This is a genomic window from Ochrobactrum vermis (assembly GCF_002975205.1).
Classification (GTDB): domain Bacteria; phylum Pseudomonadota; class Alphaproteobacteria; order Rhizobiales; family Rhizobiaceae; genus Brucella; species Brucella vermis.
The window spans coordinates 459,717-914,276 of record NZ_PCOC01000001.1; the positions used below are offsets into that span (position 1 = coordinate 459,717).

Here is a 454,560-nt window from a genome sequence, read left to right on the forward strand (position 1 = left end):
CTGCCGCTCGACTTGCAGGGAACCGCTTTTCAGCAACGCGTCTGGCAGGCATTGCGTGAAATTCCGGTCGGAAAAACAGTAAGTTACACTGAAATTGCCGAACGCATCGGTGCGCCGAAATCGGTTCGGGCGGTGGCACAGGCCTGCGCGGCCAACAAGATTGCTGTCGCGGTTCCGTGTCACCGGGTGGTGCGCAACGACGGCGGCATCTCCGGCTATCGCTGGGGCGTCGAGCGCAAGCGCGATCTCCTGAAGCGGGAGAGCCAGGCATGAACGGAAATGAACCCTTGCAGGCGGAAAATGTCGCCGCTTACGACTGGCAGAAAATTGGCGCCGAGCTGGACGAGTTCGGCGCCGCAACTCTCAAAAACATAATTTCGCCACAGGATTGCCGCGAATTGGTCGCCGGTTACTACAATTTGGCCGCATTTCGAACCGTTATTTCGATGCGAAAACACGGTTTTGGGCGCGGAGAATACAAATATTACGCAAATCCCATTCCTGCCTTAATTTGGAATCTGCGCCAGAAGCTCTATCCGCAGCTTGCGCCCATCGCCAATCGCTGGAGTGAGAGGCTGGGTTCGGATGTCCGTTTTCCGCCGACCCACGACGACTTTCTGGACCGGTGCCACGCAGCAGGGCAGACCCGCCCGACACCGCTCATCCTGCAATATGTCGAGGGCGACTATAATTGCCTGCATCAGGATATTTACGGCGATATCGCTTTTCCCTTGCAGGTTGCGATCTTGCTTTCCGAGCCGGAGAGGGATTTTACGGGTGGGGAATTCGTTTTGACCGAACAGCGTCCGCGCATGCAAAGCCGGGCGGAAGTCGTGCCGCTCCGGCAGGGCGATGGTGTGGTTTTCGCGGTCAATGATCGCCCGATGCAGGGCTCACGCGGCGATTATCGCGTCAAAATGCGGCACGGTGTCAGCCGTATCCGTTCCGGCCAGCGGCATACGCTGGGCATAATCTTTCACGATTCCAGATAGAGGTTGAAACCGACGTTTCGATGGCCTTTGATCGCGGCAAAATGATCGAAGGAGTCGAATATGAGCGTGACCATCTACGGTATCAAGAACTGCGACACGATGAAGAAGGCGCGCACCTGGCTTGAAGACCATGGCATCGACTACGCATTTCACGATTACAAGAAGGAAGGGCTCGACGGCGAAACGTTGGACCGCTTCCTGAAAGATATTGCGTGGGAACAATTGCTCAACCGGGCAGGAACCACGTTTCGCAAACTGCCGGAGGAGGAACGCCAGAATGTAGATGCCTCCAAGGCACGAGCGCTGATGCTGGCACAGCCTTCGATGGTCAAGCGTCCGGTTCTCGACAAGGGCGGAAAACTGACGGTCGGTTTCAAGCCGGACCAGTACGAAAACTTCTTCAAGCCTTGAGGCCGAAGAGCGCTGCCATAGATAGCTGCCGATAGGCTGATGGAGGGATCGATGCGGCAGCGCGCGAATAAGGTCGTTCAGCAATGGTCTGCGAGCTGGCGCGATTCCCTGATCGCGTCCTTTGCAGGCGGTGTCGCATGGCTGATCTGCCAACTGGCTCTAGGGCAGCCGAAACCCGTTTTTGCCATGGTCACGGCTGTGATTTGTCTGGCGCCGAACCTGCCCAACCATGGCAAGCAGGCGATAGGGGTGATGGTCGGCGTCACGACCGGTGTTCTGGTTGGGGAACTTTCGCTGCTCTTGCCGGAAACTGTTCCGGTCTTCCACACAAGCATCGTGACCTTCGTTGCCATGGTTCTGGCGACGTCTTTCGGCATGGCTCCGGCCATTGCCATTCAGTCGGGCGTCTCGGCAATTCTGGTTCTCGCCATGGGGCCTCAGGTTGCAGGTGTGACGCGCTTGATCGATGTGCTGGTCGGTGCCGGTGTGGGCTTGCTGTTCAGCCAGATATTGATGACGCCCAGCCCCGTACTTCTGATCGACAAGGCCGTTCGCGGCTTGCTGGACCGTCTTGCGAACGGGCTCAAACAATCGGCTGTAGCACTTGAAAAGCAGGACCTCGCAAGGGCCCAGAGTGCGATCAATCAGTTCACTTCCGCCCACCGGGCGGTGATCGCATTGGGCGACGGCATCGCATTGGCGCGCAGCAATGCGCGCTGGTCGCTGCGTGGGCGGCTGGTGGCGCGTGAGGTTACGGAAATGGCGGGCCGGTACGACCGGCGCGGCATCCGTCTTTACGCATCGGCGCTTCTGTTCGGGGAAGCACTTGGCAATGCGCTGCGAAAGAAGGAGGCGCCGCCGCCGCCCTGGCTGATGGAAGCCTTGCAGGTGGTCATTGCCAATTGCGAGCTTGAGGAAGGGCAGGAGCCAAGCCGGATTCCTCCCATGCCAAAGGACATTCCGTTCGGCTGGCGCGATTGCGCACACCGGCTGGCATCGGTTCAGGACACGCTTCTGCACTTCCTGCATTCCGATATTCCGGACAGTCTTCCCGTACCCAAACGGCAGCAAAAGCAGGACGAAGCCCCAGCTTGAAGATTTTCAGAGAAGCGACCGCACATGATGCGCCAGCTCATCCGCCGCCTGCCGGGCGAGCCTGGGGCGGTTCTGCCAATCGTCAAACGCCGCGCCGCGATAGGCTGCCTGCCCAAGTGCAAGGGCAGAAGCGGTTTCGGACGAAACAAGCGGCAATGCCCATTCGGCGGCTGCATCTTTCGGGGTAAATTTCCCGGTTTCGAGTGTGTACCACATGCGCGCAAGCGTCAGCAGCACATTGCGCTCGTCACCTGGAAGATTGCCAAGCAGGCCGGACAACGCATCGGCAATGGCCCTGCGAACATCTTCACGTGGCACTTCCGGCAGAATATGTTCCCGTGCCGGGCCGACGAGGCTTACTGCTTCCTGACCGGCTTGCGCGAGCACCAGTGTGTATTCTGGATCAGCGTGCGGTTGAGGCACGGTTCCCGCCTCGAATTCGTCGCGCAGCCATTCTCCATAGATGAATGCACAACGCGCAGGATAGCTGAGAGCGGCGAGATCCTGCTGCAAAAAGATCATCACCTCCAGACATCTGGGTGTTCCGGGACTGGCCGGATGCCGACCCGATATCTGCATGAGCCGGTCGACGAGATGCGCGCTGGTTTCCAGTGTGAGAGGCTGGTCGCTGACCGCCAGCAGATCGACATCGCTATTGGGCCGAAGACCGCCATTCACGGCAGAGCCGTGCAGATACACAGCCTGCAAGGATCGTCCCAGACACTCCCGCAGAACGGTTAGAGCTCTTGCTGCTTCGTCTGGGATTTTTGTGTGATTTCCGTCCATAATTCGTAGATACTGTGCTCGGCGGACATATACAATAAAGGCGGAACGTAGAGAGTGTTTTCCCTTTTTTCACGCCGTCGAGATTTCCCGTCTTTCCTGAATATGGTCGATCAAGCCCCATTCGAGACCTGCTTCCGCCGTCATGAAATTATCGCGGTCGAGCGCACGCTCCACCTCTTCATAAGTGCGCCCACAATGTTCGGCATAAAGACGCGTCATCAGCCGCTTGGTTCGTTGTGCTTCCTCGGCATGGATAAAGATGTCTGATGCCTGCCCCTGAAAACCACCGGAGGGCTGGTGGACAAGAAGGTTTGCGTTGGGAAGTGCAGCGCGGTGACCGGGCTCACCGGCCATCAGCAGGAAGGAGCCCATCGAGCGGGCCGTGCCCATGCAAAGCGTGTGCACCGGCGCACGGACATAGCGCATCGTGTCATAGATCGCGAGGCCGCTGGTCACAACGCCGCCCGGCGAATTGATATAGAGGTTGATCGGCTGTTTGGAATTTTCCGCTTCCAGAAACAGCAATTGCGCGCAGATAAGTGCGGACACGGTGTCGTTCACTTCGCCATTGAGAAAGATGATCCGTTCGCGCAGCAGGCGCGAATAGATATCGAACGACCTTTCGCCACGACTGGACTGTTCCACGACCATAGGGACGAGTTGCATCGTTTCGCGCATCGGCGAACTCCTCTCTTCCAGAAATTGGGGGACTAGAGCATTTCCAGCAAAAGTGCGAAGCGGTTTTGCGTAGGATAATGCGTAAAAACAAAGAGATAGAGCGGTTCCAACGCTCTGGTTTAACTGGAACCGCTCTAGGCGGCGCGCATCAGCGGTGCCCTGTTGCTGTTTGCGGCAACCGCTGCGGCACGTTTCAGGCGCGTGTCGTTCAGCTCATGGATGACGCGCAGATAGGTGCCGCCGGAAATGCCCGGTACAATGCGGAACGTGACCAAGCTTTCCAGAAAGGGCGGTTCGCTTTCCCGTATCCGGTAGCTTATTTCCTCGCCGGGCTTGCAGGATGCGGGCTCCGGCTCCGCCAACGCCTCGGACGGAAGCCAGTTTTCGCGAAACTCCGGAATGCTGATCGCCCGCCACACTTTCTGCGGCGCGGCATCCAGCTCATATTCCAGCTCAATGCCCTTTTCGCGTGGTTCTTCCTGCCGGTCGGTCATTGGTCCATATCCTTCAGCAAGGTTTTGAGAGCGTCGATACGTTCCGGCCAGTAGGCACGATATTTCGCAAGCCAGTTGGCGATGAGTGTCAGCCCGTTCGGATCGACTTCGTAATTGACGAAGCGTCCCTCACGTTCCTCACGCACCAGCCCTGCACCGCGCAACACCGCGAGATGCTGCGACATGGCGGGCTGGCTGATCTCCATGCCTTCGCGCAGCGCACTGGCATTCATGCTGCCCGATGCCAGCTTCTCGAAAATCATCCGGCGGGTCGGGTCGGCAAGCGCCCGAAATATATCGTTCTCGTTCATGCAATCACATAAGCACGCACTTATGTGATTCGCAAGGCCTTATTTGAATACGGCCGTTATCATTGGTCAGACGAATGAAACCGCATGGTGAAGACATTCCCGCCGATGCCCTCTGCCAGCGCGGGAGCAAGCTTCAGTGGCGTGCATTTTTCGATCGCCTCGATTGCACCATTCAGGAATGCCTTTTTGGCCGCGTCATCACCCTGAACATTGATTGCACTGGCACGCGGCGGTCCCATCAGGCTTCCGTCACGCTTGAAGCTGAAGCTGAGGGTAACGGCGGAATTCTTGCTGCCTGAAGGTGGCGACCAGCAGGCGTTCAACGCACTTCCGACCTCGTCCATCGTCTTCAATTCCTGCGCCTGAGCGGCCCCTGTGGCGGTGATCATAACGGTGGTCAACAGACAAACGGATAGTCCCGATCTATTCATCCCGATCCTCCATCAATAGAGTGTAGTCAATCTATTGTAGGTCTGCTTCGCCAGAGTTCAAACCCAACTCTGTGGTTATGGCCTTAAGGTGAGCAACGTTTCAGCCTCAATAGGTGTGATCGATCCGATCAGAAAAATTCAATTGTCCCTGGATGATTGAGGTATATTTTCCCGCCAATGACCGAGACCTCCCTGGAAATGACCAAGCCTGTATCTTCACAACACCGCACTGCGGTCCGTTATGCTTTCGGCGGTTTTCTGGCCATGGCCGCCGCCATGGGGATAGGTCGTTTCATTTATACGCCGATCCTGCCGGGGATGATGGCCGATGTCGGCTTCACTGCCGCCGACGCAGGTTTCATCGCATCGGCAAACTATATCGGCTATCTGCTGGGGGCGATTGTTGCAGGTTATGGATGGTCTGCGGGTATCGAGCGGGCAAGCGTGATTGCGGGCCTGATCGTCAGTGGATTGCTCTGCGCTGCCATGGCGCTTTTCGATGGTGTCTGGCTGTTTTCCATTATCCGCTTTGCCGCTGGTTTCATCAGTGCAGTGACGATGATCCTTTGCACGGCAATCGTGCTGAGCCATGTCACAGCGGCGGAAAGAGCGGGGCTTGGAGCCCTGCATTTCGGCGGTGTCGGTAGCGGCATTGCACTTTCTGCCGTTCTGGTGGCACTGATCCGCTTTGCCGGGCTCGGCTGGCGCGCCGACTGGGTCGGGGCTGCGGTTCTGACCATCGTTATGGTTATCCTGGTTGCGACTTTCGTCAGGGAAGGGCCGGTCGGCGGAAATAGCGGCACGCGCGAACCGCCGCTCCCCAAGAGCTTTGCCTTCAACGCGCTGGCTCTGGCCTATGGCATTTTCGGCTTTGGCTATGTGATCACGGCCACTTTCCTCGTTGCAATTGTACGCGCGACCGACGGCGGCCCGCTGATGGAAGCGGCTGTGTGGGTGGTGACCGGCCTGACGGCAGCGCCCTCGATCTGGCTGTGGGCCCCGGCTGCAAAGAAGTTCGGCCTCTTCAACGCATTTGCCCTGACGGCCATTCTCGAAGCCGTCGGCGTTGCCGCAAGTGTGGTTCTGGCGCCGCCGCTCGGTCCCCTGGTGGGCGGTGTGCTTCTGGGCAGCACCTTCATGGCATTGACGGCTTTCGGATTGCAGATCGCCCGCACACTTGCCCCGGCGTCCCCGAAACGCGCCTTGGCGAGGATGACGGTCTGCTTCAGCATCGGCCAGATCGTCGGCCCGCTGGTTGCAGGCTTCATGGCGCAGCGCTCCGGCTCGTTCACTTCGGCAAGTCTGGCCGCAGCGCTCTCGCTGGTCGTCGTCGCGGTACTAGGCATCGTGGCAGGGCGCGCCGCCAGAACAGACGCCAAGGCACATGTCTGAAACCTTACAGGAATTTAACTGGTAAAGGCACAGGGACAGGCTTCATATGAGGGAAATTCCTCACGAAGTTGGACTGAAATTCAGTGTTTGTGTCGTTCTTTCCTCGCCCTAAATTGTTCTTCTGGTCCGCGCTCGTCTGGAGCCTGCTTGCCATCGCCGGCTGGTATCAGGGAGGGGAAGAACTGGGCGCTACATTCGGCCTGCCGCCTTTGGCACACGATGCCGCGCCGATTATCGGTGCGAGCCTTTTCTGGTCGGCGCCGTTTCTCTGGTTCTACATATATTTCGCGGTCATGACATTCGCCTTCTATCTGTTCTGGGCGTGGTTTTCCCCGCACCCATGGCAGCGCTGGTCCATACTCGGATCGGCTTTGATCCTGTTCACCACCTATTTCGGCGTGCAGGTCAGCGTTGCGGTCAACGCCTGGTATGGACCGTTCTACGATCTGGTTCAAAAGGCGCTTACATCGCCCGGAGCGGTCAGCGCTACTGATTTCTACTGGGGCATGGTCACCTTTGCCGAGATCGCCTTTATCGGCGTGACGATTGGGGTTTTGAGCCTGTTTTTCGTCAGCCACTATATCTTCCGCTGGCGTTCGGCGATGAATGAATACTACGTCAGCCATTGGCCCAAACTGCGTTCCATCGAAGGTGCAGCCCAGCGCGTGCAGGAAGACACGATGCGCTTTTCCACGACGCTGGAACAGCTTGGTGTCAGCCTTGTGAAATCCGTGATGACGCTGATCGCTTTTCTGCCGGTCCTTTTCAGCTTTTCGGAAAAGGTCAGTGAGCTGCCGGTGGTTGGTATGATGCCGCATGCGCTGGTCGTGGCGGCAATTTTCTGGGCCGCGTTCGGCACCGGATTTCTGGCGCTGGTGGGTATCAAGCTGCCGGGACTGGAGTTCAATAATCAGCGCGTCGAAGCGGCCTATCGTAAAGAACTGGTCTATGGCGAGGATCATGCAGATCGCGCGGAACCAATCACGCTGGGCGAGCTGTTTCGCAATGTCCGGCACAATTATTTCCGGCTCTATTTCCACTATGTCTATTTCAACGTCGCCCGTATTTTCTACATTCAGGCCGACAATATTTTCCCGACCCTGATCCTTATCCCGTCGATCGTGGCAGGCAAGCTGACGCTTGGCCTGATGAACCAAATCACGAATGTCTTTTCGCAGGTGCAGGGATCGTTCCAGTATCTCGTCAATTCATGGACGACGATCATCGAATTGCTGTCGATCTACAAACGTCTGAGGGCATTCGAGGCGGTCATCCGCGACGAGCCGCTGCCATCGCTGGAAAGCGCAAATTTCGGGACAACACCTTCGGCATAAGGGGCGGTCAGGACCGGTTCTGGTCTGTATGGACAGCGTGCTTGTCGAGGCTGTCCAGATAGTTGCTGTAGGTGGTGCATTTGACGTCGGGCTTGGTGCAGACTTCCGTCACGAGCCGTTCCATGGCGCGCCAATAGGCACCGTCATTCATCAGCACAAAATGGAAGCCCAACTGAAGCGGAAGACGCTCGCCCACATATTGCTTGTCGAACGCTGCCCGGAAAGCCTTGTAGGCCCGATCTTCGAACGCTGCCGATTGCTGCGGCGCTTCCTTGCCCTTGGAGTGGCGGACATAGAGATTGTAGTCCATCGCCACAATGGGGCGCTGGGATGGTCCTTCCGGCACAAGCGGTAATCCGAATGAAGCAAACTGGCCGGAAAGGATAGGCTCTTCAGGACCGCGCGTGATGGATGACGCCTGATAGCGAAAACCGTTTTTCTTGAGCGCATCCTGCACCGGCTTCGATGCGGCGAGATAAGGCGCGCGGAAACCGTCGATACCCTTCAACGCAAGATCGCGCCAGCCTTCCGGCTCACCGTCGATGCCATTATTCCTGTAGGCATCAGCGGCAATGCGGCGAAACTCCTTGATTTCCTCGTCCCAGTCGGCGGCAGACCAGTCGGTGCCGTCAAAATGGCCGCAACCATGGCTGGCGATCTCGTTTCCTTCCAGATGCGCTTGCCAGATATTGTCGAGGCGGGTGACGACTTCGTTATGGCTCAGCGCAAAGCCGACATTGGACGAACCGGCCCGCTTGCGGGGCGGCTGGTAATCGCGCCGGTCCTGCTTGGTCATCAGGAAGACGCAGGAAAGAAAATAGGTGAAATGGGCGTTGTTCTTTTTTGCCAGTTCGCGGGAGCGGGTCCACAACGCATTGTCATGTGCGCCATCGAAGGAAACCAGCACATATTGCGGCTTTGCAGACACCGGTTCCGCCTGCGCGGTGCAGGTGGCCAGAACGAAAGCGGACAGAAGAAGAGGGCGGGGGGACAGAATGCGCATGGACCACTAAACGAGGCGGGGGAGGAAACAGTTCCAGGAACTTGTTAGCTATTCCTTGAATATGGTCTCATGAATACGGCTATTGTCGGACAGAAGTGCACTTTGTGACACGTGTTTCGGCTTATTTCGCAGACGGGTCTTACATATGGCGCGAAATGCGACTAAAAGCGCCAGAATGAACAAGTACAAACACGTACGAACATCAATTTGGCTTTAGCGGCAGGTCCATGGCAGACGACAGTTTCATTCGCGAGGTAAACGAGGAAATCCGTTCGGAACGGGCAAAGCAGATCTGGCGGAATTTCGGTCCGGCATTGATCGGCGCCGCTGTGGCCGTTGTTCTGGGAACGGCTGGCTGGGTCGGTTACCAACACTGGGTCGACAGCAAGGCTTCCGCTTCCGGTGACAAGTTCCTTGCCGCACTGGATCTGGCCTCGGAAGGCAAGAACGACGAAGCGCTGACCGCGCTCGACGATCTGGAAAAGACCGGCTACGGCTCCTATCCGGTGCTGGCGCGTCTTCGCGCCGCATCGGTCATTGCTGACAAGGGCGATGCCGCCGGTGCTGTGAAGGCCTTCGATGAAGTCGCCGCCGATAACGCCGTGCCTGCGCCGCTTCGCGATGTGGCTCGCCTGCGTGCCGGCTATCTGCTGGTTGACAGCGGTTCCTATGACGATGTCGCCAAGCGTGTCGAAACGCTTTCCGCAGATGGCAATCCGATGCGTTCAAGCGCACGCGAAGCGTTGGGTCTGGCTGCCTGGAAGGCTGAACGTTTCGATGATGCGGTCAAACTGTTCCAGCAGATCGCCAACGACAATCTGGCTCCGGCCAACATTCGCCAGCGCTCCAATACGATGCTTGATCTGATGCGCAGCGCAGGCGTCAAAGTGCCTGACGCGCAAAACACATAATACAACAAGCGCATCCCGAAAAGTGCGAAGCGGTTTTCGGACAAGATGCGCGGGCAAACAAGGCGCATCCCGAAAAGTGCGAAGCGGTTTTCGGATAAGATGCGCGGGAAAATAAATAGATAGATCGGTTCCGTTAAAATCGGAACCGATCTGGTTTCTGGAGTTATCTTCTCCCATGGGTTTCACAGTCGCCATCGTCGGGCGTCCCAATGTCGGCAAGTCCACGCTGTTCAATCGCCTCGTCGGCCGCAAGCTGGCGCTGGTCGATGACCTGCCGGGCGTCACGCGCGACCGGCGTATCCACGATGCCAAGCTTTACGATCTGAAGTTTCAGGTCATCGACACGGCAGGTCTCGAAGAAGCTGCCAATGACAGCCTGGAAGCGCGCATGCGCGCCCAGACCGAGGCCGCCATTCAGGAAGCCGACGTGATTTTGTTCGTCGTCGATGCCAAGAACGGCCTGACACCGACCGACAGCACCTTTGCTGAAGTGGTGCGACGTTCCGGCAAGCCGGTGGTGCTGGTCGCCAACAAGGCGGAAGCGCGCGGCGCGCAATCAGGCATGTACGACGCTTTCCAGCTTGGCCTCGGCGAACCGTGTCCGATCTCTGCCGAACACGGTCAGGGCATGCCCGATCTGCGCGACGCGATTGTCGAGCTTCTGGGCGAAGAGCGTGCCTTTGCCGACGAGAAGGAAGAGGAAGTTGTAGACGAGGTTTTCACGCCGAAGGCAGTTGGAGAACTCATCGGCGACGACATCGAAGACCCGGATGAGGAAATCATCCCGGCCTATGATGCGACCAAACCGCTGCGCATCGCCATTGTCGGACGCCCGAATGCGGGCAAGTCGACGATGATCAATACGATGCTCGGCGAAGACCGCCTGTTGACCGGGCCGGAAGCGGGCATCACGCGTGACTCGATTTCGGTCGATTGGGAATGGCAAGGTCGCAAGATCAAGCTGTTCGACACGGCAGGTCTGCGCCGCAAGTCGCGCGTGCAGGAAAAGCTCGAAAAGCTTTCGGTTGCCGACGGTCTGCGCGCGATCCGTTTTGCGGAAGTCGTGATCATCGTGCTCGACGCGACGATCCCGTTTGAAAAGCAGGATCTGCAGATCGCCGATCTCATCATCCGTGAAGGCCGGGCACCGATCATCGCATTCAACAAATGGGATCTGATCGAGGATCGCCAGATGGTTCTGGCCGATCTTTACGAGAAGACGGCTCGCCTGCTGCCGCAGGTGCGCGGGCTTCGCGCCGTGCCGATTTCCGGCGAGCGCGGGCAGGGTATCGACAAGCTCATGGAGAATGTCGTCAAGACCCACGAAATCTGGAACCGCCGCGTTTCGACCGGACGTCTCAATCGCTGGCTGGGAGGCGTTATCGCGCATCAGCCGCCACCGGCAGTCTCGGGTCGCCGCCTGAAGGTGAAATATATGACGCAGGTGAAGACCCGCCCGCCGGGCTTCGTCGTTTCCTGCTCGCGTCCCGATGCGATGCCGCAATCCTATGTGCGCTACCTCATCAACGGTCTGCGAGAGACCTTCGATATGCCGGGCGTGCCGATAAGGCTTTCATTGCGCACCTCGGACAATCCGTTCGCAGGCCGCGCGAAGAAAAAGAAATAAGCTGACACAAAGAAAAAGCCCGGAGCGATCCGGGCTTTTTGCTTTCGATTTTCACGAGACGCCGCCGGCGGCCTCGGCGATCAATGCGGCAACCTCGTCGGGTTTTGACGCAAGCGAGGCATGGCTCGCATCCAGTGTGATGGTCTTGCGCGGTTTCATGCGCTCAGCCATCCTTTTCTGGTTTTCCGGGGCGATCATGTGGTCCTGAGTTGATAGCTGATACCAGGTTGGCTTCTTCTTCCAGGCTGGCGCTGTGATCGTGTCGCCGAATGTATTGGCGATGGGGGCTTTCTGCGTGATTGCCATGACCAGAGCTTCATCGGCGCTTAGATCCTGGCAGAAACTTTCGTGAAACTTGTCGTATTTGATCCAGAGATAGCCGTCGCTGTCAGGGGCCAGGTTGGCAATTGCCGCAGGCGGATGTTCCTGGCTGATGCCGCCGGGGCTTTCGCCCGCATCCGGTGCAAAGGCCGCGATGTAAACCAGACCCACCACATTGGGCAGATCGCCTGCCTGCGTAATGACCGCGCCGCCATAGGAATGACCGACCAGAAGGACAGGACCATCCTGTTGTGCCGTCATCTTGCGCAAGCGCTCCGCATCGTCGGCGAGCGAAGTCAACGGCATTTCGACAGCTCTTATCTTGTCATAACCCATCTGGGAAAGTGCGAGGATGACTTTGCTCCAGTGCGCCGCTCCTCCCCAAAAACCATGCGCGAGTACGATAGTCGGTTTTGTGCTCATGAGACGGTTTCCTATTTGACGTTGATGCCAAGGCAGGCACTCGAGAAATAGGGCATCAGTTTCTCATGAGAATAAGCCGTCACTAATATATTTGGAGGCAGGGATTGCATACTTCCGGCGTACTGCCGGAAGTCATGTTTGGGCTGGAGTGCATCCCGAAAAGTGTGAAACGCCTGCGCAGGGAAATCAGTCCGCTGGACTGATTTCTGATCTTGCTTAGATCAGATCGACACGCGCTCTAGCCTTTCGGCAGCACAAATTCGACGCGCCGGTTTTGCGTCCGCCCATCGGGATTGTCCTTGCCCTCGATTTCATTGGGCGCGACAGGTTCGCTCTCGCCATGCCCCTCTGGCTTCAGTCGTTCCGATTGCACGCCATTGCTGACGAGAAATCTGGCGACCGCATCGGCGCGGCTTTTCGACAGTTTATCGTTGTAGCTGTCTGACCCTTTGGAATCGGTGTGGCCGACAACACGGACGGCAGAGTCCGGCATGCTGTCGAGTATACTGGCAATGTCAGTCAGCGTAGACTTGGCCTTGCCGGTCAATTTGGCGCTGTCGAAGCCGAACAGAATATCGCTCGTCACGGAAAGGACGATGCTGTCATCGGTTTCCCGCATTGTGATGTTGCCGCTTTTCTCGACAATCTGTTGTGCTGCCCCTGACAGGCCGCGTGCCTTGCCATCTGTACTGCCCGATGCGGATACAAGGTCACGAATCTCGGGCACGAGATCACGGATATAGGCGCTGTTGTCAGTGCCTGTGTTCTGCGCGATCGCGATGGATGGCAGGCAAAGCGCGGCAAGGCTGATTGCGATGCTGCCTATGAACTGATTGGTCATGGACAGCCCCTATTCGGCGGGAACGGCGAATGGTCCGAGCGGCTCGACCCCTTTTATATAGAGCGTCACCTTCTGGCCTTTCGGTGGCGCGGGAAAGACGCCATGCCAGACGCCGACGACATGGCCCGTGCCGAAAAGGGAAACTGCTGCCGGAGCGAGCGGCTTGCCTTCCGAATCTTTCAGCAGAAGATATTTTTTGTCGCCTGCCAGAAGATAGTAATCATTCTCGTAATCTTTGTCCGACAGCGCTGTGTAAAGCGTTGTCGAAACGCTCCCACCTTCCCTGGCATTGATGAAACGGACCTTGACCGTCAGCTTGTCGCCGTCTGCCACGACACCGCTGACCTCTGCGGTCGCCTGACCGCTGCTGTGATAGCCGGTTGCTATCGGCTGGCCGGTTGTCTCCTGAGCATTTGCAGCATAGGGAAGCGCGCTGGCTGAAAGTAAGACAGCGGCAAGAACCGTACGTGAGAGAAACGCCATGAGTATCGCTTTCATTTGTTGGATGACCTTGAGCATAGCGAAGCCAGATGGAAAACATCGGGCAATACGTGAAGGCGGTGAGAACAAATAAGCGGAGCAGTTCAGCGGATGTGAGCATAAGACGAACCACTCCAGGTGCGGCGCAGAAACCTAACAGGCCCAAAACAGAATTCATGTAAACTTTAAAGACCCTCATTAACATTTGCGCGACCGGAGATTTTTCTCATCAGAACAGCGCTGGTCGTGATCGTGATCGCGACCAGCACTTAATTTCGCACTTTCGGGTTGAGCTCTCCTCTCGCGACTGGTAAGTCGCCTGCCTTCCGCGAATTGTCTCGAAATCCCGCAAAAAGGTGCAACCATGACGAAGGCTGGCCAGAGCCGTTTTGACGGCGTGACATTGGGCATCGATTTTGGCACGACCAATACGGTAATTTCTGTCGCAGCGCCTGACGGCACGACAGCGGTTCTGAGCGTGCCGAAGGACGGGGTCGACATTACGGGTTACCGTTCGATCCTTTGCTTCTGGCAGGATCGCCAAACCGGCGAGCGCACCGTTGAAAGCGGGCCTTGGGCGATGGATGTATTCGTCAACGCGCCGCATTCGACCCGCATGCTGCAATCGTTCAAGACATTCGCGGCATCGAAATCCTTCACCGACACACCGGTTTTCGGCAAGCGGTTCAAGTTCGAGGACATTCTGAAGACATTCCTCGAAACGGTTGCCGCACGGCTGGGCGACCGCCTGCCGCCAAAGGGCAACCGTGTGGTTATCGGCAGGCCGGTGATTTTTGCAGGCGCATCACCGGACGAGGCGCTGGCCATGCAGCGCTATGAAAAGGCGTTCCGGGCGTTCGGCTTCACCGATATTCACTATGTCTATGAGCCTGTTGCTGCCGCTTATTTCTATGCACAGGAACTGAAGGCAGCATCGACCGTTCTGGTGGCTGACTTCGGCGGCGGTACGAGCGACTTTTCCATCGTGCGATTCGAAGTGGACAAGAATGGTCTCAGCTTCATGCCACTCAGCCAGACGGGACTTGGCATCGCAGGTGATACATTCGACTATCGCATCATCGATAATGCCGTGTCGCCGCTGCTCGGGAAGGGTACGGAATACCAGTCCTTCGGCAAGCGGCTGACCATTCCGAACCATTATTATGCAAACTTTGCGCGCTGGAACACATTGTTCCTGATGAACTCTCCGGCGACTATTCGCGATCTGGACGAACTGGCCCGGCAAGCGGTCGATCCGAAGCCGCTCGAACATTTCATCAATCTGATCGAGAACGACTATGGCTACGAAATTTATCGCGCTGTGTCGGACCTGAAGGTGCGTCTTTCTTCGCAACGCATATGCGAACTACACTTCAAGGCGGACGATTTTGAAATCCGCTCTGATGTCACACGCAATGATTTCGAAAACTGGATTTTTGACGATGTGCGCCAGATCGAACAATCGGTGCAGCAGGCCGTGGACAGAGCGGGCCTTGAAACTTCGGCTATCGACCGCGTTTTCCTGACCGGCGGCACGTCTTTCGTGCCCGTCATCCGCACCGTGTTCGAGAATCGCTTCCCCGATGCCGCGGTAACAAGCTCGAACCAGTTCGATTCCATTGCCAATGGCCTCGCATTGATCGGGCAGAGCGCTGATATCGAACGCTGGGCAGTAAAATGGTAAGCATTGCCTGAGTAGGTTTCCGTTCAAAGAAATGGAGATCATTGTGTCAGACAATACCGTCCAAGCCTTCTCTGAGCGCCTGCGGCAAAGCACCGAACCATTTTGGTCGCAGGCCGTTGACCATCGCCTCGTTGGCGAAATCTATACGGGCACTGTCGCACCCGATGTCATGACGCGCTATCTGGTGCAGGACCATCGGTTTATCGACTGCTTTTTGTCACTGCTGGGTGGAACGCTCGTCAATTGCGACAGGATGGAAGCCAAGCTGACATTGGGCCGGTTCATCGGCATGATCAGCAGCGACGAGAATTCCTATTTCGAGCGCGCCTTTGCAAAGCTTGCAGTCGCTGACACCGAGCGTTTCGATACGCCCGATGCGGCGCCGACCGCCGCATTCAAGGAACTGATGCTGGAGGCTGCGCGATCCGGCTCCTATGCGGCCTGCCTGTCGGTGCTGACGGTTGCCGAATGGCTTTATCTCGACTGGGCGGAAAAAGCGCCGAAGCCATTGCCCGACGATTTCATTTTCGCGGAATGGATCGTGCTGCACGACAATCCATATTTCGTGGAGTTCGTGGGTTTCCTGCGCTCGGAGCTCGACCGGGTTGGCCCGGCAGCGGCAGAACAATGCCAGCAGTTCTTCCGGCGAGCGGTCGAACTGGAAAAGGCATTCTTCGATGCCGCCTATGAGGGCCATAGCTGATCAGTTGGGGCTGATCAGTTGGCGCTGATCAGTTACTGGCGGAGGGGAAGGGACAGTTGCTGTCGCCTTCCTCGCATTTGAGATATTTCCTGAGATCGGTGACGCGCTCCGTCGTCAGGTCGGACAGGCAGATCGAATAGGCCATGCCGGAAATGCTGCCGCCACCAACTGTCTGCATATCGCATTCGGCATTGCGGAAGGCGATCCAGGCTCGTTGCGACTGAACCAGTTTTTTCTTCAGGTCCGCATCGTCGGCGCGGTTCTGCAAGGTCTTGAAGATCTTGTTCAGTTCGGCATCCGATTTCTTGTAGGCCTTGCCATAACACTCATTGAGTGCGGCTTGCGAACTGGCGTTCTGGCAGTCATCGGCCTGAGCCGTGGCAATGACTGCAAACGAACTGAAAGCCAGCCCGATAATCCCGATCTTCAAACCCCGCATAAACTTCCTCCCCGTAGCTTCAATGAACGGTATCTTCATCGCAAATAGAACGGTTGTCACTAAAGAAAAGATGGCAGCTAATTCTCGAAGCGGCTCGACCCATCGCGGTCGCGCTCATAGCCTTTCATGTATGGGAAAGGCGGCAGCCAGGATTCGCGACGGATCGTCCAGAGTTCATAGGTCGGCCTGAACTGGTCCGGCGCATCAAGCGAACCGAGATTGACCTCGACTTCATCCGCACTGCGCCCGAAAACCGGAGAGCCACAACGCGGACAGAAAAACCGTCCCGCATAGTCGCGGGTTTCCCCCTCGACCGTAACCGCAGCTTCAGGAAATATCGCCGAGGCATGAAACAGGGCTCCGTGGTGCTTGCGACAGTCGAGGCAATGGCAGACGCCGACCCGATAGGGTTGTCCCGACGCTTCAAAGCGGACATTGCCGCACAGGCATCCACCCGTGAATTTTTCCATGAGGCACCTCCTTCGCCGCAGCTGTTCGACACTTGTAAAGGCAAAACGCTTAAACCCTGCATTAACCATATTCGTTCATGGTTAACGCGCTGCTGATAATGACTGTATTAGCCGGAGCTGCAAGCGTGTCCTCCACCCATTGGACAAGGTTAATATTCCGTTATCACCGGCGTCAGTTAAGTCAGTGTGAGTGGAGTGTGCGGTGCGTCTTGTATCTTTACGAGCGCTGTTTGGTCGAAGGAAGGCCGTTGCCGAGCCGGTGTGGCATTACCCTGTCACGGGCTATTGCCCGGAAGAGGGGCGCTATTACGCCGTAAGGGCAAAGCCACGCCAGACAGTTCATAAACCGCATCGTCTGGTGCCGCTGGTTCTGGCGGCGGTGACCTATCTTTTCAACCCCAATGCGATTGCCTTTCAGGATATGGCGAGCCTCGTGCCGTCTGCCGATCTTGGCGCGCATCGCTGGACCGCCTTTGTCGCCAAGGCACCGGTCGGCTCGGTGCATCAGGCCGAAATGCCGTTCGTGGATGCAACGACTGTAACCGGCAGCATCGCCACCAACGGCATCGAAGTGCCGGGTATCGGACGGGTTGCGCTCTCTGGCGGACGAAAGTCGGCAAAGCTCGGCCCGGACGATCCGAACCCGGACGAAAACCGGATCAATCGTGCCGACAAGACCGGCCGTCTGGTCTCGGTGAAACCCAAGGCACCTGCCAAGGCTTTTACCGCCGGCAGCATGTTCGACAAGATCAGCATGATCACGCGTCCGCCGGAAAAGACGGACGCGAAAATGGCTTTCTCCAGCAAGCTGGAGGGCAAGGAAGTCGCCATCACAATGGCATTCCATGCGGTCATGCCACCGAAAATACGCTCTGAAATGCCGACCCAGCTTGCCAAGCTCATTACCAATGACCAGCCGGATGCGCTGGCCCTTGGTTATGCGCCTGCGACGCCGGACTATGGCAAGACATCGCCGTTCGAAAGCATCTTGAAGCCTCAGCCGGACGAAGGCCGCTTCGTGCCCCCCATCGGTGAAAAGGATCATGAATGGGCAGCAACACCTCTGCCGCCTTCTGCTTTCAGCAAGAGCGAACAGAAGTGCCTTGCGGAGGCCGTCTATTATGAAGCGCGCGGCGAAACGGTGAAGGGGCAGGTTGCCGTCGCTCAGGTTGTCCTCAACCGTGTGCGCAACCCGGCCTATCCGGGTTCGATCTGCGGCGTGGTCTACCAGAATCGCGACTGGCTCAATGCCTGCCAGTTTTCCTTTGCCTGTGACGGCCAGAAGCACCGCGTTACTGAAATGCCGCAATGGCGTATGGCCCAACAGGTGGCAAAGACCGTATCTGCCGGTCAGATCTGGCTGCCGGAAGTGGGCTCCGCCACCCACTATCACGCGACCTATGTTCGCCCGTTCTGGGCGCCGACCATGAAAAAGGTCACGAAAATCGGCCTCCATATTTTCTATCGTACCTATGGCGGCGGGTGGAGCTGATCCATCCAGTCTCCCGGCATAACCGGATCGGGCTGACTTCAGGTCACATTTTTGTTAGCGGACTAAAAGGTCGAACAGGCGCATAAGGCCGACTTTCGTATCGAGCCGAATATGGCGCGACCATCCAAAATCGATTCCGTTTTTTTAGCCAATAATGTGACCAATCTGATCCTTTGGTCGGAAAATGAGTCGCACTAGTATCTAAGTGATTGATATTGCTTGCTAAAAAACCTTTTGGAGCAATGCCTGCACCGCCTTGACTAGCGGGCGGCGTGTCAATATGTTGCGCGCAACTTGGAAATGGGATTGAAATCCTCGTATTTCTTGAAAAAGGAGCTGCCAATGGCGCGCGGGACTGAACCCGGAAAGCCATCCGGTGCGATCAAGAATGCGAAGAACGAACCCGGTTCCGGGGAGCTGGATCAGCGTTTGAACCGCCTGGAGGCCGAACTGGCCAAGAAGGGTGTGCTCAAACAACCGGCTTCCGAAGAGGAGCGATCGGCGACTGCAAGCTCGGTCGCGCAGGCCATGAAGATTTCCAGCGAGTTTATCGCAGGGGTTCTGGTCGGTGCGCTGATTGGCTGGTTCATTGATCGTGTCGCTGGTACATCGCCCTGGGGATTGATCGTATTTCTCCTCCTTGGCTTTGGTGCTGGCGTCCTCAACGTGCTTCGTTCCGCTGGATATGTTGCCGAACAGGGCAACATTAAATCTAGCGCGGAAAAGAACGACAAGAAATAGGACTTGACGGGCTTCCCGGTAAAGTTCGTTCAAGTGTAAGTGAACAAGTGGGCCGTCAGGCCCAGGAGTGAACAAGCGGGCCGTCAGGCCCGAGACTGAAACGCCTTCGGGCAGGCCAAATTGCCTTCGGGCAGGGAAGACAGACGAGGTTAAGGTGGCGAACGATCCGATCCATCAGTTCCAGGTTTCCCGGTGGATTCCCATCGATGTAGGCGGCGTTGACCTGTCGTTCACGAATGTTTCGGCCTTTATGGTCGCAACTGTCGTGGTCGCTTCGGGCTTTCTCTACCTGACGTCTTCGGGCCGCGGCCTGATCCCGACCCGTTTGCAGTCGGTTTCGGAAATGGCTTACGAGTTCGTGGCCACCAGCCTGAGAGATTCGGCAGGGTCGAAGGGCATGAAGTTCTTCCCCTTCGTCTTCTCGCTCTTCATGTTCGTGCTGGTCGCGAATTTCCTCGGTCTCTTTCCGTATTTCTATACGGTTACCAGCCAGATCATCGTAACCTTTGCACTCGCCGTTCTGGTCATCGGCACGGTCATCATCTACGGTTTCTTCAAGCACGGTTTCGGCTTCCTCAAGCTCTTCGTGCCGAGCGGCGTTCCGGGCATCATCGTGCCGCTGGTTGTAGCCATTGAAATCATCTCCTTCCTGTCGCGTCCGATCAGCCTCTCGGTTCGTCTCTTTGCGAACATGCTTGCTGGTCACATCACGCTCAAGGTTTTTGCGGGCTTCGTCGTTTCGCTGGCCGCGCTCGGCCCGATCGGCATCGGCGGCGCTATCCTGCCGCTGTTCATGACGGTCGCGATCACCGCACTCGAATTCCTCGTAGCCTTCCTGCAGGCCTACGTGTTTACCGTTCTCACCTGCATGTACATCAACGACGCTGTACATCCGGGACACTGAGTTCAAACCGGCGGGCGACCGCCAGAACTGAAATCCGCACTTATTTCAATCCAGAAGGAGCTCAACATGGAAGCGGAAGCAGCAAAGTACATCGGCGCCGGTCTCGCCTGTTTCGGTATGGCCGGTACGGCTCTCGGCCTCGGCAACATCTTCGGCCAATACCTCTCCGGCGCTCTGCGCAACCCGTCCGCTGCTGACAGCCAGTTCGGCCGTCTGGTGTTCGGTTTCGCCGTTACGGAAGCTCTGGGCATCTTCTCGCTGCTCATCGCGCTTCTGCTCCTCTTCGCCGTCTAATCAACGGTCGCAAGAAACGGGCTGGCCGCGAAGCAGCTTTGAGGACATCAACCGCAAGGTTGGTTCCATAAAGAAATGCAGACGCGGCTGGCCTTTGCATATGAGGTCTGAGTAAGGCATGATCCTTTTCCATCTGGATCAGATCGTGCTGGATTAAAGGGGAAATCTGGATGTTCGTGTCCACGGCGTTTGCCCAAACCGCCACCGAATCGCAACCGGCACCTGCTGCTGGCGAGCACGGCGCAGCCGATGCTGTGCACACCGAGACCGGGGTCGCCAACGATGCCGGACACGGCAGCGGCGTATTCCCGCCGTTTGATTCCACCCATTATGCATCGCAGATCCTCTGGCTCGCGATCACCTTCGGGCTTTTCTATCTGTTCATGTCGCGCGTGGTTCTGCCGCGCATCGGCGGCGTGATCGAAACCCGTCGTGACCGTATCGCTCAGGATCTCGAGCAGGCAGCCCGCCTCAAGCAGGATGCTGACAACGCTATTGCTGCCTATGAGCAGGAATTGACCCAGGCCCGCACCAAGGCTGCTTCGATCGCCGAAGCTGCGCGTGAAAAGGGCAAGGGCGAAGCCGACGCAGAACGCGCTTCCGCTGAAGCCGTACTGGAAGGCAAGCTCAAGGAAGCCGAAGAACGCATCGCCGCGATCAAGGCCAAGGCCATGAACGACGTCGGCAACATTGCCGAGGAAACTACGGCAGAGATCGTCGAACAGCTTCTGGGCGCCAAGGCTGACAAGGCTTCGGTAACAGCAGCCGTCAAGGCCGCTAACGCCTGAGGAGAGGACAATGGACGCTACATTCTGGGCACTGGTTGGCCTCATCATCTTTCTGGCAATCCTGGCCTATCTGAAGGTTCCGGCCATGGTCGGTCGTTCGCTCGATGAGCGCGCTGACCGTATCAAGAACGAACTGGAAGAAGCCCGCACGCTTCGCGAAGAGGCCCAGCAGCTGCTGGCCGAATACCATCGCAAGCGCAAGGAAGCCGAAAAGGAAGCAAGCGACATCGTTGCTTCCGCCGAGCGCGAAGCCAAGGCTCTTCTCGAAGACGCCAAGCGCGCAACGGAAGAATATGTTGTACGCCGCAACAAGCTTGCCGAGCAGAAGATAGCAACGGCTGAAGTTGACGCCATCAACGCAGTTCGTGCTTCGGCAGTCGATCTTGCAGTCGCTGCAGCCGGCAAGATCGTTGCCGACAAGGTCGACGCGAAGGTCGCAGGCAACCTGTTCAAGGATGCTCTGTCGCAGGTCAAGTCGAACCTGAACTGATTTCGACTCACAAAAGTTCTAACGAAAACGCCGCCTCGAAAGGGCGGCGTTTTTGTTTTTGGAGTTGCAGAATTGACTTCGATGATGATCTGATCAGCGGCACGGTTCCGTTCCACTCAGCTTGTGAAACAGCGGTCGGTATTGCTCCAGTGCCAGCTCATCCAATGTGTAGGCTTCCTGTGGTGTGAACCATCTGAGTTCCGTGTGCTCATGGTCGCGAATCGTGGGGCGCCCGCCCCAGGCGGTGACGGTATAGAGGTGGAATGATGCTGCCGGACTTGCCACTTCTATCGTCGCGAGAAATGAAAACGCGCGAAGCGCTAATCCGAGTTCTTCCTGGATTTCCCTTTCCAAGGCGTATTCAAAGCTTTCTCCCGCTTCCACGTGGCCGCCCGGAAAACTCCATCGGTTTGGATAGGCCCGCCGATCCGGGCTGCGACGTCCGAGAAGGATACCTTGAGGGCCGACGAGAACTCCATTGACGATATCCGGCATGATAGATGCTCCGATGCGAGATCAATCCTCGAGGTTTGCCAGCCGCGCAAGCGGCAATTCTCCCTGTGACTTGACCGTCTGGATGGCAAAGTTGCTTCGAATGTCGATCACGCCGGGAAGCCGTAACAGCGTGCCGGATAGAAAGCGCTCATAGGCAGCGAGATCAGCCACGACCACCTGCAACAGGAAATCGGATTCCCCCGATACAAGGTGGCAGGAGAAAACCTCCGGCAGGTTCTGCACGGAGGTACGAAAAGCAGTTGCCGTTTCCTCGTGATGGCGCTCCACCCGGATACCGACAAAGACCGTCAATCCAAGCCCGACCGCATTGCGATCCAGCGCTGCGTGATAGCCTTGAATGACGCCGGCCGTCTCGAGTATTTTGACGCGCCGCAGGCACGGAGAGGGCGATAAGCCGATTTTCTCCGCTAGCTGGACGTTGGAGAGCCGGGCATCTTCCTGAAGCGCCACGAGTATTCTGCGGTCGATGGCATCAAGTTTAAGTTTTGGCATGGTCTGATAGTCCAGGTTGGAATAATGGCAGATTATACCAAAATTACTTAGCAGTGCGCCATAAATCGCAAGGAAATGCGCATCCATCACCGGATAGTTTCGGATATTCTGCTGCTTCGCGGCGTTCTTTTATCGGACGTTTCGCGCAGCGGTCAGGCAGGTATCATTTTTGTGGGCGATATCGATGGGCGAGATGTGGTTATACGCAGGCGCATTGGCTGCTGCATTTCTTATTCCGGGACCAGACATGCTTCTGCTTCTCCAGACCGGCGCGGCACAGGGCCGGGCGCATGCGCTTGCGGCAGCCGCGGGCCTTGCAATCGCACGCGCATGTCATGTTGCTCTTGCCGCTTTTGGTCTGGCTGCGCTTCTGCACGCCTTTCCCATGGCTTTCCATTTCGTCCGGATCGTAAGCGCCTGCTATCTGGTTTGGCTTGCCATTGGCATTCTGCGCCACCCTTTGCCGACTGTGGATGCGGTTGGAGGCGTGCGCGAACGCCGTTCCTATCTGGCTTCGGCCCGCAAGGGTCTCCTCACCAATCTGCTCAACCCGAAAGCGCTGCTTTTCTGTTCGGTCCTGCTGCCGCAGTTCGTCCACCCGGAGAATGGCAGCATTACGCTCCAGTTCGCGTTGCTGGGAGCTATCATGACAGTGGTGGGATTGTCGTTCGACGCGATTTACGCTTTCACGGGGTCGTCGCTTGGCAACCTGTTCAAACGGTATCCCGCAATACAGACGGTCCAGCGCTGGGGTTTTGCGGCGCTGCTTTTCGGCTTCGCTGCCAAGCTGGCGACTGTGTGAAGTTTAAGCGCTGTAGCGGCCTTTGATGGGCGCGAAAGTGTAGCGGTGGATGCCGGGAACGGGGCCAGCCGTTTCGATGGCAGTGCGATGCTTGACGGTCGCGTAACCCGCATGGATTTCCAGCCCGTAGGGTGGATGGGCTGCACCGGCGCGTATCATCATGCGGTCACGTGTTACCTTGGCGACGATGGAGGCAGCGGCAATTGAAATGGATCGTTGATCGCCTTTGACGAGCGCCGAGCCAGGGCAGAGCAGTCCCGGTGGAACATCGCGCCCGTCGATCAGCGCATGGCAGGGCTGCAAGGTCAGGCCGACAGAAGCACGACGCATGGCTTCGAGTGCTGCCTTCCTGATATCGCTTCCATCAATGCTGCGTGCACTGAGGCTTGCAACCGAAACGGTGATGGCTTTTGCCAGAATGGTTTCGTAGAGCGCTTCCCGTTTTGCAGCCGTAAGTCGCTTGGAATCGTCCAGACCGTCCGGAAGATTATCGATGTCCAGCACGACCGCAGCGGCAACCACGGGACCGGCCAAGGGTCCGCGTCCGGCTTCATCGATGCCGGCAATATGTTTCAGTCCGCGCGAAAGCAGCTTTTTCTCTTCAGAAAAGTCAGGCGCGAGGGGGATATCAAAGAGGAGCGGAGAATCAGAAGTCGAGCGTTTCATTTGGCGGCAATGCTCGCATTGCTTCCGATTCTCCGCAAGGGCCCTGCTCGAGGATGGTGGCGTGAAAGCAGGTAGCCCTTCCGTCTGATCAAAAGGCAGACGGAAACTCAATCAACCATGGCAATATATGGACCGGCAGACATGCAGACGATCATTGGTGGGCGGCCCAGACCTGTTTCCAGCTTAAGGAAATGCGCTCTAGAACAGGGAAAGCTGTTTGCCTCCCTTTTCGACCGGTTCGAACAGGTCGGTGCGCAACTGAAGGCGGCGCGCATTGAAGCCGAGCTTGCGTGCGGTAATTTCGAAACGACGTCCGATCTGCCATGCGTAGGGGCCTGTGCCGCGCATGCGCTTGCCCCATTCGGCATCATAATCCTTGCCGTCGCGCATGGAGCGTACCAGTGACATGACATGGCGATAGCGATCCGGATAATTGCGCAGCAGCCAATCCTTGAACAAAGGCGCGACCTCAAGCGGCAGGCGCAGCAGAACATAACCTGCCTCACGCGCACCTTGCGCATAGGCTGCGTCCAGAATGCGTTCGATCTCATGATCGTTGATGCCCGGAATGACCGGGCCCATCATGACGGATGCCGGAATGCCCGCATCGGTCAGCTTGCGGATGGCCTGCAGCCGCAGCGTCGGCGTCGAGGCACGCGGTTCCATCGTACGGGACAGATTGGCATCGAGCGTCGTGACCGACAATGCGACCTTGGCCAGTCCTTTTTCGGCCATGCGGCTTAAAATATCGATGTCGCGCACGACCAGGGCAGACTTCGTCACGATGCCGACTGGATGATTGGCAGCCTCCAGCACTTCGAGAATTTCGCGCATGATGCGCCATTTCTTCTCGACCGGCTGATAGGGATCGGTATTGGTGCCGATGGCGATGGTTTTCGGCTGATAATTGGACTTGGCCAGTTCGCGTTCCAGAAGGCGCGCGGCGTCGGGCTTCGCAAACAGGCGGGATTCAAAGTCCAGACCGGCTGAAAGCCCCATGTAACTATGGGTCGGCCGCGCAAAACAATAGATGCAGCCATGTTCGCAACCGCGATAGGGATTGATCGAGCGATCGAAGTTGATGTCGGGCGAGTCATTGCGGGTGATGATCGTTCGCGGCTTTTCGATCTGCACATCGGTCTTGAATGGCGGCAGTTCTTCAAGCGTGGTCCAGCCGTCATCGAAGTCATGGCGTGTCGCGGGCTCGAAACGCCCGGTTGGATTGATGCCCGCGCCGCGTCCGCGCCGCCGGGCGTGGTCGATGCGCAAGCCAGCCTCGCCAATCATCGCATTGGCGTGATCCGCGCGCCCGCTACCGAAGGCAGCCCTGTCGGCCTGCTTGATGATATCTGCCTGCTGGATCACTTCCATCTTCGTCTCCCTGAGTGGAAACATCTGGCGTTGTACAGTCACGACGAAAGCAAACCGGACACCCTTTCGGGGCTGGAAACTGTTCTGTTGCGCGTGCCGTGCAGCCATGCGACTCTGTTCTGATGAATCTATTCCTATCGCAAGAAATAGAACAAATCAAGAACATATATGCGATAGCTTCCCGTTCACACGTTCTTGATATATGAAGCGCGCATGTTGTCTGTCGTCATCGAAACCCTGAATTCAGAAAGAGCGCTGGCCCATACGCTTTCGGCACTAGTGCCGGCTGTCGTGGAGGGTTTGCTGCGCCGTGTCACGGTCGTCGACAGAGGATCGTCGGATGAAACCGCTCTCGTTGCGCTGGGCGCGGGCTGCGCCTTTTATGCCGAAATGGATATTGAAACCGCGCTCGATGAAATTCGCACGCCGTGGGTTCTGCTTTTAAAGCCGGGAGCGATCCCGCAGGAAGGATGGGAGGAGATCCTCCGCCGCCACATGGAAAACGATGGCGACGCCGCGCGTTTTTCACTGCCGGAAGACAGTGGCTTCGGGACGGTCCGCAAAATCTTCGGTCACAAGGCGACACTGGATGCTGGTCTTCTGGTTCGCCTGGACGTGGTAAAGCCGCTGCTGCTCGATGGCGTTGCGTTTGATCAGCTTCCGCAGCGCTTGCGACCAACTCGCCTTAAACACCTCATTCTGCCGCCTAACGAAGACTGACCAAAACAAAAAGGCGAAGCTGGAAGCTTCGCCTTTTTTGTCAGGCATACTGACTCAAATAGTCCTGGCCAGATTAGTTCTGGTAAGAGGAAGGCGAAGCATCACCAAAGCGATGAGCCGAACCATCTTGATAGACCGGAGCCTTGTTGATCGAAGCCGGAGCCGTGTAGTCAAGCTTCTGGCTCTGGGTTGCAACCGGCGTACGGTCGTTTGCATAGAGATCGGCAGGTTCGCCGACATGTGGGTTTTCAGCGAAAGCGGCACCGGCGCTAAGGGCAACGGCAACAGCAGCAAGAGCAAACTTTTTCATTTTCGTAATCCTTCTGGAGCATTTTGCAGTCAAATGGGAGCATTTGACGTCGCACAAATGCAGTGAAACAAATCGCCCCTTCGGATGGCATAGAAGCCTTTCCGGGCTCCCGGTTGGCAACCGTGCCATCCATCGGGGAGATAACTGGGGAAGCTGAATGACTGGAAGGATATCCAGCTTTGAAATTCATCGTGGCGTCATCGGCTGGGAGGCTTTGATGACGCCCTGCACTTAAGCCTTGAGGAAAGGCTTAGTTCTGGTAGCTCGAAGGCGATGCGTCACCGAAACGATGAGCCGAACCGTCCTGGAATGAGGACTGGCCGATCGAAGCGGGAGCGGTGTAGTCGACCTTCTGGGAAGCAACCGGCGTGCGGTCGTTTGCATAAAGATCGGCAGGTTCGCCAACGCGCGGGTTTTCAGCAAAGGCAGCACCGGCGCTAAGAGCGAGGGCAGCGGCAGCAAGAACAATCTTTTTCATTTTCCTATCTCCTTGGAAAGTGGAGCGGCGTTTTGTTCGTCGTTCCGATACTACTGAAATGGGTGACAGTGGAGAAAAGTTCCAGTCACGAAAATGTTTTCTTAATCACACATTCTTGCCCGTAATGTTTTGAGAAACGATTATGACCGTTAAAAAAAGAAAATAATAACAATAGTTTGATTGATATGCCAGCAATTACATGACTGTTACAAAGCCATCTTTGTTCGAAATGCGCGAACAGTCTGTCCCAATATATTGTCCAATGAGAGTGAACAATTGGGCAACTTTTCGGGTTTTCGGAAGGGAGGCTGTTCAGAATTTATTCTTGGGACGAAACCGTGTGGGTTGCGATTGTGAACCAGTCCGGTCTTTTGGCGGAAACAATTGCCGCGGCCCGCTCTGTAGCGGCCGTGTCTTCGAAGATCGCATAACAGGTTGCGCCTGAGCCCGACATCTGTGCGTAGAGCGAACCGCACGCACGAAGCAGATCGAGTTTATCGCCGATCCGGGGTGCGAGTTTCAGCGCAGGAGGCAGAAGATCGTTGCGGGTTGTCTGTAGATAAGCACATAGCTGGCCGATATCAGCGTGGGAAGCGAGCCTCAAGGCCGGATGATTGCGTTTGTCTAGCGCGCGGAAAACATCAGGTGTTGCCACAGCGGTTCCGTCATTGACGAGCAACATGGGCAAGGCTGGAAATCCGGTAACGGGGGTCAGGTTTTCACCGATGCCACGGGCTGCAAGAGGCGTACCCTTCGATGCGCCGTGCAGACACATCGGCAGGTCGGCACCAAGACCAAGGCCGATCATAGCGAGTTGCTCAAAACCGAGATCAAGTCGCCACAACGCATCAAGCGCCAGCAGCGTCGCGGCCGCATCGCTCGATCCACCGCCTATGCCGGACGCGATGGGAAGGTTCTTTTCCAGATGGATGGCGACAGGCGGCAGAGCCCTTTGCGCATGACCGCGCAAGGCATTGCGTGCCTTGAGAACCAGATTGCTGCCATCGAACGGGATGCCGGCTGCGAAAAGACCGCTGACCGTGAAGCTATCCTTTTCGGCAAACTGGATACGGATGACGTCGCCATAGCGCGCAAAGACCACCAGCATTTCGAGCAGATGATAGCCGTCGTCGCGACGCCCGGTCACATGGAGCGCGAGATTGATCTTGGCCGGAGCTACACGCGTCACGCCACACGCAAACCCGGCATTCGCGGGTGTTTCGGCTGTCGGGAAATCGGTCATTTCTGGTTGCGAATCGGCTTTGGAGGAAACATGGCGCTCCGGCTGCCGTCGGGCGCGCTCCGGTATCGGCTAAAAACTCTCTTCAGCGAAAGGTCAGTCTTTCTTGACGTGATATTCGCCCGTTTTTGGGTCCTGTACCAACGTTCCATGGGCCCTGTTCTGTGTTTCCTTTTCCGCCTGACGCACACGCTGGGACACGCGTGAAGCTTCACGCTTGAACGAGCGGTAGCCGTACCATGCGGCGGCGATGATCAGCAGCAGAAAAATGAGCTGGGGCATGGCCTCAAGTCCTTAAGGGTCGCACTTCGGATTGCCTGGTCGCAAAGGCCGAAATGCCGGATGTTCATGAAGGGGCAGGAAGCGGCCCGCCCCACTTTCGGATACCATATCACGGCAAAACGAAGGAATTCAAAATATTGGTTCGAGAATCGACGGCGATTTTCGGTTATGTTTTGATTTTAAAGACCATAACGACCCCAAAGCGCCTTTTCTTCGGCGACCGAAAGCAGCCCGTCGCCAAGATGTGCGGCAATGGAAGCCGGTTCAAGATTGCTCAATGCCATATTCATGGCCATATCCACGCCGGGCATCTTGCGTCCCAGAAGGCCGCGCTTTTGTTCGACCAGCTTGAGCTTGACCTTGTCGCCATAGGTCTTGCGCAGGACGCCGCGCATGTCGCCAAGCCCGTCAATCAAACCAAGCTGCTGCGCCTTGATGCCGGTCCAGAACAACCCCGTAAACAGGTCTTTGTCTTCTGCAAGCTTGCTGCCGCGCCGTTCCTTCACCATGTCGATGAAGGTTTCATGGATTTCAAGCTGCAGCGATTTCAGCCGCTCGATATCGGCCTTCTTTTCGGGCTGGAACGGATCGAGTGTCACCTTGTTGGAACCCGCCGTATAAACGCGGCGCTCGACACCGATCTTCTTCAAAAGCTCGGGGAAACCGAAGGACGCCGACACCACGCCAATAGAACCGACGATGGATGACGGATCAGCGATGATCTCATCCCCGGCAAGTGCAATCATATAGCCGCCTGAGGCAGCGACATCTTCAACGAAGATAAAAACCTTCTTTTGATGTTCGGCGGCAAGATCGCGGATGCGCCGGTAGATCAGTCGGGACTGTACAGGCGAACCACCGGGCGAGTTGAGTGAAATGGCGACGGCCGGCGCTTCCTTGTCGGTGAATGCCTTTTCAAGAATAGCCGCAGTCGACGCTAATGAGAGCATCGGACGGAACGCAGATCCGCCAGACATGATGGCGCCATGCAGTCGCACGACAGGTATCTCGATGGAAACCGGACGGAAGCGGCGCGGAACGAGGCGCGTCAATAAACCGGGCAAAGTAAACTCCTGCTTACAGAAATAATTTCAGCCAAATGTAGGAAGCAATATGGCAAACACAAAGAAAACTGCCCGGAATTTTGTTTTTCGGGCAGTGGTATCGTTTCTGTCAGGTGGTTTTCGGCTTCGTGACCAACCGCAGCAGAATATAGCCGCAAATGGCCGACAAGCCCGACCCGGCCAGCACGCCAATCTTTGTTTCCGCCTGCATGAGTTCGGACGGGAAGGAGAGGAGGCCAATGAAGATGCTCATCGTAAAGCCGATTCCGCACAGGATCGCCACGCCGTAGAGCTGGATCCATGTCGCGCCAAGCGGCTTTTGCGCCATCCCCGTCTTGATCGCGAGCCAGGCCGCGCCGAAAACGCCGAGCTGCTTGCCGATGAAGAGGCCAAGCATGATGCCAAGCGTGAGCGTGTCCCGCATCACCGAGGCGTCAAGACCGGCAAACGATATGCCCGCATTGGCGAAGCCGAAAACCGGCACGATGATGAACGCAACAGGCTTTGCCAGCGCGTGTTCCAGCACATGCAGCGGTGAAGTCATGTCGTCGGGCTTGCCGGGGGCGGCCTTCAGCGGAATCATCAGTGCGGTCACCACGCCCGCAACCGTTGCATGAACGCCGGAATTCAGCACGAAGAACCAGAGCGCTGCACCGCCGATCAGATAGGGCAGGAGCTTCATCACGCCCATGCGGTTCATGGTGAACAGAGCAAGAGCGGCGACAACAGCCCCGCCGAGATAGGGCATAGAGATTTCGGCCGTATAGAAAATCGCAATGATAACCACGGCCGCGAGATCGTCGAGAATTGCGAGCGTCGCCAGAAACACCTTGAGGCTCGAGGGTACCCGCGAACCCAGCAGCGACAGCACGCCGAGCGCAAAAGCGATGTCTGTTGCAGATGGCACAGCCCAACCCCGCACTTTGGCGGGGTCATGCCAATTGAACGCTGTGAAGATGAGGGCTGGCAGGATGACGCCGCCCGCAGCGGCGATGCCGGGCAGCATGCGGTTTGGCCAGCTTGCCAGTTGTCCGTCGAGAAATTCGCGTTTGATTTCCAGCCCCACGAGCAGAAAGAACACTGCCATCAAGGCGTCGTTGATCCAGTGGGAAAGGCTGAGGGGGCCGATATAAATGTGAAGTGCTTCGAAATAGGCGTGCGAGAATGGAGAATTCGCCACAATCAGAGCAAGCGCCGCCGCCGCCATGAGGCTGATGCCACCGGCAGATTCGCTATCCAGAAAGCGCCGCATGATCGATACGGGGCGGCTTTTGTTCGTGCTGTGGTTCATTGGTTCCCGTTGCCTGTTCTTGCCGGTTTATTGTTTGCGCTTTTTCGGAAAAGGGCGGCGGGGAGCCGCAGAACGAAAATTGCGACTTTAGGAATATTGGCTCGAATATGAGGTTTCAATCAAAATTACCTGTTCTGATCGAAATCGATACGCTCGCACTGTCGGAACTTCTGAAATGCTGCTGTGTTATCCGATCCGGGAGGAGACGCCGATGGTGCTCACAGCTATTTTTGCCCAGCTCAATTGTTCCGACCTCAAACGCAGCACGGAATGGTTTGCCACAATTTTTGATCGTGGGCCTGATGCGCGACCGATGCAGGGCCTGGCGGAATGGCATCACGGGTCAAGCGCAGGCTTCCAGCTTTACCAGAACCCGGCTGACGCGGGACACGGCACGCTGACACTCATCGTCCGCGACGTGAGGGCTGAACATGCACGTCTATCGTTCGACGGGATTCGCCCAGGAAATGTCGAGACAGCCGACTATACGACGATTCTGAGATTGCACGACCCGGACCGCAATCTCGTCGTGCTGGCGCAGCCTAAATATTAGAGCATGTCTCCCGAAAGTGGGAACCGGTTTCGGGATAAAGACATGCATGAGAACAAAGAAATAGAGCATTTCCAATGCTTCAGGAAAAACAGGAAATACTCTAAAGGAGGGCGTCGAGCCCGTTATTGATGCCATCGGCGCGGGGTGTGAAACCATGTCCCTCGCTGCCGTGAAGTACGAGCGCCGGCATCAAGGACAGGCCAGCACGGCTCCCGCTTGTCCCTGTCACGACGATACGGATCGCCGACGCATCGGGGCGCGGCTGGACGGGAATGATCTTCAGGCCGCCAAACCGTCCTGAAAGTGCCTCCAGGATGGAGGAAATGGAGCCGGGCCGGGCAATAATGGCAATACCGCCGCCGGGTTTCACAACAGCTGCCGCAGTGCGCACCCATTGTTCGAACATGCCTTCTGGCATGACATGCGCTTCGGCCTTCAACGGATCGGGGGTGCTGCGATCGCGTGCTTCGTTGAAGGGCGGGTTCATGATGGCGAAATCGAAGCTGTTATCGACAAGTCCCGCGGCGATGCGTGCCTTGCCTCTCAGTGCGACGTCGGCCTCGATGACGTCGATCCGTCCTGCCAGCGCTAAATTGAGCGGATGCGCAATGCTTCTGCGGGCAAAATTGGCCATGAAACCGGAACGTTCGAACAGGGTGATGCTGGCGCCAGGGCAGCGAGAGGCAACGGCAAGCCCGGCAGCGCCTGCTCCGCTGCCAAGATCGGCAACGCGTCCGGCAAAACCGTTTGGAACGGCACTTGCCAGAATCATCGCATCCACACCGGAACGATGGCCTTTCAATGCGGGCTGGATGAGATGAAACGCTCCGCGATGAAACACATCCAGTGTTTCTCCCGCTTCCTCTCTGGTTTCAAAGCTTGCTTCCGAATTCATTGATCGCGCAGTTCGTGTTCAATCTCGGCATCGACCAGAATCTGCCGTGCTTCTTCAAGCTGCTCTTCGCTGACCAGAAGGCGACGTGGCAGCACGCCCAAAGAGCCTTCGATGATGCTCATATTGGTGTCGGCAATGAAATAAACGATCCCGGCCTCTTTCATCAAGGCCTCGGCAAAGGACAGCAGAACGGAATCATTCGTACGGATAAGTTCGATCATTTGGACAGTTTGTAGCGAATGCACCGCATTGACAACAGCTTCCTTCAATGGTGAACAGGCGTCGAACGTTTACGCTTCGAGGACGCTTTGGGGGCAGTTGCGACTTGAGCAATCCGGTCCGTTTCAATAATGTGGCCGGGCAGCTAGGAGAAATGGCATTGGGTGTGGTTCTGAATCTGGACGGTAACAAAAAGCAGGAAGGATCGGTTCAGCCGCTTGTCGATCTGACAAAGGCCGATATGGCGCGGGTGAACGAAATGATCCTGTCGCGTGCCGGGTCCGATGTCGAAATGATACCGGAAGTCGCCAATCATCTGATTTCCTCCGGCGGCAAGCGCCTGCGCCCGATGATGACGCTCGCAGCCGCTCGCATGTTCGGCTACGAAGGCGACGGCCATGTGCGTCTCGCGACCGCCGTGGAATTCATGCACACGGCAACGCTCTTGCATGACGATGTGGTCGATGAAAGCGATCTGCGCCGCGGAAAAAGCACGGCGCGCATGATCTGGGGCAACCAGGCCAGCGTTCTTGTCGGCGATTTCCTTCTCGGGCAGGCCTTCAAAATGATGGTCGATGTCGGTTCGCTCGATGCGCTCGACGTTTTGGCCACCTCGGCTTCTGTCATCGCTGAAGGCGAAGTGATGCAGCTCGCCGCCGCCAAGAACATGGAAACCACCGAAGACGAATATCTGGCGGTCATCAAGGCCAAGACGGCTGCGCTGTTCTCTGCTGCGGCCGAAGTCGGCCCGATCATCGCCGGTGTGCAGCGCTCGGACCGCGCGGCGCTTCGCGATTACGGCCTCAATCTGGGTCTCGCTTTCCAGCTTGTCGATGACGCGCTTGATTATGGCGGCTCGGCTGCCGATCTCGGCAAGAACACAGGTGACGATTTCCGTGAAGGCAAGATCACGTTGCCGGTGATTTTGAGCTATCGCCGCGGCACCGACGATGAACGCGCTTTCTGGAAGCACGCGATCGAAGACGGTGCGAGCGACGACGCCTCGCTTGAAAAAGCCATCGGGCTGATGACGAAGCACGGCGCGATTGCCGACACGGTGCAGCGCGCGCGGCATTTCGGCGAAATTGCCCGCGATGCACTGGCGCCTTTGAAAGCAACGCCTCAGAAGGACGCGCTGATCGAAGTCATCGATTTCTGCATCAGCCGCGTGAACTGACCGGCAGTCGTTGTAAAAGGCGGGTGCTGCAAACCCCGGCCAGCATTTTTGCTGGCAACAATACTCAGGAAAAGCGTCCTATCACGGATGCTTTTCTTGCCCCGCCATCCCAAAAAGGCCATGCTTGGGGTGCCTTTTCCGGCAAAGAGACAGCGTGCCCGGCTTTTGAGCCGCCTGGAGTTTGCTTGCCGGTGTCTGTCACAGGGATTTGAGAAGAGGATAGGGCTTTATGCGGCAAGGATCGAAATATCGCCCGCTTTATGGTTTGCTGCTCTCGCTTCTGGCGGGACTCGCGGTCCCCGCAAGCGGTGCTTTCGCCAAAGCGACTACCGATCCTGCATCGCCTCCTGTCCGCGCCGGTTCGTTTGCCGGGGCCTATCTTGCCGGACGTACTGCCGAATCTGACAATAATCTCGCCACCGCTGTCGATTTCTATCGTCAGGCCATGGCGTTCGATCCGGGCAATGCGCAGATCAAGCAGGATTTGCTGCTGGTTTTGCTGACGGAAGGCCGTTTCAAGGACGCGCTGCCGCTGGCGGAAGAACTGAAGAACCTCCCGGACATCGAGCGTTTTTCGCGCGTGGCGCTGGCCATCGACGCCATCAATCGCAAACAGTATCGCAAAGTCGGGCCGCTTCTGATGCTGTCGCTGCAATCCGATATGGATCGCCTTGCGACCGGCTTCATGAATGCATGGGTGAAGGTCGGGCAGGGCAACCCCAAACAGGCGCTTGCCGATATCCAGAAAATGCAAGGGCCGGAATGGTACGGTTTGTTCCGCACCTATAATTCCGCACTGATAGCCGATCTCGCCGGCCAGAAGCAGGAAGCACGTGATTTCTATCAGCAGGCTATCGATGACCGGCCCGGCGGAAGTGCTGCGCCCGACACTTATGAACGCATCGTGATGGCCTATGCCTCCTTCAAGCTTCGTCAGGGCGACAAGGAAGGCGCGATCAAGACGCTCAGAGATGCCGAGGAGCTTCTGAACGGTCGCATGACGATCACGGAAATGCGCGAAAAGATCGAGGCTGGCGAGAAATATGGCCGCTTGATCAAGACAGCACAGGAAGGTACCGCCGAAGCGCTCTATACGCTTGGCACGGCGATCAACCGCAGCGGCGCGGAAGCTTTTGCGAAGCTTTATCTGCAGATGTCGCTGCCGTTGCGTCCGGATAATGATGCAACGCTTTATCAGCTGGGCGATATTTCCGCCAAATTGCGCCAGCCGGAAAAGGCCATCGACTATTATGGCCGCGTGCCGGAGAAATCGCCTTATCGCCGCGATGCAGAAATGCAGCGCGCGCTCAATCTGGCGGAAAACGATCAGTCGGCGGAAGCCGTCAAGCAGCTAAAGATTCTGCTCGGCCGCGACAAGACCGATATGCGCACCTATCTTGCGCTCGGTGGTGTCTATGCGCAGGACAAGAATTTCGCCGATGCGGCGAAGATCTATGATGCTGCGGTGGAACAGATCAAGACGCCGGAACGCAAGGACTGGCCGGTCTTCTATCAGCGCGGCATTGCGTATGAACGCCTGAAGGAGTGGGACAAGGCCGAGCCCAATTTCCGCAAGGCGCTTGAGCTTTACCCGGACCAGCCGCAGGTGCTGAATTATCTGGGTTATTCCTGGGTCGATCGGGGTCAAAATCTCGATGAAGCGCTGGGCATGATCAAGAAGGCGGTCGAGCTGCGCCCGCAGGACGGCTATATCGTCGACTCACTTGGCTGGGCGTACTACATGCTTGGGCGCTACCCGGAAGCGGTGGTCGAACTGGAAAAGGCGGTCAAACTTCGTCCGGAAGACCCGACGATCAACGATCACATGGGCGATGCCTATTGGCGTGTCGGGCGTCTTCTGGAAGCGACATTCCAGTGGAACCATGCGATTGCAGGCAAGCCCGAGCCGGAAGATCTGGTCAAGATCGAGGAAAAGCTGAAGAAGGGTCTGCCGGACATTCCGGGACAGTCTTCCGTCGATGCCGCAAAACCTGTCGAGAAAAAGCCGGATGAGCCGAAGCCGGAAGCCCCCGCGCCATCGGTTACTCCTGCCGCACCTTCCGATAAGGTTCCTGAAAAGCCGGCAACGGATTAAGGACGAGGCTTCCTCACACGCCTCAGTACCCATGCCCTCATCCTGAGCTTGTCGAAGGGTCGAGGGCAGGGTGCTTTTGTTCCCGAGATGGTTTCTCTTTTCCCGCGCTGAAATAATAGCGGCACAGTGCGCGCTTGACCCTGCCGTGCTGACAAATTAGACCGGGCCATCATTTTAATTACGAGGCCCGACCCCGTGTCCAGTACGTTGCCAGCACATATGCATCCCACCCGTTCCTTTCAGGGTTTGATCCTGACGCTCCATAACTATTGGGCGGAGCACGGTTGCGCCATTTTGCAGCCATATGACATGGAAGTGGGGGCGGGTACGTTCCATCCGGCAACGACGTTGCGCTCGCTGGGGCCAAAGCCTTGGAAAGCCGCTTATGTGCAGCCGTCGCGTCGTCCGAAGGATGGGCGCTATGGTGAAAATCCAAACCGGCTGCAGCATTATTACCAGTATCAGGTCATCATCAAGCCATCGCCGCCGAACCTTCAGGATCTTTATCTCGGTTCGCTGCGCGCCATCGGTCTGGATACGACGCTGCACGACGTGCGCTTCGTGGAAGACGATTGGGAAAGCCCGACGCTGGGCGCATGGGGCCTTGGTTGGGAATGCTGGTGCGACGGTATGGAAGTGTCGCAGTTCACCTATTTCCAGCAGGTCTGCGGCATCGAATGCTCGCCGGTCGCCGGTGAATTGACCTACGGTCTCGAGCGCCTCGCCATGTATGTGCAGGGCGTGGACAATGTCTACGACCTCAACTTCAATGGTCTCGAAGGCGACGAGAAGGTCACCTATGGCGACGTGTTCCTGCAGGCCGAGCAGGAATATTCCCGCTACAATTTCGAAATGGCGAATACCGAGGCCCTGCATCAGCATTTCATCGATGCCGAGCGTGAATGCGAGGCTATTCTGAAGGCTGGAGCACCTGGTCCAGACGCCAATCATAAGATGCATAAGAGCGTCTTCCCGGCTTATGACCAATGCATCAAGGCATCGCACGTCTTCAACTTGATGGATGCGCGCGGCGTGATCTCGGTTACTGAACGTCAGAGCTACATTCTGCGCGTGCGCAACCTTGCGCGTCAGTGCGGCGAGGCATTCCTTTTGACGGATGCCGGTGGTTTCAATTTCAAGCGTGAGGGCGAGTAATGCCTGACCTACTTCTTGAGCTTTTTTCGGAAGAGATTCCCGCCCGCATGCAGCGCAAGGCTGCCGGCGATCTGAAAAAGATGATCACCGATGGTCTGGTGGAAGCCGGTTTAACTTACGAAGCTGCGACCGCTTACTGGACGCCGCGTCGTCTGACGCTCGACATTCGCGGCCTCACTGTGCGCTCCAAGGACGTGCACGAAGACATCAAGGGCCCGTCTGTCGCCGCACCGGAACAGGCCATTCAGGGCTTTCTGCGTAAGGCCGGTCTCACCGATGTTGCGCAGGCGCATGTGCATTCCGATCCGAAGAAGGGCGATTTCTATGTCGCCCATCTGACGAAGCCCGGCCGTGCGGCGGAAGAGATCGTCGCCGAGCTGGTGCCGCAGACGATCCGCAACTTCCCATGGCCGAAATCCATGCGCTGGGGCGCGGCTTCTGCCAAGCCGGGTTCGCTTCGCTGGGTGCGTCCACTTCAGTCGATCCTCTGCACCTTCGGTCCCGAAACCGAAGAAACCGTGGTCATCGATTTCGATGTCGACGGGATCAAGTCCGGCAATATTACCTATGGCCATCGTTTCCTGAGCGACGGTCAGGCAATCAAGGTGCGCCGCTTCGAGGATTATGTCGAAAAGCTCGAAAAGGCTTTCGTGGTTCTCGACGCTGAACGCCGCAAGGAAATGATTTCGCAGGACGCACATAATCTTGCTTTTGCGTCGGGCCTCGAACTGGTCGAGGACGAAGGGCTTCTGGAAGAAGTGTCGGGTCTCGTCGAATGGCCGGTCGTGCTGATGGGTGAATTCGAGGAAGAGTTTCTGGCGATCCCGCCGGAAGTCATTCGCCTCACCATCCGCGCCAACCAGAAATGCTTCGTCACCCGCAAGCAGGGCGAGACTGAAGCACTATCCAACCGGTTCATTCTTGTATCGAACATTGCAGCCCGCGATGGCGGCACGGAAATCGCCTATGGTAACGGCAAGGTCGTGCGCGCACGCCTGTCGGATGCGCTCTATTTCTGGCACACCGATCAACATGATCTTCCCGACCTCGACAAGCTCAATGCCTCGGCGCAAAAATTCGGCCTTGATCTGAAGAAGCCGCTCGATCAGCGCATGGCGCGTCTGGACAGCCTGAATGTGACCTTCCATGCCAAGCTTGGCACGCAAGGGCAGCGCGTTGAGCGTATTCGCGAACTGGCTGCACAGATCGCACCGCTGGTCGGCGCGGATCCGAAGCTTGCAGCGCGCGCGGCTGTTCTGGCCAAGGCCGATCTGACCACAGAAGTTGTGGGTGAATTCCCCGAGCTTCAGGGCGCAATGGGCCGCAAATATGCACTTCTTCAGGGCGAAGACCAGGCTGTTGCTGTGGCTCTTGAGGAACATTACAAGCCGCAAGGCCCGTCCGATGTGGTGCCAAAAAACCCAGTTTCTGTTGCTGTGGCGCTGGCGGACAAGCTCGACACGCTGGTCGGATTCTGGGCAATCGACGAAAAGCCGACCGGCTCGAAAGACCCGTTCGCACTGCGTCGCGCTGCACTCGGCGTGATCCGTTTGCTGCTGTCGCAGGAGTGGAAGTTCCCGCTTCTGCCGCTCTTCCGTTCGGCGTTCGCGGCGCTGAAAGAAGGTCAGGTCCAGCGCAAGCTGCACGAATTCGAAGCCAAGCTCGCTGCTGAAAATTCAGGCGATGTCGATGGCGAACAGGATGTCGACATCGCATTGGCCAGTTATGAAAAGCAGGCTCGCGCCGAGGCGGAAGCATCGTCCGAGCTGGTGCTAGCCGATCTTCTGTCCTTCCTTCATGACCGTTTCAAGGTGCATCTGAAGGAAGAAGGCGCACGCTACGATGCCATTGACGCTGTGCTGACGCCGGACGCCGACAATCTGCTGCTGGTCGCGCGCCGTCTGGAAGCGCTGATCGTCTTCATCAATGAGGAAGATGGCAAGAACCTTCTGGCTGGCACCAAGCGCGCCGCCAACATTCTCGCTGCCGAAGAGAAGAAGGGCACCAAAGTCGCTGAAAGCGTGAGCGCTTCCCTTCTTCGTGAAGCGGAAGAAAAAGCGCTGTTCGAAGCGGTTACCCTGGCATCGCGAGATGCTGAGGCTGCGATTGCCCGTGAAGATTTCAACGGTGCAATGCTGGCACTCGCCAAGCTGCGCGGTCCGGTCGATACGTTCTTCGAAAAGGTGCTGGTGAACGACGAGGACGAAAATGTCCGCGCCAACCGTCTGGCATTGCTCGACCTGATCCGCACGGCCACCGGCAAGGTTGCGGATTTCTCCAAGATTGCTGGATGACTATAGGCCACACGATAAAAATATGGCGCCTTCGGGCGCCATTTTTGTTTATTTCAGGCTTGGTCTAAGTTCGAGAGAACTAAGATCGATTTCGTCTGATGCCCCGGCCCAGGGGTCGCCAACGACCCGCACTGGATTGGCGGGGTCGAAATTCTCAACCGGCGTAGCGGCGGGTTCGAGCAGATCATCCGGAACCGGCTGGCCCTGCATACGCGCCATATAAGCACGGGCACGCTTGCGGCGGGCCTCGATGTCCTTCTGTGCGTCCGTTTCGGCTGCCTGCTTTCGCGCGCAAGGACCGCAGACTGGGAGGCCGTTGGCGCCGATCTTGTCATAGCCAATATAATCTATGGAACCGACCTGATAGGTCGATGGCGCGCGCTCACCCCCGTTTGCGGAAGCAATTGCGGGCAGTCCGATAGCCGTCAGCGAAATAGCGATAAATCGCGATAACATTATTCACCTCACGCATGAATAATATCATTATGCCTTGAAAAACCTAACAAAACGCAATTTTTCATGCGCAATCATGATCGTATTGCCGTGATTGTGTCGGGATAGGGGCGGAGCTTGCTTGCACATCGCTTGCACGTCACTTGCACCGGGGCTTGAGCTTGTGTAGGCAGAACGGGCTTAACTTGGGACGCCCGAGAGGCGGAAAACCAGTGTCCGATATAGTCAAATTCGATGATGAGGCAGTCCAGCGCGCGGTGGAAGTGCTGCGGCGCGGCGGTCTCGTCGCCATTCCGACCGAAACTGTCTATGGCCTTGCCGCCGACGCTTCCAACGGCGAAGGGGTGGCCGGTATTTTCGCGGCCAAGGGGCGTCCGCAGTTTAATCCGCTGATCGCGCATGTGAGCGGCATCGCCATGGCCGAACGCTATGTCACTTTCGACGCTTTTTCGCGCAAGCTTGCCGAAATGTTCTGGCCCGGCCCGCTGACGATCGTGCTGCCGCTGAAAGACCATCAGGATACTGACAGTTCCAGTTATCGGCCTATTCATCCGCTTGTGACGGCGGGGCTTGAAACCCTTGCCATCCGTATGCCGCTCGGCCGCGTGCGCGATATCATCACGGAACTCGACAGTCCGGTGGCAGCGCCGAGCGCCAACACGTCGGGCCGCATCAGCCCGACAAGCGCTCATGCCGTTGCAGAGGATCTTGGCGACAAGCTTGATCTGATCCTCGATGCCGGTCCTTGCGGCGTTGGTGTTGAATCCACCATCGTCAAGGTTGACGGCGATAAAGTGCATCTGCTCCGTCCGGGCGGGCTGGCTGCGGAAGAAATCGAGGCCGTCATCGGCGAAAAACTTGTGCGAGCCGACCATAATTCTGCAATTCAGGCACCGGGCATGATGGCATCGCATTATGCGCCTGATGCGGCGATGCGGCTCAACGTGGGTTCGGTGCAGCCGGGCGAGGCCCTGCTTGCCTTTGGCCCGCAGCGCGTGGCTGGTGCAGACAGTGCCAGTACGATTATGAATCTGAGCGTCAATGGCAACTTGCGCGAGGCAGCGGCCAATCTGTTCGATTTCATGCGCAGGCTCGATGCGACGGGCGCTACGACCATCGCCGTCGAACCCATTCCTTTCGAGGGCCTTGGTGAGGCCATCAATGACCGTCTTAAACGCGCGGCTGCCCCGCGTTAATCCTCCCCTGAATTCAAGAGACAGATTATGCTGGATACCGCTCTGATCGAACGTTTCTCCGCCATCGTGGGTGAAAAAAATGCGCTGACCGCGCCGGAAGATCTCGCCGCTTATCTCATCGAGCAGCGCGATCTCTATCACGGACGCACGCCGCTTGTTCTTCGTCCAGGTTCGACGGAAGAAGTCGCAGCCATCATGAAGCTTGCCAGCGAGACGAAAACGCCTGTGGTACCGCAAGGCGGCAATACCGGTCTCGTCGGCGGGCAGCAGCCCGATGAAAGCGGCGCGGCCATCATTCTGTCGATGGGCCGTATGAACCGCATCCGTAATCTCGATACGGTCGGCAATCTGGTAACGCTTGAAGCAGGTGTGATCCTGAAGAACCTTCAGGAAGCTGCTGAAAAAGCGGGACGCCTGTTTCCGCTTTCGCTGGGTGCAGAGGGGTCCTGCCAGATCGGAGGCAATCTTGGTTCCAACGCTGGTGGCACGGCAGTGCTTGCCTATGGCAATATGCGCGAGCTTTGCCTTGGCCTTGAAGTCGTGCTGCCAACGGGCGAGATTCTCAACGATCTGCGCTATGTGAAGAAGGACAATACCGGTTACGACCTGAAAGACCTTTTTGTCGGATCGGAAGGCACGCTTGGAATCATCACGGCAGCGGTGCTGAAAATCTTTCCGCAGCCGAAGGGCAAGGGCGTGGCCTATGCGGGCCTGCGCAATCCGGAAGACGTGCTGCGCCTGTTCCAGCTTGCAACGGAACATGCAGGCCCGTCGCTGACCGGCTTCGAGTTGATGCCGCGCGTCGGGGTGGAATTCACCGTGCGTCACGTCGATGGGGTGCGCGACCCGTTGGAAAGCCCGCATGACTGGTATGTGCTGATCGATATTTCGTCGTCCCGTTCGGAGGAGGACGCACGCACGACGCTGGAAATGATCCTCACCGAAGCCTTTGAGAACGACATCATTCAGGATGCGGCCATCGCCGAAAGCGTGGCGCAGGCACAGTCCTTCTGGAAAATGCGCGAGGAAATGTCCTGGGCGCAGAAGCCTGAAGGCGGCTCGATCAAGCACGATATTTCTGTGCCGGTTGCTTCCATCCCCGCCTTCATCCATGAAGCCAATGCCGCGACGCTTGAAATGATCCCCGGCGCGCGTGTCGTCTGCTTCGGCCATATCGGCGACGGCAACCTGCATTACAACGTTTCACAGCCGGTCGGCGCCGACAAGGAAACCTTCCTTGCAGGTTGGCACGAACTGAATCACCGTATTCACACAATCGTCGCGAGCTATACGGGTTCGATCTCGGCGGAACACGGCATCGGTCAGCTCAAGCGCGAAGAACTGGCCTTCTTCAAGCAGGATGTCGCGCTCGATCTGATGCGTCGCATCAAATCGGCTTTCGATCCGGCGGGCATCATGAACCCCGACAAGGTTCTGTAAAAATAGCGCTATTCCAGGAAGCAAGACGGGCGGTATTAACCGCCCGTTTGTTTTAGTAAACGCTTCTTCAGAAGAATTTCCGAATTCTTACACCTGGTTGCAATCTGCTAACCAAAGGAAAAGGCAGGAAAAAGTTAACCCAACTCATTAAGCCCATCGGTAATAAACGGCGCCTATTCTCCATCTCAACGAAGAGCAAAAAGCTCGACAAAGGGAAGTCGGAATAACCGGCTCTCAAAAATAAAAAAACAGAGAGACAGAGGCGTCGAAAATGATGAGCAAGGGACTGAAGCCCGATTGGGCAGGACGGGAATTGCGGCTCGATCCGTTTCATTTTCCGCAGGTTGTAAGCTACGCGACCCACGACGGGAGCACCGACGTTACCTTTACCATCAACGAGCGCGGTGCAGTGATCCGGCAGGTTTTGCCTTCAAGCGGCCTGCCTATGTCCATCGCCCTCCCGGCCAACGCATTTGTGGGCGTTGCCGCCCGCGCGGTGGAAGATGAGCTCGGCGAAATCACGGTGACGCTGGAGCTGATGCATGAAGATCCGCAGCTTTCCGTTCCTTTGCTTGTCGCACATGATCTGACTGACGTTGCTGCCGACTGGCGCGCATGGGCCGCAAGCTTCAATCTGCCGATGATGCTGGTTGAGGAAGACGGTGTTGCCCGCCCGCTTTATGAAAGCACAGGCGCGGTCCGCACCAGCCAGCCGCAGGCTCGTCGTCAGGGACAGGAGCCGCGCCGTCGCCGTCCGCGTTTTCTCGCTCGCCGCAAGACCGGTACGCTTGGCGTCCGTCTGGTGATCTCGGGCAAGGAAATCATCGCAAGGAACTGATTTTAAGAATTGAAAAGGCCACTCTGTTAGAGTGGCCCGTTACAAGATTTGGCTGACCTCCAAAAAGCCCCCGAATGTTCACAACATTCGGGTTTATTTTTTTCGGCTGAGAAATGCCATGACAGCCTCGCGGGCTTCATCCGAGGTGAGCCGTTCAGCAAAATGTTTGGCCTCACGCGCAATGCGTTCGGAAACTTTTTCAGCTGGCATGCGCATCAGCGCGCGAGCGATCTGCATCGCCTGCGGAGGCTTTGAGGCAATCTCTTCTGCCGCCTTCATCACTTCCGTTTCCAGCGTATCCTCGGCAACGATCTGATAGACGATCCCGGCTTCCTGCGCGGCTTCAGCGGTAAATCCATGACCGAGCGCCAGCAGGGCAAATGCCTTCTGATGCCCCATCAGTGGCGGCGCCAGCAGGCTGGAAGCTGCTTCCGGCACAAGGCCGAGATCGACGAACGGCGTGCGGAACAGGGCGCGCGACGTTGCAAATGTCAGATCGCAATGCAGGTGGATGGTCGTGCCGATACCGATGGCAAGGCCGTCGACGCCGGAAACGATTGGCTTCTTCGCGCTGGATAGAGCGAACAGAAAATCCAGGGTGTCGTTGCCGAGATCGCCGCCCGATGCCGCGACCATGAAATCCTGCATGTCGTTGCCGGATGAGAATGCACCCGGACTCCCAAGAAACACATGCACACGCACCGCCTCATCGGCATCGCCGTCCGCAAGCGCCTTTGCCATGGTGGCATACATGGCGCGGGTGATGGCGTTCTTCTTGTCTGCACGGTTGAAGCGGATGATCTGGATCGCGCCGTTGCGCTCGATCAGGACATGTTCGCTCATGCTCACGCCTCCAGCGCGGATTTGGCGGCGGCAAGGCTGGCAGCGCCGGTGACGACGGTGTCCTTCAGGGACGATACTTCGGCAAGCATGTTTTCTGCGAAGAAGCGGCTCAGCACCGCGCGTCCGCTATCATCGCCTGCAAGCGCTGCACGCGCGAGATAAGCGCCGCCGGAAACAAGCGACAAAAGCCGCTGATAGGGCGTGGCTCCGGCAAGTGCGGCTTCAAGCTGCCCTTCTGCGACCGCCTTTTGCAGCCAGTCCGTGGCTTCGCGGGCCTCGTTGATGGCCTTGGAAAGGCGCACGCCGGTTTCGCCAAGTTCCGGACGATTGGATGCTGTAGCCTTGTCGGCATCGCCTTCGAGTTCTGCGAGGAGGCCCCTGATATGTTCGCCATTACCGAGCGGCAGCTTGCGCGCCACAAGGTCGATGGCCTGAATGCCATTGGTGCCTTCATAGATCGGGGTGATGCGGGCATCGCGCAGCAATTGCGCAGCACCTGTCTCTTCGATGAAGCCCATGCCGCCGTGAATCTGGATACCGAGCGAAGCGACATCCACACCTGCATCGGTTGCAAAGCTCTTGGCAAGCGGGGTCAGCAGACCGGCACGATCCGACCAGAACTGCTGGTCTGCGCCGTCTGTCGCATGGCTCATGTCGATGGCATGAGCACAGGAATAGGTGATCGACCGGGCAACCTGTGTCAGCGACTTCATGGTCAGCAACATGCGCTGCACATCGGGATGTTCAATGATCGGGCTCATGCCGTCTTTCGGGGCAGCGCCGATGGCGCGGCCCTGCTTGCGTTCCTTGGCATAGGCAAGGGCCTGCTGATAGGCGGCTTCGGCGACGCCGACGCCCTGAATGCCGACCAGAAGACGAGCATTGTTCATCATGGTGAACATGCAGGCCAGACCGCGATTTTCCTCGCCGATAAGGTAGCCGACAGCGCCCTGTTCCTCACCCTTCACGAAACCATCGCCATAAATCATGGTGCAGGTTGGCGAGGCGTGGATGCCCATCTTGTGTTCGAGGCCGGAGCAGAACAAATCGTTCCTGCGGCCAAGCGAGCCGTCATCGTTGACGAGGAACTTCGGCACGAGGAAAAGCGAAATGCCCTTTGTTCCGGCCGGGGCATCGGGCAGGCGCGCCAGCACCAGATGCACGATATTGTCGGTCAGGTCATGCTCGCCATAGGTGATGAAAATCTTCTGGCCGAAGATGCGGTAGCTGCCGTCATCGGCGCGTTCCGCACGCGTGCGAAGTACACCGAGATCGGAGCCGGCGTGTGGTTCGGTCAGGTTCATCGTGCCCATCCACTCGCCGCTGATGAGCTTTTCGAGATAGATGTCCTTCAGTTCCTTGGAGGCGTGCTTTTCGACCGCTTCGACGGCACCCATGGTCAGCGTCGGGGCGATGGCAAAGGCCAGCGTGCCGGAGTTCCACATTTCGCTCACTGCCACCGACATCATCGTGGGCAGGCCCTGGCCGCCATATTCCGGCGTGCCGGTCAGCGAGTTCCAGCCACCTTCGATCCAGTCGCGGTAAAGCTCTTTCCAGCCCGGCGCGGTTGTGACGACGCCGTCCTTGACGGTGGCGCCATGCTTGTCGCCGGTGACGCGCAGAGGTTCGATCCGCTCGGAGGCAAACTTGCCGGCTTCTTCCAGAATGGCAGCGGCAAGATCGGCGGAAAATTCAGGGAAGCGGTGGTCATCAAGGGCTTTTTCCAGCCCCGCAACCTTCATCAGCGTATGGGAAATTTCAGAAACCGGCGCGCGATACATCTTTCCTCCAAATATGGTTGGTTGGCCCCTCCTCAGAAGCCCATCCTGCATCGGCGCTAATCGCATTCCGGCAGGCGCCAAACGGCTATCCGACATAAGAGCTATCGGCTTATTACGTAAACGTCAACGTTTCGATGCACATCATCGTGATGGATGGCGTACGACCATGCACGGGCGACGGCCATTCATCTCAACACCGACAGGTATATTGAATGGGGAGAATTATTTCTCGGCTGTTGGAGCGCATCCCGAAGAGTGTGAAACGCCTAGGCGGGGAAATCAGTCCACCGGACTGATTTCTGATCCTGCTTCGATCAGATCGAAACGCGCTCTAAGCCCGACTGGCCAGATCAGGATTGCTTCTCACGCTCCACGGCGCGCCAGCCGATATCGGAGCGGTAGAAGCCTTCCGGCCAGTCGATGAGCTTCACGGCTTCATAAGCGCGGGCCTGTGCTTCGGCGACTGTATCGGCAATGGCGGTGATGTTGAGCACGCGGCCTCCGCTGGCAACGATGTTGCCATCCTTCTCCGCCGTTCCCGCGTGGAAAAGCTTGACGCCGTCGATCCCTTCGAGCTTGTCGAGATCGCGGATGACGCTGCCCTTCTTCACATTGGACGGATAGCCTTCCGCAGCCATCACCACCGTCAGCGCGGGCTGGTCTTTCCAGTCGAGCGAAACCTGATCCAGCTTGCCATCCACGGCGGCATTGATGAGCGCGAGCAGGTCGCTATCGAGGCGCATCATCAGCACCTGGCATTCCGGGTCACCGAAACGGGTGTTGTATTCGATGAGCTTCGGGCCGTCCTTGCCGATCATCAGGCCGAGGAACAGGATGCCGGAGAATGGCGCACCGATTTCAGCCATGCCGCGCATGGTGGGTTCGATCAGTTCGCGCATGGTGCGTTCGACGATTTCCGGCGTCATGACGGGAGCCGGAGCATAGGCACCCATGCCGCCGGTATTCGGCCCGGTATCGCCGTCGCCGACACGCTTGTGGTCCTGCGCTGAACCGAGCGACAAGGCTGTCTTGCCATCGCAGATGCAGAAGAAGCTTGCTTCTTCGCCGTCCAGGAACTCTTCGACCACCACTTCGGCACCAGCGGAACCGAATGCGCCTTCGAAACAGGCATCCACGGCGTCGAGCGCTTCATCGAGCGTCATCGCAACAACTACGCCCTTGCCTGCAGCAAGCCCGTCGGCCTTGACGACGATGGGCGCGCCTTGCTGGCGGATATAGGCCTTGGCCTTAGGCGCATTGTTGAAGCGGCCGTAAGCACCGGTCGGAATATCGAAGCGTGCACAGAGATCCTTCGTGAAGCCCTTCGATCCCTCAAGCTGTGCGGCAGCCTTGGAGGGGCCGAACACACGGATACCCTCGGCGCGCATTTCGTCTGAGAGGCCAGCCACGAGCGGCGCTTCGGGCCCGACCACGACGAGATCGATCTTCTTGTCCTTGGCGAAGGCGATCAGCGCCTGATGGTCGTCGACACCGATGTCGACGAGTTCCGCGACCGTTGCAATGCCCGGATTGCCGGGCGCGCAATAGAGTTTCGTCAATGACGGAGAAGCGGACAGTTTCCAGGCAAGAGCATGTTCACGACCGCCAGAACCGATTAAAAGAACTCTCATTGCTTGCTCCGTCTTCGTCGGGGTTATAGTGATGGCTGCATATATCAAGGATTTCGCCATGTCACAGCCCGAACTACACGGATCGATTCAGTCACGCAATGCGCAAGGGCGCGTAAAGGACGCTCCGTCGGGCCATTGGGTCTATAAGTTGTTGCCGCATTGGCTCTGGCCCTATGCGCAGCTTGCGCGCTGGGATCGTCCGATCGGCTGGCAGCTCCTGCTCTGGCCGTGCTGGTGGTCGGCAGCACTCGTGGCGGGTGCAGGTGCCAAACCGGGAGACGGCGCCTGGGCTGTCATGCCTTCGATCTGGCATCTCGCTTTGTTTCTGGTCGGCGCCATTGCCATGCGCGGTGCCGGTTGCACCTATAACGATCTTGTCGATCAGGATATTGACGACAAGGTGGATCGCACGCGTTCAAGGCCGCTACCGTCGGGGCAGGTGACGCGCGGTCAGGCCAAGCTGTTTCTGGTCGTGCAGGCGCTGGTCGGTCTGGTGGTCGTGCTGCAGTTCAACTGGTTTTCCATCAGCCTTGGCATTTTCTCGCTTCTGATCGTCGCCGCGTATCCTTTCATGAAGCGCATTACCAACTGGCCGCAATTCGTGCTTGGTCTTGCTTTCTCATGGGGAGCACTCATGGGCTGGGCTGCCGTGGAAGGCTCGCTCAGTCTCGCGCCGGTGCTTCTCTATATTGGTGCGATCCTGTGGGTGATCGGCTATGACACGATCTATGCGCATCAGGACAAGGAAGACGATGCGCTGGTGGGCGTGCGCTCAACCGCGCGACTGTTCGGCAAACACACCAAGACGGCGTTGATGGTCCTCTATGGCGGCGCTATCGGCTTCTTCGCGGGGGCCTTCGCCGTGGCACAGGTGCCGATGCCGGCACTTGCCGGATTGCTCGCTGCGGGCGTGCATCTCTACCGACAGATCATCGTGCTCGATATCGACGATCCCGACCAGTGCCTGAAACTGTTCAAATCCAACAACATTGTGGGCTGGCTGATTTTCCTCGGGCTCGTTCTCGGAAGCCTCTGGGTAGCGGTCAAGCCGCTGGTGTAAACAACAAGGCCACCGGAAACGGTGGCCTTGTTGTTAGCGGGTTACGGATAGAGCCGTTCCTTGTTCCAGTCGCCGTCGGGTGCCGGGCGTGTAAACAGTACCCTGTCATGCAGGCGGAAGGCCCTGTCGTGCCAGAATTCAATCGAGACCGGGCGAATGCGGAAGCCCGACCAGTAGGACGGGCGTGGAATATCGCCGATGGCATATTTCGCTGTATACTCTGCAACAGCCTTTTCCAGCGCGAAACGGCTTTCCAGCGGGCGTGACTGCTTGGATGCCCAGGCACCGATGCGGCTGCCGCGCGGGCGAGAAGCGTAATAGGCGTCGGCTTCAGCGTCGCTGACTTTCTCCACCGGTCCACGCACGCGCACCTGACGGCGCAGCGTCTTCCAATGGAAGCACATCGCAGCCTTTTCCGCCGACAGGATTTCTTTGCCCTTGGCGCTTTCATAATTGGTGTAGAAAACGAACCCCTGTTCGTCGAAATCTTTTAGCAGCACCATGCGCACATTGGGCAGGCCATCGGGATCGACGGTTGCCAGTGCGACCGCGTTGGGATCGTTCGGTTCGCTTTCTTTGGCATCGACCAGCCAGTCGGCAAAGAGTTTGAACGGCTGGGCGGATTCGGTGAAGTCGTCGCTTGCGTTTGTCATCTTGGATATTTCAACAGCCTGTCGGAAAATCGCGGTTCATCCCAAAAGGGAATCCCCGCCAAAGAAACCCCAATGGAGCGTGGCGAGAGGGAGCTTCTTCGATAACCGGCATTTTGTCCACGACTTTACCGGGATGCGTCGTCGCAGGAGCCGACCCACCTTTACTTAGCGGGCAACTTCTTGTAGGGCGCCGATCAAGGTAGGGGCCATGCCAAAACTCGATTTCCTGACACTTTATATTGTAATCTTCTTAAATTCGCTGACGGTTTGCATAATCTGGACCGCCGTCGCCCTATCTTATCGTAAATTCCGGCCTGCGAGGATCTGGCTTCTCTCGACCGCGCTCATGCTGGTCGGAGGCTTCGTTCTGTCGCTGCAAGGCAATGAAGGCGCGTTCTGGCCCGCGGTCATCGGTAATACGATCATCATCTATGGCTTCTGCCTTGCCTTGGTCGGCACGCGTTATTTTTACGGCGAAAAAGGCGGCTGGCGGATGGCGATGGGAATATCGCTCGCCAGTTTCGCGGTCATGGCGGCGTTTTATGCGAGCTGGCAGGGACGCAACATTGCCTATGCAGTGGGGCAGTCGGTGCCCATGGCGATGACGGTCTTCTATCTGTTCCGTCAAAAGAGTATCGGTCTTGGTGGCCAGATCGCGATCATGGCGTTCGTGCTCGGTATTATCGGGCACGCCATCGAGACGTCGCTGAACATCGCCGCATGGGTGGGGGAGTTCGACCAGTCGCTCTATTTTACCATCGAAAGTTATGCGCTTGTCTGTGTGATTTATAGCGGTGTGATATGGAATTTCGGTTTTGTCGTCATGGCAATGAACCGCCTGCATCGCGATATGGCAAAGGTAGCTGAAACGGACGAGTTGACCGGACTTCCGAACCGCCGCCATTTCATGAAAAGGCTGACGAGGGCCGAACTTGCATTCAGCGATGACGGTATGTCCTATGTCCTGATGCTGATTGATATCGATAATTTCAAGCAATGGAACGACACATACGGCCATGCGCTCGGCGATCAGGCGCTTGCGCATTTTGCCGATGTCGCAGCTGACATACTTGATCGACGTGGTGTGCTGGCACGCCTTGGGGGCGACGAATTTTCTGTTCTGCTTCCCAAGATGCACGAGCGGGAAGCGACAGAGATCGCGCGCGAAATCGTTACGGCAATCAACGACGCACCGCTTGTATTCAATGGCCGGAAGCTCGCAATGACCGTCAGCATAGGCATAGCAGGCGAGGAGACTGGCAGCGAGACGAGTGACCTCGACGTTTTTGCCCGGGCCGATCTCGCGCTCTACAAGGTAAAGCAGGCAGGCCGAAACGGCTATGCAACCCGCACAGCAACAGTGAATGCACCCCTTTCGATTTCTCGCGAAAGACGGTCAGCGGTCACAGAAAACCGGGAACATCCTTTGACGGCTGAATAAAGTAGGGAGTTGGGCGTTGTGCTCTGATTCCGATTTGTTTACCTTTCCGGCACACTGCTTGTTAACTCAAGTTCATCCATAATCCCTGCATCTTTAGCGTGTAAAATTAAGGGAATAGTGTTGGCTGTCGAGACGGTTCGCCACAAAAACAATGTCTGGAGCCCAAGCTGTGGCGCAAACGTCCTGCGCAAGGCTGTGATTGGCATCTGCGTCTTCTCGCTTGCCGGTTGCGCCATGGGTGGTGTGAGTATCGAAAAGGCTGTTCCCGATTCTTCCACGATCACCGGATCAGTAACGCAGCCGCAGCCGGTGGAAACCGATACAGGCAAGCTTTCCGACCAATCCGCCATAAAGAACGTTGTTTCTGCGCTCAATTTCATGGAATGGGGCAAAAAGCCTGTACCATGGGCCAACCCCGAAACGGGCAGCCAGGGCACGATCACGACGATTGCCGAGAACAGCAAGAACAATCAGCTTTGCCGCGAGTTCGAAACCTCGCGTGAAGCCTTTGACGGTGTTTCCATTTATCGCGGCGAAACCTGCATGCAGCGTGGCGGTCAATGGACAGTGACGTCTTTCGCTCCCATCTGAGTGTCTGATCCGAAAGGCGCTCTGACGGTAAAAAGCCGAAAATTAACCTGTTGAAATCATTAAATTTATTTTTGGGCCGGTCTCCTATGCTTTCTTGCTATGGACTAGTTGCGATTGTGCATGCCCTGAAATGAGCTTCTTGTTGAGTAGTTCAACAGGAGGCTACGATGAAGAAGTTCCCAAGGGTTTTTGTAATACTGCTATCGTTGCTGAGTGCGACGGGGGCGTATGCCGCATCTGGTACACCCGTCCGTCCGGCACTGAACCCGGTAACGCTGCAGGGATACTTAAAAACTCCAGTGGCGATGAGCAGGCCGGTGCAATCGGGTATGTGTGCTTATGAGAGCGGGGTTGACTGCGAACGACATTGTGACCAGGGCCTATGTGTGAAGTGCCGTGATGGCGGCTATGCATGCATTAAAATGGACCCGCCGCCCACGCATTGAGTATGCATATGAAGCACCGCTAAGCGGTGTTTGCCGAACACATTTCAGGAATAATCCCTATCAAGAATTGCTCCGGAAGCCCGATATGGCTGCGTCCCGCATATGCCGGGGACGCAGCCATGCCGGTGGCAGAAGGCAGAAAATCAGCCTATTGAAAACGCTCGCTTCATTCTCGAACAGGCTTTTACCGCAAATGGCGGTTTTGCGCGCTACCGGTGCTCAAAGCCACCAATTTCGCTGTCGCCTGTCACTTTTCGGTTCAGACACTGAAAAGAAAAGCTTGGCCTGACTGGAACTTTTCCGGCCAGATGCGCATATTATGGGCAACGAATCCTACGTATCTCACAGTATTTTCCTGAAAGAGGAACTATATGCGCGATCCCTATAGCGTGCTGGGCGTCGCCAAAACGGCGAAGCCCGAGGAAATAAAATCGGCTTTTCGCAAACTGGCCAAAAAGCACCATCCGGATCAGAACCAGGACGATCCGAAGGCGCAGGAGCGCTTCGCCGAACTGAACCAGGCCTATGAAATTCTGGGCGACAAGGACAAGCGGGGTCAATTCGACCGTGGCGAGATCGATGCCGATGGCAAGCCTGCCTTTCAGGGTTTCACCGGCGGACAAGGTTTTGGCGGCGCTCACGGTGACCCGTTTGCTGGTTTCCGACAGGGCGGCGGCAACGGCCATTTCGAATTTCGTTCCGGCCCTGGTGGCTCTCAGCAAGGCGGCTTCGGCGGAGCAGAAGATATTCTGAACGATCTTTTCGGCGGTGCTTTTGGTGGAGGCGCCCGCGCTGGCGGTGCGCGCCAGCGTGGCCCGGCCAAGGGAGCCGACCTTTCGGCTTCAATCGACATTACGCTGGAACAGGCGGCTGGTGCGGACAAGGTCGAGGCGATCTTCCCGAATGGCAAGCACCTGAAGATCAAACTGCCTAAATTTGTCGAAGATGGGCAGACCATTCGCCTGAAAGGGCAGGGCGAACCGTCGATGGGCGGGACGGCTGGTGATGCGCTGGTCACGATTCACTTCAAGGCGCATCCGCGGTTTCGACTGGAAGGACGTGATGTTCATATAGACCTGCCGGTCGAACTTGCCGATGCCGTTCTTGGCGGCAAGCAAGAAGTCGAAACGCTCGATGGACGGATTGCAGTGAAAATACCGGCCTGGTCGAGTTCCGATCGCATGCTGCGCCTGAAAGAAAAAGGCCTTCCGCTGAAGGCTGGCGGACGCGGCGATCTGTACGTGCATGTGCGGATCATGCTGCCGGATGGCGGCGACAAGGAACTGGAAGAATTCCTGCAAAAGCGCAAAGTCGCTTAACTTCACATTCAATCGGTTGAAGCCGGGTGTTGTCTCTTTGCGGCAGTAAAGTGACAATGCCCGGCTTTTTCACCGCAATTGCTTGAAGCAGAGCCGAGCCTGTGCGATAGGGCAAGAAGTTAATTGTTTTCAATGAGGACCCCTAATGACCGCACAGTCAGGTTTGTTGCAGGGCAAGCGTGGATTGATTCTGGGCGTCGCCAACAACCGCTCCATTGCATGGGGTATTGCCAAGGCCGCTCGCGATGCAGGCGCAGAGCTCGCATTCACCTATCAGGGCGATGCATTGAAGAAGCGGGTCGAGCCGCTGGCTGAAGAACTTGGCGCATTCGTTGCCGGACATTGCGATGTGGCTGATGCTGCCAGCATCGATGCTGTTTTCGAAACGCTTGAAAAGAAGTGGGGCAAGCTCGACTTCGTCGTGCACGCCATCGGCTTTTCCGACAAGGACGAGCTGACGGGCCGTTATGTCGACACGTCGGAAGCCAATTTCACCAACACGATGTTGATCTCGGTCTATTCGCTGACGGCGATTTCGCGTCGCGCAGAAAAGCTGATGGCCGATGGCGGTTCAATCCTGACGCTGACCTATTACGGCGCCGAGAAGGTCATGCCGAACTATAACGTCATGGGCGTGGCCAAGGCTGCTCTCGAAGCAAGCGTGAAATATCTGGCTGTCGACCTCGGCCCGCAGAATATTCGCGTCAATGCGATTTCGGCAGGCCCGATCAAGACGCTTGCCGCTTCGGGAATCGGCGACTTCCGTTACATCCTCAAGTGGAACGAGTACAACGCGCCGCTGCGCCGTACCGTGACCATCGAGGAAGTGGGCGACGTCGGCCTCTATTTCCTTTCCGATCTGTCCCGTTCGGTGACCGGCGAAGTCCATCACGCGGATAGCGGCTATCATGTCATCGGCATGAAGGCGGTTGACGCTCCGGATATTTCGGTCGTGAAAGACTGAAGAAGCGAATACAAAATCCCGAAAAGTTGACCGGCTTTTCGGGATTTTTCTTTGTCCTTTCCTGTGCGGAAAGTTATCCAGACATTGATTGACGGCAGATAGAGGTAGGGCTGTGGCTCGGGAAATCATCTACTTTTCGCGTCACGGCGAGACGGACTGGAATGTTTCGCAGCGCATCCAGGGACAGCTCGATATCGATATCAATGCTCGTGGGCGCACCCAGGCAGACCGTAACGGCGATATGCTGAAGTTGCTGATCGGCAATGGTGCAGGCTTTGATTTTGTTGCAAGCCCTTTGCGCCGCACACGCGAGACGATGGAGCGCATCCGCTTGCGCATGGGGCTGGACCCCTATGATTACCGCACCGATCCGCAGCTGATGGAAGTCAATTTCGGCGACTGGCAAGGCTTCATGATGGAAGATATTGCCAAGGAGCGGGAGGATCTTCTTGAAGCACGCGCCCGCGATAAATGGAATTTCGTTCCGCCGGGCACAACCGCTGAAAGCTATATGGGCCTGTCACGCCGTATCGGACGCTGGGTGGAAGCTGTGGAATGGCCGACTGTCTGCGTGACGCATGGGGGCTGCATCCGCACCCTGTTTTACCTCTACGGCGAGATGGACGGTCACGCCGCCGCCAATCTTTCGATTCCGCAGGACAAAATACTGAAGTTCGAAAACGGCAAGCTTGAGTGGGTTTGATTCCGCAAATCGGTCTATAGTGACCACGAACTAGATTCTGCCAGCGATGGAGGCGTCATGCCCTTCGAACGTTTCGCGGTTATATCGGATATTCACGGCAACAGCGATGCGCTGGCGGCTGTGCTGGCTGACATCGATGCGTTGCAAATCCAGACGATTATCAATCTCGGCGATCATTTGAGCGGGCCTATGGCAGCGCGTGAGACAGCAGACATGCTGATGGCACGTGAAATGATCTGCATTCGCGGCAATCATGACCGCTGGCTTGTCGAAAAGCCAGTCGGAGATATGGGGCCGTCGGATCGGGTCGCGCGCGAACAGCTTGATGACCGACACATCGAATGGCTGCGTGCGATGCCTGCATCGCGTACTCTGGACGACGGACGGATATTCATCTGCCACGGCACCCCGTCGAGTGATACGACCTACTGGATCGAAAGAGTTGCCGCGAGTGGCGACGTGGTTCTGCGGTCTCGGGACGAGATCGAGGCTGAAGCCGAAGATATTGCGGCGTCTCTTATCCTCTGCGGCCATACGCACACACCGCGGATCGTTCGTCTTGGCGATGGGCGGCTGCTGGTTAATCCGGGAAGCGTGGGTTGCCCCGGTTACGACGACGATCACCCGGTTCCGCATATTGTCCAGACCGGCAATCCCAATGCATCTTATGCCATCATTGAACAGACCGGAATGGGCTGGCAGGTGGCGATGCGCAATATTCCCTATGATACCGCGCGGATGGTCCGGATGGCGGAAAGCTACGGTCGTGCGGATTGGGCGCGTGTTGTCAGAAGCGGCTGGTTGCAGCCCACATGAAAAGAGCGGCCTATGTGCCGCTCATTCCTTTATCGCGACAAGGCTTCGGGCTTATGGAGCTTCTTGAATATCGGTGATGAAGCGCGTGCTGTCGACCATATCGTAGATGATGAGGACCTTCATGCCCTTGTTGATCGCGCCGTAATCGAACTCGCCGGGAAGCTTGTATGTCTGGCCGTCATCCAGTGTTATGGTTTCGCTGTCCTTGTTGATACCGGTGATCTTGCCTTCGGCATCGTCTGCCATCGCTACAGTCGAGAAAAGCGACGCCACGATGAGAATTAGTCCGACCAGATAATGCATGACTTCCGTTCCTTTGGTTGTGCCTCGGGTTTGGGTTGTCGCCTGACCGATTCGACACGATTGTCGCGATTTGAGCATGTCGCGGAAAAGTGGAAACCGGTTTTCCGATAATGACATGCAGAATATTTCGTTCAAAGCGCAACGCGCTTTGGTAGTTTCAGCGCCAAGCGCCGCATACCCACAATGTAGCGTGCTGAATGTGTCAAAAAAAATGCCGGAAATCGATCTTCAGAAGGAAATTTTACGTCACCGGGGAGCTTGATTTGACCGGCGTCAAAAAGCTCAATAAAACCGGCCCGTAAAGTAGCTGCTCTTTCCTTGACCTGCTCCGGACAAGGACAATTTATTCAGGCGTCGCGCATGTCTCACAATAGTTTCGGTCATCTGTTCCGCGTAACCACCTGGGGCGAAAGCCACGGTCTGGCGCTCGGTTGCGTTGTTGACGGTTGCCCCCCCGGCATCACGTTCACCGAAGCCGAAATTCAGGCCTATCTCGACAAGCGCAAGCCCGGCCAGTCCAAATATACGACACAGCGCCGCGAGCCGGACCAGGTTCGCGTGCTTTCTGGCGTTCTTCTCGGTGACGACGGCGTGACGATGACGACGACCGGCACGCCGATCTCGATGATGATCGAGAACACCGATCAGCGCTCGAAGGATTATGGCGAGATTGCCCGCCAGTATCGTCCGGGCCATGCCGATTATACCTATGACGTCAAATACGGCATTCGTGATTATCGTGGTGGTGGACGTTCGTCGGCGCGCGAAACGGCAGCGCGGGTAGCAGCAGGCGCCATTGCGCGCAAGATCGTGCCGGGGCTGGAAGTCAAGGGCGCACTGGTCGCCATGGGCGTGCACGGTATCGACCGCCGCCGCTGGAACTGGTCCGAAGTGGACAACAATCCTTTCTTCTCACCCGATGCTGGTTCGGTTGAGCTTTTCGCTGACTATCTGGATGGCATTCGCAAGAGTGGATCGTCGGTCGGTGCGGTCATCGAGATCGTGGCCGAGGGTGTGCCTGCAGGTATCGGAGCGCCGATCTACGGCAAGCTCGATCAGGACATCGCCAGCCTGCTGATGTCGATCAACGCCGTAAAGGGTGTGGAAATCGGCAACGGTTTCGAGGCTGCGCGCCTGACAGGCGAGGAGAACGCCGACGAAATGCGGATGGGTAATGACGGCAAGCCGCTGTTCCTGTCCAACCATGCAGGCGGCATTCTGGGTGGCATTGCGACTGGTGCGCCGGTGGTGGCCCGTTTTGCGGTCAAGCCGACCTCTTCGATTCTGACGCCGCGCCGCTCCATCGACAAGGACGGCAAGGAAGTGGATGTGATGACCAAGGGCCGTCACGATCCATGTGTGGGTATTCGCGCCGTGCCGATCGGTGAAGCGATGGTTGCCTGCGCGATTGCTGATCATTATCTGCGTCACCGCGGTCAAACAGGCCGCGTCTGAATATTTTCCGGCCAGACTGGCCATATCTGACCGACGATTGGGCCCGTTGGTTCCTGACATATAGAGGTCGAAATGAGCTATAATCAGAAACAGGTCGTGGATGCGCTTCGCGCTTTCGAACGCGGCGAGATCGTTGTGGTCATGGATGATGACGGGCGCGAGAATGAAGGCGACCTGATCGTTGCTGCCGTGCATTGCACGCCGGAAAAGATGGCCTTCATCGTACGCCATACGTCCGGTATCGTCTGCACCCCGATGACGCGCGATGAAGCCAAGCGCCTCAACCTAGCGCCCATGGTTGCCGACAACGAGTCCGCCCACACCACGGCATTCACCGTAACGGTTGACTATCGCCATGGCACAACGACCGGCATTTCGGCAGAAGATCGCACGCTGACCGTGCGCAATCTGGCCAATCCCAATGCCGGTGCCTCGGATTTCGTACGCCCCGGCCATATTTTCCCGCTGGTCGCCCGCGAGGGCGGCGTATTGATGCGTTCCGGCCATACCGAAGCTGCTGTCGATCTCTGCAAGCTCGCGAACCTGCCGCCCATCGGCGTCATCTGCGAGCTGGTCAATGATGACGGTTCCGTCATGCGCGGTCCGGATGTGAAGGCCTTTGCCGAAAAGCACACGCTGCACCGGGTCACGGTTGCCGACCTCATCGCCTATCGCCAGCGCAAGGAAACTCTGGTCAAGCGTATCGGCGATGCACCGGTAAACACCTGCGCGGGCACAGCCCATGCCTATACCTACGAACTGCCATGGGAGCCGATGCAGCACGTGGCCGTGGTGTTCGGGGATATTCGTGACGGCGAGGAAGTGCCGGTTCGCCTGCATCGCGAAGATGTGCTGAATGATGTCTTCGGCAAAGGTGGCAGCAATCTCGATGCCATCATGGAAAAGATGGGCAAGGAAGGCCGTGGGGTTCTGGTTTATCTGCGCGAAGGCTCTGTCGGCGTGCGCGCGGATCACCACGACACTCGTGCTCGCGATGTGATCCAGAGCGACCATGAAAGCCATGCTGAAGCGGTTGCCCGCGAGGAAGAATGGCGTCAGATCGGCCTCGGTGCCCAGATATTGAAGGATCTCGGCATCACGTCGATTGTGCTTCTGGCATCGCGTGAGCGTCACTATGTCGGCCTGGAAGGCTTCGGCATCCGCATCGCCCGCACTGAAATCATCTAGAGCGTGTTTCGATCTGATTGAATCAGATCGGCGCTCTAACTGTTTGTTTTAGCGCGCATCTTGTTCCGAAAACCGTTTCACACTTTTCGGGATGCGCTCTAACTTCGTTTCAGACAAAGCCTGCACATGGCCGTCATGGTCATGTGCCGGTGGATTGAATTTGATGTTTGATATCCGTCCGATATAAATCTCGTTTCAAACGTCAAATTCGAAGAATCCACTAGATCCATAGAGTTAATAGTGGTCTTTTTGATTTCGACATTTGCTTAGCGGATTATATCCAAGGGATGCAAATGTCAGAATCAGACCACTAGTGAGATGCTATAGTGAACGAATGACAACACGGCTTTACTGGCATCCGATCTATCTTGAACACCTGACCCCGCCCGGTCATCCCGAGCGTCCGGATCGTATTCGGGCGTTGATGAGTGAACTGGAAGGCCCCGACTTCTATCGGCTCGATCGTGTGGAAGCACCACGTGCCGACGAGGCGGCAGTTCTTCTTGCCCATTCTGAGAAACATCTAGAGACGGTGAGAGCTGGAATACCGGAGCCAGCTTCGGACGAGGAAGCTCCGCCGCCTGTGGTCAAGCTTGACGGCGATACATATGTCAGTCCTAAAAGCATGGATGCTGCACTGACGGCCATCGGTGCTGCGACGGCAGCGGTTGACGATGTATTTTCCGGAGCCGCAAATAATGTGTTCGTGGCAGCCCGTCCACCCGGTCATCACGCTGAACGCTCAACCGCGATGGGCTTCTGCCTGTTCAACAATATTGCAATTGCCGCCCGCCATGCGCAGCGCCATCATGGCGCAGAACGCGTTGCAATCGTGGATTGGGACGTTCATCACGGAAACGGGACGCAGGATATTTTCAAGGACGATCCAAGCGTTCTGTTCTGTTCGACGCATCAATTTCCCTTATATCCCGGCACGGGAGCGAAGGATGAAACCGGCGTCGGCAACATTTTCAATGCGCCGCTTTCCCCCGATACGGGAAGTCGTGAATTCCGCGAGGCATTTAATAGTCGTGTATTGCCGGCTTTGGACAATTTCCGGCCAGATTTGATCCTTATTTCGGCGGGCTTCGATGCTCATTTTCGCGATCCGCTGGCCGAGCTCAATCTTGACGAAGCGGATTTTGACTGGGCGACGGGCAAACTCATGGAGCGGGCAGAAAGGTTCTGCGATCACCGGCTAGTGAGTGTGCTTGAAGGTGGATATGATCTAGAGGGCTTGTCGCAGTCCGCGTCTACGCATATTACGCGGCTGTTGAAAGGATGAATCATGGTGACCGAACCGTCCAACCCCGATATTGCAGTGATGAGCTTCGAGGATGCGCTGAAGCAGCTCGAGAAGATCGTCGACGATCTGGAGCGGGGCGACGTACCGCTGGAGGAATCCATCCGCATCTATGAGCGCGGCGAAGCCTTGAAGAAGCATTGCGACACGCTTCTGAAATCTGCTGAGGACAAGGTCGAGAAAATCCGTATCGGTCGCGATGGCCAGCCGGTCGGTACCGAACCGCTTGATCCAGAGTAATTCTGGCCAGAATCATTCTGGTTAGAATAGTGTTTTGAGCTGGGTGAGATAGGGTGTCAGAACCCCGCTCAGCAGGTAAGGGCCAAGTCCCCAGACCAGCGTCCATCCCGCAGCGCCAACCATGTTGGCTGCCAGAAAATGCAGCGGGTTCATTTTCATTGAACCCGCAACGACACCGTTGAGCTGCCGCAGAAGCACGACGAAGCGCGCCGTCGCCACGACATAAATTCCCTTTGTATCGAAAAGTTTCTCGAACTGGTCCAGCCGTTCCGGCGTGAGTTTCACGAGGTGTCCGTATCGCAGGATCAGTCGACGGCCACCAAAACGACCGATCAGATATCCCGTGCAATCGCCAAGCACCGCGCCAACAAAGACCGCCAGAAGCACGGCTTCGATGTTCAGCGTTCCATGCAGGGCAAGCAAGGAGCTTGCTATGAGGGCGCTTTCGCCCGGTAACGGTGCGCCGAAAGACTCAAAATACACGATGAAGAAAAGCGCCAGCGCGCCATAGGCGGCGATATAGGGTTCAAGAAAACTCATCGAATGGCGGTCTTTCGACAACAGAATTAAAAAGGCTCCGGACCAGCCGGAGCCTGAATTTCATGATATGATATCAGCCGATGGAACGCTTGCCGGTAATGGCGTGGTAGACCCACAACACGATTATTGAGCCGACGATCGCGATAACAAGGCTGATCGGATCGAATGCGCCAGTGACGCCGCGTCCAAAAAGCTGAGACGAGATAACGCCGCCGACGATGGCGCCGACAATGCCGAGAGCAATATCCAGAAACATGCCCTGGCCACTTTTATTGACAATCTTGCTGCCGATGAAGCCGGCAATCAAGCCTAGTATTATCCAGCTTATAACAGACATCTAATATCTCCCGATGCGTAAATACACTTTTGCATCACGCACTTAGGAAATTTTCACACTGCTACAAAATTTGCAAGGTATAATGCTTGTCAAATTGGGAAACCTATTTAACTTTAACTTACCGGATGCACAGTTGGCATCGGATAACAGGGAGTATCGTGTGATGGGAAGTTATGACGACAACTCGGGCAATTCGCCGATTCCCGGCGGCAGCCTCGCGAAACCGGTTCTGATTGCGCTCGGCGCCCTGCTGATCGGCAAGATGTTGAAGGGTGGCAGCGATGATGCGGCAGCCACGCAGGCGCAGCCTGTGCCAGTGCCGGATCAGTCGCAGGCAGGCGGAGGCCTGCTCGGCGGTATCCTTGGCGGGCTCGGTGGTCTGCTCGGCGGCGCGGCTGCTGGAAATGCCTCTGCGGCTCCCTCCGCTCCGGGCTCTCTTGGCGGAGGACTTGGTGGTCTCCTTGATCAACTGAAACAGGCTGGCCTTGGCGACAAGGTGGATTCCTGGGTCGGTCAGGGCTCCAACCATTCAATCGAGCCGGGTCAGCTCGGCGATGCGATCGGCCAGAAAACGCTGAGTGAGGTCGCTCAGCATGCCGGTATCGACCAGCAGGAGCTTCTGGATCAGCTATCCCAGGTTCTGCCAGGATTGGTGGACAAGCTGACAGCGAACGGACAAGTACCGGACGCCAGCTCGCTTTCGAAGCTGTTGCAGGGACGCTGACGGGATTTACATCGTGATCGAACCGCACCGCTTGTCGGTGCGGTTTTGTTTTGGCGCTACTTTCGATAAAGTGAAGCCATCGCTTATTTAAGCACCGCAGATCAACGGCTGGAGTTGCATTTCATGAGTTTCTTTCCATGTCCTGATCCGGTTCTTGGTGACAAGACCTCGGTTGATAGCATCGAAACGCTAGTCATTCCGCGTACAAGCGACATTGGCGGGCTGGAAGTGCGGCGGGCCTTGCCGACAGTGCGTCGCCGTCTGGTGGGGCCGTTCATCTTCTTCGATCGCATGGGACCGGCTGTTCTGCGGGATGGTGATGCACTGGATGTGCGTCCGCATCCGCATATCGGTCTTTCCACGGTGACCTATCTGTTCGACGGGCATATCCGCCACAGAGACAGTCTTGGCACCGAAATGGTTATCCGTCCGGGTGACGTGAACCTGATGACCGCAGGCCGGGGCATTGTGCATTCCGAACGATCTCCGGAAGAGGAACGCAACGGGCCATTATCGATTTCCGGTATCCAGACCTGGCTCGCACTGCCCGATGCGCTGGAAGAAATCAGCCCTGAGTTTTTTCACACCAATGCGCCGGACCTGCCGGTGATGGAGGATCGTGACTTTTCCGGTCGGCTGATCATGGGTTCCATGCTTGGGGTGAAATCTCCCGTGATTCAGCACGCCGATACGCTCTATGCGGATATTCGCATAGAGCCGAATGGGCGCTTTCCAATCGCGCCCGTGGCCGAAGAACGCGCTATTTATACACTGCAGGGCAATGTCGGCATTGGCGGCGAAGTGTTTCCGCCGGATCGGTTGCTGGCTTTTCGTCCCGGTGACGATATTATCGTGCAGGCCGGGCCGGAAGGCGCACATATCATGCTTTTTGGCGGCGCGGCACTTGGTTCGAAGCGCTATGTATGGTGGAATTTTGTATCCTCTTCACGCGAGAGGATAGAGCAGGCCAAGGAGGAATGGCGCAGCGGGCGTTTCGATATCGTGCCCGGTGACGAGAAGGACTTCATACCTTTGCCCGAATGAAGATAACGGGCTGGGCCATAGGACACGATGTCCCGCCCTGCTTGATCCCGTCGCGTTGCTGCTATACCGACAACAAAGCCTAACCAGAAACAGGTTGTTTTAATGTCCCGACCTATGACCCCATTGCTTGACAAGGCGCCGACCCCGGAAGCCCTGCGTGCATTGCCGGAATCCGACTTGCCGCAGCTCGCGCAGGAATTGCGTGCAGAGCTGATTGACGTGGTTTCGACCACCGGTGGGCATCTGGGAGCGGGACTGGGTGTGGTGGAGCTGACAGTGGCATTGCACCACGTCTTCGACACACCGCATGACCGCATCATCTGGGACGTTGGCCATCAGGCCTATCCGCACAAGATTCTGACCGGACGTCGCGACCGTATCCGCACATTGCGCCAGACCGGCGGTCTTTCCGGTTTCACCAAGCGCAATGAAAGTGAATACGATCCCTTTGGCGCGGCGCATTCATCGACATCGATTTCCGCCGGCCTCGGCATGGCAGTCGCCTCCGACCTTTCGGGTGAGAAGCGCAATGTGATTGCAGTTATCGGCGATGGTTCGATGTCGGCAGGCATGGCCTATGAGGCGATGAACAATGCCGGGGCGCTCGATGCCCGCCTTGTTGTCATCCTGAACGATAACGACATGTCGATAGCGCCGCCGACCGGCGCCATGAGTGCCTATCTGGCACGTCTCGTCTCCGGCAAGACCTATCGCAGCGTCCGCGAAGCTGCGAAACAGGTCGCCAAGAAACTGCCGAAATTCCTGCAGGACAAGGCCCGCAAATCGGAAGAATATGCGCGCGCCTTCTTCACCGGCGGCACCCTGTTCGAGGAGTTGGGCTTCTATTATGTCGGTCCCATCGACGGTCATAATCTGGACCATCTGCTGCCGATCCTGAAAAATGTGCGCGATACGCAGGAAGGCCCGGTGCTCATTCATGTGGTGACGCAGAAGGGCAAGGGCTATGCGCCTGCGGAAGCTGCTGCCGATAAGTATCACGGCGTCAACAAATTCGACGTCATTACCGGCAAGCAGTCGAAGCCGCCTGCAAATGCGCCGAGCTACACCAAGATTTTCGGCACCAGCCTGATCGAGGAAGCCCGCCATGACGACAAGATCGTGGCGATCACCGCTGCCATGCCGTCGGGTACGGGACTTGACCTCTTTGGCGAAGTGTTTCCGCAACGTACATTCGATGTCGGTATTGCCGAACAACACGCGGTGACTTTCGCTGCCGGTCTTGCGAGCGAGGGCTTCAAGCCTTTCTGCGCCATTTATTCGACCTTTCTGCAGCGTGGTTACGATCAGGTCGTGCATGACGTATCGATACAGAATCTGCCGGTGCGCTTTCCCATCGATCGCGCCGGACTCGTTGGAGCCGATGGCCCGACCCATGCAGGTTCGTTCGACACAGGCTTTCTCGCCGCTCTCCCCGGTTTCGTGGTGATGGCTGCTTCGGATGAGGCTGAGCTGCGCCATATGGTGCGCACCGCCGCTGAATATGATGAAGGCCCGATTTCTTTCCGCTATCCGCGTGGTGACGGTGTCGGTGTGGACCTGCCGGAACGCGGTCAATTGCTCGAAATCGGCAAGGGCCGCATCGTGCGCGAGGGAACGAAGGTCGCTCTGCTGTCCTTCGGGACGCGCTTGCAGGAATGCCTTGCTGCTGCCGATGAACTGGGAGCTGCCGGTCTTTCGGCCACAGTTGCCGATGCGCGCTTTGCCAAGCCGCTCGATCACGATCTGATCCGCCGTCTGGCACGCGAGCATGAGGTGCTGGTGATGGTGGAAGAGGGCGCTGTCGGCGGATTTGCTTCCCATGTGCTGCAATTCCTCGCCACTGACGGCCTTCTCGATCGTGGTCTCAAGGTGCGGGCTTTGACGTTACCAGATACCTATCAGGATCACGGCAAGCCGGATGCCATGTATGCCGAGGCCGGTCTCGACCGGACAGGTATTGTGCACGCGGTGTTTGCAGCTCTTGGCCGCGAGGCGGTTGCTGCGCCATTTAGCGCCTGACCGATGGGTGGGGAAACGAGCGACAAGAACCTGCGGCTCGATCAGCTGCTGGTGGAGCTTGGGCTGTTTGCAACGCGTTCGCGGGCGCGCGATGCGATCCAGCGTGATACGGTCAAGGTTGACGGCAAGCCTGTCACCAAGCCGGGCCAGACGGTTCAGCGCACGGCGAAGATCGCCGTGGACGATCCGGCAAGCACCTATGTTTCCCGTGCTGCCCTGAAGCTTATCGCGGCGCTCGACGATTTCGAACTCGATGTGAAAGGGCGCACGGCGCTCGACATCGGCGCTTCGACTGGCGGTTTTACGCAAGTTCTGCTGGAGCGTGGCGCGAACCACGTTCTTGCCATTGATGTCGGCCACGACCAGTTGCACGAAACCCTGCGCAACGATCCTCGCGTCACGAATAAGGAAGGGATCAACGCCCGTGCGCTGGAACTTATCCATCTGGATGGACGCGAAATCGATTGCGTGGTTTCGGATGTGAGTTTCATTTCTCTGAAACTCGCATTGCCTCCGGCATTGGCCTTTGCGCAAAAAGGTGCTATCTGCGCGCTTCTCGTAAAACCGCAATTTGAAGCGGGTCGCGAGGCTATCGGCAAGGGCGGCATTTTGCGCGATCCGAAAGATGGCGAACGCATAGCAGAAGAACTGAGATCATGGCTTGAGACGCAAGCTGGCTGGCGCGCGCTCGGCCTTTGCCCGTCGCCCATCGAAGGTGGCGATGGCAATCGTGAATATCTCCTGGCAGGAAAGAAAGATCGATGACAACGCAGGCAATGGGGCAAATAACAATCCGCTCGATTGGTGCGGGTGGCGATGGCATCGCCAACCTTCCTGACGGCCAGATCTATGTGCCTTTTACGCTGCCGGGCGAAGTGGCCAATATTGCGCGCGACAAGAACCGCGCGACGGTCATGGCGCTCCTCGAAACATCGCCCGAGCGTCAGGCCCCTGCCTGCCAGCATTTTGAGGATTGCGGCGGCTGCGCGCTGCAACATTGGCAGGATGAACCCTATCGTCTGTGGAAGCGCGAACTGGTTGTCTCTGCTCTGAAGGGCAGGGGGATCGACACGGAGGTGGCTCCGCTGGTGGCTTGCCAGCCGCGCACACGCCGTCGCGCTGTTTTTGCGGCACGCAAGACGGAGAAGGGCGTGTTGCTTGGCTTCAACCGTCACCTCAGCCATGAAATCATCGATATCGTCGAATGCGCGGTAACCGTTCCCGAGATCATCGCGCGACTTGATGATCTGCGTGAAGTAGGAGCTTTGGTTGCGCCTGGTTCCAAGCCGTTCAAGCTGGCTGTGACACTAACGGAATCCGGTCTCGATCTCGCGGCCAGCGGCTGCGGCAAGCTGAGCGATGATCAACGGCGCGCGCTGACCGCGCTTGTGATGAAAAAGGGTTTGGCGCGCCTTTCGCATGAAGGCGAAATCATTGTTGAGCCGAAAAAGCCGCTCATCCATTTCGGCAAGGTTCCGGTTCCGGTTCCGCCCGGCTGCTTCTTGCAGGCAACGGCCGATGCCGAAGAAGCAATGGTGCGGCTGGTGCTGGATCATGTCGGCAAGGCCAAGCGTGTCGCGGACCTGTTCTGCGGTGTCGGCACATTTGCGCTGCGGATTGCGGAAAAGAGCGCGGTCCATGCCGTTGAAAACGACGCGCTGGCCCTTGCGGCTCTCGATCGTGGCGTGCGCCATGTGCAGGGCTTGAAGCCCGTTTCGGTCGAACGCCGCGACCTGTTCCGCCGACCACTGATGCCGAAGGAGCTGCTGCCTTATAACGCTGTGGTTTTCGATCCGCCGCGTGCAGGTGCAGAAGAGCAGGCGCTTGAACTGGCAAAATCCAAGGTGGAGAAGGTTGTCGCAGTTTCGTGCAATCCGGTGACCTTGGTCCGCGATCTGGCCATTCTGGTGAAGGGCGGCTATCGCGTCACGCGCGTGACGCCGATTGACCAGTTCCTCTGGTCGCCACATGTCGAAGCCGTGGCGACGCTGGTGAAGAAGTAAGCGTTAAGCCAACGCCCAATCCACCGCCGCTTCTGCATGCAGCCGCGTCGTGTCGAATACCGGCACTGGGCTGTCCTGCTGACCAATGAGCAGCATGATTTCGGTGCAGCCGAGAATGATGGCTTCGGCCCCACGCTCAACCAGACGATTGATGACAGCGCGGTATTTTTCGCGTGACGCATCGCGCACTTCGCCTACCACCAACTCGCGATAGATGATTTCATGAACAGTTTTGCGGTCGGCATCATCGGGCGTCAAAATCTCAAGCCCGTGTTCGGTGGCGAGGCGGCCTTTGTAGAAATCCTGCTCCATCGTGAAGGCGGTGCCGAGAAGCCCGATTTTTGACAAACCTGCGGCCCTGATCTTTTCCGCTGTCGGGTCCGCAATGTGCACAAGCGGGACCGAAGTGGCGCGTTCAATATCCGCGGCCATTTTATGCATGGTGTTGGTGCAGATCAGGATGAAGTCCGCGCCACCTCTTTCAAGGTTTTGTGCGGCCTCGACCATCAGCTTGGTCAGCTCGTCCCATTTGCCTTCATGCTGAAGCTGCTCGATTTCACCAAAATCCATCGACCACATCAGGCTCTTGGCCGAATGCGTGCCGCCGAGCCGTGTGCGGATTTCCTGATTGATGATGCGATAATATTCCTGCGAGCTTTCCCAGCTCATCCCGCCTATCAGCCCGATTGTCTTCATCAATCCCTCCCGGATATAATTAAGGGCGGATTGCTCCGCCCTTGTCATTCGGTCATATATGTCATTCGGTCATGTATTTGGCGAAAGCCGTAATCACATCTTTTCGATGATCTTCTGGTCGCCTTCATGTGCCTTGCCATTGGCGGCGATGATGGCGGGAACGATGTCTTCAGCCTTGTCGATCACCAATGGCTTCATCTGATGGGCGGTGTGGATAAAACCTTCCGCCGTCATGTGCTCGAGAAGCGCGAGCATCGGCTGCCAGAAATTGTTGATATTTGCGAATACCATCGGCTTGCGATGCTTGCCGAGCTGCGCCCAGGTCATCATTTCCACGATTTCCTCAACCGTGCCGATCCCGCCGGGAAGCGTAACGAATGCATCCGATTTCTGGAACATGAGGTGCTTGCGCTCATGCATATCGCCGACGACGATGAGTTCGGTCAGTTGCTCGGCCTTTTCAAGGCTTGCTTCCTTGTCGAGCAGGAAGGTCGGGATGATGCCGGTGACTTCGCCGCCGGCTTCCATCACGCCTTGCGCAACCGCGCCCATGATGCCGCGTGTGCCACCGCCATAGACAAGGCGCAGACCGTGTTCGGCAATGGACCGGCCAAGCGTAACGCCTGCCTCACGATAGATGGGATTCAGGCCCGTGGACGAGCCGCAATAAACGCAGATGGATCGAATCTCAGACATGATTTTCTTGTGCGCTTTTGACCTTTCAGCGTCAAGCGTCCGCGCTTTCATTTTGCGGTGAAGATCGTGGTCAACGAGACCGTGCAGGCAGCGCTCGGGTTGGAAATTCCCGACGATTGTTATATCTCAATCGGTATGTACTCCAGATTGAGAAGTGGATTGGATATGAAGAACTGGGTTGTGTTGCTCGGGCTCACCTTTGCCGCATCATCCGCATCGGCTGGCGAAATAAATATCAAACTGCTGGACGATACTGAAGTAACGACCAATGCCGTTCTGTATCAGTGCGGTGAAAAAAACGTTTCTGTAACCTACTACAATGCCGGGGATATTTCGCTTGCCGAGCTGGAGCTCGAAGACGAAACCGTCGTTGCATCCAACGTCATTTCAGGGTCTGGCGCCAAATATGCCGGCGGCGTCTATATCTGGTGGACCAAGGGCGATACGGCCGATCTTTATAACCTTATGGACGATCCGGACCAATCAAAGCCGACAAACTGTGTAGAACAGTAACCTTGCTAATAAAAAGCCTCGTACCTTTTGCTGTTTCGGTGCAGATTTCTTGTGGGGGGAAGCCAAAAGCTATAAACCCGCTATTATAGTCTCTGGCGTGGATTTCGAAACGAAATGCAAAAGAACAGTTTAGGATTGCTCGGTATCGGGCTCGTCGCAATCGTTGCCGGGCTCGGCCTATATTGGAATGCAACACGATCCCGCGTTGAGGCACCGCAATCCGATGTCGCCGCGCCAGCGTCGAACAATGCACAAACGCCATCTGAAACCACAGCGCCGGAGGCGACCAAGCCTGCGGGCGAAACTGCGGCGAGCGATGCGAAGCCACAGGATACTCAATCCGTAGAGCCGGCCAAGCAGACTGACGCTGCTCCCGCAGAGCAGGCCAGCAAGACACCGGTTTTCGATCTTCTTCGCGTTGAGCCGGACGGTTCGGTCGTGATTGCGGGCAAGGCGCTTCCCAATGCCGATATCGAAGTCGTGGCGGGCGCAACCGTTGTCGGCAAGGCCAAGGCGGGAGCCAATGGCGATTTCGCCATTGTTCTGGACGAGCCGTTGAAGGCGGGTGATCATCAGCTCGTCTTGCGTTCGACCGGCGCGGACAACAATGTTGCCACTTCCGCACAGACCGCCATCGTGTCGGTGCCTGAGACCAAGTCCGGGCAGGTTCTGGCGCTGGTCGAGGAGCCAGGGCAGGCGAGCCGCCTGATCACCAAGCCGGAAACGGAACCGAAGCCGCAGGAAAATACGGAGGCTACCTCCGAAGCTGAGGCGAAGGCCGACAAGCCGGATGCCAAGCCTGCACAGGATTTGCCGATTGCAATCGAAGCGGTGGAGATTGAAGGCCAGTCCGTCTTCGTGGCGGGTAAAGCCAAAGGCGGCAATCGCGTGATCGTTCACGCCAACGATACATTGCTCGGTGCAAGCCTCATTTCGCCAGATGGCCGTTTCCTTGTGCAGAGCAAGCAGCCGCTGAGCGTCGGTGATTATATCATTCGTGCCGATCTGCTCGACAATGCCAATCAGGTTTTGGCGACAGCCCGCGTCCCGTTCCGTCGCGAAGCTGGCGAGAATATTTCAGCCATTGCCCCCGACACGGACGGTCAGACGGCAGCTCCGTCGGAAGCAAATGGGGGTGAAGCCGCTTCATCTGCAGCCCCGCTGCAGAAAGTGGAAGGTTCTGTCATCATTCGGCGCGGGGACAATCTCTGGACGATATCCAAGCGCACCTATGGCAAAGGCACGCGATACACGACGATCTATCTCGCCAATCGCGAACAGATCCGTAATCCCGATCTGATCTGGCCGGGCCAAGTCTTCAATATGCCGAAGGAACCTATGGGTGAAGACGAGGTGAAGCGCCAGTTGGAAGATCGCAACAACTGACGGAACTTTTTTAAAACTGAACCCCGCGCTCCCGTCATGGTGGCGCGTTTCAGCAATAAGTGTCAGTCACGATAGTTGTTTCTGTTCTGGCGGTCGTTTCCGAAATAAACACCTCCAAATCTTGAACTTCAGAGCATAATCGTATATCGTCGATTTACGATGAAGATAGTTCAGGACAAAACGTCGACCGAAACTGCGCCAGATCTCGCGCAGCTCGGCATTGACGACGAGGCGGCAGCGCGCATTTGCGCCGCGCTTGGTCATCCTGTCCGCATCCGTATCATTCGCCAGTTGATGATGGAGGAGGCCTGTTGCTGCAAGGATATTGTCGGCAAGCTCGACCTTGCTCAATCGACGGTTTCTCAACACCTCAAAGTCCTCGTGCAGGCTGGTCTTATCGATTATCGGCCTGATCGCCAGTCCTCGCGTTACAGCGTCAACTGGCCACAACTCAATGCTGTTCGCACGCATTTTGCTTCCTTCAAAAGCAGATGTTGCGGCTAGAGCATCTCCAGAAAAAGTCCGAAATGGCTTTCGGAAAAGATGTATCAATACAAACAGATAAAGCGGTAACGGAGTTTCATCTCGTACGAAATCGCTTGAGCCCACCGACTTGAAAGAACGCACCATGAGTTCCCCCAAAACGGTTTCCGCCGACTCCGGCGAGACGTTCAAGACACTGCGAAATCTCTGGCCCTATATGTGGCCGTCCGACAGGCCCGACCTGCGTATGCGCGTGGTCTGGGCCACGTTCTATCTGGTGATTTCCAAGATCGTACTCATCCTCGTGCCCTATTTCTTCAAATGGGTGACGAACGCCTTGACCGGTCAGTTGAACCCGCCGGATTATATCCCGCTGTTTCTAGTTGGCGCCGTGATGCTGGTTCTGGCTTATAACGGTGCCAAGATCGTGCAGGCGGGTCTCAACCAGCTTCGCGACGCATTGTTTGCGAGCGTCGGCCAGTATGCGGTGCGTCAGTTGGCCTACAGGACCTTCGTGCACATGCACCAGCTTTCGCTGAGGTTCCATCTTGAACGGCGGACAGGCGGGCTTTCGCGGGTCATCGAGCGTGGCACCAAGGGCATCGAAACGATTGTCCGTTTCACGATCCTCAACACGCTGCCGACCATTCTTGAATTTGCGCTGACGGCGGTGATCTTCGCCTTCGCCTACGGCATCTCCTATCTTCTCGTGGTTGCTGCAACGGTCTGCCTCTATACCTGGTTCACGATCAAGGCGAGCGACTGGCGCATCAATATTCGCCGCGAAATGAACGACTCCGATACGGATGCCAACACCAAGGCAATCGACTCGCTGCTCAATTTCGAAACGGTCAAATATTTCGGCAACGAGAATATGGAAGCCAAGCGTTTCGATGCTTCGATGGCGCGTTATGAAAAAGCGGCAACCCAGACATGGACGTCACTTGGCTGGCTGAACTTCGGTCAGGCCGTGATTTTTGGTGTCGGCATGGCAGCGGTCATGGTCATGTCAGCGCTGGAAGTGCAGGCGGGAACACAGTCCATCGGCGATTTCGTTTTCATCAATGCCATGCTGATGCAGCTATCCATTCCGCTCAATTTCATCGGTTTCATCTACCGCGAAATCCGTCAGGGACTGACCGATATCGAACAGATGTTCGATCTCCTTGATGTGAAGCAGGAAGTCATCGACAAAGCCAATGCGCCAGCGTTGAAAATCGATCACGGCGCAATCCGTTTCGATGACGTGCATTTCGCCTATGATGCGAACCGCCCGATCCTCAAAGGCATCAGTTTCGAAGTTCCGGCAGGAAAGACTGTAGCAATCGTCGGGCCGTCGGGAGCAGGTAAATCCACGATCTCGCGCCTCCTGTTCCGCTTCTATGATGTGCAGTCCGGATCGGTTTCCATCGACGGGCAGGATGTCCGCGACGTTACGCAGGAAAGCTTGCGCAAGGTTATCGGCATGGTGCCGCAGGACACGGTGTTGTTCAACGATACGATAGCCTATAACATTCGTTATGGTCGTCCCGATGCCACGACCGAAGAGGTGGAAAAGGCGGCGGAACTGGCGCAGATTTCGGGCTTCATCAAGCACCTGCCGGAAGGTTATCAAGCCATGGTCGGCGAACGCGGCCTCAAGCTTTCGGGCGGTGAGAAACAGCGTGTCGCCATTGCGCGCACGATCCTGAAAGCGCCTCCAATCCTGATTCTTGATGAGGCGACCTCCGCACTCGATACGGCCACCGAACAGGAAATTCAGTCAGCACTCGACATCGTCAGCCGTGGCCGGACCACGCTCGTCATCGCACACCGCCTCTCGACCGTGATCGGTGCGGATGAAATCATCGTCCTGAAAGATGGTTTGATTGCCGAGCGAGGCACGCATCGCATGCTTCTCAAGCATAAGGGGCTTTATGCGTCCATGTGGGCTCGCCAGCGCGAGGCGGACGAGGCGGAAGAACGCCTGCGTCAGGTCCGGGAAAGCGACGAAATGGGCATCATCACACGCGGTGTTCCGGCGGCGGAATAGCCTGTTTATTGGCGGCTAGTTATATTAGGGCACGATCACGTGCCCTAACAGCCGTGAATAATTTGCGAAATGGATTTCGATTCTGAACAGGATGAGGTAAATAACGGCCAAACTCAAAGGAAGAGCGATGAGCCTTACTGACACCATCCGCAACACTTTCGTACCGATCCATCGGGAAGGCTATCCGTTTATTGCGGGCTTTTTCGTGGTTTCACTTATTCTGGGCTGGCTTTGGGATCCGTTGTTCTGGATCGGCTTGGTGCTGACCGTCTGGTGCATCTATTTCTATCGCGATCCCGAACGCGTCACGCCAATGGACGATGATCTGGTCATCAGTCCCGCTGACGGCAAGGTTTCTTTCGTTGGCCCGGCTGTGCCGCCTGCCGAGCTGGATCTGGGTGCCGAACCGCGCATGCGCGTATCGGTTTTCATGAATGTGTTCTCGGTTCACATCAACCGTTCTCCGGTGCGTGGCAAGATAGAGAAGGTCGTGCATCGTCCGGGCAAGTTCCTCAATGCGGAACTGGACAAGGCCAGCACGGAAAACGAACGCAACAGCGTTTTGATTGAAAGCCCGCATGGCAAGATCGGCGTTGTTCAGATCGCTGGTCTGGTCGCGCGGCGCATCGTCTGCTGGTCCAATGAGGATGATGATCTGTCCGTGGGCGAGCGGTTCGGCCTGATCCGCTTTGGATCGCGGGTCGATGTCTACCTTCCGGCAGATGCGACCGTCCGTGTCGCCATTGGCCAAACGGCAATCGCCGGTGAAACCGTGCTGGCCGATTACGGCAGCGTGCGCGGCGAGCCTGTGGTGCGGATCGGCTGAGCCGATGGAAACGCCTTTTCCGCCTTTTGAGCCCAATGGCCGCGTGGATTCATCGCGCGGCCCGAAGCTGTCGCAGATACCGCTGCGTATCGTTATTCCCAATGTCATAACGGTTCTCGCCATCTGTGCCGGTCTTACCGGCATCCGTCTAGCCTTCGAGAACCGTTTCGAACTTGCCGTCGTCATGGTGCTTGTCGCCGCCTTTCTGGACGGCATCGACGGGCGCGTCGCGCGCATGATGAAGGGATCGTCAAAATTCGGCGCGCAAATGGACTCGCTCGCCGATATCGTCAATTTCGGCGTGGCGCCTGCGTTGGTGCTCTATGCCTTCATGCTCGATCAGGCGCGCTCGTTCGGCTGGATCGCGGCACTCCTTTATGCCATTGCCTGCTGCCTGCGGCTGGCGCGTTTCAATGTCATGCTGGAAGACCCGAACCGCCCGGCATGGCAAAGCAACTACTTCATCGGTGTGCCTGCACCGGCAGGCGCCATGCTTGTCTTGTTGCCGGTCTATCTTGGTTTTCTCGGGTTGACGCCAACGCGGGGGCTCGCTTTCGGCGTGGCGATCTATACCGTAGCAATAGCATTCCTGCTCGTAAGCCGTTTGCCAGTCTATAATGGCAAATCCGCAGGAAGCCTTGTCCGGCGTGATATCGTCATGCCGCTCATCCTGTTCGTGGTCGTTTATGTCGCGTTCCTGATGAGCTATACCTGGCAAACCCTTAGCCTCACCGCGCTTGCCTATCTTGCTTTTCTTCCATTCAGCCTGGCGGCCTGGAACAGGCGCGAAGCTGCCGACCGAAGGGCAGAGGAAGAAGCCAGCTCCGAAGAGGATAAGCCTTCAGAGGAAAACTGAGGGCAACGCCTGCTTGATGAAACTGACGCGCTCCTCGACCGATGATTTCGGCAGGAGCGCGATTTCATATCCAAGCTGCCTATAGGTTTTTTCCATCGCGTCGAAAGTGCGTATGGCTTCCTCGAAATCCTGCTTCCGCTCAGCATCCTGACCGAAGATTTCAGCCCATGGTGGGGTCAGGAAAACTGTTCTGTTATACCGAAACTGTCGTGCGGCCTCCTCCATGTGCCGTGGAATGGGCAGGTTGCACAGTGTCAGATAGCCGATCACGTCGGGAACACCGCGATCAAAGAAGACGGTACCGCGCTGTTGTTCTGCCATCGCGTGCGAGCGCATTTCCCAGCAAAGCATCAACTCCGCAAAAAGAGCGCGATCACCCCAGGGCAAGGCATTGCCGCTTATGGCAACCTGATCCTGTATGATGGCGCGCCCCGCTTCAACGGTACGCGAAAAACCATCCTTTTCAAGCGCATCGATCAGTGTGCTTTTACCCGATCCGGGCCCGCCGCTGATGATGATGAAACGCCGATGATCTTGGGTCATAGGTCCTCCAATAGCAAAGGGAATACGCGCCAAGCCAGTCAGCGCGTGATGAGGAGTTTTGAAAGAGGGAGAAAAACCCGCTGAAATAAGAGCCGTCAGGCGGCTGGGCGGGAAGGATCAGACAATAAATAGAACCGGCCTTGCGTATAGGCAAGGCCGGAAGAAAGAAATCAGCTCGGCTGATGATAATCGAGGAAGCGATCCTGACGCACGTCGAACAGCTTGCCCGTGACGTCAAGCGCAGGATCGGCGAGCTTGACGATCTTTTCTGCGACCGACTGCGGTGTCGGCAACGTCTCTGGATCTTCGCCCGGCATTGCCTGCGCGCGCATAGCCGTGCGGGTAGCGCCCGGATTGACCGAGTTGATCTTGAGGTTCATCTGCTTGGTTTCTTCAGCCCAGCTGCGTGCCATGACTTCGACAGCGGCCTTTGAGGCGGCGTAGGGGCCCCAGAAAGCCCGGCAGGTATGCGCCACACCGGAAGAGAGCATAATGGCACGCCCGGCGTCAGAAGCGCGCAGCAGCGGGTCCGTTGACCGGATGAGACGCCACACGCTGGTAACATTGACGTTCATGACTTTCTCGAAGGTCTTGGCCTCGACATGGCCGATCGGCGAGATCGTGCCGAGAACGCCCGCATTGGCCACCAGTATATCGAGTTTGCCCCAGCGCTCATGAATGGAGCCGCCGAGGCGATCGATCGCTTCCATGTCGGTAATATCGAGAGGCACAAGCGTCGCATTGCCTCCGAGTTTGCGGATATCGTCGTCCAGCTCTTCAAGCCCGCCGACTGTGCGAGCAACCGCGATGACATGTGCGCCGCGTTTTGCCAGTTCAAGTGAAAGAAAATAGCCAATACCGCGCGATGCGCCTGTCACCAGTGCGATGCGGCCCGTAAGGTCGATGCTCATCTAGTCCCCATATTTTGTGCAAACACAAGAAACAGGCGGCCTATTGGGCCGCCTGCGTGAAGAATTGGGCGATCAGCCGTTGCTGGCGAGCAGCGACAGCGTGTGCACGTTGCTCTCGCCTTCCTGATCGAGGAGGCGGGTCGGATATTCGCCCGTGAAATAGTGATCGGTGAAAGCGGGCGCTTTCGGATCACGTGGCTTTCCACCGACAGCCTTGTAGAGCCCGTCAATGGAAAGGAACGCCAGGGAATCCGCGCCGATATAACGGCACATGGATTCCAGGTCTTTGTGCTGGTTGGCCAGCAGCTTATCGGCATGGGGGGTGTCGATACCGTAGAAATCCGGATGGTAAATCATTGGACTTGCCACGCGGATATGCACTTCCTTTGCGCCTGCGTCGCGGATCATCTGGACGATCTTGACGGAGGTGGTGCCGCGCACGATGGAATCATCCACCAGCACGACGCGCTTGCCTTCGATCATGGCGCGGTTGGCAGAATGCTTCAACTTGACGCCAAGTGCGCGAATTTGCTGTGTCGGCTCGATAAAGGTGCGGCCCACATAGTGGTTGCGGATGATGCCATATTCGAACGGAATGCCGCTTGCCTGCGCAAAGCCGAGGGCAGCGGGCGTGCCGCCATCGGGCACCGGTACAACCACATCGGCTTCAATGCCGGCTTCCTTGGCGAGCTCCATGCCCATATTCTTGCGCGCGACATAGACGCTGCGACCGCCGACGACAGAGTCGGGACGGGCGAAATAGACATATTCGAACAGGCAGAGGCGTTCCGGCTGCGGGTTTTCAGCCTTGATGGATTCGGTAGTGATGGAGCCGTCCTTCTGGATCTCGCAGATGACCACTTCGCCGTTTTCGACGTCACGAATATATTTCGCGCCGATAATGTCGAGGGCGCAGGTCTCCGAGCAGAAGATAGGCTTGCCGTCGAGCTCGCCCATGACGAGCGGCCGGATGCCGATCGGATCACGCGCGGCGATCAGCTTGGTGCGGGTCAAAGCCAGCATGGCGTAGCCGCCCTCGACCTGCCGGATGGCATCGACGAAACGGTCGGACGAGGAAGAATGGCGTGAACGGGCAATCATGTGCAGCACGACTTCCGTGTCGGATGTCGCTTGGAAAATCGCGCCGGAGGCAATCAGTTGCTTGCGCAGTGTGATGCCGTTGGTGAAATTGCCGTTATGGGCAATTGCGATGCCGCCGACTTCCAGTTCCGCGAACAATGGCTGCACATTGCGCAGGATCGTCTCGCCGGTGGTGGAGTAGCGCACATGGCCGATAGCACGGTCGCCCGGCAGGCGATTGAGCGTCGCCGCATCGGTGAAATGATCGCCGACGAGACCCATATGGCGCTCGGAATGAAAGCGGCGATTGTGATAGGAAACGATACCGGCGGCTTCCTGCCCGCGATGCTGAAGAGCATGCAAGCCCAATGCTGTCAGTGCGGCTGCGTCTTCATGGCCAAGTATGCCAAAGACACCGCACTCTTCATGCAGGGTGTCTTCATCCAGCATGAAGGAGGCATTTTCAGAAGAATGGCTGGTCATTGCCGCAAGACCTTTCGATTGCAGAGGCAACTAAAGCGCCTCTCTATCATAAGATGGCTTTTGGTTAAAAGCGAAGAGTTCACCGCTGCGTCGATATAGTCTCATCGATGGCAGTATCGCACGATACCAGCGAATAATCCCGCAAATTCCCGCCTGAAATATGTTCGCGGAACCAAAATGACAATGTCTGAACGTCAATTTGATTGCTCAGTACTATTCGGCTTCCGCCTCCAGAATCGGAAAAGCCGCCAGCGGGGCTGACGGCTTTTCGACATTTCACAACTGGTTACTGCTGTGCAGGCGCGTCGTCTGGGACAGGTGCCTCTTCCTGCTCACCAGAAGCCGGAGCATTCTGGTGTGGCTTGAACTTGTCGATCATCTGGTCGGGGTTGGCCGGCAGAAGATCGATCAGTTGCTGGCCGAAAGAATCGAGCATTGGTTTAGATTTCGCGTTGGTCACCCAGGCTGGCTGGTTCGTCGGAACGAGCCAGTTGAAGAACAGCATGGCAACGACCACCAGAAGCACACCACGCACACCGCCGAACAGAAAGCCGAGCGTGCGGTCGAGCGCCCCGATGCGGCTATCGATGATGAAGTCTGCGATCTTCATGGTGATCAGCGAGACGACGATCAGCACCACAAGAAAGACCGCGCCAGCGGCGGCGATTTTCGCGATGGTTTCGTTATTGATATAGGGCTGCACGAAAGGCAGAACCGGCTGGTAAAAAAGATAAGCTGCAGCGGCCGCTGCCGCCCAGGATACCAGCGACAACACTTCGCGGGAAAAACCGCGCACCATCGCCAGAACAGCTGAAACCAGCGTTATCCCGAGTAGAATTCCATCAAGCATGGTTATCGGCATTCTGGCCTGTCCTCAATTATTTTGCGCAATCGTTTCAGTGCGCAGGGCAGTCAAAGATGCTGGAGCTTATCACCGGAAGGTTGACAGATTCTTCCAGTCGCAAGTTTCCAGATTTATTGCTTCTTTCCGGTGCCTGAAGCCGCGATGCGTGCCACAAGATCGGGCAAAGCCGAAGTTTCCATCAGGCGGAAGCTGCGATCTTTCCAAAGTTCGCCGCTGCCGCCGGGTACTTCTGCCTGCCGGAAACCGAGCTTCTCGGCTTCCTTGAGCCTCTGTACTGCATGCGTTACCGCACGAACAGCACCGGAAAGGCTGATCTCGCCGAAATAAACACAATCTGGCGGAAGGGCAATACCGGCCATGGACGAAACCAGTGCAGCAGCCACTGCTATGTCGGCGGCAGGCTCGCTGATACGATAGCCTCCTGCGACGTTCAGATAGACATCATGCTGGCCGAAACGAACCCCGCAATGCGATTCCAGCACAGCGAGAATCATAGCGAGACGACCGCCGTCCCAGCCTACAACGGCACGGCGCGGTGTGCCGAGCGAGGAGGGAGCGACAAGCGCCTGAATTTCTACCAGAACGGGGCGCGTCCCCTCCATGCCAGCGAAGACCGCCGCACCTGGAGCTTTGGCATTGCGCTCTCCCAGGAATAGCTCGGACGGGTTGGACACTTCCCGTAAGCCGCCATCGGACATCTCGAAGACGCCGATTTCGTCGGTGGGGCCGAAACGATTCTTCACCGTACGCAGGATGCGATAATGATGCCCGCCTTCACCTTCGAAATAGAGAACGCCGTCAACCATATGCTCGACCACGCGGGGACCGGCAATCTGGCCGTCCTTGGTGACATGGCCGACGAGCACCACAGCAGCGCCGGTCTGCTTGGCGTAACGGATCATTGCCTGCGCAGACGAGCGGACCTGCGTGACCGTGCCGGGCGCGGAATCCGCCATATCGGTCCAGAGCGTCTGGATCGAATCGATGATGACCAGATCAGGCCGTTTGGTGTCCGAAATCGTGGCGATGATGTCTTCGACATTGGTTTCGGCGGCAAGTTCCACCGCCGATGTGGCGACGCCGAGACGCTGCGCGCGCAGGCGGATCTGCGCGACCGCTTCTTCGCCCGAAACATAAACGATGCGATGGCCGCGATTGGCAAGGGCTGCTGCTGCCTGTGTGAGGAGCGTCGATTTGCCGATACCGGGATCGCCGCCGATCAGCAGCGCCGAACCGCGCACGAAACCACCTCCGGTCACGCGGTCGAGTTCGCTGATGCCGGAAATGATGCGCGGCGCGTCTTCGATGTCGCCGGAAAGCGAGGTCAGTGCCACGGCGCGGCCTTTGCGCTTGGACAACATGGCGCCCGGACCGGATCCGATACCGCTATTTGTGCCTTCCTCGACGAGCGTGTTCCACTCGCCGCAGGAATCGCATTTGCCCGCCCAGCGCGTATGCACTGTGCCGCAATTCTGGCAGATGAACTGAATGCGCGCCTTGGCCATCAGAGGCACGCCTTTTTCAAAGAAATACTATTCATACTGCTCCGGCACATAGGAACCCTCGGCCAGATCTGCAAATCGCGTGAATTCGGACTGGAAGGCGAGCTTGACCGTTCCGGTCGGTCCGTGACGCTGTTTGGCGACAATAACGTCGGCTGTGCCTTTTACTTTTTCAAAGTGCTGCTTCCACTCTTCATATTTCGGATCGAACTCATCACGCGGCTCAAGATTCTTGACGTAATATTCCTCGCGGAACACGAACAGCACCACGTCAGCGTCCTGCTCGATGGAGCCCGATTCACGAAGATCGGAGAGCTGCGGGCGCTTGTCTTCACGGCTTTCTACCTGACGCGAGAGCTGTGAGAGCGCGATGATCGGAACGTTCAGTTCCTTGCCGAGCGCCTTGAGGCCGGTGGTGATTTCAGTGATTTCCTGCACACGGTTCTGCGCCGAGGCCTTCGACGAACCGGTCATCAACTGAATATAGTCGATCACCAGAACATCAAGGCCGCGCTGGCGCTTCAGGCGACGGGCGCGCGCAGCAAGCTGGGCAATCGAGATACCACCGGTCTGATCGATATAGAGCGGAATCTTCTGCATGACCTGCGAGCAAGCAACCAATTTCTCGAAATCCGTTTCGGTAATGTCACCGCGACGGATTTTTGAGGAAGAAACTTCCGTCTGCTCGGAAATGATACGCGTCGCAAGCTGCTCTGCCGACATTTCGAGCGAGAAGAAACCGACGACGCCACCATTGATGGCTTTCATTGTGCCATCGGCCTGTTGTTCGCCTTCATAGGCATTGGCAATGTTGAAAGCGATATTGGTGGCAAGTGAGGTCTTGCCCATACCCGGACGACCGGCAAGGACGATAAGGTCGGAAGGCTGCAGGCCGCCCATCTTGCCATCCAGCATGTGGATGCCAGTGGAAACACCCGACAGATGACCGTCACGCATGAAGGCGGCATTGGCCATATCCACCGCAGTGGTGACGGCATCCTTGAACGCTTGAAAGCCACCGTCATAACGACCGGTTTCAGCAAGTTCGAACAGGCGGCGTTCGGCGTCTTCGATCTGCTCCTGTGGCGCATTGTCGACCGGCGCGTCATAGGCAACGTTCACCATGTCTTCGCCAATGCCGATCAGGGCGCGGCGTGTCGCCAGATCGTAAATGGCGCGGCCGTAATCCTCGGCATTGATGATGGTGACGGCTTCGGTCGCAAGACGGGTCACGTATTGAAAGATCGTGAGATCGCCCACCTTGCCTTCCGTCGGCAGGAAGGTCTTCATCGTCACGGGATTGGCCATCTTGCCCACGCGGATAAGATCGGTCGTGATCTCATAGATGCGACGATGCAGTGGCTCAAAGAAATGGGTTGGCTTAAGGAAGTCCGATACCCGGTAGAAGGCATCGTTGTTGATCAGAATAGCACCGAGCAGCGCCTGTTCCGCTTCAATATTATGGGGTGCTTCCCGATAGCGCGCATCCTTTTGGTCCCGCGCATCGTCGAGTTTGCGTACCGCCGCTTCCGCCATGATTCTCAATCCTGTCCCTGATGCAACCAGCTAGCCCTCAAGCGATGCCAAACGCAACGCGGCTTTGGACGATTCCTGCTGGAAGGGAAAACCTATACCATGATTCACACTGATCCACAGATCAGGCATCTCTTTTATGCACTTCCTATTGACGGAGATTGCGGGGAACTACCGGTAACACTAATCTTCTCTCATTCATCTGGAGTTCGATGATCTGCGCGGGCATTCGACGCAAAGACCGGCTCTCTTTCACGAGGAATATTCATGCGACACCGCACCATTGCAGCCTGGCTTCTGACGGCGCTGGCACTCCTTTCTTCACCAGTCGCTTCATCGGCAGCTTCAGAACCGATCAAGGTAAAAGTGTTTATCGCCGCCATGTTCGAGATCGGTCAGAACAGCGGTGATCGCGCCGGAGAGTTTCAACGGTGGTATGAGCATTACTGGAAGGATGCCAAGCCGATCGAAGTGAAAGGCGCTCTGAAGCCCGTTTATTGTAACGACGATGGTGTATGTGGCTCTGTTCTCGGCATGGGCAAGGTGAATTCTTCGGCCAGCATGCAAGCAATCATGCTCGACCCGGCTTTTGATTTTTCCAAAACCTATTACATCCTGTCCGGCGTGGCCGGAACGCCGCCTTCACGCGGTACAATCGGCGATGTGAGCTGGGCAACGTGGCTTGTCGATTACGATCTCGGTCATCGCTGGGCACCGGAAGAAGGCAAGCTGGGTGAGCCGGTTTTCATGCCGCGAAAGGGCTACGAGGACTACCGCGTTTTCAAGCTCAATCCTGAACTGGTCGCGGCAGCGGTTCGCTTGGGCTCCAATGTCGAGCTTCGCGATTCACCCAAGGCACAGGCTTATCGCATGCGCTATCCCGACAAGGCCGCGCAGGCAAAGCCGGCCTTGAAGACGGGCACGCATATGACCGGAGATACATTCTTCCACGGTCCCGGACTGTCAAAAGAGGCACAGTATATCGCCAAGCTCTATGGTGCCGATGACTATCTCGCCACCGAGATGGAAGCTGCAGCACTCGCACTCGTTATCAAACGGCAGCACGGTACAGACCGTATCCTCAGCCTGCGCGGCTCGGTGAATTTCGATCAGGGAAATCCGAAAGAAACCACGCTGCAGCATCTGGATCCGGCACCGGGCGAAACGGCTGGCGGGTTTGCCGAAACAGTCGAGAACATTTACCTCGTCGGCGCTCCGGTCGTGAACGACATCGTCACCCATTGGGACAAGTGGGAATCTGGCGTGCCAAAGTCGGAATAAGATAAGAAAAAGCGGGCTGCTCCATCGGAACAGCCCGCCCTGATTTCAAGCAGAGCGGCTCTGGCTTCAGGCATTCATGCTTTTCTTGACAGCGCGAGCTTCGCTATTGGCGCCTTTGGGTGCGCTGTCGAGCCGCTTCAGGCGCTTTTCCTCAGCTTCGATATAGTTACGCGTCAGCGGAACGGCTTCCTGCCTGTGCGCAATCTGGATGTGGAACACCATCATGTTCTGCCAGCGGAAGGCGCTTTCGGAAGCCGCAAGATAGAACTCCCACATGCGGCAGAAGCGTTCGTCATAAAGCGCCTTGGCCCGTTCGCGATTGGCCATGAATGCCTCACGCCAAGCTTTGAGCGTTTCCGCATAATGAAGCCGCAGGATTTCAACGTCGGTGACATAAAGCCCCGCCTTTTCTATATGCGGCAGCACTTCCGACAGGGCGGGGATATAACCGCCCGGGAAGATATATTTGCGGATGAACGGATTGGTCGCGCCTGGCCCGTCAGCCCTGCCGATGGCATGCAGCAGGAACACGCCATCCGGCTTCATCAGCCGCGCCACATGCTGGAAATATTCCGCAAAATGGCTGACACCGACATGTTCGAACATGCCGACCGAAACCAGCCGGTCGAACTTGTCATCGATATTGCGATAGTCGGTCAGCTCGAACTTGGCTCGATCCGAAAGCCCTTCGTCCGCCGCGCGCTGGTTGGCAATGCCGTGCTGTTCTTCCGATAGGGTCACGCCGGTCACATTGGCCTTGAGATGGCGAGCCAGATAAAGGCCCATACCGCCCCAGCCGCAGCCGATATCGAGCACCTTGTCGCCTTCCTTCACCAGCAATTTCGCGGCGATATGGCGCTTTTTGGCGAGCTGCGCTTCGGCAAGCGTCGCATTTGGCGGATCGAAATAGGCGCAGGAATACTGCTTGTCCGGATCGAGAAACAGGTCGTAAAGCTCGCCGGAAAGGTCATAGTGACTTTTGATATTGTCGGACGAGCGCGCAATCGTGTTCATCTGCTGGAAGCGGCGGAACAGAATACGCAGCTTGGCCAGTGCCTTCATCCACGGCTCTATCGCCACGGTCGGCCCGGTATTTTCGAATACGATCTGAAGCAGCGTGTAAATATCGCCGTTCAGAAAATCGATCTCGCCGTCCATGAAACATTCGGCGAGTTTCAATTCTGGGTCGAGCGCTACGGCGCGCTCGGCGTGCTTTGTCTTGAAGTGTATATGAACCGGCACCCCGGTCCTGTCGCCATACTGCGAACGCGCACCACTAGAATCGGTGACCGTCAGATCGCCGGTTTTAATCATATGCGAAAGAACAGTACGCATCATTCCATACATCGGCCCCATCTCCTCTTCAGGATTGAAGCAGGCGCACGTCCATGCGTTTGCATGGCAGGCGGCAGTGCATAAGTATCAGAGCCGCTCTGTCATCAGATTTTCAGGCAATATCCCTTTGGTCAATCAGCCTCGGAGTAATGCCCAAGCAACGCAGACGTTTCCGTCAGCACCCTCTGCAATCCAATACTAATATGCAGAATAGGGAGTTTTACCGATCTGAAAAGAGAAAATGCCCGACGGAGGCCGCCGGGCACGATCATTTAAAGTTTACCACCATTGGAATGCCTACTGACAAAGCGGGCTTCCACAGGGATAAAAGGCGGCTAATTAAGCCTGATCTTCAGCTTCTTCATCTTCGTCGAAAACTTCTTCCGACAGAGGCTGTTCTTCGATGCCATAGATGGCTTCGATCGTGGTCAGGTCTTCGCCCTTTGCCTGACGTTCGGCTTCTTCGGTCGAACGAGCGATGTTGACCGAAACCTGAACCTGAACTTCCGGATGCAGCGAAATCGAGACTTCGTGCAGGCCGATCGTCTTGATCGGATGGTTCAGTTCAACCTGGTTGCGGTGCAGGGTGAAGCCGTTCGCCGTGATGATGTCGGCGATGTCACGGGTCGAAACGGAGCCGTAGAGCTGACCGGTTTCACCAGCCGAACGCACAACGATGAACGATTCGCCGTTGAGCTTGGTTGCAACTGCTTCAGCTTCGTTCTTGCGTTCCAGGTTCTGAGCTTCGAGCTGAGCGCGCTGGCCTTCGAACTTCTTCTTGTTGGCTTCGTTGGCACGAAGAGCCTTGCCCTGCGGAAGCAGGAAGTTACGGGCATAGCCGTCCTTAACCTTGACGGTTTCGCCCATCTGGCCGAGGCGGCCAATGCGTTCCAGAAGAATGACGTCCATTGGAGTTTCCTTTCGAGTTTCTGATTCGGTTACTGACTGTCAGTGCCCGGCATTTTCGAGACCGGCGCGCCGCGCGAAGTGTCGAAAAGTCCGAGAACCATGAAGATGAAAAGCAGGAATGCGAAGAGTATGATCGCAAAGTAGGCCAGCCACAGTGCCACCGGGCGCCACACCTTGCCGCGTGTGCGAAAATGCATGATGGCAAGGCCTGACATCATGAAGCCCGCGCTGAGCGCACCGGCCACGACAGTTGCGATCAATCCGGCGCCGCCGGGAAGAAATGCAACCGCGAGAGCGACCGCGAAGACGAGCAGAGCCGGACGCGGCATGCGCAGCGTTGCTGGCCAGTCGTCACGTGGACGGCGCAGGCGACCCGACATCGAGATCAAACGCTGCGCCAGATAAAGATTGCCAACGAGAATCGCAAGGCAGGTTGCCGGCTGGATCGCAGGCAAGGCGACCATTAGCAGCGACGTTACATTGTTGCGAATATCATCGCTGGCCGTAAACTGAGGATCAGCTTCGGCAACCCGGTCGATAAGCGTATTCGCGAGTTCGCGCGCCATGTCCGGGCCAAAGCCCAGGATTGCGCCGATGACGATGAAGCTGAGCGCCACCATCAGGGCAAGCCGGAACACGATATCCGACAGCGGATACCAGACCAGAACATCCTTCGGTCCGCCGAGTTCTTCGGCAGGCCGTGCAAGGCCGCAAAGATAGGCACCTGTCGCTGCAGGAACGAAGCTGGTCAATGCCATCAACAGAGCGGCCATCGGAACCGCGACAACGCCAACGGCAACCGTGGCTGTGGCGGCGGCAACGATACCGGCGCTCGAACCCCAGCCAAGGGCGACAACGAAGATGGGAAGCGGCGTCAGAAAATAGAGAACCATGGCCATAGCCGCCATAGCGCCGCCCTGGGCGATGACGCCGGACGACATCAGGGCCGAGGCAAGCCCCGCCAATATGCCGATACCGATAATGGTTCCGTTGAACTTCATGAGTTTCGCTGTCCTGCTCCGGCTATTCCGGTTTTGCAGTTAGAGACGGCTACAAAGCATGTCCAACAAAAGTGGAAACCGGTTCTGTGTCCGGACATGCCCAAGAATGTGCCACATCTCAACTTGGGTTTTCAGTACGCTCCGTCGCGCCCATCGCAATGGAGGAAAGGGGTTCGGGAGGCAATCTCTCACGAGAACGCCTCCCGAAAAATCGTATCTTACTTCACTACGTAAGGCAGCAGGCCGAGGAAACGGGCGCGCTTGATCGCCTTGGCGAGTTCGCGCTGCTTCTTCTGGCTGACAGCCGTAATACGGGAAGGAACGATCTTGCCGCGTTCGGAAATGTAACGCTGCAGAAGCTTGATGTCCTTGTAGTCGATCTTCGGTGCGTTCGCGCCGGAGAACGGGCACGTCTTGCGACGGCGATGGAAAGGACGACGGGTCGGGATCTGATTGATATCAACCATGATTATGCTCCTTCACCAGCTTCGTTGTCGCGCGGGCGACGTGGGCCGCGATCACCACGGTCACCGCGATCACCACGGTCGAAACCGCCTTCACGACGGCGCGGACGATCGTCACCATCGCGATCGCGACGGTCGTCACGGCGGGTGAGCATAGCCGACTGGCCTTCTTCGTGTTCTTCAACGCGAACGGTGAGGAAGCGAAGAACATCTTCGTTGATGCGCATCTGGCGTTCCATTTCGGCAACGGCGGCAGCCGGAGCGTCAATGTTTACGAGCGTGTAATACGCCTTGCGATTCTTCTTGATGCGGTAGGTGAGGGGACGCAGACCCCAGTTTTCGACCTTACCGACCTTGCCGCCATTAGCTTCGAGGACACCCTTGTACTGTTCGACGAGAGCGTCGACCTGCTGCTGGGAAATGTCCTGGCGGGCAAGAAGCACATGTTCATAAAGAGCCATTGGCTTTGCCTTTCTTCGTTTTATCATGCCGACATCAACGGCTAAGCCTCTGCGACTTCTCTTTTGCCGGAAAACCGGTGAAGAAAGGACGCGTACTTGAGACGGTCGAGAGCGGAGACACGGGAGGCAGAAGCACTTGTGACTTCCAACGTATTTCCAACTAAATAAATAGTCATGGATACGGCCCTCCGTTCAGCCCCCAGCTGATGCCGAGCAATGAACGGGCGGCTATTACGTGTTTTTCCCCTTGTTTGCAAGCGCGATATCCCCAAGAAACCGACAAATGCTTGACTTTTCGCTCAAGGCTAAGGCACATCGCGCCAAATTATGCATTAATTGCAAAGCATGTCGCTGGTACACATACGAGTTTCGGCGCGATAATATGTATTAAACCAGAATGAGGCATCAATGGCGGTAGCATTTACCTTTCCCGGACAGGGCAGCCAGGCGGTAGGCATGGGCAAGGCCCTGGCCGAACAGTTCGCGGAAGCGCGCGCCGTCTTCGACGAAGTGGACGCGGCACTTGGTGAAAAGCTGTCCGCCACCATGTTCGAAGGCCCGGAAGACGTACTGACGCTCACTGCCAATGCCCAGCCCGCGCTGATGGCCGTGTCGATGGCAGTCCTGCGCGTCATGGAAGCGCGCGGTTTCTCGCTGAAGGAAAAGGTTTCCTACGTGGCCGGTCATTCGCTGGGCGAATATTCCGCACTTTGCGCTGCGGGTACCTTCTCGCTTGCCGATACGGCGCGTCTCCTGCGTATTCGCGGCAATGCGATGCAGAAGGCGGTTCCGGTTGGCGAAGGCGCGATGGCTGCGATCATCGGCCTGGAGCACGGCGATGTGGAAGCGATCTGCGCCGAAGCCAAGGCTTCCGGCTCCGTTCAGATCGCCAATGATAATGGCGGCGGCCAGCTCGTCATTTCTGGTTCCAAGGCTGCAGTGGAGCTAGCAGCTTCGCTTGCTTCGGAAAAGGGCGCCAAACGCGCCATCATGCTGCCGGTTTCCGCGCCCTTCCATTCGACCCTGATGGCACCAGCTGCTGAAGCGATGCGTGAAGCGCTGGCCAGTGTCGAAAAGCACAATCCGGTTGTGCCGCTCATTGCCAATGTGCGTGCAGCGCCGGTGACCGACGCCAATGAAATCGCCGATCTGCTGGTCGAGCAGGTGACGGGTCAGGTGCGCTGGCGCGAAACCGTGGAATGGTTTGCCGCCAATGGCGTGACCTCGCTTTATGAAGTAGGTTCGGGCAAGGTTCTGACCGGTCTGGCGCGCCGCATCTCCAAGGATGTGTCCGGCGCTGCCGTTGGTTCGGCTGAAGAAATCGAAGCAGCGCTTGCAGCGCTGGTATAAAAGCTCATTAGCTACAAAGGATCCGATATGTTTGATCTGACTGGCCGCAAGGCTCTCGTAACCGGTGCGACCGGCGGTCTAGGTGAAGCGATTGCTCGCGCTCTCCATGCACAGGGCGCCATTGTCGGCCTGCACGGCACGCGCGAAGAAAAGCTGAAGGAACTGGCTGCCGAACTCGGTGATCGTACTTTCATCTTCCCGGCCAACCTGTCGGACCGCGAAGCCGTCAAGGCGCTCGGCCAGAAGGCGGAAGAGGAAATGGGCGGCGTTGACATTCTGGTCAATAATGCCGGTATTACCCGCGACGGCCTGTTCGTACGCATGAGCGATGAAGACTGGGATGCCGTTTTGAACGTCAACCTGACGTCCGTTTTCAACCTGACGCGTGAATTGACCCATCCGATGATGCGTCGCCGCAACGGCCGTATCATCAACATCACGTCCATCGTCGGCGTCACCGGCAACCCCGGTCAGGCGAATTACTGCGCGTCGAAGGCTGGCCTCATTGGCTTTTCCAAGTCGCTGGCGCAGGAAATCGCCAGCCGCAGCGTGACGGTCAACTGCATCGCTCCAGGCTTCATCGAATCGGCCATGACCGACAAGCTGAATGACAAGCAGAAGGAAGCGATCATGAGCAATATCCCCATGAGGCGCATGGGCATTGGTGCGGATATTGCTGCGGCTGTGGTCTATCTCGCCAGCGATCAGGCAGGCTACGTGACGGGCCAGACCCTGCACGTGAACGGCGGCATGGCTATGATCTAACCCTCCTTCTTCCCCGAATTATGGTATAAAATGCCTTAATACCGGGCTTGGAGAAGGAAAAGGCGCTTTGCCTTGCTCAAGAAGCATGGTAATGCGCCCATCGAGAATTGCTGCATTCTGAGTAGAAGTGCCGCGATCCTGTTCCGAAAGGAATATCCACAGGATGACTGTCCGAGCGGCTTCGCTCGAAACTTGGCAGACATCTTATAACTTGATTACAATCCTGCATGCCGCTAACCAAGGCAGAGCAACAAACACACAGGTCGAGGTTCCGACATGAGCGATACCGCAGAGCGCGTCAAGAAAATCGTTGTTGAACATCTGGGCGTAGATGCCGACAAGGTCACGGAAGGCGCAAGCTTCATCGATGACCTCGGCGCAGACAGCCTCGACACGGTCGAGCTGGTCATGGCGTTCGAAGAAGAATTCGGCGTTGAAATTCCTGACGACGCTGCCGAAACGATCCTTACGGTCGGCGACGCTGTGAAGTTCATCGACAAGGCTTCTGCCTAATCTGAACTTGGGCATTGGGCTGGGGTTCTCGCGAATCCCGGCCCTGCTTGTCTTTAATCGTCTCTTTCTCTTTCAAGGGAGGGGCGAGTTCGCAAGAAGGTTGCTCAGCAGCCTGATTGTGAATCTGTTTAAGCGCGGATCGAAGATCCCGTTTGATATGGCAGGCTCCGGTTTTAACAATTGGGGCACCATCCCTCTAAAGTCAGGCCCGGACATATGTTCTGCCGGTTAAAGCCTGCGGGACGGTGTTCGTGACATAACAGAGTTTTAAGGGGTGGATATGAGGCGTGTCGTCATCACCGGTCTTGGTCTGGTGTCGCCGCTTGCGAGCGGTGTCGAAGAGACCTGGAAGCGTCTTATTGCCGGTGAAAGCGGTGCTCGCCGCGTCACGGAATTTGAAGTCGATGATCTGGCTTGCCAGATCGCTTGCCGCATCCCCCTTGGTGATGGCACCAATGGCACCTTCAATCCCGACCTCCATATGGAGCCCAAGGAACAGCGCAAGGTTGATCCTTTCATCGTTTATGCCGTCGGCGCTGCCGATCAGGCGCTGGACGATGCCGACTGGCATCCCGAAAGCGACGAAGATCAGGTGCGCACCGGCGTTCTGATCGGTTCCGGTATTGGCGGTATCGAGGGTATTGTCGAGGCAGGCTACACGCTGCGCGATAAGGGGCCACGCCGTATCTCGCCGTTCTTTATTCCCGGCCGTCTGATCAATCTGGCTTCCGGCCATGTTTCCATCAAGCACAAGCTGCGCGGCCCGAACCATTCGGTCGTCACAGCATGCGCAACCGGCACTCATGCCATTGGCGACGCTGCCCGTCTGATCGCTTTCGGCGATGCCGATGTGATGGTTGCCGGTGGAACGGAATCGCCGGTCAGCCGCATTTCGCTGGCTGGTTTTGCCGCCTGCAAGGCGCTGTCCACTAAGCGTAACAATGACCCAACCGCAGCCTCCCGTCCTTATGACGAAGACCGTGACGGCTTCGTGATGGGTGAAGGTGCTGGCGTTGTGGTTCTGGAAGAACTGGAACACGCCGTGGCACGCGGCGCGAAGATCTACGCGGAAGTCATCGGCTACGGTCTTTCGGGCGACGCGTATCATATCACGGCTCCGACCGAGAGCGGCGAAGGTGCGGAGCGCTGCATGGTTGCGGCTCTCAAGCGCGCTGAAATCACGCCTGACCAGATCGACTACATCAATGCGCATGGCACTTCGACCATGGCCGACACCATCGAGCTCGGCGCTGTCGAGCGCGTGGTTGGCGATGCGGCTTCGAAGATTTCCATGTCCTCGACCAAGTCGTCCATAGGCCATCTTCTGGGTGCCGCCGGTGCTGCCGAAGCGATTTTCTCGACGCTGGCGATCCGCGACAATGTTGCGCCTGCAACGCTCAATCTCGACAACCCGGCTGTCACGACCAAGATCGATCTGGTGCCGCACAAGGCACGTGAACGCAAGATCGACATTGCTCTGTCGAACTCCTTCGGATTTGGTGGAACCAATGCTTCGCTGGTCCTGCGCCGATACTCCTGATCTGTATCGTCGAAAATGGAATATCGAATCTAAAAAACGCGGGGATTTCTCCGCGTTTTTGCCAAAATATAACCCGATGCGATGTTTAAAATCGTGAACAGCGGTTAGTGTGGTTACGACTCCGAAGAGTTTTATTCGCTCTGACGAAGAACAGATGCAAAAGCCGTTCCAGGCGGGCATTCGGCACAATGTGTCGGGACGTTCGCCAAAATAGACAGATAGAGCCTTTCTGATAGTTTTGTTTAGCTATCGAAATGCTCTGGACCGAGGTGATTGAGTGAGTTCAGAGGCGCCATCCGGAACACCCCCTGCAGACGAGCAGCCCAAGGGCGTAGCGCAGGAAACGAACGCGACTTCCAAGCCGTTCGTGCCGAAATCCGCGTCTGAAGCCCTGCGCCCGGAGCCGGGAACGCCGCCGCCGCGCAAGCGCTCGCGCCATGCACGCAGCCAGGTCGTCGTTTTCATGAACTTCATGCTGTCGCTGGTCGTGCTGGTTCTGCTCGGTGCGTCCGCCTTGTTCTATTTCGGCAAGATGCAGTTCGACGCGCAAGGTCCGCTCACTGCTGAAACGACATTTCTCGTCAAACGCGGTGCCGGGATCGCCGAAGTCTCCAACAGTCTTGAAAACCGTGAGATTGTCAGCGATGCGCGCATCTTCCGCTATGGTATGCGGACGCTCGGACACGAAAATGATCTGAAGGCGGGCGAATATGCCATTCCTGCCGGCGCTACGATGCGCGATGTGATGAATATTCTCATCAGCGGCAAGTCCATCATGTATCCGCTGACCATTCCGGAAGGCCTCACGGTCAAGCAGATTTTTGACCGTATCTCGACTGATCCAACTCTGGTTGGCGATATGCCGAAGGATATGCCGCCGGAAGGTGCGCTCTTCACCGATACGCTGAATTTCACGCGCGGCACGACGCGGGCGGAAATCATCGACCGAATGATTACTTCCCAGAAAAAGCTCGTGGATGATGCTTGGGCGAAACGCGGTCCAGACCTGCCGATCAAGGACAAGAACGAGTTCGTGACGCTGGCTTCCATTGTGGAAAAGGAAACGGGAATCGCATCTGAGCGCCCGCATGTCGCTTCGGTCTTCGTCAATCGTTTGAAGAAGGGCATGCGCATTCAGTCCGATCCGACCATTATTTATGGCCTGTTCGGTGGTGCCGGCAAACCTTCTGACCGCCCCATCTTCAAGTCGGACATCGAAAAGCCAACCCCTTACAACACCTATGTGATCAACGGTTTGCCGCCGACGCCGATTGCCAATCCGGGCAAGGCAGCACTCGAAGCTGTCGCCAATCCGCTGGATACGGAAGATCTTTACTTCGTTGCCGACGGTACGGGCGGTCACGTATTCTCGAAGACACTGCAGGAACACAACGCCAATGTCCGCAAGTGGCGTTCTGTGGAACAGCAGAAGAATATAGAGCAGCAGAACAATAGCGGCAGCAATGCAAATCAGAGTTCGGGCCAGAGTTCCGGACAGTAGCACACCGCACGACTTGGTGGGCTTGAGAACGTGTAACCGAAGCCGGTAGTACTCCCGGCTTCGGCTTGGTTTTTTAGAGTGAGTTCGCACCTTCGCGGGCACGAGTTGAGGGGATGGAACGCATGGCGCTCCAAAGCATGACCGGATTTGCACGCCATGCCGTGCAACATGCCATGGAAGGCGGAGAAGCGCGCATCGTCTGGGAAGTGCGTTCCGTCAATGGCAAGGGACTCGACCTTCGGCTGCGTCTGCCGCAAGGGCTTGAAGCGGCCGAACATCCGGTCCGTTCGATGCTCGCGCGTCATTTTTCGCGCGGTAATTTTCAGGCAAGTCTCAACGTCGAGCGCAGCGAAGCTCAGGCCGGTTTCAGCGTCAATCAGGCAATGCTTGCCGAGATCCTCAAGCTAGGTGCGGATTTGCAGGCGAAACACGGACTGGCACCGGCGAGCGTAGACGGCATCCTTTCGCTGCGCGGTATCATTGATCAAGCGCAAATGGTTGATGACGAAGATGAACGCGGTGGGTTGGAAGTTGCCATCGTCTCCGGCTTTGAGGACACCCTCAAGGCAATCGCCGATGCGCGCAGGCAGGAGGGCAAGGCCCTTTTCACCATTCTTTCCGCCCATGTCGACAGTATCGAACGCTTGACCGAGAACGCCCGCCGCGACCCGTCGCGCGGCACTGACGCGATCAAATCCCGTCTTTCCGGACAAGTGGCCCTGTTGATGGATTCTGCACGCGAACTCGACGAAGCACGGCTCTATCAGGAAGCGGCATTTCTTGCGACCAAGGCTGATATTCAGGAGGAACTTGACCGGCTGGACACCCATGTGGGATCCGCCCGCAAGCTTCTGACCGAAGGCGGTCCTGTCGGGCGCAAGCTCGATTTTCTTTCACAGGAATTTAATCGTGAGGCTAATACACTGTGTTCTAAATCGAATGCAGCGTCTGTCACAGCCATCGGTTTGGAACTGAAGGCGGTCGTGGATCAGTTTCGCGAACAAGTACAAAATCTGGAGTAACAGGTATCATGGCCATCTCTTCGGTTGAAAATGGCGTCGCACGCAGAGGCTTGATGGTAGTGATTTCGTCACCATCCGGGGCCGGTAAATCCACGATTGCCCGGCTGTTGCTGGAAGACAAGAAGATGAACCTCTCGCTGTCGATCAGCGTGACGACGCGCCAGCGCCGCCCGAGCGAGATCGAAGGGGTCCATTACCATTTCAAGACGATCCGGGAATTCGAACGTCTGCGTGACAATGACGAGCTGATCGAATGGGCCGAGGTTCACGGCAATTTCTATGGCACGCTGCGCGAAACGGCTGAAATCGCTCTGGCCGACGGTCAGGACATGCTGTTTGATATCGACTGGCAGGGCGCGGACCAGCTACAGGCAAAAATGCCAGCCGACGTGGTGTCAATTTTCATTCTGCCGCCCACCATGCGAGAGTTGCAACAGCGCTTGAATCGTCGTGCGGAAGATACGGCTGATGTCATCGAGACCCGCCTGCAGAACGCTCGTTTTGAAATCCAGAAATGGGTGAAATACGACTATATCGTCATCAATGAGGATCTCGACCGTTCCTTTACGGCGATCAAGTCGATCATCGAGGCGGAGCGTCTTCGTCGTGACCGCCGTCCGGGCCTGTTCGATTTCGTGACCGGTTTGCTGGAAGAAGATCCAGCGATATAAGTTTTGGAAAGTTGCCTTAACCGTGTCGTTTGCAGGTTCAAAAACCAAGCATTGGTCTAACGTGGAGCTTCTTCACGAGACGGTAAAAAACCCGAATATTCACGTGCGCGGCAGGTGTAGCTATTACAGCAATGCATGGACGGGCTCGTTCGAAGAGAGTGTTGTTCGTTATCTTTATGGCGACGAATACAGTCTGAAGGCCTGGGAGTCCCAGTGGCCTGTCGATCAGCTTTATGTGGGCGATTACGTCTGTATCGGCGCAGAGGCTGTCATCCTGATGGGCGGTAACCATACGCATCGTACGGACTGGTTCAGTCTCTACCCATTTCCCGATGTTATTCTCGATGCCTACAAGGGAAAGGGTGATACGATTATCGGTGATGGGGCGTGGCTTGGAATGCGCGCCATGATTATGCCTGGGATTACTGTTGGAGAAGGCGCAATTATTGCGTCGGGCGCCATCGTTACAAAGGATGTTCCAGCTTACACCATTGTGGCTGGCAACCCTGCAGCCCCAGTTCGATCCCGTTTTCCAGCGACGACTGTCGATACTCTTCTGGGGCTGGGAATCTACAAGTGGGACGAACGTAAATTTGACGCCATGAGAGCGTATCTTTGCGCAGATGATATCAATGCGCTTGTTGCAGCTTCTGCTCACTATGACAAAAATACTGGAACGGCAGAATAATTCCGTTCACGCCAGTCTGATTGTCAGGCGATCTGTGTCGGCTACCAGTTGCCGAAAGGCATCGAGAAACGGCTTTCCGCCGCGTGTTTTCAGGTTGACCAGAGCTTCAACGTTCTTGAACACCAGCTCGCATTCGCCGGGCCAGCCGGGGCCCCGCCATTGTACGGCATCCCAGAACGAGTCGAGTGTGTAACCGAAAGATTCCGGGTCCTCGGCTGGGACGGCTGAAAGGTAACGTCGCCAGAGTTCATCGGGGCCTTTTATGCCGACGCAATCGATTTCGTAGATGGGGACCATGTCAGCCTAGCAGGATCAGCAGGCCGTCCACCATGCCGAGGACAAGAATGAGCGCACCCATTGTGATGGCTGTCACGACCAGCATACGCTTTTGCCGGTCACGCTTTTCCGTTTGCTTGCCCGTCCAGTCATAAGGCGATTCAGGCATTCCTCTCTCCAGATCGGCGCGGCATTGAAAATTGCCGTGCAGCATCGCTATCCTCGTAGCCTGCACTTTACCGTTAGAATCTGCAAGTTAGATGATACTGATAGAAATGCATCCGCCTAAACCACGTTGAGGATGGCAGACTTTTATATAGCCGTGCCACCCACAGTTACCTGGTCCATGCGCAGATGCGGCTGGCCGACGCCGACGGGAACCCATTGGCCACCCTTGCCGCAATTGCCGCTGCCTGTATCGAGCTTCATGTCGTTGCCGATCATCGAAATCCGCTGCATGGCATCCGGACCGTTGCCGATCAGCATTGCGCCCTTGATCGGCGCGCCGATCTTGCCATCCTCGATCATGTAGGCTTCCGTGCAACCGAACACGAATTTGCCGGAGGTGATATCCACCTGACCGCCACCGAATGAAACAGCATAGATGCCCTTCTTCATGGAGGAGATGATCTCTTCCGGCGACTTGTCGCCTGACAGCATGTAGGTGTTGGTCATGCGTGGCATCGGCGCGTGGGCGTAGGATTCGCGGCGGCCGTTGCCGGTGGCTTCCATGCCCATCAGACGCGCATTCTGGCGGTCCTGCATATAATTGACCAGTTTGCCGTCTTCGATCAGCACCGTCCGATTGGTTGGCGTGCCTTCGTCGTCAATCGTGAGTGAACCACGCCGTTCGGCAATCGTGCCGTCGTCCACGACCGTTACGCCCTTGGAGGCAACCTGCTGGCCGAGCAGTCCTGCAAAAGCAGAGGTTTTTTTGCGGTTGAAGTCGCCTTCCAGCCCATGCCCGACCGCTTCATGCAGCATCACGCCCGGCCAGCCATTGGCCAGAACAATGTCGAATGTGCCTGCCGGGGCAGGTATGGCTTCCAGATTGACAAGTGCTTGCCGCAGCGCTTCGTCGGCCGCGTGCTGCCAGCTTTCGACGGTGATGAATTCGCCAAAGCCCTTGCGACCGCCAACCGTATGCGAGCCCGATTCCTGACGGTCGCCATCGCCAGCCACCACCGAAACGCTCAACCGCACCATAGGTCGTATATCGCGCACGAAGTGACCGTCGGCGCGCAGAATTTCGACCTGCTGCCATGAGCCTGCAAGTGAAACGGAAACCTGACGGACCTTCGGATCTTTGGCGCGCAGATAACCGTCGATCTGCTGCAAAAGCTGTACTTTCGCATCGAAGCTCGGCGAGCCGATGGGGTTTTCATCCGTGTAAAGGTGACGGTTCGTGCCCGCAGGTGCTGCCGAATAGTTTCCGCCATAACCTTTCAACGTCGCCGATACGGCATCAGAAGCGCGCTTCAGTGCGGCTAGCGAAAGATCGCCAGCATGGGCATAGCCGATGGCTTCACCCGCAACCGATCGCAGGCCGAATCCCTGGTCCTGATTGAAGGAGCCGGTCTTGAGACGGCCATTGTCGAAAACAAGCGCCTCCGCCTCGCGGTATTCCACAAAGAGCTCACCGTCGTCGCTGCCCTTCAGGCTTTGGGCGACCAAGCGCTCGATATCGTCGCGGCTGACGTCGAAACTGTCGATCAGGCTTTTCATAAAAATAAATCCTGCAGCATGTGTTTGCTGCAGGATGTAAGCCTTAAATCGGTTGAGAACAACCGGTCATCGCAGTTGTGATCAAGGGAGGGCGTCGAAGCCTTCACCAAACCCCTTGAGATCCACCGGAATGCCGACGCCTTCTTCCGGCGTCTGGAAGACGATGAAGGTGGCGGCCTTGCCGGAGCGCAGCGTCTTGAGAAGATCGTCCTCAAGGATCACCTCGGCGTAGCAGCCGTCTTCGAAGCAGCGGACGAAATAGGCGCGACCGATATCCTTGCCATCGACGTTGAGGCCGAGACCGTTGGGCAACAGAACGCCGAGCGGAGCCAGAACACGAAGAATGCGGGCTTTATTGTCCGCAGTCTTGAGAACCACGACCGAAAGGCCCAGTTCAGGGCGCTTTGCGGCGACCACGTTCTGGATCAGTGCACACTGCTCCGTCTTGGCGCCGGCAGGCGTGTCACAAAGAACGGACCATGCGCCATGCTGCGACTTGAGCTTGCCGCTCTGCTGCGGGCTGGTCGGGGCCGCCTGCGACTGGGCCGCAGGGGCTTCTTGTGGGGTTTGTAACTGCGCCGGGGTGTCCTGGGCAACCGAAGGAAGCGTTGCAACGGCGAGCGCCATGCCGGCCCCTGTTGCAAGGGTTGCGAGGCGCTGGCTGATCGTGCGGCGGGCGAGCATGCGAAAAGTCATGAAATCTCCAGATCGAATCACCGGGACGTTAACGCGCTGCATTGGCCATGAAAAGCGCCGTGACAGGCGTTTATCAGTCCTGGCCATCATAGCAACGGTGATACCGTCTGTTGCGTCGATTGTCACGCGGCACGTTAAAAGAAACGTCTTGTCAAATCATGGCTTCATTATGGGTTTCGTGCGGTTTTCCCAAGTTTTCATGGTGAAAATGAACTGCTCTGCTGCATTGAAAAAACTCGGGCATTCGCTCTTTGGCATGTGGGCTGCGCGCAAAAATGCCGCACAGGAACATATTCGCCTTCCTTGCGGTGTGCGCTAAGGTGTGGTTTGAACGCCGACGGGGGATGCGGCCGTCTTTAGCGTCCGGCGTCCAGCTCGAAAGGGCGAAAAGGGAGAGAGTTCTGGTGGATAAGATTGTTGCCACAACGAGGGGCGCCTTCGGCGGCGCTCTTGCAGTGCTGTGGACGACTGGTGCGGCTTTTGCGGACCAGCCCCGTCCCTGGGAATGGAGATTTCAGGACGCAGCGACTGGGATTGCCGAACAGATTCATTGGTTTGAGCGTTATACGCTCTGGTTCATTATTCCAATTACCCTGCTGGTTCTGTTTTTGTTGATCTGGGTAGCGCTACGCTTTCGCGCAAGTGCAAACCCTGAGCCATCCAAGACCAGCCACAATACCGCTATTGAAGTGATCTGGACCATCGGGCCCGTGATCATTCTTCTGTTCCTGGCGGTTCCGTCGTTCCAGCTTCTGACGGCGCAATATTCGCCTGAAGATCCGACACTGACGGTCAAGGCAACGGGCTACCAGTGGTATTGGGGTTACGAATATCAGGTCGATAATCCGGTCAGCTTCGATGCCCTTCTTCTGAAGGATGCGGATCGCGCTGCTGCTGGAAAAGAGGATCGTGCGCGTTATCCGCGTCTTCTCGCCGTCGACAATGAAGTCGTGGTTCCAATCGGTGAAACGGTTCGTCTCCTTGTTACCGCTGCCGATGTGATCCATTCGTGGACGATCCCGGCTTTCGGTGTGAAGATGGACGCTGTTCCGGGCCGTATCAACGAAGCCTGGTTCAAAGCAGACAAAGAAGGCCTCTACTACGGTCAGTGCTCGGAGCTTTGCGGCAAGGATCATGGCTTCATGCCGATCGCAGTGCGCGTTGTCTCGAAAGAGCAGTATCAGACCTGGCTCGCTGCTGCGGGATCGGATCTGAACGGCGCGAACAAGGCGCTTCAGGCCGCTGTTGAAGGTGGCGCAAACGATAAAGTGGCTGCGGCGGGTCTCTGATCCCGAACGCCAAACTGTTGAAAAACGGGAGCGAATTCCATGGCTGGCACAGCAGCTCACGAGCATGGTGCCCACGACGACCACAAGCCGCACGGCTGGGTTCGTTGGGTATACTCGACCAATCATAAAGACATCGGTACTCTGTACCTGATTTTTGCAATCATCGCCGGTATTATCGGCGGCGCTCTGTCCATCGCGATGCGTGCTGAGCTTCAGGAGCCGGGCATCCAGATCTTCCATGGTCTGGCGTCCATGGTTTACGGCGTCGAGGGCGATGCCGCGCTTGATGCGGGCAAGCAGATGTTCAACGTGTTCACCTCGGCGCATGCCTTGGTCATGATCTTCTTCATGGTCATGCCTGCGCTGATTGGTGGTTTCGCCAACTGGATGGTGCCGCTGATGATCGGCGCGCCGGACATGGCGTTCCCGCGCATGAACAACATTTCGTTCTGGCTTCTGCCGCCTGCGCTGCTGCTGCTGATGATCTCGCTGTTCATGCCTTCGGCACCTGGCGGCTGGGGCCCCGGTGGTGGCTGGACGTTGTATCCGCCGCTTTCGACCTCGGGTCAGCCCGGACCGGCTGTGGATTTCGCTATTCTTGCAATCCACATCTCGGGTGCCTCGTCGATCCTCGGCGCGATCAACTTCATCACCACGATCCTCAACATGCGCGCACCGGGCATGACGCTGCACAAGATGCCGCTTTTCGCCTGGGCTGTTCTCGTGACGGCGTTCCTGCTTCTGCTTTCGCTGCCGGTTCTGGCAGGCGGCATCACCATGCTGCTGACTGATCGCAACTTCGGAACGACCTTCTTCACGCCGGACGGCGGCGGTGACCCGATCCTCTACCAGCATCTGTTTTGGTTCTTCGGTCATCCTGAAGTGTACATTCTGATCCTGCCGGGCTTCGGCATTGTCAGCCACATCATTTCGACCTTCTCGCGCAAGCCAATCTTTGGTTACCTCGGCATGGCTTACGCCATGGTCGCCATCGGCGTCGTCGGTTTCGTCGTCTGGGCCCACCACATGTATACGGTCGGCCTGTCACTCGACACGCAGCGCTATTTCGTTTTCGCAACGATGGTCATCGCGGTTCCGACGGGCATCAAGATCTTCTCGTGGATTGCGACTATGTGGGGCGGTTCTCTGACCTTCCGCGCGCCGATGCTGTGGGCAATCGGTTTCATCTTCCTGTTCACGGTCGGCGGTGTGACAGGCGTTCAGCTCGCCAATGCCGGTCTCGACCGCGCGCTGCACGATACTTATTACGTCGTAGCACACTTCCACTACGTGCTGTCGCTGGGTGCGGTGTTTGCGATCTTTGCGGGCTGGTACTACTGGTTCCCGAAGATGAGCGGCTACATGTATAACGAGTTCACTGCGAAGCTGCACTTCTGGGTTACCTTCATCGGCGTGAATCTGGTGTTCTTCCCGCAGCACTTCCTTGGTCTTGCAGGCATGCCGCGCCGCTACATCGACTATCCGGACGCCTATGCGGGCTGGAACATGGTGTCGTCCTACGGCTCCTACATTTCGGGCTTCGCCGTCCTGATCTTCCTCTACAATGTCTTCGAGGCATTCGCGAAGAAGCGTGAAGCTGGTGCAAACCCATGGGGCGAAGGCGCAACCACGCTGGAATGGCAGCTTTCGTCGCCGCCTCCGTTCCACCAGTGGGAACAGCTGCCGCGCATCAAGTAATTGTGCGATGGGCGGAGTCCGGAAAAGACTTCGCCCTTCTTTACAATATGTGCTATGGCGGGCGGCATTCTGTTCCGCCCGTCGCCGGTAGACGAAAAGTCGGCCACTAAGCACGGCACTTTCCGGCGGGAACAGAACGGTTTCCGGGAGGACATGGTTGTGATGGTGCCGATCCGTGCTGTAGGGGCGCGGTGTTCGGACCGGTGAATTTGAGGTTTTTGAAGTTAAAATGTCTCTGGTGGAAAAAAACGCAGGTACCGACGACGCGCTCGTTCTCTCTGAAGCGACTGCGCGGGATTACCTTGTTCTTTTGAAGCCTCGGGTGATGTCCCTTGTGGTCTTCACCGGGCTGGTCGGTCTCGTGGTCGCCCCGGGACATATGAATCCTGTACTCGCTGCTATCAGCATCTTGTGCATCGCGGTCGGCGCCGGTGCGTCCGGCGCGTTGAACATGTGGTACGATGCCGATATCGATGCGGTGATGAAGCGTACGCGCAACCGGCCCATCCCGGCCGGTGTGATCGCTCCCAATCAGGTTCTGGCTTTCGGCCTGACCCTGTCGGCTTTCTCGGTCGTCACTCTCGGCTTGATGGTCAATTGGCTGTCGGCGGCACTGCTCGCCTTTACGATTTTCTTTTATGCCGTGGTCTATACGATGTGGCTGAAGCGCTCGACGCCGCAGAACATCGTCATCGGCGGTGCGGCAGGCGCATTTCCTCCAATGATCGGCTGGGCGGCTGCAACAGGCGAGATCACCTGGGACAGCGTCGTTTTGTTCATGATTATCTTCTTGTGGACACCACCGCATTTCTGGGCACTGTCGCTTTTTTCAGCCAATGACTATGAAGCGGCACGTATTCCGATGATGCCAAACGTCAAGGGTGAACTTTCGACCCGACGTCAGGCGCTCTTTTATTCGATCATTATGGCCCCGGTTGGCGTTCTGCCCTGGGTACTTGGCTTCGCTGGCCCTGTCTACGGCGCGATTTCGACGCTGCTTGGATTGGCTTTCGTTTATTACGCCTGGCGTCTCTGGGCAGCCGGATCGCAGCCAGCAATGCTGGCGGCAGCGCGCAAGCTGTTTCGCTTCTCGCTGCTCTATTTGTCAGGACTGTTTGCGGTGCTGCTTGTCGAGGCACTGGTAATGAAGGCGTTCGCCGCCTTTGGAGTGTTCTAATGGATAAAACCGTACAGAAGCCGATGGACAGCGAATTGGAGCTGATCGTTCCTACGGAACAGCAAAAGAAAGCCCAGCGCAATCGTTCCTGGGGGCTGGCAATCGCGCTGGCGCTGTTCGTGCTGCTTGTCTACGTCGGCACGATTGCGAAACTGGGAACCAACATTCTAGTGAGGCCGCTCTAAAGCATGTCTCCTAAAAGTGGGAACCGGTTTCCGGACGAAGACATGCATGAAAGCAAAGGTTTAAAGTGCGTCATATGAACATGACGAAACGCGACACGCTTTAAACTTCATCTGGGAGGAGAAAAATGGCGGATCAACAGGAAAAAGATCAAAAGCTGAGGAAGCAACAACGTTCCAATGCAACGATTGCTGTTGCTTGCCTGTCTTTCTTTGTCTGCATGATCGGCGCCGCCTATGCCTCCGTGCCGCTTTATCGCATTTTCTGTCAGGTGACGGGTTATGGCGGCACGACACAGCGTGTCGAACAATACTCCGATACCATTCTCGACAAGACGATCAAGGTACGTTTTGACGCGAACACAGCCAATGGACTGCCATGGGATTTCAAACCCGTGCAGCGTGAGGTGACGGTTCGCATCGGCGAAACGACGATGATCAAGTATGAAGCGCGTAACCTGTTTGATGAGCCGACCTATGGCCGCGCAAGCTTCAACGTCGCGCCGGGCCGGGCAGGGGCTTATTTCAACAAAGTCGAATGCTTCTGCTTCACGGATACGACCCTGAAGCCGGGCGAAGATATGGAAATGCCGGTGGTGTTCTTTGTTGACCCGGAGATCGTTAATGATCCCGATCTGAAGGACGTCAAGACGATCACGCTGTCCTATACGTTCTTTCCGATTGAAAAGCCGAAGCCGGTAGCAAACGCCAAGGCTGAAACGCCAAACAACGGGAGCTGATGCCTAGCGGCGCATCCCGAAAAGTGTGAAACGGTTTTCGGACAAGATGCGTGCAAAACAAAAAGAGAGCATTTCCAATGGTTCAGGAGAACATGAAATGCTCCAGCGGCGCATAATGCCGCAAAGACAAAACAATGAAGCGGTTTTATCCTCGCAGGAGATACCGCTTGTTACAGACAGACTTGCTTGGAACCCCGGATGGGGTTTAAGCAGGTAGGTACGAGAGAGGAACCCCTAAGGGGATTTACGGGGAGAGACATGGCCGACGTTCATCAGAAAAATCACGACTATCATATCATCGCGCCCAGTCCTTGGCCGTTCCTGAGCTCGATGGGTGCATTCGTGCTTGCCGTCGGCGGTATTGCCTGGATGCGTTACATCAATGCCGGTGAGCTGCCGTTCTTCGGCCTCAACGTGGTAACGCCCTGGATTTTCTTCATCGGCCTCGCGATCGTGCTCTACTGCATGTATGGCTGGTGGTCCGATACGATCAAGGAAGGACATGAGGGGCACCATACCCGTGTTGTGTCGCTGCATCTGCGCTACGGCATGATCATGTTCATTGCCTCGGAAGTCATGTTCTTCGTGGCCTGGTTCTGGGCGTTTTTCGACGCAAGCTTGTTTCCGAACGAAGTGCATCAGGTAGCACGTGCAGCTTTCACGGGTGGCGTGTGGCCTCCGAAAGGCATCGAGGTTCTCGATCCTCTCCACCTGCCGCTCTACAACACCGTGATCCTGCTTTTGTCGGGCACGACGCTGACATGGTCGCATCATGCGCTGCTGCACAATGACCGCAAGGGCATGATCACTGGTCTGGCGATCACCGTGGTGCTGGGTGTCCTGTTCTCATTTGTGCAGGCCTACGAGTACATCCACGCACCGTTTGCGTTCAAGGACTCGATCTACGGCGCGACCTTCTTCATGGCGACCGGTTTCCACGGTTTCCACGTTATCATCGGTACAATCTTCCTTCTGGTCTGCCTCATCCGCGCCATCGGGGGTGACTTCACGCCAAAGCAGCATTTCGGTTTCGAAGCCGCTGCCTGGTATTGGCACTTCGTTGACGTGGTCTGGCTGTTCCTGTTCTTCGCCATCTACGTATGGGGTGGCTGGGGCGCGCCGATGCACGGCGGTTGATCGCTGGAGCATTTCCAGCAAAAGTGTGAAACGGTTTTGCGTTCGGAAATGCGGTGATGACAAGCGGAGAGCGGTTTCGGCGGTTCCGTCAAAACAGGAACCGCTCTAGCGGTCACAAGTTTCGAGGCGGCCTTGGCAACATGGCCGCCTTTTGTTTGTGAAGAAACTACAGTGTCGTGCTTTGTGTATCCGAAAGGACGCGCAGCGCTCGAGTAGAAGGGAAGCGCAATGCCGGATCACAATATTTATCCTCCCGTCGATCCTATAAAGAGTGGCATTGCCGGACATTGTCCGCGCTGCGGCGAAGGAAAGCTGTTCGACGGTTTCCTGAAAGTGGCTCCGCGCTGCACTGCTTGCGGACTGGATTACTCTTTTGCCGATTCCGGCGACGGCCCGGCGGCATTTGTTATTCTCATCATCGGTTTTATCGTCGTCGGTCTTGCACTCTGGATGGAAGTGAATGTCGGACCGCCGCTTTGGGTGCATTTTATCCTGTGGGTGCCGCTCGCCATCATCCTCAGCCTCGTGGCCATGCGATGGGCGAAGGGCATCCTCATAAATATGCAGTATCGCAACAAGGCAGCCCCCGGCCGTATAGATAGCCGACAGGATGATGGCAAATGACGACAGTACAGCAGTCGCAGCGCTTTCCCTGGGGTGTAGTGATCGCATCCGCCATCGCGCTTGTCATTTTACTGGCGCTCGGCACCTGGCAGGTGGAACGTTTGCAGTGGAAGGAAGCGCTGATTGCATCGACCGGGCAGCGCATCCATGAGCCGCCTTTGCCGCTGTCCGAAATGGAAAAGATTTACAAGCAGGAAGGGTCCGTCGAATATCGTCCGGTGACGGTCTCGGGCACTTTCATGCACCAGGGTGAACGGCATTTTCTGGCCACGCATAACGGAGTGGCAGGTTATTATGTCTATACGCCCCTGATGCTGGAGGATGGGCGCTTCGTGCTCGTCAATCGCGGCTTTGTTCCTTACGAAAAGAAAGATCCGGCAACGCGCTCTGAAGGCCAGGTTGACGGTCCGGTAAGTGTGACCGGCCTGGCGCGCGATCCGCTTTCGGCGAAGCCCGGCTACTTCCTCCCCGACAATGACATCGCCAAGAATGTCTTCTACTGGAAGGACTGGACGGCGATGGCGGAAAGCGCTGATCTGCCAAATCTGGATGAGGTCGTGCCGTTCTTCATTGATGCCGACAGCAAGCCTAATCCGGGTGGTCTGCCCGCCGGCGGCGTGACGATCATCGACTTTCCCAATAACCATCTGCAATATGCCGCCACATGGTATGGCCTGGCTCTGGCTTTGATAGGGGTTGTCGGGACGTGGTTGTGGCGTTATCGAAAGGGTTGAGGGGTTGACAACGGCCTCGTTGCAGCCCAACTCCGAGACTAAGTTTCAAGTCACGCCGAACTTTGCGAGCACACTTCATGACTGATCAGCGACCACCACTGGAAATCCGCCTTTGCGGCCCGCGCGGCTTTTGTGCCGGGGTGGACCGGGCGATCCAGATCGTTGTGCTGGCGCTGAAGAAATACGGCGCGCCGGTCTATGTTCGCCATGAGATCGTTCACAACCGTTATGTGGTCGAGGGGTTGCAGTCACGTGGTGCGATCTTTGTCGAGGAACTGGACGAGATCCCTGCGGAACACCGCGAGCAGCCGGTGGTATTTTCCGCTCATGGCGTGCCGAAGTCGGTGCCTGCCGACGCGCAAGCCAAGAACCTGTTTTATCTCGATGCAACCTGCCCGCTGGTTTCCAAAGTGCACAAACAGGCCATGCGCCATCAGCGTCTTGGGCGCCATGTTATTCTGATCGGCCATTCCGGGCATCCGGAAGTGATCGGTACCATGGGCCAGTTGCCGGACGGTGCAGTGACGCTGATCGAGACGGTTGAGGATGCGCGCAACTGCCATTTCGATGATGAGAACAATCTCGGCTTTGTGACGCAGACGACGCTTTCGGTGGATGACACGGCAGGCATTATCGAGGAACTACAGGCACGCTTTCCGAACCTTTCAGCTCCGGCAGCGGAATCGATCTGCTATGCCACCACCAACCGGCAGGACGCCGTGCGTTCCGCCGCCCCGGGATGCGATCTGTTTCTGATCGTAGGTGCACCGAATTCCTCCAACTCCAAGCGTCTGGTTGAAGTTGCGGAGAAGGCAGGTGCACGGATGTCGATGCTGGTACAACGCGCTGCCGATATCGAATGGGATCGGATTGGCGATATATCGGTTGTTGGCCTGTCGGCAGGTGCTTCGGCTCCTGAAATCATCGTCGATGAAATCATCGATGCCTTCAAGGAACGCTTCAACGTTAAGATCGAATTGGCCGAAACCACTGTCGAAACCGAGAACTTCCTTGTGAATCGCGAGATTCGCGATGTGGAACTGACGGTGCAAGACATGGCATTCGTCAACGGAGAACACCGGGTGGTCGGTATTCCAAAACTGATGCAGGGGAAATAAGCGGCATGGCCGTCTATACGGATATCAATGAAATCGAACTTGGCGCTTTCCTGCAGCAATACGATATCGGCACACTGACCTCTTACAAAGGCATTGCGGAAGGGGTGGAGAACTCCAACTATCTTCTGCACACCACTTCGGGCTCGTTCATCCTGACGCTTTACGAAAAGCGCACCAATCGGGAAGATCTACCGTTTTTTCTCGGCCTGATGCAGCATCTGGCAAGCCGCGGCCTCGAATGCCCGCAGCCAGTGGTCCGTCGTGACGGTACGACAATCGGCGAACTTGCCGGACGACCTGCGGCAATCGTCACCTTCCTGGAAGGTATGTGGATGCGCCGCCCGACTGTCGAGCACTGTGAAGCGGTCGGGGAGGGATTGGCCCATATGCATCTGGCAGGCGCTGATTTTTCGCTGCGCCGCCGCAACGGTTTGACGCTTTCCGACTGGCGCCCTTTGTGGAACCTGTCGCGTGAACGCGCGGATACGGTGGAACCCGGTCTCGTTGGCGAGGCGGAAGCCGATCTCGCTTTTCTGGAAAAGAACTGGCCCTCCGACCTGCCGCAGGGTGTGATCCATGCGGATCTTTTCCCGGACAATGTTTTCTTCCTTAACGACAAGCTTTCGGGCTTCATCGATTTCTACTTCGCCTGCACGGACATTCTGGCTTACGATGTTGCCGTCTGTCTCAACGCATGGTGCTTTGAAAAGGACTTTTCCTATAACCGCACCAAGGGAGCAGCGTTTCTGCGCGGCTATACGTCCATTCGCCCGCTTTCTGCGGCGGAAGCTAATGCCCTGCCGGTTCTGGCGCGGGGGGCTGCCATTCGTTTCATGCTGACCCGCCTTTACGACTGGCTGAATGTTCCGGAAGGCAGTTTCGTGGTCAAGAAAGATCCCATGGAGTATGTGCGCAAGATGCGCTTTCATCGCCAGATCGAAACCGCCGCCGAATATGGTCTTGAGCAGCAGGGAGCAGCTGCGTGAAGCAGATAGAGGCTTTTACGGATGGCGCCTGCTCGGGTAATCCCGGTCCTGGCGGCTGGGGCGCAATCTTGCGCTGGAACGGCAATGTCAAGGAACTGAAGGGTGGGGAAGCCGACACGACCAACAACCGCATGGAGTTGATGGCAGCTATTTCGGCACTTTCGGCATTGAAGGAACCGTGCCAAGTCGATCTCTATACGGATTCAGTCTATGTGCGCGACGGCATCTCCAGTTGGATCGAAGGCTGGAAACGTAATGGCTGGAAGACGGCTGCCAAGAAACCCGTCAAGAATGCCGAATTGTGGCAGGCGCTCGACGAAGCGCGCAAGCCGCATAAGGTTAACTGGCACTGGATCAAGGGCCATGCAGGGCATCCGGAAAACGAACGCGCTGACGAACTTGCCCGGGAAGGCATGGAGCCATTCAAGTATGGCGGCCATAAATCATTGAAAGTGCAATGATAGTTACAGACGAAAAGGGCGGTTTTCACCGCCCTTTAATGCGTCTGATTAAAGCTGTTCGAGAATGGCCGAAGCAGCCGACGTGACTGCCTGTCCGGCCTGTTCTTCGATGTTGAGCGTCTTGACGATACCGTCTTCCACGATTGCCGAATAACGCTTGGAGCGAATACCAAGGCCGCCGGCGGTTGCGTCGAGTTCAAGGCCCGCAGCTTTCGTGAACGCTGCCGAACCATCGGCCAGATAGAGAATCTTGCCTTCTCCGCCCGTGCTCTGCGCCCATGCACCCATGACGAAAGCGTCGTTCACCGCAACAACGGCGATCTGATCGACGCCCTTGGCGAGGATCGCATCGCGGTTTTCGAGATAGCCTGGCAGGTGATTGAGGCTGCAGGTCGGCGTGAAAGCACCCGGAACGGCAAAGAGAACGACTTTCTTGCCCTTGAAGATTTCGTCGGTCGTCGTCTCATTCACACCATCTGCGGTCTTTACCTTGAAAGTCGCTGCAGGCAGCTTGTCGCCAACTTTGATCGTCATTTAATTTCTCCTCGGGGCAGGGACCGTCTGTTCCACTGTCTATTGTCAAATTCTAATCCGCGCCGCAAAGCGCGGGCGGCACAGTTAAACCGATAACAGGTCGCCGGACAATTTCAACATACAGATAAGAGCATCAGGCGTTGGGAGGGAAAGTCTAGTCCAATGTCACCTGACCGGAGACAGCTTTCCCAGCCTGCACAATGGTATAGTCGATAACGGCTTTGTCTGCCTTCCCACGCAGTTTGGCAGCAAAGCGGTGGCCTGATTGCCTATCCTGAACTGCAACAGCGTCCGAAAGCCCGATATTGTCGCTGGCAATGAACAGCTCTGCAGGGGCCGCAGGATCGGGGACGGTGAGATCGAAGACGGCCTTGTCTCCTTCCCGCTTCACCTCGGTTACACCAAATGCTGGATTTGCCGGTGTTGGGAGCCGGTCGAAAGCAGTCTCAATGATCGTGCGGCTGGCGATGGCTTGCGGTGAAGCTTGCTGTTCTTCTTCATTGAGCGGAAAGTCGAATGTCGCCTGCACCGGAACGCAGATTTTCTCGCAGACCCCAAGGAAAACATGGCCCTTCAGTCGGGTGTCGGCGGAGGTCAGGTGAAAGACTATCGGCAGCGAAACGGGGTGCTTATATCCAATGCCACCTTCATCGTCTCCACCAAACCGGACAGGCGCAGGAAAATCAATCCGCGCTTTCGCATCACCCTCGATACTGATCTGAGGCGGGACGCCCGCGTCGCCCGGATTGCGCCAATAGGTCTTCCAGCCGGGTTGCAGCTCGATCTGCAAGACACCGCGCCGTTCATGTCTGGCCGCATTGTCAGCGCCGCTGTCTTCAATAATGACGCGAACGCGCCCGCCGGGCGTCTCGGTCCAGTCGGAAGTGGACGCCATGGCTGGAAATGCCAGCGAGGCCAACAGAAATGGTGCGAGGGCAAGCGTTCGGATGTTCATGGACGAAAGATGGAATGAAAAGATGGTCGCTTCAAGTCCAATTGTGGCGAGCTTGCAGCCTTCGCTGTTTGCTTGTGCAGTGATAACGCGATCAGGCCATTGTTATTTTGCGAAGTCTTGCTACCTTCATATTCATGACCATTCTCAAGACGCCGAACAAGGAGCAGGGTTTTCTGAACGGGCAGTTCCTGCTTGCCATGCCCGGAATGAGCGACGAGCGTTTTGCCCGGTCGGTGGTCTATATCTGCGCGCATTCCGATGAAGGTGCGATGGGGTTCATCATCAATCAGCTTCAGCCTGTGGAGTTTCCCGATCTTCTGCGTCAGATTGGGGTTATTGACGAGGATGAGCTGATTATTCTGCCAGAGCGGGCGCAGCATATGATGGTGCGCAATGGCGGACCGGTTGACCGCACACGTGGCTTCGTTCTGCATTCCGACGACTATATGGTCGATTCCACCATGCCGGTTTCTGAAGATGTCTGCCTCACGGCAACCGTCGATATACTGCGTGCCATTTACGGGGGCAGGGGACCATCACAAGCCCTGATGGCGCTTGGCTATTCCGGCTGGGCGCCGGGTCAGATCGAAGTAGAACTTGCCGAGAATGGCTGGCTAACCTGCGATGCGCCGCTCGACATGCTGTTCGATAGCGATATCGAGGGCAAGTATTCGCGCTTGATGCTCCATATGGGCATCGATATGTCCCGGCTTGTTTCCGACGCGGGACATGCGTAAGGAAGGGCTAAGCTAGATAATTTTGCTTTAGCTTATCCGTTTGTTCCCTATTCGCTTAATGACCTAATCACGCTGCTGCCGCATCCAGCTGTTCGCGGATCATGCGAGTTGCCTCGTCTCGGCTCGTCGGCTGGCCGAACATAAAGCTCTGCACGTACTCACAACCCATCTGGCGAAGCTGAAGCGCATCGCTTTCGCTCTCTACACCTTCAGTCACGACAGCGAGGCCGAGATCATGTGCCATGCTCACAATCGAGCGGAGCAGGGTAGCTTTCTGAGGCTGGTCACCTTTCACGAAGGAACGATCGATCTTGATGATATCGAACGGGAAACGCGTGAGATAAGCCAGTGAGGAGTAGCCTGTCCCGAAATCGTCGAGCGACAGACCTATGCCCATGGCTTTAAGCCGAGCTAGGACATGCGTGGACTGCTCCGGATTTTCCATGAGGACAGATTCGGTCAGTTCAAGCTTGAGGCTACCCGGATTGAGATGAATGCGGGAAAGCACCGAACGGACATCGTTGATGAGATCCTGACGGATCAGTTGCGTGGATGAGAGATTGACTGAAACGAAGAGGTCGAGCTTCGGGAATTGTTCCTGCCACGCAAAAAGGTCTTCGGCAGCCCGTTGCATCGCAAACAGGCCAAGCTGGATGATAAGCCCGGAATTTTCGGCAATCGGAATGAATTCCGATGGCGAAATGGCGCCGCGTCGAGGATGTTCCCAGCGCATGAGGGCTTCGAAACCGGCAATCGTACCTTCATCAAGCTTGACGATGGGCTGATAGACGAGACTGATCTCGTCGCGTTCAAGCGCCCGACGCAGATCGGATTCAAGCTGGAGCTTGTCGCTGCCGATGGCTCTGAATGCGGGACGGAACGGCTCGATGCGGTCACCGCCGAAACGCTTTGCCTGATACATGGCAAGTTCCGCGTCCTTCACGAAATCTTCGGCGGACGTTGCCGTCTTCGTCCAGGTAATCAGGCCAACTGAGGAGGTCAGAACGATTTCGCGTTTTGCATAGGCGATTGGCGCACGCACGGCCTGACGCAGAGCTTCGGCAAAGGAGGCGATGCGGCCCGGATCGCTTTCAGAGGCAAGCAGCAAACCGAACTGGTCCGAGGACAGGCGCGAGAGCGTATCCTGAGGCTTCATGAGGCGCGCCAGACGGCGCGAAACGGTCAGAAGGATCGTGTCGCCTGCCGACATGCCGAGGCTGTCGTTGACCTGTTTGAAGCGATCTATATCGATGATGAATATTGTCGGGTGCAGATTGCTTTCGCCGCGCGCCATATTCATGACATTGCTGAGACGGTCGAGGAACAGTTCGCGGTTCGGAAGACCGGTCAGGTTGTCGTGCACGGCATCGTGCAGCAGGCGTTCTTCTGCCTTTTTTTGCTCCGTCACATTGACGAGCGTGCCGACGCAGCGCACGACTTCGCCATCGGAGCCGATGACCGGGCGTGCCCGAAGCGCATACCAGTGATAGTGGCCATCATTGGCACGCAGCCGGAAAATCTGACCGATGCGTCCGCGCCGGTTCTCCAGAATGGCATCAAGTGTGGACCGAAACCGGTCTCGATCGTCAGCGTGCATGACGGGAAGCCAGTTACGTACCGGACCTTGCAGGCTGTTGGCGGTATTGCCGAGATAATTGGCGATGTCGGGCGTCGTCACCACGCGATCACGCGGCACATCCCAATCCCATACGATGTCACCTGCGCCGATGACCGCAAGCGCCTGACGTTCCATGTCGGACAGAAGGCCCTGTTGCAGCGCCCCGCCGGCGAAGGCGTGCTGCATGACGGTAAAACCGATCAGAAGGACAATCAGGACAAGACCGCCGCCAAGGGCGGGCTGCACAATATCATTATCGAGCCTGCCCGAAACCGTCATCCAGGCACCCAGCAACCATATGAGGGTCAGGAGCCAGGCCGGTATCAGCATGACGGCGCGATCATATCCCTTGACCGCCAGATAACCGATGATGGCAACACCGGACAGCACGGTAAGCGCAAGCGAAATGCGGGCAATACCGGAAGCCACGGGTGGATCGAAGACGGCGACGCCCGCAAGTGCCAGCAGGCCCAGCACCCAGGTCACGGCGCCATAGCTGAAATGATCGTGCCAGCGGTTGAGATTGAGATAGGTGAACAGGAAAATCACAAGTGAGGCGGCAAGCGCCACTTCGGTGCCAGCCCGCCAGATCTGCTCATTGCCCGGCGTTATCTCCATCAGTTTGTTCCAGAAGCCGAAATCGACGCAGATATAGGCCAGAACGGCCCATGCAAGCGCTGCGGTGGCTGGAAACAGGGAAGTGCCCTTAACGACGAAAAGGATGGTCAAAAACAGAGCTAGCAGGCCGGAAATGCCAAGCAGGATACCGCGATAGAGCGTGTAGGAATTGACCGCATCCTTGTAGGCTTCGGGCTCCCACAGATAAAGCTGGGGCAGGTTGTGCGAAGAGAGTTCAGCCACGAAGGTGACGACGCTGCCGGGATTGAGCGTGATGCGGAAAACGTCTGCGTCGGCACTTGGCTGGCGGTCGAGCGCGAAGCCCTCGCTCGGCGTGATCGATGCAATACGCGGAGATCCAAGGTCGGGCCAGATGACGCCGGAGTCGACGAGACGGAAATGCGGAGCCACAATCAGGCGGTCGATCTGTTCGTCGGTAGGGTTTGCAATCGAGAAAGCGGCCCAGTCGCCCGAAGCCTTGCTGTTCTGATCGGCTTGCACTTCGATACGACGGACAATGCCATCGGGGCCCGGTGCGGTCGATACCTGCACGCTTTCGCCCTTGTTGCGCAGAAGTTCGACAGCGCGGGACAGGTCAAGGGCAGTATCTTCCTTGGAAATCTTGATCGGTTCGATGGCCGATGCCTGGACGACCGAAACGGTCAGAAAGACCACAAGCGCGAGAAACCGAGCACCAGCAACAAACCACTTGTCCGCAAAACCCGTCACGAGCGTCCAACCTTGCCATTGATCATGCGGCTATCCGTCATACGTTTGTCGCTTTCTAAAAGGGCAAAAAGCAGGTGGTCCTGCCAGAAACCGTTTATCTTGAGATAGGAACGCAGCAGTCCTTCTCTCTCAAATCCGGCTTTTTCGAGAAGCCGTATCGAACGCACATTATGAGGGATACAGGCTGCTTCAATCCGGTGCAACCGCAGTTGGTCGAATGCGAAGGGGATAACCAGCGACAGCGCTTCTGTCATATAGCCGTTGCCGGCATAGGGCGCGCCACTCCAGTAGCCGATCATACCGTTCTGGCCGACGCCGCGCCGGATATTACCGAGCGTGATGCCACCGACAAGCTTGTTATCACTGTTGCGGAACACAAAAAATGGATATCCGGTCCCGGCGGATATTTCGTCCTGAAAACGACGTATCCGGTGGCGGAAGGAACTCTTGGTGAGGTCGTCGTCGGGCCAGGTCGGCTCCCACGGCGCAAGAAAGGCGCGACTTTGTTCCCGCAGTCTGGCCCAGCTTGCAAAATCACTCATCATCGGCTCGCGCAGAGAGATGCGCTGCCCACGCAGGACGGTCGGGTTGTTTCTACGGAAGGGCAGGCCGATCATGACGGGATAAGGCAATAAGGCAGTAAGGCAGTAAGGCAATAGGAAAGGGTGAACGCATTCGCTGAGCTCAACATATTGCCCTACTCCCCTAATGCCCTACAGCCTTAAATTATACAGCGATTTTCCTCGCATGCGCGCTGGTCGAAAGAGCATCCGACAGTCCGTCGAAGCTCATCAGGCGCCCAATCGGGCCGACACCGGCAATAGTGGGCTTGCTGTCAAGGAACAAGCGCCCGGCCAGATCGGTCAGCCGTTCGGGTGTAATCAGTGAGAGGCGGTCCATCAGCTCACTGTTTTCGACAGTGCGACCATAAAGCAGGAACTGACGTGCCATCTGTCCAGCCCGGCTCGCGGCGCTTTCCTGCGACATAAGAAGGCTTGCGCGATATTGCGCGCGGGCACGATCCACTTCTTCCAGACTGATGGAATCGGCCACCTTGTGCAGTTCATCGATCAGGACAGGGACGAGTTCGACAAGTTCGTCGCGACCTGTTGCGGCATGAATGCCGAACAAACCGGTGTCCGAAAAGCCCCAATGGAAAGCATAGACGGAATAGCAGAGGCCGCGCTTCTCGCGTACTTCCTGGAAGAGACGCGAGGACATGCCGCCGCCCAGCACCATGGACAGGAGCTGCGAGGCATAAAAGTCACGCACATGGTAGGCGCGACCCTCAAAGCCGATCAGAACCTGCGCATCCATAAGGTCGCGATTTTCACGGAAATCACCACCGACATAGTGGGCAAGGTCAAGTGTCGGTGCCGTATTGTGGGCGCGGAAACCGCCGAGACGTTTTTCAACTTCCTTGACGAAGGCATCGTGATCCACGCCGCCTGCAGCCGTCACGACCATGCGGTCGGCGCTGTACTGCTCATCCATGTACTGGCGCAGATCGGCAGAGGTGAAGGACATGACAGTGTCAGGCTCGCCAAGAATGGCACGCCCGATCGGCTGGTGACGATAGGCTGTTTCGGTGAAACGGTCGAAAACAATATCGTCGGGCGTGTCATGCGCTGCGCCGATCTCCTGCATGATGACCTGTTTCTCGCGTTCCAGTTCAGCTTCATCAAACTTGGACGCCGTCAGGATGTCGGAGAGAATGTCGATGGCCAGTGGCACGTCATTGCGCAGGACACGCGCATAGTAGGATGTGGTCTCGACGCTGGTGGCTGCGTTGATTTCGCCGCCGACATCTTCGATATCCGATGCAATTTGCCACGCAGTGCGGTTTTCGGTTCCCTTGAATGCCATGTGCTCAAGAAGATGAGCAATGCCATGCCTGTCGGCAGCTTCGTTTCGCGCTCCCGCCTTGACCCAGATTCCAAGCGCCACGCTTTCCACGTGGGACATCGTATCGGTGGCTATCGTCAATCCGTTGGAAAGACGCGTTACTTCAACACCCATAAGCAAACTGCTCCCTGCATTCCCGCTCTGGTTCTCGTCTCGGAGCCGGTCTTTTTAAGCCCTCGAATGGCGGCGAACGTATTCTTCCACGATTTTCAGGTCGTTGTGAAGAACTGTGAAGCTTTCTTTTCGTTGCATCAAGTCCGAAAGCCATGCCGGAAGTTCCGGTTCGACGCCGCTGGCAGCCTTTACGGCATCGGGAAATTTGGCCGGATGTGCTGTCGCAAGAACAACCATTGGTGAGGCTTCGGACACATTTTCGCGAGCGACCTTCACGCCGATCGCCGAATGCGGATCAAGCAGATAACCGTCCGCTTCAAGCACGGATTTGATCGTTGTCGCGGTTTCGTCGACATTCGAGCGGCCGGCAGAGAATTCATTGCGGATTGCCGAAAGCGGCTGTTCAGCGATCGAGAAGCCGCCCGACTGCTTCAGGCTGGCCATCAAGCCGCGCAACGCTGCCGCGTCACGCTCATGCGCTTCGAACAGGAGCCGCTCGAAGTTCGAGGAAATCTGAATATCCATCGACGGCGAGGTCGTTTGTGCGACACCACGCATTTCATACGCGCCGCTTTCGAGCGTGCGCGAGAGGATGTCGTTGTCGTTGGTGGCAATAATCAAACGATCGATAGGCAGTCCCATGCGCTTGGCCACATAGCCGGCGAAAATATCGCCGAAATTGCCAGTTGGCACGGTGAAGGATACAGCGCGATCCGGCGCGCCAAGGCTCAGTGCCGCAGTAAAGTAATAGACGACCTGTGGCATGATGCGTGCCCAGTTGATCGAGTTCACACCCGAAAGCGACAGTGCATCGCGGAACTCAAGGTCGTTGAACATGCCTTTTACAAGGTTCTGACAATCATCGAAGTTACCTTCGATGGAAAGGGCATGAACGTTGGTGAAACCAGACGATGTCATCTGGCGCTGCTGCACCGGCGACACGCGGCCGTTGGGGAACAGGATGAAAATATCGGTGTTGTCGCGGCCGCCGAAAGCTTCAATCGCCGCGCCGCCCGTATCGCCTGATGTGGCGCCGACGATGGTGGCACGTTCGCCGCGCTGTGCCAGAACATAGTCCATCATGCGGGCGAGAAGCTGCATGGCGACGTCTTTGAAGGCTAGCGTCGGACCGTGGAAAAGCTCAAGCACGAATTCATTTGCACCGGTCTGGACCAGCGGGCAAACCGCGTCATGGCGGAAAGTCCCATAGGCTTCATGCACCATGCGGCGGAAATCCGAATGGGGAATTTCGCCATCGACAAATGGAGTGAGCACGGCCAGCGCGATATCCACATAGGATTTTCCGCGCAGGTCGCGGATCTGTTCTGGCGAAAACTGGGGATAATTCTGTGGCAGATAGAGACCGCCATCCCGGGCGAGACCGGCGAGCAATGCATCGCTGAACCCTAGGACCGGCGCTTCCCCACGCGTGCTTACATATTTCATTTCTTGGGCCTTCATTTCAGATCGGCGCGGTTTTGAGCCGCGTAATGCAATAGAGCGTCCCTAAAAAAGCCGCAAGGTTTTAAAGCATGTTGACGTGGATGGGGGTTGCTCTCCGGAGCAAAAAACGGGAAAACGTCAACGCGCTACACACATGCGTGATGTAGAAGACAGGTCGATTAGTGCAGGGAAGCCCGGTTTATGCAGACAGCACCACAGAATCGTTCACCGTTGTTTCCAGTCTTTGCAACGGTTTTGCTCGCAGCTCTTGCAGGCTGTACAACCAGTGGCACTGATAAGGCCACCGACGGAGCCCCAGGTTCCTCGCTGACCACGCCCGCCGCTACCGGCGATCAGCGCGTCAAGGAATCCGAACTGCGCGCCTTCTGCCCTTCGGTTACGCTGCGTGATGGCACGGCCTTTTTCAATACGTATGAAAAAGGCGGCGATAAGGACCCTGCGCGTGTGATCTACCAAGCAGCTCTGACCGATACGACCCGCGCCTGCCAATATGGCGCCGGAACCATGACAATCGATGTTGCTGCTGCCGGTAAGGTTGTTCCCGGCCCAAAGTACAAAAGCGGCACAATCACCATGCCGATCCGTGTGGCTGTTCGTCAGGGCGATCAGGTCATCTATTCAAAGCTGCATAAGCAGGCGGTTACGATAGCCAACGCAGACACCGCAACGCAGTTCGTCTTCAATGACAAGGCGATCACGGTGCCGATGGCGGACAAGAGCAATATGCAGATTTTCGTTGGTTTCGACGAAGGTCCGTACGACACGAAGTAGAGACTTGCCGTCAGGCGTCTGTTGATAAAATTGTTCTGTTGAGTGATGCGCGAAGATATCTTTCGCGCATCATTTGATTTAGAGAGAGCTAAATATAAAATATTCTCATTTTAGGGATAATATTACCCATAAAAATGATATTGTGAATTATTGTATAGCAGATCGAATTTATTTATAATTTTTCATTTTAATTCGGCATTAATGACAGTTTCAATAGTAATCATGCAGATTTTTGTTTTGTGCTATGATTTTTGTGTGTTGAGGTTTTATCGCGTCATGATCGGACCGAAGCAATAGTTGGTGCGATTAATCCATGCGCATACTGTAGTATATTTAAGGGCAAGGTTCATATGCGATTTGATCGCAGTAGATTTCTGAATCCTGTCCCACTCATTTTGCTTTTTATGCTGTTCCTTGGTGCAGCATTCGGGCAGTGGGTAGGCAACAGGTTTCGAATTGTCGATGAAGAACGGCACATGAATATTTACATGGCCGCTTTGCTTGCTCATGCCAATCGTCTCGCCGTCTCGGCCCACGAAACCGTCGAAGCAGCCAACCGTTCGCCCTTTAAAATGTGTTCTCCGGAAGAAATGACCTATCTGCGCAAGCTGGTCTTTTCCGCATATCATATCAAGGATATAGGCCGGTTTCGCGGAGATCGCCTGATCTGCTCGACGCTTCTGAGCGATATTCCCGAGCAGCCAAGCCGCTCGCCTGCCGACGTTCATCTGAGCGATGGCACCTACGTTTATGGTGACAGGTTACTGATTACGCCGGGTAGTCATGGCTCTGTCATTGGCAAAGACGGGTCTAATGTTATTTTGAGCCCGGTCGCCTTCGATCTGCTCCACACGCCGCAGTTCCGTTTTTCTATCTATATGCGCGATGCAGATCAGAAGCATTTCGCACGCCTATATGCTTATCCGTCAGAGAATTCGCCCAACCCGAATTTCAGCGAGCTCGGACGGAAGTACGATGTGCTGAGCAGCGCCATCAGAGAATATCGTTGCGACGACAACACCGGCATCTGCATTGCTCTCGAGGCACGACTGGACAATTCCAGCGCTTCCGCCCGATGGAAGTCCTTTATTGCAATCAGTCTCGGTCTGCTCGCCGGTGCAGCGCTTGGTCTGAGCTGGTTCGCCTATCGCAACCGCGAGCGTCCTTTGGCTTCCATGCTCAATAAGGCGCTGAACGCCGGACAGCTTGAGGTCGTCTATCAGCCGGTGGTCAACGTGGCGGATGCCAAAATTACCGGCTTTGAGGCACTGTTGCGCTGGCAGCTACAAACCGGGGACCTGATCCCGCCGGATGTCTTTATCGCCGAAGCAGAAGAAAAGGGTATGGCAGGCCGAGTAACAGCCTATGTTGTCGATCAGGTTATCGATGAATTGGGAGATTTGTTGCGTCGCAACCGGAACATTCAGATCAATATCAATATAACTGCAAGTGATGTTCAGGCACCCGCTTTTCAAAACAGCATCCAGACGAAACTGCTCAATGCAGGCATTGATCCCCGTCAGATCGGTCTTGAGCTGACGGAACGCACGGCAGTGGATTTCTCGACGGCGTCGGAAGGCATCAGACAACTTCGTGAACAAGGGCATAAGGTCTATATTGACGATTTTGGAACCGGATATTCGAGTCTTGCTTATCTTGGCGAGTTGCAGATCGATGCCATCAAGATCGACAAGGCTTTCACACGGACCGTTTGTACCGATGGCGAGACAGTATCAATTGTGCCGCAGATCGTCTCCATGGCTCGACAGCACAATCTCGGCATTGTCATCGAAGGGATCGAGACAGAAGCGCAGGCTGATTATTTCCGCAAGATGAAAACACCGATGACCGCGCAGGGCTGGTTTTATGGTAAGCCTCTTCATGCCAAGGATGCCATGGCGCTGGTGACAGCCACGTCGCCCAAGGCCAGGCAAAAGCGTGTCAAAACAGTCTCGGGAAATGTCTGATAGGCTGGTTCTGTGGATAAATGCAGATCGATAAAATTCGAATTAAATGCAACTGCCAGCGTGAAATGAATGGCAACAGATTTACGCTAATGTGTTCTCATGAAACAGAAATATGAACGCATTCTTGAACCGACGGACACCTGGGCGATCTTCGATACGTCCACTGGCGAGCCCGTCATCATGGGAACTCGCCTGCTGATCGGCCTCTCGGAAGGCGAAGCTGAAGAGCTCCTGGCAGTTCTCAACGCTCCGCCCAAGGGGCGCAACAAGCAGTCCGCCGCCTGACAAAAGCCAGGCGTCGGATAATTTTACTCAGGCATCGGTCCAGATGGACAGGGCCTCGATAACGCTCGGCAGGTCCTTGTGGCGATGGATGACGGTTTCCGCACCGGCATCGGTCAGCTTGTCGGCATGCCCCGGATAGGTGTGGGCACCACCCGTAAAGCCTATTACGCGCATGCCAGCGGCGCGTGCGCCCTGAATGCCATGCGCGGAATCTTCAATCACGATGACGTCTTTCGGGTCAACCCCGAAGTGCTTGGCCGCATAAAGGAACACATCCGGCGCTGGCTTGGTCTTTTTGGTGCCGACTTCCTTCGCCGAAAAGATATTTGGTGCAAACAGCTCGTAAAGGCCGACACGCTTCAGCATGCTTTCCAAACGCTGACCGGTCGAGTTGGAGCAGATGCACTTCGGCAGCTTCAACGCTGAGACCACTTCCACGATATCTTCAATTGCCTGAACTTCGTTCGCGAGCCTCTCGTCCAGAAGCTTTTCGGACTTATCGAGAAGCGATGCTGAAAGCGGAATCCCGGCTTCGCGCTCTACCGTCAGAAGAATATCCTGCCACGTCAGACCGGCGAAACGTTCAGCCATTTCATCAGCGGCGATCTGATAACCGGCTTCGGTGAGAAGAGCGGATTCGACTTCCGCCGCGATGATTTCGGAATCCACCAAAACGCCATCGCAATCGAAAATGATGAGGGACGGTGCCGCCATGATCATAGCCTTTTTATTGGGAGGGGTGGGCACCGGCAGCAGCCGGAAATACCGTGGTTGAGCTACACCTTTATGGTGAAGCCGTCAAATCGGGGTTGGTTCGAATTCAGACTTCACCGGAAACCTCGCGCCGACGCCGGTCCAGTTCTTCGCTGTAGCGACGCAGGGTGTGTGCTTCACTCAGGAGCCCAAGCACCTTGCGTTCCTGTGCATTGTTCACCACGGCCAGAGCTTCGCTTTCCGCCCGGTCGAAACGGGCAACAGCTTCCTTGGCGTTCATCTGGGGCAACAGGAATTCATCCTGATACTTGAGAAGCTCGCTGATGCTGTGTTCGCCGTCAGATGTATCGAAACTGTCGGCATAAACTTCTGGCACCGGGATCATGCCGACATAGCGTCCATCGGCATCCACCGCGATCACACGCTGGGTCGATCCGAGCGGGAAGTCGTGCCGGAACGTTTCGATGTCGGTATCGATTGCCACCGTCCGTACATCGTGACGCATCATCCGGGTGACGGTCAGGTTACGTATCCATCCGATATCGTGGGCGGACCGGATGGCCTCGCCACGCAAATGGAAGCGCCATGTCGCGAAGGAGTAACCAAAGGTCTTCCGGACCATCAAAGACGACGAAACGACTGCGCCCAGCACGAGCATTGAAATCGGAAAGTCGCCGGTGAGCTCCAGTGCGAGGAATGTCATGGTCATCGGGCCGCCGACAACTGCAACGGCGAGTGAACTCATACCGATGACGGCATAAACTTCAGGCGCAAGTGCCAGACCTGCGGGCAGGACCGCCCCGGCCACTGCTGCAAAGAGCTTGCCCGTCAGTGCACCGAGAAACAGCGATGCGAAGAACAGGCCACCGCGAAAACCCGCCCCGATGGAAACAGCAGAGGCGAGCGATTTGGTGAGTATCAAGAGCAGCAGTACCGGAATGGTAATGTTCGCATTCAGATCGAGATGCAGCGCTCCATGACCTGACGCCAGAACCTGTGGTGAGAAGAAAGCGATCATGCCTACAATGGCACCGCCGATTGCCGGTGCCATAACATTGGGCACCAGGCTGCTCCGGGCGGCCTTTTCAACAAATGTCACGCCGCGCATGATGAGAATGGCGATACCTGCTGAAAAGAAACCGAGAACGAGCGCGGGAACATAATCGCGTGGTGTGATGTCGTTGATCTGACCGATGTCGATGATGAAAGGCGCGCCGCCGATTGCCTGCGTCACCAGTGCGCCGACTATCGCCGCCACGACGACGGGCGCCAGCGTGGCAATCGAATAGACGCCGATGATGAGTTCGAATGCGTAAAATGCTCCGGTGAGGGGCGCATTGAAGGCGCTGGCGATAGCTGCTGCAGCACCGCAGCCGACCAGTGTTCGCAGATCCGCGCGACGAAGTTTGAGCGCCCGACCGATGCGAGATGCGAAACCGCTCGCAAGCTGCGTATAAGCAGCTTCCAGCCCGACTGATGCGCCGAAACCGTTGGAAATCAGGTTCTGGCCAACAAGGATAAAGCTGTCCGTGAGCGAGAGACGTCCGCCATGAAGTGCATTGGCTTCGATAGGGTCGACGATGGGGCGTTTGCGCCAGCGAGCGAGAACCCAGATCACGATCCCCATCAATATGCCGCCCGCAAGCGGCGCAATATAGGCGCTCGGTTGTAACGATGCAGCTGAACTCAATTTTTCGCCGGGCTCCAGGGCGAATATTGCCTGATGCATCCACTGTGAAATGCCGCCTACGGCAGCGACCATCAATCCCGAAATGATGCCGATAAGGGCACCAGCTATAACGAGACCTATTTCACTACCTCGAACCAGCGCCCGCATGCGAAAGGGTACGAAAAGAACCCGTAAATACCGGTTATGTCGCAGTTCAGCGATATTCATCATAAAATACACCGGGCAAGCGTGCGGCTCACCTGCCCGCCACGCAAATTCAGAAGTTGAGAGCCAATTATAGGCAAAAAGGAATAACCAAGCCTTATCAATGGCAAAACGTTAAAACCAGCATTGCATAGCGATCACGGCGTTAAGATGACAGGCGGCAAAATGTCGAACTTCGATTGACCACGAAAAGCCCGGAACTGCGGACTTTCGCTCTCGGTTAAGAAAAGATTTACGATTTCAATCACTTGGCGTTAACTGCATATTTACCCTACCCGGTAACCATAAGGACAAGTTTTTTGCGTCCACAGGTAATCGAGTATCCCATGTCTCTTGTACGTCTTGCACATGAGTTGCCCATCGAGGCTCCACGTACCGCCTGGCTTGACTCCATCATCAAAGGTGATTGCGTCGCAGCTCTGGAGCGCCTGCCGGATCATTCCGTGGATGTCATCTTCGCCGATCCTCCCTATAATCTCCAGCTTGGTGGCGATCTGCATCGTCCCGACCAGTCGATGGTCAGCGCGGTTGACGATCATTGGGACCAGTTCGAAAGCTTTCAGGCTTATGATGCGTTCACACGTGCCTGGCTCATGGCCTGCCGTCGTGTTCTGAAGCCGAACGGCACCATCTGGGTTATCGGTTCCTATCACAATATTTTCCGGGTCGGCTCGCAGTTGCAGGATCTCGGTTTCTGGCTCCTGAACGACGTCATCTGGCGCAAGACAAACCCGATGCCGAATTTTCGCGGTCGTCGCTTCCAGAATGCCCATGAAACCTTGATCTGGGCTTCGCGTGATCAGAAGAGCAAAGGCTACACCTTCAATTATGAAGCGATGAAAGCTGCCAATGATGACGTGCAGATGCGCTCGGACTGGCTGTTCCCGATCTGCACAGGTTCCGAACGCCTGAAAGACGAGAACGGCGACAAGGTTCATCCGACGCAGAAGCCGGAAGCACTTCTGGCCCGTATCATGATGGCTTCGAGCAAGCCGGGCGATGTAATTCTCGATCCGTTTTTTGGGTCCGGCACGACAGGCGCAGTGGCCAAGCGTCTCGGACGCCATTTTGTCGGCATCGAGCGCGAACAGAGCTATATCGATGCGGCAACGGCACGTATCGAAGCTGTCGAGCCGCTCGGCAAGGCCGAACTGACGGTGATGACCGGCAAGCGGGCTGAACCTCGTGTGGCATTCACCAGCGTCCTCGAAGCAGGCCTTCTTCGCCCCGGCACGGTACTTTCCGATGAACGTCGCCGTTTTGCTGCCATTGTTCGGGCCGATGGTACACTTGCTGCCAACGGCGAAGCGGGTTCGATCCATCGTATGGGTGCAAAGGTTCAGGGCTTTGATGCCTGCAATGGATGGACTTTCTGGCACTACGAGGAAAACGGCGCGCTGAAGCCAATTGATGCCTTGCGTAAGGTTATTCGCGACCAGATGGCAGTGGCTGGCGCGTAGAGCGTATCCCGAAAAGTGCGAAGCGGTTTTCGGAAAAAGATGCGCGAATGATTAGTTATCGGACGGCCTCCAGCATAGTCTGATAGTGAGGCGCTCGAAGCATCGGCTTCGGGCGCCTTCGCTATTCTAGGCTTAGAAGGTGAGGCCCAAAGCTTTCAAATCAGCGCTTAGCTTGTCCGCATCCGTAAAATGCACCGCCTGCCAGCCTGCGTGTCTGGCACCGTCGACATTGTGCATAGTATCATCGATGAAAAGCGTGGCTGCCGGATCGAGATCGAACGATGCAACGTGATGATCGTAGATTTCGCGGTCGGGTTTCAGCATGTGGATGTCGCCCGATACAGTGACGCCTCGGCTTTCGGTCAGAAATGGAAAGCGTGCTTGCGCTTCGCGGAAAGTGTCTGAAGCGAAATTTGTCAGCATGGTAACATCGTTGCCATGGCCGATCAGGCCGCGCAGAACTTCGACGCTGTCCTCATAAGCGTGTGGCACCATGCGGTTCCAGTTCTGCCGGAAAGCACGGATGTGATCGCTTCTTTCGGGATATGTATCGATCAGAAGCGCTTCTGCCTCCTGCCAGGTGCGCCCGCGATCCTGTTCGATATTCCATGAGCTGGTGCAGATATTTTCCAGAAACCAACGTCGTTCCGAAGCATCGGGAATGACATCGAGATAGGCAAGTTCAGGATCGTAATGGATTAGAACTCTGCCGATATCGAAGACGACGTGCTTGACGGGACTGCTCAACGGTTTCTCCTCCCCGGTTTGAAAGCGTCTGGTATGGCGGCGGTGATCGCCTTTTTCATGACGGTCGGCAGTGCCTCGTCCGAAAGCTCGTCCGGTTGAGACCACCAGCCATCTTTGGCCGAGGCCTTGCTCACATTCTCGGAGTGATACACCGAAAGCCGCAGTTCGAAATGCGTGAAAACATGTTTAATCGAACCGGACGCAATCCATTGCGATTGGAACGGTGCCGCATTGACAGTCGCGTCTCCGTCGATGCGTGCGGTCCAGTGGCTGCCCGGAACCTCGGTCATACCGGCGAGCAGGCCTTCGCCTTTCCGCTTGCGCAGCAGGATCGAACCATCCCCGGCAATGGCGATGAACGCGGCTCCGGTACGAACGGGTTTTTCGGCTTTGGGCGCTTTGACTGGGAATTCCTCGGGGTCGCGCGCCTTGAGAGCCATGCAGTCGTCATTGAGCGGACAGATCGCACAGGCTGGCCGTCTCGGCGTGCATATGGTTGCCCCCAGATCCATCATGGCCTGCGCGAAATCTCCCGGCCTGTCGACTGGCGTCAATTGCCCCATGCGTGCGCGGATTTCCGTTTTCGCTGCGGGTAGGGGAGTGTCGATTGTATAAAGCCGTGAAATCACACGTTCCACGTTACCGTCAACGACGGCGGCTGCTTCGCCAAATGCAATCGCCGCGATTGCTGCAGAAGTATAATCCCCGATGCCGGGTAGTTCCTTCAATGCGATGGCATCGCCGGGGAACTTACCCTCATGCTGTTGAGCCACTGCGTCAGCGCATTTTTTTAAGTTACGCGCGCGTGAATAATAGCCGAGCCCGGCCCAGGCGCGCAGGATATCGTCTTCACTGGCTTCTGCCATGGCCTGAACGGTGGGCCAGCGCTCGACAAATTTTGTAAAGTAGGACTTTACCGCCTCTACTGTTGTCTGCTGAAGCATGATCTCTGAGAGCCAGACGCGATAGGGATCTGGCCTGATGCCGGATGCCTGCTCGGTCGGGCTCACGCGCCAAGGCAAAATGCGATGGTGACGGTCATACCAGTGCAGGAGCGTCGTACTCTGATCGGAAGCGACAGAATTCAACATGTGTATCGCATCAGGTAACAGTTGGGCCGCATTCTGATTAATGCCTTATTTTTACAATTGATAGAAACAATGCTGTGCATAATAGAGGCTAGCGCATAGAAGTTTGTCTGTGAGTCTCCCGACTATGCTCCATTGCTCGCGACGGAAAGAGAATAAGTGGATCATTCAGTACCTGTCTATGTCATCAATCTTGCGCGGTCGAAAGACCGCTGGGACAGGTTGAGGTCGAATGCGAATGCGCTTTCAGTCGATCTCCGGCGCGTAGAGGCCATCGAAGGAAAGCTGCTATCTCCAGCAGAACTGACGAATTTCGATGATGCCGGGTTTCGTCGTTGTCACGGCAAGGTCGCGCTGCCGGCAGAGATTGGCTGTTACTTCAGCCATATACGTGCATTGGAAACTATAGCCGATGCACCGGAGCCTTTCGCAGTCATTGTCGAAGATGATGTCGTGTTGTCACAGGCATTCAATGCTTCCGTGAATCAGATGACACACATTCTTGGTTGGGATGTCATCAAGCTCGTCAATCACCGCCTGTCGGCGTTCCGGCCATTCATGCAGGTGAACGATGAAATTGCTGTAGGTCGGAGTTTACATGGACCGATGGGAAGTGCTGCTGCTTACCTGGTGACCAAACAGGCTGCGAGAAAACTCAGCAATTCTATCCGCACAATGCGTTTGCCGTATGATGTTGAGCTCGAACGCGGTTGGTCGGGAGGACATGAGATATTCACGACGAATGCGCCCCTGGTCTCCTTCTCCGTCACGGAATCGACAATTGCTCAGGGACGTTCGGCCTATGCCAAGACGCGTTTGCCGATATACAAAAGGATTAGCACGCTTGTCTTTCGAGCGACTGACTATGTCCGGCGAATCGCTTACGCTTTCAGTAGGAAAGGGCTAAAAGAGGCAAAGGATTGAGTTATTTTAAGAAATCTTTTCTCCTGCGGCGCAGGATAGATTCCTGGGTGCTTGGAATCGCGTCGGCATCAATGCCCATTCGCATCGGTCTTGGGCCGCTCATACTTTTCATATTCTCATGTATCGGTATTTACCTGGCCTGCGGCCGTCACGCGACCACGCGTATGTTCGCCAAGAAATTCTATCTTTTCATAGTTTTATATGCCGTATGGTCGCTGGGACTGATCCTGTTTCGTGGAGAGCCGTTCCAGGATAACCGGCAGATTGGTTATACGCTGCTCCTTACCGTGTTTGCTTTTGCCGGTTCGGGAATGGTGCTCGTTCGCGATCCGTTGCGGGCCTATGTTCTTGGCGCGCGCGCCGGAACTGTGCTTGCCGTCATCGCTGCAATCTATCTTGCTGTGATCGACGGCGGGCGGGTTGGTATCGGCGGCAATCAGGCAGTTTTTGCATTCGTTGCCGGGGTAGCGGCTATTTCTGCGGCAATTCCGCTGCGCACAGGCTCGCGTTATCTGCCGAACGGCCCGCACTGGCTCGTTCTGGGGTTCGCTGCGGTTTTGACGTCTGAAACACGCGCGGTCATCGTGGTGCTACCGATCTTTGCAGCGGTCGAAATACTTATCTTCCTGAAGCGTTTCAGCATGAAGCAGCAGGGAGCAGCCTATGCTATATTGTTCGCAGCAATCGCGGCTCTTGTCGTTGTCGGACCCGTCGGAAGTATTATTTCCAAGCGCTTTTCTGGAATGGTCGAATATTACGATACTGGACGCGCCGCCGACTGGGAGGATAAGGTTTCGGCTGATATCCGCGAGATTATGTGGAAAAGCGCATCTCGTGTCATTGAAGCTCACCCATTCACAGGAGTTGGCTCCTATTCGAAGATGGATTTCGTAAAGGCCGAGGCTGGCGACAAGGCTACGATGCTCGACGGCTTCCGTCATGTTCACAACACGGTTCTTGACGAGTTGCTGAACGACGGCGTTATCGGTCTCATCTTCATGGCTGCCGCCTTTATTTCCATCTTCGTCTATTTGTGGCGGACTGCCGATAGCTGGGCGATGCGGCGAGCGCTGATCTATTTCGCCGTTGTGTGTGGCAGTTACGGCATGCTGCACAATCCGCTACTGCACGAGGTCACTATATCCTCGACTATGTTCTTCCTTGCAGCGTTGAACGCGGCAGCATCACGGCGATTGATGGCGGCACGTCGTGCAGGTCTCACCTCATATATTTTTGGAAAGAAAACAGCTGCATGAAAGCGATTGTAACGGGGGCTGCCGGATTTATAGGGTTTCATACCGCCCTGCGTCTGCTGGATGAGGGCTGGCAGGTCATCGGCATCGATAATGTGAACGACTATTATCCGGTCACACTGAAGGAAGCTCGCCTCTCGAAACTTCACATGCGGGATGGGTTTCGGTTTGCAAAGGCGGATATTTCCGACGCAGAAGCGTTCAATGCGGCGATCGGCTCCGACCGAGACGCCGACATCATTGTGCATCTCGCAGCACAGGCAGGCGTTCGTTATTCCATTGAGAACCCCTCAGCCTATATTTCTGCCAATGTTCAGGGACAGATCACGGTCTTTGAAACTGCACTGAGGCTGGAGAAGCGGCCGCCTGTCGTCTATGCGAGCTCGTCGTCGGTCTATGGTGCGAATGAAAAGGTTCCGTTCTCCGAAAGCGACCCTGTCGATCACCCGGTCTCGATTTATGCCGCGACAAAGCGCTCCGGCGAATTGCTGGCTTACTCATACCGCCACGTGCACAAACTGCATTCCACAGGTTTGCGCTTTTTCACGGTCTATGGCCCCTTTGGACGCCCTGACATGGCGCCGTGGCTGTTTACCTCGGCTATCCTCAAAGGCGAACCGATCCGCGTGTTCAACAATGGCGAGATGCAGCGCGATTTCACGTTTGTGGAAGATATCGTCAGCGGTGTAGTCGGTGCGGCAAGACGTGTGCTCGAGACGCCGGAAGATACGGCGCCTGTCTACAATCTTGGCAACAACCGACCGGTCATGCTCAACGATTTCATCGCGGCAATCGAAAAAGCTACGGGCAGGGAAGCGATCCGCAAGCTGGAACCGATGCCGGCTGCCGATGTGCCGCGCACCTATGCCGATATCGCGCTTGCCGCCCGTGACCTTGGATTTAGCCCGAAAACCACGCTCGATCAGGGGATTCCTTTGTTTGTGGAATGGTTTCGCGGCTATAATGGAGCGCGATGAGCGAACCAACGTCCAGACGCGGTTTCAGGCCGCTGGCAGATATGGCTTCGGGTCTGGTGGACCCGATGCTGCAAAAGCGTGCCGGCATCAATCTCGCCTTGCTCCAGTCATGGGAAGATATTGTCGGTCCCGCCATCGGCGCAACCTCGCGCCCTTTACGCATCATCTGGCCGCGTCGTCTGCATGAAGACGATCCGTTTTCTCCGGCAACGCTGATTATCGCCTGCGAAGGGTTTGCAGCCTTGCAGGTCCAGCACGAAACGGGTGAAATCATCAGCCGCATAAACGGATTTCTGGGGTTCTCGGCGGTTGGGCGTATCCGCATCGAGCAGAAGCCGCCGGTCATCCTGGCCAAGCGCCGCGTAAAGCGGCTGGTGCCGCTCGGGCCCGCCGAAGAACGTCGTATCGACAAGGCTACGGACGGAATTGAAGACGATGCGCTTCGTGCAGCTCTGGCGCGTCTCGGCAAGAACATTCTCGCCGAGAAGCGGATGACTGGTCGGAAAGGCGGCAAGGATAGCTGAATTGGGGCTGCCGCCATAAATTTGATGCAAGCTTTCAGCATTTTGTGTTCAGCCCCTTCATTTATTGTCGCAAATTTGAAGACAAAAAATGCAAGGTGCTGACTTTCATGTGAACGCTGCGGGTCTAGCGAAGTGCGATCTGCCGCTTTAGATTGTATGTCGAAGTCAACTATTGAAACAGGACTGGATGATTCGGATGCCTGCAGCGTTTAATCGCAGACACGTTATTTCTCTTGCCGGAGCGGCCGCTGCCGGGCTGGCTTTTGCCGGTGGTGCAAATGCACAGCAGCGTAGTCCGGAAGGCACTGTCGATGCGGCCAAGCTCGCCGAAGCCGGCAAGCTCAAGGATATGGTCTTTGGCAAGGCAGATGCGCCGGTCACCATCGTCGAGTATGCATCGCTGACCTGCCCGCATTGCGCTGATTTCACGATCAACACGTTCCCGAAAATCAAAGAAAAATATATCGATACGGGTAAAGCGCGGCTCATCTTCCGTGAATTTCCGTTCGATCCGCGCGCGACGGCTGCTTTCATGCTGGCGCGCTGTGCCCCGGAAGACCGTTACTTCCCGATGATCGACGTGTTCTTCAAGCAGCAGCAGCAATGGGCTACCGCAGAAGATGGCGAAGCAGCGCTCCTGCAAATTGCGAAACTTGCCGGTTTTACACAGGAGTCCTTCAAGGCTTGCTTGACGAACCAGCAAGTTCTCGATGATGTGAGAGCAACGATGGAGCGTGGATCGAAGGATTTCGGTGTGAGTGCAACGCCGACTTTCTTCATTAACGGACAAAAGTACGCTGGAGCGCTTTCGGTTGACGAAATGTCGGCAATCATCGACAAGCTTCTCTAATCCGGTTTTCAGATCGAAATGCGGGCGCTCCTCTGCGCCCGCTTTTTGCGTCTCTAAGACAGTCGCAGGAGGAGTTCGCTGATGCGCTTCTCCAAGCTGCGCCTTGTCGGTTTCAAATCTTTCGTCGAGCCCATGGAGTTCGTTATCGAAGGCGGGCTGACCGGCGTCGTCGGCCCTAATGGCTGCGGCAAATCCAATCTGGTCGAAGCGTTGCGCTGGGTGATGGGTGAGAACTCATACAAGAACATGCGCGCTTCCGGCATGGACGATGTGATCTTCTCCGGCTCAGCCACGCGACCCGCGCGCAATACGGCGGAAGTAACGCTCTTTCTCGACAATTCGGATCGTACCGCACCCGCCGCTTACAATGATGCGGATGAATTGCAGGTTTCGCGCCGCATCGAACGCGAATCCGGATCTGTCTACCGCATCAATGGCAAGGAAGCACGAGCCAAGGATGTGCAGCTTCTCTTCGCTGACCAATCCACCGGCGCGCGTTCGCCGTCTATGGTCGGCCAGGGACGTATTGGCGAGCTCATTCAGGCGAAACCGCAGGCACGCCGAGCGCTTTTGGAAGAAGCGGCTGGCATTTCCGGCCTGCATACGCGCCGCCATGAAGCCGAATTGCGCCTGCGTGCCGCCGAGACCAATCTCGAGCGTCTGGACGATGTGGTGGGCGAACTGGGCAGCCAGATCGAAAGCTTGAAGCGTCAGGCACGTCAGGCGAACCGCTTCAAAGCGCTTTCCGCAGATATTCGCCGTGCCGAAGCCGCACTTCTGCACCTGCGCTGGTCGCAGGCAAAGATGCAGGAAGGTGAGGCGCAAAGCGCTTTGGCACAGGCCACATCCGCCGTCGGCGATATGGCGCAGGCGCAGATGAATGCCGCAAAGGTGCAGGCGGTCGGTGCGCACAAACTGCCCGAACTGCGTGAGGCTGAAGCGAAAGCCGCAGCCGCATTGCAGCGCCTTTCCATAGCCAGGACCCAGCTTGACGAGGAAGGCGAACGTCTTCGCACCCGCCGGGCAGAGCTGATGAAGAGGCTCGAGCAACTTTCCGCCGACATCGCGCGCGAAGAAGAAATGATGCGTGAAAATGCCGATATTCTGGCGCGGCTCGATGACGAGGAACAGGAGTTGATCGCTTCTGCCGAGGAGTCTGGCGAACGTGATCAGGAGCTGCATGCGCTGTTCGAGGAAGCGGAAGTTCGCCTGCAGGATAGCGAGAACGCCCTGTCACGGGTGACGGCGGAACGTGCTGAAGCTGCCGCAGAACGTGCGCAGATCGAGCGGGCATTGAAGGAAACACGTGATCGTCGTGACCGTCTGGCTGTCCAGATGGAAACGATCGAGCGCGATATTGCTTCTGTTGCAGAGCAGATCGGTGGCCTTTTCGATCCGGCGGAAAAGCGTATCGTCGTTGACCGCTGTGCAGAGGCACTCGCGTCTGCGGAAGAAATGGTTGCCAGCGCGGAAGAGCGTGTTGCAAGCGCGCGCGAAGCGGAAGCGGCAAGCCGTCAGCCCTTGAGCGAAGCGCGCACTGAACTGAACCGTATCGAAACGGAAGCGCATACATTGGCGCGCATTTTGAATGCTGGCGAAACGGGGCAGTTCCCGCCGGTGGTGGAAGAACTGCGTGTCGAGAAGGGCTATGAAGTGGCACTCGGTGCTGCGCTCGGTGAAGATCTCGATGCGGCCAGCGATGAACACGCGCCGGTCTATTGGGCTTACAACCCCGCTGCCAATGCTGATCCCGCGCTGCCTGACGGCGTGACGCCTTTGGATCGACTGGTGGAGGGGCCGCAGCAATTGCGTCGCAGGCTCGCACAGGTCGGCGTCGTTTCTGATGGTGACGGCAAGCGCCTGCAGGCCCTGTTGCGGCCCGGTCAGCGGCTGGTCAGCAAGGCCGGTGCACTCTGGCGCTGGGATGGTTATACGGCGAGTGCCGATGCGCCGACCCCGGCGGCCCAGCGACTGGCACAAAAAAACCGGCTGGCGGAACTCGAACAGGAAGCAATTGCCGCGCGCAAGCGTGCCGAGCAGGCCGAGCAGGATGTGCAGCGCACGGAAACGAACGTTCGCGAGGCTGTCGAGCAGGAACGTATTGCCCGCGATCAATGGCGCGCCAACCAGCGCAAGCTCGATGAAGCGCGCGAAGCTCTGGCTGCTGCCGAACGCGCAGCAGGTCAGCTTGCGACACGCCGCGCTGGTCTTGAAGACAGCAAGGTGCATCTTGAGGAAAATCTCGAAGAGGCCCAGATTCGTGTAACGGAAGCCGAAGACCGGCTTGATGAAATGCCGGATATTGATGCGATTGGCGAACGCCTTGCCGCATTGAATAGCGAAGTCATGTCGGATCGCACAGCCCTGGCAGAAGCGCGGGCCGCCTATGAAGGGCTGCGGCGCGAGGCCGATGCACGCAAGCGACGACTGGAAATGATTGCGCTGGAGCGCCGAAACTGGAAATCCCGCGTTGAAAATGCTGGCCGCCACATTGATGCATTGAATGATCGTCGTGCGGAGACGGCTGACGAAGCCGAGGCGCTCGCAGAAGCCCCCGATGAGATCGAGAGCCGCCGCCGGGCACTTTTGAACGAGCTTTCACAGGCCGATGCCCTGCGCAAGCAGGCAGGAGACGTTCTGGCCGAGGCCGAAGCAGCGCAGGCGGAATTCGACAAGGCGGCAACCCTTGCCATCCAGCAACTGGCGGCAAGCCGTGAACAGAGGGCGCGTGCCGAAGAACGCCTCGCGGCGGCGGAAGAGCGGCGCAAGGATGCCGAAGCCCGAATCGCTGAAGCGCTGAACTGCCCGCCCCACGAGGCTATTCGCCAGGCCGGATTGAGACCGGATGAGGCCTTGCCTGATCCCGATCATCTGGAGCGTCAGCTTGAGCGGTTGAAGATAGAGCGCGAGCGGCTTGGCGCGGTTAATCTACGCGCCGATGAAGAACAGCAGGAATTGTCCGGACGTCTTGATACCATCGTTTCCGAGCGCGAAGACGTGATCGAGGCGATCAAGAAATTGCGCCAGGCAATCCAGAGCCTCAATCGTGAGGGGCGCGAGCGTCTGCTGGCTGCGTTCGACGTGGTGAATGTGCAGTTCCAGCGCCTGTTCACGCATCTCTTCGGCGGCGGTACGGCTGAACTGCAGCTGATCGAAAGCGACGATCCGTTGGAAGCCGGCCTGGAAATTCTCGCCCGTCCGCCCGGCAAGAAGCCGCAAACCATGACGCTGCTTTCGGGCGGTGAGCAGGCGCTGACGGCCATGGCGCTCATTTTCGCGGTGTTCCTCACCAATCCGGCACCAATCTGCGTGCTCGACGAAGTGGATGCGCCGCTCGATGACCATAATGTCGAGCGCTATTGCAACCTGATGGACGAAATGGCGGCTTCAACCGAAACGCGCTTCGTGGTTATCACACATAACCCAATCACAATGGCGCGCATGAACCGTCTGTTCGGCGTGACCATGGGCGAGCAAGGCGTTAGTCAGCTTGTTTCCGTGGACTTGCAGACTGCAGAACAGTTGCGCGAAGCGAGCTAAAAAACACAATTTGTGCGGAGGGGCGGCATGAGCGGTGATCACGACCACGGAGACGTCAGCGACACGCCGCTTCCAAGGCTATGGATTGCCTTCTCTCTGACCAGCCTTTTCATGATCGTCGAGATCATTGGCAGTTTCATCACCGGCAGTCTGGCGCTGTTATCCGATGCCATGCACATGGCGACGGACAGTTTTGCGCTTCTCCTTGCCTTGATCGCCATCTATCTAGGGCGTCGGCCCGCCGATATCCTTCGCACTTACGGCTATGCCCGTTTCGAAATCCTTGCAGCGACGGTGAATGCACTTCTGCTGCTGGGTGTGGCTTTCTATATCCTCTATGAAGCCTATGAACGTCTTTCGCGTCCTGCTGATGTACAGTCGGTCGGCATGATGGTCGTTGCCGCCCTTGGTCTGGTCATCAACCTGATATCGATGCGGGTCTTGATGGGGCACAAGGATGAAAGCCTCAACGTCAAGGGTGCTTATCTCGAGGTCTGGGCGGATATGCTGGGCTCTGTTGGCGTGATCGTCGGCGCTGTGATCATTTATCTGACCGGATGGGAGTGGGTGGATTCACTGATCGCCATCGGTATCGGCTTCATGGTCTTTCCGCGCACATGGGTTCTGCTCAAGGAATGCATCAATATTCTGCTGGAAGGTGTCCCCGCGGGACTCGACCTCAATGATTTGCAGAAAGCTGTGCTGGCTGTACCGGGAGTTGCGGCGCTCCACGACCTCCACGTCTGGTCGCTCACCAAGAACCAGAAATCCCTGACCGCTCATATTGTGCTGGCTGATGGGGCAAGGGGCGAAACCGTGCGCCGCGCGGTGGAGCAGGTCTTGCAGGAGAAATACGATCTCCACCACACCACCTTGCAGATGGAAGTCGTAGATCGCGCTTCTGCCGAACACATTCACTGAAACTCGATATTCGCCGCCGCAAACGAGATTTACCGGTCGCTCCACATGGCAAGTTCGTTCCCGGCCGGGTCGGTGAAATGAAAACGCCGCCCGCCAGGGAACGAGAAGATGGGTTTCACGATGGTGCCGCCCGCATCGGTAACGGACTCCAGCGCGCTTTCCAGCTTTGCAGCATAGAGTACGGGCAGAGGCTTTCCGGTCGCCTGTCCATCGGCATCAAATCCGCCGTCCAATCCTTCGGAAAAGGCTGAATAGGTTGGGCCGTAATCGGTGAAAGACCAACCGAAGGCTCGCGCATAGAAACTCTTCGTGGCATCAAGCGATCCGTGTCCCGCTGGCATTTCCAGATAGTCGAGCTTGCCTGTGATACGCATGGCATAAATCCTTGATGTTCATTATTTGTTCTAATATTGACCGAAGGTTGCGGCTTTTGTCAAGGCAAAGGAACAAGGCTACCTTGCTCGTACCGTTAATCCAGTATTTTTAACACCGTTTCGTCGCCGTCGCGCAAGCGCTAATGATCGTTGATATTGCCTATGGTCTCGCCAGTTTTATCAGCTTCGAAGAAACATCTGATTGGCCGTCGATAGCTTCGCGCGAACCACAATTGCTACTCGAAATTGAGTTTTCCGTGAGCGGTGTTGTATAGGGATATGTTTGTCTTCCGCACGATGAAACTGTCGTAGAGTTCGTTAATTTCGTCTTTCAAGGAATGCCACGATGATATCTGCGAAAGGTGCTCTCCACTTGCCTGCTCATACATGGAGACGTTGCTCGGTTGAAGTTAACTGTATTAATATAGCCATGTTTGTGCGTTCCACCGATTTGTGAATCCATTAATTGACGCCCAGTGATGACGATATCACCAGCAAAAAAGCTGCAGCGGCTCAAATTTGACTATATCAATTATTTATAGTTTAATCCAGTCGACATTGGTGGCGTTTCTCGTAAGGGGCTGCCTTCGGACGTTTGTCCGAGTGGAGCGTACTCGCTGGCATTGCCAAATGGACGGGAGAACATTGTGGCAATCATGTTCATCAGAGCGCAGCTGATCAGCAGGGGAGCGGGGCGCAATGTCGTCTCGGCCGCCTCTTATCGTCATCGCGCCCGGATGAGAGACGAACAGACCGGAACCTTGTTTAACTATCGCGGCGGCGACGATGATTTGGTCCATGAAGAACTGGCGTTGCCGGAAGATATTCCATCGTGGCTGAGGTCAGCAATCGAAGGCAAGACTGTCGCTGAGGCAAGTGAGGCGCTCTGGAATGCAGTCGATGCTTTTGAGACACGTGTGGACGCACAACTTGCCCGTGAGTTGATTATTGCTCTGCCGGAGGAACTGACGCGGGCGGAGAATATCGCTTTGGTTCAGGAGTTCGTCCGAGACAATCTGACTTCGAATGGCATGATCGCCGACTGGGTTTATCACGACAAGGACGGCAATCCGCATATCCATCTGATGACGGCATTGAGGTCGCTGACTGAAGAAGGGTTTGGTCCCAAATATGTGCCGGTTCGCCGACCCGACGGGAAACCACTACGTGATGTAAAATCAAATCGCCATAACGGGGATATTGTTTATACGTGTTGGGCTGGTGACAAGAAGACGATGAAGGCGTGGAAGGTCGCCTGGGCGCAAACGGCAAGCCGGTATCTGGCGCTGGCTGGCCATGACATCCGTCTGGATGGGCGCTCTTACGCCGAACAAGGTCTTGACGGGATTGCCCAGAGGCATCTGGGACCCGGAAAGTCGGCGATGATGCGCAAGGGCGTCGAAATGTATTTCGCTCCTGCCGATCTGGCACGTCGGCGGAAAATGACCGCCCGGCTGCTTGCAGATCCGGGACCTCTCCTCAGGCTGCTTGGCAACGAGCGCTCGACCTTTGATGAGAAGGATATCGCAAGGATCATTCACCGCTATGTCGATGATCCGTCCGACTTCTCCAATATCCGCGCACGGCTGATGGCATCGAACGATCTGGTCCTGCTGAAGCCGCAGCAGGTCGGGCGACTGACTGGCCAGGCAACCGAACCTGCAATCTTCACCACCCGCCAGATCCTGCGCACCGAATATGACATGGTTTGCTCAGCCGATGTTTTATCGAAGAAGAAGGGGTTCGGAATTGTCGAAGCAAAACGGCTGGCTGCCGTGCGGTGCGTCGAAACGGGCGATCCACAAAAACCGTTCAAGCTTGATCCCGGGCAGATCGAAGCCATTCGCCATGTTACTGGCGACAGCGGTATCGCTGCCGTCATCGGGCTTGCCGGTGCAGGCAAGTCGACATTGCTTGCAGCTGCACGCCTTGCCTGGGAAAGTGGCCATCATCGCGTCTTTGGCGCTGCACTGTCCGGTAAAGCGGCTGAAGGACTGGAGGAGAGTTCCGGTATCAGATCGCGCACGCTTGCCGCGTGGGAACATGCCTGGGGAAACGGGCGCGATCAGCTAAAACGCGGTGACATCTTCGTTGTCGATGAGGCCGGCATGGTCTCCTCATTGCAGATGGCGCATGTGCTGAAGGCAGCAGAAAAGGCGGGCTCAAAGGTTGTTCTGGTCGGCGATGCAATGCAGCTGCAGCCAATTCAGGCGGGTGCGGCTTTCCGGGCAATATCGGAACGGATCGGTTCAGCCGAGCTTGCTGGTGTGCGCCGGCAAAGGGAACAATGGGCGTGCGATGCCTCAAAACTCTTCGCTCGTGGCAAGGTCGAGGAGGGACTGGATATCTATGCCAGGCATGGGCACCTGATCGAGGCGGAAACCCGCGACGGGCTTATCGACCGGCTGGTCAGCGACTGGACAGAGGCGCGCAAGAAAGCAATCGCACAGGCACCGGCAGGGCGAGGGGGGCGGCCAGAGGCGGGGATTGGAGAGAAAGGCCGTGGTGGCGGGCATCGAGGTGCCGAGCTACGGGGTGATGCGTTGCTGGTATTGGCGCACACAAACAAGGACGTCCGCAAGCTGAATGAAGCCTTGCGCCAGGTGATGATGGAGGATGGAGCGCTCACAGCTGCGCGCAGCTTCCGCACCGAGCGAGGTATGCGGGAGTTCGCTGCAGGCGACCGGATCATCTTCCTGGAAAATGCCCGCTTCCTTGAATCACGTGCAACAGGGTCTGGCCCGCAATATGTCAGGAATGGCATGCTTGGCACGGTGGTATCCACTGGCCATGCACTGCGTCGTCCGCTTCTGTCTGTCCGGCTCGACAGTGGCAGCGAGATTGTTCTCAGTGAAGACAGTTATCGTCATATCGATCATGGCTATGCCGTAACGATCCACAAGTCGCAGGGCGCGACCGTCGATCGCACGTTCGTGCTTGCCACCGGCATGATGGATCAGCATCTGACCTATGTGTCGATGACCCGTCATCGCGATCGGGCTGATCTTTATGCGGCACGCGAGGATTTCTGGGACAAGCCGGAATGGGGGGAGAAACTCCGTATTGACCATGCGACCGGTATGACCGGTGAACTGGTCGCAACCGGCCAGGCAAGGTTCGGGGCGCAGGATGAAGATGTTGCCAAAAGCCCCTATGTCGATGTGAAGACAGATAACGGTACGGTCCATCGCCTTTGGGGTGTCAGTCTGCCCATGGCACTATCCAGGGCTGGAGCCTCCAGAGGGGATACGGTCACGCTTCGCAAGGATGGCGTCGAGACTGTGTCAGTAAAGGTTGCAGTCCCTGATGCGCAAGGCGGCGAAAGGCACCTTGAGGAACGCGCGGTCGACCGCAATGTCTGGACGGCGAAACTGGTTGAAACTGCCGATGTGCGCGGGGAGCGGATTGCAAGCGCAAGCCATCGGCCGGCATTGTTTCGGCAACTGGCCGACCGCCTTGCTCGTTCAGGCGCCAAAACCACTACGCTCGATTTTAGGAGCGAGGCTGGCTATCAGGCCCATGTTGATGACTTTGCCCGCAGGCGTGGTATCGACACACTTGCCGAAGTTGCAGCCGGCATCGAGGCAGGGGCAACCCGCCAACTGGCGTGGTTTGCGCAAAAGCGCCACCAGGTTGCAAAACTGTGGGAGCGGGCAGGCGTGGCGCTCGGCTTGGCAATCGATCGGGAACGCAACACGTCCTATCATGAGGAGCGGTCCGAAAGCTTCGCCATGCAAAATACAGGCGTTTCAACACCTGCAATTCAACGTTCTCTCAGTTCCCCCAAAATCCGCCTGCCGGACAATGGCGATGAGGGCCAGGAAGCTCGCACAGTACCGCCGACGCTTGCTGCCGTGACAAAGTTCAAGACATCGGTGGAGGTTGAAGCGCGCGGGAGGGCAGTTGCCGCAATCCATTATCGTCATAACCGATCGGCACTTGCTGAAACAGCATCTCGTATCTGGCGCGATCCCGCCGGTGCTGTCGACATGATCGAGGCCCTGATCGAGAAAGGCATTGCAGGCGAGCGGATCGCGGCAGCCATTGCCAATGACCCGGCTGCCTATGGTGCCCTACGCGGTTCCGGCCGTATCGTGGATAAATTGCTTGCCACCGGTCGTGAACGAAAAACCGCACTTCAAGCCGTATCGGAGGCGGGAACCTGTGTCCGCTTACTGGGATCCTCGTGGACGAGGGCACTTGATGTGGAGACCAGAACAATCCGCGAGGAGCGCGAGCGTATGGCGGTTACCGTTCCTGGATTGTCATCAATGGCAGACGTCGCGCTGCGGAGGATAACAGAGGCGATGAAGAAGAAGGGTGCCAGGCTCGAGGACGTAACGGGTTCGCTTCAACCTCATATACTTCAGGAATTTGCGACGGTGAGTAAGGCGCTCGATCTCAGATTCGGGCGCAATGCCATCCTGCGTGGCGAAAAGGCCGTCATCAATCGCCTGTCGTCAGCACAGCGACCAGCCTTCGAAGCGCTGCAGGGCAAGTTGAGGATTGTTCAGCATACAGTTCGCCACCAAGAAAGCCAACGTGTCATGACCGAGCGCAGGCAGCGGAGTTTAAATCGAGGGCGCGAGATTTCTACTTAGAGCGGGTAACAAGAAACATTGCGTTTATGTCATTGAGTGAGTTCGTGGCTAAAATTATTCAAACCCAGCCATGTTGTTTGGAATAGCGAACCTTCATTTCCAAATTGTGCACCAGTCGATAGGTAATCCCCCCGTTTTTAACGGGGCTCGTCAGTAGAATTCACGCGGCCATTTTCAGTTTCTGTGCGGGCGTTACGCCGCCGATGCCCATATTGGGACGTTCGTTGTTGTAGGTCCATAGCCACTGCGTGGCAAATTCCTGCGCCTCCTCAATGCTTTCGATGATGTATTGGTCGAGCCAATCATTCCGAACGGTGCGATTGTAGCGCTCGACATACGCATTTTGTTGTGGCTTGCCGGGTTGGATATGGCTCAAGGCGATGCCTTGGTTGGCAGCCCACTCCATCAGTTTGCCACTGACGTATTCCGGCCCATTATCAACACGAATTGCGAATGGTTTGCCGCGCCATTCGATGATCTGGTTGAGGCTGCGGATGACGTGTTCGGCAGGCAGCGAGAAGTCTACCTCAATGCCCAAACCTTCGCGGTTGAAGTCATCCAGGACGTTCAGCAGTCGGAATTGCCTTCCATCCTCCAGCCGGTCGGCCATGAAATCCATGGACCAGACCATGTTCGGCGCATCTGGCACTGTCAGAGCATCGGGCTTGTCCCGCTTCAACCGCTTGCGTGGCTTGATCCCGAGGTTCAATTCAAGCTCACGATAGATGCGGTAAACGCGTTTATGGTTCCAGTGATGCCCCTGGACATTGCGCAGATAAAGGAAACACAGACCGAAGCCCCAGGTCTTCTTTGCCCGCGTCAGTCCGATCAGGAGATCGGCAATCTGCTCGTTCTCGCCGTTCAGCCTGGCGCTGTAACGATAACATGTCTCGCTGACCTCGAAGGTGCGGCAGGCAAGCGCAACGCTCACCCCTCGCAACACCACTGCTTTCCCAGCCATCTCCCGGCGTTGAGATGGCCGCGTCACTTTTTTCCAAGAGCCTCTTTGAGCAGTTCCGCCTGCATGCTCATCTCCGCATACATCTTCTTCAGGCGACGGTTCTCGTCTTCCAGAGCCTTCATCTGGCTGATCATCTAGGCATCCATGCCGCCGTATTTGGATCGCCATTTGTAGAACGACGCAGTGCTCATTCCATGTGCCCGGCATAACTCGGGTACAGGAACGCCGCCTTCCGCCTGGCGAAGGATGGCAAGGATTTGCGGTTCGCTGAATCTGCTCGTCTTCATCAAAATCTCCTCGATCATATAGCCCGAGAAAATTCTACTTTTGAAGTCCGTTATTCGGCGGGGGATTACCGATACGCTAAGGCGAAAACCATCAGTATAGGATATCGCTTTGCAGTTCTCCGCCTTCTCCAGAGTGGATCCCAAAAAATATGAGACTTCTTATAGAAAAAATATAATCAGAAAGAGATGCAGTATTAATCAAAGATAAATCCAAAAAAGAAATGATCTTCTTAGGAAAGTATATGGAAATACATGAACTCCTTATTCTTATTTTAAGGTTTCTTCAGACGAATGCCGACTCCTTTTCCGTCATTTGCTTCGATGAATTCGATGCCTGCTGTTTCAAATATTCCACGAATTTTTTCTAACGTAGAAGAACGCAATTCCTCTCCATTCTCAAAACGGGATACTGTTTGCGTAGAAATATGCGCGGTGTGAGCTAACTCTCTCACGCCCCATCCTAACGCTGTACGCGCAAGTCTACATTGCAAAGGAGTCATACGACAACATTGTAGTGATTTCGTTTGCGCAATTGCCCTAACTCCTATAATCTAAACTATCGACGGCTGAGCAATGTGTAGGGCACATCACTCAGCCTAACCACAACCAAGCTGATTGGAGCTCGGATCATGGCTGATTCCGACGATACCACAAATTTGCCAGAAATAACCCGAAGGAAACTTCTCTCGGTCGCAGGAGGGCTTTTGACTGCAGCATCAAAAGAGAAAGCGCGAGTATCGGATACAGTAGTTAGTTATTTTAGCCGAGAGGGCAAAGGGGATTCTGCTGTTAATGTTTGGAATAGATGGCACGCGATTCATGTGCATCGACAAGGATTGTGTCGTCGACAACAAGAACTAGAGAGGACGTTGCTTCGTGTAGTTGGCTTTCCGCTGGTGGAATTGCAAGTTCCAGGGCGTGATAAGTTAGTTTGCGTTCACACGTCCCGAGAGATCAATATTGTTCTTTCCGGAGCAGAAATGACTTCTGCGAGGAGGAGAGCCCAAATTGAGTTGGCGGCGCGTCAGAAAGCATGGAATGATTATAGCGAGCAACTCGGCTACAAGCAGGCATTCGAGGCAGATCTCGATTTGCAAGAGGTTGAGTTAGCGATAGCAGGTGAACTTCTGGCGACACCGGCGCAATCCATTGCCGGAGTGATTGCCAAATTGCATTGTTTGATTGAGATGGAAGACGCTGAGCTCGTTCAAGACGATAACCCTTCCTTTCCAATACAGATGATTCTGACGGATCTTGTCAAAATCGATGGGAAAAGGTTTTTGTGCTCGGCTTGAATAGCGTGCTCGTTATCGCGCGAGAGGCACTGGTGAGGCTTTAACTCAATGCAATTCTTTGAGAAGCCAAGCTTAATATAGTGAATGAGTGGAAATGCTTGCGTCAACATGCTGTTTCCGAATAGGATTCTCCATGAGGTAGATACGCAGCTGCCTTGGAGCGTCGAAACTCCTGCAACAGGTTGGTGCTGGCTGTTACAGCATCACTCTCCTTGACCTTTGGTCGGGGAGCCTGTGGCGTATGCAACAGGTTCAACGAACTAAAGGCTACAGGGCCGTGTTGCACGGTTTCGAACTCCCCGATCACCAAGGGGTCAATGAGCACAAAAGGCGGGGGCGCACCGCAATCGCTCTTTAGGAAACCAATATTAATTTCGGCTTTGGTAACCTGTTGTCTCGACCCCTCCATTTTTCGCAAGGGGATTCTCATGTCAGGAAATCAAAACGCGGTCAGTTATTGTTTCTACACCTATGTCTATGGCGACGATTTGTCGGTTTCCAGTCAACGATTCTACGAAACACAGACTTTAGCTCGCGAGGACGTTATCGCCTTTCGCAAGAAGCTGGTCCGCGAGCCAGGTAGGGTAGAACCTTTGCGAGACGTTCAAATCGTCAAGATTGAAACGGTTCCGGTTACGTCTCAAGCGCTGGTCGATCACTTTAATAATCTTAATGGGAAGCTGGATAGCCTCATCCGTTCACGAAGTGTGGTCGAACGAATAAACGAACCGCAGGTGGCAACAAGCCAATCCGACCCCTTATCATAATCCGCTTGTTTAACTGAGAGTCGTGTGCGGCATCTAAGGACTTGGACAATCGGCTTGCTCTAAAATCAATTATCTTCGGAAGATTTGTTCCACTCTTCGACCGGCCTGGTCTTTAATCGATTCTATTGTCGCGGCTTGTCTTTTTTGGTTGGCAGCAGCCTTGCTGATCGCATAAGCAACGGAAAGCAGGTTCTGGGAGTACTTGCAATTGTTGCAAGCCTTTCATGAACCGGTCCTGCATCAAGGGAGGCCATAATGGCGAAGTGGGTGTACACGTTCGGCGACGGCAAGGCAGAAGGTGCGGCAAGCGACCGCAATCTTCTCGGCGGCAAGGGAGCGAATCTGGCTGAGATGAGTAGCCTCGGCCTTCCAGTGCCTCCAGGCTTTACCATCAACACCGAAGTCTGCACCTATTATTACGATCATGACAGGTCCTATCCCTCCGAGCTGAATGAACAAGTTCAGGGAGCTTTGGTCCATATCGCGAAAGTTACGGGGCGCAATTTTGGCGACGCCGAAAAGCCACTTCTGGTGTCGGTGCGTTCAGGTGCCCGGGCTTCCATGCCGGGCATGATGGATACGGTGCTCAATCTCGGTCTCAACGACGAGACCGTACTGGCGATAGCTCGCGAAGCCGGTGATGAGCGTTTTGCCTATGACAGTTACCGCCGCTTCATCCAGATGTATTCGGATGTCGTGCTGGGTGTCGATCATGGCTTCTTCGAAGAAATTCTCGAGGACATGAAGGCCGATCTTGGCGTCGAGGTCGATACGGCACTGACTGCTGAAGACTGGAAGGACGTCATCGGCTCTTACAAGGCGAAGGTAGAAGAAGAACTCGGCCATCCTTTCCCGCAAGATCCGCGCGAACAGCTCTGGGGCGCTATCGGCGCCGTCTTCTCAAGCTGGATGAATGCGCGCGCTATTACCTATCGTCGCTTGCACAATATTCCGGCAGCCTGGGGCACTGCGGTCAATGTGCAGGCCATGGTATTCGGCAATATGGGCGAAACCTCTGCGACGGGTGTTGCGTTCACACGCAATCCTTCGACGGGCGAGAAGAAACTATACGGCGAGTTCCTCGTCAATGCGCAGGGCGAAGACGTGGTGGCGGGCATTCGCACGCCGCAGAACATTACCGAAGAAGCGCGCATCGCAGCCGGTTCCGACAAGCCGTCGCTGGAAAAGGTGATGCCGGAAGCATTCGCCGAATTTCTCAAGGTCGCCGATCGGCTGGAGCAGCACTATCGCGACATGCAGGACCTCGAATTCACCATCGAGCGCGGCAAGCTGTGGATGCTTCAGACCCGCTCGGGCAAGCGTACCGCAAAGGCCGCATTGAAGATGGCCGTTGAAATGGCAGACGAAGGTCTGATTTCCGAGCAAGAAGCGGTTCTGCGCGTCGATCCGGCCGGACTTGACCAGCTTCTGCATCCGACCATTGATCCGCGCGCTGAGCGTCAGGTTATCGGTCAGGGACTGCCCGCATCGCCGGGTGCTGCGACAGGCGAAATAGTTTTTTCTTCGGAAGATGCCGAACAGGCCAAGTCGGAAGGCCGCAAGGTCATTCTGGTTCGTATCGAGACCAGCCCGGAAGATATTCACGGCATGCACGCGGCGGAAGGCATTCTGACGACGCGCGGCGGCATGACCAGCCACGCGGCCGTTGTCGCCCGCGGCATGGGCAAGCCATGTGTGTCGGGCGCGGGGTCGCTTCGCGTGGATTATCGCAATGGTGTCATGCTTGCGGCAGGCCAGCCCTTCAAGAAGGGTGATGTCGTCACCGTCGACGGTGGTACAGGGCAAGTTCTGAAAGGTGCTGTGGCCATGCTGCAGCCCGAGCTTTCCGGTGATTTTGGCAAGCTGATGGAATGGGCCGACCGCACCCGCCGGATGAAGGTTCGCGCCAACGCCGAAACACCTGCGGATGCCCGTACAGCACGCTCATTCGGTGCGGAAGGCATTGGTCTTTGCCGCACCGAACACATGTTCTTTGAGGGAGGCCGCATCGTCGCGATGCGTGAGATGATCCTTTCCGACAATGAAGAAGGCCGTCGCACGGCTCTGGCAAAACTTCTGCCGATGCAGCGTTCGGATTTTGTCGAGCTTTTCGAGATCATGAAGGGGCTACCGGTCACAATCCGTCTGCTTGATCCGCCATTGCATGAGTTTCTGCCGCATACGGACGAGGAAGTCGCAGAGGTTGCCCGGTCGATGGGCGTCGATGCGGCAAAGCTGCGCGAACGCGCCGATGCCTTGCATGAATTCAACCCGATGCTGGGTCATCGTGGTTGCCGTCTGGCTGTGTCCTATCCGGAAATCGCAGAAATGCAGGCGCGCGCGATTTTCGAAGCTGCCGTCGAAGCGGGCAAGAAAACCGGCGAACATGTGGTGCCGGAAGTGATGGTGCCGCTGGTCGGTCTGAAAGCCGAACTCGATTTCGTCAAGGCGCGCATTGATACCATCGCCAAGCAAGTCATGGGCGAGGCTGGTATCAAGATCGATTACATGGTCGGCACGATGATCGAGCTGCCGCGCGCTGCCCTGCGCGCCGCTGAAATCGCTGAAACGGCCGAGTTCTTCTCGTTCGGCACCAACGATCTCACCCAGACCACCTTCGGCATCTCACGCGATGATGCCTCGTCGTTCCTGACCTCTTATCAGCAACGTGGCGTGATCGAGCAGGACCCGTTTGTTTCGCTCGATCTCGAAGGCGTCGGTGAACTGGTGGAAATCGCCGCCGAGCGCGGGCGGAAAACCCGCGAAAAACTGAAGCTCGGTATTTGCGGCGAGCATGGCGGTGATCCGGCTTCGATCGCGTTTTGCGAAAAGACCGGCCTCGACTATGTCTCCTGTTCGCCTTTCCGCGTACCGATTGCCCGTCTTGCCGCAGCGCAGTCGGCGGTACGCAAGGTTTGACAGCACGCCACAATTTGGCTTAGCTACCGGAGTAATTTCCCGGTAGGTAAGCCATTTTTAGAAGATATTGTCATGCTTCGTTGTATCGCTGCGGCAGGTGCCGCCTTTTTCGTAATGACCGGTATTGCCAGCGCCTATGATATCTCGCCGCAGGAGCAGGCGGAGAACAAGACCAAGCATGACACGATCGGTATAGTTGAGCCGCAATTGCATATCGCACGCGGTGGTGCTGCATCTCCGCAGGTGGCGTTGACGCTTGATGCCTGCATGGGCAAGACCGATCACCGTATTCTGGACATGCTGGTTCAGAACCGCATTCCGGCGACAATCTTCGTGACGGGGCGATGGATAAAACAGAACCCGGCTGCCATGGCGGTTCTGAAGGCCAATTCCGATCTGTTCGATATCGAGAACCACGGCGCGATGCATGTTCCGGCCATTACCAATGAGCCGAGAATGTACGGCCTCAAAACAGCAGGCTCGCTTGAAGCCGTGCATCAAGAAATCGATGGCGGTGCGACAGCGATCACGGATGCTGGCATGTCCAGACCGGTCTGGTATCGCGATGCGACGGCTCGCTATTCGACCGACGCCATCAAGCTGGCGACGGGCATGGGCTACAAGATTGGCGGGTATTCATTGAATGGTGATCAAGGAGCATCGCTGCTGGCTCCGACCGTCGAGCGCCGCATTGTCGCCGCGCGTGACGGCGACGTCATCATTTCGCATATCAACCAGCCGACGCGCTCGGCGGGCGAAGGTGTGGCCAAAGGTGTTCTGGCTCTGAAAGCGAAGGGAATGAAATTCGTGCGTCTCAAGGATGTCGAGACGACGATGACGCTCAATCCGGTCGCACCGCACAATCTTCATGCGGGCGTTCCAAAGCCCGCAGCGCCGAAATAGATCGCAACAGTTCAGGAGTTGTTGGCTTTTTCCTTCGGGGACAGGCTCTTCATAACGGCGGCGTAGTTGCGGCCAAGACTTTCGAAAACGGCGTTTTCACCTGTCGGCGGTTCGATGGACAAGGTTGTGCCGTCGTTGCGTAGTGTCACGAAGATGACCTGATCGTCCGGTTGTCCGGCAATGGCGATTGCACCGATGCGTTGTGCTGCGCTGGTGTCGAGAGCTGGCATATTGAAAAGAACTTCACCGCCGACCCGTTCGGCAGCCTTGGCAAGTGCGGAATCGAAACCTTCGACCAGCACGTCGATAGCTCCCAGCGCGAACTCCAGTTCGACCGCCTCAAGCGTCATCGTGTCGTCTACGGTTGTGCCGTCCGATGACGGGTTGCCATTTTGAAGGGCGCGATCCATTCCGTCCTCTCCGACGATTGCATTAAAAGCCCCCATATACGCAATCATGCCTTCTGTTAGCGGTTGCTGCAATGTCTTTTTATTTGATTTACCTAGCTTTTTCTCACGTATTCTTAAAGCTGGTGATCTTTGCAGGCTAAGGACGCATCCCGAAAAGTGTGAAACGGTTTTCGGATCAGATGCGTGTTGAACAAACAACTGGAGCGCCGGTCTGATACAATCAGATCGAATTGCGCTCCGCGAGGGTGCTGCCCCTAATGCGATTTGCCCGATCTATCAAGCACGCTAAACGTGCATTAGCCTATGCTTTCATAGATAGCTAAACATTGATCCCGATAGGTTTTGATCGCGGTCAATGCTCTTTCCTCGCGAATCTTCGACCCTTTGCTCATCACGAAGGAATTGGTGTCGGAGGGCACATGAAACTGATCTGGAAAGCGGCGGTCGGCGGCGCAGGTGCGTTAGCCGCAGCTTGGCTCTTTGCACTTTCAACACCCCATTGGCTGACAGCCAGACAAGAAAGCGCCGTTGACGTCACCGACAAGGTTTTGATCGAAAAGGGCGAATATATTGCCCATGCGGGCGATTGTGCTGCGTGCCATACGGCGCCGGGGGGCAAGGCGTTTGCGGGTGGGCTCGGTATGCAAACGCCGCTCGGCACGATTTATTCCACGAACATCACGCCGGATAACGCAACCGGTATCGGTGGCTACAGCTACGCCGATTTCGAGCGCGCGGTGCGTCAGGGCGTACGCCAGGATAATGTTCATCTTTATCCGGCAATGCCGTTTGTCTCTTATACGGTTGTGAATGATGACGACATGAAGGCGCTTTACGCGTTCTTCATGTCGAAGGTGGAGCCTGTCGAGCAAGAAAACCAGCCCAGCACCTTGCCGTGGCCGACCAATATGCGCTGGCCGCTCGCATACTGGCAGCTCTTTTTCGGAAATTCTCGTCCGTTCGAGATTGCAGCCGATACCGATCCGGTGATTGCGCGGGGTGCGTATCTGGTCGAGGGGCTCGGCCATTGCGGCGCGTGCCACACACCACGCGGTCTCGCCTATGAAGAAAAAGCGGTGAAGAACGATCCAAAAGGCAAGTTCCTGTCGGGGTCGGTTCTGGAGGGCTGGTATGCGAAGAATTTGCGCGATCAGGATACCGGCCTTTCAACATGGGTCGAAGATGAGATCGTCACCTTCCTCAAGACCGGGCGCACCGATCGCACAGCAGCATTCGGTTCGATGGCCGATGTCGTGCAGCACTCGACCCAGTATCTTGCGGAAGACGATCTGCGTGCAATTGCCCGTTACCTGAAGTCGCTGCCACCGAGCGAAGGACGCGAACGCGAATGGCAGCCGAAGGAAGACGTGACGACGGCGGCACTCAAGGCGGGAGATTTCAGCGCGCCGGGTGCTCTGTCCTATGTCGAGCAATGTTCGGTCTGCCATCGCATGGACGGCAAGGGTGCGTCACGCATCTATCCGGCGCTTGCCGGCAACTCGATTGTCTTTGCCGACGATCCGAGCTCGCTTATCCAGGTCACGCTGACCGGGGGCAGGACGCCTGATACACCAGCGGACAAGATGGCTTTCACCATGCCGGGCTTCGCCAATCTTCCGAACTGGCAGGTCGCCGAAATCCTCAACTTCATTCGCAACGGTTGGGGTAACCACGGCGCTGCCATAACGGAACAGGATATTGCGCGCATGCGGCGTGAAATTGCTCACAAGCCCGTCCACTACGTTCCGGAGAACAAGCAATGAAAACCAGTACGATTATCGTTCTAGGTGCCGGTTTTGCCGTGGCGGTAACGGGCGGCGCTTTCCTGTTCAATCATCTGCGACCCTCGATGGATGCTCCGGCTCCCAAGGCTTATGCGGTTCTGGACAAGGACAAGAATCAGGTCGGAACCTATGTCATCCCGCCGGACCGTGACATTCTCAAACAGCCGAACGCGCCCGAGATCATGCATGGCAAACGGCTGCTCAACGAAACCGCGCGACTTCTGCCCGACAATGTCGGCAATGGCCTGAATTGCAATTCCTGCCACATGGGGCAGGGCAAGATCGACAATGTTGCTTCTTATATCAACAGCAGCAACTTCTATCCCGCCGTCATGCCCCGCGCGGGCAAGGAAGTCGATCTGGTCATGCGCATCAATGGCTGTTTCCAGCGTTCGATGAACGGCAAGCCTTTGCCGCCTGATGGAGCCGACATGAGGGCGATGGTCGCCTATATGGACTGGCTGCGGCAAGATGTGAAAAAGGGCACGAAAGTGGCGATCCGCAATGCCGGGCCCATCGACGAAAGCCTGCTTCCCGATCCGGTCAACGGTGCGAAGATCTATGCTGCCCAATGTTCGACCTGCCATGGCGCTGATGGCGAAGGTATGAAGGATCAGGCTGGCGATTACATCTTCCCGCCGCTCTGGGGTGATGAAAGCTTCAACATCGGCGCCGGGCTGGCACGCACTTACAAGGCGGCGCAGTTCGTCAAATATGCGATGCCACCTGCCCAAAACTACAATCTGCCTGTAGGGCAGGGCGATGTTCTGACAGATCAGGAGGCCATCGACGTGTCTGAATATTTCACTCATATGCCGCGTCCTGATTTCGCAGGCAAGGTGAAGGACTGGCCGAACACGAAGAAGCCGAAAGACGCGCGTTATTGAACCGTATCGCTGAGAAAAATCACCCTGCCGTGCGTAAGACAGGCGGGGTGATCAATTTCTTTGCTGAGGTTTTGCCGTGTGAAATTCTCTCTGCTATTCATACTGCTTGAAAACAGAGAGATAGAGCGTTTCCAATGATTCAGTATAAGCTGGAAATGCTCTCGGAGACTGCATGAGAAAACTTCGCTACCAGCGGCGTCAGTCGCGCTCTGCGGTCTGGGCACTTCGCCTTGGCATTTTTGCGCTCGTGCTGCTTGCCTTGGCATTTCTTCTGCATCGCTTCTGGACGCTGGAGACGCCGGACCTTGTGCTGGTTGCCGGATTGAGCACCGGTCTTGCCGCTTTGGCTCTTCTTTGCGCTGCAAAGGGTTTCCGCAATCTCTGGGTCAATGGCGACAAGGGCGGCGGGCGCTCCTTCTGGGGCGGCATATTCGCCTTTGCCGTATTGCTTCCGGTCGGGCTGGTAACGACGCTGTGGTATCTCTCTCCCCCGCTTTACGACCTCTCCACGGATTTCGAGACGCCGCCGCAATTCCCATCCAATATGCCGCCACGCCTGCAATGGATGAATCCGCTGACAGTGGCCGTGAGTGGCGATGCGCTGACCCAGTTGACCGCCTATCCCGACGTAGTCGGACGCCGCTACGAAGCCGCGCCTGATCGCGTTGCGCAAGGCGTCGAGACGGTTCTCAAGACATTCGGATGGCAGGAGATTGCGCGCAATACTCCTTCGCCGGAGCAGAATGCAACGCGGTTTGCTGTGACGGCGCATAGTTTCATTCTGGGTCTGAAAAGCGATATCGTCATCCGTCTGCTCGACGAAGGCGAAACCACCTATGTCGATGTGCGTTCGCTGTCACGCTATGGCAAGCGCGACATGGGGCAGAATGCAGGCTTCATCACCGATTTTCTGGGAACGCTGGAAGGCGAGGTCAACAAGGCTCCGGCTGACGTGGAATAATCAGCCGGGAAGATAGATACTATCGAGCGATGGATGGCGGTTGGTCTTAACCTCTCCACGCCCGACCAGATCTTCCAGATGTGCCAGGACCGACAAGGCTGCAGCGCCATGCAATCGCGGATCGGTCTCGCGATAGATCACTTTCACCATGTCGCTGATTGTCCGGTCGCCCTGCAGAACGCGTTCGAAAATGGCGCGTTCGCGCATCTTGCGATGCGCACGCAGGCCGCGAACGAAAGCGGCTGGTTTGGTGACTGCGCCGCCATGCCCCGGCAGATAGACTTTGTCATCACGTGCCAGCAGTTTTTCTAGCGAGGCCATGTAGTCGTTCATCGAGCCATCGGGCGGTGCAACGATGGATGTCGCCCAGGCCATGACATGATCGGCGGAAAAAAGAACGCCCGTTCCCTTCAGGCCGAACGCCATATGATTTGCGGCATGCCCCGGCGTATGCAAGCCCTCCAATGCCCAGCCGTCGCCTTCGATTGCGCTTCCGTCGGCCAGCACGATATCCGGAGCGAAATCCGTATCGGCGCTCGCTTCGAGCATGTTCACTTCGCCGGCATAATAGGGGCGGGCGGGGCGATGCGGCCCTTCGGCAACAGTGCGCGCCCCCAGTTCCTCCTTCAGGCGCTGCGCCAAGGGTGAATGATCGCGATGGGTGTGGCTGACGAAGATGTGGCTGACCGGCCGGCCGGCAATGGCGGCGATCAGGGTGTTGTAATGCGCTTCATCTTCCGGACCTGGATCGATGATCGCCAGCGTATCCGTGCCGATAATATAGCTGTTGGTGCCGTGAAAGGTGAAAGCGCTCGGATTGTTGGCAGTGAGGCGTAAAATGCCCTTACTCAGTTCAACCGACTTCCCATATTCGGGCGTGAAACTGCTGTCGAAAACAAGCGCCATTGAAGCGGCTTCCATTCTTCTTTGGTTTGATTGATGAAACGGCATAGGCCTTATATAGTTGGGTTGCAAACGTGAACAGTGATGCGCACCGACAATCATGCGCCGCATGTTCGGTCCGGAAATGACATTTCGCCATTCGGTGCTGATGTACCGCGTTCAAGAAGTGGAGTTCGATATGCCCCATAGAGCAAAGTCTCGCGTTGCCGCCGCCTCTCTCGCTGCAGAATATCTGCCAACCAGACAACTGGCCCGTGCTTTCTGGTTTGTCGGCCTTGCGCTGATCGGAACGGCCGTTCTTGCCATCTCTGCCAAGATCAAGGTTGATCTGGTCTACGTCAATGTGACGATGCAGACCTTCGCTCTCTTTGCAATTTCTGCACTTTACGGTTCGCGGCTTGCTGTGGCGACCGTCGCTCTTTATCTGCTTGAAGGTGCGCTTGGCATGCCTGTCTTCACCGGGACGCCGGAGAAAGGCATCGGTCTTGCCTATATGGTCGGCCCGACGGGCGGCTACCTTCTCTCCTATCTTGCTGCGGCCTGGATCGTCGGACGCGCTGCCGACAAGGGGCTGGCGCGCAAACCTTTCGCTCTCGGTGGTGCAATGTTGCTCGCAGAAGCCGTCATTCTTGTGATGGGGGCAGGCTGGATGGCCTATCTCTTCGGTCTGGAAAAAGCCATTGCCTTCGGCTTCGGCGCCTTTATCGTCGGCGATCTTGTGAAACTCGCTCTTGCCGCCTGCGGTGTGCCAGCCGTTATGTCGCTTCTGAAACGCTAAGTTTTTTGTCAGCTCTGCACGTTCAAAGCCGGGCCTTCTGCCCGGCTCAGACCGCTGACAAACCCCGTCATTTTTTTGGCGGGGTTTTATTTTGTGTTGATCTGCGAGATGGATCGGCTGTTTTAACCAGGCCGTTGAGATGCCCCTTTTCTCATGTGGGGCTTGGCTGGCTGGCCTTGGTGAGGGCGATTGCGATCTTCTTGATGTTCTGGGCGGCTGCGGCCAGCAGGCACTGGCATTGGACGCGCACGAGACTTCGGAAGCGGGCATAGCGGTGGCCGTGCAGTTGCTTGGCATCGGCGAAGGAACGTTCGACGGTCTCCTTGCGGCGCTTGTAGATCGCTTTGCCCCAGGTGGTGAGGCGATGGCTATCGGTGCGCTGGCGGGCATCGGCCCAGACATGACGGGTGATGGTGCGCACCGCCTTGCTGTTGGATGTGCACGACGCCAGAAGCGGGCAGCCGCCACAGATGGCGGGGTCGGATGTATAGTGCCTGTAGCCGTTGCGGTCGGTGGTGGCGTAGGTGAGAAGCTGGCCTTGCGGGCAACGATAGCCGTCCTGTTCGGTGTCATGGACGAACTTCGACTTACGCATCATGCCGGCTCTGGGTGGGGTCGGATTGCGGTAGCCGGTAACACCGAGAATGTCCCTGTTCTCCAGGCCTTTGGCGATGCCGGCCGTCGCATAGCCGGCATCCAGCCCGACAGCACCGACGTCGAAGCCGAACCGCTCACGCTGGCGGTCCAGCCGGTCGAGATAGACGATACTGTCATGCACGTTGGCCGGCGTCGCATGGGTGTCGGTGATGATCGCAAGTCGGCCATCCACCGTGCGGTGATCCAGATAGAAGAAGCCCTTCGGCTTGCCGTCGCGCACCATGTAGCCGCTGTCGGGATCGGTTCGGCTGACCTTGGTCTGCTTGACCTCGGCTTCGCGCTCCTTTTCCTTCAATGGCTTCTGGCCGTGCAACACCCGCTCGGCCTCGATCGCCCGGTCGAGATCGGCCCAGTAGTCGGAGCGCGACTTGGCCACCATCTCGAGATCGTATTTGCCCTTGTTGGCATTGGCTTTCAGATGCGTCGAGTCGGTATAGAGAACCGTACCGTCGACCAGACCGTGATCTATAGCCTGCTCGACGATATGGTCAAAAATGTCCTGGGCGACCGAAGTGTCGTTGAAGCGCCGGCGGCGGTTCTGGGAAAGCGTCGAGGCATCGAACACGCCATCGGTCAACTTCATCCTCAGAAACCAGCGATAGGCGACATTGACCTCGATCTCGCGCACCAACTGACGTTCCGAGCGGATGCCGAACAGGTAACCGATGAACAGCGCCTTGAACATCAAGGTCGGGTCGAGCGGCGGACGACCGTTGTCGGCGCAATAAAGCCCCGCAACCCGATCATGGATAAAGGAAAAGTCTATCACCGCATCGATCTTGCGAAGCAGATGATCCTTGGGCACCAGGCTGTCGAGCGTTACCATCTCGAGAGCCGTCTGTTCGGGAGCAGGTTTCTTCAACATGACCCAGTGAATCACAAACCCCTGGTCAGAGCCAGGGGTTTGTCAGCAGTCTGAGCCGGGCCTTCTGCCCGGCTTTTCTTGTTTCAGTTGAAACTGCTTCGCGATTGACAGACGCCCCATCGTTGAGCTTTGTCGCTATAAGAAATCTGTTTTTACGGGGAGGATGATTTGCACGTCGAAACTCTGGTGGTCGAACCGCTGACGAAAGAGGCTTTTGCGCCATTTGGCGATGTCATCGAGACAGAAGGGGCCGAGCTGCGCCTGATCAACAATGGCACCACGGAGCGGTATCACGACCTCGCCCGTGTTGAAGCTGCCGGTGCCGATGCAAAGGTTCTCGTCAATATTTTCCGAGGCCAGTCGTTCGAAGCGCCAATCGATATCGTCATGATGGAACGCCATCCTTTCGGCTCGCAGGCATTCATTCCGCTGAACGGCAGGCCGTTTCTTGTGGTGGTCGCCGAAGATGCCGGCGGCAAGCCCGCCCATCTGCGTGTTTTCCTTGCGCGCGGCGATCAGGGCGTCAACTATTTGCGCAATGCGTGGCACCATCCGCTCTTGGCGTTGGAGCAGAAGTCCGATTTTCTGGTTGTCGACAGAGCTGGCAAGGAAGACAATCTGGAAGAGTTTTTCTTCGCCGATACCGTCTATCGCATCGAAATGACGAAAGCCGTCTGAGCTTCATCTGAGGGATATCATGGGAAAACTTTCCACACATGTTCTCGACACCGCACATGGCAGCCCCGCCGCAGCGATGCGCATCGAACTCTATCGTATTGGCGCAAATGGCACATCCGAACTCATCAAGCGTACGGTAACCAATCTCGACGGACGGACAGACGCGCCTCTGCTTTCCGGCGATGAATTGCGAACTGGCACTTATGAATTGCAGTTTCATGTTGCAGAATATTTTGACGGACGCGGCGCAGAACAGGCCAACCCGCCTTTCCTTGACCTCATCCCGATCCGCTTCGCAATCGCCGCTTCTGACGGCAATTACCATGTGCCGTTGCTTGTCAGCCCATGGTCCTATTCAACCTATCGCGGAAGCTGATCCGGACTTATCCTCTTTACGAGCAGACCAATTAGACTCCTCGCAACATCTATTGCGAGGAGTTGTTCATGGACCAAACCCCAAATCTGAAATTGCCCTATATCCTGCCCAGTGAGGCTCAGAAGCATGTCACTCACAATGAGGCATTGCGGCTGCTTGATGCTGTTGTGCATCTGAGCGTCAAATCACGGACCCAAACCGAAGCGCCCGAAACTCCTGGCAGCGGGTATCGTTATATTGTGGCTGCACCGGCTACGGGAACGTGGGTCGGAAAAGAGGGCGCGATTGCCTCTTTCATCGATGGTGGTTGGCTGTTTGCGACGCCCGGGATCGGCTGGCAGGCCTATGTTGAAAACGAAGCACAATTGCTTGTTTTCGATGGCACACTTTGGAAGGGCGCATCATCAGTGCCAGAAAGCCTGTCATTGTCCATGTTGGGTGTGCATGCGACTGCCGATGCGGTCAACCGGTTCGTTGTTTCGTCGGATGCCAGCCTGTTCAACAATGCCGGTGCAGGACATCAGGTGAAGTTGAACAAGCAGATGGTTACGGATACGGCAAGCCTCCTGTATCAGACGAACTGGACCGGCTTTGCTGAAATGGGGCTGAATGGCAGCAATGACTTCAGCGTCAAGGTGAGTAGTGACACGGGACAATGGCGAGAGGCGATCAGGGTCGATCACGCGACCGGCAATGTTGCAGTGGGTTCGATCTGGCCACAGACCCGGCTTCACGTCGACGGCCCAATCCGTCCCGCGTCCTATGCCGTTGCGTCGCTACCTTCTGCCGGAAGCCATGGTGCGGGTGCAATGGTTTTCCTCACCAGTGCTCCGTCCGGTGCGGAGATGCTCTATTCGGATGGCACGAACTGGCGAAGCATTCGCAGCGGCGCCATAATTGCCTAAAGCATAATCCGACCGGAGTGAAACGCGGATCGATAAGATTATGCGTTGGACAGAAAAGCCTAGAACGCTGATCTGACTCAATCAGATCGAAACGTGCTCTGAGGAAAAGTGCGACGGATTGGTTCGCACAGTTGCCAAGATACTGTTTATGGGCCGTAATTTCGCCAAAAGGCGTTTGTTAAGCCCCTGCAACGGCAATTGATATAGTCCTGCCGTAGGACTCATGTTAACGGTGGCGAGAAATTAGAATGCTTCGCAGCTATAACGCACCGAAAGCCGCGAAGGGATTGACTAAGCTTTAGTCCACAATATTAGTATAAATAGCCTTATGGCGCTGGAATCGTTCCGGTATTTCTCTCTAAAGGAGAGCGGGATAACACGCGTATGAGTTTGAAATATCCATGGCAGAGATTGGCGCTTTTGCCCCGCGCCAGCAAACAGATCATTCTGATGCTGAGCGACTGTGTATTGCTTTTGCTGTCTGCCTATCTGGCATTTGTCATACGTCTCGGTTTCGTTTTTGTGCCGAACGAAGGACAAACGTTCCTGATTTTCATTGCGCCTGTACTAGCAATCCCGGTTTTTGTCCGTTTCGGACTTTACCGCGCCATCATCCGTTATCTCGCAGAACGCGCGATTTGGCCGATTTTTCAGGCCACTGCGATCGGTGCGCTGTTCTGGGTCGCGCTCGTATTCCTGATGGAACTTTATGGCAGCACAGGTCTGCCGCGTTCTGTCCCCTTGCTCTACTGGCTTTTGAGTACGGTTTTCATCTCCGCCAGCCGTTTCGGTGCGAAATGGCTTCTGCGTAGTTCCGAGTCAGACAAGCGTTATACGAGTTCCGCATTGATCATCGGTGTCGGCGAACCTGCCCGCCAGCTGGCAACGGCGCTTCGCAGCCATAGCGACACATTGGTCGTTGGTTTTGTCGATCCTGATGGCGAGCTCAACGGTATGGATATTATCGGGTTGCGAGTCTACGGGGTGGAAGACATTCCCGCCCTGATCGACAATTACGGCATCAAGCAGGTCGTCGTGTCGGAGCCGGCACTGGAACAGAAACAGCGTCAGGATTTCGCGCGTCTTCTGGGGCGTCTTCCGGTCAGTACGCGTATTCTTCCACCGATCGCCGATCTGACGGCAGGCAAATATCTGGTCAGTTCGCTGCGCAATGTCGAGATTGACGATCTGCTCGGCCGTTCGCCTGTGCCGCCGGATGCCGCCCTCCTGCGAGAAGTGGTCGAGGGCCGGTGTATCATGGTGACGGGAGCCGGAGGCTCGATCGGCAGTCAACTCTGCCGCACTATTTCGCAATGGAACCCGGCCTGCGTGGTCTTGTTCGAATCCAGTGAATTCGCGCTTTACAACATAGACCGGCAGTTAAGGCAGATAGCCAGTTGCGAAATCGTGCCTATCCTGGGTTCAGTCCGTGACCGGGCCTGTGTCGAGAAAGCCATTCGTGATTATAATGTCGACACGGTCTATCATTGCGCAGCCTATAAACACGTGCCTCTCGTAGAGAAGAACCCGCTGATCGGCATCTTCAACAATGTTTTCGGTACATTGGAAGTGGCGCAGGCTGCTCTCAACACCGACGTTGAACGGATGGTGCTCATCTCGTCCGACAAAGCCGTGCGGCCCACGAATGTGATGGGTGCAACCAAGCGCTGGGCCGAACTGGTCGTTTATTATTGCGGTAAGCTCGCCGAACAATCCGGGAAAAAGAAGGCATTTTATTCCGTGCGTTTCGGCAATGTGCTTGGCTCGAACGGCTCGGTGGTTCCGCTTTTCCGCGAACAGATTGCCGATGGCGGCCCTATTACGCTGACGCATGATGATATGACCCGCTACTTCATGTCGATCAAGGAAGCAGCCGAGCTTATCGTACAGTCAGGCGGCATCGCTGAATCCGGCGACACGGTCCTGCTGGAGATGGGCGAGCCGGTGAAGATCCGCGATCTGGCCGAGAATATGATCCTGTTGGCAGGTCTGACCGTCCGGAGTGAGGAGAACCCGCACGGTGATATCGCCATTGAAGTGACAGGTATCCGTGAAGGCGAGAAGATGTATGAAGAACTCTTCTATGATCCTTCACAGGCAAAGCCGACACGACACCCGAAGATCATGCGCGCCCCGCAGGGCAAGAAGGCTGCGGTAGACGTTCCAGCCAGTCTCACGGCTCTTCGTATGGCCATGGAAAGCGGTGACGTCGATGCTGTCCGCAAGATTCTGTTCGACGTTATAGCTTCCTGAAGCGCCCGCGAAAATCCAGCAGCAAAACCAGAGTCGCGACAACTGCCACGAGCAGAAAAGCGACCTGTGTGATTGTGTGGTCCAGAGCGAGTAACGCCGTGGCACAGGCAATGAGAATCAGATTCAGGAGCGCCACGTGGCCGACGACCTTCGGCACGCTCCAGCCGGAGCGCTTCGCCGCCTGATAGGCGTGTTTCGAATGCGCCTTCAGGATATTCTCGCCCTGGCTCAAACGCATCACGATGGTCGTGCCTGCATCGAGAATGTAATAGAGCGGCAGGATCAGCGCGACGGCGATGTGTGTTTCCCGCGCGAGCAGGATCAGCGCCGTGCCTGTGATCAAACCAAGCGGCAAACTTCCTGAATCGCCTAGAAAGACTGTTGCCGGTGGACGATTGAAGAGGGCAAAGCCAAGAATCCCGCCGGCTGCGATGATACCGATACCGCCGCTTTCCAGCCCGGCCAAACCAAGCACGGCCAGAATGCCAATGCCAGCCAGTGGAAGCCCTATGCCTGCCGCGGTCATAAGATCAAGACCATCCATGAAATTGGTGACGTTGATCGCTACCACCAGTGCCAGGACAATCAGCGTTGCTTCAAGCCAGTGGGGCAGGAGCTCCGGTAAAAGCCGGAATTCCGGTCCCAGACCATAAACAACCAGCCCAGCAGCCAGGAATTGCGATCCCAATCTGACAAGTGCCGAAAGCTCATAGCGGTCGTCTAGCCCGCCCACGATCCAGAGCAGCAGCGAGGCCGCGGAAAGGCAAAGAGCCAGATGTGCATTGACCTCCAGATCCGGGGCAAAGATCAGCAGTGTTGCGATGATAGAAGGAACGAGCGCCAGCCCGCCGATTTGCCGTGCTATTGTCGTATGGTTGGACCGCGAACTCATCCGCGCCGCGAGAAAGTGCGCGGGCAATAGCCGGTTCAGCAGATAGAGACCGATGCCGCACAAGGTGGCGCTGACGAGAAACGAAATCAACAAAAACAGCATAGTGAATACCGAAAAAACACTCGTCTATAGGAAGTAGCAGCTTTGAAGCCGGACGCAAATCGGCGCTTTCGTTTTGAGGATCTGGCAGCAGCAATATGCGGTTGAAAACATTCTTCACAGGACCTGTAAGCTTGTGCGGGATTTCGCCATTAGGCGATTGCGCTTGGGTTTCGAAGCGGCTATAAGGCCGCGCAACCGATTGCTTCGGTATGATTTGTTGGGGCGTAGCCAAGCGGTAAGGCACCGGTTTTTGGTACCGGCATTCCCTGGTTCGAATCCAGGCGCCCCAGCCACAGATAGTGCTTAAACATAAAGCCGGTCGGGTTTTCCAAGTATCTCTCCACTTGGCATGTCTAAATCTTCTCACATTTACCCGCTATTCGCACCGCCGTGGTAGACGATACGGTCCAATCTGCATTCAAGCAGGCTGGTAGTTAGAAATGCTAATATTAGTTGACCTGCTCCGACTTAAAATGGTCGAGTTTGGATGTTGGTCTTGCAGCAGGTTTTCCCGAGTTGAGAGGGAAAATTTGCTGTGAAGAGGAGACGGTATTCGACGGGAGCTGCTTGCTGTGCCGCTTTAACAGATGGAGAATGGGTGTCATTTATTGCTGTCGAAAAGCAACATTTGCAAATCAAAGAAACTGCGGAGGGGTGACCAAGGCGTCTTTGCGATGAAAAGTTAAATTCCATTAAGGCGCGACAAGCAAGGGTGTTCCCGCCACCGAGAGATTTTCATCGCACACCTAATCATTCGGTGTTAAGCCCTCGAGGGCCTAAAATGCACTGCAGTTGCGAATAAGACGGTGTTGACTCTCGACCTGTATTTCTTCAAGTACGCTACACACTATAGGCGTAATTTTCCCCAAAGCGGCCGCCGCGATGAAGAGAAGATTGGCTAGGATAGGATTATGAGTACCAAACTTTTAAATGTCGACGGTTTTGGCGCTGTGGCTACCGCTGAACCGACAAAAGGTGTTGCGGTTGCTGTCCGCGATATCGGGGAAGCCTTTTCGAAGTACCGCCTTGCACTGATCTTTGGGTGGCAGGATGTCGCGCAGCGTTATCGCCGTTCGCGTGTTGGGGCTTTTTGGCTCACTCTCAATATGGCCGTGTTCATCGGTGCGCTTGGTTTGATTTTCGGTACGCTTTTCCAAACGGATATGCGAGATTTTCTCCCCCACTTGTGTGCAGGCATTATTATGTGGGGGTTCATTTCTACTTCGTTATCCGATGGATGTACTGCGTTCAGTTCTTCTGATGGCATCATCCTTCAGGTAAAAATGCCACTGTTTACACATATAATGCGAGCATTGTGGAGAAATATAATAATATTTTTGCACAATATTGTTATATTCCCTATTTTAATACTCATTCTTGGTAGGGGGGTGAATTACAATATTTTATTGGCTGTACCTGGGTTCATTTTAGTTAGCATTAATTTGGCTTGGATGATGCTGATACTTGCTGTTTTGTGTGCGAGGTTCCGTGATATGACGCAGGTTGTGGCAAATGTTCTGCAAATATTGCTATATGCAACGCCTATAATGTGGATGGTCAAAACGCTACCTGACCATGTTTCACAAGCTTTGGTTTACTGGAATCCATTTTATCATTTTATTCAGCTTGTACGGGCGCCATTATTCGGAGAATCTCCGACTTGGGTGAGCTGGTGCGCTGTTGCCGGGATTGCAATCGTCGGTTGGGCGGTGGCAATCGCATTCTTTGGAAAATACCGTTCTCGTGTAGCATACTGGCTGTAAGCAATGAGTCATATTCAACTGAAAAACGTAAGTGTAGAGTTTCCGATCTATAACTCTTCCAGCCGATCCCTGAAGAATCGCGTTCTGAATATTGCCACTGGAGGCAAAATCGAACGACGTACGGATAGTCTGGTCGTTATACGTGGGCTCACTGATGTGTCTTTGGTTTTGCGCGAAGGGGATCGGGTCGGGCTGATAGGGCATAATGGTTCTGGCAAAACCACAATGTTACGAGTTTTTTCAGGTATATACATTCCCACTCAGGGCGAGGCTGTGGTAAGCGGGGACTGTGTTTCTTTAATCAATATCAATCTGGGTATTGATCCAGACGCGACTGGACGTGAAAATATACGATTACGTTCTGCGATAATGGGGATGGATCCAAAGGAGACTGCAGCCAAGCTTGAAGAAATAGCCGAGTTTTCAGGGCTGGGCGACTTCTTGGATATGCCTTTCAGAACCTATTCTTCTGGTATGCAATTGAGGTTGGCGTTTGCAACATCAACTTCGGTAAGGCCAGAAATTCTCATCATGGACGAATGGTTGTCGACCGGCGATGAAGACTTTAAAGAGCGCGCCAATCAACGCATGCGTGAATTGGTGGACTCTACGAAAATCCTCATACTGGCCTCTCATTCGAGAGAACTTCTGGAGAAGAATTGCAATAGAATCATCTGGTTGGAGCACGGTCGCGTGAAAATGGATGGCGATATTGATGAGGTGCTTTCCTCCTATTTCGGTTGATTTCGAGATAGGTGAATATCGTTCTTGGTCAAGATAATAACGGGCTTCTGGCACGAATAGAGAAAGTATCGTGATCGGATTTACGGTAAGAGAGGTGAGCAAACAGCTTGATTTCTGTTTGTCAGATTTTACTTGATGCGATGATGATCCAACTGGAGTTAGAATAAATGAAGCGGATCGGAATAGCATTCTTCTATGATGAATTTGGTATTGTTGATCAATACATGATTCATCTGTTGAAGTCTTTTAAGCCATTTCTAGAGCGTTTAGTTTTTGTTTCCAATGGCCCTCTCTCAAAAGATTCGGAACAGGTTGTTTCAAAAATTGTCGATAATTTGATTATTCGCGAGAATAAGGGGTTCGATGTCTGGGCTTATAAGGAAGGTTTGGATTCGATTGGCTTTGACAAGCTAACTGATTTTGACGAGCTACTGCTTTTTAATCATACGTTTTATGGGCCGATTTTTCCGTTATCTGAAATGTTTGATGCGATGGCGGAAAAAACTGTGGACTTTTGGGGGGTATCAACCCACGCAAAAATGAAGCCCAACCCGTTTACGCACCAAGGTGTTTTACCAGAGCATATTAACTCTCATTTTATTGCTGTTCGGCAACCCATGCTTTCATCGGCTTCTTTCAAATCCTATTGGGAAACGATGCCGGAGATCAATACCTATGTTGACTCCGTGCTCAAGCATGAATCCCGCTTTACCAAGCACTTTAATGATTTGGGGTATGAGTATGATGCCTATGTTACTCCCAAGGATTATGGTTCAAGGTACCCAGTCTTTATCGATATTGCAGAGACTATTAAGAATAGGTCGCCAATTCTTAAACGGCGCTCCCTATTCCACACCCATTTGTTTCACGATCTGAACGGCATTGATGTTCCCAGAGCACTACGGCTGATCGAAGAAAATAGCGAATATGATGTCAATCTGATTTGGCAAAACGCTGCCCGGACTTCCAAGCTGCGAGAATTGGGAACGAATGCAGCTCTACTGAGAATCATCGGGAATAAACCAGTAGATGTTGATGGGATAGATCAGACGATAGCGGTCTGTGCACATATCTATTATGTAGATTTATTGGACGAAATCCTTTCTTATAGCGATAACATCCCATGCAATTATGATTTCATCTGCACAACGGATTCTGTTGAAAAGAAGAATGAGATTGAAGCGATTTTGGCTTCTAACAAGAAAATTGACAACTATGACGTGCGGATCGTTGAGCAGAATCGTGGACGTGACATGTCCGCGCTTTTCATAACGTTCAGAGACGTATTCTTGAGTGATAAGTATGATGTGGTCTGTAGGTTGCATACCAAAAAGTCGCCTCAGGTAGAGCAAGCACAGAGCCTCGTTTTCAAACGGCATCTCTTGGATAATCTCCTTTATAGTAAGGAATATGTCTCTGGTGTGCTCAAATTGTTTAGGGAAACTGAGACAGTAGGCTTGGCATACCCGCCTGCAATCCATACAGGATACGCCACATTGGGGCACGGTTGGTGGGCAAACAGACCTCAGGTAAAAGAAATCCATGAGCGCCTCAAGTTGAAAACGCCGCTGGATGACCATACGCCCGTCGCACCATACGGTACGATGTTTTGGTTCCGTCCTATCGCGCTGAGAAAACTTTTTGAGTATGATTGGAAATGGTCTGATTTCAATAAGGAGCCAGATCATGTCGATGGTGGTTTGGCCCATGGTCTCGAAAGGGTCATATCCTATGTTGCCGGGGATAGTGGCTACATAACTATGCAGATTATGAACCCAGATAGCGCCGCCTATAACTATACGTCACTAGAGTATAAGTATCAGACTATCATGGCAAAGCTGCCTGCGGGAAGTGTCGCACACGTGGCCTCACTTATTGAAGATTCCAATATATCAAGTACTGTACGGCAGTCTTTCAAGCGGTTAGTTCTTTCAATCAAAAGATCATTGCTATTTCGGTCGCCTACATTATTTAGAGTATTGAGGCCGTTTTATCGGTTGGTTCGCTGGGGCACGTTTCCTTTCCGTAAAAAATGATAGTTTTGGAGATGAATTGATACCGCAACAATAAGCAAGGACTTTACATGAAAATTCTGGTCACAGGAGCGAACGGCTATATTGGTCGCTATGTTGTGAGTTCATTGATCAGCAGAGGCCACCAAGTGGTTGTCGCTGTCAGAGGTGAAATGAATCCTGCAGTTCAGTGTGAAGTCTTCGTAGGCAACATACTGGAATCCGAATCTGATATATTTGATAAGACGGGGCGTCCGGATGTACTCGTGCACATGGCCTGGGAAGACGGCTTTGTTCACAGAAGTGAAAGTCATCTATCCAACGTCCAAAAGCATGTAAGGTTTTTAGAGAATATGCTCAAAGGAGGTTTGCAGCAGGTCGTTACTGCTGGGACTTCGCATGAGATAGGTTATCATATCGGCCCGGTAGATGATGAGACTCCGACCCGTCCGATGCACCCTTATGGTATTGCAAAAAACTATCTTCGCGAAGTGCAGACATACCTCTGTCAGTCTTATGGCGCGGTCAGTCAATGGGCGAGGTGTTATTACATTTGGGGTGATGATGCCAAAAACAATTCCATCTTCACGAAGATGCTGGAAGCTGAAGCCGAAGGAAAGAAGACGTTTCCGCTAAACCACGGGGAACTGCTTTACGATTTTGTACATGTAAAAACACTCGGGAATATGATAGCCGAAATTTCACTTCAGAAGGAAGTAACCGGTATCATTAACTGTTCTTCAGGCGATCCCATATCTTTAAAGACAATGGTTTTGCGGTTTATTGAGATGAATAACCTTAAAATTTCCCCGGTATGGGGCGAGTTTCCCATACGATCCTATGATTCTAGGGCGATATGGGGAGATAGTACCAAGATCAAACAGATCATGGAGAGTGCACTTACGGACCGGAACTGAGAGCCTGGAGCGGATTGTAATCGTGAGGCGGAAGTGGCTCAGTTTGTCTGAACAGATTCGGGCGTTCTGCTAGGTGGATTTTCGCCTCGATTATGCTGCCACCATCATAGGTGCCAGCGCGTTGAAGTAAGCCTGGCTCAGCGTTTGCGGGTGACCTGACACCTAACTTCCCTCCAGATTTCGGGAGAGTCTTGGTTTTTGATCTGGCCTCATGCGGCCAGTTTTCCGTAGCCATTTTCACTGCGAGCTCGCCGGGGTGATATTGCCTAGCGGTGGGTGGGTCTGTTCCTGTTGTAATCCTCCTTTCACGCGGTAATGGCTGCGCAGGCTTGAGCAAGCGACGAGACAGCGCCTGGTTGAGGCACTCGTCACGGAAGCTGCCGTTAAAGCTTTCGACAAAGTCGTTTTGCATCGTATCCGCTGCGAACACCCCACACGGATTTAGCTTGACGCTTGACGAGACGCCTTTGGGGGATCTCTGTCCTACGAGATGTCGTTTGCTGGAGCGCCGGGATTGAAGCGCATTGGTTTGCAGTGCGCGTAGATGGTTTCGACGGCGGTTGGGATGGCCCGCCATGCATCTTTAAGGATGGCCTCGGGCGGTTTCGGGTACACCGCTGAGACCATTTCGAGCAGATCTGGCTCCGTGGCTTGCATCAATATGGCCATGATGGGTTCGCCAGTCTGTTTCTCGGCCATGAGGGGCGCCCAAGCTGCCAGGTTCAGTTTGATGGCGCCATAGAACCCATCGGCCCAATCGCCAGGCAGGACTTCCTCATCATCCGTGCGCATGAACATCGGAGCATATCGGCCGGGCGCCGTCAGTTGGTGAGCGATGAGGTTGTAGAGAGCTGGCTCGGGAAATTTGAACAGGGGGGATAAGTGGAATTTCTGCCTGACTTCGGCTTAGATGCCGTGAACAGGAGATACCATGACGAGACGACCGCGCCGGAACCATAGCCCGGCTTTCAAGGCAAAAGTGGCGCTCGCCGCCATTCGAGGCGAGCAGACGCTGGTGGAACTGTCCCAACAGTTTGACGTGCACGCCAACCAGATCAAGCAATGGAAAGACCAGCTCCTTGAGGGGGCGACAGGCGTTTTCGGCGATGAAGCGAAGGCGGAACCGACGGGTCCAACCGTCGATGTCAAAACGCTGCACGCCAAGATCGGGGAGCTGACGCTGGAGAATGATTTTTTAGCCGGAGCGCTCGGCAAGGCGGGATTGCTGAGCGGAAAGAAATGATCGACCGCGAGCACAAGCTGTCCGTCGTGCGTCAGGCGAAGCTTCTCGGCTTCAGCCGTGGCAGTGTCTATTATTCGCCGCGTCCGGTGTCTGACGGCGATCTGGCTCTGATGCGCCGGATCGACGAGTTGCATCTCGAATACCCGTTTGCCGGAAGCCGGATGTTGCAAGGGCTCTTGAGGGGAGAAGGGTTACAAACCGGTCGACTGCACGTCGCCACGCTGATGAAGAAGATGGGCATCGAGGCGATCTACCGTCGCCCGAACACGTCGAAACCGGCACCTGGGCACAAAATCTATCCCTACCTCCTGCGCAAGCTGGCGGTTACCAGACCCAATCAGGTTTGGGCGATGGACCTGACCTATGTTCCGATGGCTCGCGGATTTGTCTATCTCTGCGCCGTTGTGGACTGGTTCAGCCGGAAGGTTCTGTCGTGGCGACTGTCGATCACGATGGAGGCAGCCTTCTGCATCGAAGCAGTCGAGGAAGCGCTGGCCCGTTATGGCAGACCCGACATATTCAATACCGATCAGGGCTCGCAGTTCACCTCGATGGACTTCACGACGGTGCTGAAGAAGGCGGAAATCGCCATCTCGATGGATGGCAAGGGTGCGTGGCGAGACAACGTCTTCGTCGAGCGGCTCTGGCGTTCGATCAAATACGAGGAAGTCTACCTCCACGCCTATAAAACAGTGTCCGAGGCCCGCGCTGGCATCGGCCGCTATCTGACCTTTTACAATAGCCGACGCCCACATTCATCCCTTGACCGGCAGACACCGGATCAGGCCTACTTCAACGCGCTGGCACCAATGATGGTGGCGGCATAATCGAGGCGGAAATCCACTTAGCGAAACGCCCGAAACTGTTCAGACAAACCGAGCCACCTCTTCATGAATCATCTTGCCGCAGGCGCTATCACCCCGTCAGCAAAGGGCGTCTTGTCCTGTTCGGGCGGATCTTTTTCCAGTCCATTCCGGCCAACAAAGCCATGAGCTGAGAATGGTCCAGACGTATCCTCGCAACTGACAGGCCCGGCCAGCAAAAGCCACGGTCCTCAAGCGTTTTCGAATAAAGGCAAACGCCGCTTCCATCCCACCACACAATCCGGACCCGGTCGGCACGTTTTGACCGGAAGACATAAAGCGCGCCATTGAAAGGGTCGAGACCGCCATCACGGACAACTGCCATCAGGGAAGCGGCTCCCTTGCGGAAGTCGACGGGCTGACAGGACACATAAACAACCACACCGCTGGAAATCATGCCTTGCGAGCCGCCCTCAGAACCTTCACCAGGTGATCCGGATCGAAGGCTGAACCGACGCGAACTACCATATCGGCGACAACAATATCGATCGAAGCGCTACACGTCGTTTCAACACGTGCAAATCTGGCCGGACTGGCCGTTCCCGCTGTTACTGGTGAAACAACACCAGACGCAAGCGCCTTACGACGCCATCCATAAAGCTGCGAGGGATCCAGACCTTCAGACCGTGCAACCGCCGAGACGTTGGCCCCGGGCTGCAACGACGCAGCCACAATCCGCGCCTTCTCGTCATCCGACCAGTCACGCGGCCGCCGTCGGCTTCGCACGGGTTCCGCCGTCAAAACCTCGAATGTCCGGGCCTGATTCACAGTGTCGCTCATAGGATTCTCCGCATGATTCATGCAGAAAATCGCCCATCACACCGACGAAAGATACGTGGGGTAGCCTACCCGCTTACGGTCGATCATCAAGCGGATACGGTGATAGCCGAAGCGACGACGCTCCGACCCCACCGTCTTCTTCGCCCCCCCAAATGGCCGCATCGCCAGAGCGCACGCTACGATATCGCGTGCTCGACCGATCCACCGATAAAACCTCGCACGCTCGACGCTGGCTCACCCCGTGCTTGCGCGCAGATGTGAACCACCGCATCCCACTTAACATCGGGCGTCCCTTTTTTTGAAGCTATATCCTTCAGGATCGCATTGTCCGGTATGGCTTCGTCTAAGAGCTTCTTCAGCTTGGCGTTCTCGTCCTCAAGCGCCTTCAGCTTGCGCGCATCGGACACGGCCATGCCCCCATACTTCGTTTTGTTGTATTTGTAGAAGGTTGCATCCGAGATGCCGTGCTTACGGTATACATCGACTGTCTTCGCGCCTGCCTCATGCCCCTTCAATAGCCCGTTGATCTGTTATTCCATGAACCGTGAACGCTTCATTCGTCCGTATCCTGATGTTAACAGACTCTACCGCAATCTGGAGGAAGTTCAGGGTTCAGGTCACGGCGACGCTTGCACTCGCATTTTGCTGGGGAAATTACAACTCAGTGCATACTGAAAATTTAGGCTCTATTCCGAACTACTTTACTCCAGTGCCAGTTACATCACGTGATTTCTTCACTTTCGGAATCTTTACGATAGTAACCTTAGATTTTAGACGTCCAGTACGAAACTGGATCGACCTCTTAATGGCTCCAAAAAGCATAGTAATACTTTTTCTTATACTAATATTAGTGTATTCGTATCGATCCAACGGGTGGTTATTCAACTTCCAATACCTTAGCACTTCCGCCAAATAGTATGTATAATGGTCTGGAGTGAGAGATACTATTTTCTGGTATTTGTATTCGAGATATCCGTAGTTCTTGGCGGCTTGGGAGGGTGTCATGACGTGGTGAACGGTATAAGCAGCATCCATCGCTACATAACCAATTAGCCGCTCTAGAGCGTGCGCCAGCCCGCCATCAACATGATTTGGCTCTTCATTAAAATCAGACCACTGCCATTCATAGTTGAAGAGCTTTCGGAGCGCTGCAGGGCGGAACCAAAACATCGTACCGTAAGGCGCGACAGGAGTCTCTTCATCAATCTTGACGCGAATCCCCATTTCTTCGCATAAGCCCTGTACTTTATTTTTATTCTTGAACCAAGCTTTTCCAAGTGTTGGGTAAGAAAAATGAATAACAGGCGGGAAAGCTAATCCAAGATGCTTGTTTTCTTGAAAATGGTGAATAATGCTCTCAGCGTAATATGATGACCCAACAAGGTTTTCTACAAGATGACGTTTAAATACCGAACTGTGCTCTGCAGCAACTTGTGGAGATTTCTTTGTATGTAAGCGTAAAACCAGATCGTATCGATCATCAAGAAATAAATCGCGACAGGTAATGAACAGAGAGGACATATCTCTCCCACGATTCTGCTCAACAACACGTACAATGATGTTCCCTAGCGACGTTCGTTCAGAAGCAATACGTTCGATCTGTTGTTTCTTGTCATTGCTGTCCGTAGTGGCGATGAAATCGTAACGAAATGGCAAATTATCGGCTGCATCTAATAACTCATTTGTCATCTCCACGTAATAAATGTGAGCGCATAGAGCTATTTTGATCTGTTCAGGAGCCGGTCGCCCAGCTACTGGATAGTCGGGTAAAATTTTTGTCAACCCAGCGTTAGTATTTAGGATACGCGGTTCTGCCCCGCGAACGATATTCTTCCAAATAAGACTGACATCATAATCAGTATTATTTTCAATAAACTTAATTGCGTTAGGTACATCAACTGCATGATGATCCAGAAATAATGGATCATGAAAGAACAGTCTCCGCTTGAGAATTGGGCTTCTGTTCTCCAGTGACTTAGTTATATTGAGAAATACTGGGTAAGGAGTATCATAATTGCGGAGATCAACATAAGTGCTCCACTTATATCCATACTTGGAAAAATACGCGGTGAAACGAGATTCGTGTTTGAGTACGGACTCATCGTACGTATCAATTCTACCCATCGTTTCCCAGTATTCGCGGAAAATCTGCGATCCCAAAAGGGGTTGTCGTACTGCAATAAAATGGGAGTTAATGTGCTCCGGCAATACTCCCGATCCGGTAAAAGGATTTGGATCAAGCTTTCCATGAGATGAAATGCCCCAAAAATCATCGGGGCGCCGTTCCATCTCTCCGAACATTTCAGAGAATGGGAAAATAGGGCCGTAGAAGGTATGATTATATAGGAGGACTTCATCATATTCTTTGAGCCTGTCGTAACCAATATGCTCAAGTCCGGCCTTGTAGGCCCATACGTCAAAGCCCTCATTCTTGCGAAGGATTACCTCTTCGCTGACTTCCTTCAAGGCAAGCTCAGAGTCCTTGGAAAGAGGGCCATTTGAAACAAAAATGGTATGATCCACGAACGGCTTCAGATGCCGCATTAGATAGATCATGTAATCGTCAACAATATGATTTTCATCATAGAAAAACGCGATCGCAAGCCGCTTAGTCATTATCGCCCAATACCCTATATGCCCGACAGTACGATATTACGCTTATAATGGCAGCATTTTATATGCAATCTGTTCTTCGACTGCGTTCGAGATAATGCCGACCTCAACTGATGAAAATAAACCCGCCCGAAGAAGGTTTCGCGGGCAGGGGTGAGTTTGCTCAAAGTGAGGATAAGGGCTCTAACTGCCGTCCCCCGATCCTTTCAGTATACTTCTCACAACAGATTGAAGGGATGACTCCCAATGCGGCATAGTCCAGCCAAATACAGAAGTAAATTTTTCAGTGTCTAGTCGCGAGTTAGCTGGACGTTTTGCCTTCGTTGGGTACTCATTTGATGTAATTGGAACGACTTTTGCCGACGGGCCATTGTATTTTTGGCTTTCTGAAAAAATTTTGTTTGCAAAACTGCTCCAGTTCGTGCCGTTCGTACCGACTAAATGAAAAATACCATAACTGGAAAAGCCTGCGCGAGAACAGATAGAATTCACGACACGCAGCGCTCCGTCAGCTAGGTCAAAAGCACTACTTGGATTCACCCATTGATCTGATACAACAGAAACCTGGTCCTTCGTTTCGGCAATATTCAGCATAGTTTTTACGAAATTTGTTCCATATGGACTATAAACTGAAGAAGTTCTAAGAATTACATGCATGTTATTTTCGGATGCAACTCGAAGTTCGCCCTCAAGCTTTGTTTTTCCATATACATTACGAGGATTTGTTGCATCCTCTTCCGTATAAGAGCGCTCTAAAGCTCCATCGAATACATAATCCGTTGACCAGTGAATAATTGGCGCACCACAGGCAGCAGCAGCGCGAGAAACCGCTTCTGCTCCAATGGCATTCACCCGGTAAGCGATATCGCTCTCAACTTCTGCGTTATCTACCGCTGTATAGGCTGCTGCTGAAATCACAACGTCAGGGTTTATCCGAGAAATGGTTCTCATAACTGTATCGGGTTGCGCTAGATCCAAATCCGGTCGCCCCAGTGCAATCAACTCTATATCCGATCGCGTTGCAGCACTCCTCGTGAGGCTGCGCGCAATCTGCCCTTCTCGTCCTGTAACTAGGACCTTCATACAGCACTCTTATTCATTGTCACGGCGCCGTCTCCCAGCCGTTCGCCCGCATATGTGTCACTGCGGATCGGCTCCCACCACCAGCCATTATCAAGGTACCATTGAATAGTTTTCTCAAGACCCGTCTCAAAAGTTTCTTGCGGTTTCCAGCCCAAGTCACGCTCGATCTTCGAGGCGTCAATCGCGTAGCGACGATCATGACCAGGACGATCTGTCACGAAGGTGATCAGGTCGGCATAGCTTTTGCCGTTTGCACGAGGTCGTTTCTTATCAAGAATGGCGCAGATCGTTTCCACCACATTCAAATTGGTGCGTTCAGCACGCCCGCCAATATTATAGCTTTCACCCAGTTTGCCCGTGGTTGCGACCAGCGCCAGTGCACGCGCATGATCCTCGACATAAAGCCAGTCACGTACATTCGCTCCTGCCCCATATATCGGCAACGGCTTTTCATCCAGCGCGTTAAGAATAACAAGCGGTATCAGCTTTTCAGGGAAGTGGAACGGCCCATAGTTGTTCGAGCAGTTTGAGAGAACCACCGGCAATCCATAGGTCTCGTGCCAGGCACGCACCAGATGATCGGACGCTGCCTTCGAAGCCGAATATGGGGACGACGGCTGATATGATGTTTCCTCGGTAAAGATGCCGCTATCGAAAGGCAGGTCGCCAAACACTTCATCGGTCGAAATATGGTGAAAGCGGAAGGCTGATTTACGCGGCTCCGGCAGCTCACGCCAATAAGCGAGTGCCGCATTAAGCAGACGGAAAGTTCCAACGATATTCGTCTCAATGAAAGCCCCCGGACCATCGATTGAGCGGTCGACGTGGCTTTCCGCAGCCAAATGCATGACTACGTCGATTTCGTTAGCGCGCAAGGCTTCAAGAACGCCTGTGTCATCGCAAATATCAGCCTGAAGGAAGCTGTAATTCGGATGGTTTTCGATTTGGCGCAATGAGGCCAAATTGCCGGCATAGGTCAGCTTGTCGAAATTGACGACGTTGTTTTCGGGAGTAGCTGCCAGATAACGACAGACAGCGGAACCGATAAAGCCAGCCCCACCTGTAACCAGAATGTTCACTTACTTTTTCCCTTCACTCAAAAACGTCTGCGTCAGCAAAATTCGATGCTTTGCGGTCTTTTTCGGACAATTGCAATTCAGACTCAAAAACTGGCCATTTGATACCGATAGCTGGATCGTCAAATCGAATAGATCTGTCATGCTCTGGCGAGTAATAATCAGTCACCTTGTAGATAACCTCGGTGCCTTCAGTTAGTGTCACGAAGCCGTGCGCAAAGCCTTTTGGCACTAGAATCTGATTCCACTTTTCTGCGGAAACCTCAAGAGACACCCATTTACCAAAAGTGGGAGAGCTTTTTCTGATATCAACAGCAACATCAATAATTGCGCCTCTGATTACGCGCACAAGCTTATCCTGCGCACGAGGTGCTGTCTGATAATGAAGCCCGCGCAAAACGCCCTTTGCAGCGGAATAAGACTGGTTATCCTGCACGAATTGCAGGTTAATTCCTGCATCTTCCAAGGCAGCGGAGTTATACGTTTCGGAGAAGAAGCCTCTATCATCGCTGAACTTACGCGGGATGATTTCAAATACTCCATCAAGGCCTAACGAACGCACTTCCATTTATTTATTCCCTATCTCTTCGACCCGCCGACGTAAGTAAGCTGCATATTCTGTCTTGCCGAGCTTTGCAGCCCTTTCAAGAACTGCATCACCAGTAATCCAGCCCTTTTCCAAGCCGATTTCCTCCGGGCATGCAATCTTTATTCCCTGTCGCTTTTCAATTGTTCGAACAAAAGACGACGCTTCGTGAAGGCTATCGTGCGTCCCAGTATCCAGCCATGCATAGCCACGACCTAATTGACGAACACTAAGCTGACCGCGTTCAAGATAGATATTGTTGACCGTGGTAATTTCCAGTTCACCCCGTTCAGACGGCTTTATCGAAGATGCGATATCGACGACATCATTGTCATAAAAATAGAGGCCTGTAACTGCCCAGTTTGATTTGGCTATTTTGGGCTTTTCCTCAATGGAAATTGCCATACCTGTCTTTTTATCAAATTCGACGACGCCATACCGCTCTGGATCATCGACATGATATGCAAAAACCGTACCGCCCTTTTGCATCTGAGACGTAAGCTGACAAAGCCGAGGCAGTCCATCACCAAAGTAAATATTGTCACCCAGAATCATCGCAACGCTGTCCGTGCCGATGAAATCACGACCGATGATGAATGCTTCAGCCAGACCATTGGGATGAGGTTGCTCAGCATAAGAGAGGTTTAGGCCGTACTCCGTACCATCTCCAAGCAGTTTTTGGAAAAGCGGCAAGTCATGAGGTGTTGATATCAACAAAATATCTTGAATTCCCGCCAGCATCAACACACTCAGCGGATAATAGATCATGGGTTTATCATAGATAGGAAGTATTTGCTTTGAAACAGCAATCGTAAGTGGATAGAGACGCGTGCCACTACCACCAGCGAGAATGATTCCCTTCATCGGAGCTCCTTAAAAGCACTATGTCCATCTGCTGACCTGCTTTAACATTATGGCCAGCTTTTGGCGACCATTCCGCCAGGAAAACTTGCGGCAATCATTATTTTCGAATAGGCCCTAGCCAATCTCACGAAAAGCGGCGCGAAGTCGCCGCGAATGGACTGTTCATTATGCCGTACCCCAACGATGAAAGATCGATGGCCTCCTCGCCTCATCAGGTCAGCGGTGTAATTGTCACGTATCGCGCTGATTTAGTTATCCTTGAGGAGCTTATCGAAGCCGTACGGCCTCAATTGAATCATCTTATCGTGGTCAATAACGGTAACGAGAGTGAGTTAGCTACATGGCTTTCCACCCTAGGAAAAAATATTCAGTATATATCGCTCGGTGAAAACCTTGGCATTGCGAAAGCCCAAAATGTGGGAATCGCACAAGCAAAGGCTTTTGGCGCTCAGTATGTCCTTATTCTAGACCAAGACAGTATTCCGAAACCTGATATGGTCGAGAAGCTAAAAAGCGCTATTGAAGAGAAACGTGCGACCGGGATTGCTGTCGCTTGCGCCGGACCGCGCTATGACGACCCCCGACAGCAGAACCCGGTACCGTTTATTCGAATCAAAAACTACAGATTGCAGAGGCAGTCTTGCTCTGCTGCAAACCAAGTGGTCGAGGTAGACTACCTCATTTCCTCGGGGTGCCTGATACCAATGGATACAATCGACCAGGTAGGGCCAATGCAGGAAGAACTGTTCATTGACTATGTGGATATCGAATGGGGGCTCCGGGCGCAGCAGAAAGGCTTTCAGTCCTTTGGAGTATGCGCGGCGCTTATGAAGCACCAGCTGGGGGATGCTCCCCTAAAGTTCCTCGGGCGCAATATCCCAGTACATAGTCCATTACGACACTACTATCATTTCAGGAACGCCATCTGGTTATACAAACAAGGCTGGCTGCGTACCGAATGGAAGATAGTCGATGCCTATCGGTTGTTGAGGAAGTTTATCTTTTACAGCCTGATAACCCGGCCAAGACTAAAACATCTGCAAATGATGTCACTTGGTATAAGCCACGGTCTTCGCAATCGTATGGGACGACTTGATTAGCTCTAGTTATAGAAAATATTTGGACGGCTATGAAGAAAATCCTTACAGTCTGTATTGTAATTTATAATCCGGATAAGGAGGAACTGTATAAAACATTGTCCAGCCTTCAAGAAGCTGCGCATAACGTTGATCAAGATGTATCTCTCAATATTTTAATTGTAGATAATTCCTCCGCAGCATCTATAGACGTCAACTTCCATCCGATAATTGCTGATCTTTCTACGAAAATTATACACGGACAAGGTAATGTTGGCTTTGCGCGAGCCAATAATTCTACTTTAGCAGAAGGTGTCGGTGACTTTCATTTGGTTCTCAATCCCGACGTCGAGATGCATCCACTTGCTTTAAAAGCTGCCATCGGCTTTATGCATGCACATTCAGAATGCGGGCTCCTCACTCCATCCGCAACTTATCCTGACGGAAAAAAACAATATTTATGCAAACAGTACCCTAGCGTTTTTGACCTTTTTCTCAGAGGTTTTGCACCCCGTTTTATGCGCAATCTGTTTCAGAACCGGCTTGCTCATTATGAAATGCGCGACGAAACAAACCATACTACCTATTGGGATCCCCCTATCGTAAGTGGTTGCTTCATGTTTTTCCGTGGCGAGACGTTTCGCGCATTAAAAGGCTTCGATGAGCGGTATATGCTCTATTTCGAAGATTTCGACATTTCGATACGCACACGACAAGAATCGCGAATAGCATACGTCCCAGCTGTTGAAATCGTTCATAGCGGCGGAAATGCTGCACAGAAGGGCTGGTGGCATATTAAACAATTCGGACGATCGGCAGTGTTGTTTTTCCTATCTCATGGTGTGAAGTTTTTTTAAAGCTGCGTATCCTTCATTGAAATACAGTATGTCGTAAGCCATAAGAAAAAGGGATCAGATAGCAGATGGATATATTGTGGTCCCTCAAGCGTGCTGCATTTATAACTGCGAAACGTGCCGTTAAGCTTGCTTATCACGACACCAAGGTCGCCGCAGCCTATCTAACGCGCCATTCGCTTCGAAAGCTATCCATTCTTTCCAAACATGCAGGCGCTCAAAACCACGAGAACGGTGCCTACGCAATTTTCCTGATATGGCAGCCCGATCATTTTCCCTGGTATATTGAAAATGCGCTCGATGCATTGAACGCGGCTGCCATAAATCCTGTTATTGTCGTGAATCATGACTTGGCAGACGAGCGACTTGCCTATCTCAAAGAACGGTCCCATCTCGTACTAATTCGTGACAATACAGGCTTGGATATCGGTGGATACAGAGATGCGACTTTGTATCTTGCCAGTACCATGAAAGAGCCTCCGTCACGTGTAATATATATGAATGATAGCGTTTATTATTTTAAAGAAAATCTGGAGAGAGTCTTCGAAAGACTAGCTAGATCACAAGCAGATATCTGTGGAACATTTGAGAATTGGGAACACAAATACCACATTCAGTCTTTCTGCTTCTCGGTGAGTGGCGCTCTATTCAAAAACGACGCATTTCAACGCTTCTGGCAGGACTACATTCCCGTGAATTCGCGCCTCTGGGCGATCCAGCAGGGTGAAATCGGGTTGTCACAAGTTATGGTCCCCTTGTCTAAGCAGATAGAAATCATCTTTCAGCCCAAAGATCTTATTGCGCCAGTATCAAACATTGGAAAAGACCAAATTAATGAGCTGAATAATCTCTTGCCCCAGAGAATTCGTTTCAATGAATCGGATTTGCAAACCATTCCTCTGCAAGAGATTCCTCAAGCGATCACAAAAAAAGTCACCTTGAGATCTCAAGTCCATACAGGAGCATTTCTGTACCGGAGATTCTTAGGGTGCCCTATCATGAAGCGAGACCTTGTCTACCGGCTGCAATTTTCAATTGAGGAAATTGAGAACAATCTCCGCGATACTGGCGATGAAGGACATCTGGAGGACATTGTTTCGGAATTGAAAAAAAAGGGAACCCCGCAACGCCTGTCTTTAATCAAACAGATTCGTGTTGCGGTCGGAATTCTTTGAGCTGCGGGTAATGCAGCAGCTTATTGCCATGTCTCAGGAAGAGAAACAGGTCGACCAAGGCGGGACGTACTCCCCTGGTTCTGGGACGTCGCGTCGCCGTTTTGAACTGACAGAACAAGACTGGTCGATTATTTCACCTCTATTGCCGTGAAAACCAGGTGGTGTTCTCCGGGGTGATGATCGCATGGTTCTCAATGGTATTCTGTGGCGCTTCCGCTTTGGCTCGTTGTGGTCCGAAATCTCTCAACGCTATGGTGTTGCAACGACCTGCTACAGCCGGTTTGTTCGCGGGTGTCGGTTCTGCGATCGGCTGCTGGAAGCCTCATCTCAGGCTTATGACGGAGACATCGTAGTGACCGACAGCACCTGTGGCTGTCTCGCAAGCAAAATCCACGTAATTGTTGACTCTGAAAGCCGTCCGATCATTCTTAGCCTGACGGGCGGACAAGTTGCTAACTACTCTCAGGCCGAGGATCTCAAGGATGCTTCAAGGAAGGTAGCACACTGCTTGCGGACAAAGCTTACAATACCGATGGTATCAGGAAGAAAGCCAAAAAGCGGCAGGCATGGGCAGCTATTCCGCCCAACTCAACTGAAAAGTTGTGTTCTCGTTCTCGCCGTGGGTCTATAACCAAAGAAACTTTATCGAGCGCTTCTTTCACAGCATCAAACAGTCCCGTGGCATCGCCACCAGTCATGATAAGAATCCTGCGAACGTCCTCGCAGCAATCAAACTGATCGCTGTCCGTAGTTGGTGCAACTGCTTATAAATCTACACCCTGAGACAGATGTGCTCCACAGCGAACGCTGACATTCATACCAAGCCTATGTCCGAATCCAGACGAACAGAGCCGCGGCCCAACTCTTGCCAGACGCGGACTGTGCAGCGCTTACCCTATCAAGTAGCGACACACAATCAAGTTGCTGGTGTTATAGTTATAGGTTTTTTGATGGGCCCTTTTGCTAAGCGGACAACAAAAGGCTGCTTATTGAAGAAATTTTCTATGTAATGGTAGCTGATGAAGCCCACAGCAATGGCAATTATAACAAATGACAGTGCCAAAACCTCAAGTGGAACATGGTTTACAATCCCCGTACTGACATACCACGATGCCATTACTGCAAAAAGGAGTTGATGCCACAGATACAGTGAGTACGAAGAGTCTCCCAGAGCAATCCAAGCGGGCGAAAATGTCCACATTTTGCGCTGCTCGACCGCCATAAAACCGTATACGATAAATCCACTTGGAAGGCCGAAGCACAGTACGCGCCACATAGCGGGCAGATCCCACCAGCCTCCGCTTTTACGGAATATCACTGCGCCTAGAAGGAGCCCACAGAAGCCAATTGCCAACGAAGATACGGCGAATTCAGAATAATTACGCATTGCCAATCGAGCAACGATAATACCGAACGCAAACTCCAGGACCATCGGCGTCATCCAAACTGAGAATGTCGCCGTGTAGCCCCAATAAGCAGCAAACCATGCACCTAAAATTGCTGCGAGCCATGCCCCCAGAACCAGTAGTATCTTTCGAGGGAACAGAAGGATGGCGAGCGCGCAAATCGCATAGAAGTACATTTCAAACTGAAGCGTCCATGCCGCTTGAATGCGATTGTTGGGCTGATCAATGAGCAACATCAATTTCCACCAGGGCTTTTGTGCCATCCAGTCAGGGGCAAGTTCAACCTTGGTCATCAACAGTGTAGCCACGCCGAACGCTACCCAATAAACTGGATAGATTCGGAATATTCGTTTGATTGAGAATTCTCTGAAGGAAGAAAATCTCCCATTTTTTTGGGCTTTTTTACCCAGCCGGTCGGCAGAGAGATAAACAACGAAGCCAGAAATTACGAAGAAAAGGTCCACGCCAGCGGGCCCAATCGAGTCTACGTACGGAACAATCCAATGCATTCGCAATGGCTCTAAAGGCCAAAACATATGGGCAACGACAACCATCAATGCCGCAATTGCGCGAAGTCCTTGAATGTTTTTGTAAATCATAAGACTCAACCTCAAAATTTGAGGATAATTACCAAGAGTATTGGCCTGACGCAATTAATACCGTTGCTGCTCGGTTGCACTCAAGCGGAATCGCCCGAAATTGTTGAGGGACCCGCATTGCCGCTGCGAACAAAAATTTGTCGTCGGCAGGCGCGTCGATCCGATCTTTGACCGGGTGCGAATTTAGCGCAAACTTATGATTTAGTTGGCAACTGTGAAATATCACTCATTGACAACGATGAGAATTTCACTGGGACATCGACGCTGTGTCAAACTTGTCAGCAATTGTTAACGCAGACTGCGTTAAGGATTTGAAATTGCCTGCGTATAAGGATTATCACCAGCAATAAGGTGCATATGATTGCACCATTGTGGGGATGATACTTCTCAGACTCACGTTATAAGATGACAAAACTTTTAAGCGGGGGGCGCTTGCGGGCGCGATCTCTTCGACATTGGAAAAGATCTGGCGGAAAGCATGAGCGGCACATCCCTTAAATTTGGCACCAGCGGTCTCAGGGGATTAGCGGATGAACTGAATGGTTTACCCGCTTATGCCTATTCTCTTGCTTTCATCGGAATGCTGTTTGAAGCCGGAAAGCTGCGGCGAGGCGACAAGGCGTTTGTCGGTCGTGATCTGCGCCCGTCCAGCCCGAGCATTGCAGCGCTGTGCATGGCAGCGATCGAGGATGCAGGATTTCAGCCGGTGGATTGCGGCGTATTGCCGACCCCGGCATTGAGCCATTATGCGATCTCACAGCGGGCACCGAGCATCATGGTCACCGGAAGCCATATTCCCGATGATCGCAATGGGCTCAAATTCTATCGGCGCGATGGAGAGATCGATAAGAACGACGAGATTGCCATCAGTACCGTCTATGCCACTCTGCCTGGAAATCTTGCCTTTCGTCATTTGCATGATGCACCCCATAGTAGCGCTGCTATCGACAGCTATGTGAAGCGCTATGTCGGATTTCTGGGGCCTGAAAGCCTTAAAGGTCTGCGTGTCGGCATCTATCAGCACTCGTCAGTAGCGCGTGATCTCATCGTCCGCATTTTAACGGAGCTCGGAGCGGACGCAGTACCGCTGGGGCGGTCCGATGTGTTCGTACCCGTCGACACGGAAGCCCTGCGCTCCGAGGACGTCGAGCTTCTCAGTCATTGGGCGAAGGAAAGTCACTTCGACGCCATTGTTTCTACCGATGGAGATGCCGACCGCCCGCTGATCGCGGATGAGAAGGGGTACTTCATACGTGGCGATCTTGTGGGCGCGGTTACCGCGACCTGGCTTGGCGTCAAGACGATAGTGACGCCGGTTACGTCCAATTCCGCTCTTGAAGAGCATTTCGACCGCGTCATCAGAACCCGTGTGGGCTCCCCCTATGTCATCGAGGGCATGGCGCAGGCTATCGCGGGCGGCACATCGGCGGTTATCGGCTTTGAGGCCAATGGCGGCGTGTTGCTCGGCACGGATATCAGCCGGGATGAACGTGTACTGACCGCGCTGTCGACCCGTGATGCGTTGCTGCCAATTCTCGGCAGCCTCGGTTCCATCAAGGAACTCGGCAAGCCGCTGTCTGAAATCGCGCTAGGCTTCCATTTCCGTTTTGCGCTCAGCGACAGGCTTCAGAATATCCCGCAGGACAAAAGCCTTGCGTTCTTGTCCCTGCTCAAAAATGAGATGACACGAAACGAACTGTTTCAGATGGATGATCCGGTTATCCGCTCCGAAATGATTGACGGTGTGAAACTCTTCTTCCATTCAGGCAATGCAATCCATTATCGCGCTTCCGGTAACGCACCGGAGCTGCGATGCTATGTGGAGGCTTCAGACCAGAGCCAGTCAGAAACGCTTCTGGAAACGGGACTTTCTATCGCCCGCAACGCAACGAAGGACAACTGAGCAATGAGCTTTATTCCTGTCATTATCAGCGGCGGCTCTGGTTCCAGATTGTGGCCGCTTTCGCGCGATGCGCACCCGAAGCCGTTCATCGAACTGCCCGACGGCAGCACCCTGATCGGCAAGACCTATAAGCGCGCTGCCCAACTGGACGGCGCGGATCACATCCTCACCGTGACCAATCGCGATTTCCTTTTCCTGACGCTTGACGCCTATGCGGATGCAAAAGCGCCGAAAATCGATAACGCGTTTCTGCTGGAGCCTGTCGGGCGAGATACGGCACCGGCAGTTGCCGTCGCCGCGCTGCATGCCGCCGCGACTTACGGTCAAGACGCAACATTGCTTGTCATGCCCGCCGACCATCTGATCGAGGACGAAGCTGCATTTGCCGAGGCTGTGTCGAAGGCCCGTCAGCTCGCTGAAACAGGCCGTATTGTCACCTTCGGTATTGTTCCGGATCGTCCGGAAACCGGCTTTGGTTATATCGAGGCCGAAGGCACAGACGTGCTGCGTTTCGTCGAAAAGCCCGATGCCGAGACCGCGCAGGGCTATGTTGAAAGCGGTCGATATTTCTGGAATTCCGGCATGTTCTGTTTCACCGCCGGAACCATGCTTGCAGCGATGCAGCAATTTGCACCGGACATTTTCAACGCCGTGCAGGCTTCGCTCGAACATGCCCGGCGTGGCGTCAACGGCGAGACCAAGACCGTTGAAATCGCAAAGGACGATTTTGCGACCGCTCCTGCGATTTCCATCGATTACGCGATTATGGAAAAGGCAGATAATATCGCCTGCATTCCGGTGTCATGCGGCTGGTCTGATATTGGCTCCTGGGCGGCTATGGCCGATCTCATTGTGCCGGATGATGACGGCAACCGTCTGCGTGGCGAAACGGTCATCGAGGATACGACCGACAGCTTTGTCTTGTCCGAAACCCGTCTCGTCAGCCTTGTTGGCGTTCACGATCTGCTTGTCGTGGACACGCCTGATGCGCTGCTTGTCGCTCATCGCGATAAGGCGCAGGAAGTGCGCAATGTTTTCAATAAACTACGGGCAAGCGGCCATGAAGCGGCCAAGCTTCACCGCACGGCCCATCGTCCATGGGGCACCTATACAGTTCTGGAAGAAGGGGACGGCTTCAAGATCAAACGGATCGAAGTGAAGCCGGGAAGGCGCTTGAGCCTGCAGGCGCATCACCATCGTTCTGAACATTGGATCGTTGTATCCGGAACCGCGAAGGTCACCAATGGGGATCGCGAGATTCTGCTTACGACCAACCAGTCGACCTATATTCCCTGCGGCTTCCGGCATCGGCTGGAAAACCCAGGCATTCTGCCACTAGTGCTCATCGAGGTGCAAAGTGGTGAATATCTGGGAGAAGACGATATAGTACGTTTCGACGACGTCTATGGACGCACATAAGGCAGTCTAAGCAGAGCCTAACTAAGGGCGCATACAAGGAAATTGGCGCGGACTGCATTTGTGAAGGAACCATTCGTCAGCACGAATGTTTGCCTTAACATGCCCAGCAAGGAACAAGATCCGGCTACCGATCTGATCGGTATGCCGATAATCGATTTTCATAAACACGCGCTTTTCTTGGATGTGGACGGAACTCTACTCGATATCGCCGCTAATCCTGACGACGTTATCGTTCCTGACGATCTGCAGAAATTGCTTTCGGTGCTTTCCGAAAGGCTGTCCGGTGCGATGGCATTGGTCACCGGAAGGGCAATTGCGTTTATCGAGGAGCGCTTTCCCGATTATCATGGCCCGATAGCTGCGCTGCATGGTGCCGAATTCCGGCATGCATCTGGGCTGGTTGAATTGTATGAGCCAGACGAACATTTTCTGATCGCCAAGGATTTTCTGCGACAGGCGGCACTTCGTGTCAGCGGCTTCCTCGCCGAGGACAAGGGGAGTGCAGTCGCGCTGCATTATCGCGCCGCGCCTGAGAAAGCGGATTTGGCATATGACCTCGTCGGTAAGGCCGTGAAGTTGGCCGGGCCGGATTGGATCGTGCAGTCTGGCAAAATGGTGTTTGAGTTGCGCCCGGCGAATAGCGACAAGGGCTTGGCTCTACGTCGCCTCATGGGCGAAAAGCCGTTTGCGGGTAGGGCGCCGGTCGCATTTGGCGATGACTTGACAGATTTATCCATGCTCGACGCGGCGGATGATCTCGGCGGTACGACCGCTGTGATCGGTCACGCAATCGACCGTCCAGGTGCTGCGAGGTTCGCAAATCCTGATGAGCTTCGCCTCTGGTTACTCCATCTTTCTGGCGTGACGGGCAACCAAAAATAATGAAAGGACTTGATGTATGGGACGGCTGATCGTGGTCTCCAATCGTGTTCCCTTACCCGACGAACAGGGCAAGGCACCTGCAGGCGGGTTGGCAGTCGCGCTGCACGCCGCACTCAGTGAACGCGGTGGCATATGGCTCGGTTGGTCCGGCAAGACGCTCCCTAATCGTCAGGCGCAGGAGTTGGCGATCCGCGATGCGGGGCCTATTCGCTATGCGCTGCTGGATCTCCACAAGAAGGATATCGATGAATATTATGCAGGCTTTGCCAATCGTATGCTCTGGCCGCTCTGTCATTATCGCCTTGATCTGATCGATTATACGCGCAAGGACATGGCCGGATATTTCCGGGTCAACCGCCTGTTTGCAAAACATCTTCTGCCTATGATCGAACCGGATGATGTGATCTGGATCCACGACTATCATCTCATCCCGCTGGCAGCGGAACTGCGCAATCTTGGTGTTACCAACCGCATTGGCTTCTTCCTGCACATTCCCTGGCCGCCCGCCGATATCCTGTTCACGCTGCCCGTGCATGAAACCATCATGCGCGGCCTGGCCTCCTATGATGTCGTTGGTTTTCAGACCGAGAACGACGTTGACAACTTTATAGGTTGCCTGCGACGTGAGAAAATAGGCAGGCGACTGGATGACGTTGGGCTGTTTGAAGCCTTCGGACATCGGTTTCGCGCCAAGCGTTTCGGTATAGGCATCGAAACAGCCATGTTCGCTAAAATGGCCGATAAAGCGCAACGCCATTCGACAGTAAAGCGCATGCGTGAAAGCATGCTAGATCGCGATCTTATCATCGGCGTCGACCGGCTCGATTATTCCAAGGGTATCACAAATCGCATGGAAGCTTTTGAGCATTTCCTGAAGGTCGACCCTGGGAATCGCGGTAAGGTCACCTTTCTGCAGGTCACCCCAAAGTCCCGCTCCGAAGTGCCTGAGTACAAGGATATGCAACGCGCAGTAGCCGAACTCGCCGGTCGGGTGAACGGGGCGAACGCTACCGTCGACTGGACGCCAATACGTTACATCAACCGTTCTTTGAATCGTGATGTGCTGGCGGGGCTTTATCGGCTCGCCAATGTCGGATTGGTTACGCCGCTACGTGATGGCATGAACCTTGTTGCCAAGGAATACGTTGCCGCGCAAGACCCTAAAAATCCCGGCGCGCTGGTGTTGTCCCGTTTTGCGGGCGCAGCACAGGAACTTGATGGTGCGCTTCTGGTTAATCCCTACGATACGGAGGCGATGGCTTATGCCATGGCTCGGGCCCTTGCCATGCCTCTTGAGGAACGCAAAGAACGTTATGAAAATATGATGGATTTTCTGACCACCAATGATGTCAATCGTTGGTGCGATGATTTTCTGAAACAACTTTCACCTAGCTGATCATTGGTTCATGGTTTGACAATGCCACGTTTGGCAGCTTCTTTCGAAAGATGCACCGCATAATCAAAGTTAGCCCTATTTGTTAACAGCGATTGGGCGCCCGTTTCACGGGCTTCCCTAGGTGCCATGCCAAAGCGAACCTTGAATGCCTTGGTAAACTGAGCGCCATCATGAAAGCCACAGCGATAGGCAATTTCCTTGAACGATACGTGTCGGCCACGCTCATCAACGAGAATGCGATAGGCGTGATCGAGCCGCTTATCACGGATAATTTTGGCAATGCCGCCGTCCGTGTCGAATGCCCGATAAAGCCGCGAGCGCGAGACGCGGAGATTCTCGACGATTAGGTGGGGTCCGAGCAACGGATTTGACAGATTGTCATCGATATAGGCAAGGATGCGCTTGCGCATAGGCAGATTAATCGGGAGGTTCTCGATCACGCCGCCTTCCGTGCCATTAATGCCCGCGCCGAGCAGTGTAAGCATCGCATCCTGCGCCGATTGCGCTTCGATCCTGTCAAGTTCGCCGCTCAACGACTGAAGACTGTGGAGATAGTTGAAAAGCAGGCGGGTCATAGGGGCGCCCGCTTGCATAACAAGGCCGTGCAGGTTGCGCCAGCCTACAATCTTTTCCAGCTCATCGCGCGGAATTATTACTGTGATACGTGAGCCGCCGGATGCCCGGCTCTCGACCGTCTTAGCCAGATCGATGATAACTATATCACCCTGTTTCGCTACGACATCAACGCCGTTGAAATCACCACGCAAGTCGCCACCAGTTATGAGCTGCAAAACATAATGGCTAAGGCCACCTTGGGCGATAAGTTTGGGAGCGCGTTTGTAGCTCTGCGTGTTGAAGGTAGTCGCTCCGATCTGGAGAGAGCCAAGAGAACGTGCAACAATCGACCCAGAGAACTGATAATTCCTGTCTTCGTCCGTAATTTCGTACATGGGCTTGAGAACAGCGCGCCAAAACTCGTTGCGAAGCTTATCTTCAACCATGTCGGTGCAAATTGAAGTCTCGATATCCATCGCAAACCGTCAAGTCCCCTAAAGCCGGGGTTCTTGATACCTGAGCGAGTTGCGCGCGACAAACAAATAATCATTTAGAGTTTTATTATATAATTTCTCGCTGTTGAGGCTATTATTTGTAAAGTTTAGCTTTGAGTAGAGATAGATTTAGATGCTGAGAGTGAGAGTTCATCTATTTTTTTGTATATTAGTATAACGTAATATAATGATAGAATAAGCGTAAGTTGGAGGCTTGTATCGAGAGGCATCAGAAATATGATGATCTCATCACCGCCAGATAATGGTGAATCCGCTGAACTTATTCGGCCCTGGATTTGCCTGGTGGTCGGATGAGGATGCTCCTAAGCTTAAATGTCAGAGTCAAATTTCTGGCCGTTCGCGGAAGTTTGAACACTTCGCTCAATGCATGCTGTTGAACGCTTCGACAAATCTTCTATCTTTCATTGTGGGTCGAAGAAATCCAAATGACCTTGTCGGCACGCATAGAGCAGGGACGTGCAAGACGAGCCACCACCGTCACAAGCCGAACACTTTCGGGCTCAGGCGATGCGATTTGAAAAGAGTTCCGATATGAGGCTGTTTTACGCTGTTTTGGCGCTTGCCGTGCTTAGCTATGCGAATGTTGCGCCCGCAGCGGGGCTGAACGGCAATCTCGGGACGGAGTGTCGGCGCATCCCCATTCAGGGAACGGGTGCTTCGGATACCGTGACAAGACCATCCTGGGCAATGCCACTATGGAATTCACCGTCAGTTCCCGCCAGCCAGCGGTCGCAACGAGCTATCGTCTATCCGCAGGCAGTGCCGTCGCCGCAGCTTTACCGCTATGACTGCACGCCGACGCCCGCAGAACCAAATGCGGTTCCACGGGCTGATTTCAGCGGTCAGTAGGGGCTGTCGACCTTGCCCATTTCGACATAAACGGTCTTGATCTGGCTGTAATGGGCCAGAGCAGCAATACCGTTCTCGCGCCCGATTCCCGATTGCTTGTAGCCACCGAAAGGCACTTCCACCGGCGTCAGATTGTAGGCATTGATCCAGCACGTGCCGGCCTTGATCTGGCCGATGACGCGATGACCGCGTGCGATGTCAGCGGTGAAGACGCCTGCCGCAAGGCCGAACTCGGTATCGTTGGCGCGTGCGATCACTTCGTCCTCGTCGGAGAATTCCAGAACGCTCATCACCGGCCCGAAGATTTCCTCGCGAGCGATGGTCATGTCGTCGGTCACATCCGTGAAGACAGTTGGCTCGATGAAGTACCCCTTATCGAAACCCTGCAGTTTCGGCACGCCACCGCCGCAAGCGAGGGTCGCGCCTTCTTTCTTGCCCTTTTCGATATAGGACAGAACCTTGTCACGCTGAGCACCGTTGACGAGCGGACCCATCTGGGTTGCTTCATCCAGCGGATCGCCGATGCGGATTTTGCGCGTGCGTTCGACCAGCCGCTCGACAAAGCGCTCGCGCAGTTTCTTATGAACGAATACGCGGGTGCCGTTCGAACAGACCTGCCCGGTCGAATAGAAATTGCCGAGCATCGCGCCGCCGATAGCGCTTTCAAGGTCGGCATCGTCAAACACGATGATCGGTGACTTGCCACCAAGTTCCATCGTTACATGCTTCAGATGTTCGCCCGCCTGCGCCATGATGCGCTTGCCGGTCGGCACCGAGCCAGTGAGGGACACCTTGGCTGTCAGGCGATGATTGACGAGCGCCGCACCGACATCGCCAAAGCCCTGCACGACATTGAAGAGACCATCAGGGAGGCCGGCTTCCTTATAGGCTTCCGCCAATGCAAGCGCTGAAAGCGGTGTGTTTTCTGACGGCTTGAAGATGAAGGCGTTGCCCATGGCGAGCGCAGGTGCCGATTTCCATGCGGCGATCTGGATCGGATAGTTCCACGCGCCGATGCCGACGCAGATGCCGAGCGCCTCGCGGCGCGTGTAGGCGAACGAGCCGCCAAGCTCCACAAACTCGCCATTGAAACCGGAAATGATGCCGCCGAAAAACTCCAGCGCATCGGCTGCCGAAGCGGCATCCGCCACCAGCGTTTCCTGAAGCGCCTTGCCGGTATCGAGCGTTTCGAGCTTCGAAAGCTTCTTGTTCTTCTCGCGCAGGATTTCCGCGGTGCGGCGCAGGATGCGCCCGCGTTCAACGGGTTTTAGCGCTGCCCATTCGCCTTGCGCCTTCAGCGCAGCCGCGTAAGCCGCTTCAATCACGCTCGGCGTGGCGGAATAGAGCTTGGCAATTTCTTCGCCGGTCGCCGGATAGATGACCGGCAAAGGTTTGCCTGCCTTGTCTTCAACGAATGCGCCGCCAATGAAGTGCGAGGCTTTGGGTTGTGCTTTCATTGTGTGTTCCTTCGAAACTAGGGCAGTAAGGCAATAGGGCAGTAAGGCAGTGTGTTTTAAGAGCAGGGAACACGACGTAACATAGTGCCCTATTGCCTTACTGCCCTGGACTGCCTTAGCGGTCTGAAACTTGCCAGCGTGGATTGATCCACGGCTCCTGATTGGAGCGCGCCAGCGGCGTGCGGCCGAGAATATGATCGGAAGCCTTTTCGCCGACCATGATCGACGGGCCGTTGAGATTGCCGTTGGTGATGCGCGGGAAGATGGATGAATCTGCAACGCGCAAGGCTTCGACACCGATCACCCGGCATTCAGCATCGACCACTGCCATCGGGTCGTCAACCGCACCCATTTTGCAGGTGCCGCATGGATGGAAGGCGCTTTCGACATGCTCACGGATGAAATTGTCGATTTCATCGTCGCTCTGAACATGCGCGCCAGGCTGGATTTCCGCGCCGCGATAGGCCTCGAATGCTTTCTGCCCGAAGATTTCACGGGTCAGCCGCACACAATGGCGGAAGTCGGTCCAGTCATCTTCATGCGACATGTAATTGAACTTGATGACAGGTTTTTCGCGCGGATTGGCCGAACGAAGCGTCACACTGCCACGCGACTTCGACCGCATCGGCCCGACATGGGCCTGAAAGCCGTGCGATTCTGCTGCCGCCTTGCCATCATAGCGGATGGCGACCGGCAGGAAGTGATACTGGATATCCGGATATTCCACGCCAGCCTTGGAGCGCACGAAAGCAGCGGATTCAAAATGATTGGTCGCGCCGTCACCGGTCTTGAAGAACAGCCATTCCGCACCGATCTTCGCTTTCGAAAACAGGTTCAGCTTGGAGTAGAGCGTGATCGGCTGTGTGCATTCCTGCTGGATATAGACTTCCAGATGGTCCTGCAGGTTTTGCCCGACGCCGGGGCGGTCGGCCACCACTTCGATGCCGTGTTCCTTAAGCTGTGCAGCGGGGCCGATGCCGGAGAGCATCAGGAGCTTCGGTGAGTTGATCGACGAAGCGGCAATGATGACCTCGCGCCGTGCGCGGATGGTCGTGAAGGTGCGGCCCGCCTCGATTTCCACGCCGACGGCACGTTTGCCTTCCAGCACGATTTTACGTGCCAAGCCCTTGACCAGCTTGACGTTCGGACGCTTGAGGGCCGGTTTCAGATAGGCATTGGCGGCAGACCAGCGACGACCGTTATGGATCGTCTGCTCCATCGGGCCGAAACCTTCCTGCTTCTCGCCATTATAATCCTCGGTCACTTCAAAGCCCGCTTCATGGCCAGCCTCGACAAAGGCATGGAACAGCGGATTGTCGCGCTTGCCGCGTTGAATATAAAGCGGGCCGCTGGTGCCGCGCCAGCCTTCCTGGCCACCGCTCGAATTTTCCATGCGCTTGAAATAGGGGAGCACATCGGCATAGGCCCAGCCGCGTGCGCCGCTTTCCGACCAGTGATCATAGTCGCGGGCATGGCCACGCACATAGACCATGCCGTTGATCGAGGACGAACCACCAAGCACCTTGCCGCGCGGCGTCACAAGGCTGCGCCCGCCTATATGCTGTTCCGGTTCGGTGGAAAAACCCCAGTCATAGGTTTCCATGTTCATGGGGAAGGAGAGGGCGGCTGGCATCTGGATCAAAGGGCCGACGTCGGGAACGCCATATTCAATGACGATCACTGAATAACGGCCGTCTTCCGACAGGCGATAGGCCATGGCCGATCCGGCGGAGCCGGAGCCGATGATGACGAAATCCGCTTCCATACTCATTTCTCCCCCGATAGATGCCCGGAATGCTGCCCTGAAAGTTGAATGCCGATGTAATCCTCCACCAGCGCAATGGCCGAAGCTGCATCCGGCGCATCGGCACCGAGCGCGTGACGGATATAGAGACCATCGATCATGGCACCGGCACCCTCGGCGATGCGGCTGGCCCGCTCGCGCGTGGTCAGGTGCTCAAGCGCAAAAAGGAGGTTCGACTGCAGGCGACGCGCATAGATGCGCAGGAGCCGGCGGGTATCTTCCGACTGCTGTGCATGCACGTAGAAGGTGAGCCAGGCGGCAATGGTTTCCGGTGCGAACTGCGATGCGGAAAAATTGACGGCAATGATAGCGGCGATGCGCTCGCGCGGCGTCTCAACCTGTTTGATTGCCGTATTCAGATCGTTGCCCAACTCACGCAGCAGATGACGCATCGTAGCGAGGATAAGCTTGTCCTTGCCGCCGAAATAATGATGCGCGAGCGCAGGCGAAACGCCCGCCTCATGCGCGATTTGCGCAACGGTCACGTCCAGCGAACCACGCTGGCCGATGGTGCGAATGGCGGCGTCGATAAGCTCGCGCCGCCGCAAGGGTTCCATCCCGATCTTGGGCATTGTCCTGGTCCGTTCTCAGGCTAATCTTGATCCAGTTTATCGTTGATTGACTCATCAATCAATAAAAACCCGATATGAAAATCATGCGCTTACGCATTGCAAGGACTGTCGGGGGAAGTAACGGACAGGCTTGCCGGGGAGGCGCGAACTGCTTACATTCATTTGATGAGCAGAGCTTTCACCAAAGAACAGGATGATGCACCGACCGATCTCGGTGAGCGCCCGGTCAGTCCGCATCGCAATCTCGTCACGCCGAGCGGCTTGAAGATGATCGAGGATGAAATCGCAAGGCTGCAGCGTGAACTGGCAGACGCCAATGTTGCTGGCGAGCGTTCGGCAATTGCGCGCATTTCGCGCGATCTGCGCTACTGGGTGGCGCGGCGCGAAAATGTCGAGCTTTCCGTTCCGGATCCCGACAGTGATGTCGTGCGTTTCGGCATGACGGTGGAACTGGAAAATCTGGACGACGGCAAGGTCCGCCGCTGGACGATCGTTGGCGAGGACGAAGCCAATCCGTCAGACGGCAAGATTTCCCACGTGGCGCCGGTTGCCATCCTGCTGTTCGGCAAGCCGGTCGGCGATGTCGTGAAGATCAATAATGTCGACTGGGAAATCGTGTCGCTGAAGGTTGTTTAGTCGTCAACCATAACGACGGTGTGATCGCGGAAGAACGTCGCGGCACCGGTTTCGTCTATATCGCTCGTCGAAACCATAAGGACGAGCTGGATAACGTCTTCCTGTTCGGCTTCGAGGCTGTAGCCGTTGAAATATAGAAACAAGTCGGCTGCAGCCAATCCTGTTCTCTTGTTGCCGTCTATGAAAGGATGGTTCTTCAGCACTCCGAACAGATAGGCCGCCGCCAAGTCGAAAATATCCGGATCGCCATAGGCTTTCTTTTGAAGCGGGCGCGCAAGTGCTGAATCAAGCAAACCGGAATCGCGAATGCCCGCTGCACCGCCGTGCAGACGCAACTGCTCCTGATGCAGCGCCTCTATGAAGGCCCGCGAATGAAAGTCGATCATTGAGCGAGTACGCGATAAGCGGTTTCGTACTTTTTCATCCGCTCGCGGGCAATCTTCATTTTCTTCTCGAAGATTTCCGGATCTTCTGTGCTCCTGGTCAGTCTCAGCCCATCCTTGTCTGCGGTCAGGACCAGAGTGTCGCCAGTTTGCACGTTCAACTGCTCCAGCATTTCCTTGGGGATGATCACACCGTCGGAATTGCCGATCTTGCGCAGGATAACGTTCATGGCTTCTCTCCTATGTTATAACGCATGATATAACATAGGGCGCCCATGTTGTCACTCCAAGCTACAGCCAGCCCTTGCGACGGAAATAATAGAGCGGCAGCAGGGCAGAGGCGACCATCAGGCCCAGCGCCATCGGATAGCCCCAGGGCGAGTTCAGTTCGGGCATGAAGGAAAAATTCATGCCGTAAATGGAAGCCACCAATGTCGGGGGCATGAAGCCGACCGCCGCCACGGAAAATATCTTGATGATGGCGTTCTGTTCGACCGAGATCAGGCCGACGATCGTATCGAGCAGGAACGTGACCTTGTTGGACAGAAAGTCCACATAGGCGGTCAGCGATTGTGTGTCGCGCTCCAGCGATTTGACCCAGCTACGTGTCTCTTTCTTGCCGGATGCCGGATTATTGATGGCCGACAGATAGACCAGCATGCGGCTGATGCCCGCCAGGCTTTCCCGCATACGCGAAAGAAACGTTCCCTGGCCGCCGATCTGGGTCAGGATATGGCGGAAATCCTCTGTCGTCATCGGGCGCGCTTTCGGCTGGCGACGATAGATGGAATGCGAAGCCGCATCGATCTTGCCCGCCACACCTTCCAGAATATCGGCAAGCCGGTTCGTCGTGGCTTCGGTAATGCCGAGCATAATCGACAGGCCCGAGCATTTGGCTGAAATCAATCCGTTGCCCGGTTTGGTGGAGCGCAGGATATAGGTGCTGAATGACTTCGGATTGGCATAGCGCACAGTTATCAGCCGTGAGCCGTGCAGGATGAAGGTGACCGGCGCCAGCTCGCGATGGTCGAGATCGACCGCATGCAGGATCGGGACCGTGAGATATTGCGCGCCGGTTTCCATATAGAAGCGGCTCGATTCCTCGATTTCCGTCATGTCCTCGCGTGTCGGAATCGAAATACCCGTCCACGCCTCGACGATGTTGTCCTCATTGACGCCGGGTGCAAACAGATCGATCCAGATGACATTCCCAGGCAGCGGACTGCCCGGCTCGACTTCGACTTGTTCGAGATGGTCTCCGGAAAGGCTGTAAAGTGTAATCATACGGGCACCTGAAGTCTGGCTCGAAATCTCGAACGGCTGAGTTATGGGCACTGTGCGCGAAAATTGTTAACGGAATGCGGCAGTGGTTTCCAGTGTGGCGAATCCGAAACTGGCGTCACTTTGGAGCGAGGTTACGACCAAATTTCGGATCCACCACACTATCCCGCAATCAGCTTTCTTCATAACGGTTGACAGCTTCATTACACAGGTCTAATTCATCAAGTCATCCGATGACTTTGGTGAGACAATGAAGGCAATATCCCGCAAGACTTTGGCGGATGCAGCCACGCAGTCCTTGCGTACGGAAATCATGTCCGGGCGCTGGGCAATTGGTGATCAGCTTCCGAATGAAGCCGCACTTTCCGCAACACTTGATGTCAGCCGCGGCACGGTGCGCGAGGCCGTGCGTGCGCTGGTGGCACAGGGAATGCTCGAAACCCGGCAGGGCTCGGGGACCTACGTTCGTTCGACGGCCGACACTGCGCGCAGCCTCGACCGTATCCGCCATACCAGCCTGCGGGATCGTTTCGAAACGCGAGCTGTTCTGGAGACCGAAGCCGCGCGTCTGGCTGCCCAGCGCATCACGCCGAGGATGATTGCGCATCTGGAGAAAATGCTGGTGCAGCGCGGTAATCGCGACGAACTCGACCGCGCAACTTTCGTTGCCCGCGACTTTGCTTTTCATGAAGCCATCGTCGCGGCATCGGGTAACAGCGCACTGATCGAGGTCTATGCTTTTTTCTCAGCCTCCATTCGCGAATCCATAGAAGCCACGCTCGATGGCGAATTGCCCGAGCCGGGCCATGAAGCACATGGTCAGATCGTCGACGCCATCGCCTCGGGCGATCCCGACAAGGCCGGAGCAACGGTTCGCCGTTTTATGGCGCCCCTGATTGAAGAACTTGAAAGGTTGCTGGCGTCATGAGCCACACGAACACAGCCCTGTCGGATACGGCAGAAAACGAGGCGATAGTGCAGCCTGAAGCGCTGGTCGATGCAGAGGCCGACAGCGTTCCACAGCCACCGGCCCGGCAGCCGCCGAGCAAGGCGCTGCGCATTCTGTTGGGCGTGAGCCTCGTGCTGATCGCGGCCAATCTGCGACCGGTATTCTCCAGCGTTTCCGTGCTGTTGCCGGAAATTATCGACGCCACTGGCATGTCATCTGTTGCAGCCGGTGTGTTGACCACCTTGCCGGTGGTCTGCCTCGGCATTTTTGCGCCTTTCGCTCCGCGTCTGGCCCAGCGTTTCGGTGCGGAGCGCGTTCTGCTTTTTGTCCTGGCACTTCTGACCGTCGGGACGGCTATTCGCGGCTTCGGTTCGTTCTATTCGCTTTATATCGGCGCAGCGCTGGCCGGTGCGGCCATTGCGACGGGCAATGTGTTGCTTCCGGGGGTCGTGAAGCGTGACTTTCCGAAAACCGCTGCCATCATGACCGGTCTTTATACGATGGCGCTGTGCGGCGGTGCTGCATCTGCGGCCGGTTTCACCATTCCGATCAAAGGGATGCTTGGAGGTTCGTGGAACCTTGCTCTGGCTTTCTGGGCTGTTCCGGCGGCAATCGTTCTGCTGCTGTGGTTGCCGCAGGCCATGCGTGCGAAACACAATGTCGCGCATTCAGGTTTCAAGGTAATCGGCCTGTGGAAGGATCGGCTTGCCTGGCAGGTGACGCTGTTCATGGGGCTGCAATCCTCCACCGCCTATATCGTCTTCGGATGGCTGGCGCCGATCCTGCGCGAGCAGGGCCTGAGCCCGGCAGCTGCAGGCGGTCTGGTTTCCTTTTCGATCATGATGCAGGTCATCACCTGTCTCGCGGTGCCTTCCATTGCCATTCGCCAGAAGAACCAGAGCCTGCTCAATGTTATTCTCTGTGCCTGTGCGGCCCTGCCGCTGATCGGATTTCTTTACCTGCCGCAATGGACCTACTGGGTGCTGGCGATCTTTCAGGGTATCGGGCAGGGCGGGCTCATTGCCGCTGCCATGATGGTGATCGTGCTGCGCGCACCGGATTCGCACACAGCCGCCCATCTCTCCGGCATGGCGCAGTGCGTCGGCTATACGCTGGCCGCGATCGGGCCGCTTATCGTCGGACTGATCCATAGCGCAACGGGCAGTTTTACGGCCAGTGGCGCATTCTTTGCCCTGCTGGGGCTGGGCGCTGCGATCGCCGGATGGGGTGCCGGACGGGCGCGACACGTCGGCGTGCAGGTCGTAAAAGAATAGCCATAAACAGAAAGCCCCGGCAAAACCGGGGCTTTCTTTTCAGATGATGCGAAAGGCATCAGGCCTTTTCGTACAGCTCTTCGACGAATTCCCAATTGATGAGACTATCGACGAAAGCTTCCAGATATTTCGGACGCAGATTGCGATAATCGACATAGTAGGAGTGTTCCCACACGTCGACGCCGAGAATCGGCGTTGCGCCATGAACAAGCGGGTTTTCGCCGTTCGGGGTCTTGGAGATTTCAAGCTTGCCGTTCTTGACCGACAGCCAGGCCCAGCCCGAACCGAACTGGCCAACACCGGCAGCGATGAAATCTTCACGGAACTTGTCGTAGCCGCCAAGATCGGTCTCGATAGCCTTTTCAAGCTTGCCCGGCAGCTTTTTGCCGCCGCCGCCCTTCTTCATCCACTTCCAGAACAGGATGTGGTTGTAGTGCTGGCCGGCATTGTTGAAGAGGCCCTGGTTCTTGCCGTAGCTTTCCTTGACGATCTCTTCCAGGCTCTTGCCTTCGAGGCCGGAGCCTTCGAGCAGCTTGTTGCCGTTGGTGACATAGGCCTGATGGTGCTTGTCGTGATGAAGTTCAAGCGTCTCGCGCGACATGAAAGGCGCAAGTGCTTCATAGTCATACGGCAGGGCGGGCAGTTCGAAAGCCATTGGAAACTCTCCTCTTTTCATTCAGCTTACATGGGCAGCTTGCGGCGGGCCGAGCAGATGCATGCCCCAAAACTTGCGTGCGCAATCTACATAGGCCGCAATGGCGCAGGCGGCAATGGTGCCAGCGGGCAATTCAGCTTCAAGACAATGAATTATTATTGAAATCACAGTAGGATGACGCGATTCTAGATTTTATGCTTCGCGATGCGTGGCGGACCCTCACAGGAGGAAACGGTGTCCCACAGTTCTTATGTCTTCGACGCCTATGGTACATTGTTCGATGTCCATTCGGCGGTACGACGACATGCAGACAAAGCCGGGCCGGACGGGCGGGCATTTTCCGAACTGTGGCGGGCAAAACAGCTCGAATATTCCTGGGTGCTGAGCCTTATGGGCGCTTACAGCGATTTCTGGAAACTCACCGAGGATTCGCTTGATTTCGCATTCGCACGCTACCCTTCCGTCGATCCAGCGCTACGCAATGAACTCCTCGATGCTTATTGGAAGCTCGATTGCTATCCGGAAGTGCCGGCCGCCCTCAAAAGCCTGAAGGAAAAGGGTGCACGGCTCGCAATCCTCTCCAACGGATCGCCGGCAATGCTGGAATCTGCTGTCCGTTCCGCAGCGCTCGACGTCCTGCTGGATGATGTGATTTCGGTCGATGAAGTCAGGAAATACAAGACCGCCCCGGCTGTCTATGAACTCATCACCCTGCAATGGCGGCTTTATCCATCGGCAATCTCGTTCCAATCGTCGAATCGCTGGGATGTGGCAGGCGCGGTGCGGTTCGGCATGCGCGGGGTCTGGATCAACAGGTCCAACCAGCCCGACGAGTACAAGCAGTTTGCTCCGGCGCTTATTTTGCCAAGCCTTCAATTGCTGGACTGAGTTCTCACTAAAAGTTGAACTGTTCGGGTTTATTGAAAGCAGGCACTGGCACCCAAAATTGTGTCGCCGCTGCAACACGAGCCACGCTGGTGGGCTTTTGCCACGTTTAGGCCGCATTGCGAACGGGCGTACGCCACATTCTTCGGGCGTTTTCCGTGCAACCAATCACCGGAAACAGCCGTTTAAGGACGTTTCGATGGCTCGCCGCGTATCTGCCACAATTGGCCGGGTCGCAATTCGTTAACCCTGAATGTGTATCTGTAACCCCTCCCGTCACCAAACTGGTTTTCATATGCAAACGACCCTTACCCGCCGTTCCTTTCTGACGGCAATGACAGCAACAGCGGCCGCCGGCCTGGCCGGTTGCGCTCAGTTGGGGCAGAATGTTCCAATCATTGATGTGGATCAGTCGGGCAACCCGATCAACCGCACCCCACAGGCCAATGTCGACTCTTCCTATGGCGGCTGGGCACAGATGTATGCCTCCGTCGAAGATGGCGGCTTCCAGCTTCCGGCAATCCCGATCCAGAAGATGGACAAGCGCTACCTGCGCCAGGTGGTGCAGGACCCGACCGGCGAACTGCCGGGCACGCTGGTCATCGATACGGCCAACCGCTTCTGTTATCTGGTCCTCGAAAACGGTCAGGCAATGCGCTACGGCGTCGGCATCGGTCGCGAAGGTTTCGCATGGTCGGGCCGTGCTGTGATCCAGTACAAGCGCCAGTGGCCGCGCTGGACCCCGCCGGACGAAATGGTCGCCCGTCAGCCGGAACTGGTGCAGTACAGCGCCAAGAACGGCGGCATGGCTCCGGGCCTCAAGAACCCGCTCGGCGCCCGCGCGCTCTATATTTTCCAGGACGGCAAGGACACGCTATACCGCCTGCACGGCAACCCGGAATGGTGGTCGATCGGCAAGGCAGTCTCTTCGGGCTGCGTGCGCTTCCTGAACCAGGACATCATCGATCTCTACGATCGCGTACCGGCGAAATCGCCGATTCTCGTGATGTAACAAAGCGTGCCGAAATGGCAGATTGCAAAAAACCCGGACAGTTTCTGTCCGGGTTTTTTATTGCAGGCTTTTGAGTATCGTATGATTAGCATGCTACTGTTTTAGCTTGCTGCTGTTGGAGAAATGAACTACCCGAACTGATCTTCATCCGGCTTGTGTTCATCATGTCATTCGCGTCTGTTTCCCGCCCGGTTCTTGTTCCACCTGCCATTATCGAGCCTGCCGCATTCATCGCGAATTCCAGATTTCATGATTGTCTGACGGATACGGCGGCAGAACTGCTGGCCATTACGGCCCGATTGCCCCGTGAAGTGCGTTTTATGTCGGACATGCAGAAGTGGCTCTTGAGCCACGCGACGCTGGCGCTCCACTTCGAGCATCTGACCAGCGCGAGCTGCCCGCCCATTTCTCCGACGAGCCTGCTGAAGTTTCTGCATGGTACGCCGATCGCCAGCAGGAATACGACGGCCGCTTTCCTTCAGGAGACCCTTCACTACAAGCTTGTCGAGCCAATTCCGGCGCAGGACCGCAGGCGTCGCCTGTTTCGGGCGCGACCGGAAACCGAAGAATTGATCCGGCTCTGGCAGATAACCCATCTTGTCCCGCTCGACGGGGTGGACGGTGGCAATCGCGTTGAACTGATGCGGACCTCTCCGGATTTGCTGCGCTATGCGCAGCCGCTGATGACGCGCGAACTGCTGCATCGCGGCGAGTGGTGCCGACCCGTTGCCAGTATCGCCAATTTCACCCATGCGGAATCCGGTGACAATGTTCTGCACGATATTGCGTCCCGTGCGCCATGGGTGTTTTCCGGCGACAAAGTCTGGATCGGCAAGGTGACGTCCAACAGCATCTCGGCGCGCTACCGGATGTCGCAAAGCAATACGGCACGCCTGCTGGTCAGGGCCCGCGACAGCGGTCTGATAGGGTGGGAGCGACCCGGAAATCGCGGCGACTGCTGGATTTCAGCGACACTTGTGCAGGATTATCGCTGCTGGCAAGCCCTCAAATTCTCGGCAATTACAAAAGCGATGCACCGTGCGGCACTGCATTGGAACGGTAATTTCAGGGACTGACCTGCGGAGCCGCAGGTAATCCGGGCGGCAGATAGTTATGCTCTGCCGCCGCTTCCAATTATTCTTCGATGGTGTAGGTGCTCATTTCGCACAGGTTCTGCGTATCCGTCGTCGTATCGAGATCGTCGCTGTCCTGGAACTCGAAGCGCATGTCGTAGTTGCAGACCCGACGGCCATCGGCGATCGTGATCTTGATGGTTTCGCCGGGATTGAGCACTTGATCGCCGAAGACATCGCCTTCCCAGTCGTTGACCCCAACAGGCGATGTGTAGAAATGGGTCAGTGTAGAATTGGTGCCGTTCTTCAGATTGAAGACCAGATCATCGGCTTTGGAAGCAGACACAAACGTGATCAGCACAGCCGAGGCAATGCCGATAATATTTAGCAATTTCATGATGTTATCCCCCGTAACCCCGATATTGGGCGGATGGAACTTAAGCAGAAAAAGATACGTCGTAAAGCCGGATAAATGTTGGCTGATAACCCTTTATTGGGTGGATTATGGAGATCTGGCACATACTTGCCGCCGCCACAAAAATACGTCACTTTCCGCCTGGACGTATCGTTGCAACAAAGGGAAGGCATGCATGTCTGAGGAAAAGACCGTCAAGGAAGCTGTGAAAGGCCCTGCATCCTATTTCCCGTCCATCGAGAAGAAATATGGGCAGCCCGTCCAGCATTGGCTTTCGCTGATCGAGCAGCGAAAGGGCGAAAAGCACATGGAAATCGTCAACTGGTTGAAGGCCGAATTCGAAATGGGGCATGGTCACGCCAATGCCCTTGTGGCCTATGCCCTCGCCAAACCGGCGAAGGCGTGACACTTAGAGCGGCTTCACGTCTCCGTTTTAACTGAAACGTTCCAACCGCGATCCTGATTTCTATCGCTTGAAACCGCCGAGTATGCCGCGCACGAGCGCTCGGCCGAGTGAACTGCCGACCGAGCGAACGACAGACTTCATCGCGGTTTCCGCCACGGTCTGGCGACCTGAGCGGCGACCAGTGCCAAACGCGGTGCCGACGAGATCGCCAAGCAGGCCGCCGCCACCTTCTTCCTCTTCCTTGGTCTTTTGCTGGGCTGCTGCAGCATTCTGTGCCTTGCGGGCCAGCATTTCGAAAGCGGAATCGCGATCCACCTCCTGATCGTATTGTCCCGCTACCGGGCTTGCGGCGATGATCTTCGCGCGCTCCTCCGGCGTCAGCGGGCCGATGCGCGACGATGGCGGACGCATGAGCGTGCGCTGCACGATGGATGGCACACCCTTGGCCTGAAGCGTGGAAACCAGCGCTTCACCGGTGGCGAGATTGGTGATCGCCTGAAACGTGTTGAAATCCGGATTCGGGCGGAATGTATCGGCTGCAGTCTTAACGGCATTGGTTTCGCGCGGCGTATAGGCGCGCAAGGCATGCTGCACGCGGTTGCCGAGCTGCGCCAGAACCGTTTCCGGTACGTCGAGCGGGTTCTGCGTCACGAAATAGACGCCGACACCCTTGGATCGGATCAGGCGCACGACCTGCTCGACACGGTCGATCAACGCCTTTGGGGCCTCGTCGAAGAGAAGGTGGGCTTCGTCGAAGAAGAAGACGAGCCTTGGCTTGTCGGGATCGCCGATTTCCGGCAGTTCCTCGAAAAGTTCCGACATCAGCCAGAGGAGGAAAGTGGAATAGAGCCGCGGGCTCATCATCAGCTTGTCGGCGGCAAGCACGCTCACCACGCCGCGTCCGTCGGTTGTGGTGCGCATCAGATCGGCAATTTTAAGCGCCGGTTCTCCGAAAAAATTCGAGCCGCCCTGCTGGTCGAGAACCAGAAGCGAACGCTGGATCGCGCCAACCGAAGTTTTGTTCACATTGCCATATTTGCCCGAAAGCTCAGCGGAACGTTCCGCCATTTCGGCGAGGATGGCCTGCAAGTCCTTCAGGTCCAGAAGCAGCAAGCCTTCTTCATCCGCCAGACGGAAGGCGATGTTCAGCACGCCTTCCTGCGCGTCGGTCAGGCTCATCAGGCGCGACAGGAGCAGCGGCCCCATTTCGGATATGGTTGCGCGGACAGGATGCCCCTGTTCCCCGAAGATATCCCAGAAAATCACGGGCGCGGCACGCATCTCGTACGGATCGAGCTTCACTTCCGCCGCGCGCTTGAGAAGGCCGTCATTTTGAACGCCGATTGCGCCGATGCCGGAAAGGTCGCCCTTGATGTCGGCACAGAAAACCGGAACGCCAGCCGCCGAAAAACTTTCGGCCAGAACCTGCAGCGTGACGGTTTTACCCGTGCCGGTCGCGCCGGTGACGAGGCCGTGCCGGTTGCCGTATTTCAGCGCTAGATATTCCGGCTGCTGGTAGGAGTCGTCAGGCTTGCGGCTCGCGCCAAGAAAAATAGCGTCTTCGGCAGTCATCAGGCAGCTTGCTCCCTCAGTTCAACTATCCTTACGATATAGAGCATTTTGCAGCCAAATGGAAACATTTGGCTTCGTATAAATGTGCCAAAACAAATGTTTAGAGCATCGACCTAATTAAGGTAGATCGAAACGAACGCGAAACGCCGCGCATCGTCGCGACAAGGAAATGTCCGGGCGAGGTGGATGCCGAAACCGACAAATCCAAACTCAACGCGCAGAATAGCCGTTCTGCTGCGCCGGAACGGCTTTCAGATAGGCAGCAATGGCATTGCGGTCAGCCTCGGTGAGATGGGCCATGTTCGCCACCACATCGGTCATCGATCCGCCGAGCGAATCGAAATCCGGGGTAAAGCCGCTTTGCAGCGCATAGGCGATATCTTTCTCGCTCCAGCTGCCGATGCCCGCTTCATCCGGTGTGATGTTCGGCACAACGCCTCTTTTCCCGTCGCTGCCGGTCTCCGGTGACAATGCACCGGCGAGCCATTTGCCAGTCTCCAGCCCGCCAATTGCATTGCGTGGCGTGTGGCATTCGCCGCAATGGCCAAGCGCTTGTGTCAGATATTGGCCGCGTTTTACCTGATCGGAGGCATTTGCGATTTCCGCTGGCGGCTCATCGGAAAGATAAAGCTGTTTCCACAGGCCGAGCCCGCGCCGGACGTTGAACGGAAAGGAGAGCTTGTGCGGTGCTGCGACATTATCGGATGGTGGCAGCGTTTTCATATAGGCGAAAAGATCGGCCACATCCTGCGGCTGCATCTTGCTATAGGACGTGTAGGGGAAGGATGGATAAAGATGCTCATCCTGCTTGCCGACGCCCTTCAGCATAGCATTGGCGAAATCCTGAATGGTCCAGGTGCCGATTCCTTGTTCGGACGGTGAAATATTGGGCGCAACGAACGTTCCGAAATCCGAAACAAGCTCATGCCCGCCCGACAGAACCTTGCGCGCATCACCCGATGCGCCCGGTGCGGCATGGCAGGAAGCGCAGCCGCCCGCCCAGAAAACCTGTTCTCCCTTGACGGGATCGCCGGGCTTCATCGCGTCCAGCACCGTAGCGTCGACTTTTTCAGGCGTGGTTAGAATCCAGAAGGCCGCAGCTCCCAGAACGACCACGGCGCCTGCGACATATGCCAGTTTTCGGACCATTGCATTCGTTCCCGTGTGACGGTTCCGGCGTGGGTCGCCGGACCGCTCTCGTGACTGTCATTCAGTATAACAGTTACATCTGTGCGAAGCTGCTGGAACCGCTCCGCACATCTTTTCCGAAAACCGTTTCACACTTTTCGGGATACGCTGTAGCACACCGAATGTTTCCGTCCGGTGCACTCCATGTCAACTGTGAAGATTAGTTCTTCTTGATGCGATAGGCCTGATGGCAGGAACCGCAATTGGCGGCGACCTGCTGGAAGGCTGGCTTCAGCGCATCGAGATCCTGCGGTTTGGCGGCCAGTCCAGCAGCGGCATCCGTCCGGAATTTTTCGACGTGCTTGACGAAGTCGTCCTTGTTTTCCCAGATTTTCGGCGAAGCTTCGGTGTCGCCCTGATCAGAACCGGCTGGGAACAGTGTGTCGACGTCCAGCTTCTTGGCATCCGCATCGATCTTTTCCAGCGCGGCAAGTGCCGTGGCAGCGTCGAACGGCTTTTCGCCTTTGACCATGGGCGCAATCGACCCGACCGAACGACCAAGGTCCTTCATGATTGCCTGACGGTCTGCGGTGACATCAGCCTGGGCAACGCCGGCGATCATGACAGCTACAGAGCTGACAGTCAGGAAAAACAAACGCATGCGATCCTCCGCATTTGAAAATTGAACAAACTTCGTCCCTTGGTTCAAATATCCGATACAATCCGGGACATTGCAATCATCGCACCGGTTTAATCCCCAATGCAGCAAGTATCATTTTGAATTTATAGAGATTATTACACAGGGTTCACGTTATCGTGAAAAACATGACTATAACACTATTGTTTTAATACTGATCTCTACCAGTTGTTCGCGAAGGGCGAGTTCTGTGATGGAAGATCAAAACAAAAAAGCCCCGGAAATGAACTGACCCCCGAAAGTTGGACACCCAACTTCGGGGGTTTTGCATGTCGAAATACAGCAGCACGTTCAAGCAGGAGATCGTCGCGTACTACGGCGACGGCGGGCACAGCTACCGAGAGGTAGGTCTTCGTTTCGGGCTCGACTATTCCATGGTCCGCCGGTGGGTCGCCAGTCACGCGGCACATGGCGTGGCTGGCTTATCTCGCAAGCACAGCCATTATGATGCACAGTTCAGGCTGTCGGTCCTTGAGCGGATGTGGAAGGATGGATTGTCCCGTCGGCAGGTGGCTGCGCTTTTTAATATTCGCAGCGCAGCTTGCGTGTCAGTCTGGGAGGATCGATATGAGCGCGGCGGCCTTGAGGCCTTGGCTCCGCGCCGAAAAGGGAGGCCGCGATCTATGCCGAAGCCACCTGTCGCCGCACCGCCGAGCCTGGTTGCCGACGGGGATGGATTGCCAAGTGATGAAGCCAGGACCCGCGAGGAATTGCTGGCAGAACTGGCCTATCTGCGCATGGAGAACGACTATCTAAAAAAACTGGAGGCCTTAACGCAGGCGCGTCAAACGCCGAACGGGCGCAAGCCGTCCAGGCGTTAAGGCCGCTCCATCCGCTTGAAGGGCTGCTTGCGCTTTCGGGTCTGGCGCGCAGCACGTTCTATTATCAGCTCAAGGTGCTGTCGTCAGGCGACCGGCATGAGGCCTTGAAATCGACGATCCGCTCCATCTTCGATGAGCACAAGGGCCGCTACGGCTATCGCCGGGTGACGGCGGCGATCCGTGGGCGTGGGGACGCAGTCAATCACAAGACCGTCCAGCGGCTGATGGTCGAGATGGGGCTGAAGTCTCTGGTTCGACCCAAGAAGTACCGTTCCTACAAGGGTGGGGCTGGCCGTGTGGCACCCGATCTACTGCAACGTCAGTTCTCGGCCAGACGGATGCATCAGAAGTGGGTCACAGATGTCACCGAGTTCAATGTCGCCGGGGAGAAGCTGTTCCTGTCACCCATCATGGACCTTCACAACGGCGAGATCATCGCCTTCGAGACAGCCAGACGACCCGTCTTCAAGCTGGTCAAGGACATGCTCGGCAGGGCATTGAGCCTGCTCGATGACGAGAACAGGCCAATCCTGCATTCCGATCAGGGTTGGCAGTATCAGACGCCAGAATGGCGCCGGATGCTCGAAAGCAGCAATATCGCAGCAAGCATGTCACGCAAGGGAAACTGCCTCGACAATGCCGCCATGGAAAGCTTCTTCGCGACGCTCAAGTCCGAGTTCTTCTATCCCAACCGCTTCGACAGCATTGACAGTCTGCGCGATGGCGTTGAGGACTACATTCACTACTACAACAACGATCGCATTCGCATGAAACTAAAAGGGCTGAGCCCTGTGCAATACAGGACCCAGCCCTTAAATAATCCCAGCCTATGAACCGTCCAACTTTATGGGGTCAGTCCAAAACCGGGGCCTTTTCGAGCATGTAAAGTTTGATCAGACGAACTGGCCGAGGCCCGGAATTGCACCGATAACGGCGTCAACCGGTTCGTCACCGGCCTTCTCCTTGGCAAAGCGGATGGTTTCCTTGGCAACGCCGGAAATTTCACCCATGCCCAGGCCTGCGCCCATGAGCTGAGAGCCAAGACCCATCACGCCGCCCATCAGGCCGGAGAGAAACCCGCCGCCCTTGACCTGGGCAATTGCTTCCTGAGCGCCAGGAAACGCAGCCAGAAGCTTCTGGACCTCTGCTTCCGGACCTTCCTTCTGCAGGAAGGCGAGGATCATGCCGACTGCCTTTTCTGCCGTTGCCGCATCGATGCCAACTTTGGAGGTGATGCGCGCGATCAGTTCTTCCATGGAGACTCTCCCAAAAATCTTACGTTTACGTAATATGCATTCTCGCCTTCGCTTTGCAAGCCGCCATGAGCGAAAATATGAGGGTCAATATTCATTAGTTGGTGAATATGACGATTTGATCGGTGGTCGCGATCCTCGCTACGCCGTTCGAATTTCCTGCAGTTCCAGCTCCTCGATCATGACCTGTCGCATGACGAATTTCTGGATCTTGCCGGTCACAGTCATCGGAAACTGATCCACGAAGCGTATGTGGGCGGGAACCTTGTAATGTGCGATCCGCTGTCGGCAGTATTCGGCCAGTTCTTCCTCGGTTAGATGGCCTTCCTTGTGCAGCTTCACCCATGCGCAGATGATTTCGCCAAACTTCCGGTCGGGAATGCCGAATATCTGGACATCGCTGATCGCGGGGTGGGTGAAGAGGAATTCCTCGATCTCGCGTGGATAGATGTTCTCGCCGCCGCGAATGATAAGATCCTTGATGCGCCCGACAATGTTGCAATAGCCTTCTTCGTCGATCGTCGCGAGGTCGCCGGTGTGCATCCAGCCCGCATCGTCGATAGCGCCTGCCGAGCTTTCCGCATCGTTCCAGTAACCGCGCATAACGCTGTAGCCGCGCGTGAGCAATTCGCCCTTTTCGCCGCGCGGAACCACCTTGCCATCCGCATCGATGATCTTCACCTCCAGATGCGGGTGAATACGTCCGACCGTTGAGACACGCCGCTCCATTGGATCGGTCGTCGAACTCTGGAAACTCACCGGGCTTGTCTCGGTCATGCCGTAGGCGATGGTGATTTCGCTCTGGTGCATCTCGCTCACGACACGTCGCATCACTTCGATGGGGCAGGGCGATCCGGCCATGATGCCGGTGCGCAGGCTGGTGAGATCAAAACGGCTGAACTCCGGATGATCCAGCATCGCAATGAACATTGTCGGCACGCCATGCAGGCCGGTGCATTGCTCTTCCTCGACAGTTTGAAGCGTCAGGAGAGGGTCGAAACTGTCGTTCGGGATCACCATGCAGGAGCCGTGGGTGAAGCAGGCAAGGTTGCCGAGCACCATGCCGAAGCAATGGTAGAACGGCACCGGAATGCAGAGCCGGTCCTGTTCGGAAAGCTGCATCGCCTCGCCAACGAAAAAGCCGTTATTGAGAATGTTGTGGTGGGAGAGCGTTGCGCCCTTCGGGCTTCCTGTCGTGCCGCTGGTGAACTGGATATTGATGGGATCGTCGAATTGCAGTTCGTCGGCAAGAAGCGCCAGTTCCTCGCGCGTGACGTCATCGCCGGATTGGGCGACATCGTCAAAATTTAGCATGCCCGCGGTCTGTTCCGCACCGAGCCGGATCACTGACCGCAGAGTGGGAAGCCGCTCGGACATCAAATGGCCGGGCCGGGCTTCGTCGAGCTCAGGCACGATGCCGCGCAGAATATCGATATAATTGCTGGTCTTCAGCGACGGTGCGAGTATAAGCGCCGCGCATTCGACTTTTGCCAGCACATATTCCAGCTCATGCGCGCGATAGGCCGGGTTGATGTTGACGAGGATCAGTCCCGCTTTTGCGCTGGCGAACTGGGTGAGAATCCATTCGAGATTGTTCGGCGACCATATGCCGAGACGCTCGCCGGGGCGTAGCCCGATGGCAAGAAAGCCTTCGGCAAGTTCGTCAGTCCGTTGTCTGAGTTCAAAATAAGTCAGCCGGACATTCTGGTGCCGGACGATGACGGCAGGTCGCTCGGGATATTTTTCAGCGATCTGGTCGAGATGCCGACCGATCGTATTGCCGATGAGAAGCTTGTCGCTCGCACCATGAACATAGCTGGCCCGCTGCTGCATTTCCGATCCTCCCAAACCGAAGACGATGCCCGAAGGCGATGCATCAAGTGGTGGGAGGATGCCATTCGCAGCGCTGTGTGAAAACCGCAGTTTTTACAATTCGGATTCAGCGCTTGGTGCAACGCACCAGAGTAGCGGCCCCGGCATTGGTATATTTGCTCTGCATCGTATAGAGCCACCCCTTGCATTCAGACATGCTGCCGAAGCACCGGACACGGTCGATCGCGACCAGCCCGTCGCCGCCTGTAATGAAGGGCGAGTCGTCAACGCCGCTGAACTGGCCGACGATGGTGCCGCTGCCTTTTCTCGGCACATTGCAGCGCTGGCCTGCATATTCGCTGACATCCTTGCGCACCTGTGCCTCAGCGGACATGGGCAGCACGACAAAGCCTGAAACCGCGAGCGATGCGGAAGTGAGGAAAACGGCAATGACCTGACGCAGCATCGGTCTCTCCTTAAAAAGAATAGCTGTTGAACAATACTATAAGATTATAAGCGAAATAGCGCACTTTCTCCAATGGAGAAGCATCGCACCTTAAAATCTGGATGCGATGCTTAATGTCGAGGATCAGAGCGTGCCGCCCGCCTTGCCTGTCACCTTGAGTGCGAAGGCATAGGTGTAGGCGACTTCTTCCAGCCGCGAGAAGCGACCCGACGCCCCGGCATGGCCCGCATCCATATTGATACGGAACAGCACCGGATGGTTGTTGGTCTTCAGTTCACGCAGTCTGGCGACCCATTTGGCGGGCTCCCAGTAAGTAACGCGCGGATCTGTTAGACCTGCCACGGCCAATATGGCCGGATAGGCCTGACGGCTGACATTGTCGTAGGGCGAATAGCCTGCGATGGTCCGGTATTCCGCTTCCGATGTGATCGGATTGCCCCATTCGGGCCATTCCGGCGGGGTCAGCGGCAGCGTGTCGTCCAGCATCGTGTTCAGCACATCGACGAACGGCACTTCGGCTATGATGCCGCCGAACGCGTCGGGCGCCATATTGGCAATCGCGCCCATCAGCATGCCGCCTGCCGAACCGCCATGGGCAACGATGCGGTCATGACTGGTGAAGCCTTCTGCAACAAGGTGTTTTGCGGCGGCAATGAAGTCGGTGAAGGTGTTCACCTTCTTGCCGCGCTTGCCGTTTTCGTACCAGGCGAAACCCTTGTCCTTGCCGCCGCGAATATGGGCAATGGCATAGACGAAGCCCCGATCCACCAGCGACAGCCGCGACGTGCTGAAGCTTGCGGGAATGGTGATGCCGTAGGAACCGTAACCATAGAGCAGGCAGGGTGCCGAGCCGTCGAGCTTCGTATTCTTGTGATAGAGCAGGGATACCGGCACCAGCTCGCCATCCGATGCCTTTGCGAAGACACGACGCGTAACATAGTCCTGGGCGTTGTGGCCGGAAGGAACTTCCTGCGTTTTCAAGAGCTTCCGCTCCCGCGTCCGCATATTGTAGTCGAAGAGCTGTTCCGGCGTCGTCATGGATGAATAGGAAAAGCGGATCACATCCGTATCATATTCGGCGCTGCCATGAAGGCCGAGTGAATGGGCTTCCTCATCGAAGGCGATGGCGTGTTGCTCGCCGGTTTCACGGTCACGGATCACGATGCGGGGCAGGCCATTGTCGCGCTCCATCCAGACAAGATGATGCTTGTAGGCGGAGTGCGACAGGATCAGCCGTCCCGGCTTTTCCGCCACGACCTCTACCCAGTTTTCAGGCTGAGGCGCTGCAGCCGGTGCCTGGCAGATCTTGAAATCCTTGGCTCCGTCCGCATTGGTCAGGATGTAGAACACGTCACCGCCCGGCGCGATGTCATATTCCGTGCCGGTCTTGCGTTCCATGATGAGCTGCGGCTTTGCCGCCGGGTCATTGGCGGGCAGGAGCCAGCATTCCGACGTCTCATGGTCGTGAATGTCGATGAAGATATAATCGTCCAGCGCCGATCCGCCGACGCCGAGAAAGAAGCCTGGGTCTTTCTCTTCATAGATCAGCCGGTCGCTCGACTGATCCGTGCCGACCCTGTGATAGAAAACCTTGGACGGTCGATGATTTTCGTCGAGCCGCGTATAGAAGAAGCCCTTGCTCTCGGCATCCCACGCGCCACCGCCATTCGTATCGGTGACGATGTCTTCGAGATCCTTCATCGAAGAAAGATCACGGACTTTTAGCTTGTAGAATTCTGAACCCTTGTCGTCATATCCCCAGATCAAAAGCTTGTGATCCGGCGCATGATCAGCCGAGGCAAGGCGGAAATAGGCCTTGTCCTTGCCTTCGACATCGCCGTCGAGGAGGATCGTCTCGGTTCCGCCGTCACGCGGGGTTCGAATGAAATAGGGCTGTTCGCCGCCGGTCCGGTAGGAAACGCCATAGGCGAAAGGGCCATCCTTGGACGGAACGGACGAGTCGTCTTCCTTGATGCGTGCACGCATTTCAGCAAATAGCGTTTTCTGCAGCGCTTCCGTGTCGTTCATCAGGGCTGCCTGATAGGCATTCTCTGCTTCCAGATGCGAACGAATTTCGGGGGCCAGAACCGACGGATCCTTGAATACTTCCTGCCAGTTATCTGCGCGCAACCAAGCATAATCGTCGGTGCGTGTGATCCCGTGGCGGGTGTCATTTACCGGATGTTTGGCTGCATGCGGCGGTTGAAGTTGGGAGGAGCTTTGAGACATCCACAATTCCAATGAAAACTGTTTCGATTTGCTGCAAGGCCGGTAAGCCCTGCCTTCAGGCGGGTGATACTGGTGTTTATATAGTTGGCCGAAAAGGCGAAAGCGAGTTGATTCCGTTGAAATATATTTGAGCAATGCCTTTTTGAGGCCCGATTCTGCGGCCAAAAGCTACGTAGCGGAAACGCGTTAGTCTTGAGCTTCGTACAAGAAAACTTGAGGGAGAAAACTATTGCTAAGACTGGCTGAGCAAATTAAAGGAAGCACGGTCGTGAACTGTGGCTTCATCCGTATCCCTCAATAAATGACAGGGTCGGCAACGCGAACACATCGCACTTCAAAGTTTCCCTGTCTTCGTAAGGTTGAGTCCGGTTTTTTCTATTTGCCGATTCAAGAATAAAGATGTGTTGTTAATGTAATGTGGTTTGACAATTCTATTGCAAATGACATTATCAACTGATATTCGCAGTCGCGAACGGATGGGGCAGAGTTTTGGAATACGTAACGACGATGGCAGGCGGGGATCTCCAGTCGTCGATTACGCAACAATAAGAAGTCAAAAGGAAATCTAATGGAAAATCTGGACACGCACGACGAGAGCACAGAACTGCTTCTGAGCCTTACTGCAGATGTTGTAGCTGCATATGTCGGCAATAATTCGATTCGCGCTGGCGAACTGCCGCTGCTGATCGCCGAAGTACATGCTGCTTTCAAGCGCCACGTCGAACGCGAAGAAGCGCCTGTCGTCGTTGAGAAGCCGAAGCCTGCCGTCAATCCGAAGAAGTCGGTTCATGACGACTACATCATCTGCCTCGAAGACGGCAAGAAGTTCAAGTCGCTCAAGCGTCACCTGATGACCCATTACAACATGACGCCTGAACAGTACCGCGAAAAGTGGGATCTCGACCCGAACTATCCGATGGTCGCTCCCAACTACGCTGCTGCTCGTTCGCGTCTGGCGAAGAAGATGGGCCTGGGCCGCAAGCCTAAGGACGCTTAATCGCTTCGACTTTCGAGCGGGCTGCGCTTTGCCGCATCTGTTCTTGTGAATGTTATGAAAATGGCCGGTATTGTTGAGCTCACGCTTTTCAATACCGGCCATTTTGTTGTTGGTCTTCTGAGAGTTTTCGGAAGCTCATGCAATATTCATCCGATCCGGTCGAATGCCTGCTTCAGCGCAATATGCCGGTTCAGATCATAACTCCAATGCCCGCACACGCCTTTCTGCCGCTCTCTTTCCATAAGGCGCGTCAGGCGCCGCTTGGTTCGTTCCTTCTCCTCTTGCGGTGCTTTCAGAACTTCATCCAGATCGATGCCCGCAATGATCTGCAAGGCAATACGCTGCATGGCCGTCAGTTGATTCTGCTTCTGTCGGGCAAAAAATAGTGCGCGGGCCTGTTTAAGATCTGCTTCCATGGCGAAAATCCCTCATTTCTCGATATCAACGAGCATGAGCGACGGTGGAAGACGTTGGATAATATTCCTAGATTTTGCCGGATTTTTCTGTAAAATGGCCATGGATCACATTTGATCGACGCAGGTTAATGCTGCGATGGCAAGGCTTTAGCCTATGTTAGAACTGCCGAAACTAATCAAAGACGGCAATTCATTCTACGAAACTTATCCACACTTGCATTTTCCTCCGTATAAGAAGATATTCCTATTCTGGCGAGGAAAGATGAATGTCTTTGGAACTATCGGATGTCATTCATACACGGGCGGAAGCTTTCGAAGCGTTGAAGTTGCTTGCGGCGCGGCATGGGCGAAGCCTTAGTCTCGAAAGAGTGGAGGGCGTCGCCGACCGTTCGCGGCAGCAGCAGAATATGGTGCTGTGCGATGCCCTTATCGACCTGCTCGTGGCAATGTTCGGTGTTTCCGGCACTGAACTGCGGTCTCCGTTGCGGTGCAGACGGGAGGTCGCGCGCGTGCGGCAGATCGGCATGTATGTCGCGCATACGGCTTTCGGCATGGCGATGCGTGAAGTGGCCGCTGGATTTGCGCGGGACCGGACAACAGTGATGCACGCCTGCCATCTGGTGGAAGACATGCGTGACGATACCGAATTCGATGCAATCGTCTCGACCTTCGAACGGATTGCGCAAAGTGCTTTCACGGACTGGAGGATGGCGGCATGACCAAGCAGTTGTCAGTATCCGAAGCGAGGATCATGTGCTTTCTGAAAAACGGCGTCTGCGAGGTTCAGGATTCGGTTCGCGCTACGCATGTGTTGCTCGCGACGGATCAGGGGACCATTGCCGCTTCCCGTTCCGAACTGGACGTCATGCAGAAGAAGGGGTTGCTGCGCTGGGACGAAGAGCGTCTTGTTGCATCGCCGCATTGCGCAAAGCGGTTGAAGGAAGACAACAAGCCGTTGCCCCGTCCGGCGGAAAATGCGCAGACCATCGAATATCTGCAAGGTGAAAAGGTCGAGATCAACCCGGAGGAATCACCGCTTGCCATGCTCTACAGGCGCAGGAATGCGAACGGCTCTACCTTCATCTCGGAAAGTGAGTTTCTTGCCGGTGAGAGGCTGCGTGCCGATTTCACACGCGGATCGCTGATGCCGTCTGTGACAATGCGCTGGGATACCGGTGTCGGAGGCGGGCGCAGCGGGCCGGGCGGCATGGCCGAACTGACCGATATTGCGCTTGCCAGCCGCATTCGTGTCGAGCGGGCGCTGGAAGCGGTCGGGCCGGAACTGAACGGCGTTCTGGTCGATGTCTGCTGCTTCCTGAAAGGTCTTGAAACCGTGGAGCGCGAGCGGCAATGGCCCGTGCGTTCGGCCAAGATGCTGCTCAAGGTCGGTCTGGCCGCTCTGCACAGGCACTATAATCCTCAACTTGAAAAGGAACGGGGCAGAGGTGTCGTCCTGCATTGGGGAGCCGATGGCTATCGACCGCAGATGCGACCACAGAATATGTGAAGCCTCTCCTTCATTGACAGCTATCGGAGGCAGGTCTATCGCCTCTGTCTCAAAGGGACTCTGTACCCGTTGGGGAAGTGGGGAGAAATCATATGAATTCGGTACGGGATCGGCTGGAAAATATCCTGTCGCGCCTGGAAGCGCGGGCCGGGAGCGAGCGCGTTTTCAGCAAGGTCTATGCACAACAGGCGCGCGCCGAGGCGGATGCCGCCGATGCGCGTCTTCATGACGGGCGGGCGCTCGGACCGCTCGACGGGCGTATTGTTTCGATCAAGGACCTTTTCGACGTTGCCGGAGAACCGACGCTTGCCGGTTCAGTTGTTCGCCGCACCGCTACCCCTGCGGCACAGGACGCCACGATTGTCCGGCGTCTGCGCGATGCGGGGGCGGTCATCGTTGGCAAGACCCACATGACGGAATTTGCTTTCACGCCGGTCGGTCTCAATCCGCATTATGGCGAGCCCGGCAATGCGGTCGATCCCACGCGCATTCCGGGCGGATCGTCGTCAGGTGCCGCCGTCTCGGCAGCGGAAGGTACAAGCGAAATCGCCATCGGCTCGGATACTGGCGGATCGGTGCGTATCCCGGCGGCGCTCAATGGTATCGTCGGTTTCAAGCCGACGGCACGGCGCGTACCGCTCGACGGTGCGTTTCCGCTGGCACCGTCGCTCGATTCCGTCGGTCCGCTGACCAAAACGGTGGCCGATGCGATCATGACCGATGCGATCATGGCAGGTGAAGCGCCGGTCCTGCCCGATGCCCTGCCGCTCCAGGGTCTGCGTGTCGCCCTGCCGAAAGGCTATCTTCTGGCCGATATGGAGCCGGATGTTGCAAGGCACTTCGAGGCGTCGGTCGCGCTTCTCGAAAAGACTGGGGCGATCATTGCCGACCTGGAGGTCGACGACCTGATCCAGCGTCTGCGCGAGGCAACGCGTGTCGGTTCCATCGCCGGGATAGAGGCGAGCCATGTTCATGCATCGACCTGGCTCGGCGATCCCGATGCCAATGTCGATATCCGCGTGAAGCGTCCGCTGTCCGTCCGCATCAAGGTTCCGATGGAAACCTATCGTGGAATCATGGAAACGCGCACCGCACTTGTTCGGGAGATGGACGGGCGTTTGAGCGGGTTCGACATGTTTGTAACGCCGACTACGCCGATTGTTGCGCCGACGATTGCGTCGGTCAGCAATGATGAAGCTGAATATGACCGTGTGGAAGGGTTGCTCCTGCGTGATACGCAGGTTGGAAACCAGTTCGACCTGTGTAGCATCAGCGTGCCTATGCCGGGCATGACGCTGCCGACCGGCTTCATGCTCAGCGCACGTGGCGGCACCGACAACAGGCTGCTCGCCGCAGCCTTGTCGGTCGAGAAACTCTTAGGCTGATTCTTTCGCGAGCTCCGCTTCACGGCGAATGCGTGCCACCATGGCGCGCAGGCCGTTGGAGCGCTGCGGCGTCAGATGTTCATCAAGGCCGAGCTTTTTCAGAATGGCTTCCGGGTCCACGGCAAGAATTTCCGAAGCCTTGTGGCCCGAATAAAGCGCCAGCACGATGGCCACCAGACCGCGCACGATATGCGCATCGGAATCGCCCAGAAACTCGATGACCGGATCATTGCCACCTTGCGGAAGCGTCTTCAGCCATACCTGGCTGACACAGCCCTTGACCTTGTGCGCTGCGTCGCGTGCATCGTCTGGATAAGGCGGCAGTTCCTTGCCGAGATCGATAACATAGCGATAGCGGTCTTCCCAATCGTCGAGAAATTCGAAATCGGACATGATGCTATCGATGGTCGTGGTCATGATACTCGCCTGAAAGAAGATTATTGCCGCTTATATAGTCATGAAACGCCACAAGGTCACGGAAAACTCGAGCGCATCCCGAAAAGTGTGAAACGGTTTTTGGATAGGACGCGCCACAAACAAACGCGCTCTAGCGCGCAATTGAGCCAGTCGAGCGGCGATCCAGCGCGCGCAAGGCTTCTTCACGCGATGTCGGGACGGGAATGCCGGTTGCGGTCTGTGCAGGTTCTGCTACTGGCGGCTCAGCTTTTACAGGTGGTTGCGGCTTGGTGCCGAACCGGTCGCTCAGATATTCGAGCGCTGCGCGGCTACCTTCCAGGAGGCCGCTTCCGGCGCTGGAAACAAGCGATGTTCCGTTCTGGCAGAAAGACGGATTGTCGATGCACAGCTTGCCCAGTTCCACGGCGGTTTTGCCATTGGCAAGAAGCTGGTCGATTGAATCCGGTTCCCGCTTGGTCTCGGCAACGGCTGGTTTCTCCTGCGGCTTGTTTTGCTCATCCGCAGCGAAGAAGCGCGGCATTACGATGAATGCCAACGACAACCAGAATGCGGATTTGAGGAGAAAACGGATCATTGCCTTCTTGCTGTTACGAGCGCTCGGTTTGCTCCAATGTCGGATGAATTCGAAAAGATTCCGTAACTGATCGGCTTATTAGAGCGCATCCCGAAAAGTGTGAAACGGTTTTCGGACAAGATGCGCGTCATGGTAAAGCATTTGAACGTCAAAATTGTGCCATGGCGGCGGTTTCATCCACCTGATTGCTACCCTCTGTTTACCATAGGCAAAAAAGCAGACCCGGCGCGTCACTTATCCGCTTCGGGCGGTCCCGTTTTATCGTTTCTTTAAAGCCTCGGCTGCAATCTGTTGCTGGCTGGAAGAGTGTCGTCACGGCGAACGGTTTTCCGGTTTCGATCATGCAAGAGTATTGAGTGAGTACGGCACGTTGAACGCCATTCTTTTGAAAACAGCCGAAATCGCCCGCACCAGCGTGCAGGCGATCAGCCGTTTTTACGAACGTTTCTGCCGCCGCTGGGTAGCCAATCCTGATGCGGCCTCCATACGTATCATCGGTTCGGTCGTCACCGTGCCGGTCCTGCTTTGCGCCGCCTTGCTCGCTTCCGGCGTAACGCCGGGCTTGACGGAATTTGCGATTCTCAGCGTCAGCTTTGCAGGCGTTGCCATGATCCTTTGCGCATTGTCGCTGATGGGCGTCGCTGCGCCTGTTCTGGCTGGCCTGAACTTCGCTGCCTACGGCGCGGGTCTTGCTGCCATTGGCGCCTTTTCGCACGGCAATGCGGTTCTGTGGCTGATGGCAGCCGGTCTGCCGCTTGAGGCCTGGTTTGCAACCCGCAAGCCGGTTGCCGCAGCAGCAGGTGCTGCAGTTGCAGCCGTGATTCTCGGTTACTTTGCGACGGCAAGCGGTGGTGCCATTTCCGGCGGCAGCTATGTGTCCGTCGCCGTTCTCGTACTTTACGCGGCAAGCCTCGTTGCGCGTGGTTTTGCCAGCGCCGCCAAGCCCGCGCAGATCAGGGTCAGTGCGCCGCAAGTGGCAGTTGCTGCCGGCGACGTGCAGTTCGGTCTTGATTCGGATGGCGTGGTGTCTTCGGTCGATACGAACTCTGCAAAGCTACTGGGCGTACAGCCGAAAATGCTGGAAGGCACAGCTCTTATCGACCGCATTCATGTAGCTGACCGTGTGCAGTATCTTTCGCTTCTGGCCGATCTTCGTACGGGCACTGCTTCGCGCAAGATCGACGTGCGCCTGCGTTCCATCGAAGATGGCGATACGCACTTCCGCATCTATCGTCTTGAGGGGGCTGCAAGCGCTCACGCCATCACGCTGATCGGCCGCTCACTCGAAGGCGAGCAGAAACTTCTGGACGAGATTGCAACGCTGAAAGCGGAGCTGGAATCGGAACGCATCGGCAAGGGCCGTCTGCTCGCAGCAGTCAGCCATGAGCTGCGCACGCCGCTCAATTCGATCATCGGCTTCTCCGACATGCTGTCGCACGAAATGGGCGGCAAGCTGGCCAATGAGAAGCAGCGCGAATATGCGGGACTCATTCATCAATCCGGCCACTATCTGCTGGAACTTGTGAATGCGGTTCTCGATAATTCGCGCCTGGAAACCGGCAATTACAGCATTGATCCGCAGAACTTCGCTTTCCGCGAGGCGGCTGAATTGTGCACTGCTGTCATGCTGCCGCAGGCTGAGAAAAAAGGCGTGGCCTTCTGCCATCGCGTCGGCACCGGCATTGGCGAACTGGTCGCCGACCGCCGCGCCGTCCAGCAGATCCTGCTCAACCTGGCCGGAAATGCGGTGAAATTCACACAAGGCGGCGGCTGCGTCACCATCGATGCGACCCGCGTGATGGCGAACGGTCGCCCGATGCTGGAAATCAGCGTGTCGGACACGGGCATCGGCATCGAGCCGGAAGATATGCAGCGCATCGGCACGCCGTTCGTGCGCGCCGACAACAACTATACGCGCGCGCAAGAGGGAAGCGGCCTTGGACTTTCAGTGGTCAAGGGGCTGGTGGAACTGCATCAGGGGAGCATGCAACTCAAGAGTTGTCCTGGCGAAGGCACGATCGTCACGATCCGCCTTCCGGTGGCAGGTCCGCAATTTGTCACGGGAGAAGACGAGTATCAGGAACTTGGCACGGTGATCGATATTCACCGTCACCAGGGGGAAAGGCGTAATGACTGGCAGAACGACGAAATCCGGGAGCAGAAAAATGCGCAAACCCGCAAAACGGCGTAGTCTCGGATCGCGGCTCCTCCGCTCCTTCTTTACATCGGCTTCGGTGCTGGCGCTTGCTGCCGGAGATTTCATCGTGCGCAACCCCGTCCTGACCGGCGGGGCAACAGCGTTTCTGGTGGTGATGAGTTTCGTTTCGGCCAATGCGCTCTGGTATCAGCCGGAGGCGCACAATGCCGTGTTCTTCCGTACCCGGCCGGATTTCGTATTCAAGCCGACGCCGCGCGCAGTCCTGCCGGGGACTGCGGCAGCAACCGACAGCGTGCCGAAACCGTCCGAGACTGCTTCTGCCGAACCCGCAAACAATGAGGCGACCCAGACGCTGGAGGCGGCGAGCCTGTCCGCGGACCGGCTGAACATGAGTGCGTCGGTCGATGACATGCTGCCAGCGCTTGCGCCCAATGCCGATCTGGAAATAGCGCGCCTGCAGCAGCGGCTTTCGACGCTCGGAATTTACAAGGGGCCTGTGGATGGTTTCACCGGGCCGCAGACCCGCGAAGCGGTGGAACGCTGGCGCGCCTTGCAGCAAAAGCTCGGCGTGCAGGAGGCAAACATCCCCGCACAATTGCAGGCCGAAGCACAGACCAGTACCCCGGCTCAGGATGACGTTGCGAAAGTGATTGAGGTCGCGGTTCCAACGCCAAGGCCGCAGCCCGCTGTTTTGAAGACGGAAACGGGTTCCAAGCCGAAGCCTGATCTGGCCTCTTATGAAAAACCGGCGTCGAAAAAGCAGATAGCGGCAACGCCTGCCGTGCATTCGACGAAAGTGACATCGCAGGACATCATCCGCGTGCAGGCCGGGCTGAAGGCATTCGGCAATGACACCGTGCCGGTGAATGGACAGTCGGGCAAGACGACACAGGAAGCGGTGCGTGAATTCCAGAAACTGTTCAGCATACCGGTGACTGGCGAAATCGACGCGACACTTATCGCGAAGATGCGCGAGATCGGCCTGATAAGCTGATGGGCTCCCGATGCGCCTGACATCCGATTTCTGGGTTTCGGCCTTGATCCGCAAGGTACAGGGCGCGGGCGGCTTTGCCTATCTCGCCCGCCGCGGTTCGCCGGAGGCGGGCGCCATCTTCATCAAGGTAAGCTCGCGCTTCGGCACCTGCGATCTGTATTCGCCTGCACCGCAGACCTCCTATGAAGAGGATAATGATGGGGAGCGCATGTTTCTGGGCATTCTTCACGACGCCGATGAGATAGCGGCAAGCGACCGCATGGCGCGCGAAACCCGCTTCGACCCCGATCTCTGGCTGGTCGAGCTTGAGGATATAGCCGATGCGTCGGAACTGTTCTCGATTTCACAGGATGGAGAGGCGTTCTAAAACGCTGGTCAGTGCAGCCTATTTCACGGACCGCTGTAGCGACGGCTGATCGGAATTGGCAGCATCTACAAGCGGGGTGTCGTCCTCGGATTCGGCCATTTCGCGGAGTTTGCCGCGCAGCATGGCCGACATGTCCTCAGCCTTCCAGCGCCGCACAAGCGCCATCGCTTTTTCGCGGTCGATGGAGCGATAGATATGGACAAACTCACGCAGGCTGTCGCGATTGGCGTCGATCGGTCCCAGAATGGCTGTCATGACGAGATAGCATTCCGCAGCCGACATTCCGAGCGCCTTCAGCGCAATCGGCAAATGTGAATCTGGCCATTGGCCGATGATCGCGTCAGACCGTTCGAAGGACAGGTCCAGAGAGTCGGCAAGTGCATTGCGGAAAAACTGGCTGTCGATCAGAAGCGCAGTATCAATGAGATGTTGCGAGCCGGTTATCGCGCCTGCTTCGAAAAAAGGTTGCTGGAGCGCACGAGCCAGACGCTCGGAACTGCCTTCCTTCATCAGCGGCGTTCGGGCTGCGGAAAGATCAGGCACATCCGGTCTTTCGAGCGGTTCGGCCTCGATATTGGCGAGGTTTTCCTGAAGCGCCAGCGTGCGATCGATGACCGGATCGGCGAAACTGCTCAGAACGCCCTGCAGAAGAATGTCACCGGACTGGCGCCGCGCAATGGCGCGTGCATGGGCAAGACCGCTCTTGCCGATGATCTCGATCAGGTCGGAAGGGCGCAGAAGGGGAGAGCGCAGTAAAATAGGCGCGGAGATTTCGACGGGTTCGCTGGCGAGCGCCAGAATGAGGCGGCGCGGTGCGTCCTCCAACTGTGCCAGCGCGTTGGCTGCGTGTCGCTTCCCACGGGTGGAAGCGCATTGCAGAAGCGGCATGGCCAGATCTTCGAGCTGCTGCATATCCTGCCGTCCGGGGCGCGTGATACCCGCGAACGCCGAAATCGCGGCCGCCAGAAGGTCGTCCGCCTTGCTGCTCCCCGCTTTTGAATTCGACGGGCTCCGGTGGCCTGAAATATCCTCCAGGGCGCGGAACTGATCATTTGTCACGCAGAATACTCCGGTAGGCACACAACTCACCCGCCCCAAATTGCAGATCACGCATCCGGCAGCAGCCGGTGGCTACGGAAATGCACCCCGCATGGGTCGGTATTCCGGATAGTAGCGTTGAAGCCTTAGCAACTCATTAACCGTGCCATAAAGACACAGCATTTGGTTAGGGTAATGCCTGAATCAAAAAGTCGTCAGGCCGCATCGAAAATGGTGGGTTTCGAGAACCAGAGCGCAATGTACTTAAGGGTACATGAGCACCGGAAGCGCAGAAAGCTGCCATTTGCAGCAAGGCATGGCGGCTTTTGGGGCAGGCAGTCAGAGCCCTTCGAAGGGCGCGCATTGTGCGTCGTTGAAGAAGCGCCGCACCTCCGTGTTCCAGGTCACATCAGGCACGAAGACGCGCAGCACGGCGGCACCTTCGCCAATATTCTGCTCGATCAGGATTGAACGGGCGTCAGCCTGCATTCCATCCGAGCGCAGGCTTGCCATGCCGATGGGGTCGGCAACGATCAGGTCGAGCTTGCGTTCATTGGAAACATTATCGTTCAGGCTATAGAGATTATCCCCGTTGGGCGCATAGATCGAGAGCGACCAATAGGGCACATTCGCCTCGGTCGTGATGTGCACCGGACCGTCGGCGAGATCGAAGCGGCAGGTGGCTTCCTGCACCAGCGGGTCGCTGTCGCTGACCGGACCGGTCTTGTCGTCCAGCCGGTGGAAGACGTATGGCTCGCTTCCGGCTTCGATCCGCGACCATGCGTTCTTGTCGGAATAGAAGGGGACCAGAAAGAGAACCGCGATATGGACAATCGCAGCACCCACGAGGCCGAGGAGAACGAGGTGAAAAATTCTAGCCACGGCACGCCCCCCGATCTGCTCCCGCTATACGGACGAGACCTGGCATCACCAGGTCGGAGAGCCCGGAGGACGATGCAGCAGGCGTGTCATAGAGCGTCATAACGAGAACGAAATCGCCGCTCCCTTCGACAGGAAGCCAGTTGCCGGGCGCTGCATCGGGACCAATTGTGATCGTGACGCTGCCATCATCGTCATAGAGCATTTCGCGGGAATGTAATGCCTCCTGCAATCCATCGCGTGGCTTGATCGGTTCGAGATCGGGTGTTGCAGGGTAGACCGTCCAGAAGCGAGCGGGCGGGGTCATGCCGCTCAGGCGATAGGTGCAGCCGCGCTGAAGCGTGCGTCCGCTATTGTCGCTGCGCGCATAAAACGGCAACCCTTCAGCCGTTCCAAGCGCCAGATAGGCTTTGCGGGCTGCGCGGGCCTTGGAATAGGGGTCGGCATCGGGCGTGCCCGCTGCCGGATAGGCACCCCAGACCCCGACACGGAGTTCACCGAAACCCTCAAAACGGTCGAGAACCTTGTCGACGCTCCAGATGCCGCCGCCCAGCGCCAGCACAAGCACAATTGCCGTGTTGAATATCGTCTTGAACATCGCCCCTCAGAGTACCGATATTTTTGTGCGCTCGGCGATCTTAGGCATAGGCGGTGCCTCAAGGAAGCGGTCATGCAGTTCCTTGATAACTTTTGTCGACATGGGCGAGAGTACGCGCGGCGGTGCGGCCATGGTTTCTTCCGGCTTGGCATTTGCCACTTGCGGCTCGCTCTTCTTGGGCGGGGCCGGGAATGGCGGCGTCACGCCCGGTATAGGCTTCAGTTCGATGTTCTGATGCGCATAGGCCATCATACGCTGCCAGGCCATGGCAGGCAGAACACCGCCCGTCATTTCCTTCATCGGGGTGAAGTTGTCGTTACCGAACCAGACCGCTGCCGTGAAATTGCCGGTGAAACCGACGAACCATGCATCGCGATAATTCTGCGTCGTGCCGGTCTTGCCGCCCACCCGCGTCATCGGCAATGCCGCCCGGCGTCCGGTGCCGCGTTCGGGCACCTGCACCAGCATGGAATTCATTTCGAGTGCAGCCTTTTCCGACAGCGCCCTGTGCGGCTTCGGTGCATTGCGGCCGAAATCCCACAATACCTTGCCTTCCGACGAAACGAGCTGCGTAAAGCCGTGCCGGTTTCCGGCCATACCGGCATTCGGAAACACATTGAAGCCGGTGGCCTGATCCATCACAGTCATTTCCGACGTGCCGAGCACCATGGTCTTGTGCGACGAGATCGGTGATTCCACGCCCATCGCCTTGGTCAGGGCAACAATGGGGGCGGTCGTCAGATAATCGCGCGCCAGCCGCACCGGCACACTATTCAACGAGCGGACAAGTGCCGTCGTCAGATCCACACGGCCCGCAAAACTGCGGCCATAGTTGCGCGGCGACCAGTTGCCCCAGCTGATCGGGGCATCCGAAACGATGGTGGTGGGCGTCAGGCCCTTTTCCATTGCCGCCGCATAGACATAGGGCTTGAAGGATGAACCAGCCTGCCGCAGCGCCTTGGTGGCGCGATTGAACTGGCTTTCGCCATAGTCCCGCCCACCAACCAGTGCGCGAACGGACCCGTCATTGGCGATAATGACGGTTGCCGCTTCCGCAACATTATAGTCCTTGCCGAACTGGCGCAGATGATATTCGAGCGATTCCTCCGCTGCCTTCTGAAGGTTGCGATCGAGTGTCGTGCGCACGATCAATGTGTGCTGCGGAATGTGGGTGGCGACTTTCTTCACTTCTTCGAAAGCCCAGTCGAGGAAGTAGTCGGGACTTTCGTTCTTGGCACGGTCGATGATGCTGGCTGGATGACGACGCGCAACGGCCACTTGTCCGTCGCTCAGAAAACCGCTTTCAACCATGTTGGACAGCACGACATTGGCGCGCGCACGCGCTGCGGGCAGATTGACATGTGGCGCGAACTTGGCAGGTGCCTTGAACAGGCCGGCCAGCATCGCGGCTTCAGCCAGTGAAACATCCTTCACGCTCTTGCCGAAATAGAATTCTGAAGCGGCTGCGATACCGAAGGTTCCGCCGCCCATATAGGCACGGTCGAGGTAAAGCTGCAGGATTTCCTTCTTGCTGAGATTGCTTTCCAGCCAAAGCGCGAGGAAGGCTTCCTTGATCTTGCGCTCGATGGTGCGCTCATTGGAAAGAAAAAGGTTCTTGGCAAGCTGCTGGGTGATGGTCGAGCCGCCCTGAACGACGCCATTGGCGCGCATGTTCTGGCTGAGGGCGCGGGTCAGGCCCCAGAAGTCGATGCCGTAATGGTCGAAAAAGCGCCGGTCCTCGGTGCCGAGTACAGCCTTGATGACATGATCCGGCAATTCATCGATTGGCACTGCCTGACGATGCAGAATACCACGCTGGCCGATTTCATTGCCGTAGCGATCAAGGAAGGTGACGGCATAGTCGTCCTGCGCGCGCCAGTCCTTCTCGGTTTCCTCGAATGCGGGCATGGCCAGAACCAGCATCAGGACCGCACCGCCGACGCCAAGCGTAAAACCTTCGTCGAGAATTTCGACCACGAAACGCCGGAAACCGCGCACCCGAAACCGCCGCGAGAAAATGGTGATGTTTTCCCACCACTCACCGAGATTGTAGCGCAGGCTATAGAGGGTGGAGTCGATCCACGCGTCGAGTCCGATCAGGCGCGAAACCCTGAATGGTTTGCGCTTCTCGCTTCTGGGATCTTTTTCTGCCGTCTTACGCATAACACTGACTTCGGCACGTTTGGTTTCGTAGAAAGGCGGAACTTACCCAATCATCATAGCAGATAAATAAGACACAGCTCATGTGAAATGGTTAAACCGCTAGCGGCTTTTTGACGGCAGGAAAATAGTCTCTTATAGGAAAATAATCCTTGATTGCGTAACGGCGATTTGTTAGGTTTTAGATACAGTCGGAAAACTGTGACTGTCGCTAGTTCTGCTAGACACCTCTGGCCGCTACCGATGCGCCAAATTTGGAAGGCCGCAGCTGCCTTCAGTATGTGAAAATTGCGGATAAACACTTAAAATTGTGAAATGCTGGTGTGCAGGCGCGCGCGTATTTCTCTGGTTGATCAGCTGTAGGCTGTAATCGGCATGGACAACGCGCACATATCGACGCTGTCTGTTTCGGTCAGCCAATATCTCTAGCGTCCCAGTCTCAACAAACTCGCCTCTGTCATCAGTTGCCACGTGCTAACGGCCTGCCTACCTGGCTGAGCCAACGTCTAACTTGATTAAAGCGATCCCTTCCGATGCACCATTTCTCATCGGTGTAAGGATGATGTGATTGGTTGTTAACTGATTAAGAAAGGATATCGTTATGGCAAACCTGGATGCGTTGCTCATATCTGATGTGATGTGGGTATACTTGGCCAAGGTTGCAGGAGCGATGGCCGGTTCTGCCGTGTCGCTTGCCTATATGCTGCGGCATGGAAAGCGTGATGCGGCAATCCGTTTTGGTGTCGGCGTTATTTGCGGCGTCGTTTTCGGCGGGGCTACAGCCATCAAGATTTCGGATACTCTCGCTCTAGAAGGACTGCTTGGCGCTACCGAGCTGCTGCTCATAGGATCATTCGCTGCAGGTTTTTCTGCGTGGTCGGCCCTTGGTATCTGCAAGCGTTATTTGGATGGGTTAAAAAAGGCTAGCACACTTGAAATTCCGCCTGACGAGCGCCGTAACGATGAAAAGGCCGAAGTTCGGCGAGTAAGGGAGGTTTGACCTTTCTGTTTAGAAGAATCTATGGATTATCCCGTGAATCAGTCAGGGGCATAACGTACAGACGGGTAGTATAACGCAGTATTATGATTTATTTTTAGACAGTTGTAGGAACTTCGACATTGAGAAGAGACGGGGGAGGCGGCGTCGAAACTCTGGGCGTCTAGACGTGTGTAATTTTATCACTCATTATCGCCTTTAGGTGGATCGTTGCCAGTTTGGAGGTAAAGTTCAGTCCATGACGACGGCAATTGACCTGAATGATAGGTAGCTTTCGGTCTTCGTTTGATGCGATAACCTGTTTACACCCGTGGGCGTTTCGTTGTGACAATCTAATGATTGATCAGGTGAATCAACGAATGTAATGCTGCAACTGGCGACCGCAATTGCCGGAATTGTTACGATAATCGGGCCTATCGGGGCAACTTCACGCATTTCATAATTTTACAAAGCGTGATAGTCAGAGGCTGAATTTTCCTTTGGGCCCGGAAGACGAATGGTTGTTCATGCATCGTTCAGCTCTCGGGCGCTATATAAGGCAGCATGATGAAACAAAATTCTGCACTCAAAGTTTTCGCGCTTCTCGCGGTTAGTATTGGCTTGCTGCCGGTCGATGCCGGTGCTCTGCCGATGACTGCGCCGCAGAAGTCCAATCTCATCGTTGCTACCGCCGGAGATTGTGCGGCAGTCGGCGAACAGGTGGCCGCCCAGCAGGGTGGCCAGCTTGCCAAGGCAACCGCCACGACTCAGAACGGCCGCCCCATGTGCGTGGTCGTCGTGCTTGTGCCGGGCCGCGATGGCGAGCGTCCGCGCCGCGTTGAAGTGGCTGTTCCCGCTCAATAACAACGGCTTTTGCCGCCGTTCTGTGTAAATTGAGGGAGAATGTCCGCTTGCGTATCCTGATCGTTGAAGACGACAAGGACCTGAACCGGCAGCTTTCCGAAGCAATGGTCGCTGCCGGTTACGTGGTTGATCGCGCCTATGATGGCGAAGAAGGGCATTATCTCGGCGATACCGAGCCTTATGATGCCGTGGTGCTCGACATCGGCCTGCCGCGCATGGATGGCATCAGTGTCGTGGAGCGCTGGCGGCGCAGCGGGCGCACCATGCCCGTTCTCATGCTTACCGCCCGTGACCGTTGGAGCGACAAGGTCGCCGGTATTGACGCCGGTGCCGACGACTATGTGGCCAAGCCTTTCCATATCGAGGAAGTGCTGGCGCGGCTGCGCGCGCTGATCCGCCGTGCCGCAGGGCATGCTTCGTCGGAACTTGTCTGTGGGCCGCTCTATCTCGATACGAAAACGTCGAAAGCGAGTGTCGACGGCGTCGCGCTCAAGCTCACCTCACATGAATATCGGCTTCTGTCCTATCTGATGCATCATATGGACGAGGTGGTCTCGCGTACCGAACTGGTCGAGCATCTTTATGATCAGGATTTCGACCGCGATTCCAACACGATTGAAGTGTTTGTCGGTCGTCTGCGCAAGAAGATGGGTGTCGACCTGATCGAGACGGTGCGCGGCATGGGCTATCGCATCCGCTCGGAAGGGGAGGTCGAGGGCGAGACGAAAGGCAACGACAACTGAAGAAGCTTCTTCGCGTCTTTCCCCCTCTTCGTTCGCTCGCAGTCCGCGTTGTCACCCTTTCGACGATCTGGGTTATCGTTGCGCTTGTGGTGGTGGCCACTTTCATCGGGTCGCTTTATGGCGATGCTGCACGCAGCAATTTCGAACGTCTGCTAACCGCCCACCTGTTCAGCCTTGTCGGTGCCGTCAGCACGTCGGGCGAAGGCTCGTTGCAGGGGCGCCCGGAACTGGGCGAGTTGCGCTATTCCAGCCCGCTCTCCGGCTGGTATTGGTCCGTCGATCCCGTCACGCCAAACCTGACCGGAAAGTTGCAGTCGCCTTCGCTGCTTGGGCGCATCGTGCCGGAAATGCCGATCACGCAGGCACCCTTCGACAGCTCCTTCATGCGCAGCTACGCCTTGCCCGGCCTTAACGGCGAGGAGCTTTTCATCGTAGAAACCGAAGTGGTTCTGGATAATGCCAACCGTATCGCGCGCTTTCGCGTCATGGGCAATCTCAGCGAGGTTCTGAAGGAGATATCCGATTTCAGAACCAGTCTCGCAACTTATCTGGCGATCTTCGGTATCGGGAGTATTCTCATCAATGCGGCCGTAATCCTGTTCGGCTTGCGCCCACTCGATAAGGTGCGTCAGGCGCTGGCCGATATTCGGGAGGGGCGTTCGTCAAAGCTCGACGCCTCGCTGCCTGTGGAAATTGCGCCGCTCGCCACCGAAATGAATGCGCTGATCGAGAACAATCGCCGCATCGTCGAGCGTTCGCGAACACAGGTTGGCAATCTCGCACATTCTCTCAAAACCCCGCTTTCCGTGCTGGTCAACGAGGCACGGAGTATGGGCGGTGAACACGGACGCATCGTTCAGGAACAGAGCGCGGCGATGCAGGTTCAGATCCAACATTATCTGCAACGCGCGCGCATTGCAGCACAACGGGACAGTGTGGTCTTCCGCACACCCGTGGCACCGGTTCTCGAACGTATGCAGCGGGTGACTGCGAAACTCAATCCAGCTTTCAGCGTTACCTTCAGGAATGACCTGCCCAGCGCGGTTTTTGCCGGGGAACGGGAGGATATGGAAGAAATCGTCGGCAATCTCCTTGAAAATGCGGCTAAATGGGGCCGTAAACGTATCAATATCAGCCTTGCCCCTATTTCTGGGGAGCAACGACAATTTGAAGTCCTGATAGAAGACGACGGGCCTGGTCTGGCATCGGACAAGATCGAGGCTGCGCTGAAGCGCGGCAGCCGTGTCGATGAAACGAAACCGGGAACGGGGCTTGGGCTGGCGATCGTGCAGGACACTGTTCGCGAATATGGCGGCAGCCTGCATCTTGGCAAGAGTTCGTTCGGTGGTCTGGGTGTCCGGGTCGCGTTGCCGTTGACGCAAGATTGACGGTTGTTTTTGGCTGAAAGCGGACTAGAAGATTAAATTGAAAAGTCGCATGTCGATATAGTGTGCATGCTAATTATTTATGAAGGCCGGTTGTTATGATGATGGTATCCAGGTTTTCTCACCCAGTTTCAGTTGCTTCGATGATGTTTGCGATGGCGCTTGCATTGTCGGCTTGTGGCACGACCGGTAAGGGCACCGGTCTTGGTTCGCTGGGCGGCGGTTCTACGGCGCAGAAGCCCGAAACCAGCCTGTTGACGTCGCTCGGCAACGGTCTTCTCGGAAGCTCTGCAAATCAGCTGAATGCAGCCGATCGAAAGAAGGCGCTGGAGGCGGAATATCGCGCGCTCGAATATTCACCGGCAGGCAAGGCCGTATCCTGGAACGGCAGCGGATCGAATTCCGGCGATGTGACCGCGGCGCAGCCTTATCAGGTCGGGTCACAGAATTGCCGCCAGTATTCGCACAGCTTCAATATTGGCGGATCGCAGCAGACGTCCCGCGGGACGGCATGTCGCAATCCGGACGGTAGCTGGACACCGCTGACCTGAATTCCTCAATCCTGCCTTTGCGGCGAATTGCCCTAGGCGCTCACTTACTGAAGGTAGTGGTTGGTTTTTCCCTTGGCTGCGCTTAAGTCGTAGCCATGGGATTCTGGCTTATTGCAGCATTACTGACATTGGCAGCCACTCTGGCTGTTTTGTTGCCTCTCACGCGGCGCAAGCAGGCATTCTTGCCCGCTGAAAAGAACGATCTCGAGGTCTATCGGGATCAGTTGCGCGAGGTCGAGGCCGACGCTGCGCGCGGCATGATCGACCCGCAGAGCGCCGAACAGGCGCGCATCGAAATATCGCGTCGCATTTTGAACGCTGAAAAGACCGGCAAGAAAGCAGCCGAGGCTGCAGGCAAGGCCGTACCGGGCCGGTTACTGGCTTTCGTGGCCGTGCTCGCCGTACCGCTGATCGCCTGGGGCGTCTATCCGCTTTTCGGTAAGCCGGACATGCCGTCCATGCCGCTCGCCGAACGGCTTTCGGCCAATGCGGATCGTGGTTCGGTCGATGAGCTGGTGGCGCGCGCCGAAGCGCATCTTGCGCAGAATCCCGGCGATGTGCGCGGATGGGATGTCCTGGCGCCGATCTACCTGCGGCTGGGGCGTGCCGCTGATGCCGTCAATGCCTATCGCAGTTCCATTCGCATCGCCGGGGAGAATTTCCCGCGCGTTCTCGGGTTGGGTGAAGCACTGGCAACCGCTTCGGGCGGTACTGTGACTGCCGAGGCCGAAGGCTTTTTCAAGAAAGCCGCCGAACTCGAACCACATGATGTTCGTCCGCAATTCTATCTTGCACAGGGCGAGATGCAGGACGGTCGCATGGATATGGCCGCCAATCGCCTGCAGGCGTTTCTCGATAAAGCACCCGCGGATGCACCTTGGCGCGGTCAGATCGAGCAGGCTATCGCCCGGCTTCGCGATCCCGCTACCGGCGGCGAACAGCAGCCGAAGGGTCCGACGGCGGACGACGTCGATGCGGCTTCGTCGCTCAGCCCGGAAGACCGGCAGGCGATGATCGACGGCATGGTTCAACGTCTTGATGAAAGTCTTCGCCAGAATAGCGGGGATGTCGAAGGCTGGAAGCGCCTCGTGCGCTCCTATATGATCCTCAACCGCCGCGATGCAGCGCTGGACGCTCTCAATCGCGGAATGACAGCCCTTCAGGGCGAAAGCCGGTCGAACCTTCAAAGTTTCGCAGCCGGTCTTGGACTGGAGACAGGGAACGCACAAAGATGAGCGCGACCGCAGACGACAATGCACGCGGCATGAAACCGACCGGCAATTTTGCCCGTACCGTCAGCCAGAGAAAACGGAAGCGCCTGATCCTGATCGGCGGCGCGCTGGTGGTTCTGGCGGTGGCGGTCGGGTTGATGCTGATGGCTTTCAGCCAGGATATTCGTTTCTTCCGCACGCCTGCTGATCTGACGGAGCAGGATATGGCCTCCGGCTCACGGTTCCGTCTCGGCGGTCTTGTCGAGGAAGGTTCTGTCAGTCGCGCGGGCAGCGAACTGCTTTTCACGGTGACCGATACGATCAAGACCGTGAAAGTCGTGTTCGAAGGTATTCCGCCTGACCTCTTCCGTGAAGGGCAAGGTGTTGTGGCCGAAGGACGCTTCGGAGACGATGGAGTGTTCCGCGCCGACAATGTGCTGGCGAAGCACGACGAGAATTACGTTCCAAAGGATCTTGCCGACAGCCTGAAGGAAAAGGGCGTCTGGGAAGGCAAATAAAGATTAAGGCACTTCATATGCTGGCGATGTCCGGCTGGTGCTTGATGGAGACTGCAGATGAGTGTCGAGATCGGCCATTTCGCTCTGGTTCTGGCACTGGCCCTGTCGATTGTCCAATCGATCGTGCCGGTGGTCGGCGCGCATCGCCGGGATACGCAGCTCATGTCGGTTGCGGCGCCAACAGCAATTGCTGTCTTCGCGCTGATCTGCCTTGCATCGGCAGTCCTTATTCATGCCTATGTCGTGTCGGATTTCTCGGTTCTGAATGTGGTCGAGAACTCGCATTCGCAAAAGCCGCTTCTCTACAAGATCACGGGCGTCTGGGGTAATCACGAAGGCTCAATGCTTCTATGGGTGTTCATTCTCACCTTCTTCAGTGCGCTGGTAGCTGCCTTTTCCGGCAATCTGCCTGAAACACTGCGCGCCAATGTCCTTGCCGTTCAGGGCTGGATCAGCGTCGCATTTCTGGCGTTCATCGTGTTCACATCGAACCCGTTTACCCGCATTTTCCCGGCTCCGATGGAGGGTGGCGACCTCAACCCGATCCTTCAGGATATCGGCCTCGCGATCCACCCGCCGCTGCTCTATCTCGGCTATGTCGGCTTTTCGGTGTGCTTCTCCTTTGCCGTGGCGGCGCTTATCGAAGGGCGTCTCGATGCTGCGTGGGCGCGCTGGGTACGTCCGTGGGCACTGGTCGCCTGGATGTTCCTGACCGGTGGCATCGCGATGGGGTCCTACTGGGCTTATTACGAGCTTGGCTGGGGTGGCTGGTGGTTCTGGGACCCGGTTGAAAACGCATCGTTCATGCCTTGGCTGGTAGGCACCGCATTGCTCCATTCTGCACTGGTGATGGAAAAGCGCTCGGCCCTGAAAATTTGGACCGTGCTGCTCGCGATACTCACTTTTTCGCTGTCACTGCTCGGCACCTTTCTTGTTCGTTCCGGCGTTCTCACCTCTGTTCACAGCTTCGCCACCGATCCGGGGCGCGGCCTTTTCATTCTGGCGATCCTCGCAATCTTCATCGGCGGATCGCTGTCGCTTTTTGCACTGCGGGTACAGAGCCTGACGGCAGGTGGTATCTTCCATCCGATTTCACGCGAAGGCGCGCTCGTCTTCAACAATCTGTTCCTGACGACTGCTGCCGCGACCGTGCTGATCGGTACGCTTTATCCGCTGTTGCTGGAAGTGATGACTGGCGACAAGATTTCCGTCGGTGCACCGTTCTTCAACATGACCTTCGGCCCTTTGATGATTCCGCTTCTTTTTGCGGTTCCTTTCGGTCCCTTGCTTGCCTGGAAACGCGGTGATCTTTACGGCGTGTCGCAACGGCTGATGACGGCCTTCGCGCTCTCGCTTCTGGCCGCAGCAATCGTTTTGTGGAGCACATCGGCTAAATCGGTTCTGGCAGCCTGCGGAATAGGGCTTGCCGCATGGCTGATTTTCGGCAGTCTGACCGATCTCGTTCTCAAGGCTGGTATCGGCAAGGTTTCAGCAGCCAAGGCATTTGCGCGTTTCAGGGGTTTGCCGCGTTCGGTTTTCGGCACGGCTCTTGCCCATATCGGGCTCGGTGTAACACTGCTTGGCATTGTGAGCGTGACCACCTTCGGCACGGAGAATGTGCTGATCATGCGTCCGGGCGACACCGCCAAGGTACAGGATTACACGCTGCGCTTTGAGGGCCTTCGTCCGTTGACCGGCTCGAACTTCACCGAAAATCGCGGCACCTTTACCTTGCTCGATTCCAGTTCGCGCAGTCTTGGACAAATCGAACCGTCCAAGCGGTTCTTCCCGGCGCGCCAGATGCCGACGACTGAATCAGGCATCAAAACGCTGTGGTTCAGTCAGGTCTATGTCGCCCTTGGCGATGAACCGGGCGACGGGTCGGCCGTGGTGCGTATCTGGTGGAAGCCTGATGTGACGCTCATCTGGTATGGTGCCCTTGTCATGATGATAGGCGCACTGTTTTCTCTGGCGGATCGCCGCCTGCGGGTTGGCGCGCCTTCGCGCAGTCGCAAGTCCACGTCGAAAGAAGCGGAGGCCACAGCATGAAGAAGCGGTCGGCATTTGCCGCACTTCTGCTTGGCGCTGCTCTGGCTGTTCAAGGGACGGCGGCGCTCGCGGTCAATCCGGATGAGGTCTTGCCGGATCCAGCGCTTGAAAAGCGCGCCCGTACAATTTCCGGCGAACTGCGCTGCATGGTCTGTCAGAACGAATCCATCGACGATTCCAATGCCGAACTTGCCCGTGATCTTCGCATTCTCGTGCGTGACCGGCTGAAAGACGGCGATAGTGACGAACAGGTGATGGACTTCATCGTCGATCGCTACGGCGAATTCGTACTTTTGAAGCCGCGTCTCAATGCGCGCACCGTTCTTCTATGGGGCTTCCCCGTTGTTGTGCTTATGATCGGTGCAGTGGCGCTGGTCTTTGCCTTTCGCGGACGCAGGCAGGCAGGCGAGACACCTAAGCCGCTTACGGAGAGCGAAAAGACGGAACTCTCGCGTCTTCTGGACGGCAAATAACCTTCCGTCGCCCGCGATTGTTATTCGCAACCTTACGAAACTTTCATGTTGTGGAAACGGAGCGGTAAGGTAGCCCTAGCTATCTTACGCTCTATAAAGGTTTCACAGGGTTGCGTTTCCGAAAGATCGGGGCGCGGCCGGATTACTGCTCGTAAGGAGAAATAAATGTCCAGAGCCAGGATTTCCAACTATCGCAAAGGCGTTGCCGCGATTGCGCTATCGGCTGTTCTCGCCGGTGGTTTTGTCGCTACCGGTCCGCTCGGCGCGCTCAATGACGCCCGCGCCGATGCCGTGCAGGTCACTCCGCCGTTGCAAGCGGTCGGTTTTGCCGAGCTGGTTGAGAAAGTTCGTCCGGCTGTCGTCAGCGTCCGCGTGAAGAAGGACGTGCAGGAAGCTGCGGACCGCGGCGGCCAGTTCTCGAGCCCTCCCGGCTTTGACCAGCTTCCGGACGATCATCCGCTGAAGCGTTTCTTCCGCGATTTTGGAATGGACCCGCGTGGCGATGCACGCCCTGATGCCCGCCCTGATCGCCGTGGCCCCGGCAAGCGTGGTCCGCGTCCGGGACATGAACGGCCTGTCGCCCAAGGGTCTGGCTTCTTCATCTCCGAGGATGGCTATGTGGTGACCAACAACCACGTCGTTTCCGATGGCGATGCCTACAGCGTTGTGATGGACGACGGTACCGAGCTTGACGCCAAGCTGATCGGCACCGACCCGCGCACCGATCTGGCTGTGCTGAAGGTTAATGATCCGAAGAAGAAGTTTACCTACGTCTCGTTCGGCGATGACAACAAGATTCGCGTCGGTGACTGGGTCGTGGCTGTCGGCAATCCGTTCGGCCTCGGCGGTACGGTGACGTCGGGTATCGTTTCGGCCCGTGGCCGTGATATCGGCGCTGGCCCATACGATGATTTCATCCAGATTGACGCCGCTGTTAACAAGGGCAACTCCGGTGGTCCGGCCTTCAACATGTCCGGCCAGGTCATCGGTATCAACACCGCCATCTTCTCGCCTTCGGGCGGTAGCGTCGGTATTGCCTTCGCAATTCCGGCCTCGACCGCGAAGCAGGTCGTTGAGCAGCTCATCAAGAAGGGCTCTGTGGAACGCGGCTGGATCGGCGTCCAGATTCAGCCGGTGACGAAGGATATTGCTTCGTCACTTGGTCTTGCCGAGGAAAAGGGCGCACTCGTCGCCTCGCCGCAGAAGGATGGTCCGGCTGCCAAGGCCGGTATCCAGGCCGGCGATGTGATTACCGCTGTCAACGGTGAAACCGTGCAGGATCCACGCGATCTGGCACGCAAGGTTGCTGGCATCGTTCCAGGCGATAAGGCGGCAGTGACCGTCTGGCGCAAGAACAAGGCCGAGGAAATCAACATCACCATCGAAGCGATGCCTGGTGATCTTGGCAAGGCGGCCAGCCCGTCGGGCGACAATGGCGGCGGCGATCAGGGCGAGACACTCGACTCCTACGGTCTGACCGTAACGCCATCCGAAGATGGTAATGGTGTGGTGGTCACAGATGTCGATCCTGACAGCGATGCCTCCGACCGCGGTGTTCGTTCCGGCGATATTATCATGAGCGTTAACAACCAGACGGTGAAGAGCGCACAGGATATCAACAACGCCATCAGCGAAGCCGCCAAGTCGGGTCGCAAGGCAGTGCTGCTGCAATTGCAGAGCAACGATCAGAGCCGCTTTGTGGCCCTGCCGATCGATCAGGGATGATGGCCGGCAGCCCGTGACGGCTTTGAGCAATCCGATGCCAGGCGGCTCTCCGCCTGGCATCGCCTTATCATCAAACGGTATTATAGTAGCGCCATGAAGATTCTCGTTATTGAAGATGACCGCGAAGCGGCCCGCTATCTGGAGAAGGCCTTCACGGAGGCCGGACACTCTGCTGATATCGCCGGTGACGGCGAGACCGGCTATACGCTGGCCGAGAATGGAAGCTACGATGTCCTCGTAGTCGACCGTATGCTGCCGAAGCGCGATGGCTTGTCTGTCGTGGCCGGTTTGCGCGCCAAGGGTATGGAAACCCCAGTCCTGATCCTTTCCGCGCTCGGCGAAGTGGATGACCGCGTCACCGGCTTGCGTGCCGGTGGTGACGACTACCTGACCAAACCCTATGCCTTCTCTGAGCTACTGGCCCGCGTCGAGGTCCTGCAGCGTCGTTCCAGCCCGCGTGAGGCGGATACGATCTACCGCGTCGGTGATCTGGAGCTTGACCGGCTTGCGCATACGGCGCGCCGTCAGAATGTGGACATCACGCTCCAGCCCCGCGAATTTCGCCTTCTCGAATATCTGATGCGTCATGCCGGACAGGTCGTCACGCGCACCATGCTGCTTGAAAACGTTTGGGATTATCACTTCGATCCCCAGACGAATGTCATCGACGTGCATATCTCGCGTCTACGTTCGAAGATCGAGAAGGGCTTTGATGTCCCGCTGCTTCATACGGTGCGCGGCGCTGGTTACATGCTGAAGGCCGGGCGAACCAAACAATCGGCAACCGCCAAGGTAGATTGATGAGCCGCTTTTCAGCGCTCATGCGCACCACTGCCGTTCGACTGTCAACGCTGTACCTGCTGCTGTTCATCGTCGGCGCTGTAGCGCTGGTCTTCTACATGACCAATTTGTCGGCCTCCATGCTGGCCGCGCAGACCCAGCAGTCGCTAGGCGAGGAAATCGGCAGCATCGGCAAAAGCTATGCAAGAGGCGGCATTCCGCAGCTCGTGCGTACAATCGACTATCGTTCACGCCAGCCCGGTGCCTATCTCTATCTGGTAGCCGATCCGACCGGCCGCATCCTTGCGGGCAATGTGGAAAGTGTCGAACCCGGTGTTCTGGATACCGACGGTGTCATCGAGCGCGGTTTCAAATATAGGCGCTATGGCGAGCAAGGCACCGAGACGGAGCATCGCGCTATTGCGGTTGTGATCGCATTGCCGAACGGTATGCGGCTTCTGGTCGGCCGCGATCTAGGTGAACCTGAACAATTCCGGGACGTCGTTCGCCGGTCGCTGATGCTGGCCCTCGGCATCATGGGCGTTGGAGCGTTGCTGATCTGGCTCTTTGTCGGTCGCCGCGCGCTGAAGCGTATTGATGAGGTTTCACGGGCGTCGCAGCGTATCATGGACGGCGATCTGACTGGAAGGCTTCCGGTCAACGGCTCCGGTGATGAGTTCGACCGCCTGTCGGCCAATCTCAACGTCATGTTGGGTAAAATTCTGGAACTGAACGAGGGACTGAAACAGGTTTCCGATAATATCGCGCATGACCTCAAAACACCGCTGACGCGTCTGCGCAACCGTGCGGAAGAGGCTCTGTCCGGTAAGAAGGCCGCGCCTGAATATCGTGAGGCGATGGAAGACATTATCGGCGAGTCGGATCAATTGATCCGGACCTTCAACGCAATCCTCATGATCTCACGCCTTGAGGCAGGCTATTCATCCGAGAATCTGGAAGACATGCCGGTGGCGCCTATTCTTCGGGATGTCGCTGAAATGTATGAACCCGTTGCCGAAGATGCGGGCGTGAGCCTGTCGCTTGGCGATCTGGACGAGGTGGCCCTTCACATCAATCGCGAACTGGTCGGGCAGACGATCTCCAATCTCGTCGACAATGCAGTTAAGTATGCGGGCAAACATGCGGGTGGCGAAGAGCGAACGGCGATAGTCAGCCTGTCGATGGAGCGAGACCCGAACTGGGTTCGTATTATCGTGACCGATAACGGCCCCGGTATTCCCGAAGAGAAACGTGAACAGGCGACAGAACGTTTTGTCCGCCTTGAAGAAAGCCGAACGCAGCCCGGTTCGGGGCTCGGTTTAAGTCTTGCCAAGGCTGTGATGAAATTGCACGGTGGCGCACTTCGTCTTGAAGGCAATAGTCCAGGCCTGCGCGCCGTGCTGGAGTTTCCGTTGCCATCGGATAAGGTTGAATAAAAAACTGATGTAAGAGGGGATCATGGCGGCAGAAAACACAAAAGCACTATTCTTCGAGAGAGAGATTCGTGCTTTGACGCCACTCGATCCCTCAAAAGCGGAATCCTTCCTTTCTGATCTTGTTGCACGCGCTAGAGAAGACGAGCTTCCGGGCGTTGCCGCATTGTTGCAAAAGGCGGAAGCCGTACGTTTTTTCTCCGCTGTTCTCGATCTTTCACCGTTCCTTCGCGAAGCGATGACCCGTCATCCGCGTATTCTTGATCGCATCGTATCGAAAGCGCCGGAGGTGGCACTTCAGGGTATTTTGTCGGAAATATCGGCTGATGCTTCCGGCGAGGGCGTGACGGAAGCTTCACTCATGACCAGCCTGCGCGTTCAGAAACGCGAGGCACATGTGCTGATTGCACTTTGCGATCTCGCGGGCATTTTCGATACAGAAGCAACCACAGGCTGGCTCACCGATCTGGCCGAGGCGTGCACGGGCACTGCCGTCCGGTTTCTGCTGCTGGATGCTGACAATGCGGGCAAGATCAAACTTCCGGACCGGAATCATCCCGACATGGGCAGTGGCTGGATTGTTCTCGGCATGGGCAAGTTCGGTGCACGGGAACTCAACTATTCGTCCGACATCGATCTCATTGTCTTCATCGACGAAACCAGACCGGCCATCGGCGATCCGTATGAATGCGTCGAAACTTTTTCGCGGCTGACGCGTCGCCTTGTTCGTATTTTGCAGGACCGCACAGGCGATGGTTATGTCTTTCGCGTCGATATTCGCCTTCGACCGGATCCTGGTTCCACGCCGCTGGCCATTCCTGTTGGTGCGGCACTCCATTATTACGAAGGGCGCGGGCAGAACTGGGAGCGCGCAGCTATGATCAAAGCGCGGCCGGTCGCCGGGGATCGCGAGTCCGGAAAGCAGGTTCTGGCAGAACTCTCCCCCTATGTCTGGCGCAAATATCTCGACTACGCAGCCATCGCCGACGTGCACTCGATCAAGCGTCAGATTCACGCCCATAAGGGCCATGGTGATATTGCCGTGCGCGGGCACAATGTGAAACTTGGGCGAGGCGGTATCCGCGAAATCGAATTTTTCGTCCAGACGCAGCAGCTCATTGCTGGCGGGCGTTTTCCCGAATTGCGCGGTAACCAGACGGTGCCGATGCTTGCGCGACTGGCGGAACGTGGCTGGATCACCGATAAGGCACGCGATGCTTTGGCGAAGGAATACTATTTCCTGCGCGATGTCGAACATCGCATCCAGATGATTGCCGACGAGCAGACACATATCCTGCCAGAAGATGACGACGGCTTTGCCCGTGTCTCCCATATGATGGACTATGCCGATCCGGCGGTCTTCTCCGATATTTTTCTCGATGCGCTCAAGGTCGTGGAAAAACACTATGCGGCGTTGTTCGAGCAGGCTCCCGAACTTGGAAGCTCATCCGGAAATCTGGTCTTTACCGGCGATGTGGATGATCCGGGTACGCTGGAGACGCTCGCCGCCATGGGTTATGAGCGTCCGAGCGATATATGCCGGGTGATCCGCACATGGCACTTCGGACGTTATCGCGCCACACAATCTGCCGAAGCACGTGAACGTTTGACCGAGCTTACGCCAGCTCTGCTTAAGGCCTTTGCCGAAACCAAGCGTGCGGATGAAGCGCTCTTGCGTTTCGACGGCTTTTTGAAAGGCCTGCCTGCGGGCATCCAGCTTTTCAGCCTGCTGCAATCCAATCCCCGCCTTCTGAACCTCCTCGTGATGATTATGAGCGCTGCACCACGGCTAGCCGAAATCATCACGCGTAACCCGCATGTGTTCGACGGTCTGCTTGATCCGGCGATTTTCTCCGAAATGCCGACGCGCAGCTATCTCGAAGAACGTCTTCGTGTGTTCCTCGGGCCTGCGACCGATTATGAGGAAGTGCTGGACCGGCTACGGATCTTCGCTGCCGAGCATCGCTTCCTGATCGGCATTCGCCTGCTGACGAGTGCAATTGACGGAGTGCGCGCTGGTCGTGCTTTCTCCGATCTTGCCGAACTGATGATCGGCAAGGCATTCGAGGTCGTGGAAGCGGAACTGGAACGACGCCATGGCAAGGTGAAGGGTGCCAGGGTTGCTCTTCTTGCCATGGGCAAGCTTGGTAGCCACGAACTCACCGCGGGTTCCGATGTGGATCTGATCCTGCTTTACGATCACGACAAGGAAACGGACGAATCCGACGGTGAAAAGTCGCTGGCTCCCTCGCAATATTATATCCGCCTTACCCAGCGGCTCATTGCAGCACTTTCGGCGCCAACGGCGGAGGGGGTGCTCTATGAAGTCGATATGCGGTTGCGCCCCTCCGGCAACAAGGGACCGGTCGCGACCCATATCGAATCCTTCGGCAAATATCAGCGCAGCGAAGCCTGGACGTGGGAACATATGGCCCTGACCCGCGCGCGCCCGATCCACGGCGACGAGGCCTTTATGGATCACATCAGAAGCGTGATTGACGAGGTTCTGTCTACACCCCGAGATGTGAAGAAGATCGCTAAGGATGTGCGCGAAATGCGCGACCTGATCTACCAGGAAAAACCGCCCGCCGATGATTGGGATTTCAAGCTCAAGCCCGGCGGCATCGTCGATCTAGAATTCATTGCACAGTTTGCAGTGCTGGCAAACAAGTTCGACCGGAAGCCGCGGCCTCTGGGGACCGAGGAAATCCTGTCTGCCCTCGACCCATCCTTTGCCGATCCGGCGCTCGCCGATAATCTTGTCGGCGCACACCGTCTTTATACCAATTTGAGCCAGACGATCCGTTTATGCCTTGGAGGCGATGCCCGCCGCGATGAATTCATTCCGGGCATGATCGACTTGTTGTGCCGTGCAGCGGACATGCCGGATATCAAGCGCGTGGAGCATCATCTGGCAGAGGTCGCCGTCGAAGTACGGTCGAGCTTCGAGACGCTCTTGGATATTTAGGGCATTTCCAGCAAAAGTGCGAAGCGGTTTTGCGCGGGATAATGCGACGGAACAAACCCTTAGAACGGTTCCAGCGACTCCGTTTTAACTGGAACCGCTCTGATCAGGCGGCGTGGGTTTCTGCACTAGTTCCCGCATGACCGCGCTTGCGATCAGGGATGCAGACCGAAACCACCGTACCAACGCCTTCGGTAGAGCGTATACGAAGCCAGCCGCCATGAAGCTCAGCCAGTGAACGGGTGATGGCAAGCCCAAGGCCGGAGCCGGTATGGGTCTTGGTGAACTGGTTTTCCACCTGCTCGAAGGGCTGGCCGATTTTCTTGATTGCCGATTTCGGGATGCCGACACCGGTATCCTGAATGGTCATGAAGAGAGCCGAGCCGGTCTTGCGCGCACGTACCGTAATCTGTCCACCGTAGGATGCGAACTTCACGGCGTTTGAAAGAAGGTTGATCAGCACCTGCTTGATCGCGCGCCGGTCAGCATAAAGCTGCATCGCATCTTCGATACGCGTATTGACTGCTATATTCTTCTCATCCGCCTGCAGCGAGATCATGCGCACTGTTTCGTTGATGAGCGGGCAGAGATCAATCTCCTCGCGGTCCAGCGAGAAATGCCCGGCTTCGATCTTTGACATGTCGAGAATGTCGTTGATGACGTTGAGCAGGAAGTTACCGCTGGTATGGATGTCGTTAATATATTCCTCATAGCGGTCGGAGCCGAGCGGGCCGAACGTGCCTGCCTGTATCATTTCCGAGAAGCCGATGATCGCATTGAGCGGTGTGCGGAGCTCATGGGACATATTGGCGAGAAATTCCGATTTGGCGCGATTTGCTGCCTCGGCGCGTTCCTTTTCTTGGCCGTACTTGCGGGCAAGCTCGGAAAGCTCGCGCACGCGATCCCGCTCGCCCTTTCGTGCAATGGACAGGTCGTGGATGGTCGCCATCAGGCGGCGTTCACTATCGACCAAACGTTCCTGATGCAGCTTGAGCTGAGTAATGTCCGTCCCGATTGAAACGAGACCGCCGTCCTGGGTGCGACGTTCGTTGACCTGAAGCCAGCGTCCGTCGCTCAACTGGCGCTCGAAAGTTTGGCCACCGGCGCGATTGTGTTCATTAGCCATACGGCGTTCGAAAGTGAAGGGGCGTGTATGAGCGTCGACTTCATTGCGCGGTACACCGGGCTTCAGCGTCCAGACCGGAAGGCCTGCATATTCGCTGAACTTGGAATTCGCCATGACGAGGCGATTATTAGAATCCCATAAGATGAAGGCTTCCGAAATATTCTCGATGGCTTCACGGATACGCATGTCGGCTTCTGCTGTCTGCTGCGCGAAACGGTGCTGTTCACTGACGTCGAAGGCAATGCCGACCAGATGGAGATCGCCTTCGCTGGCGATTTCGGCGCGAACACGCATCCAGACCCACGAACCATCGGCATGACGCATGCGGAAAACGCGGTCGACATGCGAAATATCACCTGAAGCGGCCTGTTCGGCGATGGAATAGAGATCGCCATCTTCCGTATTGATGATCGCGGCCACATCGCCGAACGGCAGCACTGCATCCTGCGCTTCGTAGCCCAGCATTTCATACATGGAGCGCGACCAGTAGATACGGCCGCGTGCCATGTCCCAATCCCACAGGCCACAGCGACCACGACCCAGCGCCATATCGATACGGCGCTGGATCTGGCCGGAAAGATCGTCGGCTTCGCGAGCCCGCGCCGCCTGGCTGAAATAGGCATAGAGAATGGCAAACATCACGCCGGTGGTACCGGCAAAGAGCGTCACGTTGAGCGACACCGCCCGGCGCCATTCTGCAAAGATGGTGCTTTCCGGTTCGATCGCGATAACGGAATAGGGCAGGGTCATCGGTTTCGACAAGGCGCCGAAAGCCGGTTCACCCTCCAGCATGACTTTCAGTACGCCTGCGCGTTCGGCAAACAGGAATAGCGGCTGCGCTTCTGCAAGGATCGTACCGACCGGCTTGCCAGACAGATCGGATATCGGACCTGATATCGCCACTACGGAGGATTGAGGATCTATGACGGCGAGCGTCATGCCGGGCGAGGACAGCCCGCGAGAGCGAAATTCCGCCATCGTGTCCTGAATGTCCTTGGCGGCAATCTGTGCCCCGGCGTCGGTGCCGTTGGCAACACGTTCGATCATCTGTGCAAGATTGGCGGTCGCAGCCGACAGAAATGCCTTATGCTGCTGTTCGATATCTTCGCGCCACGCCAGCATCGAAAAAACGCGCGCCACGCCGAGAATAATCAGGAAAATGATGATGAGTGCCGGAACCAAGCGTCGCAGGATAGGCTCGATTGAGACGAACTTTCCATAGGCCGGACCTGCAAGAAGACTGACATGGCCCGAGAGCTTGCCTTTCCTTCTCTTCCGACCGGATTCGCAATGCGTCCCCGCCGGCGCGCCATACGCGTCGGTGCTCGCCATATAATGGTCCCTCGTGAATTCCCTGCGAGTGAAGTGATTCGGAATACGCCACCTCCGAATGTCATCAATGAATCAAAAGTGATTCGCGCTGTCCAGCGAATTCGTTAACGAGGTGTAAAAATCAGGATTTTTATCAGCCAATTTATTCATGAATCTCAATCCCTTAAGTGGAATCAGTATTGCATTTGGTTCGGCTAAAGGCATGAAAAGACTCATGAAAGCTGACTGCCACCGCCTTCGTGTTCATCCGCACGAAAAGGCGCGTTCCGATTGCTGGTTAAGCAACCGGAACGGACGAATCATCACGACGATGAGAATAGGTCGCGAATCAGGCGAGAGTGCGGTCCACGATGTCGCGCAGATCGGTAGACAGTTTACCTGCAGCGGAAATACGTGCCAGAGCCTTCCTTGCATGCTCGCGACGGGTATCTTCTAGCGAACGCCAGGAGCGAAGCGCCGTTAGTAGCCGCGCCGCGAGCTGTGGGTTCTCTGTATCTATGGACAGGATCGTATCTGCAAAGAACTCATAGGCCTCGCCATCCTTGCGGTTGAAACCGGTCGGATTTGATGCGGAGAACGAACCAATCACCGAGCGGACGCGATTCGGATTATCGAGCGAAAAGAGGGCGTGTTTCGTGAGATCACGCACAGCTTGCAAGGCTTCATTACCGGGGCGGCTCGCCTGCACACTGAACCACTTGTCCATCACAAGACCATCCTTGCCGAACTGGCGCTCGAAACTTGCCAGTGCGTCCTTTGCCTCGTCTGTATCGCCAAAGCGGTGCACCAGCACAGCAAGGGCTGCAAAGCGGTCTGTCATATTGTCTGCGACGGCGAACTGAGTGGCAGCGCGTTGCTGGCTTTTCTCGTGGCAGCTCAGATAGTCGAGCAGCACATTCCGCAAGGCCCGTTTGCCCGCTGCACCTGCATCTGGCGAGAAAGCGCCATCCTGTTTCAGAGCATCGTAGAGCTTGGCGAAATTGCCGGCATAACGGGCGGCAATGACGTCGACGAAGTGATTTCGGCTGGCGAAGATCGCATCTGGATCGACATTGCTGCCCATTTCACGTGCGATGTCGCTTTCGCTTGGCAAGGTCAGGCAGAGCGCGCGGAAGGCCGGATCAAGCGTTTCGTCGGAAGCCACGTTCCCTGCAAGTTCAATGATCGTGTCGTCAATCACCGGTGGGTGACCGCCACGAACACGTTTGGCGCCGTCAAGCAGAGCCTGACTGAAAATTCCGGTCAATGCTTGCCAGCGGGCAACCGGATCGCTGTCGTTCAGTGCAAGGAAAGCACGATCCTCGTGCGATAAAGGCGCTTTCAAATTTACGGGGGCCGAGAATCCTCGCAGCAATGACGGTACAGGGCGTTCCTTGATGCCATGAAAGACTATTGTTTCGGACGAGTGATGCAGATGGATGGTATCGCCGCGCACATCGCCGCCTTCGACAGACGTTGCAATCATATCCTTGCCATTGGCGTCGATAAGGCCAAAGGCAATCGGGATATGCATTGGTTTCTTGACCGTTTGTCCGGGCGTGGTTCCCAGCGACTGGGCCAGTTCAATCGTATAGGTTTCACCGGTCGCATCGTAGGCGAAAGCGGCTTCCACCTTCGGCGTTCCGGCCTGATCGTACCAGAGTGCGAACTGTGAAAAGTCCTGGCTGGAAACATCGGCGAAAACCTTGACGAAATCCTCGATAGTCGCGGCTTCGCCATCATGGCGCTCGAAATATAGGTCCATACCCTTGCGGAACAGCTCAGGCCCGATGACAGTGCGGATCATACGCACGACTTCCGAACCTTTTTCATAGACGGTTGCCGTATAGAAGTTGTTGATCTCGCGGTATTCGCGCGGGCGTACCGGATGCGCGAGCGGCCCGGCATCTTCCGGAAATTGCTGCGCCTTGAGTATCTTCACTTCGGCGATGCGCTTGACCGGGCGCGAGCGCTCATCGGCGGAAAATTCGTGATCGCGATAGACCGTCAGACCTTCCTTGAGGCAGAGCTGGAACCAGTCGCGGCAGGTAATGCGATTGCCGGTCCAGTTATGGAAATACTCATGCGCGATCACAGCCTCGATGCCCGCATAGTCAACGTCGGTAGCGGTGTCAGGATCGGCCAGCACATATTTGTCATTGAAGACGTTGAGGCCCTTGTTCTCCATCGCGCCCATGTTGAAATCGGAAACGGCAACGATGTTGAAGACATCAAGGTCATATTCGCGCCCGAACTTCTCTTCATCCCACCGCATGGAACGTTTCAATGCATCCATGGCATAGAGCGCCCGGCTTTCCTTGCCATGTTCGACATAGATTGCCAGATCGACCGGCCGTCCTGATTGTGTGGTGAAGTGATCCTTCACGACACCGAGCGACCCTGCAACCAGAGCGAAGAGATAGGACGGTTTTGGATGCGGATCGTGCCAGATGGCGAAATGCCGGTCCGACTTACCTTCGACCGATCCACTGTCGACGGGATTGCCGTTGGACAGGAGAATAGGGGCAGCTTGCTCGCTGGCATCGACCCGCACCGTATAGACCGACAACATATCGGGGCGGTCGTAATAATAGGTAATACGGCGGAAGCCTTCCGCCTCACACTGCGTGCAATAGACGCCGCTTGAACGATAAAGACCGGATAGCTGGCGGTTGGTCGTCGGATTGATTTCCGTCACGATTTCAAGCGTGAAGCGCTTGCCTTCCGGCAGATCGCTGATTTCAAGCTGGTCGGGCGTTGCGACATAGCTGTTGTCGGCGAGCGACTTACCATCAATGGCGATGCTGACGAGTTTCAGTTCGTCACCGTCGAGCACCAAGGGCGTACCAGTTAGGGTGCCATCACGGCGCTCAATCGTAAGGGTCGCACGGACGAGGGTTTTTTCCGGTTCCAGTGAGAAGTCCAGTTTCGTCTCGGGTATGGCGTATGGGGTCGGACGGTAATCTTCTAGACGGAATGTCTGGCCGGTTTCAGTACGCATAGCGAAACTCTCTCCTTGAACTCACGATGCTGGATTCGTACCCGGAATCGCTGACGAGGGAAACTCAATTCCAGAATATGTAACGAGCCTTTTGTGGCCCAACAGGCGCTTTGCCAAATAATTTTCAGCCGGACCTTTGTGCTACTGGTGCTGTGTCACAAACAGGAATAAGAAAAACACGTGCTCGAATACTTTGGGCGAGCCTTGCTTTATGGTTTTAAGGAATTGCGTTGTGAACGCTCATGCGAGCGCGCCTGTCGGGGCTGCCCATTTTGAAACGAACCCGATGCTCGGCATCGGTCTCAAAATCGCTTCCGTTGCCGTTTTTGTCGCCATGTCCACCTTGCTGAAGGCGGCTGAAGGTGTGCCGGTCGGACAGTTGATCTTCTTCCGATCTTTCTTCGCAATCTTCGCGATACTGCTTTATCTGGCGTGGCGTGGGCAACTTTCAGGCGTGTTTCACACCCAGAACGGTTTCAGCCACTTCTGGCGCGGGCTGGTGGGCGTCTGTTCCATGTCCATGAGCTTTTTCGCCCTCACCAAGCTGCCGCTGCCTGAAGCAATCGCGATCAATTACGCTTCACCGCTGATCACCGTCTTTCTGGGCGCTGTCATCCTGCATGAAGTGGTGCGGTTTTATCGCTGGAGCGCGGTTCTCATCGGGCTTGGCGGTGTAATGGTCATCATCTGGCCACGGATGACCGTGTTCTCCGGTGGCGGCATGGGGAATGACGAGGCCATCGGCGCTCTTGCCGCTCTCGGTGCTGCGGTCACGTCCGCTGTGGCCATGATGCTTGTGCGCCGGCTCGTTCAGATGGAGCGCACATCGACCATCGTTATCTATTTTTCCATATCCGCGAGCATCATCTCCTTGGCGAGCCTTCCGTTCGGCTGGATCGTACCGAACTGGTCGCAGCTTGCCATGATGGTCGGTGCGGGCTTTGCCGGTGGTGTCGGCCAGATCCTTCTGACCGAATGCTATCGCCATGCCCCAATGTCGACGATTGCGCCCTTTGAATACTCATCGATGCTGCTGGGACTTGCCATCGGCTTTCTGCTGTTCGGCGATATTCCGACCTTTGAAATGCTGGCTGGTAGCGGCGTCGTCATGGCGGCAGGCGGTTTCATCATCTACCGCGAGCACAAGCTTTCCATCGCGCCCCACAAGGTAAACGCGCCGCAGACGCAGTAAGTTAGCTTTGACCGGGTGTGCCTTCAGCACGGGGATCGAGCTGCATGGTCTCCGGCGTGGATTGTCCGTCTGGCGTGTGGAACTTGTACTCAGTCTTCTGGTCGCTGATAGCTGGACGCTCGAAGCGGCGGATGCGCCAGAAGGCATGCAGGCCATATAAGCCGTAAGCGACGGCCATGGTTACGAAGAAACCCGGCGCGCCGATCAGGTCCATCAGCGGACCCGAAAGGGCGGGCCCGATGACACTGCCTACGCCGTAGATAATCAGCAATCCACCGGAAACCTTTACGAACTCGCTAGCATCCGCATAGTCGTTGGCGTGGGCGACGTTGAGGCTGTAGATCGGATAAATCACCGAGCCGAACAGAAACATCATGATGTAGAGCGCTGAGGGCGAAGTGGGGTGGAACAGTACCATCACCATCGACAAGGCAAAGCCGATCACACCGGCGATCACCATGACATAGCGACGATCCACAAAATCTGATCCCCGACCCAGCGGATACTGAAATATCGCGCCGCCCACCATCGCGCAGGCAAGCATGGTTGCGATGCCGAAGGTGGAAAGGCCATTCATCTCGCCGTAAATGGCGGCAAGGAAGTTCCAGGTGCCTGCGACGATACCCGCAATCAACGAACCAACAGCCGCAGCCGGTGATCGTCGGTAAAGGCCCTTCAGATCGAGCGAAACCTGTGTCAGCGGATTGGGTGACTGCGCGCTTGAAAGGGCCGTCGGGAGCAGCGCGCTTGCGTAGATGATAGCGCAGATAATGAAGAGCGTTTGGGTTCCCGGATTGCCGAAGGGTAGGATATATTGTCCGCACAGCAGACCGAGCATGGTGATGATCATGTAGATCGAGAAGATGCGGCCGCGCGATTCATTGGTCACGCGCTCGTTCAGCCAGCTTTCGATAATCATGTAGCTGCCAGCGAGCGAAAAGCCCGCGACGCCGCGAAAGATCATCCACGCAACGGGGCTGACGACCAGGGCATGGAAAAGAAGCGCCATCGAAAGCAGTGTCGCCAGCGAGGAGAAGACGCGCACATGTCCCACGCGCCGCACCAGATGCGGCACCACAATGCAGCCGATTGTGAAGGCGAGGGAGTAGCTCGTCCCCATCCAGCCGATTGTCGTGGTCGACCAGCCTTCCATGCCACCGCGCAGGGGCAGAAGAATACCCGCAAGGCCACCTGCAAGCAGCATAAGAAAGGTGCTTGCAAGCAAAGCGGCTATGGGCAGGAGCTGGCCAGCCATGAAAAACTCCACAGTGAAATCCCATGGGGAAACTGAATTTAGGGCTACTTGTCGCCGGAAGGCGGTTTGGCAAGCGGCGAAATAGAACAAGTTTGCGGCATGTTGTTGACGATGCCTCCTGCGCCGTATGCCGATGCCACTGAACTATCTAGATATCAACTAGTCAATTCGGCCAATTTCAGCTTCACAGCGAGAAAATCACGCCATGCAAAACGCTTTTGCGCCGGAGTGCGCAGAAGATAGGCCGGATGCAGGGTCGGCATGACGGGAATTTCGGAGCCGGAAGGTGTCCGGTGAACCTTCCAGTTGCCGCGTAGCCGCAGGATGCCTTCCGTCGCGCCGGTAAGTGCCTTGCCTGCAGGGCCACCGAGAGCCACCAGAACTTTCGGCGAGGCGAGCTCGATCTGCCTTTCGATGAAAGGCCGGCAAAGTTCCGTCTCAAGCGGCGTCGGCGTGCGGTTGCCCGGTGGACGCCACGGGATCGTATTGGCGATATAGACGCTTTCTCGCTTCAGGCCGATGGATTCAATCATGCGATTGAGAAGCTGGCCGGATTTCCCGACGAACGGTAATCCTTCCATATCCTCGTCCCGTCCCGGCGCTTCGCCGATGAACATGATGTCGGATGATGGATCGCCATCGGCGAAACACAAGTTCTTCGCCGTGAATTTCAGATTACAGCCGTCGAATGCCGCAAGCTTTTCCCGCAGTTCTTCCAGCGTTGAAGCCTGTGATGCCGCCTCGCGCGCGAGCGCAATCTGCGTCGTATCGGGAACGTCGGCTGCTGCCTGTACCGGCCTGCTGGTGGGAGCGGGTGTCGGGGCAGGGCGCGGTTGTTGCTGACGGGCGCGCTCCGGCGTATTCGGCATTTGCGCTGCAGGCTGTGAGGGGGCGGGGCGCTCAGGCTCCGCAAACCGGTCTATTGGCGTTTCGGAAAGCGGCATGTCAATGCCTGCTTCCGCGTAGAAGCGGAGCAAACCTTCAATATCCAGCGTTTCGCGATTATCAGCCATTAACTACCTCACCTCTGAGGTGGCGAATTTTGGAGATGAATGCAATAGCCCGGTTCAGATTTAGGGTCCGTTTCGCCGGTTAGTGACAGTTCATATCCGATTTGATGCGCACGCACGTGGAGGCTACGGCTCGGATATGGCTGGCCATCCTTCTGATATGGCCCTGATGCCTCATCAAACCAACTATTTTCAACCCCACAAGCAAAACCTCATCGCAGTTTCTTGATTGGCATAGATTTGACGTTTACGTTAAGGTAAATAAAATTGAGGACGTAGGACGCCAGTTTTGGACAATTGGACGCATTTGCGACAGTCTCCAACTCTGCGACAGGGTAAGGCGGAATACGGGGAAGCGGCGGATCTTTTCGTGTATCACTAGTGCTGCGGGTCGTCAGTCCATGGATATTCGCGATTAGATCATGCACAAAAACAATTGGATGCGTCGTCTTGGCTAACCTAGTCAGAAGATGATGTTACACCGGACGGAGGGATGAATGTCTGAAGCCCCAGAATATGCAAACCAGGAGCTTCCCGAACGCGAGAGCATGGAGTTCGACGTTGTGATCGTCGGTGCAGGCCCTGCGGGCCTCGCTGCGGCAATCCGTTTGAAACAGGCGAACCCCGAGCTTTCTGTTGTCGTCCTCGAAAAGGGCGGGGAAGTCGGCGCGCATATTCTTTCCGGTGCTGTCGTCGATCCGGTGGGTATCGACCAGCTTCTGCCGGGCTGGCGCGAGGAAGAGGGGCATCCGTTCAAGACGCCGGTAACTGCGGACCACTTCCTTGTGCTCGGACCTGCCGGCTCCGTGCGTCTGCCGAATTTCGCGATGCCGCCTTTGATGGGCAATCACGGCAATTACATCGTGTCTTTGGGCAATGTCTGCCGTTGGCTTGGCACCAAGGCCGAAGAGCTTGGTGTGGAAATCTATCCGGGCTTTGCTGCAGCCGAAGTGCTCTATAATGACGAGGGCGCGGTCATCGGCGTTGCCACTGGCGATATGGGCGTCGAGCGTGACGGAACGCAAGGGCCGAACTATACGCGCGGTATGGCGTTGCACGGCAAATATACGCTGGTGGGTGAAGGCGCACGCGGGTCGCTTGCCAAGCAATTGATCGCAAAGTTCAAGCTCGACGAAGGTCGTGAACCGGCGAAATACGGTATTGGGCTCAAGGAATTGTGGCAGGTAGATCCTTCTAAGCACAAGCCGGGTCTGGTCCAGCATTCGTTCGGCTGGCCGCTCGATATGAAGACGGGCGGCGGTTCGTTCCTTTATCATCTGGAAGACAACATGGTTGCGGTCGGCTTCGTGCTGCATCTCAATTACAAGAACCCATATCTGTCACCGTTTGATGAGTTCCAACGCTTCAAGACCCATCCTGCTATCAAGGACGTATTCGAAGGTGGCAAGCGTTTGTCATATGGGGCCCGCGCCATCACCGAAGGCGGCTTCCAGTCAGTGCCTAAGCTTTCCTTCCCCGGAGGAGCGCTCATCGGTTGCTCGGCCGGTCTGGTCAACGTGCCGCGCATCAAGGGCAGCCACAATGCAGTTCTGTCCGGCATTCTCGCTGCAGACAAAATCGCCGAGGCAATTGCAACAGGCCGCGCCAATGACGAGCCGATCGAGATCGAGAACAATTGGCGTTCGAGCCTGATCGGCACGGATCTGAAGCGGGTGCGCAACGTCAAGCCGTTGTGGTCGAAGTTCGGTACGATAGCAGGTGTGGCGCTCGGCGGTCTTGATATGTGGACCAACCAGCTTTTCGGTTTCTCCATCTTCGGGACCCTGAAACATGGCAAGACCGATGCGCAGTCGCTCGAGTCGGCGGAGAAGCATACGAAGATAGACTATCCGAAGCCGGACGGTGTTCTGACGTTCGACCGCCTGTCGTCGGTATTTCTGTCGAACACCAATCATGACGAGAACGAGCCTGTGCATCTTCAGGTCCGCGACATGGAACTGCAGAGGACTTCAGAACATGACGTCTATGCTGGGCCATCGACACGTTACTGCCCTGCGGGCGTTTATGAATGGGTGGATGCCGATGGCAACTCCGCTGCTGATCCGCAGGCAAAGGATGTGCGGTTTGTCATCAATGCGCAGAATTGCGTGCACTGCAAGACTTGCGACATCAAAGATCCGAACCAGAACATCAACTGGGTGCCGCCACAAGGCGGCGAAGGACCGGTTTACGTAAACATGTAAAAAAAAGCGCCGTAATTCGGCGCTTTTTTTATTGAAGCATGACGGATTGGGTTTCCGGTTCGACCTCATCCGGTCGAACGGGCGGCGGAACGGAAAAATCGAGCCGCACTGGCAGATGATCAGAGCCTGCATCTTCGCGACCCGAAACTTGAGCCCCTCCGATTTCAGGACTGACGAGAACCTGATCTATTGGCAGGCCGATATAGGGCGACAGCGAAACGGGCAGCAGGTGCGTCATCCACGTGCCGCCGATACCTGTCATGTGGCGGGTGCCAGATGCATATTCGACACGGCGAACCGCGTTGCTCCATGGGGCTGCATTGAAATCACCGGCGATGACCCGAGGACCTTTCAGCTTTTGTAGTTCCGGTTCGATATAGCGGAGCTGATGCGGCTGCCAGCGCGGCCACGGCCAGGAAAAATGCAGTGCTGCGACGTGCACGGTTGTTCCGCCGAAGTTGATCGGCGCAATGGCCAGCAAGCCATCGCCGACGCACGCTGTTGGCGCATCTTCGCTGAATGGCCTCTTTGACAGGATACCTACCCCCCAGGTTTTGGGATCGTCAGCACAATTGAGGTGATAGGGATAGGAGCTCTGGAGAATGGTAAGCCATTTTGTCCATTGTTCGCTGGCTTCCTCATAGGTGATCACATCTGGCCGTTCCCGCGCGATCATCTGGAGAATGCGTTTTGGCTCGGAATTGTCTTCGCGCAGGTTGATCTGGACAAGACTATACCGAGCGCCGCCTTGTTCTTTTGCTTGGGCACCTGTGGAGCCGCTCAGGAAATCGCGCGCGGCACCCACGGTCGTGCTGAATGCCAAGATAGCAAAAAGCAGCAGCATCGCCGCCTCGCGCCGCATTTTGGTGAAAAGCAAGGGAAGGGTCAGCACCGCCAGCAAAACGGCAAGGTGGGCTCTGAAGTGCGAGAAGGAATCGAGAGCCGGATGCAGCGCTCCAAGAAATCCGAGCACGAGTGGAACTGACAGGGCGACGGCGGCCAGCAGCAACAGAAATGAAAGGTTTTCACGGCGTTTCGACATGAAATTGCCCATACGTGTTGATTGCGGCGCGATGATGGAGGTCAAGGCAGTAAGGCAATATGCCGGTTAGCAACAACCGGCGTTCTAAGTACTTATTTTAACGCGCATCTTTTCCGAAAACCGTTTCACACTTTTCGGATGCGCTCTAACATATTACCTACTGCCTTACCGCCCTAATCCCCTAGCTTTACTGGAAAGCTGTCTCGTAGAAGCTGCGGAGCTTTCGGGAATGCAGCCGCTCATCCGGCATGGCCGCAATCTTTTCCATCGCGCGGATGCCGATGCGCAGATGCTGCGCTACCTGCCGCTTATAGAACTCGGTTGCCATGCCCGGCAGTTTCAATTCGCCATGCAGCGGCTTGTCGGAAACGCAGAGCAAGGTCCCGTAAGGTACCCGGAAACGGAAACCGTTGGCGGCGATGGTGGCGGATTCCATATCGAGCGCAACTGCACGCGCCTGCGAAAGGCGCTGCACCGGGCCGCGCTGGTCGCGCAGTTCCCAGTTGCGATTGTCGATCGTGGCGACGGTGCCAGTGCGCATGATGCGCTTGAGGTCATAGCCTTCCAGACCGGTGATTTCCTCGACAGCCTCTTCCAGTGCAACCTGAATTTCTGCAAGTGCTGGCAGTGGTACCCAGACGGGCAGATCGTCGTCGAGAACGTGGTCTTCACGCATATAGGCGTGTGCTAGAACGTAATCGCCAAGCTGCTGACTGTTGCGCAGGCCCGCGCAGTGGCCGAGCATCAGCCAAGCATGTGGACGCAATACTGCAATATGGTCGGTAATGGTTTTGGCGTTGGACGGTCCCACACCGATATTGACCATTGTAATACCCGAATGGTCGGCTCGCTGCAGGTGATAAGCAGGCATCTGGGGCAGGCGAGGCAGGGGGCTGCCGCTACGCGGGCCGGTTTCGCCTGCGCGGGTGATCAGATTGCCGGGTTCTACGAACTGTTCATATCCACCGCCGCCCTCTGCCATCAGTTCGCGGGCATAAGCGCAGAACTCGTCCATATAGAACTGATAATTGGTGAACAGCACGAAGTTTTGAAAATGGGTCGGGCTTGTAGCCGTATAATGCGCTAGTCGGTGCAGCGAATAATCGACGCGCTGTGCCGTGAATGGCGCAAGCGGCATCGGTTCACCGGGGGCAGGCTCGAAGTCGGCATTGACGATTTTGTCATCCGTTGCTGCCAGATCGGGCACATCGAACAGATCACGTAGCGGATGCGTGAAGGCATTGGCGACGGAAGCCTCGACATAGGTGCCTTCCTTGAAGGCGAAATGAATCGGGATCGGCGTCGAGGATTCCTTCACTGTTACGGTCACACCGTGGTTACGCATCAGGAGACGAATCTGCTCGGTTAGATAATGGTCGAACAGATCCGGTCGCGTGATGTTTGCGGAGTAATCGCCGGGCGTTGAGACATGGCCAAAGGCCAATCGCGAATCCACATGCGCAAAACTCGATGTGGACAGACAGATTTCAGGATAATAAGCGCGATAACGCTGCGGCGAAACTTCGCCGCGGGCAACTTTCTCGAACGCATCGCGCAGGAAGGCGGTGTTGCGATCATAGAGCTTTCGCAGGGCGAAAACTGCCGCTCCCGCGTCATTAAAGACCTCCGGATCAACGGTAGGAGGCGTTTTGATCTCGGTCAGAAAAGGATGTTCGATTCGCTGTGTCATGACCTACTATAGCAAAGTCTATGACCATGACATGACCCAGTTTATGCGATGCGCTGCAGGCTCACATACAGCACGAGTCCAATGCCACTCATTTGGAAATGCTGGCCAATCTGAGTATAGGCAAAAGTAGCTGCAGGACCGGTGAAAATGGCTGTAAACAGGAAAACCCGAAAGGCAATTGCGACGACGATCCGGGTTTTTCTCATGGCCGTGTTCCGGCAGGATTCTGAGCGGATGCGGCGAGGTGCCCGCTTACTGGCTTGTCCCGATAAACGCTATATCTCTGGTTTACGAAAATGCTCGCGACAGCGGCAAGGCCAGCGATCATCAAGTAAATGATTGTAACACGCCGAAGCATACTGGTTGGCCCCCAAAGCCGTTTTGATTTCTGTTCTCCTTGTTCAATCTAGCGATCACGTCTGAACGGTCTCTGAGAGCGTCGTTCATGTGGTGTTTATATTGTCGGGCTCTAGCTGTGGGTAGGCAAATGGATGTGCAACCCTTTCACGGCCCATCTCAATGATTCATGTCCTATTCGTTGGCGGCTCACAATACATCTCCAATTTTCGATAAAAAAATGAATCATCGATAAGCTCAGTCGTCTGGAAACATCCGCTTACAGTTCGCCTAATTGGTCAGCATTGAGGCCAATACAACGGCTACAGGCCCCATAAGAGGGAGTAACACGTTGGAAATAGCGTAGGTCACGGTATAGCCAATCACTGGAATGGAGTTTCCTGCCTGCGAAACAAGCGCGCTGATAGTTGGAGTACTACAATGTTGACCGGCGATAGCTCCCAGGAGGATAGGCGGTTCAATTTTCATCAGTCGTGAGCCCACAAAAAGAGACACCATCGCTGGTACCACGGACACCAGAATGGCCAGAAATGGCAAAATAAGACCGTATCGTTTTATAAGGTCAATTGCGTCGGGTCCGGCACTCAGACCAATCGATGCAATAAACGCGGCCAAGCCAAAGTCTTTCGCAAACTCAGCTGCAGCAAGCGGCAATCCGCCACGTCTAGGATGACGCATATTGAACCAGCCGAATAGCAAACCTGATATGAGAGCTCCACCTCCGGACCCCAGCGTCAATTCCAAGGTTCCCACTTCAACGCTGAAGTGGCCTATGAGAAGTCCAACAACTATGCCGATACCGAGGAACATGAAGTCGGTTTTATCACTCGGCGGAAGTAAATTGCCGAGTTCCGTTGCCGCTCGCTCTGCCGCTCGCTCCTGCCCATACAGTGACACAACATCACCCTGCTGCAAAATCGTTCCTGAAAGTGCAGGTATGTTCTGTCCCATACGCCGCACGCTCGAGATGAAGATACCTCGTTGCAGCTCAGGATCTGCCATATGTCGGAGTTGACGGATCTGGCGACCAAAAGCTTCTTTCCTCGTGAGAACAACCTCACGTATTGTCAGATCGAATCCTGTTCCCTGGGGCACCGGCACTTCTTCGCCTAACTGATCGTAGGCAGCAATGACGGCATTTCGTCTCCCGCGTACGAACACGACGTCATCGGTTCTCAATAGGAAATCAGCCGATGTTTCCAGAAGTTCGTCATTGCGTTGCACACGCTCAATGGCAATTGCCCAATTGCGGCTCCGCTCAAACTCCCCGACTGATTGGCCGCTGATCGGTCCTGCACGAAAAGCGCGCCCAACAAAGGCCGGTAATCCCTGAATCTGATCATTGTCATCGTCCGTTGATCCGAGTGCCCGTGCTAATTTAAGAGCATCCTGTTTCAGATCAGACTTCAGAAGTAAGGGAGCGATCTGTGTGGTAAAGATCACGATCGAAACCAGACCGAACAGATAGGTAAGGCTATAGGCTGTGGCAACATTAGAGCTGGCTCGGGAAATTTGAACAGGGGGGATAAGTGGAATTTCTGCCTGACTTCGGCTTAGATGCCGTGAACAGGAGATACCATGACGAGACGACCGCGCCGGAACCATAGCCCGGCTTTCAAGGCAAAAGTGGCGCTCGCCGCCATTCGAGGCGAGCAGACGCTGGTGGAACTGTCCCAACAGTTTGACGTGCACGCCAACCAGATCAAGCAATGGAAAGACCAGCTCCTTGAGGGGGCGACAGGCGTTTTCGGCGATGAAGCGAAGGCGGAACCGACGGGTCCAACCGTCGATGTCAAAACGCTGCACGCCAAGATCGGGGAGCTGACGCTGGAGAATGATTTTTTAGCCGGAGCGCTCGGCAAGGCGGGATTGCTGAGCGGAAAGAAATGATCGACCGCGAGCACAAGCTGTCCGTCGTGCGTCAGGCGAAGCTTCTCGGCTTCAGCCGTGGCAGTGTCTATTATTCGCCGCGTCCGGTGTCTGACGGCGATCTGGCTCTGATGCGCCGGATCGACGAGTTGCATCTCGAATACCCGTTTGCCGGAAGCCGGATGTTGCAAGGGCTCTTGAGGGGAGAAGGGTTACAAACCGGTCGACTGCACGTCGCCACGCTGATGAAGAAGATGGGCATCGAGGCGATCTACCGTCGCCCGAACACGTCGAAACCGGCACCTGGGCACAAAATCTATCCCTACCTCCTGCGCAAGCTGGCGGTTACCAGACCCAATCAGGTTTGGGCGATGGACCTGACCTATGTTCCGATGGCTCGCGGATTTGTCTATCTCTGCGCCGTTGTGGACTGGTTCAGCCGGAAGGTTCTGTCGTGGCGACTGTCGATCACGATGGAGGCAGCCTTCTGCATCGAAGCAGTCGAGGAAGCGCTGGCCCGTTATGGCAGACCCGACATATTCAATACCGATCAGGGCTCGCAGTTCACCTCGATGGACTTCACGACGGTGCTGAAGAAGGCGGAAATCGCCATCTCGATGGATGGCAAGGGTGCGTGGCGAGACAACGTCTTCGTCGAGCGGCTCTGGCGTTCGATCAAATACGAGGAAGTCTACCTCCACGCCTATAAAACAGTGTCCGAGGCCCGCGCTGGCATCGGCCGCTATCTGACCTTTTACAATAGCCGACGCCCACATTCATCCCTTGACCGGCAGACACCGGATCAGGCCTACTTCAACGCGCTGGCACCAATGATGGTGGCGGCATAATCGAGGCGGAAATCCACTTAGCGAAACGCCCGAAACTGTTCAGACAAACCGAGCCACCTCTATTGGCCTGTAACTCAAGTATTGTTTCCCCACTGAGCTTCAGATGCGAGATGGCCTCAGACGCAGTGCCTATTACAGCGGATTCCGTTGCCGATCCGGCGAACAACCCCACAGCGGTTCCAATATCCAGGCGAAAAACAAGAATCGATAATGCCAAAAGCGATAGAACACAGACGATTTCGAGAATTGAAAAGATGCCATAACGCCATCCGCCACGAATATTGGCAAAAAATTGCGGGCCGGCAGTAAATCCAAGTGCATATATAAAAAGGGCAAAAGCAGCATCTTTGAGATCAGGACTAACCCGTATCCCGAGTTGTCCAAGGGCCAGTGCTATAAAAAGTGTCCCACATACGCCCCCGAGCTACACCGGGCCGACTCTTAATTTACCGATCAGATAACCAAAGCCGACGCATCCAAAAAGCGCAATGACGGGGTTGAGGAAGGACAACATGAATAAGGTCCTGTTCAGGGTGGCGGTGGCATAGGTGATTTGGTTCAATTCGTAAGTCGTCAAGCGATACGACCCGGCCTCATTCAACCTAGCTTTGCGCAAATGGGTTGAGCGGTGGCAATGCTGCGGGTTTGCCCTTGCTACGATGATGAATTTCGATATTTGTGAGTAAAGCGTTTCGATCAAATTGCCTGGAAGGTGTTCCAAATAACGTCTGCGAAAGATTTTCCACTTCAATTCGTAGTGGGGCAGAACCTTCCAACGTCCACTCGTTCAGGTCCCGATAACCAAGAAATCGGCTCCATTCGTGCAGGCCAGAGTAGATTTCTTCATACGTACCGGATCGGATCCGGTGCCTGAGAAGTTTTAGCCTGTACCGATAAGTTGCTTGCCGTTTTCGTCGCAACAATTTCACGGCTCGTTGGAGCTTTGGGGCGATCATGCTGATGAGCCATACTATGCCCGCAAGAACGAGGCAGAAAATGACAATCAGCGCAGCTTTTTGTCGTTGAATGAAGGGCTCGGTCGTTGGCTTCGATAACTCCGGTACTATCCCGTCAACAGGGGGGCTAGCTGTAGATACCGATATCGGAACCGCCGCAAGATCAGACGATCTGTTCGTTGCAGAAGAAACGTCGAACCAGGCATACTTGATTGCTGGAAGCACGTACGAGCCCTCCCTAGAGGCCGTGTAAACATGAACTTCGGTTCTCCGGCTTGCGTTCTGCCGTCCTTGAGATACGTTGTCATCAATACGGGGAGTTTTCACGTAATGCTTAAGATCTGGAACAGTGCCGACGTCTAATGGCGGGATCATCATAGCCTGCGTACTCTCGGCTGTTATTGTGATCGTTCGCACAAGCGCATCGCCAACCCGGAGGGATTTGCTATCCCGGTCGAATGATTGTTGCAATGTTACGTTTCGTGCTGCGAACAGCACCTCCCGCTTTTCGTTGCCAGCAACATTTTCGACATTAAATGAAACAGAAGGAACTTCTACGGAACTCTTCGTGGCAGTTCCGTTCACTGATTGACCAAATGTAACCGTGAAAGCCGGCAGTGTAAACGTACCCGGTGTTTCAGGCACCACAGCAAGAGATTTCCGAATGCCAGTGAATCTCACATTATCGACAGTTTCCATTATGTTTTCGGAACGTTCTGTGGAAAGAGAAACGACCGCATTCGCAAGCTCCAAGGCAGGAAACTGCGGGGGAGAGGTGAAGAATTCAGGAACGAATATTTCAATATCAACAAGGACCTGCTGTCCCGGAACGATACGTTTGGCAGGATGTACGTTTGCATGGGCAAAGGGTTCAGCACCGAATGCTGTTGTGGCCGTAAGAAGCATGAAAAAAATCGCGATTGCGGATTTTATCATTGCGATGCCTTTGCTGCTTCTATGGAGAACTTTCTGGCAAGTAAGTCAGCTGGACTGACTTTTATATTATTCATCCACATCTCTGAGGTTTGTTCAGCTACTTCTACCTCGCCAGCCTTGCCCTTTTTTCCCTTGTCATCGAATTCCACACTGTCCGGCTTCTGATTTGGGTCCTGCTGCTGTTCTTCTTCCTGATCCTGCTGCCGCTTGAGTAGCTTTTGGGCAATTGCCAGGTTAGCGATTGCATCTGGCCATTGCGGACGTTCTTTGAGAGCCTCATTATAGGCGTCAACTGCACCGCTGAAATTAGCAAGATGCAGAAGTGCATTGCCTTGATTATACCAGCTCTCCGGGCTATCGATTGAAGCAAACGTTTCGAGTGCCTGTTCATACTGAGTTGCATGGTAGAATGCGATACCACGCCACATAGGGTCTTCAAAAAGCAGGGCTGCTTCAGCGTACGCTTGGCGGTCATAGGCCATGCGTGCCTGTTGATCGTGGGTAAGCCACATGTCAGAAAAACCATCGGCAGACGCCGGAGCGGCCTGGAACAGTTGTAGTGTTATCAGAAATGCTGAAAGTTTAACGATCCAGCCCTTTCGAAACAACATGCCCAGCAGTATCGCGCAAGGTATGGTAAACCACCAACCGACGTCGTGCCACCGATCTCCCAGGGTGGATGTTTGATGAGCGAAGTTCGTATGGACCCTCTCGGCAACCCATTTTACATCTGAATCATCCTCTGTAATGGTCGCTACATCGCTTCGCGTTTCGGCGCCAAAATTCTTAAGAGCGTCGATATCGAGTTTTGTGCTCAGATGCCCGCCGGCGGAGTCGCTGGCGAAACCTCCATCAGGTGTCCTGATAACGCCACCCTGTGGGGTGCCTACTCCTAGAATTATCAGGGAGCTCTTGATATTTTTAGCAATGTCTGTAGCCGCCGCTTCAATACCGTCTGTGAGCAGCACTACAGTGCCGGTCGCGCCTTCTCGAGACAAAAGTTCATCCGCCAGTTTCAGGGCGGCCGATGTGTCTTTTCCCGGCTTTGGCATGATGCTTGTTGAAAGGGCATCAGTGTAGGTCTGGATCAGATCAGCATCATCCGTTAGGGGAACTACCAAGTGAGCGGTTCCTGAATATGCAATGACTGCGGTACGCGCGCCCCCACGCGTGGCAAGTATGTCGTGGATCTTCAGCTTCACCCGCTCAATACGACTGGGTGAAATATCAATCGCGTCCATTGTTGAAGAAAGGTCGACAACCAAAACCAGCGATGCTGTGTCCGAAACGAACGGCGGCGGTTCTCTTATCCAGGTTGGCCCGGCAGCACCGATTGTCGCCAGCGTGAGAGTTCCAGACAATAAAAAAACGGGGAGATTGCGCTTTTGCTGGGGAGGCTCGATTAGCAGGCTTTTAAGCAGATGCGGTGTGATCACCCGTTTCCAGCGATCAGTGAAGTCGTTGGAGTGCAGGGCGAGCCAGATGATAAGCGGCGGAAAGCTAAGCGCAATTAGCCACAAAGGGCGGAGGAAGTGAAAGTCAAACGTCATGCGCATACCTCCGCCGCAGGAAGCCTACAGTTCCAACCGCAAAATACCAACCGGCGAGCAGGATGACTGCGGCGCCAAGTGGCCAAACGAACAGTTCATTCCTGGGACGCCAGGTCAGCTGCTTCTGCTCCTGAGGTGTTATCCTGTCCAGTTCCTCATAGATTTTCTGAAGCTGAGCCTGATCACCGCCAAAATAGTAATTTCCGCCCGTGGTCCTCGCGATTTTCTGGAGTGTGTCTGTATCCAGTTTGTCTTCTCCCGCAGCGTCCGGATTTCCAATGCCAATTGTATGGACAACGATCTTCTTGCGTTTTGCAATTTCCGCAGCCTTTAGTGGGGGCATTTTACTCGCGGTGTCGTTTCCATCAGTCAGAAGTATCAGGACTTTGTCGGGTACGTCTGTTTTCTCGAACATACGAATGGCGAGCCCCAGGGTATCACCCAGCGCCGTTCGTGGTCCAGCTATGCCTGGTAGCAATCCCTGAATGATTGTTTGAACAAGTTCATGATCCATCGTAAAAGGTGCCAACGGATAGGGGGCATCACCAAATGCAACTATACCAAGACGATCCGTGGGGCGTTTGGCTACAAAATCGGTCACTACAGATTTCACAGCGTTTACACGAGGTTCCAGATGCGCATCCGAATCTGCAAAATCTCGCGTATCCATTGACTGTGACAAGTCGAGAGCCAACAGAATGTCGCGCTGCGGTTCCGTTTTGGTCAGGGGTGGTTCGACAAACTGGGGACGCGCAAGGGCAACAACAACCAGGCACCAACACAGGAAATCTACAAGGAAGTGTGGTATGGTTCTTCGCCGTACAATTGAACCTTGACTGGGTTCAATGCCTACAGCGTCGGTTACCTGCCTAAAAAATGGTAATCGGATCGAAATTGACGTTTCGTGATGAGCTGGAACCAGCCACCTTATCAGAAACGGCAATGGAAGCAGCAGCAAAGCTAGGGGAAAATTGAGCTCATACATTGTGTCTCTCTACCCACTTGCTTGTGTCATTTACGACTGCGTCGAAGTCGTCGAAAGCCGGATGAAACTCGTCACGGTATTCCAGATCGTTCAGAAACCGAGAGAGCAAACTGCTCATGTGTGTTCCGTCGTGAGCAGCCAGAAATTTTACCCAGTTTTCTCCCGAAAGTGCTGCGACACTGCGCCTTGACCAGGAAACCATAGCCACCCGCTTTACAAGTTCGACCAAAGAGACAGCTGTGACGTATCGCTGGTCCGGATCTTGGAACTGAATCCTTATGGCTTTAAGTTGCTTCATGGCTTCGCGCCGGTAAGCATTTCGTAGCCATCGTTTGTACCAAAGCGCCAAATAGCTGAGAATCAGAACTAACAGTATTAATGCGAAGAGGCCCCATCCCCAGGTCTGGGGGAACCAGGAGACAGGCTCAGGCATTGCCAAATCGTTAAGCGAACGCAGTGCAATCTCAGTTGTTTGATCAAGCTTCGGCTGCTGTTCCACTATCGCCTCCGCTGACGCCAGGCCGACTGCCCCAGAAGATTACGTAATTGCGGAGCAGTTTCTTCCGCCGCAGAGATGGGGAGCATCGGCAAACCCAATTCGTGCTGCCAGGTAAAGAGCTCTCGGGCACGTTCGCGAGCGAAGCTGTCAATTGATTTTCGTACGTGCTGTTGGCCAAGAGGTAGTTCGGCTTGAAGTTGCCCACTGCTAACCACGATATCGCCGACGGTGGGTAGTTCCAGCATGAAAGGGTCATATATTAGCAGGCACACCACGTCGTTTCGCATGGCCAGTTCGATGAGGGCTTGTCTGGTTGCATCGCTGTGGCCATCAAAATCACTGACGATTAGCACCAGAAAATCATGGTGCGCGATGCTTGCGGCATGCTTGAGGGCATCGTCTAATGCGACCGGGTTTGGCTTTTGTTCGTAGTCTGCCCGGAGTCTCCCATTTGCGTCCGCGATTTTGTCTGCCAATGCAATTACAGCGTTGCGACTGCGATGGGGTTTTATCTCGCTGATTTCGACATCATTGAAGACAATGCCGCCAATGCGGTCGCCGGAACCCAGAATTCGCCAGGCCGCTAGTATCGCCGCTTCTGCGGCCGCCACAGATTTCATCGAGCGACGGCTACCGAAGAACATGTTAATTCTCTGATCAACGACCAGAAGTGCTGGCCGCTCTTTTTCTTCAGAATACACCCGTACGACGGGACGTCCTGTTCTAGCTGTCACCCTCCAGTCAATTGACCGGACATCGTCGCCCGGCAAATACTCGCGCAACTCCTCGAAACTGAGTCCACGACCTCGCATGAGTGAATGTAACCGACCAGCCAGTAACTGATGGCTACGTTTCTTCTGTACAAATGTCAGGTCACGGGCCTGCCTCTCGAGCGCGACGAGCTGTTGGGTGGTTATATAAGCCCCCTGGTCAGCAGCTGTCGTCATGATACACCGACCAGTTCCGTAATACGGTTGATGACTTCGTCAGCCGTTGTACTGGAGGCGTGGGCATCATATGAAAGTATGACGCGGTGTCGAAATACATCGTTTACCACGGCCTTGACATCATCCGGTGTTACGTAATCTCTACCGTGGAGCCAAGCGTAAGAGCGCGATACCCGGTCAAGACCAATTACGCCGCGAGGACTCACGCCAACTTGTAGGAGTTTTTCAAGTTCCTTATCGTAGCGGCCTGGATAGCGTGTCGCGATAACGAGAGCGACGATATATTGTTCAACAGGATTGCTGACTTTGACAGTTCCAATTTCCGCTCTGGCATTGAATACTGACTTTGGATCAAGTCTCTGAACTGATTTATGTTCTGCAGGCGGTTTTTCTTCGAGCTCTTTCTCTTCTTGACGATTTAGATGCATGATATCGACTTCCGATTGCTCGTCGGGATAGCCGACTTCTACATGCATCAAAAATCGATCGAGCTGAGCTTCAGGTAGCGGATAGGTACCTTCCTGTTCTATCGGATTTTGCGTAGCCATCACCATGAAAAGCTGAGGTAGGGGGTAGCTTTGACCGCCAACGGTAACCTGACGTTCTTCCATGGCTTCTAGAAGCGCAGACTGAACCTTCGCTGGAGCACGGTTTATCTCATCAGCCAGAATGAGATTGGCGAATATAGGACCTTGCTGAAACTTAAATTCACCTTTGCCTGAAGCGGAAAAATAAACCTCAGAACCTGTTATGTCCGCCGGCAGCAGATCGGGTGTGAATTGAACGCGTGAGAGCTCTGCCTGCAGATTCTTCGCCAGGCTTTTGATCGCTCTCGTCTTGGCAAGGCCGGGCAAGCCTTCAACCAGCAGGTGGCCGTTTGACAACAGGCCGAGCAACAATCGTTCCACCATGGACTGTTGACCGACAACAGATTTCTGAATCTGCTTACCTAGATTGAGAATATCGTCACGTGCCGGCAAATTCGCGTCCTCCCTATTTCGCCTGAGCCGCGTCACAATCGGCATCAACTTAGCTGCGGATCTGGGCCTAGCGACCTCATGGATATGCTGCGGCACCAACTGAGCGTTAGGAAGTACGTAACGGTAAATTTCACCCAAATGAGAGGTGCACTGTCCCAAATCGGTATGCTGCTCTCGAAAGATCAGGAATGGCGAGGTTGGTCCCTGCTGTACTTCACGTTCGTGACAATCATCGATTGGAGGTAGCAACTACGGGCCGCAGAGGAACCGGCCGTGAAAACCACTTTGTCGTCTTCGTTTAGAAAATGGATTCCGCTCCGGCAAGATCCGATTGAGCGCGAGAGCTGAAACGTAGTCAGATTTTCTGCAATATGTAGAATTTTCCGAAGAAGAATGAGGGGTAACAGAGCCGAGTTACTGTAACGTACTTCCTTTGCTTTCCACCGAAGGTATGCTTCAGCATCTCATGTGGGCTTATACGCCTTTTGAGATGTCGCAGAGTGAATATGCAGGCAGATTTTTGAACATTGGGAGACAAGTAATGAGCCTGACAGGAAAGCTGACAGCCATTGCGTTGACGCTGCTGAGCACGTCTGCATTGGCACAGAATACGTCAACACAACCCCCAGGGGACAAGCCGAACATACTTGTCATCTTCGGGGATGATATTGGTCAAACGAACATAAGCGCCTATTCCGACGGCGTAGTGGGCTATCGTACACCTAATATCGATCGAATTGCTAAAGAAGGCTTGCGGTTCACGGATTACTATGCGGAAAACAGTTGTACTGCAGGCCGCTCTACTTTCATCACGGGACAGACAGTGTTGCGAACCGGGATGTCCAAGGTCGGGGTACCCGGAGCCCCAGTTGGTATTCAAGATCGTGACGTTACCATCGCGCAGGCGCTGAAAGCGCGTGGTTATGCCACTGGTCAGTTCGGCAAAAATCATCTGGGCGACCAGGACCGTTTCCTGCCGACTGAACATGGTTTCGAGGAGTTTTTCGGCAATCTTTATCATCTTAATGCTGAAGAAGAACCGGAACGTCCTTATTGGCCAAAAGATGACCCAGAGTTTCTCAAAAATTACGCGCCTCGTGGTGTTCTTAAGGCTTCAGCTGATGGTCAGGTTGAAGATACTGGAGCGCTTACCACTAAACGTATGGAAACGATCGATGATGAAACAACCGCGGCGGCGATGGATTATATAAAGAAGCAGGTAGAAGCAAAAAAACCGTTCTTTACCTGGATGAATACCACGCGCATGCACCTTTTTACCCACGTACGACCTGAGTTTAAAGGGCAGAGCGGTATGCCTGGCAATGACTATGCCGACGGTATGATCGAACATGACAATGACGTCGGAAAACTGCTGGGTCTGTTGGACGAACTGAAAATTGCCGACAACACGATCGTCGTCTACACCACAGATAATGGACCGAACCAGTTTTCGTGGCCGGATGCCGCGACAACACCATTCCGAAGCGAAAAAGACTCCAACTGGGAAGGAGCATTCCGTGTGCCGGCTATAATTCGCTGGCCGGGTAAGATCAAACCCAACACCACGTCAAATGAAATGTTTTCCGGCCTTGACTGGTTTCCCACATTGCTCGCTGCAGCCGGTGATACGGATATCAAGGAGCGCCTCTTGAAAGGTACGGATCTTGGCGGAAAGACCTTCAAGGTTCATCTCGACGGATACAACCAGCTACCTTATCTGATTGGTGAGCAACCCAAAAGCAGTCGTAACGAGTTTTATTATTTCAACGATGATGCAAAGCTCGTTGGCCTGCGCTTTGGCGATTGGAAAGCTGTCTTCTGTGAAATGAGGAAGCCGGGTGGTTTTGATGTATGGCAGGATCCGTTCACTTGCCTGCGCGTGCCTAAGATCTTTAACCTGCGTATGGATCCTTTCGAAAGGGCAGACATCGTTTCCGATCAATACAACGATTGGCGAACCAAGAATGCCTACCTATTTGCTCAGGCCACGATGAAGGCTGCCACATTCCTTGAAACCTTCGTGGCATACCCACCGAGCCAGCGCCCGGCAAGCTTCTCGATCGATCAGGTCGAAGAATCCGTCCATAAGCAGATTGATGCGATACTGGACAAAGCCGCAAGCGCACCAGCCCAGTAAGCGGACGGGGGGCCGTCTGAAGGCGGCCTCCTTTTATACCTAACTCGACGGGCGATTACTATGGTGCACAGCATATTTCTTAAGGATGCAAAAATATCGAGTAACGCGACACGTCTTTGGCTTGCAGCGTCTCTTCTGCTGGTTTCAGGTTTCTCGTCACTGATTTTCCAAGTTGTGTGGATCCGGCAGCTATCAACAATAATCGGCGTGGACGTATATGCAGTTAGCGCTGGCATATCTGCATTTATGGGCGGATTGGCGGTCGGTAGTCTCATCTTTGGCCGTCTTGCCGATCATCTGCAAACGCCCTTGCTGCTTTATGGTGGGCTTGAAGCCATGGTGGCAGCATTAGGATTATTAGTCACGATCAGTCTTCCCCATCTTGCCGTACCTTTTGCAAAACTAGAAGATGGTAGTACCATATTGGCATGGTCGTTGCTCCTTTTGACCGTTACAGTCCCCGCAGTTTTCATGGGAGGGACACTTCCGGCAATGCTGTGTTCGATCAAAGAACTCGGCCATCCATCGGCAATGGCCGGTAGGCTTTATGCAGCCAATACGATGGGTGCAATTGCCGGGACGCTTGCCGCTTCTTTTGTGTTGATACCTTCATTGGGTCTCGCTGGTACTGCTGGGGGAGCCGCTGCTGGCAGTTTTGGAACTGCAATCACAGTCTTCTTTATAAGGGGGGCTGCGCAGGAAGCGGATGGGAGACATAAAGTACATTCGATGCTCCTTTCAGGTGAAGCCCGCCAGGCAATCATTCTGTACGCGGTCGCTGGAGGAGTTGCTCTCGGATATGAAGTCGTTTGGACACAGTCAATTGTACAGTTCATGAGTACCCGTGCCTTTGCGTTTTCAGTCGTTCTGGCAACCTACCTAGCTGGTCTGGCATTGGGCTCGGCAGCCATTTCCCCTTTTATGTCACGCGTAAAGAGACCTTGGAGCGTTCTGGGCTTTTTGATTGGAACGGCAGGAGTGGTAGCCGCAGTTGAGATCGCGTTGCTTGGACGCTGGATAATCGTCGCGCAGTCGTTCGCTGAATACTGGATACTCGCCGCTACAGAAAACCGACTTGCTGGGATGTCTGCGCGCTTTGCAGTTGCAGCGTTCACGATGGTGTTTACTCCGACACTACTCCTGGGCGCCGCGTTCCCTGTAGTTGTAATGATTGTTGCGAGAACCGTGCCTGTTGGTCGCGCAGTTGGGTTGGTTGGAGGCTGGAACACTCTCGGTGGTATTACGGGTTCCTTCTTCACAGGTTTTGTTCTCGTGCCTCAATTCGGGTTTGTCCGTGCAATCGGTATTCTCGCTCTCATTGCATCGCTGCTTGCAACGATTGCGTTACTGCGTTGTGAAAGGCGGTCACTTCAAGCCATGGTGGCTTCCGGCTTGCTAGTCGTGATTGCTGGTCTCTGCTTGGCGTTTGTTCCTGCAAACAGGTTTGCCCAGCTTCTACCAGGCATACAAAAGGGTGAACTGGTTTTCTACGAGGAAGGATTAGGCGCAACCGTCGCGGTCGTAGAACAGGGAAATAATAGCAGATTTAGGAGGCTTTATATCCAGGGAGTATCTAACACGGGTGATTCAATGGCCTCAGAACGCTATATGCGGCTGCAGGCATTGTTACCTCTGATAATTGCCGATACCGAGCCAAAATCAGTATTGATAATAGGTTTTGGCACCGGCATTACAGCGGGTGCTACCCTTGCATTTGATAGTCTGGACAAGCGTGTTGTTGCGGAGTTGCTGCCTGGGGTCGTCCGTGCCAGTCGTACTTTCAAAGGCAATTATGGAGCGCCTGATGATCCGCGAATTGACCTGCGCTTGCGCGACGGCCGCAGAGAGCTTATCGCCAGTGACAGTCAATATGACCTGATTACGCTCGAGCCACCACCACCGTCGGCGGCAGGTGTCGCCAATCTTTATTCGACCGATTTTTACAGGCTTGCCTCGAAAAGGTTGACTGGTGGCGGTATTGTTGCGCAGTGGCTGCCGTTGCCTACACAGAACGTAGAGGACACCCGTGCACTTATAAAAAGCTTCACCGAAGTGTTTCCGTTCGTGCATCTTTGGACGACAGAGCTTCATGAGATGATGATGACCGGATCCATGCGCCCCATGCCCCTGGATTATGGCCGGATGACAGCGCGGTTTGAGCAACCTATGGTCAGGAAAGCACTTCAGGATGTTGGTATCCAATCTGTGGACACGTTGCTCGCCACATGGGTGACTGACAGGAACGGGCTGATGGCCTTTGCAGGTGACGTGCAATCCATAACGGATAATAATCCATCTATCGAATATGGTACATGGGTACGGCCCCATACTTTCCAGACTACTCTGACCAGTATTATGCATCATGCCGGGGAACCCGAGATTGTAAATCTACCACCGCATGCGCTTGCCAGAGTGCAGCGAGATCGTCAGTATCTCTATACATTTTATCAGGCAGGTCTTGCCTCATACAATAACGATCGGGAAGCATGGCAAGAGAATGGAGCTTTTGTCATGCAGTATGCCGGTGCAAACCCATATTATAGATGGTTTTTTACTGCTGGTTCCCCTTGATCCGTTCTGACCAATCTCTAGGCGCAGGAGTGATCGAGAAACTTTCAGTATGACAAAGGCTTGATGAAGACTTTGTTGTAAGGCGGGATCACCTCAAGACGTGCGCACAGCCCTATGAAACAGGCGCGCTATCTAGCTGCAGGTTGGGTATTGGGATTCGCAACGAGTATTCGCCTATTCCTGCCTACTGAACCTTATGCCGTTAACATAGCTGTGGCGCTGTCGTACTGCGTTCACTGACGCTCGAGCGAATGCGCGCCACTGGCTCTCTCGAGGTAGCGTTAGACACCGCACGCCCGCCTTTGCAGATTTTATTATATCTTAAGACGATGCCCCGTCGGGAGTCTCCGCACCTTACATTTCTAATCGGAATAAGTAATTGTAAAATATATATAATTACGGAATTATATATTGGCGAATGTACTTATGTAACATGGTGTTACGTCTCATATTTTACCGTAACGTACTTACATTCCCGGTGATCAGAAGCGACATTTCGATATGGATAGCCGGAGGCGACAATGGCCGAATGTCTCGAGGAAATGACTAGCGAAGCTGCTCCCGCCGATATGAAGTGGATTGAGGGGGGAAACTTTGTGATGGGATCTGACCACCACTATCCAGAGGAAGCTCCAGCGCATCCGGTCAGGGTGGATGGTTTCTGGATTGACGTTGCCCCGGTAACGAATAGACAATTTGCGAATTTCATCAAGGCAACAGGATATGTAACCGTTGCTGAAACCGTTCCGGATGCGGCTGACTATCCAGGCGCCAGGCCTGAAAATTTGCGCGCTGGTTCGCTGGTATTCCAGCAGCCAAAAGCCGTAGATGGTCAGGATATATGTCAATGGTGGAAATACAAGCACGGTGCTAGCTGGAAGAAGCCACTGGGAGGTCTGAGCGACGTCAGAGGTAAACTCGATCACCCCGTGGTGCATGTAGCCTGGTCTGATGCCGCAGCCTACGCTGACTGGGCAGGCTTGGAACTGCCTACCGAAGCAGAATGGGAGTTCGCCGCCCGCGGTGGAACTGAAGGCTGCGAATATGCCTGGGGAGATGAGCTCATCCCGGATGGCAGACTTATGGCAAACACCTGGCAGGGTATCTTTCCTGTTCAGTCAACCAAGCCAAAAGGGCAGGAGCGAACCTCACCCGTACGTTCTTTTCCATCCAACGGATATGGGCTTTACGACATGATAGGAAATGTCTGGGAGTGGACAAGCGACTATTGGTCTACAAGACATCCCCAGCGCGCTGAAAAGTCGTGTTGTATTCCAATGAATCCACACGGTGGCGACCTTTCCGGCAGCTATGATCCCCAGCTTCCTGAAATAAGGATTCCGCGGAGAGTTGTAAAAGGCGGATCACACCTTTGCGCGCCAAATTACTGCCGCCGGTATCGTCCAGCAGCTCGCCATGCTCAACCTGAAGATAGTTCTATGAGCCACGTGGGGTTTCGCTGCATCAAAAGAAATCCACTTCGCAGGAGCGTGTGATGATAAGGGCACAAATCGCGTTGAAGCCAATTCATACTGTTTTTTTGACATTGACCGTGCTGGTGATTTGCCTTTGTCAGCCAGTGCTGGCACAGGATCCGCTGCCCTCCTGGAGAGATGGAGCAACTAAGACTAGCATCATTGAGTTTGTTACGTCGGTCGCGATTGAAGGCAATAAGAACTACGTACAACCAGACGATCGCATCGCTGTGTTTGATAACGATGGAACCCTGTGGTCCGAACAGCCATTCTATATCCAACTTGGATTTGCGCTCGACCGGGTTAAGACGCTTGCCGAAAAGAACCCTGACTGGAAGGAGAAGGAACCCTTTAAAAGTGTCCTCAATAACGACTTTCAGGGGGTGGCTGCTAGTGGTGAGAAGGGGCTCATCGAGTTGGTTATGGCTACCCATGCAGGCATGACGACTGACGAATTTAACAGACTCGTCACGAAATGGTTTGCCACTGCACGGCATCCAAAGACAGACAGACTCTATACTGAAATGACCTACCTTCCGATGCACGAGCTACTTGAGTATCTGCGTGAGAATGGCTTCAAGACCTTTATTGTCTCCGGAGGTGGGGTGGAGTTTATGCGTCCGGTGACGCAGGCGCTTTACGGCATACCTCCTGAGCAAGTCGTCGGTAGTTCGATTGAAACCAAGTATGAAGTCATCGATGAAGTGCCCACCCTGACGCGGTTGCCGAAAATCGACTTCATTGATGATGGTGCAGGAAAGCCTGTGGGCATCAACAAGTTCATAGGTCGCCGTCCAATCTTTGTCGCCGGAAACTCTGATGGCGATTATGAAATGTTGAGATGGGCTACCGCTAAATCACCGAGCTTTGGGATGATCGTCCATCACACGGATGCAGAACGTGAGTTTGCTTATGACCGCAAGTCTGCTTTCGGGAAGTTGGATAAAGCCTTGGATGAGGCCCAACAGCATAGATGGACTGTAGTCGACATGAAAGACGACTGGGCAGAAGTCTTCTCGCCGAAAAAGTAAGGCGTATTGGTGACAAATAGAAATACCGCTCGAGGCGATTGTATTACGATGAAGAGTAATAGGGCCTCGTTACCAATAACTTGGTTCTAATGAAGGAAAACCCAAAATGAAAAAAGATAGCTCAGATCAAACAAAAAGTAACTCCGCAGCAGTGAGTCGCCGCGATCTGCTGCTTGGGGGGAGTTCGCTTGCCGTAACTGCACTGACAGTTGCAGCTACAACGCGACCGACGTTGGCACAGGCGCAGACATCAGGCAACAGAGAGCCCGCTCAATCGGGCAAGAGGCCAAACATTCTCGTCATTTTTGGTGATGATATCGGTATACCTCAGATCAGCGCCTATACCATGGGTCTTATGGGGTATCGCACTCCCAATATCGACCGCATAGCAAAAGAAGGTGCAATCTTTACGGATTCTTATGGCCAGCAAAGCTGCACTGCAGGTCGGGCCTCGTTCATTCTTGGGCAAGAGCCATTTCGGACGGGCCTTCTCACTATCGGTATGCCCGGAGATCCACACGGAATTCAGGATTGGATGCCAACCATAGCTGATGTGATGAAAGCTCAGGGCTATGCGACAGGTCAATTTGGCAAGAACCATCTTGGCGACCAGGACCAACATCTGCCAACAAACCATGGCTTCGATGAGTTCTTTGGAAATCTTTATCATCTGAATGCAGAAGAAGAGCCTGAAGGTTATTTTTATCCAAAGGACCCAGATTTCAGAAAGCAGTATGGACCGCGTGGTGTCATCAAGTCTAGTGCTGACGGGAAGATTGAAGATACCGGTGCATTGAATACCAAGCGTATGGAGACGGTCGACGAAGAGTTTCTTGTGGCAGCCAAGGATTTTATAGACCGCCAGCATAAAGCGGATAAGCCATTTTTCTGCTGGTTTAACTCAACACGCATGCACGTTTTCACGCATCTGAAGAAGGATTCTGTCGGTAAAACTGGTAAAGGCATCCACGCGGACGGGATGCTAGAACACGACGGGCATGTTGGCCAACTGCTGGATCAACTGGACGAGCTCGGGATCACCGACGATACAATCGTTCTTTATACGACAGATAACGGGGCAGAACTGGCCTTGTGGCCAGACGGTGCACAAACGATGTTCAGAGGTGAAAAGGGGACGACCTGGGAGGGCGGTTTCCGAATCCCGATGGTGGTTCGTTGGCCAGGTGTCGTGAAGCCGGGAACGGAGATAAACGACATCGTAACCCTCATGGACTGGATGCCAACATTTGCCGCTGCAGCTGGCATTCCGGATATCAAGGAGCAGATGAAGACTGGCTTCAAGTCAGGTTCAAAAGAATTCAAAGTTCATCTAGACGGGTACGATCTCACGTCTTTGTTAAAAGGTGAAAGTGATACAACCCCTCGAGATGCAATGTACTACTTCGACCAGGGTGGAAATCTTAACGCCATTCGCTGGAACGATTGGAAGTTAAGTTTTGCAACTATGAGCCACGGCAATATTGCAACAGCTACCCGAGAAGTAACCAACTGGGCATTAATTGCCAACCTCAGAATGGATCCATATGAAAGGGCAATGGAAGACGGTGGGGGAGCAATCGAATTTCTCGCTCGAAATATGTGGCTTTTGGTGCCGGTGCAGGGGAAAATCAAGGAATTCTTCACGGATTTTGACAAGTTCCCTTATCAGGAAGGCAGTAGTCTTAACGCCAGCGGTATCAATTATGGCTTGCTGCGGCAGCGGGCCGCCCTAGATCGGCTGAATCAGCTTGAGAGGCTATCTCCACAGTGATTTTGGGTTGGAGTGGGGAAGCATCAGTGTTCCCCACTCCAACCACTTATTTCTAACGTTGTTGCGCTGTATTGCGATCTGAAATCGACTGCGATGCATGATAAGAACATACAACACTCGTTTTGCCAGATAGTTTGAATATCCGCGGACGGCTTTCATATGATTTTTCCAACAATGAAATTATCCCTGAGGCATTATTCAATAAATAGGGTAAATATTATTAGAGGGATTTTATAGAATTGGATTATAGGTATTTTATAGTAAAAAGAGAAGAGTGTAAGGTAAGTTGTAATTGTATAAATACTATTGAAGTACTGATAAATTATCCGGTGTATTTATATTATTTATTGGGGAGCCGTGGTTTGGCAATCGATCTTTGGGGCAGAGGAGGCGAGGTATGGGAATCTATGAAGAGGATCGAGATTCTTCTTTGCCGAACAGCACCTCAAAGCGGGGCATGATCAAACTTATGCTAAAGCTACCAACTGTCCGTGACGACATAAAGCGTTCTCAAGGAGAGCCCCTTCTAAGTTTGGCAGAGGCCTATCAGATTGCAAGTGACGTCTTGGACAAGTTGAGACTTTCGAGAAACGCAGACAGCGCACTTTTTGCTGAGTATGAGAAGGTCTGTCGCGAGATTGAATTCGAAGTCACCGAGTATTGCCTGTCTCGCAGAAATAATTGCTGACCTCAGTACATCTCGTTTAGCGACCGAGAGGTTTTCCATCGTTAAAATTGCTCAGGATTATCTCCCGAACGGATTGGGGGACGTGTTCCCATTCCATCTGTGCGGTTAACTGCGCCTGTGTTTCTTTTGGTAGGACTAATCTCTCAGATTGACTACCCGCGCGCGCCGCCAAGCCGTAGATATCTCGAAGCCCGACTTCCGACGGGAGCCGTTCTGCGTGCTTCAAGGCATTTTTCCAATCTTGCTGACGGAACGCTTCTAGCATCAGTAAACGGCGATTCTCATACGTAATGTCTTTTTCCTGCTTGTGACCGATCAGATTCAAGGCATCGTCCCACTGGCTGTTTGCGTAAAGTGCAAGGGCGAGGGAATCCCGAAGTTGAGGATTGTTAGGATTATACGCTAGTGCTCGTTTACCTGTTTCGGCGGCAAGCGTTGTTTCTCCTGATCGAAAATATGCATCCATAAGTGCAAAATGAGCTCTGTCTGACTGCGGAGATAGCATAACTGCGCGCTCCGCCAGTGACCTGCTTCTTGCTAATAATTCCACACTCGATCTGGCTTGAGCAGACCGAGATAAAACACGCGACAACGCAGCTAGTGCGTCACTATTTTCCGGATAATGAATGACTGTTTCTTCGAGACATTGCTGCACAACGGCAACTGGCCTGAAGCTAGCCAGATAAAGCTCTGCCGTCAGGACGCAGGTGTTTCCCAGTACAGAACGATCCATCTCATCTTTGACGAGCTGGGCATTTGGGACGCCGTTGGAAGCGGCAAGTGTGGGGGCAAGAGAGGATGCCAGAGTTTCTGCAATCTCCGCTCGGGTCATTCCGGTCCCATCGATTCTTACAACACCAGAACCGAGGATTTCCTTCCGCCGACCATCCTTTACTTCCCACCATAATGCGCGTATCCGGTCATCAGCTCGATATCTTATTCGTATGGCAAACGTTCTCGTACCGGTAGCTTGAGCGATAGAGATATCGCTATTTGTCCGGAGCGATAACGTATGGAAGTTTCCCAAGGCTGCAAAAAGAGCGTCCCGCACATTGGCAGCTTCAATCAGAAGGGCGTCATCATCGGTGCCAAACTCTATGGTTGTGATGGGTTTGGCGGTGTTATCGGTCGATTCGATGAAACTCCAAGTCGTGAGCATGGCAGTCACGAGAGCTACACATATAATCAAGGCAGGCAGCCACCATTTTCGGATGTGGCTGGGCCAATGTATCGCAGAGCCCGATGAGGTGGCAATTAAATCAGGACTTTTACTTCTCTCAGGTGGCAAATTGGAACGATAAACGAAACAAAGGGCGTACTTCCCTTTAGGCAAAATGATGTCGATCGTTTTTTCCTGACCGAAAGCCTCGAAATACTGAACAAGAGCAGAGCGTAATCTGCTCATCTCAATTCTCGCAATCGGATCGGCAGTAGGGTCAAAACTTTCGGGTCTGCCAAGCACGTCGACAGCAATGGCATAGGCCTTCACACTGTCGCGGCCATTGGAAAAATATTGATCCCCCAGATAGGACAAAATTGCTTTAGCTCTATCGGTCGCATGAAATCGTTGATCGGACAGTAATTCGGTCAACGCTGATTTTGCTTCAGCAGTCGTTACGTCTCCAATCACAGTCAGACTACGTTTGTCAGCCATAACAAAACTCCGGTGGAACTGACAGATGTTTCAAAGTCCGTCGTAATGTTTCCGTTAGAATGCAGGCTTCGAGGAGGCTAGTGCGTGATCTCCCCTATCTGTACAGAAGTCCAGACGGTTAGTGCGTGTTCTTTATCTGATTGAATCAAATATGCGCTTTAGTAGCTGTTTGATCGACACTTGATTGGATGTTGAAGCCGATAAATTTAGAGATACCGTAGATATTTTGACGCTTTGCTCGCGGACATTCTATGCATTTTGTGCCAAAATATTATATAGAGTCCGGTAAATAGTGCTAGTATTTTCCATCGAGATCTATATTAAATAGTGATAACAGATCCAGAAATATAGTATACTATAGTGGGCGTATCAGATATTTATATCAATGAACAAATTTCGGGATGATGTCACGCTATATTATTCTTTGTTGGCCGTATAACGGTGCGGCAGCCGCTCAATAGTCAAGTGAATTAATCACGATCGATCTCTCAGAGCCTGTTCCAAAAAGGGTTGAGCGATTTCATCAGGTTATGATTCAATCGGATTTCTGACGTACGATGGAGATCACGATGACCTGGACTGAAACCGCTCGCCGACAGTATGACCGTCGCACTTCGCGTTATGCAAGTGATTTAACGGATGCGGAATGGTTGATTATTGAGCCCCTGATGCCCGCGTCCAAACACCTTGGGCGGCCTCGAAAGACGAACCTGCGTGAAGTGGTGAACGCGCTTCTTTATATAGCTTCTTCAGGCGGCACCTGGCGGCTTCTGCCAACGGATTTTCCACCGTTTTCCACGGTACAGAAATACTTTTATCGGTGGCGGGATGAAGGGACATTGAGAGCAATCAACAACACGCTTGTTATGGCGGCACGCGAGTTGGCGGATAAGCAGCCTAGTCCTACAGCTGGTGTGATCGATAGCCAGTCGGTGAAAACCACAGAAAGTGGCGGAATACGTGGCTTTGATGCTGGGAAAAAGATCAACGGACGCAAGCGTCATATTGTGGTTGATACACTGGGTTTGATGGTTGGTCTCGTGATCCATTCGGCGGGCATTCAGGACAGAGATGGTGCGCCGGATGTCTTGAAAACCATTCTCAAACGTTGGCCATGGTTGCGGCATATCTTTGCTGACGGCGGATACGCAGGACCAAAGCTCAAAGGCAGGTTAGAAAAGGTCGGGAAGTTTACACTGGAAATCGTCAAGCGGTCCGATCACGCTGAAGCTTTTGAAGTCCGTAAGCGGGTAGGCTACCTCACGTATCTTTCGTCGGTGTGATGGGCGATTTTCTGCATGAATCATGCGGAGAATCCTATGAGCGACACTGTGAATCAGCCCCGGACATTCGAGGTTTTGACGGCGGAACCCGTGCGAAGCCGACGGCGGCCGCGTGACTGGTCGGATGACGAGAAGGCGCGGATTGTGGCTGCGTCGTTGCAGCCCGGGGCCAACGTCTCGGCGGTTGCACGGTCTGAAGGTCTGGATCCCTCGCAGCTTTATGGATGGCGTCGTAAGGCGCTTGCGTCTGGCGTTGTTTCGCCAGTAACGGCGGAAACGGCCAGTCCGGCCAGATTTGCACGTGTTGAAACGACGTGTAGCGCTTCGATCGATATTGTTGTCGCCGACATGGTGGTTCGCATCGGTTCAGCCTTCGATCCGGATCACCTGGTGAAGGTTCTGAGGGCGGCTCGCAAGGCATGATTTCCAGCGGTGTGGTGGTTTATGTGTCCTGTCAGCCCGTCGACTTCCGCAAGGGAGCCGCTTCCCTGATGGCAGTTGTCCGTGATGGCGGTCTCGACCCGTTCAATGGCGCACTTTATGTCTTCCGGTCAAAACGTGCCGACCGGGTCCGGATTGTGTGGTGGGATGGAAGTGGCGTTTGCCTTTATTCGAAAACGCTTGAGGATGGTGGCTTTTGCTGGCCGGGCCTGTCGGCGGCAAGGATACGTCTGGATCATTCCCAGCTCATGGCTTTGTTGGCTGGAATGGACTGGAAAAAGATCCGCCCAAACAGGACAAGACGGCCTTTGGTGACGGGGTGACCGCACCTGCGGCAAGATGATTCATGATGCTGTAATGGTTGGGAAAACGGCCACTTTTATGCTCTACTCAGCCTCATGGATTTACCGCTTCACGATCTGCCGGATGACGTTGACGCACTGAAAGCTATGGTGCTCGCAATGGCTCGTGAGCAAGCTGCGAAAGAAGCCCGGTTGAAGGCTGCTGAAGCTGAGATTGCCCGGCTGGAGGCAGTAGAGAAGAGCGCCAACGAACGGATCGCCAACCTGACATCCATCATGAAGGTTTTGCAGCGCACCCAGCACGGCCGGCGCTCCGAACGATTACGCCTTGATGTTAGCGATGAACAGGTATCGTTTGCTTTCGAGGAAGTGGAAACCGGTCTCTCGGCGATCCAAAGCGAACTTGACGATGCGGCCAGGGACAAGCCAAAACGGGCATCACGTCCGCGCAAGGGTTTTGCCGCTCATCTCGAACGCATGGAGGAAGTCATCGAACCGGAGATTCCGGCTGGTTGCGAGGGTCTGGAAAAGGTCCTGATCGGCGAGGATCGCTCGGAACGCCTGGACGTCGTGCCCCCGAAGTTCCGGGTTATCGTGACACGCCGCCCCAAATACGCATTCCGGAACCATGATGGGGTGATTCAGGCGCTTGCGCCTGCACATATCATCGAAAGCGGTTTGCCGACAGAGCGCCTGCTCGCCTATATAGCCGTTTCCAAGTACGCCGATGGCCTTCCACTTTACCGTCAGGAGGCAATCTATTTACGCGATGGCGTCGAGATCAGCCGGAGCTTGATGGCGCAATGGATGGGGCATCTGGGCTTCGAGCTTCAGATATGCGCTGATTATATCCTGGAACGGGTCAAGGAAGGTGAAAGGGTCTTCGCCGATGAGACGACTTTGCCCACTCTGGCTCCCGGTTCGGGAAAAGCCACCAAGGCATGGCTTTGGGCCTATGCACGCGATGATCGCCCCTATGGTGGGAGCAGTCCACCAATGGTGGCCTATCGCTTTGAAGACAGTCGGGGCACAGAGTGCGTGGCGCGGCATCTTGCCGGGTTCAACGGAATCCTGCAGGTGGACGGATATGGCGCCTATACGAGCATGATCAAGGCGCAAGCCAAGGCTGGGCGCAATGAACAGATACAGCTCGCAGGCTGCTGGGCACATCTGCGCCGCAAATTTTACGATCTGCACGTCAGCGGGATCTCGCAGGTTGCAACGGATACGGTCATCGCCATGACCAAATTGTGGAAGATCGAGGATGATGTTCGCGGCAAGAATGCCGACATCCGCGCCGCGTTCCGTCAGGAACAGTCCGAAACCATTGTCGCCCGCCTCTTCGACCTGTGGGAAAAGGAACTGGGTAAAGTCTCGGGCAAGTCCAAAACCGTAACCGCCCGATTGCTACCGCCTGTTGAAACAAGGCCTCGTGACGTAAGACACGTCTTTAGCGACGTCGTTAATGACGTGTCTTGAGATTGAGGTGGACGATGCGGATGGAGATACTGGGCCATGAACGCCGCCGTCGGTGGCGAGCCGAAGAGAAGCTTGCGATAGTCAATTCGGTTGGGGTTGATGGCGCGACAGTCACAGAAGTTGCGCTCCGTCACGATGTATTGCGGCAGCAGATTTATATGTGGCGTAGCGAGTTGAAGAGGAAGGGGCTTCTGCCTTCCTCGCCGGAGCCCTTGTTTCTTCCCGTTGACATGACTGCCGCTCCGCTCGGTTCTGAGGCGAACAGTTCTGTCGATGCTTCATGCTCAATGGTTGAATTGCAATTGCGCTGCGGCCGTCGACTTTGTTTTGACAGCCAAGTGGAAGGTGCGGTGTTGACGCGGCTGATCCGGGTGGTGGAACAGGCATGATTGGACCGGGCACCGGCGTTCGGGTTTACCTTGCCTGCGGCGTCACAGATATGAGGAAGGGCATTGAGGGGCTTTCAATGTTGGCACAGGATGTCTTGCGTCAAAAGCCGACAGGAGGAGCAGTCTTCGCCTTTCGCGGGCGACGTGGCGATCGGGTGAAGCTCCTTTATTTTGATGGCCAGGGATTTTGCCTTTACTATAAAATCCTGCAGAAAGGCCGTTTCCCCTGGCCGTCGGCGGCCGATGGGACGGCTCGACTGACAGCAGCGCAACTGGCGATGTTATGGGAAGGAATAGACTGGAGGCGTCCGGACTGGGGTGCTCCGCCGGCACGTGTCGGTTGATTTTATCTTACTGAAACTACTTGTTTTTATGGTGCCCTGTCCTGATTTATGCTAGTCAGGATCATGTCGAATGCGAGCTCAATTCTTCCTGATGATCCAGCCTTTCTGAAGGCGATGATCACCGCCTTGCAGGCGGAGAATGCGAAGATGTCGGCGGCGTTGAAAGCGCACGATCACCTGATCCAGGGTCTGAGGCTACGCATTGCGCGATTGAAGAAACAGATCTTCGGCAAGTCTTCTGAAAAGATCGAGCGGGAAATTGCGCAACTGGAACTGGCTCTGGAGGATCTGTTGATTGCCAGTGCCGAACACGAGACCGCGCCCGTCGAGGAGCTTGAAAACGATACGGCTTGCGTTCCGGATGAAACTTCACAGTCCCGGCCACTGCGTCGGCGTCCGCGTGTGTCGGAAAATGCCGTTCGCGAACGCCGGGAACTGGATCCCGGTCATTGTTGTCCTGCCTGCGGCGGAGAATTGCGCCTTGTCGGAGAGGATGTCAGCGAAATCCTCGACATGGTCGCAGCGACGATGAAGGTCATTGAGATCGCCCGACCAAAGAAGTCGTGCCGTTGCTGTGAGAAGATGGTGCAGGTTCCTGCTCCCAGCCGCCCAATACCCGGCAGTATGGCTGGTGCCGGGCTTCTGGCCTATATCCTGGTCTCGAAGTTCGACGATCACCTGCCGCTCTATCGCCTCAACGAGATCTTCGCGCGGATGGGTGCCGATATACCTGACAGCACACTGGTGGACTGGTGCGGTCGTGCCATGCAGGTGCTTCGGCCGCTGATCGAGCGCATTGAGACCGAGATCATGAAAAGCGATCTCCTCCATGCTGACGATACGCCGATCCGGGTGCTGGATCGCTCATTGCGCGACAAGGGATTGGGCAAAGGTGTGAAGAAGGGCAGGATCTGGACATATGTCCGCGATCAGCGTCCATGGGCGGGTGGTGCACCACCAGGTGCTGTTTATTACTTCGCTCCCGACTGGAAGGAAGAGCACGTTCATAGCCATCTCAAAAAGGCGAGTGGCATTCTTCAGGCCGACGGCTACAAAGGCTATGCGAAGTTATATGAGCCGGGATCGGACGGGAAGCCCCGGTTCCGGGAGGCTTCATGTTGGGCGCATTGGCGGCGTGACTTTCATGACATCTGGACTGCAAACAAATCCGGGATTGCGCGCGAGGCTCTCGACCGGATCGGAGTGCTGTATGATATCGAACGGGGTATTATGGGGCAGCCTGCCGATGTACGGCTTGCCGCGCGTCAAAAGCACAGCAAGCCGAAGGTCGAGGAACTGCATGCATGGGCGGAAAAGCAGTTGCTCCGCATTCCTGGCAAAAGCGAGCTGGCGAAAGCTTTGCGCTATGGGCTGAGCAGATGGCCGTCACTCTGCCTGTTCCTGGAGGACGGGCGCGTGGCCATAGACAACAACGCTGCGGAGCGGGCCCTGAGACCAATAGGAGTAGGACGCCGGAATTGGTTATTCGCAGGCGCTGACACCGGCGCGGAAACTCTGGCACGCGCCATGACGATCATTGAAACAGCGAAGATGAACGGCATCAACCCGCAAGCTTATCTGGCCGATGTGCTCGACCGGATTCACGACCACAAGATCAATCGACTCGATGAGTTGCTGCCGTGGAACTGGAAGCCCCTCGCAGCTGAACATGCAAAGGCAGCCTGATGGCCACGGTCAGATTTGTTTACACGCTCGACTATGTCGCTGAAATGCTCGAAGAGGATGTCGATCTTCTTCAAGCGATCATCTACAATGACGACAACCTGACCTATGGCAATATCATCACCGTCGTAACCGGCGACGACCAGACTACGAGCGCCCTGACGGACGACGGCATCGATGAACTCAGACAGATGCTGGCCGACGCACGTAAATCAGCCGAAAAATGGCAGGAATTCCTCGAATGCTTTGTCGATGACGAAGAAATCGTCGCGCGCATCAATACATATTCTCCACGGTAACAATCGGGCGGTTACCCAAAACCGCCGAGGCGATCCGCTACGCGTTCACCCGGCGCGAGGCCCTGGAGCGCTTCCTCACCGATGGCCGGGTCGAAATCGATAGCAACATTGTCGAGCGTGCGATCAGACCACAGACAATCACGAGGAAAAACAGCCTGTTTGCCGGAAGCGAAGGTGGTGGACGGACCTGGGCTACACTGGCCACGCTTCTCCAGACATGCAAAATGAACAGCGTCGATCCGCTCGACTGGCTATCCCAAACACTAAGCCGCATTGCTCAAGGCTGGCCTGTAACCGAAATCGAAGCCCTTATGCCTTGGAACTTCACGTCTGACGCCATCGGCTAACCGCTTACTGAAGTCCTCCCGCGTCGATGGGTTGTCGAGCGCACATTTGCATGGCTGGGAAGGTGTCGCAGACTGGCCAAAGATTTCGAGAAAACCATCGCTTCTTCCGAAGCGTGGATTTACATCGCAAATATCCGCTTCCTTACGCGGCGTATCGCAAGAGCCTGATATCGTTACAGTCATTATGATTCAGGCTCTTAGACCTGCGTCGACGTATTTCTCGGAAAAGATGAATGCCGCGATTCCGACTATGAAGCGTGCTGATGGGCCGGGATCGGAAAGGAAACTCCTGATCATGGGCTTGTCCGAGAAAAATGTTGGCAGCACAAGCACAAGAAGACCTCCCCATGCAAGCGCCACGAACACCAGTGCTCGCCAGCCCGTCCTCAGCGCGTTTTCATGCAGGAGGTGCAATCTGCGCTGAAGCTCGAAAAAAATACCTCCGTGGGCCGAATGAAAATCGAGGCGCGGGGCTTTCTCCAAACCCGGACCGTCTCTGGATTGCCGGCCAACGTCAATAGGTGCTGGCATGGATCAGTTTTCCGCGATCGACCAGCGGTCGCCGGGATTGAATTGCCTAATCGATGGCGCGATCTTGTCCGTTTCCGCGCCTAGATCAGCCTGATAGACGATGCCATTACGATTGATCACGAATGTATTGACACCGGTCTCACCGTATCTTGCGGGCCAGGCAACGAGTGCGTAGCCAGCAATCATGTTGCCATTTATGATATAATCAAAGGCACCGCCTGCAATATTTTCGCCCTGTCGGGTCAGAACTTTATATCGATAGCCAAAGTACCGGTTCTGTTTTGATTGATCGAGTTGCGAAAAATCGAGCGAGGGGGATGCAGGGCTAGGATCGTTGCCGTCGACATCGGGCCAGAGCAGTCCGTCTTTTTCGCCAGGACTGCTGACGATCTTCTGTGCGTATTCCAGCACACCATCGCCGTCATGATCGGCATTGGCATACTCTTCCTGTGCATCGATATAAGAGCGCATGGTTTCGATGGTCTGAATTTCGTTTTCACCGACACGCCGGTTGATGATTTCCTCGATCCCCAGCACTGGATCAAATGCAAACTTCCCATCTTCTTTTTTTGCGACGGGAAACGGGAATGGCCACATGATCTCACCGACATCAATGACGTAAAAGTCACCTTGCGTCTCAAGCCCTATGCGCCGAGAGATACCGTCCTTGATCAGAGCAAGGGTATCGGAAATACTCTCAGATTCCTTGAGTACATCCGGCTTCAAGCCCAAAATATCAGCAATTTGTTCCAAGTTGTCGGACTGAACGGCTTCCTTGAAGCCCACCATTGCTTCGTCTGCGGTAGTGAACTCTGGTGGCGCTTTATCAGAAATCAATCTGGCAAGATCATCATTGTCTGCCGCTAGGGCAGATCCCATCAGCAAGGCGAGCGCCGTGAAGCCAGATGCGAAGGATAGCACTGCGGTGTAACGAATATCCCACTTCATGGTCTTTACCTCCACCGGTTAACGTCGATGTCCATGCGGCATGCGGGCATGGCCGCCTCCCATAGATCTGCGTTCAAACTGGTGACCCCCACCCATCGCACGGCCACCACGTTGTGAGCTCATGTGGGCAGAGGCTCTGGGGCGGACCTCTCCAAGGCCCGAAGGGCGTTTCGGCCGAACATCATGTTTGCCAGCCATGCTATGCTTCACAGTATGAGCGGGGCCGTTATGGCTTTGCGCAGCTTTCGATGGTCGCTTCTTGACTTGAGACTGTATGTTGGCAGCTTTACGGGTGCCTTGTACCTTGTTTGCTCTTACGTCCTTGATAGTCGAGGTGCTGATCTTGTTCTGTCTCGCCCCGATCTTATCGGTTTTCAGTGACTGGGCCCGGTTTCTGATATTATCGCCCCCAGTTTTTTCCAGGCGAGTTCGGATGTTCTTGCTGTCGATCTTCGAGAATTGGCTGTGATCGAAGCTGAGCTTGCTACGGTCTACGTCCTTCCAGTCGACATCATTGAAATTAACCCGGCCGTTAAGGTCGATGTTGTTCATGCAGTGATTGCAGTCGATATCAATATCGGCTCCATCATAGCGTCCTCCCCAGACGCCCCAATCATCCCAGTCAACCGCTGCCGCAAACACGGCTCCTGTCACAAATCCGGCAAAATACGTTGCCGTCGGGTAATAATAATTGGGATAAGGATCGGGATAGTAAGATACAGGTGCTACGGCGTAACCGGACTCATAGAGCATCTGTGGCTCATACTGAGGAACGTAAATTTTCTGAGGGTCAGCGGACTTGATGACCACATTATTATTTTCTTTTGTAACCTGTACTTTGTCGTCGCTCTTAATGACGCCATCTGCAACGGCTTTGTCCCTGAGCGTTTGTATAGCAACAAGCATGTCTTTCTGCTGGCTGGCGACTGCGTTGCCGATTGCCTGCGTCCATTCAAGGTCGTCGCTCATCATTTTGACGATCTGGGGATAATTCAGCAGTGATATCACGCTACCGTCCCATTCTTCCTTTGGTTTTAAAGAAGAATTGGTTTTGACGGTATCCAGAAAACGTGCAGCTTCCACGACTTGCAAAGGATAAAGCGACGCTGACGTTATGAGCGCAACGAGCTCATCTGGATAAAGCGCAATACGTGCGACAAGAATTTGCATCTCCTGGTCACTCAGTGCAGCTTTGCTCGTTACCTGGGAATCTGTCGTAGAGGCAGTTGGAATTGCTGCGGGCTGTTGGGCTGAGGCTCCATCAGCGGATAGCGCGAGAAATGTAGTGGTCGCCAGCAGGAGCGAGATGCGTTTCAGATTGTTACTGGGAACCGCGGATCTACCATTCATCTTACCCTCCCATCCGTGAGGAGTATCCTCATCGGTTGATGATTAATTCGACGTGGTCGGTATGCGCTGATCAGAACTTTACGGTCAGTCCCAATATAGGTCCTTTTTCTACTACGTCGAATTCGAAGCCGTCATTGCTATAATCGACGCCCAGCGCGCGATAACCAAGCGTTGCCGAAACAGTTTCATTGAACCGATAGCCAAGAGCCGCCGCAACATCCCAATCGACATCAGCGCCGCCGGCACCTACAAGGCCCCAACCTGTCAGGAAAACATTTGGTGTGAAGGAATAAACACCTCTCACGCCTGCCATCGCGTCCACCCAGGTTGCACTGTCACTGACTTCCCGCCCGTCAAGCAGGCCGCCGCTGAAGGACACTTCAGTTTTTGCTGACCAGACTCTCAGGCCACCAACGAGATCGAGATGGCTGAACTCGTCACCCAAAACGGTATATCCTGCTCCAAGCAACCCGGCGAACGTCCTACTGTCGACGGTTGCATCCGTCGCAACAACACCGCGTGGCGTTGCGCTGGTGCCCGAAAGATCAGAGTAGATGATATCTCCAAAAATACTGTATGGTCCCCGCCGCGCTTCCCCCGCGATCATTGCAGCAAAGTCGAGATTGTCCCACACATCGCCGAACGATGCATCGAGATGCACAGAGGGAAGACCAAAACTTCCCACGTCCCCAGACAAACCGGCAACCCAAAAATACGGTGTTACAGATATCTTCCAGCCGTCCTCCACAGGCTTCTGTTCGGGTATGATTGCCGGACCAAGATCTGCTGCAGCCGCATGGTAACCAGTAGTAAGAAGTGTTGCGCTCGTGATGACAAGTGCGCATATTCTGGCTGTATTGTTCATCTTCGCAATATCCAATGTTTCGTTGGGCGGTTCTGATTTGAGCGGTGTCTCCGGCATTTCCCCTGCTATCTTTATCCGGCAGGCAGGGAACCCATCTTCATAGCTGAAGGTATAACGATAACGGATCAACGCAAGTAGTTTCGACGATTTGGCAATAATGAACGTGTTCGTACCTGTGCGAACCTAGCGTAAAACGCAATTATTACGCAATGTTGTTTGAGTGAAATCGTATCCGTGAGGTTGTGATCGTGTTGAACCTGAATGTGATCATCCAACGGTTTCCAGATCACGAGACAGTAATTCGATCATTATACTGGAAATCCCTGGAATTTCGGATGCTCTGTGACGACTACGTATCAGCAAAAAATGCGTTTGAATGCTGGCGGGACGATGAGAAAAGAGCGGAAGAATTTCGAAGCTTGTGTCGCGACATTGAAGAAGAAGCCCAGGAGTTGATGCTCAAGGCAATTGCTGCGAGACCCTAGGATCGCAATAGGCGCATCTCAGTTGGGTCTGGTCACCAATTGGAGGAGTTTCAGTAAGGAATGAATTTTTCAAATAAGTGCAATGAATATATTAAAGTATTATTGAAATGCAATTATAGATTGTTACTTAAATTAATGTGCAAAATTTATAATATGTTTAAAAAATATTTATTTTTGGAAATTTCTGCACTAATATTAATTTAGAAGTTATTGAGATCGATTATCTCGCGCAGGGGAGGAGCCTGAAATGATTTCGCGTGAAACAGGTTCGAGCAATGACGGAGGGATCTTCAATCGTGTACCGATTGCGCAGATCGACGATCTTAGTGAAGCTGTTCGACATGCTAATCTTACGGTAACCCAGCATTCAAGCAAATTTAATGCTGGGAGCCTGGCCTATGCCGAAGTTGACGGCGTTATATGTTCAACAGGCAGGATTGGGGGAAGGGTCGCTTTGCAAGGGCCTCTGTCGTGTGATGTAGTAAGCATCGGGTTGGGGCTCAGCTTGCCACCGGGCAATCGGCAATGGCTGCTCGAAGTAGAGACTGGTGAACTAGGCGTATTTCACGCCGGCGACGAACATGATGCATTATATAGTGAGGGGTCTATTTACGCTGTTGCTTCGCTCTCTCTCGACCTGCTGGAAGATTTCGCTGCCGAGGAGGACATCGTTCTCGATCGAACAACGCTTGGAGGAACCGGAATTCATGCCCGCAAAATGGCCCCTCATGTGCTCGCGCACTTGAGGGACATATTCGATCTGATCCATTCGGGTGCTTGGAATGGTGATGGCGCAACACGCGAACTTCTGAGCGCGATTATCCAACATCTGGGACGTCCTCCGATCGATCTTCTTCGCCGTACCAGCCGTAACCGATACGATGGAGTGTTCCTTCGTGCGAGAACGTACATAAACGATAATCTCTCTCATCCCATGTCGCTTGATGAGATCGCGAGGGCTGCCAATACATCCCGTAGAACGCTGTGTCGCGCTTTTGCCGATATTCTTGATGTTACCCCTCAAGCCTATGTGCGAAGGCTCCGGTTACATAGAATTAGGCAGAATCTTGCCGGTGATGTGGAGCGAGCGTGTACGATAACTATCATTGCAAATAATTGGGGCGTCAGCGAACTTGGCAGATTTGCGAAATGGTATCATGATCTGTTTGGCGAGTTGCCTAGCCAAACACTTAAAAGAAGCCGCGCTGTCGCTTGATGTCCACGATATCTGTCTTGGTTAACATATTGTAAGAGATAGCTTCTTTACAAATGCATCCTCAGGATGCTCCAGTATTTAATTAAATCGTTAGCAGAATGGATGCTATATTACAATCGGACAAACTCCATTTGCCGGTCTGCATCAACAGATCACGGAATATCTAAATCTATTGTATATCAGGTTTTGCTAGAAGCGGAAGATCTGGGAAAATATTTCATGGAAAGCACCATGCACCCGACGCTAAGGCTTATAAATTTACAGTAACAAGGGTAGCTTGTTACCGTTTCACTCTCGACATTTTCTTGAGGTTCGGTGATCTTCTTCGGGGCGCGCAGGAGGAGAAGCATGTATTATCTCAACAGAAAGATTTTTCTCGTAACAACTTTGCTGGTGGGATTACCGGCAATCCCATCCATTGCAGCTGATCTTGTTATCGCGATGCCAAACTGGCCGTCTGGCCAGGCATCTGCAAATATCATGAAGGTAGTCATCAAAGATCAGCTGGGAATAGATGCCAAGGTCGAGGAGATGGGTACGCTAATTGCTTTCGCTGGTCTCGAGACGGGGGCTGTGGACGTGCATCCCGAAATCTGGCGGCCGAACCTCGACAATCTAGTCAAAAAGTACGTCGATGAAGAAAAGAAGATAGCATTGAGCCCAAAAAGTATGCCGGCCTGGCAGGGTATCTGCGCCACGCGCGCCGCCGTGGAAACGGTTGGCATTCGAGACATTAATGATCTCAATGATCCCGAGAAAACCGCCAAACTGGACACTAACGGGGACGGCAAAGGAGAGATGTGGGTGGGAGCCTCCTCCTGGTCAATGACGCCGATCGAAAAAATCCGGGCCAACAGCTACGGTTATTCGAAAAATCTGGACTTGCTCGAAACTAGCGAAGAAGTTGGAATGGCCGCAGTGGATGCCGCAGAAGCGATTGGTCAACCCATGGTCTTTGCCTGCTATGCGCCTCATTATGTTTTCGAGTTGCACGATATACAGCGGCTGACCGAACCAGAGCACGATGCGTCTCAGTGGAGGATCATTTTCCCAACCGAAGATCCGGCGTGGTTTACAAAATCAATTGCCAGAACGGCGTGGTCAAAAGGGCAGGTGCAGATAGGCTATGCAGCTTCCCTGGAAAAGCGGTATCCGGATGTAGTCAAGGTGCTGAACAAAATTGATTTTACTCCCGAAGAGGCTTCTCAGATGGCATATGCGCTCGAAGTCGAGAAACGGAAGCCATACGACTACGCGGTTAACTGGGTTGCGTCACACAAAGATCGCATCAAGGGATGGGTTCAATGAACGAGACACTTCCGCCCCGTTTAACACTTGGCAAACAGCGAATTCTGACAGCTCTTTTCTGTGCAGGTGTCGGGATTGCGAGTTTCGCGGGACTTGCATGGGCTGCGGGGACCCAGGTTTATAACCCCGCGACCCGGCAGTGGACCGATTACAATCGCTCGAAGGCTTACCAATACTTTAAAAAGAATGGACAGGTCCCCGAGGCTTTCCGCCGACAGGTGGTTGCATTTAGAACGGCAGAAGAGCCCGGTACGATCATTATCGATGGCAATCAGCATTTTCTCTACCTAGTTCAGCCCAATCGACAGGCCGTTCGTTATGGAATCGGGGTTGGGCGAGAAGGATTTGGCTGGGCCGGGATAGTTAGGGTCGGTCGTATGGCTGAATGGCCGACGTGGACCCCACCAGCGGAAATGGTTGCGCGGGATCCAAATGCCGTAAAGTTTGCCGGGGGAATGCCGGGCGGGCCTGATAACCCCTTGGGCGCGCGGGCTCTTTATCTCTACAGCGGCGATCAGGATACGATTTATCGAATCCACGGAACTCCGGAGCCGTGGACAATAGGCCTAGACGTTTCATCTGGCTGTGTTCGCATGAACAATGATGACGTCACAGATCTCTATTCGCGAATAAATGTAGGTGCAAAAGTGGTCGTTTTGATGCAAGGCGCGGCACTTTATAAGGGTATTTAGGGAGGAAACTAATGCCATCTGTGAATTTAAGCTCTCCGAAAGCGGTGAACGTGCTTGTCTGTAGTGTGCCCTTTCTGTTCACGCTTGCGGGATGTGTCAGTAGTGGTCCGACGCCTGATCAGATGTCCCGAACAGCTGTGGAAACCGCGCCTGCGGATTTGCAACTCGTATGTGCGAGTGAAGCATCCAGAATGTTGTCGACCAACGCAAACAAAACGCTTCCTGTCAGTTCTCGCAAAATCGACGCAAGCACATATGAAGTACGGCTTAGCGCTGAGGGAAAATATGCGAACTGCACTGTCGCTCAGAATGGAAGTGTGCTTGCGGTTAATGCTGAATAGTGCCGAGACGGATTGCCAATCGTTTTGAAGTAGGGGTAACGTGATCGTTCAGATAAATCGGTCACATACCCATTATTGCAGATGGCTGTAGTTAGTCGCAATAGCGGGGGACGCACTGAATCTTCCCCATGGTGCATTCAGCATTATTGCAACGGTAATCTGATGCGGTGTGTTTGGCAAATAGCATTGTGAAGGTTGCAACCTCAGAAACAAAAAGCGACGAAGTTATATGAAATAAAAATACAGCTTTTCGTGTCAATAGTGTCATCAAGAATCAAGTCTGGAAAAAAATGAAATCAGGATCGACAAGTTTCTTGAGAAAATTGAAGATTATTTAGCGCGGAGAGTTCTAAATGAAGCAGTACTATATTTATATGTGAAAAAATAGCAAATTGAGGCTTTCCGCGATTCAAGCTGTATTTTTGCTTGGACCGTTATTGGTTTGTGAAGGCGGCTATTATATCGGTTGTTTCCAGGGGGAGGTCTGTCGAAAATCGGAGAACGTAGGTGTGGTAGTCACGGTTTTCTGGATTTACTTGCATTCCTTCTTGCTCCCACGCTGTCATATTCAACTACCCGTTTCAGCGAGTGCCGGGAAGGTGCGAAACAAGATTCCGTCACAACGAGGCACCTGATGATTTTGGCACGAATAGCATAGCTCAGGCACGGTCTGTTCGACACTATCTGCATAATTCTTATTGAGAGGACTTTAGCCAAGAAAAAGAATCGCACTCAGCTATTCCCTCGAACATAGCACCGCATGAAAGATACAATTGAGTGGTCCCGCCCAATCAACATGTAAATATATCTTAGTAGGGATGGTGGATATGAGGTTTAATCAGTTCTGTGCGTGTGCTTTCGTAAGTGCAATTAGCGTGTTTCACACTGCGTATGCTCAAGATTCAGATCTGGCGAAACAGCTGTCAAATCCAATTGCCTCCCTCATTAGTGTTCCGATGCAATTTAACTACGACAGCGGATTTGGTCCTGCAAATGGCTACAAATCGACGTTGAATATACAGCCCGTAATTCCGATTTCGTTAAACGATGACTGGAATGTAATTTCGCGCACAATCGTACCGATTGTGTGGCAGAACAACATTGTTGGAGATTCCGGGTATCAGGCGGGCTTGGGCGATACACTTCAAAGTTTTTTCTTCTCGCCAAAACAACCAACTGCAAACGGGATCATATGGGGGGCAGGGCCGGCATTTCTTCTTCCCACCGGAACAAACGAGTTATTAGGCGGTAGAAAATTTGGCCTTGGTCCAACCGCAGTGATCCTAAAACAGGAAGGGCCATGGACGATTGGAGCTCTGGCCAATCATATTTGGTCCGTAGCTGGTAGTGGTGAACGCCCAGATGTCAGCTCGACATTCCTTCAGCCATTTGTGTCCTACACTACCAAGGATGCGTGGACTTTTGCATTGAACACTGAAAGCACTTATAATTGGGAAGATAGTGAATGGAGCGTACCTATTAACTTTACCGTAGCCAAACTGGTTAAGTTTGGAGAACAACCCGTGAGCTTGCAAGTAGGCGCGCGCTATTGGGCCCAATCACCGGAAAATGGGCCGGACGGCTGGGGCTTGCGTAGTAGTATTACGTTTCTGTTTCCGAAGTAACAAGAAGTATCGAGGGTTCTTATTGGGTTTAACCTCGAACGCATCGCCGGGCAATATCGAGATGGGAGGAGTGTGAGGGGTGAAATTTCTCTTAAGAGCGGAATTCAGCAGGCTGGGATAAAATTTTATGCCCATTGGCGCGAACAGTTTACCGACACTGCAGACGCATCCTCACAAAGAGGCCGTTCGCCGAGAACTGCAACGAATACTAGAAAGCTCAGACTTCCGCTCAACGCCAAGGCGACGGCAGTTGCTGAGCTACCTTGTCGAGCAACTTCTGGCAGGAAGGGCAAGCGCTCTCAAAGGATATACCATCGCGACGGTTGTATTCGGTCGCGATGAGACGTTTGATCCGCAGACCGATCCGATTGTGCGCTTGGAGGCCCGGAGACTAAGACACGATCTGGATAGTTATTATGTATCTGCCGGACGCAATAATCCTTTGCGTATTACAATTCCGAAAGGTCAATATATACCTGTAGTTGAGGATGTGGCAACGCTCGCGACTGAGGCCACATCTACTAGTGGACCTGATGTTCGTTCCGGGCCAAGGGAGGCAGATGGCAGGCAGACCACGGGGGGGCTTCATGGGGGAACGAAAGTACTGGTAGGACTGGCGCTCGCAGTATGTTTATTGCTTTTCGGCAGTATATACTGGTTTCAATCATCCGATGTCGGGATAGCTCATGGCCCGGCGATCGCAGTACTTCCATTTACGACCTACGGAGCACTAGCCGATAAGGATCCTCTCGGCAGGCGTATGACTGATGCCATAATTAAGGGTCTGGATAGGTTTTCCAATATTCGGTTGTATGCGCCGCAACTGGATAATGGTAAAGACGCCGATCCCATTCTGAATGCGCGCGAGATTGGGCTTGATTATCTCCTGGATGGGACGGTTGTGCTTACCGAAAATAACTCCTCGTTGCGCGTTACCGCCCGGCTGCTCGATGTAGCTACCCGACAAATTGTGTGGATTGGTGAATATAACCGGGACTACTTGGCGAGCTCATTTCTCAGTATAGAGGATGATATCTCGGCATCGGCCGCATCCGCACTAAGTGAGCCATATGGAGTAATCCGAAACCGAAAGAGCATGAAACTGCTAAATTGGAGTGCCGACAACTCTGCGAGCTATGAATGTATCATGACGGCATATGAGTATAGAAGATCCTTGAGCCTGGATGCTTTCAAACCCGCTCTTGCATGCCTTGAGGATACGATTGAAAGAGATCCTGGGTATGCCGATGCTTGGGCAATGCTGGGGTGGTTGCAGATGGATGCGGGGCGTTTTGGCTGGCCTCCGAACATCGACAAGTCAGCTGCTTACGAGCGTGGCCTGCGTTCAGCCTTGCATGGTCTGTCGCTGGAAAGCCGAAACATTAACGCTTTGAAAGCCCTGGGGTCCATCTATCATTACATGGGGGATTTCACCCTTAGTGAGCGTTATCAACGAGAGGCTCTCAAACTCAATCCGAACGATCCTGATACATTAGCCCAACTGGGGTGGCGGCTGGCTGTTCGCGGCAACTTTGATGAGGGCGTCGCCATGCTTCAGTCGGCGATTGCAAAATCAGCAAGTCCGCCTGGTTGGTATTACCATCTCGTTGTGATCGATTGTTACTTGAAAAACCAATACGAAGAAATGCTTAGACTTGCATTGGCATCCAGCATTGATGGTTCGGCAATGAGTTGGTCGTTTGTAGCCATTGCAGAGGGAAAACTGGGAAAAAAGGAGTCCGCAAAACGTGCCTTGGAGCGGATGGCCCAGATTTCACCGGAACTGGCAAGGGATCCCTTTGGTGTATACAAAAAACATCAAGCAACAGATGCCATTGCCTCTGTTTTGGTGGACGGATTGCGAAATGCTGGTTGGCAGGGCACACCGCTGGCCCATAACGACATACAATGAACAATCTGATGCATGTCAGTGGAACCAACGTGACCTGAGCAGACCATCAATTTATTATGGCCGCCTGATCTCTCCGACAAAGCTCCGCTCAGGTCTTTCGTTGCGTTTTCCAACGCGGTTTCCTGGTAGAAATAAAAAGGAATTAACGTGCTGTAGCCTGTGAGAAACCCACACCTGTAATCTGATCACCATCAAGCCGGTAGACCAGTGATTGCTTGACGATGGCTTCAGAATTTCGCTGTTCGTTAGCATAACGTATAAACTTCTTGGCGTCTGTTGCACCAAAGCGATCTTCCAATTTTTTCCTGTCATCGTCTAAAGCTGGAACGGGCAATACAATTTCTGTGAGATCAATCTTCGGGGTAGAGCAATCTTGGGCCTTGTCATCGGCAACTTCCGTGGCGATGAGTGACAAAATGGCTTTCTTAGCCTCTTGATTGGAAAAACCATCCGAGATGAACCAAATCCGCCTCGACAGATTGTCCTTAGTTATTTCATAGCATAGCCACGAAGTTTTTAACCCGAGCGCTTCCCGCATATGAGTGGAACCGCCCAGAATTTCCCGGATTTGTGCAAGTGAAGTGGCTCCGAGTGAAACATCCACCGACCCAATCTTTACGAGGTTCTGGAAAGGTTCGCGGTATTGCACGGTGGCTGTAGCTGTGCCTCCGCCAAGGATCAATGCAGGGAATCCGGTTAGTTTATAACCATCGGCATCGGCTGACAAAGCGGTAGCGGTGGCGCAGGCCGCTAAAACGATCGTGACACTTCCGAATTTTAATCTCTTCGGCCAGGAAATCATGTAAGCTCTCCGTTTCTGCCTCTCTTATACTCGGTACATAAACTCGTACAAAAATCGTTGTGCAATGAACTAATTAATGTAGTCGAAAACGATGTTTTGAACAGTATAAAGCTATCTTTAAATTTACTTATTTTCAGGAGCAAATCATTTTGCTGACCGCTACCTGGCTTGCCAAAAGTTATATACAGCAACGCGCGCTTAGATACCAAACCATGCTGATTGGAAGTATCGAAATTGAACGTCCTGTAAATCTGCCAGCGTCACAGTCTTGCTTCTGGATATGTGATAGAAAACCATGGTAAGCAGTCGCGCGACGGCAAACGCGCTCCTCAGGTATGGCATGGATGCCATCGATGCCTTGACTGACGCGGGTACTTAGCATCAACGGGAGAGAGTCTATGACCGAACAGACCAAGCCTATCGAATTGTATTATTGGCCGACACCGAACGGTTTCAAGATCAGCATTATGTTGGAAGAACTGGGCGTTCCCTACGAGGTCAAATATGTCAATATCGGTAGGGGAGATCAGTTCCAGCCGGACTTTCTGAAGATTGCTCCGAACAACCGCATGCCTGCCATCATTGATCCGGAAGGGCCGGGCGGCGAACCGATTTCGGTATTCGAATCCGGTGCGATCCTGCAATATCTCGGGCGAAAATTCGGCAAATTCTACCCAACCGATGAACGCAAGCGCGTCGCCGTTGACGAATGGCTGATGTGGCAGATGGGCGGACTGGGCCCGATGTCGGGGCAGGCTGGGCATTTCCGTGTCTATGCGCCGGAGAAGGTACAGTATGGCATCGACCGCTATACCAATGAGGTCAACCGTCTCTATGGTGTCCTGAACAAGCAGTTGGACGGCAAGGATTACATCGCAGGCGAATATTCAATTGCTGACATGGCTTCGATAGGCTGGATCAACGCCTATAAGAATTATGACCAGAACCTGGATGACTTCCCGAATTTGAAGCGCTGGCACGAGACGATGAATGCTCGTCCGGCGGTACAGCGCGGTTTACTCGTCGGGAAAGAAGAGCGAGAAAAATCCAATCTGGCAACCGACAAGGATGCCCAGAAAATTCTTTTCGGCCAGAAGGCGCGTTGAATATCTGACAAGAAGAAAGGGCGGCCTCAACGCCGCCCTTTTGGATTTCGCATATTACCGAATATTACTGGCGTGCTAAACTCTCGCTCTTGCAGATCAAGCCGCCCATCACACAACCTGAAAGCGAAAGCGTGTTGCCCTTGACGCTGGCCTTTCCGGTGTAGGTCTTACCTTCATCGAGCTTGTTGACCTCACCCTTGTAGCTGCCGCCGGTGCCCGACATCGTGCCGATTGATTTGCCCTTGTATTCGCCAGTCTGCACGGTACCGCAGAATTTGTTGGCGCCGCAGGACGTGTAGCTAATGATCGTGCCGTTCGGTCGCTTCCACGTGCCGAGAATTCCTTCCTCGGCAAGGGCAGGCGCGCCAAAGGTGGCTACAAGCGTCATTCCAAGAATAAGTGTGCGGATCATTCTTTCCTCCCAAATCGCTGCAATTCCGGTTCTCCGGGCACCGCGTTGAAACCGCTGTGATGCGTTTTCCAGTTTAAGACAGAAGCCTCCTCGACTACCTGCCAAGTTTACGCAAACGTAAACGTAATACAGTTTTTCGCGGAGCGGAAGAGGATAGTTGAGACTCCTATGGCACTTGAAACGCTGCCTTTTTACACACCAGCTCACATTCGAATGTTGTCTATAGTTAGCAACTGGTTTCGCTCGCTGGTGCGGATTTGAATCCAATTTTTGCGAAAATCCAGCAATCAGCAGTACTTGCATGTTTAACAAAATCCCAAGTTTACCCCTTGTTCGGATTTTGTTGGTTGCTCGTTAAGCATCTGGCTTAACGCGCATTTCAACCCTTTCCCGTAGATTTGAGAGCATGAACGGAACGACAGAGACGGCAGTTTCGAAGCAAGAAAACCAAGCTTTGAGAACAAAGACCGGACGGTTCTCGGGATTTAACAGGGACAAAGAAAATGGCACAATTTCAGAGCTTTACGAATACGCACAGCGCAGTAGCACAGGATCGCATTCTTCTGGAAATGGGCATGAAATTTGCCATCGGTCGTGATTGCGAGATCGATGTGGTGGAAGCTCACAAATGGCTGAACATTGCCGCCATTCGCGGTAGCGAGAAGGCGGCCCGCATGCGCAATCAGGTGGCAGCGACAATGAGCAAAGGCGAGCTTGCATCAGCCCTGCGCGGCGCGCGCGAATGGATGACCGCCCATTGATTGACGAGACCTCCGTTTATGTAAAAAGCCGCCTGCGAGGCGGCTTTTGTCTTTTCAGCTTATACCGAGATATCGACCGGGCTTGTGATTAATTGCGATGATAAGGTTCATGGCAATCGCACCGACCAGGGAAAGCACCATATTCTCCCAAGGGATAAAGAACAGTGACGCCAGCATGATCAGGACATCGAGACCGAGCTGAAACCAGCCTGCTCTTATTCCATAGGCGTCCTGCAGATAGAGCGCCAATATGTTGACGCCGCCGACCCCGGAGCGATGACGGAAGAGTGCGAGTACACCCATGCCCATCAAGGTGCCGCCCATGAGGGCGGCGAAAAGCGGATTGACACTCGAGAAATCCAGGCTCAGAGGCGTCAGACGCGCAAAACCCGACATCATCGCCACGGCGACGAAGGTTCTGATGGTGAAAGCCCAGCCCATTCGACGCACGGAAAAATAATAAAATGGCAGATTGATCAGAAAATAGAGCAATCCGAATTCCGTGCCCGTCGCATATTGGATGAGAAGGGCGACACCAGCGGTGCTGCCGGTCATCAGCGTGGCCTGGCTATAAAGCGTGATGCCGAGCGCGATGAAGGACGTGCCGATCAGCATCGCTATCACATCTTCATAGAGACGATGACGGTCGAATATGGCGGGTTTAGACACATCGATGAGCGGGGCGGCGTTATCAATGATATCGGCCAAATGGAAACTCCAGAACAGCGAGGAGCCGGCAATCCGGCAAAAAGATTACGAGCGCCGGAAAGAATTCCGGCATGTCATGCATTCGCGCTGTGTAGATGGTTGGACCATAGCACGCGGCGTCAAAGTCTTGGGAGACGGTCAAATATAGCATCGGTTACGACATTTCGCGCGGCTTGCAATATTGTTATTTCACGGTCGGCTTTGTGGATTTACCGCAATTGGGAAGGCTGATTGTTTTGGTTTGTTTCGCGTCTCATCCGCGTGAGGAAGCGTTTCACGTCATGCGGACTGCGCAAGTGGTGCTTCGCCAGATTTGAAGGCGCCTTTTCCAGAAACGCCAATGCGCGAATGCGGCCGTCTTTGTAATAGCCTGCTACCCATTTCAAGAAGTCCCAATCGAAACGTTCCACGCATCCTTCCGCCATGTCCGGACGTGAGTGTCGGTAATACGTTGCTGTTCTTTTCAGGACGCGCCACAAACGACGTGCGGTGGATATATCGAGAAAAATCAGCATGTCTGCCCGTGAGACCCGATAATTCATAGTTTCGCTATGATTGCCCTCGAATATCCATGTGTCCTGATTTGCCGCTTCGTTGGTGAGACGACCGATCTCGTCTCGCGGGCGCATCGTCCAGCCGGGGTGCCAATAGAGGGTATCTATATGAACGACCGGTAAGCCGGTAATGCCGCCAAGCGTACGTGCGAGGCTTGATTTACCTGAACCGGCGCCGCCAATGATCATGATCCGTTTTATCACCGATATCACCCTGGATTTTAACTCTTTTCGAATAAAAATCGAACATGAGGCAGGAAGTATTATAATTTTACTTCATGGCACCTGCATGATCATAACGAGCAAAGAAAGCCCGTTAGAAAATTTGTATTGGATCTGAAGGTAATATTGACCAAATGATTGACAGTCAACTTTGTGAAGCGCAATGTTGGCGTATAAACGGAACGGGATAGAGCAACAATGACATCTACCGTTCTTCTATATTAGCAAGATCGCGAGGTGCAAAAGCATGCCGAGCGATCAAAAGGCTGCATTCGATAGGGAGTGACAAGATGTCTATTCGAACCATCACAGCTATGGCCGGCACAGCCATCATCATGAGCGCTGCTGCATTTACCTTTTCATCGCCTGCCAATGCCCTGACGATGAAAGAATGTAGCGCAAAATATCAGTCTGCCAAAGATGCTGGCACGCTTGGCGACATGAAATGGAACGATTTCCGCAAGGCGCAATGTGGAGACGGCGCAGATGCCGCCGTAGCACCGGCAGCTCCAGCCAAAAAAACAGCCAAGAGTGCAGCCACCCCTGCAGCAGATGACAGCGCCAAGGGCCTGACAATGAAGGAATGTAGCGCAAAATATCAAGCTGCTAAAGATGCAGGAACGCTTGGCAACATGAAGTGGAACGATTTCCGCAAGGCGCAATGCGGTGCAAATACCGCCACAGCTCCTGCGCCAGCTTCTCCAGCTAAGAAGACGGCGAAAAGCGCTGCGGATGACAGCGCCAAGGGTTTAACGATGAAGCAGTGCAGCGCCAAGTATCAGGCGGCAAAAGACACCGGTTCTGACAATGTTGCAAAATGGAACGATTTCCGCAAGGCTGAATGCGGACCGGGTGCGGATCCAGTTGCGTTCAGCACTGACGGTAACAGTGAGCCAGCGGCCCCAACGGTTGCAGCGCCCAGAGGCGTCAAATTTCCAACGGCAGTTTCTGCAAAGTTTTCGAATGAATCAGCTGGCAAGGCTCGGATGCACACCTGCCTAGAGCAGTATTATGCGCTGAAAGATGCCAATGCACTAGGTGGTTTGAAGTGGATACAAAAGGGCGGCGGTTACTACAGCCTCTGCAATGCACGCCTGAAAGGTAATTCCTGATCTGATCAGGACAAACCTAAAGAGAAGGGGCCTTTCGGCCCCTTTTATTTGGTTCTTGAAAACCAGCCCGTCGTTGCAACGACAAACCAACCGAGAATCATCAACGATCCGCCGGTCGGTGCAGCCATCGGAAACATTCGTTCGTCCATCATGTCACGAATGAAGAGGTCACCGCAGAACAAGGCGAGGCCGATAACAAGCAATACCCCGCCCAGATAAGCGGTACGGCTGCCCGGTACGATGAGCGACAACACCAGAAATGCGGGCGCATGGCCGAGAAGAAGCGGAGCAATGTTGCCCAGATGATTGTCCCCGCCATGGGCCGCGCCCGCATAAGCAGCGATTGCAAGGGCACCACATAGCCCGGCAAGTGTGCTGAAAAGAATGTTGTGAGGCCGATTATCGGATCGAGTCAGCATATGGGGCTCCACCGTTCAAGCAGTTTCGCGAGTATCTGCGTGTTTCCGGGCTTCCTCCAAAGCGGCAGGAAGGGCTGCTTCAAAAAGATCGAGCTGCTCTTCGATGCCGACACTAACGCGAATGCAACGATCCAGAAGCGGCGCGCCGGGTTTGCGCACAAAGATGTCACGCGCGATCAGCCCGTTGAGAACTGCCGTGGCGAAAGTTCCGTCCTCACCGCAATCGATGGCAACAAAATTCGTGGCAGATGGGATGGTCGTAAGGCCATTTGCCTTGGCGATTGCGACAATGCGGTCTCTCCCGGCAATTATTCTAGCGACCACGTCGCGTAGATAGGCCTGGTCCTTTAGGGCCGCAATAGCAGCTGCCTGCGCAAGACGGTTCACCGCAAAATGATCGCGAATCTTGTCGAACGACTTGATGGCTTCGGCGCTGCCGACGACATAACCGCACCGAATGCCCGCCAAGCCATAGGCCTTGGAGAAGGTACGCATCCGAAGAATATTCGGACGGTCGGTTTCGAAAGGCGGGAACGCGGAAGCAGGTCCGGTTTCACAATAGGCTTCATCCAGAACAAGCATTGTGGTCTCGGGAACGCGCTCGATAAAAGACTGGATCTCCGAACCGTCGTGCCAAGTTCCCATTGGATTATCCGGGTTAGCGAGGTACAAAATTGCGGCATCCTCTTTGCGTGCCGCATCAAGCAGGCCGTCGAGGTCTGATTTGTCGTCGATATAGGGAACAGTGACCAACCGCCCGCCATAGCCGCTAACGTGGTAGTTGAAAGTCGGATAGCCGCCCAGCGAGTTGATGACGCTCTCACCTTCCTGAACATACTGCCTGACCACCAGGCCGAGCAAAGCATCCACACCTGCTCCGGGCATGATATTCTCTGGCTTTAAACCATGATGCGCTGCAATGGCGTGCCGCAATTCGTAATTTTCTGGGTCGCCATATTTCCATATTTCGCCGGCTTCGGTCCGAATGGCTTCAAGGACGGACGGTGCTGGTCCGAAACTACTCTCATTCGCGCCGATTCGCGCCTTGAATGGGTTTCCGCGCTGCAGTTCCAACGTTTCGGGACCGGTAAAAGGAACGGTAGAAGGTAAGCCTACGACGAGCGGTGTGAGGCGGGGCGATCTCATGGTGATTTCCAGTCGATTCTTAGTCCATTATAGTGTGGACGAGCCGATGGGCTGGAAACTTCCGTCAGCCGTCTACGCCTGTCCCGTTCCGACAGGCATAGCAACTTGTGTTCGCGGATGCCATCGCAATGACTCTATGTTTGTCGAATAACGTAATTATTCGATTAGGTTTGCAACCCATCAATCGAGCAAAAACAGTAGCCTCATCGACGATGGTATGACGGGGCTTTGTTCTCAACATTAGCAAAACACCAGTACCACAGCCACGCTACGAGTGGTTGGTCATCAAACCTAAATATAGAAGTGCCGAAGTCGTTTAGTGGACTTCGAGCACTTTCACGCATGAATCGAGATCATGTGTCGCCAAATGGGCGTAACGCATGGTCATCTGGAGTGTTTGGTGCCCCAGCCACATCTGAACACGACGAATGTCGATCCCACCACGGACCAGACGTGACGCGCAAGTATGACGTAGAATATGCGGAACGACCTGATCATCCGTACCGAGCCCAACTTCCATCTTTGCGTCATTCCAGATCTGGCGAAACCGGACCTGATTGAGCATGGAGAAGGGGCCTTTGAGCTTCTCATGAGAGATATGCGCTGCTTTGTGCGCACGGCGGGTGAGGGGAACAGTGCGGCTACGATTCGATTTGGTCAGCCAGAATGTAACGCGCTGATCTTGAATATCGTTCCAGGTAACACCGATTGCTTCGCCGAGACGGCAGCCTGTGTCGACAAGAAACAAGGAAAGCCGGTAGCTATCCTCACAGCGCGACTTGATCGCGGCGAACAGGCGCTTTTCTTCCTCATACTCAAGGAATCGAATGCGTCCGACTCGCTCCTTCTGCCGGATGAATTCCGGTAGATTGAAGACATCTCCCATCTTTTGCGCCTTTCGCAGTAGCTTGCTCAGTGCAGCCATCTTTCTATTGATGGTTGCATTGCTGTTGCCACGCTCACGAAGCGAACCGATAACGGAGTCGAGCATTTCCTGATCGAAGCCTGAAAAGCGGATGCTTTTCAGAATCTCGTCAATTTCACCGAGAAACGACTTCACATTATACTTGTGTGACCCGTCATCCCACAGGATGTTGATATATTTCCCCGTCAACTCCGCCACCGAAAACTGTTCGACAACTCGGTGGTTCGGACTTTTGCTGGATGTGTACTTTAAGTTGTAGTCGACTATCGGCGCAAACTTGTCGCCCGTGTCGATCTTCGTTTCCCCAACGACGATCATTGCACGCCCCCCTTTTTATGAGACGTACAACTAATGAAATAATTCTCGGAACACAAGATAAGTGAGCTAACTTTATGCGGAGACATGTTTGGACCTTTCTAAAAGACCAGTTTTGCCCCCAACTTTCTGTCGTCCCCCAGCAACTCCCTTCGGTTCTCGATCCTTTTCGAAATCCCCATTCCTGAAGGATCAGAATTCACGTATTCGTGAGCTATCTTTCAAATGGATGTGCGCCAACGGTTTCCCGCTGGCGCATTTTTCTCAACCGTCGATCTGATTAGAACGAGCGCTGAAAGCGGATCATGCCTTGGAAAGCATCTTTTCCGGCCAAGCCTGCTTCACGTACCGGATGATCGTCGTCCCACTTGGTGTAGGAAACTTCTGGCGTGATCGTGAAGCCAGGAACCAGTTCGTAGGCCACGTTTGCCGTAAGTGCGGTCTTGCCCCAGTCTTCGTAAGCTGCCTGAACGTTGAAGGTAGCCTTTTCGGTCGCCTTATACTTCAGACCACCCCAAACGGCCCAATCGCCACCCCAAGAACCGTAGTTCTGGTCGGTCGTTTCAGCGGACGCATAACCACCCTGGACCCAAATGGAGAACTGATCGGTGATGTTGACGTCACCGCGAACCTTGGCTGCCCACTCTTCGATAACCGAGTCATAGGCAACAACACCAGCGATCGAACCCCAGCCGCCAGCGTACTTCAGGCCGCCAACGATATGCGGAACGTAGTCGGTGATGAGATGGTCATCGCCACCCTGTTCGAGAGCGATTACAGCCGAGAAGCCGTTACCGCCGGTGAAGGTGTACGAGATCTTGCCGGTGCGGTATGCGCCAACGTCAACCACGTCATCGTTAATGACATCGCCAAGGTAACCAGTGAAGGTCTGGAATTCAGACTCATCGATACCAACCTTCAGACCACCAAGCTGGATGTAGGCGAACTGAACATAGCTGCTATCGGATGCCGAGCCATAGGTCTCGAACTCTTCATCGTCATTGGCGAGACCGAGATAGTTGAAACGAAGCTCGGTGTAGGTCTTCAAAGTACCGAGTTCGGTTTCCGAGCCCGTGCTGAAACGCAGAGCAAAACGTGCGGACTTATCCCAGCCACCGCGTTCGAAACCGGTATAGGCGTCGTCACCACCCTTTACGTCGTAACGAACATAACCGTGGATGCGCAGGCAGGTTTCGGTGCCTGGGATGTAGAAGTAGCCAGCGCCGTAAGCATCGCAAACGCGGACATATTCAACTGCTTCTGGCTCTGGTGCGACGATTGCGTCGGCAGCCTGAGCGCCGGAAGCTGCAACCAGAGCTGCAGCGGAGCCGAGGAGAAGGCTCTTGATGTTCATTTCTGACCTCCAGTCAAGAATCGGAGGTTTCCGAAATAAAGCTTTGTTTTCAATTGCTTATAGAAGCGATGAATTTAGACCGAAAAAAGTCAGGAAGTTGGAAGGCAACTCCATATGGGCCGGATGCGGTGCGAAAAGGCGCAGAATCACCCGACACGGGACAACCTTGATCTGAATTTTTGTGAAGAGTTTCGCTTGAAGCGACTGGCGGAGAGGATGGGATTCGAACCCACGAGACCCTTATGAGGTCTACTCCCTTAGCAGGGGAGCGCCTTCGACCACTCGGCCACCTCTCCGGTAAGGGCGAGATAGCCGGTACGCTTTGTCATTTCAAGCGAATTGCGCGCCAACTGGTAAATTTCCTGCGAATTATCGCACTTTATATATACGCAATGAGGAATATGCGCGGAATCGGTGCCGTTCACCAGGCGTCAGCAGCTTCATTTCGCGGGTATATGGCGAAGAAAGATTCGCTGTGAATTCGGCCAATGTGGCGATCCATGACGGTACTCTGACATATTCTCCGCACGAACCATGTGAAATCAGGGATTCGCTTGCCGAAAGTAGTGCCGATACCAAATATCGCGTGTTTTCAAGCGTTAAGACCCGTTAATTCGGGTTTACTCATGTTAATAAACCCTAAACTGCCCACCCGGAAACGGGCAATTTCGTGTCTTTTCTGCAACAACCATCCCTCATAGAAGCACGAGAAAGGTTGGGAGAGTGCATTCGATGTTGAAACGAAGAAACGGGCGAGTATCTTCACATCCAGAAGAAGGAGCGCTTCGGGGCGACTTTTTCATCAGGGGATGGGGACAGGTTGTCCTTCAGCCAAATCAGAATGCCCAGACCCATTTTTAACTTTGACTGGAGGTCAGAAATGAACATCAAGAGCCTTCTCCTCGGCTCCGCTGCAGCTCTGGTTGCAGCTTCCGGCGCTCAGGCTGCCGACGCAATCGTCGCACCAGAGCCAGAAGCAGTTGAATATGTCCGCGTTTGCGATGCTTACGGCGCTGGCTACTTCTACATCCCAGGCACCGAAACCTGCCTGCGTATCCACGGTTATGTTCGTTACGATGCAAAGGGCGGTGACGACGTTTATGCTCGTACGCCTGCTGGCCTGGATCGTGACACCTGGGGCAAGAACGCCCGTGCGACGCTCCGCTTCTCGACCGCTTCGGAAACCGAACTCGGCACTCTGAAGACCTTCACCGAACTGCGTTACAACTGGAACGGTGGTGGTGACGGCGAAGAAGATGCATACGGCTCGAACGAAAACAGCTCGCTGCGTTACGCTTACATCCAGCTCGGCGGCCTGCGCGTTGGTCTTGATGAATCGGCCTTCGTAACCTTCCCCGGTTACCTCGGCAATGTCATCAACGATGACGTGATCCTCGCTGGCGGCTACCGCACCAACCTCATCAGCTACACCTTCACCGGCGGCAACGGCTTCTCGGCCATTCTGTCGCTCGAAGAAGGCGGCAACGGCGACTCTGACGTTGACGTAACGCTGAGCGATTACATGCCGCATGTTGTTGGTGGCCTGAAGTACGCTGGCGGTTGGGGTTCGATTGCCGGTGTTGTGGCTTACGACGCCCGTAACGAAGAATGGGCTGGTAAAATTCGCGGCGACGTGAACCTCACCGACCGTTTCTCGCTCTGGGTACAGGGTGGCTACAAGTCCAACGACGACGAATATTTCGTTGATGGCAACGGCTACACCTATCGCGGCATCACCAGCTTCTACGGCACGTGGGGCGGCGATTGGGCTGTCTGGGGTGGCGCTGCATTCAAGGCAACCGATAAGGCTACCTTCAACCTGCAGCTCGCTTACGACGACACCAAGACCTTCGCAGCAACCGCAAACGTTGCTTACGAACTGGTTCCTGGCTTCACGATCACCCCGGAAGTTTCCTACACCAAGTGGGATGACGACAACATCAGCCTCGAAGGCGAAGATGCTTTCCAGGGCATGGTTCGCTTCCAGCGCTCGTTCTAATCCCTCTGGGATTGTTCAAAAAGAACCCGGCAGCACCGCTGCCGGGTTTTTTGTTTGCCGATTTTTACCGTCGCGATCTTGCTTTCACCGAAAACTCGGTCTTTGTACGAACCTGGCAGCGGCATGTGCTTTGCCGCTTCGAATCTGATGATTTCTAGCGTGGAGACGCCACGACATGTTCAAATGGTTTTGGCCCGGTGTAACGTGGACCGCAGCGCTGACGGCACTTGCACTCTGGTTTGGTACCGATCGGATCGAGACGGATATCGCAGCGCGCACTGGCGAGGCGCTCGCACCTTTCATATGGTCAGGCTTCGATGTGGACGGTCGCGATGTGACGCTGAAGGGCATCGCACCTGATCCAGAGGCACAATCCGCTGTGAAAGCCGCGCTGGAAAAGGTGAGGGGTATTCGGGAGGTCACCGATCTGACGAGTGTTCTCCCGCTCGTGTCGCCTTATCTGCTACAGATAAAGAAAGGCGCTGACGGAATTATCCTGTCGGGTTCGGTGCCGGATAATGATGTAAGAGACCGTATCATGACGGCAGCCGAAAGCGCGGCTCCGGGCGTTCCGCTTGATGACGAGATGGCCGTGGGGCGCGGCAGTCCGGAGAGTTTTGCTGATTCGGTGGGTTTCGCCTTGCAACTCCTGTCTGGTTTGCGGGAAGGGGAGGTCGAGATTTCGGATCTCAACATCTCGATTGAGGGCAAGGCTGCAGACGACGCCAGCTATCGGAAGATGCAATCGCAATTGAATCCGCCGCTTCCCTTCACTCTGAAGCTGGTGCGGATCGAGATTAGCGAACCCTAGATTTCATCGCCATGTGAACTGACAGAATATGGAATTTCGTCCCCTGTTAGTTTTCTGTTCGGAATTGACAGCCTGCCTGTTCGGGCCTTTCCTTTCTCTTTATGAATAGGCATAGCGGATCATATGTTCCGTTTCCGGAATAGAAAGCGGACCAGACAATGCTGTATTTAGCCGTTTCGTTTTGGCCAGTTCTTGTAGCGGCAGTTCTGATTGGCGCGGGCGTTGGCTGGCAGACTGGTTCGAAGTAAGTGGTGGCGATTGGGGTGGGGAAAATTTACGGCGAATGTGTTCGCCGAGCATGAGTAATTCGGAGTACGAGGAAACCATATGCCGTTGCTGATTGTTCAACTGGCTGTTCTTGTCGCCATCGCTTTTGTTATAGGCTGTCTTTGGGGCCGTTTCGCGCGGCGCAGAAGCGCGTCGATGCCCGACCATGAGCGCACAATCATTGCCGCAGCGCGTGCTACATTGCCTGCCGATGAAAAGCCGGAAGCGGTCAAACGGGCCAAGGCACCTGAAAAGATTGCAGAATCCAAGGCTCCGCCACAGCCGATCAGGGCCGAAAAGCCTCAGGTGAATGTCCTGCCCGATGCGGAAGTGGTTGGGGACTGGCCGTCGCTTATGGAACAGCCGGATACGGATACGGAACCTGCCCGCGATCCGGGGCGTCCAGAGCTTTTGGAAGCCGCGCGCCATGGAAAGCCGGATGACCTTACGGTGATTAAGGGTATCGGTGTTGCCGTTCAGGGACTTCTCAACGGGATCGGGGTGTTTCACTACGACCAGATTTCCGGCTGGAACGATGACGAATCGCGCTGGATCGAGCGCAATATAGGCTTTCCGCGCCGCGTCGAGCGGGAGGAATGGATCGGGCAAGCCACCAAGCTGGCGAATGTGGTGAACAAGGCCAACGCCAAGAAGGCCGAAAAGCCCCGAAAAGCAGCGACCAAACCAAAATCGCGACGGACAAAAAAAGCAGGCGAATAGCCTGCTTTTTCGTTCTGGGTGTTCCGAGTGAAACATACTGAAGCGGATATGCTCTATCCGTTTGTTTTTACGAACATCTTGTTCTGTATGCTATTTCGTATTTTTCGGAATGCGCTCTAGCGTCGACCGTAAATCAGATCGGTCTGGATATCGGCGCTTCCGGTCAGGCGAGCCTTGTATACCTCGTAATTTTCCATCACGCGCTGAACATAGTTTCGCGTTTCGGAATAGGGGATACGTTCGATCCAGTCGACGACCTGATCGATGGACTTGCCACGCGGATCGCCATATTTCTCAACCCACTCGGATGCGCGGCGGGGTCCTGCATTGTAACCGGCGAAGGTAAGAACATAAGATCCGTTGAAACGATCAAGCTGCTCGCCAAGAAAATGCGCACCAAGCGTCGCATTATATCCCGCATCCGTTGTGAGCCGCGGTGCTGAGAAGCTCATGCCGTTTCGGGTCGCTACGCTTTTCGCGGTTGCGGGCATAAGCTGCAAAAGACCACGTGCGCCAGCCTTTGAAACTGCTCCGACGTTGAATTCGCTTTCCTGCCGTGCAATCGCATAGGCGAGCGCTTTGCCTGATCCGCTTATATTTGCATTGGCAGGAATTGCGCCGAGCGGGTGCGACAGAGCGCCAACGTCAAGACCGCGCAAGGCTGCGTTTTTGCCAACGCGCAGCGCGAGATAGTGATTCTCGTTGCGTTCGGCCATGACTGCCAGCAAAGCCAGTTCGCCGACACTGTCGAGTTCCTGCGAAAGCTGGTTATAAAGTGTCGTCGCGCGGTTGCTGTAGCCGACCTGTTCCAGCCGCTTGATTGCCTGCACGGCAGGGCGACCGGCGAAACGGGTGCGATCTGCTTCACTCGGTCCTGGATAGATAAGCTCCGGTGCTTTCTCACTCAGCTTGGCGGCCGAAAGCTGTCCGTAGAATGTCGTGCCGAAATGGGCAGAGCGACGATAATAATCGCGCGCATCGCCACCGCTACCTGCTTCTGCCGATCGTCCGAGCCAGTAGAAGGCACGAGACGCTGAAATCGGCCGCGAGGAGATTTCTGCGATCTTGGCGAAATGCGGCGCAGCCGTCTTCGGCTGGTTCAAAGCGCGAAGCGCATACCACCCGGCATGAAATTCCGCTTCCGCGGCCATCGTGGGCGATTCGGCTGCATGGGCCGAAACCAGCTTGTAGGCGAGTTGTGGCTTGCCAAGATCGAGCAGTTCTCGCGACAGGATGCGACGTTCTACCCACCAGGCATCCGGATCGACAAGCGCCGACGCCTGGCGCGGAGCTTTCAGCATGAGGTCCGTCGCCTCATTGTAGCGCTCGGCGCGACGCAGATAACGGATCTTCAGGAACTGATAGGCGGCGTTGCCCTGCCAGGTGCGGTCGACATCCGCTATCGCCTTGGCTGCATTCGGCGATTTCTGTGAGACTGCCGCGAAGGCGTTATAGAGCGATTGGGCCTGCGCCGGCCCTGCAAGCAGTTTCGCAGACTGCATGCGGTCATTATAAAGTGAACTTAGAATACGGCGCTGATGATCCTCGCGCGTCAGAACGCCCGAAAACTCTTTCAGAATCTTTTGTTCATCATCTGCCGAAAGGCGCTGTGTGGACCACCACGGCGAAAGCAGCTCGCGCGCTTTGCCGGTATTTCCGGTGCTGACATAAGCACGGGCGAGCAGGATCATGCCTTCGGTGGTCTGCGGACGCGCGTTGCCGATTGTCGCAATTACGGTTGCCGGAGCGGGATTTTCCTTGAACAGGGCTCGTTCCGAATTGCGGCGGAGAACCGATGTCCCCGGCCAGCCGCGCAGATCCGCTGCTGCTGCAGCGATTTCAGCGCTCGGCACACCATCGAGGCCGGAGGTCGCTATGGCCCAGGTCAAAATCTGACGGTCGAGCGAACCACGCGGCATTCCGTTGCGAAACGCGATAGCACTTGCAGCGTCACGGGAGGAAAGGGCATCGAGTCCGCTTTTCAGCGTTCCGCCAATTGCAGCCGGATTTTCCATGCGGCTGACCGCTGACGTTACGACCGGATCGGGCGTGGCGGGACGAGGCTTGGGCGTCACCAGATTCATCGGCGACTGGCTTGTCGCCGTCGGTGCGAATGGGCGTGCAAGCGGGGTCGGGATATCCGATGGCAGCGAAGATTGCGCCAGCGAAATCACCGGTTGCAGGGCAACCGCCATAAAGCAACTCGCGAGGAGTACTTTTCTTCTCAATGATATCGCTGCGACTTGTTTTGACATTGGCTAACTAGAACAAAGACTTGGTTGATGGGCAATATGTTGTTGAAATCCGGCTTTTCTTAGCCCGGTTTTTGACGGTCGATCTGAAAGGTCAGGTTAGGCTCAAGGAATGAATCTATCCTTAATAAAGCGTTATCGCGGAGGTTCGGCTATGATTTGGTTGTCCTGGGCCTGTGACAGTCCATTGAGGCGGTCGACGAATAGTGGCTTAGTAGCAGATACCTTTGTTTTTCGCCGCAAAACTGCCGCATTACGCTTGTTTTGCCAACATACCCCGCTTGCTCCACTCGTGTGGCGAGACTATTGTGCAACGCCTCGACCTGGTCAAAAACCCCAAGGTGATCGGGGGAATGAGGTTCAGTCTTTCTTTTTTCAGGAGTTCACTAATGCTGAAGGGCTCAATTACCGCGCTTGTCACGCCATTCGATTCCGAAGGAGCGTTCGACGAGAAAGCCTTTCGCGCATTTGTAAACTGGCAGATCGAAGAAGGCACCAAAGGACTGGTTCCGGTTGGCACGACCGGTGAAACGCCGACTCTGTCGCATGACGAGCACAAGCGCGTCATTGAAGTTTGCATTGAAGTTGCGGCTGGCCGCGTTCCTGTGATCGCTGGTGCAGGTTCCAACAACACGGTTGAAGCGATCGAACTGGCACAGCATGCCGAAAAGGCAGGCGCCGATGCCGTTCTCGTCGTCACGCCTTATTACAACAAGCCGAACCAGCGCGGTCTGTACGAACATTTCTCGCAAGTGGCCCGCTCCATTTCGGTTCCGCTGATCATCTACAATATCCCCGGTCGTTCTGTCATCGATATGACGCCGGAAACCATGGGCGCGCTCGTTCGCGATCACAAGAACATCGTTGGCGTCAAGGATGCCACCGGCAAGATCGAGCGCGTATCTGAACAGCGCGCAACCTGCGGCAAGGATTTCATTCAGCTCTCCGGGGAAGATGCCACGGCTCTCGGTTTCAACGCCCATGGCGGGGCAGGGTGCATTTCGGTGACCTCCAACATCGCGCCACGCCTTTGCGCTGAATTCCAGGATGCTTGTCAGGCTGGCGATTTCGCCAAGGCACTCGAATTGCAGGATCGCCTTATGCCGTTGCACAAGGCACTCTTCATCGAGCCGAATCCATCAGGTCCGAAATATGCCCTGTCGCGCCTTGGCCGCGTGGAAAATGCGCTGCGTTCGCCCATGGTGCCGGTGGAAGCGGCGACGGCAGAGAAAATCGACCAGGCCATGAAGCATGCCGGTCTGGTCAACTGACCTGTCGATTTTACCGCTTTCGCAGATTTTTACGCTCCCGTAGCTTCGGGAGCGTTTTCATTTCAGGCATTGCACATTATATGGTGCCATTATGAACAAGCCTCAGAATTCTCCCGTGCGCAAGATTATCGCGGAAAACCGCAAGGCGCGCTTCAATTTTGAAATTCTCGACACACTCGAAGCCGGTCTTGTGTTGACCGGCACCGAGGTTAAGTCTTTGCGCGCCAATCAGTCCAACATAGCTGAAAGCTATGCGAGCTTCGAGAGCGGCGAGTTTTGGCTCATCAACTCCTATATTCCGGAATATACGCAGGGCAATCGCTTCAACCACGAGCCGCGACGTCTGCGTAAGCTGCTCGTCAGCAAGCGAGAAATGTCCCGCCTGTTCAACTCCGTGTCACGCGACGGGATGACCGTGGTGCCATTGAAGATGTACTTCAATGATCGGGGCCGGGCGAAGCTGGAACTGGCGCTGGCGCGAGGCAAAAAGACTCACGACAAGCGCGAGACTGAAAAGAAGCGCGACTGGAATCGCGAAAAGGCGCGCTTGATGCGGGATAAGGGATAAAATCTGCAAAGTAAAAGAGCGCCTCAGGCGCTCTTTTGATTCAGATAATTGCGCACATTCCGAAACACGGAGTGGAACATCACATCCGTCAATCGTCCGGTGTTCGTGTTATAGCGCGAGCAGTGGTAGCTGGAGAAAATGCGCAGGTTGCCGATATCGCTCGCCCTGTCATGGCCGAAGGGGTGTCGCGCAACTGGTGCGCCAAGTGCGCGAACTGTCGACTGATGCGCGATCGTTCCCAATGTGACAACTGCCTGCAGGTTCGGAAACCGGCTGAACATGGGTAACAGGAACTGCCGACAATTATTGATTTCGGAGCCGACCGGTTTGTTTTCCGGGGGCACACATCGCACCGCGTTGACGATACTGGCATCCAGCAAGCGCAAGCTATCGTCGGGACGCGCCTCGAACTTGCCAGCGGCAAATCCGAATTCACACAGCGTGCTATAGAGAAGATCGCCGGCATAGTCGCCGGTGAAGGGACGTCCGGTTCGGTTGGCACCACGCAAACCAGGCGCGAGTCCTACGATCAGGAGCCGGACATCGGTATCATGCGCCGGTAGAAACGGGGGAACCGGCGAATTATGCCACAACGGTTCCTTGCCGCGCCATTCCTGCAGGAATGCATGCAGCCTCGGGCAAATATCGCAGTTGGGAGATGGTTCGGAAATCATGCCTTTGCATGAACCGGCTCGACGACGGCGTCAATAGCTGTCGTCGACTTCATCGTCCTGACGGCGTGGTGCACGTTCCGACGGATCGCGACCAATCTCGGCCTTGAGTGAGACCAGATCGATGAAATGATCAGCCTGACGGCGCAACTCATCCGAAATCATGGCCGGCTGGGTGGTGAGGGTCGATACGACAGAAACCTTGCGGCCCTTGCGCTGAAGCGCTTCAGCGAGCGAGCGGAAGTCGCCGTCGCCGGAGAAAATGACAAAATGATCGACTGTGTCGGTGAGCTGCATGGCGTCGACGGTCAGTTCAATATCCATATTGCCTTTCACCTTGCGGCGCCCGGTGGAATCCGTGAATTCCTTGGCAGCCTTGGTGACGACCTTATAGCCATTGTAATCGAGCCAGTCGATCAAGGGACGGATCGAGGAATATTCCTGATCTTCAACCAGCGCGGTATAGTAATAAGCGCGAAGCAGATAGCCACGCTTCTGAAATGCCTTCAAAAGCTTCCGGTAATCAATATCGAACCCCAGAGTTTTGGAGGCAGCGTATAAATTGGCGCCATCAATAAAAAGCGCAATCTTTTCACGAGAATCGAACATCGTGTAATATATCCACTCTACGGCCGGACGGGAGTGGACCGACGACCGCTCATTCAGTTTGTTTTCAAACAGCGGGTGGTATCAAATTTTACCAGTGCGTTTATTGCCTTCTAAGGACATATCACAGAAAAACAAGCAACCATTGGTTGTTATTTGTTCAAACTAAATTACCTTAGGAGGAATTTCAACTAGCTAATCCCCTTTCCGCTTATAAAATATTGTGCCGTTTTGACGCGCTGCCGTGTTTTATGAGGCGAATCCATGAATTTGACGTTCTTTTGGCAGATTTCATGAGATGAGGCATGAGCAATTCCGCTTTTGCTTGTAATTTGGCTCCACAAGCGTTATGTGGGGAAAAATCCAATAAAGTTCGAGAAATGAAAGGGACCGCGCATGGCCCGCGTCACTGTTGAGGACTGCGTAGATAAGGTCGAGAACCGTTTTGAACTGGTTCTGCTGGCTGGTCACCGTGCTCGCCAAATTTCCCAGGGTGCACAGATCACCATCGACCGCGACAACGACAAGAATCCTGTCGTTGCTCTGCGCGAAATCGCCGACGAAACCCTTTCGCCGGACGATCTGAAGGAAGATCTCATCCATTCGCTGCAGAAGCATGTGGAAGTCGATGAGCCGGAAGCTGCTGCGCCAGCTCAGATCGCCGCTGCGTCTTCGGAAGAAGTTGCGGAAGGCATCGCAGAAGCTGCCGAAGAAGATGTGGTTTCTTTCGACCGTATGTCGGAAGAGGAACTTCTTGCCGGTATCGAAGGCCTCGTCGCGCCGGAGAAAAACGACGATTTTTAATCGTCGTTTGAATTATTTTCTTTTGCATGCGCTGCGACTTTCCCGTCGTGGCGCATGTTTTTATGCGCTGATGGTTTGCGTAGACCAGAGCATCTCCAGCAAAAGTGCAAAACGGTCTGGCGCTCTAATTATCCGCTGGGAAAACGCGACGCGCTTTAGAGCCCGTTTCAATCTGATTCAATCAGATTGGCGCTCTAAATATTTGTTTTAACGCGCATCTTTTCCGAAAACCGTTTCACACTTTTCGGAATGCGCTCTAAATGACGAGCGATTTCTGTCGGAAATTAATATTATCGGCAGAAAATTGAGCCTAAACGTCGAGAACTGTTCGATTTTCGACGATTTTGGGTCACAATGCCCGATATGGTCACAAGTATCGGTTTCGAAAGGGAGTTCTCGTAGATGATGCGCCAATATGAGCTTGTGGAGCGTGTTCAGCGATACAAGCCTGACGTGAATGAGGCGCTTCTCAACAAGGCATATGTCTATGCCATGCAAAAGCATGGCAGTCAGAAACGCGCTTCCGGCGATCCCTACTTTTCTCATCCGCTCGAAGTCGCTGCAATTCTTACCGATATGCATCTCGACGAGGCGACAATCGCCATCGCGCTCCTGCATGATACGATTGAAGATACGACGGCCACCCGGCAGGAGATCGATCAGCTCTTCGGTCCCGAGATCGGCCGGCTTGTTGAAGGACTGACCAAGCTCAAAAAGCTCGATCTCGTTTCGAAGAAGGCCGTTCAGGCGGAAAACCTTCGCAAGCTTCTTCTTGCGATTTCCGAAGATGTCCGCGTGCTTCTGGTCAAACTGGCGGACCGTCTGCACAATATGCGCACTCTGGGCGTGATGCGAGAAGACAAGCGCCTGCGTATCGCCGAAGAAACGATGGATATCTATGCGCCGCTCGCTGGCCGCATGGGTATGCAGGATATGCGCGAAGAGCTGGAAGAGCTGGCATTCCGCTATATCAACCCGGATGCATGGCGCGCGGTCACCGACCGTCTGGCCGAGCTTCTGGAGAAGAACCGCGGTCTTTTGCAGAAGATCGAAAAGGATCTTTCCGAGATTTTCGAGAAGAACGGCATCAAGGCCAGCGTCAAAAGCCGCCAGAAAAAGGCATGGTCGGTCTTCCGCAAGATGGAAACCAAAGGCCTGTCCTTCGAACAGCTCTCCGATATTTTCGGCTTCCGCGTCATGGTTGATACGGTGCAGGATTGCTATCGGGCCCTCGGGCTGATCCATACGACATGGTCGATGGTTCCGGGGCGGTTCAAGGATTATATTTCGACGCCGAAGCAGAACGATTATCGTTCGCTGCACACCACGATCATCGGCCCGTCGCGGCAGCGCATCGAGCTTCAGATCCGCACGCGTACGATGGATGAAATCGCCGAGTTCGGCGTTGCCGCGCATTCGATCTACAAGGATCGGGGCAGCGCCAACAATCCGCATGCGATTTCAACGGAAACCAACGCCTATGCCTGGCTGCGCCAGACGATTGAGCAGCTTTCCGAAGGCGATAATCCGGAAGAGTTTCTGGAACATACCAAGCTCGAGCTCTTTCAGGATCAGGTCTTTTGCTTCACGCCGAAGGGGCGGCTTATCGCGCTGCCGCGTGGCGCGACGCCGATCGATTTCGCCTATGCCGTTCATACCGATATCGGCGATAGCTGCGTCGGCGCCAAGGTCAACGGCCGTATCATGCCGTTGATGACAGAGCTGAAGAATGGTGATGAGGTGGATATCATCCGCTCCAAGGCGCAGGTGCCGCCTGCGGCCTGGGAGTCGCTTGTCGCGACCGGCAAGGCGCGTGCCGCCATTCGCCGTGCGACCCGTTCGGCTGTCCGCAAACAATATTCCGGGCTTGGCATGCGCATTCTGGAGCGCGCATTCGAACGTGCCGGAAAGCCGTTCAGCAAGGATATTCTGAAGCCGGGCCTGCCACGTCTGGCGCGCAAGGATGTGGAGGATGTGCTGGCCGCCGTCGGGCGCGGCGAATTGCCGTCAACCGATGTGGTCAAGGCCGTTTATCCTGATTATCAGGACACGCGCGTGACATCGCAGAACAGTCCGGCGAAAACGGGCGAAAAGGGCTGGTTTAATATCCAGAACGCAGCTGGCATGATCTTCAAGGTGCCGGAGGGCAGCGAAGATGTGTCGAACACCGATGCTGATGCTGTGCCGAAGCCTGGAAAGAAGGCACTGCCGATTCGCGGCACCAATTCGGACCTGCCGGTGCGGTTTGCCCCCGAAGGCGCCGTGCCCGGAGATCGTATTGTCGGTATTCTCCAACCGGGTGCCGGTATCACGATCTATCCGATCCAGTCGCCTGCGCTGACGGCTTATGATGATCAGCCGGAACGCTGGATCGATGTGCGTTGGGATATCGACGAGCAGATGAGCGAGCGTTTCCCGGCACGTGTCAGCGTATCGGCTATCAATTCGCCAGGCTCTCTGGCGGAGATCGCGCAGATCGTGGCGGCTAACGACGCGAATATTCACAATCTCTCCATGGTGCGTACTGCGCCGGATTTCACCGAGATGATTATCGATGTCGAGGTTTGGGACCTCAAGCATCTCAACCGTATCATTTCCCAATTGAAAGAAAGCGCGAGCGTCAGTGGCGCGAAACGCGTGAACGGATAGGACTAAGATGAACACCGAAGATGTGCTTGCCGTCTTCCGCGAAGCGGGAGCGATCCTTGAAGGCCACTTTATTCTCACGTCAGGCCTGCGCAGCCCGGTTTTCCTTCAGAAGGCACGCGTTTTCATGCATGCCGACAAGACGGAAAAGCTTTGCAAGGCTCTGGCGGAAAAGATCGAGGCGGCAAATCTCGGGCCTATCGATTACGTGGTCGGGCCTGCGATTGGCGGTCTGATTCCTTCCTACGAAACCTCGCGCCATCTGGGTGTTCCGTCGGTCTGGGTGGAACGCGAAAACGGCGTTTTCCGTCTGCGTCGTTTCGATGTGGCGAAAGGTGCGCGCGTCGTTATCGTCGAAGACATCGTCACGACGGGGCTTTCCATCCGCGAGACAATCGATTGCATGAGGGAACTCGGTATCGAAGTCGTGGCTGCGGCTTGCATTGTCGACCGTTCGGCCGGGAAGGCGGATGTCGGCACGAAGCTGATTTCGCTCGCCGAATATGAAGTTCCAGCTTATCCAGCCGATAAATTGCCACCGGAACTTGCCGCTATTCCGGCTGTGAAGCCCGGTAGCCGCAACATTTAAACAAGCACGCCAGCGGTTTTTGATACGCTGCGGGGGATGATACACCCCTGCGGCGAAATTCCGCTTTGCGGGACGCCTTCTAGTTACCTATTTAAGGGACACTGCAAAGACGTTCTTCCGGCTTCCACAAACAGGGTTCCATAGTGAGTGTAGCGCCTATCATTTTCGATCCCAGGTCGCCTTATCGCGCGCCGTGCGGGGTATGTGTGGATTGCGATGTTCGACGGACGGCGGTTTGCGCTGCGCTTGACGACGGCGATCTCGGCGCTCTTGAAGCAATCATGACGTCCAAGCGTCTGGATGCCAACGAGCAGCTAGTGGAAGAGGGCGAACCAAAGCGCCGTGTCTTCAGCCTGACTTCGGGCATGCTTCGCATTTACACATCCCTTCCAGATGGACGTCGACAGATTGCAGGGTTTCTGTTCCCCGGCGACTATCTTGGTCTTGCTGATGACGAGACTTATTCCCAGTCGGCTGAGGCTGTTGTGCCATCGGTTTTGTGTGCCTTCTCGACCAGGGAGATGGACAATCTGATGGAGCGTTTTCCGAAGTTGCAGGAACGTCTGCATCAAATGACGCGGGCGGCGCTTCGAACCGCGCGCGACAATCAGCTTGTTCTCGGGCGCCTCGCGCCTGTGGAAAAACTTGCAAGCTTTTTGCTGGTTCTGTCCGCGCGGGCGGAAAAGCGCGGCGAAAAACCAAACCCGGTTCATCTGTCGATGAATCGCACCGATATTGCCGACTATCTCGGACTGACGATTGAAACGGTCAGCCGCAGCTTCACAAAGCTCAAGACCCAGGGGCTGATCCAGTTGCCTGATGCCAACACGGTGGAGATCCTGTCCCGCCGTTCGCTGGCAGCCGTTGCTGGAATGGACCCGGAAAACCTCTAGATTCAAGGCCGCATCCCTAAAATCCGGGCGTGTTTTCGTTGATTCAAATCAATGCAGCGCCCGGTCAAACAGCCTATTCCTGATCATAGAGATTGATGCGGTCCATTTTGGGGCCGCACCGTTCAAAATGGGGAAAACAGGTGCTGTTGTGGCTGGGAATTGCAATATCGGCTGTCATGCATGCGGGCTTCCTTGCCGCATCATGCCGTCTTGCCCCGCAGAATGTCGCCCCGGTTCCGGTGCGCGTATATCCGGCAGGGCTTCACCAGAGCGCCAAACGCTTAAGGTGGACGTACTATGCATGAAGAAGCGATAAGACGCTACGCCGCATTGGCTGTGCCGAGATATACATCTTTCCCAACGGCTGCGGACTTTATGCCGGTGGGTGCGGAGACGACGCATCGCTGGCTGCGCCAGATCGGGCCAAAAGAAAGTGTCTCCCTTTACATCCACGTGCCTTACTGCCGGCAGCTCTGCCATTATTGTGGTTGCCATGCGAAAATGGCGGTCCGCAATGACGTGGTCGAAAATTTCTGCACCTCTTTGCTCAGCGAAATCGAAACGGTCAGCAAGAGCCTGACGGCGCGGCCCAGCGTGGTCCATCTTCATTGGGGCGGGGGGACGCCTTCCATTCTCAACCCACGCCAGTTTACGAGCATTCTGGCGGCATTGCGCACTGCATTCGATTTTGCGCCGGAGATGGAACATGCCATCGAGCTTGATCCGCGCACGGTCACGCCGCAGTTGGCGCACACACTTGCGCTCATGGGCGTCAATCGTGCAAGCCTCGGCGTACAGGATGTCGATTCTGAAGTTCAGAAAGCCATCGGTCGCATTCAGCCTATAGAAACGGTTGCCAAGGCTGCCAGCCTTTTGCGCGAAGTCGGCATTGCCCGTCTCAACTTCGATCTCATCTATGGCCTGCCGTTGCAGACCGTCGAGACTTTGCGTGAGACTTGCGAAAAGGTTGCGGTGCTCAAGCCTGACCGCGTTGCCTGCTACGGCTATGCGCATCTTCCACAGCGGCGCGCCAATCAGCGCCTGATTGATGCAAGCCTTTTGCCGGATGCAGATGAACGCTTTGCACAGGCGCGTGTCGTTGCGGACAGCTTCATCGGTTTCGGTTACGAGCCGGTAGGGATCGATCACTACGCTTTGCCTGATGACAGTTTGGCCGTTGCTGCGCGTCATGGAACGCTGCATCGCAATTTCCAGGGTTATACGGATGACCGTTGTCAGACGCTGATCGGTCTCGGGCCATCATCGATTTCGCAGTTTCCAAGCGGTTATGCCCAGAATATTTCGGATGTGAAGCAATACTCCAAACGGGCCGAAGCGGGCGACCTTGCAACGGTTCGCGGTTATTCCATGCGCGACAGCGACCGCATCCGTGCCGGTATCATCACAGCCTTGATGTGCAATTTCCGGGTCGATCTGAACACCATGGCACCGGGTGTGGAGTTTTCAGACGAATTGGCCTTGTTGCGGCCTCTGGTGGCAGACGGACTTGTGGAAGTTCGCAATGGCGTCATCAGTGCAACAGGCGACGGCAAACCGCTGATCCGTCTGGTTGCGGCTGCTTTCGATGAATTTCGCAGGGAGACTATGCACGGCTTCAGCTTTGCCGTCTGAACTTGCGTTGGAACAAAGAGGTAGAGCGGAAGATGCTCTATCAAGAGAATGCTGCTGCACCGGGCCGTCAAAAGGTCAGTAGCATGGGAGCACCGCCGTTGGGGGACGTGCGGTGCTCCACTGTTTTGAATACAGCCCGAAAAGCATTTACGCTTTTCGGGCTGTATGTTCTCATATGGGTCAGGCTTTACGTTTCTTTTCCAGTTTGGGCAGGAAAATCGTCAGCAGGCCGAGCAGGGGCAGATACGAGCAGATGGTGTAAACATACTCGATGCCCTTGTGATCGGCGACGATACCGAGAACGGCTGCCGCGATCCCGGCCATGCCGAAAGCGAAGCCGAAGAACAGGCCCGACACCATACCGACACGTCCCGGTAGCAGTTCCTGCGCGAACACTACGATTGCCGGGAACGCCGAAGCGAGGATCAGGCCGATGATCACCGTCAGGACAGCCGTCATCTCCAGGTTCGCATAGGGCAGGGCAAGCGTGAACGGTAGGACGCCGAGGATCGATGCCCAGATCACCTTACGCGTGCCAATCTTGTCACCGATCGGACCGCCGATGATCGTTCCCGCAGCAACTGCGCCGAGGAACAGGAACAGAAGCAATTGAGATGCCTGCACCGTCACGCCAAAATGACTGATGGTGTAGAAAGTGTAGTAGCTCGTCAGGCTGGCCATGTAGATGTATTTGGTGAAGACCAGCATTGCCAGAACGCCAACGGACACCAGAACCTTGTTACGTGGAAGCGGAAGGGTCTTGTCCGGCTTCGCCTTGCTGGCATTGGCAATCCGGTAGCGATTATACCAGTTGCCGACATACCAGAGCAACATCATGCCGATCAGCGCAGCGACGGAAAACCACGACACGCTGATCTGGCCGAAAGGCAGAACGATAAACGCTGCCAGAAGCGGGCCGATCGACGAGCCGAAATTGCCGCCCACCTGAAACAGGGATTGCGCAAAGCCATGACGGCCACCCGAGGCCAGCCGTGCCACACGGGCCGCTTCCGGATGGAAGACCGATGAGCCGAAGCCGACAAAGGCAGCGCCCAGAAGCAGGACCGAATAGTGATGTGCCGTTGCCAGAAAAATGAGGCCGACAAGCGTGCAGCCCATGCCGAATGGCAAGGAATAGGGCATCGGCTTGCGGTCGGTATAGATACCCACAAGTGGCTGTAGGATCGATGCCGTCATCTGGAAGGTGAATGTGAGAAGGCCGATCTGCCAGAATGACAGACTGTAGTTATCCTTCAGCATCGGATAGATGGCCGGAAGGAGCGACTGCATCATGTCGTTCAGGAAATGGCCCATGCTTGTGGCCAAAATAATGGCGAGGACAGTACTGTCCGCGCCGCTGTTTGATGGCTGCTGTGCAGCACTCATGCTCATACTGCTACTCCGAAGATGGAAGTCGGTCTTCAGGCGTATTCCCTGCATATACTATCCGGAAACAGGAAATCAGACGCTCGAGGAAATTGCGGGGTGTTGATGAGAAGCCAGCGAAAATTCGCGAATTTGACGTCTGAACGGGCATTTATCCTGCTCAAACATCAAATTCATTTCGCCAGCGAATGTCGCGACCCATTCTCAGCAAGTCATTAATAGGACTATTGCTTCTCGCCCGCTTTCGTGATTTGGTCCAATAGTTTCGAGAGTGGGCCAAACAATGGTCGGGATCGCGATGAAGCCAGAATCTGCGCCGGGACTTTTATTGCCGGGAAGCGAGGAACTACAGAAGTTCCATGAACAGCGTATCGCCATGCTGGAAGGCATGAGAGGGCCAGTCATTGCCCTGCCGACACGTTATCCCGACGGCTATTTCGTACCACGCCATCGTCATAGCAGGGCACAGCTTCTCTGTGCCTCCCAAGGGGTGGTGCTGGTGACGACCGACGCAGGGCGCTGGATGATCCCGAGCGACCATGCCATGTGGATACCGGCGGGCGTGGAGCATTCTGTCGAAATCCTGGGCGAAGTCTTCATGCGGTCCATCTACATCTGTGTCGATGCCGTCTCAGGCGTGCCGGACTATCTTCATGTGGTCGGGCTCACCGATCTCATGCGATGCCTCATTATTGACGCGACCGCGCATGACAGCACACCGGAGCCGGACAGTCGCGACGCGCTGGTGATTGAGCTGATATTGCGTGACCTTCATACGCTGCCGCAGCGCTCGTTGGGGTTGCCTTTCCCGTCCGATCTGCGTTTTCAGAAACTATGTCGTGAATTCGTGAAAAAGCCTTCTTCGCGCGTCACTATTGATGACTGGGCAGACAGGCTGGCGATGAGCCGCCGATCCTTCACGCGGCATTTCCAGCGGGAAACCGGTGTCAGCCTTTCAGTCTGGCGCCAGCAGGCCTGTCTTTTTGCAGCCGTTCCACGCCTTGCGGAGGGCGAGGCGGTGACGAGCGTGGCACTGGATCTGGGTTATGACAGCGTTTCCGCTTTCACGACGATGTTTCGTAGAATGCTCGGTGTTTCACCGCGGTTTTATTTGCCGAGGCTGGACACCGTTCCCTTCGAGCGCAGCGATAGAGCCGCAGTTCATTCGTCTCTGCAGTCTGACTGAATAATAACAATTGTGTCCGCGATGGGAGAGCATTAATAGAAGCGCATGCTGTTTCAACGCCGTAATCCTCCGACCAGAAAAGAGCGTCTAAGGCTTCTGGTCTGGCCGCGCCGCTCCTTCACCCGTTCCTTCCGGTACGGTGGCAAGCGGATTCTGCGCATCACTGCCTCACCTCATGCCGTCGCAGCCGGTCTGGCGGTCGGTGTGTTTTCGGCGTTCACGCCGTTCTTTGGCTTCCATCTGATCATTGCAATCGTGCTGGCCTATTTCCTTGCAGGCAATATCGCTGCTGCGGCGCTTGGCACAACGCTTGCCAACCCGCTGACGCTGCCATTCATCTGGGGAAGCACGTTCGAGCTTGGTCGTTTCATCATGAACGGCAGCATTGACGATGCTCCACCAGTTCATCTCGGGCGGGCATTGGAAACCATGCATTTCGATGAAATCTGGACGCCGCTGTTGAAGCCGATGTTGTTCGGCTCGACTATCCTGGGTGCTGCATTCGCCGTCGTGGTCTATTTCGTCACCCGGTTCGCCGTTTCGGCTTTCCGTCGTCGTCGTATCGAGCGTCTTGCAGAAAAGCACCGCCTGCACCGCGAACAGGAGCTTCAGAAAGTATGATCGTCGGAATCGGTAGCGATCTCATCGATATTCGTCGTGTCGAAAGCACTCTTGAGCGACATGGCGACCGTTTCCGCAACCGTGTCTTTACCGAGATCGAGCAGAAAAAGTCGGACGGGCGCAAGCAGCGGGCCGCATCCTATGCAAAGCGTTTTGCGGCCAAGGAAGCCTGTGCGAAGGCGCTTGGAACCGGTATTGCCCAGGGCGTTTTCTGGCGGGACATGGGCGTGGTCAACGCTCCTTCCGGAAAGCCCACCATGCAATTGACCAGCGGTGCGGCGAAACAGCTGCAGAAACTCTTGCCCGCCGGAACGCGTGCCGCCATACATCTGACAATTACCGATGATTTTCCTCTCGCGCAGGCATTCGTAATCATCGAGGCCCTGCCTGAGACGGAAAAATTGTGATTGTGGCAGGTAAACTCCTGCTCATAATCGTGCGACAAACCGGTGTTCTGCCGGCGGCGTGATTGCGTCATGCATTCATAGTCGTTATTAGATCGCGTTATCGGAAGCGGAGATACAATGAGCGTGTCCAGCAAGAGTGAGACAAAAAAATCCGGCGGCCTTGGCGAAACCATCAGCGTTATCGTGCAGGCGCTGCTGCTGGCACTGGTCATCCGTACCCTTCTTTTCCAGCCTTTCAGCATACCGTCGGGCTCCATGCGGCCGACACTTCTGGAAGGCGATTATCTGTTCGTTTCGAAATATGCCTATGGCTATTCGCGCTACTCGCTGCCGTTCGGACTGGACCTGTTTTCAGGTCGCATCTGGAGTGCCGAGCCGAAGCGCGGTGACGTCGTGGTGTTCAAGCTGCCGAGCGATCCTTCCATCGACTACATCAAGCGTGTGATCGGTCTGCCGGGCGACCGCGTTCAGATGCGTGGAGGCGTGCTCTACATCAACGATCAGGCTGTCAAGCGCGACCGTGTCGGCACCATCGACAATCCCGATGTGACGGAAGTGAACCGCCCCGTCGAAGTCTATCGTGAAACCTTGCCGGATGGCGTGACCTACGACACGCTCGATCTCGCGCCGAATTCCATCGGTGACGATACGCGTGTCTTCGAGGTTCCCGCCGGTCATTACTTCATGATGGGTGACAACCGCGACAACTCGCTCGATAGCCGCTTCGGCGTTGGCTATGTGCCATTTGAAAATCTGGTCGGCCGTGCGAACATCATCTTCTTCTCCATTGCCGACAAGGCAAGCCCGCTGGAAATCTGGAAATGGCCGACTGATGTACGCTTTGGTCGACTGTTCAGCTCAGTCAATGCCGCGCCGCATACAGCCATAACCGGAAACTGAAATGGCTTCGGCAAATCAGGCAGCAGCAATTCTGGAGGAGCGCACCGGACACCGTTTTCTCAATTTGAAACGGCTGGATCGTGCGCTCACCCATTCAAGTGTGCAGGCGCCATCGCGCGCAAATTATGAACGGCTCGAATTTCTCGGTGATCGCGTTCTGGGGCTGACCGTCGCGGAAATGTTGTTCGACGAATTTCCAGACGCATCCGAAGGCGAAATGTCTGTTCGTCTCAATGCGCTGGTGAACGCCGAAACCTGTGCGGCGATTGCCGACGAGATCGGGCTTGCCGATCTCATTCATACCGGTTCCGATATCAAATCACTGAACGACAAGCGCCTTTTGAATGTGCGCGCCGATGTCGTTGAGGCGCTGATCGCCACGATTTATCTCGATGGCGGGCTTGAAGCCGTGCGACCCTTCGTCAAGCGTTACTGGGAAAAGCGGTCACTGCAAACGGGCGCGGCTCGCCGCGACGCCAAGACCGAACTTCAGGAATGGGCACACCAGCAGGGCAATGTCCACCCTTCCTACACCATCGTCAGCCGTACCGGTCCGGACCACGACCCGCTGTTTACAGTCGAGGTGACGGTCAAGGGCTTTGCCACGGAAACGGGCGAGGGACGTTCGAAACGGATAGCCGAACAGAACGCAGCGGAAGTGATGCTTTATCGCGAAGGCGTCTGGAAGCGCGACAATTCCGCTTGATGCAAGAGTTGGCGTTTTTTAGATCGAGATCGGTTATAATCAATCAAATACGCTATACCGCTTTTACCAGCGGTTTCGTCGTATCCGGAATGTCGTGCTTAGGGGACAGCCGCATTCTGCAAGGAAATATCGTCTGGAAGGATAAAGAATGAACAATCGGACGACGCCGGCTGACGGCGAAAACGAAGCAGGGCAGACCCGTTCCGGCTTCGTGGCGCTGATCGGGGCGCCAAATGCGGGGAAATCCACGCTGGTCAACCAGATTGTGGGAACCAAGGTTTCTATCGTCACGCACAAGGTGCAGACGACACGCGCTCTTGTACGCGGCATATTCATCGAAGGTCAGGCCCAAATTGTCCTGGTGGACACGCCCGGTATTTTCCGGCCGAAGCGCAGGCTCGACCGCGCCATGGTCACAACGGCCTGGGGCGGCGCGAAGGATGCCGATATCATTCTCGTTCTTCTCGATTCGCAAGGCGGTCTGAACGAGAATGCCGAGGCACTTCTTTCCAGCATGAAGGATGTACGCCAGAAGAAAGTTCTGGTGCTCAACAAGGTCGACCGTGTTGACCCACCGGTTTTGCTGGATCTTGCGCGGAAGGCCAATGAGCTCGTCGCATTCGACCAGACTTTCATGATCTCGGCGCTGAACGGTTCGGGTTGCAAGGATCTGGCGAAATTTCTCGCCGAAAACGTGCCGAACGGCCCGTGGTATTATCCGGAAGACCAGATTTCAGATATGCCGATGCGGCAGCTTGCAGCCGAAATCACTCGCGAAAAGCTCTATCTGCGCCTTCATGAGGAACTGCCTTACTCGTCCACTGTGGAAACCGAACGCTGGGAAGAGCGCAAGGATGGTTCAGTGCGCATCGAGCAGGTGATCTATGTCGAGCGCGAAAGCCAGAAGAAGATCGTACTTGGTCACAAGGGCGAGACGATTAAGGCAATCGGGCAATCTGCACGCAAGGAAATCTCCGAGATACTGGAGCAGACGGTTCATCTCTTCCTTTTCGTGAAGGTACGCGAGAACTGGGGCAATGACCCGGAACGCTATCGCGAAATGGGGCTTGATTTTCCAACCTAAATTATAAGACTGGCGGCCATGGAATGGCGCGATGAAGGCATAATTCTCGGGACACGACGCCATGGCGAGACAAGCGCCATCGTGGAAGTGATGACCCGTGAGCATGGCCGCCATATGGGTATGGTACGCGGCGGGCGTTCCCGCCGCATGCAGCCTTTGCTGCAGCCGGGCAATCATGTGGATGTGACATGGTGGGCGCGGCTGGACGAACATATGGGCAGCTTTACCATCGAACCGCTGGGATTCGCCGCAGCCCGTCTCATTGAAACGCCTGTGGCGCTTTACGGTATCCAGCTGGCAGCATCCCATTTGCGCCTGCTACCTGAACGCGATCCGCATCGCGGTCTTTATGAGACGTTGCGGCTTATCATCGAACATTTTGACGATCCGCTGGCCTCTGGCGAACTGGTGCTACGCTTCGAAGTGATGATGCTTGAAGAACTGGGTTTCGGCCTTGATCTCAAGGAATGTGCGGCAACTGGCACCAAGGAAGACCTGATCTACGTGTCGCCGAAATCCGGGCGCGCGGTCTGCCGTGATGCGGGCGCTCCCTGGGCCGACAAGCTTCTTTTGCTACCGGGCTTCGTCAACAATACTGCCGTTCGTGCAGTGTCCTATGACGATATCGACCACGCTTTTAAAATGACAGGCTTTTTTTTGATGCGGCACGTCTGGGAGCCGCGTGCCGTCACACCGCCCGATGCGCGCGGCGGGTTTTTGAACGCCCTTGGACGGGCTATCGGCCTTCAACAGGCAAGCTGAAAACCTCGCCTTCAAAGGCGTCCGCTCCACGCCCAATGGCGTGTGTGGCTGCTATCATCCGCCCCCGTCGCCCCAGAATTTCGTCTGCAAGCGATATGAGCCGGATATTTGGTGTCGCAGATGGTGACAGGCTGCGAACAATTCCGGCAAGCTCGCTTTCATCCTGTGCCGGGTTCAAAGCGGAAGCGATGATGTATGCCGCAGCCGTGGAACGGGAAATACCGGCATAGCAGTGAATGAGCAAAGGCGCATTCATCGGCCAGTCCTTCGCGAATTGCAGAAGCGCCTGCACGTGGCTTTCATCGGGAACAACCAACCCTTCGCGTGGCTCAACAATATCATTGAATGTCAGTGACAGACGAATGGCATTGTAGCCATTGGGCAGAGTTGCCGGGACCTCGCTTCCAAGCGTTACGACATGGCTCGGCTGGTGCAATGCAAGCTGCGTTGCCAGTTGCGATAAAGGCGTTACGACGATCCGGCTCATCGGCCCTTCCGTGCTTGTTCCAATGCTGCAAACCGTGCGAGGAAATCCGTCTGCACGTCTTGCGTGGGACGCGGTGCTATATCCAGTCCCGTCGGATCGAAGCCACGCGGGCGCCCGAAATATTTCACAGCTTCGGTTTCGGTAAAACCGGCAAGCCGTGTGGCCTCGAAAAAGGCGGCGATCTGATCGGCGCGCTTGATCAGCGTCTTGAGTTGGGCGGGCAGGGTTACCGGAAGTGCAAAGCGCAGGTGAATTGCGTTTTCCAGTCGCGTTTCAATCATCTTGTAATTGCCGCCCATTACCGCCTTGAAGGGCGAGATCATGTCGCCGATCACATATTCCGGGGCGTCGTGCAGAAGCGAGAGTAGCTGCCATTCTACGCTGGCATCGGGCACCAGCCGGTTGAATATCTGGTCCACAAGCAGCGAATGCTGGGCAACGGAATATGCGTGTTCGCCGACGGTCTGACCGTTCCACCGCGCAACACGGGCGAGACCGTGAGCAATATCCTCGATTTCAATATCGAGCGGAGAGGGGGCCAGCAGGTCGAGACGGCGTCCCGACAACATGCGTTGCCAGGCGCGCGTCTTGCCGGAAGATCGGTCGGCGCTTGCCATCAGGCGTTCCCCGCTTCGGCTGCAGGAAACCCGAACCGCACATGGGGCGGCAACGCCAGCGTTACGGGCGTCTCGCCGACCAGAATGGGACTACCGGCATCTATTGCATCCTTGGCGCGATCAATGCGCACAAGCGCAATGCCGATCTTGTCAGCAGAACTGCCTATCGTGCCGATCTCGCGCCCGTCCACGGTAATGGGCGTGCCCATCGGAGGTAGGATTCCTTCAGAGCGAGCCACCAGAACACGCCGCCTTGCCGTGCCGCGATGCTGCATGCGTGACACAACTTCCTGACCGATGAAACAGCCTTTTGGGAAAGACACACCACCGGTCTGGTCGAAATTGACGTCATGCGGGAAGACGTCATTGTAAGCGAAATCCGCTTCGCCTTCGGCTATGCCATATTCTGCCCGCAGCTTCGTCCATGCACTATCGTCGGTCGTGCCTTCTGCCTGACCGTAGATCCGACGCACGTTCAGATCGGCCGGAAAGCGGCTGTCATGCTTGATTGAATCATTCTGTGAAGAATGTGATTCATTATGCCAGGAAACACTGACAAGCGATTCTGGCAGTTGTTTAATTTCGGCTTTCGCGCGCAGCCTGTAGAGGGTGATACGCTTGATGAAATCGGCGGCAATGCTTGCCGGAAGCTCGAAACGCAAACCGCCTTCGATACGTGAAACGAGAAAGTCGAACAGGACTTTCCCTTGCGGAGCCAGCAGAGCTCCCGGTTTCAGGTTGTCCGGTCCAAGCTTGTCGAGGTCGGTGGTAATCACAGCCTGCAGAAATTTTTCCGCCTCTTCGCCCGTGATGTGAACCAAAGCCCTGTTTGAAAGATTTACCGTTTCAGCTACCGTCGTCATCGCTTCGTCCTTGCCTTTCGCGCCCTCGTTACGTAAGCCCCAATGGAAAGGCTCGCAAGTCCTATCAATCTGGCAGGAGACAACTATGGCCGAAACATTCGATACGATTTTGAAGGGTGCAACCATCGTCAATCACGACGGTATAGGCCAACGCGACATCGGTATCCGCAATGGTCGCATCGCTGCCATAGGCTCTCTTTCCACATATTCGGCGGGTGAGGTGATCGATTGCACCGGCCTGCATGTGATGCCCGGTGTGGTGGACAGCCAGGTTCACTTCCGCGAGCCGGGCCTTGAGCACAAGGAAGATCTCGAAACCGGCTCTCTTGCAGCTGTGCTGGGCGGGGTGACCTCGGTCTTCGAGATGCCGAACACCAAGCCGCTGACCACCTCGGTGGAGACGCTTGAAGACAAGATTCGTCGCGGCCGTCATCGCATGCATTGCGATTTCGCTTTCTGGGTCGGCGGTACGCGCGACAACGCGAAAGACGTTGCCGAACTGGAACGTCTGCCGGGCGCTGCCGGCATCAAGGTTTTCATGGGATCGTCCACCGGCGATCTGCTGGTTGAGGACGATGACGGTGTTCGTTCAATCCTGAAGAACACGCGCCGTCGCGCGGCCTTCCACTCCGAGGACGAGTTCCGGCTCAAGGAACGCGAAGGCCTGCGCGTGCAAGGCGATCCGTCAAGCCATCCGGTTTGGCGCGACGAAGTTGCAGCACTTCAGTGCACGGAACGGCTTGTGCGCATCGCTCGCGATACCGGCGCACGCATTCACGTGCTGCATATCTCCACTGCCGAGGAAATCGACTTCCTGAAAGATCACAAGGATGTCGCGACGTGCGAAGCAACGCCGCACCATCTCACTTTGTCTGCAGATGATTACAAGACGCTTGGCAATCTCATTCAGATGAACCCACCTGTCCGTGACAAGCGCCACCGCGACGGCGTGTGGAAGGGTATCGATCAGGGTATTGTCGATGTGCTCGGTTCCGACCACGCGCCGCATACGCTGGAAGAAAAGCAGAAGCCTTACCCGGCTTCCCCGTCCGGTATGACGGGCGTGCAGACACTGGTGCCGATCATGCTGGATCACATCAATGCTGGCAGGCTTACGCTGGAGCGCTTCGTCGATCTTTCCAGCCACGGTCCGAACCGCATTTTCGGTATGGCCCGAAAGGGGCGCATTGCAGTCGGCTACGATGCCGATCTGACTATCGTGGACATGAAGCGCCGCGAAACGATCACGCATGAGCAGGCCGGTTCGAAAGCTGGCTGGACGCCCTATCATGGCAAGACCGTTACGGGGTGGCCGATTGGGACTTTTGTGCGCGGGATCAAGGTGATGTGGGAAGCGGAAATCGTCAACGCCAACAAGGGCGAGCCGGTGGAGTTCCTCGAAGCATTGCCGCATCGCTGAAGGCAGTTCACCTATGTTCGTTGTCAACCTGACCTATATCAAGCCTCTTGAGGAGATCGGGAGGCATCTCGAAGCGCATCGGGAATTTCTGAATAGGCAGTATGCGGATGGCGTTTTTCTGGCTTCCGGACCGAAAAACCCACGCGACGGCGGCGTGATCCTCGCAAGCGGCAAGGTTAGCAGGACCGAGCTGGATGCGATACTGAACCTCGACCCATTCAGGCAGCATGAACTGGCAATTTACGATGTTATTGAGTTTACGCCAGCGAAGTGCGTTCCTCTTCTGGATGGTATCCTTTAGAGAAAAGGATGCTAGCCGCGCATTGGCGTGATCTGTCCGCTCTTTGTCCGTAAGGAGGCTTTTGATCTCGGTTGCAAGGCGTATTTTCTCCCTATAGTCTTTTGATATGGAGAACAAAAATGTCCGCTCATGATACGGCTCTGCTGGTTATCGATGCTCAGGAGTCATTCCGCCACCGGCCTTACTACCGGGACGAAGAGGTTGGTGCCTATATTGAACGCCAGCAGGCGCTGATCGATGGTGCCATGCGTGCCGGTATTCCTGTGGTGCAGATTTTTCATGTCGAGAATGAAGGCCCATTCTCGGAAGCGTCAGGTCTGGTGAAGGCAATTTCACCATTGTCGATTGAGCCGGACGCGGTTTTCCGCAAGCGTCGCCACAGTGCACTGGTCGGAAGCGGGCTTGATGTCTGGCTGGTTGCGAATGGTATCCGTCGGGTGCTGGTTTCCGGCATTCGCACCGAGCAATGCTGCGAGACTACAACGCGACAGGCATCGGATTTCGGATATCATGTCGATTTCGTCAGTGAAGCGACATTGACCTTTCCGATGACCGACGCAAGTGGCCATGAGTGGAGCGCTGCCGAAATCAAGGCGCGTACAGAGCTTGTTCTGGCTAATCGTTTTGCCCGTATCGTGACCGTGGAACAGGCGCTCACAGCACCGGGAGAACGGAAGGCCGCATGAGTGAGCAAGCAGACATCACCCGGTCAATTCCGGTTTATGTCATCATCCCGCCACGTGTGCTTCTGCTCGACGTGGCGGGGCCGCTTGAGGTTTTGCGCAAGGCAAATCTCGATCAGCAGAAGGTACGGTTCGATGTTCATTATATCGGACCAGCTTCAACTGCGCTCAGCTCCATCGGTCTGCCGGTGGCTGGCGTTGAACCTCTGCCGCAGGCGCTGCCAGATGGCGCGCTGGTCATTGTTTCGGGTACTGCCGATATTCCACTTGGAAATGCGGAGACCGACCGAGCCGCTGATGCGGTGCTGGAAAAAGAGATCGTTCAATGGCTTCGCCGTACGGTTCGCCCCGGCGTGCGGCTGGTGACGATCTGTTCCGGTGCGCTGCTCGCGGCACGCGCGGGGCTGCTCGATGGCTACTCCTGCACCACGCATCACCTGACAATCGGTGAACTTGAACGACTGGCTCCGGCCGCACGCGTGCATGAAAACAGGCTTTTCGTTGAAGATGGCGAGCGACTGACGAGCGCGGGCATCACCGCCGGAATTGATCTGATGCTGCACATCGTTGCCGGGTTGACCGATCACGCCACAGCGCTGGCTGTCGCGCGCTATCTGGTCGTTTATCTGCGGCGTAGCGGCAATGATCCGCAGCTATCGCCCTGGCTTGAGGGGCGAAATCATATGAACCCGGTGGTGCATCGCGCACAGGATGCCATCGCACATGACCCGGCAGCAGAATGGTCCGTGGAAAGACTGGCGGATATCGGCGGGGCGAGCCCGCGCAACTTCTCGCGTCTGTTCAATGAATATGCCGGAATGACGGTGACGGACTACGTCAATCGGCTCAAGATCAGCCTTGCGCGAGAGATGCTTTTGCATTCCGAACTTGATATCGAAAATGTCGCGACACAGGCCGGTTTTGCTTCTGCCCGGCAATTCCGCCGGGTCTGGCAGCGCATCTATAAGGAACCGCCGAGCCGGGTTCGCATCGCAGTATGATTATTCGCCAGCGGTAAAAAAACGCCAGCTTCCGTCCGGGCCGATACCGATACTGTAGAAGATATAGCCGCCCGCCTTCTTCATATCCTCGAAATCACCGGCGGTGACGATTTCGAAAAGCTCCACGATCTGGGGTGGCGTCAGCTTGTCGAGAGGCATGGCGTAGAAATAGGGCCAGACATAGACTTCGTTGTCTTTGCCTGCGTTGAGATGCACATAGCCTGTGTCCAGCAGATCGACGATGATTGCCAGAACTTCCCGGCCAGCTTCATCGCCCGATAGTGATTTGAGGAAGTCGATAACGTCTTCCTCGTGGTCTTCCAATGAGAGCTGGGTGGCTTTGTCCTCAACGCCGAGGAGCGGTCGCAACTGTTCAATGTCACCGGAGCGGGCTGCTTGCAGCATGCGCTCGCGTGTCAGCCTTACAGGCTCGGGCAGCTTGTCAAAGTCGCGATGGATTTCCGGCATGGGTTTGGAGGATGCAGCTGGGGCTGGCACATTGTCTGGCGATATTCTTGGCAAGGCACGAGGAATCGCGCCGGGTAGCGGAATAGGGGAAGGGTTTTCACCTTCATCCGTCATGGGACGGGAGCCGGGCCGTTGCAGGAAATCCGACTGATCCGTCAGCGCGACTTTAAAGGCGCTCGCGGCTGCTGCGGGCAAGGCAATGCCACAGGCAAGGAATATCCCGGCCGATACAATTAGGGGCGAGGCGGAGTTCCTGATCGGAAATGACATGTGGCGCTGGAAGAGGGACGCCGGGAGGGAACTGTTGCGCCGGTCTGGTCCCGCGACCGGCACTCTGTCGATGCTATTGGAGAATGCGCTGCGGCAGGAAGGTTCCCGCTACGATTTGCTCGCGCATTCTTTCGATCAGCTCCAGCGCACAGTCGTCGCCTGCTTCACGGATCAATTCGGTAAGCGCAGTGGTGAAGGCCGCTTCGGCAAGGATTTCCGGTTCGATACCTTCAGAGATACCGTCAGCCCAGGCCTCGCTGTGATATTCGATTGCGACGAGCTTCTTCTCTCGTGCAATCATTTCGTCCAGATCGGCCGGTGCATGTTCCATAGACTTCATCCTGGCTTTCGCCTTTCTGTTGCACAGGCGGTGTCTCACCGTTTTGCGGGAGCTCTACCACCTTGCAAGCTGTCTGCCTTCTTAAGACAGTGTTAACAGATTATCACAGATTTGAAGGAACTAATCCTGTCAATCCGCACAAGAGTGAATGATTGGTTAATTTCCATAGCGCGAGATGATCTCGTTCGACAAGTCCTCGCCTTCCTTCATGTAGCGATCTATCGCCGCAAGCGCCGAGGGGGTGCAGCGGGTGTAATTGTCGCTGAACACGCGATACCCATGGTTGAAGCTCGAAATGAGCCGCACCCGTTCGGCTTCGGAAGGTTTCTCCGCCGTTACGATCGCATCCATCCGATCGCGCCATTCGCTGCCAGCTTCGCCGCACAGATTGCGCAGATAGTGAAGCGAGCCGAGAATTTCGGCCAGCCGCAGCATCTTCCCTTCATAGGGGGCATCCTGAGCGGAAGCCGGAAACGCCGCCCCGACCCATAAAGCGATCGAGAAGCAGATAGCCGGTCGAAAAAACGGAATGCTTTTCAATCGAAAACCTCTCACCTGAAAATGAGCTATTGCTATAAATAGGGGCCTCTTCAAGGCAGATCGCTAAACAGGATTAATATCGGAATGCTCGTCCTCAGTCTCTGCCACAGTGCGGGCAACATCGAGGGTGCTGTCCGTCACCTTTGCCGAAGCCATTTCTTCTATCGTCAGCCAGTGAATGGATGCAGCGTCGTCTCCGGCTACTTCCTGACCTGAAACGTCCATCGCCCGGAAGACGGACAGGTAGTAGCTCTTGTCATATGCTTGTCCCTCAAGCGCGAGGTCCACGGTAATGACATGGGATAACGCCCTTGCCTCGAGCGCTGTTTCTTCTTTGAGTTCACGGATCGCGGCTTCTTCGGGTGTTTCGCCCGGTTCGATACTGCCGCCTGGAAAGGCGAGCCAGCCTTTCCACGGTTCTTTCCCGCGCTCGACCAGAAGGAAACGCCCTGCACGTCGGCAGATCAGTGAAACACCGTGAACCTTGGCAGGAATCGGAAATACGGGAACAGTTTTCATCATGCTAGAACTACACCAGTTGGCGATGGAAAAGCACCCCTTGACCGCTCACCAAAAAGCTTGAACATGCTCGCCATGTGTGGACGTTTTTCATTGACTGCAAGCCGGGAAGAGCTGGAGGCCTTCGCGGCCGCATTGATCGCAGAGGATTTTCCTCCACGGTACAACATTGCTCCAACTCAGCCCATATTGACCATTATCGGCGGCGAAACGCCGCCGCCGGGCAGCAACAGGCCGGATCGTGTCGGGTTGCTGGTGCGCTGGGGTTTTGTACCGTCATGGGTTAAAGACCCGAACGACTGGTCACCCATGTTCAATATCCGCTCCGAGACGGCTGCGGAGAAGAATTCGTTCCGTGCGGCACTGAATCACCGACGTGCCCTGATCCCGGCATCGGGCTTTTACGAATGGCGCCGTGAGGGGAAAAACAAGGCTCAAGCCTACTGGGTGCGCCCGCGCAAAGGCGGCATTGTTGCGTTTGGCGGTCTGATCGAGACATGGAGCAGCGCGGATGGATCGCAGATCGATACCGGAGGCATATTGACGACAAGCGCAAACGGCCTGTTGCGACCGATCCATGAAAGGATGCCCGTTGTCGTGCAGCCGGAGGATTTTGCCCGCTGGCTCGACTGCAAGCGTTTTCTGCCGCGAGAAGTGGCGGATATCATGCGCCCAGCTCAGGAGGATTTCTTTGAAGCGATTCCCGTGTCGGACAAGGTCAACAAGGTAGCCAACACGACGCCTGATTTGCAGGAGCGTGTAGAGGAACAGGTTCCTTTGGAACGTGCGAGGCCGAAGCGAAAGAGCAAGCCCGAACCCGATGGTGGGCCCGATGACAGAAATGGCGGGCAGCTTTCGATGTTCTGACAGCGACCGCCAGTCTCGCCGGACTGGCGTTATTTGTTACGCATCAACCGACTCTGTTCGCCGAGCCCGCACGGCTCGGCGCTGAACGACATCTGCCTATTCAGCCTGTCTTTTTGACAGCGAGAATGGAGCGCCTGCGATTGTCGTTACGACCGTCGCTGCTGCGCCGCGTGGCGTTCAGCAATGCTGCAACAAGCACGGCAGGCCCGATTTCGCGGTACTTATCGACCAGTCGGTCTTGGCGGGGTTGCAGTTCACTTTTAGACATTGGTCCTTCCTTTCGATAATGCCTGATCACCATTTTGTGATTCATTGAGACCGAATGAAGGCTGTTTGGAGCCGGTTTTGCGGTTTTCCGGTTAACGCGGGAGAGGGTGCTCGCAGGTTGCAAAAATACAACATGCCCGGCGATCCGACCAAACTATCAGCCGCTTAGCGAAAGTTCTTGACGGAAGCACTCCTGCTGAGGATAAGTGCAGCCATGAAAACGCCGTCCACGATCATTTGTATTTGTGCGATTATTATTGGCTAGCAGTTTGCTGGCCCGGCCGTTTTCGTCTCCCTTTCATAAAAATTGGATGATAACGCCCCGGGCAGTCGGCTGCGGTCAGTTGCGCACTCATTTCACAGGTCTTTTTGGGGAATATTTACAATGGCTTATGCGCCAAAACTGCGTCTGTACAACACGCTGACCCGCACGAAAGAGGAGTTTTCTCCTCTCGATGCCGACAATGTGCGCATGTATGTCTGCGGACCGACGGTTTATGACTTCGCGCATATAGGCAATGCTCGTCCGGTGATCGTTTTCGACGTGCTGTTCCGTTTGCTGCGTCATGTCTATGGTGCAGAGCACGTCACCTATGCGCGCAACATTACCGACGTCGATGACAAGATTAACGCCCGCGCCGTACGGGACTACCCAGACCTGCCGTTCAATGAAGCAATTCGCCGGGTGACGGAAAGCACCAATGCGCAGTTTCAGGCTGACGTAACGGCGCTCGGCAATCTACAGCCGAGCGTTCAGCCGCGTGCCACCGAGCATATGGACGAGATGCGTGCGATGATCGATCGTCTGGTGAAGCTCGGTGTGGCGTATGTGGCCGAGGACCATGTTCTCTTCTCGCCGTCTGCCATGAACGAACGGAAGGGGCCGCGCTATGGCGCTCTTGCCCGCCGCTCGCTGGACGAGATGCTGGCAGGCGCCCGCGTCGACGTGGCGTCCTACAAACGGGATGAAATGGATTTCGTCTTGTGGAAGCCGTCGAAGGAGGGCGAGCCGGGCTGGTCCTCTCCTGCGGGGATTGAGGTATTGGGTCGGCCGGGCTGGCATATTGAATGCTCGGCAATGGCGACGGCAAAATTGCTCGAACCGTTTGGCGGCGGATTGAAATGCGATGATCCGCTGAAGAACCAGTTCGACATTCATGGCGGCGGTATCGATCTCGTCTTCCCGCATCACGAGAACGAAATTGCGCAATCCTGCTGCGCATTTGATACCGAACGGATGGCAAGCATCTGGATGCATAACGGCTTCTTGCAGGTCGAAGGGCAGAAGATGTCGAAATCGCTCGGCAACTTCATCACCATTCGCGATGTGCTTAACGAAGGTCTGCCGCAACTGGGTGTGTGGGATGACGTCGATGCGCATGATCGCTGGGTCGGTCTGGCGGCGCGCCTGTCTATGCTGCAGACGCAATATCGCGAGCCGATCAACTGGACGGCACAGCGTCTGGCAGAATCTGCCGATGAATTGCATCGCTGGTACGGCTTGCTGCGCGACAGGAAATTCACTGTGCCGGAAACGCTGATCGCAGTTAGCGAGGTGGTCGAGGCCCTGTCTGACGATCTCAATAGCTGGACGGCGATCACGGCATTGCGCAAGGCTTTCAAAGAGCGGGATGTCGCCGGGTTGGGCGAGGGCATGGCGCTGCTGGGCTTGCTGGATCCGCATTTCATAACGGCTGAAGGCATTCCGGTTTTTGCAAAGGCCGATGTGGATGGTGAAGCCATCGAAGCACGTATCGCGGAGCGTCTGCGCTTCATCAATGAGAAGAACTGGGCCGAGGCTGATCGTATTCGCGATGAACTGCTTCGCGAAGGTGTTCAGCTCAAGGATGGCAAGGACCCGGCAACGGGCGAACGCACAACCATCTGGGATGTGGTAGGCTAACAAGCTTGTGCAGTAGGGGAGGATGACATGACGCTTGATAACAAACCGATCTATACCGGCGGTTGCCAGTGCGGTGCGGTTCGCTTTCGCGTCGATGGCGCGATGGGCTCCGCATCGATCTGTCATTGTCGGATGTGTCAGAAAGCATTCGGCAATTTCTATGCGCCGCTGGTGTCGGTGGGGGACGCGAAGCTGGAATGGACGCGCAACGAGCCGAAGCGTTTCCGCTCGTCTAATCATGTGCAGCGCGGTTTCTGTTCCGAGTGCGGAACACCGCTCACCTATGAAGCTCCCGACGGGGTCGCACTTGCTATCGGTGCCTTCGATGCGCCTGAGGAAATCGAGCCAACGGTTCAATGGGGTATCGAGAAGCAACTGCCCTATGTGCCCGAGCTCGCTAATCTTCCCGGCTATACAACGGAACGCGACCCGGAGAGCATCGAATTTGTAAGAACGATGATTTCCTACCAGCATCCCGATTACGACACTGAAAGCTGGCCGCAACAGCAAGGTTGACCAAGGTTGACCGGGGGCCGCATACCCACCGACAGGCAGGCAAGAATGGCACGCGAACGCATCTATATCTACGACACCACTTTGCGGGACGGGCAACAGACGCTTACCGTCCGCCCGCAGCCGCGAAGCGTGCGAGGACGGACAGAACTTGAAACGGGTGGTTGCTGTCCTGCCCGAACGCGGGGAGCAGAATAATGGCACGTGAGCGCATCTATATCTACGACACCACGCTGCGGGATGGACAGCAGACACCCGGCATTGATTTTTCCGTGGAGGACAAGAAGTCGATTGTCGTGCTGCTCGAAGAGCTTGGCGTCGATTATGTGGAAGGCGGTTATCCGGGTGCCAACCCGACCGATACGGCCTTCTTCAAACGTCGCCAGACTGCTCGTGCCAAGTTCGTGGCCTTCGGCATGACGAAGCGTGCGGGTGTATCGGCATCCAACGATCCCGGTCTTTCCAGCCTGCTGCAGGCTTCTGCGGATGCCGTCTGCTTCGTTGCCAAGAGCTGGGACTATCATGTTCGTCTCGCGCTCGGCTGCACCAATGAGGAAAATCTGGAGTCAATTACGGCTTCGGTCACCGCAGCACGCATGGCAGGGCGGGAAGCGCTGGTCGATTGCGAGCATTTCTTCGATGGATATAAAGCCAATCCTGAATATGCGCTGGCCTGTGCCAAGGCGGCCTACTCTGCAGGTGCGCGCTGGGTTGTACTTTGCGATACGAATGGCGGCACACAACCATCGGAAGTTGCCGAGATCGTTGCTGCCGTGACGGCAGTGGTTCCGGGCGAGAGCCTTGGAATCCACGCCCATAACGATACGGAGCAGGCGGTTGCCGTCTCGCTAGCGGCTATCGATGCGGGTGTTCGCCACGTGCAGGGTACCCTCAACGGTATCGGCGAACGCTGCGGCAACGCCAATCTCGTTTCGCTGATCCCGACACTTGCGTTGAAGCCCTATTGGGCCGAGCGTTTTGAATTGGGTATCAAGCCCGCCGCGCTGAAGGGGATCACACGGATCTCGCGAGCCTTCGATGATATCTTGAACCGCCCCCCGACCGAGCAAGCGCCCTATACCGGCACCTCCGCTTTTGCGACCAAGGCCGGAATTCATGCCTCCGCGCTGCTCAAGGAACCGCAGACCTATGAACATATTCCGCCGGAGACGGTCGGTAACAGTCGGCGTGTCATGGTGTCGGATCAAGGCGGGAAATCCAATTTCATCGCGGAACTGGAGCGCCGGGGCATTAGGGTTGCGAAGGACGATGTGCGTCTCGACACGTTGATTGCACTGGTCAAGGAGCGTGAGGCCGAAGGTTATGCCTATGAAGGTGCGGATGCGAGTTTCGAACTTCTCGCACGCAACATGCTGACGCCGCAGCCCGAATTCTTCAAAGTTGACTCTTTCCGCTGTCTCGTCGAGCGTCGTTTCGATGTCAACGGCATGCTGAAGACCGTCTCAGAAGCCGTGGTCAAGGTGGAAGTCGATGGTGAAGTGCGCATGTCGGTGGCGGAAGGGCATGGCCCGGTCAACGCGCTCGATATCGCATTGCGCAAGGATCTTGGGCGTTTTCAGGCCGAGATAGAGGATCTTGAACTGGTCGACTTCAAGGTGCGTATCCTCAATGGTGGTACGGCGGCTATCACGCGCGTGCTGATCGAGTCCGGCGATGCGTCCGGCGCGCGCTGGCGCACGGTCGGCGTGTCGGACAATATCATCGATGCGTCCTTCCAGGCGCTGATGGATTCGGTCAATTACAAGCTGATGAAGAATCGTTCGATGGCCGGACTGGCCGCTGCCGAGTAAAGCCATCTGTTCACGGCGATTGATGCTTCGATCAGTTTAATTGAATGGATTTTATGGATCGTTGAGCGCATAGCAGGTGAAATTTGATGCTTCGCCTGCCACAACCGGCAGGCCGACACCTGTTGTTTCGCCGAGGAGAGAGGCATGTCCGATCAGACCATCACCGATACGCGCCTTTCTGACGGGTCGCGCGGGTTTCTGATGGCCATCGCAGCCTATGGGCTCTGGGGCGCTCTGCCTTTCTATCTCAAGGCACTCGGTCACATTCCGGCAATGGAAGTCGTGTCGCATCGTGTGATCTGGTCGGTTCCGGTTGCACTGTTGCTCCTTCTCGTGCTGGGGCAGTTCAAGGATATTCTCAATGCAGTGCGCCAGCCGCGCATGCTGGCCATGGCTGCCCTGACAGCAGGGCTGATTACCATCAACTGGTCGATCTATGTTTGGGCCGTTGCCCACGATCAGGTGATGGGTGCCGCACTCGGCTATTACATCAATCCGCTGTTCAATGTTGTTCTCGGCGGTCTCTTTCTCGGCGAAAGACTGACCAGGGTTCAATATGTTGCTGTAGGATTGGCTTTCGCTGCGGTCCTGCTTCTGACTGTCAATGCAGGCGGTCTGCCGTGGGTATCATTGGTGCTGCCGCTGACTTTCGGCCTCTATGGTTTCTTCCGCAAATCACTGCCGATGCCGCCGCTGCAGGGCTTCACGCTTGAAGTGCTCATCCTGTGCATCCCGGCGCTGGGCTACGTGCTGTGGCTGGCCGCAACCGGTCAGGACCATTTCTCCACCGGCCCGGCATTCAATGTGACGATGCTGCTTCTGGCAGGACCATTCACGGCCATCCCGCTGATCCTCTATGCCGGCGGTGCAAAACTGTTGCGCTATACGACGCTTGGCCTCATGCAGTATATGACGCCGACCATGTTGTTTTTCTTTGCGATTTTCATCTTCCATGAGCCGTTCTCGACGGCTCAGCTCGGTGCCTTCGCGCTGATCTGGGCCGGGCTTGCGCTCTATACGTGGTCGATGCTGGTAGAACATCGTCGGGGCCGGGCCAAAGGCTGATATTCACAAATTGCTAAATGTGATTCTCTTCCGGTGGATATGTCGCCGGAAGCCTTATTTTAGCCGCTGTGTTTACCACTCTTCCGTCGATAATCCTGCGGTGGAGAATTATTCAAAATGGTCTTCTGGTCAGCGCCAGCAAACAAACGACAAGTTGCTGCGACGGCGGAGCCAGATTTTGCGGCCTGCGGTGCTGCGTTGAAGAGCGAGCCGCTTTCCTCCCGCAGTTTGAAACCATTCCGGCAGGTTCGGTTTTCCCTGCATACGCATTTACGGTTTTGCCTGGCGCTGATAGCCGCAACCGCCATGGCCGGAGGCGGGCTCCTGTTTACGACAGGTCGGCTGGTCCGCCACGGTCACGCTGCTCAGCCCGTCATGGTCGACCCGGCTACTCTAGTTCTGCATCACGCCGCACAGAAAGAAGCGCGACTTGCGCCAGCAGTAGGTGGCGACACGGCCAACCGCATATCACGGCGTATCGATATCGCCGAAGGTGTTGAGGACGGCGATGCGCGTCTATACACCTATCAGCATGTGGTTCTCGACGTGAAAGGTTCGAGCCGGGCTGCCATTGATGACACGCTCCGCGAGGAGGTTTCCGCACCGAAATCCATGCCGAGACGGCCCGAGGAGGAACTGGAGCGAGGCGTTCCTATCAATGTCAGTCTGGCCAAACCGGCTGTCGGGACAGGGGCAAAAGTGCACGCGATCATTGTCGCGCCGCAGTCGCGCGAGCGGCTGGGCGCATTGTTGCAAGCGGCCGGTATCGCGGTTGAGGACAGCAAGCGTCTGGAAGAAGCCTTGGCTCGCACAGAACTGGTGCCCGGCGATAATCTTGAATTGTTGGTCGATAAACCCCGGCAGCAGGCCGATGGGGAGCAGCATATCGCGCTTGCACGTTTCGAGCATGGCGATATTGGCAAGGCCGTCTATGGGCGCGCTGACGATGGCGTTTTTCGCGCCACAGGCAATGAACGCCTTTTTGCCCGCCTGTCGCGCGATGCGATGCTGACGGCGTATCATCCGCAGAATGCGGTCAGCAACAGCGGCTCCATTCCGTCCCGGCTGGAGCAGGCAGGCGCCCCGAACACAATCGTCGGCGAGGTTGAGAAGCTGGCCGCACAGAACGGCGTTTCGCTGAAGGGCGCGAAAACACCCGACCTGATCGACCTTCTTTTCCGCAAGAGTGCCGAGACGGAAGCTGAGCTTGTTTTTGTCGAGTTTACAACGGACGGCAAAAGCCGCCGCCTATACCGCCATGAGGGCAATGGCGGTGCCGGCTATTTCAATGAAGACGGCTCGTCCATGACGAAGTATCTGATGCAGAAGCCTCTGCCGAATGGCCGTCTCAACGATGGTTTCGGCTGGCGCGTGCATCCTGTTCTGCACGTTCGCAAACATCACAATGGTGTCGATTACGATGCGCCGATCGGCTCGCCCATCGTCGCGGCGGGTGATGGTGTGGTGGAGCTGATTTCGTATCAGAAGGGATATGGAAAATATGTCCGTATCCGCCATCAGGGTGGCTATAGCACAACCTATGCGCATCTCTCATCGGCCAAACAAGGACTGAAGGTCGGGGAGCACGTCAAGCAGGGAGAGGTAATCGCCTATGTCGGATCGACTGGCTATTCCACTGGTCCGCACCTCTATTATGAGCTCAAGGTCGGCGATCAGTATGTCGATCCCTTGACCGCACGTCTTAACGCAGGCGAAAAACTGACCGGCTCATCCCTGAACAGTTTCCGTGAAGAGATTGATCATGTGGGTCAAATCGTCAACGAAATGAAACTGCCAGCCATTCCGAATGCTCCCGAAACCACGCAGTCTGCGTCCGGAAAAGGCAGCCGTCATCATTGATTACTTGATCGGGCGATGGGCATTTGCCAGCGCGACAAACTCTTCGACACTGAGCGTTTCCGCCCGGCGAGTTCCATCGATGCCAGTCTTTTCAAGGAGTTCGGCTCCGCCAACCGGTTTCAGACTTTGGCGCAACATCTTGCGGCGTTGTCCGAAAGCTGCTTGCGTGATTTGCCCAAGCGCAATCGCATTGCAAGGCAGCGGATCTTCACGCGGGACGATATGGACGACCGACGACATGACTTTTGGCGGTGGTGTAAACGCCTGCGGCGGCACGTCGAAGCTGATCTTGGAAACCGTTCTCCACCCGGCGAGCACCCCCAGACGTCCGTAATGGTCGCTGTCAGGTATCGCCACGATACGCTCGGCAACCTCCCGCTGGAACATCAAGGTCATGGACGAATAGAAGGGTGGCCAAGGTTCGACCAGCAACCAGTTGAGCAGAAGCTGCGTGCCGACATTGTAAGGCAGATTGGCAACGATGCGCGGCTTCGGCCCTTCCGGAAACAAGGTCGAAAAATCCTGCTCAAGAGCATCGCCGGAGATGATACGCAGACGACCCGGATAATGCGCTTCGATCTCGGCAAGTGCATCCAGGCATCGCTCATCGCGCTCGATTGCAGTAACATAAGCGCCTTGCGCAAGAAGTGCGCGGGTCAGGCCACCGGGACCTGGACCGACTTCGATAACGGGCTGGTCCTGCAGGTTGCCTGCCTGACGAGCAATTTTCGACGTCAGGTTAAGATCGAACAGGAAGTTCTGGCCAAGCGATTTCTTCGGCATCAGATCGTGCCGTTCAATTACCTCGCGAAGTGGGGGGAGGCCATCTATGCTCATGCCATCTCTACTTATTGGAGCGCATCCCGAAAACTGTGAAATGGTTTTCGGCAAAGATGCGCATTGAAACAAATACTCAGAGTGCCGATCAGGCGCTCTAATGTCCGTCGGCTGCGTTTCCAGCCAGTTCCTGTGCAAGGCGAATGGCAGCGACAAGGCTGTCCGGTCGGGCGATTCCTTGCCCTGCAATGTTGAAAGCTGTGCCATGATCCGGCGATGTGCGAATGAAGGGAAGCCCCAGGGTTACATTCACAGTCTCATCGAAAGCCAGTGCTTTGGCTGGAATAAGGGCCTGATCGTGATACATGCAGACTGCGGCGTCATAGGTCGCGCGTGCTGGCGCGTGAAACATCGTATCGGCGGGTAGGGGACCGCGAGCATCTATCCCTTCGCGGCGCAACGCCTCGATTGCGGGAAGGATAATGGCATCGTCCTCTTTGCCCATGGCCCCGCCTTCACCCGCATGCGGATTAAGTCCGGATATGGCCAGACGCGGCGACTGGATGCCAAAGCGTTCTCGCAATTCGGTGGCCGTAATACGCGACACTTCGATGATATCCGCTGTCGTCAAGCGGACAGGCACTTCGGAAAGCGGGATATGTATGGTGACCGGAACGGCGCGAAGCTGCGGCCCCGCCAGCATCATGACCGGCGTGACGGGCCTTCCCACATGCTTGCTTGCCAATTCCGCAAGAAATTCCGTATGGCCCGGATGCCGAAAACCCGCTTCATAAAGCGGTTTCTTTGAAATTGGGCAGGTAACGACTGCCGAAGCCTCGCCATTCAATGTGAGCTCAACCGCTCGCTCAATGGCCTCAATGATGCCCGCAGCGTTTTCCATCAAGGGTTTGCCGACACTGTCGGTCAGCCTGTTCTTGAGCGGGAGCACCGGCAATGCGCGAGAAAACACGCGGTTTGCCGCAGCAATGGTGGAAACAACCTCAATCTCGACATCCACGCCGAGATGTCGCGCACGCTCGGAGAGTTGCAGCGGATCTGCCAGCAGCGCGAAGGGCGGTAGTGAAAGCTCGTTGCGGCGCAGCCAGGCTGCAAGCGCAACATCGGGACCTATGCCCGACGGGTCACCAATGCTGACGGCGAGAGGAGAAACGGGTTCTGCGGACATCGCGTCGATATTCCAATGAATACGGATGATACCGTCTAGAGCGCATCCCGAAAATTGTGAAACGGTTTTCGGACAAGATGCGTTTCAAAACAAACAGTCGAGGCGCATCGATCTGATTAAATCAGATCGAAACGCGCTCTAACCCTCTTAGCGATTAACGATTTTCGCCTTTTCGCGCAGTTCCTTGAGATACTTGTTGCTGAGCTCCTCAGCCTTCTTTTCCTGGCCAGATGCGGAATCAGCTCCTTCCATGGAGAAGACGAGCTGGGCGACGCGATCATCCGAAATCTGTCGGGTTGAGCAGACAGCCAGGAATTCAACGCCCTTTTCGGTTTCCTGCGGTGGCGTGGTGCCTCCGACCGATGTTGCCTTGATGGCTTTCGCCCATTCGCCCGGCAATTGCTGCTCGATAATGCGACCGAGATCGCGAACAGTGACGTCAAGAATGCCCTTGGCCTGTTGACGGGTTGCATCGCAACTCTGGAAACGGGAGCGGAGTGCGTTTGCTTCCTGCTTGCGCTTGGAAAGCAAGCCGGGAGACCGCTTGGAGGCGGGCACTACGAAAATGACCTGCTGGAGGCGGTACTCGGTCGCCACAGGCTTCTTGCCACCGTCTTTCAGCATGCGCTGAACGGCTTCCTGTTCGCTGACCATACCAGTAGCGCGGAAGCGGGCGCTCACAAGGCGACCCCAGCCCATCTGGACCATGATGTATTTCTTGAAATGATCCGGTGTGACGCCCGACTGGTTCATCAACTGGTTAAGCTGTGTCAGGCTCATCTTGTTGCGGCTGGCAAATCCGGCATAAGCCTCATCCACCTGCTGATCGGAAATATTGATGCTGCGCGATTTCATTTCGACGCGCTTCAACATTTCGTCGGTCAGCTCTTCTTTTGCGACCTGGCTGAGATTGCCGCCCTTGCGCTGCAATTTCAAAAAGGCCACGCGGTGCTGAATATCGCTGTTCGTGATGGCGTTGCCGGAAACAATGACTTTGACCTCGGAACCTGCACCCGCAGCAAATGCGGGAACCGCAACCGTTCCAAGCGTCGTCAGACAGACTGCGGCGCTCAGCATGGAGGCGAAGAGAGGTCTTGCAATCATCATCTTTCTTTCCCGATTCCTTCCGGTCGACGAACGACAATCCTTACCGGACGTATCCCATTACAGTCATTGCCGCTATCGAACCCTACAAGCAATCATATCAGCGGCTCATCATAAGCTGCCTGTATAAATGAGCTAGTGCGGCGAAACAATGACCCAAAAGCTATTTTACGAAGCTTGTATCGTCTGAATACTGAAGAAAGGAAGCCAGATTGAGCTCGGATGTGCAAATTTCTTTATCGTATTAAATGGAAAGACCGGAAGCATTTCCAACACTTCCGGTCCATCAAGTTTAGAAAGTCTGGTTACCGCTGCCTATGTCGCCCAAGGTGCGGAGCGAAATGTTGAAGCCGACACTATGGGACGGCTTGTCATCGCCCGGATTGCGGGTTTGGACATAAGCCATCGAATAAGTGAAGCACTCATCGTCATATGCAAGACCTGACGATGCGCGGACCAGTGTTTCAGAGACCAGATCATAGGTACCCGAACCGAAAACGCGCCAGTTTGCATTGATACGCGCTGTTGCCGCACCGGTAACTTCCTGACGAAGTTCGGAATAACCGTAAGCCGGTTGCGGGGCGATATAGGCATATTGCCCGGAAACTGTCAGCTTCTGCCAGCTCTGCTGGGCTTCAAGCTCGCCGCGCTGAACCGAGAAACTTTCCTTGTCGAAACGGCCGCGAGCAGCCAGGGCGAGACCTGTCGAGTTCGATGTGCCGATCATGGCGACATAGTCGGAACGTGCATCCTGCAGGCCCGAGTCTGCACCAACATTCACGAAATCGCTGGTGCCGTAAGAATTTACGCCGCCAAGCTGGAACGACTGACCGCCGAGGGCATACAGAGCCCAGTCACTATTGTTGAAGTTGCCAGAATAGCGCAGGCCAAGGTTGGCACGGGTACCACCTTCAACGCGATCATAACCCGAGAACTTGTCGCGCGAGAACAGGTTCGTCGCATCGAAGACGAAGCTCTGGGCATCTTCATTCGGCAGTTCGCCGGCATAACGTTCGTTGTTGCGAACATAAAGCTGGGCGATAGGTTCAATGATGTGTGTCGAGCTTGTCGTCGAAAACAGGATCGGCCAGCGCAGTTCAAGTCCGGCGGTTGCCATGGCGCGTAAGGCTTCCGAGCGCACAAGCGCATCCGTATAGCCAGCATCTGTCAGATTGAAATTCGTATTGGCGCTGATAGCGTCACCACGTAGTGCCAGCAACGGCGTGATGACCAGACCGGCAGGCGTGATGAACGTGCGCTTCCATTCCGCTTCCTGGGTCAGACGAACATTTGTTCCGTCGAAGCCGGGAACGCGGGGAAACCTGGTGCCAAGAGGCGTAAAATTTGCATTCTGGCGATAAAGCGCCTGCAGATTGGTGGTGAAGTTCAGTTCACCACCATAAACCGGATCAGGCATCGTGTAGGAATAATCGAGGCTCGGGAAAACCCAAGGCTGCTTCGAATGCATCTCGTTCGGGTCGTTCGCGAGAAGGGATTCCTGCACGTTGAAGCGATAGAAATTCAGGTCGAAATAATTACGATTATTGACACCCGTGAGGTAGATCTTCGAAACCTGAGTTTCTGCACTATAGCCTTCAAGACCATAGGTGCGGCTGAAATTGCGGTCGGTCTGTGCCATCACATCCCAGCCGAAACGCCAGCGCGAATTGAGATTGAAATCGCCCTTAGAGGCGACCATGCCACGGTTGTCTTCTTGGCGGTCAACTGTGTTGAGATCGAATTCGCCCGGCTTGTTTTGATGAATGCCGGCGATGCGAAGATTATATGTGCCGTTTTCAAGGCGATGACGCCATTCGGCTTCAGTCAGAAAGCCCTGCTTTGAGTAATATGTCGAAGAAAGGGTCACGTCGTAATTCGGGGCGAGTGCCCAGAAATATGAGTTCTTGATACCGACGCCCAGATCGTCCTTGTACGAGAAACCCGGAAACAGGAAGCCGCTTTTACGCTTCACCGTCGGGTCAGCCATTTCGAATGCCGGGAACCAGGCAAGCGGCATGCCGAAAAACTCAAAGCGGCCATGTTCGAAACGGACCGTCTTTGTCGTGCTGTTCCAGATGATCTTGCGCGCCTTGATCTGCCAGAGAACAGGCTTGTCCGGGTTCTTGGCACAGGGTTCGCAGGCCGTATAGACGCCGTTGTTGAACGTCGTGATCTCGCCGTTGCTGCGTTCCGCGCTTTCAGCGGCAAAACGGGTGTTATCCGTCGTCTCGACGCGAAGGCCGTTTACGAAGCCGTCACGGAAACTGTCGGTGATGTCCATATGGTCGGAGTAGATCTTGTTACCGTCGCGCTCGACGATCTCAACATTCCCCGTCGCGGTCATGCGCCGCGTCTGCTGATTATAGGTTACCTTGTCGGCAACGAGATGATTGCCGTCATACTCGATACGCACCTTGCCCTGAGCGGTTACGGTGTTCACATCGCGATCATAGACAAGCTCATTTGCCTGCAGAAGCATGCGCGCATTCGGGTCGCTCTGGTAATTAGCGCCGAGCGCGTCCTGTGCCGATGCAGGTGAGGGCAGGGCCGCGACAGAAATGAAAGGTAAAGCAAGGACGCACGCCATGGCAGTCCCGCGCGCAAGGCGCGAGAGCGAATGGGGCAATACCATGCGGGCGTTACTCGAACCCACTAACCATCCTCCTTATGCAACAGAAAGGAGACACCAAAGAATGTCGCGATAATAACTGGAACCCAGGCAGCCACGAACGGCGGAACGAATCCCGCATTCCCGAATGCCTTCACTAGCACCGAAACGACATAAAGCATGAAGCCTGCGATAACGCCACCCAGAATCATAGCTCCTGACTGACCAAACCGCACAAATTTCAACGACACTGTTGCAGCAATGAGAGTCATCGCCATCAGCAATGCCGGCAAGGCCAGAAGTGACTGGTATTGCATGTCAAATGCGTTTGCGGAGTAACCGAATGAACGGGCGACTTCGATCTTGTGGCGCAACTGCGTGAAGGGAATGGTGTCCGGCGTCGCGAGCTTCTCTTCCACATATTCGGGACGCAGCTGCGTCTCTATCTGGAAACTCGCCATTTTCTGGGGTTCTTCGCCGCGCGCGAATCGCGTCACGTCGGTGAGCTCCCAGTGACCGTCCTTCAGCTGCGCGGTTCGCGCGTCGTAACGTTCCTTGATATTCTTCTTTTCATCGAACTGAATGAATGTCGCATCAGCAAGCGTAGCACCTTGATCCAGAATGCTTTTTGCGCCGATTATGGTTTCACCCTCATCGGTCTTCTGGCGCAGCCAGGGATCACGCAGTGCGGATACGTCGGTAACCTTGCCGGTCTTCCATGTCGATGCGATTTCATCGGCCTTGGCAAAACCGTAAGCGGCGAACGGATTGAGAATGAAGATCGTGGCGAGGCCAAACAGAAAGGCGCCGAAGCAGGCAGGCAAAAGGAACTGCCAGGCGGAAACGCCCACGGAACGCGCGACGACGAGTTCGTATTTTCTGTTCAGCGAGATGAGCGTCGCCATTGCGGAGAACAGGGCAACGAAGGGGATCATCTGCTGCATGATGAAGGGGACGCGCATGGCGGAAAGACCAAGCGCCGCCCACACCGAATAATCCGGCAGGTTTGATAGCTTGCTCGCATTCTCGGTAAAATCGAGAAGCAGCGACAATGCGAAAATGCCGAGCAGAAAATAGAGCGTTATCTGCACATAGCGGATGAAGAAATAGCGTCCGAGTGTCCAGCCGATCATGCCTGTCCTCCGGCATTGTTACGTGGACGTCCGGTGAAACGGGCATAGAGTTCCGAAACGCGCTTTCTCAAGCTGTCGATATAATCGAGAATGCGGTCATTCCATTTGTCTGGCAGACCGATCCGCCGCCCGGTGGCGAGCGCAAAGCCTGTCACGAGAATGACGGCCGCGGGCACCAGATACATGACAACGATATAGCCTGCATCCTTGTCTGCCCGATCCGACGCAAAATAGCCTGCCCAATAGACGAGAAGGGCGGTGCTGATTGCCGAGAAGGAGGCCGAGACACGGGCCTCGCGATGCGAACGGGAATCGCCCGCGAACGCCAGTGCGATCATTGCAAAGACAACCGGATAGAGCCACTGCGTCAGACGCCGGTGCAATTCGGCCTTGTAGCGTAGCGGTCGGGTTTGAAGGACCGGGTCGTTCGGGTCCGGGTTCAACAGATAGGAAAGCGGACGGTCCTTTGCATAGATGACGAAATCGTCACCAGCCGAAGCGAACTGGCTGAGGTCGAACGCGTAGGAATTGAACTTGATGATCGAAACGGTGCCGTCCGACACGTCGCGCCGCTGCACCTCGCCATTCTGCATCAGCAGCATGTCGCCGGTCGGCGTCGAAGCAATCGCGCCATCCGCAGCGTAATAGATGAGGTCGAGCGATGGATCGCGGGAATCAGCAATGAAAAGCCCGCCAATGCTGCCGTCAGCACGCCGTTCCGCGACCTGAATATAGAGATTATCCGCGAGCTTACGGAAATTCCCTTCCTGAACGATGACATTCATCAGATCGGCACTGGCATTGGCGATCATCGCGCGCATGTTCATGCGCGCATAGGGATCGACATAATTGGCGACGAGAAACGACACGACGGAAATGACGGCTGCAAGAATCAGAATAGGTCGCATGACCGCGCTGCGCGGTGCGCCCGAAGCATTGATGACGACCAGTTCGGAATCCTGGTTCATCGTCGAAAGCGTCTGTGTAATTGCAATAATCAGCGCAAACGGCATCACGAGAGGGATGGCCGACGGAATCAAAAGCGAGCTGAACTGAACGATTGTCTGGAATGTCTGTCCGCTTGTGGTCAGAAAGTCGATGCGCTGGAGCACCTGCACGGTCCAGGTAATGCCCACTGCAGCGCCAAGCACTGCGAGGAACATGATCGCCACCCGGCGCAAGATGTACAACTCAATCAATCGCATAGGTAGAGTCTACATCCCGGTTCCGTTGAGGGAGCACGCACCCGAAAAAGGCTGCATCACTCGTGATAATCACTAAACTTAATGACGCTTGGCTAAGATTGGCCCAATAAACGCGGTTAACAGATTACTAAATGCAACTCGAAGACGCCAGCTCTGCTGTTTCCATTAATGGAGCCTGTTAATGAGCGATGAGTTGGCTCAAGGCAACCAGTTTTTGCACGGAGCAGGGAAGACGGGTTTGCAATTGTGTCTTGCACGGTTTTCCTCGGGCTAAAACTGGCACAATCTGGGATCCACTCTTGCTGTTTCGCCATATTCGTCTCACATGAGTGGGGAAAAGTCGCGACACAATCGTGTCATTCTCAAATCGACATCAAGTTTGGAGTTGTCATGTCTAAACGTCCTTCGATCTCTTTCAGCGATTTTGCAGCACCGGGAAAAGGCGTGTCCATCGTCCTCGTCGCCAAGGGCGGCGGCTTCGCGGACGAGGCGGCTCAGGCTGCAGGCGGTGCGGAAAAGATTAAGCGCATTGCCGAAATTTCCGGATTTACCGGGGCTTTGGGCAAGACGGCGGAAGCGATCGAGACAACTTCCAGCGGTGTCGACAAGATCGTTCTGGTTGGTGTCGGGGAGCCAGGCAAGCTTGGCAATGACGACTGGCTGAAGATCGGCGGGGCTGCATTTTCACGAATCGGCAAGTCAGAGCGCGCAACCGTAACGCTTGCACTGCCTGAAACCACCATCGCCGGTGACGAGGCAGCAGATCTGGCGCTTGGCATGATTCTGCGCTCCTACAAGTTCGAACGCTACAAGACGCGCAAGAATAATGAGGAAAATGGCGATCCGAAACACGCTGCCAAGATCAGCATCTGCGTTGCTGATCCTCATACGGCGAAGCGTGCGTTTGAAGTTGCCGAAGCGGTGGCGGACGGCGTCATTCAGGCGCGCAATCTCGTCAATGAGCCTGCGAATATTCTTGGTCCGGTGGAGTTTGCACAGGAAGCGGAAAAGCTTGAAAAGCTTGGCGTGAAGGTCGAAATCCTCGGCGAGAAGGAAATGAAGAAGCTCGGCATGGGCGCGCTTCTGGGCGTGGCACAGGGTTCCGTTCGCCCGCCGCGACTGGTTGTCATGGAGTGGCAGGGTGCCAAGAGCAAGGAAAAGCCGGTCGCTTTCGTCGGCAAGGGCGTGGTGTTCGATACAGGTGGCATTTCCATCAAGCCGGCCTCCGGCATGGAAGACATGAAGGGTGACATGGGCGGTGCCGCAGCCGTCACCGGCCTGATGCGCGCGCTGGCCGGGCGCAAGGCAAAGGTCAATGCCATCGGCATTATCGGCCTTGTCGAGAACATGCCCGATGGCAATGCGCAGCGTCCGGGCGACATCGTGACGTCCATGTCGGGGCAGACGATCGAAGTCATCAATACCGACGCCGAAGGTCGCCTCGTCCTCGCTGATGCACTGCACTACACGAATGACCGCTTCAAGCCGCGTTTCATCATTAATCTGGCCACTCTTACGGGTGCGGTCATGGTCGCACTCGGCCAGTATCATGCCGGTCTGTTCTCCAATGACGACGAACTTGCGGATCAGCTTTATGATGCGGGTCAGTCGACCGGTGAAAAGCTGTGGCGTCTGCCGCTCGGTACCGAATACGACAAGATGATCGATTCGAAGTTTGCCGATATGAAGAACAGCGCTGGTCGTTATGGCGGAGCCGTCACGGCAGCACAGTTCCTGAAGCGCTTTGTTGGCGAGACCCCTTGGGCGCATCTGGACGTGGCCGGGACGGCTATGGGGTCGCCAGCAAACGAGTATAGCCAGACCTGGGCTTCCGGTTACGGCGTTCGTCTGCTCGACCGTCTTGTCCGGGATCATTTCGAAAGCTAAAACAAAAGGATGGGTGGAAAAGCGGAATCAGTTTCTCCACCCAGTTCCGAAACGGATAGTGCATGGCGGAAATTCTCTTCTACCATCTGACGGAATCGACACTTGACGAGGCCTTGCCCGGTCTGGTCGAGCGGTCGCTTGGGCGCGGCTGGCGTGTCACGATCCAGACCGTCAGCGAAGAAAGACGCGATGCGCTGGATGGTCTGCTCTGGACCTTTTCCGATACGTCTTTCGTGGCGCACGGCACCGATAAAGAACCCCATCCCGAGCACCAGCCGGTATTGCTGACCACCAGTGAAGCCAATCCGAATGGTGCGACGGTACGCTTTCTCGTAGAAGGCGCAGGGCTGGAACAGGCGGACGCCTATGAACGCCTTGTTGTCATGTTCGACGGGCATGATCAGGAGCAGCTTGATATTGCCCGGGGGCAGTGGAAGAGCTTCAAGACAGGAAGCCACGATTTGACCTACTGGCAGCAAACGCCAGATCGCCGCTGGGAGCGCAAGGCGTGATGCGACCGCTTTTCTATGTGATGATCGTTCTCGGTTTTGGCCTTGGCATTGGCTATCCGTGGTATATGCGCCATTTCACCGGCAGCGAGATTGGTCGCTGGACCATGCTGGAAAACCGCCAGAGCGGCTTCAAGATACAGGAAGTCAGGCTGTCGGCAGATGACGGGCCTGTGCGCGTGTTCATAGATGCAACGCCTTTGCCAGGATATGTGCCTGCGGAACGGCGTTCGGCAGTGACGCTCGCCGTCAGCCGCGACGGCCAGCCGGTTCTCTCCCAGGGACTCGATTTTGCCTCGACGAGTGGTTCCATCAACACGGACCGCCCGCAGGATGGCAGCGTCCTTCGTCAGAGTGCCGGTGACATCGATCCTGTCATTCCGGGGCTTTATGCGTTTCGTCTGGTGCAGGGAAACACGGATGGACTACAACTTTCAAAAGCCGATCTCGTATTGCGCCGAGGGGCGGAAACGCCCGATGAGGTCTATACGACGATAGGTCTGATCCTCGGTGCATTCGGTCTTTATGCATTGATGCGCACGCGGCTGCGTCCGCAAAGCTGAGCCCGGAGCTGAATCGATGACGATGCTCCGCAAATTTTCCGATAGATTGCTACTGTTGCTGCTTTCGGCTCTCGCCGCGTTGATTGCGCTCATACCGCTCGAATGGCTGGGCGTGTTCGGCTCTTCCTTCGAAGGGCAAAGCGGTTACGCCGCGCTTTATTTCGGGTTTCCCGTTCTGACGGTCGTTTTCGCACTTCTCGCAGTGCGGTTCATGCCTCGTCCTCTGCCGGTCGCGATGCGTATCATCGGCTGGGTCGTGCTGGGAATCGTGATCTTGTCGATGTTCGCGTAAGGCACTACCCGCAGAAAAACGGCCGATTTTCAGTCGGCCATCGCTTCTTCATATTCACTAGAAAGCTCCAGCCACTTGTCTTCTGCATCCGCAAGAGTAGAGCGTGCATCGCTCATGTCCTTGTTGATCCGGATCGCCTTTTGGGGTTCCTTCTCGTACAGAGCCGGGTCTTCCAACTGCGATGCAAAGCCTTGAATCTGTTTCTGCAGTTTTTGAATCAAGGCTTCGGTTTCCTTGATCTTTTTCTGCAGCGGCGCCAGGGCTTCGCGTTTCTGGGCAGCAAGTTTCCGCTGTTCTGCCTTGTTGACCTTGGCGTTATCGTCGCGGTCGGCAGCCGGTTCTCCCTTGGCATCGGCAAGAACGATTTGCCGGTATTCATCGAGATCGCCTTCGAAGGACTTCACGCCACCTTCGCGGACCAGCCAGAGCCGTTCCATGGTGGCTTCGATCAGATGGCGGTCGTGGGCAATCAGGATAACGGCACCGTTGAAAGCATTGAGCGCATGCACAAGCTCTTCGCGGCTGTCGATGTCGAGATGGTTGGTCGGTTCATCGAGGATCAGCAGGTTCGGACCATGAAAGGTCGCAAGCCCCATAAGAAGGCGCGCTTTCTCGCCACCGGAAAGATCTCTGGCCGGTGTCAGCATTTTCTCGGTCGACAGACCCATCTGCGCAACGCGGGCGCGAACTTTTGCCTCCGATTCCATCGGCATCAGTTTGCGCACATGCTCGATGGCATTGTTTTCCGGTATCAGGTCATCCATCTGGTGCTGTGCGAAGAACGCAACTTTCAGGCTTGGAGAGAGAGTAAGATTACCTTTCTCCGGCTGGAGTCGCCCGGCGATCAGCTTTGCGAGCGTTGACTTTCCGTTACCGTTGGAACCAAGCAGAGCAATGCGGTCATCATTGTCGATCCGCAGCGTGACATTGCGCAGCACAGGCTTACCCGGCACATAGCCGACGTCAGCATTATCGAGTGCGATAACGGGCGATGCCGTCTTTTTGTCCGCATCTGGAAAACGAAACGGTTGCACGTTGCTTTCAACGTAAAGCTCGATGGGCTTGAGCTTTTCCAAAGCCTTCATGCGCGATTGCGCCTGGCGAGCCTTGGTGGCCTTGGCGCGGAATCGCTCAACGAAGGATTCCATGTGCTTGCGGTGGGCTTCCTGCTTGGCATGAGCCTTTTGTTGAAGCTCCAGCATTTCATGGCGCTGGCGCTCGAACTGATCGTAGTTGCCGCGCCAGAAACTGATCTTCTTCTGGTCGAGATGCATGATCGAGCTGGTCGCCGAATTCAGAAGATCGCGATCATGGCTGATGATGAGGACCGTGTGCGGATAGCGCTTCACATAGTCGACCAGCCACAGCACACCTTCAAGATCGAGATAGTTGGTCGGCTCGTCCAGCAGCAGCAGATCCGGTTCGGCAAAGAGCACAGCGGCAAGTGCCACACGCATGCGCCAGCCACCCGAAAAGGCGGAGGCCGGTCGGCGTTGTGCTTCGGCGTTGAAACCGAGACCCGACAGAATGGCGCCCGCGCGGGCTTCCGCCGAATGGGCGTCGATATCGGCAAGGCGTGTATGAATTTCCGCAATGCGGTGCGGGTCGGTTGCCGTGTCAGCCTCTTCAAGAAGTGCTGTGCGCTCCTTGTCTGCCTTCATGACGATTTCGATCAGCGCTTCTTCGGTGCCCGGCGCTTCCTGCGCCACCTGACCGATGCGAGTATTTTTCGGAAGCGAGATGCTGCCTGTTTCCGGCGCAAGATCGCCCGTAATCACACGAAACAGCGTGGATTTTCCGGTGCCGTTGCGGCCGACGAAACCCGTCTTCGATCCCGCTGGCAGCGTTACGCTGGCGTGGTCGATCAGGAGGCGTCCGGCAATTCGTACGGAGATGTCGTCAAGGATAAGCATGATGAATGCGCTTTTGCACGGCTTGAGGTGTTTCCGCAAGTATCAAGCGAAACGCCGTCCCTCTTCCGTCCGCAGGAAATGTGCAAGATCGAGTGATGGAGCTTCCGTACCCAGCCTTGTGAACGCGGCGTGAATCTGTCCGCGATGGTGTGTCTGGTGGTTGAACATATGCGCAAGCGAGGGCGCGAGCCGCTGGCTTATCGTGCGCATTTCACGAGTAGGCGTGTAAGTATAGCGTCCGGCAAGCTTCTGTGTGTCGAGGCTGTCGGCATAGCGGCAAATGCGCACGTCTTCCGCCTGCCGCAGGTCACGCAGCATGATGAAATTGTCTGAAATGATGGTGTCCAGCGTCTTCGGATGATCGCCTTCGGTGGTGAAGCGTTTCATCCAGATCCGGTCGGCAACCAGCAAATGATTGAAGGTGCGGTGAATGGAACCGAAGAACAGGCCCAAATCGAGCCGGTATTCCTCATCGCTCAGTTCGGCAGCGGCTGCATAGACCAGTTCATTTGCCCATCGGTTATAATAGGCGAACATTTGAAAATACTGTTCCATGAGAGCCCCCTGACTTACAAGTCCGCGCCGCTTCGCACGACGTTGAATCGGCGCGAGCGTATCTATGCAATCAATTTTCTGCCGTCTCAAGGTGCTAATCGGTTCGCCTCTTGGCAATTCGGCCTATCGACGGTATAGAGCCTCACTTTTCTCCATTTCCCATCAAACAAGGTGTCATAATGGCAATCGAACGTACTTTCTCCATGATCAAGCCCGATGCGACCCGCCGCAACCTGACCGGCGCCATCACCGCCAAGCTTGAAGAGGCTGGCCTTCGCGTCGTCGCTTCGAAGCGCGTCTGGATGAGCCTGCGTGAAGCTGAAGGCTTCTATGCTGTTCACAAGGATCGCCCGTTCTTCGGCGAACTGACCGAATTCATGTCTTCCGCCCCGACGATCGTTCAGGTTCTGGAAGGCGAAAACGCCATCGCCAAGAACCGCGAAATCATGGGTGCAACCAACCCGGCAAACGCTGATGAAGGCACCATCCGCAAGGAATTCGCCCTGTCGATCGGCGAAAACTCCGTGCACGGTTCAGACGCTCCGGAAACGGCTGCAGAAGAAATCGCATACTGGTTCTCGGGCACCGAAATCGTCGGCTAACCCTTTCGAGAATTCAAAGAAAAAGCCCGGTTTGACCGGGCTTTTTTGTTTCAGAGGTTTTGCGCGAGCGTCGCCATTTCTTTCCCTTCATCATCGAAGAGAACAAGCTTACCCATATCGATCTTGTAGGACTTCGTCCTGCCGAGTACGTCCATGAACTTGCGCTCCTGATTCATGAGGGCAGGCGGGCACTGGACATAGGTCGATCCGATATCGGCGAAGGAAATATTTTCTCCGGCGACAGTTGCCTTGCTGAAATAACGGTTGCAGCCGCCTGAACCGCTGACAGCCCCGTCGGTCGAAACCGTCAATGTCGTTTGCGCATTGTCGATCACGCCGCCGCCCTGAATGTCTTCGGCGAGCCAATCCTTGCCCTCGATACCGATGGCGACACCTTCATCGGCGCTCTTGCGCACCATCACAACCTTGATTTCTGCCGGTTCGCCGGGATTCTCCGGATCGATGGTGTAACGTTCGTCATTGACGAACCAGAGCGTGTCGCCTGCGGAAATGCGGGCCTGGAGGGCATAAGTATGGCCGGGCTGGATCTTGTCCGTATCAAAATTGATGGCGAACGGGATCGGCGAACCCTGAACGGATTCAATCCGCGTTTCTCCAATGATCTTCGAGGGGGCGTCAGCCAGAGAGACGTCGGAAAGCTGAACGGTCAGGTTGGCTTCAGGCGGCAGCGCGATACGCTCGCGATACATGACCTTGCCGCTGACCGTCTTTTCCGCCGCCAGGCTGCTGGTCGGCATGGATGTGGTCAGGAACAAGGCAGCGCCACCAAGCGCGCCAATGCCGACCACAAGTGCCGCTGCAATCGAGAGGGTTTTCGCCAGTCCATTTCGCATCGTTAAAGCCCGAAACTTCCGTTCCCGCACGCATTGTTTGTTGCAAGACAGATGGCGCTTATGCGGATTCCAATCTGTCTGTCATCATCGCTTGTCGGCGTCTGATTCATAATGCCGACATTAGCGAAATCTTCATGTGAAAATTGTGGCAGCGCAAGAACGTGCCGCCCAAATTAGCCATTATTCTAGGGGGTTAAATAGTTAATTCACGATTAAATTGAGAAATAGAGATCAATAGAATGACAAGTAATCGTGAGATTATGATTGTTGCCAGCGTTCGCGGAACTTTTCGTCTTCGTCTTTGGACGACACCCAGCCACCGACCGAACCGTCCGCGAGATGCTCCCGCTTCCAGAACGGGGCGTCGGTTTTCATGTAATCCATCAGGAATGAGGCGGCTTCGAAAGCTGCATGTCGATGCGACGATGCCGCTGCGACCAGAACGATGTTTTCACCCGGCTTGATAAGCCCGTAACGGTGAATGATCGTGAGCGCGGTTATCGGCCAGCGCTCGATGGCCTGCCGGGCAATGCGGCTGATTTCCGCTTTGGCCATCCCCGGATAATGTTCCAGTTCCAGTGCGGATAGTGTGCCGCTCTCATCGCGACAAAGGCCGGTGAAAGTGACGATAGCGCCGATATCCGTGCGCCCATGTTCAAGCTTGCGCAGTTCGGCTGCCGTGTCGAAATCTTCGCTTCTGATGCCGACGAAAAGTGGGCACGTGGTTTGCCCGCTCATTTCATCCCCCCGTCATTGGCGGAAAGAGTGCAACTTCGTCGCCGTCATTCACAAATTCACTATGTTCGGCATGTTCCTGATTGATCGCGGCGCGAATAACATGCTCGTGTTCGAAAGCCGCTTCATATTCATCGCCGCGCGATTTCAGGTGGCTGATCAGATCGCCCACGGTTATTTTGGGCGAGGGGAGTTGGATAACCTCTTCACCCTTGCCGATTTTCTCGCGTACCCATGCGAAATAGACGAGTTTTACCGTCACTGGATCAATCCATTACGTGTTTGAGGCCTGCCTTGAAATAATCCCAGCCCGTATAAAGCGTCAGAAGCGCCGATATCCAAAGCAGGACAATGCCAATTTCGGTTACATAAGGCATGACTTTGTCACCGGCGGGGCCAGCGAGCAGAAATCCGAGCGCAACCATTTGTGCTGTCGTCTTCCACTTGGCGAGACGGGAAACGGGAACGCTGACCTTCAGCTCCGCAAGATATTCGCGCAGACCCGAAACCAGGATTTCGCGGCAAAGGATGATGATTGCAGCCCACAGTGTCCAGCCGGCAATCGTGCCGTCAGCCGCGAGAAGCAGCAGAATGGCGGATACGAGAAGCTTGTCGGCAATCGGGTCAAGCATGCGACCGATCGTGGATGTCTGCTTCCAGATGCGGGCGAGGTAGCCGTCGAAAAAATCTGTGATGCTGGCGATGGCAAACAATCCAAGCGCAGTCCATCGGGCGAAATCGCTTGATTCCAGCCGTCCCTCGACAAAAAAGCACAATACCACAAGGGGAACGGCGATGATCCGGCCATAAGTGAGGATATTGGGCAAGGAGAGGGTATGTTTTTTCTGCATTGTTCCGCCGCGTCGCTGTTAGAGCGGTTACTGTCTTAACAGAATCGTTAGAACCGCTCTAACTATTTGTTTTTACGCATTTCCGAACGCAAACCATTTCATAGTTTTGGCATTGAAAATGCTCTAGGCCACATCAACAGGGATGAGAGGTAAAATCAACACCTGCGAATATATTCTACCGGGACCTAATGACGCTTGCGCTTCAATCCCGGACAAAATTACGTCATCTGTCACGAAAATGGTCGTGAATCGTCTTGGCCATGGCCTCCGAGATGCCCTCGATCTGCATCAGGTCTGCCACAGCGGCTCTGGAGACTGCTTTCGCTGTCCCGAAGTGGTGCAGAAGAGCACGCTTGCGCGATGGGCCGATTCCGGCAATTTCATCGAGCGGATTCTTGATCATTTCCTTCTTGCGTCGGGCGCGGTGCGTACCGATGGCAAACCGGTGTGCTTCGTCGCGCAGACGCTGAATGAAATAGAGTACGGGGTCGCGCGGCGGCAACGTGAAGGCCTGCTTGCCTTCCACAAAGAAGCGTTCGCGTCCCGCTTCACGGTCGACGCCCTTCGCAATGCCGATTGCATTAACCAGATGGCTGATCCCAAGTTCACCGAGAATTTGCCTGACCGCGCCGACCTGACCTTGCCCGCCATCGATCAGAATGACATCGGGCCATGCAGGGAACGTATCGGTTGCTTCTGCATCGGTTAGTTTTTCCGGCGTGCCATGCTCTTTGACCAACCGTGAAAACCGCCGCTCGATCACCTCGCGCATCATGCCAAAATCATCGCCCGGCGTAATGTCGGTCGAGCGGATGTTGAATTTGCGGTACTGATTTTTGACGAAACCTTCCGGTCCCGCGACGATCATGCCACCGACAGCATTCGTGCCCATAATATGCGAGTTATCGTAGACCTCGATCCGGCGCGGTGGCTGGGAAAGGCCGAAGGTCTCAACCATGCCCTGCAACAGGCGCGCTTGCGACGATGTTTCGGCAAGCCGCCGTCCAAGCGCTTCACGCGCATTGGTCAGCGCGTGATCAACAAGATCCTTCTTCTCGCCGCGCTGGGGAACGTTGACCTGTACCTTATGTCCCGCGCGCGTCGAAAGAGCTTCGGCGATAAGAGATTGTTCCTCAACTGTTTCGGACAATAAAACCAAACGCGGGCATGGCTTGTCGTCATAGAACTGGGACAGGAAAGCTCCAAGAACCTCGGCCGGGCCGAGCGAACTGTCTGCCTTGGGGAAATAGGCGCGATTGCCCCAGTTCTGGCCGGTTCGGAAGAAGAAGACCTGAATGCAGGTCATGCCGCCTTCCTGATGGATGGCGAAAACGTCGGCCTCTTCCACCGTCTGCGGATTGATGCCCTGATGGGATTGCACGTGAGAAAGCGCCGCCAGACGATCCCGGTAAACCGCTGCGTGTTCGAAATCGAGGTCAGCCGAAGCCGCCTGCATCGCTGTTGCAAGATGGTCTTTTACCGACTGGCTCTTTCCCGAAAGAAACGCCTTGGCCTCGCTGACGAGCTCAGCATAGTCCTCGTCGCTGATCTCGTGCGTGCAAGGGCCGGAACAACGCTTGATCTGAAAGAGAAGGCAGGGTCGGGTGCGCGTTTCAAAAACCGAATCTGTGCAGGTCCGCAGCAGGAAGGCGCGTTGAAGCGCGTTGATTGTGCGACCGACAGCGCCAGCGGAGGCGAAGGGGCCGAAATAGTCTCCCTTGCGGGACCGTGCGCCGCGGTGCTTGAAGATGCCTGGTGCCCGATGATCCCCGGTCAGAAGAATATAAGGAAACGACTTGTCGTCGCGCATCAGCACGTTGAAGCGCGGGCGCAGCCTCTTGATGAGATTGGCTTCCAGCAACAAGGCTTCGGTTTCCGTGCGGGTAACGACGAATTCCATCGTCACCGTCTCGCGGATCATTCGCGTTATGCGATTCGAATGACCGATCCCGCGTGCATAATTGGATACGCGTTTTTTGAGATTGCGCGCCTTGCCGACATAAAGCACATCGCCGTCACTGTTGAACATGCGATAGACGCCCGGATTGTTCGGCAGGCGCTTGACGAAAGCATTGATGATGTCCTGACCGCTCAGACCTTCAATATCCGGCAGGCCATCCGATGAATCCCATTGGATGGAATCGGCAGCCGAGGGCGATGCCGAAACTTCGACTATATCGTCGGTCTCGTCGTCATCTTCGGTTTCCGCGTCGCCAATGATAATACCGGCCACATCCTGCTCGTCATCAGACGGCAGGTTTGCAACGGTATCCTCATTGTTCTTGCGGTTTCCAGTCATTCGGTGATTCCTGCGATGTCCGGGGTTTCCCATGCCAGATGCTGTCCGCCATCCAGCGCGACCATCTGGCCGGTGACAGAGCGGCTTTCCCAGAAATAGCGAACGGTACGCCCAAATTCCGACAATTCCGGAGCACGCTGCAAAAGAAGTTTTTCCACCTGCTGTTCGAAATCGCCCGGCTTCTGTCGTTCGCTCGGCAATGTCGGACCAGGGGCAATTGCATTGACCCGGATTTGCGGAGCAAGCGCCTGCGCCATGGTTCGGGTGGCATTCCAGAGAGCAGTTTTCGAAAGTGTATAGGAAAAGAAGTTCGGGTTGAGCTTCCAGACGCGCTGGTCGATAACATTCACGACAAGCGCTTCTTCGCCGTCAGGCAAAGCTTTTGCCATTTCCTCGGCCAGCAGGACGGGCGCTTTCAGATGGATGGCGAAATGCTTGTCCCACAGTGCCATATCCAATTGACCGATGTGATCATCTTCGAAGAGCGACGCATTATTAACGAGAAGCCGGATCGGCCCGATCTGGCTCGATGCATCATTCACGAGATTTCGAACATCGGATTCGGATGAAAGGTCCGCGCGCACGACACAGGCTGTCCCGCCTTGGTCGGTTATGGCTGTTGCGAGAGCTGCGCCTTCAGCAACGGAATGATTGCAATGTATGGCGACCGGAAAGCCATGGGCGGCAAGGTCTTCGACAATTGCCTTTCCAATGCGCCGAGCGCCGCCGGTTACCAGGACCGGGCATTTAGCAAGCAGGCGAGGCTCGTGATCGTTCAACACGGTAAACACTTTCTTATCGAGATTCTTCAATCGATTTCATGCCACTTCGGTCGGAAAATTGCAGCTAAAAACAGCGCATGCGATATTCATAACTGACAAATCGGTAGGGATTTCAGCGACTTCGTTTCGCTCTTGCGGGTGTCGCCGCTGACACAATCAGCGCTCACCCACTATATAGGTGGCTGAATTCGCCGTTGCCATAATGCAACATCGCATTTTTGCCATGTTCTCGTCAGGTTCTCTCCACAGAAGCGGGCATTTCGTGCCGCAATTACCGCCGATATGTCGGTCCTGTCAGCGCGGCATGGACGATTTGCTCCCAACGTCGCCCACCCGATAAGGGACCGCGCCAAACGTAATTTGTGTAAGGAGAATGCTATGCGCACTCTTAAGTCTCTTGTAATCGCCTCGGCTGCGCTGCTGCCGTTCTCTGCGACTGCTTTCGCTGCTGATGCCATTCAGGAACAGCCTCCTGTTCCGGCTCCGGTTGAAATGGCTCCGCAGTACAGCTGGGCTGGTGGCTACACCGGTCTGTACCTCGGCTATGGCTGGAACAAGGCCAAGACCGACACCGTAGGCACCGTCAAGCCTAACGACATGAAGGCTGGCGCTTACGCTGGCTGGAACTTCCAGCAGGATCAGTTCGTATACGGTGTTGAAGGCGACGCTGGTTATTCCTGGGCCAAGAAGTCCAAGGACGGCCTGGAAGTTCAGCAGGGCTTCGAAGGCTCGCTGCGTGCACGTCTCGGCTACGACCTGAACCCTGTTATGCCGTACATCACCGCTGGTGTTGCCGGTTCGCAGGTTAAGCTCGACAACGGCTTTGACGACGAAAGCAAGTTCCGCGTTGGTTGGACTGCCGGTGCCGGTATTGAAGCCAAGCTCACGGACAACATCCTGGGCCGCGTTGAATACCGTTACACTCAGTTCGGTAACAAGACCTACGACCTCGGTAACGAATCGGTTCGTAACAAGCTCGACACCCACGACATCCGCGTCGGCGTTGGCTACAAGTTCTAATTATCTGATAATTGAACACGGAAAACCGGGCAGGCAACTGCCCGGTTTTTTGTTGCGTTTATTTCGATCAATTCTTCGCGGCCTCTACCAGCCAGTCACGAAATGCGGCCATAGCTTCGGTTTCTGTCCGCGACTGCAGCCTTGTCAGCCAATAGCTGCCCATGGTCACTGTTTTCTCGAATGGCTGGATTATGGTTTCTGACAGCAATTGCCGGGAGAACATCAGCGGCGGCGCAAGTGCGATGCCCGCTCCCTGCATGGCCGCTTCCATCATGGCAAGCGACGAATCGAACATGATGCTTCGGGGCAGGGGCATGTCACCTGTGACGCCTGCAGCCAAAAACCATCGTGTCCATTCATCGGCACGGTAGGACCGCAGCAATGTGTGCCGCGCGAGATCGGCCGGTGTCTGCAGTTCATGCGCAAGTTCCGGAATACAAAGCGGCGATAGAGGTGCTTCCAGCAGCTCGGTTGCGTCGATGCCGTGCCACGCGCCGCTGCCGAAACGGATGGCGTAATCCAGACCTTCTGCGGCTATATCCACCCGGTTGTTGTTGGTCGACAGCCGCAGGTCGATGAACGGGTAGCGATTTTGAAAATCGCGCAGGCGTGGCAGAAGCCAGCCGACGGCCAGTGTGCCGACAGCACCGACCCGCAATATTTCCCGATAATGTCCCGCCTCGAAACGCTCGAGCGTACCGGCAATCCTGTCAAATGCGTCCTTCAATGTGGGAAGCAGCGTTTCCCCCTCGCTTGTCAGCATGAGCCCACGGGGCAGACGCTCGAACAAGGTCACGTTCAGACGGGTCTCCAGGCTTTTGACCTGATGGCTGACAGCCGCTTGCGTGACGCAAAGTTCAATTGCCGCTTTCGTAAAACTCAAGTGACGCGCGGAGGCTTCAAAAGCACGCAGGGAATTGAGAGGGAGATGCGGACGAACCATGAATGCCCTAATTTTTCTAATGCCAAATGCTAGATAACGTCGTTTGTCGCCCTCACGCAAGCATCGTATATCAGCAATGCCTGAAAGGCTTATATCTCGTAGAAGCACTGGAAAATGCCGAAAACGGGCTTCACTATAATGGATCGCGCAATACCGGCTATGTCTTGAGAGAGACATAGCGGAACGCCTAATCATGAGGTTTATTTATCTGTCATGAGAAAATATACAACACTGTTGATCGGTTTCCTCTCGACTGCTGCTATTATCCCGAATAGCGGCGCGCTGGCTGCGAGCAAGGTAAACGATAGTGACTTGCGCCGCATCGTCGATGAAACCGTGCGCCCACTCATGGCTGAGCAGAACATCCCCGGCATGGCTGTTGCCATCACCATCGACGGCAAAAGCCATTTCTTCGGCTATGGCGTGGCATCGAAGGAAAGCGGGCAGAAAGTCACCGAAGACACGATTTTCGAGATCGGCTCAGTCAGCAAGACGTTCACCGCCATGCTTGGCGGTTACGGATTGGCTACGGGCTCTTTTTCCTTGTCTGACGTCGCGTCCAAATGGTCTACCGAGCTGGCGGGCAGCAGCTTCGACAAGATAACCATGCTCGATCTCGGGACCTACACGCCGGGAGGATTGCCCTTGCAATTTCCCGATGCTGTCACCGACCACACATCCATGCTGGCTTACTTCAAGAACTGGAAGCCGGACTACGCGGCGGGCACGCAGCGCCGTTATTCGAACCCCAGCATTGGCCTGTTCGGTTATCTGGCAGCGCGAAGCATGGACAAGCCATTCGATGTCCTGATGGAGCAAAAGCTTCTGCCCGCATTCGGCATGAAGCATACTTTCGTCAACGTGCCGGAAAACCAGATGGAAAACTACGCTTACGGCTACTCCAAAGCCGACAAGCCAATCCGGGTATCGGGCGGCACGCTGGATGCACAAGCCTACGGCATCAAGACCACTGCGCCTGATCTCATCCGCTTTGTCGAACTGAATATCGACAGCTCATCTTTGGAGCCTGCTTTTCAGAAAGCGGTCGCCGCAACGCACACGGGTTACTATCACGTCGGCGCAAACAATCAGGGACTCGGCTGGGAATTCTATACCTACCCGACCTCGCTCAAGACGCTTCTGGCGGGTAACTCGTCGGATATGGCGTTGAAATCACACAAGATCGAGAAATTCGATACGCCCCGGCAGCCGTCAGCGGATGTCTTGATCAACAAGACAGGTTCGACCAACGGTTTTGGCGCATATGCGGCCTTTATTCCGGCGAAGAAGACCGGAATTGTTCTGCTTGCCAACCGGAATTATCCGAACGATGAGCGTATAAAGGCCGCTTACCGGATATTGCAGGCGCTCGACAAGAACCAGTAGACCGCAAAAAGAAACCCCGGAAAATGAACTGACCCCCGAAAGTTGGACACCCAACTTCGGGGGTTTTGCATGTCGAAATACAGCAGCACGTTCAAGCAGGAGATCGTCGCGTACTACGGCGACGGCGGGCACAGCTACCGAGAGGTAGGTCTTCGTTTCGGGCTCGACTATTCCATGGTCCGCCGGTGGGTCGCCAGTCACGCGGCACATGGCGTGGCTGGCTTATCTCGCAAGCACAGCCATTATGATGCACAGTTCAGGCTGTCGGTCCTTGAGCGGATGTGGAAGGATGGATTGTCCCGTCGGCAGGTGGCTGCGCTTTTTAATATTCGCAGCGCAGCTTGCGTGTCAGTCTGGGAGGATCGATATGAGCGCGGCGGCCTTGAGGCCTTGGCTCCGCGCCGAAAAGGGAGGCCGCGATCTATGCCGAAGCCACCTGTCGCCGCACCGCCGAGCCTGGTTGCCGACGGGGATGGATTGCCAAGTGATGAAGCCAGGACCCGCGAGGAATTGCTGGCAGAACTGGCCTATCTGCGCATGGAGAACGACTATCTAAAAAAACTGGAGGCCTTAACGCAGGCGCGTCAAACGCCGAACGGGCGCAAGCCGTCCAGGCGTTAAGGCCGCTCCATCCGCTTGAAGGGCTGCTTGCGCTTTCGGGTCTGGCGCGCAGCACGTTCTATTATCAGCTCAAGGTGCTGTCGTCAGGCGACCGGCATGAGGCCTTGAAATCGACGATCCGCTCCATCTTCGATGAGCACAAGGGCCGCTACGGCTATCGCCGGGTGACGGCGGCGATCCGTGGGCGTGGGGACGCAGTCAATCACAAGACCGTCCAGCGGCTGATGGTCGAGATGGGGCTGAAGTCTCTGGTTCGACCCAAGAAGTACCGTTCCTACAAGGGTGGGGCTGGCCGTGTGGCACCCGATCTACTGCAACGTCAGTTCTCGGCCAGACGGATGCATCAGAAGTGGGTCACAGATGTCACCGAGTTCAATGTCGCCGGGGAGAAGCTGTTCCTGTCACCCATCATGGACCTTCACAACGGCGAGATCATCGCCTTCGAGACAGCCAGACGACCCGTCTTCAAGCTGGTCAAGGACATGCTCGGCAGGGCATTGAGCCTGCTCGATGACGAGAACAGGCCAATCCTGCATTCCGATCAGGGTTGGCAGTATCAGACGCCAGAATGGCGCCGGATGCTCGAAAGCAGCAATATCGCAGCAAGCATGTCACGCAAGGGAAACTGCCTCGACAATGCCGCCATGGAAAGCTTCTTCGCGACGCTCAAGTCCGAGTTCTTCTATCCCAACCGCTTCGACAGCATTGACAGTCTGCGCGATGGCGTTGAGGACTACATTCACTACTACAACAACGATCGCATTCGCATGAAACTAAAAGGGCTGAGCCCTGTGCAATACAGGACCCAGCCCTTAAATAATCCCAGCCTATGAACCGTCCAACTTTATGGGGTCAGTCCAAAAACCCGGGGTTTCTTCTTCATTTGCAGAGAACTCAACCGCGCGGCAGCAGTTCCGTCAGTTCCGGATGCAGTTCCTGAAAACGCTTCATCCAGCGCTTGAGCTTGGGACGGTTGCGTTCCCACTTGCCTTCAAAACGCAGAGCCAAATAACCGAGCGTAGCGGCGACAGCGATATGGCCGCCATGCAGCTTGCCGGCCAGCCGCGGCGGTGCCTCGTTCAGAAGGTCGAGCGCCCGTTCGGCCTTGCGCCATTGCAGGTCGAGCCAGGGCTGATGAATTTTCTCCTCGGGGCGAAGGCGCCGCTCATAGACATGCGCCAGAAGCACGTCGCAGAGACCATCGGCGATGGCTTCATAGCGCTCGGCATCGGTGCGCTTTTCCGCATTGCGCGGGAAGAGCTTGTTGCCCGAAACCCGGTTCAGATACTGGATGATTGCACGGCTGTCGAAAACAGATTTGCCGTCATCCGTCACCAGCGTCGGGATTTTTCCAAGCGGGTTGGCATGGATAAGGTTCTCCGGTTCCGCCGATGTATTGACGACAATGCTTTCAAACGGAATGCCGGCATAGTGAGCGGCCATACGGACCTTCGCACTATAGGGCGAAGCGGGCGAATAGAGAATCTGTGTCATCGTTTATTCCTGATGGATCATTGTGTTGCGGGCATCATGACCGAGCGGCTTCGGCAGGCATTGGCATCAACCTGACCGCAGGCGCGGTATTGCAGGTCTTTTGTCATGCAGATGCGGACTTCCTGAAGATAGTTCCGCTTGCAGCTCACCGAAATTCCGTCCGGCTTCATGCCGGGATTGGCTGCGATAAAGGCTTTTTCGACGAGCAGTGGATCCACACGCCGCCCGCTGGCCAGATTGCGCAGGCTGGGCGGAATGTTGACCTGATCGAAGGCATTGCGCAGCGTGGAAAAGTATTTGTCCTGCGACAGGCCGGAGCAACTGCCATGCTTGCGCCATTGATAAGCGACGAGACCGGCAGAAGGCATGATGTCGGACAGGCTGGAGATAATCTGGCGAGGCACATAGCCGCCCCGACTGCGGATGTTATCAAGCTGGCAGTTCGCCGGGTAACCCCATTCGTTCTGCGGCCAGAGACCATGCACCACAAAACCGAAGGGACGGCTGGTACCACATTGCTGTTTGTTGGCGCGCGGGCCTTCCGAAACGCAATAGCTGGGCGACCAAGAGAGGGCGAGGACATAGAAGTCGAACTCGCCCGGAATGTCATCAGCCCGGCTTGGCGCAACGGCTAAAACGCTCGCAATTGTCGCTGCGAGCAACATAAACGCAGCCGCGCCAAATTTCCGCAGCATATGCCCTCCATTCACTCAACGGCTGGCTGTATCAAGCCGCTTAATTTTAGCGAAGAACGCGGCAGCTTGCGTCGTACACATACCAACGGTCGAAACCGTCGACGCAGAACTCGACATTGCGGCCCATCGAGGCAAAGCCCTGACCTTCCTCGATCATGTACCAGACCGAACGATACTGACCGTCGGTCAGAACGGCGGTTGCCTTGCAATAGGTGCGCTCGATCTGGGCCGGATTGGTCTTCGGTTCAAACCGCGTCAGCTGAACATCGCTCATGGCCGAAATGCCGACCTGGGGCAGGTTCGGAACATGCCGAACCTGATAGCCGAAATCTGAAACCACCGACCGCAAAACACCTTGCTGGCTGCATGCGCCGGCATCGGCAACACCCGCAGGCGCCGAAGCAAGATAATCTGCGGCACTGGCCGGTAGAGACGCAAGCGTCAGGGGAAGGACAGACGCTGCAAACAGGGCTGCGCGTGAATACTGTCCGATGCGTTCCAGGGTTCGTTGCATATCTCTGTCCTGTCCCAAATTGCGGGCTCGCACCCGCTCTCATCTGCGATAACCGAAGCGTTGAGGCGCAGTTTCTGTCAGCAATTCACGCGGGTCAAGTGCGATCAGCCTCGCTGCGCACCCACTTGATGCTGAAATTACTCCCTTTTTCCTCGGCCAGAAGCTTGGTAAGGCAGGGAAGCAGGGTTTGCATCTCACTTTCAAGTGTAAAGGGCGGGTTGACGACAATCATGCCGGTGCCATCGAGGCGCGGTTCGGCGGACGGCGCACGAATCGCCAGCTCGATCTGCATGATCTTCGGGATGCCGGTTTCACGGAGCTGTCTGGTGAACCGCTCCGTTTCCTTGCGGTCCTTCACCGGATACCAGAGCGCATAGATGCCGCCACCGAAACGCTTGTGCGCCTTGACGAGACCATCCACCAGACGATCGAATTCGCCTTCCTTTTCAAACGGTGGATCGACCAGCACCATCCCGCGCTTTTCCTTCGGCGGAAGGTGAGCGCCAAGCGCAAGCCAGCCGTCAAGCTCGGTTACGCGAACCTGATAATCACCGTCGAAGAGTTTCGCGAGCTTGGTGGAATCCTGCGGATGCAGTTCCAGTGCGGACAGGCGGTCCTGTTTACGCAACAAATGCCGGACGACAAGCGGTGAGCCCGGATAATGGCGAAGCTTTTCACCTCCATTGACCGCACGAACGGCAGCGAGATAGGGTTCCAGCAACTCCAGCGCAGGCTGTTCGATCTGCCCCTTTTTCACCGCGTCCATGATGCGGTCGATGCCGCCCGTCCATTCGCCGGTCTTGCCGGCTTCGATACCTTTCAGATCGTAGCGACCGATGCCTGCATGCGTGTCGATGACACGAAAGGCCTGATCCTTGCGCTTCAGATATTCGACAAGGCGGGTCAGGATGACGTGCTTGACGACATCCGCAAAATTTCCGGCGTGATAGGCGTGACGATAATTCATGGTTGCGCTTGTTTCATGTCGGCCTGTTTTCGGCAAGAGGCGGAGATACTCAAAAAGACCCCGCTCTGCGTCGTTCCTGCAATATCTCTGCTGTCACAAATATGACATACAACCTTTAACATCCGCTCCTTATTCCTTGAGTCGAGTCCCGAAATGTCTGGTGGCGTCCTTCTGATCGTCCTCTTTGGCGCGTTCCTTCACGCAAGCTGGAACGCTATCGTAAAGGGGAGCGGAGACAAGTTCTTCGGTGCCGCGAGTGTGACCAGCGCTGCCGGTCTGATTGCGCTTTTTATCCTGCCTTTTCTGCCGCTGCCGAACCCGGCAAGCTGGGGCTACATAATGGCCTCGACCGTTACGCAGGTATTCTACATGTCGCTCGTGGCCGCAGCCTATAAATCTGGCGACATGAGCGAAGCCTATCCGATCATGCGCGGCACACCGCCTTTGATTGTGGCATTGGTGAGCGGTCCGCTCGTCGGTGAAGTTATGGGGTGGCAAAGCTGGCTCGGCATAGCGCTGATCTGTTCCGGTGTTCTTGCAATGGCTCTTGACGCCCGCCGCAGAAATCGCGGCACATCAAGCCGTACGGCTTTGCTTGCTCTGGCAAACGCAGGTTTCATCGCCAGTTATACAATTATTGACGGTCTGGGCGTGCGCGTTTCCGGCGCGCCATTGTCCTATACGCTGTGGCTATTCATTATGAACGCCATACCGCTCGCGGGTTGGGCATTCTATCGTGAACCAGACCGGTTCACCCGTTATCTGCGCAATCATTGGCGACCAGCCATGATAGGCGGCGTTGGAACCCTTGGTTCATACGGTCTGGCGCTGTGGGCGATGACCATGGCCCCTATTGCCGTCGTGGCGGCGCTCCGCGAAACAGCCATCCTCTTCGGCGTGCTCATCTCGGTGTTGGTGTTGAAGGAAAAAGTCGGGCTGCCGCGCTTCATGGCTGCAGGACTGATTGTCCTTGGCGCGATTTCATTGCGCCTGTCGTGAAAAATTATTTCGTCACAGTGACGATCTTCCGGCAGAATTTCGTTTCTGCGAGAAGTGGCTTGGGATAAAAAGGCGACATGAACCAGCACGCTCCCATCTCGAACATCAAAACAGGTCATTCGGCTTGTCCGCATGACTGTCCGTCAACTTGCGCACTCGATGTCGAAATTCTCGATGAGCGCACCATCGGGCGGGTGCGCGGCGCGAAGGACAACAGCTACACGGCTGGCGTCATCTGCGCCAAGGTGGCGCGCTATGCCGAGCGTGTCCATCATCCCGATCGCCTCAAGCATCCGCTGGTTCGCGCTGGTGCGAAAGGCGAGGGGCAGTGGAAGGAAGCGTCATGGGACGCGGCACTTGATCTCATCGCCGAGCGCTTCCTGAAAGCCGAGCAGCAATATGGCAGCGAAAGCGTCTGGCCATACTACTATGCGGGCACGATGGGGCTCGTGCAGCGCGACTCGATCAATCGTCTGCGCTTTGCCAAACGCTATTCCAACCAGTTCGACAGTTTTTGCACCAATATGGCCTGGACCGGATATTTTGCAGGAACAGGAAGCCTGACTGGCCCGGATCCTCGCGAAATGGCAAAGGCCGATGTCGTGGTAATCTGGGGCACCAATGCCGCTGCCACGCAGGTCAATGTCATGACCCACGCTGTGCGGGCGCGAAAGGAACGCGGCGCCAAGATTGTCGTTATCGACGTTTACGCCAATACCACCGTCCGGCAGGCGGATATGGGCATTGTGTTGAAACCGGGAACCGATGGCGCGTTTGCCTGTGCCGTCATGCATGTGCTGTTCCGTGACGGCCTTGCCGACTGGGACTATCTGGAGCGCTACACCGATGATCCGAAAGGGCTGGAGGCGCATCTTCAGACCCGGACACCGGAATGGGCAGCCGCAATTACCGGCTTGACCGTCGAAGAGATCGAGGCCTTTGCCCATCTCGTCGGCAAGACCAAGCGCACCTATTTCCGCCTCGGCTATGGTTTTACCCGCCAGCGCAACGGTGCGGTGAATATGCATGCTGCCGCCTCGATTGCCTGCGTGACTGGCGCTTTCCTCCATGAAGGCGGCGGCGCATTCCATTCGAACTCCGGCATCTTCAAGATGGACAAGCGCGAGATCGAAGGTCGCGCCATGCAGGATGTCGGTCTTCGGTTTCTCGATCAGTCGAAGATCGGGCGCATTCTCACCGGCGACAGTGACGCGCTGTATGGCGGTCCGCCCGTCATGGCGATGCTGATCCAGAACACGAACCCGATGAATGTGACGCCGGAACAGCGGCTGGTTCGCAAGGGGTTTGCGCGTGAGGACCTTTTCGTTGCGGTACACGAACAGTTCATGACCGATACGGCGAAGATGGCCGATGTCGTCCTGCCTGCCACGACTTTCCTGGAGCACGACGATATCTATCGCGGCGGCGGACAGCAGCATGTGGTTCTGGGGCCGAAACTGATCGAGCCTCTCGCCGATGCACGTCCGAACATCTTCGTTATCAACGAACTGGCAAAGCGTCTTGGCGTTGCGCATCTGCCGGGCTTCGATCTGGACGAGCGCACGCTGATCGACAACATGAATGCCAATAGCGACCTTCCGCAATTCGACGAGTTGAAGGAAAAGCGGTTTGTCGATCTCCAGCCGCCGTTTGAGGAAGCGCACTATATCAATGGCTTCAAATGGCCGGACGGCAAATTCCGCTTTCGCCCGGACTGGACCGGAAGCCCTTCGCCGAACAAGCCACCGGAAGTCATGGGTCTGCAGGGAGCGTTCGAATCTATTCCCGAATTTCCTGACTATTGGGAAGTGATCGAAACGGCGGATGCCGATCATCCATTCCGCATGACGACCTCACCGGCGCATAATTTCCTGAATTCGACCTTTGCCGAAACGCCGACATCGCTCGCCAAGGAAATCCGGCCTGAGTTGCTTATTCATCCTGATGATGCGGCAGAGCTTGGCATCGAGAATGGTGAACGGATCGAGATTGGCAATCATCGCGGCGAGCTGGTGCTGCATGCCGTGCTGCGTGCCGGGCAAAAGCGCGGCGTCGTCGTGTCGGAGGGTATTTTCCCGAACTCGACATTCGAGCGCGGGGAAGGGATCAATATATTGATCGGCGCTGAACCTGCCGCACCCTATGGCGGGCTGGCAGTGCATGACACCAAGATCTGGATTCGCAAATTAACTGCATCCCGAAAAGTGTGAAACGTTTTTCGGATCAGATGCGCGTCAAAAATACCGCTCTAAACGCATAAATATTTATCAAACAACGCCGGGGTGGAGATATATTCTATATCTCCACCCCGGCGTTGTTTATTCGTGCCGCCTGTTAGCCAGCGTAACGCAGTCTCAGCTTGGAAACACCCACAGCTGCATTCAGGCCGCGCTGGCCTTGAAGCGAGATTGGCTGAAGCGAAATCGTCTTCCACGAACCGCCAGTCAGGATGTTGGTGCCGAAGCCGACGCCGATAGCTGCATTGGCGGATGCGCCGACGTAACGACCCTGAAGAGCGCCTTCCGGACGAACGGTCGGAGCCCAGACGGCCCAGGCGACGCGACCGCCATTGATGAAGCCGACATCGATGCCGAGCTTGGTAATCGTCCCGGTATAACGCTCAAGCGGACCACGGCCACGGGCGGGGCTGAATACGCAGTCCACATCCTGCTGGCTGCCGATAATGACGCCGATGGCAGGCGAAATATCACAGGACAGCGTGCCGACTTCCGAGCGCGGCTGGGTACGACCCGAAGCGGGAGGAGCTACGTAGTCGGCAGCAATGGCTGGAGCCGTGACCGCAATGCCGGAAATCACGGCCATTGCCGAAAGAAAGGAAGTCGAAAAACGGAGAGACATGTCCTTGTCCTCTTCTAAAACACATATTGAAAGAGACGCTTACACGACTCTTAACGAGATTTGCCGAAGCAAGTTCCGTTACGACGGGGAATTAGAGCTTTTTGCGGGAAATTAAAGTTTTATTAACAAAAAAATTGGGCTGTGATTAATTTGTCGCGCGCTATCACGCGCTCAGAACCATCGCACCGGTGAAATCCGGCTGGTTGTCTTGCTCATCGGCAAATTTGCGTAGCGCCAGCGCATAGAGCTGATGCTCGGCTTTCAGAACGCGGGCCGCAAGCGCTTCGGCATTATCGCCGACGAGTACCGGCACCGCCGCCTGTGCCAGAATTGGACCCTCATCCATCCCTTCCGTTACCAGATGCACGGTGCAACCTGCGACTTTCATGCCCGCATCCAGCGCGCGCTGATGAGTATGCAGTCCGGGGAAAAGTGGCAGCAGGGAAGGATGAATGTTGAGAATGCGACCTTCATAGGGGGCAATGAAGCGGCCTGACAGAAGGCGCATGTAGCCGGCAAGGCAGATGATATCCGGCTTCAAGGCGGCAAGCGCCTCCAGAATGGCATCTTCATGCTCATCCTTCGACGCATAATCCTTGCGCTTGAAAATCTGTGTCGCAATGCCAGCGGCTTGCGCCTTGGCAAGGCCGCCAGCTTCTGCCTTGTCGGAAAAAACTGCCACCACTTCAGCCGGAAAGTCGGCATCTTGCGTGGCGCGGATCACCGCCTCCATATTGGAGCCGCCGCCCGAAATGAAGATGACGACCCGCTTGCGGCTCATACCGAAAGCATCCCCTTGTAGACGACGCCGTCCTTTTCGCGCTTCACCATCCGGCCGAGCGTGACAACCTTTTCACCTTCAGCGGCAAGGGCAGCCACGACTTCCTCGACCTTCTCTGGCTTCACGACGGCAATCATGCCAATGCCGCAATTGAACGTGCGCAGCATTTCGTTCGGCTCGACGCCGCCCGTCTTGGCGAGCCAGGAGAAGACTGGCGGAACGGAAATGGACGCAAGGTCGATTTCGGCAGCGAGACCTTCAGGCAGGACGCGTGGAATATTGTCCGGGAAGCCGCCGCCAGTAATGTGCGCCAGCGCCTTGATACCATCCGAAGCGCGGATCGCAGCGAGAAGAGGCTTCACATAAATACGTGTTGGGGTGAGCAGAGCTTCACCGAGCGTCGCGCCCGGCTGGAACGGTGCATCGGACTTCCAGCCGAGGCCGGAAAGTTCGACGATGCGGCGTACCAGCGAAAATCCGTTGGAATGAACACCGGACGAAGCAAGGCCAAGTATGGCGTCACCTTCGGCAACATCGCCGCGCGGCAGCAGGCGGTCACGTTCAGCTGCACCAACCGCAAAACCGGCAAGGTCGTAGTCACCGTCGCGATACATGCCGGGCATTTCAGCAGTTTCACCGCCGATCAGCGCACAACCGGCCTGACGGCATCCCTCGGCGATGCCTGCAACGATATCGACGCCCTGATCCGGCGAAAGCTTGCCGGTCGCAAAATAGTCGAGGAAGAAGAGTGGCTCAGCACCCTGTACGACAAGATCGTTGACGCACATGGCGACAAGATCGATGCCCACCGTGTCATGCTTGTCGGCATCGATTGCGATTTTCAGCTTGGTGCCAACACCGTCATTGGCGGCAACGAGCACCGGATCCTTGAAACCTGCAGCCTTCAGGTCGAACAGACCGCCGAAGCCGCCGATCTCCCCGTCTGCGCCGGGGCGGCGGGTGGAACGAACGAGCGGCTTGATCTTTTCGACCATCAGATTGCCAGCATCGATGTCGACACCAGCTTGCGCATAGGTCAGGCCATTACGGGCAACGGGCTTATCGGCGGACTTTTTTTCCATGGTCATGGCCTGCTCCTGTGCTTATCCACGCAGCTGTTTAATGCATTTTCGGCAAAAGCGTTATAACGGTTTTGCTCAAGGATAATGCGATAAACAGAGAATGTGCGCGCAATGGCACGAGACGGCGCTGCCCGCAAGGCCACAAAGCCCGAAAAGAGTGAAACAGCGCAGGATTCTGCCTAAAATCGTTATGGATCATTTCTGTCGCGATGGAGGTTGTGTCCCGGCTCGCTTTTCGCACAGACATTGCAATCCTCACGGACCGTTCTAACTTGTTCCCGGTCGTACTAACATATCCGTAACGCCATTCTGCTATCAGGACTGGCTTTATCCAATACGTTTCCTGGAAAACAGACGCCTATGGTCAAGAAACCGACACCCACGCGCACGAGCGCCAGCCGAACGATCCGTCAGTCGGAAGCGACAGTTCGCGATGGCGACATTCACGTCAATGTGGAAGTCGGTGCGCTGACCGGCTCTTCGGTGCGCCGTCAGGCGATGTTCTGGGTGGGGACCGTCGCGGTCTTCATTTTGTTCCTCGTTATATTCAGTTCGGTTCTGCTGCCTTTTGTTGCCGGCATGGCGCTGGCCTACTTCCTCGATCCCGTCGCAGACAGGCTGGAACGTTTTGGCCTGTCTCGGCTTGCGGCCACGATCGTCATCCTGCTCATCTTCCTGATGGCGCTCGTTCTCGGTCTGATGATTGTCGTGCCAATTTTGGCAACACAGCTTGCCGACTTTATTTCAAAAATCCCCGAATACATCACCCAGTTGCAGTCGCTGCTGGCGAATGAGGATTCGCAATGGCTGAAGAAATATATCGGCATTGACAGTTCCGTCATTCAGCAGAATCTGAGTTCCCTGCTCCAGCAGGGCGCCAGTTTCATGTCGACCTTGCTCCAATCCCTGTGGAATTCGGGGAAATCGCTGATCGATATTGCGGGCCTTTTTGTCGTCACCCCGGTGGTTGCGTTCTACATGCTTCTGGACTGGGACCGCATGGTAAGCAGCATCGATTCATGGGTGCCGCGCCGCCAGCTTCACACTGTGCGCCGCATCGCCGCTGAGATGAATGCCGCCGTCGCCGGTTTCATTCGCGGTCAGGGAACGCTCTGCCTCATTCTGGGAACCTATTACGCCATCGGTCTCACCCTGACCGGGCTCAATTTCGGCCTGTTGATCGGCTTTTTCGCCGGTCTCATCAGCTTTATTCCCTACATCGGTTCCTTTGTCGGCCTGGCGCTCGCCATCGGTGTGGCGCTGGTCCAGTTCTGGCCTGACTGGATCATGATCTGTGCCGTCGCGGGTGTGTTTTTCCTTGGTCAGTTCGTGGAAGGCAACATCCTCCAGCCGAAGCTTGTCGGGTCATCCGTCGGGTTGCATCCGGTCTGGCTCATGTTCGCTCTTTTCGCCTTCGGTTCCCTGTTCGGTTTCACCGGAATGCTGGTGGCAGTGCCTGCTGCGGCGGCAGTCGGGGTGCTTGTGCGGTTCGCTTTGAATAGCTATCTCCACTCACCGATGTATGATCCTGCCCACCATCAGCCCAACCCCGACGCCGGGCCGTTGATCGAGGCAGGCGAGAACGCAGGCAAAGAGAAATGAGACTGGGTCGTAACTGGGCGAGATTTACAAGAGGCCGCGATGCGTGAGGCACCGCGCCAGATTCCGTTGAATCTTGAGCATCAGCCCGGCTATCACCGGGAGGACCTGATCGTCACGGGCTCAAACCGTGCCGCCGTCGATCTCATCGATCGCTGGCCGAATTGGTTGTCGCCCGTCACGATCCTTGCCGGGCCGACAGGATCAGGTAAAACCCATCTGGCAGAAATCTGGCGTGCAGGAACGGGCGCGCTTCTGGTCGATCCTTCGAATATCACCGAGGAAGACGTGAACGGTGCTGCCGAATATCCCGTGCTGATCGACGATATCGGTGCGGCACCTTTCGATGAAACCGGACTTTTCCATCTCATCAACAGCGTTCGACAGAATGCGGCTCAGGGGCTTGGACCTTCTCTGCTCATGACGTCCCGTCTGTGGCCCGCAAACTGGAACGTCAAACTCCCCGATCTTGCCTCGCGCCTCAAAGCGGCGACCGTCGTGGAAATTGCAGAACCGGACGATCTGCTGCTTTCCGGCGTCATTCACAAGTTATTCGCGGACCGGCAGGTGAGCGTCGAGCCGCATGTCGTCGCCTATCTGGTGAGCCGGATGGAACGTTCGCTTCTGTCTGCAATCCTGATCGTTGACAAGCTCGATCGGGCGGCGCTCGAGCAGAAAAGCCGTATCACACGCACACTCGCCGCTCAGGTTGTGGCGGGCAGCGAACAGCCGGAACGCTGAGGATGAAGATCGCGGTCACCGGAGCCGGTGGTTTTATCGGAAGCGCTCTCACTCAAATGTTGACCGGGGAGGGGCATGAAGTCCTGCCTCTTTCCCGAAATGAGCTGTCTGACCCCGATCTTTCTGATGTTGAAACGGTTGTTCATTGTGCAGCACTCGCCCATCGCACCGGCGCGGAACGACCGGACGCGGCCACATTCGATGCCGTCAATCATCGACTAGCTGTGGAGCTTGCCGTCAAGGCAAAGGCAGCCTGTGTCAGACGCTTCGTTTTTGTATCCACGATCTATGTGATTGCCGGAAATTCATCACCGTTGATGCCGGACATGCCGTTAAAACCGCGCGACGATTACGGGCGCGCCAAGGCAAAGGCTGAAGCCGGTCTGCGCGAAATCAGCGGGATCGAGATCGTCATCGCACGACCGGTTCTGGTCTATGGTCCCGGGGCGAGGGCGAACCTGAAAGCCTTGATAAAGCTCTGCGATAGCGGGATGCCGCTGCCTTTCGGCCTGGCAAACAACAAACGCAGTTTCGTGTCGCTTGAGAATGTCGCGCGCGCGCTGACATTCTTAAGCGTTGCGCCTGCGGAAAAGGTTGCCGGACGCGTGTTTCATCTTGCCGAGCCGCAACCGCGCTCCACAAAAGAGCTGGTGACGAAGCTTCGTGCTGCATTGGGGAAGCCGGAGCGCCTTGTACCTGTTCCGCCGATCTTCATGCGAATCTTGCTTTCGGCAGCGGGCAAAAGCGGTCTTTACGACCAGCTTTATGGCGATCTGGTCGCGGACAGTTCGTCGCTTGTCGATGCGGGATTCGATTATCTGCCGGGCGACCGGCAACTCGAAGCAATGGCTCGCGTTAGGGATTAATTCTTCTGGCCCACAGCTTTGGGCGGCTCCATGCGCGAATGTGACGGGCGCGGCGCCTGTTTCGGTGCGGTTACCGCCGCAGTTTGTGGCTTCTTGGCAACCGAGCCGGTTATCAGGCTTGCACTGTCCGGCTTGTTGCGTCCACCAACGAGCTGATCTTCATGCACCCAGCCGATCATGTTCGTCTTGGGGACGATCACGCGATGCCAGCGTCCGGTCTTCCCATAGGAGCGCATCTCACGGCCTTTTTCCACGACGCCGATGGACGGTGACCTGTTCCAGGCATTCTTATGAATGGTGAGGCGTGACTTGGCATAAATCACGGAAGGTGAGCTTGCCGGTGTGTTGACACCACGTGGGGGCATTGCGCGCGGTGTAGCGGTGGCCGCGGAGGCGACGATCTGATTTGCGGGGCGGGGCGGGGTGGCGGTCTGGATAGCTGCCTGCTGCACCGGCTTTTGCGGTGCGGGGGCCACAACGGGCGCCGATGGACGCGGCACAGGGCCGACAGCGGCGCCATAATCCTTCGACGGTGCCTTGCTTTCAGGCGCTTTGCTGGCGACCGTTGCTTTTGGCTCAGTTTTTGCCGCTGGCTGGGCGCTCGGTTTCGACGCGGGGCGCTGGAACAGGGCTGTTATCGCGGCTTGCGGGCTCTTGTGCTGGGAGGTCGCCCACAGGCTGAAGGCACCAAGACCAAGGATTGCAGCAAGGGCGAGCAAAGGAGTGGACGAGCCCGAAGACTTGGCCGCGCGCTTTGTGGAGCGCTTGGGCGAGCGGGTGGTGCGTTTCCGTGCAGCCATCGTCTGTCTCCTGTTCGAATCGCGATGGGGAGACGCTACCAATTGTTCCTTCGCATTTGGTTACCGGAGCGATCTGGTGCGATAGATCTGGCAGACGGGCTGGAAACAAAAAAACGCCGCTTTCGCGGCGTTTCGAGGCATTGTTGTAAAGACTTACTGGTGCCCAGACGTCTTGTCATCGCAAGAGGTCTGGCCGGAAGCCTTCTCTTGCTGCTGTTGGTTGGCTTCGCTTGCTTCAACTGCGTTGCGCAGCTCTGCCCATTCGCGTTCATGACGACGATAAAGCTCGTCGGAAACAGTCTGGATACCCATTTCGGTCCTCCGTTTTATCTGGTGATCCAAATAACATAGCGAAGGCGGAAATGTTGCATCACAAAGCGTAAGCGTTTGAAATCTTAATCGGTTTATATGTTTATAACTTTGTTTCGATCTCAATTTTCCTGAATGGAAACACCACCTTCTCCGATTTTCATCTCAATTCCGGCTGGTTTGGTTTCTTCACGATAGACATAAACCGCCAGACCCGCTGCCACGACAATCAGCGCGCCAATAATCAGATAAAGTCCGTTTCTATTCACATTCAGTCTCCAGCTGGTTGGTAGTGAAGTGAAAACGCGCGCGCGTGCGATTTGGTTCCCCGGAAGACGCTCTCGCAGAAAAGCAGAAAACCCACGCGAGGGGTGCTCGCGTGGGTTTGCCTTCCGGTCAATTCACGTCAATGCGCGATGGCCGGCAGCGTTTCGGTCGGGACCATGGAGGTGAATGGCGGCAGATAGGCCTGAGCCATCACCAGAAGGCCGACGAGCGCGGCAAGCGCAACGGAATGGAAGAACACATAGCGAAGGATCTTCGATTCATGTCCGTACCACTGCGTCGCGGTCGAGGCGACGACGATGGACTGTGCGTCGATCATCTTGCCCATGACGCCGCCTGAGGAGTTTGCCGCTGCCATCAGGACAGGCGACAGGCCGAGCTGTTCCGCTGTGATCTTCTGCAAACCGCCGAACAGCACATTCGATGCCGTGTCGGAACCCGTCAGCGCAACGCCAAGCCAGCCGAGCATTGCTCCGAAGAACGGATAGACCCAGCCGGTTTGAGCGAAAGCGAGGCCGAGGGTCGCATCGGTGCCTGAATAGCGCGTGACATAGCCGAGCGCGAGCATGGCCGAGATCGTGATCAGCGAGAAGCGAACCACATAGGCGGTCTTGCCATACTCTTTCAGGAGCTTCAGCGGGTTGAAGCCGAGCACCAGTCCGCCGACCACAGCCGAGAGCAGGATACCCGTGCCGGTAGCCGATAGCAGATTGAGCGTGTAGACAGCGGCTTCCGAATGCGCTTCGGCAACGACAGGCGGAACCTTGAACACCAGGTTGTGCAGATGGGGGATCGGCATTTTCCAGACCCAGAGCGAATCGAGCCATGTCCGGAATTGCGGTGTACCCCAGAGGAACACGAACACCGACAGGATAAGCCAGGGAGTCCATGCCCGAAAAACGGTTCCGGTGGAATGTTTGGGCGGTGCCGCCAAGGGTACCGAATCCTCTTCGCCCTCCTTGCCTGTCGATGTCCAGATACGCTTCGGCTGCCAGATGCGCAGGAAGCCTGCCAGAGCCGCCATCGAGCAGATCGCAGCGATCACATCCACCAGCCAGGGCCCGTGGAAGTTGGACACGAGATATTGCGGAATGGCGAAGGCCACGCCCGCGACCAGCAGCGCTGGCCAGACTTCCAGCATGCCTCTGCGTCCGGCAAATGCCCAGATCAGCCAGAAAGGCACGATGACGGAGAAAAAGGGCAACTGGCGCCCGATCATCCCGGAAAGCTGCAACAGGTCTATCCCCGTTACAGCCGAAAGCGCGATGACCGGAGTTCCAAGCGCGCCAAAGGCGACTGGCGCCGTGTTGGCGATCAGGGAAAGGCCCGCAGCAGGCAGGGGAGCGAAACCCAGGCCCATCAGCATCGCAGCAGTCACGGCGACGGGTGTGCCGAAACCGGCGGCACCTTCGAAGAAGGCACCGAACGAAAAGGCGATAAAGAGAAGCTGGAGACGACGATCCGGCGTGATACCGGCAATGGAATCACGCAGAATATTGAACTGGCCGGTCTGTTCGGTCAGCCGATAGAGAAAGATGACGTTGAGAATGATCCAGCCAATGGGCAGAAGACCGTAGGCGGCACCGTAGACGGCGGTGGCACCGGCCATATCGGCGGGCATCCCGAAACCGACGACCGCAATGACAAGCGCCGTCAGAAGACCGAGTATGGCCGCAGTGTGCGCTTTGATATGAAAAAATCCGATGCCGCCCAGCAGGACGACAATGGGCAGGGCGGCAAGCAACGTCGACCAGAACATGCTTCCCAACGGGTCATATACTTGATTCCAGGGCATAGGTCCTCCCTTCCTGGATGGTGCAGTCCCTCTCCTTGATATGAAATGCGCCGTCGCAATATTTTCCGACGGATATGCAATGAACGACCGTTCTCCCCAGAACGGCAGTTAAATTACAAACAGCTAATTTATGTATGCAGATAATTGGTAAGCTCACTTTACCAGACCTGTCAATTCGCTGATTCTGCTATTTCACACGAGAAACCGCCTCGGTTGCTTGCGGACGGATTGGTTTCTGCCTCCGCAGGTTGTGTCAGGGCGTGGCGAACACTCGCGTTCAAGCGTTCGATGACCTGTAAAAATGCAGCTCTTCCGGCCATCTTGTTCGGATTGAAAGGAAAAAGCACGATCTGGCAAATTTGCCTCTTGCTTTATCTCTTTCGATTATCTAGTGAAGCCGCACCCGCTTAAAAGCGACGGAGCGTAGCGCAGTCTGGTAGCGCACCTGATTTGGGATCAGGGGGTCGCAGGTTCGAATCCTGCCGCTCCGACCATCTTCCCCAAGATTTGAATTGGTTGATATTTGAATGCCTCAGCGCAGGCTGTGGCGTGCGTCTTTATCGCGTTGACATGCATTCGCGTGTAAACTATTGGCTTGGTGGATTTTCAGCTCCTGTGTGGAGCAAGAGAGTAGTTCAGGGTTCTTCAAATGGTTGCACGTATTTACCGTCCAGCTAAGACTGCAATGCAGTCCGGTCAGGCTAAAATAGACCAGTGGCTTCTGGAGTTTGAGCCGGAAAGCCCGCGTATGGTCGAGCCTTTGATGGGCTATACTTCTTCCGGTGATATGAAGAGCCAGATTCGACTGTTCTTCGCCACTCAGGAAGAAGCTGTCGATTATGCAAAACGCAACGGCATCGCATACCGCATTATCGAGCCGAACGAGCCGAAGCGTCGTAAGGTTTCTTATTCGGACAATTTCCGTTTCGACCGGACAATACCCTGGACGCATTGATTGCCTGTATGGCCTGACAATTGCTTCAGGCCGGGCAATGCGATAATTCAGCAAGGCTTTGCTGGCAAAGCCTTGCATTCATTGGAATATCTTCGACTTTTTCGAAAGGCGAGGTCCCGTAGCTCAGTTGGATAGAGCGTCAGCCTTCTAAGCTGAATGTCACAGGTTCGAATCCTGTCGGGATCGCCACCTTACTTTTCCCCTCTTGTAACTTCTTGGAATCCCTTATCCTTTTTTGAGGTGTGGGGCTTCGGTTTCTAGGTGAGGGGATGGCATGTTCTTCTTTAGTTTCTTTGCGCCGGATTGAGCGAGCTTTTTAGCGTTCGCATTCTTGATGTAATGCGCCGCCATCGCGTCGGTAGTCCAGCCGAAAAGTGCCTTCAGTTCCGCATTGCTTCCGCCGCTTTCCGCCACGATCTGGGCCAGCAGTTTTCGCAGGCCATGCCCGATAGAGCCGCATTGAATATGGCCCTGTAGCCCTCGTGGTTATTGTCCCATTCGGTTGAAAAGTTAGCTTCCATCTACTCGCCGCCTTTCAGGGCTTGGCGATCCGCCTTGGCTCAAGCGCGGAGAAGATGGTTGAAGAAATCCTCGACCAGTCTTCAAGCGGCATGTTCATTTGCGTGTTGGTTAGTTCTTCCACGGCTTTGCGGGCCGCTTTGATCTTTGCGCAGGATGGCCCTGAAACCGCTATTCCGTTTTCGATTACGGAGAGGATGGGAGCCTCATAATCGGCCTGTGCGGCGGCTTGGGCGGCTTCCTCGTTTGGAGCTTCACCGTTGGCCTCATTGCACCCGCCTTCGACTGACCAAAACCACTTTCCATTGGCTTCGTCATGCGTCCACGTTCGGTATGTGCCGAAATCAGTGTCGCACCGTGAAAGCGTGTCACTTAGCGGCGGTCTGATCCAAGCCAGCTTCTTCACAGCTGCTTGCACGGGGAGGAAGGGGATAGCAGCGGTGAGGGCGAGCACGGCTTCTTCCGGTAGGGTGGTCATGGGCGCGCACCTTCGCTAACAGGGCGACCGAATATGTCGCGCTTAAAGTCGCCCAGCTCGCAAGGATGAGGATATTCGGCATGACAGCATCAGAAGCACTTTCGGATCTGGCTAGCGACAACCTGGGCCGACTTCATATGGCCTATAAGCGCGACAAATCGGAAGGCATCAGCACGAGCCAATACGATGCTGCTGAGCGTTATCGTGAAGTGCTGAATGACCGACGTAAGGCCGAATGCTCACCGGCTGCCCATTACGACCAAACCGGGGCCGTCGGAACATCTGATCCAGAGGATTACGAGAACTGGGTCGTTCGGGCCAAGTTGGCATATAGTGATGCCCGCCGGGCCATTGAGGAGGCCCAGCTCGAAACACGAAACGCTAATCTACTCGCCGCCGTGCAGTTCATGCTTGAGGGAGACCAGTATTTTCCACACATGCTGGGGGACATTCGTCTCGTTTGTAACGCACTTCACCGACATTTTTTCACACATAAACGTCGGAAAGTCGCATGAATGCCTTGCCATATCGAGCGAAGCAGAATAATCTGCACATAGTTTCAAGGTGCAGAATTGCGACCGGATATAGATTTCAGCGGCTTTCGGGCCGCTTTTTTATTAATTGCTTGTTGGGTCAGTTGCACCAGGAACGCCAGTGTTTTGCACTGTATTCCGGTCTGTATCGTAAGCCACGATCAGATAGACAACGATCAGGGCAACGACGATCGGCACGAGAAGGCAAGTTGCTCTTAACGCAGTTGTCGCGGAGTGTTTGGCGCGAATGAGTGTTCGATTTCTCATGCCGTTCACTATCCCAGGAAAAAGTTAAAGGGATAGAAACCGGGGCATTAACAATTAGCAATGTGTTCGCGCGAGATATGAAGGCGGTACCACATCAGCGCGGTGGCGCTGAAAGCAGCAACATAGCGACAAATGCTGCCGCGCTGGCAACCGCTCTGAGGTGCAAGCGCCTTCATAATGCGGCGTAAATGGGCAAGATCGGCGCTTATCGTTTCACAAAGGCCGATTTCAGCGCTTGGCAGAACTTGAAAATGACAGAGAACAGCTGAGCTTCAAAGAACGTCAAAGGCTTCCCGTAAACGTATTTCGGTTTTTTGCTGTCAGATGTTCGTTCGTGATCTTCCATTCCGATCTCCTTCGCTCAACGATATAGGTGAAAAATGAACCGCCGTCGCTTCCTTTCCTTCCTCGGCCTTGCTCCTGTAGCTGCTGCCATTCCTGCAATGGCGGAGAAGCCGACCGAGATCGGACGCGCAAGATTCTTGATGGAAACGACCGCCGGGGATCATTCATCCCACATCAGCGTGGAGGTTGTGGAATATCCGCTCTCGAAGCCGACCTTCAAGGGGTGGGCAAATGGCTTAACGAAAGCATCCGTGAAACTATTGCAGAGGCTAACCGGCTCGCCCAGAATAAAGCGTAATATCAAACTGGCGGGGTAGACTGACTGGATGCTATTTCCTCATCCACGCGGGTGGAGATTGTGGCGGTAAGAAATATCGCGCAGATGATACCCAATATGAAGATAGCTTTTTCAGAGGTCATGACTTTCCTTTATGGTTGGCCCCTTGCGCGAGGCGAGACGATTTTCTCCGGGAATGTTGTGGAAGAGATAATTAGACCGTGAGTCTCACGCCGATACAAGATCGGTAAAGGCGAATATCAATTCCAGAAAAGGAAACGATCCTGCCAGACAATCCGGCACTGTGTTTCTATTTCGACAGTGGATCGGTGAGGGAATACGTCGTGCAGACGTTCGGCAATCGGACCCAGTGAAAGGGTCTTGGGCATTATCAATTCGGCCCGGTCGGCCTGGGCGCTAATAGCATTCAGCAACAGAGCGTCATCCGATCTTGTCATAGAGTATCCTTATGGTGATGGGCATATGCCAGTCTTGAAAAATGCAAAGCATGAAATTTTCGCCAAGGGATTGGCTGAAGGGCTGACCGCGGACGAAGCATATCAGCGAGCCGGATTTAAGCCTAATAGAGGCAATGCAATACGCCTTAAAGCAAATGAAAACATTTTGAAGCGAATTGATGAGATACGCTCCAGAGTGGCAGAAAAGGCCGAATGGACCGCAGCAGACAGGCTTCGCATGCTCGCAGATATTGCCGAGAAATCAAAGTCAGCAGATCCGCGTGTCGCTGTATCCGCGATTGCCGAAGCCAACAAGATGCAAGGCAGTCATGCTCCATCGAAGCATGAACATTCCGGCGATATATCTCTGACTGTGTCGCAAGAGGACGCTGAACTGTGAGACATGGCTGCTATTCAACTGACGGAGAAACAACGGCAGGTTATCCCAAGGCCGTAGTAGTAGGTCACGGCGATCCAGGTGATGCAGACTACACGCCATGGGGCGTTGATTACTCGAAACTGATCCCGGTGCTTGGACGGTGCTTGCAGTCCGTAAATCGTCGTCTTCGGGATATCGAGGAAAAGTTGAACATGGCCGCTTAAGCCGTGGCGGCCTTTAGCGAACGCCTTTTCTCTGCGCTGGCCTTGATGGATTTCCGCAAGCCGTCAATGCGATAATCGATGCAAATCACGATCACCGCACTTGCGGCGATTGTCGCTACGGCCCCAATACAGAATACAACCCATCCCCTATGTTCGTTCAAGCCAAGTATCTGCAAGGATGCGAAAGCAAACACGTAATGTCCGAGGAACATCGGATATGCCAACTCACCTAGAAACTTGTCGACCTTTGCAGACCGCCCAGTGAACCTTCGACGGTTCACAAGCAGAACCAGAATGAAGGCCAATCCAGTATTGAAGTAAAACTGTATGCTGGAGAAAATGTCTGGAGCGCTCACAGAACTCCACCAGTTGATTGCGAAAATGAACGCAACGCCTGACAAAATGACAGACAGTGGGACGTCCTTGGCCAAGGAAAATCGCGTACTGATGAAGTAAGCAAGGCAGCCGAGGCCAAATGACAGGGCGGCAGCGGGTACAGGTCCGTACCGTAGCGTTGGTAATCCACCAGCAACAAAGACGTACACGTGCCACAAAGCGCCAAATGTCGTTAGTGCGATTGCGCCTTTGATCGACAGCGCACCGACAAGCCAAACCAGAAAATAGCAGACCAGTTCCACGGCAACCGACCATGTTGACGGGATTACACGGAAGTAGAAGGTTTCGCTTATGAACGGCGTAACATGTACGGTTGGATCGGACAGAAACGCCCATGGCACAATGAACATGTTGCCCATCCACGACCAGAAGTCCGCCTGACCGTTCCACGATGGATGAAAAATCGGGTATGAAGGGTACGCTGCGAAAACGATGAGGGCGCAACAGGCAATGACCGCATAGCTCGGGTATAGCCGCAAAAATCGATTTGTCGCGAACCGCTTTCCGTCGAACTGATACGCTTCCTGAAGGACAAGCGTCATCAAAAAACCGCTGATGACGTAGAAAAAATTTACTGCAAACAGGCCGACATTGGGAACAATCGCCGTTAAATGAAAGACGACGACACATAACTACAGAAAGAACCGCGTAATACCCAATGCTCTAGCCTCAAATGGTTCGCAGGGCAGATATACAGCGCGCTTCCCTTCATCACAACTGCCGCCTACTGAGGCGACCTTTTTCTTTGCCAAGGAAAAGACCCCAGTAAGGTTTCACTGAACTGGGGCCTGAGCGCCTTGGGAATCCAAGCTGAAAGCAATGATAAGCGCCCGGTCTCCGTGTAGATTCCGGGTTGTTAAGATTGTCTTTCATAAACGTGAAAAAGCCCCGGCACGTCTCCTAACGTCACGGGGCTGCTCACCAGACGGCCACAGGGTTTTAAAGACCCCCGGGCGAGCGCTGACCATATAGTATGCGTTTTAGAAAATGAAAAGCCCCGACAGCGTGCGGCTGCCAGGGCTATACGCACCGTAATGAGTTAGCAGGGGGCTATACCGGTGCGCGCCACCATTCTATCCGGCAAAATTTAAAAATAAACCCCGACAAGTCTCCCAACCTGTCGGGGCCACGCGCTTCACATGCGGCGAACAAGTTTTGGCGCGCTGCTCAAGTGTAACATAAGAAAACGAGACAGGACGTTTCTGCTTGCCATACTGAACTTACTGAACTTACACGGGCCAAACGGCGGCGGTGATCTCAAATCAAACTAAGACGAAGAAAATCAGACGGGCGTTTACGTCCCGCTTTTTTCACGATCCTTCTTCTTATCTTCGTCGTAATGAAACTTAATGGCGAAGAACATGGCCGTGCCTAACACGAGGACCTTGAACGCTATCAAGAATACCGGAATCAGTTCCATTTTCTGAATGTTTCCATGCTGCTATCGAATTTGATGAGCACTACCTCAAAACCGCAGCTTTAGCAGCTTCATTTTTGGTCGCACCACCGTCGGGGCGCTCGGCAGCGTCGGCTTGGAAGCTCATTATTTTCGCTCGCACGGAACACTAATTTTCGACCACGGCAAAAGCCGATGCCGCATCAAGGCAACCTGCCTGATCCGCATTCCTGATGTCGTTCCAGATATTTGCGATTGAGCAGATCAACTGCTTCCTTGGCATCTCTCTCATTAAGGCCTGACTGTTTGTGGCCGTCGATAGAGACGATTTCGCCGTTGAAAACATCATAGACGCACCAGGTCATGTCGCGCTCGCGGCGCATGTCGAACCCGTTCTTGATCATAGCCAATTCTCCGCGTTGATTAGATCAACTGCGAGAGGATAACGATCAGGCGGGGCATTCGTTCAATGAAAAAGAAACCCCTGGTGCCGTGTCGCGATCACCGGGCTGCGCATGTTTGAATCCTCTCGCTTCAATTATGCGAAACCATCAACTAACTGTCCCGGTGGGTTGCAACGCCGGACTAAGCGTTTACAGCGTCCAGCCGTACACAGCGAGAGCAATACCGCCGACCGCTCCGATCACTGACCATCCGATCATGCTGATACCCATGAAGCTGTGATAGGTGACCGCTGAAATCTTCTTGAATGCTGCAGCCATCAACAGGTTTGCTATTGCGCCAGCAATAAGACCGATCCCGTTGGCTACATATGCCGCCGGATGAAGCGCCATGGTCTGCATGAAATACGGGCGTAGTAGAAAAGTTGCGCCCAACATTCCTGCGATCAGCACGAAAACCGACACCATGCCGAAACCGGACCATCTTATAAGCATTGTTTAAATTACCTTTGTCTTGGGGAAGATCAGGCGGTAATGGCCCCTGACAGTTTTACGGACAACCCTTCGACGACAAAATCCTCAAGAAAAACCCCGGAACGAGCCGGGGTCTATGTTCATTGTTTTCGTCTGGTATCCCAGAAAAGCACGGATAATACCCAGAGAAGCGCAACGAGGATCGAGCCCTCAATCAGAAAATACCAGTGCATCGCTATTCCCTCATACCGGAACGCGCCCTCCGCCATTGCTATGCGAAGTCATCCACGGCATAGCGGCTTCGGGTTTTTCTAGAATGTTGCGTTTTCGTGCAAATCCTTCAAATGCGGTATGCGCCACGATTAGAGGTTTCTGACCACTGTGGGCGTCGCAACAGGCGCTCCATGCTACTTCATAGATGACGTCTCGATCATCCTGTGGCCACTCATATAGGAAATCGATTGCGTCGATAGGGCCTGCAATCTCCCTGATTAGAAATTTGCCGTCCTTCACAAAAATTGGACTGTCAAACAAACGGTCGCTCATCGAAACCTCCATTTGATCGAACGAAAAAGTTGGAATGACTGCTTCGATTTAGTGATCGATCTGGCGGTTTCAAGAACCCTTCACGCTTAAATTTTCAGGACATCCCCATAAACAAACAACGTTCTTCGCGTATGCGAAAGACGTTTTCTTTGCCGAAAGGAAATCACCTTGGATATGCATCTTGGCGATACCCGCCTCTTGATTGAGGCAGGTCGAGCGCGCGGGCTATTGCGCAATCATATGGCCTATGTTCTCGCGACTGCCTACCACGAGACGGCACATACGATGAAGCCTGTCAACGAAATGGGCGGTGAGAAGTATCTGCGCTCGAAAAAGTACTGGCCCTTCATCGGTCGCGGATATGTTCAGATCACCTGGCAGTCGAACTACGAGCGAGCCAGCAAGGAACTCGGCGTTGATTTCGTCAAGAAGCCTGAACTGCTTCTGAAGCCGGAATATGCCGGACCGATCATCATTGCCGGTATGGTCGAGGGCTGGTTCACCGGCAAGAAGTTGTCCGACTACATCACCCTGCAGAAGTCAAACTTCAAAGACGCTCGTCGGATCGTCAACGGTACCGACCGGGCCGAACTGATCGCCGGGTATGCCAAGGAATACGACAAGGCTCTGATGACAGAGGGGTATGGCGTTGAGCAGATTGTCACGGCCCCGGCTTCGGACGTTGTCCCTGCACCGGTCGAGGAAAAGCCAATCTCGAAATCCTCACGCTTCTGGACTTGGTTCGGATCCGGCGGCGGTGCGGCGGTAATGCCGTTTGTCGACTGGAAGGTTCAGTTGGCGATCGTGGCTGCAATCATCCTCATCGCGGGGCATGCCATCTTCACCATGCCGCAGGCGAGGGCCAAGCTTGAAAAGCTGGTGGATACGATATGACCGTCTGGGCGCTCGTTCCGAAATGGCTGAGATACTCGCTCGCTGCCCTTGTGGCGGCGTTGTTTCTGTCAGCGGGCGCGTATCTCGTAGGAAAGCGAGAAGGCCGGCAGGAGGTCGTTTCAGAGCAATTGCGCGAAACCGTCAAAGCCGAAAAGGAAAGGGGCAACGACGATGAACAACTACGCGGGCTTACGGATTATGATTTTTGTGTTCTTGCCCTTCGTCGTCGCGGCTTGCCAGTCGACCAATGCGACGAGTTGCGCGGGCTGGAGACAGAATGATCTTTCGCCTGCTGGTCTGGTCGCGTTGACGAAAGTGGACCGGCCGGCAGTAGAACGTATCGAAGGCAATGACGAAAACGGAAAACGGCGGGGCTGCTGGTAATGTCTGACGACTTCAAATGGCTGATCGGCACGGCAGTGACGTTGATCGTGTTCTTCAGCGGCGCGTTGATTGCGGCCTTTCGTTCTCTTTCCACTTCGCAGAAGGCTGGTGACGATCAATTGCACGATCGCGTTAACCGGGTCCGAGACGAGTATGTGCGTCGTGTGGATCTGGATGACCATGTGAAGCAGTTACGCGAGGGCATGAAGGAAATGAGGGATGAAACGAGAGAGGGATTGAAGGAAACGAACAAACGGCTTGATCAGGTGCTGGCTGTGCTGGCGCAAGATAAAAAGGTTTGACCAAAAAAGAACCCCGCAGCGTGATCGCGCGGGGTAGGAAGTCATATGTCATCGGCATCCAAAATTTTATTCATGGATTAGGATTTGTAAAGTTCTGACTTCTTGCAACTGTTTAAACAGTGAGCGCTCAGAAGAATGGTGAACGTTGCACGGCGATTGTAAGGAGTATGGCTGCTGGTAAGGCAATCGACATGCCAGCCAGCGCGGTCGATGATGCTGTTCGAAGCGATTTGCTCAAATTTGCGGATGTCATTTTAGCCTCCTTTGAACAAATAAAAACACATCGTGCCGGGTTCAGTAAACCCATTTTGAATATTGTCAGATCGGTTCACACGGGCCGCGACTGTTATAAAAAAAACGCCCCGCAGCGAGATCGCAAGGGGCTAGATGGAAGGTGTCATATGCCTGCGGTCAAAATTTTATTCAGACGAGAGAAAAAGTAAAGCCCCAGCATCAATCGTTTGACCGGTCGGGATAGGGCTCCTTCGGGACCTTAACGTTCGGATTGCCAGGAGCGTTCGACTGTTCATGAGTGGGCTTCTCCTGATGGTCGCTTGGCTCAACCTGCGACGGATCATTTGCTTCTTTCTCTCTCACCAAGTCGGGATCGGACCAAGGGCTCTTCGGCTTTCCCATCTTCAATTCTCCTAAGATTTTCGTGCGGTAAAGCCCCGACGCTCCCTCCAGCGTCGGGGCCGCGCTTGGCAAATGAGGTGCATGTCCTTGCCGCGCGCTATCGTTCAGCGGCGTCTCAGTTGCACTCTGAACGATCTCAATTCCATTGGTTTGGCCGTATCGTCAGGCCCGCTGCTTGGGCGGCTTTGACGAACGACTCTCTGGCCGTATTTGGCAGGCCTTCCATATCGGCTAGGCAAGCCTGCAAGGCTTCTTCGTATTCCTGACCGTGAGCGTCTTTGGGCCAATTGTTCAACAAGCACTTTGCTGCCGTTTGCGTATCAGGCACGACACGGTATTTTCCAACGCCGTACAGTTCAACGTCTACTGGTTGCTCCCAAGACATGCGGGTCTCCGAAGAAAAAGGCCCTGCCTCGGGGCGAGCAAGGCAGGGCTGCGTCAGCGATGGCTCTGGTGCTAGGTGAGGTGCGCTGACGCGAAGTTGTTGTTCTTGCGGCCGTTAAACTCTCAACGGCGGAATTTGTTCCAAGTTATGCAAACGGGTCATTTTCATCGAGAACAGGGTAGCTGGCCAGCGCCGAGCCATTGTTGTTTGTCGTTGGAAATGACTGGATGTCCTGGCGCTTTTGATATTTCTGATGCGCCAAACGAGCGGCTAACTCGCAGATATATGATTGCTCCCTCAGCCCACTCTCGTACAGCATGATGATACTGGATGCTAATTCTGACGGAGAATAATTGCGATCGCTCTCTTCGAGCATTATTGCTGCATTACTAAAGCAGCGCCGCATAAAATTCACTTCCAACGGACTGAAAATGCGGCTCGCTTCGTTAAATAGCGGCATAGTGGCCTCCCTTCAGCATGTGCCAAAGAAACGCCCCCACAACAATAAGTGTATCTGGAAATAATGGTGGATGAGGTTGACCGAATCAACCGGAAAAGTCCTCGTCGGCCAAAATGTGACCGACGAGGTGACGCCTGCCGAAGCGAGCCACCCCGCTACAGACGCCATAACCCATACAAAATCCGAATGCGTATGTTCCCTAAAAAATACCCTGCCTAGAATGATAAGGCAGGGTTGCGTCAGTTTAGTGCAAGCGTGGTATGCTGACGCGAGGTGGTATCGATGCATTGCGTGAAACTGCGTTGAAGCAGATTTGTTCCCATCACCGGCTAGTCTGTGTTGGCCGCCTCAATGTTGGAGTTGGCAGCCGGGAAACTGTCGTGCGGGTGGCGGAACTGATATTTTTGATGAGCCAGTCGGACAGCCAGTTCGGTGATGTAGCCGAGGTCGCGAAGCCCGCTCTCATAGAGCATTACGATTGTGCTAGACAAATCGATTGCAACATAATCGAGCTCGCTCTCTTCAAGCGTGGCTGCTGCGCTCGAATAACAGCGCCTCATAAAATTGACTTCTTCGAGCGTGTAAATACGGCTCGCTTCATTGAAAAACGGCATAGCTAGCCTCCCTCCAGTTGTGAACCAAAGTAAAAGCCGTTGCGGCGTTCATTCGTGCGATACTGGTTAATGCATAACAGCCGAGAAAGTTTCTGTGAAACTTACCGTGTGACGCGGATTGGCTTAGAACAAACTTGCCTGCTCTTCCTTATTATCATTGCTTGGTGTGAGGTCGATCAGATCGGCATCGGGCAGGGGCTTTTGCATCTCCTTGGCCTCGTCCCACGGAGCGCGTAGCCAGGTGTCGATTTCTTCCGTGGTGCGGAGAATGACAGGCATTGCCTTTGGGTGGATTGGCTTCACGACAGCATTCGGCTCTGTGTGAGGAACGCAAAGATATCGACCTCGACCGGTCCTTCCTTCTTCTTCCGCACGCCTTTCCGACCGGTCCAGATGCCAGCGAATGCGAAAAGCGGCTTCGCTTCATTGAGAGCGAACCAGTAAAGCGGCTTGCGCTTGGTCTTCGGGTCAGGTTCCTGCCCATATTCGGAAAACGAGGTGGCCGGGACAACGCATCGGCTTTCGACACCCTGCCAGCGTCTCCAGTGAGGCGAGGTGAGGTTGCGGATATTCGTTACTCCGCCATCTGCTTCACCCCTCACATACATCGGCGGCGTAGGCATGCCCCAGCGGAGCATTGCTAGTCACCTGGAACCAAAGTAAGCTTCATTTGTTCTTCTTCTGTCACAAGTGCAGGAGTTTGACCAATGGTTGGCAGGCAGGCGGACGTCATCGTTCTGAGTGACGCAGATAGAAATTTCCTTGAAACTCAGGTGCGTCGGCATAGAGCGCCACGCTCCTTGTCAGATCGATGCCGGATGATATTGCTGTGCGCGCAGGGTTTGCAAAGCAAGGACGTTGCCGAACGCCTGGGTGTTCACGAGCACACTGTTGGCAAGTGGCGCCGCCGGTTCGTGCAAGATGGCATTGAAGGGCTGACAGATGAATATCGTACGGGTCGACCGCGAACTGTTTCAGACGCTCAGGTTGCTGAAGTTGTCGAGCGTACATTGAACACCACTCCCAAGGATGCCACGCACTGGTCCATTCGTTCGATGGCAGCTAACAGCGGCCTCTCGCATACCACCATCCGTCGGATATGGAGCGCATTTGGCTTGCAGCCGCATCGTGCCGAGACATTCAAGCTTTCCTCTGATCCGCTCTTCGTCGATAAAGTTCAGGACATCGTCGGCCTCTATATGTCGCCACCAGACCGGGCGATTGTGCTCTGCGTGGATGAGAAATCGCAAATCCAGGCATTGGATCGCGAGCAGCCTGTGCTGCCCATGGCGCCAGGTGTCGCCGAACGACGTACCCATACCTATGTCCGCAACGGCACGACATCGCTGTTCGCCGCGCTCGACATTGCCACTGGGGCGGTGATAGGTCGTTGCTACAAGCGTCACCGGGCGACTGAATTCCTTGACTTCCTGAAGCGGATCGACGCCGAAATGCCCAATGGGCCGGACGTGCATCTGGTAATGGACAACTATGCGACCCACAAGACGCCGAGGATCAAGGCCTGGCTCGCGCGCCGCCCACACTGGCATGTTCACTTCACACCAACGTCGGCATCCTGGATCAATCAGGTAGAGCGGTGGTTCGCAGAACTGACACGAAAGCAGTTGCAGCGCGGCGTACATCGTTCCACCGCAGAACTGGAAGCCGACATTGACACCTTCATCGAAATCCACAACGAAAACCCCACCCCATATAAGTGGGTCAAATCCGCCGACCAAATCCTCGCTTCGGTCAAGCGTTTCTGCCAAAAAACAATGAACCGAACTTCAGATTCAGGTGACTAGCTCCGGTTCGTCACCCTTTACATTGCGCAAAACCGGTGCGGGATAGTCGGGAAAGATATCCATCTGGGGATCGACGCGGTTCGTCATGTCTCCGAACTTCGGAAACAGGCGCCGCATGGCCTCATGTGCCGTGGTCAGATTATATAGATTGCACATGCGCTCCTCCTCGTTGCGAAGAGAATAGCGCGCTTCAACGTTTCGTCTACTGTGCAAAAAGGTGTGAGGGTCGTTTAAAATTCCATAATAGAATCAATGTGCACTTATGCCGCCACACCTTTGTACTAACTGATTGTTTTCAAATACATAATTGTAAAAAAATTGCAGTCCTGTCGGGATCGCCACTTTCTTTTCATCTGTCACCGGCCAACGTATTTTACCTTTTTGGTCAAAAGCTCACCCTTTTTGCCAAGGTAAATTACCCTTGGGCGTTTTTGGGCGAATGGACGTCTTATCGAGCCATCTTTTGCCTCAAACTCAAGTGTCATAACGGATTTTTCGAAATTTGAGACAGGGCGTAGCCACGCTTTTCCAGCAGCAGAAATGCGCTCAAGGCGCTTGATATGGACACCGGGGGCACTGGGAAGAACATTCACCGCCGGTTGGTCACGGCCTGTAGCAGTGATGCTTGAACCAGATCGAAGGCCGTCAGACCGGGCAATCGCGAGAAGAAGGTGTTGGGATCACCGCTCGGCGATACACGCGACCAGATGCTCGTGACATAGAGTTTTTGATCGTGCCAGATGACATTGGCGATAAGGTCACCGCTATCCTCTCCATCCTTCTTCGTGACGGAAAAGCGAAATTGACGTGACGCGACGCCGGCTTTCTTGAAATCCTCGTCCTCGCTGCTTGCCAGAAGCGTTGGCGGCTTCACGTCCGGGGACTGCTGCACGAAATAATCGCGGATCAGAGCTGGTCCAATCTCCTGAATATCCGGCTTGTCCTTTCGATCCTGTGCGAACAGCCAGAACAACCCTTCCGTGCGACCGTCCTTTTCGCGCTGAAGGTGGAGTTCGGCCGGCAATGAACCCTTGAAGTCGTTGATCGCCACTTTCCAGATGTCGGGAACCGTCAGGGCGACCGTTTGCCTGCCGATCCGGATATCGATCCGTTTCAAATATTCGTCGTAGGCCTGAACGCGGCCATTGCTGAAGATCAGGTTCGTGAACAATGCACCGGCGACGTTGTGTGCGATCTTGCCGATCTCCTTGCGCTCACCGTCATTGGCCGCTTTGGCCAAATCGGCGACGACGTGGAAGGTGAGCACCTTGTCGCCACGCGAAAAGCATTGGCTGAAGACACCGCTTTTGTAGGGTGTTTCGGCTGGCTGCACAGCGAAGGCTTGTGTGGCTGAATAATCAGCCACGGAACTGATCTGGCGCAGCGTGTATCCGGAAGTTTCGATCTCGTAGGCACAAACGCGGGCGGCCGATGCTGGCGTCGTGAGACGGTAACCCTTGATCGTCGCCTCGATCGGCGCGTCGGCGAGCCTGATCTTTCCGATGATCCTTACGCTGCCGATCTCCCTGGAAGCATCGAGTTCACGCATTGTGGTGATTTGCACCTTTGCGGTATCAGGCACATAGGTTTCGAAATTGATGTCGTCGTCACCGAAATCAAATGTCTTGAGGGACCAGCCGTTCGTTTCCTTCTTCTCCATCCTGATCGTGGGCACGATCGAACTCTCGGCAAGAGCTGGCATGGTGACGGATGTGCCGACAAGGGCAACCACCAGCAGTATTGGGCTCATTGATCGCTGAAGCATCGGCAAAATCCTTTCCTGCAAAAGCGACGGCGGCGGTCCTTAGCTTCCATTGGCACGAGCCCATAAAAGCGCTTCGACCGTCTGCTGCGGATTTTTCAGCTTGGCAATGCGCCTCAGCTCCTTATCCTTGAACGGATTGCCGGAGATATGGAGGCCGAATGGTCCGCTTCCCGCCTTTTCTTCGAGCTTGGTGAGTTCGCCCAGCTCCTTTGGCAGCGTCTCCAGCTTGCAGTCCCGAAGTTGGAGACTGAGCAGTTTCGTCAGCCGCCCTATCTGCGGGGAGAGCGCCTTGAGCGAATTCCCCTCGAAATCAAGCTGAATGAGTTCGGCCAAACCAAAGACCTCATCCGGGATCTTGTGCCGGGACGAGTAACCCAGGGACAGGCTTCGAAGGTTCGGGAAATTGGCGAGATAGCCATCGGGGATCTCCAGCCATTCGGTGCGCTCCAGCCCAAGTGTCTTGATGCTGGTTGACGGCCGGTCGAGATGCGGCAGCCTGGTGAGCGCGCTGCGACCAAGATAAAGCCCTTCCAGTCCGGCCATGAGAAGGAGGGATGCCGGGATCTCGCGCAACGGATTTCCGAAAAGCGATAACTGTTCAAGCCGGAGCATTTCCGTGAACCGCTCCGGCAAGGTCTCTATCCTGTTGTCCATCAGAAACAAGAACGCGATGCCTCCCGATTGATACAGTTCATCGGGAATCGTCCGCAGCTTCAGACTATTTAGGTCGAGCGTATCGTGCGAATGCCGGCTGAGCAGGTAATCGAGATCGTCATCGTTCGGCCACTCATCCAGCGTCGCCGGGTCGGGCCGACCCGCCGCACGCCAGGCGATGCGGTCAAGCGCGAGTTGATAGCCCTGCGCCGGCGTCAAGTCATCGGGAAGATCGGTCGCCCATGGTGCAAACCGCGGCATCACCATCTCACTCGCCGTTGACTGAACCAGTTTTCCCATTTCGCCTACGTTCCGCTTAATCGCGTGCCGGTTCGTTGAACCAGAACAGGGTAACGATCGTGCCGACAGGCATAAACCACGAGACGAGCTGAAACCAACCGCTTCTGTTCGTGTCGTGCAGTCGCCGTGTGGTGACGGAGAAAAACGGTATCATTGTAACGACCAGCAAGATCGTAACAACAAGGTCCGGGAGATTGAGCCGGACCAGCACGAAGAGAAGCAACACATAGAAAAGCATCGCATACCAGAATTCCGTACGGCTCGCTCTACCCTTGAAATCAAGGTATCCGGTAACGAATCTCACGACCACAGTCGGAAAGTCGACAGGCGAAGCCGCCATACCGAAGCGGTTAGGGCCTTGGGGTGGTTTGTTCTTGTAGGAAATTACAAAAACAAAAAGCAGCGAAACCAATATACCAAAAGCAAAAATCCAATGCATTAATCTGGAAGCTCCTTTCTTCTAACACCTGGTCGGGGGAGTCCTCAGCGAGTCGGGAATACCGTCAAGGGATTGGCTTCACAAGGAATTGATAAACGGGCATGAGTTCCCAGGAGCCGTTCGGGAAAATGAAGGTATCGCTATAACAGTTTTTGAACATTATTCGATATCGTGAAGAACAGATTTCAAATTCTCGCTCTTCACCTATGGAACCGAAACTTACATCCGCAAACCTGTCATCGGTATCATCCAATAAGGTCCCGTATATATCCCACTCGCTTTCCCTAGCCTCGTCGTCGTTAAGAAAAATTTCCAAACGGGGATTTTCTCTTTTTCCAAATGCGTAGGACAGTTTGAATACGAGGCCGAAAGCTTCCGCGTGGTATGGGTTATACGGCACCTGCATGATGCTGATCTTCTGAATCGTAATGAGTGAACTCCATTTCTCGTTCCAGTCGCCCGCATTATCACTGTCGGTTGCCATTCGAACGTGTTGAGCTTGTTGTTTGTCCATTGATGAGACGAGCTCGACTTTTGCATTTTTCGCAACAAGCTGACTCGGATACGCCTATGTTTCAAGTTCAAGGGTAATTTACCTTGGCAAAAAGGTAATTTTGCTGTTGACCGCCGAAGTTGACCTGTTGATTCTCAATGGGTTATAGTGATCCCAAGGGTAATTTATCGTGGCAACCGGCACATCTCCTGCACTTCATTTAATGGCGGGCACGGTGTCGCGAAATTTAGAGCGCACCCCGAAAAGTGCGCGACCGTTTTCCGGGCGCGCACTCAAAAAAGGGAAGTCACAATCGACTCCCCATTTCGCTATTTGTATCCAACGATCATCAGTGCCCAGAAAGGACAAGTGTCTGCACTGGCAACATCACAGCCTGAATTCTCAGAATCATGGCGTGAACAAGGCCTGTGGCATCGACAGCGTGCAGGAATATCGATCGCATCGTCCCGGCTTTGCCGGACTGCAATTCCTTATGGTTGCTTGTGTATGCGTTCGCGACACAGCTGCTACCTGGAGGAATGTCAGCCAGTTGCCCTCCGTAGAGAGGCTCAAGAGTGACAGTGATCGTTCCCGGCTTCGCCAATTGCTGAATGTCGACCAACTGGTCGCTCGCTCGCACCTGTCCGCCAGCGATAACATCTTGTACTTCGGTTACGACCATCGGAATAATGGTAAATGGCTTCCCAATGCATGTGGCTTCGGCAATCATGCCGGGCTTCATAACTTGGGCTTCGATCTGCCCGAAACCGGCAACAAGGGCTATTCGGCCTGCTGTTTCCGGCACCAGTATCCCGGCAGGACGAAGCAGTGGATTGACGACCTCTCCGGCGCGTAGCGTGAATTGTTGAACAGTTCCCGAAACGCCTGCCTTCACGACGGTCTTGCCGAGTTCCACCTCTGCCTGAGAAGCCAAGGCCTCTGAACTTGCCTTTTGTGCCGGAAGCAATGTGGTGATCTTCGTTTCGAGCGTCTGCTTGTTGGCGGTTGCCGCTGCCAGTTCGCTACCTCTGCCATCCGCTATCGACCGGAGACGTTCAATGTCCTTGCGAGCGACAATATTGGGGTTGCGGCGTTGCAGTTCGAGCTGGGTATCTACATCGCTTTGCGCTTGGACGAAGGCTGCTTCTGCTTGTTTTATCCGGGCATCGGATGCCACGAGATCGCTTTTGGCAACAATCGTTTCGGCATCGATTTCGGCGATCTGCTTCCTGGCCGTTTCCAGCGCCGCCTTTTGTTTGCTGTCATCGAGTTTGAACAGCGGCTCGCCAGCTTTCACCTTCTGGTTTCGCGTGACGTACACTTCATCGACCCGTCCGCCTATTTCCGGAAGAATGGTTACCGTTCGGAATGCAGCAGTAACATGGGATGTAGATGGATGGTAATAGAAAATGATGGTGATCAGGGAGACTGTGAGGATGAGGCAAGCCGTGATCCCCCATCTGAGCTCAAACCACACGGAATAAACTGTAATTTCGCGCCCGATCCGTTTCCCCTGACCAAATCGGCGGTAGAGGTAATCGGGGAGTATGGTGATCATGGAGCAAAGCAAGAATTCAAACATTATTTCTGCTCCTGCGGGTTATGATCGGTATTGAGGGGCGCGCCCATGTCGACCGCAGCCGTTGGATCGGCAAGATTTTGCGAGGTGGCTGTCGCAGCTTGCGGCGCAACATCATTGCTGGCAGGAACGGTTGGTGCCGGAGAGGAAGGCGGAATTGTCAGATGAAGTCCCCGGCGAGCAATGATGCGGAGAGACCTGGCCATCGACGTAACTGGCGACAGGAAGTCCGGCAGTTCCGTCATAGCCAGCAAAAGCGCTGCAATCCAGAACAGTTGATTGTGAGTGAAGAGCGCTATCAATCCCAATACAGCAACAAGCTGGATCTGGACTTTATGTGTCCGGTGGGCAATGTGTTCGGGGAGTGCATGAAGTCTCAGATAGAGAATCCCGGTTAGAAACACGACACAGACCAGGAAAACAATGACGATGTTCAAAAGCACATCGGTTTGGCCTGGTGGAGTTATAAATGCGGGTATGTGTCCAACCGCTGCTTTATGAACGGCATTCGCTGTTTGGTCCATATTGCCTCCAGCCTTTTTGTGTTGGCGTCCCATGCGCTTAACCGGATGGTGACGATGAGGAGCGCGGCAGTTCACCAACAAATGCGACCGAAAAATGTCGGTTCCATCCCATTGTATCAAATCGCAATATGTTTGTGGTAACTTCAGATTAGTGAGCAGAAAATTACCGGTAAGGGCTCATAATATCTAGAAAATTTGCCGCCGCCTGTAGCGAATATTGACTTGAGAAGACTATCGACGGTCTTCATGTTCAAGCACGTCGGCTATCCCAGATAACCCTTTGGAGGTTCATCCTGCAAAAACAAACAGCAGCACAATGGGCGCTACAGCTTCTGGACTGGAATCGAAAACACCTGGTCCAGGGTGGTGCACTTACCGAGGCGATCATCGCGGAGAAATTCTCGGATCAGTTTGTCGTCAAGGTAAACGGGAGCGTTCACCCTGCTAGTCATTCTAACTATCTGGCTTTTCTTGATGGTTTCCGCAGCACGATCCACACGATTGACTATGATGTACAAGAGGTGGTCGCTGAAGAAAATTCAGCGGTGCTGGCAATGGCGGCGACAGTCATTCGTCTTGATAGAATCATCGACCATTTCGAAGCGATGCTGCTATTGAAATTCAATGAAGCAGGCCTTGTCACCCTGTGGCACAAAGTTTACCTGAAGACGCAGTAAGGCCCCGGCGCAGTTATCCAGCAAAGATAAAATGAGAGAAGGCCGCGTTCACGGCGTTTTCAGTTTTTGTTGTCGTGTCAGTTACTGCCCATGCGGGCCGTCCGGTCCACGCTGTCTCATGTAAACCCGCGGCCCATGATTACCGGGACGTCCATGCCAGTCGGGGCGGTCATGCCATCCACGGCGATCCCAGTGTCTGTCCCGATAGTATCTGCGATCACGATACCAGTAGTCATCGCGGTCATCGAGAGCAGAACCTATAGCGACGCCTGCAATGAGCGGAATGCCGATGAGCGCAGCCGTTCGGCCGAAATCATCGGAATAACCGCTGGATGTTCCCTCCCGAAATGCCAGATAGCGCGACGATGCCCAACCATAGGTCGGGCCGTAGCTGACCTGACACCAGCCGTAGCCGGATGTGCAGCCGCGCACGGTCACGGGCGCGCCACTTGGGATGGAGCCCAGCGTCGCATAGCGCGTGCCGGGGCCGGTGCGGATATTGAGGTTGGTGGTGGATATGGCGTTCGCCGCCTGCGCTGCGCCCGCCGCAAATACGCCCACAGCAATTAGGGCGGCTTTGAGAGCAAGCTTCATCGGAGTTCTCCCTGAACTGTCTCTATCGCTTCTAAAACGATAGCGGCGAATGAAGGTTCCAATCCAGGTAAACAGGTCGTGGGTGTCGAACAGCAAAAAAGCGCCGGAGAACCGGCGCTTTCGATGATCCTTGCTGATTGCTGGAACTATCGCCTGCAGCGAGCCACATACATGCGGCCGTGACGGTCACGATATTGGCAATTGCCGTTGCGCAGTTCACGCACCAGCAGGCCGCCCAAGGCGCCCGCGCCAGCACCGATAAGCGCGCCGCGTCCGCCACCCGCAATGCCGCCGATAATGGCCCCCGCACCGGTGCCGATGGAAATATCCTTTTCCGTGGTCGTGCAGCCCGTTATTGCGAGCAAAGCAACCAACCCAAGCGCCACTTTCCGCATCCCTGTCTCCTCCTGAGAAAAATCAGACTAAGCTTAAACGATTGATTTCGTGATCGGTTGCGTTGGAATCCGCAAGTCTGCGTGAAAAATATCGCAAACCGAAACAGCGTCAATGGCGACGATGGCGCAGGATGACTGCAATGGCTAGTCCAGCCAGTCCGATTGCGATAACGCCTTGCAGAATGAAAACCCAATTCATCATGATGTAGTCCTCTGACACTTAGCCTATTGAGGGCGCGCGCACGAATTTGGCCTCTTCCTAGCGCATTTTGGACGGATGGGAAATGCGCGTTAACCGCTTTGAGCTAGGCCTATGAAATCATTAAAATTATTTAATGGGAGCATTCATTTGGCATTCACATTGACGGGCGCATTTTCGGTACATCGAACATAACAAAGGAAGCCGATATGAAGCCGATCGTTATTGCTCTTACTGCCTTTTCCTTTCTCGCGGCACCTGCTGCGATGGCACAATCTTATCCGTCGCATCACGGCAAGCCGTCTTACAGTCAGATGCACAAGGGCGGTCCGAAATATGACGCGCGTAAGTATGACAACCGCCGTCACCAGAGCTGGAAGACGGGTAACCGTCTGCCGCCAAACTATCGCGGTCACGTCGTGAACAATTATTCGGGCTACAAGTTGCGTAAGCCGCCACGTGGCTATCACTGGGTCAAGGTCAACAATGATTATATGATGATCGGCATCGCGACCGGAATCATTTCATCCATTGTCGCGGGCCGGTAATCAATCGCAGGGTTGGAAGAAAGGCGGCCAATGGCCGCCTTTTCAAATCTGCACGATCAGTTCTCGGGGCCGAAATACTTGGCTTTCAGCTTGGCGACTGCTTCATTCTCATGGGCGCTGATGATCGCGATGCTCGCGGGTTTGACAAGCTCGCTATGGCGCGGAAACGCAAAGCCATATTTATCCGGGCTGAATATATTGCCGACCAGATCGACAGGTTGGTCGGCGTGCTGGTGGGCATAATATTCCAGAACAGGTCCGTCGCTGACGATTGCCGCGATTTCATCATTGACGAGTGCGTTCACGGCTTCAGGAAGGTGATCGAAAGGAACTGTTGCGATCGAGCGTGACCTCAGGAATTGTTCCGCGACACTGCCAGAACGCACACCTACGGATTTCCCCTGCAAGTCGGCGAGGCTCGAAATATTGTTGTCGATATGGGCGACGGTCATCACGCTTGTAATCGACGAGGTCAGGTAGGCGATAATCGCTATGCCGAATACCATCCAGAACGTTTGCCAGATGCGCCCCATCCAGCCGAACAGGTTTTTCCGCGAGGTTTTGCCAGATGTCGCGATGGAAACCACGTGATGGAAGCTTTCCGCCAGTCCCTCGCGCCAGCGCTTCGGAAAACCTGCATCAAAACGCCTGTCGAAGATCGTCAGCAATATGGTGGCGGTAATAAGAATGCCGAGAATCCAAGCATAGGTTACCAGATGCCCGGCATCATCAAGGCGATTGATTAAATCGTCCCAGCCGTTGCCTGCTTCTGTATGCACCATGATGCGTAAACCCGCATCAAACCATGGATGGGTGAAATCCACGATTTCGGCGCGCTGTTCCGTGATGGTCAGGTTGGTGACGGCGGCTTCAACCTTGCCTTCCGATACAGCTTTTACGAGTTCGGCATAGTTCGGATATTCCACATATTGCGAAGCGAGGCTCATTCGCGCGGCGATATCCTGCCAGATATCGATTGCCATGCCGGAATAGGCATTGCCCTGCTTGTTGACGAAGGGCTCGCTGACATAGACGCCGACCTGCACCGGTTTGGGTGCTTGTTGAGCGTATGAAGCCGATGAAATCACCACTAAAAGTAGAATGAGAAGTGATCTGTGTAGGCTGTGATTGATAAAGTTCTTTACTGGTATTAACGACAAAACAGTTCCCCATAAACTCCAGTACTGACTGCAATTTAGATAAGGTCGGTATTTCAATTATATTAATATTTACTTCTATTGGAATCGGAATATTGGTGGCAATATTATTATTAGTATATGCTAAATTAATTTATTGTCTGCCTCTTTCCCATATGGAACCGAACGCCGCCTGTTCAGTTATTGCGGCTAACAAGCCTAATTTCAAAAAGCATGCGTGCGAAAACGAAAAGGCTGAAGAGGGGTTCATGGAGAGCATCGACAATCCGGATTCTGCGGTGCGTTCCGTCACGACTGCACCACCACGCCTGCCGACGCTGGCGGCAATGGCCGTTGCCGTTGCTATTCTCTATTTTGCAAAAGACGTCTTTCTGCCACTCGCGATAGCTGTGCTGCTGACGTTTGCGCTTGCGCCAATCGTCGCCTTTCTGCGCAGGGCAGGTCTTCCGCGAGTGTTCGCGGTGATTACGAGCGTGGCAGGCGGGTTTTTGATCGTGGCTGTATTCAGCGCGGTGGTTGCCTTTCAGGTCTCGGAAGTCGGGCAGAATATCTCGCTCTATCAATATAACATCATTGAGAAAATCCGGACCCTCAAGGAAGCAAGCTCCGACAACAGCTTCTTCGACAGGCTCAACCGCTTTGCCGAGCGCATCGGCACCGAAATCAACAGGCCGGAACAAAAAACACAGGCTTTGCCTTCGGACCAGCCGGAGGAAAAGCCGCTCCTCGTCCAGATATTTGCGCCGCGCCATCCGGTTGAAACGCTTCGGAGCATAATCGAACCACTCATAGGTCCGCTGGCGACGACCGGGCTTGTCGTTGTTGTGGTGATTTTCATGCTGCTCGAACGGGAGGAACTGCGGGATCGCTTCATAAGGCTGGTCGGCTATGGTGATCTTCACCGCACGACAGAAGCCTTGCAGGATGCGGGAAAGCGGGTCGGTCAGTATTTGCTGACCCAGCTTGTGGTGAATATAACCTATGGCGTGCCTCTCGCCTTCGGTCTCTGGATACTGGGTATTCCGAATGCGGCTCTATGGGGAATGCTGGCCATCGTTTTGCGCTTCGTTCCCTATATCGGACCGGTCATTGCGGCGATCCTGCCGCTGTTCCTCGCCTTTGCCGTCGCTCCGGGCTGGAGCCTGTTGCTCTGGACGATCGGGCTCTTCGTCATCATCGAGCTTCTTATAAACAATGTGATCGAGCCGTGGCTTTACGGTTCTCGCACCGGCCTGTCACCGCTCGCGATCATTGTATCTGCCATTTTCTGGACATGGCTGTGGGGGCCTGTCGGACTTGTTCTATCAACACCTTTGACGGTCTGCCTTGTGGTGTTGGGACGTCATGTGCCGCAGTTTGAATTTCTGGAAATTCTGTTTGGCAACGAACCTGTGCTCGATCCGAAAGAACGCCTCTATCAACGCCTTTTGGCCGGTGATCCGGATGAGGCTACGGATAATGCCGAGGAAATGCTGGAGCAAAAATATCTGGTCGAGTTTTACGGCTCGGTCGCTATTCCCGCTCTCTTGATGGCAGAGCAAGACCGCCTTCGTGGAGTTCTGACTGAGCCGCAACTTCAGATCGTTGCCGAAAGCGCGAAGACGCTGGTCGCCAATCTGGAGCAGATTGCGAGCGAGGAAGAAGGTGATGACGAGGAGATAGCGATTGAGAATCCGGACGGGGATGACAGTGCTTCCGATCTGGAGCTTCCTTCTGGCGAAGGCCGTTCGCTTCTGACCTTCGGGGGCAGAAAGGGGCTCGACGATACGGCTGCAATCATGCTGGCGCAGGTGCTTGCCGTACAGGGCGCTTCAGCGGAAGCCGTTGCGCATGATGCGCTGAAACCGGCAAATCTCCGGGCGCTGGATCTTTCCGGAAGGGATACGCTGCTTATCTGTTTTCTGGATCGGCAGGCGGCGCGCCACGCCCGGTTTGCCGTTCGCCGTCTGCGACGGCGGCGGCCTTCTGTGCGTATAGGCGTGGTGCTATGGCATGATCTGAGCGAAGCACGATCCGTTGACCGCGAGGCATTACGGGAAGAAATGCAGGCGGATTTCGTCGCCTGCACCATGATAGAGGCCGTCGTGGAAGGGCTCTCCGAAATCGTGCCGAAACCCTTGAAGACGGCAACGAAAACGGTCCGCGCGCGGTCGCGCAAGGTGGCCGCTGCAAAACAGAATTAGATCGCTGCAAAGCCTTTTTCGAGGTCTGCAATGAGGTCCGGCACGTCCTCCAGCCCGATCTGCAGTCGGATCACCGGCCCCGGATAGTCGCCTTTTGCTACCGTCCGGTCATTGAGGCGGACATGAACGGCGAGACTTTCATAGCCGCCCCAGGAATAGCCAAGACCGAAAATCTCCAGTGCATCGAGGAAGGCATGGGCTTCCTTTTGCCCGCCACTGGCAAGCACGATGGAGAAAATGCCGGAGGAGCCGGAAAAGTCCCGTTTCCAGATTTCATGGCCGGGATGGCTTTCCAGTGCCGGATGCAGAACCCGGTCAACGGCCGGATGGCTTTCAAGCCAACGGGCGATCTCCAGTGCGCTCTTGCGATGATGTTCCAGCCGCACGCCCATGGTCCGCATGCCGCGCAGGATCTGGTAGGTGTCGTCAGCCGACGTGCACAGTCCAAGCGTTCCGTGGGTTTCCAGAAGCTGCGGCCAGCATTTTTCGTTGGCCGAAACCGTGCCGAACAGAATATCGGAATGGCCGGACGGATATTTGGTCGAGGCATGGATGGTAATGTCCACGCCGAAATCGAGCGCCTTGAAATAAAGCGGGGTTGCCCATGTATTGTCCATCATGACAATGGCGCCGCCCTTGTGCGCTTCTTCAACGATAGCCGGAATGTCTTGCATCTCGAACGTGTTGGATGCCGGTGATTCCGTGAACACGACCTTGGTGTTCGGGCGCATCAGCTTCGCGATGCCGGAACCAATCTCCGGATCGTAATATTCGACGTCCACGCCCATACGCTTCAGGATCGTATCGGCAAAATGACGGGTCGGATTATAAATCGAATCGACAAACAGCGCGTGATCGCCCGGTGACAGGAAAGCGAGGAGCGGAATGGTAACCGCTGCGAGCCCGGATGGGACGCAGACGGTGCCCGCCGATCCTTCGAGCGCATCGATTGCTGCGCAAAGCGCATCGCTGGTCGGCGTGCCGCGTGTCCCGTAGGTGTATTTCTGGCCGCCGGTCACCATCGTTTCCGCATCTGGAAAAAGGACGGTCGAGGCGCGGACAACGGGTGGATTGACGAAGCCATGATAGTCGCGTGGCTGATAGCCGTCGTGAGTGAGCCGTGTGTTTATACCCAGCTTCTCTGTCTTGCCCTGCTGCTTAGTCACGAAAATGCCTCCAGACCATGTTGCATGCTATCCCACCGATTCTCGAACGAGAGGATTCTGCCGGGGCGCATCAAGGTCGGCTGCGGCAAAAAGATCTGCGATTCCGTTTGCGGCGGAAACTTTGAATACTTGGATAGGATGCGCGCGTGCTGGATGCAACCTCGCGCGCTGTTTGTTGCGTAAGAAGCTTGTGAAAGGATATTTCCAATATGATGGCGTCAAGCACGGGAAGCATTTTTCTTTATCCCTTTCGCGCCGCGCTGGAACTCCTTCAAGCTCTTCTGCGCCCGGCCGACAAGGGCGCTCCGTCCTCCTGGACGCTTGAAATGACCGCAATTGTCGTACTTCTGCCTTTCATCATACTTGTGCTGCATCTTTGGGATGCAGACATTATTCGGGTAACGGCGAAAAGCACCAATCTCATCATGGAATTGCTGCGCACGGTTACAGATGCGATTCGCACTGTAGTCTGGCTCGCGATAGGCATGGTGGTGTGGCTCGTCACGGCGATGCTGCTCTCGCCGAAACTGCGTGCCGGTGCAAGGCCCTGGTTCGTGAAGCTCCATAGCTGGGCAACACTCGTGCTGACGTCAATCGTCGTGGCCAGCATTCCCGTCGAGATCGGTAAACTCGCCATAGGTCGGGCGCGGCCGTTTCTCCTGGATGATGTGGGAGCTGCCTATTTCTCGCCTTTCAAGGGACAGTTTCTTTATGAGAGCTTTCCATCCGGCCATTCCATGATGGCGGGCATCATGATGGTTTCGCTTTGGATATTCCTGCCACGCTGGCGCATCCTGACCGTCACTGTATGTATGCTCTTCGGGATCAGCAGGCTTGCGGCCGGCGCGCATTATCCAACTGACGTTCTCGCAGGTCTGACGATCGGTTTCGTGGCGACCTGGTGGGTTGCCCGCTATATGGCGACGCGAAATATTATTTTTTCTTTGGATGATGAAAGCGCGATGCCGCGCGTTTGATTTCTACCAAAAGTTGTCGATGGTGGCGTATATCTGGGATGGTAGTGATATACAAGTATTTGTATTAATTGAATTAAATTGTCGTATCTAACGTGGGTGCGGTATAGGTTTCACCTGTGAAGGACTCTACCCAGAAATCGGGAAACCGTGTAAATTTCTGAATATTTCTCCCTCATCTTTTTGAGACGTCTGTACACCGGGCTACGTTAATGCCTTGACCAACGGCAAAATTTCGCCTTCGATACGACTTGTGAAGGCGACAGGTTTGTCACTGCGCTCAAAAACAAAAATCGAAGACCGGATAGCGGTCTCGGGCGAGGGCAATCTGCTGTAGGCATGGGCTTGGGAGGTCACGCGGCTTTTCCAACGGGTTTATGCAAAAAATAAAGCAACAAGAGGCGCTATGAACCAACGGTTCGGCGTTCTCCAGGGAACAAAAAAGGTTGCAGGCCAGATGAAAAAAACTCTTATGACGGGTGTATTGGGTGCGGCGGCGCTGTTTGGTGTCGCTTCGGGAGCATCCGCAGACACGCTTTCCGATGTGAAGGCGAAAGGTTTTCTGCAGTGCGGCGTTAATACGGGTCTGCTTGGATTTGCTTCGCCCAACGACAAGGGCGAGTGGTCCGGCTTCGACGTGGACTATTGCCGCGCTGTGGCTTCTGCGATTTTTGGTGATCCAACCAAGGTGAAGTTCACCCCTCTAAACGCAAAAGAGCGTTTCACAGCCCTGCAATCAGGTGAAGTGGATGTCCTGATCCGTAACACGACCTGGACCATCAGCCGCGACACTGCGCTCGGCCTCGATTTTGCTGGCATCAACTACTTTGACGGCCAGGGCTTCATGATCAATTCGAAGAAGCTGTCGGGCATCAATTCCGCATTGCAGCTTTCCGGTGCGTCCATCTGCGTTCAGGCCGGTACGACGACCGAGCTGAACATGGCCGACTATTTCCGCGCCAATAAGATGGAATATAATCCGGTTGTCTTCGAGAAGATCGAAGAAGCCAATGCCGCTTACGATTCCGGCCGTTGCGATGCCTATACGACCGACCAGTCCAGCCTCTACGGGGTTCGTCTGGCGCTTGCCAATCCGGACGATCACGTCATCTTGCCGGAAATCATCTCCAAGGAGCCGTTCGGTCTGACCGTTCGCCAAGGCGACGCCAAGTGGGCGGATGTCGTTCGCTGGACGCATAATGCGCTGCTCAACGCCGAGGAATACGGTATTACGCAGGCCAATGTCGAAGAGATGAAGAAATCCGACAATCCGGACATCAAGCGTCTTCTCGGTGTGGAAGCGGACACCAAGATCGGCACCGATCTCGGTCTTGACAATGACTGGGTGGTGAAGATCGTCAAGGGCGTCGGCAACTACGGTGAGATTTTCGAGCGCAACATCGGCGCCAGCAGCCCGCTCAAGATTGCACGTGGTATCAATGCCCAGTGGAACAAGGGTGGCCTGCAATATGGCATCCCTGTCCGCTAACGGGCCTTATTCTCCAGACTGATCATCAGGCGGGTGCGGTAGCGCCCGCCGGATTTTTCGGCTCTGCAGTTTGTCCGTTTGCTGCTGGCCCCGCATCTGGCGGGCATTTGAATGCTGACAAGCTGCTTTTTGGAATTTAACCGCGTCTTGCAGGCCCGCAAGCTCGAGATGAGCCTGAGCAGGCGACGGCAAGACCGAACGGCTCGGCATTCAACGCCTCGACGTCAGATATTGCTCCGCAAATGCGGCCAGCCGTTCTTGTTCGAGGTCGATGTGGCCAGCCGAGAGGCACAGGAAACATATGGCTTCCTATTCTGCAACTGAACGTCGCCAGGACAGCGGCGGAACTTCGCTCCTGTACGATCCGCGTGTTCGTGGCATCTTCTATCAGGTCATCGTCTTTGCTGCGGTCATTGGCGCTATCTACTGGATAGTCGGCAACACGATCACCAATCTGCAGCGCGCAAACATTGCGTCCGGCTTCGGTTTCCTCAATGGTCGCGCCGGTTTCGATATCAGCCAGACGCTCATTCAGTACAACAGCGATTCGAACTATGGCCGGGCTTTTCTGGTCGGCCTTGTGAATACGCTTTACGTTGCCGCGCTCGGTGTCGTCACGGCATCGATCATCGGATTTATGGTCGGCATCGGCCGGCTTTCGCACAACTGGCTGATCCGTAAGATCTGCACGGTCTATGTAGAAGTCTTCCGCAATATTCCGCCGCTGCTCGTTATCTTCTTCTGGTATTTCGGCGTCCTGTCCGTCCTGCCGCAGGCACGCGATAGTTTTGCACTTCCGCTCGGCACCTACCTCAACAATCGCGGCTTCTTCATGCCAGCTCCGGTATGGGGCGAGGGGGCGTGGCTTCTGCCTGTGGCGCTTCTCATCGGCATTGTGGCGTCGGTCATCGTTGCACGCTGGGCAAAACGCCGCCAGATGGCAACGGGAAAGCCTTTCCACACGATACGCGTATCGGCTGCATTGATTATCGGCCTGCCGATACTGGCGCTGATTGCGACAGGCTTTCCGGTTTCATTTGACTTGCCAAAGCTGGGAACCTTCAATCTGACAGGTGGTGCGCAGGTCAAGCCGGAATTTCTGGCGCTGTTTCTGGCGCTGTCCTTCTATACGGCCTCCTTCATCGCCGAAACGGTTCGCGCCGGTGTTCTCGGTGTCAATAAGGGGCAGACCGAAGCAGCCTATGCGGTCGGGCTTCGTCCCGGTCAGACGATGCGTCTCATCATCGTTCCGCAGGCGCTGCGCATTATCATCCCGCCGCTATCGAGCCAGTATCTCAACCTCATCAAGAACTCGTCGCTCGCTATCGCCATCGGTTATCCCGATCTTGTCGCGGTTGGCGGAACCATCCTCAACCAGACCGGCCAAGCGGTCGAAGTCGTGGCGATCTGGATGGTGATCTATCTGGGGATCAGCCTGTTCGTTTCCGGCTTGATGAACTGGTTCAATGCCAAGATGGCACTGGTGGAGAGATGACAATGGAAAACGCAGATCTCCAATATGTCCGTACACAACTGGCGGATGGCGAGGCACCTCCGCGCTCCGTGCAGGGTATTTCTCACTGGCTGCGCGTCAACCTGTTCGCAACGCCTGTCGATGCGGCGCTGACCATTCTCGGCCTGTTGGCCGTGGCATGGTTCCTTCCGCCGATTATCGAGTGGCTGTTCATCAAGGCTGTGTGGACCGGTACGGATCGCACGGCTTGCCTAACTGTCGCGCAGGGCGGTGCGCAACCGGAAGGCTGGTCGGGCGCCTGCTGGGCATTCGTGAATGCGAAATATGAGCAATTCATCTATGGGCGCTATCCGATTTCCGAACGCTGGCGGGTCAATCTGACTGCGTTGATCTTCGTCGTCCTGCTCGTGCCACTCATGATCCCGAAAGCACCGAAGAAGGTTCTCAACGCGATCCTGTTCTTCTTCGTGTTTCCGATAGTCGCCTTCTTCCTGCTGGTGGGCGGATGGTTCGGTCTTCCCTATGTGGAAACGCCACTTTGGGGCGGGCTTCTGGTCACGCTTGTCCTATCCTTCGTGGGCATTGCCGTGTCGCTACCCTTTGGCGTCGTGCTTGCACTCGGACGTCGTTCAAAGCTGCCTGTCATCAAGACGTTCTCGATCATCTTCATCGAAATGGTGCGTGGCGTTCCGCTGGTGACGGTGCTGTTCATGGCCAGCGTCATGCTGCCACTGTTCCTGCCACCGGGCGTTACATTCGACAAGCTGCTGCGCGCCTTGATCGGTGTGGCGCTTTTCGCTTCGGCCTATATGGCGGAAGTGGTGCGCGGTGGCCTTCAGGCCATTCCTCGCGGGCAATATGAAGGTGCGGATGCCCTAGGTCTGGGCTACTGGCAAAAAACGGGACTGATTGTCCTGCCGCAGGCGCTGAAACTGGTGATTCCGGGCATCGTGAACACCTTCATAGGTCTCTTCAAGGATACGAGCCTTGTCTACATCATCGGCATGTTCGATCTGTTGGGCATCGTCCGTCAGAATTTTTCCGATGCCAATTGGGCTTCTCCACAGACGCCTGCCACCGGTCTGATCTTTGCGGGCTTCGTTTTCTGGATTTTCTGTTTCGCAATGTCGCGATACTCTATATTCATGGAACGACGGCTCGACACGGGTCATAAACGATAAGAATAAAGGGAATAATGGAAATGAGTGCACAAAGCGCCCTGTCGCAATCCGAGCTCGACGTCGATCGTTCGAAGATGCAGGTTTCCAAAACCGATGTCGCCATCGAAATCACCAATATGCATAAGTGGTACGGTGAATTTCACGTGCTTCGCGACATCAATCTGAAGGTCATGCGCGGCGAGCGCATCGTTGTGGCGGGGCCGTCGGGTTCCGGTAAATCGACCATGATCCGCTGCGTAAACCGTCTGGAAGAACACCAGAAGGGCAAGATCGTCGTTGACGGCATCGAACTGACCAACGACCTCAAGAAAATCGATGAAGTGCGCCGCGAAGTCGGCATGGTGTTCCAGCACTTCAACCTCTTCCCGCATCTGACCATTCTGGAAAACTGCACGCTTGCACCGATCTGGGTGCGCAAGATGCCGAAGAAGCAGGCGGAAGAAGTCGCGATGCACTATCTGGCCCGTGTGAAAATTCCGGAACAGGCAAACAAGTATCCGGGCCAGCTTTCCGGCGGCCAGCAGCAGCGCGTCGCGATTGCTCGCGCATTGTGCATGAACCCCAAGGTCATGCTGTTCGATGAGCCGACCTCGGCTCTCGATCCGGAAATGGTGAAGGAAGTGCTGGATACGATGGTGAGCCTCGCTGCCGAAGGCATGACCATGATCTGCGTGACGCACGAAATGGGCTTTGCCCGTCAGGTTGCCAACCGCGTGATCTTCATGGATCAGGGCCAGATCGTCGAGCAGAATTCGCCGAACGAGTTCTTCGACAATCCGCAGCACGAACGCACCAAGCTGTTCCTGAGCCAGATCCTGCACTGATCGGGTTCATCGCATGAAATCAAAACACCCGTCAGAAAATCTGGCGGGTGTTTTTTATTTATTCGTCGTGTGGACCTTCGCAGAACTGGATGCGATTACCGAAGGGGTCGATGACCGCCATCACGCGACCCCATGGTTCATTTTCGATCCCCGGCCGCATGAAGCGGTAACCGCGCGCACTGATCTCCTCGTGCAGTTCCTCAACGCCCTGCATACGCACGAAAATATTGGCGCCGGGGCTTCCGTCACCATGATGCTCGCTGAGATGCAGGACCAATGCGCCGCGAGAAACCTGCATATAAAGCGGCATTCCTTCGGCAAATCGATGCTCCCAATCCAGACTGAACCCGAGAAAACCGAGATAGAACTCACGGGCTTTTTCTACGTCGAAAATGCGAAAGATCGGACAGGTCTGCTCAATCTGAATTGCCATTGGGGAACGCCTTTGCGACTGATGGCTTTGTAAAACGCGAGAGGCAAATCATGACGGATTTTCAATGGGTGGAGAAACTCGCACCAAAGCAATACCGTGAATTTCATGAGTTTTACAGTAAAGAATGGTGGACGAAAGAGCGGAACTTTGAAGATGTCACCAATATGCTCGCGCATTGTGATGTGCTTCTTTTCTGCCTCGACGCAGGAGGCAAGATCGCAGGCTTTGCCCGCGTTCTCAGCGACTTCACTTTCAAGGCGCTGATTTTCGATGTGATTGTCTCGGAACAGCACAGGCGACAAGGGCTGGGGCAAGCCCTTGTCGAACGCATTCTCAACCATGAAAAACTGAAGCGCGTAAAAAGCTTCGAGCTTTACTGCCCGGAACGGCTTGTGCCCTTCTACGAAAAGCTCGGCTTCGTGAAGGGCACATCCTCTCTGCTTTTCAACCAGCGTTAGAATGGTTTCAGTTCAATCTTCCACAAACCGGCGCAGGCGCTGGAGTGCGTTATCCCACTGGCTGGAAACGGTTGCGAGATAGGCGCGGGCGTCGATCAGCGGGGCAGCTTGCAGGCGAAACCTGCTCTCCCGTCCGACCTTTTCCCGTTCGACCAGTCTTGCCTGTTCGAGCACCGACAGGTGCTTGGTGACGGCCTGCCGGGTGATGCTGCCATTCTGCGAGAGCACCACAATCGAACGGCTTTCGCCATCGCTCAGGGTTTCTATGAGCGCCAGCCGGGTCGGATCGGCTAGCGCTGCAAAAACGATGGAGATGTCCGTGCCTGTCATCTCTGGCCTGTCATGCATTTTCGACGTGTCTTTTGATATTGCCAACCTGTTCCTCCCAGCCGCCCTCGTTCATGCGCAACGCCAGCGGTCGGCGTTCGGCAGGCAGGGCGTCGAAACCGCTTTCGACGACCGTCAGCCGCGTTCCGGCCTCGACTGGCTCCAGTTTGAATTCCACCAGCGTCGGCGGTTCCTTCGAATAGTCGATGCTGCGGTCTATGGCGTAAGGATGCCATGTGAAGGCGAAATAGGTTGGAGCTTTCATTTCCTTGATAAAGGATTCCCAAGGCTCCTGCTCGAAGCCGGGATAGGTGATGCGTCCTGACGAGTGGGTGCCGACGACGAATGGACCGTCGATCTTGACCTGAAACCAGCTCCCGAATTCTTCATGATCGGTGAGCGCACGCCATACGCGGTCGATCCCTGCATGAATGTCGACGGTCTTCACGATGCGGTCTGTATTGCTTGCAATAGTCATGATATGCATCCTCCGTAATTGGCAACTCAACGGTTGCCAATATAAAGCGATCGAGAAAATACGCAACTAAAAAGTTGCGTATTTTATTCCGGCGCCGGAGCCTTGTCGGGAAGCGGAAACAGCGTCACGAATTTTTCAGCCAGGGAACGGTCGCCTATGACCTTGAGAACATTGGCGCTTTCCAGAGCGGAAAGAGGTTGTCCGCCATAGATCGCGGCAGCCAGCATCCGTGGTGAACTTTCAAAATGCAGATCGTATTTCTGCGCAGTGCCGCGCTCTATCCGAACTCCTTCATCATCCAGATAGGCGGTGAAATCCTCCCCATCCAGACGGAGGCCGATCACTGCGCGCAGACCGAGAGACCTGTCATGATCCATCATGGTCCGCAGCGAAAGCAGGAAGGAAGCGGTTGAAATCGGCAGGTTGGGATTATGTTTTGGTGAGCGTGCAGCCCAACGACCCAATGTTTGAAGAATTGGTTCACTTTCATAACCCCACTCGGTCAGTTCGTAGACCTGCACCGATGCCGGAGGGGGGAGTTTCGTCTTGCGCAGTATGCCCGCCTCTTCCAGCCCTTCTAGCCTCTGCGTGAGGACATTTGCACTCACGCCCGGCAGATCAGCCCTCAGATCACTGAAGCGTTTAGGGCCGAACATCAATTCGCGCATGACCAGAAGAGACCAGCGTTCCCCAATCAAATCAAGGGCATGGGCCGCAGCGCAGGCATCGTCATAACTGCGTTTGGCGGCTGGCTTTTCCGATTTGGTTACTTTTTCTAACTTCATGGTTGCTAATTATAACTTATCTGCCATTATGTACAAGCGAACTTTGAGTTCTTCCTATGCCAATTGCGTGACTTGCCTAGGCCCGGAAGGCTCAAGAATCGGATGTATACCGGGTCTGAGACTCACAGCTCGACCTTATCGCCGGGGGAGCAGGGCAGGCGATAGATAATCGTAAAATAAGATCGGGCCGTGTAGCCCGCCAACGGAGGAAATTTTATGCCGAAAATGATTTTCGTGAACCTGCCAGTGAAGAATGTTGCGAAGTCCACCAGCTTCTACGAAGCCATAGGTGCTACCAAGAACCCCATGTTCTCGGACGACACGGCTTCCTGCATGGTTTTCTCGGACACTATCCATGCGATGATCCTCGACCACGAAAAGTTCAGCCAGTTCACCCCGAAGAAGATCGCCGATGCCAGCACAATCAGCGAAGTGCTGGTCTGTCTGTCTGCAGAAAGCAAGGCAGAAGTCGATGCGACAGTAGAGAAAGCGGTAAACGCTGGCGGAAAGGCCGATCCGGGTCCGAAACAGGATTACGGCTTCATGTATGGGCGCAGCTTCGAAGATCTTGACGGTCACATCTGGGAACTGATGTGGATGGATATGGAAGAAGCCAGCAAGGTCATGGGCTAGTGGTCTGATTCCGAAAACAAATACCTAGTGCCTTGTGCATCCTTACGGGCGCACAAGGCAGTCTAGTCTTCTAATCTATTGAATCTATGCATCGGCTTTTCGAAAACCGAAACCGATTTTCAGGCCGATGCGGTAGGGAGGAGAAAATGTCAGGTCTGACAATTTGTCTCTGGTTCGACAGGCAGGCTGAAGAAGCTGCGAACCACTATGTTTCGATCTTCCGTGCCTGCGGAAGATCGGCCTCCGTCGATGGTTTCATCCAGTTTGAGCACACCCACCAGCCCGAAGGCACCAATGTGGTTGTTGCGAACTTCACGCTCGACGGACAGGCGATATCCGGTCTCAACGGCGGGCCGACTTTCAAGTTTTCCCCGGCAGTCTCGCTTTTCGTCCAATGCAAGGATCAGGTGGAACTGGACATGTTCTGGGAGAAACTGATGGAGGGCGGTGCGCCAATGGAATGCGGCTGGCTGACGGATAAATATGGCTTCTCGTGGCAGGTCGTGCCGCAGATGCTGCTGGATGTCCTGCAGAATGGAACTGCCGAACAGCGCCAGCGGGTCGCCGATGCCGTGATGAAGATGGTCAAGCTCGATGTTGCGACGCTCGAAGCGGCGCGCGACGCAGCTTAGTTTCGTATGGCCGCAATGGCATCATAGCCATAGAGCCAGTCCAGATCCTTCAGGAAACTATCCGGGCTGCGTATGGCGAAGAGCGTATTGCGGCCAATCGCGAATATGCCGGTTGCGTGATAGGCGAACCGGTTCAGCTGACCACGCTTGGCGACTGCCGTGATCCGTTCCTTACGGGCGATGTCGAAACGCTTCAGGCCTGCTTCGCGGTCGCGGCTGTCCAGCGCTTCGGCGAGTGCTGCGGCATCCTCGATTGCCATGGCGGCACCTTGCGCCGCAAAAGGTGTGACCGCGTGCGACGCGTCACCCAGAAAGATCGTCCGGTCCGGTCCGATGAATTGCGCGTCCGCCATTTCGAAAAGCGGCCAGTAGGTCCATTCATCGGCAGTCGCCAGCACATCGCGAACGGGCGCTCCCCAATCCGCATAGATAGAGCGCAGACGCGCCGGGTCGCCGGTTCTGGACCATACTTCGCCGGGATTTTCGCCTGTCGTGATGGCGACAAAATTGACGAAATCGCCGCCCTTGACCGGGTAGGCGATGAAATGCGCCTGCCTGCCCAGCCAAGCGGAGACTGCATTGCTGGTCGCAATAGCGGACGAAAACGACGCGGGCAGGGCTCTAGCTGCAAGGGTTGTGCGCCAGGCAATATGGCTGCTGAAGCGTGCCTTGCTGTAGCCCGCCTTTGAACGCTCCGTCGACCAGACGCCATCACAGGCGATCAGATAGGCGGCATCGAAGGATTCTTCGGAATTGCCATGGCGGATGGTGGCTGCCACGGCGCCGTTTTCAACGTGATGGCTTGTGATTTCAGCGCCGAGGCTGATCTCTATGTCCGGCTCTTCGCGGCAGGCATCGAGCAAGGCGGATTGCAGATCGGCGCGATGGCAAACGACATAAGGATGATGCCAGCGCTGACGAGCCTTGTCACCAAGCTTCATTTCCATCAGTGCGCGCGCATTGCGCCCATCCATGAGGTAGAGCGCCTCAGGCGTTACAGCTTGCTTGGAAAGTCGGTCGGCAATGCCGAGCCGTTCCAGATGGCGCATTGCATTGGGCGCAAGTTGCAAGCCTGCACCGACTTCCGAAAGGGTTTCAGCCTTTTCGACAAGCCGGACATTCCAGCCACGCGCTGCCAGCTCCAGTGCTGCCGACAGACCGGCAACTCCGGCCCCAGCGATCAATATGCGCCCTTTGCTCATGTCGATGAGATCATCCGGCATTCAGCCTTATGAAGGCTGTTTGGATTAAGCAGCCTTATCAGCAGGTGCTTCGTAAACGCAGCCAGCCGGAACGGTTTCGTCGGCATGCAGCTTGGCGTTGTAGCGATAGAGCGTCGAGCAATACGGGCAAACGACTTCGCTTTCATCGCCCATGTCGAGAAACACGTGCGGGTGATCGAAAGGTGGGTTTGCACCGACGCACATGAATTCCTTCACGCCGATTTCGATGGCAGCATGGCCGGCGTCGTTCTGGAAGTGAGGAATGATGTGATCGGACATGATATGCTCCGGTTCTGGTCGATGGCGGTATGAGCATGGTCTTGAGTCCGGTTCCGGGCGAGATCATGCATAGACATTGGCATGCGTGTACCGCGAAAGTCTTGTTTCCGGAAGCGTTTTCATCAATTCTGAGGACATTTCAGGCTAATTGCTATCAAACTGTCATATGACAGCCATAGGCTTAAGGCAGAGCCGGAATATTCCGGTGGAAGTCGGGATAGGAAAAATGAGCGAAAACAGCGTTATGGCGAGCGAAACCCCCAACGTGACTGAAGGCGGGACACACGAGATGACAGCCGGCTTAGCCCCCAACCCAGCCATTGTTCCCGGCATGGAAGCAGGCCCCGCCGTTCACAAAGCTTTGAACGGCGAGTTGATGCAAAGTGCCGACCGTTTCGTCAATCGCGAGTTTTCCTGGTTGCAGTTCAATCGGCGTGTTCTCGAAGAAGCCGCGAACATGCGGCAGCCACTACTCGAACGCCTGCGCTTCCTGTCGATTTCCGCCGCCAATCTCGATGAATTCTTCATGGTCCGCATCGCCGGTCTCGCCGCTCAGGTGCGCGCCGGTGTGGCGCTGCGCAGCGCCGATGGACGCACGCCGCAGGAACAGCTCGACTTCGTTCTGGATGAAGTGGGGCGCTTGCAGGAAGAACAGCAGCAACGCCTGCGCGCGTTGCGTGAGGAACTGGAACAGGACGGCATCGAGATCGTCCGCCCATCAGCGCTTTCAAGGCCGGAAAAGGATTGGCTTGAAAACCACTTCCTCGAAACAATCTTCCCGGTCCTGACGCCGCTCTCGATCGATCCGGCGCATCCGTTCCCTTTCATTCCTAATCTCGGCTTTTCCATCGCCCTGCAGCTTGCGCGACGTGCCGATAATCATCCGATGACGGCGCTCCTGCGCATCCCGGTCGCGCTGAAGCGCTTTATCCAGTTGCCGACCGACCAGCAGAGCGTTTATCGCTTCATCACCATCGAAGACGCGGTGAGCCTGTTCATCGGGCGGCTTTTTCCCGGTTACGAGGTGCGTGGCGCCGGTACGTTCCGCATCATCCGCGACAGCGATATCGAAGTGGAGGAAGAGGCCGAAGATCTCGTTCGCCTCTTTGAGACAGCGCTGAAGCGTCGCCGCCGGGGACAGGTGATCCGCATCGAGTTCGACGGCGAAATGCCGGAGGCCTTGCGTATTTTTGTGGCCACGGAACTCAGCGTTTCGGAAAGCCGCATCAGCGTGCATGAAGGCCTTCTGGCGCTCAACATGATTTCGGAGATCGTTTCGATCCCGCGCGAAGACTTGAAATTCGTGTCCTATAATCCGCGTTTCCCGGAGCGTATTCGCGAGCATGGCGGTGATTGCTTTGCAGCGATTCGCGAAAAGGACATCGTGGTTCATCACCCGTATGAATCTTTCGACGTGGTGGTGCAGTTCCTGCGTCAGGCGGCGGCAGACCCGGATGTGCTCGCCATCAAACAGACGCTCTATCGCACCTCCAATGACAGCCCGATCGTGCGCGCGCTGGTCGATGCCGCCGAGGCGGGCAAGTCGGTGACGGCGCTGGTCGAGCTGAAGGCGCGCTTCGATGAAGAAGCGAATATTCGCTGGGCACGCGATCTGGAACGCGCAGGCGTGCAGGTGGTGTTCGGTTTCATCGAGTTGAAAACCCACGCGAAAATGTCGCTGGTCGTGCGCCGCGAAGACCAGAGGCTGCGCTCCTATGTGCATCTGGGCACCGGCAACTATCACCCGATCACAGCGCGCATCTATACCGATCTGTCGTTTTTCACGTCGGATGCGGATATTGCCCGCGATGTGGCGCATATCTTCAATTTCATCACCGGTTATGCCCAGCCGGCAGAAGAGATGAAAATTGCGATTTCACCTTTCACGCTCCGCGCGCGAATCCTCAAACACATTGAGGACGAGGTTGCGCATGCGAAGGCCGGGCGTCCGGCGGCGATCTGGATGAAGATGAACTCGCTTGTCGATCCACAGATAATTGACGCGCTCTATATGGCGAGCCAGGCTGGCGTGCAGATTGATCTGGTTGTGCGTGGTATCTGCTGTCTGCGTCCGGGTGTTCCGGGGCTTTCCGACAATATTCGCGCCAAGTCGATAGTTGGGCGTTTTCTGGAGCATAGCCGTATTTTCTGTTTCGGAAACGGCAATGATCTGCCTTCCGACAAGGCCATCGTCTATATCGGTTCCGCCGACATGATGCCGCGCAATCTCGACCGCCGCGTGGAGACCCTTGTTCCGATCACAAATGCCACAGTGCAGCAGCAAATCCTGTCGCAAATCATGTTTGCCAACATAATTGATAACCAACAGAGCTATCAGCTACTTGCGGACGGCACCTCTCGCCGGATAGAAAAAGAAGCAGGAGAGGAAGCTTTCAACGCGCAGGAATATTTCATGACCAATCCTAGCCTGTCGGGTCGCGGAAAGTCGCTGAAGTCTTCGGCCCCCCGCCTTATCGCGCATCGCAAGCGCGCGCAGGCGGAAAGAAAAACGACTGTATGAGCGCAGCTTTAGCACAAGGCCGCCTGAAGGGACTCAAGCCCGTCGCGGTCATCGACATTGGCTCGAACTCGATCCGTGTCGTCATCTATGAAGGCATCGTCCGTTCGCCGACGGTGCTTTTCAACGAAAAGATTCTCTGCGGCCTCGGAAAAGGCCTGGCGAAGACCGGCAAGCTTAACGAGAAATCCGTTGAAGCGGCGCTTCGTGCGCTGAAACGTTTTCGTGCGCTCGCAGAACAGGCCGGTGCGGTTTCCATTCATGCGCTGGCCACAGCCGCTGCGCGTGAAGCGAAAAACGGCCCGGATTTCATCGCACAGGCAGAGGCTATTCTCGGTCGTCACATCGAAGTGCTGTCCGGCAAGGAAGAAGCCTATTACTCGGCGCTCGGCATCATTTCCGGTTTCTATCAGCCGAAGGGCGTGACAGGCGATCTTGGCGGCGGCAGCCTTGAGCTGATCGCAGTGGACGACCATGAAGTGGGCGAGGGGATCACCTTGCCGCTCGGCGGCCTGCGTTTGCAGGATATGTCCAACGAAAAACTGCCCGAAGCAGCAAAGATCACACGCACGGAACTGGCAAAGGCGACGCTTCTGGAAGCGCATCAGGGCCAGGCTTTCTACGCGGTCGGTGGCACATGGCGTAACCTTGCCAAGCTGCATATGACGGCGAAGAACTATCCGCTGCACGTCATGCACGGCTACGAGATGAACCCGGTGGAAGCACAAAGCTTCCTCAAGCGCGTTGCCAAGGGCAATCTCGACACGATGCGCGGCATCGAAGCGGTTTCGAAAAACCGCCGTCAGCTTTTGTCCTATGGCGCTACGGTGCTGCTTGAGACGATCCGTCTGATGAAGCCTTCGAAGATCGTCTTTTCGGCGCTCGGTGTGCGTGAAGGCTATCTCTATTCACTTCTGCCCAAGAACGAGCAGCGGCTCGATCCTCTGCTCGCTTCGGCGGACGAATTGTCCATTCTGCGCTCACGCTCGCCACGTCATGCCCGCGAACTGGCAACCTGGACGACGTTGTCTTTGCCGGTACTCGGTTTCGATGAGACCGAAGACGAAGCACGCTACAGGCAGGCTGCCTGCCTCGTGGCGGATATAAGCTGGCGCGCGCACCCCGATTATCGCGGGTCGCAGGCGCTCAACATCATCGCCCATGGCTCATTCGGCGGTATTGATCATGCCGGACGTTCCTTCATGGCGCTTGCCAATTATTATCGCCACGAAGGGCTGATCGAGGACGAGATTGCGCCGGAGATCATGCAGCTTGCCACACCGCGCCTGCGCGAGCGGGCGAAGCTGCTCGGAGCCCTGCTGCGCGTGGTCTATCTTCTGTCGGCGTCGATGCCGGGCGTCATCCCCCGCCTTGTCTGGCGTGAGGACGAAAACGGCATTGCGCTGGTGGTTCCGGGCGATCTTGCCGATCTGATTTCTGATCGCCCTGAAGGTCGCCTGCAGCAGCTTTCCAAGCTGACCGGAAAGAACATCTATTTCGCGGTTGGTAATGCGGCCATTGAGGGGATGCGGGAATAAGGCAGTAGGTGAGTAGGGCAGTAAGGCAGTATGTTTGACGCGAGCATTAACATATTATTTTACTGCCTTATTGCCCTACTGCCTTAATCACTTACTCCCCTAACTCAACTGCCCTGATCCGTCGGTTCTCGAACTTGATGCCGATTTTTCCGTCGATGAGATCAAGGGCTTTCTGGCCGAAAACCTCACGGCGCCAGCCATGCAGGGCAGGCACATTGGCGTTGTCACCTTCTGCGGCGATCTTGTCGATATCGTCCGAGCTGGCCACGATCTTTGCCGCAACGCCGTGCTCTTCGGTCACAAGCTTGAGCAGCACCTTGAGAATATCTGCAGCGGCGGCGCTGCCTTCCGGCGAATGCGACGGCTTCGGCAATTTTGGCAAATCTTCCTTGGGAATTTCAAGCGCAGACTGGATCGCGGCGACAAGCCCGGCAGCCTGTGCTGAACGCTCCCATCCCTTGGGGATGGAACGAAGGCGACCGAGTGCTTCCGCATCACGCGGCTGCTGCTGTGCGATTTCAGCGATGGTGTCATCCTTGATGATACGCCCGCGCGGCACATTGCGTTCGCGCGCTTCGCGTTCCCGCCATGCGGCGACGGACTGCATGATGGCAAGCTCGATCGGCTTGCGAACACGGGCCTTCACCCGTCGCCATGCATCATCCGGGTGCATGTCGTAGGTTTCGCGGGCGGTCAGCACTGCCATTTCCTCGTTGACCCATTCGCTGCGACCTTCTTTCTGAAGTTCGTCCTTCAGATAGAGATAGATGTCGCGCAGATAGGTAACGTCGGCCAGAGCATAGTCGAGCTGCTTGTCTGAAAGCGGACGACGGCGCCAGTCGGTAAACCGGGACGACTTGTCGATTTGCTTGCCCGTGACCTTCTGCACGAGCTGGTCATAGGAAATGGCATCGCCGAATCCGCAAACCATTGCCGCCACCTGACTGTCGAAGACAGGCGACGGGATGAGGTCGCCGAGGTGGAAGACGATTTCGATGTCCTGCCGTGCAGCGTGGAAAACCTTGACCACCTTTTCGTCGGCCATCAGGCGGAAGAACGGCACGAGGTCGAGCCCCGGCGCAAGCGCGTCCACGAGCGCCGTATGGTCCGGCGAAGCCATCTGGATAAGGCACAATTCCGGCCAGAACGTCGTTTCACGGATGAATTCCGTATCGACTGTTACGAAATCGGATTTGGCGAGGGCGGATACGGCCTCTTCGAGGGCCTGCGTTGTCGTGATCAGATGCATGTCTACCTTTTAGAGCATTTCCAGCAAAAGTGCGAAGCGGTTTTGCGTCGAATAATGCGACAAAACAAAGAGGCGAAGCTTTGCCGCTTGTCGCGAAATAATCATGAACTGGCGCTCCACTTAACACGCACATAGTGTTTTTTGTCGACACATTACGTCAAGGTGGTTTAACACCAAAACCCGTAGGGAGTGCAGACTTGACAAAACCCGGTCAAAATGCGCTTTTCCGCGAGAATTTAAAGCGTTTCGTCAGTCAGTACTGACTTATTATTCCAAAGGCAGAAATCATGCACCGTTACCGCAGCCATACCTGCGCAGCCCTTCGCAAGACGGACGTTGGTTCTAACGTTCGCCTTTCCGGATGGGTTCACCGCGTCCGTGACCATGGCGGCATTCTCTTCATCGATCTTCGCGATCATTATGGCATTACCCAGATTGTGGCCGATCCCGATTCGCCTGCCTTCAAGGTTGCCGAAACCGTTCGCGGCGAATGGGTTATCCGTGTCGATGGTGAAGTGAAGGCCCGCGCAGGCGATGCGGTCAATACGAATCTGCCGACCGGCGAAGTCGAAATCTTCGCAACGGAAATTGAAGTGCTGGCCGCTGCCAAGGAATTGCCGCTGCCAGTTTTCGGCGAGCCGGATTATCCGGAAGATATCCGCCTGAAATACCGCTTCCTCGATCTGCGCCGCGAAACGCTGCACAAGAACATCATGAGCCGCACCAAGATCATTGCCGCGATGCGTCGCCGCATGACCGAAATCGGCTTCAACGAGTTCAGCACGCCGATCCTGACGGCTTCGTCGCCGGAAGGCGCACGCGACTTTCTCGTGCCGAGCCGTATTCACGAGGGCAAGTTCTATGCGCTGCCGCAGGCGCCGCAGCAGTACAAGCAGCTTCTGATGGTTGCCGGTTTCGACCGCTACTTCCAGATCGCACCTTGCTTCCGCGATGAAGACCCGCGTGCGGACCGCCTGCCGGGCGAGTTCTACCAGCTCGACCTTGAAATGAGCTTCGTGACCCAGGAAGAAGTCTGGGAAACGATGGAACCTGTCATGCGCGGCATTTTCGAAGAGTTTGCCGAAGGCAAGCCGGTGACGCAGACTTTCCGTCGCATTGCCTATGACGATGCGATCCGCACCTATGGTTCGGACAAGCCGGACCTGCGCAACCCGATTGAAATGCAGGCTGTGACCGATCATTTCGCCGGTTCAGGCTTCAAGGTGTTCGCGAACATGATCGCCAACGACCCGAAGGTCGAAGTCTGGGCAATCCCGGCCAAGACCGGCGGCTCCAGAGCATTCTGCGACCGTATGAATTCCTGGGCGCAGAGCGAAGGTCAGCCGGGTCTCGGCTATATCTTCTGGCGCAAGGAAGGCGACAAGCTTGAGGGCGCAGGCCCGATTGCCAAGAACATCGGTGAAGAGCGCACTGAAGCGATCCGCATCCAGATGGGCCTTGAAGACGGCGATGCCTGCTTCTTCGTTGCCGGTCTGCCGTCCAAGTTCTACAAGTTCGCAGGCGATGCCCGCACGCGCGCCGGTGAGGAACTGAACCTCGTCGATCGTGATCGTTTCGAGCTGGCCTGGATCATCGACTTCCCGTTCTACGAATGGGATGAAGACAACAAGAAGCTCGACTTTGCGCATAACCCGTTCTCGATGCCGCAAGGTGGCATGGAAGCACTGGAAACGCAGGACCCGCTGACGCTCAAGGCTTACCAGTACGATCTGGTCTGCAACGGCTTCGAAATCGCTTCGGGCTCGATCCGTAACCAGCTGCCGGACGTCATGGTCAAGGCCTTTGAAAAGGTCGGCCTCAGCCAGCAGGATGTGGAGGAGCGTTTTGGCGGTCTCTACCGTGCGTTCCAGTACGGTGCGCCTCCGCATGGCGGCATGGCTGCTGGTGTTGACCGCGTTATCATGCTGCTGGTCGGCGCGAAGAACCTGCGCGAAATCTCGCTGTTCCCGATGAACCAGCAGGCGCTCGATCTTCTGATGAATGCACCTTCGGATGTGTCGCCGGCGCAACTCCGCGACCTACATATCCGTCTGGCTCCCGTTCAGAAGAGCTAACCGACCTTTATGAAAAACAAAAAACCCGGCCTTGAGCCGGGTTTTTTATTAGAGCATTTCCAGCAAAAGTGCGAAGCGGTTTTGCGTGGTATAATGCGTAAAAACAAAGGGATAGAGCGGGTCGATGTTTCCGTTTTAACTGGGATCGCTCTAAGCAGAGAAAAGCCCGGTGAGAAAACGCACCGGGCTCTTTCATTTTAATCGTTGGCGTCGACGCTAACCTTCAGAAGCTGGATGATCTTCGTTGGGTCCAGCGATGCCGTAGCAACGATGGAAGCGAAGGTTACCGGCTGGTCCGGCGAGGCGCTGATGGTCAGCGACTTCGGATCGTCGAAGAACTTGTCGGATGCTGCCTTGAGCTGCTGGGCAAATTCCGGGTTCTTCAGCTGTGTCGCCATCAGCGGAACCATCATCTTCATCTGCTCGCCAAGCTGCTTGCCATCGGCGCCCTGCTGCTTGCCGTAATAGTCGAGAAGCTTCTGGGTCAGGGTTTCGTTGTCGAAGCGGATCGACAGGTTCTTCAGGTTCAGCTGTTCCGCCAGACCCAGAATCGCAAGACCGGCAGCGTCCTTGTCGGCGTCCGCCTTGCTCATGTTTTCCTGTGTCTTCTGGACGGCTTCAAGGAAAGCCAGATCATACCCACCGAGGCTACCGGTGATGTTGATCTTGCCGAGTTCCTCTGCCTGCAGCTCCAACTGGTCGAGCGAGGTGTCGCCTGAAGCTGGCGACCAGCTACCCTTGGAGTTCAGAGAGCCGTTGAACGTGTTCATGTCGAGCGGCGCAAGCGGGTTCTTGCCGCCCTTTTCAAAGGTCGCGTCGATATTGGCGATGGTCCAGACATAGCCGATCTTTTCGGCCTTGTTGGTGGTGTCAAGCGACAGATCGAAGCCTTTCACGGTAGCGCCATCCTTGCCGGGCGTGCCGAACTGGATTTCGTCGATCTTCATCTTGTCATACATGACCATGCTGTCGAGCGGGCCCTTGGCCGTTTCAGACGGAATATGCACGTTCTGCATCGAAAGGCCCTTGATTTCGGCCTTGTCGTTCTTGTCTTCCTGTCCGGCAAAGGCAAGATCGGGCACGGTGATCTGCTCGATGCTGTAGCCGCCGTCCGGCGCATCCTGAACGTTCTGGAGCGTCACGTCGCCGAGGGCCGTTTCGCCTTCGCTGATGGTCGGCAGCTTGATCTTGGTGCCCTGAAGCACGATGTCGGAGCCGTTCGCCTGAACATTGGCGAAGTTCAGTTCGCCACCCTGTTTTGCGTAAAGTGTCTTGATACGCTCGGCGACTGCATTGGCGTCAGCTGCCATGGCCGCGCTGCCGAAAATCAGCGAAAGCGCTGTACCGGCGGTCAAAACACGTGCCGCTGGCTTGATATTGACGAAAACCTGCATTCGAAGCTCCTGCCTGATCTTTATTGTAGCGCGGCATTCATAGGCGGAAATCACGCGCAATAACAACATGATTTGCTCAGCCTGCGATTGCAGCAGGGGAAATTTACCTCTGGCAACTCTATAGGACACAAATGGCGGCAGGATTGCGACTATTGCACACTAATGTACTGGATTGGTTCTCCTGAACTCTTGCTGGCGAATCGCGCAGTTGGTACTGAGAGATATGGGAAAAAGTCTGATTCCGCCGGGTGACGGCGAAGAACACATCGAAAAGGTCGATCTTAAATCGGCCCTCGAGGAACGCTACCTCGCTTATGCGCTGTCCACGATCATGCATCGTGCGCTGCCGGACGTGCGCGACGGCTTGAAGCCGGTGCATCGCCGCATCATGCACGCTATGCGTCTGCTGCGCCTCAATCCCGATCAGGCCTATGCGAAATGCGCCCGTATCGTCGGTGACGTGATGGGTAAGTTCCACCCGCATGGCGATGCGTCGATCTACGATGCGCTGGTGCGTCTGGCGCAGGATTTTGCAGTGCGTTATCCGCTCGTGGACGGGCAGGGCAATTTCGGCAATATCGACGGCGATAACGCTGCCGCCATGCGTTACACCGAAGCGCGCATGACGGAAGTGGCGACGCTGCTGCTGGAAGGCATCAACGAAAACGCCATCGATTTCCGTCCGACCTATAATGAGGAAGACGAGGAGCCGATCGTTCTTCCGGGCGCTTTCCCGAACCTGCTTGCAAACGGTTCTGCGGGCATCGCGGTCGGCATGGCGACCAACATTCCGCCGCACAATGTGGCGGAGCTTTGCTCGTCGGCGCTTTATCTGATCAATCATCCTGACGCGCCGGTGGAGGAACTTGTTACCTCGCCGGAGCAATGGGAAGAACTGAAGCGCGAAGCCGAGACCGATCCGGCCGCTCTGTTGAAATGCAAGGTGCGTGGCCCGGATTTCCCGACGGGTGGCATCCTTGTCGAAGAGCACGGCAATATCCTCGACGCCTATCGCACGGGTCGCGGCGCATTTCGCGTTCGCGCCCGCTGGGAGAAAGAAGAGGGCAATCGCGGCACCTGGGTGATCGTTATCACCGAAATTCCATATCAGGTGCAGAAATCGCGTCTGATCGAAAAGATCGCCGAGCTGCTGCTGGCAAAGAAGCTACCATTGCTCGACGACATTCGCGACGAGTCGGCGGAAGACATCCGTATCGTTCTGGAGCCCAAAAACCGGACGGTCGATCCGGAATTGCTGATGGAATCGCTGTTCAAGCTGACAGAGCTTGAAAACCGCGTTTCACTCAACATGAACGTGCTGTCGCATGGCAAGGTGCCGAACGTCCTGTCGCTGGGCGCGGTTCTGCGCGAGTGGCTCGACCATCGCAAGGAAGTGCTTGTTCGCCGTTCCGAATACCGTCTGGCAGAAATCGAGAAGCGACTGGAAATCCTTGGTGGTTTCCTGAAAGCCTATCTCAATCTCGATGAAGTCATCCGTATCATCCGCGAGGAGGACGAGCCGAAGCAGGAATTGATGCGGTTCTTCGATCTGACGGATAATCAGGCCGAAGCCATTCTCAACATGCGCCTGCGTTCCTTGCGCAAGCTTGAAGAGTTTGAAATCCGCAAGGAATTTGACGGCCTGAGCGCCGAGAAGTCTGAACTGGAAGGGCTGCTCGCTTCCGGTACACGCCAGTGGAAGAAGATCAGCGCTGAAATCAAAGCCGTCCGCGAGAAATTTGGCCCGACGACCAAGCTTGGCAAACGCCGCAGCACCTTTGCCAATGCGCCGACCCATGATCTCGAAGACATTCATCAGGCGATGATCGAGCGCGAGCCGGTCACCATCGTGGTTTCGGAGAAGGGCTGGCTGCGTGCGATGAAGGGGCATCTGGCCGACTTCTCGACGCTTGCCTTCAAGGAGGGCGACAAGCTCAAGCTCGCTTTCCATGCCGAGACGACGGACAAGCTTCTGTTCTTCACGACGGGCGGCAAGTTCTTCACCATCGGCGCGAATACGCTCCCTGGCGGTCGCGGCCATGGCGAACCGATCCGCATTCTCGTCGATATGGAAAACGACCAGGATATTCTGACGGCCTTTGTGCATGATCCGTCTGCAAAACTGCTGCTCGTCAGCCACGAGGGTAACGGTTTCATTGTTCCCGAGAACGAGGCGGTCGCCAATACCCGCAAGGGCAAGCAGGTGATGAACGTCAAGGCGCCGGACGAGGCAAAGCTTTGCCAGCGTGTTTCGGGCGATCATATCGCCGTCGTCGGCGAGAACCGCAAGATGGTGGTCTTCCCGCTTTCCGACATTCCGGAAATGACACGCGGCAAGGGCGTGCGTCTGCAGAAGTACAAGGATGGCGGCATTTCAGACATTCGCACATTTGCGATCGGTGAAGGGCTCTCCTGGCAGGATTCGGCAGAACGAACCTTTACACGCAACAAGGAAGAATTGGTCGAGTGGATCGGCGCACGCGCTTCCGCCGGGCGAGCCGTGCCGAAAGGCTTTCCGCGTTCGGGCAAGTTCTAAGTGTCTGATCTAAAAGTCGCCATGCCGGTCTGCAAATGGCAATTTCTGCGCTTCCGGTGCTCACGTACCAAATGTACGCTGCGCGCCGGCTCTCGAAATCACCAGTTTCGCCACGGCCTGCCGCTTTTTGATTCACACACTGCGCAAACGGCTTAATAACAAAGGCGGCAGATGCCGCCTTTTCCATGTCTAGCCTTCAAACCGCTGCCAGCCGCGAGGGCCGAGGTGCTCTTGCGGCGTGAAGCGGATTTTATACTGCATCTTGCGGGATCCCTCGACCCAATAGCCGAGATAGACATGCGGCAGACCTGCAGCATGCGCGCGCTGAATATGATCGAGGATCATATAGGTGCCAAGCGAGCGGTCATGCATATGCGGTGAGAAGAACGAATAGACCATCGACAGGCCATCGGCCATCACGTCGGTGAGTGCTACTGCGATCAGTTCACCGTCGCCCTTGGCGCTGATGAAGCTTTCCGGACCGCGCTTGCGATATTCGATGATCTGCGTGTTCACATGTGTATCCTCGATCATCATCGCATAGTCGAGGACGGTCATGTCCGACATCCCGCCCGAACGGTGGCGCGCATCGAGATAGTCGCGGAAAAGCGCATACTGTTCAGTGCTGGGCTGTGCCTTGTGCACGCGCCCGATCAGGTCACTGTTCTGCGTCCAGACGCGGCGCATATTGCGCGTCATCTTGAATTCGTCGGTAAGGATGCGAACGGATATGCAGGCTCTGCACAATTCGCAGGCCGGGCGATAGGCAATATTCTGGGAACGGCGGAATCCGCCTTGGGTCAGAAGATCATTGATCTCGTTCGCTTTGTCACCGACCAGATGCGTAAAGACTTTTCGCTCCATCTGACCTTCGAGATAAGGACAGGGCGACGGAGCTGTCAGAAAGAACTGCGGAGACTGTTGCGGTTGATGGGTCATTCAATATCCACGAAATGGCAATACCGAAACCATCACGATACTATCTCTAAGGATTGAGCCGACGGCACAAAACGTCAATAGGCATTTGCGCAGCCGGCTCTGAATTTTTTTGATCTGAAGCATCGGCCCGAAAATCTGAATCGACTTTCGGAAAGCACGATGCGTCGATTTAATGGCTCAGAGCGTCGTTTGTGCGTCCAAAAGGACGCAACGGCGCTCTATGCGTTTATCGATCCGAACGGATGACAGCCGTGCCAAGCAACAGGTCATGCACGGTGCGCTTGCGGTCGAGAACCAGCGTGGCAAGCAGGATCAGCGGCGTCAGAACTACATTGAGACCCCAGAACAGGACCGTATGAACGATTGCGAGCATCGGATCGACCGTGCCGCCTTCGAGCCGGACAAGTTTCAGGTTCATCATCTGCATGCCCTTGGTGGCCTGCTGTGGTCCGCCCAAAGTGCGCGCTATGTAAAACAGCGCTACCATGGGAAACATGATGCCGTAGAGCATCCAGCCAAGGCTCAGCGTAATGATGCCGAGGATTGCAATGACGATTGCCGCAGGGATGCAAAGCAGAAAGACAATCAGGTAATCGATAAGAAAAGCCATAATGCGGCGTGTACGCACGCCTTCAAAGAATGCGCGGCTTTCATAACGCGGACCCATGACTTCGCCGTGCAGAATATGGTCGGACATGTTTCCTTCCAGTCGTTTCCAAGGAAGCGTCCGGGGGAGTGTGACAACCGGCGCTGTCCCGCTACCTCAGCGGAACAGTCATCAACATGGGAACCAAAACCGGCGGTTTCAAGGAAATTTGATGAATTCGTACCGGCGGGAGTTACTGCTCAGCCCTGTTGCTTAAGCTTTTCAGCCACTTCGATTGCGAAGTAAGTAAGAATTCCGTCGCAACCGGCGCGCTTGAACGCCAGAAGGCTCTCCATCATCACCTTTTCTTCGTCGATCCAGCCATTAATCCCGGCCGCCTTGATCATCGCGTATTCGCCCGATACCTGATAGGCATAGGTGGGAAGGCGGAACTCGCTCTTCAGGCGGCGGATGATGTCGAGATAGGGCAGGCCCGGCTTGACCATCAGCATATCCGCACCTTCGGCAATATCCTGTTCGGCCTCTCGAACGGCTTCCTCTGGATTGGCCGGGTCGAGATAATAGGTCTTCTTGTCGCCCTTCAGCAGTCCCTGGGTGCCAATGGCGTCGCGATAAGGACCATAGAAGGCCGAAGCGAATTTGGTGGCATAGGACATGATCGGCAGGTGGCAGAACCCATGCTCGTCCAGCGCCTGACGCACGGCACCAACGCGACCGTCCATCATATCGGATGGGGCAATGATATCGGCGCCAGCTTCAGCCTGTGAAAGTGCGCCTCGAACCACCATGGCGACCGATTCGTCATTGATGATCTCACCGTCGCGCAGGATGCCGTCATGGCCATGCGTGGTGAAGGGATCGAGCGCGGCATCGGTGATGATGCCGATCTCCGGCACTTCCTTCTTGATTGCGCGCACGGCTCGATTGATCAGGTTGTCCGGGCTTGCGACGAAGGCGCCATCCTCGGTTTTTACTTCCAGCTTTTCGCGCGGGAAGGGGGCAATGGCTGGAATGCCGAGCTTGGCGGCTTTTTCCGCCATGCGAACGGCCATGTCGACCGAATAGCGTTCGACACCGGGCATTGCTTCCACAGGCTCCGCAACGCCGGTTCCATAGGTCAGGAAGAAAGGCAGGATGAGATCATCGACCGTCAACCGGGTTTCCTGCACCAGCCTGCGCGACCAGTCGGCCTTGCGCATGCGGCGCAGGCGTCTGCTGCCTGTCACGTCATCGACGTGCTGGCTGATATTGGCGGGCAGGTATTTGGACTGACGATCGGTCATGAAACTATTCCCGAGAATTGAAGCCTTGGAATACGAACTCTCAAGGCAGGTATCGGATGCGCACCGTTTATCATGGGAAAAGTGGTTAAACCAAGAACATTGACCTGTGCAGGATTGACGCGGGGCGTCTCACTTTCTACCCATTTGATGGAACGGGAGACACGACATGCAGATTGACTTCGGCGGTGGCAGCGAAATCAGCTTTGAACGCAAGGGAAAAGCGGGGCTTGTGAAGCTCACGCGGACCGACGCGCTCAATGCGCTCACGCATAATATGATTCTGGCGCTGGATCGCGCCTTGCAGGCCTGGGAAGACGACCCTGAAGTGGCTTGCGTCATTCTCGAAGGCGAGGGACGCGCGTTCTGCGCGGGCGGCGACGTGGTTGCCGCTTTCAAGGCCGGTCAGGCCGGAGAGCCCGCCTATGAGTTCTTCCGTGACGAATACAGGCTCAATGCGCGCATTGGCCGTTATCCGAAGCCCTATATCTCGCTGATCAACGGGATTGTCATGGGTGGCGGTGCAGGAATTTCCGTCCATGGTTCGCATCGCATCGTGACGGAAAACACCATGTTCGCCATGCCTGAAACCGGAATCGGGTTCTTCCCGGATGTGGGTGGCAGCGCGTTCCTGCCGCATCTGCATGACAATTTCGGATATTATCTGGCGCTGACCGGTAATCGCATCCGCTGGGGCGACTGCCTGCAGAGCGGTATCGCGACACACGCCGTAGCCGCAAGTGATCTGCATGATTTACGGGACGACATGATTGCGACCGCCGACATTGATGCGGCGCTGACACGCAGCCAGTATCCCGATTTTGAAACATCCGTCGAAACGCGGCAGATCATTGCAGATTGCTTTTCCGGCGCAACGTTTGCCGATTGTATGGCTGCACTGGAAAAAGAAGCCGAAGCGGGTAGCAAAGCTGCAATGGATATAGTCAAGGTTATTGCCACGCGTTCGCCGACCAGCGTTGCGGTGACTTTCCGCCAGATTGCCGATGGCCGTCCGCTCGATCTCGATGATTGCATGCGTATGGAATACCGTATTGCCAACCGCATGCTGGAGGCGCACGATTTCTATGAAGGCGTTCGCGCGTTGCTCATAGACAAGGACGGTGCGCCAGCTTGGAAACCCGCAACGCTCGATGAAGTGAAGCCCGAACAGGTCAATGCATATTTCGCAAATCTGGGCGACAAGGAATTGACCTTTTGATGTATATGAACGAGCTGCGCCAGCATACCCAGCCGAGCGGAACCGAATGGGCTTTCACATGGTTCGTTCGGTTACTCGCCCTTGTGGCTCTGGCGAGCGGCGTTTTTTACTGGATCAGGCTGATCGGTATTCACCCGGGGCTTCTTTGGCGTTTCGATCTGATGCCGTGGCCGTGGCAGACGGCCGTTGTCGCGCTGGCGGTTTTGATGCCTGTAGCGGCGACGGGACTGTGGATGCGGGCGCCCTGGGGGCCTGTGCTGTGGTTCGTGGCGGCACTCGGCGAAATCGCCATCTATTCCGTTTTTTCCCGGCATTTCGAATACAAGCCGCTGACCGTCGGGTTCAACGCGGCCTGTATTGGCATCTACATCGTCTTTCGCATTTTGCTCTTTTTCGAGAAAAGGCGGCAGGCCCGTGCGAGCCTGCCGGTCTGACTTTCGAACGCATCCCGAAAAGTGTGAAACGGTTTTCGGAAAAGATGCTTTCACAACAAACAGTTAAAGCGCCTGCGTCCCTTCATAGCGGGCGAAGGGTTTCGTCATCTGGCCTTTGAAGAGCAGGACATCATAGGTATCAGCCTTGCTGCCAGGCATTTCCATACCCGGCGATCCCATCGGCATACCGGGTGCAGTCAGGCCCGTTGCCTGCGGACGCTCTGCCAGCAAGCGCTTCACCGCACCGGCTGGAACATGGCCTTCGATGACATATCCATCGACGACGGCCGTGTGGCATGAGGCAAGATTGGCATCGACGCCATACTTTGCCTTTACGGTGTCCATCGCTTCCTCGACTTTTACCGTCACATTGAAGCCGGCGTCTTTCATATGTTCAGCCCAACCCTCGCAGCAGCCGCAATAGGGATCCTTATACATGGTCAGTTGCGGAGCTGCGGTAACCGGTTCGGCGTGAGCGAAACTCGTAAAGCCGGTAAAGCTTAACAGCCCGCCGACCACAAGATATTGTGCAAGACGAAGCGCCATGGGTCCCTCCAATGGATTGTTGATGGCGATTATCTAGCCGCTATCGAGACACTTCTCAAATGACGAAAGTTTAATGTGGCGACCTTGCGAACACCCGGAAAACCGGCATTTTTGCGCTGATCCAGTACATCCAGATCAAGCCCCATGAATGGCGTGAAGTAAGCAAACATTAAGCCTGAATAGCCAATCTCGCCGGTAAGTTACTGTTAAGGCTGACTTTTAAGTCGAATTTTATGCATCTCCCCTAAATTCCTCTCAGAACGGTGAGAAACAATACACCGCATAAAACAGGAAGAGAGCTGCATCATGGTTTCATGGAATGCGGCTCCGGCAGAGAGGCAAAAGAAATGATCAACGCACAGCGCAAGACGGACATATCCGCTCCGCTCACGACACCGGAAACTGCACTTCGCTCGCTTTATCTGGAAGCACTCCAGCTCGTCGAGCGCCTGCATCGCCGCCTGCTCGACGTCGTCAAGGACGAGTTCGACCGCAACGGCCAGAGCGATATCAATGCGACGCAGGCTCTTCTGCTGTTCAACATCGGCAATTCGGAACTGACCGCCGGTGAACTGCGCTCGCGCGGTTACTATCTCGGCTCCAACGTTTCGTACAATCTGAAGAAGCTGGTCGAAATGGGCTTCATCCATCATCAGCGCTCACGTGTTGACCGTCGTTCGGTGCGCGTCAGCCTGACGGACAAGGGCAATGAGATTGCCGATCAGGTGGCCTCGCTCTACGAACGTCATATCTCCTCGATCGAGCAGGTTGGTGGCATTCAGGTTGACGAATTCACGGCGATGAACAAGTCGCTGCAGCGTCTCGACCGCTTCTGGAACGACAGCATCGCTTATCGGCTCTAACAAACAACGGTATTGCTGACTGACTGAAAGCTTTGTTGCAGAACTGTCACAACAGGCTGCCATTGAGAAGAATAAGGCGCTGTGAAGCTCCCAATCGTAAGGCGCATGGCTTGAAATTCAGGCCCTGCGACATGATTAAGCCATAAAAACCGACATAAGCGTTTTAGAATGGGCACGGGCAAGATTGTGCCAACTTCAGTCAGGAATGGGCTCGAAATCGAATTTCGGAGAGCGAGCATCTGCATTGCTTGCAGTCCGGATATCGCCTTGTTGACCTATTGCTGATATTCTCTGGGAAGATCCCGCGCGAGCGGCTAGCCTTTTGGGACTAAGCAAAATGACCAAGACCGACAGACCAGCCGATGCTTTCAGGGCCGACCGCCGCCGCTTCCTGCGCGGCGCGGCAACCGCCGGCCTTACCGTGGCAGCCTCCGCCATGGTTTCCTCGGCTTACGCTCAACAAGCTCTGACTGACGTTATTGCATCGTCGCGCCGCGGCAACTGGGCCGATCAGTTTGACGCTCGTGCAACGGGTGGTCAGCGGGTCGCAACCAATCAGCCGGTTTTGAGCCCGCAGACGGTCGGCAACCTCCAGACCGCTATCGCGCAATATACCGATATTGCCGGTCGCGGCGGCTGGCCGAGCGTTCCGGGTAACGCAAAGCTCCAGATCGGCGTCACCGATCCGTCTGTACAGGCGCTGCGCAAGCGCCTCATGATTTCTGGCGATCTGCCACAGGAAGCAGGACTTTCCAGCTCCTTCGACACCTATGTCGATGCTGCCGTGAAGCGCTTCCAGTCCCGTCACGGCCTGCCTGCCGACGGCGTCATGGGGCAGTTTACCTATGCGGCCATGAATGTGGACGTGAACACGCGCCTCGGCCAGCTTCAGACCAATCTGCAGCGCCTTTCGCCTTTGGCCAATCAGGGGCTGCAGGAACAGCGTTTCGTGATGGTCAACATCCCGGCTGCGCGCATCGAGGCAGTTGAAGGCGGCAGCGTCGTGCAGCGCCATACGGCGGTTGTCGGCAAGATCGACCGCCAGACGCCGATCCTCAATTCGAAAATCCACGAAGTCATTCTCAATCCTTACTGGACCGCGCCGAAGTCGATCATCCAGAAGGACATCATTCCGCTGATGCGGAAAGACCCGCAATATCTGGCGAAGAACAAGATCCGTCTTTACGATCAGTCGGGCCAGGAAGTTGCGCCGGAAACCATCGACTGGAATACGGACGATGCTGTAAAGCTGATGTTCCGTCAGGACCCGGGCAAGATCAACGCCATGTCCTCGACCAAGATCAATTTCCACAACCAGCATGCAGTCTATATGCACGACACGCCGCAGAAGAGCTATTTCAACAAGCTCATGCGCTTCGACTCGTCGGGCTGCGTTCGCGTCCAGAATGTGCGCGATCTCGATGTATGGCTGTTGAAGAACACTGCTGGCTGGGATCGTCAGAACATCGAAAGCACCATCAAGTCCGGCACGAATACGCCGATCCAGCTTGCCGATCCGGTTCCGTTGCACTTTGTCTACATTACGGCCTGGTCCACTGGCGACGGCGTAGTGCAGTTCCGCGACGACATCTACAAGATGGACGGCGCAACCGAACTCGCACTCGGTACGGACACCTGATTCTTATCGGGAGTTGAAGTTTTCCAAGCCGTCCGGACTCGTTCCGGGCGGCTTTTTCGTTTCAGCTCATTTATCAAATCGGTTTGCCGCATTTTGGAATAAGCTTTTCGCTTTGCGACCATTGGCCTTGTGCGTTCAAGTGTGATAATGCGCCTCATCCATATAGCTTTTACCGGCTAACCCGGAGGGTGTGAAACATGTCTCAAGCCAACGCCGCCGCCAAGAATGCGTCTTCCGACGTTTTCTTCAATGCAAGCCTCGAGGACATCGATTCCGAGATTTTCGGTGCAATCCGCAACGAACTCGGTCGTCAGCGCCATGAAATCGAGCTGATCGCCTCGGAAAACATCGTTTCGCGCGCTGTTTTGGAAGCACAGGGTTCCATCCTTACCAACAAATATGCCGAAGGCTATCCGGGCAAGCGCTATTACGGCGGCTGCCAGTATGTGGACGTTGTCGAAGAACTGGCGATTGAACGCGCCAAGAAGCTCTTCGGCTGCGAATTCGCCAATGTTCAGCCAAACTCCGGCAGCCAGATGAACCAGGCTGTGTTCCTCGCGCTTCTTCAGCCGGGCGATACGTTCATGGGCCTCGACCTCAATTCGGGTGGTCACCTGACGCACGGTTCGCCGGTCAACATGTCTGGCAAGTGGTTCAACGTCGTGTCCTATGGCGTCCGTCAGGACGACCATCTGCTCGACATGGACGAAGTTGCCCGCCTTGCACGTGAGAACAAGCCGAAGCTCATCCTCGCAGGTGGTACGGCCTATTCGCGCGTCTGGGATTGGAAGCGCTTCCGCGAAATCGCCGACGAAGTCGGTGCCTATCTCATGGTCGATATGGCGCATATCGCTGGTCTGGTTGCCGGTGGCGTTCATCCTTCGCCGGTTCCGCATGCACATGTCTGCACCACGACGACGCACAAGTCGCTTCGCGGTCCGCGCGGCGGCATGATCCTCACCAATGATGCCGATCTGGCGAAGAAGTTCAATTCGGCTGTTTTCCCAGGTCTTCAGGGCGGCCCGCTGATGCACGTCATCGCCGCCAAGGCTGTTGCCTTCGGTGAAGCGCTGAAGCCGGAGTTCAAGCTCTATGCCAAGAACGTCGTCGACAATGCGCGCGCGCTCTCGGAAGAACTGAAGTCGAATGGCCTTGATATCGTTTCCGGTGGTACTGACAACCATCTGATGCTGGTCGATCTGCGTCCGAAGAACGCAACCGGCAAGCGTGCTGAGGCAGCTCTTGGACGCGCCAATATCACCTGCAACAAGAACGGTATTCCGTTTGACCCTGAAAAGCCGTTTGTCACCTCCGGCGTCCGTCTCGGCACGCCAGCCGGCACGACCCGCGGTTTCGGTGTTGCGGAATTCAAGGAAATCGGTTCGCTGATCGCCGAAGTTCTCGACGGCCTCAAAGTTGCCAATTCCGACGAGGGCAACGCTGCTGTCGAACAGGCCGTGAAGGAAAAGGTCATGGCCTTGACCGCCCGTTTCCCGATGTACGACTATCAGGGCTAAGCCCGTTTCCATGATTAAGATGAAGCCCCGTTTCAACTCTGTTGAGCGGGGCTTTTTCGCAGGATTTTTTAGTGTCGCAGCCGGTAGGTCCATTGCCGCTAATGGGCTATGATCGACGGGAATCGGTTGTCGGGATGATGCTCTTGCGGTTGTATCGTGAGCGATCCCACATATAGGCTACCTTCTCGCCCGTGCCTCGCTGCGAGGGTGTTCCAGTTAAAGTCGAAAGTGTTCCATGCGTTGTCCCTATTGCCAGTCTGAAGATACGCAAGTGAAGGATTCCCGCCCTGCGGAAGACGGCGCGGTCATTCGCAGACGCCGTGTCTGTTCAGTGTGCGGCGGTCGTTTCACGACGTTTGAGCGCGTGCAGTTGCGCGACCTGATGGTTGTGAAGAAAAGCGGGCGTCGGGTCCCCTTTGATCGTGACAAGCTCACGCGGTCCATCGAGGTGGCGCTGCGCAAGCGCGATGTCGATAGCGACCGGGTCGAACGCGCCATTTCCGGCATTGTCCGTCAGCTTGAAAGTTCGGGCGAGGCGGAGGTGACATCCGACGAAATCGGACGGCTGGCGATGGATGCGCTGAAAGGCATCGACGATATCGCCTATATTCGCTTTGCGTCGGTCTATCGCAATTTCAGCCAGGCTGTCGACTTCCACAACGTCATCGATGAACTGACAGTCGCTGAAGCCGAGGACGATCTGGACACGTAAGCATGACTGGCAGCAAGTTTCCGCCTTCGAACGCAACTCCCGATGATGTTCGCTTCATGGAGGCGACGATCCGTCATGCGCGGCGTCATAAAGGGCTGACTGGCACCAATCCCTCCGTCGGAACGATCCTTGTCAAGGATGGTGTCATCGTTGGGCGCGGTGTAACCGCAATTGGCGGCAGGCCCCATGCCGAGCCGCAGGCACTGGCAGATGCGGGAGAGGCCGCACGCGGCGCGACGGCTTATGTGACGCTGGAGCCATGTGCACATCACGGACGCACGCCGCCCTGCGCGGAGGCTCTGGTGCGGGCAGGGGTGGCGCGTGTCGTAGTTGCCGCGACCGATCCGGACGAGCGTGTCAGCGGAAAAGGCTTCGCCATTTTGCGCGAGGCAGGGATTGAGGTCGTGCCCGGCATTCTCGCCGAACAGGCTGCCGACGATCTTGCCGGTTATCTGAATCGTTCTGCAAAAAAACGCCCGGAAGTGATTCTGAAACTTGCGCTTTCCGCCGATGGCATGATCGGTCGCCGGGGCGAGGGACAGGTCGCGATAACGGGGCCGATTGCACGTGCGCAATCGCATATTCTGCGAGCGCAAACCGATGTGATCCTGATTGGTATAGAAACAGCACTTGCTGACGATCCGGTGTTGAACTGCCGTCTGCCGGGGCTGGAACAGCGCTCGCCTGTTCGTGTGGTGCTCGACAGCGGATTGCGCCTGCCGCTTTCCTCGAAGCTTGTTCGTACCGCTGATGCCCAGCCCTTGTGGGTCGCCTGTGGCGAAGAGGCATCGCCGGAGCGGCGCTATGAGTTGAAGGCTGCCGGTTGTCGCATTCTTGCAACCGAAGCATATGATTGCCGTATCGCCTTGCCCGAACTGATGGACGATCTCGCCGCACAGGGCATTTCCTCGGTTCTGGTTGAGGGTGGAGCAGGTGTTGCCAAGAGCTTTCTGGAAGAGGGATTGGTCGACCGGCTTGCGATCTTCCGCTCGCCGATTGAAATCGGCCCGGAACACGGGGTTGCCGTGGACGGGCTTGCAACCCATATCGCAGACAAGTTCAAAATTCTGAGGCAGGCTCGCTATGGCGACGATGCCTATGCAGAATATGTAAGGAAGAGTTGATGTTTACAGGCATTATTACCGATATCGGCAAGGTGGACCGGATCAAGCCGCTGAACGAAGGCGTTCTTCTGCGTATCGAGACCGCTTATGATCCTGAAACGATCGAGCTTGGCGCATCGATCGCCTGTTCCGGTGTCTGCCTCACGGTGGTGGCTCTTCCGGAAAAAGGCACGAATGCGCGCTGGTTCGAGGTTGAGGCATGGGAAGAAGCGCTTCGCCTGACCACGATCTCCAAGTGGCAGAGCGGACGGAACATCAATCTGGAACGCTCGCTGAAGCTTGGCGACGAAATGGGCGGTCATCTTGTTTCAGGTCATGTCGACGGGCAGGCTGAAATCGTCGAGCGCAAGGAAGAGGGCGACGCAGTGCGGTTCACCCTGCGCGCACCGGAAGAACTGGCACCATTCATCGCCCAGAAGGGTTCAGTCGCTCTCGACGGAACTTCGCTGACGGTCAACGGCGTGAATGGGAGTGAGTTCGATGTGCTTTTGATCCGCCATTCGCTTGAAGTCACGACCTGGGGCGAGCGGAAAGCGGGCGACAAGGTGAATATCGAGATCGACCAGCTGGCACGTTACGCAGCAAGGCTTGCGCAATATCAGAAATAGGCTTACAGCCTAAATTCCCAGGCTGTAAAAGCATATCCCGATTTTAAGCGTTGACCGCAATCGTTGCGGTCCGCAAAATTTGTCATGGAGTCTCTCATGTCCAAGCACGAGGCGCATGCGCCGCATTTGCTTATTGTTGAAGCGCGTTTCTACGATGATCTTGCCGACGCGCTTCTGGATGGCGCAAAGGCAGCCTTGGATGAGGCAGGGGCAACCTATGACGTGGTGACGGTTCCCGGTGCACTGGAAGTTCCGGCAGTTATCTCGTTTGCTCTCGATGGCGAAGAGAATGGCGGCAAAGAATATGACGGATTTGTCGCGCTCGGCACGGTTATCCGTGGTGAAACCTATCACTTCGATATAGTATCCAATGAATCCTGCCGCGCACTCACCGATCTGTCGGTCGAGGAAAGCATTGCCATCGGCAACGGCATTCTGACGGTCGAGAACGAAGAGCAGGCATGGGTTCGCGCCCGCCGCGAAGACAAGGACAAGGGCGGTTTTGCTGCCCGCGCTGCGCTGACCATGATCGATCTGCGCAAGAAGTTCGGAGTCTGATCATTATGAATTCTTCTACCGAAGGCCGTCCGACCCCAAATCTTCCACGCACGGCGAACAAGCGCGGCGTTGCCCGTCTTGCTGCGGTCCAGGCGCTCTATCAGATGGATGTTGCCGGGACAGGCGTTCTGGAAGTGGTGGCCGAGTACGAAGCCTTCCGTCTCGGTAAGGAAGTGGACGGCACGCAATATCTCGATGCCGATCCGCAGTGGTTTCGCGCAATCGTGGCCGGTGTCGTCGATGAACAGCTCAAGCTCGATCCGTTGATCCATCAGGCGCTGACGGAAGACTGGCCACTGTCGCGTCTCGATTCGACGCTGCGTGCCATTCTGCGCGCTGGCGCTTGGGAATTGCAGACGCGCAAGGACGTGCCGACCGCTGTGATCGTGTCGGAATATGTCGATATCGCCAAGGCTTTCTACACGGAAGACGAGCCGAAACTGGTCAATGCCGTGCTTGATCGTCTCGCATTTGTCATTCGCGGCGAGAGCCGTGGCGTGAAGCCGCGCTGATCCGGCTTAAGCGACATTAAATATGAAAAAAGGGCTGTGAGAAATCGCAGCCCTTCTTTCATTGTACGCTGGCAAAGAACGACTTGACGTTTGTTAAACCGTTTCGCATGTTGGTCATGCGGCATTGAGAATGCTGAAATGCAAGGAATCGCGCCAATTGATTGATTCCAAGGCGTAAGTTCCAAACGTGAATATACCGATGAAGCCCGGTATCTTGTATTGGCTTCAGGCACTTCCATGCCGCTCAATCGGGTCCGGGGAGGGGTTTTCGGGCCTATCCTGCGCATGTGCCTGCCGGCAATCGCGGTTCGCGATCTGACGGTAGCCGGCGCGAGCTGTGGAGCGTATTTCGGTCTGTTTGCAACGGATCGGCGTTCCAATTGTCTGATTGGCCGCGCATCTTTTCCGAAAACCGTTTCACTTTTCGGGATGCGCTCAATGGGAGTTGGCCTTTATGCAAATGGGAGTGGCAGTCTTAGTTCTCGTCATTGCCTGCGGCGTGGTTTCCGTTCTTTTCGCCATATGGGCGATCCGCTCGGTTCTTGCAGCCGATCAGGGGACGGAACGCATGCAGGAAATTGCTGAAGCCATCCGCGAGGGTGCCTCAGCCTATCTCACCAGACAATATTCGACGATTGCAATTGTCGGCGTCGTGGTTTTTCTGGCAGCCTGGTATCTGCTGTCGATCAGTGCCGCAATCGGCTTCCTGATCGGGGCGGTTCTGTCGGGTGTCACCGGCTTTATCGGGATGCACGTTTCGGTGCGCGCCAATGTACGCACCGCGCAGGCAGCTTCGCTCAGCCTCGCCGGAGGGCTTGAACTGGCGTTCAAGTCAGGGGCCATCACCGGTCTTCTGGTCGCAGGGCTCGCGCTGCTCGGCGTCTCCGTCTACTATTTCATTCTCACCGTCTGGCTTGGGTATTCGCCTTCGGACCGCACCGTTATCGATGCGCTGGTGTCGCTCGGTTTCGGCGCATCGCTGATCTCGATCTTTGCGCGTCTTGGCGGTGGTATTTTCACCAAGGGCGCTGACGTTGGCGGCGATCTTGTCGGCAAGGTAGAAGCCGGTATTCCTGAGGATGATCCACGCAATCCTGCAACCATTGCGGATAATGTCGGCGACAATGTCGGCGATTGTGCAGGCATGGCCGCCGACCTGTTCGAAACTTACGCGGTAACGGTCGTCGCGACCATGGTTCTCGGCGCGATCTTCTTCAATGGATCGGACGTTCTTCCGAGCGTCATGCTCTATCCGCTGATGATCTGCGGTGCCTGTGTCATCACGTCGATCGTGGGCACGTTCTTCGTCAAACTCGGTGTAAATGGCTCCATCATGGGCGCGCTTTACAAGGGGCTGATCGCAACGGGCCTGCTTTCCATTGTCGGTCTTGCCGTTGCCAACACGCTGACCATTGGCTGGGGTGAAATCGGAACCGTGGCCGGCAAAAGCATTACCGGCTCCAATCTCTTCATCTGCGGCCTGGTTGGCCTGATCGTGACCGGTCTGATCGTCGTGATCACGGAATACTATACCGGTACCAACAAGCGCCCGGTGAATTCCATCGCGCAGGCATCGGTGACGGGACATGGCACGAATGTCATTCAGGGGCTGGCGGTTTCGCTTGAATCCACGGCTTTGCCCGCAATTGTGATTGTTGGCGGCATTATTTCGACCTACCAGCTTGCGGGCCTGTTCGGTACGGCTATCGCCGTCACTGCCATGCTCGGCATTGCAGGCATGATCGTGGCGCTCGATGCCTTCGGCCCGGTTACGGACAATGCAGGCGGCATCGCGGAAATGGCTGGTCTCGACCCGGAAGTCCGCAAGGCCACCGATGCGCTTGACGCGGTCGGCAATACCACCAAGGCTGTTACAAAGGGCTATGCCATCGGTTCGGCGGGTCTTGGCGCGCTTGTGCTGTTTGCGGCTTATTCCAACGATCTGGCCTACTTCGCGGCCAACGGACAGACATATCCATATTTCGCCGATATGGGGCCTGTCTCCTTCGACCTCTCAAACCCCTATGTGGTTGCTGGCTTGATCTTCGGCGGTTTGATCCCTTATCTGTTCAGCGGCATGGCGATGACGGCCGTCGGCAGGGCAGGCAGCGCGGTTGTGCAGGAAGTGCGACGCCAGTTCCGTGAAAAGCCGGGGATTATGACAGGCAAGGAACGCCCGGACTATGCTCGTGCGGTCGATCTTTTGACCAAGGCTGCGATCCGGGAGATGATCATCCCATCGCTTCTGCCTGTGCTGGCACCGATTGTTGTTTATTTCGGCGTGTTGCTCATCTCGGGCTCGAAGGCTGCGGCCTTTGCGGCGCTCGGTGCATCGCTTCTCGGTGTCATCATCAATGGCCTGTTCGTGGCGATTTCCATGACGTCCGGCGGTGGTGCATGGGACAATGCGAAGAAGAGCTTCGAAGACGGGTTTACTGATGCCGATGGCGTGAAACATCTGAAAGGATCGGAAGCGCACAAGGCGTCGGTGACTGGCGATACGGTCGGCGATCCCTACAAGGATACGGCTGGTCCTGCGGTCAATCCGGCGATCAAGATCACCAACATCGTGGCCCTTCTGCTCCTGGCTGTGCTGGCGCATATGTCCTGACGGAATGAATGGGCTCCAAAAAAGAAAACCCGCCGTGAAGGCGGGTTTTCTGTTTGTAGCTATCCGACCGGATCAGTTGTTGGCGCCGCCTGCAGCGCCCGGCAACGATGTCGGGGCCTTGGAAACACCCTGAATGATCTGGCCAAGGAAGGTCTGGTCCTTGCCGCCTGTCGGCGTGGTGCGTGATACGAAGTCGAACAGCTTGCCGTCTTTCAGGCCGTAATTGGCGATATGCTCGACCTTGCCGTCCTTGTCGAAATAGATGGCGAGAATCTGCCGCTCGATGATCTTCGGCTTCATGAACTGCGCGGCGCGATAACGCTTCTGCGAGATGTAATAGAAGACTTCATTATCGAAGGTCGCGGTGGTGGAGGGCGTACCGAGCGCCAGAAGCACCTGCTCGCGGCTGGAACCTACCGGCACCGAATCGAGTGCCTGCTGGTCGAGTACGTAACCCTCTGTCAGCGTTTCGGACGGGTTAAGCGTAGACGCGGTGTTGCATCCGGCAAGAGCCAATGAGACGAGAATTGCAGTGCCTGCGAGAAGAGCACGCTGCTTGCGTACGCCAGAGGATGCACTTGGAAAAATTCGCTGCAACAAAGACCTCTCCATACATTCTAAATCAGCGCGGCACTTTCGCCGTCGGGAGAACTTCGGTAAACCACCTTGCTTATTTATGCAACTGGAACGGTCGTACGGACATGATTCTCCAACTATTCCGCCGCAAATCGAAAGCAAACGAGGCAATTCTGCTTCGCGTTTACGAGGTGATCGTGGCAGCGGCGCGGCAAAAGCGATTTTATGCACAATTTCAGGTGCCCGATACGCCGCTCGGTCGCTATGAAATGCTTTCCGTGCATATTTTCCTCGCCCTTCATCGCATGAGGGGAGAAAATGTGGCGCTTGCCAACCTGGCACAGGAAGTTGCCGACGAGTTTTTCAAGGATGTCGACCATTCGCTGCGCGAGCTGGGCATCGGCGATCAGGGCGTACCAAAGCGCATGAAGAAGCTCGCGCGTATGTTTTATGGCCGCGTCGCGGCTTATAGTGAGGCGCTGGATGCAAATGATGCAGAGGCGCTGGCTGCGGCACTGACGCGAAATATCCGCCCGGATCTCGAATTCTGGCCACATGCTCGCCATTTAAGTGAATATGTTCTGGGGTGCCGCGATCATCTGCAAAAAATTGCGGACGATGCTTTGGCGGCAGGCGACATTTCCTATATGGATGCAGATAAGAGCGCATCCTGAAAAGTGTGAAACGGTTTTCGGACAAGATGCGCGTCAAAGATGGACTTTGCGCCAAAAAAACTGCTGAAGAGGCCAATGAGAATGACTGATAAGCCGGCGCTCACCTATCCTGTTCCGGTTCTTCACCTGCCGCAAAAAGGCATAACGGTGAAAATAGGTACGGATGAGAAAGAGCGCGCAGCGCTCGCGGCAGAACATGGGCTCGAAGCCGTAAACGCGTTCACTGCGGAATTTCTGATCACGCCGTGGAAAAAAGACGGTATCCGGGTGCGCGGTCGCATCGATGCGGAAATCGTGCAGTCCTGCATTGTGACGCTGGAGCCGATGACCAATAGTATCGGCGAAGAAGTCGACACGATCTTCGTGCCGGAAAATTCGCGGCTTGCGCGGATTCAGCTTGATGAAAGCGGCGAAATGCTGCTCGATGCGGAGGGGGCGGACATTCCGGAAGTTTTTGCCGGCGACAAGATCGACGTCGGTGCGATTGCGGAGGAATTTTTCGATCTCGCCATCGATCCTTATCCTCGCAAACCGGGCCTGCCTGACGAAAGCGAATCGAGGGTTTTCGGGGACGACGACGGCGATGAAGAGCCAGTTTCGCCGTTTGCGAAACTTTCAGAATGGCAGAAGAAGCCGTAATTCACAGTGAGTTTGATAGAATTTGGTTGTGCGGAAACGCAAAAACACTATTTTCGCCGAAAACCTGTCTGCTGCAAATGCAGGGCAGGGGCAGGGATCGCACAGGAATAATCAAGAGTGATTAAAATTTCGATTGACGCGATGGGCGGTGATTTTGGCCCAGAAGTGGTCATCCCCGGCGCGGCGAAGGCACTTGAACGCCATCCTGACATCCGGTTCATTTTTTTCGGGCTGGCCGGTCAGGTCGAGCCTGTGCTGGCACGTTATCCAAAACTGCAGGCTGCATCCGAATTCCGCGCTAGTCAGGTTGCGGTTAAAATGGATGACAAACCAAGTCAGGCGCTTCGCTCTGGTCGCGGCAAATCGTCCATGTGGCAAGCGATTGAAGCAGTAAAGACGGGCGATGCCGATGTCTGTGTTTCAGCCGGAAATACCGGCGCACTGATGGCCATGTCAAAATTCTGCCTGCGTATGCTTTCAGATGTCGAGCGTCCGGCAATAGCTGCCATATGGCCGACTTTGCGCGGTGAAAGTGTTGTCCTGGACGTGGGTGCCACCATTGGTGCCGATGCGCGTCAGCTTGTGGATTATGCTGTGATGGGCGCCGGTATGGCGCGCGCCCTCTTCGAGATACGCAAGCCGACCGTTGGTCTCCTCAATGTCGGTACGGAAGAGGTCAAGGGCCTCGACGAGATCAAGGAAGCCGCACAAATTCTGCGCGATATGCCGCTTGAGGGATTGCACTATACCGGTTTTGTTGAAGGCAACGATATCGGCAAGGGCACTGTCGATGTTGTCGTGACGGAAGGCTTCACGGGCAATGTCGCACTGAAAACCGCCGAAGGTACGGCACGCCAGATGGCCACACTGCTCCGGCAGGCAATGACGCGCACATGGCTTGCGAAGATCGGGTATATTTTTGCTAAGGGCGCATTTGATCGCGTTCGCGAAAAGATGGATCCGAACAAGGTCAATGGCGGCGTCTTTCTCGGGCTTAGCGGAATCGTCATCAAAAGCCATGGCAGCGCAAATGCCGAGGGCTTCAGCTCGGCAGTGGAAGTCGGCTACGACATGGTGAGAAATCGCCTGCTGGAAAAGATCGAGGCTGATTTGGCACATTTCCACCACAGTCATCCGCATGTTTCGAATGATGGTGGCGAGGCTGCGAAGGCATAATTCCGGCAACGCCATCCGGAAGATGCATTTGGAAAAGATTTGGGGTTGCCGATTATTTTTTCGGCACCGAAGCGGTGAAGTAACTTTTACCGATTATGTGTAGGGCCAGAATTCTCGACTGCGCGCGTGCATGTTCGCTGCGCCGGTCGCATAAGGACAGGAAATAAGAGATGATAAGATCTGTCGTGCGGGGTATCGGTTCGGCGTTGCCGAAGCGGGTCATGAAGAATACCGATTTCGAAGGTATTATCGAAACCTCGGACGAGTGGATCGTGCAGCGCACGGGTATTCGTGAGCGCCATATCGCAGGCGACGACGAAACCACCGTTTCGCTCGGCGCTGCGGCGGCGCGCGCAGCTATCGAGAATGCCGGTTTGCAGCCGACCGATATTGATCTCGTTCTTCTGGCCACCTCGACACCCAACCACACCTTTCCGGCAAGTGCCGTGGAAATCCAGCGTGAGCTTGGAATCACCGGTGGCTTTGCATTCGATATGCAGGCTGTTTGCAGCGGCTTCATCTATGCTGTCACGACTGCGGACCTCTATATTCGCGGCGGCATGGCGAAGCGCGTTCTGGTCATCGGCGCAGAAACCTTCTCGCGTATCCTTGACTGGAACGACCGCACGACCTGCGTTCTGTTCGGCGATGGCGCCGGTGCGCTGGTTCTGGAAGCTGCCGAGGGCAATGGGCTGACCTCGGATCGCGGCGTTCTCGCTGCCAATCTGCGCTCGGACGGCAATCACAAGGAAAAGCTTTATGTCGATGGCGGTCCATCGACGACCCAGACGGTCGGTCATTTGCGTATGGAAGGCCGTGAAGTCTTCAAGCATGCTGTCGGCATGATTACGGACGTTATCGAGGCTTCGTTCGAAGAAACCGGCCTTACTGCCGAGGATATCGACTGGTTTGTCCCGCATCAGGCGAACAAGCGCATTATCGACGCTTCCGCGAAGAAGCTGAATATCGCTGAAAGCAAGGTTGTCATCACTGTGGACCGCCACGGCAATACCTCTGCGGCATCCGTTCCGCTGGCGCTGGCGACCGCTGTTGCGGATGGCCGTATCAAGAAGGGCGACCTCGTTCTTCTGGAGGCCATGGGCGGCGGATTTACGTGGGGCGCGGTTCTGTTGCGCTGGTAGGGGCAGACCCCCTCAATTTGACAGAAATGGTGTGAGCCATCCGTTTGGATACGAGGCGAAAAGGCGACGGGAATGTGGTTCATTTTCGAGCCTTTTCGACGAAGTAGCCGGACGGATTGACTACATCCTTCGGACACCGAAATGACTGGCGATCTGCTGCGTCGAACCGCCTGACCGGGGAACCACCCCGTCCGTCGTGTTCCTCCTTGCTGCTCTCGTCATTTCAGGTGTCATTTCTATCAAATTGGGGAAGTCCTGACCCTAAGCAACAAATTTGATCTGCCGTGATGAAACTCGCGGCTTGACCGTTACGCTTTTATTTGTGTAACGTCCTGTCACGTAAGGATATTATCTGTTCAAACGCTAACCAGGCAGGTTCGGTCATGGGAGGTAAAACGGTCACGCGAGCTGATCTGGCAGAGGCTGTTTACCGGAAGGTAGGCCTTTCCAGAACGGAGTCGGCGGCTCTTGTCGAGATGATCCTCGACGAAGTCTGTGACGCTATCGTCAACGGCGAAACCGTGAAATTGTCGTCTTTCGCGACATTTCAGGTTCGCGACAAGAACGAGCGCATTGGCCGTAATCCGAAAACAGGCGAGGAAGTTCCGATTCTTCCTCGTCGTGTGATGACGTTCAAAGCTTCCAACGTTCTCAAGCAGCGTATTCTGCAGGAACACCAGAAGCGCGAAACCAAAAGCCAGAAGTAATGACTGAAATGCTGCCCATTGGGCGGCGTTTTTGTTTTTTGGCATCATCATTGCAAAGCTGACATCGTTTCCGTGCCTGGCCTATGGCCACGCGCGGAGAAGTTGTTTGTTTCAGCCGTCCGGTTCTTGAAGGGCGTGATGATCGCGTTTTGTCCCGGATAGGCCCTGACAGACCAGGAGGCGACCTTGTCGTCTTCCGCTCTGCGTGAAGGGATGCTTATAAAGCTCTGATATTATATAATGGAATTGGCGGAGCGAATCGCTTCGCGGATATTGAAATCTGAGAGGCGATACGTTTCTCAGAAATGGTTTTGTGTTGAACGCCGTCTGGTTTTGAATGACGTTTAAGCAGTGCCTTTTGGCACGCTGGAGATTGTTAACTCCCGTCTCTTAAAATCCGATGGTGACAAGCGCCTTTTATGTAGCAGACGCGTTCGCGTTGGCAACGAGTTTGAACTATCTGGATCGGCAAGGTTGCGCCGTGATGGCGAAACCCGAACCACTGGAAAGGGCAAGTGGAATGGACAAGAGCCCTGATGCATTCAGGACGATCAGCGAAGTAGCGGATGATCTCGATCTTCCGCAGCATGTGCTGCGTTTCTGGGAAACGCGTTTTACCCAGATCAAGCCTATGAAGCGCGGCGGCGGGCGCCGATACTATCGGCCGCTCGATGTCGAATTGCTCAAGGGCATTCGCCATCTGCTCTACGATCAGGGCTATACGATCAAGGGCGTGCAGCGTCTGCTCCGCGAAAACAACGCCCAGTTCATCATCGCGCTTGGTAATGGCGACGTGCAGGCGATTGAGGCGATCACACGCCAGAAGCAGGCTGCTGCCGATAAGCGTGCCGCCGAAGAGGCGGCAGACAATGAAATGGCTCTGCCGAGCGGTATCAAGGCGCCGCAACCGGCTCGCAAGCTCTTTGGTCTGCTGAAGGGCGAGGAAGATGGCCCCATCGGAGCCGACGGAAAGCGGGCTTCGAAGGACAACCGCTCGCTCCTGCAAGAGGCATTGTTCGATCTTCTTGAATGCAAGCGGCTTCTCGACCAGGTGCGTTGACCTGTCTTGGGTTATACGAAAAAAAGGGAGGCTGACGCCTCCCTTTTCTTTTGCGAGCGGGCTCGATCAGGTGGATGAGAGCTTCAATCCGATGATACCGGCAAGAATCAGTGACACGCTTGCGACGCGGAAGAAGGTTGCAGCCTCACCGAGAATGAATATGCCCACCAGAAATGCACCCACCGCACCGATACCGGTCCAGATTGCATAGGCCGTGCCAAGCGGCAGGCTGCGCATGGCGATGGACAGCAGAATGAAGCTGCCGATCATCGTCACGATAGTGATGGCGCTCGGTGTCAGAAGTGAAAACCCTTCCGACTTTTTCATGAAATAGGCCCAGACGACTTCAAGAATTCCGGCCAGTCCCAGATAAATCCATGCCATTTAAATGCTCCCTCATAAGGGTTCTGAACGGGCCGTCCCGTTCGTTGAGGAAGCGGGAAGGTCGTCCTTCCCGCAAAGTCTTTTGTTCAGTGTACCCCCGAAAACCGTTTCACACTTTTCGGGTGCGCTCTATTCGTTTGTTTTTACGCATGTCTTTATCCCGAAACCGGTTCCCACTTTCGGGAGACATGCTCTAGTGCGACGGATGCAGTGCATCGTTGAGATACATGCAGGTCAGCATAGTAAATACGTAAGCCTGAATGACCGCCATCAGCAATTCGAGTGCGGTCAGTGCGACGGTCATTGCAAGCGGCAGCACGGCCGTGACCATGCCGAGCGTTCCAAGGCTGCCCAGCCCGATGACAAAACCTGCAAAGACTTTCAGCGTAATGTGTCCGGCAAGCATGACGGCGAACAGACGAACCGAATGGCTGACCGGACGCGAGATATAGGACATGATTTCGATGGGCACGATGATCGGTGCAAGCACGACTGGCACGCCTGCAGGCATGAACAGCCGGAAAAACCTGAAGCCATGCCGCACGAGACCGTAGATCGTGACCGTCAAAAAGACGAGCATGGCCAGCGCAAATGTTACGATGATGTGGCTCGTTACCGTGAAGGCATACGGGAACATGCCGATCAGATTGGCAAACAGGATGAACAGAAACAGCGAGAAGACGAGGGGGAAGAAGGCCATGCCTTTTTCCCCGGCGTTCTCGCGCAGTGTCTTCGACACGAATTCGTAGAGGATTTCGGCTGAGGACTGCCAGCGCCCCGGAACAACAGCACTCCGGCGGGTCGACAGGAACATGAACGCAGCCGCGCCCAGCACTGTCAGGACCATGAAGAGTGCAGAATTGGTGAAAGCAACCGGCTGGCCGCCGATTTCGCCAAGTTCAACGATGGGCTTGATTGCGAATTGTTCGATCGGCCCTGCCATAGGACACCCTCCTATGGGGCCGTCCCCGAAGCGAACACAGGCACGGGTCGTCCCGCGCGGCCTTGTAAATAGTGATTCTTGAGCAGCGAGGCAAGAGGGGCATCATTGTTATGGTCCAACAGAAACTTGATCACCCATCCCATGTATCAGCGAGCTTTTTCGGGTATCCTGTCGTTCTTACCCATAGATTATGCCGGGAGATCGATCGATGACCATCTCAAGACGTAATTTCATTGTTACAGCATCTGCTGCTGGAGCCGGATTGGCCTTGTCACCTCTGGAGCTCGCCAAGGCAGCAGCCGAAACAGGCAGTCCCAAAGTGCAACCCCCGTCGCAGATAGAAAATCCAGGCTTCCATCGCTTTCAACTTGGTGATTTCGAGATCACCACGCTTTCCGATGGGCGCAGGGCAGGCGAAGCGCCCGAAAAGACATATGCTGTCGATCAGGACCCGAAGGTGGTCGCCGCGCTTCTCGAGGAAAACCTTCTGCCCGCCGACCGTTTCGTCAACAGCTTCACGCCGGTGCTCATCAATACGGGCAAGGAGCTTGTCCTGTTTGACACCGGTATGGGAGCAGGAGCCCGCGAAGCGGGATTGGGAAAATTGACCAGTGCGCTCGAAGCTTCAGGCTACAAGGCTGAAGATCTGTCTCTGGTGGTGCTGAGCCATTTCCATCCCGACCATATCGGTGGATTGATGGAGGGCGGCAAGCCGGCCTTCGCCAATGCGCGTTACGCCGCCGGACAGAAGGAATTCGACTTCTGGACCGATCCAGCCCGGCTCGACAGTCCGGCAAAGACAGTCGCCGAAATGGTGGCCAAGAACGTCAAGCCTCTGGCTGAAAAGATGACCTTCCTGGGCGATGACAGCGAGGTCGTTTCCGGTATTCATTCCGTGGCAGCTTATGGCCATACGCCGGGTCATCTGGCTTTCCGCGTTGAAACGGGCGGCAAATCGCTGATGCTGGTCTCGGATACGGCAAACCATTTCGTGATTACGTTGCAGCGACCCGAATGGCACGTTTCCTTCGATATCGACAAGGAAGCCGCCGTACAGACGCGCAAGCGCATGTTCGACATGATTGCGACCGAAAGGCTTCCGTTCATCGGCTACCATATGCCGTTTCCGGCACTGGCCTATCTCAAGCGGGAAGGCGAAGGCTATCGCTACATCGCTGAAACTTACCAGCTGCGCGAGAAATAGAGCCGGAATACAGTTTAACGCCCCCCGGCAACGTCGATGAATGTTCCGGTTACATAGGCAGGGGCGTCGTTGAGGAGCCAGAAGATGGCTTCCGCGACTTCCTCCGCCTTGCCAGCCCGTCCAACCGGCGTGCTAGCGCCCAATTTGGCCGCACGATCCGGATTGCCGCCACTGGCATGAATGTCGGTATCGATCAGGCCGGGGCGCACTGCATTGACGCGAATGCCCTTTGATGCAAGCTCCTTCGAGAGACCGGTGGTCAGTGTATCGAGGGCACCTTTCGCCCCGGCATAATCCACATATTCAAAGGGTGAGCCAAGTCGCGAGGCCATCGATGAAACAATGACGATGGCACTGTCCGGCTGTAGGCGGCGTGCTGCTTCACGCGCGCACAGATAGGTGCCGTAAACATTCACGTCGAACATGTTTTTCAGACGTTCGGCACTCATGTCCACAAGGGACATGGTTTGCGCCACAATGCCGGCATTCAAAACAACGCCGTTCAGCGGACCGAGTTCGGCTTCGGCCCTGTCGAACATGGCGATGACGTCATGTTCGCTGGATATGTCGCCCCGGACTGCCAGCGCTTTCGCTCCGAGCTTCGTCGCCTCAGCCACGGTCTGCTGTGCAGCCTGTTCGTTCCCCGCATAGTTCAGGGCCACCGACCAGCCTTCCGCCGCGCTGCGCAAAACTGTGGCGCGACCGATGCCGCGGCTGCCACCGGTGATCAGAACGTTCTTCATGCCACTCCTCCATGCAATCCATGGCGGAGCTAATCCGATTTGCACGCATGGTGCAAAGGAAAGATCGTATGAAAATAAAGGTTTGGGGAAGAAAAATGGTCGGAGCGGCGGGATTCGAACCCACGACCCCTTGACCCCCAGTCAAGTGCGCTACCGGGCTGCGCTACGCTCCGAGCCGGGGAAAGCCGTAGATTATAACGTCTTGGCACGCAAGGCCTAATTTCCGGAAACTGACAAATTGCACATGACAATCCTGCGCTGCTGAAAGCTCAGGATCGCGGTGCGAAGAGAATGATGCATGTGCCGGCAAAAGCCGTGCATGCGCCGACCACGTCCCAGCGGTCGGGGCGGGCGCCTTCGGCAAACCAGATCCACAAGATCGACGCGATGATGTAGATGCCGCCATAGGCTGCATAGGCACGACCGGCCACGTTGCTTTCAATGAGCGTCAGCAGATAGGCGAACAATGCCAGACACACCATGCCTGGTGCCAGCCAGAACACTGACTTGTCGAGCTTCAACCATGCCCAGAAGGCAAAACACCCGGCAATTTCAAAGAGGGCTGCGGCGGCGTATATTACGAATTGCAAGATGCTGCTCTCCTGATTGGCCTCTGGGTTTGAGCGAATGCTGATACCTGTATTCCAACCCTGCACAACCCCAGATGATCCCGAAAAGAAGATAAAAGTGTCGCCAGTGATCGGTGTCGATGACGTTGCCGATCAGGACGTGGCCGAGATAGGTCGCGTAGGCAACCAGGAGAAATGGCTGCCACGGGCGATTGCGAAACAGAAGCTTGAAGCCAATTCCGAGTGTCAGAAATGTCAGCGTCAGAAATGCCATGAAGCCGATCCAGCCATAGTCGAGCACGGCTTTGAGCCAGATATTGTGCGTATCCTCGCCGAACATCGGCCCGAACTCGAGCGGACCGATGCCAAGCGGATGCTGTGTTGCAAGGATCATTCCGAGCCAGTGCCGCGCAAAACGTCCGAGCCTCGCACTGTCATAGCTTTGTTCGAGACGCGCGCGCTCGCGGAAAAAATCGCCGACGCCGGGTAGTTGCAGAATAATCAGGATCGCGAGAGCAATCGTTACAATGGCCAGCAGGCCGATCACTATCAGGCGCAGCCGAAAGCGATTACTGTTGTTTTGCAGGAAGAGCACACCGAACAGAATGACGAAGGAGAGCGGAACCATCGCCCACGCCGCACGTGAGAAGGATACCAGAACGCCCAGCGTGAGCACGCAGCAGAACGGCAGGTAGACAGCCACATCGCGCGCACCGCCGCGCATGACGCGGTAAAGCGTCCAGGTCAGCGGCAGTATCAGGAAAGGCCCATAGACGTTGGGATCCTGAAAAGCGCCCTGCGCCCGCCCGTAGCGCGTGAAGATTTCTGCTCCGGGAAAGAGGCCGAGATAGCCTGCAATGCCGAGCAAGGAGGAAAGTGCGCCCACAAGGAGATAGGCGTTGAAGATGGTCTTTAGACACCTGTAATCGGCTTCTATGGCAGCGGCGAAGAACACCGATGTGAAAGCCAGAAAGAGTGAAACTGCGATATAGAGCGGAGCTTTCTTGACGTCCGCCATCTGCATGACCGAAATCAAGCCGCCGAAATTGAACACGGCAAAGAGGGCCAGCAGCACAAGGCTGGAACGGGTCAGCCGCAGTCCGAACAGCAATGCCAGCGCGATCAGACCGGCCATATAAAGTTCATAGGGCGCAGGCTCGCTCATCACAAAGCCGAGCAGAAACACGCCGATGCCGATTGCGGTGTTGGCGATGAGGCGATTGAGCGCGCGTTTGCGCGCTACATCAGCCGGGAGCATCATGGCTGGACGCCGATTGCCGTCAAACCTTTCCGCCACGCTGGTCAATAGGCGTTTTCCGTATTGAGAAGCCGTATCGGTGTCAGGAACAGAATCTTGAGATCAAGCCAGAGCGACCAGTTTTCGATATAGTAGAGGTCGAATTCCGTGCGCATTCGGATCTTGTTTTCATTGTCGATTTCGCCGCGCCAACCGTTGATCTGCGCCCAGCCGGTGACACCGGGCTTTACGCGGTGACGTGCGAAATAGCCATCGACCACCTCGTTGTAAAGCACGTTGTGCGAGTGAGCTGCGACTGCATGCGGACGCGGACCGACAAGTGACAGAGAGCCCGCGAGGACGTTGAAGAACTGTGGCAGCTCGTCGATGGAGGCTTTGCGAATGAAACGCCCGACACGCGTTACGCGAGGATCGTCCTTGATGACAGCTTGTTTGGCGGTCGGGTCGCACATCTCGGTATACATTGACCGGAACTTCCAGACATTGATGACTTCATTGTTGAAGCCGTGTCGCTTCTGCTTGAAGATCACCGGGCCTTTGCTGTTCAGCTTGATGGCGATCGCCGTGCCCAGCATGATTGGCGACAGAAGAACGATGCCCAAAACACTGAATACGACGTCGAAGACGCGTTTGGCGACGGAATCCCAATCGTTGATCGGCTTGTCGAAAATATCCAGCATCGGCACCGCGCCGACATAGGAATAGGAACGCGGGCGGAAGCGCAGGTGATTGTTGAGCGCTGACAGCCGAATGTCGACGGGCAGAACCCATAGCTTCTTGAGCAGAGCCAGCACTCTTGCTTCGGCGCTGATCGGCAGAGACACGATCAGCATATCGATGTGAGCGATGCGCGCGAACTCGATCAATTCGTTGATATTGCCGAGCTTTGGGTAACCCGCAACAATGGGCGGCGAACGCTTGTCGTCACGATCATCGAAGATACCGCAGATGCGAATATCATTGTCGGGCTGCTGTTCCAGCGAACGGATGAGCGCTTCTGCATTGGGACCGCCGCCGACAATGACGGCGCGACGCTCCATGGTGCCGTTGCGTGCCCAGCGCTTGATTTTCCAGGCGATGAAAATGCGCGAGAGCAACAGTAATACGCAAGCGCCAAGCGCCCAGTAAAGGAACCAGCCGCGTGAAAAATCGGACGAAGCCTTCAGCAGAAAACCGGCAATGGCAAGGGTGCCAAGTACTGCAGCCCAACTGATGAAAAGCCGCCGCAGATAGCGGCCGGGACTGCGCAATATATTAATCTGATAGCCGTCGTTGATTTCCATCAGCAGGACGAAAAGCGCGCCGCCGACGACCATGATGAGCGGATAATAGAAGACGAGATGCGTGCGGATGCCGACATAAAGCAGGAAGCTCACAATGCCGGAGAAAAAGACCAGCCCGAACTCCACCATGCGCATGACGCCGCTCAACATCAGCGGCGAAAACGTGTCGCGCTGATATTGTTCGGCCATCTGACGGGCCAGCGGACTGAGTTTCACCGGGCCGCGTGGCTTGGAGTCTTGTCCGGAATCCTGTTTGCTGCTGGCTTCCATGGCTTTGCGGCCAAAT

440 protein-coding genes, 5 tRNA genes and 11 pseudogenes (1 of these 456 cut by a window edge) are annotated in these 454,560 nt (G+C 55.4%); 248 read left to right on the plus strand and 208 right to left on the minus strand.

Translation table 11 applies throughout. From position 1 onward, the window contains the following. The 4 genes in view from ada to CQZ93_RS02115 are tightly spaced (at most 60 nt apart) and all read left to right on the plus strand, a layout consistent with a single transcriptional unit that may run on beyond the window. Window positions 1–273: the 3' portion of a bifunctional DNA-binding transcriptional regulator/O6-methylguanine-DNA methyltransferase Ada gene (gene ada / locus CQZ93_RS02100; protein WP_105541116.1), read on the plus strand. The gene continues 813 nt to the left of window position 1, outside the view; the window shows 273 of its 1,086 coding nt (coding positions 814–1,086); its start codon lies off the left edge, out of view; the stop codon is at window positions 271–273. After that, window positions 270–992, plus strand: a complete 723-nt coding sequence (locus tag CQZ93_RS02105) for a 2OG-Fe(II) oxygenase (RefSeq protein ID WP_105541117.1) — start codon at window positions 270–272, stop codon at window positions 990–992. The genes ada and CQZ93_RS02105 overlap by 4 nt, the downstream gene beginning before the upstream one ends. Window positions 993–1,052: 60 nt before the next feature. Beyond that, window positions 1,053–1,403 carry an ArsC family reductase gene (locus CQZ93_RS02110; RefSeq protein ID WP_105541118.1) on the plus strand — a complete coding sequence of 117 codons (351 nt, stop codon included), beginning with the start codon at window positions 1,053–1,055 and terminating at the stop codon, window positions 1,401–1,403. A gap of 51 nt (window positions 1,404–1,454) precedes the next feature. Next, a complete protein-coding gene (locus tag CQZ93_RS02115; protein ID WP_105541119.1) occupies window positions 1,455–2,498 on the plus strand; it encodes an FUSC family protein in 1,044 nt (347 codons plus the stop codon). A 6-nt stretch (window positions 2,499–2,504) separates the two neighbouring features. Here CQZ93_RS02115 and ant(9)-Ic read toward each other — a convergent pair whose 3' ends face one another. The 5 genes from ant(9)-Ic to CQZ93_RS02140 all read right to left on the minus strand — a co-directional run bounded on the left by ant(9)-Ic (window position 2,505) and on the right by CQZ93_RS02140 (window position 5,198). Beyond that, window positions 2,505–3,284, minus strand: a complete 780-nt coding sequence (gene ant(9)-Ic, locus CQZ93_RS02120; protein ID WP_105541120.1) for an aminoglycoside nucleotidyltransferase ANT(9)-Ic — start codon at window positions 3,282–3,284, stop codon at window positions 2,505–2,507. Between the two features lie 69 nt (window positions 3,285–3,353). Continuing rightward, window positions 3,354–3,962: an ATP-dependent Clp protease proteolytic subunit gene (locus CQZ93_RS02125; protein WP_105541121.1), complete on the minus strand. Its 609-nt coding sequence runs from the start codon at window positions 3,960–3,962 to the stop codon at window positions 3,354–3,356. A 134-nt stretch (window positions 3,963–4,096) separates the two neighbouring features. Further along, the gene (locus CQZ93_RS02130) at window positions 4,097–4,456 is read right to left on the minus strand and encodes an SRPBCC family protein (RefSeq protein WP_105541122.1); all 360 of its coding nucleotides are present in this window, start codon (window positions 4,454–4,456) and stop codon (window positions 4,097–4,099) included. Then, window positions 4,453–4,767 carry an ArsR/SmtB family transcription factor gene (locus CQZ93_RS02135; RefSeq protein ID WP_105541123.1) on the minus strand — a complete coding sequence of 105 codons (315 nt, stop codon included), beginning with the start codon at window positions 4,765–4,767 and terminating at the stop codon, window positions 4,453–4,455. The genes CQZ93_RS02130 and CQZ93_RS02135 overlap by 4 nt, the downstream gene beginning before the upstream one ends. 59 nt (window positions 4,768–4,826) lie before the next feature. Next, window positions 4,827–5,198 carry a UCP034077 family protein gene (locus CQZ93_RS02140; RefSeq protein WP_105541124.1) on the minus strand — a complete coding sequence of 124 codons (372 nt, stop codon included), beginning with the start codon at window positions 5,196–5,198 and terminating at the stop codon, window positions 4,827–4,829. Between the two features lie 198 nt (window positions 5,199–5,396). Here CQZ93_RS02140 and CQZ93_RS02145 point away from each other — a divergent pair, with 198 nt between their 5' ends. Continuing rightward, window positions 5,397–6,590, plus strand: coding sequence for a YbfB/YjiJ family MFS transporter (locus CQZ93_RS02145; protein ID WP_105543140.1), 1,194 nt, complete (start codon window positions 5,397–5,399; stop codon window positions 6,588–6,590). An 83-nt stretch (window positions 6,591–6,673) separates the two neighbouring features. Then, the gene (sbmA, locus tag CQZ93_RS02150) at window positions 6,674–7,924 is read left to right on the plus strand and encodes a peptide antibiotic transporter SbmA (RefSeq protein ID WP_105541125.1); all 1,251 of its coding nucleotides are present in this window, start codon (window positions 6,674–6,676) and stop codon (window positions 7,922–7,924) included. A 7-nt stretch (window positions 7,925–7,931) separates the two neighbouring features. Here the strand turns inward: sbmA and CQZ93_RS02155 are convergent, their stop codons facing one another. Beyond that, the gene (locus tag CQZ93_RS02155; protein WP_105541126.1) at window positions 7,932–8,927 is read right to left on the minus strand and encodes a polysaccharide deacetylase family protein; all 996 of its coding nucleotides are present in this window, start codon (window positions 8,925–8,927) and stop codon (window positions 7,932–7,934) included. Window positions 8,928–9,154: 227 nt separating this feature from the next. Between CQZ93_RS02155 and CQZ93_RS02160 the strand changes: the two genes are divergently transcribed. Together CQZ93_RS02160 and der are read left to right on the plus strand one after the other, a co-directional pair. After that, window positions 9,155–9,838: a tetratricopeptide repeat protein gene (locus CQZ93_RS02160; RefSeq protein ID WP_105541127.1), complete on the plus strand. Its 684-nt coding sequence runs from the start codon at window positions 9,155–9,157 to the stop codon at window positions 9,836–9,838. 175 nt (window positions 9,839–10,013) lie between these two features. Continuing rightward, a complete protein-coding gene (gene der / locus CQZ93_RS02165) occupies window positions 10,014–11,465 on the plus strand; it encodes a ribosome biogenesis GTPase Der (protein WP_105541128.1) in 1,452 nt (483 codons plus the stop codon). Between the two features lie 51 nt (window positions 11,466–11,516). Here der and CQZ93_RS02170 read toward each other — a convergent pair whose 3' ends face one another. The 3 genes from CQZ93_RS02170 to CQZ93_RS02180 form a co-directional block, all read right to left on the minus strand. Continuing rightward, a complete protein-coding gene (locus CQZ93_RS02170; protein WP_105541129.1) occupies window positions 11,517–12,209 on the minus strand; it encodes an alpha/beta hydrolase in 693 nt (230 codons plus the stop codon). 238 nt (window positions 12,210–12,447) lie between these two features. Beyond that, window positions 12,448–13,050 (minus strand): OmpA family protein, encoded by a 603-nt coding sequence (locus tag CQZ93_RS02175; RefSeq protein ID WP_105541130.1) that lies wholly within the window; start codon window positions 13,048–13,050, stop codon window positions 12,448–12,450. 9 nt (window positions 13,051–13,059) lie between these two features. Then, a complete protein-coding gene (locus tag CQZ93_RS02180; protein ID WP_105543141.1) occupies window positions 13,060–13,548 on the minus strand; it encodes a hypothetical protein in 489 nt (162 codons plus the stop codon). A 346-nt stretch (window positions 13,549–13,894) separates the two neighbouring features. Here CQZ93_RS02180 and CQZ93_RS02185 point away from each other — a divergent pair, with 346 nt between their 5' ends. Continuing rightward, complete coding sequence (locus CQZ93_RS02185; protein WP_105541131.1) at window positions 13,895–15,214, plus strand: Hsp70 family protein; 1,320 nt, start codon at window positions 13,895–13,897, stop codon at window positions 15,212–15,214. A gap of 31 nt (window positions 15,215–15,245) precedes the next feature. After that, complete coding sequence (locus CQZ93_RS02190; protein WP_105541132.1) at window positions 15,246–15,917, plus strand: TenA family protein; 672 nt, start codon at window positions 15,246–15,248, stop codon at window positions 15,915–15,917. Between the two features lie 28 nt (window positions 15,918–15,945). On the opposite strand, the gene CQZ93_RS02195 is transcribed toward CQZ93_RS02190, so the two are convergent. Then, the gene (locus CQZ93_RS02195; RefSeq protein ID WP_105541133.1) at window positions 15,946–16,356 is read right to left on the minus strand and encodes a lysozyme inhibitor LprI family protein; all 411 of its coding nucleotides are present in this window, start codon (window positions 16,354–16,356) and stop codon (window positions 15,946–15,948) included. 77 nt (window positions 16,357–16,433) lie between these two features. Further along, window positions 16,434–16,826: a GFA family protein gene (locus CQZ93_RS02200; RefSeq protein WP_105541134.1), complete on the minus strand. Its 393-nt coding sequence runs from the start codon at window positions 16,824–16,826 to the stop codon at window positions 16,434–16,436. Between the two features lie 202 nt (window positions 16,827–17,028). Between CQZ93_RS02200 and CQZ93_RS02205 the strand changes: the two genes are divergently transcribed. The 6 genes from CQZ93_RS02205 to CQZ93_RS02230 all read left to right on the plus strand — a co-directional run bounded on the left by CQZ93_RS02205 (window position 17,029) and on the right by CQZ93_RS02230 (window position 21,535). Beyond that, window positions 17,029–18,318 carry a cell wall hydrolase gene (locus tag CQZ93_RS02205; RefSeq protein ID WP_105541135.1) on the plus strand — a complete coding sequence of 430 codons (1,290 nt, stop codon included), beginning with the start codon at window positions 17,029–17,031 and terminating at the stop codon, window positions 18,316–18,318. Window positions 18,319–18,660: 342 nt separating this feature from the next. Next, complete coding sequence (locus tag CQZ93_RS02210) at window positions 18,661–19,059, plus strand: AtpZ/AtpI family protein (RefSeq protein WP_105541136.1); 399 nt, start codon at window positions 18,661–18,663, stop codon at window positions 19,057–19,059. Window positions 19,060–19,213: 154 nt separating this feature from the next. Then, complete coding sequence (locus CQZ93_RS02215) at window positions 19,214–19,963, plus strand: F0F1 ATP synthase subunit A (protein WP_105541137.1); 750 nt, start codon at window positions 19,214–19,216, stop codon at window positions 19,961–19,963. A 66-nt stretch (window positions 19,964–20,029) separates the two neighbouring features. Then, the gene (locus CQZ93_RS02220) at window positions 20,030–20,257 is read left to right on the plus strand and encodes a F0F1 ATP synthase subunit C (protein WP_002963544.1); all 228 of its coding nucleotides are present in this window, start codon (window positions 20,030–20,032) and stop codon (window positions 20,255–20,257) included. Between the two features lie 170 nt (window positions 20,258–20,427). Continuing rightward, entirely contained in the window at window positions 20,428–21,045 is a 618-nt protein-coding gene (locus CQZ93_RS02225) for a F0F1 ATP synthase subunit B (RefSeq protein WP_105541138.1), read from the plus strand. A 10-nt stretch (window positions 21,046–21,055) separates the two neighbouring features. Next, window positions 21,056–21,535 (plus strand): F0F1 ATP synthase subunit B, encoded by a 480-nt coding sequence (locus tag CQZ93_RS02230; RefSeq protein WP_105541139.1) that lies wholly within the window; start codon window positions 21,056–21,058, stop codon window positions 21,533–21,535. A 93-nt stretch (window positions 21,536–21,628) separates the two neighbouring features. On the opposite strand, the gene CQZ93_RS02235 is transcribed toward CQZ93_RS02230, so the two are convergent. Both CQZ93_RS02235 and CQZ93_RS02240 read right to left on the minus strand, forming a co-directional pair. Continuing rightward, window positions 21,629–22,030: an NUDIX domain-containing protein gene (locus tag CQZ93_RS02235; protein WP_105541140.1), complete on the minus strand. Its 402-nt coding sequence runs from the start codon at window positions 22,028–22,030 to the stop codon at window positions 21,629–21,631. A 21-nt stretch (window positions 22,031–22,051) separates the two neighbouring features. Further along, window positions 22,052–22,543 carry an Lrp/AsnC family transcriptional regulator gene (locus tag CQZ93_RS02240; protein WP_105543142.1) on the minus strand — a complete coding sequence of 164 codons (492 nt, stop codon included), beginning with the start codon at window positions 22,541–22,543 and terminating at the stop codon, window positions 22,052–22,054. A 184-nt stretch (window positions 22,544–22,727) separates the two neighbouring features. Here CQZ93_RS02240 and CQZ93_RS02245 point away from each other — a divergent pair, with 184 nt between their 5' ends. Further along, complete coding sequence (locus CQZ93_RS02245; protein ID WP_105541141.1) at window positions 22,728–23,345, plus strand: LysE family translocator; 618 nt, start codon at window positions 22,728–22,730, stop codon at window positions 23,343–23,345. A 3-nt stretch (window positions 23,346–23,348) separates the two neighbouring features. Here the strand turns inward: CQZ93_RS02245 and rnhB are convergent, their stop codons facing one another. Continuing rightward, window positions 23,349–24,011 (minus strand): ribonuclease HII, encoded by a 663-nt coding sequence (rnhB, locus tag CQZ93_RS02250; protein WP_105541142.1) that lies wholly within the window; start codon window positions 24,009–24,011, stop codon window positions 23,349–23,351. Between the two features lie 198 nt (window positions 24,012–24,209). Further along, the gene (locus CQZ93_RS02255) at window positions 24,210–25,382 is read right to left on the minus strand and encodes a PA0069 family radical SAM protein (protein WP_105541143.1); all 1,173 of its coding nucleotides are present in this window, start codon (window positions 25,380–25,382) and stop codon (window positions 24,210–24,212) included. Between the two features lie 213 nt (window positions 25,383–25,595). Between CQZ93_RS02255 and CQZ93_RS02260 the strand changes: the two genes are divergently transcribed. Then, the gene (locus tag CQZ93_RS02260) at window positions 25,596–26,102 is read left to right on the plus strand and encodes a glycosyltransferase family protein (RefSeq protein WP_105541144.1); all 507 of its coding nucleotides are present in this window, start codon (window positions 25,596–25,598) and stop codon (window positions 26,100–26,102) included. Window positions 26,103–26,175: 73 nt separating this feature from the next. Here the strand turns inward: CQZ93_RS02260 and CQZ93_RS02265 are convergent, their stop codons facing one another. The 6 genes from CQZ93_RS02265 to nhaA form a co-directional block, all read right to left on the minus strand. Next, a complete protein-coding gene (locus tag CQZ93_RS02265; protein ID WP_105541145.1) occupies window positions 26,176–26,412 on the minus strand; it encodes a hypothetical protein in 237 nt (78 codons plus the stop codon). A gap of 250 nt (window positions 26,413–26,662) precedes the next feature. Next, window positions 26,663–26,890, minus strand: a complete 228-nt coding sequence (locus CQZ93_RS02270) for a hypothetical protein (RefSeq protein ID WP_105541146.1) — start codon at window positions 26,888–26,890, stop codon at window positions 26,663–26,665. A 319-nt stretch (window positions 26,891–27,209) separates the two neighbouring features. Beyond that, on the minus strand, window positions 27,210–28,133 hold the full coding sequence (locus CQZ93_RS02275) for a 4-(cytidine 5'-diphospho)-2-C-methyl-D-erythritol kinase (protein WP_105541147.1): 924 nt from the start codon (window positions 28,131–28,133) through the stop codon (window positions 27,210–27,212). A 93-nt stretch (window positions 28,134–28,226) separates the two neighbouring features. Beyond that, window positions 28,227–28,412: a hypothetical protein gene (locus CQZ93_RS02280; RefSeq protein ID WP_105541148.1), complete on the minus strand. Its 186-nt coding sequence runs from the start codon at window positions 28,410–28,412 to the stop codon at window positions 28,227–28,229. Window positions 28,413–28,591: 179 nt separating this feature from the next. Further along, window positions 28,592–29,476: a S49 family peptidase gene (locus CQZ93_RS02285; protein WP_105541149.1), complete on the minus strand. Its 885-nt coding sequence runs from the start codon at window positions 29,474–29,476 to the stop codon at window positions 28,592–28,594. A gap of 109 nt (window positions 29,477–29,585) precedes the next feature. Then, window positions 29,586–30,767, minus strand: coding sequence for a Na+/H+ antiporter NhaA (gene nhaA, locus CQZ93_RS02290; protein ID WP_105541150.1), 1,182 nt, complete (start codon window positions 30,765–30,767; stop codon window positions 29,586–29,588). A 211-nt stretch (window positions 30,768–30,978) separates the two neighbouring features. Here nhaA and CQZ93_RS02295 point away from each other — a divergent pair, with 211 nt between their 5' ends. Beyond that, on the plus strand, window positions 30,979–31,320 hold the full coding sequence (locus tag CQZ93_RS02295; RefSeq protein ID WP_105543143.1) for a VOC family protein: 342 nt from the start codon (window positions 30,979–30,981) through the stop codon (window positions 31,318–31,320). Between the two features lie 100 nt (window positions 31,321–31,420). On the opposite strand, the gene CQZ93_RS02300 is transcribed toward CQZ93_RS02295, so the two are convergent. Together CQZ93_RS02300 and CQZ93_RS02305 are read right to left on the minus strand one after the other, a co-directional pair. Then, on the minus strand, window positions 31,421–32,215 hold the full coding sequence (locus tag CQZ93_RS02300; protein ID WP_105541151.1) for a tRNA1(Val) (adenine(37)-N6)-methyltransferase: 795 nt from the start codon (window positions 32,213–32,215) through the stop codon (window positions 31,421–31,423). Beyond that, entirely contained in the window at window positions 32,212–32,436 is a 225-nt protein-coding gene (locus CQZ93_RS02305) for a putative signal transducing protein (RefSeq protein ID WP_105543145.1), read from the minus strand. Before CQZ93_RS02305 ends, CQZ93_RS02300 begins: the two co-directional genes overlap by 4 nt. A gap of 158 nt (window positions 32,437–32,594) precedes the next feature. Between CQZ93_RS02305 and CQZ93_RS02310 the strand changes: the two genes are divergently transcribed. The 4 genes from CQZ93_RS02310 to glyS all read left to right on the plus strand — a co-directional run bounded on the left by CQZ93_RS02310 (window position 32,595) and on the right by glyS (window position 39,155). Continuing rightward, complete coding sequence (locus tag CQZ93_RS02310) at window positions 32,595–33,611, plus strand: polyprenyl synthetase family protein (protein WP_105543144.1); 1,017 nt, start codon at window positions 32,595–32,597, stop codon at window positions 33,609–33,611. Between the two features lie 229 nt (window positions 33,612–33,840). Next, window positions 33,841–35,706 carry a tetratricopeptide repeat protein gene (locus tag CQZ93_RS02315; RefSeq protein ID WP_105541152.1) on the plus strand — a complete coding sequence of 622 codons (1,866 nt, stop codon included), beginning with the start codon at window positions 33,841–33,843 and terminating at the stop codon, window positions 35,704–35,706. A 219-nt stretch (window positions 35,707–35,925) separates the two neighbouring features. Then, window positions 35,926–36,861, plus strand: a complete 936-nt coding sequence (locus tag CQZ93_RS02320; RefSeq protein ID WP_105541153.1) for a glycine--tRNA ligase subunit alpha — start codon at window positions 35,926–35,928, stop codon at window positions 36,859–36,861. Then, window positions 36,861–39,155, plus strand: coding sequence for a glycine--tRNA ligase subunit beta (gene glyS, locus CQZ93_RS02325; RefSeq protein WP_105541154.1), 2,295 nt, complete (start codon window positions 36,861–36,863; stop codon window positions 39,153–39,155). The genes CQZ93_RS02320 and glyS overlap by 1 nt, the downstream gene beginning before the upstream one ends. Before the next feature lie 48 nt (window positions 39,156–39,203). Here glyS and CQZ93_RS02330 read toward each other — a convergent pair whose 3' ends face one another. Beyond that, complete coding sequence (locus tag CQZ93_RS02330) at window positions 39,204–39,611, minus strand: hypothetical protein (RefSeq protein WP_105541155.1); 408 nt, start codon at window positions 39,609–39,611, stop codon at window positions 39,204–39,206. Between the two features lie 209 nt (window positions 39,612–39,820). Here CQZ93_RS02330 and CQZ93_RS02335 point away from each other — a divergent pair, with 209 nt between their 5' ends. The 3 genes from CQZ93_RS02335 to CQZ93_RS02350 all read left to right on the plus strand — a co-directional run bounded on the left by CQZ93_RS02335 (window position 39,821) and on the right by CQZ93_RS02350 (window position 43,082). Then, a complete protein-coding gene (locus CQZ93_RS02335; protein WP_105541156.1) occupies window positions 39,821–40,804 on the plus strand; it encodes an L-threonylcarbamoyladenylate synthase in 984 nt (327 codons plus the stop codon). Window positions 40,805–40,831: 27 nt separating this feature from the next. After that, a complete protein-coding gene (locus CQZ93_RS02340) occupies window positions 40,832–42,244 on the plus strand; it encodes an FAD-binding oxidoreductase (RefSeq protein WP_105541157.1) in 1,413 nt (470 codons plus the stop codon). Window positions 42,245–42,515: 271 nt separating this feature from the next. Continuing rightward, complete coding sequence (locus CQZ93_RS02350; protein ID WP_105541158.1) at window positions 42,516–43,082, plus strand: DUF6101 family protein; 567 nt, start codon at window positions 42,516–42,518, stop codon at window positions 43,080–43,082. A 93-nt stretch (window positions 43,083–43,175) separates the two neighbouring features. Here the strand turns inward: CQZ93_RS02350 and CQZ93_RS02355 are convergent, their stop codons facing one another. The 3 genes from CQZ93_RS02355 to purD form a co-directional block, all read right to left on the minus strand. Then, the gene (locus CQZ93_RS02355; protein WP_105541159.1) at window positions 43,176–43,925 is read right to left on the minus strand and encodes a crotonase/enoyl-CoA hydratase family protein; all 750 of its coding nucleotides are present in this window, start codon (window positions 43,923–43,925) and stop codon (window positions 43,176–43,178) included. A 2-nt stretch (window positions 43,926–43,927) separates the two neighbouring features. Beyond that, window positions 43,928–45,706: an acyl-CoA dehydrogenase family protein gene (locus CQZ93_RS02360; protein ID WP_105541160.1), complete on the minus strand. Its 1,779-nt coding sequence runs from the start codon at window positions 45,704–45,706 to the stop codon at window positions 43,928–43,930. Between the two features lie 350 nt (window positions 45,707–46,056). Then, complete coding sequence (gene purD / locus CQZ93_RS02365; RefSeq protein WP_105541161.1) at window positions 46,057–47,337, minus strand: phosphoribosylamine--glycine ligase; 1,281 nt, start codon at window positions 47,335–47,337, stop codon at window positions 46,057–46,059. 58 nt (window positions 47,338–47,395) lie between these two features. On the opposite strand from purD, the gene ubiA reads away from it, so the two are divergent. Then, window positions 47,396–48,397 carry a 4-hydroxybenzoate octaprenyltransferase gene (ubiA, locus tag CQZ93_RS02370; protein ID WP_105543146.1) on the plus strand — a complete coding sequence of 334 codons (1,002 nt, stop codon included), beginning with the start codon at window positions 47,396–47,398 and terminating at the stop codon, window positions 48,395–48,397. Between the two features lie 41 nt (window positions 48,398–48,438). On the opposite strand, the gene pdxH is transcribed toward ubiA, so the two are convergent. Beyond that, a complete protein-coding gene (gene pdxH / locus CQZ93_RS02375; protein ID WP_105541162.1) occupies window positions 48,439–49,050 on the minus strand; it encodes a pyridoxamine 5'-phosphate oxidase in 612 nt (203 codons plus the stop codon). Window positions 49,051–49,258: 208 nt separating this feature from the next. Here pdxH and CQZ93_RS02380 point away from each other — a divergent pair, with 208 nt between their 5' ends. The 6 genes from CQZ93_RS02380 to CQZ93_RS02410 all read left to right on the plus strand — a co-directional run bounded on the left by CQZ93_RS02380 (window position 49,259) and on the right by CQZ93_RS02410 (window position 55,330). Continuing rightward, window positions 49,259–50,491, plus strand: a complete 1,233-nt coding sequence (locus tag CQZ93_RS02380) for a GGDEF domain-containing protein (protein ID WP_105541163.1) — start codon at window positions 49,259–49,261, stop codon at window positions 50,489–50,491. Between the two features lie 120 nt (window positions 50,492–50,611). Continuing rightward, window positions 50,612–51,082 carry an RT0821/Lpp0805 family surface protein gene (locus tag CQZ93_RS02385; protein WP_105541164.1) on the plus strand — a complete coding sequence of 157 codons (471 nt, stop codon included), beginning with the start codon at window positions 50,612–50,614 and terminating at the stop codon, window positions 51,080–51,082. 817 nt (window positions 51,083–51,899) lie between these two features. Then, window positions 51,900–52,847 carry a DnaJ C-terminal domain-containing protein gene (locus CQZ93_RS02390; protein WP_105541165.1) on the plus strand — a complete coding sequence of 316 codons (948 nt, stop codon included), beginning with the start codon at window positions 51,900–51,902 and terminating at the stop codon, window positions 52,845–52,847. A gap of 145 nt (window positions 52,848–52,992) precedes the next feature. Continuing rightward, window positions 52,993–53,811, plus strand: a complete 819-nt coding sequence (gene fabI / locus CQZ93_RS02400) for an enoyl-ACP reductase FabI (protein ID WP_006466187.1) — start codon at window positions 52,993–52,995, stop codon at window positions 53,809–53,811. Between the two features lie 112 nt (window positions 53,812–53,923). Beyond that, window positions 53,924–54,514 carry a histidine phosphatase family protein gene (locus CQZ93_RS02405; protein ID WP_105541167.1) on the plus strand — a complete coding sequence of 197 codons (591 nt, stop codon included), beginning with the start codon at window positions 53,924–53,926 and terminating at the stop codon, window positions 54,512–54,514. A 57-nt stretch (window positions 54,515–54,571) separates the two neighbouring features. After that, window positions 54,572–55,330: a metallophosphoesterase family protein gene (locus tag CQZ93_RS02410; protein WP_105541168.1), complete on the plus strand. Its 759-nt coding sequence runs from the start codon at window positions 54,572–54,574 to the stop codon at window positions 55,328–55,330. A 51-nt stretch (window positions 55,331–55,381) separates the two neighbouring features. Here CQZ93_RS02410 and CQZ93_RS02415 read toward each other — a convergent pair whose 3' ends face one another. Further along, window positions 55,382–55,633: a DUF1344 domain-containing protein gene (locus tag CQZ93_RS02415; RefSeq protein WP_105541169.1), complete on the minus strand. Its 252-nt coding sequence runs from the start codon at window positions 55,631–55,633 to the stop codon at window positions 55,382–55,384. A gap of 360 nt (window positions 55,634–55,993) precedes the next feature. Between CQZ93_RS02415 and aroC the strand changes: the two genes are divergently transcribed. The 4 genes from aroC (at window position 55,994) to CQZ93_RS02435 (ending at window position 59,819) form a co-directional block, all read left to right on the plus strand. Beyond that, complete coding sequence (gene aroC, locus CQZ93_RS02420; RefSeq protein WP_061345114.1) at window positions 55,994–57,088, plus strand: chorismate synthase; 1,095 nt, start codon at window positions 55,994–55,996, stop codon at window positions 57,086–57,088. 72 nt (window positions 57,089–57,160) lie between these two features. Further along, a complete protein-coding gene (gene ribB / locus CQZ93_RS02425; protein WP_105541170.1) occupies window positions 57,161–58,276 on the plus strand; it encodes a 3,4-dihydroxy-2-butanone-4-phosphate synthase in 1,116 nt (371 codons plus the stop codon). A 334-nt stretch (window positions 58,277–58,610) separates the two neighbouring features. Continuing rightward, on the plus strand, window positions 58,611–59,561 hold the full coding sequence (locus CQZ93_RS02430) for a histone deacetylase family protein (RefSeq protein ID WP_105541171.1): 951 nt from the start codon (window positions 58,611–58,613) through the stop codon (window positions 59,559–59,561). Window positions 59,562–59,564: 3 nt separating this feature from the next. Next, window positions 59,565–59,819, plus strand: a complete 255-nt coding sequence (locus CQZ93_RS02435) for an exodeoxyribonuclease VII small subunit (RefSeq protein WP_105541172.1) — start codon at window positions 59,565–59,567, stop codon at window positions 59,817–59,819. A gap of 21 nt (window positions 59,820–59,840) precedes the next feature. Here CQZ93_RS02435 and CQZ93_RS02440 read toward each other — a convergent pair whose 3' ends face one another. Then, window positions 59,841–60,359, minus strand: coding sequence for a DedA family protein (locus tag CQZ93_RS02440; protein ID WP_105541173.1), 519 nt, complete (start codon window positions 60,357–60,359; stop codon window positions 59,841–59,843). A gap of 73 nt (window positions 60,360–60,432) precedes the next feature. Then, window positions 60,433–60,696, minus strand: a complete 264-nt coding sequence (locus CQZ93_RS02445; RefSeq protein WP_105541174.1) for a GlsB/YeaQ/YmgE family stress response membrane protein — start codon at window positions 60,694–60,696, stop codon at window positions 60,433–60,435. A 163-nt stretch (window positions 60,697–60,859) separates the two neighbouring features. On the opposite strand from CQZ93_RS02445, the gene CQZ93_RS02450 reads away from it, so the two are divergent. The 5 genes from CQZ93_RS02450 to CQZ93_RS02470 all read left to right on the plus strand — a co-directional run bounded on the left by CQZ93_RS02450 (window position 60,860) and on the right by CQZ93_RS02470 (window position 66,486). After that, a complete protein-coding gene (locus tag CQZ93_RS02450) occupies window positions 60,860–61,420 on the plus strand; it encodes a YidB family protein (protein ID WP_105541175.1) in 561 nt (186 codons plus the stop codon). Between the two features lie 123 nt (window positions 61,421–61,543). After that, window positions 61,544–62,464 (plus strand): pirin family protein, encoded by a 921-nt coding sequence (locus CQZ93_RS02455; RefSeq protein ID WP_105541176.1) that lies wholly within the window; start codon window positions 61,544–61,546, stop codon window positions 62,462–62,464. A 102-nt stretch (window positions 62,465–62,566) separates the two neighbouring features. Further along, window positions 62,567–64,483, plus strand: a complete 1,917-nt coding sequence (gene dxs / locus CQZ93_RS02460; protein ID WP_105541177.1) for a 1-deoxy-D-xylulose-5-phosphate synthase — start codon at window positions 62,567–62,569, stop codon at window positions 64,481–64,483. A 3-nt stretch (window positions 64,484–64,486) separates the two neighbouring features. After that, window positions 64,487–65,248: a TlyA family RNA methyltransferase gene (locus tag CQZ93_RS02465; protein WP_105541178.1), complete on the plus strand. Its 762-nt coding sequence runs from the start codon at window positions 64,487–64,489 to the stop codon at window positions 65,246–65,248. Next, entirely contained in the window at window positions 65,245–66,486 is a 1,242-nt protein-coding gene (locus CQZ93_RS02470) for a class I SAM-dependent RNA methyltransferase (RefSeq protein ID WP_105541179.1), read from the plus strand. Before CQZ93_RS02465 ends, CQZ93_RS02470 begins: the two co-directional genes overlap by 4 nt. Window positions 66,487–66,489: 3 nt before the next feature. On the opposite strand, the gene CQZ93_RS02475 is transcribed toward CQZ93_RS02470, so the two are convergent. Further along, window positions 66,490–67,182, minus strand: a complete 693-nt coding sequence (locus CQZ93_RS02475; RefSeq protein ID WP_105541180.1) for an aspartate/glutamate racemase family protein — start codon at window positions 67,180–67,182, stop codon at window positions 66,490–66,492. A gap of 93 nt (window positions 67,183–67,275) precedes the next feature. Further along, window positions 67,276–67,878, minus strand: coding sequence for an LOG family protein (locus CQZ93_RS02480; RefSeq protein WP_105543147.1), 603 nt, complete (start codon window positions 67,876–67,878; stop codon window positions 67,276–67,278). 165 nt (window positions 67,879–68,043) lie between these two features. Between CQZ93_RS02480 and CQZ93_RS02485 the strand changes: the two genes are divergently transcribed. The 6 genes from CQZ93_RS02485 (at window position 68,044) to pssA (ending at window position 73,974) form a co-directional block, all read left to right on the plus strand. After that, entirely contained in the window at window positions 68,044–68,391 is a 348-nt protein-coding gene (locus CQZ93_RS02485; RefSeq protein WP_105541181.1) for an MliC family protein, read from the plus strand. Window positions 68,392–68,505: 114 nt separating this feature from the next. Further along, window positions 68,506–69,777, plus strand: coding sequence for an Ig-like domain-containing protein (locus CQZ93_RS02490; RefSeq protein ID WP_105541182.1), 1,272 nt, complete (start codon window positions 68,506–68,508; stop codon window positions 69,775–69,777). Window positions 69,778–69,936: 159 nt separating this feature from the next. Next, the gene (locus tag CQZ93_RS02495; RefSeq protein WP_105541183.1) at window positions 69,937–70,281 is read left to right on the plus strand and encodes an ArsR/SmtB family transcription factor; all 345 of its coding nucleotides are present in this window, start codon (window positions 69,937–69,939) and stop codon (window positions 70,279–70,281) included. Window positions 70,282–70,405: 124 nt separating this feature from the next. After that, the gene (locus CQZ93_RS02500; RefSeq protein WP_105541184.1) at window positions 70,406–72,292 is read left to right on the plus strand and encodes an ABCB family ABC transporter ATP-binding protein/permease; all 1,887 of its coding nucleotides are present in this window, start codon (window positions 70,406–70,408) and stop codon (window positions 72,290–72,292) included. 127 nt (window positions 72,293–72,419) lie between these two features. Then, entirely contained in the window at window positions 72,420–73,118 is a 699-nt protein-coding gene (locus CQZ93_RS02505) for a phosphatidylserine decarboxylase (protein WP_105541185.1), read from the plus strand. Window positions 73,119–73,122: 4 nt separating this feature from the next. Further along, window positions 73,123–73,974 carry a CDP-diacylglycerol--serine O-phosphatidyltransferase gene (gene pssA, locus CQZ93_RS02510; protein ID WP_105541186.1) on the plus strand — a complete coding sequence of 284 codons (852 nt, stop codon included), beginning with the start codon at window positions 73,123–73,125 and terminating at the stop codon, window positions 73,972–73,974. Here pssA and CQZ93_RS02515 read toward each other — a convergent pair. The 6 genes from CQZ93_RS02515 to CQZ93_RS02545 form a co-directional block, all read right to left on the minus strand. Then, window positions 73,960–74,517 carry an AAA family ATPase gene (locus CQZ93_RS02515; protein ID WP_105541187.1) on the minus strand — a complete coding sequence of 186 codons (558 nt, stop codon included), beginning with the start codon at window positions 74,515–74,517 and terminating at the stop codon, window positions 73,960–73,962. The genes pssA and CQZ93_RS02515 overlap by 15 nt on opposite strands. 170 nt (window positions 74,518–74,687) lie before the next feature. Next, entirely contained in the window at window positions 74,688–75,428 is a 741-nt protein-coding gene (locus tag CQZ93_RS02520) for an SDR family NAD(P)-dependent oxidoreductase (protein WP_105541188.1), read from the minus strand. A 72-nt stretch (window positions 75,429–75,500) separates the two neighbouring features. Beyond that, the gene (gene purF, locus CQZ93_RS02525; RefSeq protein ID WP_105541189.1) at window positions 75,501–76,991 is read right to left on the minus strand and encodes an amidophosphoribosyltransferase; all 1,491 of its coding nucleotides are present in this window, start codon (window positions 76,989–76,991) and stop codon (window positions 75,501–75,503) included. Between the two features lie 286 nt (window positions 76,992–77,277). Continuing rightward, on the minus strand, window positions 77,278–77,853 hold the full coding sequence (locus tag CQZ93_RS02535) for a CvpA family protein (RefSeq protein WP_105541190.1): 576 nt from the start codon (window positions 77,851–77,853) through the stop codon (window positions 77,278–77,280). Window positions 77,854–77,966: 113 nt separating this feature from the next. Further along, entirely contained in the window at window positions 77,967–79,361 is a 1,395-nt protein-coding gene (gene radA, locus CQZ93_RS02540) for a DNA repair protein RadA (RefSeq protein ID WP_105541191.1), read from the minus strand. 27 nt (window positions 79,362–79,388) lie between these two features. After that, window positions 79,389–80,894, minus strand: coding sequence for a replicative DNA helicase (locus CQZ93_RS02545; protein WP_105541192.1), 1,506 nt, complete (start codon window positions 80,892–80,894; stop codon window positions 79,389–79,391). 264 nt (window positions 80,895–81,158) lie between these two features. Here CQZ93_RS02545 and CQZ93_RS02550 point away from each other — a divergent pair, with 264 nt between their 5' ends. After that, complete coding sequence (locus CQZ93_RS02550; RefSeq protein WP_105541193.1) at window positions 81,159–82,172, plus strand: purine-nucleoside phosphorylase; 1,014 nt, start codon at window positions 81,159–81,161, stop codon at window positions 82,170–82,172. Window positions 82,173–82,238: 66 nt separating this feature from the next. Here CQZ93_RS02550 and CQZ93_RS02555 read toward each other — a convergent pair whose 3' ends face one another. From CQZ93_RS02555 to rpsF, 5 genes are all read right to left on the minus strand, one after another. Beyond that, the gene (locus CQZ93_RS02555; RefSeq protein ID WP_105541194.1) at window positions 82,239–83,519 is read right to left on the minus strand and encodes a cyclopropane fatty acid synthase; all 1,281 of its coding nucleotides are present in this window, start codon (window positions 83,517–83,519) and stop codon (window positions 82,239–82,241) included. 327 nt (window positions 83,520–83,846) lie between these two features. Then, window positions 83,847–84,416 carry a 50S ribosomal protein L9 gene (gene rplI / locus CQZ93_RS02560; RefSeq protein WP_105541195.1) on the minus strand — a complete coding sequence of 190 codons (570 nt, stop codon included), beginning with the start codon at window positions 84,414–84,416 and terminating at the stop codon, window positions 83,847–83,849. Between the two features lie 29 nt (window positions 84,417–84,445). Further along, window positions 84,446–85,417, minus strand: coding sequence for a DUF2232 domain-containing protein (locus CQZ93_RS02565; RefSeq protein ID WP_105541196.1), 972 nt, complete (start codon window positions 85,415–85,417; stop codon window positions 84,446–84,448). Window positions 85,418–85,635: 218 nt separating this feature from the next. Beyond that, window positions 85,636–85,884 carry a 30S ribosomal protein S18 gene (gene rpsR / locus CQZ93_RS02570; protein WP_006466219.1) on the minus strand — a complete coding sequence of 83 codons (249 nt, stop codon included), beginning with the start codon at window positions 85,882–85,884 and terminating at the stop codon, window positions 85,636–85,638. Window positions 85,885–85,886: 2 nt separating this feature from the next. Beyond that, window positions 85,887–86,342, minus strand: a complete 456-nt coding sequence (gene rpsF, locus CQZ93_RS02575) for a 30S ribosomal protein S6 (protein WP_105541197.1) — start codon at window positions 86,340–86,342, stop codon at window positions 85,887–85,889. Between the two features lie 408 nt (window positions 86,343–86,750). On the opposite strand from rpsF, the gene fabD reads away from it, so the two are divergent. From fabD to CQZ93_RS02625, 8 genes are all read left to right on the plus strand, one after another. After that, window positions 86,751–87,692: an ACP S-malonyltransferase gene (fabD, locus tag CQZ93_RS02585; protein ID WP_105541198.1), complete on the plus strand. Its 942-nt coding sequence runs from the start codon at window positions 86,751–86,753 to the stop codon at window positions 87,690–87,692. Window positions 87,693–87,719: 27 nt separating this feature from the next. Continuing rightward, the gene (gene fabG / locus CQZ93_RS02590) at window positions 87,720–88,457 is read left to right on the plus strand and encodes a 3-oxoacyl-[acyl-carrier-protein] reductase (protein WP_105541199.1); all 738 of its coding nucleotides are present in this window, start codon (window positions 87,720–87,722) and stop codon (window positions 88,455–88,457) included. A gap of 276 nt (window positions 88,458–88,733) precedes the next feature. After that, entirely contained in the window at window positions 88,734–88,970 is a 237-nt protein-coding gene (locus CQZ93_RS02600; protein ID WP_002963616.1) for an acyl carrier protein, read from the plus strand. A 280-nt stretch (window positions 88,971–89,250) separates the two neighbouring features. Further along, window positions 89,251–90,510: a beta-ketoacyl-ACP synthase II gene (gene fabF, locus CQZ93_RS02605; protein ID WP_105541200.1), complete on the plus strand. Its 1,260-nt coding sequence runs from the start codon at window positions 89,251–89,253 to the stop codon at window positions 90,508–90,510. Between the two features lie 277 nt (window positions 90,511–90,787). After that, complete coding sequence (gene mltG / locus CQZ93_RS02610; RefSeq protein ID WP_105541201.1) at window positions 90,788–92,011, plus strand: endolytic transglycosylase MltG; 1,224 nt, start codon at window positions 90,788–90,790, stop codon at window positions 92,009–92,011. Window positions 92,012–92,133: 122 nt separating this feature from the next. Beyond that, window positions 92,134–93,033 (plus strand): YicC/YloC family endoribonuclease, encoded by a 900-nt coding sequence (locus CQZ93_RS02615; RefSeq protein WP_105543148.1) that lies wholly within the window; start codon window positions 92,134–92,136, stop codon window positions 93,031–93,033. Between the two features lie 8 nt (window positions 93,034–93,041). Further along, on the plus strand, window positions 93,042–93,704 hold the full coding sequence (gmk, locus tag CQZ93_RS02620) for a guanylate kinase (RefSeq protein WP_061345145.1): 663 nt from the start codon (window positions 93,042–93,044) through the stop codon (window positions 93,702–93,704). Window positions 93,705–93,726: 22 nt separating this feature from the next. Then, window positions 93,727–94,392, plus strand: a complete 666-nt coding sequence (locus CQZ93_RS02625) for a CatB-related O-acetyltransferase (protein ID WP_105541202.1) — start codon at window positions 93,727–93,729, stop codon at window positions 94,390–94,392. 6 nt (window positions 94,393–94,398) lie between these two features. On the opposite strand, the gene CQZ93_RS02630 is transcribed toward CQZ93_RS02625, so the two are convergent. From CQZ93_RS02630 to CQZ93_RS02645, 4 genes are all read right to left on the minus strand, one after another. Beyond that, window positions 94,399–94,689 (minus strand): barstar family protein, encoded by a 291-nt coding sequence (locus CQZ93_RS02630; protein ID WP_105541203.1) that lies wholly within the window; start codon window positions 94,687–94,689, stop codon window positions 94,399–94,401. 1 nt (window position 94,690) lies between these two features. Then, window positions 94,691–94,837, minus strand: coding sequence for a hypothetical protein (locus tag CQZ93_RS26535; protein WP_167522167.1), 147 nt, complete (start codon window positions 94,835–94,837; stop codon window positions 94,691–94,693). A gap of 143 nt (window positions 94,838–94,980) precedes the next feature. Beyond that, on the minus strand, window positions 94,981–96,393 hold the full coding sequence (gene tldD / locus CQZ93_RS02640) for a metalloprotease TldD (protein ID WP_105541205.1): 1,413 nt from the start codon (window positions 96,391–96,393) through the stop codon (window positions 94,981–94,983). 81 nt (window positions 96,394–96,474) lie between these two features. Beyond that, window positions 96,475–97,089 (minus strand): invasion associated locus B family protein, encoded by a 615-nt coding sequence (locus CQZ93_RS02645; protein ID WP_105541206.1) that lies wholly within the window; start codon window positions 97,087–97,089, stop codon window positions 96,475–96,477. Between CQZ93_RS02645 and CQZ93_RS02650 the strand changes: the two genes are divergently transcribed. The 12 genes from CQZ93_RS02650 to rnhA all read left to right on the plus strand — a co-directional run bounded on the left by CQZ93_RS02650 (window position 97,088) and on the right by rnhA (window position 107,235). After that, window positions 97,088–97,408, plus strand: coding sequence for a hypothetical protein (locus tag CQZ93_RS02650; RefSeq protein WP_105541207.1), 321 nt, complete (start codon window positions 97,088–97,090; stop codon window positions 97,406–97,408). The genes CQZ93_RS02645 and CQZ93_RS02650 overlap by 2 nt on opposite strands. An 85-nt stretch (window positions 97,409–97,493) precedes the next feature. Further along, the gene (gene coxB / locus CQZ93_RS02655) at window positions 97,494–98,378 is read left to right on the plus strand and encodes a cytochrome c oxidase subunit II (RefSeq protein ID WP_105541208.1); all 885 of its coding nucleotides are present in this window, start codon (window positions 97,494–97,496) and stop codon (window positions 98,376–98,378) included. A gap of 39 nt (window positions 98,379–98,417) precedes the next feature. Then, window positions 98,418–100,076 carry a cytochrome c oxidase subunit I gene (gene ctaD / locus CQZ93_RS02660; protein WP_105541209.1) on the plus strand — a complete coding sequence of 553 codons (1,659 nt, stop codon included), beginning with the start codon at window positions 98,418–98,420 and terminating at the stop codon, window positions 100,074–100,076. 229 nt (window positions 100,077–100,305) lie between these two features. After that, window positions 100,306–101,253 (plus strand): heme o synthase, encoded by a 948-nt coding sequence (locus tag CQZ93_RS02665; RefSeq protein ID WP_105541210.1) that lies wholly within the window; start codon window positions 100,306–100,308, stop codon window positions 101,251–101,253. After that, on the plus strand, window positions 101,253–101,438 hold the full coding sequence (locus CQZ93_RS02670; protein ID WP_105541211.1) for a cytochrome c oxidase system small membrane protein: 186 nt from the start codon (window positions 101,253–101,255) through the stop codon (window positions 101,436–101,438). The genes CQZ93_RS02665 and CQZ93_RS02670 overlap by 1 nt, the downstream gene beginning before the upstream one ends. A gap of 125 nt (window positions 101,439–101,563) precedes the next feature. Continuing rightward, entirely contained in the window at window positions 101,564–102,175 is a 612-nt protein-coding gene (locus CQZ93_RS02675; RefSeq protein ID WP_105541212.1) for a cytochrome c oxidase assembly protein, read from the plus strand. Between the two features lie 258 nt (window positions 102,176–102,433). Further along, window positions 102,434–103,312: a cytochrome c oxidase subunit 3 gene (locus tag CQZ93_RS02680; RefSeq protein WP_105541213.1), complete on the plus strand. Its 879-nt coding sequence runs from the start codon at window positions 102,434–102,436 to the stop codon at window positions 103,310–103,312. Window positions 103,313–103,540: 228 nt separating this feature from the next. After that, window positions 103,541–103,936 carry a DUF983 domain-containing protein gene (locus CQZ93_RS02685; protein WP_105541214.1) on the plus strand — a complete coding sequence of 132 codons (396 nt, stop codon included), beginning with the start codon at window positions 103,541–103,543 and terminating at the stop codon, window positions 103,934–103,936. After that, window positions 103,933–104,670, plus strand: coding sequence for an SURF1 family protein (locus CQZ93_RS02690; protein ID WP_105541215.1), 738 nt, complete (start codon window positions 103,933–103,935; stop codon window positions 104,668–104,670). The genes CQZ93_RS02685 and CQZ93_RS02690 overlap by 4 nt, the downstream gene beginning before the upstream one ends. A 77-nt stretch (window positions 104,671–104,747) precedes the next feature. Further along, window positions 104,748–105,788 carry a 4-hydroxy-3-methylbut-2-enyl diphosphate reductase gene (gene ispH, locus CQZ93_RS02695; protein WP_105541216.1) on the plus strand — a complete coding sequence of 347 codons (1,041 nt, stop codon included), beginning with the start codon at window positions 104,748–104,750 and terminating at the stop codon, window positions 105,786–105,788. A gap of 5 nt (window positions 105,789–105,793) precedes the next feature. Beyond that, window positions 105,794–106,774 (plus strand): homoserine kinase, encoded by a 981-nt coding sequence (locus tag CQZ93_RS02700; RefSeq protein WP_105541217.1) that lies wholly within the window; start codon window positions 105,794–105,796, stop codon window positions 106,772–106,774. Beyond that, complete coding sequence (gene rnhA, locus CQZ93_RS02705) at window positions 106,771–107,235, plus strand: ribonuclease HI (RefSeq protein ID WP_105541218.1); 465 nt, start codon at window positions 106,771–106,773, stop codon at window positions 107,233–107,235. The genes CQZ93_RS02700 and rnhA overlap by 4 nt, the downstream gene beginning before the upstream one ends. 48 nt (window positions 107,236–107,283) lie before the next feature. On the opposite strand, the gene CQZ93_RS02710 is transcribed toward rnhA, so the two are convergent. Both CQZ93_RS02710 and CQZ93_RS02715 read right to left on the minus strand, forming a co-directional pair. Then, window positions 107,284–107,769 carry a peroxiredoxin gene (locus tag CQZ93_RS02710; RefSeq protein ID WP_105541219.1) on the minus strand — a complete coding sequence of 162 codons (486 nt, stop codon included), beginning with the start codon at window positions 107,767–107,769 and terminating at the stop codon, window positions 107,284–107,286. A gap of 154 nt (window positions 107,770–107,923) precedes the next feature. Further along, window positions 107,924–108,724: a protein-disulfide reductase DsbD domain-containing protein gene (locus CQZ93_RS02715; RefSeq protein WP_105541220.1), complete on the minus strand. Its 801-nt coding sequence runs from the start codon at window positions 108,722–108,724 to the stop codon at window positions 107,924–107,926. Between the two features lie 134 nt (window positions 108,725–108,858). Between CQZ93_RS02715 and CQZ93_RS02720 the strand changes: the two genes are divergently transcribed. Beyond that, a complete protein-coding gene (locus CQZ93_RS02720) occupies window positions 108,859–109,461 on the plus strand; it encodes a YqgE/AlgH family protein (protein WP_105541221.1) in 603 nt (200 codons plus the stop codon). 67 nt (window positions 109,462–109,528) lie between these two features. Here the strand turns inward: CQZ93_RS02720 and pdeA are convergent, their stop codons facing one another. The 4 genes from pdeA to thrC form a co-directional block, all read right to left on the minus strand. After that, entirely contained in the window at window positions 109,529–112,426 is a 2,898-nt protein-coding gene (gene pdeA / locus CQZ93_RS02725; protein WP_105541222.1) for a phosphodiesterase PdeA, read from the minus strand. After that, window positions 112,423–113,043, minus strand: coding sequence for a GNAT family N-acetyltransferase (locus tag CQZ93_RS02730; protein ID WP_105541223.1), 621 nt, complete (start codon window positions 113,041–113,043; stop codon window positions 112,423–112,425). Before CQZ93_RS02730 ends, pdeA begins: the two co-directional genes overlap by 4 nt. Before the next feature lie 109 nt (window positions 113,044–113,152). Beyond that, on the minus strand, window positions 113,153–114,445 hold the full coding sequence (locus tag CQZ93_RS02735) for a M16 family metallopeptidase (protein ID WP_105541224.1): 1,293 nt from the start codon (window positions 114,443–114,445) through the stop codon (window positions 113,153–113,155). Between the two features lie 54 nt (window positions 114,446–114,499). Next, window positions 114,500–115,891: a threonine synthase gene (gene thrC, locus CQZ93_RS02740; protein ID WP_105541225.1), complete on the minus strand. Its 1,392-nt coding sequence runs from the start codon at window positions 115,889–115,891 to the stop codon at window positions 114,500–114,502. Window positions 115,892–116,089: 198 nt separating this feature from the next. Between thrC and CQZ93_RS02745 the strand changes: the two genes are divergently transcribed. The 3 genes from CQZ93_RS02745 (at window position 116,090) to CQZ93_RS02755 (ending at window position 118,932) form a co-directional block, all read left to right on the plus strand. Then, complete coding sequence (locus tag CQZ93_RS02745; RefSeq protein ID WP_105541226.1) at window positions 116,090–116,680, plus strand: hypothetical protein; 591 nt, start codon at window positions 116,090–116,092, stop codon at window positions 116,678–116,680. Window positions 116,681–117,030: 350 nt separating this feature from the next. Further along, window positions 117,031–118,647 carry an EAL domain-containing protein gene (locus tag CQZ93_RS02750; protein WP_105541227.1) on the plus strand — a complete coding sequence of 539 codons (1,617 nt, stop codon included), beginning with the start codon at window positions 117,031–117,033 and terminating at the stop codon, window positions 118,645–118,647. Between the two features lie 99 nt (window positions 118,648–118,746). Beyond that, window positions 118,747–118,932 carry a hypothetical protein gene (locus tag CQZ93_RS02755; RefSeq protein ID WP_105541228.1) on the plus strand — a complete coding sequence of 62 codons (186 nt, stop codon included), beginning with the start codon at window positions 118,747–118,749 and terminating at the stop codon, window positions 118,930–118,932. A gap of 27 nt (window positions 118,933–118,959) precedes the next feature. Here the strand turns inward: CQZ93_RS02755 and CQZ93_RS02760 are convergent, their stop codons facing one another. Beyond that, window positions 118,960–119,646, minus strand: coding sequence for an HAD family hydrolase (locus CQZ93_RS02760; protein ID WP_105543149.1), 687 nt, complete (start codon window positions 119,644–119,646; stop codon window positions 118,960–118,962). Between the two features lie 106 nt (window positions 119,647–119,752). Continuing rightward, on the minus strand, window positions 119,753–121,543 hold the full coding sequence (locus tag CQZ93_RS02765) for a chloride channel protein (protein ID WP_105543150.1): 1,791 nt from the start codon (window positions 121,541–121,543) through the stop codon (window positions 119,753–119,755). A 323-nt stretch (window positions 121,544–121,866) separates the two neighbouring features. On the opposite strand from CQZ93_RS02765, the gene CQZ93_RS02770 reads away from it, so the two are divergent. Next, a complete protein-coding gene (locus CQZ93_RS02770) occupies window positions 121,867–123,000 on the plus strand; it encodes a site-specific DNA-methyltransferase (protein ID WP_105541229.1) in 1,134 nt (377 codons plus the stop codon). A gap of 132 nt (window positions 123,001–123,132) precedes the next feature. Here the strand turns inward: CQZ93_RS02770 and CQZ93_RS02775 are convergent, their stop codons facing one another. Further along, window positions 123,133–123,747 (minus strand): HAD family hydrolase, encoded by a 615-nt coding sequence (locus CQZ93_RS02775; protein ID WP_105541230.1) that lies wholly within the window; start codon window positions 123,745–123,747, stop codon window positions 123,133–123,135. Further along, entirely contained in the window at window positions 123,744–124,838 is a 1,095-nt protein-coding gene (gene mutY / locus CQZ93_RS02780; RefSeq protein WP_105541231.1) for an A/G-specific adenine glycosylase, read from the minus strand. The genes CQZ93_RS02775 and mutY overlap by 4 nt, the downstream gene beginning before the upstream one ends. A 156-nt stretch (window positions 124,839–124,994) precedes the next feature. On the opposite strand from mutY, the gene CQZ93_RS02785 reads away from it, so the two are divergent. The 7 genes from CQZ93_RS02785 (at window position 124,995) to CQZ93_RS02815 (ending at window position 133,824) form a co-directional block, all read left to right on the plus strand. Beyond that, complete coding sequence (locus CQZ93_RS02785; RefSeq protein WP_105541232.1) at window positions 124,995–125,759, plus strand: glycosyltransferase family 25 protein; 765 nt, start codon at window positions 124,995–124,997, stop codon at window positions 125,757–125,759. Window positions 125,760–125,830: 71 nt separating this feature from the next. Continuing rightward, window positions 125,831–127,015, plus strand: coding sequence for an O-antigen ligase family protein (locus tag CQZ93_RS02790; protein WP_286151896.1), 1,185 nt, complete (start codon window positions 125,831–125,833; stop codon window positions 127,013–127,015). Next, window positions 127,012–127,989: an NAD-dependent epimerase/dehydratase family protein gene (locus CQZ93_RS02795; protein WP_105541234.1), complete on the plus strand. Its 978-nt coding sequence runs from the start codon at window positions 127,012–127,014 to the stop codon at window positions 127,987–127,989. The genes CQZ93_RS02790 and CQZ93_RS02795 overlap by 4 nt, the downstream gene beginning before the upstream one ends. Next, a complete protein-coding gene (locus tag CQZ93_RS02800) occupies window positions 127,986–128,513 on the plus strand; it encodes a DUF721 domain-containing protein (protein WP_105541235.1) in 528 nt (175 codons plus the stop codon). The genes CQZ93_RS02795 and CQZ93_RS02800 overlap by 4 nt, the downstream gene beginning before the upstream one ends. A 196-nt stretch (window positions 128,514–128,709) precedes the next feature. Then, entirely contained in the window at window positions 128,710–129,363 is a 654-nt protein-coding gene (locus CQZ93_RS02805; protein WP_105543151.1) for a DsbA family protein, read from the plus strand. Between the two features lie 81 nt (window positions 129,364–129,444). Then, on the plus strand, window positions 129,445–132,903 hold the full coding sequence (smc, locus tag CQZ93_RS02810) for a chromosome segregation protein SMC (protein ID WP_105541236.1): 3,459 nt from the start codon (window positions 129,445–129,447) through the stop codon (window positions 132,901–132,903). Between the two features lie 27 nt (window positions 132,904–132,930). After that, window positions 132,931–133,824: a cation diffusion facilitator family transporter gene (locus tag CQZ93_RS02815; RefSeq protein ID WP_105541237.1), complete on the plus strand. Its 894-nt coding sequence runs from the start codon at window positions 132,931–132,933 to the stop codon at window positions 133,822–133,824. Window positions 133,825–133,853: 29 nt separating this feature from the next. On the opposite strand, the gene CQZ93_RS02820 is transcribed toward CQZ93_RS02815, so the two are convergent. After that, window positions 133,854–134,198 (minus strand): VOC family protein, encoded by a 345-nt coding sequence (locus CQZ93_RS02820; protein ID WP_105541238.1) that lies wholly within the window; start codon window positions 134,196–134,198, stop codon window positions 133,854–133,856. Window positions 134,199–134,845: 647 nt separating this feature from the next. Here CQZ93_RS02820 and traA point away from each other — a divergent pair. Then, the gene (gene traA / locus CQZ93_RS02825; protein ID WP_105541239.1) at window positions 134,846–138,799 is read left to right on the plus strand and encodes a Ti-type conjugative transfer relaxase TraA; all 3,954 of its coding nucleotides are present in this window, start codon (window positions 134,846–134,848) and stop codon (window positions 138,797–138,799) included. A gap of 160 nt (window positions 138,800–138,959) precedes the next feature. Here traA and CQZ93_RS02830 read toward each other — a convergent pair. Together CQZ93_RS02830 and CQZ93_RS02835 are read right to left on the minus strand one after the other, a co-directional pair. Beyond that, window positions 138,960–140,047 (minus strand): annotated as a pseudogene (locus tag CQZ93_RS02830) (IS3 family transposase). 272 nt (window positions 140,048–140,319) lie between these two features. Further along, entirely contained in the window at window positions 140,320–140,547 is a 228-nt protein-coding gene (locus tag CQZ93_RS02835) for a helix-turn-helix domain-containing protein (RefSeq protein WP_105541240.1), read from the minus strand. Window positions 140,548–140,676: 129 nt separating this feature from the next. Here CQZ93_RS02835 and CQZ93_RS26315 point away from each other — a divergent pair, with 129 nt between their 5' ends. The 4 genes from CQZ93_RS26315 (at window position 140,677) to CQZ93_RS02855 (ending at window position 145,931) form a co-directional block, all read left to right on the plus strand. Then, window positions 140,677–141,342: a hypothetical protein gene (locus CQZ93_RS26315; protein WP_146114418.1), complete on the plus strand. Its 666-nt coding sequence runs from the start codon at window positions 140,677–140,679 to the stop codon at window positions 141,340–141,342. Window positions 141,343–141,770: 428 nt separating this feature from the next. Next, a complete protein-coding gene (locus CQZ93_RS02845) occupies window positions 141,771–142,109 on the plus strand; it encodes a hypothetical protein (RefSeq protein WP_105541242.1) in 339 nt (112 codons plus the stop codon). Window positions 142,110–142,364: 255 nt separating this feature from the next. Continuing rightward, the gene (ppdK, locus tag CQZ93_RS02850) at window positions 142,365–145,028 is read left to right on the plus strand and encodes a pyruvate, phosphate dikinase (protein ID WP_105541243.1); all 2,664 of its coding nucleotides are present in this window, start codon (window positions 142,365–142,367) and stop codon (window positions 145,026–145,028) included. A gap of 72 nt (window positions 145,029–145,100) precedes the next feature. After that, window positions 145,101–145,931, plus strand: coding sequence for a polysaccharide deacetylase family protein (locus tag CQZ93_RS02855; protein WP_105541244.1), 831 nt, complete (start codon window positions 145,101–145,103; stop codon window positions 145,929–145,931). A gap of 11 nt (window positions 145,932–145,942) precedes the next feature. Here the strand turns inward: CQZ93_RS02855 and CQZ93_RS26830 are convergent, their stop codons facing one another. Then, window positions 145,943–146,341: a hypothetical protein gene (locus CQZ93_RS26830; RefSeq protein ID WP_286151900.1), complete on the minus strand. Its 399-nt coding sequence runs from the start codon at window positions 146,339–146,341 to the stop codon at window positions 145,943–145,945. A 419-nt stretch (window positions 146,342–146,760) separates the two neighbouring features. Between CQZ93_RS26830 and CQZ93_RS02865 the strand changes: the two genes are divergently transcribed. The 3 genes from CQZ93_RS02865 to CQZ93_RS02875 all read left to right on the plus strand — a co-directional run bounded on the left by CQZ93_RS02865 (window position 146,761) and on the right by CQZ93_RS02875 (window position 149,973). Further along, window positions 146,761–148,104 (plus strand): c-type cytochrome, encoded by a 1,344-nt coding sequence (locus tag CQZ93_RS02865; protein WP_105541245.1) that lies wholly within the window; start codon window positions 146,761–146,763, stop codon window positions 148,102–148,104. Beyond that, the gene (locus tag CQZ93_RS02870) at window positions 148,101–149,012 is read left to right on the plus strand and encodes a c-type cytochrome (RefSeq protein ID WP_105541246.1); all 912 of its coding nucleotides are present in this window, start codon (window positions 148,101–148,103) and stop codon (window positions 149,010–149,012) included. The genes CQZ93_RS02865 and CQZ93_RS02870 overlap by 4 nt, the downstream gene beginning before the upstream one ends. Window positions 149,013–149,184: 172 nt before the next feature. Next, entirely contained in the window at window positions 149,185–149,973 is a 789-nt protein-coding gene (locus tag CQZ93_RS02875; RefSeq protein ID WP_105541247.1) for a DUF1499 domain-containing protein, read from the plus strand. Here the strand turns inward: CQZ93_RS02875 and CQZ93_RS02880 are convergent, their stop codons facing one another. Beyond that, the gene (locus CQZ93_RS02880) at window positions 149,974–150,879 is read right to left on the minus strand and encodes an MBL fold metallo-hydrolase (protein ID WP_105541248.1); all 906 of its coding nucleotides are present in this window, start codon (window positions 150,877–150,879) and stop codon (window positions 149,974–149,976) included. A 175-nt stretch (window positions 150,880–151,054) separates the two neighbouring features. Here CQZ93_RS02880 and CQZ93_RS02885 point away from each other — a divergent pair, with 175 nt between their 5' ends. Beyond that, entirely contained in the window at window positions 151,055–151,654 is a 600-nt protein-coding gene (locus tag CQZ93_RS02885; protein ID WP_105543152.1) for a biotin transporter BioY, read from the plus strand. Between the two features lie 151 nt (window positions 151,655–151,805). Here CQZ93_RS02885 and CQZ93_RS02890 read toward each other — a convergent pair whose 3' ends face one another. Further along, entirely contained in the window at window positions 151,806–153,176 is a 1,371-nt protein-coding gene (locus CQZ93_RS02890) for an IS1182 family transposase (RefSeq protein WP_105541249.1), read from the minus strand. A 168-nt stretch (window positions 153,177–153,344) separates the two neighbouring features. Here CQZ93_RS02890 and CQZ93_RS02895 point away from each other — a divergent pair, with 168 nt between their 5' ends. The 4 genes from CQZ93_RS02895 to CQZ93_RS02910 all read left to right on the plus strand — a co-directional run bounded on the left by CQZ93_RS02895 (window position 153,345) and on the right by CQZ93_RS02910 (window position 157,388). Continuing rightward, complete coding sequence (locus tag CQZ93_RS02895) at window positions 153,345–153,854, plus strand: ureidoglycolate lyase (protein ID WP_105541250.1); 510 nt, start codon at window positions 153,345–153,347, stop codon at window positions 153,852–153,854. 19 nt (window positions 153,855–153,873) lie between these two features. Beyond that, window positions 153,874–154,230, plus strand: coding sequence for a hydroxyisourate hydrolase (gene uraH / locus CQZ93_RS02900; protein ID WP_105541251.1), 357 nt, complete (start codon window positions 153,874–153,876; stop codon window positions 154,228–154,230). A gap of 68 nt (window positions 154,231–154,298) precedes the next feature. Next, window positions 154,299–155,135 (plus strand): DUF2793 domain-containing protein, encoded by an 837-nt coding sequence (locus CQZ93_RS02905; RefSeq protein WP_105541252.1) that lies wholly within the window; start codon window positions 154,299–154,301, stop codon window positions 155,133–155,135. 384 nt (window positions 155,136–155,519) lie between these two features. Beyond that, entirely contained in the window at window positions 155,520–157,388 is a 1,869-nt protein-coding gene (locus tag CQZ93_RS02910; RefSeq protein ID WP_105541253.1) for a polysaccharide biosynthesis protein, read from the plus strand. Here the strand turns inward: CQZ93_RS02910 and CQZ93_RS02915 are convergent. Further along, on the minus strand, window positions 157,375–158,382 hold the full coding sequence (locus tag CQZ93_RS02915) for an MraY family glycosyltransferase (protein WP_105541254.1): 1,008 nt from the start codon (window positions 158,380–158,382) through the stop codon (window positions 157,375–157,377). The two genes, CQZ93_RS02910 and CQZ93_RS02915, sit on opposite strands and share 14 nt — an antisense overlap. Before the next feature lie 218 nt (window positions 158,383–158,600). Between CQZ93_RS02915 and CQZ93_RS02920 the strand changes: the two genes are divergently transcribed. From CQZ93_RS02920 to CQZ93_RS02940, 5 genes are all read left to right on the plus strand, one after another. After that, window positions 158,601–158,675, plus strand: a tRNA-Gln gene (locus CQZ93_RS02920). Between the two features lie 618 nt (window positions 158,676–159,293). Next, window positions 159,294–160,145 carry an ABC transporter permease gene (locus tag CQZ93_RS02925; protein ID WP_105541255.1) on the plus strand — a complete coding sequence of 284 codons (852 nt, stop codon included), beginning with the start codon at window positions 159,294–159,296 and terminating at the stop codon, window positions 160,143–160,145. A 3-nt stretch (window positions 160,146–160,148) separates the two neighbouring features. Beyond that, window positions 160,149–160,889: an ABC transporter ATP-binding protein gene (locus CQZ93_RS02930; protein ID WP_105541256.1), complete on the plus strand. Its 741-nt coding sequence runs from the start codon at window positions 160,149–160,151 to the stop codon at window positions 160,887–160,889. 167 nt (window positions 160,890–161,056) lie between these two features. Further along, window positions 161,057–162,925 (plus strand): rhamnan synthesis F family protein, encoded by a 1,869-nt coding sequence (locus CQZ93_RS02935; protein WP_105541257.1) that lies wholly within the window; start codon window positions 161,057–161,059, stop codon window positions 162,923–162,925. A 47-nt stretch (window positions 162,926–162,972) separates the two neighbouring features. Next, window positions 162,973–163,818, plus strand: a complete 846-nt coding sequence (locus CQZ93_RS02940; RefSeq protein ID WP_105541258.1) for an NAD-dependent epimerase/dehydratase family protein — start codon at window positions 162,973–162,975, stop codon at window positions 163,816–163,818. A 483-nt stretch (window positions 163,819–164,301) separates the two neighbouring features. Here the strand turns inward: CQZ93_RS02940 and CQZ93_RS02950 are convergent. Continuing rightward, window positions 164,302–164,664: pseudogene (locus tag CQZ93_RS02950) on the minus strand (UPF0149 family protein); the annotation flags it as partial. Between the two features lie 85 nt (window positions 164,665–164,749). Between CQZ93_RS02950 and CQZ93_RS02960 the strand changes: the two are divergent. Next, window positions 164,750–165,888, plus strand: a protein-coding gene (locus CQZ93_RS02960) for an IS3 family transposase (protein WP_105541261.1) whose coding sequence is annotated in 2 segments (ribosomal slippage) — window positions 164,750–165,017 and window positions 165,017–165,888 — 1,140 coding nt in all. Because the reading frame shifts where the segments join, the coding sequence is not laid out codon by codon here. Window positions 165,889–165,976: 88 nt separating this feature from the next. Here CQZ93_RS02960 and tnpB (CQZ93_RS02970) read toward each other — a convergent pair. The 8 genes from tnpB (CQZ93_RS02970) to rfbA form a co-directional block, all read right to left on the minus strand. Beyond that, complete coding sequence (gene tnpB, locus CQZ93_RS02970; RefSeq protein ID WP_100649048.1) at window positions 165,977–166,321, minus strand: IS66 family insertion sequence element accessory protein TnpB; 345 nt, start codon at window positions 166,319–166,321, stop codon at window positions 165,977–165,979. Next, on the minus strand, window positions 166,318–166,704 hold the full coding sequence (locus CQZ93_RS02975; RefSeq protein ID WP_105541262.1) for a transposase: 387 nt from the start codon (window positions 166,702–166,704) through the stop codon (window positions 166,318–166,320). Before CQZ93_RS02975 ends, tnpB (CQZ93_RS02970) begins: the two co-directional genes overlap by 4 nt. Window positions 166,705–166,880: 176 nt before the next feature. Continuing rightward, window positions 166,881–167,231: a transposase gene (locus tag CQZ93_RS02980; protein WP_105541263.1), complete on the minus strand. Its 351-nt coding sequence runs from the start codon at window positions 167,229–167,231 to the stop codon at window positions 166,881–166,883. A 169-nt stretch (window positions 167,232–167,400) separates the two neighbouring features. After that, entirely contained in the window at window positions 167,401–169,320 is a 1,920-nt protein-coding gene (locus CQZ93_RS02985) for a rhamnan synthesis F family protein (RefSeq protein WP_105541264.1), read from the minus strand. Between the two features lie 180 nt (window positions 169,321–169,500). After that, window positions 169,501–170,400 carry a dTDP-4-dehydrorhamnose reductase gene (gene rfbD / locus CQZ93_RS02990; protein ID WP_105541265.1) on the minus strand — a complete coding sequence of 300 codons (900 nt, stop codon included), beginning with the start codon at window positions 170,398–170,400 and terminating at the stop codon, window positions 169,501–169,503. After that, window positions 170,397–171,479, minus strand: coding sequence for a dTDP-glucose 4,6-dehydratase (gene rfbB / locus CQZ93_RS02995; RefSeq protein WP_105541266.1), 1,083 nt, complete (start codon window positions 171,477–171,479; stop codon window positions 170,397–170,399). Before rfbB ends, rfbD begins: the two co-directional genes overlap by 4 nt. A 13-nt stretch (window positions 171,480–171,492) precedes the next feature. Continuing rightward, the gene (rfbC, locus tag CQZ93_RS03000) at window positions 171,493–172,044 is read right to left on the minus strand and encodes a dTDP-4-dehydrorhamnose 3,5-epimerase (RefSeq protein WP_105541267.1); all 552 of its coding nucleotides are present in this window, start codon (window positions 172,042–172,044) and stop codon (window positions 171,493–171,495) included. Beyond that, window positions 172,045–172,926: a glucose-1-phosphate thymidylyltransferase RfbA gene (gene rfbA, locus CQZ93_RS03005; protein ID WP_105541268.1), complete on the minus strand. Its 882-nt coding sequence runs from the start codon at window positions 172,924–172,926 to the stop codon at window positions 172,045–172,047. A gap of 194 nt (window positions 172,927–173,120) precedes the next feature. Between rfbA and CQZ93_RS03010 the strand changes: the two genes are divergently transcribed. The 4 genes and pseudogenes from CQZ93_RS03010 (at window position 173,121) to CQZ93_RS03025 (ending at window position 176,801) form a co-directional block, all read left to right on the plus strand. Continuing rightward, entirely contained in the window at window positions 173,121–174,026 is a 906-nt protein-coding gene (locus CQZ93_RS03010) for a glycosyltransferase family 2 protein (protein ID WP_286151919.1), read from the plus strand. Window positions 174,027–174,055: 29 nt separating this feature from the next. Further along, on the plus strand, window positions 174,056–174,859 hold the full coding sequence (locus CQZ93_RS03015; RefSeq protein ID WP_181153296.1) for a glycosyltransferase: 804 nt from the start codon (window positions 174,056–174,058) through the stop codon (window positions 174,857–174,859). A 65-nt stretch (window positions 174,860–174,924) separates the two neighbouring features. Next, on the plus strand, window positions 174,925–176,031 hold the full coding sequence (locus tag CQZ93_RS03020) for a rhamnan synthesis F family protein (RefSeq protein WP_105541270.1): 1,107 nt from the start codon (window positions 174,925–174,927) through the stop codon (window positions 176,029–176,031). A 28-nt stretch (window positions 176,032–176,059) separates the two neighbouring features. Next, window positions 176,060–176,801, plus strand: a pseudogene (locus tag CQZ93_RS03025) (transposase). 146 nt (window positions 176,802–176,947) lie between these two features. Here CQZ93_RS03025 and CQZ93_RS03030 read toward each other — a convergent pair. Next, on the minus strand, window positions 176,948–178,036 hold the full coding sequence (locus CQZ93_RS03030) for an acyltransferase family protein (RefSeq protein ID WP_105541271.1): 1,089 nt from the start codon (window positions 178,034–178,036) through the stop codon (window positions 176,948–176,950). Between the two features lie 478 nt (window positions 178,037–178,514). On the opposite strand from CQZ93_RS03030, the gene CQZ93_RS03035 reads away from it, so the two are divergent. From CQZ93_RS03035 to otsA, 4 genes are read left to right on the plus strand one after another with little or no spacing between them, the layout of a single operon-like run. Beyond that, entirely contained in the window at window positions 178,515–179,939 is a 1,425-nt protein-coding gene (locus tag CQZ93_RS03035; RefSeq protein ID WP_105541272.1) for a phosphomannomutase, read from the plus strand. Window positions 179,940–179,942: 3 nt separating this feature from the next. After that, the gene (locus CQZ93_RS03040; RefSeq protein ID WP_105541273.1) at window positions 179,943–181,358 is read left to right on the plus strand and encodes a mannose-1-phosphate guanylyltransferase/mannose-6-phosphate isomerase; all 1,416 of its coding nucleotides are present in this window, start codon (window positions 179,943–179,945) and stop codon (window positions 181,356–181,358) included. A gap of 60 nt (window positions 181,359–181,418) precedes the next feature. Further along, the gene (gene otsB / locus CQZ93_RS03045; RefSeq protein ID WP_286151931.1) at window positions 181,419–182,240 is read left to right on the plus strand and encodes a trehalose-phosphatase; all 822 of its coding nucleotides are present in this window, start codon (window positions 181,419–181,421) and stop codon (window positions 182,238–182,240) included. A gap of 16 nt (window positions 182,241–182,256) precedes the next feature. After that, complete coding sequence (otsA, locus tag CQZ93_RS03050; protein ID WP_105541275.1) at window positions 182,257–183,636, plus strand: alpha,alpha-trehalose-phosphate synthase (UDP-forming); 1,380 nt, start codon at window positions 182,257–182,259, stop codon at window positions 183,634–183,636. An 8-nt stretch (window positions 183,637–183,644) separates the two neighbouring features. Here otsA and CQZ93_RS03055 read toward each other — a convergent pair whose 3' ends face one another. Continuing rightward, complete coding sequence (locus CQZ93_RS03055; protein ID WP_105541276.1) at window positions 183,645–184,667, minus strand: helix-turn-helix domain-containing protein; 1,023 nt, start codon at window positions 184,665–184,667, stop codon at window positions 183,645–183,647. 570 nt (window positions 184,668–185,237) lie between these two features. On the opposite strand from CQZ93_RS03055, the gene CQZ93_RS03060 reads away from it, so the two are divergent. Then, window positions 185,238–185,555: a hypothetical protein gene (locus tag CQZ93_RS03060; protein ID WP_105541277.1), complete on the plus strand. Its 318-nt coding sequence runs from the start codon at window positions 185,238–185,240 to the stop codon at window positions 185,553–185,555. On the opposite strand, the gene betB is transcribed toward CQZ93_RS03060, so the two are convergent. From betB to betI, 3 genes are all read right to left on the minus strand, one after another. Next, complete coding sequence (gene betB, locus CQZ93_RS03065) at window positions 185,549–187,012, minus strand: betaine-aldehyde dehydrogenase (protein WP_105541278.1); 1,464 nt, start codon at window positions 187,010–187,012, stop codon at window positions 185,549–185,551. The genes CQZ93_RS03060 and betB overlap by 7 nt on opposite strands. Window positions 187,013–187,127: 115 nt before the next feature. Then, complete coding sequence (gene betA, locus CQZ93_RS03070) at window positions 187,128–188,777, minus strand: choline dehydrogenase (protein ID WP_105541279.1); 1,650 nt, start codon at window positions 188,775–188,777, stop codon at window positions 187,128–187,130. A 2-nt stretch (window positions 188,778–188,779) separates the two neighbouring features. Next, entirely contained in the window at window positions 188,780–189,388 is a 609-nt protein-coding gene (betI, locus tag CQZ93_RS03075) for a transcriptional regulator BetI (RefSeq protein WP_105541280.1), read from the minus strand. A gap of 165 nt (window positions 189,389–189,553) precedes the next feature. Between betI and CQZ93_RS03080 the strand changes: the two genes are divergently transcribed. Beyond that, a complete protein-coding gene (locus CQZ93_RS03080) occupies window positions 189,554–190,024 on the plus strand; it encodes a GreA/GreB family elongation factor (RefSeq protein WP_105541281.1) in 471 nt (156 codons plus the stop codon). On the opposite strand, the gene CQZ93_RS03085 is transcribed toward CQZ93_RS03080, so the two are convergent. From CQZ93_RS03085 to CQZ93_RS03095, 3 genes are all read right to left on the minus strand, one after another. Next, a complete protein-coding gene (locus tag CQZ93_RS03085) occupies window positions 190,021–190,410 on the minus strand; it encodes a type II toxin-antitoxin system death-on-curing family toxin (protein ID WP_105541282.1) in 390 nt (129 codons plus the stop codon). The genes CQZ93_RS03080 and CQZ93_RS03085 overlap by 4 nt on opposite strands. Continuing rightward, a complete protein-coding gene (locus CQZ93_RS03090; protein WP_105541283.1) occupies window positions 190,407–190,637 on the minus strand; it encodes an AbrB/MazE/SpoVT family DNA-binding domain-containing protein in 231 nt (76 codons plus the stop codon). The genes CQZ93_RS03085 and CQZ93_RS03090 overlap by 4 nt, the downstream gene beginning before the upstream one ends. A gap of 61 nt (window positions 190,638–190,698) precedes the next feature. Then, a complete protein-coding gene (locus tag CQZ93_RS03095; RefSeq protein WP_105541284.1) occupies window positions 190,699–191,691 on the minus strand; it encodes a magnesium transporter CorA family protein in 993 nt (330 codons plus the stop codon). A gap of 247 nt (window positions 191,692–191,938) precedes the next feature. Between CQZ93_RS03095 and CQZ93_RS03100 the strand changes: the two genes are divergently transcribed. Both CQZ93_RS03100 and CQZ93_RS03105 read left to right on the plus strand, forming a co-directional pair. After that, window positions 191,939–192,616, plus strand: a complete 678-nt coding sequence (locus CQZ93_RS03100; RefSeq protein WP_105541285.1) for a FadR/GntR family transcriptional regulator — start codon at window positions 191,939–191,941, stop codon at window positions 192,614–192,616. After that, window positions 192,613–193,911 carry a CynX/NimT family MFS transporter gene (locus CQZ93_RS03105; protein ID WP_105541286.1) on the plus strand — a complete coding sequence of 433 codons (1,299 nt, stop codon included), beginning with the start codon at window positions 192,613–192,615 and terminating at the stop codon, window positions 193,909–193,911. Before CQZ93_RS03100 ends, CQZ93_RS03105 begins: the two co-directional genes overlap by 4 nt. A 58-nt stretch (window positions 193,912–193,969) precedes the next feature. Here CQZ93_RS03105 and CQZ93_RS03110 read toward each other — a convergent pair whose 3' ends face one another. Beyond that, a complete protein-coding gene (locus CQZ93_RS03110; RefSeq protein ID WP_105541287.1) occupies window positions 193,970–194,566 on the minus strand; it encodes a superoxide dismutase in 597 nt (198 codons plus the stop codon). A gap of 234 nt (window positions 194,567–194,800) precedes the next feature. Between CQZ93_RS03110 and CQZ93_RS03115 the strand changes: the two genes are divergently transcribed. The 3 genes from CQZ93_RS03115 (at window position 194,801) to CQZ93_RS03125 (ending at window position 197,539) form a co-directional block, all read left to right on the plus strand. After that, window positions 194,801–195,454, plus strand: coding sequence for a haloacid dehalogenase type II (locus tag CQZ93_RS03115; protein WP_105543154.1), 654 nt, complete (start codon window positions 194,801–194,803; stop codon window positions 195,452–195,454). A 292-nt stretch (window positions 195,455–195,746) separates the two neighbouring features. Then, window positions 195,747–196,463 (plus strand): L,D-transpeptidase, encoded by a 717-nt coding sequence (locus CQZ93_RS03120; protein WP_105541288.1) that lies wholly within the window; start codon window positions 195,747–195,749, stop codon window positions 196,461–196,463. A 164-nt stretch (window positions 196,464–196,627) separates the two neighbouring features. Further along, complete coding sequence (locus CQZ93_RS03125; protein WP_146114420.1) at window positions 196,628–197,539, plus strand: hypothetical protein; 912 nt, start codon at window positions 196,628–196,630, stop codon at window positions 197,537–197,539. Between the two features lie 58 nt (window positions 197,540–197,597). Here the strand turns inward: CQZ93_RS03125 and CQZ93_RS03130 are convergent, their stop codons facing one another. Next, window positions 197,598–197,933, minus strand: a complete 336-nt coding sequence (locus CQZ93_RS03130; RefSeq protein WP_105541290.1) for a DUF3108 domain-containing protein — start codon at window positions 197,931–197,933, stop codon at window positions 197,598–197,600. Between the two features lie 193 nt (window positions 197,934–198,126). Between CQZ93_RS03130 and CQZ93_RS03135 the strand changes: the two genes are divergently transcribed. Beyond that, complete coding sequence (locus tag CQZ93_RS03135) at window positions 198,127–198,357, plus strand: DUF4287 domain-containing protein (protein ID WP_105541291.1); 231 nt, start codon at window positions 198,127–198,129, stop codon at window positions 198,355–198,357. 60 nt (window positions 198,358–198,417) lie between these two features. Here CQZ93_RS03135 and CQZ93_RS03140 read toward each other — a convergent pair whose 3' ends face one another. The 3 genes from CQZ93_RS03140 to CQZ93_RS03150 form a co-directional block, all read right to left on the minus strand. Continuing rightward, window positions 198,418–199,929, minus strand: a complete 1,512-nt coding sequence (locus CQZ93_RS03140) for a helicase HerA-like C-terminal domain-containing protein (protein ID WP_105541292.1) — start codon at window positions 199,927–199,929, stop codon at window positions 198,418–198,420. A gap of 210 nt (window positions 199,930–200,139) precedes the next feature. After that, entirely contained in the window at window positions 200,140–201,078 is a 939-nt protein-coding gene (locus CQZ93_RS03145; RefSeq protein WP_105541293.1) for a cytochrome c, read from the minus strand. A 199-nt stretch (window positions 201,079–201,277) separates the two neighbouring features. Continuing rightward, the gene (locus CQZ93_RS03150; RefSeq protein ID WP_105541294.1) at window positions 201,278–201,718 is read right to left on the minus strand and encodes a c-type cytochrome; all 441 of its coding nucleotides are present in this window, start codon (window positions 201,716–201,718) and stop codon (window positions 201,278–201,280) included. Between the two features lie 305 nt (window positions 201,719–202,023). On the opposite strand from CQZ93_RS03150, the gene CQZ93_RS03160 reads away from it, so the two are divergent. After that, a protein-coding gene (locus CQZ93_RS03160) for an IS3 family transposase (RefSeq protein WP_422616076.1) occupies window positions 202,024–203,408 on the plus strand; the annotation gives its coding sequence in 2 pieces (ribosomal slippage) (window positions 202,024–202,516 and window positions 202,516–203,408; 1,386 coding nt in all). 60 nt (window positions 203,409–203,468) lie between these two features. Here CQZ93_RS03160 and CQZ93_RS03165 read toward each other — a convergent pair. From CQZ93_RS03165 to CQZ93_RS03180, 4 genes are all read right to left on the minus strand, one after another. Further along, the gene (locus tag CQZ93_RS03165; RefSeq protein WP_105541296.1) at window positions 203,469–203,831 is read right to left on the minus strand and encodes a DUF2267 domain-containing protein; all 363 of its coding nucleotides are present in this window, start codon (window positions 203,829–203,831) and stop codon (window positions 203,469–203,471) included. 138 nt (window positions 203,832–203,969) lie between these two features. Continuing rightward, window positions 203,970–205,661: an AMP-binding protein gene (locus CQZ93_RS03170; protein ID WP_105541297.1), complete on the minus strand. Its 1,692-nt coding sequence runs from the start codon at window positions 205,659–205,661 to the stop codon at window positions 203,970–203,972. A 106-nt stretch (window positions 205,662–205,767) separates the two neighbouring features. Then, window positions 205,768–206,106 (minus strand): hypothetical protein, encoded by a 339-nt coding sequence (locus CQZ93_RS03175; protein WP_105541298.1) that lies wholly within the window; start codon window positions 206,104–206,106, stop codon window positions 205,768–205,770. Between the two features lie 123 nt (window positions 206,107–206,229). After that, entirely contained in the window at window positions 206,230–208,335 is a 2,106-nt protein-coding gene (locus CQZ93_RS03180; RefSeq protein ID WP_105541299.1) for a S9 family peptidase, read from the minus strand. A gap of 568 nt (window positions 208,336–208,903) precedes the next feature. Here CQZ93_RS03180 and CQZ93_RS03185 point away from each other — a divergent pair. After that, complete coding sequence (locus CQZ93_RS03185; RefSeq protein WP_105541300.1) at window positions 208,904–209,332, plus strand: Ros/MucR family transcriptional regulator; 429 nt, start codon at window positions 208,904–208,906, stop codon at window positions 209,330–209,332. Window positions 209,333–209,478: 146 nt separating this feature from the next. Here CQZ93_RS03185 and CQZ93_RS03190 read toward each other — a convergent pair whose 3' ends face one another. Continuing rightward, window positions 209,479–209,748 (minus strand): cytoplasmic protein, encoded by a 270-nt coding sequence (locus tag CQZ93_RS03190; protein WP_105541301.1) that lies wholly within the window; start codon window positions 209,746–209,748, stop codon window positions 209,479–209,481. A 272-nt stretch (window positions 209,749–210,020) separates the two neighbouring features. Here CQZ93_RS03190 and CQZ93_RS03195 point away from each other — a divergent pair, with 272 nt between their 5' ends. The 3 genes from CQZ93_RS03195 (at window position 210,021) to CQZ93_RS03205 (ending at window position 212,640) form a co-directional block, all read left to right on the plus strand. Beyond that, on the plus strand, window positions 210,021–210,467 hold the full coding sequence (locus CQZ93_RS03195) for a helix-turn-helix domain-containing protein (RefSeq protein WP_105543155.1): 447 nt from the start codon (window positions 210,021–210,023) through the stop codon (window positions 210,465–210,467). Beyond that, window positions 210,464–211,255, plus strand: a complete 792-nt coding sequence (locus tag CQZ93_RS03200) for a DUF6456 domain-containing protein (protein ID WP_105541302.1) — start codon at window positions 210,464–210,466, stop codon at window positions 211,253–211,255. Before CQZ93_RS03195 ends, CQZ93_RS03200 begins: the two co-directional genes overlap by 4 nt. A gap of 92 nt (window positions 211,256–211,347) precedes the next feature. Beyond that, window positions 211,348–212,640, plus strand: coding sequence for an amidase (locus CQZ93_RS03205; RefSeq protein ID WP_105541303.1), 1,293 nt, complete (start codon window positions 211,348–211,350; stop codon window positions 212,638–212,640). Here the strand turns inward: CQZ93_RS03205 and CQZ93_RS03210 are convergent. Together CQZ93_RS03210 and CQZ93_RS03215 are read right to left on the minus strand one after the other, a co-directional pair. Then, a complete protein-coding gene (locus tag CQZ93_RS03210; protein ID WP_105541304.1) occupies window positions 212,632–213,057 on the minus strand; it encodes a SufE family protein in 426 nt (141 codons plus the stop codon). The two genes, CQZ93_RS03205 and CQZ93_RS03210, sit on opposite strands and share 9 nt — an antisense overlap. Before the next feature lie 130 nt (window positions 213,058–213,187). Further along, the gene (locus CQZ93_RS03215) at window positions 213,188–213,631 is read right to left on the minus strand and encodes a hypothetical protein (RefSeq protein WP_105541305.1); all 444 of its coding nucleotides are present in this window, start codon (window positions 213,629–213,631) and stop codon (window positions 213,188–213,190) included. A 370-nt stretch (window positions 213,632–214,001) separates the two neighbouring features. Here CQZ93_RS03215 and CQZ93_RS03220 point away from each other — a divergent pair, with 370 nt between their 5' ends. Genes CQZ93_RS03220 through CQZ93_RS03230 form a run of 3 tightly spaced genes read left to right on the plus strand, consistent with a single transcriptional unit; the run spans window position 214,002 to window position 217,150 of the window. Beyond that, the gene (locus CQZ93_RS03220; RefSeq protein ID WP_105541306.1) at window positions 214,002–215,822 is read left to right on the plus strand and encodes a sensor histidine kinase; all 1,821 of its coding nucleotides are present in this window, start codon (window positions 214,002–214,004) and stop codon (window positions 215,820–215,822) included. Next, the gene (locus CQZ93_RS03225; protein ID WP_105541307.1) at window positions 215,797–216,783 is read left to right on the plus strand and encodes a peptidoglycan-binding domain-containing protein; all 987 of its coding nucleotides are present in this window, start codon (window positions 215,797–215,799) and stop codon (window positions 216,781–216,783) included. Before CQZ93_RS03220 ends, CQZ93_RS03225 begins: the two co-directional genes overlap by 26 nt. A gap of 10 nt (window positions 216,784–216,793) precedes the next feature. Beyond that, the gene (locus CQZ93_RS03230; RefSeq protein WP_105541308.1) at window positions 216,794–217,150 is read left to right on the plus strand and encodes a DUF1491 family protein; all 357 of its coding nucleotides are present in this window, start codon (window positions 216,794–216,796) and stop codon (window positions 217,148–217,150) included. An 18-nt stretch (window positions 217,151–217,168) separates the two neighbouring features. Here CQZ93_RS03230 and CQZ93_RS03235 read toward each other — a convergent pair whose 3' ends face one another. The 4 genes from CQZ93_RS03235 to CQZ93_RS03250 all read right to left on the minus strand — a co-directional run bounded on the left by CQZ93_RS03235 (window position 217,169) and on the right by CQZ93_RS03250 (window position 221,828). Then, window positions 217,169–218,209 carry a DUF2336 domain-containing protein gene (locus CQZ93_RS03235; protein ID WP_105541309.1) on the minus strand — a complete coding sequence of 347 codons (1,041 nt, stop codon included), beginning with the start codon at window positions 218,207–218,209 and terminating at the stop codon, window positions 217,169–217,171. A 318-nt stretch (window positions 218,210–218,527) separates the two neighbouring features. Further along, window positions 218,528–219,070 (minus strand): DUF1254 domain-containing protein, encoded by a 543-nt coding sequence (locus CQZ93_RS03240; protein WP_105541310.1) that lies wholly within the window; start codon window positions 219,068–219,070, stop codon window positions 218,528–218,530. After that, a complete protein-coding gene (locus tag CQZ93_RS03245) occupies window positions 219,063–219,665 on the minus strand; it encodes a DUF1214 domain-containing protein (protein WP_105541311.1) in 603 nt (200 codons plus the stop codon). The genes CQZ93_RS03240 and CQZ93_RS03245 overlap by 8 nt, the downstream gene beginning before the upstream one ends. A gap of 6 nt (window positions 219,666–219,671) precedes the next feature. After that, the gene (locus CQZ93_RS03250; RefSeq protein ID WP_105541312.1) at window positions 219,672–221,828 is read right to left on the minus strand and encodes a penicillin-binding protein 1A; all 2,157 of its coding nucleotides are present in this window, start codon (window positions 221,826–221,828) and stop codon (window positions 219,672–219,674) included. Window positions 221,829–222,426: 598 nt separating this feature from the next. On the opposite strand from CQZ93_RS03250, the gene CQZ93_RS03255 reads away from it, so the two are divergent. From CQZ93_RS03255 to CQZ93_RS03315, 13 genes are all read left to right on the plus strand, one after another. Continuing rightward, entirely contained in the window at window positions 222,427–222,825 is a 399-nt protein-coding gene (locus CQZ93_RS03255) for a DUF6107 family protein (RefSeq protein ID WP_105541313.1), read from the plus strand. A gap of 543 nt (window positions 222,826–223,368) precedes the next feature. Beyond that, window positions 223,369–223,665 (plus strand): hypothetical protein, encoded by a 297-nt coding sequence (locus tag CQZ93_RS03260; protein ID WP_105541314.1) that lies wholly within the window; start codon window positions 223,369–223,371, stop codon window positions 223,663–223,665. A gap of 47 nt (window positions 223,666–223,712) precedes the next feature. Then, window positions 223,713–224,408: a response regulator transcription factor gene (locus CQZ93_RS03265; protein WP_105541315.1), complete on the plus strand. Its 696-nt coding sequence runs from the start codon at window positions 223,713–223,715 to the stop codon at window positions 224,406–224,408. A gap of 89 nt (window positions 224,409–224,497) precedes the next feature. After that, window positions 224,498–225,796 (plus strand): ATP-binding protein, encoded by a 1,299-nt coding sequence (locus CQZ93_RS03270; protein ID WP_181153297.1) that lies wholly within the window; start codon window positions 224,498–224,500, stop codon window positions 225,794–225,796. 95 nt (window positions 225,797–225,891) lie between these two features. Then, window positions 225,892–226,344: an RT0821/Lpp0805 family surface protein gene (locus CQZ93_RS03275; RefSeq protein WP_105541317.1), complete on the plus strand. Its 453-nt coding sequence runs from the start codon at window positions 225,892–225,894 to the stop codon at window positions 226,342–226,344. A gap of 95 nt (window positions 226,345–226,439) precedes the next feature. Beyond that, window positions 226,440–227,579 carry a c-type cytochrome biogenesis protein CcmI gene (gene ccmI / locus CQZ93_RS03280; protein ID WP_105541318.1) on the plus strand — a complete coding sequence of 380 codons (1,140 nt, stop codon included), beginning with the start codon at window positions 226,440–226,442 and terminating at the stop codon, window positions 227,577–227,579. Further along, window positions 227,576–228,073 (plus strand): cytochrome c maturation protein CcmE, encoded by a 498-nt coding sequence (gene ccmE, locus CQZ93_RS03285; protein WP_105541319.1) that lies wholly within the window; start codon window positions 227,576–227,578, stop codon window positions 228,071–228,073. Before ccmI ends, ccmE begins: the two co-directional genes overlap by 4 nt. Before the next feature lie 57 nt (window positions 228,074–228,130). Continuing rightward, a complete protein-coding gene (locus CQZ93_RS03290; protein WP_105541320.1) occupies window positions 228,131–230,122 on the plus strand; it encodes a heme lyase CcmF/NrfE family subunit in 1,992 nt (663 codons plus the stop codon). Beyond that, entirely contained in the window at window positions 230,119–230,595 is a 477-nt protein-coding gene (locus tag CQZ93_RS03295; protein WP_105541321.1) for a cytochrome c-type biogenesis protein, read from the plus strand. Before CQZ93_RS03290 ends, CQZ93_RS03295 begins: the two co-directional genes overlap by 4 nt. A gap of 165 nt (window positions 230,596–230,760) precedes the next feature. Then, a complete protein-coding gene (locus CQZ93_RS03300) occupies window positions 230,761–232,320 on the plus strand; it encodes a Do family serine endopeptidase (RefSeq protein ID WP_105541322.1) in 1,560 nt (519 codons plus the stop codon). Between the two features lie 93 nt (window positions 232,321–232,413). Next, a complete protein-coding gene (locus CQZ93_RS03305; RefSeq protein WP_105541323.1) occupies window positions 232,414–233,121 on the plus strand; it encodes a response regulator transcription factor in 708 nt (235 codons plus the stop codon). Continuing rightward, window positions 233,118–234,536, plus strand: a complete 1,419-nt coding sequence (locus CQZ93_RS03310; protein WP_181153298.1) for a sensor histidine kinase — start codon at window positions 233,118–233,120, stop codon at window positions 234,534–234,536. The genes CQZ93_RS03305 and CQZ93_RS03310 overlap by 4 nt, the downstream gene beginning before the upstream one ends. Before the next feature lie 22 nt (window positions 234,537–234,558). Continuing rightward, on the plus strand, window positions 234,559–237,501 hold the full coding sequence (locus CQZ93_RS03315) for a bifunctional [glutamine synthetase] adenylyltransferase/[glutamine synthetase]-adenylyl-L-tyrosine phosphorylase (protein ID WP_105541325.1): 2,943 nt from the start codon (window positions 234,559–234,561) through the stop codon (window positions 237,499–237,501). A 103-nt stretch (window positions 237,502–237,604) separates the two neighbouring features. Here the strand turns inward: CQZ93_RS03315 and CQZ93_RS03320 are convergent, their stop codons facing one another. Beyond that, window positions 237,605–239,956, minus strand: coding sequence for a PAS domain-containing sensor histidine kinase (locus tag CQZ93_RS03320; protein WP_105541326.1), 2,352 nt, complete (start codon window positions 239,954–239,956; stop codon window positions 237,605–237,607). 328 nt (window positions 239,957–240,284) lie between these two features. Then, complete coding sequence (gene pepN, locus CQZ93_RS03325) at window positions 240,285–242,936, minus strand: aminopeptidase N (RefSeq protein WP_105541327.1); 2,652 nt, start codon at window positions 242,934–242,936, stop codon at window positions 240,285–240,287. 211 nt (window positions 242,937–243,147) lie between these two features. Here pepN and CQZ93_RS03330 point away from each other — a divergent pair, with 211 nt between their 5' ends. After that, window positions 243,148–244,128, plus strand: coding sequence for a DMT family transporter (locus CQZ93_RS03330; RefSeq protein WP_422616077.1), 981 nt, complete (start codon window positions 243,148–243,150; stop codon window positions 244,126–244,128). 1 nt (window position 244,129) lies between these two features. Here CQZ93_RS03330 and CQZ93_RS03335 read toward each other — a convergent pair whose 3' ends face one another. Beyond that, window positions 244,130–245,383 carry an MFS transporter gene (locus CQZ93_RS03335; RefSeq protein WP_105541329.1) on the minus strand — a complete coding sequence of 418 codons (1,254 nt, stop codon included), beginning with the start codon at window positions 245,381–245,383 and terminating at the stop codon, window positions 244,130–244,132. Window positions 245,384–245,538: 155 nt separating this feature from the next. Then, window positions 245,539–246,396, minus strand: coding sequence for a uracil-DNA glycosylase (locus CQZ93_RS03340; RefSeq protein WP_105541330.1), 858 nt, complete (start codon window positions 246,394–246,396; stop codon window positions 245,539–245,541). Window positions 246,397–246,890: 494 nt separating this feature from the next. Here CQZ93_RS03340 and CQZ93_RS03345 point away from each other — a divergent pair, with 494 nt between their 5' ends. After that, entirely contained in the window at window positions 246,891–248,597 is a 1,707-nt protein-coding gene (locus CQZ93_RS03345; RefSeq protein ID WP_105541331.1) for an electron transfer flavoprotein-ubiquinone oxidoreductase, read from the plus strand. 28 nt (window positions 248,598–248,625) lie between these two features. On the opposite strand, the gene CQZ93_RS03350 is transcribed toward CQZ93_RS03345, so the two are convergent. From CQZ93_RS03350 to CQZ93_RS03360, 4 genes are all read right to left on the minus strand, one after another. Further along, on the minus strand, window positions 248,626–249,639 hold the full coding sequence (locus CQZ93_RS03350) for an endonuclease/exonuclease/phosphatase family protein (RefSeq protein WP_181153299.1): 1,014 nt from the start codon (window positions 249,637–249,639) through the stop codon (window positions 248,626–248,628). 187 nt (window positions 249,640–249,826) lie between these two features. Then, window positions 249,827–251,329, minus strand: a complete 1,503-nt coding sequence (locus CQZ93_RS03355) for an AMP nucleosidase (RefSeq protein WP_105541333.1) — start codon at window positions 251,327–251,329, stop codon at window positions 249,827–249,829. Between the two features lie 41 nt (window positions 251,330–251,370). Beyond that, entirely contained in the window at window positions 251,371–251,535 is a 165-nt protein-coding gene (locus tag CQZ93_RS26540) for a hypothetical protein (protein ID WP_181153300.1), read from the minus strand. Window positions 251,536–251,956: 421 nt separating this feature from the next. After that, window positions 251,957–253,129, minus strand: coding sequence for an aspartate-alanine antiporter-like transporter (locus CQZ93_RS03360; RefSeq protein WP_286151963.1), 1,173 nt, complete (start codon window positions 253,127–253,129; stop codon window positions 251,957–251,959). Window positions 253,130–253,264: 135 nt separating this feature from the next. On the opposite strand from CQZ93_RS03360, the gene CQZ93_RS03365 reads away from it, so the two are divergent. Then, a protein-coding gene (locus CQZ93_RS03365) for an IS3 family transposase (RefSeq protein ID WP_105541261.1) occupies window positions 253,265–254,403 on the plus strand; the annotation gives its coding sequence in 2 pieces (ribosomal slippage) (window positions 253,265–253,532 and window positions 253,532–254,403; 1,140 coding nt in all). Here CQZ93_RS03365 and CQZ93_RS03370 read toward each other — a convergent pair. The 7 genes and pseudogenes from CQZ93_RS03370 to CQZ93_RS03400 form a co-directional block, all read right to left on the minus strand. After that, window positions 254,369–254,815, minus strand: a pseudogene (locus CQZ93_RS03370) (aspartate-alanine antiporter-like transporter); the annotation flags it as partial. The gene CQZ93_RS03365 and the pseudogene CQZ93_RS03370 overlap by 35 nt on opposite strands. A gap of 190 nt (window positions 254,816–255,005) precedes the next feature. Then, window positions 255,006–256,295 carry a BatD family protein gene (locus tag CQZ93_RS03375; protein ID WP_105541335.1) on the minus strand — a complete coding sequence of 430 codons (1,290 nt, stop codon included), beginning with the start codon at window positions 256,293–256,295 and terminating at the stop codon, window positions 255,006–255,008. Continuing rightward, window positions 256,292–257,845 carry a VWA domain-containing protein gene (locus tag CQZ93_RS03380; RefSeq protein ID WP_105541336.1) on the minus strand — a complete coding sequence of 518 codons (1,554 nt, stop codon included), beginning with the start codon at window positions 257,843–257,845 and terminating at the stop codon, window positions 256,292–256,294. The genes CQZ93_RS03375 and CQZ93_RS03380 overlap by 4 nt, the downstream gene beginning before the upstream one ends. After that, complete coding sequence (locus CQZ93_RS03385; RefSeq protein WP_105541337.1) at window positions 257,835–258,830, minus strand: VWA domain-containing protein; 996 nt, start codon at window positions 258,828–258,830, stop codon at window positions 257,835–257,837. The genes CQZ93_RS03380 and CQZ93_RS03385 overlap by 11 nt, the downstream gene beginning before the upstream one ends. Further along, window positions 258,823–259,329 carry a DUF4381 domain-containing protein gene (locus CQZ93_RS03390; RefSeq protein WP_105541338.1) on the minus strand — a complete coding sequence of 169 codons (507 nt, stop codon included), beginning with the start codon at window positions 259,327–259,329 and terminating at the stop codon, window positions 258,823–258,825. Before CQZ93_RS03390 ends, CQZ93_RS03385 begins: the two co-directional genes overlap by 8 nt. After that, window positions 259,329–260,276, minus strand: a complete 948-nt coding sequence (locus CQZ93_RS03395; RefSeq protein ID WP_105541339.1) for a DUF58 domain-containing protein — start codon at window positions 260,274–260,276, stop codon at window positions 259,329–259,331. Before CQZ93_RS03395 ends, CQZ93_RS03390 begins: the two co-directional genes overlap by 1 nt. After that, a complete protein-coding gene (locus tag CQZ93_RS03400; RefSeq protein WP_105541340.1) occupies window positions 260,273–261,256 on the minus strand; it encodes an AAA family ATPase in 984 nt (327 codons plus the stop codon). The genes CQZ93_RS03395 and CQZ93_RS03400 overlap by 4 nt, the downstream gene beginning before the upstream one ends. Before the next feature lie 541 nt (window positions 261,257–261,797). On the opposite strand from CQZ93_RS03400, the gene CQZ93_RS03405 reads away from it, so the two are divergent. The 5 genes from CQZ93_RS03405 to CQZ93_RS03425 all read left to right on the plus strand — a co-directional run bounded on the left by CQZ93_RS03405 (window position 261,798) and on the right by CQZ93_RS03425 (window position 270,241). Continuing rightward, a complete protein-coding gene (locus CQZ93_RS03405) occupies window positions 261,798–263,393 on the plus strand; it encodes an arylsulfatase (protein WP_105541341.1) in 1,596 nt (531 codons plus the stop codon). 60 nt (window positions 263,394–263,453) lie between these two features. Continuing rightward, on the plus strand, window positions 263,454–265,964 hold the full coding sequence (locus CQZ93_RS03410; protein ID WP_105541342.1) for a fused MFS/spermidine synthase: 2,511 nt from the start codon (window positions 263,454–263,456) through the stop codon (window positions 265,962–265,964). A gap of 521 nt (window positions 265,965–266,485) precedes the next feature. Continuing rightward, window positions 266,486–267,460 carry a formylglycine-generating enzyme family protein gene (locus tag CQZ93_RS03415; RefSeq protein ID WP_105541343.1) on the plus strand — a complete coding sequence of 325 codons (975 nt, stop codon included), beginning with the start codon at window positions 266,486–266,488 and terminating at the stop codon, window positions 267,458–267,460. Then, on the plus strand, window positions 267,460–268,470 hold the full coding sequence (locus CQZ93_RS03420) for an HAD family hydrolase (RefSeq protein ID WP_105541344.1): 1,011 nt from the start codon (window positions 267,460–267,462) through the stop codon (window positions 268,468–268,470). The genes CQZ93_RS03415 and CQZ93_RS03420 overlap by 1 nt, the downstream gene beginning before the upstream one ends. A gap of 106 nt (window positions 268,471–268,576) precedes the next feature. Then, window positions 268,577–270,241 carry an arylsulfatase gene (locus CQZ93_RS03425; RefSeq protein ID WP_105541345.1) on the plus strand — a complete coding sequence of 555 codons (1,665 nt, stop codon included), beginning with the start codon at window positions 268,577–268,579 and terminating at the stop codon, window positions 270,239–270,241. 704 nt (window positions 270,242–270,945) lie between these two features. Here CQZ93_RS03425 and CQZ93_RS03435 read toward each other — a convergent pair. Then, the gene (locus CQZ93_RS03435; RefSeq protein ID WP_105541347.1) at window positions 270,946–272,583 is read right to left on the minus strand and encodes a hypothetical protein; all 1,638 of its coding nucleotides are present in this window, start codon (window positions 272,581–272,583) and stop codon (window positions 270,946–270,948) included. A 569-nt stretch (window positions 272,584–273,152) separates the two neighbouring features. Here CQZ93_RS03435 and CQZ93_RS03440 point away from each other — a divergent pair. The 10 genes and pseudogenes from CQZ93_RS03440 to CQZ93_RS03485 form a co-directional block, all read left to right on the plus strand. Next, window positions 273,153–273,833, plus strand: a pseudogene (locus tag CQZ93_RS03440) (IS5 family transposase); the annotation flags it as partial. A gap of 69 nt (window positions 273,834–273,902) precedes the next feature. Then, window positions 273,903–274,289 carry a transposase gene (locus tag CQZ93_RS03445; RefSeq protein ID WP_105541348.1) on the plus strand — a complete coding sequence of 129 codons (387 nt, stop codon included), beginning with the start codon at window positions 273,903–273,905 and terminating at the stop codon, window positions 274,287–274,289. Next, window positions 274,286–274,630 carry an IS66 family insertion sequence element accessory protein TnpB gene (tnpB, locus tag CQZ93_RS03450; RefSeq protein ID WP_105541349.1) on the plus strand — a complete coding sequence of 115 codons (345 nt, stop codon included), beginning with the start codon at window positions 274,286–274,288 and terminating at the stop codon, window positions 274,628–274,630. Before CQZ93_RS03445 ends, tnpB (CQZ93_RS03450) begins: the two co-directional genes overlap by 4 nt. Before the next feature lie 75 nt (window positions 274,631–274,705). Further along, window positions 274,706–276,010 (plus strand): annotated as a pseudogene (gene tnpC / locus CQZ93_RS03455) (IS66 family transposase); the annotation flags it as partial. A 98-nt stretch (window positions 276,011–276,108) separates the two neighbouring features. Further along, a complete protein-coding gene (gene tnpA / locus CQZ93_RS03460) occupies window positions 276,109–276,477 on the plus strand; it encodes an IS66-like element accessory protein TnpA (RefSeq protein ID WP_181153301.1) in 369 nt (122 codons plus the stop codon). Continuing rightward, window positions 276,474–276,821, plus strand: coding sequence for an IS66 family insertion sequence element accessory protein TnpB (tnpB, locus tag CQZ93_RS03465; protein WP_011982990.1), 348 nt, complete (start codon window positions 276,474–276,476; stop codon window positions 276,819–276,821). Before tnpA ends, tnpB (CQZ93_RS03465) begins: the two co-directional genes overlap by 4 nt. 63 nt (window positions 276,822–276,884) lie before the next feature. Next, window positions 276,885–278,507: an IS66 family transposase gene (tnpC, locus tag CQZ93_RS03470; protein WP_105543156.1), complete on the plus strand. Its 1,623-nt coding sequence runs from the start codon at window positions 276,885–276,887 to the stop codon at window positions 278,505–278,507. Continuing rightward, a complete protein-coding gene (locus tag CQZ93_RS03475; RefSeq protein WP_105541351.1) occupies window positions 278,507–278,803 on the plus strand; it encodes a hypothetical protein in 297 nt (98 codons plus the stop codon). The genes tnpC (CQZ93_RS03470) and CQZ93_RS03475 overlap by 1 nt, the downstream gene beginning before the upstream one ends. Window positions 278,804–278,820: 17 nt before the next feature. After that, window positions 278,821–279,150, plus strand: a pseudogene (locus tag CQZ93_RS03480) (IS66 family transposase); the annotation flags it as partial. Window positions 279,151–279,159: 9 nt separating this feature from the next. Further along, window positions 279,160–279,318: pseudogene (locus tag CQZ93_RS03485) on the plus strand (transposase); the annotation flags it as partial. A 366-nt stretch (window positions 279,319–279,684) separates the two neighbouring features. Here CQZ93_RS03485 and CQZ93_RS03495 read toward each other — a convergent pair. The 3 genes from CQZ93_RS03495 to CQZ93_RS03505 all read right to left on the minus strand — a co-directional run bounded on the left by CQZ93_RS03495 (window position 279,685) and on the right by CQZ93_RS03505 (window position 282,844). Further along, window positions 279,685–280,629: a DUF2950 family protein gene (locus CQZ93_RS03495; RefSeq protein ID WP_105541353.1), complete on the minus strand. Its 945-nt coding sequence runs from the start codon at window positions 280,627–280,629 to the stop codon at window positions 279,685–279,687. A gap of 18 nt (window positions 280,630–280,647) precedes the next feature. Next, entirely contained in the window at window positions 280,648–281,979 is a 1,332-nt protein-coding gene (locus CQZ93_RS03500; RefSeq protein WP_105541354.1) for a DUF3300 domain-containing protein, read from the minus strand. Window positions 281,980–282,049: 70 nt separating this feature from the next. Continuing rightward, a complete protein-coding gene (locus CQZ93_RS03505) occupies window positions 282,050–282,844 on the minus strand; it encodes a hypothetical protein (protein WP_422616088.1) in 795 nt (264 codons plus the stop codon). A 732-nt stretch (window positions 282,845–283,576) separates the two neighbouring features. On the opposite strand from CQZ93_RS03505, the gene CQZ93_RS03510 reads away from it, so the two are divergent. The 5 genes from CQZ93_RS03510 to CQZ93_RS03530 all read left to right on the plus strand — a co-directional run bounded on the left by CQZ93_RS03510 (window position 283,577) and on the right by CQZ93_RS03530 (window position 290,423). Further along, the gene (locus tag CQZ93_RS03510; protein WP_105541355.1) at window positions 283,577–284,545 is read left to right on the plus strand and encodes a helix-turn-helix domain-containing protein; all 969 of its coding nucleotides are present in this window, start codon (window positions 283,577–283,579) and stop codon (window positions 284,543–284,545) included. A 348-nt stretch (window positions 284,546–284,893) separates the two neighbouring features. After that, window positions 284,894–285,853 (plus strand): ABC transporter substrate-binding protein, encoded by a 960-nt coding sequence (locus CQZ93_RS03515; protein ID WP_105541356.1) that lies wholly within the window; start codon window positions 284,894–284,896, stop codon window positions 285,851–285,853. Continuing rightward, window positions 285,841–286,545 (plus strand): L,D-transpeptidase, encoded by a 705-nt coding sequence (locus CQZ93_RS03520; RefSeq protein ID WP_105541357.1) that lies wholly within the window; start codon window positions 285,841–285,843, stop codon window positions 286,543–286,545. Before CQZ93_RS03515 ends, CQZ93_RS03520 begins: the two co-directional genes overlap by 13 nt. A 1,168-nt stretch (window positions 286,546–287,713) precedes the next feature. Further along, window positions 287,714–288,511, plus strand: coding sequence for a hypothetical protein (locus tag CQZ93_RS03525; RefSeq protein WP_105541358.1), 798 nt, complete (start codon window positions 287,714–287,716; stop codon window positions 288,509–288,511). A gap of 127 nt (window positions 288,512–288,638) precedes the next feature. Beyond that, entirely contained in the window at window positions 288,639–290,423 is a 1,785-nt protein-coding gene (locus tag CQZ93_RS03530) for a hypothetical protein (protein ID WP_105541359.1), read from the plus strand. Window positions 290,424–290,565: 142 nt separating this feature from the next. On the opposite strand, the gene CQZ93_RS03535 is transcribed toward CQZ93_RS03530, so the two are convergent. Continuing rightward, window positions 290,566–291,225: a hypothetical protein gene (locus tag CQZ93_RS03535; protein WP_105541360.1), complete on the minus strand. Its 660-nt coding sequence runs from the start codon at window positions 291,223–291,225 to the stop codon at window positions 290,566–290,568. Between the two features lie 398 nt (window positions 291,226–291,623). Here CQZ93_RS03535 and CQZ93_RS03540 point away from each other — a divergent pair, with 398 nt between their 5' ends. Further along, window positions 291,624–292,331 carry a glutathione binding-like protein gene (locus CQZ93_RS03540; protein ID WP_105541361.1) on the plus strand — a complete coding sequence of 236 codons (708 nt, stop codon included), beginning with the start codon at window positions 291,624–291,626 and terminating at the stop codon, window positions 292,329–292,331. Window positions 292,332–292,395: 64 nt separating this feature from the next. Here the strand turns inward: CQZ93_RS03540 and CQZ93_RS03545 are convergent, their stop codons facing one another. After that, window positions 292,396–292,743: a DUF2147 domain-containing protein gene (locus CQZ93_RS03545; protein ID WP_105541362.1), complete on the minus strand. Its 348-nt coding sequence runs from the start codon at window positions 292,741–292,743 to the stop codon at window positions 292,396–292,398. 503 nt (window positions 292,744–293,246) lie between these two features. On the opposite strand from CQZ93_RS03545, the gene CQZ93_RS03550 reads away from it, so the two are divergent. Then, entirely contained in the window at window positions 293,247–293,504 is a 258-nt protein-coding gene (locus tag CQZ93_RS03550) for a hypothetical protein (RefSeq protein WP_105541363.1), read from the plus strand. Between the two features lie 54 nt (window positions 293,505–293,558). Here the strand turns inward: CQZ93_RS03550 and CQZ93_RS03555 are convergent, their stop codons facing one another. Together CQZ93_RS03555 and CQZ93_RS03560 are read right to left on the minus strand one after the other, a co-directional pair. Next, entirely contained in the window at window positions 293,559–294,212 is a 654-nt protein-coding gene (locus tag CQZ93_RS03555) for a YitT family protein (RefSeq protein ID WP_105541364.1), read from the minus strand. A 209-nt stretch (window positions 294,213–294,421) separates the two neighbouring features. Continuing rightward, window positions 294,422–294,970: a P-loop NTPase family protein gene (locus CQZ93_RS03560; RefSeq protein WP_181153302.1), complete on the minus strand. Its 549-nt coding sequence runs from the start codon at window positions 294,968–294,970 to the stop codon at window positions 294,422–294,424. 332 nt (window positions 294,971–295,302) lie between these two features. Between CQZ93_RS03560 and CQZ93_RS03565 the strand changes: the two genes are divergently transcribed. Further along, on the plus strand, window positions 295,303–296,100 hold the full coding sequence (locus CQZ93_RS03565; RefSeq protein WP_286151977.1) for an antifreeze protein: 798 nt from the start codon (window positions 295,303–295,305) through the stop codon (window positions 296,098–296,100). 44 nt (window positions 296,101–296,144) lie between these two features. Here CQZ93_RS03565 and CQZ93_RS03570 read toward each other — a convergent pair whose 3' ends face one another. The 5 genes from CQZ93_RS03570 to CQZ93_RS03590 all read right to left on the minus strand — a co-directional run bounded on the left by CQZ93_RS03570 (window position 296,145) and on the right by CQZ93_RS03590 (window position 300,555). Next, entirely contained in the window at window positions 296,145–296,516 is a 372-nt protein-coding gene (locus tag CQZ93_RS03570; protein WP_181153364.1) for a DUF423 domain-containing protein, read from the minus strand. An 18-nt stretch (window positions 296,517–296,534) separates the two neighbouring features. Next, window positions 296,535–297,665: a pyridoxal phosphate-dependent aminotransferase gene (locus tag CQZ93_RS03575; RefSeq protein WP_105541368.1), complete on the minus strand. Its 1,131-nt coding sequence runs from the start codon at window positions 297,663–297,665 to the stop codon at window positions 296,535–296,537. Window positions 297,666–297,981: 316 nt separating this feature from the next. Beyond that, window positions 297,982–298,908 (minus strand): tyrosine-type recombinase/integrase, encoded by a 927-nt coding sequence (locus CQZ93_RS03580; protein WP_105541369.1) that lies wholly within the window; start codon window positions 298,906–298,908, stop codon window positions 297,982–297,984. Between the two features lie 277 nt (window positions 298,909–299,185). Next, window positions 299,186–300,259, minus strand: coding sequence for a porin (locus CQZ93_RS03585; protein ID WP_105541370.1), 1,074 nt, complete (start codon window positions 300,257–300,259; stop codon window positions 299,186–299,188). A gap of 205 nt (window positions 300,260–300,464) precedes the next feature. After that, a tRNA-Ser gene (locus CQZ93_RS03590) sits at window positions 300,465–300,555 on the minus strand. 584 nt (window positions 300,556–301,139) lie between these two features. Between CQZ93_RS03590 and CQZ93_RS03595 the strand changes: the two genes are divergently transcribed. The 3 genes from CQZ93_RS03595 (at window position 301,140) to CQZ93_RS03605 (ending at window position 304,056) form a co-directional block, all read left to right on the plus strand. Continuing rightward, a complete protein-coding gene (locus tag CQZ93_RS03595; RefSeq protein ID WP_105541371.1) occupies window positions 301,140–302,258 on the plus strand; it encodes a porin in 1,119 nt (372 codons plus the stop codon). Between the two features lie 175 nt (window positions 302,259–302,433). Next, window positions 302,434–303,069, plus strand: coding sequence for a BON domain-containing protein (locus CQZ93_RS03600; protein WP_105541372.1), 636 nt, complete (start codon window positions 302,434–302,436; stop codon window positions 303,067–303,069). Between the two features lie 327 nt (window positions 303,070–303,396). Next, on the plus strand, window positions 303,397–304,056 hold the full coding sequence (locus CQZ93_RS03605; protein WP_105541373.1) for a helix-hairpin-helix domain-containing protein: 660 nt from the start codon (window positions 303,397–303,399) through the stop codon (window positions 304,054–304,056). Window positions 304,057–304,172: 116 nt separating this feature from the next. Here CQZ93_RS03605 and CQZ93_RS03610 read toward each other — a convergent pair whose 3' ends face one another. Next, window positions 304,173–306,251, minus strand: coding sequence for a lytic transglycosylase domain-containing protein (locus CQZ93_RS03610; protein WP_105541374.1), 2,079 nt, complete (start codon window positions 306,249–306,251; stop codon window positions 304,173–304,175). Between the two features lie 446 nt (window positions 306,252–306,697). On the opposite strand from CQZ93_RS03610, the gene dapA reads away from it, so the two are divergent. Both dapA and smpB read left to right on the plus strand, forming a co-directional pair. Then, on the plus strand, window positions 306,698–307,579 hold the full coding sequence (gene dapA / locus CQZ93_RS03615; RefSeq protein ID WP_105541375.1) for a 4-hydroxy-tetrahydrodipicolinate synthase: 882 nt from the start codon (window positions 306,698–306,700) through the stop codon (window positions 307,577–307,579). 91 nt (window positions 307,580–307,670) lie between these two features. Beyond that, window positions 307,671–308,147, plus strand: a complete 477-nt coding sequence (smpB, locus tag CQZ93_RS03620; protein ID WP_105541376.1) for an SsrA-binding protein SmpB — start codon at window positions 307,671–307,673, stop codon at window positions 308,145–308,147. Window positions 308,148–308,170: 23 nt separating this feature from the next. On the opposite strand, the gene CQZ93_RS03625 is transcribed toward smpB, so the two are convergent. Then, on the minus strand, window positions 308,171–308,821 hold the full coding sequence (locus CQZ93_RS03625) for a uracil-DNA glycosylase (protein ID WP_105541377.1): 651 nt from the start codon (window positions 308,819–308,821) through the stop codon (window positions 308,171–308,173). A 30-nt stretch (window positions 308,822–308,851) separates the two neighbouring features. Further along, entirely contained in the window at window positions 308,852–309,427 is a 576-nt protein-coding gene (locus tag CQZ93_RS03630; RefSeq protein ID WP_105541378.1) for a LabA-like NYN domain-containing protein, read from the minus strand. Window positions 309,428–309,820: 393 nt separating this feature from the next. Here CQZ93_RS03630 and rpoZ point away from each other — a divergent pair, with 393 nt between their 5' ends. From rpoZ to hemN, 5 genes are all read left to right on the plus strand, one after another. Continuing rightward, entirely contained in the window at window positions 309,821–310,228 is a 408-nt protein-coding gene (gene rpoZ, locus CQZ93_RS03635) for a DNA-directed RNA polymerase subunit omega (RefSeq protein WP_105541379.1), read from the plus strand. A 402-nt stretch (window positions 310,229–310,630) separates the two neighbouring features. Next, the gene (locus tag CQZ93_RS03640) at window positions 310,631–312,877 is read left to right on the plus strand and encodes a RelA/SpoT family protein (protein ID WP_105541380.1); all 2,247 of its coding nucleotides are present in this window, start codon (window positions 310,631–310,633) and stop codon (window positions 312,875–312,877) included. Between the two features lie 7 nt (window positions 312,878–312,884). After that, window positions 312,885–313,463, plus strand: a complete 579-nt coding sequence (pyrE, locus tag CQZ93_RS03645; RefSeq protein WP_105541381.1) for an orotate phosphoribosyltransferase — start codon at window positions 312,885–312,887, stop codon at window positions 313,461–313,463. A 143-nt stretch (window positions 313,464–313,606) separates the two neighbouring features. After that, the gene (locus tag CQZ93_RS03650; protein ID WP_105541382.1) at window positions 313,607–314,356 is read left to right on the plus strand and encodes a helix-turn-helix domain-containing protein; all 750 of its coding nucleotides are present in this window, start codon (window positions 313,607–313,609) and stop codon (window positions 314,354–314,356) included. Window positions 314,357–314,653: 297 nt separating this feature from the next. Next, window positions 314,654–315,988, plus strand: a complete 1,335-nt coding sequence (gene hemN, locus CQZ93_RS03655) for an oxygen-independent coproporphyrinogen III oxidase (RefSeq protein ID WP_105541383.1) — start codon at window positions 314,654–314,656, stop codon at window positions 315,986–315,988. Window positions 315,989–316,168: 180 nt separating this feature from the next. Here hemN and CQZ93_RS03660 read toward each other — a convergent pair whose 3' ends face one another. After that, complete coding sequence (locus CQZ93_RS03660; RefSeq protein WP_105541384.1) at window positions 316,169–317,380, minus strand: MFS transporter; 1,212 nt, start codon at window positions 317,378–317,380, stop codon at window positions 316,169–316,171. A gap of 322 nt (window positions 317,381–317,702) precedes the next feature. On the opposite strand from CQZ93_RS03660, the gene CQZ93_RS03665 reads away from it, so the two are divergent. From CQZ93_RS03665 to recO, 7 genes are all read left to right on the plus strand, one after another. After that, a complete protein-coding gene (locus CQZ93_RS03665) occupies window positions 317,703–318,560 on the plus strand; it encodes an AraC family transcriptional regulator (protein WP_181153365.1) in 858 nt (285 codons plus the stop codon). 45 nt (window positions 318,561–318,605) lie between these two features. Then, a complete protein-coding gene (gene bspA, locus CQZ93_RS03670) occupies window positions 318,606–319,181 on the plus strand; it encodes a type IV secretion system effector BspA (RefSeq protein ID WP_105541385.1) in 576 nt (191 codons plus the stop codon). Continuing rightward, window positions 319,178–319,588, plus strand: coding sequence for a holo-ACP synthase (gene acpS, locus CQZ93_RS03675; RefSeq protein WP_105541386.1), 411 nt, complete (start codon window positions 319,178–319,180; stop codon window positions 319,586–319,588). Before bspA ends, acpS begins: the two co-directional genes overlap by 4 nt. Before the next feature lie 117 nt (window positions 319,589–319,705). Continuing rightward, the gene (gene lepB / locus CQZ93_RS03680) at window positions 319,706–320,488 is read left to right on the plus strand and encodes a signal peptidase I (RefSeq protein WP_105541387.1); all 783 of its coding nucleotides are present in this window, start codon (window positions 319,706–319,708) and stop codon (window positions 320,486–320,488) included. A 1-nt stretch (window position 320,489) separates the two neighbouring features. Next, on the plus strand, window positions 320,490–321,194 hold the full coding sequence (rnc, locus tag CQZ93_RS03685) for a ribonuclease III (protein ID WP_105541388.1): 705 nt from the start codon (window positions 320,490–320,492) through the stop codon (window positions 321,192–321,194). 148 nt (window positions 321,195–321,342) lie between these two features. Further along, window positions 321,343–322,278 carry a GTPase Era gene (gene era, locus CQZ93_RS03690; protein WP_105541389.1) on the plus strand — a complete coding sequence of 312 codons (936 nt, stop codon included), beginning with the start codon at window positions 321,343–321,345 and terminating at the stop codon, window positions 322,276–322,278. An 18-nt stretch (window positions 322,279–322,296) separates the two neighbouring features. Further along, a complete protein-coding gene (recO, locus tag CQZ93_RS03695; protein WP_105541390.1) occupies window positions 322,297–323,040 on the plus strand; it encodes a DNA repair protein RecO in 744 nt (247 codons plus the stop codon). On the opposite strand, the gene CQZ93_RS03700 is transcribed toward recO, so the two are convergent. Genes CQZ93_RS03700 through ygfZ form a run of 3 tightly spaced genes read right to left on the minus strand, consistent with a single transcriptional unit; the run spans window position 323,015 to window position 325,007 of the window. Next, window positions 323,015–323,527, minus strand: a complete 513-nt coding sequence (locus CQZ93_RS03700; RefSeq protein ID WP_105541391.1) for a tyrosine phosphatase family protein — start codon at window positions 323,525–323,527, stop codon at window positions 323,015–323,017. The genes recO and CQZ93_RS03700 overlap by 26 nt on opposite strands. Further along, window positions 323,524–324,144, minus strand: a complete 621-nt coding sequence (locus CQZ93_RS03705) for a YfbR-like 5'-deoxynucleotidase (protein WP_105541392.1) — start codon at window positions 324,142–324,144, stop codon at window positions 323,524–323,526. The genes CQZ93_RS03700 and CQZ93_RS03705 overlap by 4 nt, the downstream gene beginning before the upstream one ends. Further along, entirely contained in the window at window positions 324,144–325,007 is an 864-nt protein-coding gene (gene ygfZ, locus CQZ93_RS03710) for a CAF17-like 4Fe-4S cluster assembly/insertion protein YgfZ (RefSeq protein WP_105541393.1), read from the minus strand. The genes CQZ93_RS03705 and ygfZ overlap by 1 nt, the downstream gene beginning before the upstream one ends. A gap of 85 nt (window positions 325,008–325,092) precedes the next feature. On the opposite strand from ygfZ, the gene CQZ93_RS03715 reads away from it, so the two are divergent. The 4 genes from CQZ93_RS03715 (at window position 325,093) to CQZ93_RS03730 (ending at window position 328,412) form a co-directional block, all read left to right on the plus strand. Beyond that, window positions 325,093–326,427 (plus strand): dihydroorotase, encoded by a 1,335-nt coding sequence (locus CQZ93_RS03715; protein WP_105541394.1) that lies wholly within the window; start codon window positions 325,093–325,095, stop codon window positions 326,425–326,427. Window positions 326,428–326,440: 13 nt separating this feature from the next. Then, window positions 326,441–326,728, plus strand: coding sequence for a YciI family protein (locus CQZ93_RS03720; protein ID WP_105541395.1), 288 nt, complete (start codon window positions 326,441–326,443; stop codon window positions 326,726–326,728). 119 nt (window positions 326,729–326,847) lie between these two features. Next, complete coding sequence (locus CQZ93_RS03725; protein WP_105541396.1) at window positions 326,848–327,414, plus strand: isochorismatase family protein; 567 nt, start codon at window positions 326,848–326,850, stop codon at window positions 327,412–327,414. Further along, window positions 327,411–328,412, plus strand: coding sequence for a GlxA family transcriptional regulator (locus tag CQZ93_RS03730; protein WP_105541397.1), 1,002 nt, complete (start codon window positions 327,411–327,413; stop codon window positions 328,410–328,412). The genes CQZ93_RS03725 and CQZ93_RS03730 overlap by 4 nt, the downstream gene beginning before the upstream one ends. Here CQZ93_RS03730 and CQZ93_RS03735 read toward each other — a convergent pair whose 3' ends face one another. From CQZ93_RS03735 to CQZ93_RS03750, 4 genes are all read right to left on the minus strand, one after another. Beyond that, window positions 328,413–329,150: a hypothetical protein gene (locus tag CQZ93_RS03735; protein ID WP_105541398.1), complete on the minus strand. Its 738-nt coding sequence runs from the start codon at window positions 329,148–329,150 to the stop codon at window positions 328,413–328,415. It abuts the gene before it with no gap. A gap of 73 nt (window positions 329,151–329,223) precedes the next feature. Then, window positions 329,224–329,490 carry a hypothetical protein gene (locus CQZ93_RS03740; protein WP_105541399.1) on the minus strand — a complete coding sequence of 89 codons (267 nt, stop codon included), beginning with the start codon at window positions 329,488–329,490 and terminating at the stop codon, window positions 329,224–329,226. 156 nt (window positions 329,491–329,646) lie between these two features. Then, window positions 329,647–330,021 (minus strand): TIGR02301 family protein, encoded by a 375-nt coding sequence (locus CQZ93_RS03745; RefSeq protein ID WP_422616089.1) that lies wholly within the window; start codon window positions 330,019–330,021, stop codon window positions 329,647–329,649. Window positions 330,022–330,093: 72 nt separating this feature from the next. Next, a complete protein-coding gene (locus CQZ93_RS03750) occupies window positions 330,094–330,549 on the minus strand; it encodes an NUDIX hydrolase (RefSeq protein ID WP_181153367.1) in 456 nt (151 codons plus the stop codon). Window positions 330,550–330,624: 75 nt separating this feature from the next. Here CQZ93_RS03750 and CQZ93_RS03755 point away from each other — a divergent pair, with 75 nt between their 5' ends. Further along, entirely contained in the window at window positions 330,625–331,416 is a 792-nt protein-coding gene (locus CQZ93_RS03755; RefSeq protein ID WP_105543159.1) for an SOS response-associated peptidase, read from the plus strand. A 100-nt stretch (window positions 331,417–331,516) separates the two neighbouring features. Here CQZ93_RS03755 and CQZ93_RS03760 read toward each other — a convergent pair whose 3' ends face one another. After that, window positions 331,517–331,684 (minus strand): hypothetical protein, encoded by a 168-nt coding sequence (locus tag CQZ93_RS03760; protein WP_010661656.1) that lies wholly within the window; start codon window positions 331,682–331,684, stop codon window positions 331,517–331,519. 384 nt (window positions 331,685–332,068) lie between these two features. Between CQZ93_RS03760 and cysS the strand changes: the two genes are divergently transcribed. The 5 genes from cysS to CQZ93_RS03790 all read left to right on the plus strand — a co-directional run bounded on the left by cysS (window position 332,069) and on the right by CQZ93_RS03790 (window position 338,835). Then, window positions 332,069–333,586, plus strand: a complete 1,518-nt coding sequence (gene cysS / locus CQZ93_RS03765; RefSeq protein WP_105541402.1) for a cysteine--tRNA ligase — start codon at window positions 332,069–332,071, stop codon at window positions 333,584–333,586. Window positions 333,587–333,613: 27 nt separating this feature from the next. Then, a complete protein-coding gene (locus CQZ93_RS03770; RefSeq protein WP_105541403.1) occupies window positions 333,614–334,102 on the plus strand; it encodes a GFA family protein in 489 nt (162 codons plus the stop codon). Window positions 334,103–334,296: 194 nt separating this feature from the next. Beyond that, entirely contained in the window at window positions 334,297–335,910 is a 1,614-nt protein-coding gene (gene cimA, locus CQZ93_RS03780) for a citramalate synthase (protein ID WP_105541405.1), read from the plus strand. Window positions 335,911–336,054: 144 nt separating this feature from the next. After that, window positions 336,055–336,975 carry an EamA family transporter RarD gene (gene rarD / locus CQZ93_RS03785; RefSeq protein ID WP_105541406.1) on the plus strand — a complete coding sequence of 307 codons (921 nt, stop codon included), beginning with the start codon at window positions 336,055–336,057 and terminating at the stop codon, window positions 336,973–336,975. Window positions 336,976–337,092: 117 nt separating this feature from the next. Continuing rightward, window positions 337,093–338,835 carry a M23 family metallopeptidase gene (locus tag CQZ93_RS03790; protein ID WP_105541407.1) on the plus strand — a complete coding sequence of 581 codons (1,743 nt, stop codon included), beginning with the start codon at window positions 337,093–337,095 and terminating at the stop codon, window positions 338,833–338,835. Here CQZ93_RS03790 and rsmA read toward each other — a convergent pair whose 3' ends face one another. The 6 genes from rsmA to lptF form a co-directional block, all read right to left on the minus strand. Continuing rightward, entirely contained in the window at window positions 338,836–339,672 is an 837-nt protein-coding gene (gene rsmA, locus CQZ93_RS03795) for a 16S rRNA (adenine(1518)-N(6)/adenine(1519)-N(6))-dimethyltransferase RsmA (RefSeq protein WP_105541408.1), read from the minus strand. A 97-nt stretch (window positions 339,673–339,769) separates the two neighbouring features. Next, complete coding sequence (gene pdxA, locus CQZ93_RS03800) at window positions 339,770–340,798, minus strand: 4-hydroxythreonine-4-phosphate dehydrogenase PdxA (RefSeq protein ID WP_105541409.1); 1,029 nt, start codon at window positions 340,796–340,798, stop codon at window positions 339,770–339,772. Window positions 340,799–340,945: 147 nt separating this feature from the next. Next, complete coding sequence (locus CQZ93_RS03805; RefSeq protein WP_105541410.1) at window positions 340,946–341,905, minus strand: peptidylprolyl isomerase; 960 nt, start codon at window positions 341,903–341,905, stop codon at window positions 340,946–340,948. A 289-nt stretch (window positions 341,906–342,194) separates the two neighbouring features. Continuing rightward, window positions 342,195–344,534, minus strand: coding sequence for an LPS-assembly protein LptD (locus CQZ93_RS03810; protein WP_105541411.1), 2,340 nt, complete (start codon window positions 344,532–344,534; stop codon window positions 342,195–342,197). Window positions 344,535–344,554: 20 nt separating this feature from the next. Then, complete coding sequence (gene lptG, locus CQZ93_RS03815) at window positions 344,555–345,643, minus strand: LPS export ABC transporter permease LptG (protein ID WP_105541412.1); 1,089 nt, start codon at window positions 345,641–345,643, stop codon at window positions 344,555–344,557. After that, window positions 345,640–346,848 carry an LPS export ABC transporter permease LptF gene (gene lptF / locus CQZ93_RS03820; protein ID WP_105541413.1) on the minus strand — a complete coding sequence of 403 codons (1,209 nt, stop codon included), beginning with the start codon at window positions 346,846–346,848 and terminating at the stop codon, window positions 345,640–345,642. Before lptF ends, lptG begins: the two co-directional genes overlap by 4 nt. Window positions 346,849–347,238: 390 nt before the next feature. On the opposite strand from lptF, the gene CQZ93_RS03825 reads away from it, so the two are divergent. From CQZ93_RS03825 to CQZ93_RS03840, 4 genes are all read left to right on the plus strand, one after another. Beyond that, window positions 347,239–348,735 (plus strand): leucyl aminopeptidase, encoded by a 1,497-nt coding sequence (locus CQZ93_RS03825; RefSeq protein WP_105541414.1) that lies wholly within the window; start codon window positions 347,239–347,241, stop codon window positions 348,733–348,735. Window positions 348,736–348,797: 62 nt separating this feature from the next. Continuing rightward, window positions 348,798–349,247: a DNA polymerase III subunit chi gene (locus CQZ93_RS03830; RefSeq protein ID WP_105541415.1), complete on the plus strand. Its 450-nt coding sequence runs from the start codon at window positions 348,798–348,800 to the stop codon at window positions 349,245–349,247. Beyond that, on the plus strand, window positions 349,247–349,807 hold the full coding sequence (gene bspB, locus CQZ93_RS03835; protein ID WP_105541416.1) for a type IV secretion system effector BspB: 561 nt from the start codon (window positions 349,247–349,249) through the stop codon (window positions 349,805–349,807). The genes CQZ93_RS03830 and bspB overlap by 1 nt, the downstream gene beginning before the upstream one ends. Before the next feature lie 16 nt (window positions 349,808–349,823). Next, complete coding sequence (locus CQZ93_RS03840) at window positions 349,824–350,099, plus strand: hypothetical protein (RefSeq protein ID WP_105541417.1); 276 nt, start codon at window positions 349,824–349,826, stop codon at window positions 350,097–350,099. A 29-nt stretch (window positions 350,100–350,128) separates the two neighbouring features. On the opposite strand, the gene CQZ93_RS03845 is transcribed toward CQZ93_RS03840, so the two are convergent. Further along, window positions 350,129–352,012, minus strand: coding sequence for an ABC-F family ATP-binding cassette domain-containing protein (locus tag CQZ93_RS03845; RefSeq protein WP_105541418.1), 1,884 nt, complete (start codon window positions 352,010–352,012; stop codon window positions 350,129–350,131). A gap of 42 nt (window positions 352,013–352,054) precedes the next feature. Then, entirely contained in the window at window positions 352,055–352,567 is a 513-nt protein-coding gene (locus CQZ93_RS03850; RefSeq protein WP_105541419.1) for a DinB family protein, read from the minus strand. A gap of 179 nt (window positions 352,568–352,746) precedes the next feature. Here CQZ93_RS03850 and ndk point away from each other — a divergent pair, with 179 nt between their 5' ends. Continuing rightward, window positions 352,747–353,169, plus strand: a complete 423-nt coding sequence (ndk, locus tag CQZ93_RS03855) for a nucleoside-diphosphate kinase (protein ID WP_105541420.1) — start codon at window positions 352,747–352,749, stop codon at window positions 353,167–353,169. Between the two features lie 50 nt (window positions 353,170–353,219). Here the strand turns inward: ndk and CQZ93_RS03860 are convergent, their stop codons facing one another. The 6 genes from CQZ93_RS03860 to CQZ93_RS03885 form a co-directional block, all read right to left on the minus strand. Continuing rightward, window positions 353,220–354,023 carry a YbaY family lipoprotein gene (locus tag CQZ93_RS03860; protein WP_105541421.1) on the minus strand — a complete coding sequence of 268 codons (804 nt, stop codon included), beginning with the start codon at window positions 354,021–354,023 and terminating at the stop codon, window positions 353,220–353,222. 258 nt (window positions 354,024–354,281) lie between these two features. Then, window positions 354,282–354,761 carry a molybdenum cofactor biosynthesis protein MoaE gene (locus CQZ93_RS03865; protein ID WP_105541422.1) on the minus strand — a complete coding sequence of 160 codons (480 nt, stop codon included), beginning with the start codon at window positions 354,759–354,761 and terminating at the stop codon, window positions 354,282–354,284. A 1-nt stretch (window position 354,762) separates the two neighbouring features. After that, complete coding sequence (moaD, locus tag CQZ93_RS03870) at window positions 354,763–355,020, minus strand: molybdopterin converting factor subunit 1 (protein WP_105541423.1); 258 nt, start codon at window positions 355,018–355,020, stop codon at window positions 354,763–354,765. A gap of 4 nt (window positions 355,021–355,024) precedes the next feature. After that, window positions 355,025–355,609: a CDP-diacylglycerol--glycerol-3-phosphate 3-phosphatidyltransferase gene (gene pgsA / locus CQZ93_RS03875; protein ID WP_105541424.1), complete on the minus strand. Its 585-nt coding sequence runs from the start codon at window positions 355,607–355,609 to the stop codon at window positions 355,025–355,027. A 223-nt stretch (window positions 355,610–355,832) separates the two neighbouring features. Beyond that, window positions 355,833–357,908, minus strand: coding sequence for an excinuclease ABC subunit UvrC (gene uvrC, locus CQZ93_RS03880; RefSeq protein ID WP_181153304.1), 2,076 nt, complete (start codon window positions 357,906–357,908; stop codon window positions 355,833–355,835). Further along, window positions 357,905–358,720, minus strand: coding sequence for an SDR family oxidoreductase (locus tag CQZ93_RS03885; protein WP_105541425.1), 816 nt, complete (start codon window positions 358,718–358,720; stop codon window positions 357,905–357,907). The genes uvrC and CQZ93_RS03885 overlap by 4 nt, the downstream gene beginning before the upstream one ends. Before the next feature lie 348 nt (window positions 358,721–359,068). Here CQZ93_RS03885 and omp25 point away from each other — a divergent pair, with 348 nt between their 5' ends. Beyond that, window positions 359,069–359,710 carry an outer membrane protein Omp25 gene (gene omp25, locus CQZ93_RS03890; RefSeq protein ID WP_105541426.1) on the plus strand — a complete coding sequence of 214 codons (642 nt, stop codon included), beginning with the start codon at window positions 359,069–359,071 and terminating at the stop codon, window positions 359,708–359,710. A 67-nt stretch (window positions 359,711–359,777) separates the two neighbouring features. On the opposite strand, the gene CQZ93_RS03895 is transcribed toward omp25, so the two are convergent. Continuing rightward, the gene (locus tag CQZ93_RS03895; protein WP_105541427.1) at window positions 359,778–360,653 is read right to left on the minus strand and encodes a LysR family transcriptional regulator; all 876 of its coding nucleotides are present in this window, start codon (window positions 360,651–360,653) and stop codon (window positions 359,778–359,780) included. 213 nt (window positions 360,654–360,866) lie between these two features. Here CQZ93_RS03895 and blaOCH point away from each other — a divergent pair, with 213 nt between their 5' ends. After that, the gene (gene blaOCH, locus CQZ93_RS03900; RefSeq protein ID WP_105541428.1) at window positions 360,867–362,039 is read left to right on the plus strand and encodes an OCH family extended-spectrum class C beta-lactamase; all 1,173 of its coding nucleotides are present in this window, start codon (window positions 360,867–360,869) and stop codon (window positions 362,037–362,039) included. Window positions 362,040–362,108: 69 nt separating this feature from the next. Beyond that, window positions 362,109–363,493 (plus strand): IS3 family transposase gene (locus CQZ93_RS03910; protein ID WP_422616076.1). Its coding sequence is split into 2 segments (ribosomal slippage): window positions 362,109–362,601 and window positions 362,601–363,493, totalling 1,386 coding nucleotides; the frame shifts between segments, so codons are not numbered across the junction. Between the two features lie 61 nt (window positions 363,494–363,554). Here CQZ93_RS03910 and CQZ93_RS03915 read toward each other — a convergent pair. From CQZ93_RS03915 to CQZ93_RS03930, 4 genes are all read right to left on the minus strand, one after another. Then, on the minus strand, window positions 363,555–364,154 hold the full coding sequence (locus CQZ93_RS03915) for a glutathione S-transferase (RefSeq protein ID WP_105541429.1): 600 nt from the start codon (window positions 364,152–364,154) through the stop codon (window positions 363,555–363,557). A 17-nt stretch (window positions 364,155–364,171) separates the two neighbouring features. After that, window positions 364,172–364,849 (minus strand): ribonuclease T2 family protein, encoded by a 678-nt coding sequence (locus tag CQZ93_RS03920; protein WP_105541430.1) that lies wholly within the window; start codon window positions 364,847–364,849, stop codon window positions 364,172–364,174. Window positions 364,850–364,895: 46 nt separating this feature from the next. Continuing rightward, window positions 364,896–365,363, minus strand: a complete 468-nt coding sequence (locus CQZ93_RS03925) for a hypothetical protein (protein ID WP_105541431.1) — start codon at window positions 365,361–365,363, stop codon at window positions 364,896–364,898. 94 nt (window positions 365,364–365,457) lie between these two features. Then, a complete protein-coding gene (locus CQZ93_RS03930; protein WP_105541432.1) occupies window positions 365,458–366,330 on the minus strand; it encodes a 23S rRNA (adenine(2030)-N(6))-methyltransferase RlmJ in 873 nt (290 codons plus the stop codon). A gap of 153 nt (window positions 366,331–366,483) precedes the next feature. Between CQZ93_RS03930 and CQZ93_RS03935 the strand changes: the two genes are divergently transcribed. Both CQZ93_RS03935 and CQZ93_RS03940 read left to right on the plus strand, forming a co-directional pair. Further along, window positions 366,484–367,329: a DMT family transporter gene (locus CQZ93_RS03935; RefSeq protein ID WP_105541433.1), complete on the plus strand. Its 846-nt coding sequence runs from the start codon at window positions 366,484–366,486 to the stop codon at window positions 367,327–367,329. 77 nt (window positions 367,330–367,406) lie between these two features. Further along, entirely contained in the window at window positions 367,407–369,539 is a 2,133-nt protein-coding gene (locus CQZ93_RS03940; RefSeq protein ID WP_105541434.1) for a molybdopterin oxidoreductase family protein, read from the plus strand. A 124-nt stretch (window positions 369,540–369,663) separates the two neighbouring features. Here the strand turns inward: CQZ93_RS03940 and CQZ93_RS03945 are convergent, their stop codons facing one another. The 3 genes from CQZ93_RS03945 to purM all read right to left on the minus strand — a co-directional run bounded on the left by CQZ93_RS03945 (window position 369,664) and on the right by purM (window position 372,057). Continuing rightward, window positions 369,664–370,188, minus strand: coding sequence for a DUF992 domain-containing protein (locus CQZ93_RS03945; RefSeq protein ID WP_105541435.1), 525 nt, complete (start codon window positions 370,186–370,188; stop codon window positions 369,664–369,666). A 163-nt stretch (window positions 370,189–370,351) separates the two neighbouring features. Then, on the minus strand, window positions 370,352–370,969 hold the full coding sequence (gene purN / locus CQZ93_RS03950; RefSeq protein WP_105541436.1) for a phosphoribosylglycinamide formyltransferase: 618 nt from the start codon (window positions 370,967–370,969) through the stop codon (window positions 370,352–370,354). Continuing rightward, window positions 370,966–372,057, minus strand: coding sequence for a phosphoribosylformylglycinamidine cyclo-ligase (gene purM / locus CQZ93_RS03955; protein ID WP_105541437.1), 1,092 nt, complete (start codon window positions 372,055–372,057; stop codon window positions 370,966–370,968). The genes purN and purM overlap by 4 nt, the downstream gene beginning before the upstream one ends. 354 nt (window positions 372,058–372,411) lie before the next feature. Between purM and CQZ93_RS03960 the strand changes: the two genes are divergently transcribed. The 3 genes from CQZ93_RS03960 to CQZ93_RS03970 are packed head-to-tail and all read left to right on the plus strand — an operon-like array spanning window position 372,412 to window position 375,257. Further along, complete coding sequence (locus tag CQZ93_RS03960) at window positions 372,412–373,653, plus strand: AI-2E family transporter (RefSeq protein ID WP_181153305.1); 1,242 nt, start codon at window positions 372,412–372,414, stop codon at window positions 373,651–373,653. A gap of 39 nt (window positions 373,654–373,692) precedes the next feature. Continuing rightward, window positions 373,693–374,391, plus strand: a complete 699-nt coding sequence (hdaA, locus tag CQZ93_RS03965; RefSeq protein WP_105541438.1) for a DnaA regulatory inactivator HdaA — start codon at window positions 373,693–373,695, stop codon at window positions 374,389–374,391. 2 nt (window positions 374,392–374,393) lie between these two features. Further along, window positions 374,394–375,257 (plus strand): NAD-dependent epimerase/dehydratase family protein, encoded by an 864-nt coding sequence (locus CQZ93_RS03970; RefSeq protein ID WP_105541439.1) that lies wholly within the window; start codon window positions 374,394–374,396, stop codon window positions 375,255–375,257. On the opposite strand, the gene CQZ93_RS03975 is transcribed toward CQZ93_RS03970, so the two are convergent. The 4 genes from CQZ93_RS03975 to CQZ93_RS03985 form a co-directional block, all read right to left on the minus strand. After that, the gene (locus CQZ93_RS03975) at window positions 375,254–376,057 is read right to left on the minus strand and encodes a hypothetical protein (protein WP_105541440.1); all 804 of its coding nucleotides are present in this window, start codon (window positions 376,055–376,057) and stop codon (window positions 375,254–375,256) included. The genes CQZ93_RS03970 and CQZ93_RS03975 overlap by 4 nt on opposite strands. 153 nt (window positions 376,058–376,210) lie before the next feature. After that, window positions 376,211–376,369: a hypothetical protein gene (locus tag CQZ93_RS26545; protein WP_181153306.1), complete on the minus strand. Its 159-nt coding sequence runs from the start codon at window positions 376,367–376,369 to the stop codon at window positions 376,211–376,213. Window positions 376,370–376,488: 119 nt separating this feature from the next. After that, window positions 376,489–376,635, minus strand: coding sequence for a hypothetical protein (locus CQZ93_RS03980; RefSeq protein WP_010661698.1), 147 nt, complete (start codon window positions 376,633–376,635; stop codon window positions 376,489–376,491). Between the two features lie 137 nt (window positions 376,636–376,772). After that, on the minus strand, window positions 376,773–378,446 hold the full coding sequence (locus CQZ93_RS03985; RefSeq protein WP_105541441.1) for an L-lactate permease: 1,674 nt from the start codon (window positions 378,444–378,446) through the stop codon (window positions 376,773–376,775). A gap of 417 nt (window positions 378,447–378,863) precedes the next feature. Here CQZ93_RS03985 and CQZ93_RS03990 point away from each other — a divergent pair. The 3 genes from CQZ93_RS03990 (at window position 378,864) to CQZ93_RS04000 (ending at window position 379,590) form a co-directional block, all read left to right on the plus strand. Continuing rightward, window positions 378,864–378,940, plus strand: a tRNA-Pro gene (locus tag CQZ93_RS03990). A 155-nt stretch (window positions 378,941–379,095) separates the two neighbouring features. Beyond that, window positions 379,096–379,401 (plus strand): ETC complex I subunit, encoded by a 306-nt coding sequence (locus CQZ93_RS03995; protein ID WP_105541442.1) that lies wholly within the window; start codon window positions 379,096–379,098, stop codon window positions 379,399–379,401. Window positions 379,402–379,513: 112 nt separating this feature from the next. Then, window positions 379,514–379,590, plus strand: a tRNA-Arg gene (locus CQZ93_RS04000). 36 nt (window positions 379,591–379,626) lie between these two features. Here CQZ93_RS04000 and CQZ93_RS04005 read toward each other — a convergent pair. Both CQZ93_RS04005 and CQZ93_RS04010 read right to left on the minus strand, forming a co-directional pair. Continuing rightward, the gene (locus tag CQZ93_RS04005) at window positions 379,627–379,815 is read right to left on the minus strand and encodes a hypothetical protein (RefSeq protein WP_286152018.1); all 189 of its coding nucleotides are present in this window, start codon (window positions 379,813–379,815) and stop codon (window positions 379,627–379,629) included. 121 nt (window positions 379,816–379,936) lie between these two features. Further along, window positions 379,937–380,398 (minus strand): hypothetical protein, encoded by a 462-nt coding sequence (locus CQZ93_RS04010; RefSeq protein WP_105541444.1) that lies wholly within the window; start codon window positions 380,396–380,398, stop codon window positions 379,937–379,939. Between the two features lie 17 nt (window positions 380,399–380,415). On the opposite strand from CQZ93_RS04010, the pseudogene CQZ93_RS04015 reads away from it, so the two are divergent. Continuing rightward, window positions 380,416–380,913 (plus strand): annotated as a pseudogene (locus tag CQZ93_RS04015) (hypothetical protein); the annotation flags it as partial. A gap of 102 nt (window positions 380,914–381,015) precedes the next feature. Here the strand turns inward: CQZ93_RS04015 and CQZ93_RS26320 are convergent. After that, the gene (locus CQZ93_RS26320) at window positions 381,016–381,198 is read right to left on the minus strand and encodes a hypothetical protein (protein WP_146114421.1); all 183 of its coding nucleotides are present in this window, start codon (window positions 381,196–381,198) and stop codon (window positions 381,016–381,018) included. A 380-nt stretch (window positions 381,199–381,578) separates the two neighbouring features. On the opposite strand from CQZ93_RS26320, the gene CQZ93_RS04020 reads away from it, so the two are divergent. Next, window positions 381,579–381,860: a twin-arginine translocation signal domain-containing protein gene (locus CQZ93_RS04020; RefSeq protein WP_105541446.1), complete on the plus strand. Its 282-nt coding sequence runs from the start codon at window positions 381,579–381,581 to the stop codon at window positions 381,858–381,860. A gap of 220 nt (window positions 381,861–382,080) precedes the next feature. On the opposite strand, the gene CQZ93_RS26325 is transcribed toward CQZ93_RS04020, so the two are convergent. Then, complete coding sequence (locus CQZ93_RS26325) at window positions 382,081–382,278, minus strand: hypothetical protein (protein ID WP_146114422.1); 198 nt, start codon at window positions 382,276–382,278, stop codon at window positions 382,081–382,083. 25 nt (window positions 382,279–382,303) lie between these two features. Here CQZ93_RS26325 and CQZ93_RS04025 point away from each other — a divergent pair, with 25 nt between their 5' ends. Continuing rightward, window positions 382,304–382,678 (plus strand): terminase small subunit, encoded by a 375-nt coding sequence (locus tag CQZ93_RS04025; RefSeq protein ID WP_146114423.1) that lies wholly within the window; start codon window positions 382,304–382,306, stop codon window positions 382,676–382,678. Between the two features lie 199 nt (window positions 382,679–382,877). Here the strand turns inward: CQZ93_RS04025 and CQZ93_RS04030 are convergent. The 4 genes and pseudogenes from CQZ93_RS04030 to CQZ93_RS04045 all read right to left on the minus strand — a co-directional run. Continuing rightward, a pseudogene (locus tag CQZ93_RS04030) lies at window positions 382,878–383,894 on the minus strand (acyltransferase family protein); the annotation flags it as partial. Between the two features lie 982 nt (window positions 383,895–384,876). Beyond that, window positions 384,877–385,077, minus strand: a complete 201-nt coding sequence (locus CQZ93_RS04035; RefSeq protein WP_105541449.1) for a hypothetical protein — start codon at window positions 385,075–385,077, stop codon at window positions 384,877–384,879. A gap of 189 nt (window positions 385,078–385,266) precedes the next feature. Continuing rightward, window positions 385,267–385,569: a hypothetical protein gene (locus CQZ93_RS04040; protein ID WP_286152024.1), complete on the minus strand. Its 303-nt coding sequence runs from the start codon at window positions 385,567–385,569 to the stop codon at window positions 385,267–385,269. A 222-nt stretch (window positions 385,570–385,791) separates the two neighbouring features. Continuing rightward, complete coding sequence (locus CQZ93_RS04045; RefSeq protein ID WP_105541450.1) at window positions 385,792–386,094, minus strand: DUF982 domain-containing protein; 303 nt, start codon at window positions 386,092–386,094, stop codon at window positions 385,792–385,794. A 174-nt stretch (window positions 386,095–386,268) separates the two neighbouring features. On the opposite strand from CQZ93_RS04045, the gene CQZ93_RS04050 reads away from it, so the two are divergent. The 4 genes from CQZ93_RS04050 (at window position 386,269) to CQZ93_RS04065 (ending at window position 388,117) form a co-directional block, all read left to right on the plus strand. Next, on the plus strand, window positions 386,269–386,988 hold the full coding sequence (locus CQZ93_RS04050; protein ID WP_105541451.1) for a hypothetical protein: 720 nt from the start codon (window positions 386,269–386,271) through the stop codon (window positions 386,986–386,988). Continuing rightward, window positions 386,985–387,269 (plus strand): hypothetical protein, encoded by a 285-nt coding sequence (locus tag CQZ93_RS04055; protein ID WP_105541452.1) that lies wholly within the window; start codon window positions 386,985–386,987, stop codon window positions 387,267–387,269. The genes CQZ93_RS04050 and CQZ93_RS04055 overlap by 4 nt, the downstream gene beginning before the upstream one ends. 102 nt (window positions 387,270–387,371) lie before the next feature. Continuing rightward, the gene (locus CQZ93_RS04060) at window positions 387,372–387,674 is read left to right on the plus strand and encodes a hypothetical protein (protein WP_105541453.1); all 303 of its coding nucleotides are present in this window, start codon (window positions 387,372–387,374) and stop codon (window positions 387,672–387,674) included. A gap of 167 nt (window positions 387,675–387,841) precedes the next feature. Continuing rightward, window positions 387,842–388,117 (plus strand): hypothetical protein, encoded by a 276-nt coding sequence (locus CQZ93_RS04065; RefSeq protein WP_105541454.1) that lies wholly within the window; start codon window positions 387,842–387,844, stop codon window positions 388,115–388,117. Window positions 388,118–388,127: 10 nt separating this feature from the next. Here CQZ93_RS04065 and CQZ93_RS04070 read toward each other — a convergent pair whose 3' ends face one another. The 5 genes and pseudogenes from CQZ93_RS04070 to CQZ93_RS04090 all read right to left on the minus strand — a co-directional run. After that, window positions 388,128–388,310 (minus strand): hypothetical protein, encoded by a 183-nt coding sequence (locus CQZ93_RS04070; RefSeq protein WP_105541455.1) that lies wholly within the window; start codon window positions 388,308–388,310, stop codon window positions 388,128–388,130. Window positions 388,311–388,446: 136 nt separating this feature from the next. Further along, window positions 388,447–388,695 (minus strand): DUF982 domain-containing protein, encoded by a 249-nt coding sequence (locus CQZ93_RS04075; protein WP_105541456.1) that lies wholly within the window; start codon window positions 388,693–388,695, stop codon window positions 388,447–388,449. A gap of 145 nt (window positions 388,696–388,840) precedes the next feature. Continuing rightward, window positions 388,841–389,155 (minus strand): hypothetical protein, encoded by a 315-nt coding sequence (locus CQZ93_RS04080; protein ID WP_105541457.1) that lies wholly within the window; start codon window positions 389,153–389,155, stop codon window positions 388,841–388,843. A gap of 329 nt (window positions 389,156–389,484) precedes the next feature. Continuing rightward, window positions 389,485–389,769, minus strand: coding sequence for a hypothetical protein (locus CQZ93_RS04085; protein ID WP_105541458.1), 285 nt, complete (start codon window positions 389,767–389,769; stop codon window positions 389,485–389,487). Between the two features lie 123 nt (window positions 389,770–389,892). Further along, window positions 389,893–390,413: pseudogene (locus tag CQZ93_RS04090) on the minus strand (SOS response-associated peptidase family protein); the annotation flags it as partial. A gap of 63 nt (window positions 390,414–390,476) precedes the next feature. Between CQZ93_RS04090 and CQZ93_RS04095 the strand changes: the two are divergent. Continuing rightward, a complete protein-coding gene (locus CQZ93_RS04095; RefSeq protein ID WP_105541459.1) occupies window positions 390,477–391,574 on the plus strand; it encodes an IS630 family transposase in 1,098 nt (365 codons plus the stop codon). Here CQZ93_RS04095 and CQZ93_RS04100 read toward each other — a convergent pair. From CQZ93_RS04100 to CQZ93_RS04130, 7 genes are all read right to left on the minus strand, one after another. Beyond that, window positions 391,563–391,730 (minus strand): hypothetical protein, encoded by a 168-nt coding sequence (locus CQZ93_RS04100; RefSeq protein WP_286152030.1) that lies wholly within the window; start codon window positions 391,728–391,730, stop codon window positions 391,563–391,565. The two genes, CQZ93_RS04095 and CQZ93_RS04100, sit on opposite strands and share 12 nt — an antisense overlap. 433 nt (window positions 391,731–392,163) lie before the next feature. Next, complete coding sequence (locus tag CQZ93_RS04105; protein ID WP_146114424.1) at window positions 392,164–393,339, minus strand: hypothetical protein; 1,176 nt, start codon at window positions 393,337–393,339, stop codon at window positions 392,164–392,166. A 39-nt stretch (window positions 393,340–393,378) separates the two neighbouring features. After that, window positions 393,379–394,212, minus strand: coding sequence for a leucine-rich repeat domain-containing protein (locus CQZ93_RS04110; RefSeq protein WP_146114425.1), 834 nt, complete (start codon window positions 394,210–394,212; stop codon window positions 393,379–393,381). 97 nt (window positions 394,213–394,309) lie between these two features. Beyond that, on the minus strand, window positions 394,310–394,732 hold the full coding sequence (locus CQZ93_RS04115) for a DUF805 domain-containing protein (RefSeq protein WP_105541462.1): 423 nt from the start codon (window positions 394,730–394,732) through the stop codon (window positions 394,310–394,312). 64 nt (window positions 394,733–394,796) lie between these two features. Next, window positions 394,797–395,246: a hypothetical protein gene (locus tag CQZ93_RS04120; protein WP_105541463.1), complete on the minus strand. Its 450-nt coding sequence runs from the start codon at window positions 395,244–395,246 to the stop codon at window positions 394,797–394,799. Between the two features lie 328 nt (window positions 395,247–395,574). After that, window positions 395,575–396,807 (minus strand): HlyD family secretion protein, encoded by a 1,233-nt coding sequence (locus tag CQZ93_RS04125; RefSeq protein WP_105541464.1) that lies wholly within the window; start codon window positions 396,805–396,807, stop codon window positions 395,575–395,577. Then, window positions 396,807–397,328, minus strand: a complete 522-nt coding sequence (locus CQZ93_RS04130) for a hypothetical protein (RefSeq protein WP_286152032.1) — start codon at window positions 397,326–397,328, stop codon at window positions 396,807–396,809. Before CQZ93_RS04130 ends, CQZ93_RS04125 begins: the two co-directional genes overlap by 1 nt. Before the next feature lie 521 nt (window positions 397,329–397,849). Here CQZ93_RS04130 and CQZ93_RS26835 point away from each other — a divergent pair. Then, window positions 397,850–398,005 (plus strand): hypothetical protein, encoded by a 156-nt coding sequence (locus tag CQZ93_RS26835; protein WP_286152034.1) that lies wholly within the window; start codon window positions 397,850–397,852, stop codon window positions 398,003–398,005. Window positions 398,006–398,086: 81 nt separating this feature from the next. On the opposite strand, the gene CQZ93_RS04140 is transcribed toward CQZ93_RS26835, so the two are convergent. Together CQZ93_RS04140 and CQZ93_RS04145 are read right to left on the minus strand one after the other, a co-directional pair. Continuing rightward, entirely contained in the window at window positions 398,087–398,599 is a 513-nt protein-coding gene (locus tag CQZ93_RS04140; protein ID WP_105541467.1) for an SH3 domain-containing protein, read from the minus strand. A 146-nt stretch (window positions 398,600–398,745) separates the two neighbouring features. Further along, complete coding sequence (locus CQZ93_RS04145) at window positions 398,746–398,994, minus strand: YMGG-like glycine zipper-containing protein (protein WP_012092366.1); 249 nt, start codon at window positions 398,992–398,994, stop codon at window positions 398,746–398,748. A 408-nt stretch (window positions 398,995–399,402) separates the two neighbouring features. Between CQZ93_RS04145 and CQZ93_RS04150 the strand changes: the two genes are divergently transcribed. Beyond that, on the plus strand, window positions 399,403–399,741 hold the full coding sequence (locus tag CQZ93_RS04150) for an RcnB family protein (RefSeq protein WP_105541468.1): 339 nt from the start codon (window positions 399,403–399,405) through the stop codon (window positions 399,739–399,741). Window positions 399,742–399,797: 56 nt separating this feature from the next. Here CQZ93_RS04150 and CQZ93_RS04155 read toward each other — a convergent pair whose 3' ends face one another. Then, window positions 399,798–400,787 (minus strand): transporter substrate-binding domain-containing protein, encoded by a 990-nt coding sequence (locus CQZ93_RS04155; protein ID WP_286152044.1) that lies wholly within the window; start codon window positions 400,785–400,787, stop codon window positions 399,798–399,800. A 359-nt stretch (window positions 400,788–401,146) separates the two neighbouring features. Between CQZ93_RS04155 and CQZ93_RS04160 the strand changes: the two genes are divergently transcribed. Continuing rightward, the gene (locus tag CQZ93_RS04160; protein ID WP_105543163.1) at window positions 401,147–403,081 is read left to right on the plus strand and encodes an AI-2E family transporter; all 1,935 of its coding nucleotides are present in this window, start codon (window positions 401,147–401,149) and stop codon (window positions 403,079–403,081) included. Here CQZ93_RS04160 and CQZ93_RS04165 read toward each other — a convergent pair. After that, entirely contained in the window at window positions 403,078–404,247 is a 1,170-nt protein-coding gene (locus CQZ93_RS04165; protein WP_105541470.1) for a cystathionine beta-lyase, read from the minus strand. The two genes, CQZ93_RS04160 and CQZ93_RS04165, sit on opposite strands and share 4 nt — an antisense overlap. 209 nt (window positions 404,248–404,456) lie before the next feature. Here CQZ93_RS04165 and lpxE point away from each other — a divergent pair, with 209 nt between their 5' ends. The 5 genes from lpxE (at window position 404,457) to CQZ93_RS04195 (ending at window position 410,189) form a co-directional block, all read left to right on the plus strand. Beyond that, window positions 404,457–405,224 (plus strand): lipid A 1-phosphatase LpxE, encoded by a 768-nt coding sequence (gene lpxE / locus CQZ93_RS04170; protein WP_105541471.1) that lies wholly within the window; start codon window positions 404,457–404,459, stop codon window positions 405,222–405,224. A 454-nt stretch (window positions 405,225–405,678) separates the two neighbouring features. Further along, window positions 405,679–406,710, plus strand: a complete 1,032-nt coding sequence (locus CQZ93_RS04180; protein WP_105543164.1) for an amino acid ABC transporter substrate-binding protein — start codon at window positions 405,679–405,681, stop codon at window positions 406,708–406,710. A gap of 301 nt (window positions 406,711–407,011) precedes the next feature. Next, the gene (locus CQZ93_RS04185) at window positions 407,012–408,205 is read left to right on the plus strand and encodes an amino acid ABC transporter permease (RefSeq protein WP_105541472.1); all 1,194 of its coding nucleotides are present in this window, start codon (window positions 407,012–407,014) and stop codon (window positions 408,203–408,205) included. A 2-nt stretch (window positions 408,206–408,207) separates the two neighbouring features. Further along, window positions 408,208–409,365, plus strand: coding sequence for an amino acid ABC transporter permease (locus CQZ93_RS04190; protein WP_105541473.1), 1,158 nt, complete (start codon window positions 408,208–408,210; stop codon window positions 409,363–409,365). A gap of 14 nt (window positions 409,366–409,379) precedes the next feature. Next, window positions 409,380–410,189 (plus strand): amino acid ABC transporter ATP-binding protein, encoded by an 810-nt coding sequence (locus tag CQZ93_RS04195; protein ID WP_181153307.1) that lies wholly within the window; start codon window positions 409,380–409,382, stop codon window positions 410,187–410,189. 58 nt (window positions 410,190–410,247) lie between these two features. On the opposite strand, the gene CQZ93_RS04200 is transcribed toward CQZ93_RS04195, so the two are convergent. Continuing rightward, entirely contained in the window at window positions 410,248–410,622 is a 375-nt protein-coding gene (locus CQZ93_RS04200; protein ID WP_105541475.1) for a glyoxalase superfamily protein, read from the minus strand. A 50-nt stretch (window positions 410,623–410,672) separates the two neighbouring features. On the opposite strand from CQZ93_RS04200, the gene CQZ93_RS04205 reads away from it, so the two are divergent. After that, on the plus strand, window positions 410,673–411,080 hold the full coding sequence (locus CQZ93_RS04205) for a GNAT family N-acetyltransferase (RefSeq protein WP_105541476.1): 408 nt from the start codon (window positions 410,673–410,675) through the stop codon (window positions 411,078–411,080). Between the two features lie 12 nt (window positions 411,081–411,092). Here the strand turns inward: CQZ93_RS04205 and CQZ93_RS04210 are convergent, their stop codons facing one another. The 3 genes from CQZ93_RS04210 to CQZ93_RS04220 all read right to left on the minus strand — a co-directional run bounded on the left by CQZ93_RS04210 (window position 411,093) and on the right by CQZ93_RS04220 (window position 412,670). Then, a complete protein-coding gene (locus CQZ93_RS04210) occupies window positions 411,093–411,410 on the minus strand; it encodes an ArsR/SmtB family transcription factor (RefSeq protein WP_105543165.1) in 318 nt (105 codons plus the stop codon). A 10-nt stretch (window positions 411,411–411,420) separates the two neighbouring features. Beyond that, complete coding sequence (locus CQZ93_RS04215; RefSeq protein ID WP_105541477.1) at window positions 411,421–411,885, minus strand: SRPBCC family protein; 465 nt, start codon at window positions 411,883–411,885, stop codon at window positions 411,421–411,423. An 83-nt stretch (window positions 411,886–411,968) separates the two neighbouring features. Further along, a complete protein-coding gene (locus tag CQZ93_RS04220) occupies window positions 411,969–412,670 on the minus strand; it encodes a winged helix-turn-helix transcriptional regulator (RefSeq protein ID WP_105541478.1) in 702 nt (233 codons plus the stop codon). A 216-nt stretch (window positions 412,671–412,886) separates the two neighbouring features. On the opposite strand from CQZ93_RS04220, the gene CQZ93_RS04225 reads away from it, so the two are divergent. Together CQZ93_RS04225 and CQZ93_RS04230 are read left to right on the plus strand one after the other, a co-directional pair. Beyond that, on the plus strand, window positions 412,887–413,303 hold the full coding sequence (locus tag CQZ93_RS04225) for a VOC family protein (RefSeq protein WP_105541479.1): 417 nt from the start codon (window positions 412,887–412,889) through the stop codon (window positions 413,301–413,303). A gap of 146 nt (window positions 413,304–413,449) precedes the next feature. Then, a complete protein-coding gene (locus tag CQZ93_RS04230; RefSeq protein WP_105541480.1) occupies window positions 413,450–413,935 on the plus strand; it encodes a VOC family protein in 486 nt (161 codons plus the stop codon). Here CQZ93_RS04230 and CQZ93_RS04235 read toward each other — a convergent pair. Together CQZ93_RS04235 and CQZ93_RS04240 are read right to left on the minus strand one after the other, a co-directional pair. Then, window positions 413,932–415,137, minus strand: a complete 1,206-nt coding sequence (locus tag CQZ93_RS04235) for an FAD-binding protein (protein WP_105543166.1) — start codon at window positions 415,135–415,137, stop codon at window positions 413,932–413,934. The genes CQZ93_RS04230 and CQZ93_RS04235 overlap by 4 nt on opposite strands. 45 nt (window positions 415,138–415,182) lie before the next feature. Further along, window positions 415,183–415,437 carry a zinc-finger domain-containing protein gene (locus CQZ93_RS04240; RefSeq protein WP_010661074.1) on the minus strand — a complete coding sequence of 85 codons (255 nt, stop codon included), beginning with the start codon at window positions 415,435–415,437 and terminating at the stop codon, window positions 415,183–415,185. A gap of 289 nt (window positions 415,438–415,726) precedes the next feature. Between CQZ93_RS04240 and CQZ93_RS04245 the strand changes: the two genes are divergently transcribed. Further along, a complete protein-coding gene (locus CQZ93_RS04245; protein WP_286153425.1) occupies window positions 415,727–417,958 on the plus strand; it encodes an RNA degradosome polyphosphate kinase in 2,232 nt (743 codons plus the stop codon). Further along, complete coding sequence (gene ppx / locus CQZ93_RS04250; RefSeq protein WP_105541482.1) at window positions 417,955–419,493, plus strand: exopolyphosphatase; 1,539 nt, start codon at window positions 417,955–417,957, stop codon at window positions 419,491–419,493. Before CQZ93_RS04245 ends, ppx begins: the two co-directional genes overlap by 4 nt. Window positions 419,494–419,584: 91 nt before the next feature. On the opposite strand, the gene rnd is transcribed toward ppx, so the two are convergent. Beyond that, window positions 419,585–420,742 carry a ribonuclease D gene (gene rnd, locus CQZ93_RS04255; protein ID WP_105541483.1) on the minus strand — a complete coding sequence of 386 codons (1,158 nt, stop codon included), beginning with the start codon at window positions 420,740–420,742 and terminating at the stop codon, window positions 419,585–419,587. Window positions 420,743–421,029: 287 nt separating this feature from the next. Here rnd and aspS point away from each other — a divergent pair, with 287 nt between their 5' ends. Both aspS and CQZ93_RS26550 read left to right on the plus strand, forming a co-directional pair. Continuing rightward, window positions 421,030–422,817 (plus strand): aspartate--tRNA ligase, encoded by a 1,788-nt coding sequence (gene aspS / locus CQZ93_RS04260; protein WP_105541484.1) that lies wholly within the window; start codon window positions 421,030–421,032, stop codon window positions 422,815–422,817. Window positions 422,818–422,826: 9 nt separating this feature from the next. After that, complete coding sequence (locus tag CQZ93_RS26550) at window positions 422,827–423,018, plus strand: hypothetical protein (RefSeq protein ID WP_181153385.1); 192 nt, start codon at window positions 422,827–422,829, stop codon at window positions 423,016–423,018. Here the strand turns inward: CQZ93_RS26550 and CQZ93_RS04265 are convergent. Continuing rightward, a complete protein-coding gene (locus tag CQZ93_RS04265) occupies window positions 423,015–424,211 on the minus strand; it encodes an aq_1923 C-terminal domain (RefSeq protein WP_105543167.1) in 1,197 nt (398 codons plus the stop codon). The genes CQZ93_RS26550 and CQZ93_RS04265 overlap by 4 nt on opposite strands. A 223-nt stretch (window positions 424,212–424,434) precedes the next feature. Between CQZ93_RS04265 and CQZ93_RS04270 the strand changes: the two genes are divergently transcribed. Then, entirely contained in the window at window positions 424,435–426,747 is a 2,313-nt protein-coding gene (locus tag CQZ93_RS04270; RefSeq protein ID WP_105541485.1) for a DNA topoisomerase IV subunit A, read from the plus strand. Between the two features lie 189 nt (window positions 426,748–426,936). On the opposite strand, the gene CQZ93_RS04275 is transcribed toward CQZ93_RS04270, so the two are convergent. The 3 genes from CQZ93_RS04275 to hemB all read right to left on the minus strand — a co-directional run bounded on the left by CQZ93_RS04275 (window position 426,937) and on the right by hemB (window position 429,576). Beyond that, on the minus strand, window positions 426,937–427,686 hold the full coding sequence (locus CQZ93_RS04275) for an arginyltransferase (RefSeq protein WP_105541486.1): 750 nt from the start codon (window positions 427,684–427,686) through the stop codon (window positions 426,937–426,939). 226 nt (window positions 427,687–427,912) lie between these two features. After that, complete coding sequence (locus tag CQZ93_RS04280; RefSeq protein ID WP_105541487.1) at window positions 427,913–428,383, minus strand: RDD family protein; 471 nt, start codon at window positions 428,381–428,383, stop codon at window positions 427,913–427,915. A gap of 149 nt (window positions 428,384–428,532) precedes the next feature. Further along, window positions 428,533–429,576 (minus strand): porphobilinogen synthase, encoded by a 1,044-nt coding sequence (hemB, locus tag CQZ93_RS04285; protein WP_105541488.1) that lies wholly within the window; start codon window positions 429,574–429,576, stop codon window positions 428,533–428,535. 166 nt (window positions 429,577–429,742) lie between these two features. Here hemB and CQZ93_RS04290 point away from each other — a divergent pair, with 166 nt between their 5' ends. Further along, window positions 429,743–430,792: an enoyl-CoA hydratase/isomerase family protein gene (locus CQZ93_RS04290; protein ID WP_105541489.1), complete on the plus strand. Its 1,050-nt coding sequence runs from the start codon at window positions 429,743–429,745 to the stop codon at window positions 430,790–430,792. Beyond that, window positions 430,792–431,226: a DUF6163 family protein gene (locus tag CQZ93_RS04295; protein ID WP_105541490.1), complete on the plus strand. Its 435-nt coding sequence runs from the start codon at window positions 430,792–430,794 to the stop codon at window positions 431,224–431,226. Before CQZ93_RS04290 ends, CQZ93_RS04295 begins: the two co-directional genes overlap by 1 nt. Window positions 431,227–431,289: 63 nt before the next feature. Here CQZ93_RS04295 and CQZ93_RS04300 read toward each other — a convergent pair whose 3' ends face one another. Next, window positions 431,290–431,772: a DUF411 domain-containing protein gene (locus tag CQZ93_RS04300; protein ID WP_105541491.1), complete on the minus strand. Its 483-nt coding sequence runs from the start codon at window positions 431,770–431,772 to the stop codon at window positions 431,290–431,292. A 347-nt stretch (window positions 431,773–432,119) separates the two neighbouring features. Here CQZ93_RS04300 and ldtR point away from each other — a divergent pair, with 347 nt between their 5' ends. The 9 genes from ldtR to CQZ93_RS04345 all read left to right on the plus strand — a co-directional run bounded on the left by ldtR (window position 432,120) and on the right by CQZ93_RS04345 (window position 441,916). Then, window positions 432,120–432,635, plus strand: coding sequence for a transcriptional regulator LdtR (ldtR, locus tag CQZ93_RS04305; RefSeq protein WP_105543168.1), 516 nt, complete (start codon window positions 432,120–432,122; stop codon window positions 432,633–432,635). A gap of 337 nt (window positions 432,636–432,972) precedes the next feature. Beyond that, window positions 432,973–434,274, plus strand: coding sequence for a L,D-transpeptidase family protein (locus CQZ93_RS04310; protein WP_105543169.1), 1,302 nt, complete (start codon window positions 432,973–432,975; stop codon window positions 434,272–434,274). Window positions 434,275–434,471: 197 nt separating this feature from the next. Next, complete coding sequence (gene glyA, locus CQZ93_RS04315; RefSeq protein ID WP_105541492.1) at window positions 434,472–435,791, plus strand: serine hydroxymethyltransferase; 1,320 nt, start codon at window positions 434,472–434,474, stop codon at window positions 435,789–435,791. A 235-nt stretch (window positions 435,792–436,026) separates the two neighbouring features. Next, a complete protein-coding gene (gene nrdR, locus CQZ93_RS04320; protein WP_105541493.1) occupies window positions 436,027–436,503 on the plus strand; it encodes a transcriptional regulator NrdR in 477 nt (158 codons plus the stop codon). 2 nt (window positions 436,504–436,505) lie between these two features. After that, window positions 436,506–437,627 carry a bifunctional diaminohydroxyphosphoribosylaminopyrimidine deaminase/5-amino-6-(5-phosphoribosylamino)uracil reductase RibD gene (gene ribD / locus CQZ93_RS04325; protein WP_105541494.1) on the plus strand — a complete coding sequence of 374 codons (1,122 nt, stop codon included), beginning with the start codon at window positions 436,506–436,508 and terminating at the stop codon, window positions 437,625–437,627. Further along, window positions 437,627–438,235 (plus strand): riboflavin synthase, encoded by a 609-nt coding sequence (locus CQZ93_RS04330; protein ID WP_105541495.1) that lies wholly within the window; start codon window positions 437,627–437,629, stop codon window positions 438,233–438,235. The genes ribD and CQZ93_RS04330 overlap by 1 nt, the downstream gene beginning before the upstream one ends. 96 nt (window positions 438,236–438,331) lie before the next feature. Next, window positions 438,332–438,793 carry a 6,7-dimethyl-8-ribityllumazine synthase gene (locus tag CQZ93_RS04335; protein WP_105541496.1) on the plus strand — a complete coding sequence of 154 codons (462 nt, stop codon included), beginning with the start codon at window positions 438,332–438,334 and terminating at the stop codon, window positions 438,791–438,793. 5 nt (window positions 438,794–438,798) lie between these two features. Beyond that, window positions 438,799–439,305, plus strand: coding sequence for a transcription antitermination factor NusB (gene nusB, locus CQZ93_RS04340; protein WP_105541497.1), 507 nt, complete (start codon window positions 438,799–438,801; stop codon window positions 439,303–439,305). Between the two features lie 454 nt (window positions 439,306–439,759). Further along, window positions 439,760–441,916 carry a sodium-translocating pyrophosphatase gene (locus CQZ93_RS04345; RefSeq protein WP_105541498.1) on the plus strand — a complete coding sequence of 719 codons (2,157 nt, stop codon included), beginning with the start codon at window positions 439,760–439,762 and terminating at the stop codon, window positions 441,914–441,916. 72 nt (window positions 441,917–441,988) lie between these two features. Here the strand turns inward: CQZ93_RS04345 and CQZ93_RS04350 are convergent, their stop codons facing one another. Continuing rightward, complete coding sequence (locus tag CQZ93_RS04350; protein ID WP_105541499.1) at window positions 441,989–442,516, minus strand: outer membrane protein assembly factor BamE; 528 nt, start codon at window positions 442,514–442,516, stop codon at window positions 441,989–441,991. Window positions 442,517–442,617: 101 nt separating this feature from the next. Between CQZ93_RS04350 and CQZ93_RS04355 the strand changes: the two genes are divergently transcribed. The 6 genes from CQZ93_RS04355 (at window position 442,618) to CQZ93_RS04380 (ending at window position 447,890) form a co-directional block, all read left to right on the plus strand. Continuing rightward, complete coding sequence (locus tag CQZ93_RS04355) at window positions 442,618–443,166, plus strand: ubiquinol-cytochrome C chaperone family protein (RefSeq protein ID WP_105541500.1); 549 nt, start codon at window positions 442,618–442,620, stop codon at window positions 443,164–443,166. 81 nt (window positions 443,167–443,247) lie between these two features. Then, the gene (locus CQZ93_RS04360) at window positions 443,248–443,805 is read left to right on the plus strand and encodes a YceD family protein (protein ID WP_105543170.1); all 558 of its coding nucleotides are present in this window, start codon (window positions 443,248–443,250) and stop codon (window positions 443,803–443,805) included. 117 nt (window positions 443,806–443,922) lie between these two features. Continuing rightward, window positions 443,923–444,981, plus strand: coding sequence for a phosphate acyltransferase PlsX (plsX, locus tag CQZ93_RS04365; protein ID WP_105541501.1), 1,059 nt, complete (start codon window positions 443,923–443,925; stop codon window positions 444,979–444,981). A 170-nt stretch (window positions 444,982–445,151) separates the two neighbouring features. Then, window positions 445,152–446,123 carry a beta-ketoacyl-ACP synthase III gene (locus CQZ93_RS04370; protein ID WP_105541502.1) on the plus strand — a complete coding sequence of 324 codons (972 nt, stop codon included), beginning with the start codon at window positions 445,152–445,154 and terminating at the stop codon, window positions 446,121–446,123. Between the two features lie 383 nt (window positions 446,124–446,506). Next, window positions 446,507–446,830, plus strand: coding sequence for an integration host factor subunit alpha (locus CQZ93_RS04375; RefSeq protein WP_010661102.1), 324 nt, complete (start codon window positions 446,507–446,509; stop codon window positions 446,828–446,830). Window positions 446,831–447,350: 520 nt separating this feature from the next. Further along, on the plus strand, window positions 447,351–447,890 hold the full coding sequence (locus CQZ93_RS04380; RefSeq protein ID WP_105543171.1) for a MerR family transcriptional regulator: 540 nt from the start codon (window positions 447,351–447,353) through the stop codon (window positions 447,888–447,890). Window positions 447,891–447,956: 66 nt separating this feature from the next. Here the strand turns inward: CQZ93_RS04380 and sugE are convergent, their stop codons facing one another. Next, a complete protein-coding gene (sugE, locus tag CQZ93_RS04385; protein WP_105541503.1) occupies window positions 447,957–448,274 on the minus strand; it encodes a quaternary ammonium compound efflux SMR transporter SugE in 318 nt (105 codons plus the stop codon). 193 nt (window positions 448,275–448,467) lie between these two features. Next, window positions 448,468–449,217 carry a F0F1 ATP synthase subunit A gene (locus tag CQZ93_RS04390; RefSeq protein WP_105541504.1) on the minus strand — a complete coding sequence of 250 codons (750 nt, stop codon included), beginning with the start codon at window positions 449,215–449,217 and terminating at the stop codon, window positions 448,468–448,470. A 208-nt stretch (window positions 449,218–449,425) separates the two neighbouring features. Between CQZ93_RS04390 and CQZ93_RS04395 the strand changes: the two genes are divergently transcribed. Continuing rightward, entirely contained in the window at window positions 449,426–450,421 is a 996-nt protein-coding gene (locus CQZ93_RS04395; RefSeq protein WP_105541505.1) for an MBL fold metallo-hydrolase, read from the plus strand. 14 nt (window positions 450,422–450,435) lie between these two features. On the opposite strand, the gene CQZ93_RS04400 is transcribed toward CQZ93_RS04395, so the two are convergent. The 5 genes from CQZ93_RS04400 to CQZ93_RS04420 form a co-directional block, all read right to left on the minus strand. Further along, window positions 450,436–451,164, minus strand: a complete 729-nt coding sequence (locus tag CQZ93_RS04400) for an SDR family oxidoreductase (protein WP_105541506.1) — start codon at window positions 451,162–451,164, stop codon at window positions 450,436–450,438. A 96-nt stretch (window positions 451,165–451,260) separates the two neighbouring features. Continuing rightward, window positions 451,261–451,337 (minus strand) — tRNA-Pro (locus CQZ93_RS04405). A gap of 96 nt (window positions 451,338–451,433) precedes the next feature. After that, complete coding sequence (locus tag CQZ93_RS04410; protein ID WP_105541507.1) at window positions 451,434–451,754, minus strand: YnfA family protein; 321 nt, start codon at window positions 451,752–451,754, stop codon at window positions 451,434–451,436. Then, window positions 451,717–452,991 carry an O-antigen ligase family protein gene (locus tag CQZ93_RS04415; RefSeq protein ID WP_286153427.1) on the minus strand — a complete coding sequence of 425 codons (1,275 nt, stop codon included), beginning with the start codon at window positions 452,989–452,991 and terminating at the stop codon, window positions 451,717–451,719. Before CQZ93_RS04415 ends, CQZ93_RS04410 begins: the two co-directional genes overlap by 38 nt. A 44-nt stretch (window positions 452,992–453,035) precedes the next feature. Beyond that, complete coding sequence (locus CQZ93_RS04420; protein WP_181153368.1) at window positions 453,036–454,544, minus strand: undecaprenyl-phosphate glucose phosphotransferase; 1,509 nt, start codon at window positions 454,542–454,544, stop codon at window positions 453,036–453,038. Between the last annotated feature and the right edge of the window lie 16 nt (window positions 454,545–454,560).

Excerpts from the sequence above, each read along its gene's own strand:
- CQZ93_RS02105 (WP_105541117.1), top strand. The coding sequence starts at position 270 with ATGAACGGAAATGAACCCTTGCAGGCGGAAAATGTCGCCGCTTACGAC.
- CQZ93_RS02110 (WP_105541118.1), top strand. The coding sequence starts at position 1,053 with ATGAGCGTGACCATCTACGGTATCAAGAACTGCGACACGATGAAGAAG.
- CQZ93_RS02115 (WP_105541119.1), top strand. The coding sequence starts at position 1,455 with ATGCGGCAGCGCGCGAATAAGGTCGTTCAGCAATGGTCTGCGAGCTGG.
- CQZ93_RS02125 (WP_105541121.1), bottom strand. The coding sequence starts at position 3,962 with ATGCGCGAAACGATGCAACTCGTCCCTATGGTCGTGGAACAGTCCAGT.
- CQZ93_RS02130 (WP_105541122.1), bottom strand. The coding sequence starts at position 4,456 with ATGACCGACCGGCAGGAAGAACCACGCGAAAAGGGCATTGAGCTGGAA.
- CQZ93_RS02135 (WP_105541123.1), bottom strand. The coding sequence starts at position 4,767 with ATGAACGAGAACGATATATTTCGGGCGCTTGCCGACCCGACCCGCCGG.
- CQZ93_RS02140 (WP_105541124.1), bottom strand. The coding sequence starts at position 5,198 with ATGAATAGATCGGGACTATCCGTTTGTCTGTTGACCACCGTTATGATC.
- CQZ93_RS02145 (WP_105543140.1), top strand. The coding sequence starts at position 5,397 with ATGACCAAGCCTGTATCTTCACAACACCGCACTGCGGTCCGTTATGCT.
- CQZ93_RS02155 (WP_105541126.1), bottom strand. The coding sequence starts at position 8,927 with ATGCGCATTCTGTCCCCCCGCCCTCTTCTTCTGTCCGCTTTCGTTCTG.
- CQZ93_RS02160 (WP_105541127.1), top strand. The coding sequence starts at position 9,155 with ATGGCAGACGACAGTTTCATTCGCGAGGTAAACGAGGAAATCCGTTCG.
- der (WP_105541128.1), top strand. The coding sequence starts at position 10,014 with ATGGGTTTCACAGTCGCCATCGTCGGGCGTCCCAATGTCGGCAAGTCC.
- CQZ93_RS02170 (WP_105541129.1), bottom strand. The coding sequence starts at position 12,209 with ATGAGCACAAAACCGACTATCGTACTCGCGCATGGTTTTTGGGGAGGA.
- CQZ93_RS02175 (WP_105541130.1), bottom strand. The coding sequence starts at position 13,050 with ATGACCAATCAGTTCATAGGCAGCATCGCAATCAGCCTTGCCGCGCTT.
- CQZ93_RS02180 (WP_105543141.1), bottom strand. The coding sequence starts at position 13,548 with ATGAAAGCGATACTCATGGCGTTTCTCTCACGTACGGTTCTTGCCGCT.
- CQZ93_RS02185 (WP_105541131.1), top strand. The coding sequence starts at position 13,895 with ATGACGAAGGCTGGCCAGAGCCGTTTTGACGGCGTGACATTGGGCATC.
- CQZ93_RS02190 (WP_105541132.1), top strand. The coding sequence starts at position 15,246 with ATGGAGATCATTGTGTCAGACAATACCGTCCAAGCCTTCTCTGAGCGC.
- CQZ93_RS02195 (WP_105541133.1), bottom strand. The coding sequence starts at position 16,356 with ATGCGGGGTTTGAAGATCGGGATTATCGGGCTGGCTTTCAGTTCGTTT.
- CQZ93_RS02200 (WP_105541134.1), bottom strand. The coding sequence starts at position 16,826 with ATGGAAAAATTCACGGGTGGATGCCTGTGCGGCAATGTCCGCTTTGAA.
- CQZ93_RS02210 (WP_105541136.1), top strand. The coding sequence starts at position 18,661 with ATGGCGCGCGGGACTGAACCCGGAAAGCCATCCGGTGCGATCAAGAAT.
- CQZ93_RS02220 (WP_002963544.1), top strand. The coding sequence starts at position 20,030 with ATGGAAGCGGAAGCAGCAAAGTACATCGGCGCCGGTCTCGCCTGTTTC.
- CQZ93_RS02225 (WP_105541138.1), top strand. The coding sequence starts at position 20,428 with ATGTTCGTGTCCACGGCGTTTGCCCAAACCGCCACCGAATCGCAACCG.
- CQZ93_RS02230 (WP_105541139.1), top strand. The coding sequence starts at position 21,056 with ATGGACGCTACATTCTGGGCACTGGTTGGCCTCATCATCTTTCTGGCA.
- CQZ93_RS02235 (WP_105541140.1), bottom strand. The coding sequence starts at position 22,030 with ATGCCGGATATCGTCAATGGAGTTCTCGTCGGCCCTCAAGGTATCCTT.
- CQZ93_RS02240 (WP_105543142.1), bottom strand. The coding sequence starts at position 22,543 with ATGCCAAAACTTAAACTTGATGCCATCGACCGCAGAATACTCGTGGCG.
- CQZ93_RS02245 (WP_105541141.1), top strand. The coding sequence starts at position 22,728 with ATGGGCGAGATGTGGTTATACGCAGGCGCATTGGCTGCTGCATTTCTT.
- rnhB (WP_105541142.1), bottom strand. The coding sequence starts at position 24,011 with ATGAAACGCTCGACTTCTGATTCTCCGCTCCTCTTTGATATCCCCCTC.
- CQZ93_RS02255 (WP_105541143.1), bottom strand. The coding sequence starts at position 25,382 with ATGGAAGTGATCCAGCAGGCAGATATCATCAAGCAGGCCGACAGGGCT.
- CQZ93_RS02260 (WP_105541144.1), top strand. The coding sequence starts at position 25,596 with ATGTTGTCTGTCGTCATCGAAACCCTGAATTCAGAAAGAGCGCTGGCC.
- CQZ93_RS02265 (WP_105541145.1), bottom strand. The coding sequence starts at position 26,412 with ATGAAAAAGTTTGCTCTTGCTGCTGTTGCCGTTGCCCTTAGCGCCGGT.
- CQZ93_RS02270 (WP_105541146.1), bottom strand. The coding sequence starts at position 26,890 with ATGAAAAAGATTGTTCTTGCTGCCGCTGCCCTCGCTCTTAGCGCCGGT.
- CQZ93_RS02275 (WP_105541147.1), bottom strand. The coding sequence starts at position 28,133 with ATGACCGATTTCCCGACAGCCGAAACACCCGCGAATGCCGGGTTTGCG.
- CQZ93_RS02280 (WP_105541148.1), bottom strand. The coding sequence starts at position 28,412 with ATGCCCCAGCTCATTTTTCTGCTGCTGATCATCGCCGCCGCATGGTAC.
- nhaA (WP_105541150.1), bottom strand. The coding sequence starts at position 30,767 with ATGAACCACAGCACGAACAAAAGCCGCCCCGTATCGATCATGCGGCGC.
- CQZ93_RS02295 (WP_105543143.1), top strand. The coding sequence starts at position 30,979 with ATGGTGCTCACAGCTATTTTTGCCCAGCTCAATTGTTCCGACCTCAAA.
- CQZ93_RS02300 (WP_105541151.1), bottom strand. The coding sequence starts at position 32,215 with ATGAATTCGGAAGCAAGCTTTGAAACCAGAGAGGAAGCGGGAGAAACA.
- CQZ93_RS02305 (WP_105543145.1), bottom strand. The coding sequence starts at position 32,436 with ATGATCGAACTTATCCGTACGAATGATTCCGTTCTGCTGTCCTTTGCC.
- CQZ93_RS02315 (WP_105541152.1), top strand. The coding sequence starts at position 33,841 with ATGCGGCAAGGATCGAAATATCGCCCGCTTTATGGTTTGCTGCTCTCG.
- CQZ93_RS02320 (WP_105541153.1), top strand. The coding sequence starts at position 35,926 with ATGCATCCCACCCGTTCCTTTCAGGGTTTGATCCTGACGCTCCATAAC.
- glyS (WP_105541154.1), top strand. The coding sequence starts at position 36,861 with ATGCCTGACCTACTTCTTGAGCTTTTTTCGGAAGAGATTCCCGCCCGC.
- CQZ93_RS02330 (WP_105541155.1), bottom strand. The coding sequence starts at position 39,611 with ATGTTATCGCGATTTATCGCTATTTCGCTGACGGCTATCGGACTGCCC.
- CQZ93_RS02340 (WP_105541157.1), top strand. The coding sequence starts at position 40,832 with ATGCTGGATACCGCTCTGATCGAACGTTTCTCCGCCATCGTGGGTGAA.
- CQZ93_RS02350 (WP_105541158.1), top strand. The coding sequence starts at position 42,516 with ATGATGAGCAAGGGACTGAAGCCCGATTGGGCAGGACGGGAATTGCGG.
- CQZ93_RS02355 (WP_105541159.1), bottom strand. The coding sequence starts at position 43,925 with ATGAGCGAACATGTCCTGATCGAGCGCAACGGCGCGATCCAGATCATC.
- CQZ93_RS02360 (WP_105541160.1), bottom strand. The coding sequence starts at position 45,706 with ATGTATCGCGCGCCGGTTTCTGAAATTTCCCATACGCTGATGAAGGTT.
- purD (WP_105541161.1), bottom strand. The coding sequence starts at position 47,337 with ATGAGAGTTCTTTTAATCGGTTCTGGCGGTCGTGAACATGCTCTTGCC.
- ubiA (WP_105543146.1), top strand. The coding sequence starts at position 47,396 with ATGTCACAGCCCGAACTACACGGATCGATTCAGTCACGCAATGCGCAA.
- pdxH (WP_105541162.1), bottom strand. The coding sequence starts at position 49,050 with ATGACAAACGCAAGCGACGACTTCACCGAATCCGCCCAGCCGTTCAAA.
- CQZ93_RS02380 (WP_105541163.1), top strand. The coding sequence starts at position 49,259 with ATGCCAAAACTCGATTTCCTGACACTTTATATTGTAATCTTCTTAAAT.
- CQZ93_RS02390 (WP_105541165.1), top strand. The coding sequence starts at position 51,900 with ATGCGCGATCCCTATAGCGTGCTGGGCGTCGCCAAAACGGCGAAGCCC.
- fabI (WP_006466187.1), top strand. The coding sequence starts at position 52,993 with ATGACCGCACAGTCAGGTTTGTTGCAGGGCAAGCGTGGATTGATTCTG.
- CQZ93_RS02410 (WP_105541168.1), top strand. The coding sequence starts at position 54,572 with ATGCCCTTCGAACGTTTCGCGGTTATATCGGATATTCACGGCAACAGC.
- CQZ93_RS02415 (WP_105541169.1), bottom strand. The coding sequence starts at position 55,633 with ATGCATTATCTGGTCGGACTAATTCTCATCGTGGCGTCGCTTTTCTCG.
- aroC (WP_061345114.1), top strand. The coding sequence starts at position 55,994 with ATGTCTCACAATAGTTTCGGTCATCTGTTCCGCGTAACCACCTGGGGC.
- ribB (WP_105541170.1), top strand. The coding sequence starts at position 57,161 with ATGAGCTATAATCAGAAACAGGTCGTGGATGCGCTTCGCGCTTTCGAA.
- CQZ93_RS02430 (WP_105541171.1), top strand. The coding sequence starts at position 58,611 with ATGACAACACGGCTTTACTGGCATCCGATCTATCTTGAACACCTGACC.
- CQZ93_RS02435 (WP_105541172.1), top strand. The coding sequence starts at position 59,565 with ATGGTGACCGAACCGTCCAACCCCGATATTGCAGTGATGAGCTTCGAG.
- CQZ93_RS02440 (WP_105541173.1), bottom strand. The coding sequence starts at position 60,359 with ATGAGTTTTCTTGAACCCTATATCGCCGCCTATGGCGCGCTGGCGCTT.
- CQZ93_RS02445 (WP_105541174.1), bottom strand. The coding sequence starts at position 60,696 with ATGTCTGTTATAAGCTGGATAATACTAGGCTTGATTGCCGGCTTCATC.
- CQZ93_RS02450 (WP_105541175.1), top strand. The coding sequence starts at position 60,860 with ATGGGAAGTTATGACGACAACTCGGGCAATTCGCCGATTCCCGGCGGC.
- CQZ93_RS02455 (WP_105541176.1), top strand. The coding sequence starts at position 61,544 with ATGAGTTTCTTTCCATGTCCTGATCCGGTTCTTGGTGACAAGACCTCG.
- dxs (WP_105541177.1), top strand. The coding sequence starts at position 62,567 with ATGTCCCGACCTATGACCCCATTGCTTGACAAGGCGCCGACCCCGGAA.
- CQZ93_RS02465 (WP_105541178.1), top strand. The coding sequence starts at position 64,487 with ATGGGTGGGGAAACGAGCGACAAGAACCTGCGGCTCGATCAGCTGCTG.
- CQZ93_RS02470 (WP_105541179.1), top strand. The coding sequence starts at position 65,245 with ATGACAACGCAGGCAATGGGGCAAATAACAATCCGCTCGATTGGTGCG.
- CQZ93_RS02475 (WP_105541180.1), bottom strand. The coding sequence starts at position 67,182 with ATGAAGACAATCGGGCTGATAGGCGGGATGAGCTGGGAAAGCTCGCAG.
- CQZ93_RS02480 (WP_105543147.1), bottom strand. The coding sequence starts at position 67,878 with ATGTCTGAGATTCGATCCATCTGCGTTTATTGCGGCTCGTCCACGGGC.
- CQZ93_RS02485 (WP_105541181.1), top strand. The coding sequence starts at position 68,044 with ATGAAGAACTGGGTTGTGTTGCTCGGGCTCACCTTTGCCGCATCATCC.
- CQZ93_RS02490 (WP_105541182.1), top strand. The coding sequence starts at position 68,506 with ATGCAAAAGAACAGTTTAGGATTGCTCGGTATCGGGCTCGTCGCAATC.
- CQZ93_RS02495 (WP_105541183.1), top strand. The coding sequence starts at position 69,937 with ATGAAGATAGTTCAGGACAAAACGTCGACCGAAACTGCGCCAGATCTC.
- CQZ93_RS02500 (WP_105541184.1), top strand. The coding sequence starts at position 70,406 with ATGAGTTCCCCCAAAACGGTTTCCGCCGACTCCGGCGAGACGTTCAAG.
- CQZ93_RS02505 (WP_105541185.1), top strand. The coding sequence starts at position 72,420 with ATGAGCCTTACTGACACCATCCGCAACACTTTCGTACCGATCCATCGG.
- pssA (WP_105541186.1), top strand. The coding sequence starts at position 73,123 with ATGGAAACGCCTTTTCCGCCTTTTGAGCCCAATGGCCGCGTGGATTCA.
- CQZ93_RS02515 (WP_105541187.1), bottom strand. The coding sequence starts at position 74,517 with ATGACCCAAGATCATCGGCGTTTCATCATCATCAGCGGCGGGCCCGGA.
- CQZ93_RS02520 (WP_105541188.1), bottom strand. The coding sequence starts at position 75,428 with ATGAGCATCGACCTTACGGGCCGCATCGCACTGGTGACAGGCGCATCG.
- purF (WP_105541189.1), bottom strand. The coding sequence starts at position 76,991 with ATGACCAGCCATTCTTCTGAAAATGCCTCCTTCATGCTGGATGAAGAC.
- CQZ93_RS02535 (WP_105541190.1), bottom strand. The coding sequence starts at position 77,853 with ATGCCGATAACCATGCTTGATGGAATTCTACTCGGGATAACGCTGGTT.
- radA (WP_105541191.1), bottom strand. The coding sequence starts at position 79,361 with ATGGCCAAGGCGCGCATTCAGTTCATCTGCCAGAATTGCGGCACAGTG.
- CQZ93_RS02545 (WP_105541192.1), bottom strand. The coding sequence starts at position 80,894 with ATGGCGGAAGCGGCGGTACGCAAACTCGACGATGCGCGGGACCAAAAG.
- CQZ93_RS02550 (WP_105541193.1), top strand. The coding sequence starts at position 81,159 with ATGCGACACCGCACCATTGCAGCCTGGCTTCTGACGGCGCTGGCACTC.
- CQZ93_RS02555 (WP_105541194.1), bottom strand. The coding sequence starts at position 83,519 with ATGTATGGAATGATGCGTACTGTTCTTTCGCATATGATTAAAACCGGC.
- rplI (WP_105541195.1), bottom strand. The coding sequence starts at position 84,416 with ATGGACGTCATTCTTCTGGAACGCATTGGCCGCCTCGGCCAGATGGGC.
- CQZ93_RS02565 (WP_105541196.1), bottom strand. The coding sequence starts at position 85,417 with ATGAAGTTCAACGGAACCATTATCGGTATCGGCATATTGGCGGGGCTT.
- rpsR (WP_006466219.1), bottom strand. The coding sequence starts at position 85,884 with ATGGTTGATATCAATCAGATCCCGACCCGTCGTCCTTTCCATCGCCGT.
- rpsF (WP_105541197.1), bottom strand. The coding sequence starts at position 86,342 with ATGGCTCTTTATGAACATGTGCTTCTTGCCCGCCAGGACATTTCCCAG.
- fabD (WP_105541198.1), top strand. The coding sequence starts at position 86,751 with ATGGCGGTAGCATTTACCTTTCCCGGACAGGGCAGCCAGGCGGTAGGC.
- fabG (WP_105541199.1), top strand. The coding sequence starts at position 87,720 with ATGTTTGATCTGACTGGCCGCAAGGCTCTCGTAACCGGTGCGACCGGC.
- CQZ93_RS02600 (WP_002963616.1), top strand. The coding sequence starts at position 88,734 with ATGAGCGATACCGCAGAGCGCGTCAAGAAAATCGTTGTTGAACATCTG.
- fabF (WP_105541200.1), top strand. The coding sequence starts at position 89,251 with ATGAGGCGTGTCGTCATCACCGGTCTTGGTCTGGTGTCGCCGCTTGCG.
- CQZ93_RS02615 (WP_105543148.1), top strand. The coding sequence starts at position 92,134 with ATGGCGCTCCAAAGCATGACCGGATTTGCACGCCATGCCGTGCAACAT.
- gmk (WP_061345145.1), top strand. The coding sequence starts at position 93,042 with ATGGCCATCTCTTCGGTTGAAAATGGCGTCGCACGCAGAGGCTTGATG.
- CQZ93_RS02630 (WP_105541203.1), bottom strand. The coding sequence starts at position 94,689 with ATGGTCCCCATCTACGAAATCGATTGCGTCGGCATAAAAGGCCCCGAT.
- CQZ93_RS26535 (WP_167522167.1), bottom strand. The coding sequence starts at position 94,837 with ATGCCTGAATCGCCTTATGACTGGACGGGCAAGCAAACGGAAAAGCGT.
- tldD (WP_105541205.1), bottom strand. The coding sequence starts at position 96,393 with ATGAAAAGCCTGATCGACAGTTTCGACGTCAGCCGCGACGATATCGAG.
- CQZ93_RS02650 (WP_105541207.1), top strand. The coding sequence starts at position 97,088 with ATGAAATCTCCAGATCGAATCACCGGGACGTTAACGCGCTGCATTGGC.
- CQZ93_RS02645 (WP_105541206.1), bottom strand. The coding sequence starts at position 97,089 with ATGACTTTTCGCATGCTCGCCCGCCGCACGATCAGCCAGCGCCTCGCA.
- ctaD (WP_105541209.1), top strand. The coding sequence starts at position 98,418 with ATGGCTGGCACAGCAGCTCACGAGCATGGTGCCCACGACGACCACAAG.
- CQZ93_RS02665 (WP_105541210.1), top strand. The coding sequence starts at position 100,306 with ATGTCTCTGGTGGAAAAAAACGCAGGTACCGACGACGCGCTCGTTCTC.
- CQZ93_RS02670 (WP_105541211.1), top strand. The coding sequence starts at position 101,253 with ATGGATAAAACCGTACAGAAGCCGATGGACAGCGAATTGGAGCTGATC.
- CQZ93_RS02675 (WP_105541212.1), top strand. The coding sequence starts at position 101,564 with ATGGCGGATCAACAGGAAAAAGATCAAAAGCTGAGGAAGCAACAACGT.
- CQZ93_RS02680 (WP_105541213.1), top strand. The coding sequence starts at position 102,434 with ATGGCCGACGTTCATCAGAAAAATCACGACTATCATATCATCGCGCCC.
- CQZ93_RS02685 (WP_105541214.1), top strand. The coding sequence starts at position 103,541 with ATGCCGGATCACAATATTTATCCTCCCGTCGATCCTATAAAGAGTGGC.
- CQZ93_RS02690 (WP_105541215.1), top strand. The coding sequence starts at position 103,933 with ATGACGACAGTACAGCAGTCGCAGCGCTTTCCCTGGGGTGTAGTGATC.
- ispH (WP_105541216.1), top strand. The coding sequence starts at position 104,748 with ATGACTGATCAGCGACCACCACTGGAAATCCGCCTTTGCGGCCCGCGC.
- CQZ93_RS02700 (WP_105541217.1), top strand. The coding sequence starts at position 105,794 with ATGGCCGTCTATACGGATATCAATGAAATCGAACTTGGCGCTTTCCTG.
- CQZ93_RS02710 (WP_105541219.1), bottom strand. The coding sequence starts at position 107,769 with ATGACGATCAAAGTTGGCGACAAGCTGCCTGCAGCGACTTTCAAGGTA.
- CQZ93_RS02715 (WP_105541220.1), bottom strand. The coding sequence starts at position 108,724 with ATGAACATCCGAACGCTTGCCCTCGCACCATTTCTGTTGGCCTCGCTG.
- CQZ93_RS02720 (WP_105541221.1), top strand. The coding sequence starts at position 108,859 with ATGACCATTCTCAAGACGCCGAACAAGGAGCAGGGTTTTCTGAACGGG.
- CQZ93_RS02730 (WP_105541223.1), bottom strand. The coding sequence starts at position 113,043 with ATGATCGGCCTGCCCTTCCGTAGAAACAACCCGACCGTCCTGCGTGGG.
- CQZ93_RS02735 (WP_105541224.1), bottom strand. The coding sequence starts at position 114,445 with ATGGGTGTTGAAGTAACGCGTCTTTCCAACGGATTGACGATAGCCACC.
- thrC (WP_105541225.1), bottom strand. The coding sequence starts at position 115,891 with ATGAAATATGTAAGCACGCGTGGGGAAGCGCCGGTCCTAGGGTTCAGC.
- CQZ93_RS02745 (WP_105541226.1), top strand. The coding sequence starts at position 116,090 with ATGCAGACAGCACCACAGAATCGTTCACCGTTGTTTCCAGTCTTTGCA.
- CQZ93_RS02750 (WP_105541227.1), top strand. The coding sequence starts at position 117,031 with ATGCGATTTGATCGCAGTAGATTTCTGAATCCTGTCCCACTCATTTTG.
- CQZ93_RS02755 (WP_105541228.1), top strand. The coding sequence starts at position 118,747 with ATGAAACAGAAATATGAACGCATTCTTGAACCGACGGACACCTGGGCG.
- CQZ93_RS02760 (WP_105543149.1), bottom strand. The coding sequence starts at position 119,646 with ATGGCGGCACCGTCCCTCATCATTTTCGATTGCGATGGCGTTTTGGTG.
- CQZ93_RS02765 (WP_105543150.1), bottom strand. The coding sequence starts at position 121,543 with ATGAATATCGCTGAACTGCGACATAACCGGTATTTACGGGTTCTTTTC.
- CQZ93_RS02770 (WP_105541229.1), top strand. The coding sequence starts at position 121,867 with ATGTCTCTTGTACGTCTTGCACATGAGTTGCCCATCGAGGCTCCACGT.
- mutY (WP_105541231.1), bottom strand. The coding sequence starts at position 124,838 with ATGTTGAATTCTGTCGCTTCCGATCAGAGTACGACGCTCCTGCACTGG.
- CQZ93_RS02790 (WP_286151896.1), top strand. The coding sequence starts at position 125,831 with ATGCCCATTCGCATCGGTCTTGGGCCGCTCATACTTTTCATATTCTCA.
- CQZ93_RS02795 (WP_105541234.1), top strand. The coding sequence starts at position 127,012 with ATGAAAGCGATTGTAACGGGGGCTGCCGGATTTATAGGGTTTCATACC.
- CQZ93_RS02800 (WP_105541235.1), top strand. The coding sequence starts at position 127,986 with ATGAGCGAACCAACGTCCAGACGCGGTTTCAGGCCGCTGGCAGATATG.
- CQZ93_RS02805 (WP_105543151.1), top strand. The coding sequence starts at position 128,710 with ATGCCTGCAGCGTTTAATCGCAGACACGTTATTTCTCTTGCCGGAGCG.
- smc (WP_105541236.1), top strand. The coding sequence starts at position 129,445 with ATGCGCTTCTCCAAGCTGCGCCTTGTCGGTTTCAAATCTTTCGTCGAG.
- CQZ93_RS02815 (WP_105541237.1), top strand. The coding sequence starts at position 132,931 with ATGAGCGGTGATCACGACCACGGAGACGTCAGCGACACGCCGCTTCCA.
- CQZ93_RS02820 (WP_105541238.1), bottom strand. The coding sequence starts at position 134,198 with ATGCGTATCACAGGCAAGCTCGACTATCTGGAAATGCCAGCGGGACAC.
- CQZ93_RS02835 (WP_105541240.1), bottom strand. The coding sequence starts at position 140,547 with ATGACTCCTTTGCAATGTAGACTTGCGCGTACAGCGTTAGGATGGGGC.
- CQZ93_RS26315 (WP_146114418.1), top strand. The coding sequence starts at position 140,677 with ATGGCTGATTCCGACGATACCACAAATTTGCCAGAAATAACCCGAAGG.
- CQZ93_RS02845 (WP_105541242.1), top strand. The coding sequence starts at position 141,771 with ATGTCAGGAAATCAAAACGCGGTCAGTTATTGTTTCTACACCTATGTC.
- ppdK (WP_105541243.1), top strand. The coding sequence starts at position 142,365 with ATGGCGAAGTGGGTGTACACGTTCGGCGACGGCAAGGCAGAAGGTGCG.
- CQZ93_RS02855 (WP_105541244.1), top strand. The coding sequence starts at position 145,101 with ATGCTTCGTTGTATCGCTGCGGCAGGTGCCGCCTTTTTCGTAATGACC.
- CQZ93_RS26830 (WP_286151900.1), bottom strand. The coding sequence starts at position 146,341 with ATGGATCGCGCCCTTCAAAATGGCAACCCGTCATCGGACGGCACAACC.
- CQZ93_RS02865 (WP_105541245.1), top strand. The coding sequence starts at position 146,761 with ATGAAACTGATCTGGAAAGCGGCGGTCGGCGGCGCAGGTGCGTTAGCC.
- CQZ93_RS02870 (WP_105541246.1), top strand. The coding sequence starts at position 148,101 with ATGAAAACCAGTACGATTATCGTTCTAGGTGCCGGTTTTGCCGTGGCG.
- CQZ93_RS02875 (WP_105541247.1), top strand. The coding sequence starts at position 149,185 with ATGAGAAAACTTCGCTACCAGCGGCGTCAGTCGCGCTCTGCGGTCTGG.
- CQZ93_RS02880 (WP_105541248.1), bottom strand. The coding sequence starts at position 150,879 with ATGGCGCTTGTTTTCGACAGCAGTTTCACGCCCGAATATGGGAAGTCG.
- CQZ93_RS02885 (WP_105543152.1), top strand. The coding sequence starts at position 151,055 with ATGCCCCATAGAGCAAAGTCTCGCGTTGCCGCCGCCTCTCTCGCTGCA.
- CQZ93_RS02890 (WP_105541249.1), bottom strand. The coding sequence starts at position 153,176 with ATGTTGAAGAAACCTGCTCCCGAACAGACGGCTCTCGAGATGGTAACG.
- uraH (WP_105541251.1), top strand. The coding sequence starts at position 153,874 with ATGGGAAAACTTTCCACACATGTTCTCGACACCGCACATGGCAGCCCC.
- CQZ93_RS02905 (WP_105541252.1), top strand. The coding sequence starts at position 154,299 with ATGGACCAAACCCCAAATCTGAAATTGCCCTATATCCTGCCCAGTGAG.
- CQZ93_RS02910 (WP_105541253.1), top strand. The coding sequence starts at position 155,520 with ATGAGTTTGAAATATCCATGGCAGAGATTGGCGCTTTTGCCCCGCGCC.
- CQZ93_RS02915 (WP_105541254.1), bottom strand. The coding sequence starts at position 158,382 with ATGCTGTTTTTGTTGATTTCGTTTCTCGTCAGCGCCACCTTGTGCGGC.
- CQZ93_RS02925 (WP_105541255.1), top strand. The coding sequence starts at position 159,294 with ATGAGTACCAAACTTTTAAATGTCGACGGTTTTGGCGCTGTGGCTACC.
- CQZ93_RS02930 (WP_105541256.1), top strand. The coding sequence starts at position 160,149 with ATGAGTCATATTCAACTGAAAAACGTAAGTGTAGAGTTTCCGATCTAT.
- CQZ93_RS02935 (WP_105541257.1), top strand. The coding sequence starts at position 161,057 with ATGAAGCGGATCGGAATAGCATTCTTCTATGATGAATTTGGTATTGTT.
- CQZ93_RS02940 (WP_105541258.1), top strand. The coding sequence starts at position 162,973 with ATGAAAATTCTGGTCACAGGAGCGAACGGCTATATTGGTCGCTATGTT.
- tnpB (WP_100649048.1), bottom strand. The coding sequence starts at position 166,321 with ATGATTTCCAGCGGTGTGGTTGTTTATGTGTCCTGTCAGCCCGTCGAC.
- CQZ93_RS02975 (WP_105541262.1), bottom strand. The coding sequence starts at position 166,704 with ATGAGCGACACTGTGAATCAGGCCCGGACATTCGAGGTTTTGACGGCG.
- CQZ93_RS02985 (WP_105541264.1), bottom strand. The coding sequence starts at position 169,320 with ATGACTAAGCGGCTTGCGATCGCGTTTTTCTATGATGAAAATCATATT.
- rfbD (WP_105541265.1), bottom strand. The coding sequence starts at position 170,400 with ATGAAGGTCCTAGTTACAGGACGAGAAGGGCAGATTGCGCGCAGCCTC.
- rfbC (WP_105541267.1), bottom strand. The coding sequence starts at position 172,044 with ATGGAAGTGCGTTCGTTAGGCCTTGATGGAGTATTTGAAATCATCCCG.
- rfbA (WP_105541268.1), bottom strand. The coding sequence starts at position 172,926 with ATGAAGGGAATCATTCTCGCTGGTGGTAGTGGCACGCGTCTCTATCCA.
- CQZ93_RS03010 (WP_286151919.1), top strand. The coding sequence starts at position 173,121 with ATGGCCTCCTCGCCTCATCAGGTCAGCGGTGTAATTGTCACGTATCGC.
- CQZ93_RS03015 (WP_181153296.1), top strand. The coding sequence starts at position 174,056 with ATGAAGAAAATCCTTACAGTCTGTATTGTAATTTATAATCCGGATAAG.
- CQZ93_RS03020 (WP_105541270.1), top strand. The coding sequence starts at position 174,925 with ATGGATATATTGTGGTCCCTCAAGCGTGCTGCATTTATAACTGCGAAA.
- CQZ93_RS03030 (WP_105541271.1), bottom strand. The coding sequence starts at position 178,036 with ATGATTTACAAAAACATTCAAGGACTTCGCGCAATTGCGGCATTGATG.
- CQZ93_RS03035 (WP_105541272.1), top strand. The coding sequence starts at position 178,515 with ATGAGCGGCACATCCCTTAAATTTGGCACCAGCGGTCTCAGGGGATTA.
- CQZ93_RS03040 (WP_105541273.1), top strand. The coding sequence starts at position 179,943 with ATGAGCTTTATTCCTGTCATTATCAGCGGCGGCTCTGGTTCCAGATTG.
- otsA (WP_105541275.1), top strand. The coding sequence starts at position 182,257 with ATGGGACGGCTGATCGTGGTCTCCAATCGTGTTCCCTTACCCGACGAA.
- CQZ93_RS03055 (WP_105541276.1), bottom strand. The coding sequence starts at position 184,667 with ATGGATATCGAGACTTCAATTTGCACCGACATGGTTGAAGATAAGCTT.
- CQZ93_RS03060 (WP_105541277.1), top strand. The coding sequence starts at position 185,238 with ATGAGGCTGTTTTACGCTGTTTTGGCGCTTGCCGTGCTTAGCTATGCG.
- betB (WP_105541278.1), bottom strand. The coding sequence starts at position 187,012 with ATGAAAGCACAACCCAAAGCCTCGCACTTCATTGGCGGCGCATTCGTT.
- betA (WP_105541279.1), bottom strand. The coding sequence starts at position 188,777 with ATGGAAGCGGATTTCGTCATCATCGGCTCCGGCTCCGCCGGATCGGCC.
- betI (WP_105541280.1), bottom strand. The coding sequence starts at position 189,388 with ATGCCCAAGATCGGGATGGAACCCTTGCGGCGGCGCGAGCTTATCGAC.
- CQZ93_RS03080 (WP_105541281.1), top strand. The coding sequence starts at position 189,554 with ATGAGCAGAGCTTTCACCAAAGAACAGGATGATGCACCGACCGATCTC.
- CQZ93_RS03085 (WP_105541282.1), bottom strand. The coding sequence starts at position 190,410 with ATGATCGACTTTCATTCGCGGGCCTTCATAGAGGCGCTGCATCAGGAG.
- CQZ93_RS03090 (WP_105541283.1), bottom strand. The coding sequence starts at position 190,637 with ATGAACGTTATCCTGCGCAAGATCGGCAATTCCGACGGTGTGATCATC.
- CQZ93_RS03095 (WP_105541284.1), bottom strand. The coding sequence starts at position 191,691 with ATGATTACACTTTACAGCCTTTCCGGAGACCATCTCGAACAAGTCGAA.
- CQZ93_RS03100 (WP_105541285.1), top strand. The coding sequence starts at position 191,939 with ATGAAGGCAATATCCCGCAAGACTTTGGCGGATGCAGCCACGCAGTCC.
- CQZ93_RS03105 (WP_105541286.1), top strand. The coding sequence starts at position 192,613 with ATGAGCCACACGAACACAGCCCTGTCGGATACGGCAGAAAACGAGGCG.
- CQZ93_RS03110 (WP_105541287.1), bottom strand. The coding sequence starts at position 194,566 with ATGGCTTTCGAACTGCCCGCCCTGCCGTATGACTATGAAGCACTTGCG.
- CQZ93_RS03120 (WP_105541288.1), top strand. The coding sequence starts at position 195,747 with ATGCAAACGACCCTTACCCGCCGTTCCTTTCTGACGGCAATGACAGCA.
- CQZ93_RS03125 (WP_146114420.1), top strand. The coding sequence starts at position 196,628 with ATGTCATTCGCGTCTGTTTCCCGCCCGGTTCTTGTTCCACCTGCCATT.
- CQZ93_RS03130 (WP_105541290.1), bottom strand. The coding sequence starts at position 197,933 with ATGAAATTGCTAAATATTATCGGCATTGCCTCGGCTGTGCTGATCACG.
- CQZ93_RS03135 (WP_105541291.1), top strand. The coding sequence starts at position 198,127 with ATGTCTGAGGAAAAGACCGTCAAGGAAGCTGTGAAAGGCCCTGCATCC.
- CQZ93_RS03140 (WP_105541292.1), bottom strand. The coding sequence starts at position 199,929 with ATGACTGCCGAAGACGCTATTTTTCTTGGCGCGAGCCGCAAGCCTGAC.
- CQZ93_RS03145 (WP_105541293.1), bottom strand. The coding sequence starts at position 201,078 with ATGGTCCGAAAACTGGCATATGTCGCAGGCGCCGTGGTCGTTCTGGGA.
- CQZ93_RS03150 (WP_105541294.1), bottom strand. The coding sequence starts at position 201,718 with ATGCGTTTGTTTTTCCTGACTGTCAGCTCTGTAGCTGTCATGATCGCC.
- CQZ93_RS03165 (WP_105541296.1), bottom strand. The coding sequence starts at position 203,831 with ATGGAAGAACTGATCGCGCGCATCACCTCCAAAGTTGGCATCGATGCG.
- CQZ93_RS03170 (WP_105541297.1), bottom strand. The coding sequence starts at position 205,661 with ATGCAGCAGCGGGCCAGCTATGTTCATGGTGCGAGCGACAAGCTTCTC.
- CQZ93_RS03175 (WP_105541298.1), bottom strand. The coding sequence starts at position 206,106 with ATGCTGCGTCAGGTCATTGCCGTTTTCCTCACTTCCGCATCGCTCGCG.
- CQZ93_RS03180 (WP_105541299.1), bottom strand. The coding sequence starts at position 208,335 with ATGTCTCAAAGCTCCTCCCAACTTCAACCGCCGCATGCAGCCAAACAT.
- CQZ93_RS03185 (WP_105541300.1), top strand. The coding sequence starts at position 208,904 with ATGGAAAATCTGGACACGCACGACGAGAGCACAGAACTGCTTCTGAGC.
- CQZ93_RS03190 (WP_105541301.1), bottom strand. The coding sequence starts at position 209,748 with ATGGAAGCAGATCTTAAACAGGCCCGCGCACTATTTTTTGCCCGACAG.
- CQZ93_RS03200 (WP_105541302.1), top strand. The coding sequence starts at position 210,464 with ATGACCAAGCAGTTGTCAGTATCCGAAGCGAGGATCATGTGCTTTCTG.
- CQZ93_RS03205 (WP_105541303.1), top strand. The coding sequence starts at position 211,348 with ATGAATTCGGTACGGGATCGGCTGGAAAATATCCTGTCGCGCCTGGAA.
- CQZ93_RS03210 (WP_105541304.1), bottom strand. The coding sequence starts at position 213,057 with ATGACCACGACCATCGATAGCATCATGTCCGATTTCGAATTTCTCGAC.
- CQZ93_RS03215 (WP_105541305.1), bottom strand. The coding sequence starts at position 213,631 with ATGATCCGTTTTCTCCTCAAATCCGCATTCTGGTTGTCGTTGGCATTC.
- CQZ93_RS03225 (WP_105541307.1), top strand. The coding sequence starts at position 215,797 with ATGCGCAAACCCGCAAAACGGCGTAGTCTCGGATCGCGGCTCCTCCGC.
- CQZ93_RS03230 (WP_105541308.1), top strand. The coding sequence starts at position 216,794 with ATGCGCCTGACATCCGATTTCTGGGTTTCGGCCTTGATCCGCAAGGTA.
- CQZ93_RS03245 (WP_105541311.1), bottom strand. The coding sequence starts at position 219,665 with ATGTTCAAGACGATATTCAACACGGCAATTGTGCTTGTGCTGGCGCTG.
- CQZ93_RS03250 (WP_105541312.1), bottom strand. The coding sequence starts at position 221,828 with ATGCGTAAGACGGCAGAAAAAGATCCCAGAAGCGAGAAGCGCAAACCA.
- CQZ93_RS03255 (WP_105541313.1), top strand. The coding sequence starts at position 222,427 with ATGGCAAACCTGGATGCGTTGCTCATATCTGATGTGATGTGGGTATAC.
- CQZ93_RS03260 (WP_105541314.1), top strand. The coding sequence starts at position 223,369 with ATGAAACAAAATTCTGCACTCAAAGTTTTCGCGCTTCTCGCGGTTAGT.
- CQZ93_RS03275 (WP_105541317.1), top strand. The coding sequence starts at position 225,892 with ATGATGATGGTATCCAGGTTTTCTCACCCAGTTTCAGTTGCTTCGATG.
- ccmI (WP_105541318.1), top strand. The coding sequence starts at position 226,440 with ATGGGATTCTGGCTTATTGCAGCATTACTGACATTGGCAGCCACTCTG.
- ccmE (WP_105541319.1), top strand. The coding sequence starts at position 227,576 with ATGAGCGCGACCGCAGACGACAATGCACGCGGCATGAAACCGACCGGC.
- CQZ93_RS03290 (WP_105541320.1), top strand. The coding sequence starts at position 228,131 with ATGAGTGTCGAGATCGGCCATTTCGCTCTGGTTCTGGCACTGGCCCTG.
- CQZ93_RS03295 (WP_105541321.1), top strand. The coding sequence starts at position 230,119 with ATGAAGAAGCGGTCGGCATTTGCCGCACTTCTGCTTGGCGCTGCTCTG.
- CQZ93_RS03300 (WP_105541322.1), top strand. The coding sequence starts at position 230,761 with ATGTCCAGAGCCAGGATTTCCAACTATCGCAAAGGCGTTGCCGCGATT.
- CQZ93_RS03305 (WP_105541323.1), top strand. The coding sequence starts at position 232,414 with ATGAAGATTCTCGTTATTGAAGATGACCGCGAAGCGGCCCGCTATCTG.
- CQZ93_RS03315 (WP_105541325.1), top strand. The coding sequence starts at position 234,559 with ATGGCGGCAGAAAACACAAAAGCACTATTCTTCGAGAGAGAGATTCGT.
- CQZ93_RS03320 (WP_105541326.1), bottom strand. The coding sequence starts at position 239,956 with ATGGCGAGCACCGACGCGTATGGCGCGCCGGCGGGGACGCATTGCGAA.
- pepN (WP_105541327.1), bottom strand. The coding sequence starts at position 242,936 with ATGCGTACTGAAACCGGCCAGACATTCCGTCTAGAAGATTACCGTCCG.
- CQZ93_RS03330 (WP_422616077.1), top strand. The coding sequence starts at position 243,148 with ATGGTTTTAAGGAATTGCGTTGTGAACGCTCATGCGAGCGCGCCTGTC.
- CQZ93_RS03335 (WP_105541329.1), bottom strand. The coding sequence starts at position 245,383 with ATGGCTGGCCAGCTCCTGCCCATAGCCGCTTTGCTTGCAAGCACCTTT.
- CQZ93_RS03340 (WP_105541330.1), bottom strand. The coding sequence starts at position 246,396 with ATGGCTGATAATCGCGAAACGCTGGATATTGAAGGTTTGCTCCGCTTC.
- CQZ93_RS03345 (WP_105541331.1), top strand. The coding sequence starts at position 246,891 with ATGTCTGAAGCCCCAGAATATGCAAACCAGGAGCTTCCCGAACGCGAG.
- CQZ93_RS03350 (WP_181153299.1), bottom strand. The coding sequence starts at position 249,639 with ATGTCGAAACGCCGTGAAAACCTTTCATTTCTGTTGCTGCTGGCCGCC.
- CQZ93_RS03355 (WP_105541333.1), bottom strand. The coding sequence starts at position 251,329 with ATGACACAGCGAATCGAACATCCTTTTCTGACCGAGATCAAAACGCCT.
- CQZ93_RS26540 (WP_181153300.1), bottom strand. The coding sequence starts at position 251,535 with ATGAGAAAAACCCGGATCGTCGTCGCAATTGCCTTTCGGGTTTTCCTG.
- CQZ93_RS03375 (WP_105541335.1), bottom strand. The coding sequence starts at position 256,295 with ATGATAAAATCCGCAATCGCGATTTTTTTCATGCTTCTTACGGCCACA.
- CQZ93_RS03380 (WP_105541336.1), bottom strand. The coding sequence starts at position 257,845 with ATGACGTTTGACTTTCACTTCCTCCGCCCTTTGTGGCTAATTGCGCTT.
- CQZ93_RS03385 (WP_105541337.1), bottom strand. The coding sequence starts at position 258,830 with ATGTATGAGCTCAATTTTCCCCTAGCTTTGCTGCTGCTTCCATTGCCG.
- CQZ93_RS03395 (WP_105541339.1), bottom strand. The coding sequence starts at position 260,276 with ATGACGACAGCTGCTGACCAGGGGGCTTATATAACCACCCAACAGCTC.
- CQZ93_RS03405 (WP_105541341.1), top strand. The coding sequence starts at position 261,798 with ATGAGCCTGACAGGAAAGCTGACAGCCATTGCGTTGACGCTGCTGAGC.
- CQZ93_RS03410 (WP_105541342.1), top strand. The coding sequence starts at position 263,454 with ATGGTGCACAGCATATTTCTTAAGGATGCAAAAATATCGAGTAACGCG.
- CQZ93_RS03415 (WP_105541343.1), top strand. The coding sequence starts at position 266,486 with ATGGCCGAATGTCTCGAGGAAATGACTAGCGAAGCTGCTCCCGCCGAT.
- CQZ93_RS03420 (WP_105541344.1), top strand. The coding sequence starts at position 267,460 with ATGATAAGGGCACAAATCGCGTTGAAGCCAATTCATACTGTTTTTTTG.
- CQZ93_RS03425 (WP_105541345.1), top strand. The coding sequence starts at position 268,577 with ATGAAAAAAGATAGCTCAGATCAAACAAAAAGTAACTCCGCAGCAGTG.
- CQZ93_RS03435 (WP_105541347.1), bottom strand. The coding sequence starts at position 272,583 with ATGGCTGACAAACGTAGTCTGACTGTGATTGGAGACGTAACGACTGCT.
- CQZ93_RS03445 (WP_105541348.1), top strand. The coding sequence starts at position 273,903 with ATGAGCGACACTGTGAATCAGCCCCGGACATTCGAGGTTTTGACGGCG.
- tnpB (WP_105541349.1), top strand. The coding sequence starts at position 274,286 with ATGATTTCCAGCGGTGTGGTGGTTTATGTGTCCTGTCAGCCCGTCGAC.
- tnpA (WP_181153301.1), top strand. The coding sequence starts at position 276,109 with ATGGAGATACTGGGCCATGAACGCCGCCGTCGGTGGCGAGCCGAAGAG.
- tnpB (WP_011982990.1), top strand. The coding sequence starts at position 276,474 with ATGATTGGACCGGGCACCGGCGTTCGGGTTTACCTTGCCTGCGGCGTC.
- tnpC (WP_105543156.1), top strand. The coding sequence starts at position 276,885 with ATGTCGAATGCGAGCTCAATTCTTCCTGATGATCCAGCCTTTCTGAAG.
- CQZ93_RS03475 (WP_105541351.1), top strand. The coding sequence starts at position 278,507 with ATGGCCACGGTCAGATTTGTTTACACGCTCGACTATGTCGCTGAAATG.
- CQZ93_RS03495 (WP_105541353.1), bottom strand. The coding sequence starts at position 280,629 with ATGAAGTGGGATATTCGTTACACCGCAGTGCTATCCTTCGCATCTGGC.
- CQZ93_RS03500 (WP_105541354.1), bottom strand. The coding sequence starts at position 281,979 with ATGAATGGTAGATCCGCGGTTCCCAGTAACAATCTGAAACGCATCTCG.
- CQZ93_RS03505 (WP_422616088.1), bottom strand. The coding sequence starts at position 282,844 with ATGAACAATACAGCCAGAATATGCGCACTTGTCATCACGAGCGCAACA.
- CQZ93_RS03510 (WP_105541355.1), top strand. The coding sequence starts at position 283,577 with ATGATTTCGCGTGAAACAGGTTCGAGCAATGACGGAGGGATCTTCAAT.
- CQZ93_RS03515 (WP_105541356.1), top strand. The coding sequence starts at position 284,894 with ATGTATTATCTCAACAGAAAGATTTTTCTCGTAACAACTTTGCTGGTG.
- CQZ93_RS03520 (WP_105541357.1), top strand. The coding sequence starts at position 285,841 with ATGGGTTCAATGAACGAGACACTTCCGCCCCGTTTAACACTTGGCAAA.
- CQZ93_RS03525 (WP_105541358.1), top strand. The coding sequence starts at position 287,714 with ATGAGGTTTAATCAGTTCTGTGCGTGTGCTTTCGTAAGTGCAATTAGC.
- CQZ93_RS03530 (WP_105541359.1), top strand. The coding sequence starts at position 288,639 with ATGCCCATTGGCGCGAACAGTTTACCGACACTGCAGACGCATCCTCAC.
- CQZ93_RS03535 (WP_105541360.1), bottom strand. The coding sequence starts at position 291,225 with ATGATTTCCTGGCCGAAGAGATTAAAATTCGGAAGTGTCACGATCGTT.
- CQZ93_RS03540 (WP_105541361.1), top strand. The coding sequence starts at position 291,624 with ATGACCGAACAGACCAAGCCTATCGAATTGTATTATTGGCCGACACCG.
- CQZ93_RS03545 (WP_105541362.1), bottom strand. The coding sequence starts at position 292,743 with ATGATCCGCACACTTATTCTTGGAATGACGCTTGTAGCCACCTTTGGC.
- CQZ93_RS03550 (WP_105541363.1), top strand. The coding sequence starts at position 293,247 with ATGGCACAATTTCAGAGCTTTACGAATACGCACAGCGCAGTAGCACAG.
- CQZ93_RS03565 (WP_286151977.1), top strand. The coding sequence starts at position 295,303 with ATGGCCGGCACAGCCATCATCATGAGCGCTGCTGCATTTACCTTTTCA.
- CQZ93_RS03575 (WP_105541368.1), bottom strand. The coding sequence starts at position 297,665 with ATGAGATCGCCCCGCCTCACACCGCTCGTCGTAGGCTTACCTTCTACC.
- CQZ93_RS03580 (WP_105541369.1), bottom strand. The coding sequence starts at position 298,908 with ATGATCGTCGTTGGGGAAACGAAGATCGACACGGGCGACAAGTTTGCG.
- CQZ93_RS03585 (WP_105541370.1), bottom strand. The coding sequence starts at position 300,259 with ATGAACATCAAGAGCCTTCTCCTCGGCTCCGCTGCAGCTCTGGTTGCA.
- CQZ93_RS03595 (WP_105541371.1), top strand. The coding sequence starts at position 301,140 with ATGAACATCAAGAGCCTTCTCCTCGGCTCCGCTGCAGCTCTGGTTGCA.
- CQZ93_RS03600 (WP_105541372.1), top strand. The coding sequence starts at position 302,434 with ATGTTCAAATGGTTTTGGCCCGGTGTAACGTGGACCGCAGCGCTGACG.
- CQZ93_RS03605 (WP_105541373.1), top strand. The coding sequence starts at position 303,397 with ATGCCGTTGCTGATTGTTCAACTGGCTGTTCTTGTCGCCATCGCTTTT.
- CQZ93_RS03610 (WP_105541374.1), bottom strand. The coding sequence starts at position 306,251 with ATGGCGGTTGCCCTGCAACCGGTGATTTCGCTGGCGCAATCTTCGCTG.
- dapA (WP_105541375.1), top strand. The coding sequence starts at position 306,698 with ATGCTGAAGGGCTCAATTACCGCGCTTGTCACGCCATTCGATTCCGAA.
- smpB (WP_105541376.1), top strand. The coding sequence starts at position 307,671 with ATGAACAAGCCTCAGAATTCTCCCGTGCGCAAGATTATCGCGGAAAAC.
- CQZ93_RS03625 (WP_105541377.1), bottom strand. The coding sequence starts at position 308,821 with ATGATTTCCGAACCATCTCCCAACTGCGATATTTGCCCGAGGCTGCAT.
- CQZ93_RS03630 (WP_105541378.1), bottom strand. The coding sequence starts at position 309,427 with ATGTTCGATTCTCGTGAAAAGATTGCGCTTTTTATTGATGGCGCCAAT.
- rpoZ (WP_105541379.1), top strand. The coding sequence starts at position 309,821 with ATGGCCCGCGTCACTGTTGAGGACTGCGTAGATAAGGTCGAGAACCGT.
- CQZ93_RS03640 (WP_105541380.1), top strand. The coding sequence starts at position 310,631 with ATGATGCGCCAATATGAGCTTGTGGAGCGTGTTCAGCGATACAAGCCT.
- pyrE (WP_105541381.1), top strand. The coding sequence starts at position 312,885 with ATGAACACCGAAGATGTGCTTGCCGTCTTCCGCGAAGCGGGAGCGATC.
- hemN (WP_105541383.1), top strand. The coding sequence starts at position 314,654 with ATGCATGAAGAAGCGATAAGACGCTACGCCGCATTGGCTGTGCCGAGA.
- CQZ93_RS03660 (WP_105541384.1), bottom strand. The coding sequence starts at position 317,380 with ATGAGCATGAGTGCTGCACAGCAGCCATCAAACAGCGGCGCGGACAGT.
- bspA (WP_105541385.1), top strand. The coding sequence starts at position 318,606 with ATGCTGTTTCAACGCCGTAATCCTCCGACCAGAAAAGAGCGTCTAAGG.
- acpS (WP_105541386.1), top strand. The coding sequence starts at position 319,178 with ATGATCGTCGGAATCGGTAGCGATCTCATCGATATTCGTCGTGTCGAA.
- lepB (WP_105541387.1), top strand. The coding sequence starts at position 319,706 with ATGAGCGTGTCCAGCAAGAGTGAGACAAAAAAATCCGGCGGCCTTGGC.
- rnc (WP_105541388.1), top strand. The coding sequence starts at position 320,490 with ATGGCTTCGGCAAATCAGGCAGCAGCAATTCTGGAGGAGCGCACCGGA.
- era (WP_105541389.1), top strand. The coding sequence starts at position 321,343 with ATGAACAATCGGACGACGCCGGCTGACGGCGAAAACGAAGCAGGGCAG.
- recO (WP_105541390.1), top strand. The coding sequence starts at position 322,297 with ATGGAATGGCGCGATGAAGGCATAATTCTCGGGACACGACGCCATGGC.
- CQZ93_RS03700 (WP_105541391.1), bottom strand. The coding sequence starts at position 323,527 with ATGAGCCGGATCGTCGTAACGCCTTTATCGCAACTGGCAACGCAGCTT.
- CQZ93_RS03705 (WP_105541392.1), bottom strand. The coding sequence starts at position 324,144 with ATGGCAAGCGCCGACCGATCTTCCGGCAAGACGCGCGCCTGGCAACGC.
- ygfZ (WP_105541393.1), bottom strand. The coding sequence starts at position 325,007 with ATGACGACGGTAGCTGAAACGGTAAATCTTTCAAACAGGGCTTTGGTT.
- CQZ93_RS03715 (WP_105541394.1), top strand. The coding sequence starts at position 325,093 with ATGGCCGAAACATTCGATACGATTTTGAAGGGTGCAACCATCGTCAAT.
- CQZ93_RS03720 (WP_105541395.1), top strand. The coding sequence starts at position 326,441 with ATGTTCGTTGTCAACCTGACCTATATCAAGCCTCTTGAGGAGATCGGG.
- CQZ93_RS03725 (WP_105541396.1), top strand. The coding sequence starts at position 326,848 with ATGTCCGCTCATGATACGGCTCTGCTGGTTATCGATGCTCAGGAGTCA.
- CQZ93_RS03730 (WP_105541397.1), top strand. The coding sequence starts at position 327,411 with ATGAGTGAGCAAGCAGACATCACCCGGTCAATTCCGGTTTATGTCATC.
- CQZ93_RS03735 (WP_105541398.1), bottom strand. The coding sequence starts at position 329,150 with ATGTCATTTCCGATCAGGAACTCCGCCTCGCCCCTAATTGTATCGGCC.
- CQZ93_RS03740 (WP_105541399.1), bottom strand. The coding sequence starts at position 329,490 with ATGAAGTCTATGGAACATGCACCGGCCGATCTGGACGAAATGATTGCA.
- CQZ93_RS03750 (WP_181153367.1), bottom strand. The coding sequence starts at position 330,549 with ATGAAAACTGTTCCCGTATTTCCGATTCCTGCCAAGGTTCACGGTGTT.
- CQZ93_RS03755 (WP_105543159.1), top strand. The coding sequence starts at position 330,625 with ATGTGTGGACGTTTTTCATTGACTGCAAGCCGGGAAGAGCTGGAGGCC.
- CQZ93_RS03760 (WP_010661656.1), bottom strand. The coding sequence starts at position 331,684 with ATGTCTAAAAGTGAACTGCAACCCCGCCAAGACCGACTGGTCGATAAG.
- cysS (WP_105541402.1), top strand. The coding sequence starts at position 332,069 with ATGGCTTATGCGCCAAAACTGCGTCTGTACAACACGCTGACCCGCACG.
- CQZ93_RS03770 (WP_105541403.1), top strand. The coding sequence starts at position 333,614 with ATGACGCTTGATAACAAACCGATCTATACCGGCGGTTGCCAGTGCGGT.
- cimA (WP_105541405.1), top strand. The coding sequence starts at position 334,297 with ATGGCACGTGAGCGCATCTATATCTACGACACCACGCTGCGGGATGGA.
- rarD (WP_105541406.1), top strand. The coding sequence starts at position 336,055 with ATGTCCGATCAGACCATCACCGATACGCGCCTTTCTGACGGGTCGCGC.
- CQZ93_RS03790 (WP_105541407.1), top strand. The coding sequence starts at position 337,093 with ATGGTCTTCTGGTCAGCGCCAGCAAACAAACGACAAGTTGCTGCGACG.
- rsmA (WP_105541408.1), bottom strand. The coding sequence starts at position 339,672 with ATGAGCATAGATGGCCTCCCCCCACTTCGCGAGGTAATTGAACGGCAC.
- pdxA (WP_105541409.1), bottom strand. The coding sequence starts at position 340,798 with ATGTCCGCAGAACCCGTTTCTCCTCTCGCCGTCAGCATTGGTGACCCG.
- CQZ93_RS03805 (WP_105541410.1), bottom strand. The coding sequence starts at position 341,905 with ATGATGATTGCAAGACCTCTCTTCGCCTCCATGCTGAGCGCCGCAGTC.
- CQZ93_RS03810 (WP_105541411.1), bottom strand. The coding sequence starts at position 344,534 with ATGGTATTGCCCCATTCGCTCTCGCGCCTTGCGCGCGGGACTGCCATG.
- lptG (WP_105541412.1), bottom strand. The coding sequence starts at position 345,643 with ATGATCGGCTGGACACTCGGACGCTATTTCTTCATCCGCTATGTGCAG.
- lptF (WP_105541413.1), bottom strand. The coding sequence starts at position 346,848 with ATGCGATTGATTGAGTTGTACATCTTGCGCCGGGTGGCGATCATGTTC.
- CQZ93_RS03825 (WP_105541414.1), top strand. The coding sequence starts at position 347,239 with ATGTCTAAACGTCCTTCGATCTCTTTCAGCGATTTTGCAGCACCGGGA.
- CQZ93_RS03830 (WP_105541415.1), top strand. The coding sequence starts at position 348,798 with ATGGCGGAAATTCTCTTCTACCATCTGACGGAATCGACACTTGACGAG.
- bspB (WP_105541416.1), top strand. The coding sequence starts at position 349,247 with ATGCGACCGCTTTTCTATGTGATGATCGTTCTCGGTTTTGGCCTTGGC.
- CQZ93_RS03840 (WP_105541417.1), top strand. The coding sequence starts at position 349,824 with ATGACGATGCTCCGCAAATTTTCCGATAGATTGCTACTGTTGCTGCTT.
- CQZ93_RS03845 (WP_105541418.1), bottom strand. The coding sequence starts at position 352,012 with ATGCTTATCCTTGACGACATCTCCGTACGAATTGCCGGACGCCTCCTG.
- CQZ93_RS03850 (WP_105541419.1), bottom strand. The coding sequence starts at position 352,567 with ATGGAACAGTATTTTCAAATGTTCGCCTATTATAACCGATGGGCAAAT.
- ndk (WP_105541420.1), top strand. The coding sequence starts at position 352,747 with ATGGCAATCGAACGTACTTTCTCCATGATCAAGCCCGATGCGACCCGC.
- CQZ93_RS03860 (WP_105541421.1), bottom strand. The coding sequence starts at position 354,023 with ATGCGAAATGGACTGGCGAAAACCCTCTCGATTGCAGCGGCACTTGTG.
- CQZ93_RS03865 (WP_105541422.1), bottom strand. The coding sequence starts at position 354,761 with ATGAGCGGGCAAACCACGTGCCCACTTTTCGTCGGCATCAGAAGCGAA.
- pgsA (WP_105541424.1), bottom strand. The coding sequence starts at position 355,609 with ATGCAGAAAAAACATACCCTCTCCTTGCCCAATATCCTCACTTATGGC.
- uvrC (WP_181153304.1), bottom strand. The coding sequence starts at position 357,908 with ATGACTGGAAACCGCAAGAACAATGAGGATACCGTTGCAAACCTGCCG.
- omp25 (WP_105541426.1), top strand. The coding sequence starts at position 359,069 with ATGCGCACTCTTAAGTCTCTTGTAATCGCCTCGGCTGCGCTGCTGCCG.
- CQZ93_RS03895 (WP_105541427.1), bottom strand. The coding sequence starts at position 360,653 with ATGGTTCGTCCGCATCTCCCTCTCAATTCCCTGCGTGCTTTTGAAGCC.
- blaOCH (WP_105541428.1), top strand. The coding sequence starts at position 360,867 with ATGAGAAAATATACAACACTGTTGATCGGTTTCCTCTCGACTGCTGCT.
- CQZ93_RS03915 (WP_105541429.1), bottom strand. The coding sequence starts at position 364,154 with ATGACACAGATTCTCTATTCGCCCGCTTCGCCCTATAGTGCGAAGGTC.
- CQZ93_RS03920 (WP_105541430.1), bottom strand. The coding sequence starts at position 364,849 with ATGCTGCGGAAATTTGGCGCGGCTGCGTTTATGTTGCTCGCAGCGACA.
- CQZ93_RS03925 (WP_105541431.1), bottom strand. The coding sequence starts at position 365,363 with ATGCAACGAACCCTGGAACGCATCGGACAGTATTCACGCGCAGCCCTG.
- CQZ93_RS03930 (WP_105541432.1), bottom strand. The coding sequence starts at position 366,330 with ATGAATTATCGTCACGCCTATCACGCCGGAAATTTTGCGGATGTCGTC.
- CQZ93_RS03935 (WP_105541433.1), top strand. The coding sequence starts at position 366,484 with ATGTCTGGTGGCGTCCTTCTGATCGTCCTCTTTGGCGCGTTCCTTCAC.
- CQZ93_RS03940 (WP_105541434.1), top strand. The coding sequence starts at position 367,407 with ATGAACCAGCACGCTCCCATCTCGAACATCAAAACAGGTCATTCGGCT.
- CQZ93_RS03945 (WP_105541435.1), bottom strand. The coding sequence starts at position 370,188 with ATGTCTCTCCGTTTTTCGACTTCCTTTCTTTCGGCAATGGCCGTGATT.
- purN (WP_105541436.1), bottom strand. The coding sequence starts at position 370,969 with ATGAGCCGCAAGCGGGTCGTCATCTTCATTTCGGGCGGCGGCTCCAAT.
- purM (WP_105541437.1), bottom strand. The coding sequence starts at position 372,057 with ATGACCATGGAAAAAAAGTCCGCCGATAAGCCCGTTGCCCGTAATGGC.
- CQZ93_RS03960 (WP_181153305.1), top strand. The coding sequence starts at position 372,412 with ATGGTCAAGAAACCGACACCCACGCGCACGAGCGCCAGCCGAACGATC.
- hdaA (WP_105541438.1), top strand. The coding sequence starts at position 373,693 with ATGCGTGAGGCACCGCGCCAGATTCCGTTGAATCTTGAGCATCAGCCC.
- CQZ93_RS03970 (WP_105541439.1), top strand. The coding sequence starts at position 374,394 with ATGAAGATCGCGGTCACCGGAGCCGGTGGTTTTATCGGAAGCGCTCTC.
- CQZ93_RS03975 (WP_105541440.1), bottom strand. The coding sequence starts at position 376,057 with ATGGCTGCACGGAAACGCACCACCCGCTCGCCCAAGCGCTCCACAAAG.
- CQZ93_RS26545 (WP_181153306.1), bottom strand. The coding sequence starts at position 376,369 with ATGGGTATCCAGACTGTTTCCGACGAGCTTTATCGTCGTCATGAACGC.
- CQZ93_RS03985 (WP_105541441.1), bottom strand. The coding sequence starts at position 378,446 with ATGCCCTGGAATCAAGTATATGACCCGTTGGGAAGCATGTTCTGGTCG.
- CQZ93_RS03995 (WP_105541442.1), top strand. The coding sequence starts at position 379,096 with ATGGTTGCACGTATTTACCGTCCAGCTAAGACTGCAATGCAGTCCGGT.
- CQZ93_RS04010 (WP_105541444.1), bottom strand. The coding sequence starts at position 380,398 with ATGACCACCCTACCGGAAGAAGCCGTGCTCGCCCTCACCGCTGCTATC.
- CQZ93_RS26320 (WP_146114421.1), bottom strand. The coding sequence starts at position 381,198 with ATGAGAAATCGAACACTCATTCGCGCCAAACACTCCGCGACAACTGCG.
- CQZ93_RS04020 (WP_105541446.1), top strand. The coding sequence starts at position 381,579 with ATGAACCGCCGTCGCTTCCTTTCCTTCCTCGGCCTTGCTCCTGTAGCT.
- CQZ93_RS26325 (WP_146114422.1), bottom strand. The coding sequence starts at position 382,278 with ATGACAAGATCGGATGACGCTCTGTTGCTGAATGCTATTAGCGCCCAG.
- CQZ93_RS04025 (WP_146114423.1), top strand. The coding sequence starts at position 382,304 with ATGCCAGTCTTGAAAAATGCAAAGCATGAAATTTTCGCCAAGGGATTG.
- CQZ93_RS04035 (WP_105541449.1), bottom strand. The coding sequence starts at position 385,077 with ATGATCAAGAACGGGTTCGACATGCGCCGCGAGCGCGACATGACCTGG.
- CQZ93_RS04040 (WP_286152024.1), bottom strand. The coding sequence starts at position 385,569 with ATGCTTATAAGATGGTCCGGTTTCGGCATGGTGTCGGTTTTCGTGCTG.
- CQZ93_RS04045 (WP_105541450.1), bottom strand. The coding sequence starts at position 386,094 with ATGAGCGACCGTTTGTTTGACAGTCCAATTTTTGTGAAGGACGGCAAA.
- CQZ93_RS04050 (WP_105541451.1), top strand. The coding sequence starts at position 386,269 with ATGCATCTTGGCGATACCCGCCTCTTGATTGAGGCAGGTCGAGCGCGC.
- CQZ93_RS04055 (WP_105541452.1), top strand. The coding sequence starts at position 386,985 with ATGACCGTCTGGGCGCTCGTTCCGAAATGGCTGAGATACTCGCTCGCT.
- CQZ93_RS04060 (WP_105541453.1), top strand. The coding sequence starts at position 387,372 with ATGTCTGACGACTTCAAATGGCTGATCGGCACGGCAGTGACGTTGATC.
- CQZ93_RS04065 (WP_105541454.1), top strand. The coding sequence starts at position 387,842 with ATGGCTGCTGGTAAGGCAATCGACATGCCAGCCAGCGCGGTCGATGAT.
- CQZ93_RS04070 (WP_105541455.1), bottom strand. The coding sequence starts at position 388,310 with ATGGGAAAGCCGAAGAGCCCTTGGTCCGATCCCGACTTGGTGAGAGAG.
- CQZ93_RS04075 (WP_105541456.1), bottom strand. The coding sequence starts at position 388,695 with ATGTCTTGGGAGCAACCAGTAGACGTTGAACTGTACGGCGTTGGAAAA.
- CQZ93_RS04080 (WP_105541457.1), bottom strand. The coding sequence starts at position 389,155 with ATGCCGCTATTTAACGAAGCGAGCCGCATTTTCAGTCCGTTGGAAGTG.
- CQZ93_RS04085 (WP_105541458.1), bottom strand. The coding sequence starts at position 389,769 with ATGCCGTTTTTCAATGAAGCGAGCCGTATTTACACGCTCGAAGAAGTC.
- CQZ93_RS04095 (WP_105541459.1), top strand. The coding sequence starts at position 390,477 with ATGGTTGGCAGGCAGGCGGACGTCATCGTTCTGAGTGACGCAGATAGA.
- CQZ93_RS04100 (WP_286152030.1), bottom strand. The coding sequence starts at position 391,730 with ATGTGCAATCTATATAATCTGACCACGGCACATGAGGCCATGCGGCGC.
- CQZ93_RS04105 (WP_146114424.1), bottom strand. The coding sequence starts at position 393,339 with ATGCTTCAGCGATCAATGAGCCCAATACTGCTGGTGGTTGCCCTTGTC.
- CQZ93_RS04115 (WP_105541462.1), bottom strand. The coding sequence starts at position 394,732 with ATGCATTGGATTTTTGCTTTTGGTATATTGGTTTCGCTGCTTTTTGTT.
- CQZ93_RS04120 (WP_105541463.1), bottom strand. The coding sequence starts at position 395,246 with ATGGACAAACAACAAGCTCAACACGTTCGAATGGCAACCGACAGTGAT.
- CQZ93_RS04125 (WP_105541464.1), bottom strand. The coding sequence starts at position 396,807 with ATGTTTGAATTCTTGCTTTGCTCCATGATCACCATACTCCCCGATTAC.
- CQZ93_RS04130 (WP_286152032.1), bottom strand. The coding sequence starts at position 397,328 with ATGGACCAAACAGCGAATGCCGTTCATAAAGCAGCGGTTGGACACATA.
- CQZ93_RS04140 (WP_105541467.1), bottom strand. The coding sequence starts at position 398,599 with ATGAAGCTTGCTCTCAAAGCCGCCCTAATTGCTGTGGGCGTATTTGCG.
- CQZ93_RS04145 (WP_012092366.1), bottom strand. The coding sequence starts at position 398,994 with ATGCGGAAAGTGGCGCTTGGGTTGGTTGCTTTGCTCGCAATAACGGGC.
- CQZ93_RS04150 (WP_105541468.1), top strand. The coding sequence starts at position 399,403 with ATGAAGCCGATCGTTATTGCTCTTACTGCCTTTTCCTTTCTCGCGGCA.
- CQZ93_RS04160 (WP_105543163.1), top strand. The coding sequence starts at position 401,147 with ATGGAGAGCATCGACAATCCGGATTCTGCGGTGCGTTCCGTCACGACT.
- lpxE (WP_105541471.1), top strand. The coding sequence starts at position 404,457 with ATGATGGCGTCAAGCACGGGAAGCATTTTTCTTTATCCCTTTCGCGCC.
- CQZ93_RS04180 (WP_105543164.1), top strand. The coding sequence starts at position 405,679 with ATGAAAAAAACTCTTATGACGGGTGTATTGGGTGCGGCGGCGCTGTTT.
- CQZ93_RS04185 (WP_105541472.1), top strand. The coding sequence starts at position 407,012 with ATGGCTTCCTATTCTGCAACTGAACGTCGCCAGGACAGCGGCGGAACT.
- CQZ93_RS04190 (WP_105541473.1), top strand. The coding sequence starts at position 408,208 with ATGGAAAACGCAGATCTCCAATATGTCCGTACACAACTGGCGGATGGC.
- CQZ93_RS04195 (WP_181153307.1), top strand. The coding sequence starts at position 409,380 with ATGGAAATGAGTGCACAAAGCGCCCTGTCGCAATCCGAGCTCGACGTC.
- CQZ93_RS04200 (WP_105541475.1), bottom strand. The coding sequence starts at position 410,622 with ATGGCAATTCAGATTGAGCAGACCTGTCCGATCTTTCGCATTTTCGAC.
- CQZ93_RS04205 (WP_105541476.1), top strand. The coding sequence starts at position 410,673 with ATGACGGATTTTCAATGGGTGGAGAAACTCGCACCAAAGCAATACCGT.
- CQZ93_RS04210 (WP_105543165.1), bottom strand. The coding sequence starts at position 411,410 with ATGACAGGCACGGACATCTCCATCGTTTTTGCAGCGCTAGCCGATCCG.
- CQZ93_RS04215 (WP_105541477.1), bottom strand. The coding sequence starts at position 411,885 with ATGACTATTGCAAGCAATACAGACCGCATCGTGAAGACCGTCGACATT.
- CQZ93_RS04220 (WP_105541478.1), bottom strand. The coding sequence starts at position 412,670 with ATGAAGTTAGAAAAAGTAACCAAATCGGAAAAGCCAGCCGCCAAACGC.
- CQZ93_RS04225 (WP_105541479.1), top strand. The coding sequence starts at position 412,887 with ATGCCGAAAATGATTTTCGTGAACCTGCCAGTGAAGAATGTTGCGAAG.
- CQZ93_RS04230 (WP_105541480.1), top strand. The coding sequence starts at position 413,450 with ATGTCAGGTCTGACAATTTGTCTCTGGTTCGACAGGCAGGCTGAAGAA.
- CQZ93_RS04235 (WP_105543166.1), bottom strand. The coding sequence starts at position 415,137 with ATGAGCAAAGGGCGCATATTGATCGCTGGGGCCGGAGTTGCCGGTCTG.
- CQZ93_RS04240 (WP_010661074.1), bottom strand. The coding sequence starts at position 415,437 with ATGTCCGATCACATCATTCCTCACTTCCAGAACGACGCCGGCCATGCT.
- CQZ93_RS04245 (WP_286153425.1), top strand. The coding sequence starts at position 415,727 with ATGACAGCCGGCTTAGCCCCCAACCCAGCCATTGTTCCCGGCATGGAA.
- ppx (WP_105541482.1), top strand. The coding sequence starts at position 417,955 with ATGAGCGCAGCTTTAGCACAAGGCCGCCTGAAGGGACTCAAGCCCGTC.
- rnd (WP_105541483.1), bottom strand. The coding sequence starts at position 420,742 with ATGCATCTGATCACGACAACGCAGGCCCTCGAAGAGGCCGTATCCGCC.
- aspS (WP_105541484.1), top strand. The coding sequence starts at position 421,030 with ATGCACCGTTACCGCAGCCATACCTGCGCAGCCCTTCGCAAGACGGAC.
- CQZ93_RS26550 (WP_181153385.1), top strand. The coding sequence starts at position 422,827 with ATGAAAAACAAAAAACCCGGCCTTGAGCCGGGTTTTTTATTAGAGCAT.
- CQZ93_RS04265 (WP_105543167.1), bottom strand. The coding sequence starts at position 424,211 with ATGCAGGTTTTCGTCAATATCAAGCCAGCGGCACGTGTTTTGACCGCC.
- CQZ93_RS04270 (WP_105541485.1), top strand. The coding sequence starts at position 424,435 with ATGGGAAAAAGTCTGATTCCGCCGGGTGACGGCGAAGAACACATCGAA.
- CQZ93_RS04275 (WP_105541486.1), bottom strand. The coding sequence starts at position 427,686 with ATGACCCATCAACCGCAACAGTCTCCGCAGTTCTTTCTGACAGCTCCG.
- CQZ93_RS04280 (WP_105541487.1), bottom strand. The coding sequence starts at position 428,383 with ATGTCCGACCATATTCTGCACGGCGAAGTCATGGGTCCGCGTTATGAA.
- hemB (WP_105541488.1), bottom strand. The coding sequence starts at position 429,576 with ATGACCGATCGTCAGTCCAAATACCTGCCCGCCAATATCAGCCAGCAC.
- CQZ93_RS04290 (WP_105541489.1), top strand. The coding sequence starts at position 429,743 with ATGCAGATTGACTTCGGCGGTGGCAGCGAAATCAGCTTTGAACGCAAG.
- CQZ93_RS04295 (WP_105541490.1), top strand. The coding sequence starts at position 430,792 with ATGTATATGAACGAGCTGCGCCAGCATACCCAGCCGAGCGGAACCGAA.
- CQZ93_RS04300 (WP_105541491.1), bottom strand. The coding sequence starts at position 431,772 with ATGGCGCTTCGTCTTGCACAATATCTTGTGGTCGGCGGGCTGTTAAGC.
- ldtR (WP_105543168.1), top strand. The coding sequence starts at position 432,120 with ATGATCAACGCACAGCGCAAGACGGACATATCCGCTCCGCTCACGACA.
- CQZ93_RS04310 (WP_105543169.1), top strand. The coding sequence starts at position 432,973 with ATGACCAAGACCGACAGACCAGCCGATGCTTTCAGGGCCGACCGCCGC.
- glyA (WP_105541492.1), top strand. The coding sequence starts at position 434,472 with ATGTCTCAAGCCAACGCCGCCGCCAAGAATGCGTCTTCCGACGTTTTC.
- nrdR (WP_105541493.1), top strand. The coding sequence starts at position 436,027 with ATGCGTTGTCCCTATTGCCAGTCTGAAGATACGCAAGTGAAGGATTCC.
- ribD (WP_105541494.1), top strand. The coding sequence starts at position 436,506 with ATGACTGGCAGCAAGTTTCCGCCTTCGAACGCAACTCCCGATGATGTT.
- CQZ93_RS04330 (WP_105541495.1), top strand. The coding sequence starts at position 437,627 with ATGTTTACAGGCATTATTACCGATATCGGCAAGGTGGACCGGATCAAG.
- CQZ93_RS04335 (WP_105541496.1), top strand. The coding sequence starts at position 438,332 with ATGTCCAAGCACGAGGCGCATGCGCCGCATTTGCTTATTGTTGAAGCG.
- nusB (WP_105541497.1), top strand. The coding sequence starts at position 438,799 with ATGAATTCTTCTACCGAAGGCCGTCCGACCCCAAATCTTCCACGCACG.
- CQZ93_RS04345 (WP_105541498.1), top strand. The coding sequence starts at position 439,760 with ATGCAAATGGGAGTGGCAGTCTTAGTTCTCGTCATTGCCTGCGGCGTG.
- CQZ93_RS04355 (WP_105541500.1), top strand. The coding sequence starts at position 442,618 with ATGATTCTCCAACTATTCCGCCGCAAATCGAAAGCAAACGAGGCAATT.
- CQZ93_RS04360 (WP_105543170.1), top strand. The coding sequence starts at position 443,248 with ATGACTGATAAGCCGGCGCTCACCTATCCTGTTCCGGTTCTTCACCTG.
- CQZ93_RS04370 (WP_105541502.1), top strand. The coding sequence starts at position 445,152 with ATGATAAGATCTGTCGTGCGGGGTATCGGTTCGGCGTTGCCGAAGCGG.
- CQZ93_RS04375 (WP_010661102.1), top strand. The coding sequence starts at position 446,507 with ATGGGAGGTAAAACGGTCACGCGAGCTGATCTGGCAGAGGCTGTTTAC.
- CQZ93_RS04380 (WP_105543171.1), top strand. The coding sequence starts at position 447,351 with ATGGACAAGAGCCCTGATGCATTCAGGACGATCAGCGAAGTAGCGGAT.
- sugE (WP_105541503.1), bottom strand. The coding sequence starts at position 448,274 with ATGGCATGGATTTATCTGGGACTGGCCGGAATTCTTGAAGTCGTCTGG.
- CQZ93_RS04390 (WP_105541504.1), bottom strand. The coding sequence starts at position 449,217 with ATGGCAGGGCCGATCGAACAATTCGCAATCAAGCCCATCGTTGAACTT.
- CQZ93_RS04395 (WP_105541505.1), top strand. The coding sequence starts at position 449,426 with ATGACCATCTCAAGACGTAATTTCATTGTTACAGCATCTGCTGCTGGA.
- CQZ93_RS04400 (WP_105541506.1), bottom strand. The coding sequence starts at position 451,164 with ATGAAGAACGTTCTGATCACCGGTGGCAGCCGCGGCATCGGTCGCGCC.
- CQZ93_RS04415 (WP_286153427.1), bottom strand. The coding sequence starts at position 452,991 with ATGCTCCCGGCTGATGTAGCGCGCAAACGCGCGCTCAATCGCCTCATC.
- CQZ93_RS04420 (WP_181153368.1), bottom strand. The coding sequence starts at position 454,544 with ATGGAAGCCAGCAGCAAACAGGATTCCGGACAAGACTCCAAGCCACGC.